The organism is Asanoa ferruginea (genome assembly GCF_003387075.1).
GTDB lineage: Bacteria > Actinomycetota > Actinomycetes > Mycobacteriales > Micromonosporaceae > Asanoa > Asanoa ferruginea.
Genome location: NZ_QUMQ01000001.1, coordinates 4,035,664 through 4,485,694, shown reverse-complemented (window position 1 = coordinate 4,485,694; position 450,031 = coordinate 4,035,664). Strand labels below are relative to the sequence as shown.

The 450,031-nt window shown below is 71.2% G+C and carries 434 protein-coding genes, 3 tRNA genes, 10 pseudogenes and 1 riboswitch (2 of these 448 running past the window's edge); of the genes and pseudogenes, 176 read left to right on the top strand and 271 right to left on the bottom strand.

Annotated elements, in window-relative coordinates; all coding sequences use genetic code 11:
- From DFJ67_RS21110 to DFJ67_RS21090, 5 genes are all read left to right on the top strand, one after another.
- On the top strand, positions 1–98 hold the final stretch of the coding sequence (locus tag DFJ67_RS21110; RefSeq protein ID WP_116069564.1) for a lysine N(6)-hydroxylase/L-ornithine N(5)-oxygenase family protein. Its footprint begins 1,195 nt before the window's first position; the window shows 98 of its 1,293 coding nt (coding positions 1,196–1,293); its start codon lies beyond the left edge, outside the window; the stop codon is at positions 96–98.
- The gene (locus tag DFJ67_RS21105) at positions 95–2,344 is read left to right on the top strand and encodes a GNAT family N-acetyltransferase (protein ID WP_116069563.1); all 2,250 of its coding nucleotides are present in this window, start codon (positions 95–97) and stop codon (positions 2,342–2,344) included. Before DFJ67_RS21110 ends, DFJ67_RS21105 begins: the two co-directional genes overlap by 4 nt.
- Complete coding sequence (locus tag DFJ67_RS21100; RefSeq protein ID WP_116069562.1) at positions 2,341–4,380, top strand: penicillin acylase family protein; 2,040 nt, start codon at positions 2,341–2,343, stop codon at positions 4,378–4,380. Before DFJ67_RS21105 ends, DFJ67_RS21100 begins: the two co-directional genes overlap by 4 nt.
- Positions 4,381–4,420: 40 nt before the next feature.
- A complete protein-coding gene (gene atpF, locus DFJ67_RS21095) occupies positions 4,421–4,867 on the top strand; it encodes a F0F1 ATP synthase subunit B (RefSeq protein WP_116069561.1) in 447 nt (148 codons plus the stop codon).
- 218 nt (positions 4,868–5,085) lie between these two features.
- The gene (locus DFJ67_RS21090; RefSeq protein WP_116069560.1) at positions 5,086–5,739 is read left to right on the top strand and encodes a hypothetical protein; all 654 of its coding nucleotides are present in this window, start codon (positions 5,086–5,088) and stop codon (positions 5,737–5,739) included.
- Positions 5,740–5,745: 6 nt separating this feature from the next.
- On the opposite strand, the gene DFJ67_RS21085 is transcribed toward DFJ67_RS21090, so the two are convergent.
- Together DFJ67_RS21085 and DFJ67_RS44385 are read right to left on the bottom strand one after the other, a co-directional pair.
- Complete coding sequence (locus tag DFJ67_RS21085; RefSeq protein ID WP_116069559.1) at positions 5,746–6,093, bottom strand: TraR/DksA family transcriptional regulator; 348 nt, start codon at positions 6,091–6,093, stop codon at positions 5,746–5,748.
- 9 nt (positions 6,094–6,102) lie between these two features.
- Positions 6,103–7,461: an FAD-dependent monooxygenase gene (locus tag DFJ67_RS44385; RefSeq protein ID WP_275407677.1), complete on the bottom strand. Its 1,359-nt coding sequence runs from the start codon at positions 7,459–7,461 to the stop codon at positions 6,103–6,105.
- Between the two features lie 54 nt (positions 7,462–7,515).
- Here DFJ67_RS44385 and DFJ67_RS21070 point away from each other — a divergent pair, with 54 nt between their 5' ends.
- Entirely contained in the window at positions 7,516–8,148 is a 633-nt protein-coding gene (locus tag DFJ67_RS21070) for a TetR/AcrR family transcriptional regulator (RefSeq protein ID WP_239097372.1), read from the top strand.
- On the opposite strand, the gene DFJ67_RS21065 is transcribed toward DFJ67_RS21070, so the two are convergent.
- From DFJ67_RS21065 to DFJ67_RS21050, 4 genes are all read right to left on the bottom strand, one after another.
- Positions 8,064–8,912 carry a class I SAM-dependent methyltransferase gene (locus DFJ67_RS21065; protein ID WP_147315559.1) on the bottom strand — a complete coding sequence of 283 codons (849 nt, stop codon included), beginning with the start codon at positions 8,910–8,912 and terminating at the stop codon, positions 8,064–8,066. The two genes, DFJ67_RS21070 and DFJ67_RS21065, sit on opposite strands and share 85 nt — an antisense overlap.
- A 13-nt stretch (positions 8,913–8,925) precedes the next feature.
- Positions 8,926–11,697 carry a helix-turn-helix transcriptional regulator gene (locus DFJ67_RS21060; protein ID WP_116069557.1) on the bottom strand — a complete coding sequence of 924 codons (2,772 nt, stop codon included), beginning with the start codon at positions 11,695–11,697 and terminating at the stop codon, positions 8,926–8,928.
- A gap of 82 nt (positions 11,698–11,779) precedes the next feature.
- Complete coding sequence (locus tag DFJ67_RS21055; RefSeq protein WP_116069556.1) at positions 11,780–12,673, bottom strand: alpha/beta hydrolase family protein; 894 nt, start codon at positions 12,671–12,673, stop codon at positions 11,780–11,782.
- A 58-nt stretch (positions 12,674–12,731) separates the two neighbouring features.
- Entirely contained in the window at positions 12,732–13,793 is a 1,062-nt protein-coding gene (locus tag DFJ67_RS21050; protein ID WP_239097373.1) for a PQQ-dependent sugar dehydrogenase, read from the bottom strand.
- Between the two features lie 41 nt (positions 13,794–13,834).
- On the opposite strand from DFJ67_RS21050, the gene DFJ67_RS21045 reads away from it, so the two are divergent.
- The 3 genes from DFJ67_RS21045 to DFJ67_RS21035 all read left to right on the top strand — a co-directional run bounded on the left by DFJ67_RS21045 (position 13,835) and on the right by DFJ67_RS21035 (position 14,909).
- The gene (locus DFJ67_RS21045) at positions 13,835–14,053 is read left to right on the top strand and encodes a hypothetical protein (protein ID WP_116069554.1); all 219 of its coding nucleotides are present in this window, start codon (positions 13,835–13,837) and stop codon (positions 14,051–14,053) included.
- Between the two features lie 108 nt (positions 14,054–14,161).
- On the top strand, positions 14,162–14,335 hold the full coding sequence (locus DFJ67_RS21040) for a DUF4236 domain-containing protein (protein ID WP_089248056.1): 174 nt from the start codon (positions 14,162–14,164) through the stop codon (positions 14,333–14,335).
- Between the two features lie 76 nt (positions 14,336–14,411).
- Complete coding sequence (locus DFJ67_RS21035) at positions 14,412–14,909, top strand: potassium channel family protein (RefSeq protein ID WP_116069553.1); 498 nt, start codon at positions 14,412–14,414, stop codon at positions 14,907–14,909.
- On the opposite strand, the gene DFJ67_RS21030 is transcribed toward DFJ67_RS21035, so the two are convergent.
- Both DFJ67_RS21030 and DFJ67_RS21025 read right to left on the bottom strand, forming a co-directional pair.
- Positions 14,906–15,802 (bottom strand): hypothetical protein, encoded by an 897-nt coding sequence (locus DFJ67_RS21030; RefSeq protein ID WP_116069552.1) that lies wholly within the window; start codon positions 15,800–15,802, stop codon positions 14,906–14,908. The two genes, DFJ67_RS21035 and DFJ67_RS21030, sit on opposite strands and share 4 nt — an antisense overlap.
- A gap of 24 nt (positions 15,803–15,826) precedes the next feature.
- Positions 15,827–16,345, bottom strand: a complete 519-nt coding sequence (locus DFJ67_RS21025; RefSeq protein ID WP_116069551.1) for a VOC family protein — start codon at positions 16,343–16,345, stop codon at positions 15,827–15,829.
- Between the two features lie 48 nt (positions 16,346–16,393).
- On the opposite strand from DFJ67_RS21025, the gene DFJ67_RS21020 reads away from it, so the two are divergent.
- On the top strand, positions 16,394–16,858 hold the full coding sequence (locus DFJ67_RS21020; RefSeq protein ID WP_116076496.1) for a MarR family winged helix-turn-helix transcriptional regulator: 465 nt from the start codon (positions 16,394–16,396) through the stop codon (positions 16,856–16,858).
- Between the two features lie 18 nt (positions 16,859–16,876).
- On the opposite strand, the gene DFJ67_RS21015 is transcribed toward DFJ67_RS21020, so the two are convergent.
- On the bottom strand, positions 16,877–17,881 hold the full coding sequence (locus DFJ67_RS21015; RefSeq protein ID WP_116069550.1) for an NAD-dependent epimerase/dehydratase family protein: 1,005 nt from the start codon (positions 17,879–17,881) through the stop codon (positions 16,877–16,879).
- Positions 17,882–18,037: 156 nt separating this feature from the next.
- Between DFJ67_RS21015 and DFJ67_RS44730 the strand changes: the two genes are divergently transcribed.
- Complete coding sequence (locus DFJ67_RS44730) at positions 18,038–20,440, top strand: tetratricopeptide repeat protein (protein ID WP_203783925.1); 2,403 nt, start codon at positions 18,038–18,040, stop codon at positions 20,438–20,440.
- Positions 20,441–20,820: 380 nt separating this feature from the next.
- Here the strand turns inward: DFJ67_RS44730 and DFJ67_RS21005 are convergent.
- Together DFJ67_RS21005 and DFJ67_RS21000 are read right to left on the bottom strand one after the other, a co-directional pair.
- Positions 20,821–22,137: pseudogene (locus DFJ67_RS21005) on the bottom strand (sensor histidine kinase); the annotation flags it as partial.
- A 44-nt stretch (positions 22,138–22,181) separates the two neighbouring features.
- On the bottom strand, positions 22,182–22,838 hold the full coding sequence (locus DFJ67_RS21000; protein WP_116076492.1) for a response regulator transcription factor: 657 nt from the start codon (positions 22,836–22,838) through the stop codon (positions 22,182–22,184).
- A gap of 96 nt (positions 22,839–22,934) precedes the next feature.
- Here DFJ67_RS21000 and DFJ67_RS20995 point away from each other — a divergent pair, with 96 nt between their 5' ends.
- Complete coding sequence (locus DFJ67_RS20995; RefSeq protein WP_116069549.1) at positions 22,935–24,038, top strand: LolA family protein; 1,104 nt, start codon at positions 22,935–22,937, stop codon at positions 24,036–24,038.
- A gap of 77 nt (positions 24,039–24,115) precedes the next feature.
- Positions 24,116–24,973: an NAD(+)/NADH kinase gene (locus tag DFJ67_RS20990; RefSeq protein WP_116069548.1), complete on the top strand. Its 858-nt coding sequence runs from the start codon at positions 24,116–24,118 to the stop codon at positions 24,971–24,973.
- Positions 24,974–24,994: 21 nt separating this feature from the next.
- On the opposite strand, the gene DFJ67_RS20985 is transcribed toward DFJ67_RS20990, so the two are convergent.
- Positions 24,995–26,305 carry a cellulase family glycosylhydrolase gene (locus DFJ67_RS20985; RefSeq protein ID WP_116076490.1) on the bottom strand — a complete coding sequence of 437 codons (1,311 nt, stop codon included), beginning with the start codon at positions 26,303–26,305 and terminating at the stop codon, positions 24,995–24,997.
- A 183-nt stretch (positions 26,306–26,488) separates the two neighbouring features.
- Positions 26,489–27,139 (bottom strand): 4'-phosphopantetheinyl transferase family protein, encoded by a 651-nt coding sequence (locus DFJ67_RS20980; RefSeq protein WP_275407678.1) that lies wholly within the window; start codon positions 27,137–27,139, stop codon positions 26,489–26,491.
- A gap of 85 nt (positions 27,140–27,224) precedes the next feature.
- Between DFJ67_RS20980 and DFJ67_RS20975 the strand changes: the two genes are divergently transcribed.
- Entirely contained in the window at positions 27,225–28,187 is a 963-nt protein-coding gene (locus tag DFJ67_RS20975) for a TIGR03557 family F420-dependent LLM class oxidoreductase (protein WP_116069547.1), read from the top strand.
- A gap of 39 nt (positions 28,188–28,226) precedes the next feature.
- Entirely contained in the window at positions 28,227–29,225 is a 999-nt protein-coding gene (locus DFJ67_RS20970) for an LLM class flavin-dependent oxidoreductase (protein ID WP_116069546.1), read from the top strand.
- On the opposite strand, the gene DFJ67_RS20965 is transcribed toward DFJ67_RS20970, so the two are convergent.
- The 6 genes from DFJ67_RS20965 to DFJ67_RS20940 all read right to left on the bottom strand — a co-directional run bounded on the left by DFJ67_RS20965 (position 29,213) and on the right by DFJ67_RS20940 (position 39,032).
- Positions 29,213–31,429 (bottom strand): rhamnogalacturonan lyase family protein, encoded by a 2,217-nt coding sequence (locus tag DFJ67_RS20965; protein WP_116076485.1) that lies wholly within the window; start codon positions 31,427–31,429, stop codon positions 29,213–29,215. The two genes, DFJ67_RS20970 and DFJ67_RS20965, sit on opposite strands and share 13 nt — an antisense overlap.
- Positions 31,426–34,443: a glycoside hydrolase family 9 protein gene (locus tag DFJ67_RS20960; RefSeq protein ID WP_239097374.1), complete on the bottom strand. Its 3,018-nt coding sequence runs from the start codon at positions 34,441–34,443 to the stop codon at positions 31,426–31,428. Before DFJ67_RS20960 ends, DFJ67_RS20965 begins: the two co-directional genes overlap by 4 nt.
- Before the next feature lie 161 nt (positions 34,444–34,604).
- Positions 34,605–35,411, bottom strand: a complete 807-nt coding sequence (locus DFJ67_RS20955; protein WP_116076484.1) for an endonuclease/exonuclease/phosphatase family protein — start codon at positions 35,409–35,411, stop codon at positions 34,605–34,607.
- Positions 35,347–37,023 (bottom strand): phosphatase PAP2 family protein, encoded by a 1,677-nt coding sequence (locus DFJ67_RS20950; RefSeq protein WP_116069545.1) that lies wholly within the window; start codon positions 37,021–37,023, stop codon positions 35,347–35,349. The genes DFJ67_RS20955 and DFJ67_RS20950 overlap by 65 nt, the downstream gene beginning before the upstream one ends.
- Before the next feature lie 10 nt (positions 37,024–37,033).
- Positions 37,034–38,026: a YihY/virulence factor BrkB family protein gene (locus tag DFJ67_RS20945; RefSeq protein WP_116069544.1), complete on the bottom strand. Its 993-nt coding sequence runs from the start codon at positions 38,024–38,026 to the stop codon at positions 37,034–37,036.
- Positions 38,027–38,048: 22 nt separating this feature from the next.
- Complete coding sequence (locus DFJ67_RS20940) at positions 38,049–39,032, bottom strand: diacylglycerol/lipid kinase family protein (RefSeq protein WP_275407679.1); 984 nt, start codon at positions 39,030–39,032, stop codon at positions 38,049–38,051.
- 178 nt (positions 39,033–39,210) lie between these two features.
- On the opposite strand from DFJ67_RS20940, the gene DFJ67_RS20935 reads away from it, so the two are divergent.
- The 6 genes and pseudogenes from DFJ67_RS20935 to srmL all read left to right on the top strand — a co-directional run bounded on the left by DFJ67_RS20935 (position 39,211) and on the right by srmL (position 43,276).
- Positions 39,211–40,107: a DUF1295 domain-containing protein gene (locus DFJ67_RS20935; RefSeq protein ID WP_239097375.1), complete on the top strand. Its 897-nt coding sequence runs from the start codon at positions 39,211–39,213 to the stop codon at positions 40,105–40,107.
- 206 nt (positions 40,108–40,313) lie between these two features.
- Positions 40,314–41,120 (top strand): ArsR/SmtB family transcription factor, encoded by an 807-nt coding sequence (locus tag DFJ67_RS20930; protein ID WP_116069543.1) that lies wholly within the window; start codon positions 40,314–40,316, stop codon positions 41,118–41,120.
- Between the two features lie 32 nt (positions 41,121–41,152).
- Positions 41,153–41,389, top strand: coding sequence for a helix-turn-helix domain-containing protein (locus DFJ67_RS20925; RefSeq protein WP_089248094.1), 237 nt, complete (start codon positions 41,153–41,155; stop codon positions 41,387–41,389).
- A pseudogene (locus tag DFJ67_RS44880) lies at positions 41,389–41,616 on the top strand (Clp protease N-terminal domain-containing protein); the annotation flags it as partial. The gene DFJ67_RS20925 and the pseudogene DFJ67_RS44880, both read left to right, overlap by 1 nt.
- A 171-nt stretch (positions 41,617–41,787) precedes the next feature.
- Positions 41,788–41,997, top strand: a pseudogene (locus tag DFJ67_RS44875) (Clp protease N-terminal domain-containing protein); the annotation flags it as partial.
- A gap of 184 nt (positions 41,998–42,181) precedes the next feature.
- Positions 42,182–43,276, top strand: coding sequence for a PheS-related mystery ligase SrmL (gene srmL, locus DFJ67_RS20915; RefSeq protein ID WP_116069541.1), 1,095 nt, complete (start codon positions 42,182–42,184; stop codon positions 43,274–43,276).
- 10 nt (positions 43,277–43,286) lie between these two features.
- Here the strand turns inward: srmL and DFJ67_RS20910 are convergent, their stop codons facing one another.
- The 3 genes from DFJ67_RS20910 to DFJ67_RS20900 are packed head-to-tail and all read right to left on the bottom strand — an operon-like array spanning position 43,287 to position 47,085.
- Complete coding sequence (locus DFJ67_RS20910) at positions 43,287–43,967, bottom strand: HAD family hydrolase (RefSeq protein WP_170215922.1); 681 nt, start codon at positions 43,965–43,967, stop codon at positions 43,287–43,289.
- On the bottom strand, positions 43,964–45,430 hold the full coding sequence (locus tag DFJ67_RS20905) for an ATP-binding protein (RefSeq protein WP_116069539.1): 1,467 nt from the start codon (positions 45,428–45,430) through the stop codon (positions 43,964–43,966). The genes DFJ67_RS20910 and DFJ67_RS20905 overlap by 4 nt, the downstream gene beginning before the upstream one ends.
- Positions 45,427–47,085, bottom strand: coding sequence for an NAD(P)/FAD-dependent oxidoreductase (locus DFJ67_RS20900; protein WP_116069538.1), 1,659 nt, complete (start codon positions 47,083–47,085; stop codon positions 45,427–45,429). Before DFJ67_RS20900 ends, DFJ67_RS20905 begins: the two co-directional genes overlap by 4 nt.
- 137 nt (positions 47,086–47,222) lie before the next feature.
- Between DFJ67_RS20900 and DFJ67_RS20895 the strand changes: the two genes are divergently transcribed.
- Together DFJ67_RS20895 and DFJ67_RS20890 are read left to right on the top strand one after the other, a co-directional pair.
- On the top strand, positions 47,223–47,819 hold the full coding sequence (locus tag DFJ67_RS20895) for an isochorismatase family protein (protein WP_116069537.1): 597 nt from the start codon (positions 47,223–47,225) through the stop codon (positions 47,817–47,819).
- 10 nt (positions 47,820–47,829) lie between these two features.
- Positions 47,830–48,750: a GlxA family transcriptional regulator gene (locus DFJ67_RS20890; protein WP_116069536.1), complete on the top strand. Its 921-nt coding sequence runs from the start codon at positions 47,830–47,832 to the stop codon at positions 48,748–48,750.
- On the opposite strand, the gene DFJ67_RS20885 is transcribed toward DFJ67_RS20890, so the two are convergent.
- From DFJ67_RS20885 to DFJ67_RS43295, 4 genes are read right to left on the bottom strand one after another with little or no spacing between them, the layout of a single operon-like run.
- On the bottom strand, positions 48,743–49,936 hold the full coding sequence (locus DFJ67_RS20885) for a threonine synthase (RefSeq protein ID WP_116069535.1): 1,194 nt from the start codon (positions 49,934–49,936) through the stop codon (positions 48,743–48,745). The genes DFJ67_RS20890 and DFJ67_RS20885 overlap by 8 nt on opposite strands.
- Positions 49,937–49,961: 25 nt before the next feature.
- Positions 49,962–50,447 carry a cupin domain-containing protein gene (locus tag DFJ67_RS20880; RefSeq protein WP_116069534.1) on the bottom strand — a complete coding sequence of 162 codons (486 nt, stop codon included), beginning with the start codon at positions 50,445–50,447 and terminating at the stop codon, positions 49,962–49,964.
- 3 nt (positions 50,448–50,450) lie between these two features.
- Positions 50,451–51,233, bottom strand: a complete 783-nt coding sequence (locus DFJ67_RS20875; protein ID WP_147315558.1) for a hypothetical protein — start codon at positions 51,231–51,233, stop codon at positions 50,451–50,453.
- 49 nt (positions 51,234–51,282) lie between these two features.
- Complete coding sequence (locus DFJ67_RS43295) at positions 51,283–51,753, bottom strand: hypothetical protein (RefSeq protein ID WP_211333961.1); 471 nt, start codon at positions 51,751–51,753, stop codon at positions 51,283–51,285.
- A 214-nt stretch (positions 51,754–51,967) separates the two neighbouring features.
- Here DFJ67_RS43295 and DFJ67_RS20865 point away from each other — a divergent pair, with 214 nt between their 5' ends.
- Positions 51,968–53,587: a serine/threonine-protein kinase gene (locus DFJ67_RS20865; RefSeq protein WP_239097392.1), complete on the top strand. Its 1,620-nt coding sequence runs from the start codon at positions 51,968–51,970 to the stop codon at positions 53,585–53,587.
- Here the strand turns inward: DFJ67_RS20865 and DFJ67_RS20860 are convergent.
- Entirely contained in the window at positions 53,577–54,536 is a 960-nt protein-coding gene (locus DFJ67_RS20860; RefSeq protein ID WP_116069532.1) for a LysR family transcriptional regulator, read from the bottom strand. The two genes, DFJ67_RS20865 and DFJ67_RS20860, sit on opposite strands and share 11 nt — an antisense overlap.
- Before the next feature lie 30 nt (positions 54,537–54,566).
- Positions 54,567–55,508 carry an NAD-dependent epimerase/dehydratase family protein gene (locus tag DFJ67_RS20855; RefSeq protein ID WP_116069531.1) on the bottom strand — a complete coding sequence of 314 codons (942 nt, stop codon included), beginning with the start codon at positions 55,506–55,508 and terminating at the stop codon, positions 54,567–54,569.
- A gap of 110 nt (positions 55,509–55,618) precedes the next feature.
- Between DFJ67_RS20855 and DFJ67_RS20850 the strand changes: the two genes are divergently transcribed.
- Complete coding sequence (locus tag DFJ67_RS20850; RefSeq protein ID WP_116069530.1) at positions 55,619–56,440, top strand: alpha/beta fold hydrolase; 822 nt, start codon at positions 55,619–55,621, stop codon at positions 56,438–56,440.
- Here DFJ67_RS20850 and DFJ67_RS20845 read toward each other — a convergent pair.
- From DFJ67_RS20845 to DFJ67_RS20830, 4 genes are read right to left on the bottom strand one after another with little or no spacing between them, the layout of a single operon-like run.
- Positions 56,427–57,644: a DUF1501 domain-containing protein gene (locus DFJ67_RS20845; protein ID WP_116069529.1), complete on the bottom strand. Its 1,218-nt coding sequence runs from the start codon at positions 57,642–57,644 to the stop codon at positions 56,427–56,429. The two genes, DFJ67_RS20850 and DFJ67_RS20845, sit on opposite strands and share 14 nt — an antisense overlap.
- A gap of 11 nt (positions 57,645–57,655) precedes the next feature.
- Positions 57,656–58,957, bottom strand: a complete 1,302-nt coding sequence (locus tag DFJ67_RS20840) for a DUF1800 domain-containing protein (protein WP_116069528.1) — start codon at positions 58,955–58,957, stop codon at positions 57,656–57,658.
- Positions 58,958–59,003: 46 nt separating this feature from the next.
- The gene (locus DFJ67_RS20835) at positions 59,004–59,510 is read right to left on the bottom strand and encodes a nuclear transport factor 2 family protein (protein WP_116069527.1); all 507 of its coding nucleotides are present in this window, start codon (positions 59,508–59,510) and stop codon (positions 59,004–59,006) included.
- A 9-nt stretch (positions 59,511–59,519) separates the two neighbouring features.
- Positions 59,520–60,143: a TetR/AcrR family transcriptional regulator gene (locus DFJ67_RS20830; RefSeq protein WP_239097393.1), complete on the bottom strand. Its 624-nt coding sequence runs from the start codon at positions 60,141–60,143 to the stop codon at positions 59,520–59,522.
- An 88-nt stretch (positions 60,144–60,231) separates the two neighbouring features.
- Here DFJ67_RS20830 and DFJ67_RS20825 point away from each other — a divergent pair, with 88 nt between their 5' ends.
- Positions 60,232–62,172: a HelD family protein gene (locus DFJ67_RS20825; RefSeq protein ID WP_239097394.1), complete on the top strand. Its 1,941-nt coding sequence runs from the start codon at positions 60,232–60,234 to the stop codon at positions 62,170–62,172.
- Between the two features lie 16 nt (positions 62,173–62,188).
- Positions 62,189–62,842 carry a pentapeptide repeat-containing protein gene (locus DFJ67_RS20820; protein ID WP_170215921.1) on the top strand — a complete coding sequence of 218 codons (654 nt, stop codon included), beginning with the start codon at positions 62,189–62,191 and terminating at the stop codon, positions 62,840–62,842.
- Here DFJ67_RS20820 and DFJ67_RS20815 read toward each other — a convergent pair.
- The 3 genes from DFJ67_RS20815 to DFJ67_RS20805 form a co-directional block, all read right to left on the bottom strand.
- Entirely contained in the window at positions 62,829–63,806 is a 978-nt protein-coding gene (locus tag DFJ67_RS20815; protein ID WP_116069524.1) for an alpha/beta hydrolase fold domain-containing protein, read from the bottom strand. The genes DFJ67_RS20820 and DFJ67_RS20815 overlap by 14 nt on opposite strands.
- 40 nt (positions 63,807–63,846) lie before the next feature.
- A complete protein-coding gene (locus tag DFJ67_RS20810; RefSeq protein WP_116069523.1) occupies positions 63,847–64,470 on the bottom strand; it encodes a fasciclin domain-containing protein in 624 nt (207 codons plus the stop codon).
- A gap of 93 nt (positions 64,471–64,563) precedes the next feature.
- Positions 64,564–66,600, bottom strand: a complete 2,037-nt coding sequence (locus tag DFJ67_RS20805) for a M14 family zinc carboxypeptidase (RefSeq protein ID WP_239097395.1) — start codon at positions 66,598–66,600, stop codon at positions 64,564–64,566.
- Positions 66,601–66,869: 269 nt separating this feature from the next.
- Here DFJ67_RS20805 and DFJ67_RS20800 point away from each other — a divergent pair, with 269 nt between their 5' ends.
- Positions 66,870–67,628, top strand: a complete 759-nt coding sequence (locus DFJ67_RS20800) for an SAM-dependent methyltransferase (RefSeq protein WP_116076476.1) — start codon at positions 66,870–66,872, stop codon at positions 67,626–67,628.
- Here DFJ67_RS20800 and DFJ67_RS20795 read toward each other — a convergent pair.
- Positions 67,565–68,329 carry an endonuclease/exonuclease/phosphatase family protein gene (locus DFJ67_RS20795; protein WP_116069521.1) on the bottom strand — a complete coding sequence of 255 codons (765 nt, stop codon included), beginning with the start codon at positions 68,327–68,329 and terminating at the stop codon, positions 67,565–67,567. The genes DFJ67_RS20800 and DFJ67_RS20795 overlap by 64 nt on opposite strands.
- Positions 68,330–68,519: 190 nt before the next feature.
- Between DFJ67_RS20795 and DFJ67_RS20790 the strand changes: the two genes are divergently transcribed.
- On the top strand, positions 68,520–70,745 hold the full coding sequence (locus DFJ67_RS20790; protein ID WP_116069520.1) for a peroxidase family protein: 2,226 nt from the start codon (positions 68,520–68,522) through the stop codon (positions 70,743–70,745).
- Here DFJ67_RS20790 and cpt read toward each other — a convergent pair.
- Positions 70,738–71,268 carry a chloramphenicol phosphotransferase CPT gene (gene cpt / locus DFJ67_RS20785; RefSeq protein WP_203783956.1) on the bottom strand — a complete coding sequence of 177 codons (531 nt, stop codon included), beginning with the start codon at positions 71,266–71,268 and terminating at the stop codon, positions 70,738–70,740. The two genes, DFJ67_RS20790 and cpt, sit on opposite strands and share 8 nt — an antisense overlap.
- A gap of 91 nt (positions 71,269–71,359) precedes the next feature.
- On the opposite strand from cpt, the gene DFJ67_RS20780 reads away from it, so the two are divergent.
- Complete coding sequence (locus DFJ67_RS20780) at positions 71,360–72,337, top strand: DUF4331 family protein (RefSeq protein WP_116069519.1); 978 nt, start codon at positions 71,360–71,362, stop codon at positions 72,335–72,337.
- Positions 72,338–72,347: 10 nt separating this feature from the next.
- On the opposite strand, the gene DFJ67_RS20775 is transcribed toward DFJ67_RS20780, so the two are convergent.
- A complete protein-coding gene (locus tag DFJ67_RS20775) occupies positions 72,348–72,992 on the bottom strand; it encodes a DUF1345 domain-containing protein (protein WP_170215920.1) in 645 nt (214 codons plus the stop codon).
- 142 nt (positions 72,993–73,134) lie between these two features.
- Between DFJ67_RS20775 and DFJ67_RS20770 the strand changes: the two genes are divergently transcribed.
- Both DFJ67_RS20770 and DFJ67_RS20765 read left to right on the top strand, forming a co-directional pair.
- Positions 73,135–73,731, top strand: a complete 597-nt coding sequence (locus DFJ67_RS20770; RefSeq protein ID WP_116069517.1) for a TetR/AcrR family transcriptional regulator — start codon at positions 73,135–73,137, stop codon at positions 73,729–73,731.
- A gap of 45 nt (positions 73,732–73,776) precedes the next feature.
- Positions 73,777–74,856 (top strand): aldo/keto reductase, encoded by a 1,080-nt coding sequence (locus tag DFJ67_RS20765; RefSeq protein ID WP_116069516.1) that lies wholly within the window; start codon positions 73,777–73,779, stop codon positions 74,854–74,856.
- 15 nt (positions 74,857–74,871) lie between these two features.
- On the opposite strand, the gene DFJ67_RS20760 is transcribed toward DFJ67_RS20765, so the two are convergent.
- Positions 74,872–75,363 carry a pyridoxamine 5'-phosphate oxidase family protein gene (locus DFJ67_RS20760; RefSeq protein ID WP_116069515.1) on the bottom strand — a complete coding sequence of 164 codons (492 nt, stop codon included), beginning with the start codon at positions 75,361–75,363 and terminating at the stop codon, positions 74,872–74,874.
- A gap of 46 nt (positions 75,364–75,409) precedes the next feature.
- Positions 75,410–76,444 (bottom strand): hypothetical protein, encoded by a 1,035-nt coding sequence (locus DFJ67_RS20755; protein WP_116069514.1) that lies wholly within the window; start codon positions 76,442–76,444, stop codon positions 75,410–75,412.
- A gap of 548 nt (positions 76,445–76,992) precedes the next feature.
- Here DFJ67_RS20755 and DFJ67_RS20750 point away from each other — a divergent pair.
- A complete protein-coding gene (locus DFJ67_RS20750) occupies positions 76,993–77,199 on the top strand; it encodes a hypothetical protein (protein WP_116069513.1) in 207 nt (68 codons plus the stop codon).
- A gap of 710 nt (positions 77,200–77,909) precedes the next feature.
- On the opposite strand, the gene DFJ67_RS20745 is transcribed toward DFJ67_RS20750, so the two are convergent.
- Complete coding sequence (locus DFJ67_RS20745; RefSeq protein ID WP_170215919.1) at positions 77,910–79,187, bottom strand: FUSC family protein; 1,278 nt, start codon at positions 79,185–79,187, stop codon at positions 77,910–77,912.
- A gap of 347 nt (positions 79,188–79,534) precedes the next feature.
- On the opposite strand from DFJ67_RS20745, the gene DFJ67_RS20740 reads away from it, so the two are divergent.
- Positions 79,535–79,657: a 50S ribosomal protein L36 gene (locus DFJ67_RS20740; RefSeq protein WP_116069511.1), complete on the top strand. Its 123-nt coding sequence runs from the start codon at positions 79,535–79,537 to the stop codon at positions 79,655–79,657.
- Here the strand turns inward: DFJ67_RS20740 and DFJ67_RS20735 are convergent.
- Positions 79,654–80,382 (bottom strand): class I SAM-dependent methyltransferase, encoded by a 729-nt coding sequence (locus tag DFJ67_RS20735; protein WP_116069510.1) that lies wholly within the window; start codon positions 80,380–80,382, stop codon positions 79,654–79,656. The two genes, DFJ67_RS20740 and DFJ67_RS20735, sit on opposite strands and share 4 nt — an antisense overlap.
- A gap of 149 nt (positions 80,383–80,531) precedes the next feature.
- Between DFJ67_RS20735 and DFJ67_RS20730 the strand changes: the two genes are divergently transcribed.
- The 4 genes from DFJ67_RS20730 to DFJ67_RS20710 all read left to right on the top strand — a co-directional run bounded on the left by DFJ67_RS20730 (position 80,532) and on the right by DFJ67_RS20710 (position 81,459).
- Positions 80,532–80,604: transfer RNA gene (locus tag DFJ67_RS20730), tRNA-Gly, on the top strand.
- 22 nt (positions 80,605–80,626) lie between these two features.
- Positions 80,627–80,697: transfer RNA gene (locus DFJ67_RS20725), tRNA-Cys, on the top strand.
- Positions 80,698–80,710: 13 nt separating this feature from the next.
- A tRNA-Val gene (locus tag DFJ67_RS20720) sits at positions 80,711–80,785 on the top strand.
- Between the two features lie 371 nt (positions 80,786–81,156).
- A complete protein-coding gene (locus DFJ67_RS20710; RefSeq protein ID WP_116069508.1) occupies positions 81,157–81,459 on the top strand; it encodes a hypothetical protein in 303 nt (100 codons plus the stop codon).
- A 24-nt stretch (positions 81,460–81,483) separates the two neighbouring features.
- Here DFJ67_RS20710 and DFJ67_RS20705 read toward each other — a convergent pair whose 3' ends face one another.
- From DFJ67_RS20705 to DFJ67_RS20695, 3 genes are all read right to left on the bottom strand, one after another.
- Entirely contained in the window at positions 81,484–81,798 is a 315-nt protein-coding gene (locus tag DFJ67_RS20705; RefSeq protein ID WP_116069507.1) for a hypothetical protein, read from the bottom strand.
- 41 nt (positions 81,799–81,839) lie between these two features.
- Complete coding sequence (locus DFJ67_RS20700; RefSeq protein ID WP_116069506.1) at positions 81,840–82,700, bottom strand: Sco1979 family transcriptional regulator; 861 nt, start codon at positions 82,698–82,700, stop codon at positions 81,840–81,842.
- A gap of 102 nt (positions 82,701–82,802) precedes the next feature.
- Positions 82,803–83,036, bottom strand: coding sequence for a DUF397 domain-containing protein (locus DFJ67_RS20695; protein ID WP_116069505.1), 234 nt, complete (start codon positions 83,034–83,036; stop codon positions 82,803–82,805).
- 271 nt (positions 83,037–83,307) lie between these two features.
- On the opposite strand from DFJ67_RS20695, the gene DFJ67_RS20690 reads away from it, so the two are divergent.
- Positions 83,308–84,756, top strand: coding sequence for a GGDEF domain-containing protein (locus tag DFJ67_RS20690; RefSeq protein WP_147315557.1), 1,449 nt, complete (start codon positions 83,308–83,310; stop codon positions 84,754–84,756).
- 1 nt (position 84,757) lies between these two features.
- Here the strand turns inward: DFJ67_RS20690 and DFJ67_RS20685 are convergent, their stop codons facing one another.
- Positions 84,758–85,753, bottom strand: a complete 996-nt coding sequence (locus DFJ67_RS20685; RefSeq protein WP_116069503.1) for a LacI family DNA-binding transcriptional regulator — start codon at positions 85,751–85,753, stop codon at positions 84,758–84,760.
- Between the two features lie 84 nt (positions 85,754–85,837).
- Between DFJ67_RS20685 and DFJ67_RS20680 the strand changes: the two genes are divergently transcribed.
- Genes DFJ67_RS20680 through DFJ67_RS20665 form a run of 4 tightly spaced genes read left to right on the top strand, consistent with a single transcriptional unit; the run spans position 85,838 to position 89,719 of the window.
- Positions 85,838–86,989: a Gfo/Idh/MocA family protein gene (locus DFJ67_RS20680; RefSeq protein ID WP_116069502.1), complete on the top strand. Its 1,152-nt coding sequence runs from the start codon at positions 85,838–85,840 to the stop codon at positions 86,987–86,989.
- Positions 86,986–88,113 (top strand): dihydrodipicolinate synthase family protein, encoded by a 1,128-nt coding sequence (locus tag DFJ67_RS20675; protein WP_116069501.1) that lies wholly within the window; start codon positions 86,986–86,988, stop codon positions 88,111–88,113. Before DFJ67_RS20680 ends, DFJ67_RS20675 begins: the two co-directional genes overlap by 4 nt.
- On the top strand, positions 88,110–88,919 hold the full coding sequence (locus tag DFJ67_RS20670; protein WP_116069500.1) for a sugar phosphate isomerase/epimerase family protein: 810 nt from the start codon (positions 88,110–88,112) through the stop codon (positions 88,917–88,919). The genes DFJ67_RS20675 and DFJ67_RS20670 overlap by 4 nt, the downstream gene beginning before the upstream one ends.
- Positions 88,916–89,719, top strand: a complete 804-nt coding sequence (locus DFJ67_RS20665) for a DUF6807 domain-containing protein (RefSeq protein WP_116069499.1) — start codon at positions 88,916–88,918, stop codon at positions 89,717–89,719. Before DFJ67_RS20670 ends, DFJ67_RS20665 begins: the two co-directional genes overlap by 4 nt.
- A gap of 924 nt (positions 89,720–90,643) precedes the next feature.
- Here the strand turns inward: DFJ67_RS20665 and DFJ67_RS43865 are convergent.
- The 8 genes from DFJ67_RS43865 to DFJ67_RS20620 form a co-directional block, all read right to left on the bottom strand.
- Positions 90,644–92,188: a pectate lyase family protein gene (locus DFJ67_RS43865; RefSeq protein ID WP_239097396.1), complete on the bottom strand. Its 1,545-nt coding sequence runs from the start codon at positions 92,186–92,188 to the stop codon at positions 90,644–90,646.
- Between the two features lie 15 nt (positions 92,189–92,203).
- Positions 92,204–93,802, bottom strand: coding sequence for a pectate lyase family protein (locus DFJ67_RS20650; protein ID WP_239097397.1), 1,599 nt, complete (start codon positions 93,800–93,802; stop codon positions 92,204–92,206).
- A gap of 240 nt (positions 93,803–94,042) precedes the next feature.
- Entirely contained in the window at positions 94,043–95,365 is a 1,323-nt protein-coding gene (locus DFJ67_RS20645; RefSeq protein WP_116069498.1) for a pectate lyase family protein, read from the bottom strand.
- Between the two features lie 152 nt (positions 95,366–95,517).
- On the bottom strand, positions 95,518–96,804 hold the full coding sequence (locus DFJ67_RS20640) for a Gfo/Idh/MocA family protein (RefSeq protein ID WP_239097398.1): 1,287 nt from the start codon (positions 96,802–96,804) through the stop codon (positions 95,518–95,520).
- Between the two features lie 139 nt (positions 96,805–96,943).
- Complete coding sequence (locus tag DFJ67_RS20635; protein ID WP_116069497.1) at positions 96,944–98,416, bottom strand: mannitol dehydrogenase family protein; 1,473 nt, start codon at positions 98,414–98,416, stop codon at positions 96,944–96,946.
- On the bottom strand, positions 98,407–99,693 hold the full coding sequence (locus DFJ67_RS20630; protein ID WP_116069496.1) for an enolase C-terminal domain-like protein: 1,287 nt from the start codon (positions 99,691–99,693) through the stop codon (positions 98,407–98,409). Before DFJ67_RS20630 ends, DFJ67_RS20635 begins: the two co-directional genes overlap by 10 nt.
- Positions 99,690–101,096: a glucuronate isomerase gene (gene uxaC / locus DFJ67_RS20625; protein ID WP_116069495.1), complete on the bottom strand. Its 1,407-nt coding sequence runs from the start codon at positions 101,094–101,096 to the stop codon at positions 99,690–99,692. Before uxaC ends, DFJ67_RS20630 begins: the two co-directional genes overlap by 4 nt.
- A 14-nt stretch (positions 101,097–101,110) precedes the next feature.
- On the bottom strand, positions 101,111–102,418 hold the full coding sequence (locus DFJ67_RS20620; protein ID WP_116069494.1) for a Gfo/Idh/MocA family protein: 1,308 nt from the start codon (positions 102,416–102,418) through the stop codon (positions 101,111–101,113).
- Between the two features lie 223 nt (positions 102,419–102,641).
- On the opposite strand from DFJ67_RS20620, the gene DFJ67_RS20615 reads away from it, so the two are divergent.
- The 8 genes from DFJ67_RS20615 (at position 102,642) to DFJ67_RS20580 (ending at position 111,890) form a co-directional block, all read left to right on the top strand.
- Complete coding sequence (locus tag DFJ67_RS20615; protein WP_116069493.1) at positions 102,642–103,694, top strand: LacI family DNA-binding transcriptional regulator; 1,053 nt, start codon at positions 102,642–102,644, stop codon at positions 103,692–103,694.
- Between the two features lie 6 nt (positions 103,695–103,700).
- On the top strand, positions 103,701–105,062 hold the full coding sequence (locus DFJ67_RS20610; RefSeq protein WP_116069492.1) for an ABC transporter substrate-binding protein: 1,362 nt from the start codon (positions 103,701–103,703) through the stop codon (positions 105,060–105,062).
- A gap of 2 nt (positions 105,063–105,064) precedes the next feature.
- Entirely contained in the window at positions 105,065–106,039 is a 975-nt protein-coding gene (locus DFJ67_RS20605; RefSeq protein ID WP_409362957.1) for a carbohydrate ABC transporter permease, read from the top strand.
- Positions 106,039–106,875, top strand: coding sequence for a carbohydrate ABC transporter permease (locus DFJ67_RS20600; protein ID WP_116069490.1), 837 nt, complete (start codon positions 106,039–106,041; stop codon positions 106,873–106,875). The genes DFJ67_RS20605 and DFJ67_RS20600 overlap by 1 nt, the downstream gene beginning before the upstream one ends.
- A complete protein-coding gene (locus DFJ67_RS20595; RefSeq protein ID WP_116069489.1) occupies positions 106,872–107,465 on the top strand; it encodes a DUF624 domain-containing protein in 594 nt (197 codons plus the stop codon). The genes DFJ67_RS20600 and DFJ67_RS20595 overlap by 4 nt, the downstream gene beginning before the upstream one ends.
- A gap of 81 nt (positions 107,466–107,546) precedes the next feature.
- Positions 107,547–108,080, top strand: a complete 534-nt coding sequence (locus DFJ67_RS20590) for a hypothetical protein (RefSeq protein ID WP_116069488.1) — start codon at positions 107,547–107,549, stop codon at positions 108,078–108,080.
- Between the two features lie 817 nt (positions 108,081–108,897).
- Positions 108,898–111,486, top strand: a complete 2,589-nt coding sequence (locus DFJ67_RS20585) for an ATP-binding protein (RefSeq protein ID WP_116069487.1) — start codon at positions 108,898–108,900, stop codon at positions 111,484–111,486.
- Positions 111,487–111,524: 38 nt separating this feature from the next.
- Positions 111,525–111,890 carry a DsrE family protein gene (locus tag DFJ67_RS20580; protein ID WP_116069486.1) on the top strand — a complete coding sequence of 122 codons (366 nt, stop codon included), beginning with the start codon at positions 111,525–111,527 and terminating at the stop codon, positions 111,888–111,890.
- A 144-nt stretch (positions 111,891–112,034) separates the two neighbouring features.
- On the opposite strand, the gene DFJ67_RS20575 is transcribed toward DFJ67_RS20580, so the two are convergent.
- The 7 genes and pseudogenes from DFJ67_RS20575 to DFJ67_RS43860 form a co-directional block, all read right to left on the bottom strand.
- A complete protein-coding gene (locus DFJ67_RS20575) occupies positions 112,035–112,664 on the bottom strand; it encodes a response regulator (protein ID WP_116069485.1) in 630 nt (209 codons plus the stop codon).
- On the bottom strand, positions 112,661–113,920 hold the full coding sequence (locus DFJ67_RS20570; RefSeq protein ID WP_239097399.1) for a sensor histidine kinase: 1,260 nt from the start codon (positions 113,918–113,920) through the stop codon (positions 112,661–112,663). Before DFJ67_RS20570 ends, DFJ67_RS20575 begins: the two co-directional genes overlap by 4 nt.
- A 10-nt stretch (positions 113,921–113,930) precedes the next feature.
- Complete coding sequence (locus DFJ67_RS20565) at positions 113,931–114,677, bottom strand: ABC transporter permease (RefSeq protein ID WP_170215918.1); 747 nt, start codon at positions 114,675–114,677, stop codon at positions 113,931–113,933.
- A gap of 61 nt (positions 114,678–114,738) precedes the next feature.
- Positions 114,739–115,410, bottom strand: a pseudogene (locus tag DFJ67_RS20560) (ABC transporter ATP-binding protein); the annotation flags it as partial.
- Between the two features lie 103 nt (positions 115,411–115,513).
- A complete protein-coding gene (locus tag DFJ67_RS20555; RefSeq protein WP_116069482.1) occupies positions 115,514–116,023 on the bottom strand; it encodes a hypothetical protein in 510 nt (169 codons plus the stop codon).
- Between the two features lie 4 nt (positions 116,024–116,027).
- Complete coding sequence (locus tag DFJ67_RS20550) at positions 116,028–117,758, bottom strand: PHP domain-containing protein (RefSeq protein WP_116069481.1); 1,731 nt, start codon at positions 117,756–117,758, stop codon at positions 116,028–116,030.
- Between the two features lie 106 nt (positions 117,759–117,864).
- Positions 117,865–119,622 (bottom strand): chitinase, encoded by a 1,758-nt coding sequence (locus tag DFJ67_RS43860; protein ID WP_116069480.1) that lies wholly within the window; start codon positions 119,620–119,622, stop codon positions 117,865–117,867.
- Positions 119,623–119,756: 134 nt separating this feature from the next.
- Here DFJ67_RS43860 and DFJ67_RS44380 point away from each other — a divergent pair, with 134 nt between their 5' ends.
- On the top strand, positions 119,757–120,203 hold the full coding sequence (locus DFJ67_RS44380) for an NUDIX domain-containing protein (RefSeq protein ID WP_275407681.1): 447 nt from the start codon (positions 119,757–119,759) through the stop codon (positions 120,201–120,203).
- Here the strand turns inward: DFJ67_RS44380 and DFJ67_RS20535 are convergent.
- Complete coding sequence (locus tag DFJ67_RS20535) at positions 120,164–120,919, bottom strand: ABC transporter ATP-binding protein (RefSeq protein WP_203783957.1); 756 nt, start codon at positions 120,917–120,919, stop codon at positions 120,164–120,166. The genes DFJ67_RS44380 and DFJ67_RS20535 overlap by 40 nt on opposite strands.
- 40 nt (positions 120,920–120,959) lie before the next feature.
- Complete coding sequence (locus DFJ67_RS20530; RefSeq protein ID WP_116069477.1) at positions 120,960–121,619, bottom strand: HAD family hydrolase; 660 nt, start codon at positions 121,617–121,619, stop codon at positions 120,960–120,962.
- 129 nt (positions 121,620–121,748) lie between these two features.
- Between DFJ67_RS20530 and DFJ67_RS20525 the strand changes: the two genes are divergently transcribed.
- Both DFJ67_RS20525 and DFJ67_RS20520 read left to right on the top strand, forming a co-directional pair.
- Positions 121,749–122,093 (top strand): hypothetical protein, encoded by a 345-nt coding sequence (locus tag DFJ67_RS20525; protein ID WP_116069476.1) that lies wholly within the window; start codon positions 121,749–121,751, stop codon positions 122,091–122,093.
- Positions 122,090–123,058, top strand: a complete 969-nt coding sequence (locus DFJ67_RS20520) for an SRPBCC family protein (protein ID WP_211333960.1) — start codon at positions 122,090–122,092, stop codon at positions 123,056–123,058. Before DFJ67_RS20525 ends, DFJ67_RS20520 begins: the two co-directional genes overlap by 4 nt.
- A gap of 23 nt (positions 123,059–123,081) precedes the next feature.
- On the opposite strand, the gene DFJ67_RS20515 is transcribed toward DFJ67_RS20520, so the two are convergent.
- Together DFJ67_RS20515 and DFJ67_RS20510 are read right to left on the bottom strand one after the other, a co-directional pair.
- Entirely contained in the window at positions 123,082–124,308 is a 1,227-nt protein-coding gene (locus tag DFJ67_RS20515) for a TrbL/VirB6 family protein (RefSeq protein WP_147315556.1), read from the bottom strand.
- Between the two features lie 50 nt (positions 124,309–124,358).
- Positions 124,359–124,799 carry an Lrp/AsnC family transcriptional regulator gene (locus DFJ67_RS20510; protein ID WP_116069474.1) on the bottom strand — a complete coding sequence of 147 codons (441 nt, stop codon included), beginning with the start codon at positions 124,797–124,799 and terminating at the stop codon, positions 124,359–124,361.
- Between the two features lie 59 nt (positions 124,800–124,858).
- On the opposite strand from DFJ67_RS20510, the gene DFJ67_RS20505 reads away from it, so the two are divergent.
- A complete protein-coding gene (locus DFJ67_RS20505) occupies positions 124,859–125,788 on the top strand; it encodes an SMP-30/gluconolactonase/LRE family protein (RefSeq protein ID WP_116069473.1) in 930 nt (309 codons plus the stop codon).
- On the opposite strand, the gene DFJ67_RS20500 is transcribed toward DFJ67_RS20505, so the two are convergent.
- A complete protein-coding gene (locus DFJ67_RS20500) occupies positions 125,776–126,609 on the bottom strand; it encodes a metal-dependent hydrolase (protein WP_170215917.1) in 834 nt (277 codons plus the stop codon). The two genes, DFJ67_RS20505 and DFJ67_RS20500, sit on opposite strands and share 13 nt — an antisense overlap.
- Before the next feature lie 105 nt (positions 126,610–126,714).
- Here DFJ67_RS20500 and DFJ67_RS20495 point away from each other — a divergent pair, with 105 nt between their 5' ends.
- A complete protein-coding gene (locus DFJ67_RS20495) occupies positions 126,715–127,848 on the top strand; it encodes an alcohol dehydrogenase catalytic domain-containing protein (protein ID WP_239097658.1) in 1,134 nt (377 codons plus the stop codon).
- Here DFJ67_RS20495 and DFJ67_RS20490 read toward each other — a convergent pair.
- Positions 127,838–128,143 (bottom strand): helix-turn-helix domain-containing protein, encoded by a 306-nt coding sequence (locus DFJ67_RS20490; protein WP_170215916.1) that lies wholly within the window; start codon positions 128,141–128,143, stop codon positions 127,838–127,840. The genes DFJ67_RS20495 and DFJ67_RS20490 overlap by 11 nt on opposite strands.
- A 272-nt stretch (positions 128,144–128,415) precedes the next feature.
- On the opposite strand from DFJ67_RS20490, the gene DFJ67_RS20485 reads away from it, so the two are divergent.
- Genes DFJ67_RS20485 through DFJ67_RS20470 form a run of 4 tightly spaced genes read left to right on the top strand, consistent with a single transcriptional unit; the run spans position 128,416 to position 132,187 of the window.
- Positions 128,416–129,279, top strand: coding sequence for a hypothetical protein (locus tag DFJ67_RS20485; RefSeq protein ID WP_116069470.1), 864 nt, complete (start codon positions 128,416–128,418; stop codon positions 129,277–129,279).
- A gap of 2 nt (positions 129,280–129,281) precedes the next feature.
- Positions 129,282–130,481: an MFS transporter gene (locus DFJ67_RS20480; RefSeq protein ID WP_116069469.1), complete on the top strand. Its 1,200-nt coding sequence runs from the start codon at positions 129,282–129,284 to the stop codon at positions 130,479–130,481.
- Positions 130,482–130,531: 50 nt separating this feature from the next.
- On the top strand, positions 130,532–131,113 hold the full coding sequence (locus DFJ67_RS20475; protein ID WP_116069468.1) for a TIGR03086 family metal-binding protein: 582 nt from the start codon (positions 130,532–130,534) through the stop codon (positions 131,111–131,113).
- A gap of 9 nt (positions 131,114–131,122) precedes the next feature.
- Complete coding sequence (locus DFJ67_RS20470) at positions 131,123–132,187, top strand: zinc-dependent alcohol dehydrogenase family protein (RefSeq protein ID WP_116069467.1); 1,065 nt, start codon at positions 131,123–131,125, stop codon at positions 132,185–132,187.
- 1,891 nt (positions 132,188–134,078) lie between these two features.
- On the opposite strand, the gene DFJ67_RS20465 is transcribed toward DFJ67_RS20470, so the two are convergent.
- Genes DFJ67_RS20465 through DFJ67_RS20440 form a run of 6 tightly spaced genes read right to left on the bottom strand, consistent with a single transcriptional unit; the run spans position 134,079 to position 137,980 of the window.
- A complete protein-coding gene (locus tag DFJ67_RS20465) occupies positions 134,079–134,552 on the bottom strand; it encodes an SNARE-associated domain-containing protein (protein WP_116069466.1) in 474 nt (157 codons plus the stop codon).
- Entirely contained in the window at positions 134,549–135,145 is a 597-nt protein-coding gene (locus DFJ67_RS20460) for a CDP-alcohol phosphatidyltransferase family protein (protein WP_116069465.1), read from the bottom strand. Before DFJ67_RS20460 ends, DFJ67_RS20465 begins: the two co-directional genes overlap by 4 nt.
- The gene (locus DFJ67_RS20455) at positions 135,142–135,348 is read right to left on the bottom strand and encodes a hypothetical protein (protein ID WP_116069464.1); all 207 of its coding nucleotides are present in this window, start codon (positions 135,346–135,348) and stop codon (positions 135,142–135,144) included. The genes DFJ67_RS20460 and DFJ67_RS20455 overlap by 4 nt, the downstream gene beginning before the upstream one ends.
- The gene (locus tag DFJ67_RS20450; protein WP_116069463.1) at positions 135,349–135,681 is read right to left on the bottom strand and encodes an ArsR/SmtB family transcription factor; all 333 of its coding nucleotides are present in this window, start codon (positions 135,679–135,681) and stop codon (positions 135,349–135,351) included. It lies immediately after the preceding gene.
- Between the two features lie 56 nt (positions 135,682–135,737).
- A complete protein-coding gene (locus DFJ67_RS20445; protein ID WP_116069462.1) occupies positions 135,738–136,952 on the bottom strand; it encodes an acyl-CoA dehydrogenase family protein in 1,215 nt (404 codons plus the stop codon).
- On the bottom strand, positions 136,952–137,980 hold the full coding sequence (locus DFJ67_RS20440; RefSeq protein WP_116069461.1) for a phosphotransferase family protein: 1,029 nt from the start codon (positions 137,978–137,980) through the stop codon (positions 136,952–136,954). Before DFJ67_RS20440 ends, DFJ67_RS20445 begins: the two co-directional genes overlap by 1 nt.
- A 125-nt stretch (positions 137,981–138,105) precedes the next feature.
- Here DFJ67_RS20440 and DFJ67_RS20435 point away from each other — a divergent pair, with 125 nt between their 5' ends.
- The 7 genes from DFJ67_RS20435 (at position 138,106) to DFJ67_RS20405 (ending at position 143,615) form a co-directional block, all read left to right on the top strand.
- Positions 138,106–138,813 (top strand): ACT domain-containing protein, encoded by a 708-nt coding sequence (locus DFJ67_RS20435; RefSeq protein ID WP_116076459.1) that lies wholly within the window; start codon positions 138,106–138,108, stop codon positions 138,811–138,813.
- A 45-nt stretch (positions 138,814–138,858) separates the two neighbouring features.
- The gene (locus DFJ67_RS20430; protein ID WP_116069460.1) at positions 138,859–139,878 is read left to right on the top strand and encodes a GNAT family N-acetyltransferase; all 1,020 of its coding nucleotides are present in this window, start codon (positions 138,859–138,861) and stop codon (positions 139,876–139,878) included.
- A 452-nt stretch (positions 139,879–140,330) separates the two neighbouring features.
- Positions 140,331–140,831, top strand: coding sequence for a GNAT family N-acetyltransferase (locus DFJ67_RS20425; RefSeq protein WP_116069459.1), 501 nt, complete (start codon positions 140,331–140,333; stop codon positions 140,829–140,831).
- A gap of 71 nt (positions 140,832–140,902) precedes the next feature.
- Positions 140,903–141,595, top strand: a complete 693-nt coding sequence (gene bioD / locus DFJ67_RS20420; protein ID WP_116076457.1) for a dethiobiotin synthase — start codon at positions 140,903–140,905, stop codon at positions 141,593–141,595.
- On the top strand, positions 141,595–142,236 hold the full coding sequence (locus tag DFJ67_RS20415; RefSeq protein ID WP_116069458.1) for a class I SAM-dependent methyltransferase: 642 nt from the start codon (positions 141,595–141,597) through the stop codon (positions 142,234–142,236). Before bioD ends, DFJ67_RS20415 begins: the two co-directional genes overlap by 1 nt.
- A 15-nt stretch (positions 142,237–142,251) precedes the next feature.
- Positions 142,252–142,818, top strand: a complete 567-nt coding sequence (locus DFJ67_RS20410) for a GNAT family N-acetyltransferase (protein WP_239097289.1) — start codon at positions 142,252–142,254, stop codon at positions 142,816–142,818.
- Positions 142,815–143,615: an arginase family protein gene (locus tag DFJ67_RS20405; RefSeq protein WP_116069456.1), complete on the top strand. Its 801-nt coding sequence runs from the start codon at positions 142,815–142,817 to the stop codon at positions 143,613–143,615. Before DFJ67_RS20410 ends, DFJ67_RS20405 begins: the two co-directional genes overlap by 4 nt.
- Position 143,616: 1 nt before the next feature.
- Here the strand turns inward: DFJ67_RS20405 and DFJ67_RS20400 are convergent, their stop codons facing one another.
- The 5 genes from DFJ67_RS20400 to DFJ67_RS20380 all read right to left on the bottom strand — a co-directional run bounded on the left by DFJ67_RS20400 (position 143,617) and on the right by DFJ67_RS20380 (position 149,231).
- Positions 143,617–144,660, bottom strand: a complete 1,044-nt coding sequence (locus tag DFJ67_RS20400) for a LacI family DNA-binding transcriptional regulator (protein WP_116069455.1) — start codon at positions 144,658–144,660, stop codon at positions 143,617–143,619.
- A gap of 23 nt (positions 144,661–144,683) precedes the next feature.
- On the bottom strand, positions 144,684–146,048 hold the full coding sequence (locus DFJ67_RS20395; protein WP_116069454.1) for a GH1 family beta-glucosidase: 1,365 nt from the start codon (positions 146,046–146,048) through the stop codon (positions 144,684–144,686).
- Entirely contained in the window at positions 146,045–146,887 is an 843-nt protein-coding gene (locus tag DFJ67_RS20390) for a carbohydrate ABC transporter permease (RefSeq protein WP_116076455.1), read from the bottom strand. The genes DFJ67_RS20395 and DFJ67_RS20390 overlap by 4 nt, the downstream gene beginning before the upstream one ends.
- 11 nt (positions 146,888–146,898) lie before the next feature.
- A complete protein-coding gene (locus DFJ67_RS20385) occupies positions 146,899–147,864 on the bottom strand; it encodes a carbohydrate ABC transporter permease (RefSeq protein ID WP_116069453.1) in 966 nt (321 codons plus the stop codon).
- A gap of 83 nt (positions 147,865–147,947) precedes the next feature.
- On the bottom strand, positions 147,948–149,231 hold the full coding sequence (locus DFJ67_RS20380) for an ABC transporter substrate-binding protein (RefSeq protein WP_116069452.1): 1,284 nt from the start codon (positions 149,229–149,231) through the stop codon (positions 147,948–147,950).
- 265 nt (positions 149,232–149,496) lie between these two features.
- Between DFJ67_RS20380 and DFJ67_RS20375 the strand changes: the two genes are divergently transcribed.
- The 4 genes from DFJ67_RS20375 to DFJ67_RS20360 are packed head-to-tail and all read left to right on the top strand — an operon-like array spanning position 149,497 to position 154,403.
- Positions 149,497–152,091, top strand: coding sequence for a DUF4062 domain-containing protein (locus tag DFJ67_RS20375; protein ID WP_116069451.1), 2,595 nt, complete (start codon positions 149,497–149,499; stop codon positions 152,089–152,091).
- Positions 152,092–152,110: 19 nt separating this feature from the next.
- Positions 152,111–152,902, top strand: a complete 792-nt coding sequence (locus tag DFJ67_RS20370; protein WP_116069450.1) for an AraC family transcriptional regulator — start codon at positions 152,111–152,113, stop codon at positions 152,900–152,902.
- A gap of 11 nt (positions 152,903–152,913) precedes the next feature.
- Complete coding sequence (locus DFJ67_RS20365; RefSeq protein ID WP_116069449.1) at positions 152,914–153,627, top strand: SDR family oxidoreductase; 714 nt, start codon at positions 152,914–152,916, stop codon at positions 153,625–153,627.
- Between the two features lie 26 nt (positions 153,628–153,653).
- Positions 153,654–154,403 (top strand): GNAT family N-acetyltransferase, encoded by a 750-nt coding sequence (locus tag DFJ67_RS20360; protein WP_116069448.1) that lies wholly within the window; start codon positions 153,654–153,656, stop codon positions 154,401–154,403.
- On the opposite strand, the gene DFJ67_RS20355 is transcribed toward DFJ67_RS20360, so the two are convergent.
- Positions 154,393–154,923, bottom strand: coding sequence for an RDD family protein (locus DFJ67_RS20355; protein WP_116069447.1), 531 nt, complete (start codon positions 154,921–154,923; stop codon positions 154,393–154,395). The genes DFJ67_RS20360 and DFJ67_RS20355 overlap by 11 nt on opposite strands.
- 183 nt (positions 154,924–155,106) lie before the next feature.
- Positions 155,107–155,724, bottom strand: a complete 618-nt coding sequence (locus tag DFJ67_RS20350; protein WP_116069446.1) for a zinc ribbon domain-containing protein — start codon at positions 155,722–155,724, stop codon at positions 155,107–155,109.
- A 141-nt stretch (positions 155,725–155,865) separates the two neighbouring features.
- Here DFJ67_RS20350 and DFJ67_RS20345 point away from each other — a divergent pair, with 141 nt between their 5' ends.
- Together DFJ67_RS20345 and DFJ67_RS43850 are read left to right on the top strand one after the other, a co-directional pair.
- Positions 155,866–156,708: a DUF6745 domain-containing protein gene (locus DFJ67_RS20345; protein WP_116069445.1), complete on the top strand. Its 843-nt coding sequence runs from the start codon at positions 155,866–155,868 to the stop codon at positions 156,706–156,708.
- Positions 156,709–156,762: 54 nt separating this feature from the next.
- Positions 156,763–157,632, top strand: a complete 870-nt coding sequence (locus DFJ67_RS43850) for a hypothetical protein (protein ID WP_239097290.1) — start codon at positions 156,763–156,765, stop codon at positions 157,630–157,632.
- Here the strand turns inward: DFJ67_RS43850 and DFJ67_RS20335 are convergent.
- Positions 157,629–158,834 carry a PucR family transcriptional regulator gene (locus tag DFJ67_RS20335; RefSeq protein WP_116069444.1) on the bottom strand — a complete coding sequence of 402 codons (1,206 nt, stop codon included), beginning with the start codon at positions 158,832–158,834 and terminating at the stop codon, positions 157,629–157,631. The two genes, DFJ67_RS43850 and DFJ67_RS20335, sit on opposite strands and share 4 nt — an antisense overlap.
- Positions 158,835–158,931: 97 nt before the next feature.
- On the opposite strand from DFJ67_RS20335, the gene DFJ67_RS20330 reads away from it, so the two are divergent.
- A complete protein-coding gene (locus DFJ67_RS20330; protein ID WP_116069443.1) occupies positions 158,932–160,455 on the top strand; it encodes a flavin-containing monooxygenase in 1,524 nt (507 codons plus the stop codon).
- Here DFJ67_RS20330 and DFJ67_RS20325 read toward each other — a convergent pair.
- The 5 genes from DFJ67_RS20325 to DFJ67_RS20305 form a co-directional block, all read right to left on the bottom strand.
- Positions 160,384–161,346, bottom strand: a complete 963-nt coding sequence (locus DFJ67_RS20325) for a hypothetical protein (RefSeq protein WP_116069442.1) — start codon at positions 161,344–161,346, stop codon at positions 160,384–160,386. The genes DFJ67_RS20330 and DFJ67_RS20325 overlap by 72 nt on opposite strands.
- Positions 161,343–163,817: an AAA family ATPase gene (locus tag DFJ67_RS20320; RefSeq protein WP_116069441.1), complete on the bottom strand. Its 2,475-nt coding sequence runs from the start codon at positions 163,815–163,817 to the stop codon at positions 161,343–161,345. The genes DFJ67_RS20325 and DFJ67_RS20320 overlap by 4 nt, the downstream gene beginning before the upstream one ends.
- 73 nt (positions 163,818–163,890) lie before the next feature.
- The gene (locus DFJ67_RS20315) at positions 163,891–165,036 is read right to left on the bottom strand and encodes an exonuclease SbcCD subunit D (protein WP_116069440.1); all 1,146 of its coding nucleotides are present in this window, start codon (positions 165,034–165,036) and stop codon (positions 163,891–163,893) included.
- An 11-nt stretch (positions 165,037–165,047) separates the two neighbouring features.
- Positions 165,048–166,787 carry an ATP-binding protein gene (locus DFJ67_RS20310; RefSeq protein ID WP_116069439.1) on the bottom strand — a complete coding sequence of 580 codons (1,740 nt, stop codon included), beginning with the start codon at positions 166,785–166,787 and terminating at the stop codon, positions 165,048–165,050.
- A 113-nt stretch (positions 166,788–166,900) separates the two neighbouring features.
- Positions 166,901–167,446, bottom strand: coding sequence for a plasmid pRiA4b ORF-3 family protein (locus DFJ67_RS20305; protein WP_116069438.1), 546 nt, complete (start codon positions 167,444–167,446; stop codon positions 166,901–166,903).
- Positions 167,447–167,538: 92 nt separating this feature from the next.
- Here DFJ67_RS20305 and DFJ67_RS20300 point away from each other — a divergent pair, with 92 nt between their 5' ends.
- From DFJ67_RS20300 to DFJ67_RS20290, 3 genes are read left to right on the top strand one after another with little or no spacing between them, the layout of a single operon-like run.
- Positions 167,539–168,300 (top strand): dihydrofolate reductase family protein, encoded by a 762-nt coding sequence (locus DFJ67_RS20300; RefSeq protein WP_116069437.1) that lies wholly within the window; start codon positions 167,539–167,541, stop codon positions 168,298–168,300.
- A 32-nt stretch (positions 168,301–168,332) separates the two neighbouring features.
- Positions 168,333–169,193 carry a spermidine synthase gene (locus tag DFJ67_RS20295; protein ID WP_116069436.1) on the top strand — a complete coding sequence of 287 codons (861 nt, stop codon included), beginning with the start codon at positions 168,333–168,335 and terminating at the stop codon, positions 169,191–169,193.
- Between the two features lie 36 nt (positions 169,194–169,229).
- Positions 169,230–170,117, top strand: a complete 888-nt coding sequence (locus DFJ67_RS20290; protein ID WP_116076451.1) for a DNA-3-methyladenine glycosylase family protein — start codon at positions 169,230–169,232, stop codon at positions 170,115–170,117.
- On the opposite strand, the gene DFJ67_RS20285 is transcribed toward DFJ67_RS20290, so the two are convergent.
- Positions 170,114–170,620 (bottom strand): DUF1990 domain-containing protein, encoded by a 507-nt coding sequence (locus tag DFJ67_RS20285; protein WP_239097291.1) that lies wholly within the window; start codon positions 170,618–170,620, stop codon positions 170,114–170,116. The genes DFJ67_RS20290 and DFJ67_RS20285 overlap by 4 nt on opposite strands.
- Positions 170,617–171,420: a YndJ family protein gene (locus tag DFJ67_RS20280; RefSeq protein WP_116069434.1), complete on the bottom strand. Its 804-nt coding sequence runs from the start codon at positions 171,418–171,420 to the stop codon at positions 170,617–170,619. Before DFJ67_RS20280 ends, DFJ67_RS20285 begins: the two co-directional genes overlap by 4 nt.
- A gap of 91 nt (positions 171,421–171,511) precedes the next feature.
- Here DFJ67_RS20280 and DFJ67_RS20275 point away from each other — a divergent pair, with 91 nt between their 5' ends.
- Genes DFJ67_RS20275 through DFJ67_RS20255 form a run of 5 tightly spaced genes read left to right on the top strand, consistent with a single transcriptional unit; the run spans position 171,512 to position 176,723 of the window.
- Positions 171,512–171,979, top strand: coding sequence for a GNAT family N-acetyltransferase (locus DFJ67_RS20275; protein WP_116076450.1), 468 nt, complete (start codon positions 171,512–171,514; stop codon positions 171,977–171,979).
- A gap of 9 nt (positions 171,980–171,988) precedes the next feature.
- On the top strand, positions 171,989–173,500 hold the full coding sequence (locus tag DFJ67_RS20270) for a deoxyguanosinetriphosphate triphosphohydrolase family protein (protein WP_116069433.1): 1,512 nt from the start codon (positions 171,989–171,991) through the stop codon (positions 173,498–173,500).
- A 17-nt stretch (positions 173,501–173,517) separates the two neighbouring features.
- Positions 173,518–174,018: a DUF456 domain-containing protein gene (locus DFJ67_RS20265; RefSeq protein ID WP_116069432.1), complete on the top strand. Its 501-nt coding sequence runs from the start codon at positions 173,518–173,520 to the stop codon at positions 174,016–174,018.
- 27 nt (positions 174,019–174,045) lie between these two features.
- Positions 174,046–175,167, top strand: coding sequence for an ATP-dependent DNA ligase (locus DFJ67_RS20260; RefSeq protein ID WP_116069431.1), 1,122 nt, complete (start codon positions 174,046–174,048; stop codon positions 175,165–175,167).
- Positions 175,167–176,723, top strand: a complete 1,557-nt coding sequence (locus tag DFJ67_RS20255) for an alpha/beta hydrolase (protein WP_116069430.1) — start codon at positions 175,167–175,169, stop codon at positions 176,721–176,723. Before DFJ67_RS20260 ends, DFJ67_RS20255 begins: the two co-directional genes overlap by 1 nt.
- Here the strand turns inward: DFJ67_RS20255 and DFJ67_RS20250 are convergent.
- Entirely contained in the window at positions 176,677–177,135 is a 459-nt protein-coding gene (locus DFJ67_RS20250) for a potassium channel family protein (RefSeq protein WP_116069429.1), read from the bottom strand. The genes DFJ67_RS20255 and DFJ67_RS20250 overlap by 47 nt on opposite strands.
- A gap of 45 nt (positions 177,136–177,180) precedes the next feature.
- Here DFJ67_RS20250 and DFJ67_RS20245 point away from each other — a divergent pair, with 45 nt between their 5' ends.
- Positions 177,181–177,630 carry a GNAT family N-acetyltransferase gene (locus tag DFJ67_RS20245; protein ID WP_116069428.1) on the top strand — a complete coding sequence of 150 codons (450 nt, stop codon included), beginning with the start codon at positions 177,181–177,183 and terminating at the stop codon, positions 177,628–177,630.
- Here DFJ67_RS20245 and ligD read toward each other — a convergent pair.
- Complete coding sequence (ligD, locus tag DFJ67_RS20240; protein WP_116069427.1) at positions 177,627–178,667, bottom strand: non-homologous end-joining DNA ligase; 1,041 nt, start codon at positions 178,665–178,667, stop codon at positions 177,627–177,629. The two genes, DFJ67_RS20245 and ligD, sit on opposite strands and share 4 nt — an antisense overlap.
- Before the next feature lie 73 nt (positions 178,668–178,740).
- On the opposite strand from ligD, the gene DFJ67_RS20235 reads away from it, so the two are divergent.
- The 5 genes from DFJ67_RS20235 (at position 178,741) to DFJ67_RS20215 (ending at position 182,584) form a co-directional block, all read left to right on the top strand.
- Positions 178,741–179,325, top strand: coding sequence for a DNA-3-methyladenine glycosylase I (locus DFJ67_RS20235; protein ID WP_116069426.1), 585 nt, complete (start codon positions 178,741–178,743; stop codon positions 179,323–179,325).
- Positions 179,326–179,344: 19 nt separating this feature from the next.
- Positions 179,345–179,965: a hypothetical protein gene (locus tag DFJ67_RS20230; protein ID WP_116069425.1), complete on the top strand. Its 621-nt coding sequence runs from the start codon at positions 179,345–179,347 to the stop codon at positions 179,963–179,965.
- Positions 179,966–180,122: 157 nt separating this feature from the next.
- The gene (locus DFJ67_RS20225) at positions 180,123–180,521 is read left to right on the top strand and encodes a hypothetical protein (protein ID WP_116069424.1); all 399 of its coding nucleotides are present in this window, start codon (positions 180,123–180,125) and stop codon (positions 180,519–180,521) included.
- A 20-nt stretch (positions 180,522–180,541) separates the two neighbouring features.
- On the top strand, positions 180,542–181,048 hold the full coding sequence (locus tag DFJ67_RS20220; RefSeq protein ID WP_211333959.1) for a TetR/AcrR family transcriptional regulator: 507 nt from the start codon (positions 180,542–180,544) through the stop codon (positions 181,046–181,048).
- Between the two features lie 336 nt (positions 181,049–181,384).
- The gene (locus DFJ67_RS20215) at positions 181,385–182,584 is read left to right on the top strand and encodes a vanadium-dependent haloperoxidase (RefSeq protein ID WP_203783771.1); all 1,200 of its coding nucleotides are present in this window, start codon (positions 181,385–181,387) and stop codon (positions 182,582–182,584) included.
- Between the two features lie 103 nt (positions 182,585–182,687).
- Here the strand turns inward: DFJ67_RS20215 and DFJ67_RS20210 are convergent, their stop codons facing one another.
- Both DFJ67_RS20210 and DFJ67_RS20205 read right to left on the bottom strand, forming a co-directional pair.
- A complete protein-coding gene (locus tag DFJ67_RS20210; RefSeq protein ID WP_116069422.1) occupies positions 182,688–183,431 on the bottom strand; it encodes a chaplin family protein in 744 nt (247 codons plus the stop codon).
- 110 nt (positions 183,432–183,541) lie between these two features.
- Positions 183,542–183,976: a hypothetical protein gene (locus DFJ67_RS20205; protein WP_147315554.1), complete on the bottom strand. Its 435-nt coding sequence runs from the start codon at positions 183,974–183,976 to the stop codon at positions 183,542–183,544.
- A gap of 176 nt (positions 183,977–184,152) precedes the next feature.
- Here DFJ67_RS20205 and msrB point away from each other — a divergent pair, with 176 nt between their 5' ends.
- The gene (msrB, locus tag DFJ67_RS20200; protein ID WP_116069420.1) at positions 184,153–184,584 is read left to right on the top strand and encodes a peptide-methionine (R)-S-oxide reductase MsrB; all 432 of its coding nucleotides are present in this window, start codon (positions 184,153–184,155) and stop codon (positions 184,582–184,584) included.
- On the opposite strand, the gene DFJ67_RS20195 is transcribed toward msrB, so the two are convergent.
- On the bottom strand, positions 184,571–185,476 hold the full coding sequence (locus DFJ67_RS20195; protein WP_116069419.1) for an aminoglycoside phosphotransferase family protein: 906 nt from the start codon (positions 185,474–185,476) through the stop codon (positions 184,571–184,573). The two genes, msrB and DFJ67_RS20195, sit on opposite strands and share 14 nt — an antisense overlap.
- A gap of 33 nt (positions 185,477–185,509) precedes the next feature.
- Complete coding sequence (locus DFJ67_RS20190) at positions 185,510–185,794, bottom strand: isoamylase early set domain-containing protein (protein ID WP_116069418.1); 285 nt, start codon at positions 185,792–185,794, stop codon at positions 185,510–185,512.
- A gap of 165 nt (positions 185,795–185,959) precedes the next feature.
- Here DFJ67_RS20190 and DFJ67_RS20185 point away from each other — a divergent pair, with 165 nt between their 5' ends.
- Genes DFJ67_RS20185 through DFJ67_RS20175 form a run of 3 tightly spaced genes read left to right on the top strand, consistent with a single transcriptional unit; the run spans position 185,960 to position 187,159 of the window.
- A complete protein-coding gene (locus DFJ67_RS20185) occupies positions 185,960–186,220 on the top strand; it encodes a metallothionein (protein ID WP_116069417.1) in 261 nt (86 codons plus the stop codon).
- Positions 186,221–186,240: 20 nt separating this feature from the next.
- Positions 186,241–186,687 carry a GNAT family N-acetyltransferase gene (locus tag DFJ67_RS20180; RefSeq protein WP_116069416.1) on the top strand — a complete coding sequence of 149 codons (447 nt, stop codon included), beginning with the start codon at positions 186,241–186,243 and terminating at the stop codon, positions 186,685–186,687.
- A 10-nt stretch (positions 186,688–186,697) separates the two neighbouring features.
- Positions 186,698–187,159, top strand: coding sequence for a group II truncated hemoglobin (locus DFJ67_RS20175; protein WP_116069415.1), 462 nt, complete (start codon positions 186,698–186,700; stop codon positions 187,157–187,159).
- On the opposite strand, the gene DFJ67_RS20170 is transcribed toward DFJ67_RS20175, so the two are convergent.
- Positions 187,156–188,055, bottom strand: a complete 900-nt coding sequence (locus DFJ67_RS20170; RefSeq protein ID WP_116076446.1) for a helix-turn-helix transcriptional regulator — start codon at positions 188,053–188,055, stop codon at positions 187,156–187,158. The two genes, DFJ67_RS20175 and DFJ67_RS20170, sit on opposite strands and share 4 nt — an antisense overlap.
- A 42-nt stretch (positions 188,056–188,097) precedes the next feature.
- On the opposite strand from DFJ67_RS20170, the gene DFJ67_RS20165 reads away from it, so the two are divergent.
- The gene (locus tag DFJ67_RS20165; RefSeq protein WP_239097292.1) at positions 188,098–188,439 is read left to right on the top strand and encodes a VOC family protein; all 342 of its coding nucleotides are present in this window, start codon (positions 188,098–188,100) and stop codon (positions 188,437–188,439) included.
- A gap of 3 nt (positions 188,440–188,442) precedes the next feature.
- Here DFJ67_RS20165 and hemQ read toward each other — a convergent pair whose 3' ends face one another.
- The 5 genes from hemQ to DFJ67_RS43845 form a co-directional block, all read right to left on the bottom strand.
- Positions 188,443–189,144, bottom strand: coding sequence for a hydrogen peroxide-dependent heme synthase (hemQ, locus tag DFJ67_RS20160; protein ID WP_116069413.1), 702 nt, complete (start codon positions 189,142–189,144; stop codon positions 188,443–188,445).
- A 14-nt stretch (positions 189,145–189,158) separates the two neighbouring features.
- Complete coding sequence (gene hemG / locus DFJ67_RS20155; RefSeq protein ID WP_116069412.1) at positions 189,159–190,577, bottom strand: protoporphyrinogen oxidase; 1,419 nt, start codon at positions 190,575–190,577, stop codon at positions 189,159–189,161.
- Between the two features lie 26 nt (positions 190,578–190,603).
- Positions 190,604–191,167: a DUF3000 domain-containing protein gene (locus DFJ67_RS20150; RefSeq protein WP_116069411.1), complete on the bottom strand. Its 564-nt coding sequence runs from the start codon at positions 191,165–191,167 to the stop codon at positions 190,604–190,606.
- Positions 191,168–191,251: 84 nt separating this feature from the next.
- Positions 191,252–192,301 carry a uroporphyrinogen decarboxylase gene (gene hemE / locus DFJ67_RS20145; protein ID WP_308442543.1) on the bottom strand — a complete coding sequence of 350 codons (1,050 nt, stop codon included), beginning with the start codon at positions 192,299–192,301 and terminating at the stop codon, positions 191,252–191,254.
- A gap of 50 nt (positions 192,302–192,351) precedes the next feature.
- Positions 192,352–193,530 (bottom strand): S1C family serine protease, encoded by a 1,179-nt coding sequence (locus DFJ67_RS43845; protein ID WP_239097293.1) that lies wholly within the window; start codon positions 193,528–193,530, stop codon positions 192,352–192,354.
- Positions 193,531–193,641: 111 nt separating this feature from the next.
- Between DFJ67_RS43845 and DFJ67_RS20135 the strand changes: the two genes are divergently transcribed.
- Positions 193,642–195,003, top strand: a complete 1,362-nt coding sequence (locus DFJ67_RS20135; RefSeq protein WP_116069408.1) for a ribonuclease D — start codon at positions 193,642–193,644, stop codon at positions 195,001–195,003.
- A 2-nt stretch (positions 195,004–195,005) separates the two neighbouring features.
- Here DFJ67_RS20135 and galE read toward each other — a convergent pair whose 3' ends face one another.
- Positions 195,006–196,010, bottom strand: coding sequence for a UDP-glucose 4-epimerase GalE (gene galE, locus DFJ67_RS20130; RefSeq protein WP_116069407.1), 1,005 nt, complete (start codon positions 196,008–196,010; stop codon positions 195,006–195,008).
- A gap of 106 nt (positions 196,011–196,116) precedes the next feature.
- On the opposite strand from galE, the gene DFJ67_RS20125 reads away from it, so the two are divergent.
- Together DFJ67_RS20125 and DFJ67_RS20120 are read left to right on the top strand one after the other, a co-directional pair.
- Complete coding sequence (locus DFJ67_RS20125; RefSeq protein WP_116069406.1) at positions 196,117–197,310, top strand: thiolase family protein; 1,194 nt, start codon at positions 196,117–196,119, stop codon at positions 197,308–197,310.
- Positions 197,307–199,316 carry a 3-hydroxyacyl-CoA dehydrogenase NAD-binding domain-containing protein gene (locus tag DFJ67_RS20120; protein ID WP_116069405.1) on the top strand — a complete coding sequence of 670 codons (2,010 nt, stop codon included), beginning with the start codon at positions 197,307–197,309 and terminating at the stop codon, positions 199,314–199,316. Before DFJ67_RS20125 ends, DFJ67_RS20120 begins: the two co-directional genes overlap by 4 nt.
- A gap of 50 nt (positions 199,317–199,366) precedes the next feature.
- Here the strand turns inward: DFJ67_RS20120 and DFJ67_RS43265 are convergent, their stop codons facing one another.
- The 7 genes from DFJ67_RS43265 to dxs all read right to left on the bottom strand — a co-directional run bounded on the left by DFJ67_RS43265 (position 199,367) and on the right by dxs (position 207,483).
- Positions 199,367–200,383, bottom strand: coding sequence for a hypothetical protein (locus tag DFJ67_RS43265; protein WP_116069404.1), 1,017 nt, complete (start codon positions 200,381–200,383; stop codon positions 199,367–199,369).
- A gap of 111 nt (positions 200,384–200,494) precedes the next feature.
- A complete protein-coding gene (locus DFJ67_RS42790) occupies positions 200,495–200,881 on the bottom strand; it encodes a VOC family protein (protein ID WP_170215915.1) in 387 nt (128 codons plus the stop codon).
- A 32-nt stretch (positions 200,882–200,913) separates the two neighbouring features.
- The gene (locus DFJ67_RS20105; RefSeq protein WP_116069402.1) at positions 200,914–202,125 is read right to left on the bottom strand and encodes a HAMP domain-containing sensor histidine kinase; all 1,212 of its coding nucleotides are present in this window, start codon (positions 202,123–202,125) and stop codon (positions 200,914–200,916) included.
- Positions 202,122–202,793: a response regulator transcription factor gene (locus DFJ67_RS20100; protein WP_116069401.1), complete on the bottom strand. Its 672-nt coding sequence runs from the start codon at positions 202,791–202,793 to the stop codon at positions 202,122–202,124. The genes DFJ67_RS20105 and DFJ67_RS20100 overlap by 4 nt, the downstream gene beginning before the upstream one ends.
- A gap of 46 nt (positions 202,794–202,839) precedes the next feature.
- Positions 202,840–204,222 carry an outer membrane protein assembly factor BamB family protein gene (locus DFJ67_RS20095; protein WP_116069400.1) on the bottom strand — a complete coding sequence of 461 codons (1,383 nt, stop codon included), beginning with the start codon at positions 204,220–204,222 and terminating at the stop codon, positions 202,840–202,842.
- Positions 204,223–204,240: 18 nt separating this feature from the next.
- Complete coding sequence (locus DFJ67_RS20090; RefSeq protein WP_116069399.1) at positions 204,241–205,512, bottom strand: outer membrane protein assembly factor BamB family protein; 1,272 nt, start codon at positions 205,510–205,512, stop codon at positions 204,241–204,243.
- Positions 205,513–205,521: 9 nt separating this feature from the next.
- The gene (dxs, locus tag DFJ67_RS20085) at positions 205,522–207,483 is read right to left on the bottom strand and encodes a 1-deoxy-D-xylulose-5-phosphate synthase (protein WP_116076444.1); all 1,962 of its coding nucleotides are present in this window, start codon (positions 207,481–207,483) and stop codon (positions 205,522–205,524) included.
- 444 nt (positions 207,484–207,927) lie between these two features.
- Here dxs and DFJ67_RS42330 point away from each other — a divergent pair, with 444 nt between their 5' ends.
- Positions 207,928–208,149 (top strand): hypothetical protein, encoded by a 222-nt coding sequence (locus DFJ67_RS42330; RefSeq protein WP_147315553.1) that lies wholly within the window; start codon positions 207,928–207,930, stop codon positions 208,147–208,149.
- Between the two features lie 49 nt (positions 208,150–208,198).
- Here the strand turns inward: DFJ67_RS42330 and DFJ67_RS20080 are convergent, their stop codons facing one another.
- Together DFJ67_RS20080 and DFJ67_RS20075 are read right to left on the bottom strand one after the other, a co-directional pair.
- Positions 208,199–209,413, bottom strand: coding sequence for a class I SAM-dependent RNA methyltransferase (locus DFJ67_RS20080; RefSeq protein ID WP_116069398.1), 1,215 nt, complete (start codon positions 209,411–209,413; stop codon positions 208,199–208,201).
- Positions 209,410–211,509, bottom strand: a complete 2,100-nt coding sequence (locus DFJ67_RS20075; RefSeq protein WP_203783773.1) for an APC family permease — start codon at positions 211,507–211,509, stop codon at positions 209,410–209,412. The genes DFJ67_RS20080 and DFJ67_RS20075 overlap by 4 nt, the downstream gene beginning before the upstream one ends.
- A gap of 117 nt (positions 211,510–211,626) precedes the next feature.
- Between DFJ67_RS20075 and DFJ67_RS20070 the strand changes: the two genes are divergently transcribed.
- On the top strand, positions 211,627–212,292 hold the full coding sequence (locus DFJ67_RS20070; RefSeq protein ID WP_116076443.1) for a potassium channel family protein: 666 nt from the start codon (positions 211,627–211,629) through the stop codon (positions 212,290–212,292).
- Positions 212,289–212,981: a potassium channel family protein gene (locus tag DFJ67_RS20065; protein ID WP_203783780.1), complete on the top strand. Its 693-nt coding sequence runs from the start codon at positions 212,289–212,291 to the stop codon at positions 212,979–212,981. Before DFJ67_RS20070 ends, DFJ67_RS20065 begins: the two co-directional genes overlap by 4 nt.
- On the opposite strand, the gene DFJ67_RS20060 is transcribed toward DFJ67_RS20065, so the two are convergent.
- Positions 212,978–213,853 carry a LysR family transcriptional regulator gene (locus DFJ67_RS20060; RefSeq protein WP_116069395.1) on the bottom strand — a complete coding sequence of 292 codons (876 nt, stop codon included), beginning with the start codon at positions 213,851–213,853 and terminating at the stop codon, positions 212,978–212,980. The two genes, DFJ67_RS20065 and DFJ67_RS20060, sit on opposite strands and share 4 nt — an antisense overlap.
- A gap of 97 nt (positions 213,854–213,950) precedes the next feature.
- On the opposite strand from DFJ67_RS20060, the gene DFJ67_RS20055 reads away from it, so the two are divergent.
- Positions 213,951–215,492 (top strand): MFS transporter, encoded by a 1,542-nt coding sequence (locus DFJ67_RS20055; RefSeq protein WP_239097294.1) that lies wholly within the window; start codon positions 213,951–213,953, stop codon positions 215,490–215,492.
- Here the strand turns inward: DFJ67_RS20055 and DFJ67_RS20050 are convergent.
- The 4 genes from DFJ67_RS20050 to dut form a co-directional block, all read right to left on the bottom strand.
- Positions 215,452–216,135 carry a DUF3159 domain-containing protein gene (locus tag DFJ67_RS20050; RefSeq protein WP_116069394.1) on the bottom strand — a complete coding sequence of 228 codons (684 nt, stop codon included), beginning with the start codon at positions 216,133–216,135 and terminating at the stop codon, positions 215,452–215,454. The genes DFJ67_RS20055 and DFJ67_RS20050 overlap by 41 nt on opposite strands.
- Positions 216,132–216,512 (bottom strand): OB-fold nucleic acid binding domain-containing protein, encoded by a 381-nt coding sequence (locus DFJ67_RS20045; protein WP_116069393.1) that lies wholly within the window; start codon positions 216,510–216,512, stop codon positions 216,132–216,134. Before DFJ67_RS20045 ends, DFJ67_RS20050 begins: the two co-directional genes overlap by 4 nt.
- A 121-nt stretch (positions 216,513–216,633) precedes the next feature.
- Positions 216,634–217,374, bottom strand: coding sequence for a DUF3710 domain-containing protein (locus tag DFJ67_RS20040; RefSeq protein ID WP_409362939.1), 741 nt, complete (start codon positions 217,372–217,374; stop codon positions 216,634–216,636).
- A complete protein-coding gene (gene dut, locus DFJ67_RS20035) occupies positions 217,374–217,850 on the bottom strand; it encodes a dUTP diphosphatase (RefSeq protein ID WP_116069391.1) in 477 nt (158 codons plus the stop codon). The genes DFJ67_RS20040 and dut overlap by 1 nt, the downstream gene beginning before the upstream one ends.
- A 90-nt stretch (positions 217,851–217,940) precedes the next feature.
- On the opposite strand from dut, the gene DFJ67_RS20030 reads away from it, so the two are divergent.
- Positions 217,941–218,396 carry a DUF3093 domain-containing protein gene (locus tag DFJ67_RS20030; RefSeq protein WP_308442544.1) on the top strand — a complete coding sequence of 152 codons (456 nt, stop codon included), beginning with the start codon at positions 217,941–217,943 and terminating at the stop codon, positions 218,394–218,396.
- Here DFJ67_RS20030 and DFJ67_RS20025 read toward each other — a convergent pair.
- Positions 218,374–219,207 (bottom strand): hypothetical protein, encoded by an 834-nt coding sequence (locus DFJ67_RS20025; protein ID WP_116069389.1) that lies wholly within the window; start codon positions 219,205–219,207, stop codon positions 218,374–218,376. The two genes, DFJ67_RS20030 and DFJ67_RS20025, sit on opposite strands and share 23 nt — an antisense overlap.
- 118 nt (positions 219,208–219,325) lie before the next feature.
- Positions 219,326–219,622 (bottom strand): DUF4193 domain-containing protein, encoded by a 297-nt coding sequence (locus tag DFJ67_RS20020; RefSeq protein ID WP_116069388.1) that lies wholly within the window; start codon positions 219,620–219,622, stop codon positions 219,326–219,328.
- Between the two features lie 401 nt (positions 219,623–220,023).
- Between DFJ67_RS20020 and DFJ67_RS20015 the strand changes: the two genes are divergently transcribed.
- Positions 220,024–220,539 carry a LytR C-terminal domain-containing protein gene (locus DFJ67_RS20015; RefSeq protein ID WP_308442545.1) on the top strand — a complete coding sequence of 172 codons (516 nt, stop codon included), beginning with the start codon at positions 220,024–220,026 and terminating at the stop codon, positions 220,537–220,539.
- A 200-nt stretch (positions 220,540–220,739) separates the two neighbouring features.
- On the opposite strand, the gene DFJ67_RS20010 is transcribed toward DFJ67_RS20015, so the two are convergent.
- Positions 220,740–221,570 (bottom strand): inositol monophosphatase family protein, encoded by an 831-nt coding sequence (locus DFJ67_RS20010; protein WP_116069386.1) that lies wholly within the window; start codon positions 221,568–221,570, stop codon positions 220,740–220,742.
- A gap of 267 nt (positions 221,571–221,837) precedes the next feature.
- Between DFJ67_RS20010 and DFJ67_RS20005 the strand changes: the two genes are divergently transcribed.
- On the top strand, positions 221,838–223,409 hold the full coding sequence (locus tag DFJ67_RS20005) for an RNA polymerase sigma factor (RefSeq protein ID WP_116069385.1): 1,572 nt from the start codon (positions 221,838–221,840) through the stop codon (positions 223,407–223,409).
- A 9-nt stretch (positions 223,410–223,418) separates the two neighbouring features.
- Here the strand turns inward: DFJ67_RS20005 and DFJ67_RS20000 are convergent, their stop codons facing one another.
- Positions 223,419–223,781: a DUF3099 domain-containing protein gene (locus DFJ67_RS20000; RefSeq protein ID WP_116069384.1), complete on the bottom strand. Its 363-nt coding sequence runs from the start codon at positions 223,779–223,781 to the stop codon at positions 223,419–223,421.
- A gap of 73 nt (positions 223,782–223,854) precedes the next feature.
- Here DFJ67_RS20000 and DFJ67_RS19995 point away from each other — a divergent pair, with 73 nt between their 5' ends.
- The 3 genes from DFJ67_RS19995 to DFJ67_RS19985 are packed head-to-tail and all read left to right on the top strand — an operon-like array spanning position 223,855 to position 225,109.
- A complete protein-coding gene (locus tag DFJ67_RS19995; RefSeq protein WP_239097295.1) occupies positions 223,855–224,139 on the top strand; it encodes a hypothetical protein in 285 nt (94 codons plus the stop codon).
- A gap of 2 nt (positions 224,140–224,141) precedes the next feature.
- Positions 224,142–224,453, top strand: a complete 312-nt coding sequence (locus DFJ67_RS19990; protein WP_116069382.1) for a hypothetical protein — start codon at positions 224,142–224,144, stop codon at positions 224,451–224,453.
- Between the two features lie 5 nt (positions 224,454–224,458).
- Positions 224,459–225,109: a Rossmann-fold NAD(P)-binding domain-containing protein gene (locus DFJ67_RS19985; RefSeq protein ID WP_116069381.1), complete on the top strand. Its 651-nt coding sequence runs from the start codon at positions 224,459–224,461 to the stop codon at positions 225,107–225,109.
- A 603-nt stretch (positions 225,110–225,712) separates the two neighbouring features.
- Here DFJ67_RS19985 and DFJ67_RS19980 read toward each other — a convergent pair.
- Together DFJ67_RS19980 and DFJ67_RS19975 are read right to left on the bottom strand one after the other, a co-directional pair.
- Positions 225,713–226,597, bottom strand: a complete 885-nt coding sequence (locus DFJ67_RS19980) for a carbohydrate kinase family protein (RefSeq protein WP_116069380.1) — start codon at positions 226,595–226,597, stop codon at positions 225,713–225,715.
- Positions 226,594–227,493: a pseudouridine-5'-phosphate glycosidase gene (locus DFJ67_RS19975; RefSeq protein WP_170215914.1), complete on the bottom strand. Its 900-nt coding sequence runs from the start codon at positions 227,491–227,493 to the stop codon at positions 226,594–226,596. The genes DFJ67_RS19980 and DFJ67_RS19975 overlap by 4 nt, the downstream gene beginning before the upstream one ends.
- A gap of 58 nt (positions 227,494–227,551) precedes the next feature.
- On the opposite strand from DFJ67_RS19975, the gene DFJ67_RS19970 reads away from it, so the two are divergent.
- From DFJ67_RS19970 to DFJ67_RS19960, 3 genes are all read left to right on the top strand, one after another.
- Positions 227,552–227,824 carry a DUF3039 domain-containing protein gene (locus tag DFJ67_RS19970; RefSeq protein ID WP_116069378.1) on the top strand — a complete coding sequence of 91 codons (273 nt, stop codon included), beginning with the start codon at positions 227,552–227,554 and terminating at the stop codon, positions 227,822–227,824.
- A gap of 14 nt (positions 227,825–227,838) precedes the next feature.
- Entirely contained in the window at positions 227,839–228,447 is a 609-nt protein-coding gene (locus tag DFJ67_RS19965; RefSeq protein ID WP_116069377.1) for a trimeric intracellular cation channel family protein, read from the top strand.
- Positions 228,448–228,618: 171 nt separating this feature from the next.
- Complete coding sequence (locus tag DFJ67_RS19960; RefSeq protein WP_116076439.1) at positions 228,619–230,304, top strand: DEAD/DEAH box helicase; 1,686 nt, start codon at positions 228,619–228,621, stop codon at positions 230,302–230,304.
- A gap of 112 nt (positions 230,305–230,416) precedes the next feature.
- Here DFJ67_RS19960 and DFJ67_RS19955 read toward each other — a convergent pair whose 3' ends face one another.
- The 4 genes from DFJ67_RS19955 to DFJ67_RS19940 form a co-directional block, all read right to left on the bottom strand.
- On the bottom strand, positions 230,417–230,662 hold the full coding sequence (locus tag DFJ67_RS19955; RefSeq protein WP_116069376.1) for a DUF7455 domain-containing protein: 246 nt from the start codon (positions 230,660–230,662) through the stop codon (positions 230,417–230,419).
- A gap of 311 nt (positions 230,663–230,973) precedes the next feature.
- Positions 230,974–231,546, bottom strand: coding sequence for an HhH-GPD-type base excision DNA repair protein (locus DFJ67_RS19950; RefSeq protein WP_203783775.1), 573 nt, complete (start codon positions 231,544–231,546; stop codon positions 230,974–230,976).
- Positions 231,547–231,589: 43 nt separating this feature from the next.
- Positions 231,590–232,258 (bottom strand): class I SAM-dependent methyltransferase, encoded by a 669-nt coding sequence (locus DFJ67_RS19945; RefSeq protein ID WP_116069374.1) that lies wholly within the window; start codon positions 232,256–232,258, stop codon positions 231,590–231,592.
- Positions 232,255–232,902 (bottom strand): PadR family transcriptional regulator, encoded by a 648-nt coding sequence (locus tag DFJ67_RS19940; protein WP_116069373.1) that lies wholly within the window; start codon positions 232,900–232,902, stop codon positions 232,255–232,257. Before DFJ67_RS19940 ends, DFJ67_RS19945 begins: the two co-directional genes overlap by 4 nt.
- 70 nt (positions 232,903–232,972) lie before the next feature.
- Between DFJ67_RS19940 and DFJ67_RS19935 the strand changes: the two genes are divergently transcribed.
- From DFJ67_RS19935 to dtd, 4 genes are all read left to right on the top strand, one after another.
- Positions 232,973–233,401, top strand: a complete 429-nt coding sequence (locus tag DFJ67_RS19935; protein ID WP_116069372.1) for a cupin domain-containing protein — start codon at positions 232,973–232,975, stop codon at positions 233,399–233,401.
- A gap of 115 nt (positions 233,402–233,516) precedes the next feature.
- Positions 233,517–235,124, top strand: a complete 1,608-nt coding sequence (locus tag DFJ67_RS19930) for a M28 family peptidase (RefSeq protein ID WP_211333958.1) — start codon at positions 233,517–233,519, stop codon at positions 235,122–235,124.
- A gap of 78 nt (positions 235,125–235,202) precedes the next feature.
- Positions 235,203–236,663, top strand: coding sequence for a DUF7782 domain-containing protein (locus tag DFJ67_RS19925; RefSeq protein WP_116076437.1), 1,461 nt, complete (start codon positions 235,203–235,205; stop codon positions 236,661–236,663).
- Positions 236,660–237,082: a D-aminoacyl-tRNA deacylase gene (gene dtd / locus DFJ67_RS19920; RefSeq protein WP_116069370.1), complete on the top strand. Its 423-nt coding sequence runs from the start codon at positions 236,660–236,662 to the stop codon at positions 237,080–237,082. Before DFJ67_RS19925 ends, dtd begins: the two co-directional genes overlap by 4 nt.
- On the opposite strand, the gene DFJ67_RS19915 is transcribed toward dtd, so the two are convergent.
- Positions 237,083–237,871 (bottom strand): sporulation protein, encoded by a 789-nt coding sequence (locus DFJ67_RS19915; protein ID WP_116069369.1) that lies wholly within the window; start codon positions 237,869–237,871, stop codon positions 237,083–237,085.
- A 193-nt stretch (positions 237,872–238,064) separates the two neighbouring features.
- On the opposite strand from DFJ67_RS19915, the gene sigB reads away from it, so the two are divergent.
- Complete coding sequence (gene sigB / locus DFJ67_RS19910) at positions 238,065–239,024, top strand: RNA polymerase sigma factor SigB (RefSeq protein WP_116069368.1); 960 nt, start codon at positions 238,065–238,067, stop codon at positions 239,022–239,024.
- Between the two features lie 25 nt (positions 239,025–239,049).
- On the opposite strand, the gene DFJ67_RS44375 is transcribed toward sigB, so the two are convergent.
- A complete protein-coding gene (locus tag DFJ67_RS44375; protein ID WP_275407669.1) occupies positions 239,050–239,178 on the bottom strand; it encodes a hypothetical protein in 129 nt (42 codons plus the stop codon).
- Between DFJ67_RS44375 and DFJ67_RS19900 the strand changes: the two genes are divergently transcribed.
- Together DFJ67_RS19900 and DFJ67_RS19895 are read left to right on the top strand one after the other, a co-directional pair.
- Positions 239,169–239,585, top strand: coding sequence for a hypothetical protein (locus DFJ67_RS19900; protein ID WP_116069367.1), 417 nt, complete (start codon positions 239,169–239,171; stop codon positions 239,583–239,585). The genes DFJ67_RS44375 and DFJ67_RS19900 overlap by 10 nt on opposite strands.
- Before the next feature lie 58 nt (positions 239,586–239,643).
- A complete protein-coding gene (locus tag DFJ67_RS19895; protein WP_116069366.1) occupies positions 239,644–239,976 on the top strand; it encodes a hypothetical protein in 333 nt (110 codons plus the stop codon).
- A 449-nt stretch (positions 239,977–240,425) separates the two neighbouring features.
- Here the strand turns inward: DFJ67_RS19895 and DFJ67_RS19890 are convergent, their stop codons facing one another.
- The 3 genes from DFJ67_RS19890 to DFJ67_RS19880 all read right to left on the bottom strand — a co-directional run bounded on the left by DFJ67_RS19890 (position 240,426) and on the right by DFJ67_RS19880 (position 245,095).
- A complete protein-coding gene (locus DFJ67_RS19890) occupies positions 240,426–242,900 on the bottom strand; it encodes a bifunctional acetate--CoA ligase family protein/GNAT family N-acetyltransferase (RefSeq protein ID WP_116076435.1) in 2,475 nt (824 codons plus the stop codon).
- A 157-nt stretch (positions 242,901–243,057) separates the two neighbouring features.
- The gene (locus DFJ67_RS19885) at positions 243,058–244,236 is read right to left on the bottom strand and encodes an acetoin utilization protein AcuC (RefSeq protein WP_116069365.1); all 1,179 of its coding nucleotides are present in this window, start codon (positions 244,234–244,236) and stop codon (positions 243,058–243,060) included.
- Between the two features lie 25 nt (positions 244,237–244,261).
- Positions 244,262–245,095: a sulfurtransferase gene (locus DFJ67_RS19880; RefSeq protein WP_116069364.1), complete on the bottom strand. Its 834-nt coding sequence runs from the start codon at positions 245,093–245,095 to the stop codon at positions 244,262–244,264.
- Between the two features lie 91 nt (positions 245,096–245,186).
- Here DFJ67_RS19880 and DFJ67_RS19875 point away from each other — a divergent pair, with 91 nt between their 5' ends.
- Positions 245,187–245,870, top strand: a complete 684-nt coding sequence (locus DFJ67_RS19875) for an iron-dependent transcriptional repressor DtxR (protein WP_116069363.1) — start codon at positions 245,187–245,189, stop codon at positions 245,868–245,870.
- Between the two features lie 610 nt (positions 245,871–246,480).
- On the opposite strand, the gene DFJ67_RS19870 is transcribed toward DFJ67_RS19875, so the two are convergent.
- From DFJ67_RS19870 to DFJ67_RS19860, 3 genes are all read right to left on the bottom strand, one after another.
- Positions 246,481–247,101: a hypothetical protein gene (locus tag DFJ67_RS19870; RefSeq protein ID WP_116069362.1), complete on the bottom strand. Its 621-nt coding sequence runs from the start codon at positions 247,099–247,101 to the stop codon at positions 246,481–246,483.
- Between the two features lie 97 nt (positions 247,102–247,198).
- Positions 247,199–248,383 carry an L-2-hydroxyglutarate oxidase gene (gene lhgO, locus DFJ67_RS19865; protein WP_116069361.1) on the bottom strand — a complete coding sequence of 395 codons (1,185 nt, stop codon included), beginning with the start codon at positions 248,381–248,383 and terminating at the stop codon, positions 247,199–247,201.
- A 10-nt stretch (positions 248,384–248,393) separates the two neighbouring features.
- Positions 248,394–248,633 (bottom strand): C1orf53 family protein, encoded by a 240-nt coding sequence (locus tag DFJ67_RS19860; protein WP_116069360.1) that lies wholly within the window; start codon positions 248,631–248,633, stop codon positions 248,394–248,396.
- A 112-nt stretch (positions 248,634–248,745) separates the two neighbouring features.
- Between DFJ67_RS19860 and DFJ67_RS19855 the strand changes: the two genes are divergently transcribed.
- Both DFJ67_RS19855 and DFJ67_RS19850 read left to right on the top strand, forming a co-directional pair.
- Entirely contained in the window at positions 248,746–249,060 is a 315-nt protein-coding gene (locus DFJ67_RS19855; protein WP_116069359.1) for a hypothetical protein, read from the top strand.
- Between the two features lie 29 nt (positions 249,061–249,089).
- The gene (locus DFJ67_RS19850; protein WP_116069358.1) at positions 249,090–249,368 is read left to right on the top strand and encodes a DUF6582 domain-containing protein; all 279 of its coding nucleotides are present in this window, start codon (positions 249,090–249,092) and stop codon (positions 249,366–249,368) included.
- A gap of 64 nt (positions 249,369–249,432) precedes the next feature.
- Here the strand turns inward: DFJ67_RS19850 and DFJ67_RS19845 are convergent, their stop codons facing one another.
- The 3 genes from DFJ67_RS19845 to DFJ67_RS19835 all read right to left on the bottom strand — a co-directional run bounded on the left by DFJ67_RS19845 (position 249,433) and on the right by DFJ67_RS19835 (position 253,982).
- On the bottom strand, positions 249,433–252,339 hold the full coding sequence (locus tag DFJ67_RS19845) for a vitamin B12-dependent ribonucleotide reductase (RefSeq protein WP_116069357.1): 2,907 nt from the start codon (positions 252,337–252,339) through the stop codon (positions 249,433–249,435).
- Between the two features lie 38 nt (positions 252,340–252,377).
- Positions 252,378–252,881: a transcriptional regulator NrdR gene (gene nrdR, locus DFJ67_RS19840; RefSeq protein WP_116069356.1), complete on the bottom strand. Its 504-nt coding sequence runs from the start codon at positions 252,879–252,881 to the stop codon at positions 252,378–252,380.
- An 849-nt stretch (positions 252,882–253,730) separates the two neighbouring features.
- Positions 253,731–253,982, bottom strand: coding sequence for a LysM peptidoglycan-binding domain-containing protein (locus tag DFJ67_RS19835; RefSeq protein WP_239097588.1), 252 nt, complete (start codon positions 253,980–253,982; stop codon positions 253,731–253,733).
- A 317-nt stretch (positions 253,983–254,299) separates the two neighbouring features.
- Here DFJ67_RS19835 and lexA point away from each other — a divergent pair, with 317 nt between their 5' ends.
- Positions 254,300–255,091, top strand: coding sequence for a transcriptional repressor LexA (gene lexA, locus DFJ67_RS19830; protein WP_239097587.1), 792 nt, complete (start codon positions 254,300–254,302; stop codon positions 255,089–255,091).
- Between the two features lie 711 nt (positions 255,092–255,802).
- Here lexA and DFJ67_RS42785 read toward each other — a convergent pair.
- Together DFJ67_RS42785 and hflX are read right to left on the bottom strand one after the other, a co-directional pair.
- A complete protein-coding gene (locus tag DFJ67_RS42785) occupies positions 255,803–257,353 on the bottom strand; it encodes a hypothetical protein (protein WP_170215913.1) in 1,551 nt (516 codons plus the stop codon).
- Positions 257,354–257,537: 184 nt separating this feature from the next.
- Positions 257,538–258,938, bottom strand: coding sequence for a GTPase HflX (gene hflX, locus DFJ67_RS19825; RefSeq protein ID WP_239097586.1), 1,401 nt, complete (start codon positions 258,936–258,938; stop codon positions 257,538–257,540).
- Between the two features lie 169 nt (positions 258,939–259,107).
- On the opposite strand from hflX, the gene DFJ67_RS19820 reads away from it, so the two are divergent.
- A complete protein-coding gene (locus DFJ67_RS19820; protein ID WP_116069353.1) occupies positions 259,108–260,535 on the top strand; it encodes an NAD-dependent malic enzyme in 1,428 nt (475 codons plus the stop codon).
- Positions 260,536–260,981: 446 nt separating this feature from the next.
- Here the strand turns inward: DFJ67_RS19820 and DFJ67_RS43840 are convergent.
- The 4 genes and pseudogenes from DFJ67_RS43840 to DFJ67_RS19805 form a co-directional block, all read right to left on the bottom strand.
- Positions 260,982–261,221: pseudogene (locus DFJ67_RS43840) on the bottom strand (diaminopimelate epimerase); the annotation flags it as partial.
- Between the two features lie 468 nt (positions 261,222–261,689).
- Positions 261,690–262,262: pseudogene (gene dapF, locus DFJ67_RS43835) on the bottom strand (diaminopimelate epimerase); the annotation flags it as partial.
- Between the two features lie 33 nt (positions 262,263–262,295).
- Positions 262,296–263,294: a tRNA (adenosine(37)-N6)-dimethylallyltransferase MiaA gene (miaA, locus tag DFJ67_RS19810; protein WP_409362989.1), complete on the bottom strand. Its 999-nt coding sequence runs from the start codon at positions 263,292–263,294 to the stop codon at positions 262,296–262,298.
- Entirely contained in the window at positions 263,210–263,938 is a 729-nt protein-coding gene (locus DFJ67_RS19805; protein ID WP_116069351.1) for a class III extradiol ring-cleavage dioxygenase family protein, read from the bottom strand. The genes miaA and DFJ67_RS19805 overlap by 85 nt, the downstream gene beginning before the upstream one ends.
- A gap of 200 nt (positions 263,939–264,138) precedes the next feature.
- Between DFJ67_RS19805 and DFJ67_RS19800 the strand changes: the two genes are divergently transcribed.
- Both DFJ67_RS19800 and DFJ67_RS19795 read left to right on the top strand, forming a co-directional pair.
- Positions 264,139–265,347, top strand: coding sequence for a DUF349 domain-containing protein (locus DFJ67_RS19800; RefSeq protein WP_116069350.1), 1,209 nt, complete (start codon positions 264,139–264,141; stop codon positions 265,345–265,347).
- Positions 265,348–265,647: 300 nt separating this feature from the next.
- A complete protein-coding gene (locus tag DFJ67_RS19795; RefSeq protein WP_116069349.1) occupies positions 265,648–267,234 on the top strand; it encodes a cellulase family glycosylhydrolase in 1,587 nt (528 codons plus the stop codon).
- A 53-nt stretch (positions 267,235–267,287) separates the two neighbouring features.
- Here the strand turns inward: DFJ67_RS19795 and miaB are convergent, their stop codons facing one another.
- Positions 267,288–268,778: a tRNA (N6-isopentenyl adenosine(37)-C2)-methylthiotransferase MiaB gene (gene miaB / locus DFJ67_RS19790; protein WP_116069348.1), complete on the bottom strand. Its 1,491-nt coding sequence runs from the start codon at positions 268,776–268,778 to the stop codon at positions 267,288–267,290.
- A gap of 29 nt (positions 268,779–268,807) precedes the next feature.
- A complete protein-coding gene (locus DFJ67_RS19785) occupies positions 268,808–269,227 on the bottom strand; it encodes a hypothetical protein (RefSeq protein ID WP_147315552.1) in 420 nt (139 codons plus the stop codon).
- Positions 269,228–269,431: 204 nt separating this feature from the next.
- On the opposite strand from DFJ67_RS19785, the gene DFJ67_RS19780 reads away from it, so the two are divergent.
- The 4 genes from DFJ67_RS19780 to DFJ67_RS19765 all read left to right on the top strand — a co-directional run bounded on the left by DFJ67_RS19780 (position 269,432) and on the right by DFJ67_RS19765 (position 272,877).
- On the top strand, positions 269,432–270,196 hold the full coding sequence (locus DFJ67_RS19780; RefSeq protein ID WP_116069346.1) for an amino acid ABC transporter ATP-binding protein: 765 nt from the start codon (positions 269,432–269,434) through the stop codon (positions 270,194–270,196).
- 76 nt (positions 270,197–270,272) lie between these two features.
- Positions 270,273–271,157: a glutamate ABC transporter substrate-binding protein gene (locus DFJ67_RS19775; RefSeq protein WP_116076430.1), complete on the top strand. Its 885-nt coding sequence runs from the start codon at positions 270,273–270,275 to the stop codon at positions 271,155–271,157.
- Positions 271,158–271,195: 38 nt separating this feature from the next.
- Entirely contained in the window at positions 271,196–271,903 is a 708-nt protein-coding gene (locus DFJ67_RS19770; protein WP_116076428.1) for an amino acid ABC transporter permease, read from the top strand.
- Positions 271,900–272,877: an amino acid ABC transporter permease gene (locus tag DFJ67_RS19765; RefSeq protein ID WP_116069345.1), complete on the top strand. Its 978-nt coding sequence runs from the start codon at positions 271,900–271,902 to the stop codon at positions 272,875–272,877. Before DFJ67_RS19770 ends, DFJ67_RS19765 begins: the two co-directional genes overlap by 4 nt.
- A 13-nt stretch (positions 272,878–272,890) precedes the next feature.
- Here the strand turns inward: DFJ67_RS19765 and DFJ67_RS19760 are convergent, their stop codons facing one another.
- From DFJ67_RS19760 to DFJ67_RS19740, 5 genes are all read right to left on the bottom strand, one after another.
- Entirely contained in the window at positions 272,891–273,226 is a 336-nt protein-coding gene (locus tag DFJ67_RS19760) for an ester cyclase (RefSeq protein WP_203784368.1), read from the bottom strand.
- A 131-nt stretch (positions 273,227–273,357) separates the two neighbouring features.
- Positions 273,358–275,046 (bottom strand): ribonuclease Y, encoded by a 1,689-nt coding sequence (gene rny / locus DFJ67_RS19755; RefSeq protein WP_409362988.1) that lies wholly within the window; start codon positions 275,044–275,046, stop codon positions 273,358–273,360.
- A gap of 1,819 nt (positions 275,047–276,865) precedes the next feature.
- Entirely contained in the window at positions 276,866–277,528 is a 663-nt protein-coding gene (locus DFJ67_RS19750) for a regulatory protein RecX (RefSeq protein ID WP_116069342.1), read from the bottom strand.
- Between the two features lie 299 nt (positions 277,529–277,827).
- On the bottom strand, positions 277,828–278,877 hold the full coding sequence (recA, locus tag DFJ67_RS19745) for a recombinase RecA (protein ID WP_116069341.1): 1,050 nt from the start codon (positions 278,875–278,877) through the stop codon (positions 277,828–277,830).
- 162 nt (positions 278,878–279,039) lie between these two features.
- Positions 279,040–279,240 carry a DUF3046 domain-containing protein gene (locus tag DFJ67_RS19740; RefSeq protein ID WP_116069340.1) on the bottom strand — a complete coding sequence of 67 codons (201 nt, stop codon included), beginning with the start codon at positions 279,238–279,240 and terminating at the stop codon, positions 279,040–279,042.
- 143 nt (positions 279,241–279,383) lie between these two features.
- Here DFJ67_RS19740 and DFJ67_RS19735 point away from each other — a divergent pair, with 143 nt between their 5' ends.
- The 3 genes from DFJ67_RS19735 to DFJ67_RS19725 are packed head-to-tail and all read left to right on the top strand — an operon-like array spanning position 279,384 to position 281,699.
- A complete protein-coding gene (locus DFJ67_RS19735; protein WP_116069339.1) occupies positions 279,384–279,770 on the top strand; it encodes a GntR family transcriptional regulator in 387 nt (128 codons plus the stop codon).
- Positions 279,771–279,816: 46 nt separating this feature from the next.
- A complete protein-coding gene (locus tag DFJ67_RS19730; protein WP_116069338.1) occupies positions 279,817–280,707 on the top strand; it encodes an ABC transporter ATP-binding protein in 891 nt (296 codons plus the stop codon).
- Positions 280,704–281,699 (top strand): ABC-2 membrane transporter-related protein, encoded by a 996-nt coding sequence (locus tag DFJ67_RS19725; RefSeq protein WP_116069337.1) that lies wholly within the window; start codon positions 280,704–280,706, stop codon positions 281,697–281,699. The genes DFJ67_RS19730 and DFJ67_RS19725 overlap by 4 nt, the downstream gene beginning before the upstream one ends.
- Here the strand turns inward: DFJ67_RS19725 and DFJ67_RS19720 are convergent.
- Complete coding sequence (locus DFJ67_RS19720; RefSeq protein WP_116069336.1) at positions 281,665–282,978, bottom strand: MFS transporter; 1,314 nt, start codon at positions 282,976–282,978, stop codon at positions 281,665–281,667. The genes DFJ67_RS19725 and DFJ67_RS19720 overlap by 35 nt on opposite strands.
- A gap of 230 nt (positions 282,979–283,208) precedes the next feature.
- Between DFJ67_RS19720 and DFJ67_RS19715 the strand changes: the two genes are divergently transcribed.
- The 7 genes from DFJ67_RS19715 (at position 283,209) to DFJ67_RS19685 (ending at position 291,572) form a co-directional block, all read left to right on the top strand.
- A complete protein-coding gene (locus tag DFJ67_RS19715; protein ID WP_116069335.1) occupies positions 283,209–285,785 on the top strand; it encodes an ATP-binding protein in 2,577 nt (858 codons plus the stop codon).
- A gap of 85 nt (positions 285,786–285,870) precedes the next feature.
- Complete coding sequence (locus DFJ67_RS19710; protein ID WP_116069334.1) at positions 285,871–286,143, top strand: hypothetical protein; 273 nt, start codon at positions 285,871–285,873, stop codon at positions 286,141–286,143.
- On the top strand, positions 286,143–288,311 hold the full coding sequence (locus DFJ67_RS19705) for a bifunctional polysaccharide deacetylase/glycosyltransferase family 2 protein (RefSeq protein WP_116069333.1): 2,169 nt from the start codon (positions 286,143–286,145) through the stop codon (positions 288,309–288,311). The genes DFJ67_RS19710 and DFJ67_RS19705 overlap by 1 nt, the downstream gene beginning before the upstream one ends.
- Before the next feature lie 47 nt (positions 288,312–288,358).
- Positions 288,359–290,065: an MFS transporter gene (locus DFJ67_RS19700; RefSeq protein WP_239097321.1), complete on the top strand. Its 1,707-nt coding sequence runs from the start codon at positions 288,359–288,361 to the stop codon at positions 290,063–290,065.
- On the top strand, positions 290,062–290,511 hold the full coding sequence (locus DFJ67_RS19695; RefSeq protein ID WP_170215912.1) for a MerR family transcriptional regulator: 450 nt from the start codon (positions 290,062–290,064) through the stop codon (positions 290,509–290,511). The genes DFJ67_RS19700 and DFJ67_RS19695 overlap by 4 nt, the downstream gene beginning before the upstream one ends.
- A 34-nt stretch (positions 290,512–290,545) precedes the next feature.
- Positions 290,546–290,869, top strand: a complete 324-nt coding sequence (locus DFJ67_RS19690) for a hypothetical protein (protein WP_239097322.1) — start codon at positions 290,546–290,548, stop codon at positions 290,867–290,869.
- Between the two features lie 16 nt (positions 290,870–290,885).
- On the top strand, positions 290,886–291,572 hold the full coding sequence (locus DFJ67_RS19685) for an HAD family hydrolase (RefSeq protein ID WP_116069330.1): 687 nt from the start codon (positions 290,886–290,888) through the stop codon (positions 291,570–291,572).
- Here DFJ67_RS19685 and DFJ67_RS19680 read toward each other — a convergent pair.
- The 4 genes from DFJ67_RS19680 to DFJ67_RS19665 form a co-directional block, all read right to left on the bottom strand.
- Positions 291,519–292,310: a hypothetical protein gene (locus DFJ67_RS19680; RefSeq protein ID WP_116069329.1), complete on the bottom strand. Its 792-nt coding sequence runs from the start codon at positions 292,308–292,310 to the stop codon at positions 291,519–291,521. The genes DFJ67_RS19685 and DFJ67_RS19680 overlap by 54 nt on opposite strands.
- Complete coding sequence (locus tag DFJ67_RS19675) at positions 292,303–292,815, bottom strand: SigE family RNA polymerase sigma factor (RefSeq protein WP_116069328.1); 513 nt, start codon at positions 292,813–292,815, stop codon at positions 292,303–292,305. The genes DFJ67_RS19680 and DFJ67_RS19675 overlap by 8 nt, the downstream gene beginning before the upstream one ends.
- A 341-nt stretch (positions 292,816–293,156) precedes the next feature.
- On the bottom strand, positions 293,157–297,722 hold the full coding sequence (locus DFJ67_RS19670; protein WP_116069327.1) for an ATP-dependent helicase: 4,566 nt from the start codon (positions 297,720–297,722) through the stop codon (positions 293,157–293,159).
- 327 nt (positions 297,723–298,049) lie between these two features.
- Entirely contained in the window at positions 298,050–299,276 is a 1,227-nt protein-coding gene (locus tag DFJ67_RS19665; RefSeq protein WP_116069326.1) for a bifunctional pyridoxamine 5'-phosphate oxidase family protein/GNAT family N-acetyltransferase, read from the bottom strand.
- A 39-nt stretch (positions 299,277–299,315) separates the two neighbouring features.
- Here DFJ67_RS19665 and DFJ67_RS19660 point away from each other — a divergent pair, with 39 nt between their 5' ends.
- Together DFJ67_RS19660 and DFJ67_RS19655 are read left to right on the top strand one after the other, a co-directional pair.
- Positions 299,316–300,650, top strand: a complete 1,335-nt coding sequence (locus tag DFJ67_RS19660) for an aminotransferase class I/II-fold pyridoxal phosphate-dependent enzyme (RefSeq protein WP_116069325.1) — start codon at positions 299,316–299,318, stop codon at positions 300,648–300,650.
- 45 nt (positions 300,651–300,695) lie between these two features.
- Positions 300,696–301,391, top strand: coding sequence for a UdgX family uracil-DNA binding protein (locus DFJ67_RS19655; protein WP_116069324.1), 696 nt, complete (start codon positions 300,696–300,698; stop codon positions 301,389–301,391).
- Here DFJ67_RS19655 and DFJ67_RS19650 read toward each other — a convergent pair.
- The 6 genes from DFJ67_RS19650 to hpt form a co-directional block, all read right to left on the bottom strand.
- Positions 301,378–301,776, bottom strand: a complete 399-nt coding sequence (locus DFJ67_RS19650; RefSeq protein ID WP_116069323.1) for a hypothetical protein — start codon at positions 301,774–301,776, stop codon at positions 301,378–301,380. The genes DFJ67_RS19655 and DFJ67_RS19650 overlap by 14 nt on opposite strands.
- Positions 301,773–302,540: a DddA-like double-stranded DNA deaminase toxin gene (locus DFJ67_RS19645; RefSeq protein ID WP_116069322.1), complete on the bottom strand. Its 768-nt coding sequence runs from the start codon at positions 302,538–302,540 to the stop codon at positions 301,773–301,775. The genes DFJ67_RS19650 and DFJ67_RS19645 overlap by 4 nt, the downstream gene beginning before the upstream one ends.
- Before the next feature lies 1 nt (position 302,541).
- Complete coding sequence (locus DFJ67_RS19640; RefSeq protein WP_116069321.1) at positions 302,542–303,033, bottom strand: WXG100-like domain-containing protein; 492 nt, start codon at positions 303,031–303,033, stop codon at positions 302,542–302,544.
- Between the two features lie 2 nt (positions 303,034–303,035).
- Positions 303,036–303,359: a hypothetical protein gene (locus DFJ67_RS19635; protein ID WP_116069320.1), complete on the bottom strand. Its 324-nt coding sequence runs from the start codon at positions 303,357–303,359 to the stop codon at positions 303,036–303,038.
- On the bottom strand, positions 303,356–303,772 hold the full coding sequence (locus DFJ67_RS19630; RefSeq protein ID WP_116069319.1) for a YbaB/EbfC family nucleoid-associated protein: 417 nt from the start codon (positions 303,770–303,772) through the stop codon (positions 303,356–303,358). Before DFJ67_RS19630 ends, DFJ67_RS19635 begins: the two co-directional genes overlap by 4 nt.
- Positions 303,773–303,868: 96 nt before the next feature.
- Positions 303,869–304,453 (bottom strand): hypoxanthine phosphoribosyltransferase, encoded by a 585-nt coding sequence (gene hpt / locus DFJ67_RS19625; RefSeq protein WP_116069318.1) that lies wholly within the window; start codon positions 304,451–304,453, stop codon positions 303,869–303,871.
- A gap of 78 nt (positions 304,454–304,531) precedes the next feature.
- Between hpt and DFJ67_RS19620 the strand changes: the two genes are divergently transcribed.
- Positions 304,532–305,761, top strand: coding sequence for a DMT family transporter (locus DFJ67_RS19620; protein WP_147315550.1), 1,230 nt, complete (start codon positions 304,532–304,534; stop codon positions 305,759–305,761).
- On the opposite strand, the gene DFJ67_RS19615 is transcribed toward DFJ67_RS19620, so the two are convergent.
- Positions 305,749–306,672 carry an LLM class F420-dependent oxidoreductase gene (locus DFJ67_RS19615; RefSeq protein ID WP_116069316.1) on the bottom strand — a complete coding sequence of 308 codons (924 nt, stop codon included), beginning with the start codon at positions 306,670–306,672 and terminating at the stop codon, positions 305,749–305,751. The genes DFJ67_RS19620 and DFJ67_RS19615 overlap by 13 nt on opposite strands.
- A gap of 18 nt (positions 306,673–306,690) precedes the next feature.
- On the opposite strand from DFJ67_RS19615, the gene DFJ67_RS19610 reads away from it, so the two are divergent.
- From DFJ67_RS19610 to DFJ67_RS19600, 3 genes are read left to right on the top strand one after another with little or no spacing between them, the layout of a single operon-like run.
- Positions 306,691–307,197 carry a GNAT family N-acetyltransferase gene (locus DFJ67_RS19610; RefSeq protein WP_116069315.1) on the top strand — a complete coding sequence of 169 codons (507 nt, stop codon included), beginning with the start codon at positions 306,691–306,693 and terminating at the stop codon, positions 307,195–307,197.
- Positions 307,198–307,199: 2 nt separating this feature from the next.
- Complete coding sequence (locus tag DFJ67_RS19605; protein WP_116069314.1) at positions 307,200–307,973, top strand: SAM hydrolase/SAM-dependent halogenase family protein; 774 nt, start codon at positions 307,200–307,202, stop codon at positions 307,971–307,973.
- A 14-nt stretch (positions 307,974–307,987) separates the two neighbouring features.
- Positions 307,988–308,776: a DNA-formamidopyrimidine glycosylase family protein gene (locus DFJ67_RS19600; RefSeq protein ID WP_116069313.1), complete on the top strand. Its 789-nt coding sequence runs from the start codon at positions 307,988–307,990 to the stop codon at positions 308,774–308,776.
- A gap of 6 nt (positions 308,777–308,782) precedes the next feature.
- Here the strand turns inward: DFJ67_RS19600 and pspM are convergent, their stop codons facing one another.
- The 7 genes from pspM to DFJ67_RS19565 form a co-directional block, all read right to left on the bottom strand.
- Entirely contained in the window at positions 308,783–309,556 is a 774-nt protein-coding gene (gene pspM, locus DFJ67_RS19595) for a phage shock envelope stress response protein PspM (protein WP_116069312.1), read from the bottom strand.
- A gap of 15 nt (positions 309,557–309,571) precedes the next feature.
- The gene (locus DFJ67_RS19590; protein WP_116069311.1) at positions 309,572–310,483 is read right to left on the bottom strand and encodes a PspA/IM30 family protein; all 912 of its coding nucleotides are present in this window, start codon (positions 310,481–310,483) and stop codon (positions 309,572–309,574) included.
- A gap of 131 nt (positions 310,484–310,614) precedes the next feature.
- The gene (locus DFJ67_RS19585) at positions 310,615–311,139 is read right to left on the bottom strand and encodes a helix-turn-helix domain-containing protein (protein ID WP_116069310.1); all 525 of its coding nucleotides are present in this window, start codon (positions 311,137–311,139) and stop codon (positions 310,615–310,617) included.
- 157 nt (positions 311,140–311,296) lie between these two features.
- Entirely contained in the window at positions 311,297–311,788 is a 492-nt protein-coding gene (locus DFJ67_RS19580) for a CinA family protein (RefSeq protein ID WP_116069309.1), read from the bottom strand.
- Positions 311,781–312,362 carry a CDP-diacylglycerol--glycerol-3-phosphate 3-phosphatidyltransferase gene (gene pgsA, locus DFJ67_RS19575; RefSeq protein ID WP_116069308.1) on the bottom strand — a complete coding sequence of 194 codons (582 nt, stop codon included), beginning with the start codon at positions 312,360–312,362 and terminating at the stop codon, positions 311,781–311,783. Before pgsA ends, DFJ67_RS19580 begins: the two co-directional genes overlap by 8 nt.
- Positions 312,359–313,822: a 30S ribosomal protein S12 methylthiotransferase RimO gene (rimO, locus tag DFJ67_RS19570; RefSeq protein ID WP_116069307.1), complete on the bottom strand. Its 1,464-nt coding sequence runs from the start codon at positions 313,820–313,822 to the stop codon at positions 312,359–312,361. Before rimO ends, pgsA begins: the two co-directional genes overlap by 4 nt.
- Before the next feature lie 32 nt (positions 313,823–313,854).
- Positions 313,855–314,769 carry an ornithine cyclodeaminase family protein gene (locus DFJ67_RS19565; protein ID WP_116069306.1) on the bottom strand — a complete coding sequence of 305 codons (915 nt, stop codon included), beginning with the start codon at positions 314,767–314,769 and terminating at the stop codon, positions 313,855–313,857.
- Positions 314,770–314,819: 50 nt separating this feature from the next.
- A riboswitch (guanidine-III (ykkC-III) riboswitch) is annotated at positions 314,820–314,891 on the top strand.
- Between the two features lie 7 nt (positions 314,892–314,898).
- Between DFJ67_RS19565 and DFJ67_RS19560 the strand changes: the two genes are divergently transcribed.
- On the top strand, positions 314,899–315,174 hold the full coding sequence (locus DFJ67_RS19560) for a CBU_0592 family membrane protein (RefSeq protein WP_116076424.1): 276 nt from the start codon (positions 314,899–314,901) through the stop codon (positions 315,172–315,174).
- Here the strand turns inward: DFJ67_RS19560 and DFJ67_RS19555 are convergent.
- A complete protein-coding gene (locus DFJ67_RS19555) occupies positions 315,125–317,593 on the bottom strand; it encodes a DNA translocase FtsK (RefSeq protein WP_116069305.1) in 2,469 nt (822 codons plus the stop codon). The two genes, DFJ67_RS19560 and DFJ67_RS19555, sit on opposite strands and share 50 nt — an antisense overlap.
- A gap of 112 nt (positions 317,594–317,705) precedes the next feature.
- Here DFJ67_RS19555 and DFJ67_RS19550 point away from each other — a divergent pair, with 112 nt between their 5' ends.
- The gene (locus tag DFJ67_RS19550) at positions 317,706–318,134 is read left to right on the top strand and encodes a type III secretion system chaperone family protein (protein ID WP_239097323.1); all 429 of its coding nucleotides are present in this window, start codon (positions 317,706–317,708) and stop codon (positions 318,132–318,134) included.
- Positions 318,131–319,672 (top strand): type III secretion system chaperone family protein, encoded by a 1,542-nt coding sequence (locus tag DFJ67_RS19545; RefSeq protein WP_239097324.1) that lies wholly within the window; start codon positions 318,131–318,133, stop codon positions 319,670–319,672. The genes DFJ67_RS19550 and DFJ67_RS19545 overlap by 4 nt, the downstream gene beginning before the upstream one ends.
- Here the strand turns inward: DFJ67_RS19545 and DFJ67_RS19540 are convergent.
- The 3 genes from DFJ67_RS19540 to gad are packed head-to-tail and all read right to left on the bottom strand — an operon-like array spanning position 319,669 to position 322,360.
- Positions 319,669–320,061 (bottom strand): DUF2784 domain-containing protein, encoded by a 393-nt coding sequence (locus DFJ67_RS19540; protein WP_203783833.1) that lies wholly within the window; start codon positions 320,059–320,061, stop codon positions 319,669–319,671. The two genes, DFJ67_RS19545 and DFJ67_RS19540, sit on opposite strands and share 4 nt — an antisense overlap.
- A gap of 54 nt (positions 320,062–320,115) precedes the next feature.
- On the bottom strand, positions 320,116–320,952 hold the full coding sequence (locus DFJ67_RS19535; protein ID WP_116069303.1) for a class II glutamine amidotransferase: 837 nt from the start codon (positions 320,950–320,952) through the stop codon (positions 320,116–320,118).
- A 13-nt stretch (positions 320,953–320,965) separates the two neighbouring features.
- Entirely contained in the window at positions 320,966–322,360 is a 1,395-nt protein-coding gene (gad, locus tag DFJ67_RS19530; protein ID WP_116069302.1) for a glutamate decarboxylase, read from the bottom strand.
- Between the two features lie 137 nt (positions 322,361–322,497).
- Here gad and DFJ67_RS19525 point away from each other — a divergent pair, with 137 nt between their 5' ends.
- A complete protein-coding gene (locus DFJ67_RS19525; protein ID WP_116076418.1) occupies positions 322,498–323,034 on the top strand; it encodes a GNAT family N-acetyltransferase in 537 nt (178 codons plus the stop codon).
- 32 nt (positions 323,035–323,066) lie between these two features.
- On the top strand, positions 323,067–323,858 hold the full coding sequence (locus DFJ67_RS19520) for a hypothetical protein (RefSeq protein ID WP_116069301.1): 792 nt from the start codon (positions 323,067–323,069) through the stop codon (positions 323,856–323,858).
- Here DFJ67_RS19520 and DFJ67_RS19515 read toward each other — a convergent pair.
- The 5 genes from DFJ67_RS19515 to thyX form a co-directional block, all read right to left on the bottom strand.
- Entirely contained in the window at positions 323,844–324,602 is a 759-nt protein-coding gene (locus DFJ67_RS19515) for a phosphotransferase enzyme family protein (protein ID WP_203783841.1), read from the bottom strand. The two genes, DFJ67_RS19520 and DFJ67_RS19515, sit on opposite strands and share 15 nt — an antisense overlap.
- Positions 324,578–325,480, bottom strand: coding sequence for an aminoglycoside phosphotransferase family protein (locus DFJ67_RS19510; RefSeq protein WP_116076414.1), 903 nt, complete (start codon positions 325,478–325,480; stop codon positions 324,578–324,580). The genes DFJ67_RS19515 and DFJ67_RS19510 overlap by 25 nt, the downstream gene beginning before the upstream one ends.
- Before the next feature lie 12 nt (positions 325,481–325,492).
- Complete coding sequence (locus tag DFJ67_RS19505) at positions 325,493–327,181, bottom strand: ribonuclease J (protein ID WP_116069300.1); 1,689 nt, start codon at positions 327,179–327,181, stop codon at positions 325,493–325,495.
- A complete protein-coding gene (dapA, locus tag DFJ67_RS19500; protein ID WP_116069299.1) occupies positions 327,178–328,086 on the bottom strand; it encodes a 4-hydroxy-tetrahydrodipicolinate synthase in 909 nt (302 codons plus the stop codon). Before dapA ends, DFJ67_RS19505 begins: the two co-directional genes overlap by 4 nt.
- A gap of 128 nt (positions 328,087–328,214) precedes the next feature.
- Complete coding sequence (gene thyX / locus DFJ67_RS19495; RefSeq protein ID WP_116076412.1) at positions 328,215–328,958, bottom strand: FAD-dependent thymidylate synthase; 744 nt, start codon at positions 328,956–328,958, stop codon at positions 328,215–328,217.
- 132 nt (positions 328,959–329,090) lie between these two features.
- Here thyX and DFJ67_RS19490 point away from each other — a divergent pair, with 132 nt between their 5' ends.
- The 3 genes from DFJ67_RS19490 to DFJ67_RS42780 are packed head-to-tail and all read left to right on the top strand — an operon-like array spanning position 329,091 to position 330,620.
- Positions 329,091–329,627 (top strand): toxin-antitoxin system HicB family antitoxin, encoded by a 537-nt coding sequence (locus DFJ67_RS19490; protein ID WP_116069298.1) that lies wholly within the window; start codon positions 329,091–329,093, stop codon positions 329,625–329,627.
- A gap of 30 nt (positions 329,628–329,657) precedes the next feature.
- On the top strand, positions 329,658–330,455 hold the full coding sequence (locus DFJ67_RS19485) for a DUF4097 family beta strand repeat-containing protein (protein ID WP_116069297.1): 798 nt from the start codon (positions 329,658–329,660) through the stop codon (positions 330,453–330,455).
- Positions 330,456–330,473: 18 nt separating this feature from the next.
- The gene (locus DFJ67_RS42780) at positions 330,474–330,620 is read left to right on the top strand and encodes a hypothetical protein (RefSeq protein ID WP_170215911.1); all 147 of its coding nucleotides are present in this window, start codon (positions 330,474–330,476) and stop codon (positions 330,618–330,620) included.
- A gap of 51 nt (positions 330,621–330,671) precedes the next feature.
- Here the strand turns inward: DFJ67_RS42780 and DFJ67_RS19480 are convergent, their stop codons facing one another.
- The 3 genes from DFJ67_RS19480 to DFJ67_RS44725 are packed head-to-tail and all read right to left on the bottom strand — an operon-like array spanning position 330,672 to position 332,201.
- Positions 330,672–331,208 (bottom strand): GNAT family N-acetyltransferase, encoded by a 537-nt coding sequence (locus DFJ67_RS19480; RefSeq protein WP_116069296.1) that lies wholly within the window; start codon positions 331,206–331,208, stop codon positions 330,672–330,674.
- 22 nt (positions 331,209–331,230) lie between these two features.
- Positions 331,231–331,935 carry an 8-oxoguanine DNA glycosylase OGG fold protein gene (locus DFJ67_RS42325; RefSeq protein ID WP_342353847.1) on the bottom strand — a complete coding sequence of 235 codons (705 nt, stop codon included), beginning with the start codon at positions 331,933–331,935 and terminating at the stop codon, positions 331,231–331,233.
- On the bottom strand, positions 331,932–332,201 hold the full coding sequence (locus tag DFJ67_RS44725) for a DUF7662 domain-containing protein (RefSeq protein WP_425321075.1): 270 nt from the start codon (positions 332,199–332,201) through the stop codon (positions 331,932–331,934). Before DFJ67_RS44725 ends, DFJ67_RS42325 begins: the two co-directional genes overlap by 4 nt.
- Positions 332,202–332,297: 96 nt before the next feature.
- On the opposite strand from DFJ67_RS44725, the gene DFJ67_RS19475 reads away from it, so the two are divergent.
- On the top strand, positions 332,298–332,546 hold the full coding sequence (locus DFJ67_RS19475; RefSeq protein WP_239097325.1) for a hypothetical protein: 249 nt from the start codon (positions 332,298–332,300) through the stop codon (positions 332,544–332,546).
- On the opposite strand, the gene DFJ67_RS19470 is transcribed toward DFJ67_RS19475, so the two are convergent.
- Together DFJ67_RS19470 and DFJ67_RS19465 are read right to left on the bottom strand one after the other, a co-directional pair.
- Positions 332,543–333,226: a DUF2752 domain-containing protein gene (locus DFJ67_RS19470; RefSeq protein WP_116069295.1), complete on the bottom strand. Its 684-nt coding sequence runs from the start codon at positions 333,224–333,226 to the stop codon at positions 332,543–332,545. The two genes, DFJ67_RS19475 and DFJ67_RS19470, sit on opposite strands and share 4 nt — an antisense overlap.
- A 5-nt stretch (positions 333,227–333,231) precedes the next feature.
- Positions 333,232–334,452: a winged helix-turn-helix domain-containing protein gene (locus DFJ67_RS19465; RefSeq protein WP_116069294.1), complete on the bottom strand. Its 1,221-nt coding sequence runs from the start codon at positions 334,450–334,452 to the stop codon at positions 333,232–333,234.
- Positions 334,453–334,527: 75 nt separating this feature from the next.
- On the opposite strand from DFJ67_RS19465, the gene DFJ67_RS19460 reads away from it, so the two are divergent.
- Entirely contained in the window at positions 334,528–335,064 is a 537-nt protein-coding gene (locus DFJ67_RS19460; RefSeq protein ID WP_116069293.1) for a GNAT family N-acetyltransferase, read from the top strand.
- On the opposite strand, the gene DFJ67_RS19455 is transcribed toward DFJ67_RS19460, so the two are convergent.
- Positions 335,005–336,219 carry a glycosyltransferase 87 family protein gene (locus DFJ67_RS19455; RefSeq protein ID WP_116069292.1) on the bottom strand — a complete coding sequence of 405 codons (1,215 nt, stop codon included), beginning with the start codon at positions 336,217–336,219 and terminating at the stop codon, positions 335,005–335,007. The genes DFJ67_RS19460 and DFJ67_RS19455 overlap by 60 nt on opposite strands.
- On the opposite strand from DFJ67_RS19455, the gene DFJ67_RS19450 reads away from it, so the two are divergent.
- Complete coding sequence (locus DFJ67_RS19450) at positions 336,218–336,799, top strand: GNAT family N-acetyltransferase (RefSeq protein WP_116069291.1); 582 nt, start codon at positions 336,218–336,220, stop codon at positions 336,797–336,799. The two genes, DFJ67_RS19455 and DFJ67_RS19450, sit on opposite strands and share 2 nt — an antisense overlap.
- Here the strand turns inward: DFJ67_RS19450 and DFJ67_RS19445 are convergent.
- Genes DFJ67_RS19445 through DFJ67_RS19430 form a run of 4 tightly spaced genes read right to left on the bottom strand, consistent with a single transcriptional unit; the run spans position 336,796 to position 341,050 of the window.
- On the bottom strand, positions 336,796–337,656 hold the full coding sequence (locus DFJ67_RS19445) for a carbohydrate ABC transporter permease (protein ID WP_116069290.1): 861 nt from the start codon (positions 337,654–337,656) through the stop codon (positions 336,796–336,798). The two genes, DFJ67_RS19450 and DFJ67_RS19445, sit on opposite strands and share 4 nt — an antisense overlap.
- Positions 337,644–338,780 carry a carbohydrate ABC transporter permease gene (locus DFJ67_RS19440; RefSeq protein WP_116069289.1) on the bottom strand — a complete coding sequence of 379 codons (1,137 nt, stop codon included), beginning with the start codon at positions 338,778–338,780 and terminating at the stop codon, positions 337,644–337,646. The genes DFJ67_RS19445 and DFJ67_RS19440 overlap by 13 nt, the downstream gene beginning before the upstream one ends.
- A 4-nt stretch (positions 338,781–338,784) precedes the next feature.
- Complete coding sequence (locus tag DFJ67_RS19435) at positions 338,785–340,035, bottom strand: sugar ABC transporter substrate-binding protein (RefSeq protein ID WP_116069288.1); 1,251 nt, start codon at positions 340,033–340,035, stop codon at positions 338,785–338,787.
- Between the two features lie 31 nt (positions 340,036–340,066).
- Positions 340,067–341,050: a LacI family DNA-binding transcriptional regulator gene (locus DFJ67_RS19430; RefSeq protein ID WP_116069287.1), complete on the bottom strand. Its 984-nt coding sequence runs from the start codon at positions 341,048–341,050 to the stop codon at positions 340,067–340,069.
- Positions 341,051–341,186: 136 nt separating this feature from the next.
- Here DFJ67_RS19430 and DFJ67_RS19425 point away from each other — a divergent pair, with 136 nt between their 5' ends.
- The gene (locus DFJ67_RS19425; protein WP_239097326.1) at positions 341,187–343,217 is read left to right on the top strand and encodes an amylo-alpha-1,6-glucosidase; all 2,031 of its coding nucleotides are present in this window, start codon (positions 341,187–341,189) and stop codon (positions 343,215–343,217) included.
- A gap of 34 nt (positions 343,218–343,251) precedes the next feature.
- Here DFJ67_RS19425 and dapB read toward each other — a convergent pair whose 3' ends face one another.
- The 16 genes and pseudogenes from dapB to rimP all read right to left on the bottom strand — a co-directional run bounded on the left by dapB (position 343,252) and on the right by rimP (position 359,796).
- The gene (gene dapB, locus DFJ67_RS19420; RefSeq protein WP_116069285.1) at positions 343,252–344,010 is read right to left on the bottom strand and encodes a 4-hydroxy-tetrahydrodipicolinate reductase; all 759 of its coding nucleotides are present in this window, start codon (positions 344,008–344,010) and stop codon (positions 343,252–343,254) included.
- A 35-nt stretch (positions 344,011–344,045) separates the two neighbouring features.
- Entirely contained in the window at positions 344,046–345,392 is a 1,347-nt protein-coding gene (locus DFJ67_RS19415; protein WP_116069284.1) for a M16 family metallopeptidase, read from the bottom strand.
- Complete coding sequence (locus DFJ67_RS19410; RefSeq protein ID WP_116069283.1) at positions 345,393–347,759, bottom strand: polyribonucleotide nucleotidyltransferase; 2,367 nt, start codon at positions 347,757–347,759, stop codon at positions 345,393–345,395.
- A gap of 240 nt (positions 347,760–347,999) precedes the next feature.
- On the bottom strand, positions 348,000–348,269 hold the full coding sequence (gene rpsO / locus DFJ67_RS19405) for a 30S ribosomal protein S15 (protein ID WP_116069282.1): 270 nt from the start codon (positions 348,267–348,269) through the stop codon (positions 348,000–348,002).
- 130 nt (positions 348,270–348,399) lie between these two features.
- A complete protein-coding gene (locus DFJ67_RS19400; RefSeq protein ID WP_116069281.1) occupies positions 348,400–349,326 on the bottom strand; it encodes a bifunctional riboflavin kinase/FAD synthetase in 927 nt (308 codons plus the stop codon).
- A 41-nt stretch (positions 349,327–349,367) separates the two neighbouring features.
- Positions 349,368–350,249 carry a tRNA pseudouridine(55) synthase TruB gene (gene truB, locus DFJ67_RS19395; protein WP_116076409.1) on the bottom strand — a complete coding sequence of 294 codons (882 nt, stop codon included), beginning with the start codon at positions 350,247–350,249 and terminating at the stop codon, positions 349,368–349,370.
- Between the two features lie 22 nt (positions 350,250–350,271).
- Positions 350,272–351,579 carry an MATE family efflux transporter gene (locus tag DFJ67_RS19390; protein WP_239097327.1) on the bottom strand — a complete coding sequence of 436 codons (1,308 nt, stop codon included), beginning with the start codon at positions 351,577–351,579 and terminating at the stop codon, positions 350,272–350,274.
- A gap of 460 nt (positions 351,580–352,039) precedes the next feature.
- Positions 352,040–352,257, bottom strand: a pseudogene (locus DFJ67_RS43830) (DUF6186 family protein).
- Positions 352,254–352,652, bottom strand: a complete 399-nt coding sequence (locus DFJ67_RS19380) for a hypothetical protein (protein WP_116069279.1) — start codon at positions 352,650–352,652, stop codon at positions 352,254–352,256. The pseudogene DFJ67_RS43830 and the gene DFJ67_RS19380 overlap by 4 nt, the downstream one beginning before the upstream one ends.
- Before the next feature lie 33 nt (positions 352,653–352,685).
- Entirely contained in the window at positions 352,686–353,720 is a 1,035-nt protein-coding gene (locus tag DFJ67_RS19375) for a DHH family phosphoesterase (protein WP_409362945.1), read from the bottom strand.
- Positions 353,717–354,193 carry a 30S ribosome-binding factor RbfA gene (gene rbfA / locus DFJ67_RS19370; RefSeq protein ID WP_116069278.1) on the bottom strand — a complete coding sequence of 159 codons (477 nt, stop codon included), beginning with the start codon at positions 354,191–354,193 and terminating at the stop codon, positions 353,717–353,719. Before rbfA ends, DFJ67_RS19375 begins: the two co-directional genes overlap by 4 nt.
- A 104-nt stretch (positions 354,194–354,297) precedes the next feature.
- Positions 354,298–354,591 carry a DUF503 domain-containing protein gene (locus tag DFJ67_RS19365; protein ID WP_116069277.1) on the bottom strand — a complete coding sequence of 98 codons (294 nt, stop codon included), beginning with the start codon at positions 354,589–354,591 and terminating at the stop codon, positions 354,298–354,300.
- Between the two features lie 77 nt (positions 354,592–354,668).
- On the bottom strand, positions 354,669–357,704 hold the full coding sequence (infB, locus tag DFJ67_RS19360) for a translation initiation factor IF-2 (protein WP_116069276.1): 3,036 nt from the start codon (positions 357,702–357,704) through the stop codon (positions 354,669–354,671).
- A gap of 93 nt (positions 357,705–357,797) precedes the next feature.
- Complete coding sequence (locus tag DFJ67_RS19355) at positions 357,798–358,136, bottom strand: YlxR family protein (protein WP_116069275.1); 339 nt, start codon at positions 358,134–358,136, stop codon at positions 357,798–357,800.
- 11 nt (positions 358,137–358,147) lie between these two features.
- Entirely contained in the window at positions 358,148–359,203 is a 1,056-nt protein-coding gene (gene nusA / locus DFJ67_RS19350) for a transcription termination factor NusA (protein ID WP_116069274.1), read from the bottom strand.
- Complete coding sequence (gene rimP, locus DFJ67_RS19345; protein WP_116069273.1) at positions 359,200–359,796, bottom strand: ribosome maturation factor RimP; 597 nt, start codon at positions 359,794–359,796, stop codon at positions 359,200–359,202. Before rimP ends, nusA begins: the two co-directional genes overlap by 4 nt.
- 220 nt (positions 359,797–360,016) lie before the next feature.
- Here rimP and DFJ67_RS19340 point away from each other — a divergent pair, with 220 nt between their 5' ends.
- The 7 genes from DFJ67_RS19340 (at position 360,017) to DFJ67_RS19310 (ending at position 366,253) form a co-directional block, all read left to right on the top strand.
- On the top strand, positions 360,017–360,457 hold the full coding sequence (locus tag DFJ67_RS19340) for a hypothetical protein (protein ID WP_409362946.1): 441 nt from the start codon (positions 360,017–360,019) through the stop codon (positions 360,455–360,457).
- Positions 360,454–360,873: a ferritin-like domain-containing protein gene (locus tag DFJ67_RS19335; RefSeq protein WP_116069272.1), complete on the top strand. Its 420-nt coding sequence runs from the start codon at positions 360,454–360,456 to the stop codon at positions 360,871–360,873. Before DFJ67_RS19340 ends, DFJ67_RS19335 begins: the two co-directional genes overlap by 4 nt.
- 43 nt (positions 360,874–360,916) lie before the next feature.
- Positions 360,917–361,495 carry a PadR family transcriptional regulator gene (locus DFJ67_RS19330; protein ID WP_116069271.1) on the top strand — a complete coding sequence of 193 codons (579 nt, stop codon included), beginning with the start codon at positions 360,917–360,919 and terminating at the stop codon, positions 361,493–361,495.
- The gene (locus DFJ67_RS19325; protein ID WP_116069270.1) at positions 361,492–362,205 is read left to right on the top strand and encodes an ABC transporter ATP-binding protein; all 714 of its coding nucleotides are present in this window, start codon (positions 361,492–361,494) and stop codon (positions 362,203–362,205) included. Before DFJ67_RS19330 ends, DFJ67_RS19325 begins: the two co-directional genes overlap by 4 nt.
- Positions 362,202–364,922 carry an FtsX-like permease family protein gene (locus DFJ67_RS19320; protein ID WP_116069269.1) on the top strand — a complete coding sequence of 907 codons (2,721 nt, stop codon included), beginning with the start codon at positions 362,202–362,204 and terminating at the stop codon, positions 364,920–364,922. The genes DFJ67_RS19325 and DFJ67_RS19320 overlap by 4 nt, the downstream gene beginning before the upstream one ends.
- Positions 364,923–364,942: 20 nt before the next feature.
- Positions 364,943–365,407 (top strand): nitroreductase family deazaflavin-dependent oxidoreductase, encoded by a 465-nt coding sequence (locus DFJ67_RS19315; protein ID WP_116069268.1) that lies wholly within the window; start codon positions 364,943–364,945, stop codon positions 365,405–365,407.
- Between the two features lie 129 nt (positions 365,408–365,536).
- Positions 365,537–366,253 (top strand): nucleotidyltransferase domain-containing protein, encoded by a 717-nt coding sequence (locus tag DFJ67_RS19310; RefSeq protein ID WP_239097328.1) that lies wholly within the window; start codon positions 365,537–365,539, stop codon positions 366,251–366,253.
- A gap of 2,154 nt (positions 366,254–368,407) precedes the next feature.
- Here the strand turns inward: DFJ67_RS19310 and DFJ67_RS19305 are convergent.
- Positions 368,408–368,713: an STAS domain-containing protein gene (locus DFJ67_RS19305; RefSeq protein ID WP_116069266.1), complete on the bottom strand. Its 306-nt coding sequence runs from the start codon at positions 368,711–368,713 to the stop codon at positions 368,408–368,410.
- 66 nt (positions 368,714–368,779) lie between these two features.
- On the opposite strand from DFJ67_RS19305, the gene map reads away from it, so the two are divergent.
- Together map and DFJ67_RS19295 are read left to right on the top strand one after the other, a co-directional pair.
- Positions 368,780–369,637, top strand: coding sequence for a type I methionyl aminopeptidase (map, locus tag DFJ67_RS19300; RefSeq protein WP_116069265.1), 858 nt, complete (start codon positions 368,780–368,782; stop codon positions 369,635–369,637).
- 83 nt (positions 369,638–369,720) lie between these two features.
- A complete protein-coding gene (locus tag DFJ67_RS19295) occupies positions 369,721–370,347 on the top strand; it encodes a VIT1/CCC1 transporter family protein (protein ID WP_116076402.1) in 627 nt (208 codons plus the stop codon).
- Here the strand turns inward: DFJ67_RS19295 and DFJ67_RS19290 are convergent.
- The 9 genes from DFJ67_RS19290 to DFJ67_RS19250 form a co-directional block, all read right to left on the bottom strand.
- The gene (locus DFJ67_RS19290; RefSeq protein ID WP_116069264.1) at positions 370,308–370,898 is read right to left on the bottom strand and encodes a pyridoxamine 5'-phosphate oxidase family protein; all 591 of its coding nucleotides are present in this window, start codon (positions 370,896–370,898) and stop codon (positions 370,308–370,310) included. The genes DFJ67_RS19295 and DFJ67_RS19290 overlap by 40 nt on opposite strands.
- A 44-nt stretch (positions 370,899–370,942) precedes the next feature.
- On the bottom strand, positions 370,943–371,656 hold the full coding sequence (locus DFJ67_RS19285; protein WP_116069263.1) for a gamma-glutamyl-gamma-aminobutyrate hydrolase family protein: 714 nt from the start codon (positions 371,654–371,656) through the stop codon (positions 370,943–370,945).
- A 282-nt stretch (positions 371,657–371,938) separates the two neighbouring features.
- On the bottom strand, positions 371,939–372,652 hold the full coding sequence (locus tag DFJ67_RS19280) for a gamma-glutamyl-gamma-aminobutyrate hydrolase family protein (RefSeq protein WP_116069262.1): 714 nt from the start codon (positions 372,650–372,652) through the stop codon (positions 371,939–371,941).
- Positions 372,653–372,713: 61 nt separating this feature from the next.
- Positions 372,714–373,478: a 3-oxoacyl-ACP reductase gene (locus DFJ67_RS19275; RefSeq protein ID WP_116069261.1), complete on the bottom strand. Its 765-nt coding sequence runs from the start codon at positions 373,476–373,478 to the stop codon at positions 372,714–372,716.
- 8 nt (positions 373,479–373,486) lie between these two features.
- Positions 373,487–374,842, bottom strand: coding sequence for an aldehyde dehydrogenase family protein (locus DFJ67_RS19270; protein WP_116069260.1), 1,356 nt, complete (start codon positions 374,840–374,842; stop codon positions 373,487–373,489).
- A 40-nt stretch (positions 374,843–374,882) separates the two neighbouring features.
- Complete coding sequence (locus tag DFJ67_RS19265; RefSeq protein ID WP_116069259.1) at positions 374,883–376,250, bottom strand: glutamine synthetase family protein; 1,368 nt, start codon at positions 376,248–376,250, stop codon at positions 374,883–374,885.
- A 50-nt stretch (positions 376,251–376,300) separates the two neighbouring features.
- Positions 376,301–377,482 (bottom strand): FadR/GntR family transcriptional regulator, encoded by a 1,182-nt coding sequence (locus DFJ67_RS19260; RefSeq protein ID WP_203784302.1) that lies wholly within the window; start codon positions 377,480–377,482, stop codon positions 376,301–376,303.
- A gap of 81 nt (positions 377,483–377,563) precedes the next feature.
- Positions 377,564–379,138, bottom strand: a complete 1,575-nt coding sequence (locus DFJ67_RS19255; RefSeq protein ID WP_116069257.1) for an amino acid permease — start codon at positions 379,136–379,138, stop codon at positions 377,564–377,566.
- Positions 379,139–379,159: 21 nt separating this feature from the next.
- Positions 379,160–380,107, bottom strand: coding sequence for a choline/ethanolamine kinase family protein (locus DFJ67_RS19250; RefSeq protein WP_116069256.1), 948 nt, complete (start codon positions 380,105–380,107; stop codon positions 379,160–379,162).
- A gap of 134 nt (positions 380,108–380,241) precedes the next feature.
- Between DFJ67_RS19250 and DFJ67_RS19245 the strand changes: the two genes are divergently transcribed.
- A complete protein-coding gene (locus DFJ67_RS19245; RefSeq protein WP_116069255.1) occupies positions 380,242–382,698 on the top strand; it encodes a GcvT family protein in 2,457 nt (818 codons plus the stop codon).
- 265 nt (positions 382,699–382,963) lie between these two features.
- Here DFJ67_RS19245 and DFJ67_RS19240 read toward each other — a convergent pair whose 3' ends face one another.
- The 5 genes from DFJ67_RS19240 to DFJ67_RS19220 form a co-directional block, all read right to left on the bottom strand.
- The gene (locus tag DFJ67_RS19240) at positions 382,964–384,226 is read right to left on the bottom strand and encodes an MFS transporter (RefSeq protein ID WP_203784301.1); all 1,263 of its coding nucleotides are present in this window, start codon (positions 384,224–384,226) and stop codon (positions 382,964–382,966) included.
- Positions 384,227–384,424: 198 nt separating this feature from the next.
- Entirely contained in the window at positions 384,425–386,575 is a 2,151-nt protein-coding gene (locus tag DFJ67_RS19235; protein WP_116069253.1) for a putative bifunctional diguanylate cyclase/phosphodiesterase, read from the bottom strand.
- Positions 386,576–386,577: 2 nt separating this feature from the next.
- Positions 386,578–387,393: an SAM-dependent methyltransferase gene (locus DFJ67_RS19230; protein ID WP_116069252.1), complete on the bottom strand. Its 816-nt coding sequence runs from the start codon at positions 387,391–387,393 to the stop codon at positions 386,578–386,580.
- Positions 387,394–387,484: 91 nt separating this feature from the next.
- The gene (locus DFJ67_RS19225) at positions 387,485–388,003 is read right to left on the bottom strand and encodes a hypothetical protein (protein ID WP_116069251.1); all 519 of its coding nucleotides are present in this window, start codon (positions 388,001–388,003) and stop codon (positions 387,485–387,487) included.
- A 104-nt stretch (positions 388,004–388,107) separates the two neighbouring features.
- Positions 388,108–388,947, bottom strand: coding sequence for a GNAT family N-acetyltransferase (locus tag DFJ67_RS19220; protein ID WP_116069250.1), 840 nt, complete (start codon positions 388,945–388,947; stop codon positions 388,108–388,110).
- A gap of 121 nt (positions 388,948–389,068) precedes the next feature.
- Between DFJ67_RS19220 and DFJ67_RS19215 the strand changes: the two genes are divergently transcribed.
- Positions 389,069–389,698 carry a PadR family transcriptional regulator gene (locus DFJ67_RS19215; protein ID WP_116069249.1) on the top strand — a complete coding sequence of 210 codons (630 nt, stop codon included), beginning with the start codon at positions 389,069–389,071 and terminating at the stop codon, positions 389,696–389,698.
- Positions 389,699–389,747: 49 nt separating this feature from the next.
- On the opposite strand, the gene ispG is transcribed toward DFJ67_RS19215, so the two are convergent.
- The 5 genes from ispG to DFJ67_RS19190 all read right to left on the bottom strand — a co-directional run bounded on the left by ispG (position 389,748) and on the right by DFJ67_RS19190 (position 394,993).
- Positions 389,748–390,920 carry a flavodoxin-dependent (E)-4-hydroxy-3-methylbut-2-enyl-diphosphate synthase gene (gene ispG / locus DFJ67_RS19210; RefSeq protein ID WP_116069248.1) on the bottom strand — a complete coding sequence of 391 codons (1,173 nt, stop codon included), beginning with the start codon at positions 390,918–390,920 and terminating at the stop codon, positions 389,748–389,750.
- Between the two features lie 35 nt (positions 390,921–390,955).
- On the bottom strand, positions 390,956–392,188 hold the full coding sequence (locus tag DFJ67_RS19205) for a M50 family metallopeptidase (protein ID WP_116069247.1): 1,233 nt from the start codon (positions 392,186–392,188) through the stop codon (positions 390,956–390,958).
- The gene (dxr, locus tag DFJ67_RS19200) at positions 392,188–393,381 is read right to left on the bottom strand and encodes a 1-deoxy-D-xylulose-5-phosphate reductoisomerase (RefSeq protein ID WP_116076401.1); all 1,194 of its coding nucleotides are present in this window, start codon (positions 393,379–393,381) and stop codon (positions 392,188–392,190) included. Before dxr ends, DFJ67_RS19205 begins: the two co-directional genes overlap by 1 nt.
- An 86-nt stretch (positions 393,382–393,467) precedes the next feature.
- Entirely contained in the window at positions 393,468–393,950 is a 483-nt protein-coding gene (locus DFJ67_RS19195) for a YcxB family protein (protein ID WP_170215909.1), read from the bottom strand.
- A 500-nt stretch (positions 393,951–394,450) separates the two neighbouring features.
- Positions 394,451–394,993 carry a GNAT family N-acetyltransferase gene (locus DFJ67_RS19190; RefSeq protein WP_116069245.1) on the bottom strand — a complete coding sequence of 181 codons (543 nt, stop codon included), beginning with the start codon at positions 394,991–394,993 and terminating at the stop codon, positions 394,451–394,453.
- Positions 394,994–395,043: 50 nt separating this feature from the next.
- Here DFJ67_RS19190 and DFJ67_RS19185 point away from each other — a divergent pair, with 50 nt between their 5' ends.
- Complete coding sequence (locus tag DFJ67_RS19185) at positions 395,044–395,880, top strand: YhjD/YihY/BrkB family envelope integrity protein (RefSeq protein WP_116069244.1); 837 nt, start codon at positions 395,044–395,046, stop codon at positions 395,878–395,880.
- A gap of 48 nt (positions 395,881–395,928) precedes the next feature.
- On the opposite strand, the gene DFJ67_RS19180 is transcribed toward DFJ67_RS19185, so the two are convergent.
- Complete coding sequence (locus DFJ67_RS19180) at positions 395,929–398,082, bottom strand: MMPL family transporter (protein WP_239097556.1); 2,154 nt, start codon at positions 398,080–398,082, stop codon at positions 395,929–395,931.
- Between the two features lie 124 nt (positions 398,083–398,206).
- On the opposite strand from DFJ67_RS19180, the gene DFJ67_RS19175 reads away from it, so the two are divergent.
- Both DFJ67_RS19175 and DFJ67_RS19170 read left to right on the top strand, forming a co-directional pair.
- Positions 398,207–398,920 carry a TetR/AcrR family transcriptional regulator gene (locus DFJ67_RS19175; protein WP_170215908.1) on the top strand — a complete coding sequence of 238 codons (714 nt, stop codon included), beginning with the start codon at positions 398,207–398,209 and terminating at the stop codon, positions 398,918–398,920.
- Positions 398,921–398,997: 77 nt separating this feature from the next.
- On the top strand, positions 398,998–399,486 hold the full coding sequence (locus DFJ67_RS19170; RefSeq protein ID WP_116076399.1) for a GyrI-like domain-containing protein: 489 nt from the start codon (positions 398,998–399,000) through the stop codon (positions 399,484–399,486).
- Between the two features lie 10 nt (positions 399,487–399,496).
- Here the strand turns inward: DFJ67_RS19170 and DFJ67_RS19165 are convergent, their stop codons facing one another.
- On the bottom strand, positions 399,497–401,095 hold the full coding sequence (locus tag DFJ67_RS19165) for a Rieske 2Fe-2S domain-containing protein (RefSeq protein ID WP_116069241.1): 1,599 nt from the start codon (positions 401,093–401,095) through the stop codon (positions 399,497–399,499).
- Between the two features lie 133 nt (positions 401,096–401,228).
- On the opposite strand from DFJ67_RS19165, the gene DFJ67_RS19160 reads away from it, so the two are divergent.
- Positions 401,229–401,459 (top strand): hypothetical protein, encoded by a 231-nt coding sequence (locus DFJ67_RS19160; protein ID WP_116069240.1) that lies wholly within the window; start codon positions 401,229–401,231, stop codon positions 401,457–401,459.
- A 511-nt stretch (positions 401,460–401,970) separates the two neighbouring features.
- On the opposite strand, the gene DFJ67_RS19155 is transcribed toward DFJ67_RS19160, so the two are convergent.
- The 10 genes and pseudogenes from DFJ67_RS19155 to DFJ67_RS19105 all read right to left on the bottom strand — a co-directional run.
- A complete protein-coding gene (locus tag DFJ67_RS19155; protein ID WP_116069239.1) occupies positions 401,971–403,107 on the bottom strand; it encodes a DivIVA domain-containing protein in 1,137 nt (378 codons plus the stop codon).
- Between the two features lie 43 nt (positions 403,108–403,150).
- Positions 403,151–404,272 (bottom strand): dual-specificity RNA methyltransferase RlmN, encoded by a 1,122-nt coding sequence (gene rlmN / locus DFJ67_RS19150; RefSeq protein ID WP_116069238.1) that lies wholly within the window; start codon positions 404,270–404,272, stop codon positions 403,151–403,153.
- 1,187 nt (positions 404,273–405,459) lie between these two features.
- Positions 405,460–406,653: a phosphatidate cytidylyltransferase gene (locus DFJ67_RS19140; RefSeq protein ID WP_116069236.1), complete on the bottom strand. Its 1,194-nt coding sequence runs from the start codon at positions 406,651–406,653 to the stop codon at positions 405,460–405,462.
- Positions 406,654–406,770: 117 nt separating this feature from the next.
- Entirely contained in the window at positions 406,771–407,328 is a 558-nt protein-coding gene (gene frr, locus DFJ67_RS19135) for a ribosome recycling factor (protein WP_116069235.1), read from the bottom strand.
- Positions 407,329–407,361: 33 nt separating this feature from the next.
- Entirely contained in the window at positions 407,362–408,102 is a 741-nt protein-coding gene (pyrH, locus tag DFJ67_RS19130) for a UMP kinase (RefSeq protein WP_409362994.1), read from the bottom strand.
- A gap of 293 nt (positions 408,103–408,395) precedes the next feature.
- On the bottom strand, positions 408,396–409,232 hold the full coding sequence (gene tsf, locus DFJ67_RS19125) for a translation elongation factor Ts (protein ID WP_116069233.1): 837 nt from the start codon (positions 409,230–409,232) through the stop codon (positions 408,396–408,398).
- Positions 409,233–409,303: 71 nt separating this feature from the next.
- Positions 409,304–410,167, bottom strand: coding sequence for a 30S ribosomal protein S2 (rpsB, locus tag DFJ67_RS19120; protein ID WP_116069232.1), 864 nt, complete (start codon positions 410,165–410,167; stop codon positions 409,304–409,306).
- A 337-nt stretch (positions 410,168–410,504) separates the two neighbouring features.
- Positions 410,505–410,726 (bottom strand): hypothetical protein, encoded by a 222-nt coding sequence (locus DFJ67_RS19115; RefSeq protein ID WP_147315547.1) that lies wholly within the window; start codon positions 410,724–410,726, stop codon positions 410,505–410,507.
- Positions 410,727–410,917: 191 nt separating this feature from the next.
- Positions 410,918–412,114, bottom strand: coding sequence for a DNA-processing protein DprA (gene dprA, locus DFJ67_RS19110; protein WP_116069230.1), 1,197 nt, complete (start codon positions 412,112–412,114; stop codon positions 410,918–410,920).
- Positions 412,107–412,982, bottom strand: a pseudogene (locus DFJ67_RS19105) (ATP-binding protein); the annotation flags it as partial. The gene dprA and the pseudogene DFJ67_RS19105, both read right to left, overlap by 8 nt.
- 101 nt (positions 412,983–413,083) lie before the next feature.
- On the opposite strand from DFJ67_RS19105, the gene DFJ67_RS19100 reads away from it, so the two are divergent.
- Positions 413,084–413,971: an abortive infection family protein gene (locus tag DFJ67_RS19100; protein WP_147315546.1), complete on the top strand. Its 888-nt coding sequence runs from the start codon at positions 413,084–413,086 to the stop codon at positions 413,969–413,971.
- A gap of 10 nt (positions 413,972–413,981) precedes the next feature.
- Here DFJ67_RS19100 and DFJ67_RS19095 read toward each other — a convergent pair whose 3' ends face one another.
- The 12 genes and pseudogenes from DFJ67_RS19095 to DFJ67_RS19050 all read right to left on the bottom strand — a co-directional run bounded on the left by DFJ67_RS19095 (position 413,982) and on the right by DFJ67_RS19050 (position 423,962).
- Positions 413,982–414,200, bottom strand: a complete 219-nt coding sequence (locus DFJ67_RS19095; RefSeq protein ID WP_116069227.1) for a hypothetical protein — start codon at positions 414,198–414,200, stop codon at positions 413,982–413,984.
- Between the two features lie 536 nt (positions 414,201–414,736).
- The gene (locus tag DFJ67_RS19090; protein ID WP_147315545.1) at positions 414,737–415,054 is read right to left on the bottom strand and encodes a hypothetical protein; all 318 of its coding nucleotides are present in this window, start codon (positions 415,052–415,054) and stop codon (positions 414,737–414,739) included.
- Between the two features lie 1,030 nt (positions 415,055–416,084).
- Positions 416,085–416,300: a winged helix-turn-helix domain-containing protein gene (locus tag DFJ67_RS19085; protein WP_239097593.1), complete on the bottom strand. Its 216-nt coding sequence runs from the start codon at positions 416,298–416,300 to the stop codon at positions 416,085–416,087.
- Positions 416,301–416,777: 477 nt separating this feature from the next.
- Positions 416,778–417,014, bottom strand: a complete 237-nt coding sequence (locus DFJ67_RS19080; protein ID WP_116069224.1) for a hypothetical protein — start codon at positions 417,012–417,014, stop codon at positions 416,778–416,780.
- 840 nt (positions 417,015–417,854) lie between these two features.
- Positions 417,855–418,475: a hypothetical protein gene (locus DFJ67_RS19075; protein WP_116069223.1), complete on the bottom strand. Its 621-nt coding sequence runs from the start codon at positions 418,473–418,475 to the stop codon at positions 417,855–417,857.
- Between the two features lie 205 nt (positions 418,476–418,680).
- Positions 418,681–418,848: a hypothetical protein gene (locus DFJ67_RS42775; protein WP_170215906.1), complete on the bottom strand. Its 168-nt coding sequence runs from the start codon at positions 418,846–418,848 to the stop codon at positions 418,681–418,683.
- Positions 418,845–419,210: a hypothetical protein gene (locus DFJ67_RS19070; RefSeq protein WP_116069222.1), complete on the bottom strand. Its 366-nt coding sequence runs from the start codon at positions 419,208–419,210 to the stop codon at positions 418,845–418,847. Before DFJ67_RS19070 ends, DFJ67_RS42775 begins: the two co-directional genes overlap by 4 nt.
- Before the next feature lie 142 nt (positions 419,211–419,352).
- Entirely contained in the window at positions 419,353–420,180 is an 828-nt protein-coding gene (locus DFJ67_RS19065) for a hypothetical protein (RefSeq protein WP_342353846.1), read from the bottom strand.
- Between the two features lie 668 nt (positions 420,181–420,848).
- Positions 420,849–421,175 (bottom strand): hypothetical protein, encoded by a 327-nt coding sequence (locus DFJ67_RS19060; protein WP_116069220.1) that lies wholly within the window; start codon positions 421,173–421,175, stop codon positions 420,849–420,851.
- A gap of 92 nt (positions 421,176–421,267) precedes the next feature.
- A pseudogene (locus DFJ67_RS19055) lies at positions 421,268–422,656 on the bottom strand (recombinase family protein); the annotation flags it as partial.
- A gap of 201 nt (positions 422,657–422,857) precedes the next feature.
- Positions 422,858–423,526: pseudogene (locus tag DFJ67_RS43825) on the bottom strand (magnesium chelatase domain-containing protein); the annotation flags it as partial.
- Positions 423,527–423,602: 76 nt separating this feature from the next.
- The gene (locus DFJ67_RS19050; protein ID WP_116069218.1) at positions 423,603–423,962 is read right to left on the bottom strand and encodes a YraN family protein; all 360 of its coding nucleotides are present in this window, start codon (positions 423,960–423,962) and stop codon (positions 423,603–423,605) included.
- A gap of 203 nt (positions 423,963–424,165) precedes the next feature.
- On the opposite strand from DFJ67_RS19050, the gene DFJ67_RS19045 reads away from it, so the two are divergent.
- A complete protein-coding gene (locus DFJ67_RS19045) occupies positions 424,166–425,008 on the top strand; it encodes a chromosomal replication initiator protein DnaA (RefSeq protein WP_116069217.1) in 843 nt (280 codons plus the stop codon).
- A 50-nt stretch (positions 425,009–425,058) separates the two neighbouring features.
- Positions 425,059–425,991, top strand: a complete 933-nt coding sequence (locus DFJ67_RS19040) for a tyrosine recombinase XerC (protein WP_116069216.1) — start codon at positions 425,059–425,061, stop codon at positions 425,989–425,991.
- A gap of 6 nt (positions 425,992–425,997) precedes the next feature.
- Here DFJ67_RS19040 and DFJ67_RS19035 read toward each other — a convergent pair whose 3' ends face one another.
- Positions 425,998–426,495 (bottom strand): NUDIX domain-containing protein, encoded by a 498-nt coding sequence (locus tag DFJ67_RS19035; protein ID WP_116069215.1) that lies wholly within the window; start codon positions 426,493–426,495, stop codon positions 425,998–426,000.
- Between the two features lie 85 nt (positions 426,496–426,580).
- Here DFJ67_RS19035 and DFJ67_RS19030 point away from each other — a divergent pair, with 85 nt between their 5' ends.
- Positions 426,581–427,768, top strand: a complete 1,188-nt coding sequence (locus tag DFJ67_RS19030) for an aminotransferase class V-fold PLP-dependent enzyme (protein ID WP_116076397.1) — start codon at positions 426,581–426,583, stop codon at positions 427,766–427,768.
- On the opposite strand, the gene DFJ67_RS44720 is transcribed toward DFJ67_RS19030, so the two are convergent.
- From DFJ67_RS44720 to proS, 14 genes are all read right to left on the bottom strand, one after another.
- Positions 427,765–428,721 carry a murein hydrolase activator EnvC family protein gene (locus DFJ67_RS44720; RefSeq protein WP_409362993.1) on the bottom strand — a complete coding sequence of 319 codons (957 nt, stop codon included), beginning with the start codon at positions 428,719–428,721 and terminating at the stop codon, positions 427,765–427,767. The two genes, DFJ67_RS19030 and DFJ67_RS44720, sit on opposite strands and share 4 nt — an antisense overlap.
- A 108-nt stretch (positions 428,722–428,829) precedes the next feature.
- Positions 428,830–429,153, bottom strand: a complete 324-nt coding sequence (locus DFJ67_RS19020; RefSeq protein WP_007075222.1) for a DUF2469 domain-containing protein — start codon at positions 429,151–429,153, stop codon at positions 428,830–428,832.
- A gap of 424 nt (positions 429,154–429,577) precedes the next feature.
- Entirely contained in the window at positions 429,578–430,375 is a 798-nt protein-coding gene (locus DFJ67_RS19015; protein ID WP_116069214.1) for a ribonuclease HII, read from the bottom strand.
- Positions 430,376–430,381: 6 nt separating this feature from the next.
- The gene (locus DFJ67_RS19010) at positions 430,382–430,840 is read right to left on the bottom strand and encodes an NUDIX hydrolase (protein ID WP_116069213.1); all 459 of its coding nucleotides are present in this window, start codon (positions 430,838–430,840) and stop codon (positions 430,382–430,384) included.
- A 318-nt stretch (positions 430,841–431,158) separates the two neighbouring features.
- Positions 431,159–431,818 (bottom strand): signal peptidase I, encoded by a 660-nt coding sequence (gene lepB / locus DFJ67_RS19005; protein WP_116069212.1) that lies wholly within the window; start codon positions 431,816–431,818, stop codon positions 431,159–431,161.
- Positions 431,815–432,648, bottom strand: a complete 834-nt coding sequence (gene lepB / locus DFJ67_RS19000; protein ID WP_116076394.1) for a signal peptidase I — start codon at positions 432,646–432,648, stop codon at positions 431,815–431,817. The genes lepB (DFJ67_RS19005) and lepB (DFJ67_RS19000) overlap by 4 nt, the downstream gene beginning before the upstream one ends.
- 169 nt (positions 432,649–432,817) lie before the next feature.
- On the bottom strand, positions 432,818–433,174 hold the full coding sequence (rplS, locus tag DFJ67_RS18995; protein WP_116069211.1) for a 50S ribosomal protein L19: 357 nt from the start codon (positions 433,172–433,174) through the stop codon (positions 432,818–432,820).
- Between the two features lie 1,439 nt (positions 433,175–434,613).
- A complete protein-coding gene (trmD, locus tag DFJ67_RS18985; protein ID WP_116076392.1) occupies positions 434,614–435,348 on the bottom strand; it encodes a tRNA (guanosine(37)-N1)-methyltransferase TrmD in 735 nt (244 codons plus the stop codon).
- Positions 435,348–435,878, bottom strand: a complete 531-nt coding sequence (gene rimM / locus DFJ67_RS18980; protein WP_116069210.1) for a ribosome maturation factor RimM — start codon at positions 435,876–435,878, stop codon at positions 435,348–435,350. The genes trmD and rimM overlap by 1 nt, the downstream gene beginning before the upstream one ends.
- Positions 435,878–436,138, bottom strand: a complete 261-nt coding sequence (locus tag DFJ67_RS18975; RefSeq protein ID WP_203784186.1) for an RNA-binding protein — start codon at positions 436,136–436,138, stop codon at positions 435,878–435,880. The genes rimM and DFJ67_RS18975 overlap by 1 nt, the downstream gene beginning before the upstream one ends.
- Positions 436,113–436,589, bottom strand: coding sequence for a 30S ribosomal protein S16 (rpsP, locus tag DFJ67_RS18970; protein WP_116069209.1), 477 nt, complete (start codon positions 436,587–436,589; stop codon positions 436,113–436,115). The genes DFJ67_RS18975 and rpsP overlap by 26 nt, the downstream gene beginning before the upstream one ends.
- Positions 436,590–436,807: 218 nt before the next feature.
- Positions 436,808–437,452: a ribonuclease FAU-1 family protein gene (locus tag DFJ67_RS18965; protein ID WP_116069208.1), complete on the bottom strand. Its 645-nt coding sequence runs from the start codon at positions 437,450–437,452 to the stop codon at positions 436,808–436,810.
- An 11-nt stretch (positions 437,453–437,463) separates the two neighbouring features.
- Positions 437,464–438,123, bottom strand: coding sequence for a ribonuclease FAU-1 family protein (locus DFJ67_RS18960; protein ID WP_116069207.1), 660 nt, complete (start codon positions 438,121–438,123; stop codon positions 437,464–437,466).
- Positions 438,123–439,529 (bottom strand): proline--tRNA ligase, encoded by a 1,407-nt coding sequence (gene proS / locus DFJ67_RS18955; RefSeq protein WP_116069206.1) that lies wholly within the window; start codon positions 439,527–439,529, stop codon positions 438,123–438,125. The genes DFJ67_RS18960 and proS overlap by 1 nt, the downstream gene beginning before the upstream one ends.
- Before the next feature lie 152 nt (positions 439,530–439,681).
- Between proS and DFJ67_RS18950 the strand changes: the two genes are divergently transcribed.
- A complete protein-coding gene (locus tag DFJ67_RS18950) occupies positions 439,682–440,053 on the top strand; it encodes a carboxymuconolactone decarboxylase family protein (protein ID WP_116069205.1) in 372 nt (123 codons plus the stop codon).
- A 150-nt stretch (positions 440,054–440,203) separates the two neighbouring features.
- On the opposite strand, the gene DFJ67_RS18945 is transcribed toward DFJ67_RS18950, so the two are convergent.
- The 4 genes from DFJ67_RS18945 to ffh all read right to left on the bottom strand — a co-directional run bounded on the left by DFJ67_RS18945 (position 440,204) and on the right by ffh (position 443,960).
- Positions 440,204–441,286, bottom strand: a complete 1,083-nt coding sequence (locus DFJ67_RS18945) for an amidohydrolase family protein (protein WP_239097506.1) — start codon at positions 441,284–441,286, stop codon at positions 440,204–440,206.
- Positions 441,283–441,711, bottom strand: coding sequence for a VOC family protein (locus tag DFJ67_RS18940; RefSeq protein ID WP_116069204.1), 429 nt, complete (start codon positions 441,709–441,711; stop codon positions 441,283–441,285). The genes DFJ67_RS18945 and DFJ67_RS18940 overlap by 4 nt, the downstream gene beginning before the upstream one ends.
- Before the next feature lie 38 nt (positions 441,712–441,749).
- Positions 441,750–442,334, bottom strand: coding sequence for a Uma2 family endonuclease (locus DFJ67_RS18935; RefSeq protein WP_116076389.1), 585 nt, complete (start codon positions 442,332–442,334; stop codon positions 441,750–441,752).
- Between the two features lie 69 nt (positions 442,335–442,403).
- A complete protein-coding gene (ffh, locus tag DFJ67_RS18930; RefSeq protein ID WP_116069203.1) occupies positions 442,404–443,960 on the bottom strand; it encodes a signal recognition particle protein in 1,557 nt (518 codons plus the stop codon).
- 329 nt (positions 443,961–444,289) lie between these two features.
- Between ffh and DFJ67_RS18925 the strand changes: the two genes are divergently transcribed.
- Complete coding sequence (locus tag DFJ67_RS18925; RefSeq protein ID WP_116069202.1) at positions 444,290–445,267, top strand: prenyltransferase/squalene oxidase repeat-containing protein; 978 nt, start codon at positions 444,290–444,292, stop codon at positions 445,265–445,267.
- Here the strand turns inward: DFJ67_RS18925 and DFJ67_RS18920 are convergent.
- From DFJ67_RS18920 to DFJ67_RS18900, 5 genes are all read right to left on the bottom strand, one after another.
- Complete coding sequence (locus tag DFJ67_RS18920; RefSeq protein ID WP_239097503.1) at positions 445,243–445,908, bottom strand: response regulator transcription factor; 666 nt, start codon at positions 445,906–445,908, stop codon at positions 445,243–445,245. The genes DFJ67_RS18925 and DFJ67_RS18920 overlap by 25 nt on opposite strands.
- A gap of 233 nt (positions 445,909–446,141) precedes the next feature.
- Positions 446,142–447,305, bottom strand: coding sequence for a sensor histidine kinase (locus DFJ67_RS18915; protein WP_116076387.1), 1,164 nt, complete (start codon positions 447,303–447,305; stop codon positions 446,142–446,144).
- A 15-nt stretch (positions 447,306–447,320) separates the two neighbouring features.
- The gene (locus tag DFJ67_RS18910) at positions 447,321–448,142 is read right to left on the bottom strand and encodes an ABC transporter permease (RefSeq protein WP_116069200.1); all 822 of its coding nucleotides are present in this window, start codon (positions 448,140–448,142) and stop codon (positions 447,321–447,323) included.
- On the bottom strand, positions 448,132–449,022 hold the full coding sequence (locus DFJ67_RS18905) for an ABC transporter ATP-binding protein (protein ID WP_116069199.1): 891 nt from the start codon (positions 449,020–449,022) through the stop codon (positions 448,132–448,134). Before DFJ67_RS18905 ends, DFJ67_RS18910 begins: the two co-directional genes overlap by 11 nt.
- An 84-nt stretch (positions 449,023–449,106) precedes the next feature.
- On the bottom strand, positions 449,107–450,031 hold the 3' end of the coding sequence (locus DFJ67_RS18900; protein ID WP_116069198.1) for a [protein-PII] uridylyltransferase. Its footprint extends 1,334 nt past the window's final position; only the last 925 of its 2,259 coding nucleotides appear in the window; the start codon falls outside the window, past its right edge; its stop codon occupies positions 449,107–449,109.

Below are 450,031 nucleotides of genomic sequence, written 5' to 3'. Positions count from 1 at the left end.
GGGCGCTGACCGGGCGCACCGCCTACCCGGTCGAGGAGCGCATCGCGTTCCAGGAGTTCGGCGCTCCGGCGCGGGCGTACGCGGAGGCGGCCCGATGACGTTCACGCTGGAACCGCTCGACGTCGACGCGCACGCCGAGGTGCTGCACGGGTGGGTCACCCATCCGCGCTCCGTCTACTGGGGAATGCAGGGCGCCACGGTCGACGCGGTGCACAAGGCCTACGCGCAGATCGAGGTCGACCCGCACCACCACGCCTGGCTCGGCCGGCTCGACGGGGAGCCGGTCTTCCTGGCCGAGACCTACGACCCGGCGCACAGCGAACTCGCCGCGCACTACCCCGTGGCGACGGGCGACGTCGGGATGCACGTGCTGGTCGCGCCGCCGGCTCCCGGGGCGCCGGTGCGACACGGGCTCACGTCGGGGGTGATGCGGGCGGTCATGTCGTTCGTCTTCGACGACCCGCGGGCGCTGCGGGTGGTCGTCGAGCCCGACGAGCGCAACGCGGCGATCGCCCACAAGAACGCCGAGGTCGGTTTCGTCGAGCAGGGCCGGGTGCGGCTTTCCGACAAGGTGGCGCGGCTGAGTTTCTGCACGCGGGAGGCGTACACGTTGACCGGTCCGGAGCCGCCCGCGCACCTGACGCCGGCGACGATGGCGGTCGCACACCGGCGGCTGATCGCCAAGGCGATCGCCGAGTTCAGCCACGAGCGGATCCTGGCACCCGAGCCCGACGGCACCGGTGGCTACGCGCTCGGCGACCTGCGCTTCACCGCACGGCGCTACCCGCTCGAGCACTGGGTGGTGGACCCAGCGTCGCTGGCACACCGCGACGGCCGGCCGTTGGACGCGCTGGCGTTCGTCGCCGGGCTGGCCGGCACGCTGGGCATCCCCGATCGGCTGGTCGGCACCTACCTGGAGGAGATCGCCGCCACGCTGGCCGGCGCGGCCTGGAAGCACCACCACGAGCGGCTGGACAGTGCGGCGCTGGTGCACGCGGGCTTCCAGGACATCGAGGCGGCGATGACCGAAGGGCACCCGGGCTTCGTGGCCAACAACGGGCGGATCGGTTTCGGGCTGGCCGACCACGAGGCGTACGCGCCGGAGGCGGGCCAACCGGTCCGGCTGGTCTGGCTCGCCGTGCTGCGGGCCGAGAGCGCGTTCACCGCGGGTCACGGTGTCACCGAGGCGCAGTTCTACGCCGGCGAGCTCGACGCGGATACCCGGGAGCGGTTCGCCGCCCGGCTGCGGTCGCTCGGCCTGGACCCGGCCGACTACCGCTACCTGCCGGCGCACCCGTGGCAGTGGGAGCACAAGCACGCGATCACCTTCGCGCCCGACGTGGCCCGGCGGGCGATCGTGCCGCTCGGCAGCGGACCCGACCGCTACCGCGCGCAGCAGTCGATCCGGACGTTCTTCAACACCGACCGGCCCGACCGGCACTACGTGAAGACCGCGCTGGCGATCCAGAACATGGGGTTCCTGCGCGGCCTGTCCCCCGCCTACATGCGCGCGACGCCGCCGATCAACGACTGGGTCGCCGACGTGGTCGCCGCCGACGACACCTTGCGTGAGTGCGGCTTCGGCGTGTTGCGCGAGGTGGCGTCGGTCGGGTTCACCGGTGACGCGTACCACCGAAGCGGTTTTCCTTCCCCACACCAACGGATGCTCGCCGCGCTCTGGCGGGAGAGCCCGCTGCCCCGACTGGCACCCGGCGAGCGGCTGGCGACGATGGCCAGCCTGCTGCACCGCGACCGGGCCGGCAGCTCGCTGGTCGGCGCGCTGATCGCGGCGTCGGGCCTGCCGGCCGAGCGCTGGGTCGCGACCTACCTGCGCGCCTACGTGCGGCCGGTGGTGCACTGCATCCTGCGGCACGATCTCGCCTTCATGCCGCATGGGGAGAACCTCATCCTGGTGCTCGACGGGCACGTGCCGACCCGGGTGTTCATGAAGGACATCGGCGAGGAGGTCGCCGTGATGAGCCTCGACCGCCCGCTGCCACCGGAGATCGAGCGGATCCGGATCGACGTCTCCGACGACGTGAAGGCGCTGGCCCTGCACACCGACGTCTTCGACGGTTTCCTGCGGCACCTCGCCGGGATCCTCGACAGCGACGGGGTGCTGCCCTGGGACCGGTTCTGGGCGCTGGTCGCCGACTGCGTGGCCACACACGGCGCCGACCACCCCGACCTGCGCGGGCGGCTCCAGCTAGCCCGGCCGAAGTTCCGGCACTCGTGCCTCAACCGGCTCCAGTTGCGCAACACGCTCCAGATGGTCGACCTCACCGACCAGGCCGGCTCGCTGCTCTTCGCCGGCACGCTGGCCAACCCGATCGCACCCCGATGAAGGTACGGCGCGACGACTGGGGCATCCCCCACCTCTGGGCGCTGGACCCAGACCGGCTCGCCTACCTTCAGGGCCGGGTCACCGCGACCGACCGGGCGTGGCAGATCGAGGTCGAGCGGTTGCGCTCAGAGGGGCGGCTGGCCGCCGTGCTCGGGCCGGCCGAGCTGCCGTGGGACCGGTTCGCGCGGCGGGCCCGGCTCGACGACACCGCCCGCCGCTGCTTCGCCCGGCTGCGGCCGGAGACCCGGCGCTGGGTCGAGGCCTACGTCGACGGCGTCAACGAGGGGCTGCGTGATGCGGCGGCGCCCGAGTTCGAGGCTCTCGGTGTCGCGCCGGGCCGGTGGCGGCCGTGGACACCGCTGGGCGTCTTCCTCGTGCAGCACGCGCTGTTCGGCACGTTCCCGCACAAGCTGTGGCGGGCCGACCTTTTCGCTGCCCTCGGCCCGACCGCACTGTTCGCGTCGGCCGACCCCGGTGGCTCGGGCAGCAACGCCTGGGCGGTCACCGGCCCGCCCGCGGTGATCGCCGGCGATCCGCACCGGCTGCTCGAACTGCCCGGGGTCTACCAGCAGATCGGGCTGGCCTGTCCGGAGTTCGACGTGGTCGGGCTAGCGTTCCCCGGCGTGCCGGGCGTGCCGCACTTCGGGCACGCCGGCGGCGTCGCCTGGGGCATCACCAACGCGATGGCCGACTATCAGGACCTCTATCGCGAGCAGCTACGCCGGGGCAACGGCGGTGTGTCGGTGCGGTCGGCCTCGGGTTGGCACCCGGCGCGGGTGCACCTCGAACACGTCACCGTCCGGGACTCCGCACCTGAACTGGTCGAGGTGATCGAGACGCCCCGCGGGCCGGTGATCGACCACGACCGGCGGACCGGGGAAGCGCTGAGCCTGCGTACGCCCAGCCGGGTGCTGGCGGCGCTCGGCTTCGACGCGCTGCTGCCGCTGCTGCGGGCGCGCGACACCGGCGACGTGGTGCGGGCGCTGCGGTCGTGGGTCGAGCCGGTCAACAGCGTGCTGGTCGCCGACACCACCGGCGACGTCCGCGAGTTCGTGGCCGGGCGGGTCCCGTTGCGCGACGAGCGCTGCCGGCGGGAGCCGGTGCCGGGCTGGGAGCCGCGCTACGCGTGGCGGCCGGGGTATGCCGAGCTGTCCGAAGCACCGGTCTCTGAGGTGGCCGTGCACGCCAACGACCGGCGGCCGGGCGTCGCGGCGCTGGGTGCCGACTTCGCGCCGGCACACCGAGCGCGCCGGATCCGCGAGTTGGTCACTGTGGGTACGCCGGCCGCCGCGGTGCACACCGACGCGCGGGGCGTCGTCCTTCGCGACCTGCTGGCCGGGCTCAAGGTCGGCGGGGCGGCGCGGGAGTTGCGCGACCGGCTGCTCGGCTGGGACGGGGTGATGTCCGCGTCCAGTGTGGATGCGGGTGCTTATGCGGCGTGGCGGGCGGCGTTCGTCCGGGGGTTACACGATCATCCGGTGCTGCGGCCGCTGCGTGCGCCGTCGGCATACGACGGGTTGTTCGCGCCGTGGACCGACCCGCTCGGGCGGATCGGGGTCGCGCTGGAGAGCGTGGTGGCCGGTCTCGGCGCCACGGCTTGCGTGCCGGCCGCCGCGGCCGCGCTCGCCGAGGCCGCTTCGCTGCCACCCCAGGCCTGGGGCGACCGCCACATGTTGGCCCCCATCCAAGCGCTGCCCGGCGCAACACCGACCGCGCAGCCCAGCGGCACGCCGACAGCGGACCACCGCGCCACGCCAACGGCAAAGCCCAGCGGCACGCCAACAGCGGACCACCCCGCCACGCCGACGGCGAGGCTCAGCGGCGACACCGATTGCGTGTTGGCCACATCAAGCGTGCCCGGGGTGTCCGACGCGTGCTGGCGTGGGCCGGTCGCCCGGTATGTCTGGGACCTCGGCGACCGCGCCGCGAGCCGGTGGATCGTGCCGTTCGGCGCTAGCGGCCACCCGGGCAGCCCGCACTACGCAGATCAACTGCCGTTGTGGACGGCAGGAGAACTTATTCCCGCGTGCAGCTGACATTGGATATAGTCGATCTTCCAATCAGGGAGGTCTGTCGATGCTTGCCCTCGATGACGGTATGCGCGCGATCGTCCCGCTCTGGCAGGAGATAGTGGTCGGCGGCGCCGCGTTCGCCGTTCTCGCGTACCTCTTGATGAAGGTCGTGTTCCCGCTGATGGAGCGGATGATCGAGGCTCGGGCCGACGCGATCGACGGCGGCCTGGCCCGGGCGGAGGCGGCCCGCGCCGAGGCGGAACGGATCCGCGACAGCTACCGGGAGAAACTCGCCGCGGCGCGGGTCGAGGCGGCCCGGATCCGCGAAGAGGCCCGGGCCGAGGCCGCGGAGACCCGCGCGGTGGCGTTGGCGACCGCCAAGGCCGAGGCCGACGCGATCGTGGCCGCCGGCCGGCAGCGGCTCGCCGCCGAACGCGCCGCCGTCCACCGTGACCTTCGACCCGATGTGCAGCGATTGGCTACCGATCTGGCTGAGCGAATCGTCCGCTAGATCGGGAAATTCACTCCGCTCAACGTGGACATTTTGCACGAACGACACCGGTCAAGGGTTGAACCTGTCAGCTTCCCCCTCGAACAAAGCACGTCCGGCCTGGTAGCGTCCGGCCGACCGGGCCGCTCAAGGACGGAGGTCGACCGGTGACTGACAACCGGGTAAAGGGCCGTGTGAAGGGGCTGTTCGGCGGTGTCGCTCCGGACAATGGGCAGCAAATGGGTGAGCCAAGCGATGCCTTCCCCGACCCCAACTCTCACCAGGCACTCGCCGTGCTGACGCTCGCCCAGCGCACCGCCGACGAGCATGTCGCGGCCGCGCAGCGCCAGTCCGAGCGGATATTGGCCGATGCGCGCCAGGCCGGCGACCAGGTCGCCCGCGAGGCGCAGGGCTACTCCGACGAGATGCGCCGTCAGGCCGACAAGGTCCTGGCCGACGCCCGTGCTTCGGCGGAGCAGTCCGCTCGCGACGCGGCCGCACACTCCGACGACATCCGCCGCGAGGCCGATCGGGTGCTCAACGAGGCACAGGGCAACGCCGAGCAGCTCGCCAACGAGTCCAACGACACCGCGGAGCGGCTGGTCGCCGACGCGCAGGCCAACGCCGAGCAGATCACCCAGGATGCGCAGGACGCGGCCGACGCGCTCGAGCAAGACGCGCAGCGCCGCTACGAAGAGGCGGTCGGTGGCCTCCAGGCGCAGCGCGAGGCGTTGCAGCAGGAGATCGAGGCGTTGCAGCAGTTCGACCGCGACTACCGCGCTCAGCTCGTCGCGTTCATGCAGGGCCAGCTCCGCGCGCTGGGTGTCGACGCGCCCAACGCGGGCAGCGAGACCCAGGCGCTCAGCCAGCTCGCGGCGGCTCGCGAGGGCTGATCCCGCTCAGCGCTTGGCCGCCGCGCAGGTGATGCAGGTGCGGGTCGCCGGCAGGGCGGCCAGGCGTTCGGGATCGATCGGCTGGCCGCAGCGCTCGCACCGGCCATAGCTGTCGTCGGCCACGCGCTCCAGCGCCCGGTCGATCGCCGCCAGCCGGTCGCGGGCCCTTTGCAGGATGGCGCCCGCCTGCGCCCGCTCGTAGGCGATCGTCTGGCCCTCGGGGTCGTGCTCGTCGTCGGTCGCCGTGCCGGTCTGCGCCGTCACGATGCCGTCGACCACCTGGCTCAGGGTGTCGATCTGCGCGACCGTGTCACGCCGCTCGGCGCGCAGCCGTTCCACCGTGCTGTCGGCCATCCGACAAGCCTACGGCAGTTCGGGCGGCGTCCAGTCGACGTAACGGAGCATCGACCGCAGACCGGCCCGCGGCGGGGTCAGCCGGATTAGCGTGTTGCGCAGCGTCACCGCGACCGGGTTCCGTAGCTGCTGCCCGAACCGTCCCGCCTGGTAGGCGGCCCGGGCCACCGCCTGCGACCGCGGGCGCCGCTGGGCGTCGTAGGCCGCCAGCGCCGGGCCGAGCTCGCCGGCCGGATCACACACCGACGCCAGCACGACCGCGTCCTCCAGCGCCTGGTTGGCGCCCTGACCGAGGTTGGGCGTCATCGCGTGCGCGGCGTCGCCGAGCAGCACCACTCCGCCATCCACGTAGGACGGCAGCGGGGTGGCGAGCTGGTAGATGTCGTCGCGCAGCACCGTGTCGCTGGCCGCCATCAGCGCCGGGATCGGATCGTGCCAGTGGCCGAACCGCGCGCGGACCGCCGCCAACTCGTCGTCGTGCCACGCGCCGGGCGGCGAGGTGACCGCGCCGAACCAGTAGGCCCGGCCGTCACCGAGCGGCACCATGCCGAACTCGGCACCCTCGCCCCAGGTGATCCCGACGAGCGGCGCGCCCGTCCAGGCCTCCGTGGTCACACCCCGCCACGCGGTCGACCCGGCGTAGGCCGGCGCCGGCAGGTCCGGCCACAACCGCCGCCGGACCGCGCTGTTGATCCCGTCAGCGGCCACCACCAGATCGACCTCGCGCCCATCGACCCGCGGCCGCGCACCGCCAACGACCTCGCCGCCGCCGACCGGTCGGCCCCCGCCGCCGGCCGGGACGCCACCCACGGCCTCCCCGCCGCTGACCGGTCGGCCCGCGCCGCCCGCGGCCTCGCCGCCGTGAAACGGTCGGCCCCCGCCGCCGCCGGCCGGGACGCCACCCGCGGCGTCGCCGCCGTGAACCGGTCGGCCCGCGCCGCCGATGACCTCGCGGCCGTGGACCGGTTGGCCCGCGCCGGCGACGACTTCGGAGACCTCCGCGCCGAGCACCAGCGTGCCGGGTGGGAGCGCGTCGGCGAGCACCCGGTGCAAGGTCGCCCGGTGGATGCCGAGCGCCGACGTGCCCAGCGCCCTGGTCAGCGCGGCACTGTCGATCCGGCTCAGCCACGTCCCGTCGGGCGTGCGCAGCCCGCCGGCCGCCTCGACCTGGCCCTCGGCCCGGACCGCCGCGCCGACACCAAGCGCATCCAAAGCGCGGAGCCCGTTGGCCAACAGCGTGAGCCCGGCGCCCACCGCCTCGATCCGCGGCGCCCGCTCCAGCACCGTCACGTCCCAGCCGCGGCGGCGCAGCCCGATCGCCGCGCTGAGCCCACCGATCCCCGCACCGACCACGACCGCCGTCGCCATGGGTTCCCGCCCTTCTACAACTGTAGAAACTTCTACAGCCGTAGAATACACCGCGTGACCCGGTTCACCGACCTCACCGACGCCGCGATCTCCGTGGTCGCCGAGCACGGCATGCGCGGCCTCACCCACCGGGCCGTCGATGCCCGGGCGGCGCTGCCGCTGGGCACCACGTCGGCCTACTTCCGCACCCGCAAGGCGCTGATCGAGGCGCTCGTCCGCCGCCTGGCCGACCTCGACAACGAAGACCTCGCCGCGCGGGCGGTGACGCCAAGCCCCGGGACCGGCTTCGCCGACGCGGTCGCCGCGCTGCTCGACAGTTGGCTGACCACGGGCCGGGAGCGCACTCTGGCGCGCTACGCCTGCCTGCTGGAGGCGACTCACCACCCGGACCTAAGGACCATCCTGGAGTACGGCCGGTCCTCCCGCGAGCAGGCCCGCGCGCTGATGGAAGCGGCCGGCGTGGCCAACCCGGCCCAGGCCGGCGACCACTTCGTGGCCTGTGTAGACGGTCTGCTCTTCGACCGCCTGGCCGGCGCGGGCGCACTGACCGCACCGGCGCCGGGCACCCCGGAGAACCGCGCCGACCTGGCCAGCGCCCTGCGTCACGTGCTGGCGGGCTTCACTTCCGCCACGGCGACCCGCTCGATCTCGCGCAACGAGAGCCGGCGCCCGGCTAGTTCCGGATAGCGGCCTCGATAGTCGGCGGCACCGAGGTCGTCGCCCAGCACCAGGCCATGGCCGGCCAGCACCGCCGCCAGCCGCGCCGGGTCGAACGCGCTCAGCCAGCCATAGCGCCGGGCTCCGCGGGCCCGCTGCTCGATCACCCGCCGCGGCAGGTAGGTGAAGACCAGCCGGCTCCCCGGCGCCAACGAGCCGGCCCAGGCCAACACCGGCCCGACCGACGACTCCGGCAGGTATTGCGCGACCGCCTCGAACAGCACCAGCGTCGGCACGCCGGGGTCGAACCCCGCGTCCGCGAGCAGGGCGCCGGGCGGGCCGGCGTTGAGGTCGGCGGCCAGATAGCGCACATTGGCCGGTGGCGTGCCGAGCGCCCGGGCCAGCGCCGCGCGTTTGATCGCCTGGGTGCGCGGCAGGTCGACCTCCCAAACCGGCACGCCCGCCAACTCGGCGAGCCGGTAGGGCCGGGTGTCGAGGCCAGCCCCGACGATCACCGCCTGCGCGGCGCCGGCGGCCAGCGCGGCGCGGCACCAGTCGTCGACGACCCGGGTGCGGCAGACGGCCGTGCCGCGCATCCCGGGCATCGCCACCTCGGCCAGCCGGCCGAGCGTGACGCGGGCCGGCCGATGGCGGGCTACCAGGCCGGGCCAGCCGGCGAGCAGCCGGCCCGAGACCGGATCGTCGAGCAGCCGCTGACCGACCGGGACGTCGGCCTCCAGTGCCCGCATCAGGGCCACACCTACTGCCGTCGTCTCCACCCGCACCACAGCCACGCATTGATGCCTATCACAAGGTGCGGGCCAGCTCCGTCCGGGAGCGGACACCGAGCCGGCTGAAGATATTGCGCAGGTGGTGGTCGACGGTCCTGGTCGAGAGGAAGAGCTGGGCCGCGACCTCGCGGTTGGTCGCACCGCCGGCCACGAGCTGGGCGATCCGCTGCTGCTGCGCGGTCAGCGAGAGCCCGGGCGGCGCCGGTAGGTCGCACGCCTCCCCCGCCGCGCGCAGCTCGGTGGTCGCCTGCGCGGCCCAGACCGGCATGTCGACCAGGGCGAAGCCCTCGGCCGCGCGGTGCAGGTGTGGGCGGGCGTCCCGGGGGTGCCGGGCCCGGCGCAGGTCACGGCCGAGCAGCAACTCGGTGCGGGCCCGCTCGAAGTCGCCACCGTCGGCCGGGTGCAGCCGCAGCGCCTGCTCGAACTCGGCCAGCGCCGCCTCGCTGCCGCGCGGGGCGAGCAGGGCGCGGCAGCGGGCGGCGAGGGCGCGCCGGGTCGGGTCACCGGTCGCCGCGGCCCAGCGGTCGAACACCGCCGCCGCGGCATCGGCGGCCGCCGGGTCACCGGCCCCAGCCGCCGCTTCCACCAGATAGGGCGCGGCGGTCATCTGGATCAACACGGTGGCGTCGGCCATCGTGACCAGCCGGCGCAGCGCGTCCGCGGACCGGCCGGCGACCAGGTCGAGCACCGCGAGGGCCCATTGCACCAGGGCGCGGGGCCGGCTGGCGTGCGAACCGGAGCGCAGCTCGCGCATCCACCGCATGCACTCGGGCGCGTCGCCGCGCAACGCGGCCAGCAGCGCCAGCAGGCCGACCAGGTTGCCGGCGGCGGCGTGCTGGCCGCACGCCCGGGCGACCTCGAGGCCCTCCCGCGCGCTCGCCGCCGCGGCCTCGTAGGAACCCATCCAATATTCGACGAAGGTACGCAGCTCGAGCACCCGCGGCAGCAGCGCGACCGCCCCGCTCGACCGGGCCAGTTCCGCCGCCCGCTCCAGGGTCCGGTGCGCCGCGGCGTCGTCTCCGAGCAGCAGCCCGGCGGTGGCCGCGGAGGTCAGCTCCTCGGGGTCGGACGTGGCCGCGTCGAGCACCGAGCGCAGCGCCGGCCGGGCCCGCTCGTGGTCGCCGCGGAGCACCGCCGCGAGCCCCGCGACCTGCGCGGAGCGCAGCGGGTCGAGGGCGCCACGGCGGCGCAGCACGGCGGCCCGCCGGAGCACCTGGGCGTAGCGGCCGTGGTTGCCGTCGAGACAGACCGCCTCGCCGGCCAGCACCAGTGCCCGCCAGGCCAGGTCGGGCCGGGTGGCGGTCAGCTCGTCGGCCGCGGCCAGCAGCAACTCGAACGCCGCGCCGGCGGTGCCGCCGCGCAGCGCGATCTCGCCGGCGAGCAGCGAGCCGGTCGCGCCCGATCGGGCCAGCAGCCGGCGGGCCCGCGCCGGGTCGCCACCGAGCCAGGCGTACCGGGCCGCGGCCACCCGGCGCGCGGACGCGGGCCCGGCGTCGGGGGTCAGTTCCGCCGCCCGTTCCAGCGCGACCGAACCGACCCGGCAGTCGACCACCGAGCCCGCCGCCCGCTCGATCTCGCCGGCCAGCCGGGCGTCGGGCGGTGGGGTGGCTGCCGCCAGGTGCAGCAGCCGGCGCAGCCGGTGGGCGTCGCCGGTCAGCAGCCGGGCCAGCACCCGGTGGGCCCGCTGGCGCTCGGCCAGGGTGGCGTCGTCGCGGACCACCTCACGGGCCGCCGGGTGGGTGAAGCCGGCATCGCGCAGCAGGCCGCAGCGCTCGGCCGCGGCGAGCGCGCCGCCGCCGAGCCGAGCCAGCGCCGCGGGATCAAGACCGTCGTCGAGGGCGAGCAGCAGCAGCGCCCGCCGGGTGGTCGGAGGCAAGGAGCGCAACCGGATGCGGTACGCCCGGCGCAGCGCACCGTCGGCCGGCAGCCCCGTGGGTGGTGGCTCGGCGCCGCGCCGCTGCCCCGGCGTGAGCGATCGGGCCAGGTCGTGCAGCGCGGCCGGATTGCCGCCGGCCAAGCCGACCAGCGTCTCGGCAAGCAGCCCGCCGACGCCGTGGCCGGCAAGCACGCCACCGACCCCGTGGCCGGCAAGCACGCCACCGACGCCGTGGTCGGCGAGCACGCCACCGACCCCGTGGCCGGCAAGCACGCCACCGACGCCGTGGTCGGCGAGCACGCCGCCGACCCCGTGGCCGGCAAGCACGCCACCGACCCCGTGGCCGGCAAGCACGCCACCGACGCCGTGGTCGGCGAGCACGTCGGCGGCGGTGGTCGGATCGAGCGGCGCCAGCCGCAGCGCGGTGCCGTCGACCGGCGGCCCGGTGGTGCCGGCGAAGAGGACCGCGATCCGGTGTTCGCCGGCCCGCCGGGCCAGGAACGCGAGCACCTCCAGCGACGGCGGGTCGACCCGCTCGGCGTCGTCGACCAGGCACAGCACCGGCCGCTCCCGGCTGCGCGCGACGACCGCGTCGAGCACCCGGGTGCACAGCCGCAGCCGCTGCTCTGCGGTGCGCGGGCGGCGGCCCGGTTGCGCGAAGGGCATGCGGTGCAGCGCCGCGTAGGGCAGGTCGCCCTCGCCGGGCAGCCCGAGCACGTGCATCCGGGTGAATCCCGGCGCCTGCCGCACCGCGTGGGCGAGCAGTGCGCTGCGACCGGAACCCGGATCGCCCTCGATCAGCAGGACGCCGCCGTGCCCCTCCGCCGCCCGCCGGAGCAGGTGGCCGATCACCGCCTGCTCGCCGGCGCGACCGCGCAGCACAGGTATCTGCACTGCCGGTGCAACAAACATGTATCCAGTGTCACCTATCCGAAAGCTCCCCGCAACAAAGACGCCCGTCGATTGACGGGCGCCTCTGTCGGACGGGGTTCGCTCAGGCGCTGGGGCAGGTGTTGCGGTATTCGTCGATCGCGCTGCCGGACGGGCCGGGGCAGAGGAACTGCTCGTAGCGGGTGTCGTTGTCGACGAACCGCTTGAGCCAGGCGACCATCTGCCGGCCGGTCGGGGTGTTGACGGACTGCGGGAAGAAGTGGCTGGCGTTGTTGAGCTCCAGGTAGGCCTTCTCCGCCGAGGCCGGGATGCTGTTGTAGAACGGGATCGAGTGCGACGACACCGGCGCGACCGTGTCGCTCTCGCCACCGATGATCAGCGTCGGCACCCGCAACTCGGTCCACGACTTGTCGGTGTTCCACGGCGCGAGCGGGATCGCGGCCTGCAACGACGGCCGGTCGGAGGCCGCCTCGAGGGTGCCACCGCCACCCATCGAGTGCCCAGCGACGGCGAGCCGGGTGCTGTCCACCCGGGTCCGCACCGAACTGCTGTTGACCAGGTAGTCCAGGGCGGCGAGGAGCTGCTGACCCCGGCTGGCGGGCTGGTCCAGCCGGCTGTTGGTCTCGATGCCGATGACCACGAAACCGTGCGACGCGAGTCGCGGGCCGAGCCAACTGATGCTCGACCACGCCGCGGTGTAGCCCGGCGAGATCGCGATGCCGCCGAACGTACCCTCGCTGGTGCTCGTCGGGTAATAAATGATGCCGCCGCCGAAGCCGCTGACCAGCGACGACACGGTGGTCTGGGCGGTGGCGAACGGGCCGCGCGAGGCGTCCAGGATCGCGGTGGTCGGAGCGGGGCCGCGCTCGTAGGGGTTGTCGGCGGCGAGGGCGTTCGGCACGCCGGCCACGCCGACGGCGAGGGTGGCGACCGCGACCGCGGCGGCGAGACGGATGGCTGTCTTCACGTGGGGGGCTCCTGGTCCGTCGGGGGACATCGACGTTGACCAGTGTTTGGCGCGGCCGGCCAGCCGCGCATCGGCGAAATCACCGGTGTCAGGTGGTGAGGCGCAGGATCCGGTCGTCGCCCGGCGCGGGATCGCCCCGGCCGTCGTGGTTGGACGTGAGCACCCACATCGACCCGTCCGGCGCCGTCGCGACGTGCCGGAGCCGGCCGTGCTCGCCGCGGAGCAACGTCTGCGCGCCGCTGCCGTCAGTGCCGATCGTGTAGAGCCGCTCGCCGCGCAGGCACGCCATCGCGACCCGGCCGTCGCGGCCCACCGCGATCCCGCTCGGCGACGCGTCGGCCGTACGCCAGGTGGCGATGGGGTTGGTGAAGGCCGGGTCGGTGGAGGCACCCTCGGCCTCGGGCCACCCGTAGTTGTGGCCGGCCTCGATCCGGTTGAGCTCGTCGTAGGTGTTCTGGCCGAACTCGGAGGCGAACATCGCGCCGCTCGCGTCCCAGGCCAGCCCCTGCACGTTGCGGTGGCCGTAGCTGTAGACCGGGGTCACGCCGAACGGGTTGCCGGGCGCCGGCGCACCCTCCGGGGTGAGCCGCAGGATCTTGCCGCCGAGGCTCGCCCGGTCCTGCGCCGCCGCACGCTGCCCCGCGTCGCCCGTGCCGACGTAGAGCATCCCGTCGGGGCCGAACGCGATCCGCCCGCCGTTGTGGTTGCCGGCCTTGGGGATGCCGGTGAACACGACCGACCGGGCGTCGGGCTGGTCGGGCCGGAACCGCGCGATCCGGTTGTCGTCGGCCGCGGTGTAGTAGACGTAGACCCAGTCACCGGCCGGTGCGACGGCGATGCCGAGCAGGCCGCCCTCCCCCGCCGGCCGCGCCTCGTCGACCGTCGTCACCTCGCGCGCGGTGTTGCCCTGGACCGACAGGATCCGCTTGCTGTCGCGCTCGGTCACCAGAGCCGAGCCGTCGGGCCGGAACGCCAGCCCCCAGGGTGCGCGCAGGTCGGTCACGACATCGGTCGCGCTGGCCCGGGCGTCGGGCGCCGACGGGACGGACGGGTCGCTGAACCAGCCTCGCCAGGCCGCGGCGCCGCCGAACAGAGCGGCAGCGAGCACAGCGACCGTCACCACGATCAACGCGATCCGAGCCCGGCTCACCGTTCGAGAATAACGCCGCCCGGAGGGGGCATTCACGGAGCATGCTCTCCATTCGCTCCGAGGACTCCCTGCTCAGCATCGGCTCGAAGGGTTCGATCCTCTCGATCGGTTCGATCGGGTCGATCGGCAGCGTCGGTTCCGTCGGCTCGGCGTTCTCGGCCTTCTCGGTCGGCTCGTTCGCCAGCGCGTTCACCCTGCTGTCCGCCGCCTCCGCCTGCTCGATCATGTCCTGGGCGGCCTGGCGGAAAATCATGCGCTAGCGCGACCGTCCACAGCGGCGTTTCGCGAACATCTGTTCTGGGCACATCCTTGCCCGACCCCGGCGCGCACCGGACGCCGAGGGCCGAGACGAAGGGTGTCTGATCATCATGGGTCTGATGTTCCGTAAGCGGAAGAAGATCGGCCCGATCATCCTGAACTTCACGGAGAACGGCTTCAGCTCCTGGAGCATCAAGATCGGTCGCTGGTCGTGGAACTCCCGGGCACGCGCGCACCGCGTCGACCTGCCGGGACCGCTGTCCTGGAAGCAGGACAAGAGCTGACCTCCCCCCTCGCGGCGCCCTCCGGACAACCGGAAGGGCGCCGCGAGCGCGTTCAGGCCTGAGTAGATTGTCCGATATGACCAAGGCGGCCTGGTTCCGTGTGGTGGCAGCGGTCGTCCTGCTGGTCGCGCTCTACTACGTGGTGCCGGTCAACGCGTCCACCCGCGACTGGCGGCTCGCGCTGCGCATCCTGGCGGCGGTGGTGTTCGTCGGTGGCGCCGTCTGGGTGGTGGTGTGGCAGATCCGGCGCCGGCTGAAGAGCGACGAACTGCCGCTGGAAGGCCTCGCGATCGCGCTGGTCGCCGGGGCGATCGCGTTCGCGCTGGCCGACTACGTGCTGGCGATCTCGGTGGAGCACCAGTTCGACGGCATGAACACCCGCACCGACGCGCTCTACTTCGCTCTGTCCACCCTGTTCACCGTCGGGTTCGGCGACATCCACGCGACCGGGCAGGGCGCCCGGGTGCTGGTCATCTTCCAGATGGTCTTCAACATCGCGGTGCTCGCCACGGGGGCGTCGCTGCTGGTCAACCAGGCCACCGCGCGCGTGCGCAAGAGCCGGCACCGGGACTAGGCGGCGGCGATCACCACGTCGCCGCCGAGGCGGCCGGCGGGTGGGTCGCGGGTGACCTGACCGGCGCCGAGCAGCGTGGTCAGCACCCGGTTGGCGTCGGCGGCGCGGTAGACCGTGTCGGTCACCGTGAAGCGGCGCAGGTCGGTCACCGTCGCCGGGCCGGCCTCGGCCAGGTGGGCCAGGATCTCGCGGCGCAACGGGCCCGGGTGCGGGCGCTCGGAGATGTCGAGCAGGTGCCCTTCGGGGTCGTGCGGGTCGCGGTAGCGGACGCCGGCGTATTCGTCGACCGCCCACATCGCGTCTTTGAACGTGTCGAGGCTCTTGCCGGCGGCGGTGGCGAACGCGACCAGGCACGCGGTGCCGTCGCGGGCGACGAGTTCGACGTCGGCGACGAGCGGGAAGCCGGCCTCGCCGAGCATCGCCCGGTGGTCGGCGGCGCCGGCGGCGAGCACCAGCAGCAACTCGCCCGGCTTGCCCTTGGCGACGGCGGCGAAGGTGGCGGCTGACGGTGCCGGGCCGGTCGCGGCGTCGAGGAACGCGAACAGTGGCGCGCCGGCCGCCGACGCCGCGCGCAGCACCGCCGGCAGCGTGTCGACGCCGCCCTCGACGGCGTGGATGTCCAACCCGGACGGACGGTCGAGCTCCTGGTAGACCGCGTCGAGCGCGGCCCGGTCGGGCGCCGGTGAGACGACCGGCGCGGTCAGCCGCCGGCCGCGCAACAGGTCGGTGAACTCGTCGAAGACCCGCAGTGCCGCCTCGGCCAGTCCTTCCGGCGGGCCGCCGTAGGCCTGTGCGAAGGTGGCCCGCTTGGAGCGGTGCAACGCGGCGGGCCCCCAGGCGTCGAGTTGCCGCACCAGGATTTCGCGTACGACGTCATCCACCGGCCCGCTCATGCCACATTTCTAGCGGAAAACCCGTTAGGCGGGAACGGAGATGCCGACACCGCCTCGCGTCTGACCCCCGTAGCGCGCCTTTTCCGCGGCGAGGTCGAGCCGGCCGATCCGGCGCCGGGCGTCGAGCGCGGCCGGGTCGAGCAGGTCGGCCGGGATCAGCCAGACGATCTCGAACTCGAGCCCGTCGGGGTCCTTACCGTAGAGCGACTTGGTGCTGCCGTGGTCGCTGGAGCCGACCAGCGCGCCCGCGGCGGCGAGCCGCTCGGCGGTCGCGGACAGCTCGTCGAGCGTGTCGACCTCCCACGCGAGGTGGTAGAGGCCGGCGGTGGCCCGGCCGGCCATTGACGGGCCGGCGCCCGGCACCTCGAAGAGGCCCAGGTCGTGGTCGTTGGTCGAGTCCGGCGCCTGGAGGAACGCCGCGCCGCTGAAGCCCTCGGGGGTCATCGCGACCCGTCGGAAGCCCAGCACGTCGTGGTAGAAGGCGACACTGCGCTGAAGGTCGCTGACGAAGAGGACCGCGTGGTTGAGTCGGTGGATGCCCATGGGTCAACGGTAGCGCTAATTAGTTGAGTGTTCAACTACGCGAGTATGATGCCGCTCATGACCCGATGGCTCGACGACGAGGAGCAGGCCACCTGGCGTGCGTTCCTCGGCGCCACCCGGGCGCTGATGGACACCCTCGACCGCGAGTTGCAGCACGAGGCCGGGATGCCACACGCCTACTACGAGATTTTGGTACGCCTTTCCGAGGCGCCCGAGCACCAGATGCGGATGAGTGAGCTCGCCGACGCGTGCGGCTCGTCGCGCAGCCGCCTGTCCCACGCGGTCGCCCGGCTGGAGGAGTCCGGCTGGGTGCGCCGGCAGGACTGCCCCACCGATCGCCGCGGCCAGGTCGCGGTGCTCACCGACGAGGGCTACCGCCGCCTCGAGGAGGCGGCACCCGGGCACGTGGAGGGCGTACGCCGGCATCTTTTCGATGCTCTGAGCCCGGCGCAGGTCGGCGAACTGCGGCGGATCAGCGACGCGATCCTCAGGGAGATCAAGGAAGGTCGATAGCATTTCCCTGGGTACGGACTAGACCGCCCCGAAGGCGATCAGGCTCCGGGCCGTGTCGACCAGGGTGTCCTCGGCGTCGCGGGGCGTCCAGTCGAACGCCTGGCGGGCCTTGGTGTTGTCGGCGCGGCGGCGCACGCCCACGTTGCCGGCCAGCCCGCGCATGGTGGGCACGGCCAGCGCCGTCGCCCGCACCAGCGGGGTCCACAGCGGGCGGGTCGACACCCTGGCCGCGTCGCGGCCGAGCCGACCGCGCAGCAGCTTCGCCACGTCGCGCATCGACATCAACGTGTCGCCGGCCGCGATGAACCGCTCGCCGCCCGCACCCGGCAGGTCGATGGCGCGCACATGCAGGTCGGCCACGTCGCGCACGTCGACCGGGGTGATCCAGATGTCGGGGACGCGCGGCATGGCGCCGGAGAGCATCGCCCGCACCAGGCCGATCGAGTTGGACGGGTTGATGTCGAGCACCGGGCCGAAGACGCTGGTGGGGTTGATCACCACCAGCTCCAGCCCGCCGCCCTCCCGGGCGACGAAGTCCCACGCGGCGCGCTCGGCCAGCGTCTTGGCGACGACGTAGGGCTCCAGGCCCGGCGCGTGGGGGTCGGTCCAGTCGGCCTCGGTGAACGGCTGCTCGGTGGCCTTGCGGCCGTAGGCGATCGCGCCGAACGTCGAAGTGAGCACCACTCGAGCGACGCCCGCGTCCCGGGCGGCCCGGAGCACCCTGACTGCGCCGTCGCGGGCCGGCCCGACCAGCTCGGCCAGATCGGCCGGCGCGGCGATGTGCAGCACGCCGGTGCAGCCGGCCATGGCCTCCGCCCAGCCGTCGTCGGCGGTCAGGTCGGCCGGGACCACCTCCAGGGCCGGGCCCGGGTCGACGCCGGCCGCCGTCACCATCGCCCGCACGTCGAGCTCGCGCGCCAGCGAGCGGACGGTGGTGCGCACCTGATGGCCGGCGCGTAGCGCGCTCGCCACCGCGTATGCGCCGAGGAAGCCGGAGCCGCCGGTCACCAGGATTGTCGTCATTGGACCAATCATACGAAAACGGACTGTCGGAAACAGTTTTCGATAACACCGAACGGACGACTTCCCTCAGCGGCATCGCAGGTCACAGCGGTTTCGTTCAATATCTCCGCCAACTGGCTCTTGTACAGAACGTTGCCGGGCAAGCACGATGAGGCGATGTCCATCGGTCTCGGTGACCTCACCACGCGGGCGCAGGACCGGATCCACGCCGGTGACCTGGCCGGCGCGGAAGAGCTGCTCGGCGCCGCCCTGGCCACGGCCGACCCCTCACCGGCCACCGCGACCGACGAGCTAGCCCTGGCCGCCGCCCTACAGGGCAAGGTGCTGCTCGCGCTCGGCGAGGCACACGCGGCGCGGGGCTGGGCCTCCTACGCCTACTCGGCGACCACCCGGCTCTACGGCGCGCACGACCCGCGCACCACCGACACCGCCACCACGCTGGCCGCCGTGCTGCACCGGGTCGGCGCGCACGAGCGGGCCGCCCGGCTCTACCACGACGTGATCCTCGAACTGTCCGCCGCCGAAGGCCCCGAGTCGGCCCGGGTGCTGGCCGCACACGCCGACCTGGCCACGGTCGAATACGCCCGCGGCGACTGCGCGACCGCTCGCACCCGCCTAGAAGACGCGTGGGAGCTACACCGCGAGGTCTACGGCGACGGCCACCCGGCCGGCATCCGGATGCTGGCCAAGCTGGGTGCGATGGAGCGCGACTGCGGCCGCGTGGCCGACTCGCACGCACACCTGGCGCTCGCCCAGGAGCTGGGCCGCACCCACCTGCCGCCCGACCACCCGCTGATCGCCCAGGTGGCGGCGCTGTCCCGGGCGGCGCCCAACCCCGACCACGTCTGCGCCGTCGAAGACAGCCTGCGGCTCGCCAACGACTCGGGCCCGCCACCGCCGCGCTCGCCGGGCGCGCCCTCCGGCTATGCCCGCCCCTTCTCACCGGTGCCCGAGCACAGCGCGCCGGCCACGCCCTCGCCGGTCACCCCACCGCCGGTCGCGCCGGTGCCGGTCGCACCCCCACCGGTCGCGCCGCGCCCGGTCACGCCGACGCTGCGCGACGGGTTCGACAGCGGCTCGGCGCTCGATGACGGGCCCGGCGGCCCCCGGCACGCCGCCGACGACCAGCCGCCGAACCTGTTCACGCCAGGCGCCGACCTGCGCGACGCCTACGCCACCGAGGTCTACCCACCCGACTCCGAGCAGCCCGACGAGGCCTGGTCACCGCCCGCGCAGCGGTCGGCGCCCGAGCGTCCGCTGTGGCCGGCCGACGAGGCACCGCACTGGGCCGACCGGGAGGCGCGCGGCACCTGGCGCACGGCCGATCCCGAGCAACAGGCCGCCTGGGCCGCCGCGGGCAGCGGCTGGGACCCGGCCGCTGAGGCCGCCAGCGGTGCCGCGGCCGCGGAGGCAGCATGGGAACCGACCACCGGGACCGCCCCCGGTGGCGCCGGGTGGGAGGCGGGCACCGCCGACCCCGCGTGGGCCGAGGACCGCGATAGCGCGGAGCCGGCCACCGGGAGGGCGGGCGGCGCGGCCACCGGTTGGGAAGGCGGCACCCCCGAGCCAACCGACCCCGCGTGGGCCGAGGCCCGCGGTGGCGCGGAGCAGGCCACTGGGAGGGCTGGCCGCGCGGGTACCGGTTGGGAAGGCGGGACCGCCGCCGGCAGCGGCGCGGAGCCAGCCGCTGGCGACCCGGGCTGGAACAAGCCGCCGGAGTTCACCGACCCCGAGACCGCAGGCGACGAGCGGTGGCGGCGCGGGTCCGGCGCCACCTGGGACCGCACGAGCAGCGAGTCCTGGGATGGCACGGCCGGAGACGAGTGGGAGGGCGGCGACGGCTGGGGGGTCGGGCGTGGCTCCGACGAGGCGTGGTCCGGCCGGAGTGCTGCCGACGAACGCTGGGCCGCCCCCGACGCCGACCCGCCCGACGACGGCTGGGAACGCGACGCGTGGGGCTCCCCGCCGGGCGCGGCCTCGCTGCCCGGTGGGCCCGAAGACGCGCCGCCCGCACCGGCATACCCGCGCGAGATCGAGTCCGGCGGCGACCCGGGCCGGCTCCCCCAGCGGCTGCCGGTCCCCTACAAGCCGCCGCGCAAGCGCCGGGTGGCCCCGCTGGTGATCGCCGGCCTCCTGGTCGTGGTGCTCGGCGCGGCCGCGGTGATCGCCGGCTTCATGCTGGTCGACCCGGACACCCCGGCCGCCCGCCGCACGACGACGCCGACCGCCGGCCCGAGCGCCGCGCCGCCGACGTCCAGCGCTCCGCTGACGCCGCCGACCGCCAAGCCCGGCACCGCGCCCGGGCGCGTCTCTCTCGACGACGGAATCGAGCAGGTCACGCTGCGCTGGACCTACCCGGCCGGCGCCCCCGGACCCGTGGTGATCTCGGCCGGGCCGACCGGGCAGCAGCCCCGCGCGATCGAGGAATTGCCGGCCGGCACCGACAACTACGTCGTCTATGGCCTCGGCACTACGGGCGACTACTGCTTCGTGGTCGGCGTGGTCTATTCCGGCGGCGTCGTCGGCAACGCCAAGCCGGTCTGCACCGACCGCGGCTGAGCCGCCGGCGCGGTCTCGACCGCCGCGCCGGCTCCGACCGGCCGCACCGCCTCGACCGCCGCACTGCCCTCAACCGGCGCGGCGGGCTCGACCGACGGCGCGGCCGCAAGATCCGGCACGGCTGACAGATGTGGCGCGACCTCGACCGGCTTTGGAGCCTCGACCACCGGCTCGGCTTCAAGCCGTGGCGCGGCCTCGACCGCAGCGGCAGGCTCGACCGGCTCTGAAGCCTCGGCCACCGGCTCGGCTTCAAGCCGTGGCGCGGCCTCTACCAGGGCAACCGGCCTGACCGGCCGCGCCGCCTTGGCGGGCGGTGCCGCGCGACGGGGCGCGGGCTCCACGACCGGCGCGGACTCCAGGGGTGGTGCGGGTTCGAGCATGGGATCGGCCGCCGGCAGGCGGACGGCGACCCTTAAGCCTGGACCGGCGTCGGAGAGTGCGACCGTGCCGCCGTGCTGGGCGACCAGCTCCCGGACGATCGACAACCCCAGCCCGGCGCCGCCCGCGTCGCGGGCGCGGGCGTCGTCGAGTCGGGTGAACCGATCGAAGACCCGGTCGCGGTCGGCCTCCGGCACGCCCGGACCGTCGTCGGTCACGGTGATCTCGACCCAGCCGCGGGCCGCCGCCGTCGCGGCCAGGGCGACCCGCGCGTTGGCGTGCCGGACCGCGTTGTCGAGCAGGTTGGCCACCACCCGGTCGAGGGCCGACTCGTCGCCCACCGTCCACAGCGTTGCCTCAGCGGGGAGCAGGACGACCTTGGTCGGATAGCGCGCCGCCACGGCGGCGAGCAGGGCGCCGACGTCGACCGGGCCGGTCACCGGGTCAGGGCGCCCGGCCAGGTCGTCGGCGCGGGCCAGCAGGAGCAGGTCGTCGACCAGCCGGCCGAGCCGCGCCACGTCGGCGAGCAGGTCGTCGGTGTCGGGTGGGTCGCCGATCCGCTGTGCGACTTCGAGTTGGGTACGCAGGTTGGCCAGCGGCGACCGCAACTCGTGCGCCGCGTCGGCGATGAACGCCCGCTGCCGGGCCCGCGCCCCCTCCAGCCGGGCCAGCATGCCGTTGAGGGTCACCGCCAGTCGGTGGATCTCGTCGCGGGACTCCGGTAACGGCAGCCGGCCGGCGCCGGCGGTGGCGTCGATCGCCTCGGCGCCCACGCGCAGGGTTTCCACCGGGCGCAGGGTCGCACCGATCACTCGCCAGGCGATCGCCGCCAGCAGGGCCACCAGCAGCGGGAACGCGACCAACAGGGATTCTTTGAGCAGGTTGACGCTGCGTACGAGATCGTTGAGCGACTTGGCGACCAGCACCGTGCGCGGCTGGTCGGCCGTGCCGGCCGGGACCGCCACCACCTGCACCGGGCCGTTGACGCCGATGCGGTCGCCCGGGATGTAGACCGTGGTCGACTTCTCGGCACCGGACGAAGGGCGCTCGGAAGGGTAGAGGAACGGGACCAGGCGGTCGGCCTCCAGCGACGCCGCCACCACCCGGCCCTGGCCGTCGATCACCTGGGCGCGTACGTCGTCGCCGGAGACCGGTAGTGGGTCCGGCAGCGAGTCGTTGGCGATCAGCTCGGCCATTCCGGTGGCGATGTTGGCCGCGTCTTCCTCGGCGCCGCGGTGCAGCGTGTTGCCCAGCACCGAGACGAGCAGGATGCCGCCCACCAGCAGGCCGCCGACCAGGCCGGTGACGCCGATGAGCATCAGCCGGGCCCGCAGGCTCAGCCGCCGCCAGAACCGGAGCGGGTTCACGAGGCCAACCGGTAGCCGGCGCCACGCACGGTCTCCAGCCGCTCCCGGCCGATCTTGCGGCGCAGGTAGCCGACGTAGACCTCGACCGCGTTCTCCGCAGTGTCGACGCTGGCGTCCCAGACGTGGTCGAGCAACTCGGTCTTGGAGACCACCTCGCCGGTGCGCCGCATCAGGTATTCCAGCAGGGCGAACTCGCGCGCGGTCAGCCCGACCGGGTTGCCACCGCGGGTCACCGTCCGCTGCGCCGGGTCAAGGGTCAGGTCGCCGGCCTCCAGCACCGCCGGGCGGGCCGGTGCGCCCCGGCGCAACAGCGCGCGCAACCGGGCGAGCAGCACGACGTACGAGAAAGGCTTGGTCAGATAGTCGTCAGCGCCGCAGTCGAGCCCGTCGGCCTGGTCGTATTCGCCGTCTTTGGCCGACAGCATCAGCACCGGGAGCCAGCGGTCCTCGGCGCGCAGGGCGCGGACCACCCGATAGCCGGACAGGCCGGGCAGCATCACATCGAGGATCATGGCGTCGTATTCGCCGTGCCGGGCCAACTCGAGGCCGCTGGGGCCGTCGGCGGCGACGTCGACCGCGAAGCCTTCCGCCTGGAGCCCGCGCTGGAGCGCCGACGCCAGCCGCGCCTCGTCTTCGACCACCAGCAACCGCACCAGCAAAGCGTGCCATCCCGAGGCCACCGGTTCCCAGCACTCTCAGCCGGGTCACAGCGTCAACCGGGCATCATCTTCCGCAGGAGGTATCCACCCATGTCTGTTCTGACCAAACGTCCGGTGCTGCGCTGGCTGGTGCCCGCGGCCGCCGCGGCCGCTGTCATCGGTGGCGGCGCCGCGGTGGCCACCGTCGCCGGCGCGGCCGACCCGACCCTCCCCGACCGTTCCGCCGCCCAACTCCTGGTCGACCTGCAGACCGCCCGCCTCGACGGCATCTCGGGCACCGTCGTGCAGCGCGCCGACCTGGGCCTGCCGCCGATCCTCAACATGGCCGGCTTGCTCGGCGACGACAACCTGATGTCGCTGGTCAACGGCCAGCACACGCTGCGGGTCTGGTACGCCGGCCCCGACAAGGCCCGGATCTCCCTGGTCGGCACCAACGCCCAGACCGACGTGATCCGCAACGGCACCGACGCCTGGACCTGGAGCAGCAAGGCCAAGCAGGCCACCCACACGACCATCAAGGAAGGCAGCGGCGACCACGGGGCGCCGCCTGCCGGCTTCCCGGCCACTCCGCAGGAGGCGGCCGACCTCGCGCTCAAGGCGATCGACCCGAGCACTCAGGTGAGCGTCGGGCGCTCGACGAAGATCGCCGGCCGCGACGCCTACGAGCTCAACCTGACCCCGCGTGACCACGACTCGCTGGTCGGCCAGATCTCCGTCGCGATCGACGCGAAGGAGCACGTGCCGCTGCGGTTCCGGGTCTACCCCAACGCCTCCGACAAGCCGGCGTTCGAGGCCGCCTTCACGATGGTCAGCTTCGCCCGGCCCGACGACGCGCAGTTCGCCTTCAACCCGCCGGCCGGCACCAAGGTCACCGAGGGTGGCCAGCTGCTCAAGGACCTGGAGAAGGCCCAGCCCGAGAAGCAGACCCAGCCGGACAAGAAGGGCGCTGAGCCCACGGTCATCGGCAAGGGCTGGACCACGGTCCTGATGGCCAGGCTCGACCAGAGCACCGACAAGGCACCGCCGGAGATCAGCGGGCTGCTCGGCCAGCTTCCCAAGGTCAGTGGCGCCTGGGGCAGCGGTCGACTGTTCACCAGCCGGCTGGTGACCGGCCTGCTGACCGATGACGGCCGGGTGTTCATCGGCCCGGTCAGCCCGGAGAAGCTCTACGAGGTCGCGGCCAGCCACCGCTGACCAAGATCCACCAGAGCGCCCGGTCCACGCGGACCGGGCGCTCTGCCGTCCGCACCCACTACAGTTGCCCTGTGGGAATGGTGCATACCGTCGGGATCGTGCTGCATCCGCAGCGCGACTCGGCCCCTGCGCTGGAAACGATCCTCCAGTGGGCCGGCAACCACGGCGCCTCGGTGCTGGGGCTGGCCGACGACATCGCCCGGATCGACTGCAACGCGATACCGGTCGACGCGGAGACGCTGGCCGAGAAGTCCAACATCCTGGTCAGCCTCGGTGGTGACGGCACCATGCTGCGCAGCATGCGGCTGGCGGCCTACACCAAGACCGGCGTGCTCGGGGTCAACCTCGGCAAGCTGGGCTACCTCGCCGAGATCGACGTCGAAGACCTGCCGTGGGCGCTCTCCAAGATCGACGGCCGGGAATACACGCTGGAAGAGCGGCTCGCCATCCGCACGACCCTGCCCGACGGCAGAGATGTCACGGCTTTCAACGACATCGCATTAGTACGCGTACCAGGCGACGGCTCCGCCGCGATCGGCGTCGGCATCCTCGGCGTCCCATTCGTCCGATACGCCGCCGACGCGGTGATCGTGGCGACCCCGACCGGCTCCACGGCGTACGCGTTCTCGGCCGGCGGCCCGATCGTCTCTCCCAACCTGGAGGGCGTGCTGGTCGTGCCGTCGTCGCCGCACTCGTCCTACAACCGGGCCCTGATGCTCTCCGTCGACGAGACGCTCAGCCTGGACGTGCTCGAGCGCAGCGGCCGGCTGGCGGTCGAGGTCGACGGCGGCGTCGCCACCTACGTCGGCCCGGGCGACCGGATCGAGATCAACGCGGTGCCCGGCGCGGCCCGGGTGATCCGCCTCGGCCACACCACGTTCTCCGAGCGCGCCCGCCGCAAGCTCCGGGTGACCGGCAGCGCCGAGGTCGACTGACGCCGACCCCGGCGCCGCGGCTCAGCTAGCGGTGCAGGTCGGAGCCGGCGACGTGTTGCTGCCCGTCGACGAACCGAGGAAGCCGAACGTCGCGCTGGCGCCGGCACCGAGCGTGCCGTTGTAGCTGACGTTGCGCGCGGTCACCGCGCTGCCCGAGGTGGTCAGCGTGGTGTTCCAGGACTGGCTGATCTGCTGGCCGTTGGCCCACGTCCAGCCGACCGCCCAACCGCTGATCGCCGCGCTGCCGGCGGTCACGGTGACCCCGCCCTGGAAGCCGCCCGGCCACGACCCGATCACCTTGTAGACGGCAGTGCAACCTCGGGCGGGCGGCTGCGTCGTCGGCTGCGCGGTGGGCGACTGGGTGGGTCCGACCGTGGGAGAGCCCGTCGGTCCACTGCCGAACACCGTCGCCTCCCGCGAGGTCGAGCGGATCCCGTTGGCACCGTCGATGATTCGCTGTCCCCAACTCGTCGGCCTAGTTGGGTCGAAGCCGGTCACCATGTCGAGATACTCGACGCCGCCGCCGTTGCCGCTCCACGACCAGCCGAGGTAACCGATCCGGTTGGTCTGCGCGTACGCCATGATGGTGTCCTCGTCGGGGTTGCCGTCCGAGTGGTTGAAGCCGAACTCGCCGACCACGATCGGCAGGCCGGCCGTGCGGAACCGACCGAGATAGTCGGTGATCTCGGCGGCGGTGTCGAAGACGCCATACATGTGGATGCTGAACACCGTGTTGCGGTCGGGGTCGGCGGCGAACACCGCTGCCGCGTTGTCGCGCATCTCGAACCGCCAGTCCTGGCCCCAGTTGGGCGCGTCGACCATCAGCGTGTGGTCGAAGCCGGCGTCGCGCATCCGCTGGATCGCGGCGGTCGTCGCCTGGGTCCAGGTTGGACTGACGGCGTTGTTGCCGATCGGCTCGTTGCCCAGGTTGATGATGACGTAGCGCTCCTGGCCGGCCAACGCCGCGCGCAGGCTGATCCAGTAGTCGACGGCCGCGGCGAGGGTGACCGCGCCGCTCTGCTCGCCGTACCCCGTGGTGTCGTGGTTCTCCAGCACGCAGATCAGCCGGTTCTGCCGGCACAGGTTGACCACATTGGACACGTCGCTGGCGCTGTTGGCCGGCCAGCGCCCGCCACTCAGCACGACCCGCACGGTGTTGGCGCCGGTCGCCTTGATGTCGGCGAACGCGCGGGTCTGGCTCGGGAACCAGGTGTGCGCATGGCTGATGCCACGCATGACGAACTCGGTGCCGTTGGCGTCATAGAGGCGGCCGTTGGTGACGGTGAAGCCGGCGGCCGCGCGGGCCGGCGAACCGATGGTGAGGGTGAACATGGCCGCGAGCGCGGCGGCGGACAGTGCCGTGACCACGGCGAGGAGTCTGGGTCGCTTTTGGAACTTCACGTGGATCGTGCCTGCCTTCACAAGGGAGACGTGACAAGGGCTGGCAGCTGGCCCACAGCTGCCGCCCGGCTCCCTGGGGCGTCGACTCACAGTAGGGCCGCGGGCACGGACCGGTCAACCGGTCGGCACGGCCACCGCGGCGAGCAGGAGACCGGGCGTCGCGAGCCAGGTCCCGGCGAACTCGGTGCGCACGCCGCCGCCGACCGGAGCGCCCTCGACGAGCACCCGTGCGGTGAACGTGCCGTCCGGCGCGAGCGTCACCCAGGCCTCCTCGAAACCCAGCCAGCGCCGGGCCAGCGGATACCACGCCTTGTAGAGCGCCTCCTTGGCGCAGAAGAGCAGCCGGTCCCAGTGCGGGCCGCCGTCGGGCAGGCCGGCGAGTTCGCCCTCGCCGGCGACGAGGTCGAGCACCCCGGCGGGCAGCGGCTCGTCGGGCTCGGCGTCGATGCCCAACGCGGCGAGGTCGCCGGCGCGGGCCACGGCCGCACCGCGGTAGCCGGCACAGTGCGTCACGCTGCCCACGACGCCCGGCGGCCACACCGGCGCACCACCGTCACCGCGGGGTACCGCTGCTGCCGGCAGGCCCAGCGCGCGGAGCGCCTCGCGGGCACACAGCCGGCCCGTGGCGAACTCCCGCCGGCGGCTGTCCACCGCATCCGCCACGGCGGCCGCCTCGCCGGGGAACAGCGGGGCCGGGTCGGCGTCGTCGCGGCGCTCGGCGGCCACGGCCGACGGCGGCAGGATCGCGGTGAGCAGCGGGGGCACCCGGCAGACGATATCGGCCCGGGCGGGGTTGGCCGCCGCGAAGCGGGGTAACCGGCGCAAAGGGGACGTTTCGAAGGGGGCAGCAATGGTCGCCGTGGGTTACTCACTGCTCTGCGAGCAGTCCGGGCCGAAGGAACTGGTCGACTACGCGATCCAGGCCGAGGAGGTCGGGTTCGACCAGATCACCATCTCCGACCACTACTACCCGTGGCTCGACGCGCAGGGGCATTCGCCCTATGCCTGGGCGGTGCTCGGCGCCGTAGCCCACGCGACCTCACGGGCCGACCTGATGACATACATCACCTGCCCGACCCGGCGCTACCACCCGACCGTGGTCGCGCAGAAGGCGGCGACCACGCAGATCCTCGCCGACGGGCGGTTCACGCTCGGGGTCGGCGCCGGCGAGAACCTCAACGAGCACATCGTCGGGCCATGGCCGCACGTGCACGAGCGGCACGCGATGCTGTCCGAGGCCCTGGAGATCATCCGGCCGCTGCTCGACGGCGAGACGCTCACCTACTCGGGCGAATACTTCGAGGTGCCGGAGGCCTACGTGTGGGACCGGCCGGACACCCGGGTGCCGGTCGCCGTCGCGCTCTCCGGGCCGGAGTCGGCCTCGCTGGCCGGCGAATACGGCGACGGCGCGATCGCGACCCAGCCGGAGGCCCGGCTGATGCGGCTGTTCGACGAGTCCGGCGGCGCCGGGCGGCCCCGTTACGGGCAGCAGCCGATGTGCTGGGGGCCCGACGAGGCGGCGTGCCGGAAGACGGCGTACGAACAGTTCCCCTGGTTCGGTCTGGGCTGGAAGGTCAACTCCAACCTGCCGAACCCGGCGGCCTTCGAGGAGGCATCGCAGTTCGTCCGCGAGGAGGACGTGGCGGCCGGCATCCCCTGCGGGCCCGACGTCGACGCGCACGTCGAAGCGGTCAAGCGGTTCGCCGACGCCGGTTTCACCCACGTCTCGCTGCTCCAGGTCGGCGACGAGAGCCAGCCCGAGTTCCTCGACTGGGCGGCGAGTGAGCTGATTCCGCGTTTGAAGCAGCTGTAGGGGGAAGCTAATCCGCGGCGCCGGTGTTGTGGTTAGTTTGTGATCGACGTTCCGCTTTCCGTGCTCGATGTCGCGCCCGTCGCCGCCAACGGCTCACCGGCCGAGGCGCTCGCCCATACCACCGCCCTCGCCCGGCGCACCGAGGAGCTCGGCTTCCGCCGGTTCTGGGTCGCCGAGCACCACAACATGCCGGCGATCGCCTCCTCGGCACCGGCCGTCCTGTTGGCCCACCTCGCCGCCTCGACGTCGACCATCAAGGTCGGGTCCGGCGGCGTGATGCTGCCCAACCACGCCCCGCTGGTCGTCGCCGAGCAGTTCGGCACGCTCTCGGCGCTGCACCCCGGCCGGATCGACCTCGGCATCGGCCGGGCGCCCGGCACCGACCAGGCCACCGCGCTGGCCCTGCGCCGGACCGTCGAGGGGCTCTCCGCGGAGGACTTCCCGCAGGAGTTGGCCAGCCTGATCAACTACTTCACCGGTGACAGCCCGGGCCCGATCGTCGCGTCGCCCGGTGCCGGCGAGTCGCCCGACGTGTGGCTGCTCGGATCGAGCGGCTTCAGCGCCCAGCTTGCCGGGCTGCTCGGGCTGCCGTTCGCGTTCGCACACCACTTCAGCGCCCAGAACACGCTGCCGGCGCTGGCCCTCTACCGCGACCGGTTCACGCCGTCGCGCTGGCTCGACGAGCCCTACGCGATGGTCGCGGTCTCCACCGTGTGCGCCGAGACCGACGAGCGCGCCCAGTATCTGACCGGTCCGGCCGGGCTCTCGTTCCTGCGGATGCGCCAGGGCCGCCCACAGCCGCTGGCCACGCCGGAGGAGGCGGCCGCCTACCCGCTCAGCGACGTCGAGCGGGCGTTCATGGCCGACCGCCAGGTCGGTCAGGCGGTCGGCTCGCCGGAGACCGTGGCCGGACAGCTTTCCGCCCTGCTCAAGGCGACCCAGGCCAACGAGCTGATGCTCACCACGATGGTGTACGACGTGGAGGACCGGATCCGTTCCTTCGAGCTGGTGCGGTCGCTGGCCGATCAGCGCGGGTAGACGTTGGGCCGCGGCGGTGCCGCCATCCCGTTTCCGATGAAGAAGCTGGGGTGCGGCGGCTGGTTGTAGGCGGTGTTCTGCCACGCGAGCGCGACCCGGTATTGCGGGTCGTGGGCCAGCGTGTGGATCCGGCGGTCGGTCGGCGTAGGGGTCGCGTAGATCCTTAGCGCCGTGCTCTCGCTGGTCCGCCAGATCACCTCCTCGCGCCAGTCGCCGAGGATGTCGCCGGCCAGTGCCGGGGTGGCCTTGGTGCCGTTGTTGCTGGCCACCCCGGAGCCGGTCAGCAGCCGGGTGTCGCCGCCCGTGCCGTATTTGTCGATCCGGGTCTGGTCGAGCAGCTCGCGCACCGGGTCGCCGTCCCACCAGATGACGAAGTTGGTCGACGACGGTTTGCGGCCGACGTTGGCGCCGCTGGTGGAGCGCAGCCCGTCGACGGCGGCCGACCACGACTCGGCGCCGGGGCTGCCGGCGTAGACGTCGGCGGCCACGCCGCGCCCGTTGTCGCCGGCCGGGGCGGTCGACCAGAGCACCTGGCCGGTGCGCGCGCTGGCGAACCACGACGCCGGTTTGCTGCCGTCTTCCGAGACCTTGAAGTATTCGAGGCCGGCGCGGGCCGGGTCGAGGTCGCCGAGATGCGCGGCGTCGCCGTGGCCGTTCCCGGTGTTCCACAGTGGAGCGCCGTTGTCGTCGATCGCCATCGCGCCGAACACCACCTCGTCGCGGCCGTCGGCGTCGACGTCACCGATGGTCAGGCTGTGGTTGCCCTGGCCGGCGTAGGCCGACCCGGCCGCGTTGGAGTCGAAGGTCCAGCGGCGGCGCAGGGTGCCGTCGCGGAAGTCGTAGGCGACGATGACCGTGCGGGTGTAGTAGCCGCGCGAGACGATCAGGCTCGGCCGGGTGCCGTCGAGGTAGGCGGTGCCGGCCAGGAACCGGTCGACCCGGTTGCCGTAGCTGTCTCCCCAGCTCGACACGGTGCCTCTGGCCGGCACGTAGTCGATGGTGCTGCGCACGGCGCCCGTGCGGCCGTCGAACATGGTGAGGAACTCCGGGCCGGTCAGCACGTAGCCGCTGCTGTTGCGGTAGTCGGCGGACGCGTTGCCGATCACCTGGCCGGCCCCGTCGCGGGTGCCGTCGGCCGTCTTCAGCGCGAGCTCGGCGGCGCCGTCGCCGTCGTAGTCGTACACCTGGAACTGGGTGTAATGCGCTCCCGCGCGGATGTTGCGGCCGAGGTCGATCCGCCACAGCCGGGTGCCGTCGAGGCGGTAGGCGTCAACCAGAACCGGCCCGGTGTAGCCGGACTGCGAGTTGTCCTTGCTGTTGGACGGGTCCCACTTGAGCACGATCTCGAAGTCGCCGTCGCCGTCGAGGTCGCCGACCGACGCGTCGTTGGCGCTGTAGGTGAACGCCTCGCCGGTCGGGGTCGTGCCGCCGGGCGGCCGTTGCAGCGGCACGTCGAAATAGCCGTTGGCGAAGCGGAGCGCGGGTGGGCTCGCCGGCTGTTCGACGCCGCCGGTGACAGCGCGGATGGTGTACGTCGCGTCGGCCGGCGCTCCGGCGTCGAGGTAGTTGGTGGTGGCGGTGATCGGGGTGCCGGTCAGCCGGGTGGTGCCGCGGTAGACGTGGAAGCCGGTGTCGGTGGCCTCGGTGCCCAGCAGCCGCCAGGAGACCAGGTTGCCGTTGCCGGAGCGGACGCTGATCGCGCCGCGGTCCAGGTCTTCCACCTGTTTCGCACCGGCGGCCGGTGGGTTGGTCGGCGGCGGCGTCGTCGGGGGCGGCGTCGGCTCGGTCGTTGGCGGGTTGGTCGGTGTCGTGCCTGTGCAGCCGGCCCCGTTGAGGGTGAACGTCTGTGGTGCCGGGTTGCTGGCGGTCCAGGCGCCGTTGAAGCCGAACGTGGCCGTGCCGTTGGTCGGCAGCGCCGCGTTGTAGCCGGCATCGCGCGCGGTGACCGCCGCGCCGGCCTGGGTCACGGTCGCGTTCCACGCCTGGGTGACGGTCTGCCCGGCGGCGTAGCTCCAGGTCAGCGTCCACCCCGTGATCGGGTCACCGAGGTTGGTCACGGTCACGCTCGCGCCGAAGCCGCCCTGCCACTGGTTGCTGACCGCGTAGTCGACCCGGCACCCCGCCGCCGCGGTGGCGGTGCCCACCGCGGCGGCGAGGCTCGCGCCGAGGAGTGCGGTCGCCGTCACGACCGCGACCTTCCTCATGACGAGCACTGGTTTCCGTTGACGGTCACCAGGCCCGGCGCGGGATTGGCGTAGGAGGACGACTGGGTGGCATTGAAGCCGAACATGACGGTGGAACCGGGTTGGATGCGGGCGTTGTAGGACTCGTTGCGGGCGGTCAGCACCGCGCCGGACTGGGTCGCCTTGGCCAGCCAGGCATCGCGGAGCTTCTGGTCGCCGGTGAACGCGAACCGCGCGGTCCAGCCGTCGATCGGCGTGCGGCCGGTGTTGGTGATGTCGAGCTGGCCGGTGAAGCCCTGGCCGCCCTGCCAGGTGCCGTAGTCGGTGTAGACCACCTTGCAGCTCACGGCGGGCGCGGCGGCGGCACCCTGGTCGGCGAGGAACGACGAGATCCAGGCCAGCGCCGAGTTCCAGTTGATGGCGACCTCGTTGGTGGCGTAGGAGTTGATGTCGTCGACGTAGCAGAACATCGGCTTGCAGCCGTCGAGGAGCTGCTTGGCGAAGGGGTCGTCGAGGCCGGCGTTGGCGCCACCGGCGATCGAGCCGGCCGGCGGGTGCGGCAGCGCCGGGTCGAGCTGGTTGGCGAAGATCCGGGTGTGCTGGTTCTCCGACGCGTGCTCCCCCCAACCGGTCACATAGGACTGGTTGAGCGCGTTGCGGCCGAAGATGTAGTCCATCGCCTCGACCGCCCCGGTCCGGTAGGTGGCCCGGCCCGACAGGTCGTAGGCGGTCGCCAGCACCACGGCGTTGTTGATGACGTTGCTGTTGCCGCCCCAGAAGTAGGAACCGGGTGTCCCCGGCATCGGCAGCCCGTAGGCCTGGCCACCGGCGGTCGCGAGGTAGGCGTCGGCGGCGGTCAGCACGGACTGGCGGATCCGGGCCCGGTCGGCCTTCGGCAGTCCATTGGGGACGGTCGCCAGGTCGAGGCGGCCGAGGGCGGCGGTGCTGCCCCAGGAGAAGCCGGTCGCGGTGAACACGTCGCCGGTGTGGTGCGGCGAGGCCGTGACGTCGGTGCGGTAGGTCGCGGCGCCGGTGGTGAGGTAGAGCTCGGCCGCGGCCCAGTAGAACTCGTCGGTGACGTCGTTGTCGCTGTAGGCGCCGCCGCCGTTGCCGTCGGCGCCGCTGGCGTAGACCGCCGGGTGGGCCTTGGCTGCCGCGTAGGCCGTCTTGGCCGCGGTGAGGGCCCGGGCCGCGAAGGCCGGGTCATAAGGTGCCCAGAGCCGGGCGCCCTGGGCCGCGGTCGCCGCCAGGTTGAGGGTGGCGGCGGTCGACGGCGGGTGCAACTCGCGCGGCTGGGGGTCGGCGGTCGGCGCGAGCGGCAGGCCGGTCCAGTTCTGGTCGTGCAGCTTGTGGTGCACCATGCCGGCCAGCGGCTTGCCGGCCGGGACCTGCATGCGCAGCATCCAGTCGAGCTCCCAGCGGGCCTCGTCGAGGATGTCGGGCACGGCGTTGCCCCGCTCGGGCACCCGCAGCGTGTTGTCGCCGAGCGCCGTGCCGAAGCCCGCGGTCGGTGCGGTCTTGGTGCGCTCGTAGGCGCTCAGCAACTGGGCGGTCGCGATGCCGCCGTTGACGACGTATTTGCCGTGGTCGCCGGCGTCGTACCAGCCGCCGCGGGCGTCCAGCCGGTAGTCGCAGACGCCGGGCTGGCAGGGCACGTCGGTGTCGCCCTGGTTGGGCGCCACGCCGAGGTGGCCGGCCGGGCGGGCATATTGGGCGCCGACCAGGCCGCCGTCGATCGCGATGCCGCTGCGCTGGATGTAGAAGAACTGCAGCGAGTCGGAGCGCAGCCGGTCGTAGACGTTCTTCTGCACGTCGAACGGGTGGCTGGTCTCGCCGTCGGCCACGAGGGTGAGGTCGCGCGCCTGTGCGGCGTACCCCGTGAAATCGATGGTGTGGGTGTTCTGGCCGGAGGCGGCGTCGAGGCCGCGCGGGGTGGTCGTGCCGCTGGCCACGACGGTGCCGGTGCTGGTCTTGAGCTGCCAGGGCAGGGCGGTGGTGGCGTCGGTGACGAGCGTCGCGCGCTTCGGGCCGTCGGGGAGGTAGCCGACCTGGTTGACCCGCACCCGCGGGCCGGTGTCCGGCACGTAGGGCGGCTCGGCCTCGCCGCCGCGCAACGAGACGTTGTCGAGGCAGAAGCGGTAGCCGGCCGGATTGGCGCCGACCTGGAACGCGACCTGGGCGACCGGGGTGTCGTCGGGTGCGGTGAAGGTGAACTCGTAGTGGTCACCGGCCGCGGTCAGCGCCAGGTCGCGGCTGAAATAGCCGGTGAACGGGTCGGCGCCGAGCTGCACCGCGACCCGCACGGTCGAGGCGGGGTCGGCTTCAGCGTCAAAACTCAGCGTGTACGCGGACCCGGCGATCAGCGGCACGTCGTTCTGCCCGACGCCGGCGTCCCACGGGTTGGCCAGCCCGCCGGGCACGACGGAGCAGAGCCGGCCGTCTTCGACCGCTGTGCTCGTGGTGCCGTAGGAGTACCAGCCGGCGGTGCCGTCGCCGAAGTCGCCGTTCTCGATCTGCTCGGGTGCCAGCTCGCTTTCGCTGGTCAGACTGACGTCGTCGAGGCAGAACGTGTAGGGGTCGGGCTTGCCGCCGAGTTGCAGGGTGAAGGTGCCGTCGGCGGCGGTCAGGCCGCTGGTGAAGGTGCGTGTTTGTGTGGTGCCGTCCGGGGTGACCGCGGTCGACAGGACCGTCGTGTATGGCGCCTCGTTGAGCTGCACGTTGGCCGTGACCGTGGTCGGCGCGGTCGCCGTGAACGTGAGGGTGTAGGCCGCGCCGTCGACCAGCGGGATCCCGTTGTGGCCGAGGGCGACGTCCCACGGGTTGGCGGTGCCGCCGGGGATGTCGGCGCAGAGGCGGCCGTCGCGGACCTCGAGGGTGGTGTTGGAGGTCGACCACCACGGTGCGGTGCCGCTGTCGAAGGTGCCGTTGGTGATGTGCTCCACGGGTGCGGCGGCCGCTGGGCTGCCCACCGACCCGACCAGGCCGGCCGCGACGAGTGCGAGGACGGTTGCGGCGCCGATCCGGCTACGTATCACGGGGTTCCCTCACCGTCAGAGATCGATGGTCATCCTTGGAAGCGCTCCCATGTTGCCATCGCGTTTCGGCGGCTGTCAATGTCGGTGCTTGCTCTGCTGCCGGATAGGCCCCACCCCGCCGCCAGGGCGGGGCGTATGTGGCAGCAGAGCAATGCTTGCGGTCAGATGTCGATCTCCGCGACCACTGGGTAGTGGTCGCTGGCCCGGTCGGCCGCCGGCGTCTTGATGATCCGGCAGGAACGCACGTGCGCGGCCAGGCCCGGGGTGGCGAACAGGTAGTCGAGGCGCATGCCGGAGAACTCGGCGCCGCCGAGGGCGGTCGGCGCGGTCTCGGCCGGCCCCTCCCCCACGGCCCGGAAGACGTCGACCAGGCCGGCGGCGTCGAGCGCGGCGACCGCCCGGGTGTCGACGCGGGCGACCGTGCCGATGTCGCGGTCGCTGGGCTCGCGGCCGAGGGGGCGCCAGCGCAGGTGCCGCACCCGGTAGGCCGGCGGCAGCGCGCGCAGCCGTTCCTGGTGATCGGTCCACGGGTCGAGGGTGTTGAGGTCGCCCAACACCAGTGCCAGCCGCGCCTTGCCGACCGCGGTCACCAGCCAGCGCGCCTCGTGCAGCCGGCGCCAGCCCCAGTGCGGGTGCAGGTGCGCGGAGATGACGGTGAGCGGGCCGCCGAGTGTGGCGATCTCGACCCGGGCGGCGGCGTGGTGGAACGGGCGGGCCACGGTGCCTTCGGTCAGCACCGTCCACTCCGGACCGATCAGGACCGCGACCGGCTGGCCCCAGGAGGAGCGGGCGCGGACCATCCGCATGCCGAGCCGCTCGGCCAGCCAGGGCCCCGAGTCACCCCGGAGTTCCTGGAGGGCCACCACGTCCGGCAGTGCGGACCCGATGACCTCGGCGATGGCGTCAAGACGGGTGCCGCGCGAGCCGTCGTACCCCCCGGTTTTGATGTTGTAGGTCATCACCCGCATGGCTGGCCACCGCCTCGGCATTGGGCTTGACCACGATGTAGAGCAGGCTGATCCAGAGCCCGGTCAGCAACATCGCGCCGAGCAGGTCGCTCGGATGGTGCATGCCGCGGTAGAACCGACCGCTGGTGACGATCACCGGCAGGACGACCGCGGCCACCACCGGCAGCCAGCGCCACCAACGGTCGGTGCGGGCCAGCACAATGATCGAGATCGTGGTCCAGAGACACAGCGTGGCGGCGATGTGCCCGCTGGGGAAGGACGAGGTCGGCAGGTTCTGATCGAGGTGCGAAACGGCGGGGCGGGGCCGGTCGACCGCGGCGGCCGAGGCGAGGAACAGCGTCAACTCGCCGACCATCACCAGTGCCAGGAACAGGATCGGCCGCCATTGCCGCCAGCGTGCCAGAACGAGCGTGCAGAAGACGAGCGACACGGCGAGGATCGTGTGCGTGTCACCGGCCTTGCTGGCCCACCAGCTCCAGCCGTCGAGGGTCGGGTCGCGGTGCTCGGCAAACCAGCGGGGCACCGCCGTGTCCAGCGTGGCGAGCAAGGTGCCGTCGGCGTGATAACTGGCATACATGCCAAATCCGAAGAGCGCTCCGAGTACGAGCACCCAGCCGACCAGCACCTCCGCCGTCTCGGCCCAGGGGTGGTGCAGGACGGCCCGCTCGTCGGGCGCCGGCTGCAGGTCGTCGGCCGCCTCGGGTTCGAGCCCTTCGGTGATCTTCGGCGCCCGGCGACCGTCTTCCCGGCGCCAGAGGCGGAAGGCGTAGAGGGTGACCCCGAGCCAGGCAGCGCCGAGCAACCAGCCGGCGAGCACGTCGGAAACGAAGTGCACGCCGAGGGCGATCCGGCTGACACCGATGAGAACGACCAGCGTGGCGACGACGGCGATGGCGACGGGCCGCCAGCGCTTGTGCACCGCCGGAAGGAAGACCAGCAGCAGCGCGCCGTAGACCACGAACGACCCGAGCGCGTGTCCACTCGGGAAGCTGTTGCCGGGCGCGTGCGCGACCGGCACGTCGACGACCGGCCGGAGGCGGCCGACCAGCAGCTTGATCGTCGGATCTAGCGCCAGGGCGCCGAGCCCGGAGACGACCAGGAAGACCGCCAACCGGATCCGCCGCCGGATCAGCAGGACGGCGACGGCGAGGACGACCACCCACACCTTGAGCGGGCCGCCGATGCCAGTGACGAACTGGATGATCCCCAGAAGCCCCTCGTGGTCGGCGACATACCGGTTGGCCGCGGCGGCGACCCCGTGGTCGAGGTCGTAGAGCGGCCCGAAGCGGAACCGCACGAGCGCGAGCAGCACGCCGAAGGCGATACCGGCGGCTACAACCGCGGCGAGACCCCCGAGACTGCGGGCAGTGAAGTGCTCGAGCGGACGGGACGCCAGGGCCGTCTGCCCGCGGTCGCCGCGGTCGGCACGGTCGGTGGGTGCGCTATCGGCGCGCTCGCCGGGCTCGGTGGGTGCGCGATCGCCGCGCTCGCCGCCGGCGGTCGGCGCGGGGTCGTGCTGGTTCCCGCGGTCACCGGCCTCGCGGCGGTCGTGCTCGCCGGGGTCGTGCCGCTTGCCGCCGCCATCGTCGTCCTTCGTCGTGCCGACCGTCATGCGGCGTTCGTTACCCGGAAGCGGCCTCGTGCACACCCTCGCGTTGTTCGAGGGGTTTCCACCGGTCGGGCTGGGCCGGCTCGGGCGCACCGACGCGGAGTCCTTCGAGCTGAGCGGTGAAGGCGAGCCCGAAGAAGAACGCGACGCCGGTCAGGTTGGCCCAGATGAGCAGGGCCATGATGCCGGTCAGCGCGCCGTAGGTCTGGTTGAAGCTCTCGGCCAGGCTGACGTAGAGGGCGAGCAGCAGGCTGGCACCCACCCAGAGCACGGTGGCGATGCCGGCGCCGAACAGCAGCCAGGACAGCTTCGGCTGGCGCCGGCGCGGCGCGTGCCGGTAGAGCACCGCGATGGCGAACACGGTCAGCGCGATGCCGAGCGGCCAGCGGACCACGTCGAAGACGTCGTGCACCCAGCCACCCCAGCCGTATTCGCGCTGCACCGACTCGCCGATCGGCCCGCCCGCGACCAGGATCAGGAAGCCGAGCAGCATCGGCAGGCCGGCGGCGACCGCGAGCACCGCGGCGCGCAGGTATTTCAGCAGCGCCGGCCGGTCGCGCTCGACACCGTAGATCCGGTTGGCTCCGCGTTCGACCTGCGACATCGCCATGGTCAGCGCGACCAGCCCGGTGATCAGGCCGAGCGCCAGCGCCAGCTCACCGGCGTCTTCGGTGCGATCGCTGTCGGTGAGCAACTCGCGGACGACGTCGACGCTGGCACCCGGGGTCAGCGCGATCACCGTGTCGGCGACCACCCGGCCGCCGGCCTCGACGCCGAGGTCGGTGGTGAGGCCGGTGAGCGCGATCAGGAACGGGACCACGGCAAGGCAGAGCTGAAAGGCGAACGCCCGGGCGTGGCTGAACCCATCGCCGTAGCGGAGCCGCACGAACGCGTCGCGCAGCAGATGCCAACCGCCGTGCCGGCGCAGCGTGTGCCACGCGTCGTCGGCGGTGAGCTGGTCGGCCGACATCAGCCGGGTCTCAGGAACGATCCGTGTCGAGCTCATCCCCACGCTCCTGCCGCTGACGTCATTCGGAGCCCACCAGGCGCCGGCCGCGTTTGGCAGCCGCATCGGCGTCGTAGGCGAGGTCGTCGGCATCGTCGGGCCGCGGCACGCAGAGCCAGATCGCGCGCGGCTGCACCTCGATCCGCAGCGTCCGGCCGGGTGGGATGACGTCGCCGTCGAGCTCGCGGGGCTGCGGCCGGTTGCTGGTGACCTGCACGCGGTGGCCGCGGTAGGTCTCCATCCGGGGCACCCGCCCCCGCCGGCTCAGGACGGCCCAGCCCAGGGCGGCCCAGTGCCCGACCGTGCGCGGCGTCAGGATGGCGATGTCGAGCCAGCCGTCGTCGGGCTCGGCCTCCTTGAACAGGCGCACGCCGCCCTGTAGCCGCCCGACGTTGGCGATCAGCACTGAGCGCGCCCGGCGCCGGATCGGGGGTCGGTCGTCGATGCGCACCGAGATGCGCATCGGGTGGCCGCGCAGGTGCTTGAGGCCGCCGAACAGGTAGGCCAGCCAGCCGATCCGCGCCTTGGTCACCTCGGAGGTCGAGCCCAGCATCTGCGCGTCGAAGCCCATGCCGGCCATCACCGTGAAGTAGCGCTTCTCGTCGCGCCCCTTGACCAGCCCCAGGTCGAGCCGGCGGCGGCCGCCCTCGACCGCGACCGCGATGCCGGCCGCCAAGTCGGTGGACAGCCCGAGGTTGGCCGCGAGCAGGTTGCCGGTGCCGCTGGGCAGCACCGCCAGCGCCGCGTCGGTGCCGACCAGCCCGGACGCGCACGACATGATCGTGCCGTCACCGCCGCAGGCGAACACCACCTCGGCGCCGGCCTCGACCGCGGCCCGGCTCTGACCTCGGCCGGGATCCTCCACGGTCGTCTCGTACCACGCCGGTGCCGGCCAGCCCGCCTTCGCCAGGGCCCGGCCCACGGTGGCGCGCATTTCGGCCAGGTCGCCCAGCTTCGCCGGGTTGACCACAACAGCCGAGCGCACCCCCTGCCGGCTCGCCTCCACGCAGGAAAGTGTGCAGGACCGCAACGATTTCGGCGACCCGGATCTCGTTCGGGTGCGTATCCCCACTTTCAGGCATCGTTTCGGCGCGGCGTGGGCACGACCGGCTGATTTCGCGTGCCTGGTGCGCGATCACCATCGACGCCTACGATGATCTCGATCCGGTGGCGGAAGGGGTCGCGTGGACGGGCTTGCGGTTTCACGGACGTCGCGCTTCTCGCGCACCGCGTCGATGTGCGTCGTCCTCGGCGCCTACCTGCTCGCGCTCGGCGCGGCTTGGATCGTCGTCGCGCTGTCACCTTCTTCCTGGCATCCGTTGCTGGTCGCGTTGGTGGCCGACGTCGTCGCCACGCTCGTCGTGTTCGGCCTGTCGATGGTCGTCGACAACGCCAGCCTCTATGACCCCTATTGGAGCGTCGCCCCGCCCGTGGTCGCGGCGTGGTGGGTCGTCACCACCCACACCGGCGACGGCCCGCGCCAGGCCCTGGTGCTGCTGCTGATCGTGATCTGGGCCGTGCGGCTCACCGGCAACTGGGCGTATGGCTGGAAAGGCCTGCACCACGTCGACTGGCGCTATGACCAACTGCGCGCGACCCGCGGCCGGGTGCCGTGGTGGCTGGTCAGCCTGGGCGGCATCCAGCTCATGCCCACGCTCGTGGTGTTTCTCGGCCTGCTCCCCGTCTGGCCCGCCCTCGCCGGCTCACGCTCCTTCGGTTGGCTCGATGTCGTCGCCACGGTGGTGACCGCCGCGGCGATCGCGCTCGAGGCCGTGGCAGACGTGCAGATGCACCGCTTCGCGGCCGCGGCGGTGAACCGCGGCCGCATCCTTGCGACCGGGGTGTGGCGGCGCACGCGCCACCCGAACTATCTCGGTGAGATCGCGTTCTGGTGGGGCCTGTTCTTGTTTGGCCTCTCCGCCGCGCCTGGCTGGTGGTGGACGGTGGTCGGCCCGGTGGCCATGGTGGTGCTCTTCAAGGCCGCGAGCATCCCGCTGATGGACCGCCGCTCGCTGGAGCGCCGCAGCGGCTATGCCGACCACATGCGCGAGGTGCCCGCTTTGCTGCCTCGCCTGCGCTGACCGCGTCGTCACGTCACGTCACCGCCACTGGGGGCCATCGCCCCACGGACCGCCGTCGCCACCCCGGGTGGCCATCGCTGTATTCATGCAGGCAGATTAGAACGTACGTACGACAGTTTTAGGCGCCGTTGACATGCAGCCAATAGGCTGCCTATTGTCGAGAAATCGAAAAGGCAGCCAAACGGCTGCATGTGAGGTGAGAGTCCGTGGACCTGGTGTTCAAGGCGTTGGCCGATCCCACCCGCCGGCAGTTGCTCGACTCGCTCAACGCGCACAACGGGCAGACCCTGCGCGAGCTGTGCGCGGGCCTCGACATGGCCCGCCAGTCGGTGAGCAAGCACCTCGCCGTGCTGACGGAGGCCGAGCTCGTCACGACGGTGCGGCGCGGCCGGGAAAAGCTGCACTACCTCAACGCCGCGCCGGTCAACGCGATCGCCGACCGCTGGATCAACCGCTACGACCGCGGCCGCGTCCAGGCCCTCGCCGACCTCAAGACCGCATTGGAGCTGACCCCGATGAGCAGGCCCGAGTTCGTCTACACCACCTACATCAACACGACGCCGGAAAAGCTGTGGCAGGCACTGACCGACCCGGCCTTCACCAACCGCTACTGGGGTGTGGGCTTCGAGACCGACTGGTCCGCCGGCTCCCCCGTCGTCTGGACCCAGGAGGGCGCCCGGATCGCCGACCCGGAGCAGGTCGTGCTGGAGTCCGAGCCCTACCGGCGGCTGTCGCTCACCTGGCACACGTTCACCGACGACTGGGCAAGAGCGTCCGGCGTCAGCGAAAAGGACCGGGCCACCTTCGCCGCCGAGCCGCGCTCCAAGGTGACCTTCGAGATCGAGCCGGCCGGCACGGCCGTCAAGCTCACCGTGATCCACGACGGCTTCCCGCCGGGCAGCGCGGTGCTCGACGCCATCAACGGCGGCTGGCCCGAAATCCTCTCCAACCTCAAGACCCTGCTGGAGACCGGCAACGTCCTCCAGACGCGGGAGACCGTCAACCAGAGTTGACAAGGCTGGCGCTGTCAACGTACATTGACATCATGACTCAGGCAGTGGATCTCGCTGCGGCGGCTAGCAGCACCGACCCGAAGGTCGGGCTGCGTGCGGTGTTGGCGTTGCGCCGGCTTCTGGAAAGTCTGGAGACGGTGCAGGTCGACAACGCGCGGGCGCAGGGGTGGTCGTGGCAGGACATCGCCGCCGCGCTCGAAGTGAGCCGGCAGGCCGTCCACAAGAAGCACGCCGGGCGTCCGGTCGTGCGTCCGTCACAGGAGGCGTGATGTTCGAGCGGTTCACCGATCGGGCCCGGTCAGTTGTCAAAGGCGCCGTGACCGAGGCCAAGACGTTGCAGCAGGAGAAGGTCGGCACCGAGCACCTGCTGCTCGCGATGCTCGACGACGACCCGCAAGGCGCCGGGGGTGGTGTCGCCGGGCGGGTCCTGCGCGACGCCGGCGCCAGCGCCGACGACATCCGGGCGCGGATCAAGGCGCATCTCGACAAGGGGCCGCGGGTGCTCGACGAAGCCGACGCGGAGGCGCTGCGGCAGATCGGCATCGACCTCGACGCCGTGCGCCAGAAGATCGAAGCCACCTTCGGCGAAGGCGCGTTGCGACCGCGCACCGCCCCGCCGTCGCGAGGGTTGTTCGGCCTCCGCCGCCGGCGCTACATCGTGGGCGGCCCGTTCTCGCCGCGGGCGAAGAAGGTGCTGGAGCTGTCGCTGCGCGAGGCCCTGCGGCTCAAGCAGAAATACATCGGCACCGAGCACGTGCTCCTGGGCATGATCCGCGAAGGCGAAGGCCTCGGTGTGCTCGTGCTGACCGAGTCGGGCGTCGAACTCGCCGACCTGCGCCGCCGCCTCGAAGCCGAGATCCGCGCGGCAGCCGCTTAGGCATTAGGATGGTGGGCGTGAGGCATCAGGACATGCGATTTAGCTGCCCCCGGGTCACCGGTGGGTTGTCTGTCATGCGCTGATTCCCGTCAGAGCGCCCCGCGGATGCGGGAGACCACGAAACCCCCGGTGCGAGCCGGGGGTTCTTCGTTTCCATCTCCCTTCGCCCGTGAGGACACCAGCCATGAGCTACCTGACGCCTGCCCAACTCGACGCCGCCCTCGCCCGCCGCGATCTCACCGACCCCAGCGCCGGCGAGCACGCCATCCAGCTCGTCATCGCCCGGATCGAGCAGGGGCTCGCCGACGCCTGGGGCGTCCCGGTCCGCCGCGACCCCGGGCCACGCATCGTCACGGTCAAGAACAATTACGATCGCCTGGGGTACGACGGTGCCGCCGTCACCCGCGACCGCCGCTACAGTCGCTATGTCGACGCCGACCGGATGCTGCGCTCGCACACCACCGCCCGGATCCCGGCGCTCCTGGACAACCTCGACGACGACCCCGACATCCTGCTCAGCGTGCCCGGCATGTGCTACCGCCGGGACGCGATCGACCGGCAGCACGTCGGCGAACCGCATCAGCACGACCTCTGGCGGATCAGCAACGGCGACCGCCTGACCAGCGACGACCTCGACGCGATGATCCGGACCGTCGTGGCCGCCGTGCTACCGGGACGCCGCATCGAGACCCCGGAGAGCCTCCACCCCTACACGCTGGAGGGCCGCGAGATCTACGTCGACGGTGTCGAGATCGGCGAGTGCGGCCTGGCCCACCCCGATGTGCTCCGCGGCAGCGGGCTGCCGGACACCGTGACCGGCCTGGCGATGGGCCTCGGCCTCGACCGGATCACCATGCTGGTCAAGGACATCGACGACATCCGCCTGCTGCGGGCCAGCGACCCGCGGATCGCCGACCAGATGGGCGACCTGACGAAATATCGCCCGGTCTCGGCGATGCCGGCCACCAGCCGCGACCTGTCCCTGGCCGTGGCCGACGATCAGGACGCCGAACAGCTCGGCGACCGGGTCCGTGCGGTGCTCGGCGACGACGCCACCGCGATCGAGGAGATCGAGGTGCGCAGCGAGACCGGCCACGACGAGCTGCCGGAGTCAGCCCGCCGCCGGATGGGTCTGCGGCCGGGCCAGAAGAACGTGCTGCTCCGCCTGGTGCTGCGCGACCTCGACCGCACACTGTCCACGATGGAGGCCAACGTGATCCGCGACCGCGTCTACGCCGCCCTGCACGAAGGCACCGCCCACGAGTGGACGGCCCGCTAGAACCCCGGTCCTAGTTGAGCAGTGCGGCCGGCAAATCGAAAACGGAGGAGAGCCGATCCGCCGGCGGCACGGTCGAGTGCCGTGCCGCCGGGTCGACCAGGTAGGCGCGCATGCCGACCGCCCGCGGCCCGAAGTAGTCGGCCGTCGGGTTGTCGCCGACGAACACCGCGGCATCGGCCCTGATCCCCAGCCGGGACAGCGCCTCCGCGTAGATCGTCGGCGCCGGCTTGCGGACGCCCACCTCGACCGAGGTCACGACCGTGTCGACCAGGTCGGCCACGCCCATCGCCGCCAGGTGGGCGGGCACCAGGTCGGGCTCGTGCGTGTTGGACACGACCGCCAGGCGGTGTGTCTGGGCCAGCGACCCGAGCAGATCGCGGATCCCCGGCAGGTAACGCACCCCAGCGTTCCACTCAGCGATGTAGACCCCGATGAACGCCTCGACCGACGACTGCGGCACCCCGGGCAGGAACGAACCCGCCACGTCGAGCATGGAGAACTCTCGATGGTTGGGCGCGCAGCGCTCTTCCCAGGACATCCATTCCACGTCCCAGCGCGCGGTGAACTCGGCCACCGTCAGCGGCTCGCCGAGCAAGGTGCCGGCGAGCGCGGCCGACGACGACGGTGACTGTGCGTGACCGTCGTCGTAGTCGACCAGGGTGCCGAAGAAGTCGAAGAGGAGGTGGCTCACCCGGCGTCGCCGGGCTGGTCGGGCTCCTTGCCGTCCGTCGGCAGGACGACGTGGAACCAGGTCTCACCCGGCTTGCTGTCGACCCGGATGTCGCCGTGGTGCTTGTTGACCACGATCCGGTAGGAGATGTCGAGGCCGAGCCCGGTGCCCTCGCCCACCGGCTTGGTGGTGAAGAACGGGTCGAAGATGCGCGGCCGCACGTCTTTGGGGATGCCGGGGCCGGTGTCGCCGATCGACACGACGACATTGTCGCCGTCGCGGGAGGTGCGCACGGTCAGCGTGCCGGTCTCGCCCATCGCGCTGATCGCGTTGTCGATCAGGTTGGTCCAGACCTGGTTGAGCTCAGCGGCGTACGCCGGAATCTCGGGGATCGTCCGGTCGTAGTCCTTGACCAGCTTGATGCCCTTGGGGAACTTGGCGTGCAGCATCACCAGCGTCGCGTGCAGCAACTCGTGCACGTTGACCGTCTGGTGCGGGGCGCGGTCGAGTTGCGAGTATTGCTTGGCCGCCGCCACCAGCGACGAGATGCGGGTGACCGCGTCGTCGATCTCGGTCATCAACTGCTCGGTGTCTAGCGTGTAGGTCAGCCACCGCAGCGCCGGCTCGAAGTTTTCCGGGCCGATCTCGTCGCGCACCTTCTGGAGCCACTCGCTGTCTATGGCACCGGAGACCAGCGTCGGCGCGATGTCCCACGCACCAGCGATGTCCTGGTCTTCGAGCCACTCGCCGAGCTTGTCCTCGGCGTCGCTGGTCTCCATCGGAGTCAGTTCGGGCGCGCTGGCCGCACGCTTGATCGCCTCGTCCTGGAGCCCGACCAGCGCGTGCAGCCGGGTGCCGTCGACCCGGCCGTCGGCGATCAGCGCGAGCTTGTTTCGCATGCCGGTGAACCGGGTGCGCAGGACGGAGGTCGCGCGGACGGCGGCGGCGGCCGGGTTGTTGAGCTCGTGGGTCAGGCCGGCCGACAGCGAACCGAGCGCCAGCAGCCGCTCGCGCTCGCTGACCGCGGTCTGCATCGACCGCATGCCGAAGAACAGGCCCTCGAGCAGGTGCATGGCCATCGGGAACCAGTCACGCAGCGCCTCGGCCATCTGGTCGGCGGGGAGCTGGTAGAGCTCCACATCGGAGACGGCGAGCATGCTGTTGAGGTAGATCTGCGGGATCCGCTCGATGTAGGCCTGGGTGGCACCGGCGTAGGCACCCACCTGGTCGGTGCGGGTGGTCTCCACCTCGTCGCCGCGGACCGTGCGGCTGAGCGCGACCGTGCCGCTGAGCAGCACGTAGAAGCACGTCGCCGGCTCACCCTCGCGGTAGATGTAGGTGCCGCCGGAATGGGTCTCGACCGCGCCGTGGCTGGCCAGGAAGTCGAGCTGCTCGGCGTCGAGCTTCTCGAACAGGAACAGCTTGCGCAGCTCCGCGGGGGAAAGCCGGTCGCCCTCGGCGTGGCCGGCGAGTTCGGTGCTCATTGCGCCTCCAGATAACGGTGCACCAAGGAGATGGCCATCGCGCCCTCACCGACCGCCGAGGCGACCCGTTTCACCGAGTCGGCGCGGACGTCACCGGCGGCGAACACGCCGGGAACGCTGCACTCGAGGTGGTAGGGGTCGCGCGGCAGGTCCCAGCCGACCGGGCGGTTGCCGCTCGCGATGAGGTCGGGACCGGTGATCACGAAGCCGTGGTTGTCACGGGTGATCACGCCGTCGAGCCAGTCGGTGCGTGGCTCGGCGCCGATGAAGATGAACAGCCAGGAGGTGTCGGCGGGACGGGTCTCGCCGGTGCGGGTGTCCTTGAGCACGAGCTGCTCCAGGTGCTCGTCGCCGCTGGCCTGGCAGACCTCGGTGAACGAGTGCACGTCGATGTTGTCGTGCCCCTCGATCTGGTCGATCAGGTAGCGGGACATGGTGCGGTCGAGCCCGTCGCCGCGGATCAGGATGTGCACCTTCTTGGCGTAGCGCGAGAAGTAGACCGCGGCCTGCCCGGCCGAGTTGGCCCCGCCCACGATGTAGACCTCTTGCCCCGAACAGCTCGGTGCCTCGGTGGCCGCCGAACCGTAGAAGACGCCGCGGCCGCGGAAGTCGGACAGGCCGGGTGCCTCCAGCATGCGGTAGGAGACGCCGGTGGCCAGCACGACCGCGTGCGACGCCACCTGGCTGCCGTCGCCGAACCGGAGCACCCGGGTGGTGCCGCGGACGTCGAGCTCGGTGGCCTCGCGGGTGGTCAGCAGCTCGGCGCCGAACCGCACCGCCTGGCGGCGGGCCCGCTCGGCGAGCTGGGAGCCGGAGACGCCGTCGGGAAAGCCCAGATAGTTTTCGATCCGGCTGCTCTGGCCGGCCTGCCCGCCGGTGGCGTGGCGCTCGACCAGCAGGGTGCGCAGCCCCTCGGAGGCGCCGTAGACCGCCGCGCCGAGCCCGGCCGGGCCGGCACCGACGACCACCAGGTCGTAGAAGTCCTTGGCCGGCGTCGTGGACAGCCCGACGTGGGTGGCCAGGTCGGTCTCCGACGGCTGGACCAGCGACTTGCCCTCGGACGTGATCACCAGCGGCACGTCGACCTCGGTCAGCCCGGCCGCCGAGAGCAACCGGGCGCCCTCCGGCTCGTCGGACAGGTACCAGCGGTAGGCCACCAGGTTGCGGGCCAGGAAGTCGCGCACCTTGAACGACGGCGCCGACCAGCGGTGGCCGACCACCCGGGTCACGGCCGCCGCCGCCTCGGGCGACGAGGCCCAGGCCTCGAGCAGCGAGTCGAGCACCGGGTAGAGCTTCTCCTCCGGCGGGTTCCACGGCTTGAGCAGGTAGTGGTCGAGGTCGACCCGGTTTATCGCGTCGATGGCAGCGTCGGTGTCGGCGTAGGCGGTGAGCAGCACCCGCCGCGCCCGCGGGTAGAGATCCATCGCCGACTCGAGAAACTCGATGCCGTTCATGTGTGGCATGCGGAAGTCGGCGAGCAGGATCGCCACCTGCTCGCCGCGCAGCTTGAGCTCTTTGAGCGCCTCGAGCGCCTCGGCGCCGGAGTTGGCCCGCACGACCCGGTAACGGTCGCCATATTGACGGCGCACGTCACGGGCGACGGCCCGGGAGACAGCAAGGTCGTCGTCAACGGTGAGGATCGCCGGATTAGCCATGCCCCCAATGAAAGCACTCACCGAGTGCGCATCGCCCCCTCCTGTCTACCACGCCACCCCGGGAATGACCGGATCCGTCCGCCCGCGGACCCGATCCGGCCTTCCGCGACGGCCCGCGCGGCGGCGACGATCGAAACATGAACCGCGCACTCTTCGTCATCGACGCACAGGAGTCCTTCCGGCAACGCGAGATCTGGCGGGCCGGATCCAACCCCGACTTCGTCGCCAACGTCAACCGGCTGGTCGACCACTTCCGCGCGACCGGCGGCACGGTGATCTGGGTCCTGCACAGCGAGCCCGGCACCGGCGGAGTCTTCGACCCCGCCAACGGGCACGTCCGGCTGCTCGACGGGATCAACCAGCCCGTCGCCGGCGAGCCCACCCTGGTCAAGACCTCGCACAACGTCTTCACCACCACCAACGCCGGCCAGTTCCTCACCGAGCGGCGGATCTTCGACCTGACCGTCTCCGGCATCCGCACCGAGCAGTGCGTGGAGACCACCGCACGGGTCGGCGGCGATCTGGGGTACGCCGTCACGTTCGTCACCGACGCGACGCTCACCTTCCCGATCCCGCACCGGGACGCCGCCGACGCCGGGGTCGACGCGATCCTGGCCGACCCCCGCACGCTGCAGAACGCCGACATCGTGGCGCGCACCGAACGGGTCCTCGACGGCCGGTTCGCCACCGTCCGCACGTCGGCCGAGGTGGTCGGCGCCGCGCTCGTGGCATGATGACCGGATCGTGACCACCGTTGGTTTCCTGCTCGTGCCCGGCCTGCATCTGCTCGACCTGGCCGGGCCCGCGCAGGTGTTCTCTACCGCGGCCGACTTCGGCCACGGCTACTCGCTGACCTATGTCTCCGAGCAGCCGGACGTGCCGACCGCGCAGGGCCTGCGCGTCCACGCCGAGACCGACCTGCCCGCGCTCGCATCGACCGACCTGCTGATGGTGCCCGGGTGGCGATCGCCGACCCTGCGCGGCACCGGCCGCCTGGCCACGCGGACCCTCGACTGGGTCGCCGCGCACCACCGGGCCGGCGGCACCGTCGCCAGCGTGTGTTCCGGCGCCGACGTGCTGGGCCGGGCCGGGTTGCTCGACGGCCGCCGCTGCACCACCCACCACGACCTGCAAGACGAGCTCGCGCGGCGCTACCGGCGGGCGACGGTGGTGCGCGACGTGCTCTATGTCGTCGACGGCCGGGTGGTCACCTCGGCCGGCATCGCCAGCGGCATCGATCTCGCGCTGCACCTGATCGCCGTCCGGCACGGGCCGGCGGCGGCCGCGCGGATCGCCCGCGAGATGGTCGTCTACGCCCGCCGCAACGGCGACGAACACCAGAGCAGCGCGATGCTGCGGCACCGCGGCCACCTCAGCGACGCGGTGCACAAGATCCAGGACCTGATTGATCAGCGGTACGCCCAGCGCCTGCCACTGGCCGACCTGGCGGACGCCGGCGGGGTCAGCGAGCGCACGCTGACCCGGCAGTTCAGCCGGGCCACCGGGCTCACCCCGCTCGGCTATCAGCAGGCGCTGCGGCTCGAGCGCGCCGAGCACCTGATCGGGCACGGCAGCACCGTGCACGCCGCCGCCCGGGCGGTCGGCTTCGACGACCCCCGGATGCTCCGCCGGCTACGCGCCCGCGACCAGCCCGCTCTCAGCTGACGCCGGATTCCGCGCCGGCCACGGTCACCGTCTCCGGGTATTTGATCCCGGCACCGGTGTTGAGCACGACCACCTCGTCGCCGGCGGAGAGCCAGCCGCTGTCCCGCAGCCGGCGGGCGGCGCTCAGGCAGGCGGCGCCCTCCGGGCAGAGCAGCAGACCCTCGTTCTCGGCGAACGCCCGCACGTCGGCCAGGATCTCGCTGTCGTCGACCGCGACCGCGGTGCCGCCGGTCGCGGCGAGCGCGTCGAGGATCAGTTCGTCGCCGAGCGGAGTCGGCACCGTGATCCCGAACGCGACCGTGCGGGCGTCGACCCACGGCTCGGCCCGGCGGGCGCCTGCCGCGAACGCCCGCACGATCGGCGCGCAGCCGGTCGACTGCACCGCCACCAGCCGCGGCAGCTTGTCGCCGATCCAGCCCAGCTCGCGCAGCTCCTCGAGGGCCTTGTGGATGCCGATCAGGCCGACCCCGCCGCCGGTCGGATAGATGATCACGTCGGGGACGCGCCAGCCGAGCTGCTCGCAGATCTCGTACCCCATCGTCTTCTTGCCCTCGAGCCGGTAGGGCTCGCGCAGGGTGCCGGCGTCGAAGATGGCGCCGCCGGCGGCCGCGAGCAGCTCGGCGATCCGCCGCCCGGCGTCGTTGATCAGCCCGTCGATCAGGATCAGCTCGCCGCCGGCGGCGACCACCTCGTTGCGGGTGATCAGCGGCGCGCCCAGCGGCATCGCGATCGTCGAGCGGAGGCCGCCGCGGGCCGCGTAGGTGGCCCAGGCCGCGCCCGCGTTGCCGTTGGTCGGCATCGCGACGTGCCGGGCGCCCAGCTCGCGGGCCCGGGAGACGCCGACGGCCGCGCCCCGGGCCTTGAACGAGCCGGTCGGCACCAGGCCCTCGTCCTTGATCAGCAGCCGGTCGAGGCCGATCGTCGCCCCGAACCGCGCGGCCGGCCACAGCGGCGTCCAGCCCTCACCCAGCGTCACCCGGTGGGTGTCGTCGCGGACCGGCAGCAGCTCGCGGTAGCGCCACAGGTCGGCGCCCCGGCCCGCGATCGCGGCGGGCGTCACCGCGGCCCGGACGGCGTCGAGGTCGTAGCGGGCGAGCAGCGGCGAACCGCAGTCGCAGAGGTTGGTCAGCGTGTCGGCGTCGTGCCGGCGACCGCACCGGGGGCAGGCGAGGTGGTCGAGGAACATCCGCTTATCTGATCACCCCGCGATTTCAGCCGTCGACCCAGATGTTGTCGTGCCGCAGGTAGAACGCGGCCTTCTCCTCCTCGGACATCGACGGGACGTCGCGAATCCCTTCGAAATAGGCCTCCCGCGGCGCGCCGGGCGCGAACAGGATGAGCATCGACGCGGGCTCGCCGGACTCGTTGCGGAAGCCGTGGATGCCACCGGGTGGGACATAGAGGAAGTCGCCCGCTGTCGCGCTCCGCCAGCCCGCGCCGTCGTAGAGCCGCACCGTGCCGGAGAGCACGAAGAACGACTCCGACATCGTGCGGTGGAAATGCGGGCCCGGCCCGGTCGGGGCGGTTGCCATGTCCCAGCGATAGAGGCCGAAGCGGCCGTCGGTCGAGGCGCCGGTGGCCAGGTAGCTGGCGCCGCCACCGGTCGCGAAGCGCAGGTCGGGCTCGGCGCCGGCCGGCCGGAACGTTCCGCTCACCTCGCCGCTGTCACCGAAGTAGCTCGGGTCCGGATAGGACACTCGTCACACCCCCTGCCGGGCCACGGCCGCCCGCAGCCGGTGCTGCCGGCGTGCCGCGCCGGCCACGGTTTCCGGTCGCACCAGGTGGCGCACGGCGTCGGCGCGCTCCTTGGCGGCGCGGGCCTCGGCCCGCAGGCTGTGTGCGGCCGCGGCGGCCGACTCCGCCGACTCCCACGCGGTGCGCTCGGCCCGGGCCGTGGTGCGCTCCGCGGTGCGCAGCGTGTCGCGGATCGCCCGGCGCAGGATCGCCTCCTGCTCCACCGGGTGGCGGCGCGGGTCCCAACCGTTGCGGTGCGCGAGCGCGTCGTTGAGGTCCATCAAGGACAGTAGATTGTGGGCACACGCGGCCATCACGGCGCGGTGCAGCCAGCGTTCGCGGTCGGCGTACTCCTGTGGCGTCTGGGGTGTCGTGGGGGTCGGCAGCAGCGCGGCCGCGGACATCCGGCTCGCGGTCAGGTCCGCCGATTCGAAGGCCGACCAGGCCTTCTCCGCGCTCTCCTGTGCGGCGAGCCAGGCGTCGTGCCGGCGGCGGGCGGTCGCTTCCGCCCGCTGCGCGGCGATGCCGACCTCGTCGGCGTAGCGCACCAACTCCGCGGCGCTCGCGACGCGCTCCTGCTGACGCGCCCGGGCGGCGCGCAGCTTGGCCCGCACGCCGGGACGCTTCGGGGCGCGCGGGCCGACCAGGTGCAGGCCCGCGATCGCCAGGATCGACAGGCCCAGAAGGATCGACCAGATGACGGCGGCGCGCGGCACGCCGACGAAGAAGAGTTGCATGACGGTATTCACGGGAAGCCTCACCGGTGGGAACAGAGGGGACGACGGAGCCGAGGGGTGCTCAGCGGGTGGTGTCGTCGCCCGCCGGTGGGGCCCGGGGCGCGGGTTTCTCCGGGAATGCGGCCGGGTGCGGTCGGCGCGCGTCGCCCGCGGCCGCTGGCTGCGGGTCGGAGGTGGCGCCGGCCGGCGGGACGACGGCCGGCCCGGCGGTGACGCGGTCAACGCCGGCGCGGACGGAGGCGGGCACGGCGCTGACGCGGTCAACGCCGCCGCGGGCGGAGGCGGGCACGGCGCTGACGCGGTCAACGCCGCCGCGGGCGGAGGCGGGCACGGCGCTGACGCGGTCAACGCCGCCGCGGGCGGAGGCGGGCACGGCGCTGACGCGGTCAACGCCGCCGCGGGCGGAGGCGGGCACGGGTGCCGGCAGCGCCCGGGCGGCCGGCGCGGCAACGGGTGCCGGCGGCACGGCGGCGGCCGGCGCGGCAGCGGCTGCCGGCGGCGCTGCGGCGGCCGGCGCGGCGGGCGTCGACACGCCGATCCCTACGGCTAGCGCCAAAGCGGCCAAACCAGTTAGAACCCGGGCAGATCGGCGCACGATCCGGCGGAGCGGCCGGATCAGCGCGTCGAGAATCACCTGGCCAACCTACCTCGTCTGACCCAGGACGGCATGATTCGGTCATCACGCCCGTCGATAACAGTCCCGTCGCCGGGATGCCGATTGCGCGCGATGTTGGCAAGCTGTGCCCGTGCGCTCCCAACAGGTCCTCGACGGCCGCTACCGGCTCGACGACCGACTCGGCGCCGGCGGCATGTCGGTCGTCTGGCGTGCCCAGGACCTGGTGCTCCAGCGCCAGGTCGCGATCAAGGTGCTCGCCACCAAGCACGCCGTCAGTGTCGCCGCGCGGCAGCGGATCCGCGCCGAGGCCCGGGCCGCCGCCCGGCTCTGGCACCCCAACGTGACCGGGGTCTTCGACTACGGCGAGACCGTCGACGACGACGGCACCAAGGTGCCCTACGTGGTGATGGAACTGCTGCCGGGCCGCACCCTCGCGCAACGCCTCGAGGATGGCCCACTCCCCTCCCGGGTCGCGCTGCGCATCCTGTCGGAGGTCGCCGCCGCCCTGGCCGCGGCCCATGCACAGGACCTCGTGCACCGCGATGTGAAACCGAGCAACGTGATGCTGACGCCGTCGGGCGCCAAGGTCGTCGACTTCGGCATCGCCGCTGTCGTCGGCCGCGACGAGCTCGAGGCCGACGGGCTGCTCCTCGGCACGCCGGCCTACCTCGCACCCGAGCGGCTCACCCTCGGCCAGGTCTCGCCGGCGTCCGACATCTACGCGTTGGGGCTGCTGATCTACCGCGCGCTGACCAACCGGTTGCCCTGGCAGGCCGACACCACAACCCAGATGCTCGACGCACACGTGTACGTCGAGCCCGAGCCGCTGCCGCCGCTGGACGACATCCCGGCCGAGGTCAACGCGATCTGCGACCGGTGCCTGGCGAAGGAGCCGGCCGACCGGCCGGGCGCCGCGGAGGTGGCCGCGGTGCTCGCCACGGCCGCCGGGATCGTGCCGCCGCCGCAGGACGACGACCCGGCACTGGTCGGCCTGGTCGCCGCCATGGACGCGTCCACCCAGGCGGCGGCCGCCGCGCCGGTCGCGGCCGACGTGGTCGACGCCGGCCGCCCGAAGGCCGATCCCGAGCTGACCACCGAGGTGGTGAAGGCCGCGCCGGTGCGCACCGGCGACCGGCGCCGGCGCGCGCTGCTCGGCGCCGCCGGCGCGCTGCTGGTCGCCGGGGCGGTGATCGCCGCGCTCGTCGTGCCCAGCGACGAACCAGGCGGCGTCGCTGGCGCGACCGGGACCGTGACACCCACCGCGACCGTCGCGCCGACGACAACCGGAACACAGCCCACCAGCACAGCCCCGGCACCCAGCGCCACCGCGGTGGGCAACGACGGAACCGTCCGCGGCGGCCAGGCGACCGGCGGCAGCGCACCGGAGTCGACCCGAGGCGCGGGCACCGGGACGGGAACCGGCACCGGAACCGGCTCAGGCTCGGGCTCCGGCTCGGGCGGCGACGATCCCGATGACAACGGTGGTGGCGCGCCGCCACCGCCCGCCAACCCCGGCCCGACGCCGGGCCGCTCCGTCGACCTGCGACCGCTGCCCGGGGTAAAAGTCACCGCCCGCTGCGTGGGCGATCAGGCCGAGGTGCTCGGCGTGAGCCTGCTCGGCTATGAGGCCGACTATCCCAGCGGGCCGCAGGACACCGTGACGATCACCCTCAACCCGGTCTTGAACCTGCTCGACCCCGTGCTGAAGGTCCGCATCGCCTGCCGCGGCGGCAGCCCGGTCAAGGTCTGAGGCCGGCCAGGTCGAGCTCCGGCAGCCAGTCGCGGGCCGGGTCGAAGCCGGTCCAGTTCTCAGCCCGGGACAGCTCCACCAGCCGGCGGCGGAGCAGGCCGACCGCCGGGTTGTGGTCGTCTTCGCGCCACAGCATCGACCACGGCCACCGCGGCACCGGCCCGGTCAGCGGGACGACGCGCACCTTCGCGTCGGCCGGCACGGCCAGGTCGGCCGGCACCAGGACCGCGTGCGCCGGATGGGCGTGCAGATAGTCGGCGGCGTGCTCGGCGCCCAGGTTGGAGCCGCCACCGACCAGCGGCACCGCGAAATGCTTGGCGAACCGTTGGTTGTAGCCGGTCAGCTCGGCCGCCGCGTCGGAGATCGGCTGCCAGATGCCGCACTCCGCCAGGTCGGCCGGCGCGACGCTGGCCGCCGTGGCCAGCGGGTGCCCGGCGTCGAGGAGAGCACCGAGCGGCGCCAGCCGGACCAGATCGTGGGTGAGCATGGCCGGCACCGGCTGGCCGAGGTCGTGCACCCGGCCGAACGCGACGTCGATCTCGCCTCGGCTGAGCGAGTCGATGGCCGCCAGCAGCCCGCGCCGCATGCTGACCTCGATGGTCAGCCGGGCCTCCGCAGCGCTGAGCCGGCGCATCCAGGCCAGCGGCTCGTGCAGGTGGCCCCAGACGTCGACCCGGACCGGCCGGATGATCGAGCGGGTCTCGGCCACCGCGCTGTCGGCGGCGATGAGCAGGGCGCGGGCGTGCGGCAGGAACCGCGCGCCCGCGTCGGTCAACTCCACGGCCCGGCTGTCGCGGACCAGCAGCGGCTCACCGAGGAGCTGTTCGAGCCGCTGGATGCGCTTGGACAGCGCCTGCTGGGTGAGGTTGAGCCGGGTGGCCGCCCGCCCGAAGTGCCGCAACTCGGCCACGGCGAGGAACGCGCGCACCTGAGCCAGGTCGAAGTCCACCCGTCCACGATGGCCGATCCCACCCTGATGTCAACGTGCCGGCGCCAGTGACCTGATGCCGTCGCGATAGGTCGGGTAGGCGGGCGCCCAGCCGAGTTCGTCGCGGGCCTTGGCGTTGGAAAGGTGCGCGTAGGACGTGAGGAACGCGTGCAGGTAGGGCCCGATGGCGCCGATCAACCACAGCGGCACGGTCATCGGCGCCGGCGTGCCGAAGGTCTGCGCGAGGAACCGGACGTGCGCGGTCATCGAGGCCGACTCGTCGTCGACCACGTGGTAGGCCTCGCCGGCCCGGCCGCGTTCGAGCGCCGCCACCGTCGCCGTGCCCGCGTCGGCGAGGTGGGTCCACGGCAGCGACCCGCGGACCCGCTCCGAGACCACCGGCAGCGCCCGCTTGCGCAGCATCGCCACGATCTGGTCGGTGCCGCCGGCGCCGTAGCCGGGGCCGTAGAGGGCACCGAACCGCAGCGCGATGCCCTCGATGCCATCGGTGTGCAGAGCCAGGTGCTCCTTGACCCGGAACCCTTCGAGGTGGCGCTCCAGCGCGGTGGTCCGGCCGGGCGGCGCGAACGGGGTGTTCGACTCGGTGATGACCCGGTCGCCGAAGTCGCCGTACCCGTAGCCGAAATGCATCGACTCGACGACCAGCCGGCGGGCGCCGACGGCCTGGACCGCCTCGATGAAGTTGCGGGTCCCCCGCACCCGCAACTCGTCGGTGGCGGCCATCCCGGAATGGCGCATCGGCACCTTGCGCAGCGCGGTCGCGGCGTGGATCGCGGCGTCGGCCCGCATCCCCTCGACGGCGCGGAGCAGGCCGTCGCGGTCGAGCAGGTCGGCGACGACCGGTTCGACGCCGTCGTCTTGCAGCCGCCCGGGTGAGCGGGTCAGCCCGACCACCTCGTGCCCGGACTCGATCAGTGCGGCGGCCATGTGCCGCCCCAGAACGCCGGAAGCGCCCGCCAACAGGACTCGCATCGCTCTCTCCCCCTTCGCCTACCTGAGAACAGCAGACCAGCGGAGCCGGGGACGGGTCCAACGAATGTTTGTCGCCTGCGCCAACCATCGGTTGTGGGTAGGGTCGGCCCGTGACCAAGGAGTTCGACCTCGACCTCGGCGGTGGGCAGACCCTCCACGTCTACGACACCGGCCAGGCCGCACCGCTGACCGCGTTCTGGCACCACGGCACACCCAACATCGGCGCACCGCCGGTTCCGTTGTTCGGCGACGGGATCCGCTGGGTCTCCTACGACCGACCCGGCTACGGCGGCTCGACCCGGGTGCCGGGGCGCGACGTCGCCTCCGCCGCGGCCTACACCACCGCGGTCGCCCGCGCGCTCGGGCTCGACCGGTTCGCCGTGGTCGGGCACTCCGGCGGCTCGCCACACGCGCTCGCCGTCGCGGCGCTGCTGCCGGAACGGGTCAGCGCGGTGCTGACCGGGTCGAGCCTGGCGCCCTGGGGCGCGGCCGGCCTCGACTGGTTCGGCGGGATGGCACCGGGCGCGGCGGCGTCGCTGCACGCCGCGCTCGCGGGGCCGGCGGCCCGGGCGGCCTACGACGACAACCCGCCCGGCGACCCCGACATCGGCTTCGTCGACGCCGACAACGACGCCCTGGAGACCGACTGGGCCTGGGTGCTCGACGTGGTCCGGCCGGCGCTGGCCCAGGGCCCGGTGGCCGCGGGCGACGACGACCTCGCCTACGTGGCGCCCTGGGGCTTCGACCCGGCCGAGGTCACGGCGCCGGTGCTGCTGCTGGCCGGCCAACTCGACCGGATGGTGCCCCCGGCACACAGCGCCTGGCTGGCCGAGCGGATCCCGGGCGCGACGCTACAGACGTCTGCTGTGGACGGGCACGTGTCGATCCTGCGCCGCTTCCCGGAGGCGATGGCCTGGCTCACGAGCCGGTGAGCGACAGCTTCCCCTTCCAGCCGCCCAACACCTGCTCCGGATCGGTGGCCAGCACGTCGGCGAGCAGGCCGGCGTAGACGTCACGGAAGTCGACGGTGTATTTCAGGTCGCCGTCGTCGAGGTCGGTCAGGCTCGGCTGCTCGCCGTGCAGGCCGCCGCGCAGGCCGGAGCCGAGCACGAACACGTTCGACGCGGTGCCGTGGTCGGTGCCGTCGCTCGCGTTGGCCCGCACCCGGCGGCCGAACTCCGAGTAGACCGCCACCGTCACCGGGCGGCCGGCCATCCGGTCGACGAACGCGGTCACCGCCTTGTCGACCTGGGCCAGCAGGATCTCCTGTAGCTGCTTCTCGTCGGCGTGGGTGTCGAAGCCGCCGAGCGACACGGAGAACGCCCGGGTGGCCACGCCGGCCTCGACGCACTGGGCGACCAGGTCGAGTTGGGCGCCGAGTTCGGCCCGGCCGCCGGTGCCGGTGGCCGGGTCGTCGCCCTCGTCGGCGTCCGGATCGGTCGGCTGCGCGTCGCGTACCCCCGTGATCATCGCTTCGATGCTGTCCAGGTCGGCGAAGCAGCGCGCGGCCCGGGCCTGCAGCGGCGGCTCGCCCGCGGCCGGCAGGCCGAGCCCGGTCACGCCCTTCGCGCCCCGGCGGACGTTGGTCGGCACGGCGGCGCCGGCACTGGTCGCGCCGGCCAGCAGCGGCGGCAGCGCGGGCTCGAAACTGACCGCGAGGCGGGGGTCGCCGCCGGCCGTGTCGAGCCAGCGGCCGAGCCAGCCGGTGGTGCCCGGGCGCACGGGATCGGCGGTCTGCCAGATGTCCATCGAGCGGAAGTGGCTGCGATCCGGTTTCGGATAACCGACGCCGCGGACCACCGCCAGCCGGCCCTCGGTGAAGAGCCGCTGGAAGCCCTTCAGCGCCGGGTTGAGCCCGGTGCTGTCGTCGAGCCGGAGCACCTCGCCGGCGTCGTAGGCGATGTCCGGTCGGGCGTCCTGATAGGACGCGTCGGCGTAGGGCACGACCGTGTTGAGGCCGTCGTTGCCGCCGTAGAGCGTGACGACCACGAGCGTGCCCGCGTCCCGGGGCCGGTCGCCGGACTCCGCCGTGTCGAGGATGTCGGCCAGCGTGTAGGCGGTCGCGCCGGCCGCGAGCGCGCCCGCGCCGACGACCCCGCTCGCGACGAGGAACTTGCGCCGGGTGAGCATGTCCATCGGTCCGCTCCTCAGTGGATGGTGTATTCGGGGCTGACCAGGCCGAGCTGGATCAGCCGTTCGGGCTTGCCGGCCGCGTCGGCGAGCACCTTGCGGGTGCGGTCGGTCCAGCCGTCGACGACCAGCAGCCGCGCCAGCGCGTCGGGGCGCCCGGCGGTGGGCGCGGCCCTCAGTCGGTCGAGCACCGGCGCCGCCGCACCCCCGGCGAACAGCTCGGCCAGCCGCAGCCGGGCCTGCAGCGAGCTGGTGGTCAGCCAGGCCGCACCGGCCGGCCAGCCGCCGACGCTGGGTGGCCGCAGCGGCACCTGGTCGAGCCCGTTGAGGCCGCTGACGAGCTGCTTGCGCTGCTGGTCGGTGAGCCGGGCCGGACGGATGCCGAGCTGCCGCATGGCGCCGACCGCCCACTCGACCGGCTGCTTGACGAGCTGGCCCCGGGTGTCGTCGAAGCCCGGGTCGGTGAACAGCGCGCGCAGCAGGTCGTCGACGTCGCGGCCCGCCCCGATCAGCCGGCCCAGCACCTCGTCGGTCATCGGCTCGCCACTGGCGAAGCGGAACCAGAGTCGCTGGGGGAGGAAGCCCGCCGCGGCCGGTTGGGTGGCGACCAGTTCGGCGAACTGGTCGGCGTCGAACGCCGCCGTGTGGCCGAGGATCGTCTTGGCGCCCCGGTCGTGCCGGCGCGCGACGAACTTCACGGTGCCGGCCCGCCGGTCGACGGTAAAGCCCGTGAGTGCCCGGGCGCCGGCCTTGACGTCGGCTTCGGCGTAGTTGCCGATGCCGAGCGTGAACAGCTCCATCAGCTCGCGGGCCAGATTCTCGTTGGGCGCCTTCACCGTGTTCTTCTGCCCGTCGAGCCAGATGATCAGCGCCGGGTCGCGGATCATCCGGGTGGTGAACGCGGCGAAGTCGCCCCGGCCGTGCTCCCGGAAGGTCTGCAGCTGGCCGAGCATCAGCGGAGCGGCCTTGACCTTCTGCGCGCTGGTCGCCCAGTGGCCGTGCCAGAAGAACACCATCTTCTCGGTGAGCTGGTGCTCGGCCGCGACCATCCGGTCGAGCCACCAGTCGATGGCCACGGTGACCTGCTGGCGCCGCTGCTGGTTGGCCTTCTGCTTGTCGGCTCGGCTGGCGTTCTTGCCCAGTTCGGCGATGGCGGCGAAGACCGGCGGCTTCGGCGCCCCCGAATCGCTGCCGGTCGGCCGCAGCAGCTGGGAAACGGTCACGTCGTATCCGGCCCGCTCGGCCGCGTCGACCTCCTCGGCCGTCGGCCCGAAGGTGGCACGGCGCAGCAGGTGGGCGATCCTTGCGCGGTCAGGCATGGCGGAGACGCTAGGCCAACGGTGTACGAGGAACGTAAGGGCTCTGTCAGCCGTCGATCCGACGTCGCCGATTGGGATCGCCGAGCGGCACCAGCCGCCGTTCACCGAACCGGGTCATCGCCGCGAGCGGCCGCACCGCGAACCCGATCAGCCGGCCGAGCCCGGGCTGCCCCTGCCGCCGCAGCATCCGCGGCCCGAGCGCGAGCATGGTCTCGGTCAGCGCCGGCAGTGGCCGCCCGAAGAACGTCAGCTCCCCGATCAGCCCGGCGTCATCGAGCCGGATCAGTTGCGCCTCCTCCACGGCCTGCGCGCCGACCCGGCAGTGGAAGAACAGGGCGTAGGTCGAGCCTTCGCCGACCTCGGTGTGGTAGCGGACGTCGTCGAAGACCTCGACGGCCGAGCGCAGCACCTCGGTGATCTGCTCCCGGCCGTGGAACCGGAACTTCTCGGTGAGGGGCGAGATGAAGACGGCGTTCTCCGCCAGGCAGCCGCCGGCGGCCTCGGCGTCACCGGCCTCGAGTGCGGCGCGCCAGGCAGCGATAGTCGTTGGCATCGTTCATGCCTACCACGAACCCGCCAGTCCTGACCCGAGCTGATCGAAAGCCCGGTTGGCGGCTGTGACCGCCGGCCGGTAGACCTGGGCCGCGGTGCGGCCCCCGATCAGCCGGTGCCAGTTGTCGCGGGCCAGGATCCGCTGGACGACCAGGACCTGGCCGGCGGCCAGGCGGGCGGTGAGGCCGCCGCGCGGGTCGAGCGCGCCGGCCAGCGCCGCCTCGTCGGCCTCGGTGTAGCTGGCCACCCGGGCGGCCAGGCTCGGCGTCTCGAACACCATCCGGTGGTAGGCCAGCACCTGGGGGTGGTCGTTGAGCCCGGTCACCGGGTCGCGGTCGCGCAGCCCGTCGAGGAAGTGCCGGCGGAGGGCGGCCAGCGGCCGCTCACCGGCGGCCCGCCCGGCGACCACCCGGGCGGACTCGCCGCTGTGGTCGGCGATCCGGTGCAGCACCAGGTCTTCCTTGGTCGGGAAGTATTTGAACAGGGTCGGCTTCGACACCTCGGCCGCCGCCGCGACATCGGCCACCGGAACGGCATCGAACCCGCGCTCCAGGAAGAGCGCGATCGCGGCCGCCGAGATCGTGTCGTGGGTGCGCTGCCGCTTGCGCTCGCGGAGCCCCGCCTGTTCGGTCACGCGGTTGAGCCTATCCGCACCCAATTGCCTTGGGCAAATTCTTGACAAGGTCGTATTCTTTACTCGGTTAAGCATTGGAGGATGGCCTGTGAGCCTCGACAGCCAGCTCGCCGAGGAGCGGGCACATCTCGCCGCTTCGCGGGCCGTGTTGGCGCGGATGCTCGACACCGCCCGGCTGCGGGTCGCCACCGGCGCCCAGGTCGCCGGTGACCGCTACACCGCCGAGACGCTCGGCCGGATGCTGCGCACCTACGCCAAGGAACTGGCGGCGGAGCCCGACGGCCCGCTGTTCTTCGGCCGCCTCTCGTTCGGCGAGGGCGAGCACCGGGGGCAGCGCTACTACATCGGCCGCCGGCACGTGGCCGAGCCGCCCGAGGAGCCGCTCGTCGTCGACTGGCGGGCACCGGTGTCGCGGGCGTTCTACCGGGCCAGCGCCCGCGACCGGCTCGGTGTCGCCGTCCGCCGGCGCTACGGCTGGTCGGTCCGGGGCGAGCTGACCGGCTTCGAAGACGAGCCCCTCGACCACGACACGACCAGCCGCCTGCTCACCGAGGAGATCCTGCGGCCCCGGGTCGGCCCGATGCGCGACATCGTCGCGACCATCCAGCCCGACCAGGACGAGTTGGTCCGCGCCGACCTGGGGGCGTCGCTGTGCGTGCAGGGCGCACCGGGCACCGGGAAGACCGCCGTCGGCCTGCACCGGGCGGCCTACCTGCTCTACGCGCACCGGCAGCGGCTGGCCCGCGGCGGCGTGCTGGTGCTCGGGCCCAACTCGGCGTTCCTGTCCTACATCGGCGCGGTGCTGCCCGCGCTCGGCGAGGTCGACGTCGAGCAGCGCACGCTCGACCAGCTCCTCGCCTACCGACGAGCCTCCACGATGGACACGGATGCGGCGGCCGCGGTCAAGCACGACGCCCGGATGGCGACCGTGCTCAGCCGCGCTCTCTACGCCGGCCTCGGCGAGCCGACCGGGCCGCTGGCGGTGCCCGACGGCTCGTTCCGCTGGCGCGTGTCCGAAGGCGTGCTGGCCGGGCTGATGGCACAGATCTGGCACGAGTCGCCGCTCTACGGGATCGGGCGGGAACGGCTGCGCTCCCGGATCGTCGACCGGCTCCGCCGCCAGGCCGAGTTGCGCGGCCTCGAACTCGGTGCCGCCTGGGCCCAGCGGATCGGTCGCAGCCGGGCGGTCCGCGACGTCGTCGACCACCTCTGGCCGCCCGTACGCCCGGAACGGCTCGTCGCCACCCTGCTGAGTGACCCGGCCGCGCTGGCCGATGCCGCGGACGGGGTCCTCGACGCCGCGGAGCAGGCGGCGATCCTGCGCCGGACACCCCGGTGGACGCCGGCCGACCTGCTGCTCGTCGACGAGGTCGCCGGGCTGATCGACCATCCGCCGCGCTACGGGCACGTGATCGTCGACGAGGCACAGGACCTCTCCCCGATGCAGTGCCGGGCGGTCGCGCGGCGCAGCACCCACGGCTCGCTCACGGTGCTCGGCGACCTGGCCCAGGGCACCACCGCGTGGGCCGCCACCGACTGGCCCAGCCAACTCGCCCACCTCGGCAAGCCCGGCACCCCGGTGATCGCGCTGACCGCCGGCTTCCGGGTGTCGGCGGCGGTGGTGCCGCTCGCCAACCGGCTGCTGGCGGCGCTCGACGTCGACGTGCCGGCGACCCGGCCGGTCCGCGACGACGGCGTGCTCCGGATCGAGCGGGTCGACGACCTGGCCGCCGCGACGGTCGAGGCGGTCCGGACGGCGCTGCGCCAGCCGGGCTCGATCGGCGTCATCGCGGCGGACGCGGCGGTCGCCGGCCTCGAAAAAGCACTCACCCCGGACCCCCGGGTGACGGTGCTGCCGGCGAGCCTCGCCAAGGGCCTGGAGTATGACCACGTCGTGGTCGTCGAGCCCGCCGACATCGTGGCCGCCGAGCCGCGCGGCCCGCACCGGCTCTATGTGGTGCTGACCCGGGCCGTGTCCCGCCTCGACATCCTGCACCACCGCCCCCTCCCCCGGTCGATCGCCGGCTGAGGTTACGGTGGTCGGCGTGCCCGGTCGTCCCGCTCTCCGCGAGCCGCAACTGCCGACCCTCGCCGACACCGACGACGACCTCGAACACGAGGCGCTCTTCCGCCGGCTCCGCTTCGCCGGCCGCGACCTCTCCGGTCAGGAAGCCGACGTGGTCGAGTTCGACCAGTGCCGCTTCGAGCGCACCAGCCTGGCGGCCACGGTGCTCGACCAGCCGCGCTTCACCGATTGCGTCGCCGACCAGGGTGACTGGGCCAACAGCCGGTTCAACAAGCCAACCATGCTTCGGGTACGCCTCGCGGACGTGCGACTGACCGGCGCCCAGTGGGCCGCCGGCACGCTGCGCGAGGTGACGTTCGCCGACTGCCGCGCCAACCTGGTGGCGTTCCGCTTCACCTCGTTCGCGCACGTGCGGTTCGTCGACTGCAACCTGTCCGGCGCCGACTTCACCAACGCCGACCTGCGCCGCGCCGAGTTCGTCGGGTGCGACCTGACCGGCGCCCAACTCTCCAACGCCAACTGCGCCGGCACCCGCTTCGCCGCGTGCGACCTGGCCGGCCTCGGCGGCGTCACCAGCCTGGCCGGCTCGACCATCTCGGCGCCCGACCTGGCGGCCCTGTCACACACCTTCGCGGCGGCGCTGGGTATCACGATCGAAGCTAGCTCTCACTGACCACCGCGACGAAGGCGCCGGGCTTGAGCAGGCGCTCGATCGCGGCCATCCGATCGTCGGTCATCCGAGCGCCGATGGCCGTGCCGGGAATCGAGTGGGTGACGTGCACCGCGCCCGGATAGCTGTGCAACTCGGTCGGCACGCCGGCGCGGATGAGGGAGACGCCGTAGTCGAGGCCCTCGTCGCGGGTCGGATCGACCTCATAGGACGTCACGTACGCCGGCGGCAGGCCGGCCAACGCGTCCACCGACGCGCGGGCCGGCGCCGCGTAGATGGGCACGTAGGCGGCGCCCGGCTCGGCGGTGCCCCGCAGGTAGTAGCGCCAGCTGTAGAGCGAGTTGCGCGGCTGCCAGACCGGCACGTCGGTCAGCGTCCGGATGGACCGGCTGGTCAGCCGGTCGTCGATGGTGGGCGCGTCGAGAAACTGGGCGATCAGCCGCGGCCCGCCGCGGTCGCGGGTGATCAGGGCCAGCGCGGCGGCCAGCCCTCCGCCGGCACTCTCACCGAGCACGCCGACCCGTGCGGGGTCGATGTCCGGTGCGCCGGAAATCCAGAGCAGCGCCGCGTACGCGTCGTCGAGCGCCGCCGGATAGGGATGTTCCGGCGCACGCCGGTAGGCGACCGTGAGCACGGTGACGTCGACCCGGTCGACGATCTGCCGCGCCCGGCCGTCGATCGCGTCGATGGAGCCCAGCGCGAACGCCCCGCCGAAGAGGTAGATCAGGCCCGGCAACGGCCCCGCGACCCCGTCGGGCCGATAGAGCCGCCCACCCACACCATCGTCGCGCTGGTATCCCGGCAGCACCACGTCGGTCACGGTGACCGCTCGCCGCGACTCATACCTCGGCAGCCGCTCCCGTGCCGCTGCGCTGTTCTTCCGGGCCGTGGCCAGGTCGGCGAGATCCGTCCGCGGGAAGCCGCCCGCGAACATCGCCGCGAGCTCCGGGTCGAGGTAGTACTCCATAGCCAGCCCGTGCCCGCGATCGGCGCGTTTATACCCGCGTTCAGTGCCCGGGGTCGCTGCCCGTGCCCGCGGTGGTCGGCAGGTTGCCGAGCACGTGGTTGATGATGTGGATGCGGCCGTTGGCGATCCGGTAGTCGGCACACACGGTCTGCGCGTCGGGGCCGATCCGGGCCATCGAGTCGGCCGCGGTCACCGTGAGGGTGGTCCCGTCGAGCGTCTTGACCGAGCCGGCGTCACGCAGCTCAGCCAGGCTCAGCGACCGGTCGACGACGTGCGCGCGGAGCAGCGTACGCAACGTGTCCTTGTCTTTGATCATCAGTTCGTCGAGGTTGTCGCTGGAGAACTTCGCGGCGAACGCGTCGTCGCTCGGCGCGAACACGGTGATCCCGGACTTGCCCTTGAGCTCGGGCAGCAGGTCGGAGGCCCGCATCGCGCCCTCGAACGTCGTCAGCACGGTGATCCAGGTCAGCGCGCTGTCGACCGGCTCGGTGGCCAGCGCGGTCGGGTTGCCGGGCTCGGTGCCGCTGGGCAACGCGTCGCAGAGCGGGCCCTGCACCCCAGCCTCCGCCTTGCCCTCGGCCGAGCCGGTGCAGCCCGCGGTCACCAACAGCGCGGCCGCCGCGGTCAGCGCGAGCGCTGTGCGGCGGGGCAGGACAGTCCACATGAGAGTCTCCAGACGAACTGGGGGCGTCGCACCGGCGGGCCGGGGGTCCCGGTCCGACCCGCCGGTGCGAACGATTTCTATGTCAGTGCGACGTCACAGTGTCGCGCACTGACCCGCCTTCGGTCCGTTGACCGAGTTGCGGACCTCGAGGTTGGTCGGCGCCGGGCTGTTGCCCGAGCAGCTCAGCGGGCCGCTGATGCTGTTGCCGGCCAGGTAGGGCGCGCCACCACCGGTGTTGTTGGCCAGGTTGACCGGGCCCGACACCTGCGTGCCGATGACCGTCACCGGGCCGTTGGTGTTGGCGACCTGGAGCGGGCCGCGCACCGTGCTGTCGCCGAAGAAGACACCAGCCGTGTTGGCGGCGTTGACCGGACCGCTGATCGTCGTGTGGGTGGCGACCAGGGTCGCACCCGGACGAACGTTGACCGGGCCGTTGATCGTCGCGTCCTCGATGCAGGCGAAGCCGGAGACGGTCAGCGGGCCGTTGTGGCGGCCGGTCAGAGTCGGGTAGACCCGTTCGCCGGAGACCCATTCCTCAGCGCCCTGCTCGTCGAGCAGCAGCGGGATGAGACCACGCTCCGGCTGGGCCAGCGGCACGATGTAGCCGTCGGCCACCTTGACGACCTTCCAGCCGTGGTCGGCGATCCGCTGTGCCACGGTCGCGCCGACGCCACCGGGGCCGTCGGTGCGGGCACCGGTGTATTGCGCCTCGGTGAGCTTGTAGGCACACGGCGCGTTGTCGAGGATGTCGCTCGCGTCCGGCTGGTCGGCCGGCGGCGGTGCCTCACCCGGGTGCGGCGCGGGGTGCGCCGGGATGATCCGCGAGCCGCGGAAGACGATCCGGCCGGAGTTGCCGGCCTGCCACTCGATCGCCTCGGTCCGCGCCTTCTTGATGTCGCCGAGCTGCGCGTGGTGGTAGTCCATGAACGAGTTGAACGTCCACAGCGCGGAGAACGTCTTGCGGCGCCGGTTGTTGGCCGCGTTGCCCTCGTCGGGGCGGGTCTGGCCACCGGAGCTACGCAGCTCCAGCAGCGAGTTGATGGTGTTCTTCAGACCCAGGGTGTTGCGGAGGATGGTCTCCTCCGACAGGCCAACACTGCCGCCGTTCTGGCAGCCGTAGGGGCACGGCCACCAGCCGCTCTTCGCGCCCTCGACGTACATGTGGTTCTCGATCATGTCGAGCGACTCGTCGTAGATCGGCTGGGCCACGTTCTGGTGACGCGGCGGCAGCATCGGCAGGTCACCGGCCTGGCTGTTGCCGAACTCGTGACCGTCGTAGCCGGCAACCGGGCGGTAGTCGCGCAGCATCCGCACGTACGCCGCGGTCTCCGGCTGGCGGATCAGCGAGTAGTCGCGGTTGAGGTCCTGCCCGGTCGAGTTGCCCCGGGTGTTGGCGGCCCGGCCGTCGCCGTTGATCGTCGGGACGATCAGCACGGTCGTGCCCTTGAGCAGGTTGAGCGTGCGGGCGTCGTTGGAGAACGCGAGCTGGCGAGCCATGATCAGGCAGGCCTCGCGGTCACCGGGCTCGTTGCCGTGCACGTTGCAGTTGACGGCCAGCGGCGAGGTGGCCGCGACCGCGGCGGCGGTGGCCGGCGGGGTCGGGTAACCGATGACGAACATGTTGATCGGGCGACCCAGCACGGTGCGGCCGAGCTCGACGACGCGCACGCGGTCGCTCGCCTCGTCGACGGCCGCGGTGTACGCGTACTCGTTGACGTCGCTGGTGAACTGCGCCGCGTGGGTGGTCTCCCACTGGGTACGCAGGTTCTGGCCGGGAGTGTTCAGGTCACCCCAGGGCTCGCGGGTCGAGTCGAAGACCGGCGTCGAGTAGGGCTGCTCGGCGGTGCCGATCCGGGCCCGTACCCGCCATTCGAACCGGTCACCGGGGTTGAACCCGGAGTCGGCGAAGGTGGGCTTCTCGTTGTTGATCTGACGGTTCGGCCGCCATACGCCGACGATGGTCGGGTTGCCGGTCGGCGCGTTCGCGGCGTCCACCGCGGTGCGCTCGATCTGGTAGTCGGTGGCGCCCTCAACCGGGGTCCAGGCGACGGTGGCGAACCCGTCGGCCTGGGTGATCGAGAGGTTGGTGACCTGGTTGGGCTCCGCCGCGAACGCCGAGGTGGACGACACGAACGGAGCGAAACTGGCAGCGAGCAAGGCGGAGAGGGCGATGACGGTAGACCGTCGTCGTTTCATGAATCCTCCAGGTTGGGGGGACCCCGGGGGCAACTGCTAGATCAAGCCATCGGTGTCGGTCAGCCTGACTGTCCTCACGGGCCGATCGCAACGATCTTGAGAAACTCTTGAGCCTTCGTTTGCGGATCATCAGAATGATTCGCTCGATTACCTGCCGAAAAACTCAGGTGAGCGCGTACGCCATGACGGTGTTGACTTGGGTCGTGGACCGTCAACGGCTCAGCAGCATCGCGCACTCGCGCCACCCGATCGCGGCGCCGGTCTCCGGCGTCAACGTCAACCGGCTGCTGCGCCGGGCGGGCCGCGAACCCACCGCCCGCATCCTCGACCTGGGCTGCGGCGACGCGGCGTGGGCGATGCAGGCCCTGGCCCACTATCCCGACGGCCACGCCGACGGTGTCGACCTCAACTCCCATGTCCTCGAACGCGCCGCCGTCGCCGCCGAGGGGCGCGGCCTGGCCGACCGGCTCACCCTGCACGAGCGCGACGCACGCAGCTATGTGCCCGATGGCGACTACGACCTCGTGCTGTGTGTCGGCGCGACCCACATCTTCGACGGGTTCGCCGGCACCCTGCGGCAGGCCGGCCGGCACGTCAACGCTGACGGCATCCTGCTCGTCGGCGAGGCGTTCTGGCAGGTTCCGCCGACCCCGGCGGCGCTGGCCGCGCTCGACGTGAAGCCCGGCGACTACACCGACCTGGCCGGCCTGGTCGACGCGGCCGAGCACGACGGCTGGACGCCGGTCTACGCGCACGTCAGCGACGCCGAAGAGTGGAACGACTACGAGTGGTCCTGGGTCGGATCGTTGACCGGGTGGGGCCTGGACAATCCCGGTCACCCCGAGGCGGCCGAGGTGCTCGCTGTCGCGCGCGCCCACCGGGAGGGGTGGTTGCGCGGCTACCGCGACGTGCTCGGGTTCGCGACGCTCGTGCTGCGCAGAGCCACCAACAGCGCCGGGTGATCCGTCGTCCCGGCCATGTCGATCACCCGGGTCCGGTGCGGGCCGGCCGCGCCGAAGATCGCCACGTGCTGGAGGCCGCCGTCCGACTCGGCCGTGTCGCCGGGCGGCCGACACGTTGACAGGTTGCCGAGGTTGAAGTCGCCGCCGACCACGACCGGCCCGCGCAGCGCCGCGACCACGGTCGTGAAGAAATAGCGGCACTGTGCCAGGGCGATGAACGGGTTCGTGCTGACGAGGTGCGTGGTGCAGGCGGCGAAGCCACGCGCGGCCGCCGCGCAGAGCCAGGCCCGACCCTCCGGGCCACCCGGATCCTGGATCGGGTAGGTGGCACCGCTCGTCTCGCGTGCGCCGGGCCGGCGCACCAGCAGGCCGATGCCATACGGCGAACCGTCGCGGCACAGGATCGGTCGGCCGATGCGGCGGTCGATCGCGGGCTGGAAGGAGTAGGCCGCGCCCACGGCCCGGCCCAACGCCTCGGCGTCGTCGCGGCAGATCTCGTTGAGCGTCACCACGTCGGGGCTCGACGCACGGATGACCGCGGCCGCCTCGGCGACCGACCGTCCGGTGTAGCAGCCGGCCCAGCCGCTGTTGCACAGGTTCATCTGCAACACGCTGAACGGTGCTTCGCCGGGGCTGACGCCGAGCATGACGGCCACGAGCCCGAGCGCCGCGAGCGTGCGGCCGATCCGATGAAGAGCCATGGCCGCCTCCGCGGTTGTCGCCTGACCTCCATTCGTTGCTGCGGGGCCGCCGGATGGTTGCGCGTTCAAACATCCAATCTTACCTATTGACGTACGTCATTATAAGGCTCACACTGCCGCTGATGGCCCTCGGTGACAGGGTCAATCATCCGATCTCTGCTGTCTCTTTTCGAGCGCGCATGGAGGAACCATGCCCACAGCCCGCGTACCGAAGTCGTTCCTTGCCCTGGTGGTCGCGACCGCGGCCGTATTGGTGGTGATGCCGGACGCCCACGCCGCGGTGGGTTTCGAGGTGGAGAGCCTCGACGGGAGCGGCAACAACATTTCCCGGCCGGCGCAAGGGCAGGTGGGCGGCAGCTATTCGCGGGTGGCCGCGGCCCGCTACGCCGACGGGCGCGGGCAGCCGGTGGCCGGCCCGAACAGCCGGTATGTCAGCAACCGCGTCTTCAACGACGCACATCAGAACGTCTTCTCCGAGCACCGGGTGACCCAATGGGGTTGGACGTGGGGCCAGTTCCTCGACCACACCTTCGGCCTCGCCGCCGGCGGCACCGAGTCGGCGCCGATCCCCTTCAACGCCGGCGACCCGCTCGAATCCTTTGTCGACACCGCCGGCGGGATCCCGTTCACCCGCGACCGGGCGGCCACCGGCACCGGCGTCAGCAACCCGCGCCAGGCGGTCAACACGGTCAGCTCCTACATCGACGCCTGGGCCGTCTACGGCGGCACCACACAGCGGCTCGAATGGCTGCGCGACGGGCCGGTCGACAACAACCTGGCCAACAACGCGGCAACGCTGATGATGCCGGGCAACTATCTGCCGCGTCGCGACGCCCGCGGCAACGCGGCCACCGCGCCGGCGATGGACGTCGACGGCCGGCTGACCGGCAACTCCGCCGCCGCCGTGACCGCGGGTGACGTGCGGGCCAACGAGAACGTCGCGCTGACCGCGACCCACACGCTCTTCGCCCGCGAGCACAACCGGATCGCGCGGTCGCTGCCCACGTCGCTGAGCGCCGAGGACCGGTTCCAGATCGCCCGGCGGATCGTGGTCGCCGAGCAGCAATACATCACCTACAACGAGTTCCTTCCGGTGATGGGCGTCAACCTGCCCGCGTACACCGGTTATAAGTCGTCGACCGACACGACGCTGTCCAACGAGTTCGCGACCGTCGGATACCGGGCACACAGCCAGATCCACGGCGAGTTCACGGCCGAGACGCAGGCGGCGCGCTACTCCGCGGCGCAGCTCGACGCGTTCCGCGCGCAGGGGCTCGAGGTCGAGGTCGACGGGGCCGACGTCGCCATCACCATCCCGCTCAACGTGGGCTTCTTCAACCCGGGCCTGCTCCCGGCGCTCGGCCTCGGGCCACTGATGACCAGCCTGTCGGAATCGCAATACCGCAACGACGAGATGATCGACAACCAGCTACGCAGCGTGCTCTTCCAGATTCCGGTGCCGGGCAATCCGACCTGCCTGGACGGTCCGACGCTGCCGGCCTGCTTCCGCGGCGTGGTCGACCTGGGCGCGATCGACATCGAACGCGCGCGTGACCACGGGATGCCGAGCTACAACCAGATGCGCCAGGCGTACGGGTTGTCGCGCAAGACGTCGTTCCGGGCCATCACCGGCGAGTCCACCGACACGTTCCCGTCCGGCACCGGCGTGGACAACCCCAACAGCCTCGACTTCCTGAGCACCGCCGACATCAACGGCGACCCGACCGTGGTCGGCGAGGCCGACGGCTCGACGTCCGGCGTCCGCCGCTCGACGGCCGCCGCCCGGCTCCGCGCTATCTATGGCAATGTTGACAATGTCGATGCGTTTGTCGGCATGATCGCCGAGCCACACGTGGCCGGCAGCGAGTTCGGCGAGCTGCAACGGGCCATCTGGACCCGCCAGTTCCAGGCCCTCCGCGACGGCGACCGGTTCTTCTACGGCAACGACATGGGGCTGTCCTGGATCCGGGGTCAATACGGCATCGACTACCACACCACGCTGGCCCAGGTCATCGCCCGCAACACCGACACACCGGCCGCCGACATCAACCCGAACGTCTTCCTGGTGCCCGACGACGACCTGCCCGCGGCGACGTGCCGGGTCACCTACTCCGTCGCGACCACCTGGACCGGCAACTTCCAGGTCGATCTCGGCATCACCAACCTGACGAGCGCGCCGGTGAACGGGTGGACGGTGCAGTGGCAGTTCGCCAACGGCCAGAACGTCACCCAGGGTTGGAACGGCACGTTCAGCCAGAGCGGCCCGTCCGCGACGGTGCGGAACGCGAGTTGGAACGCGACGCTCGCACCGGGTGCGACCCTGTCGGGGGTGGGCTTCAACGCCAGCTTCGACAATGTGGCCAACGGGATCCCACCCAACATCAGCCTCAACGGCAAACGCTGCGCGGTCAGCTAGTTTGTTGCGCCCGGGCCGCGATGGCCCGGGCGCACTCCATCGCCTCGGTGTGGGTCGTGTCGACCTCGAGGTCGTAGCCGACCCCCCGATGGACGATCTCGGCCTGATCCAGGGCCATGCCGGCGACCCGATCGCCGCGGGCGGTCTCCCGACCGGCCGCGACCGCGCCGTCGCACCTGACGCCGACCCAGAGGACGGGCAGGTCGCCCAACGCCCGCCGCCACTCGTTCTGCGAGTCTGCCCCACCGAGAAAGACCTCGTCGACGATGACCCGGGCGCCTTGCCGCGCCATCGCGGCTACGCCGTCGCGCCAGGCGGCTTCCAACGCGCGGAACTCTGGCGCGATCACCACCGTCCCGTCGGGCGGAAACTCGATCAGACCCTTGGTCGCGGGCAACATCTCGACGAACGTGTCGGTCCCCACCGCCAGCCAGCTCTCCGGCAAGACGGCCTGAAGACACCGCGCGATGCCCGACTTGCCGGAACTGGAACCGCCGTTGAGCACAATCACCTTCGCCTGCACCAGGTCACGGTAGTACGCCCGTTAACAGCGGCCCCGCCCGCCACAGCCCGGGTTCGCGGTTAGTTTCCCCGGCGACGGGAATCGGCTGAGAATGTCGAACCACTTCAGCGCTGACAACCTCAAGTTCCCCGGCGACGACCGGCGCCTGGACCTGACCGACGTCTACGCGTTCACGTCGTCCAGCAACCCCGACAAGACCGTGCTCATCATGGACGCCAACCCGACCGGCGCACCGCCGCCGATCCCCGAGCAACACCAGGGCCCGGAGTTCTACCCCGGCGCCGTCTATCGCATCAATGTGGACAGTGACGGCGACACCCAGGGCGACGTGGCGTTCACGTTCGTCTTCTCCGACTACGAGAACGGCCAGCAGACCGGCACGGCCTGGTATGCCACCGGCGCCGACGCCCGCCAGCCCGAGCCCGCGGGTTCGGTGCTGGCCGATTCGGTCCCGGTCACCTTCGACGGCGCGGTCAAGCCGGTCGAGGCCGACCAGATCCGCCTGTTCCTGGGCCTGCGCAGCGACCCGTTCTTCGCCGACGTCGAGGGCGCCCTGCACGACCTCACCTGGACGGGCCACGACGACTTCGCGGGCAACAACGTCGACTGCATCGCGCTCGAGGTGCCGAGCGAGATGCTCGGGCCGGACCCGACCATCGGCATCTGGGCGACGATCAGCCGCCGCAACAACGGCAAGCTGGAACAGATGGACCGTGGCGGCAACCCGACGATCAACCCGTTCATCAACCCCGACGGGCAGAAGAACCTCTACAACGCCCGCCAGCCGTCCGACGACGTGGCCAACTACCTGGGCCCGTGGTCGAAGGTGCTGGAAGACGGCGGCTATTCGCCGGAAGACGCCAAAACGGCGGCGATGCAGGACCTGCCCGACATCCTGCGCTACGACCGCACCAGGCCCGCCGCCTACCCCAACGGCCGCAAGCTGACGGACGACGTCTTCAGCATGCGCTTCGCGTGGCTGACCAACGGCCGCATCGGCCCGACGGGCCTGCGCCCACACGACGACATGCTGCCCCAGTTCCCTTACCTCGGCCCACCGAATCCGTAGCCGAATGCCGTCACGACGTGGGGATGTAGGTGGTCAGGATCGTGACGGCGACAGCGAGAACGAGGGTGTTGAAGCAGAAGGCCAACACGCTGTGCACGAGCACCCGGCGCCGCACCCGCTGCTGGGTGACGACGACGTCCGTCGCACCGAAGGTGGTGCCGACCCCGCCCGCGAAATAGAGGAAATCGACCACTCCCGGCTCGTGGTCGCCCGGGAAGGTCAGCCCGCCTTCCTCCGCCCACAGGCCCAGATAGGTGATGGCGAAGCCGATCTGCAGGATCAGCCAGCAGCTGACCACCGCGAAGATGCAGATCCCGAGCACCAGGGAGGGCGAGGTGCCCAGCCGCCGCGCCTGCGGCATCGCGATCACCGTGGCGATCAGCGCGACACCTGCCGCTCCCTGGGAGATCTGCTCCGGGCTGATGGCCAGCAGCCGGTCGGCCAGTCGCCGGCGCCTCGACGCGAGTGCCAGCGCCCGCAAGGCCGACGGTTCGCGCCTGCGGTAGGCGAGCCAGGTGAGCACGATGTAGCAGGCGGCGTAGATGTCCCAGCCGGCGACCACCCGCACCAGCGGATCGCCGGGAACCAGCAAGGAGAGTGCGACAGGCAGTGCGGAGACAAGCTGTCGAGATGACTCATGGGTCCACCAGCGCATGATCCACATCTCTCATCGACGCCTGGCATCATCGGGTGGGTCGCCAGCCCGATGACACATCATGGTGAGCAACGACCCAGCGAACGCCACGCTGCGAGCCGCTCCCCGGCAGGGCCCGAGATAGAGTGGACCGGTGAGTCCAATGGGTGCGGAGCGGACCTTGACCCGCAAGGGTGCCGCGACCCGGCAGCGGATCGTCGAGGGCGCTGCGGCCGAGATCCGCGAGCGGGGCATTGCCGCCACCACTCTCGACGACGTGCGTGCCCGCACCGGGACCAGCAAGAGCCAGCTCTTCCACTACTTCCCCGAGGGCAAAGACCAGTTGCTGCTGGCGGTCGCCCAGCAGGAGGCCGACCGCGTCCTGAGCGACCAGCAGCCGCAACTTGGCGCTCTCACCTCCTGGCCCGCCTGGCAGGCCTGGCGTGACCGGGTCGTCGCCCGCTATCTGGCCCAGGGCTGCGACTGCCCACTCAGCGGCCTCACCGCCCAACTCGGCCGCAACTCCCCCGGCGCGCAGGCGGTGGTCTCCGAGCTGATCGCACAGTGGCAGGGCGAGATCGCCGCCGGGATCCGGCACATGCAGGGCATCGGCGAGATCGACCCGGCCCTCGACGCCGACCGGTCGGCCGCCGCTCTGCTCGCCGGCATTCAGGGTGGGGTGATGGTGATGCTCGCCACCGGCAACATCGGGCACCTCGAAGCCGCGCTCGACATCGGGATCGCCAGCCTGCGCCGGTGATTTCTGGACTTGCGGGTCCATTTTTCTCGAAGCACGGTTGGCGCCATGAACTACTACCTGTTGGGGCGCTCCGGGCTGCGGGTGAGCCGGCTGGCGCTCGGCACGATGAACTTCGGCGTTGACGGCTTCCACGCTGCATACGGCAAGACCGAGGCGGAGGCCGAGCCGATCTTTCGGCGCTACGTGGAGGCGGGCGGCAACCTGATCGATACCGCCGACTTCTACACCGCCGGGCAGAGCGAGATCATCCTCGGAAAGCTGATGGCCGCGGGCGGCGTACGCGATCGCCTGGTGTTGACCAGTAAGTTCACCAACACGGTCGATCCGGCGGACCCGAACGCCGGCGGCAACGGGCGCAAGCACATGATCCGTGCCGTCGAGGCGTCGCTGCGCCGGCTCGGCACCGACTATCTCGACCTCTACCTGCTGCACACGTGGGACCGGATCACTCCCGTCGAGGAGGTCGTGCGGACCTTCGACGACCTCGTGCGCGCCGGCAAGATCCGCTACGCGGGGCTTTCCGACGTGCCCGCCTGGTACGCCGCCCGCGCCCAGACCTTCGCCGAAGCGCACGCGCTCACCCCGATGATCACGGTGCAACTCCCCTACTCGCTGGTGGCCCGCGACATCGAGGCCGAGTACGTGTCGATGGCACAGTCCCTCGGCCTGGGCCTGACCGCGTGGAGCCCGATCGGCGGCGGCCTGCTCACCGGCAAATACCGCCCGAGCGGCGACGGGGTGGCCGGCGACGGTCGGCTGGCCCTCGACGGGCAGCGCCCCGTCGGCGAGCGCGAGTGGCGGGTGGTCAAGGAACTCGACCAGGTGGCCGGCGAACTCGGCCGCAGCATGGCCCAGGTCGCGATCAACTGGGCGGCCACCCAACCGGCGGTCGGCTCGGTGATCGTCGGCGCCAGCCGGCCCGCGCAGCTCGACAGCAACCTCGCCGCGCTCGACTTCGAGATTCCGGCGGAGTTGCGCGCCCGGCTCGACGAGGCCAGCAAGCCGGCGCTCGGCCTGCCGTATGGGATGTTCACGCCTGAATACCAGTCGTGGATCGTCAGCCCCGGGCTGGGCATCGGCGACAAGCCGGCCGGTTACGCGCCTCCGGTGTGGAACGCGGCGTGACGGGCGGGCTGCGCTTCAGGACTTGGCGACCGCGCGCTCGCCCTGGCCCGGCTTCCAGATGGTGACGACGAGCTGGGCGTCGTTGTAGGTGACCGCCGACGCGCTGTGCAACTCGGCCACGTAGAACGGGTCGAACTCCTGGCCGCGCAGGTCGAGGCCGATCTCGGCGAAGACGTCGTCGGCGAACCGCTGGTGCATCGCCCGGTCGGGATCGTGGTAGACGGAACCGAACAGCTTCACGTCACCATCGCCGACCTGCGGGTCCACAGTGGCCGTGTGCAGGCAGAACCGCGGGTCACGGCCGAGGTCGCGGAACTTCGTGGTGTTGGGCATCCCGACGAGGGTCAGCCGGCCCTCGAAAACCCGCGGCTCGATCGGGCTGATCCGTGGCGAACCATCGGCCCGGATGGTGCCGAGCATGCACAACTTGCCGGTGGCGGCGTGCCTCCGTTGAAAGATCTCGGCGATCTGCGGCGCTTCGTCGACGAACTCCTGCCAGGTAGCCATGGTCGACCATCTTACGGTGGCCGACCATGGCTACTGCGGCTAACCGTCAGTCGACCGTGGGCGGTGCCGTGCGGGCGGCTTCCTTCAGCGCCGCGGCCGCACCGCTGTAGGGGTTGTAGGTGTAGGCGCGCGACACGCCACCGGGGATCGTGAAGTATTCGGCCGACAGCTTGGCCGGGTCGCTGGCAATCTCGCCGCGGCCGGGCAGGTCGTTGCCGTCGTCCCAGCCCCACGGCGCATTGGCCGAGTTGGCCGAGCAGCCGAACGTCCCGGAGCCGCACCCACCGGTGGTGTCGCCGGCGAACGTACCCAGGCTGGCGAAGAGACTGGCGTTGGCCCGCTGCGCCCACAGGCCACCGGCGGCGAAGATGTCGACCAGCTTGTATTGCACGTCGCGGTCGTCACCGTTGCTCGGCGACTCGGCCACTGTGGACGGATAGTAGACGAGGCCGTCACCGTTGATGTCGTACTGTGGATGGGCTTTCAGCCCGTGCCCTTTGGCTTCCTGGGCGGTCACCGGGTGACTGAACCCGTCATGCGGCGACGTGGCCAGCCGCAAGGTCCCGTCGATGCTTTCGCGGCCACTGGTCCAGGTGCTACCGGCCGGCGCGTAGGAAAAGAAGTCACTGTGCGCGACCGTCACCGCCCCGCGCAGCGCGCCGTAGGTGGACCCGTCGCGCTCGACGGCAAGCAACACACCCTCGGCGTCGTTCTCGTGCTCGGTCTCGAAGAACGGGTGGTCGACCCAGTCCCGCGGGTGGAAGAAGAGGTAGGTCAGATACCAGTGAGTGCTGGTCTCGACAACGGAGTAGTAGGCGTGCGCGGCGACCGACGCACCGGCATGATCCCAGTTGTCGCGCCCGTTGAGGTTGCCATCGAAGTCAACCGCAGTGATGTGGTCGGCCTTGCCACCGAGCGCGTGACTCCCGGTGGCGTCGACATCCTGGTAGTGGATCGGCGCCCAACGAAGGGCGAGCTCGGCCCGACTGACGGCAGCGCTGGCCGGCGTGGCCACTGTCAGCGATGCCGCCGCCAGCGTGACGGCCAGGCCCACGGCCAGGAACCTACTTCTTACGCGCATGTCTGCGTCTCCCGCGTCCGGAGTGGAGGGACACGTCGGATCCTGCTGGCCCCAAACGTCCAACTGGCGACATAAAGATAGACGATGTTCAACGTACGCGGGAAGCACGGGGCGGGTGCCGACGTCGACCAGCCGGCACGTGATGATCGGCTTTTGGGCGAAACCCGAGGCCTGCCGCGCGAATGCTGGCCGCTCGGTCTTCGCCCCGTGCGGACCAGCGGGGCGATGCGGGCCGAGGCGAGGGGGCAAGCGGCCGGTCTGGGGCAGCACACGTGGGAAAAGAAAGATCAACTCCCCACGTGTGCTGCCCCGGATCGAGGCACGGCCGCCACGACCTGCGAAGGCCTTCCGCCAAGCCCGTCGCCAGCCGGCCGTAACCCCGGCCAGCGCCGGATCGCCTCGATCGGGTGAGCGCCGGACGCTCTCGATCAGGTGCACGAGATCTGCAAGATCCCGACCCCTTCCCAAGATCATGTGTGCCAGGGCTGCACGACACGCCGCGCTGCTTGCAGATGAGCTGCACACGATCAAGCAGACGGGGCCTGCCCGTGTCGACCAGCTGCACACGATCACCGGCCGGTGGCCCGAAGCAGCCGGGCGGCGTGGTCGCGCACCTCGACCGCGACCAGCGGTCGCTCGACTGGGGCCAGGCGCGGCAAGCCAGCCTCGTCCCTGGCCACCACGACCAGCAGTCGCCGGACGGCCGCAGCGGCACGCCGACCTCGCCCCGGGCCACCGCCACCAGGAATCGCTGACAGACCACCGCGCGGCACGCCGGCCCCGCCCCAGGCCACCCCACAAACACTCACCCGACCGACCGCCGCGCGGCACACCGGCCCCGCACCGGGCCACCACGACCAGGAATCGCCTAACCGACCGCCGCGCGGCACGCGGGCCTCACCCCGGGCCAACCGCCACCAGCACTCAGCGGACCGACCAGCCGCGGCACACCGGCCCCGCACCGGACCAACCGCCACAAGCACTAACCCGACCGACCGGGCCGCGACACCCCGGCTCCGCCTCAGGCCACCTCACCAGCACTCGCCTGACCGACCGCGGCGCGCCCACCGGCCCCCGCCCCAGGCCGCCCCACCAGCACTCACCCGACCGACCGCCGCGCGGCACGCCGGCCTCACCCCGGGCCAACCGCCACCAGCACTCAGCGGACCGACCAAGCCGCGGCACACCGGCCCCGCCCCGGACCAACCGCCACCGCACTCACCCGACCGACCGGGCCGCGGCAAACTGCCCCGCCCCGGGCCACCGCCAACAGCACTCACCCGACCGACTGGCCGCGGCAAACCAGCCCGGCCCTGGGCCACCGCGACTCCTGGCCGACGCCGACCCGCGACCGGTCTTGCGACCGCGGACCGGGCAGGGCCGGGCCCGCCAGGGACCGGCCCGTTGCGCGCGGGAGCAAGCGGTCGCGCCCCCGACGGACGCGCGCAAATCTGATCGATCGGGGTTATCGCCGGATGCGCCGGCGGATAGACCGCGCGCCGTCGTCGAGCTGCTGCCGGATGACCGCCGGCGTGAAGCGGCGCAACGGCTTGACCGGCTCGGGGCGCGGGCGGGTGATCGCCGGCGAGACCGACTCCGTGTCTGGATCGAGGTCGTTGATCAAGCGGTCCAGGTGGCCGACCAGCGCGCCGTTGACGCGCCAGATTGCGGGCTCCGTTTTGGCGTCTTCCTGGAGTTGGAAGGTGGCCTCGTCGCGGAGGAAGCGGGCGCGGCGTAGTGCGTGGCGGAGCGGTTCGGGGCTTGGCGGGGGCGCGTTCACGTCGGAGGCGATCACCACGCCGAACGCCAGGACCGCGTCGGCGATCGCGTCGAGCAGGCGGGACAGGCTCAGCGTGACCCACTGGCCGGGCGGGTGTGGCGCGCAGTCGCCGGAGCGGCGGTCGAGGAGGGCGCGGGATACGCCGCGCAGCGAGATCGTGCAGAACTCCAGCGCGGTGAGGCCGGGGCGCATGGTGACCGGGATGTGCGCGGTACGCATGGCGCGCGGGTTGAGGCGCACGCTGTCTTCCGCTTGCGTGAGGGCCTTGCGGGCGGTGTTGATCAGTTGCTCGATGTTGCGGGCGCGGCGCAGGCTGTCGTTGGCGCGGTCGGCGGTCCAGTCCGTTTGCAGCCAGCCCGCCATGTCGCGCAACTGTTTACCGATCTCCGCGGCGAGTTTGCCGATCGCGTCGCCGGCGGGTTGGACGTAGACCCTCGGCAGCGCCACGCTCACCACGACCGCTACGCCGGCGCCGATGAAGGTTTCGTAGATCCTTTCCATGCCGACGTCGGTGTTGCCGGCGACGGCGAGCACGAGCATCGCTGAGATCGGCACTTCGAGCGCGTGGTCACCGAGCCGGAGCGCGTAGGCAATTGTCATGGATGCCACGACTGTCACGCCAAGGCTCCACCAGTGCAGACCGAAGACGCTGGATAGCACGACGGCGACGAGTACGCCAGCGAGCACGCTGCCGATCCGTTCCCAACCCGAGCGGATGCTCTTGATCGGGCTGACCTGGACGACGAGCAGGGCGGTCAGCGCGGCGACGATCGGTGGGTCGGTCGACGCCAAGGGCTCGGCCAGCAGGAACGCCAGGACCGTGGCGAGCGCCACCTTGATCGTCCGTAGGCCGGGAATGGGCTCCTGGCCGCGTACGCGGGCCCAGAAGCGGCGGGTGCGGGAGGCGGTGGGTGCGATGTCGGCGGGGTCGGCGGGGGCCAGCAGGTCACCGGTGATCCGCACGCTCTCGGTCGCGATCCGGCGTGCCTTGGCCGTGGGTCGAGCAACCGCGCCCGACCTTCCGTGTCGCGAGCCTCTTGACATGCCCCTCCCGACCAGCGGTCACAACTGATCGAGTTTACCGGCGGGGCCCCTTCCCGGGCTGTGCAAGCGCAGGAGAGGGGCCCCTTGATGCGGACTGCCGGAGGCTCAGCCGCAGTGGTCCGGTTGGTGTCTCACCGTACGGTCTGCGGCAGACCTACGCAAGAAGTTTATCGATGCCTTGCAAGAACCGAACTGCAATTGCTATCGGGAATGCGCAGAGTGGTCGTTGCGTTGCGCTGGAGGCACGCGAGAGAAAGGCTTTGATCATGAAGGTACGCACTTCGCTCCGCTCCCTCCGCCGCAAGCCAGGCGCGAAGGTCGTCCGGCGACGCAACCGGATCATGGTGCTCAACCGGAAGAACCCGCGCTGGAGCGGCCGCCAGGGTTAGTCCGTTTTTCTTGCCACGAAACAGATGCGCGGGGTGCGGCCATCCGAGGTCTCCTCGGTGACCGCATCCGCTGTCTTGAACCCCTGTTGCCGCAGCAGCCGCAGCCAGGTGTCGCGCGGGAACAGCCCGTTGACGTGTGTCTCATGCGCCACGGTCACGTCAGTGCCGGCGCCGGCGTCGGCTTCGCGCAGTAGGAACGCGTAGTCGGTTTTGACCGTGTTGCCGTCGCCCGCGTAGGTCCAGCTCAGGTAGCGGGCGGCCCGCCCGTCATCGCCGTCGACGCCGCCGTGGTCGGTGTCGGGCTCGAAGATCTCCGTGGTCGCGTCCGGAATGATCACGACCTTGCTGGCATGCACCGCCGCGGTCTCGAGCGCCCGCCGGAGATCATCCTCGGTGATCATGTAGCCGATCGCGTCATGGATGAACACGGCGTCAAAGGTCCGACCTAGCCGCACGTCGCGCATATCGCCCTGGTGATGCGGCAGCTCCGGGTTGATCTTCCGGGACTGCTCCAGCATGCCCGGCGCAAGGTCAACAAGCGTGATCTCAAACTGCTTCTTCAGGTGTACGGCCATGTGCCCGCCGCCGCTCCCCAACTCGAGCACGGTGCGGGTGTCATCGCCCAGCAGGGTTGCCGCGAAGGCGGCCTCCTCGGCGTATTGCTCGGCCGGGGAGATCAGCGGCCACCAGGGTGCGAGGTCACCGTAGAAGCGATGCTCGGTCACACCCCGATTCTCCCCACCGTGTCACCCGGTTTCCCGGTGCCCGTTTTGCCCGCTTGGCCGCGACGACGCGCCAGGGGTACCCCGAGTTGGCAGTTGCCGGGGCGCTCGGCTAAAGTTCACATCCGTCGCCAGGAACAACAAGGCGACATGCGGACGTAGCGCAGTTGGTAGCGCATCACCTTGCCAAGGTGAGGGTCGCGGGTTCGAGTCCCGTCGTCCGCTCGGCACGTCGAGGGAAAACCTCGGTGGAGTGGCCGAGAGGCGAGGCAACGGCCTGCAAAGCCGTCTACACGGGTTCAAATCCCGTCTCCACCTCGCACTAAAGCGAGGGCGATTGGCGCAGTGGGAGCGCGCTTCCTTGACACGGAAGAGGTCACTGGTTCAAACCCAGTATCGCCCACCAGATAGACCAGGAGGTCAGAGCCGGTTTCCTCGGAGCGAGGGACCGGCTCTTCTGCGTCTCAGGGCCCACCGCGGAGAATTCGGCCATGAAGGTGCCAGCCGGAGCGACGCGTTCGCCGGGCCCCGCGAACCGTCCGACATGCGGGTGACCTTTGTCGATCATCCCCGCCTCGCAGCCGCCATCAGCCGAGTCTCAGAGCTGGAAATCCTGACCGTCGGGCAACTCAGCACGCCGCTATCAAGCGCAAACCTTGACGCCCTCGGCCCCGCCGAGAGATCCGGGATCGCGTACTGGCAGCCAACCACCGTCGGGGAACCGATGTTCAACTTCTAGGCCTGAGAGACCGTGATGCTCGTTGATACCGTGCCGGCATGGCCCGACGTGAGGTATCCGACGAGGAACGCCGGCGGGCGGTCGAGGATTACCGCGTCGAGGTTCAGCAGTGGCAGTGGGTCGCCCGAAGGAACTTTCGGTGGTCGGTCGCAGGGGCCTGCGTCCTCCTCGGCCTCCTCGGCCTGTTCGCACTGTTCGACAGCCGCGCGGACCTCGCGGGCAACCTGCTCATGCTGGTTGGGGGGCTACTCGGCGCCACGACGTTCTTCCTGAAAGATTGGCGTCTGCTCGCGTTCGCATTCCTGGGCGCGGTCGGCGGCTTGGTGTGGGTGCTGGTGTGAGGTTCCTCGTTGAGCCAGACCCGCTCAGGCGAGTCCGTAGAGCCGGTTGAGATCGAGTAAGTGATGGCCCAGGACGGACGAGGCGTTCAGGTCGAGGACGAGGACGAGGAACACGTTGGGTGTTTCACACGCGACGGCGACGTGCTGACATCCGCGGCCCGGCATGTCGAAGACATACGCGACTATCCCGGCTGAGAAGTCGTGGTCGCCGAGGTCCTCCGGTGCGATGGAGTCGCAGTAGGGCCAGAAGTCGAAGGGCGGTTCTTCGTCAAGACCCAAGCTGATCGGCTGGGATCCCATCGTCGCCTTGTATTCGGCCTCGGTCAGCAGTGGCGGCACGTGGCAAGGATGCCTGTTCCGGTGCCCGGCCGGGGAGTCGCTCAGGTGGCCTTGAGGAGCTTCGAGAAGAAGTCGGTGGTGTCGGCGGGTGACAACGCAGCCACCGTCAACCGTTCCATCGCCTGGCGGTAGCGTTCCACATGTTCCGGCTTGTCCATGTAGAGGGCGCTCACCAGCTGCTCCACATACACGATGTCGGGAATATCGGGATCAGCGAACCGCAGCATGCTGAACGCACCACCATCTGCGGTGTGCGTCCCCCGCCGCAGCGGCATCACCTGAATGGTGATGTTCGGGCGCTGCCCCACCTCGAGCAGGTGCTTGAGCTGCCCCTGCATGGCGGCACGCCCACCGACCGGCCGCCGCAGCGCCGCCTCGTCCATCACGACCCAGTAGGTCGCCGGCGGCGTCCGCTCGAGGATCCGCTGCCGTTCGAGCCGCAGCTTCACCCGCCGGTCCACTTCGGCTGCCGGCGTGTCGGGCAGCCCGGACACCACGACACCGCGCGTGTAGTCGGCCGTCTGGAGCAAACCAGGAACGAATTGCACCTGGTACGCCCGGATCGTCGACGCCGCCTCCTCGAGACCGACGTAGGTGCCGAACCAGCTCTCCAGCACGTCGTCGTAACGGTGCCACCAGCCGTCGGACCGCGAATCACGCGCCAGTGACAGCAACGGCTCGCGCTGGGACTCCTCGGCGACGCCGTAGAGGGTGAGCAGGTCGGCTACGTCGCGTTCCTTGAAGCTGACCCGGCCCAGCTCCATCCGGGAGATCTTCGACGCCGAGCCACGAACGTGGTAGCCCGCGTCCTCTCTGGACACCCCCGCCGCCTCACGCAGGCGGCGCAGGTGCGCGCCCACGACGATGCGTCGTGCCGTAGGACCGACGTCGGGGGAGGTCATATCGTTCCTCGGGTTGGGCGAGCGTCCGCGGCTGAGATCGACGGGATGGCGGCTAGCGTACGTGACGGCGCCGTTACCGGTCCATGTCCCGTCCGGGCGGTGCTAGTCGACCAAGTGGTCGAACTCGCCGTCGCGTACGCCGGCGAACATCGCCGTGATCTCGCGCGGGGTGAAGACCAGCGCGGGGCCGCCCGGGTCGCGTGAGTTACGCACCGCAATCTCGCCGTCGGTCAGCCGGGCCAGTTCGACGCAGTCGCCCTGTGCCCCGCTGTAGCGGCTCTTCTGCCAGGTCACACCGTCGAGGTCGGTTGCCGCGACGCCATTTTCGATCTTCATGTCCACCTTCGACGTTCGGTGAGGACACTCCGGCCCCCGCAGGCCGGAGCCTAATGCACGTGCATTCTCACAGGAAGATGCACGTACGCGACGACGCACGTACGCTCAGCGCATTTGCACGTGCATTTGCTCTTGCGAGGCGAGGGCCCAGACCGGGAAGATGTTCTATATGTACCGCGGTGGTGAAGGGCTGATGGCCGCGTAAGGCGGACAACGCGTGCGCACCACCTGCCCAGCCAAGGTCCAGCCTGCGATCCGACGTGGAGTTCCCGTGCCGAAAGCCCGGACGCCGCAGTTGCGCGGCTACCCCGCGCGACAGGCACTTCGCGCGTCCGCGGCTGGCGTCGTGGTGTTGCTCGGGCTGATGGCGGCGACCGGCACCCTCGGCGCCGGACCCGTCACGCTGGTCCTGACCACCGTCCCCTTTGCCGCGTGCGCGGCCATCTGCCTGCTGCACGCGCACGCCGGCGGCCCGCAACGCGCCGCGTGGACAGCAGCGGGCGCCGCCATGGCAACCCTGCTCGCCGGCAACGTCTGGGCAGCGGGGAGCGAACCGTTCCACACCGCCGCCGGCGACTACCTGACCGTGGTCGGCTTCCTGCTGCTCTACCTGTTCGTAGCCCTCCTGCGGCAAGCCGGCCACGAGCTCTCCGGCCGCCGATCCGTCTTCAACGGCGCCGACTGGCTCGACGGTCTCGCCACCACCCTGGGCATCACGGCGCTGGCCTGTGTAGACGGCCGGGACAGTGAGCGGATCGGCGTACACCTGGCTGGTGTGCTGGTCTTTGTCGTTCTGATCCTGCTCGTCACCGCGGGACGCGCGCGCCTGGACCGCACGCAGGCCTTCGTGGTGGCGGCCTTCGCCGCGGCGTGCATCACCCAGGGCATGCTGGCCCTCCAGCCCTACGCCGGGGCCGGCTACCTGGTCGTGCTGTCGCTGGCGCTGCCGACCCTGCTGGCGTTCGCGCCCACCCCCGAACCCACCGCCGCCCGGCCGAGCACGCCGTCGATCGTGGCCTGGCCGACCCTGGCCGTGCCCGCGTTCTTCTCGGTCAGCAGCCTGCTCCTGCTGACCATCGGCCAGTCGGGCAACCTGCCGGCGCTGAGCAGCTCCCTGGCCGCGGCATGTGTCCTCGCCGTTTTCGCCCGGGCTGGTCTTACTTTCAAGGAGCTACGCGACTTGCGCGACGTCTATCAGCAGGCCCGCACGGACGACCTGACCGGCCTGCCCAACCGCCGGGCGCTCTACGAACACCTTGACGGCCTGTCGTCGGGGTCGCTGCTCCTGCTCGACCTCGACGGCTTCAAAGAGGTCAACGACAGCGTCGGCCACGCCGCGGGCGACCAGGTCCTGGTGCAGACCGCCGACCGCATCCGCAACGTGCTCACCCCGAGCCAGGTGCTGGCCCGGCTGGGCGGCGACGAGTTCGCGATCCTGCTCCCGTCCGCGTCGCTCACCGAGGCCGTCGAGCTCGCCTGGCGAATCCACCTGGCAGTCACCTGCCCGTCGCGGGTCGCCGACACCCAGATCCGGCTGGGGGTCAGCATCGGCGTCACCGACACGCACCTGGCCGACGCACGATCAGGCGAACTGCTCCGAACGGCAGACATCGCAATGTACGCGGCAAAGCGCCAAGGCGGCGGCGTCGCACCTTACAAGGAACCCGCGGCGACAGCGACGGTCCGGCGCCTCGACCCGCACCTGAGCCCGCTGGCCTGATTCACTCTGGCGGGAAAGTGCTTTCCCGTTCGACAAGCTGTGCGGGTACGCGTTCCACGCGTGGCTCGGTCGAGTGCGGCGACAAGGCCAGGGACATGGCCATCGCGCCCATGTCGGCCAGGGGTAGGCGGATCGTGGTCAGGGCCGGCGTGACATCGCGGGCGATCGGCATGTCGTCGAAGCCGATCACGCTGATCCGCCGGTCGACGCCGCGCAGGTGGGCCAGCGCGCCGACCGCCATCGAGTCGTTGAGTGCCGCGATCGCCGTCACCTTTGGGTGGGCCGCCAGCAGCGCCGCCGTCGCCGACTCGCCCCTGTCGCGGTCGAAGTCGGCGTAGACGACCTTCGGGGGTGGGCGGCGATGGGCGCGGGCGGCCCGGCGCAGGCCGGCCAGGCGGTCGGTCGTGGTGGTCAGGTTGCGCGGGCCGGCGATCACCGCGATCTCCCGGTGGCCCAGGGTGTAGAGGTGCTCCCCCGCCAGGTAGCCGCCCGGCTCGTTGTCGGGGACGACCGCGTCGCCGGTGCGGGCGTGGCGGCCGATGACCGCGACCCGACCGCCGCCCAGTTCGTAGGCGCGCAGCGTGCCGCGTAGGTCGCGGGCGAAGACCGGGTCGTGGTAGCCCGAACCGGCCAGCACCATCGCCGCCACCTGGTGGCCGCGCAGCAGTTCGACGTAGTCGAGCTCGCGAGCCGGATCGCGGTAGGAGTTGCAGATGATGACCAGCCGGCCGTCGGCCGTGGCGACCCGTTGCAGGCCGCGGGTGATCTCGGCGAAGTAGGGGTCGGAGACGTCGTGCACGACGACGCCGACGGCGGTGCGTTCGGAGCGGGCCAGCAACCGGGCGTGTGCGTTGGGCACGTAGTGCAGGTCGATGACCGCCGCCTCGACGCGGTCGCGCAGGGCCGCGCTGACCGGCTTGCTGCTGCCGTTGATGATGCGGGAGGCGGTCGCGGTCGAGACACCCGCGCGCCGCGCGACGTCGTCCAGCGTAGCCACCCCTAGATCATAAGGGAAAGCCCTTGCCTGCATCCACGCCGCTCGCTACCTTCCCAGGAAAGCGCTTACCTGAGGAGGTTGGTCGTGGACCGCAGAACCATCGGGATCGTCCTCAACGGAGTGACCGGGCGGATGGGCTACCGCCAGCACTTGGTCCGCTCGTTGCTGGCGATCCGCGAGGCCGGCGGGCTGCCGCTGCGCGACGGCTCGCTGCTGTGGCCCGAGCCGGTGCTGGTGGGGCGCGACGACGCCAAGCTCCGGGCGATCGCGCAACGGCACGGCCTGACCGAGTGGACCACCGACCTGGGCGCTGCGCTGGCCCGGCCCGACGTGGAGATCTACTTCGACGCGCAGGTGACCAACGCCCGCGAGAAGGCGATCCGGGCGGCGGTCGCGGCCGGCAAGCACATCTACACCGAGAAACCCACCGCCGGCGACCTGGCCGGCGCCGTCGAGCTGGCGAGACTGGCCGACGCGGCCGGCGTCAAGCACGGCGTCGTGCAGGACAAGCTCTTCCTGCCCGGCCTGCGCAAGCTCGACCGGCTGGTCAAGGGCGGTTTCTTCGGTCGCATCCTGAGCGTCCGGGGCGAGTTCGGCTACTGGGTGTTCGAGGGCGACTGGCAGCCCGCCCAGCGCCCGTCCTGGAACTACCGCACGGCCGACGGCGGCGGCATCACCGTCGACATGTTCCCGCACTGGCACTACGTGTTGGAGCAGATCTTCGCGCCGGTCCGGGCCGTCACCGCCCACGTGACCACCCACATCCCGCGCCGCTGGGACGAGTCCGGCCAGCCCTACGACGCGACCGCCGACGACGCCGCCTACGGCATCTTCGAGCTCGACGGCGGCATCGTCGCCCAGGTCAACTCCTCGTGGGCGGTCCGCGTCTACCGCGACGAGCTGGTCGAGTTCCAGGTCGACGGCACCGAGGGCAGCGCGGTCGCCGGGTTGCGCAACTGCCGGGTGCAGCACCGGTCGATGACGCCCAAGCCGGTGTGGAACCCCGACCTGCCGGCCACCGAGCGGTTCCGCGAGCAGTGGCAGGTCGTGCCCGACAACGAGGAGTTCCGCAACGGGTTCCTCGAGCAGTGGGAGCTGTTCCTGCGCCACGTGGTCGAAGGCACTCCCTACACCTGGGACCTCTGGGCCGGCGCCCGCGGCGTGCAGCTCGCCGAGCTCGGGCAGCGGTCGGCGCGCGAGGGCAGGCGGTTCGAAGTGCCGGAGCTGGCGGCATGAGCACGGTTGTCCTGCCCGACGGCGAGTTCCGGTTCAGCGGGGCGGGTGCGGCCTATGCCTCGCCCGGCAAGCCGTTCACCAGCCGGATCGCCTACGCCGCCGCGCATGTCGTCGCCGACCCGCGGGCCGACAACACGCCGGGTGCGCCGGCCGCTCTCGACTGGGAGGCCACCCTGGCGTTCCGGCACCACCTGTGGGCACACGGGTTCGGCGTCGCCGAGGCGATGGACACCGCACAGCGCGGCATGGGCCTGGATTACCCCGCGACCCGGGAGCTGGTTCGGCGCAGCGCGCGCGAGGCGACCGGGCCGATCGTCGCCGGCGTCGCCACCGACCAGCTCCCGCCCGGCCCGGCCACCCTCGACGAGGTCCGCAAGGCCTACGCGGAGCAGCTCGCCGATGTGCAGGCGACCGGCGCGACGCCGGTGCTGATGTGCAGCCGCCACCTGGCCGCCACGGCCCGACACGCCGACGACTATCTCGACGTATACGCGTCCTTGTTGCGCGAGGTCGACGGCCGCGTCGTGCTGCACTGGCTCGGCGAGATGTTCGACCCGGCGTTGGCGGGTTACTGGGGTGCCGACCCGGTTTCGACGGTCCTCCGGTTGATCGAGGGACACCAGGGCAAGATCGACGGCATCAAGGTGTCGCTGCTCGATGAGGCGTTCGAAGTCGACCTGCGCAACCGGCTGCCCGCCCCGGTCCGGCTCTACACCGGCGACGACTTCCACTATCCGCAGCTCATCAAGGGCGACAGCGCCGGCTACTCCGACGCGCTGCTGGGCATCTTCGCGGCGATCGCGGCACCGGCGGCGGCAGCCCTGCGCGCACTCGACGCGGGCGACGAGCGCGAATACGACCGCATCTTCGCCCCCACCGTGCCGCTCGCCCGGCACGTCTTCGGCCCGCCAACCTTCTACTACAAGACCGGCATCGTCTTCCTCGCCTGGCTGGCCGGCCACCAGAGCCACTTCACGATGGTCGGCGGGTTGCAGAGCGGCCGCTCGCCGCAACATCTGGCCACCCTGATCAGGCTCGCCGACGCCGCCGGGGTGCTGCCCGATGCCGACCTGGCCGCATTCCGCGCGCGGGCCTGGCTGACCACGGTCGGGGTGACGCAATGACCGCCCGGTTCGCGCTCAACTCGGCCACCACCAAGCACTGGCCGCTGCCCGACCTGGTCGCCGGGTGCGTCCGCGCCGGCGTGCGCGGCGTCGGCCTCTGGCGCGAGGAGACCGCCGCGTTCGGTCTGGACAAAACCGCTTCTCTAGTACGCGACGCAGGCCTCGCCGTCACCTCGCTGTGCCGCGGCGGCTTCTTCACCGACGAAGGCTGGTTCGACGACAACCGCCGCGCCATCGACGAGGCGGCAACCCTCGGCGCGCCGGCCCTGGTGCTGGTCTCCGGCGGCCTCCCGGCGGGCAGCCGCGACCTCGACAGCGCCCGCGCCCACGTCGGCGACGCGATCGGCCGGCTCGTTCCACATGCCCAATCCGCCGGCGTACGCCTCGCGCTCGAGCCCTTGCATCCCATGTTCGCTGCCGACCGGTGCGTGGTCTCCACCCTCGGCCAGGCCTTGGACTTGGTCGCACCGCACCCGGTCGACGCGGCCGGGGTGGTCGTCGACACCTACCACCTGTGGTGGGACGACCAGGTCTGGGCGCAGATCGCGCGCGCCGGCCGGGAGAGTCGGATCGCCTGCTTCCAGGTCGCCGACTGGGTCACCCCGCTGCCCGCCGGGGTGCTGCTCGGCCGCGGCCTGCCGGGCGACGGCTGCGTCGACAACCGGAGGTTCCGCCGCGCAGTCGACGCCGCCGGCTACACCGGCCCGGTCGAGGTCGAGGTGTTCTCGGCCGAGGTGTGGGCGCGACCGGGCGACGAGGTGCTCGACGCGGCGCTGCGTGGCTATCGGGAGACGGTGGTCGGATGACGACCTTGACCGTCGACGGTGTCGCCGTCGCGTCCTATGTGGCTCATCCCGACGTCGCGCCGACCGACGGGCCCCGCCCCTATTTGCACCCGGTGCGGACCCTGGCCGGCACGCCGGTCACCGACGTCACGCCCGCCGACCACACCTGGCACCTCGGCGTCTCGGTGGCGATGCAGGACGTGGCCGGGGCCAACCTGTGGGGTGGTCGCACCTACGTGCGCGACCGGGGCTACACCTGGCTCGACGACCACGGCGCGATCGTGCACACCGGCTGGCTGCCGACCGACGACGGCATCGCCGAGCGCCTCGAGTGGCGCGACAAAGGCGGAGCGGTCCTGCTCCGCGAGGAACGGCACCTCTCTGCCGTTGCCGCCCCGCTGGGGTGGGAGCTGTCGTTCGGCTTCACGCTGAGCGCCGACCGGCCGGTCGCGCTGGGCAGCCCGGCAACCAACGGCCGGCCCGACGGTGCCGGCTACGGCGGGTTCTTCTGGCGGGCGGCGCCGGGCGAGACGCACACCTTCACCGCCGACGCCGACGGCGAGGAGGCCGTCAACGGCAGTGCGGCGCCGTGGCTGGCACTGACCGGCCCGGGCCCCTACACGCTGGTGTTCCGGGGTCTCGCCGGCGACGATCGGTGGTTCGTGCGCACCGGGATCTATCCCGGGGTGTGCGCCGCGCTCGCCTTCGACCACCCGCTGACTGTCACACCAGCCGCGCCGGTGGTCCGGCAGCTATCCGTGCTGGTCTCTGACCGGCTGCTCAGCCGAGCCGAGGTGGCAGACGCGGTCCTGCCCCGCTGACACTCGGCCGGGAGCTGGTACCGCCCGCCGCCACGACGGCTGGACCGCCGCTGCGGTGCGGCGTTATTAGGAACGCGCCCAAGCGGCGACCGCGGCGACCGCGGCGACCGCGGCGACCACATCGTTGCGGGTCTCTGCCGGCTACGGCGCTGTCAGCGCCGCGGCGGGTGGCTGAGGCCGTCCGGCGCCGTCAGCGCGGAGGCGAAGCCACCGCCAACACCATCCCCCGCCGTCGCCGCCAACGGCGGCGAAGCCACCGCCAACACCATCCCCCCGCCCGCCAACGCGGAGGCGAAGCCACCGCCATCCGCACCGCCACGACGGCGGCGAAGCCACCGCTTACCGCATTCCGGGCCGTCGCCACCAACGGCGGCGAAGCCACCCGCCAACACCGTCCCCCACCGCCACACGGCGGCGAAGCCACCGCCAACACCATCCCGCGCCGTCGCCGCCAACGGCGGCGAAGCCACCCGCCAACGCCATCCCCCCACCGCCACACGGCGGCGAAGCCACCGCCAACACCATCCCGCGCCGTCGCCGCCAACGGCGGCGAAGCCACCCGCAAACACCATCCCCCACCGCCACCGCGGAGGCGAAGCCACCGCCATCCGCACCGCCACGACGGAGGCGAAGCCTCCGCCAACACCATCCCCCGCCGCCACCGCGGAAGCGAAGCCACCGACAACACCATCCCCCGCCGCGACCAACGGCGGCGAAGCCACCCGCGAACACCGTCCCCCATCGCCAGCACGGCGGCGAATCCACAGGCAGCGCCGCGGCAGAGCCATCGTTGACGCGGGTCCCAGCGCCGCCAGCGCCGCGGCGCGTGGCTGACGCTGTCCAGCGCCGCCGGCGCGGCGGCCGGGCACCGCCAACACGCAGTGGCGGGGTGGCCGCGCCGGCCACCCCGCCACCCCGATCAGATCAGGGGTTGATCCGGCCCGCGCCGGCCCCTGCGGTGACGGTCGACTTCACGCCGCTGGCGTTGTCGAGTTGGTAGGAGTAGGGGATGCTCGCCGTGCTGCCGGCGCTCTGTGGCGTGCCGGAGCCGACGAACACGTTGTTGCGCTGCACGAGGTCGCCCGGGTCCGAGTCGGCGTAGCCGACCAGCGTCGGGTCGTCGACGTTCTCGAAGTAGTTGCCCTCGACCAGCACGCCCGCGTCCATGGTGGACGCGACGCCGTACTCGTTGCCGTTGTAATAGTTGTTGTAGACGTGCACCGGGTTGCCGAACCGGACCCGCGGGTGCCGGGTGCCGGAGCCGTCGAACCAGTTGTGGTGGTAGGTCACCCGCAGGTGCCCGACATCCTCACCGGCGTTGTCGTCGCTGTGACCCAGCAGCATCGACTTGTCGTGGCCGTAGACCCGGTTCCACGAGATCGTCACGAAGTCGGACGCCCGCTTGACGTCGACGGCGCCGTCGTAGCCGTTGGTGAAGCTGTTGTGGTCGACCCAGACGCGGGTGGAGTACTGGACGTTGACCGCGTCGTCGTCCCAGTCGCGGAACGAGATGTTGCGGATGATCACGTTGCTGGCGTTGGAGACGTTGAGGCCGCAGCCGGCGATGACCGCACCCGAGTTGCCGAGGATCGTCTTGTTCGACCCGACCGTGATCATCCCGGAGCACGAGATCGTGCCCGAGACCCGGACCACCCGCGCCGTGCTGCCCGAGACCGCGCTGGACAACGCCGACGAGCTCGTCACCGTCGTTGCCGAAGCGCTGCCGCCGCCGTTCGTGCCGCCGCCCTGGGTCGCCCAGCCGACCAGACCAGTTTGCGGCTGGGTGGGCGGCCCCGTGGGCGGGTTGCTCGTCGGCGGGTTCGTCGGGTTCCCGGTCGGCGGTGTCGAGCCCGCCGTGCTGACCACCACGTCGTCGAACCGCGCCGAGGCGAACACGGTCACCAGGCCGATCCGGCCCGCGCTGTGTGCGCTGTTGCTGCCCGACCCGATCCGGGTGCCGTTGACGAAACCGGAGATCGTGCTGCCGTCGGCGTCGATGCGCAGGGTGTACCAGGTGCCGACGGACACTGTCAGCGCCGCCGAGCCGATCACCGTGACCGATGAGCCGTCGACCGCCTGGAGTTCGGCGCGGTTGGCGTTGGTGAGCGCGAGCCGATACATCTTGGTGGCCGACGACGAGCGCGCGGCCAGAGCCACCACCCGGTTGCTGCCGCTGAAGCCCAGTGGCTTCACCCGGGCCTGCACCGAGTAGGACGTCCAGCCCGTTGACCCGGCGAACTCGCGGGCCAACTCGCTGTCGGTCTTCGACTGGGTGAAGGTCGGCGAACCGTCACTGACCACGGCCCAGTCGCCGCCCGACTTCGACCAGCCGTCGGCGGAGTTGTCGTTGAAGTCGTCGGCGAACAGCGTCGCGGCCTGTGCCGTCCCGCCGAGCCCGAATGCCACGATCACCGCGGCCAGCGCGGCCGCCAGGACCGCGATGATCCCTCGTCTTTTTGTCGTACCCATGATGTCTCCTAGGGGTTAGATCCGGCCTGTGCCGGCCTGCGCAGTCACAGCCGCCTGGACCTGGGCGCACGGAAGGAGGGAATAGGAATAGGAGACGGCGGAGACGCTGCCGCCCGTCTGACCGGTGCCGGAGTTGGTGAAGGAGTTGTCGCGGGCCACCAGCCGGCCCGGGCCCGAATCGGCCTCGCCAAGGTGGAACGGGTCGTCGACGTTCACGAAGGCGTTGCCCTCGACGATCACGCCGGCGTTCTCCGTGGACGCGACGCCGTAGTCGCCGGTGTCGCTGTAGTAGTTGTTGTAGACGTGCACCTGGTCGCCGAAGCGGACCCGCGGGTTGCGCTGCGTGGTGCTGTCGAACCAGTTGTGGTGGTAGGAGACCTTGAGCCGGCCGACGTCCTGCGCCGCGTTGGAATCGTCGTGGCCGAGCAGCATGTTCTTGTTGGTGCCGTCCGCGTGGTTGTAGGAGACGGTGACGTAGGAGGAGCCGCGCTTGATGTCGACGCCGCCGTCCGCCCCCGTCGTCCAGGTGTTGTGGTCGATCCACACGTGGTGGCTGAACATCTGCACGTTGATCGCGTCGTCGGGCCAACCGCGGAAGTTCAGGTTCCGGATGATCACGTTGTGCACGGCGTTGGCGGGCGGCGCGGTGATGCCGTCGTCGATCGCCAGGCCGACGTTGAGGCCGCCGCCGGTCAGGCCGGAGCCGGAGCCCACGCCGACGATCGTCTTGTCCGACGTCACGTCGTGCATCGGGCCGGGCAGCGTCAGCATCCCCTGCACCTGGATGATCCGCGGACCGACCTGTGCGATCGCCGACAGGAAGGCCGACGCGCTGGTGACGGTCACGGTCGACCCGCCGGCGCCGCCGCTGGTGCCGTTCTGGCCCCAGGCGTTGACCGACGCCCAACCGTCCGCGACGTTGGGCTGCGGCGGATTCGTCGGGCCGGAGGTCGGTTCGCCCGTCGGGCTGCTCGTCGGCGTCGGCTCGCCGCCACTGGCGGTGGTCACCGCCACGTCGTCGAAACTGGCGGTCGTGTAGAAGGTGGCGACGCCGACCCGCCCGCTGGCCCAGCGGGTGTCGGTCGCTTCGGCCAGCAGTGCGCCGTTGACGTACCCACGCAGGGTTGAGCCGTTGACCTCCAATCGCAGGGTGTAGAAGGAGCCCGCGCTCACGCCGACGGAGGCGGTGTCCAGGGTCGCCGACGAGCCGTTGACCAATCGCTTGAGCTCGACGGTGTTGTTGGAACGCAGTGCCAGGTAGTAGTAGCTGGTGCTGCTCTGCACGCGGGCGAGCACCGCGACGAACCGGTTGGCGCCGTTGAAACTGACCGGCTTGACCCGGGTCTGCACGGCATAGTCGGTCCAGGTCGCCGTGCCCGCGAGCGAGCGGGCGTCGCTGCCGGTGCTGCTCTGGCGGAGCACGCGGGAGCCGTCGGTGGCTACCGCCCAGCTACCCCCGTTGGCCGTCCAGCCGGCCGAGTTGCCGTCTTCGAAGTCGTCGGTGAGCAGCGTGGCCGCGCTGGCTCCAGTGGTCACGCCGAGGACCAGTGCCGCGGCGGCCAGTGCGGCCGCGAGGGCCACCAGCGGGGCGCGCCAGGCTTGGTTGGGTAACACGCATCCTCCTCTTCCGTTAAAGATCGACGTCTATCGATCTCTGAGGGTGCGGAAGACCCGGGCTGAGAACTGCCTTCCGTACCCCTGTTGCGCGGTGCCGGCGAGCAGGATCTTGAGGTCCTCAGGCGTCGCGCGACTGCCGCCGCACAACGCCTTCCGGGCATCACAACCCGCCGGCACCTTGCCGGGACACACCCGGCCCAACGGCGGTCAGGAGCGCTCTGACCGCCGCAGCTTTGGTTAGATCGGCAACCGCTTGGCGCCCGCGCACAACTCGACGACGAGCGCGGCCGCCGGTGCGGGCAGGACAGGACCGGCGCGCAGCGTGGGTGTCCAGCCCGCGTCGCCGGCGATGTCGGGGTCATGCGTCTCGTTGTAGGCGGCGAGCAGGTTGGCCGGCCGGGGCAGCGACCGCCCGGAACGCACCCAGGTGCCCTTCTCGGTGAGCACCGTGCCGCCCCAGTCGAAGACGATCGCGTCCGGCGAGACCCCGGCACCCAGCGCGAAGTAGTTGTTCTCCGCGTGGATGGCCGACTGCACGCCGACACCCCAGCTGTATTCGAACGGGTCGGCGACCGGCACCCGGTAGAGGTTGTTGTAGACGTCGACCTGGCCGAACCGCACCCGCGGCGCGCGCTGCACCGAGCCGTCGAACTCGTTGTGGTGCACGGTCACCTTGAGCGCGCCGACGTCGGCACCCGGGGTGTTGGTCGAGCCGATCAGCATCGTCTTGTCGTGGTTGGTGAACCGGTTGTAGGACACCGTCACGAAGTTGCTGCCGTTGGTGATGTCGGTCTGCCCGTCGTGCACCTGGTAGGGCCGGCCGAAGTAGAGTGGCTGCGCCGAGTCCGGGTTGTCAGCGTCGGTGAACGTGTTGTGGTCGATCCAGACGTGCTGCGAGTTGCGTACCCAGATGTTGTCGTAGGCCGCGTTCCAGTTGCCGGTCTCGCCGTCGGTCGGTGACCAGACCGGGAAGCAGTCGCGTGAGTCCTCGTGGGTGAGGTTGCGAATGATCACGTTGGCGCTGCCGTCGAGCCGCAGGAAGACGCCGTTGAGGCGGGCACCGCGCACGCCGATGATGGTCTTGTTGGAGCCGACGTTGACCCGCACCCGCGCACTCTGGTTGGCGGCCGAGCGCACCCGCGCCTCCTCGAGCGGGCCGCTGGGCGCCACCCGCCCCCAGACCGCCGGGTCATAAGCCGCGAGAAAACCATCCAAGGTGTACGCCGGATCGGCGAACTGCGCGCAGGAAAGCGGCGCACCGCTCACGTCGGCATTGCCGTGGATGGTGCCGCGGACGAATACGATCGCCGGTGTCGTGCCGGCGACGGCGGCCGCGAGTTCGTCGCGGTCGTCGACGTAGAACACATTTTCCGGCGTGGCCGCGGCACCGCCGGTGGTGCCGGCGCCCTCGGCGGCCCAACCGTCGCCGGCGGGCAGCACCTGACGGGCGATCTGCTCGGCCAGCAGCCCCGCGGCCGGCGCGGATGCCGCGGCGGCGGGTGCCGCCAGGGCGACGAGCATCGCGCCGGCAACGACGGCGGCGAGACTTCGAAATCGCATTGAGACACTCCGTTCGCAACCTGGATACCTATTAGGAAACATAGGTATCGGTCATTATGAGTGTCAATGGAATCGATGTGCAGATAAGTTGCAGTCAATCGCGGCAACGGAAAGCGCCCGACCGCCGATCCGGTCGGGAGTTCCTATTAGCCCTATTCCTGCCGGGCGACTGACCCCGTTGTTTGCAAGCTGTTTTCCGTGTAGGGCGGTTCGGCCCACGGCACGCCGAGCTCGGACGGCAGCGCGAGCCCGTCGGCGGCCCGGCGGAGCACGTCGTTGATGCCGGGGATGGAGCGGACCCGCTGCGGCCCGGCGCCGAGGTCATCGACGAGGTCGTCGTCGAGCAACACCGGAACCGGCGCCGCGCCGAGCGCCTCGACCACCGCGGTGAAGCCGGCGGTGGCCGCCAGTGGTGCCCGCAGCGGCACACCGGTCGGGTCGGCGCGGTGGGCGAGCAGGTTGTCGAGCAGGTCGATCCGGCCGGACACCTCACGCAGGCCCGGTTCGCCGGGCAGCCGGAGGCGGTCGGTCGGGTATTCCAGGGTGGCACTCCCCCGCGTCCCGGTGACGGTGACCTCACCGGGGATGAACTCTTCGCCGGCCAGCGTGACCGCGACGACGACCGGAAGTCCACCCTGGAGGGTCAACCGCAGCACGGCGGTGTCGTCGCTTTCGATCGGCCTGGTCCGGTAGCGCTCGACCTCGAGCCGCGGCCGGGCGGGTGGCGTCGACAGGCTTTGCTCTGCACCCCTATAGGCAGCACGTGTTGGGTCGCTACCTATGCGATCCGCCCGCTTTGAGCCCATTTGCGAACGCGTCGTCTGGCGACCGGTGCTGCCTATAGGGGTGCAGAGCAAGGAGAGATCAGCAAGAGCCAGGGCCTCCATCACCGCGTGGCCCTGTGCGTTGATCAGCGCACCATCCACCGCGCGGCGGCCCGCCCAGGGCGACCGGGCGTAGTAAGCGTCGTCCCGATGCCACGACGCCACCGCCGCGACGCCGGTCACCGTGCCGAGTGCGCCGCCGGCGATCGCTGCGCTCAGCTCGTCGAACGCGGCCGCGCCGAGCGCTTGGAAGCCGACCTGGCACACGCGGCCGGTCGAAGCCAACTCGGTCGCCAGCCGGGCGTGGTCGGCCAGCGACAGCACCGGCGGCTTCTCCAGCAGCAGGTCACAGCCCGCTTCCAGGGCGTCGAGGGCGATCGGCAGATGGGTACCCGGCGGCGTGCAGATGATCACCACGTCGGGCCGGGTCGCGGCCAGCAGCGCGCGATGGTCCCGGAACACCGGCGTGGCGGCCGGCACCGGCGGGTCGGCGTCGACCGGGTTCGGCTCGGCGATGCCGACGAAGGAGAACGGGCCGGCCGCGAGCCGCCGCCGGTGCCAACGACCGTGGCCGTTGGCACCGATCAGCGCGACCCGCGGCAAGCCGCCGCTCACGACACACCGCCGCTCACCGACGGACCGTCGTTTACGGCCAGACCGCCGCCAACCGACGCACCGCCACCTGAAGACATGCCACCGCCTACCGACGGACCGCCGCTGACCGACACACCGGCGGTCACCGACGTGCGGCGGGTCATGACACACCGGCCAGCGTCGACTCGACTCCGTGCTTCTCGAACTCGGTCAACCACTCGACCACCAACGACCGAACGACCTCGTCCTGGGCCAGCGACGGCGGGAAGACCGCGGTCAGGCCGAACAACGCCCCGGCCAGACCTTCCGGCGTGGCCGGCGCGGCCTTGATCGCCGCGCGGATGGTGTCAGCCAACGGGTCGTCGAGGCCCAACGTGCTCCCGTCGTCGGCAACCCCCCGGCAGTAACGCATCCACGCCGCCACGACGAGCGCGCCCCAGCGCGGCACCGCGCCGGCCGACCGGCGGTCACTGATCGTCTCCAGCACCCGTTGCGGCAGCTTCTGCGAGCCGTCCATCGCGATCTGCGTCGTGCGGTGCAGGATCGCGGGATTGGCGAACCGCGAGAGGACCGACGCGCCATAGGAGACAACGGATACCCCGGCCGGCGGCGTGAAGCTGGGCGCTACGTCTTCGGCCACGAACAGGCGCATCGCCTCGGCCAGGCCGGGCATCTCGAAGGCCTCCGCGATCGTCGAACGGCCGGCGAGCGCGCCGAGATAGGCCATCGCCGAGTGGACGCCGTTGAGGCTGCGCAGCTTCAACCGCTCCCACGGGCCCGCGTCGGACGTGAGCACGGCCCCGGCCGCCTCCCACGCGGGACGGCCGCCCGGGAAGTCGTCTTCGATGACCCACTGCATGTAGGGCTCGCCGCTGAGCGCCACCTGATCCACGACGCCCAGCGCCGCCGCTGCCAACGAAAGGGTGGCCGATGTCGACGCCGGCACGATCCGGTCGACCATCGTGCCGGGGCAGCGGACGTTGGCGCGTACCCAGGTGTCGTCGTGACCCGCCCGCGCGAACGCCGCGTCGAGCATGCCCTGCACCCGGCGGCCGTTGGCCGGCAGGTTGTCGCAGCTCACGATCGCGATCGGGCCGGCGTCGGCGCGAGCACGGGCGAGCAGGCCCTGCACCAGCATTCCGGGCACGGTGGTCGGTGGCCGGTCACCGGCCAGGTCGGCGTCGAGCGCCTGATCCGACAGGAGCCGCCCGGTGGCCGGGTCGAGCCGGTAGCCCTTCTCCGTGACGGTCAGCGTCACGACCCGGATCGCCGGATCGGCGAGCAGGGCCACCACCCGGGCCGGATCCAGCGCGGCGACGTGCGACGCGGCCAGCGCGCCGACCACGCGGGTCTGCGCGTCGTTGGCCGACAGCGAGGTGACGCTGTAGAGCTGGTCCTGCGAAGCGAGCGCCTCGACGACGGAGGTAGAACGCGGCGCCACCCCCACGATGCCCCAGTCGCCACCCGCGGCCGCGAGCGCCGCCTCGGTGTAGACCGCCTGATGCGCCCGGAAGAACGCGCCGAGACCGATGTGGACGATGCCGGCCGGCACCGTGCCGGGCCGGATCAGCGGTCGGCTCTCGACGGGAAGCCGGCGCAGCGCGCCGAGGCCCAGAAGCGACGTCATCGCCACACCGGCCCGGCGGGGAACGAGAAGGCGGAGACGGACGAAGGCTTCATCGCCGCGCTGTAGCCGGGCGCCGTTGGCAGCAGATAGCGGCCGTCGCGGGTGCGCACCGGGTCGACGAAATGCTCGTGCAGGTGGTCGACGTACTCGACCATCCGGCCGTCGAGCGACGTGCCGATCCGCAGGTAGTCGAGGACCGCCAGGTGCTGCACCAGCTCGCACAGGCCGACACCGCCGGCGTGTGGGCAGACCGGCACGCCGAACTTGGCCGCCAGCAGCAGTTCGGCGAGCACCTCGTTGACGCCGCCGACCCGGCAGGCGTCGATCTGCATGACGCCGATCGCCTCGGCCTGGAGGAGCTGCTTGAAGATCACCCGGTTGGCCGCGACCTCGCCGGTGGCCACCCGGATCGGCGCCACCGCGCGCTGGATGCGGGCGTGCCCGAGCACGTCGTCGGCGTGTGTCGGCTCCTCGATCCAGTAGGGGTCGACCTCGGCCAGCCGGGCCATCGCGGCGATCGCCTCGTCGACGTCCCACACCTGGTTGGCGTCCATCATCAGCAGCGCGTCCGGGCCGATCTCCGAGCGGATGATCCGGGCCCGCCGCACGTCGTCGTCGAGGTCGCCGCCGACCTTCATCTTCATCGCCCGCCAGCCTTCGGCGTAGGCGGCGCGGGTCAGCGCCCGGACCTTTTCGTCGGGATAACCCAACCAACCAACCGAGGTGGTGTACGAGGGAAAGCCGTCGCGTTCCAGCAGCGCGAGCCGCTCGGCGTACCCGTGGCGCCCCTTGTCCAGGATTGTCGACGCCTCGTCGGGGGTGAGCGCGTCGGTGATGTGGTGGAAGTCGATGTTGGCGACGAGTTCGTCGGTCGGCATCTCGGCCAGCAGCCGCCAGAGCGGCACCCCGGCGACCTTGGCCCGCAGGTCCCAGACGGCGTTGACGACCGCGCCGGTCGCCATGTGGATGACGCCTTTCTCCGGGCCGAGCCAGCGCAACTGCGGGTCGGCGGTGAGCGACCGCCAGAACTCGACCGGCGCCGCCGCGATCTCCTCGAGCGAGCGGCCGATCACCGCCGGAGCGAGCGCCCGCACCGCCGCGCAGGTGATCTCGTTGCCCCGCCCGTTGGTGAACGTGAAGCCGGCCCCGACCAAGGGCCCGTCGGTTCGAAGCTCCACATAGGTCGCCGAATAGTCGCCCCGGTTGATGGCGTCGGAGCCGTCACCGGCGGCGGCGGTCGGGAAGCGCACGTCGTGCACGTCGACCGACAGGATCGTGGTCATGCGGCATCCCCCAGGCGGAAGACTCGTTTCGGCAGGCGGTAGGCGAGGTCGACGATCGTCTCGGCGGCCTCGTCGAAGGGCAGCCGGTGCTCGGCGACCAGCCGCGCGAGGAAACCGGCGTCGACCCGGCGGGCGACGTCGTGCCGCACCGGGATCGAGCAGAACGCCCGGGTGTCGTCGACGAAGCCGGCGGTGTTGTAGAAGCCGGCGCTCTCGGTGACCGCCTCACGGAAGCGGCGCAGCACCTCCGGCGAGTCGAGGAACCACCACGGTGCACCTAGGTAGATCGCGGCGTAGCCGCCGGCGATCGGGGCCAACTCGCGGCTGAAGGTGTATTCGTCGAGCGTGTAGACGACCACCCGCAGCCGCGGGTCGTTGCCGTAGGCGTCGAGCAACGGGGTGAGCGCGTGCAGGTATTCGGTCGCCTGGGGCAGGTCGCCGCCCACGTCGCGGCCGTGTGCCGCGTGCAGCCACCGGTTGTGGTTGCGCACCGCGCCCGGGTGCAGCTGCATCACCAGACCGTCCTCGATGGACATCCGGGCGAACTCGACCAGCATGTGCGCGCGGAACGTCTCCGCGTCGGCGGCATCGGCCTCGCCGCGCAGGCCGCGGGCGAACAGGGACGCGGCCTCGACCGGGCTCAGGCACAGCGTGCGGGCGGTCGGGTGGCCGTGGTCGCTGGACGTCGCGCCGGCGGCGATGAACGCCTCGCGGCGGGAGCGTAGCGCGGCCAGGTAGCCCTTGTAGGTACCGGTGTCCTCGCCGGTCAGCTCTCCGAGCTGGCCGACGCGCGAAGCCCAGCCCTCGAACTCCATGTCGACCACGTCGTCGGGCCGGAAAGTCGAGATGACTCGGCCGCCCCAGCCGTCGGCGGCCAGCTTGGCGTGCGCGGCCAGGTCGTCCAGCGGCGACTCGGTGGTCGCCAGCACCTCGATGTTGAACCGCTCAAACAGAGCGCGCGGCCGGAAGGCGGGTTCGGCGAGCCGGGCGGCCACCTCGTCGTAGACGGAGTCGGCCGTCGCCGGAGACAGCCGCGTGGTCACGCCGAAGACAGACGAGAGACTCTGCTCGAGCCACAGCCGCGACGGTGTGCCGCGGAACAGGTGCCAGTGCTCGGCGAACAGCCGCCAGATCGCCCGGCCGTCGGCCTCGACCGGCGAACCGTCGCGGCTGGGTACGCCGAGCCGGCCCGGCGGGATCCCCTGGCTGAGCAGCATCCGGGTCAGGTAGTGGTCCGGCACGATGATCAGCCGGGCCGGGTCGGGGAACGGCTCGTCGTCGGCCAGCAGGGCCGGGTCGACATGGCCGTGTGGCGAGATCAGCGGCTGGTCGCGGGCGAGCCCGTAGAGCTCGCGGGCGATCGACCGTTGACCCGGCTCGGCCGGAAACAGCAGGTCGGACATGCACTTCCTCGCGGTCAGATCGGATCGAGCAGGTCGGTGGCGGTCACCGGGGCGCCGGTCGCCATCGAGCGGTTGGCGGCCAGGCCGGTCAGCAGGGCGAGGGCGCCGTCGCGGGCGGTGGCGGAGCGCTCCATCGGGTCGGTCGTGGCGCCGAACAGCACGTCGGTCATCCGGCGGTCGGCGCCACCGTGTCCGCCGCGCGAATAGCCCGGCACCGGCACCTCCCGGGGCGGAGCCCAGTAGGGATGGACGGTCAACCGCGCGTTGCCGCGTTCGGCCGCGGCGACCTCGCCGTGCACGGCGGCGCCCTTGACCTCGCCGGCGCCGGCCGGGCTGACGTGGTCGCTCTCGACCACCTCGAGTTCGAGCCGGCCCCGGCTGCCGTTCACCATCACGCGATAACCCTCCCAGGGCGCGTACGCCGTGAGGTGGTAGGTCATCGTCGCCCCGGTCGAATAGCGCACCAGCACGGCCATGTCGTCGTCGATGGTCACCCCGGGCGCGAACACGTTCTGGTCGCGCAGGTAGCCGTCTTCGTCTTCGGCGTCGAGATAGAGCGCCCGCAGTTGCGGGTTGTCAGCCAGTTGCAGGGCGAACGGGTCACCCTTGGCTTCGGGGGCGCCGTGCACCCGGTCATAGGAGCGGGCATATCCGTGTCGCGCGCCGGAGACGCCGTAGAAGAACTGGCGACCCAGGGCGAACACGGTCACCGGCGTCGCGTCCAGCCACCAGTTGACCAGGTCGAAGTGGTGACCGGACTTGTGCACGAGCAGCCCGCCGGAGTTGGCCGCGTCGCGGTGCCAGCGGCGGAAGTAGTCGGCGCCGTGCCGCACATCGAGCAACCACTCGAAGTGGACCGAGCCGATCTCACCGATCTCGCCGCTCGCGAGCAGGGAGCGGAACGCCTCGTGCAGCGGGTTGAAGCGATAGTTGAAGGCCACCTGAACGCGCCGGCCGGTCACCGCGACCGCGTCCAGGATCCGCCGGCAACCCTCGACGTCGGTCGTCATCGGCTTCTCGGTCACCACGTCGCAACCGGCGTGCAGCGCGGCCACGATGTAGTCGGCGTGCGTGCGGTCGACGCTGGTGACCAGCACCTCGTCGACCCGCTCAGCGGCCAGCATCGCGCCGAAGTCAGAAGCAAAGTAGGTCGGCACCGGGCCGGCGCCGAGGTCGGCGAGCCAGCGGTTGTGCGCCGCCATCCGGGTCTGGTTGGTGTCGGCGAGCGCGACCACGACGGCGCGGTCGGCGTGGTCGACGGCGAGCGCGCGCAGGAACATGCCGGCCCGGGCACCAGCGCCGACCAAGGCGTAGCGACGCATCGATCCACCCCTTCACGGCCTGCAAACGTTTGCAGGAAACTAACCATGACGTCGCCGAGTCCGTCAATGTCTTGCCCGTTATTCCCGTTATCACCAAACATAGTGGGCCGTCCGCAACCTATTCGAAACAACAGACCGTTGACAGTCACACAACCGTTTGCATTAATTGGCGCACTTGAGTGACGGCCACCACAACCCGAAGGCCACAGACGAGGGGTCCCGCGTGCCAGCCACCATCCGCGACGTCGCGCGCGAGTCCGGAGTGCACATCTCCACGGTCTCGCGCACGTTCTCGGCGCCGCATCTGGTCAACCCGGAGACCCGCAGCCGGGTGCTGGCCTGTGCCGAACACCTCGGCTATCGCCCCAACCGGGCCGCCCGGGCGCTGATCACCGGGCGCACCCACAACATCGGCCTGATCGTGGCCGACATCGCCAACCCGTTCTTCCCACCGCTGATCAAGGCGGCCGAAAGCCAGGCCCGGCAGCGGGATTACCACATCTTCGTGACCGACACCAACGAAGACGCCAACGTCGAGGAGGGTCTGGTCCGCGCCCTGGCCAAACAGGTCGACGGGGTTCTGCTCTGCAGCCCGCGGATGAGCAACAGCCTGATCGAGCAGCTCAGCCGCGAGGTGCCGCTGGTGGTGGTCAACCGCCAGCTCACCGGCCTGCCGACGGTGGTGATGGACGTGGCGCAGGGAGCCAGGCTCGCCATCGAACACCTGCGCGGGCTCGGCCACACCCAGATCGCGCTGGTCGCCGGCCCACGCGGGTCGTGGACCAGCCGGGAGATCCGCCGCTCGGCGATGTCGGCGGCGCGCGCGAGCGAGGCCGACCTCACCGTCATCGGGCCCAACCAGCCCACCGAGACCGGCGGCATGGCCGTCGCCGACCAGATCATGCGGTCCGGCGTCACGGCCGTTCTCGCCTACAACGACCTCATGGCCATCGGCCTGATCGAAGGCCTGCACGAACTCGGCCAACGGTGCCCGGAAGACATCAGTGTCGTCGGCATCGACGACATCGCGCTGAGCCGCCTCACCCGCCCCAAGCTGACGACGGTGGCGACCCCAACCGCCGCCGCCGGACGGGCGGCCGTCGACATGCTCCTCTCGCACGGCGACGACCGCCGCACCACCGCACAGGTAACCCTTCAGACCGAACTGGTCATCCGCGACTCGACGGGGCCGGGCCCGGGTCCGCACAGCCATGCGGACCCGGGCGGCGTGGTTGCCGCCGCCCTCGGAGATGTCGCCTCCTACGCCAAGGAGTGAGCGCACATGCACCGCGCACCATCCCCGCGTGCGGTCGAGCCGACCACGCGCCACCACCGTACCGCCTCTCCGGGGTCTGGCCTGCGGCGACGACTGCTGGCCGCCCTGGTCGTGATCCCGCTCGCGCTGGCCGCCGCGGCCTGCGGTGACGACGACGGCGGCAGCGCCGCCGCCGACCCCAACAAGCCGGTCGAGCTGTCCATCTTCTGGTGGGGCGCGGAGGGTCGCGCGAAGCTGACCGAAGACGCGCTCGCGCTCTACACCAAGAAGCACCCCAACGTCACGTTCAAGAAGACGTGGCAAGCCAACCAGGGCTACTTCGACAAGCTGGCCACGCTGACCGCCGGCGGAGACGCACCGGACATCTTCCAGATCGACGACAACTACCTCACCGAGTACGCGTCCCGCAACGTCACCCTCGATCTCACGTCCTACAAGGACGGTGGCAAGCTCGACGTGACGAAGTTCCCCGAGAGCCTCTGGAAATACGGCGTGGTCGACGGCAAGCTGGCCGGCGTCGCGTTCGGTGAGAACACCCAGGGCCTGGTCTTCAACAAGACGCTGCTCGACAAGAACAAGCTGCCCGCGCCGACGACCGGGATGAGCTGGGCCGACTTCATCACCTGGGCGGAAAACGTGTCGAAGACCGCCAAGGTCCCCGGCACCCAGGACCCGAGCGCCGACTACAAGGCCTTCTGGGTCTGGCTGCGCCAGCAGGGCAAAGACCTCTACAAGGACAAGGCGCTCGGATTCACTGAGCAGGACGTGACCGGCTGGTTCGAGCTGTGGAAGGGCGCCCGCGACCGCGGTGCCACCCCGACCGCCGACGTCATCCACGAGGGCAACGTCACCGACATCAGCAAGCAGCTCGTCGTGACGGGCAAGGCCGGCACGAGCTGGGTGTGGGCCAACCAGATGCCCGAGCTGAAGAAGAACACCAAGGACGAGCTCGGCGTCATCGCCTACCCGGGTGACACGAGCGCGCAGTGGGCCCGCGCGTCCATGTATTTCTCGGTGTTCCGCGGCAGCGACAAGAAAGACATCGCCGTCGACGTCATCAACTTCCTCGCCAACGACCCCGAGGCCGGCAAGGTGCTCGGCACCGACCGCGGCCTGCCGTCCAACATGGACATCCGCAAGGCGGTCTCGGAAAGCGTGACGGACGCCAACATGAAGCAGTCCATCGCCGTCGAAAACGAGCTGGGCGCCAAGTTCGGCCCGTCGCCGCAGGTTCCGCTCAAGGGGCACAGCAAGGTGCGGTCCGAGCTGATCAAGGCGGCCGAAGAGGTGCAGTACGGCCGCCAGACGCCGGCTGATGCCGCGAAGGCGTTCTACGCGGCCTGCAAGACCGCCATCGGTCAGGCCTGACGTTGGCCGTAAGCATCGCGCCACCGGCGGAAGTTCCCGCCGCACCCGGTCCCGCCAGTCGGCGGGGCCGGGGTGGCCCGCGCCGCCGCGAGAACATCGCCGGCTACGTCTTCCTGTCACCGTGGCTGCTCGGGTTGCTGGGCATCACCGCCATCCCGATGCTTTTGTCGCTCTACCTGAGCTTCACCAACTACGACGCGCTCACCGACTTCTCCGCCGTGGAGTGGGTCGGCTTCGACAACTACCGCAAGATGTTCACCGCCGACCCGTCCTACTGGCACGCGGTCCGGGTGACGGTGGAGTTCGCGCTGATCGCCGTGCCGCTCAAGCTGGCCACCGCGCTCGGCGTCGCACTGCTGCTCAACAAGGCGTTCAAGGGCGTCGGCCTGTTCCGGGGGCTGTTCTACCTGCCCTCGCTGCTCGGCGGCAGCGTCGCGCTGGCCATCGTCTGGGTCAACATGTTCAACCGCGAAGGCGCGTTCAACTCGCTGCTGAGCGTCTTCGGCATCCACGGCAAGCCGTGGGTCAACGACCCTGACTGGGCGCTGGAAACCCTGATGGTGCTGGCGATCTGGCAGTTCGGCGCGCCGATGGTGATCTTCCTGGCCGGGCTCAAGCAGATCCCGGTGGAGCTCTACGAGGCCGCGTCCGTCGACGGCGCCAACGCCTGGCGCCAGTTCCGCGCGGTCACGCTGCCGATGCTCTCGCCGGTCATCTTCTTCAACCTGGTGCTGGAGACGATCAACGGATTCCAGGGCTTCACGTCGGCGTTCGTGCTCAGCAACGGCACCGGCGGGCCGGTCGACTCGACGCTGATGTACTCGCTCAACCTCTACATCAAGGGCTTTACCGAACTTCAGATGGGGTACGCGTCCGCGATGGCATGGGTGTTCCTGGTGGCGATCGCGCTGATCACCGTCGTGCTGTTCAGCACCGGCCGGTTCTGGGTCCACTACGCCGACGGGGAGGAGCGCTGATGCGCGGCCGTACCCTGGTGCGACTGTTGATCTTGATCGTGATCCTGGCGATCGTGCTCTATCCGCTGCTGTGGATGCTGGGCACGTCGGTCAAGTCACGCGAGGAGATCGCCACCAACATCGGCCTGTGGCCCGACGTGTTCACGCCGGGCAACTTCCGCGACGGCTGGCAGAACTTCGACGTCAGCTTCGGCCGGTTCTTCGTCAACAGCGCGATGGTGGCGGTGTTGACCGTGGTCGGCAACGCGGTGTCCTGCCTGCTGGCCGCGTACGCGTTCGCCCGCCTGCGGTTCCGGATGCGGAAGATCTGGTTCGCCATCATGATCGGCACGCTGCTGCTGCCCGGCCACGTGCTGATCATCCCGCAGTATGTGCTGTTCAAGCAGCTCGGCTGGGTCGGCGAACCGTGGCCCTACCTGCCGCTGCTGGTGCCGCAGTTCCTGGCCACGGAAGCGTTCTTCGTCTTCCTGATGGTCCAGTTCATGCGCGGCATCCCGGTCGAGCTCGACGAGGCGGCGAAGATCGACGGCGCGTCGCCCTACACCGTCTTCCGTCATGTGATCGTGCCCCTGAGCCGCCCTGCTCTGGTGACCACCGCGATCTTCTCGTTCATCTGGGCCTGGAACGACTTCTTCCGCCAACTCGTGTTCCTGTCAGATTTGCAGGACTACACCGTCCCGGTGGCGCTGACCCTGTTCATCGACTCGACCAGCGAGAGCGCGGTCGGCCCGATGTTCGCGATGTCGCTGCTGTCCCTGGTGCCGGTCTTCCTGTTCTTCGTCGCGTTCCAGCGACTCTTGGTGGAGGGCATCAACACGAGCGGAATCAAGGGATGAAAACCGATTGGCGCGACACCGTACGCGTCGCGAGCGACGTCGCCGTCCTCGGCCTGCTGATGGTGGCGGCGTCGCTGCCGGTCGTGACGACCGGCGCGGCGTTCGCCACCGCCAGCGCGGCGGTGCACCACTTCCTGACCCACGACCGCTGGCCACCGTGGCGCACCAATTGGCAGGTCTTCCGGCGCACGCTGCTGCCCGGCGCGCTGGCGACCGCGGCGGTCGCGGCGGCGGCGGCGCTGGTCGTCATCGACGTGGCCGGCGTATCCGGCGGCCGGGTGCCGGGCGGCGCCCTGCTACTCGCGGCGACGGTGCTGATCGCGACGGCGGCGGCCGGCTACGCCGCGCTGACCGTGGTCGCGCTCGGCGCCCGACCCGACGGGGGGTGGCGGTCGGCGGTGTGGGTGGCGGCAGCGGCCCGCCCGGCGACCGTCGCAGCGGCCGCCGGCGTGGTCGCGCTGGCCGCGCTCCTGGCGGTGCTGGTCCACCCGATCCTGGCGGCCTGCCTGGTCGGCTACGCCCTCTACGCGCTGCACGCCGTCGTGCGCCGGTTGGCCGCGCCGCCCGACCCGGCCACGCTGGTTCGGTGACATCGCCCTGGTGCGGCCCTCGCACGACGGGCCGTCGCCGCGTGCGAGCCGGCCGTGCCGAGCGGCGGTAACGTCGGCGGGGTGCACGGTTTCGCGCGCCGGGAGTTCACCCTGATGCTGCTCCGCCGGATGGCCGACTACCAGCCGGATCTGGTGGTCGAGGCCTACACCCGGCTGGGCGCCCGCAAGGCCGACTACCTGGCCGCGTTCAACCGCTGGCAGACCATGCTGCGCTCGCGCCGCGCACCGCAGGGCCTCGACCTCCTGCACGCGGTGCTCGGCCCGGAAGACCACCTGCACCCACTGCGCCTCGGCGACGTCACCGCGACCGTCTGCCACTGGCGCCTGCCACTCTGGCCGGACCTGCGCTGGCAGGCCATCATCGGCGCGGCCAACGTGGTGATCGACGGAACCTTGGTCCGCACGCCGGACACGCCCGCGCCGGTGCTGCCGGAGCCACCCGACCTCACACCATGGTCCTGCGTGGTCGCCGACACCCTGGCCCGCTGGCCCGACGCCCACCAGGTCAACCCCGACGTCGCCAGCCGCTGGCTGGTCGAGACCGCCGGCCACCGCCTCTGGTTCACCCACGGCCTGCTCCAACTCGTCGAGTAGACCGCGACCATCGGTCATCGTGCGCCGAGCCGGCGTCACCCGCCCGACGCGGCCGCGCGTCGGCCAGGGCGGCGTGTCCTCGTCGAAACTGTCTTTGCAGTCGTTGTCCGGCGGACCGCGAAGGCGCGCTTTTGCCGCGATAGCGCATATCTGGTTGAAGCGTCGGCGCATTTCTCGCTGGCGCGAGAGTGCATCTTTCCTCGGTGCCCACGCCGCTAGCTGTGATGTTCTTGTCGCCGGTGTGTCGGGTTGGTCGGCGACGTCCGTCGCTTTGGCCTTCGGTGTATTTCCCACTGGCCGCGAGGGCGCATTTCCCGTCGAAGTTGTCGGTGGCCGCGCGGCTGGTTGTAACGTTCCGCTTGTCGGCGCCGTGCCACGGGCGTGGTCCTGACGTGCGGCGACTGGTTGGCCCGAAGACGTTGTCGGCGAGGCAGGCGGAATGGGCGCTCGTTGTTCTGGACGGTTTCCGCCGGCAGTTGGAATGCGGGGATCGCGGTCAGCGCCACGCGTGCGGCGAAGACGCTCGGAATGGCGTTGGGTCAGCCCCCAGGCGCGATGGCGCTGATGCTCGCGACGGAACTGCTCACCCGCGGGCGAATAGCTGCGGGCAGCGGTGCGGTCGCGCATGACGGCTAGCTCTTTCGTGGTAAAGAACTGGAGCTGCCGCATGCGTCAATTGTCTCCCATCTCTGACCAGAAATCTGCCCCGAAAAGGCTTTCGATTATGGCCAATGGCCTGGGACACGACGGACCGTGTCCCGGTGCGCAGGGCCTATTTGAGGTGTGTGCGCCCGTCACGCGGTGAGACCATCGGCTGGTGGAGCTGTGGGAGCGGGCGGCGCCGCTGAGGGTGCTCGACGAGCTGCTGCGATCCTGCGCGACCGGCGGCCGGGTGGCGCTCGTCGCGGGCGAGGCCGGCGTCGGCAAGTCCGTGCTGATGGGCGAGTTCGCCCGCCGCGCCGACCGGCGTGCGCGGTTCCACTGGGGATGGTGCGACCCGCTGGTCACCCCGCGCGCGCTCGGCCCCGTGCACGACATCGCCCGGCACAGCAGCGGCGCACTCGCCGAGCGGCTCGCGGCCGGCGCCGCGCCCGAGGAGATCCTCGCGGCGCTGCTGGACCAGCTCGACCACCCGGCGGCCCGGCCGGTGCTGGTCGTCGAAGACATCCACTGGGCCGACGAGGCCACCCTCGACCTGCTGGTGCTGCTCGGCCGCCGGATCGGCCGGCAACACGCCCTGCTGGTGGTCACCTACCGCGACGACGAGGTGGGCGCCGGCCATCCCCTGCACCGGGCGCTCGCCGCGCTGCGCGGCACCCGGATCCCGCTCGCACCGCTGTCGCCCGAGCGCGTCGCCGCCGAGGCCGCGCGGACCGGGCGCGACGCGGCCACCGTGCTCGCTCTGACCGGCGGCAACCCACTGCTGCTGACGGAGTTGCTCGGCGCGGCCGGCGACCGCGCGCCGGAGAGCGTGCGCGGCCTGATCCTGGACCGGATCCGCGCACTTCCGGCGGCGGCCCGCGAACTGGCCCGGCTCGTCGCCGTCGCGCCGGGCCGCTGCGACCAGGCGCTCCTGGCGGGCCGCGACGACCAGATCGAAGCCTGCATAGCCGGCGGCGTCCTGGTCCCGACCGACGACGGCGTCGCCTACCGACACGAACTGCTCCGCACAGCCGTCGAAGACTCCCTCACGCCAAGGCAACGGACCGCCCTGCACGCGACCGCACTCGACGCGCTGATCGGCACCGGCGGCGTCGACCCTGGCCGGCTGGTGCACCACGCGCGGGGTGCGGGCGACGCCGACTCGGTGCTGCGTTGGGGTCGGATCGCCGCCGCGGCTGCCGCCCGGCAGGGTGCCCGGCGCGAGGCGGCCGACCACTACCGGGCCGCCGCGGCCCATGCTGACCGGTTGCCGCTGGCGGAGCAGGCCGACCTGCTGGAGCGCTACTCGGCTGCGGCCTACCTGGCCGGGACCGCCGCCGACGGGCTGGTGCCGCGGCGGGCCGCCATCGCCATCCGGGAGCGGCTCGGTGAGCTGGAAGCGCTCGGCGCGAGCTGGCGCTGGCTGTCGCGGATCGCCTGGTGGGCCGGCGACTCGGCGGAATCCCGCAGCGCGGCCGACCGGGCCGTCACGGTGTTGGCGGCGCTGCCGCCAGGCCGGGAACTGGCGATGGCCTACAGCAACCTCTCCCAACTCCTGATGCTCGACTACGAGTTCGCCGAGGCGATCGAGCTGGGCGAGAAGGCCCGCGCCCTCGCCGAGGAGTTCGGTGACGGCGAGACCGCCATCCACGCCGCCATCAACGTCGGCTCCTCGCAGATGCAGCTCGAGCTGCCCGGCGGCCAGGACACGCTGGAGGCGGCGTACGCGGCTGCGGCCGCTGCCGGCCACGTCGACCATGCGACCCGGGCGTTGCTCAACATCGCCGGTGGGCTGGCCGAGCAGGCCCGGTTCACGGCGGCCGCGCCGGCCCTCGACCGGGCGGTGGGCTACGCCCGGGAGCAGGATCTCGACGGCTATCTCCAGTGTCTGCTCGGAACCCGGGCCGGCGTCAAGCTGCAAGCGGGCGACTGGGCCGGTGCCATCACCGACGCCGACGAGTCGCTGCGGCTGCCCGCGCAGGGCGGCATCGGCCGGGTGCCCGCGCTGGTCGCACTCGGTCGCATCCACGGCGCCCGCGGCGACCAAAGCCTCGCGCTGTCCTATCTGGACGAGGCCGACCGGCACGCGGGTCCGGCCCGCGAAATGCAGTGGGTGGGGCCCACCAAGAGCGCCCGGGCGGAGCATTTCCGCTGGTACGGCGACCCGGAGCGAGCGGCCGCCGAAGTGCGCCCGGCACTGGCCCGGGCGGCCGGTCAGCGCGCCGCGCCGCACAGCGGCGAGTTGGCCTTGCGGCTCTGGCAGGCCGATGGCCGCACCTCGGCGCCGGAAGGCGCCCTCGCTCCCTACCGCTGGATGGTCGACGGCGACTGGCGCCAGGCAGCCAACGACTGGCACCAGCGCGGCGGCCACTTCCTCCGCCTCGAAGCGCTGGCCCTCGGCGACCTCGACGCCGTCACCGAGGCTGTCCGCGGCCTGGACGCGCTCGGCGCCACCCACGCGGCACAGTGGCTGCGCGGCGACCTCCGAAGGCGCGGCCTGCGTGGGGTGCCGCGCGGTCCGCGCCGCACGACCGTCTCCCACCCGGCCGGGCTCACCCCGCGGCAGGCCGAGGTGCTCGGCCTGCTCGTCGACGGCCTCTCCAACGCCGACATCGCCGACCGGCTGCGGCTCGCGCCCAAGACCGTCGATCACCACGTCTCCGCCGTGCTCGCCCGGCTCGGCGTGACCAGCCGCGGGCAGGCGGCGGCCCGCGCGCGCAAGTTAGGGATTTCTCCCCATTCCCCGGAGGGTCCGGCTTCCTAGCGTGGAGCCAGAATCCAAACCCGAGGGGGAGAAGAGAAATGCCCGGAAAAGCCGTCGTCAGCCTGACCACCGGCCTCGAAGACCCGGAGAAGGTGACCGTCGCCTTCCTGGTCGCGGTCGGTGCCGCCGAGCAGGGCCGGCCGACCCTGATGTTCCTGACCAAGGAGGCCACCCGGCTCGCCGTCAACGGCGTTGCCACCGGGGTGGCCTGCGAAGGTTGCCCGCCGCTGGCCGACCTGACCCGCCGCTACGCCGCGGCCGGCGGTGCGCTGCTGGTCTGCCCGATCTGCTTCGACGCCCGGAGGCTCGACAAGGGCGACCTGGTCGGCAACGCCGAGATCGGCGGAACGGTGCCGATGTGGCAGTGGATCGGCGACGAAGGCGCGACGACCTTCAGCTACTGAACCGTCGGCACCGCCGGCGCGTACCCATGAATGCGGTCGCTTCTCTCCGCAAAGCCGAGCGACCGCAGGGCCGGGCCAAACACGAACGTCAGCAGACCCGGCGGTGTGCCGCCGCGTCACCCCCAAGGTGCGGCGGCACATCCCTTATCGGCCGGGTGTGAGCAGCCCTCGGTGAAACGCCTCGGCCACGGCGGCGGCGCGGTCGCTGACGCCGAGCTTGGCGTAGATGTTGAGCAGGTGGGTCTTGACCGTCGCCTCGCTGATGAACAGCGTCGCGGCGGCCTCGCGGTTGTTCTTGCCGTCGGCGACCAGGGTCAGCACCTGCAACTCCCGCTCGCTGAGCGGGCCGGCGCTGGGCTGGCGGACCTGGTGCATCAGCCGGCTGGCCACCGATGGCGCGAGCACCGCCTCGCCGCGGGCCGCCGACCGCACCGCCCGGAGCAACTCGTCGCGAGGTGCGTCCTTCAACAGGTAGCCGGTCGCACCCGCCTCGATGGCCGGCACCACGTAGCTGTCGGTGTCGTACGTCGTCAGCACCAGCACCTTGCTCTCGACGCCGTGCTTGGCCAACTGGCCGATGGCGGTGACCCCGTCGACGCCCGGCATCCGCAGGTCCATCAGGATCACGTCGGGGCGCAGCGCGCGGGCCAGCCGCACCGCCTCGGCGCCGTCGGCCGCCTGGCCGAGCACCTCGAAATCGGGGTCGCGGGCGAACATCCCGCTGAGGCCGTCGCGGACGATCGGGTGGTCGTCGACCACCAGCAGAGTGATCATGCCGCTGCTCCCGCCGGGATCGAGGCCGAGATCGCGGTGCCGGCGCTCGGCTCGGACTCGACCTGGAGTGTCCCGGCGACCTGCTCGATCCGCTGCCGCATGGCGAGCAGGCCGAAGCCGCCGCCGGTTTTCGACACGGGCGGCTTGGCCGGGTCGAAGCCGCGGCCGTCGTCGCGGACGTCGAGGGCCACCTCACCGTCCAGGTAGGACAATGTGACGCCGACCCGGGTGGCACCGGCGTGCGCCGCGACGTTGGCCAGCGCCTCCTGCGCGGTGCGCAGCAACGCCAACTCGGCCTCCGCCGCCATCGGCCGCTCGGTGCCGGTCGTGGTCACCTCGACCGGGATGCCGTGCCGGGCCGACCACCGCTGTGCGACGCCGGCGACCGCGTCGCCCAGCCGCGCGCCGCGCAACGGCTCGGGGCGCAGCGCGTGCACCGAGCGCCGGGCCTCCTGGAGGCTCTCCCGGGCCAGGTCGGTCGCCGCACCGAGGTGCCGCCGCCACCGGTCGGGCTCGGTGGCCGCCTGCTCGGCGGCCTGTAGCTGGGTGACGATGCCGGTGAGGCCCTGCGCCAGGGTGTCGTGGATCTCCCGGGCCATCCGCTGCCGTTCCTCGTGGATGCCGGCCTCGCGCGCCTGCCCCAGCAGCCGCTCGTGCAGGCTGGCGTTCTCGGCGAGGGTCGTCTCCAGCCGCTCGTTGGCCGCGCGCAACTCCACCATCGTCCGGGCCCGCTCCTCGCGTTCCTTGTCGCCATGCCAGTCGATCCAGGCGAACGCCGTCATCGGCGCCGCGTTGATCAGGATGATCGCGAGGTGCAGCAGCAGCCCCTCGGCCGTCGCCAGCGGGATGCCCGCGGCCTGGGCGATGCCGGCCGCCGCGGCCACCCCGATCACGCCCGGGATCCGCCACGGCCAGGGCAGCACGCCGAAGGCGAAGAAGTAGCCGATCGGCGTGAGGAACCCGAAATAGGGCTCCTCGAGCACCAGGAGCAGCAGGATCGCGTAGAGGCCGACGAAGAAGATCGACATCGGCAGCGCCCGGGTACGCGCGGCCGGCCGCAGCGTGAACAGGCACAGGATCCACAGGCCCATCAACAGGATCAGCCCGAGCAGCAGCGGGGTGTCACCGTCGAGTCCCGGGTTCAGCAGCACGGTGACGCCGGCCATGACGGCCAGCAGGCCGTACACGGCGCGGTGGGCGAATCGCACCCACCGCTCCGTGCCGGCGTCGACTGCCAGCGGCATCGCGTTCCGCATGGAAGGCAACCTACTCCCACCGAAACAATTTGACCCCGAGCAGAGCGCTGACCAGTGCGTACCCGGCCAGCAGCGCCAACCGCCAGGCCGCCGGCCAGTGGCCCTGGCTGGCGTCGGTCAACGCGGTGACCGCGGCGCCCAGTGGTGTGGCCTCGCTCACGTGCCGCAGCACCGGCGGCATCGCCTGGAGGGGTAGCCACAGCCCGGCGAAGAAGGTGAAGACGTAGAACAGGATCGAGCCGGTCGCGTTGGCCGCCTTCCCGGTCGGTGCGACCGCGGCGATCAGCACGGCGATGCCGATCACGGCGAGCGCGGCGAGAACCGCGGTGAGCGCGAAGGCACCCGGCTGCCGGGGCAGTGGCACGTCGAACGCCAGCCGGGCCACGGCGAGCAGGACCACGACCGCCACCACGGCGGTGCCGAAGCAGATCGTCAACTGGGCGGCGAGCACTCGCGCCGGGCCGACCGGGGTGGTCCGCATCCGGCGCAGCACACCCTGCTCCCGATAGCCGGCGAGCGTCGGCGGCAACGTGTTGAGGGCCAGCATGGCGATGACGAACGCGACCAGAATCGGCACGAACGTGACGAGCAGGGGTTGCCCGTCGAAGCCGTTGACCGGGTCGGTGAAGAAGTCGAGGTTGCCGAACACAGATAGCAGGGCGACCGGGAACAGCACCCCGAAGATCGGGCCGATCTTGTCGCGCAGGAAAAGCGTGAACTCGGTGGCGGTCAGTTGCCGCAAGGCCTCAGTTGACATCAGCGTTCTCCCCGGTCAGTGCGACGAAAGCGTCTTCAAGGCTGGCCCGCTCGAGGCCCAGTTGCGCGGCCGCCCGCTTGGCGAGCGCGGCCGGCGTGTCGACGGTCACCACCCGGCCCGAGTCGATCACCGCGACCCGGTCGCAGAGCCGCTCGGCCTCTTCCATGAAGTGGGTGACCAGCACGATCGTGACGCCGCGGGCGCGCACGTCGGCGATCAGCTTCCAGGTCTCCCGGCGGGCCCGCGGGTCGAGCCCGGTGGTCAACTCGTCGAGCACCGCGATGCGCGGATTGCCGACGAGCGCGAGCGCGATAGACAGGCGCTGCTTCTGGCCTCCGGAGAGCTTCCCGAATCGGGTACGCCGCACCGCGTCCAGCCCGAGCGCCGCGATCAGCGATTCGGCGTCGGCCGGCTCCGGGTAGAAGGACCGGTAAAGATCGAGCGCCTCGCCCACCTTCAGCTTCTCGGGAAGCTGCGCGTCCTGGAGTTGCACGCCGACCCGCTGGGTCAGCTCGGCCCGGTCGCGCCCGGGGTCGAGCCCGAGCACCCGGATCGACCCGCCGTCGGGCTTGCGCAGCCCTTCGACACATTCCACCGTCGTCGTCTTCCCGGCACCGTTCGGCCCGAGAATCCCGAAGATCTCGCCTTCGTCGACGGTGAACGACACATCCTCGACGGCGACCTTGGCGCCGTACTTCTTGTGCAGTTCCCGCACTTCGATAACCGCTGTCATGCCAATAAGCCTCGGCGCCGGAGCGCTCGGCGGGCACCGACCAGCTAGCGGTCCGAAGGCCGGTCGCGGTGGATTCCGGCGATCAACCGATTGGTGGATCGGGCTAGTGCAGGGAGCAGCAGGGGATCTCTTCCGGCATCTCGAACGGAGCGATCCGGCCATCGACGTGCGGCAGGGTGACCAGGGTGAGGTGGCCGGCCATCCAGAGCGGCCGGACATGGTCCCGGGTCTCGACCAGCGTGTCCGGCGTCGCGGGGGCGCCGCCCATCACCGTGACGCGCTCGATGGCGCTGAGCGACAGGATGTCCGCGACGCTCAGCGTGCCGACCAAGGCGTCCCGACCCGGGTAGGCGAAGGCCCGGCCACCCTGGCCCGAGAGGTGTTCCTCCCGGGCCAGGGCAGCCGCGGCCGCGAGGCCGTCGGGGACCGGTGGCAACTCCACCGAAACCCCCGACGGCAACGCGATGCTGAACGCCACGTGCGAGCTCGGCACGCGCAACAGGTGGGTGCAGGCGACGACGCGGTCCCGTTGGTCGCCGAGCAACTCGACGAACCAGTGCTCCGCCGCCCTTACATCCTTATCGGCGCGGTCGAATCCTACGTGGACGGTCATCGAACTAGTGGGTCTCGACCCAGATCGGGTTCGTGTAGAACCACAGGTCGGCCCACGGGTCGGCGTCGCCGACGACGTCGATCGCCGGGCCCTCGGCGTCAACCGAGACGCCCAGGTAGCCCGGGCCCTTGCGGTTGCCGTCGGTGCCCCGGACCCGCACGTAGTAGGACTGCTCGGCGCGGCCCAGCGCGTACGTGAAGGAGACCTTCTTCTGTCCGGTGCCGACCTCGAACGACTTCTCGACCCGGGTGTTCGGGGTGGTGAAGGCGTCCTTGTCGGCCGGCTTGCCGGTCACCTTGCCGCGGATCACGTCGACCCGGGCCAGCTTCGGCACGAACTCGGCCCAGTTGGGCAGCACGGCCAGGTCGATCGAGATGACCAGCTCGAGCGCGGTGCCCTTCTTGACCGAGACGGTGCCGCCGAGCGGGGTGCCGCCGTCCTTCGAACGGTCGCCGGCCTTGCGGACCCGCATGTCGAGACCCGCGAGCAGACCACCGTGGTCGACCCAGATGCGGCCCAGGCGCAGGCCGTCCATCACCGCGAGGTAGGAGTCGGTGGTGGCACCCACGTGGGTCTTGCTGTAGTAGCCGGGCCAGAAGTCGACGTTGGTCGTGTTGACCGTGCCGCCGTGCACCGGGTCGAGGTAGTAGCCGAGCTCGTTGAAGTCGCTGTTACCGCGGACCGCGGTCTCCAGGAAGATGGTGTGCGCGTCCGAGTTCGCGGTGATCCACCACGGCTTGCCCTCGGCGAGCAGGCTGTCCCAGAGGCCACCGACCGTCGCGGTGAACCAGTCGAAGCCACCCCAGGTGCGGTAGCTCTCCAGCGGGTACGGGAACGAGTTGGCCGACGGGCTGTTGCCGTAGGCGCCGCGGGCCGCGCCCGGGCCGCCCTTGGCCTTGGACAGGCCGCCAGCCTGGTGGCCGGGGGCACCCTCCATGCCGATCGCGATGCCCGGGGCCGCGTCGCGCCAGCCACGGATCTCGTGCGGCGAGTCGATGCCGTTGCGGGCCGGGTGGTTGGCCAGGAACAGCGCGTGCTCGACCTTGCCGCGCTTGACGGCGTCGGCGAGGAAGTTGAGGCCGGAGATGGCCAGCGCCTCGTTGGCGGGCGTCGAGTCGCCGGCCGCCTTGACGCTCGAGTCGAAGTTGTTCTCGAACTGCTTGAGGACCGACAGCTCGTTCTTGCCCGGGTTGACGAACACGGTGCCGTGCTCGGCGGCCGGGATGTTCCACTCAAGACCCTGGAAGACCAGGGTGTCCTTGAGCGCCTCGCGGGCGGCGAGGATCTCCGGGTTGACCTTGTCCACACCGATCTTGGCGTGCGCCTCGCTGCCGTGGTCGGTGATGACCATCCAGTCCAGACCGTGCGCCCGGCCGTGCTGCACCTGGTCGATCACCCGGTACATGCCGTCGCTGCTGTAGTGCGTGTGGATGTGGTGGTCACCGGCGAGCCATTTGAAGCTGCCGCCGCCGTTGAAGCTGGCATGGTCGTGCTCGTCGTCCTTGCCGTGCGCGGACGCCGGCTCGGCGCCCCCGCCGACACCGGCACCCAGCGCACCCGCGGCGGCTACGCCGGCACCGAGCAGGCCGGCGCGGCGCAGGAACGCCCGCCGGCTGCGGTCCTCGGGGCGGAGCTCGTCGTCCGGGGTCGACAGGTCGAGAGCGGCGGGCAGGTCGCTGCCTCCGCCGATCCCGACCTCGTCGTGGTGGTGGTGGTGCCCATGGCCGTGGCCCATGTGTCCTCCTGATGAATGGCGTGCCGTCGGCCAACATCACGGAGGGCGGCGAACAGCGGGTGTTGCCTGAGCGCTCCTTACGTGAACGTTCGAATAGGGTCTGCTGCTAAGGCAACGCGTTGAGGAACGGCTCGTGGCTGTTGCGGAACTCCCAGTTGTAGAACCGGTCCCAGTTGATCGACCAGGTCATGAGGCCTCGGAACGACGGGTTGGTGCCGCTGCGCGGCGTGTAGCCACCGCAGTTCTGGCCCTTGACCAGGCAGTTGACCGCCTGTTGCACACCGGCCGGTGCGACGTAGCCATTGCCGGCGGTGACTGACGACGGTGTGCCGAACGCGACCTGGTCTTCGCGCAGCGGTGCGAAGACGTTGGCGGTGTTGCCGGCGACCGGGAACCCGGCCAGCAGCATGTCGGTCATCGCGATGTGGAAGTCGGCGCCGCCCATCGTGTGGTACTGGTTGTCGAGGCCCATGATCGGCCCCGAGTTGTAGTCCTGCACGTGCAGCACCGTGATGTCGTCGCGCAGCGCGTTGATGACCGGCAGGTAGGAGCCGGCGCGCGGGTCCTGCCCGCCGAACGGCCCGGAACCGTAGAACTGGTAGCCGAGCTGCACGAAAAACGTCTCCGGGGCCATGGTGAGCACGAAGCGCGACCCGTACCGCTGCTTGAGGGTCCGCACTGCCGAGATGAGGTTGACGACCACCGGCGTCGTCGGGTTACGGAAGTCGGTGTCGCCCGTGTTGAGCGTCAGCGAGTGGCCCTCGAAGTCGATGTCGAGCCCGTCGAGGCCGTAGCGGTCGATGATCGCGGCGACCGAGCTGACGAACCGGTCGCGGGCGGCGGTCGTGGTGAGCTGCACCTGCCCGTTCTGGCCACCGATCGAGATGAGCACCTTCTTGCCGGCGGCCTGCTTGGCCCGGATCGCGGCGATGAAATCGGCCTCGCTCTCGACACCTGGGCACTCGGCGACCGGGCAGAGCTGGAAGCGGATGTCACCGGAGGTGACGGACGTCGGCTCGCCGAACGCGAGGTTGATGATGTCCCAGTCGGCGGGCACGTCGGCCATTCGCAGATAGCCGGAACCGTTGGCGAAGCTCGCGTGCAGATAGCCGATCAGCGCGTGCTTCGGCAGGCCACTGGTCGGCGGCGTGGTCGTGCCGGTCGTGCCGGTCACGGTCGCGCTGCGCGGACCTTCACCAACAGTGTTGTACGCCGCCACGGCGTAGGTGTGCGTGGTGTTGGCGCCGAGCCCGCTCACGGTGGCGCTGGTGCCGGTCACGGTCGCCCGCAGCGTGCTGCCCTCGTAGACCCGGTAGCCGGTGACGGTGCCCGACGCGGCGCCCCAGGCGAGCGAGATCGACGAGCTGGTGGTGCCGGTGACCCGCAGCGCGGTGGGCGCACCCGGCACCGTCGGGTTTGGTGGGTTGCTCGTCGGCGGGTTGGTCGTCGGTGGCGTGGTCGGGCCGCCGCCGCCGCAGGAGGCTCCGTTGAGCGTGCAGTTGGCCGGCGTCGCGGCACCCGACCCGTTGAATCCGAAGGAGACCGACGCGCCCGGCGCGACCGTGCCGTTCCAGGACTTGTTGCGGAACGTGAACCGCTGACCCGACCGGGTCATATCAGCGTCCCAGAAGGTGGTGATGGTGGCGCCGGCCGGCAGGTCGAAGGCGACCGCCCAGGAGGTCAGCGCCGTCGTGCCGCCATTGTTGACGGTGTATTTGCCTTCCCAGCCCGAGCCCCAGTCGGAGACCTTGGTGAAGGTGGCGGTCGGGCCGGCGGCCGCGGCGCTGCCGGCGACCGCGACCGCGCCGACGGCGGCCACCACAACGGCGACCAACCCCATGAGAACCGATCGGGTACGACGCATTCCGGGCCTCCACATATCGATGGATGCCCAATTATTAAGACTGTTAACTGTTCCTGTCCAGACCCCTTCGACAGCGAAACCGCCTTGCCATGATCACCGGCAGCGGGTAGACCCGAGCGGTGAAGCAACCGCGCGTGAGGGCATCGTCCTATGTGACCCGTTCCGGCCCCGGCGGGACCGAGTTGCTGGTCTTCCACTATCCGACCAAGCCGCGCGAGGGTCACCACGTGCCGGGCGGCGGGGTCGACCCCGGCGAGCGCCCCGACCACGCCGCCGTCCGGGAAACCGTCGAGGAGACCGGGATCGCCGGCACGCTGACGCACGGTGGCCTGCTCGGCGCCGATCTCGGCCGCTACACCAACGGCAACCCGTTCATCGGCCTCTACTTCCACCTACTCAGCGACGAGCCGCGGGATGCCTGGACGCACACGATGATCGGCGACCCGGCCGCCTGGGACACCGGCCTGCCGGTCGCCTGCCGGTTCGTGCCGCTGGCTTCGGCTGGCCCGTTGCTGCGCACGAGCTGGCTCGACCAGTCGCGCTACCTCGACCACCTGGCGGCCGATCCGCTCCCCCGCTGACGGTCCGCGACAATTTCCCGGTGCAGGTCGAAGAGCGCCGGGTCATCGGGGGTACGCGGCCGCGGCCGCACGATCCGGTATTCCCGAACGATCCGAGCCGGCTGGTCGGCCAGCACGATCACCCGGTCGGCGAGGAAGGCCGCCTCCAGCACATTGCGGGTGACCAGCAGGCCGGTCCGTGGCTCGCGCAGCCACAGGTCCTGGAGCAGCAGCCGCAGCCGGCGCGCGGTCACCTCGTCGAGCGCGCCGAACGGCTCGTCGAGCAACACGATCTCGGGCCGCACGACGAACGCCCGGGCCACCGCGACCCGCTGGCGCTGGCCACCGGTGAGCGCCGGCGGGTAGGCGCCCTTGACGGCGGTCAACCCGACGTCGTCGAGCACCTGCCGCACGTCGTCGGGCGTCGCGCCGGCGACGCCCGCGGCCAGGTCGACGTTGCGCTCGACCGGGATCCAGTCGAGCAGCCGGGGCTGCTGGAAGACCACGCCGAAGCGGGGTTGCCCGGTGCCGGCGGTCACCGTGCCGCGGTCGGGCTGTTCGAGGCCGGCGACCAGGTGCAGCAGGGTGCTCTTGCCGGTGCCGGACGCGCCGACCACGGCCACCAGCTCGCCCGGCTCGACCCGCAGCGAGAAGTCGTGCAGCACGTGGCGGGTGGTGCCGGTGTCGCGGTCGAGGTAGGCCTTGTCGACACCGTCGAGGCCGATCGCCGCGCCCATATTTCCCATCTTGCCGATAGGAGAAAAGGGAGTCAAGGCCTCAGGTCAGGCGGGTGACCAGCTCCGCCAGCGACGCGACGGACTCGCCCGGCCACGCCGGGTCGGTGTCCTGGAACTCGGTCGTGCGGATCACCGCCATACCGACGGCCGCCGCGCCGGCCAGCTCGCGGTCGGCACCGTCACCGACGAACCAGCACCCCTCCGGGCGCACGCCGATGCGGTCGGCGGCGGCCCGGTAGATCGGTGGGTCCGGCTTGGCCGCACCGGCCTGCGGCGAGAACACCGCGGCGTCGAACCGCCGGGCCAGGGCGGTCGCCGGCCACAGCTCGGCGGTCTCGGCGGTGGTGTTGCTGATTAGCGCGAGCCGGTAGCCGCCGGCCCGCAACGTGTCGAGCGCGTCCAGGGTGGCTGGCGTGACGTCGGCGAGCAGCCGCGCGCCCAGGTCGAACCGGAGCCGCAAGGCACGCGCCACCGCGGCGTCCGAGGGCCGCGCGCCGAGGCGGCCGGAGAGGATCCGCACGGTTTCCGCCGCGCCCCAGCGGACCAGCCGGTCGGGCCAGCTCTCGTGGTGGGCGCGGACGAAGGCGGCCGGGTCGACGCCGACGACCGCCGCCATCTCCTCGAGCACCCGGTCGCGAGCGGCGTCAGCGCCGGGAACGAGGGTGTTGAACAGGTCGAAGACGACGGCGGTTCGCGGCACAGCGGCACCGTACCGGCTGGGGTCGCGCTCTCGTACCAGACCAAATCGGATTATATGTCCTTATTCACGTTTTGCCGTGGCGGCTACGGGTAGGGCAACAAGGATGGCCGGACAACGGAGGGAGCCATCATGAAGCCTGGTGGGGGTGCCGCGCTGGCGGTCGGCGTCGGATACGTGCTCGGCCGGCAACACAAACTTCGCACGGCGCTGATGGTCGGCGCCGCGGCCGCGGGCGGCCGGATGGCGGCCCGCAACGCCGGCGGCGGTGGCGGCAATGGCAAGGGGCAGGACAACCAGGGCAACCACCACGGTTCGGGCCTGGTGAGCAAGCTCGGCGGTGCCGGAAAGACGGCCGCCGTTTCCGCCTTCGTGCGCTCCGCCGACCGGATCGGTGAGCGACTCACCGAGCGGGCGATGGCGATGCGCCAGGGCGACTCCGACTCCGACTCCGACTCCGGAGAGGAAGACAAGTGAGTAACGGTAGTAACGGATCCGGCGGCCCGGTCACCGGGAAACTGCTGGAAGGACTGCAAAGCATTGCCGGAGCGGTGGCCGACAAGGCCATGGCGTCGGTCAACGACAAGGTAGGAGACCTGACCGACCGCCTCACCGAGTTTGCGGGCGGCGGCGACGGCGCCGGCAAGACGGCGATCGCGAAGGGCATGGAGGGCCTCCAGCAGGGCGACTCGCCCGTGAAGGCGCTCGCCGGAGCGGGCGTGGCCGGCGGCAAGGAGGGGGTCAAGCAGGCGTTCGGCGGTGGCAACAAGAAGAGCGGCGGTAAAAACTCGCTCAAGGTCACCAACATCGTCGAGTCGATCGAGGTAGGTGTGCCGGTTTCGGTCGCCTACAACCAGTGGACCGAGTTCAAGAGCTTCCCCAGCTTCATGAAGAAGGTCGAAGACATCGACCAGGAGTCTTCCGAGAAGATGAAGTGGAAGGCCCAGGTCTTCTGGTCGCACCGCACGTGGGAGTCGACGATCACCGAGCAGGTGCCCGACGAGCGGATCGTCTGGACCTCGAAGGGCGAGAAGGGCTCGGTCGACGGCACCGTCACCTTCCACGAGGTCACCCAGGACCTCACCCGCATCCTGGTGGTGCTGGAGTATCACCCGCAGGGCTTCATGGAGCAGACCGGCAACCTGTGGCGCGCACCCGGGCGCCGGGCCCGGCTGGAGCTCAAGCACTTCGTGCGGCACGTGATGCGCGAGACCATCCTCAACCCCGACGACGTCAAGGGCTGGCGCGGCGAGATCCGCGACGGCGAGGTCGTCCAGGAGGACGAGCGCGGGGACGAGGGCGCGGAGCAGCCCGAGGACAAGGCTGCGGCTGACAAGGGCGACGAGCAGGCCAAGGACCAGTCCGACGAGGGCAAGCCCGAAGAGAAGAAGGACGAGTCCGAGACGAAGAAGGATGAGGAGAAGGTCGGCGCTGACGCGTAGTCGGCACCGACCCGCCTCCTCTTCTACCAGGTCCGGGGCTTACGCCTCGGCAGGCCCGTGTGGCGGGGCGGGCTCTCGACGTTGTCGCGCTTCTCTTCGCGGTCGGCGGCGACGGTCGACTGTGCCGAGATGTCCGGCTGGTCGCCGCCTTCCGTCTCGGCCTCCGCGGCGTGGTCGGTCACCTGCTTACCGGCTCCCGTGGCCCGCGCGGGGACATCATTCACACCGGCGTCGGTGGCACCACCCATGGTGTCGCCGACGTCGGTGTTCGCCGCACCGGCCTTGGGCGCGGCATCGCCGACCGCCCGGCCTGCTCCGTCGACGACCTCGCCCGTCGCCGGGCCAGAGCTGTCGACCACCTCGCCCGTCGCTCGGCCCGCACCGTCGACGACTTCGCCGGTCGCCGGGCCCGCGCTGTCGACCACCTCGCCGGTCGCCTGGCCGGCACCGTTTACCGCAGCCCCGGTCGCCTGGCCGGCACCGTTGACCGCCTGGCCGGCACCGTTCACCGCAGCCCCGGTCGCCTGGCCGGCACCGTTGACCGCCTGGCCAGCGCCGTTCACCGCAGCCCCCGTCGCCTGACCTGCACCGTTGACCACCTCACCGGTCGCCTGGCCAGCGCCGTTGACCACCTCGCCCGCCGCCCCGCCCACGTCGCGGGTGGCCTGGCCGGCTCCACCGCCGACGTCGCGCACCGCTCCGCCCGCGCCGCTGCCGACGTCGCGCACGGCTTCACCGGCGCCGCCGCCGACGTCGCGGACCGCGTGGCCGGTGCCGCCGCCGATCTCGCGCACCGCCTGGCCGGCGCCGCGGCCGGTGTCGGTCACGGCCGACTCGATGCCCCGGCCGGCCGCACCGATCGCCTTTCCGGCGTTCTCCACCAGCGGCGCGATGATCTCCGGGTGCTCGTCGATCGTGCCGAGCACGCTGTCGATGATGTGCGCGACGTTTTCCAGCCTGACCTTGAGCTGGGCCTGCGCGTCGACACCCGCGATGCCCAGATGGACCTGATCGATCGCCGCGTCGACGCCGACGTTGAGCCGCAACAGGCTCAGCACCTCGGCGTTGAGGGAGACCCGGGCCCGCAGGTTGGCGACATCCAACTCGATCTTGTCGACCTGAAGCTTGGGGATGTCGAGGAACACGTCGTCCTGGCGGGCGATGGGCGTATCCCGGTGCCCGTTGTGCTGGCCATCGTGGTGGTGGCCGTTGGGCGGCGGATTCGGCGGACGTACCCCATTTTCTGCCATGTTTTCGAGCATTTCAGGGATCGACCCCCGGGCACGCGCGCTTCGGCCAGCTAGGGACCGGTGATGTGGACGGGGCGATCGAAGAACGATTCGAGCACGACAATCGTCTCGGTGCTGCCCACACCGTGCAGCCGGCGCAACACGTCTTGCAGCTCGGCGGTGCCGGCAGCGCGGATCTTGAGTAGCAGCGACGCGGTGCCGGCGACCACGTGCGCCTCTTCGACCTCGGGGATCGCCGCCAGTCGCTCGCGGGTGGCGTCGTCGCCGACCCAATGCTCGCTGCGGATCAGCACGAACGCGAGCACCGGCGCACCCACTGCCGCCGGGTCGACCTCGATCGTGGTCCGCCGGATGACGCCACGGTCGCGCAGCTTGCGTACCCGATCATGGGCCGCCGCCGTTGACAACCCGGCAGCAGCGGCCAGGGCCGTGTAGGGCTGGGTCGCGTCGCGTTGCAGCTCGGCGATCAGAATCGCATCCGCGTGGTCCATCCCGAGACCGACTCCCATCCGCCGTTCACATCCAACACCGAACAGGATACAGTCTTTCCATGCTAACGCCATATGACGTTCGACGTGAGGTCGATCGGGTGCCCGCCCGGTTCGTCTCGGTCGACGAGCGGTTCGGCCGCACTGACGGCGACGCCCACCTGGAGCGGCTGTTCGGCAACGGGCGCTGGACCGAGGGCCCGGCCTACTTCCCGGCCGGGCGCTACCTGGTCTTCAGCGACATCCCCAACGACCGCCTGCTGCGGTGGGACGAGGCGACCGGTGCGGTCGGCGCGTTGCGGCAGCCGGCGGGCTTCACCAACGGGCACACCGTCGACCGCGCCGGCCGGCTGGTGAGCTGCGAGCAGGGCAACCGGCGGGTGACCCGCACCGAGCACGACGGCAGCATCACCGTGCTGGCCGACCGCTACCGCGGCAAGCAGTTCAACAGCCCCAACGACGTGGTCGAGCGGGCCGACGGCTCGGTGTGGTTCACCGACCCGAGCTATGGCATCACCACCGACTACGAGGGCCACGCGGCCGAGCCGGAGCTCGACGGCTGCCACGTCTACCGGATCGACCCGCACTCCGGCGAGGTGCGGATGGTCTCCGACGAGTTCGAGCGCCCCAACGGGCTGGCGTTCAGCGCCGACGAGGAGACGCTCTACATCGCTGACACGCGGCGCAAGCACATCCGCCGGTTCAACGTCGCCGAGAGCGACAACCTGACCGGCGGCGAGGTGATCGCGACCTGCGACGCGGGCTCGTTCGACGGGCTGCGGCTCGACGCCATGGGCCGGATCTGGGCCGCCGCCCACGACGGGCTGCACTGCTTCGCGCCCGACGGCACGCTGCTCGGCAAGCTGCTGGTGCCCGAGATCGTGAGCAACCTGACCTTCGGCGGGCCGCAGCTCAACCACCTGTTCATCACGGCGACCACCTCGGTCTACACGCTGCGGGTCAACTTCAGCGGCGTGCGCTACCCGAGATAGGTGCGGGCGAACGGCGCCAGCAGCAGATAGGCGGCACCCAGGCCGAACAGCCCCATCGCCGGTGCGACCAGCCAGCGCTCGACCGCGCCGCCCGCCCGGAAGCGCATCCACCGCGGTGTGCCGACGGTGCGCCAGGTGCAGCCGCGGATCCGGGCCGGCCAGAACAGCGGGCTGCCCCAGTGGGTGAGCGAGTCGCCGAGCGAGTGGGCCAGCGTGCCCCAGCCGGCGGCCAGGCCGACCCACCACCAGCTCGCGCCCGGCTCGGCGACCTCGCGCACGGCGAGCGCCACGACGGCGGCGGCGACCAGCGAGCCCAGCGCCGCGGCGTATTTGCGGGCCCGCTTGCCGCGCACCTGGCCGGGGATCAGCGCGTCGATGATCTCGGCGCGGGTGTTGGGGCGCAGGGCGGTGTGCGTCGCCAGCCAGACCGCGAAGCCCACGATGACGACGCTGGTCGTGACGCCCCAGACCCGCCCGGCCAGGGCCGCGATGGCGAACACCGCGAGCGCGAACGGCACGGTGTGGGTGATCAGCCGGTGGCCGCCCTGCCCGGGCCGGCGGTCACAGTGGTCACAGGTGGCCTTGCCGAACGCGCCGGCCGCGTCGGAGACGCTCCGCGAGATCAGCCGGGTGACCGGCCCGAGGGTGCGGGAAACGGTCGAGCCGGGGTGGTCGATGTCGGGCAGCAACGCGAAGCCGGACGAGACGACGGCGCCGGCGACCACCGCCACCGGCCCGACCGGGTGCCCGGCCGCGACCAGCCCCGCGCATCCGCCCAACCAACCAACCGCTCCGGAGAGCGCGTGCGACTTGCCCATCATGGACCCAAGTATCGGTGGGCGGCGCACATCGCTCGCCGCACGACACACGTGAGGAATCCTCCGACTCGTTGACATGGAACGTTGCCCTGCTTAGCGTCCGTGGCCGTGCCCACCGTGATCACGACCCGAGCGGCAGTGCTCGAGGAGAGCGGGCGACCGGCGCCCTATGGCGACAGCCGCCCGCTGACCGTGGATTCGGTTGAGCTGCGCCCGCCCGGCGCGGGCGAGGTTCTGGTCCGGGTCGCCGCCGCTGGGCTGTGCCACTCGGACCTGTCGGTCATCGACGGCTCCCGGCCGCGGCCGCTGCCGATGGTGCTGGGCCACGAGGCGGCCGGTGTGGTGGTCGAGGTCGGGCCGGGCGTACGCGGCCTGCGCGTCGACGACCACGTGGTCTGCGCGTTCGTCCCGGCCTGCGGCGGTTGCGCACCCTGCCAGTCCGGCCGGCCGGCGCTGTGCGAACCCGGCGCGGCCGCGAACACCGTTGGTTCGCTGCTCAGCGGTCACCGGCCGTTCCGGCGGGGCGGCCTCGAACTGCACCAGCATCTCGGCGTCTCGGCGTTCAGCGAGTACACGGTCGTGGCGGCGGAGTCACTGGTGCCGGTGGACCGGTCGGTGCCGCTCGACCGCGCGGCGCTCTTCGGTTGCGCCCTGTTGACCGGCGTGGGTGCGGTGGTCAACACCGCCCGGCCCAGGCCGGGGACCGCCGCGGTGGTGTTCGGCCTCGGCGGCGTCGGTCTGGCCGCCGTGATGGGCGCCCGCGTCGCCGGTTGCCATCCGATCGTCGCCGTCGACCCGGTCGGTTTGAAGCATCCGCTGGCTCGGCAGGCCGGTGCGACGCAAACGCTCGACGGCGGTCCCGACACCGTGGCCGCGGTGCGCGACCTGACCGGCGGCGGCGCCGACGTCGCGATCGAGGCGGTCGGCAGCGCGGCCGTGCTCGCCGCGGCCTACGCCGCCACCCGGCGGGGCGGCACGACCGTCACGGTCGGCCTCCCGGATCCGCGTCAGCTGCTGTCGATCCCGGCCGTGTCGCTGGTCGCCGAGGAACGTACGCTGCGCGGCTCCTATTTGGGCGGTGCGGTGCCCCGCCGGGATATCCCGCGCTATATCGCGCTTTATCAGGCCGGATCGCTGCCGGCGGACCTGCTCCTCGGCGGCCGGCTGCGGCTCGACGAGATCAACGAGGGCTTCGACGCGCTGGCCGCCGCGACGACCGCCCGCCAAGTGGTCATCCTGTGATCGGCTGCCAGTCGTCGGGTTCCCACCGCGACGGGTCGCGGGTCATCCCCAGCAGGTAGGTCACCGAGCAGGTCAACGCCGCCGCGAGGTCGGGCAGCTTGCCCAGGTCGAGCCGGCGGCCGTTTTCCATCGCGCTCACCGTGCGGTTGGTGAGCAGCACCCCGCGCCGGGTCAGCAGGTCGGCGAGGTCGGCCTGGGTCAGGTCGAGCTGTCGCCGGCGCTCGCGGATCCGGCGGGCGCAGATCCACTGACGCTCGGCGGTGCGGTCGCTCGACAAGTCGTCCGGCGCGCTCACGGCAATCGCCGCCTTCCACAACGGGACGACCCAGTGTTCGCCCGATCTCGGAGTGCCGCAACCAGTCCCCGCACTGGTCATCCATGCGGGTGAACGGCCGTCTGGGCGACACGGGACAACGGTCTTGAGCGATGCGCCACAGCGGGCTTATGCTGGCCAAAACGGTCGACATGATCGCTTTTGACCTGTTCAACCGCCACTGCCACGCGCTGCCCCGTGGGATCCGCCGTCCCGTTCAGGCCCAGCAAAGAAGCCGAGGTGCAGCAGCGCTCATGAACATCGATGCGGCGCGGACCATAGCCGACACCGTCCTGTGCGCCGGACCGGTGCTCCGCCCCTACCGCGCAGCGGGTCACCGCGACCCGAGCCGATGGCAGTTCGGCGTGCTGATGCCGGCCGACATCGCCGCCGCCAACGAGTCGCTCTCCGCGACCGCGCAGACCGAATGCCTGGTGGAGGCCCGTGACGGCTTCCGGCTCTGCGTGCTGCTGCGCTTCCTTCAGGTGCAGCGCCGGGTGGTCTACCGCTGGCTGCCGGAGCGCGGCCGGTTCAAGCCGGTCGGCTCGCTAGACGTCGACGGCGGTCCGCTGGCCTCCTGCGACGAGGCGGTCGAGCACGAGATCCTCTTCGAGGTCGACGACGCGACGCTGCGCGGCAGCCCCGCGCGGCACACGGTGCGGGTGCCGGGCGGCTTCGACCGCACCGAACTGCACGACGCCCGCGGCACGCTGGTCGGTCAGGTGGTCCGCCACCGGCGGCCGCTGTGCGCGATGGTCAACGTCAGCGCCCAGCCGGTGCTGGCCGCCCGCCCGGCGCGGCGGCTGCGCGTCTGGGTGGAGAACCGCACCCGGGCCGGCGCCGACGGCGACGAGGTCGCGCTGACCACCGCGCTGGTCGCCAGCCACCTGATCCTGTCGATCGACGGCGGCTCGTTCGTGTCGATGGTCGACCCGCCCGGCTGGGCCGCCGAGGCCGTGGAGAGCTGCGCCAACGTCGGCCTGTGGCCGGTGCTCGCCGGCCCGCCCGGCCGGCAGGACACGTTGCTGGCCACACCGCGGATCCTCCGCGACCACCCCGGTGACCTCCTCGACACCACCGTCGACGAGCTGCTCCAACTGCGTAACCTCGCCGGCTGACGGTGCCTCGGGCGCTGCGTCGCTATGGCGACCTGCTGCGCACGCCCGGGGTCCTGCGGGTCGCCGTGCCGTCGCTGGTCGGCCGCCTGCCGTTCGGCATGCTCACGCTGCTGTTCGTGCTGGTCGTCGCGGCCGGCACCGGGTCATACGGCGCCGCCGGGCTGGCGACGGCGGCCAACTCGGCGCTGACCGCGGCGTTCGGTCCGGTGCTCGGCCGGCTGGCCGACCGGGGTCGCGCGGTCGGCGTGCTGGTCTGGTGCGGGCTGGCCCAGGCCGCGCTGCTGGTCGCCCTCGTGGTGGCACTGCGGTCCGGCGCGCCGTCGTGGGCGGCCGTGGTGCTCGCTGGCCTCGCCGGCGCGGTCAACCCGCCGATCGACCCGGTCACCCGGGCGGTGCTGCCGCGGATCGCACCGGCGCACGTCCACACGGCCTACGCCTTGGACGCGATCGCGGTCGAGTTGACCTATGTGGTCGGTCCGCTGGTGGTCGGCGTGATCACCGCTGTGTTCGACGCATACGCCGCGACGGTTGTTGCCGCCGTGGTCACTTTTGTCGGTTCCGTCGGCCTCGCGACGGCGCCGGCGGTGCGCCGCGGCTGGCCCGCTCCTCCGGCCCGCCAGCGCAGGGTGAGCCCGGTCCGCTCCCCCGGGATGCTCGTCGTGCTGGCGGTCGCCGGGCTGGCCTCCGTCGCTTATGGCCTCATGGAGGTGGCGATTCCGGCCCACGCGGCGTTCGAGGGCCACGCCGACCAGGCCGGGATCCTGATCGCGGTGTGGAGCGTCGGTTCGATCGCCGGCGGCCTCTGGTACGCCGGCCGGTCGTTCCGGACCCCACCCTGGCAGCAGTACGGGATCCTGATGGTCGGCAACGTGCTCGGCTTCGGCGTGATCCTGCTACAGCAGAACCTGTGGACGCTCGGCGTGCTGCTGCTCTTCGCCGGCCTGTTCATCGCGCCCACCACCACGGTCGAGTTCACGCTGGTCGCCCAGCTGTCGCCGGACACCACCCGGACCGAGGCCTTCACCTGGGCCAACACCGCCGTCTATCTCGGCTTCGCGGCCGGCTCGGCGCTGGCCGGCACGGCGCTGTCGCCGGTGCTCGGCAAGGCCGACGGGCTGACCATCGCCGGCGCCTGCGCGGTCGGCGTGGTCGCGCTCGGCGCGGTGCTGGCCTGGACGTTCCGCGGCGCCCTGCGGGGTTGACTTGGCGCGATCCGCGCTCTTGTTCGGCGGTCCCGGCGCACAATCGGCATATGGAGCTCATCGCCGCATATCGGCGCGCCCTCAGCGGGTTCGGCGACCTGGTCGCGCAGGTCCGCCCCGACCAGTGGGCGGCGCCGACGCCCTGCGAGGCGTGGACAGTGCGGCAGTTGGTCAACCACATCGTGTACGAGGACCGCTGGACCGTACCGCTGATCAACGGCGCCAGCCTGGGCTCGGTCGGCAACCGCTTCGAGGGCGACCTGCTCGGCGACGACCCGGTGGCCGCGACCCGCGACGCGCTGGCCGAGGCGGCCGCGGCGGTGAGCGCGCCGGGCGCCCTTTCGCGCACGGTCGAGTTGTCGTTCGGGATGACACCCGCTCCGGAGTACGTGCGGCAACTGCTCGCCGACCACCTGGTGCACGGTTGGGACCTGGCCTCGGCGATCGACGCCGACCGCGACCTCGACGACGGCCTGGTCGACGAGGTGGCCGTCTGGTTCCCGGCGAACGAGGAGGGCTACCGGGCGGGCGGGGCCATCGCGGCGCGGGTCGAGGTGCCGGCGGACGCTCGTACGCAGGACCGTTTGATAGCGGCATTCGGTCGTGACCCGAGGTGGACCGGCGCGGCGTAACCTGACCGCGTGCGCGCCGTCTACTACGAGGCTTTCGGGTCGCCACCCGAGGTTCGCGAGCTGCCCGACCCGACACCGCCACCAGGTGGCGCCGTGATCAGCGTGTCGGTGACCGGCCTATGCCGCAGCGACTGGCACGGCTGGCGGGGCCACGACCCGGACATCGTCGTGCCACACGTGCCCGGCCACGAGTTCGCCGGCGTGGTCACCGCGGTCGGCACAGGTGTCGCCCGCTGGCGCCCCGGCGACCGGGTCACGGTGCCGTTCATCTGCGCCTGCGGCCACTGCCCGAGCTGCCTGGCCGGCGACCAACAGGTCTGTTCCAACCAGAGCCAGCCCGGCTTCACCCGCTGGGGCTCGTTCGCCGAACTGGTGGCGGTCGAACACGCCGACGTCAACCTGGTGCGCCTGCCCGACTCGGTCAGCGACACGGCGGCGGTCAGCCTCGGCTGCCGTTTCGGCACCGCCTTCCGCGCTGTTGTCCACCAGGGCCGGGTAGCGCCGGGCGAGTGGGTGGCGGTGCACGGCTGCGGCGGCGTCGGCCTGTCGGCGGTAATGGTGGCCGCGGCGGCCGGCGCCCGGGTCATCGCGGTCGACATCGCCCCCCGCGCTTTGGAACTGGCCGCGCTGGCCGGGGCGGCCGAGGTGCTGGACGCGTCGTCAATCCCCGGCGGCCCGGCCGAGGTGGCGGCGGCGGTCCGCGACCGCACGGACGGCGGGGCACATCTGTCGCTCGACGCCCTGGGTTCGTCGGTCACCTGCGTAACGTCAATCGAATGCCTGCGCCGCCGCGGCCGGCACATCCAGGTGGGCCTGTTGCCGGCGGTGACCGGTCGCCCAGCGCTGCCGATGGACCGGGTGATCGCCTACGAGCTGGAGCTACGCGGCAGCCACGGCCTGCCGGCACACGCGTTCCCAGAAATGCTGCGGCTGATAGAGGCAGGCAAGCTACGCCCCGACGAGCTGGTCACCGACGACCTGACCCTCGACGAGGCCCCGGCCGCCCTGATCTCAATGGTCCGCGCACCGGTCAACGGCATCCGCCTAATCCGCCCCCGCGCAGCAGGCGACTAGCGCTCGGCCGCGCCACCCTTTGCGTGGTTGGTTTGGGCGTCGCTGTTCGCGGTCGCAGCCCCTCGCGGCGGCAGATTCTCCCACTGGGATGGCTCAACGTCCATTTCTCCTCTACGGTCGAATGCGTTGCTGCGCCGGCGGCCGCGCACTTCCGGGATCGTGCGTCTAGATTTTGCATAATCGAAAGCCTTGGGCGGGGCGGATTTCTGGACTGGAATAGGGGACAATTGATGTATGCGGCAGCTCCAATTGTTCAACACGACAGAGCTGGCTGCCATGCGCGATCGCAGTGCCTCCCGCAGTTATTCGCCCGCGGGTGAGGAATTCCGCCGGGAGCATGAGCGCCATCGCGCCTGGGGCCTGACCCGACGGCACGCTGAGCGTCTGCGCCGCTTGCGCGGCGACGGCTGCGCGCCTCACACCCTGACCACGGCCGGGATGCATCCGGAGCGGCCCGGCCCTAACCCGGCTTCCCCTTCGGTCTCCGCGGGTTCAACACCGCCCGACCGGGCCGTGCGCCCGGCAGCCCGCCAGGACCCCGGTGCAAAGAGCCCTACCGATCAACTGGGGCAACGGGGAGAGGGACCGATCAGGCCGGCCGCGAGCATTCCGGCCGAGCGCACACCATCGCCACGGGCAGAAAAGGCGCCGTCGCATCCAGCACGAATTGCACCTCGGCTCCCAGCGCTTAGCGCACCGGATGCGCCAATTGGGAAGGGTGCCAAACCGCCAAGCGGCGCCGCCTCCCAAATCAGCGACAATGCATCACGGGGCCGAGTGGGAAAGGCGCATCGTCTCAAACCGGAAGCGCACCTTTGCGCCCAAGGTGCCACCATCCCGACCGCGCGAAAGAACGCCTCTACGACCCCGACTCCACAGGAAGTCCCCTGTCGCGACCCGGCGGGAACTGCACCACTGCGACGCGACGGCAAGTGCGCCACGGCAGCCGGGTGGCAAACGAGCCAGCGCGACCGAGCGGGACTGCACCCTGCCGCGAACCGGGGAACCGCACCCTGCCGCACCTACCAGCCCCTTAGGGCCGCGGCCGGTCGCCACGGTGCGCAGCGCGGCCCAGTGCGGGCGACGGTCGGGCTGGTCGCGGCGGCGGCCAGCCCCCGAGCTACTGCACGTGCCAGTCCCTGGGAAATACACCTTGCCAGCCCCTCGGAGAATCGCACTGTGGCGGCCCACCGCGGAACTGCACTATCCCCGGCCGATGGAGAGTGCGTCACCGCGGCGTGGCCGCGAGCGCACCTTCACGGTCGCCCGACGACGACGCGCTCTCCGCGGTCCAACCGCGAGCGACACCTTCGCGGCCCGCCCGACAACGACACACTCCTCCCGGCTTGGAGGCGCGCGGTGCAGTCCGCCAGACAACGTTGCGGCCTTACCGCAGTCCGGCGGCGAGCACACCTTGACGGCCCGCCCAAGAACAACCGGCATTCCGCGGCCAGGCAACGAACGCACCTTCAGAGTCCACCGGACAACGACATGCACCCACCCGGACCGGCGGGGAACGCACCCTCACGCCCGCACAACAACAAACACCCACCCGGCCGGCGGGGAACGCACCCTCACGGCCCGCACAACAACAAACACCCACCCGGACCGCAGCAAAACGCAGCCTCACGGCCCGCACAACAACAAAGACCCACCCGGACCGGCAGCAAAACGCAGCCTCACGGCCCGCACAACAACCCCCACCCACCCGGACCGGCAGCAAACAGACCCTCACGGCCCGCAAACAACAAACACCCACCCACCCGGAGCGGCGGGAACGCACCTTCGCGACTCGCCGGATAACGACGGGCGAGATCGGCCTGGCAGCGAGCGTGCAAGGCGGCGGGCCCCGATCTGTCCGAATGGCGGTTACGAGGCCAGGACCGATTGTTCAGGTCATGACCAGGGCTGGCGCCAGGGCAAGGATGACGAAGCGGACTGAGCGGCCCGCAAACGTCAGCGCCGCGAAGACTGGTAGGCGCATTGGGGTGCGGGCGGCGTAGATCGTGGTTGCGATCAAAGGTGGGATGCCCACCACCGCGCTCAGTAGGAGCATCGCCGCCGACCAGCGTGGTTCGTCCAGGCGTGCGACCAGGGCGGTCATCCGGCGGCGGAGAGCTGACGGGGGTTTCGGCGACGGAGGGCGGTCGATCAGGCGGCGGACGAAAGACCAGCGGACCAGGCCCCGGCTCGCCAGGAAGACGACCACCTTGCCGACCGTCTGGCCCGCCGCGGCTGCCAGGCCGACCAGCACCGGCACCGCGCCGGTGGTGGCTGTCACCCCGACCAGGTATGCCTCCGCCGGTAGGAACGGTTGGAATGCCGACGCGAAGCCGACCAGGGCGACCGTCAAGTAGGTGATCATCGAGATGGCGGCGGCGCGAGGCGGGCGACCGCGACCAGGGAGATGGCCTTTACCGCCGCTACCGCGACGGCGAACAGCGCCGGCCAGGCCGGGGACGGTGCCAAAAGGACCAGCACGACGAGCGCGCCCGTGTTGACTGCCTTGGCCACCGGCGACCAGTTCCACAGGTAGACCGCGCGGTGCACCTGGGCGAAGTAGTTCGGGCTCAGCAAGGGCCAGCGTAGGAACGTCAGGCTCAGGCCGCAGTCGAGGACCATGAACTGGGCCAGGAAGATGCCGATCGGCAGGGCCATCGAGGGTTCCAGGGTGACCAGCGCGGCCGCGCACAGCGACGTGCACGCCCGGTCGGCGACGATGTCGAAGACCGCGCCTACCCGCGTCTCCTGGCACAGCCAACGGGCGACCGCGCCGTCGAGGATGTCGCCCAGCCAGTAGCAGAGGTAGGCGGCGACCAGCAGCGGCCAGCTCCGCTGCACCAGTGCCGGGAGGGCCAGCGCGATCGCCGCGACGGTTCGGACCAGGGTGATCGCGTTGGGCGCGGTGAGCCACGCCGCGCGGGCCTGCGACAGGTCGGCCGCCGCGGCGGCGGTCATTCGGCGTCTTTGAGGATGCGTTCGACCTGGGCCACCCGGGCGTTGACGGCGTCGAGTTGCTCGCTGATTCCGGCGAGTTGGCGGGACGTGTCCGTCGCGGCGCCGGCGAGCACGGCCGTGCGGTGTCGCGAAGCGGCATACCAGAGGACGGCGATCGCGAGCGCACCCACGACAACGAGGAATACCGCAGCGGTGATGTCCATCTATTCAGGTCCTTTCAATGCGTCGTCGGTGAGCGAAGCGGCGGCGGCAGCCATCGCCGCCGGGGTGAGGTGCAGCGAGAACGGCGCGATCTCGTAGAACTTGAGCGCCTTGCCGTCGTCGGAGAGCTCGAGGTGCGCGGTCACCAGGCCGGCGCGCTCGAGCTTCTTGAGGTGAACCTGGAGCAGGGCGCGGCTGATGCCCAGGTCGCGGGCGAGCTGCGAGACGTAGGCCCGACCCTGCGAGAGCGCCGCCAGCACCCGAACCCGGTGCGGGCTGCCCAGGGTGGCCAGGACCCGCACGAGCTCGTCGCCGGTCAGCGAATCTTGGCTCATGCCAACTATTATTGGCACGTGCAGCCAAAGAGGTCAAGCGAGCCGACAACAGCAGCTCAGCTCAGCGACCACTTCCGCAGTTCGCGGCGGGCCAGCGAGGCGCGGTGCACCTCGTCGGGGCCGTCGGCCAGGCGCAGCGTGCGGGCCGAGGTCCACAGTGCCGCCAGTGGGGTGTCCTGGCTGACGCCGGCCGCACCATGGGCCTGGATCGCCTTGTCGATGACCCACTCGGCCATCGACGGCGTCGCGATCTTGATCGCCTGGATCTCGGTGTGTGCGCCCTTGTTGCCGACCGTGTCCATCAGCCACGCGGTCTTGAGCACCAGCAGCCGGGCCTGCTCGATCCGGACCCGCGACTCGGCGATCCAGTCGCGCACCACGCCCTGCTCCGACAGCGGCTTGCCGAACGCCGCCCGCGACGCCGTTCGCGCGCACAGCAACTCCAGGGCTCGCTCGGCCATGCCGATCAGCCGCATGCAGTGGTGAATCCGCCCCGGGCCTAGCCGCGCCTGGGCGATCCCGAAGCCGTCACCTTCCATGGCAATCAAAGAAGAAGCTGGAACGCGTACACCGTCGAATGTGATCTCCGCATGTCCGCCGTGCGAGCCGTCGGTGAAACCGAACACCGTCATGCCCCGCAGGACCGAAACACCCGGCGTGTCGCGCGGCACGAGGATCATGCTCTGCTGCTTGTGGCGTTCGGCCGACGGGTCGGTCTTGCCCATCACGATGAAGATCTCGCAGCGCGGGTCCATCGCGCCCGACGACCACCACTTGCGACCGTCGATCACATAGTCGTCGCCGTCGCGGCGGATGGTGGTCGCGATGTTGGTCGCGTCGGACGACGCCACCTCGGGCTCGGTCATGCAGAACGCCGAGCGGATCGTGCCCTCCAGCAGTGGGGACAGCCAGCGCGCCTGCTGCTCCGGCGAGCCGAACTCGGCCAGCAACTCCATGTTGCCCGTGTCGGGCGCGGCGCAGTTGAGGGCCTCGGGTGCCAGGTGCGGGCTGCGGCCCAGCAGCTCGGCCAGCGGGGCGTATTGCAGGTTGGACAGGCCGGCGCCGTGTGCCCCGGGCAGGAACAGGTTCCACAGACCGCGCCGGCGGGCCTCGGTCTTGAGATCGTCGATGATCGGCGGACGGGTCCACTTATTCGAAGCTTGTTCCATCTGGGCCGTGAACACCGGCTCGGCCGGATACACCTGTTCGATGAGGAAGTCGTTGACCGCCTCGTGCAGTTCGCCGGTGCGCTGGTCGAAGCCGAAGTCCATCAGCCCTCCACGGGTGCGAGTGCGGCGAGCCCGTGCGCGGTGAGCGGGCCGGCCATGTCGGCGAACCGCTCGAAGCCCTCGCCAACGGTCTGGCCGAGCGTGTATCGGTAGTAGATCCCTTCGGCGATCACGGCCAGCTTGAAACAGCCGAGCGCCACGTGCCAGTCGAGCGGGCCGACGTCGACGCCGCCGCTGGCCACATACCGGTCGATCAACTCGGCGCCGGTCGGGAACCCCGCGCGCGGGCCGATCCCGTCGGCCACCACACCCGCTGCACCGGCCGCGGCCGGGCCGCCGAGCACGTCCCAGTAGGTCATCAGCAGCCCGAGGTCGGTGAGCGGGTCACCCAGGGTGGCCATCTCCCAGTCGAGCACCGCGCGGATCTCGCTGCCGTCGGGTGCGACGATCAGGTTGTCGAGCCGGTAGTCGCCGTGCACGACAGCACCCTGTCCCAGGGACGAGGGGATGGTCGCAACAAGCCGGTCGCGCAACGCGTCGACGTCTGGCAACGGGCGGCTGCGCGACTTGTCGAGCTGGCCGCTCCAGCGCTTGACCTGCCGCGCGACGAAACCGTCCGGGCGGCCGAAGTCGCCGAGGCCCACGTCGTCGGGTTTGACGGCGTGCAGGGCGGCGAGCGTGTCCATCATCGCGAACGCGAGCGAACGGCGGCGGTCGGCACCGAGCGGGTCGGTCTGCGTCGTGCTGCGCATGACCGCGCCCTCGACCCGGCGCATGAGATAGAACGGCGCGCCGATCACCGAGTCGTCAGAACAGAACCGGATCGTTTCCGGCACGGGTACGGGGGTCGGCGCCAGCGCGGAGAGCACCCGGAACTCGCGGCCCATGTCGTGTGCGGTGGCCAGCACGTGGCCCAGCGGCGGCCGGCGCAGCACGAGGTCTTCGCCGCCGGCGACCACGTGATAGGTGAGGTTGGAGCGCCCGCCCGGGATCAAAGTGGCGGAAACCGGCACGCCCAGGTAGCCGGACAGACTACGCAGATCGAGCCCAGCCGGCCCCTCCTCGGTCATCTGAACAGTTGAGGGCACGCGGTTCACGGTGTCAAGCCAAGCTTGTTCCTGGCGAGACATGGCTCGGCAACAGGGACGAAATGGTCAACCGGCAGGCTGTTGCCAACGCGAGCGAGGGAGACGGGATGTTGTTACGGGTTCGGGTAACCCTTCCCGACCGGCCCGGGGCGCTCGGTCAGGTGGCGCGCACGCTAGGCGTCGCCGGTGCCGACATCGTCCAGGTGGTCGTGCTGGAACGGCTGGGTGGCCGGGCCGTCGACGACTTCACCGTCGTATGGCCGGGCAGCAACCGGCTGGAGCGGCTGCGCGCTGGGCTCGGTGCGATTCCGGGCGTGCACGTCGACGGCATCTGGCGGGCGATCGGCGCGCCCACCACCAGCGGCCACGACGCGGAGCTGCTCGGCCAACTCGCCGCCAACCCCGCCGATGGCCTGGCCACCCTGGTCGACGCCATCCCGGGGTTGCTCGCCGCGGACTGGGCGGCCGCCGCGGTCGTACCCGCCGATTGGGCGGCCCGTGCTGGTTCGGCATCGGGTTCGACCCCGGCGGTCGCCACCGCGAGTTGGCGGGCGCCGGCACCGCTGCGGCTTCCGGAGGTCACGCCACTGCGGGCGCGACCCCTCGACAGCGCCGATGGCATCAGGTACGCGGCCGCGCCGTTCGGCCGGGCCGGCCTGGTGCTGGTGGTCGCCCGTGGCGCCGGCGAGGAGTTCCCGGCCGCCGCGTTCCATATCAGCGAGGTCGACCGGATGGCGCAGTTGGTCCGCGCCGCCGCGGTGATCCTCGGCGACCGGCTCGACCTGGTCACCGCGCCGCCGGTCCCGGCGGCCTGAGCCCCACTGGCCCCAGCCGCTCTAACGATGTGAAGGAGGGACGGTATGACTCTCTGGCGGATCCGCGCGACGGTCGACGACCGTCCGGGCTTCCTATCCGTGTTGACCGCGAGCCTCGCGCTCAAGGCGGTCAACATCCTCGCTGTCCAGGTGCACACCACCGAGGTCGGCGCCGTCGACGAGTTCCTGGTCGACGCACCGCACACGATGACCGAGGCCGACCTGCGGGTGGCGGTCGAGCGGGGCCGCGGCCGCAACAGCTGGATCGCGCCGGCCGAGGCGGAGGGCCTGGCCGACCAGCCGACGCGAGCGCTCTCGCTGGCCACCCGGCTGGTCCGCGACCCCGACGCGCTCGGCGACGCGCTGCGCTCGCTGCTCGGTGCCGACGAGGTCACCTGGCGACCCGACAGCCCCACCCGGCCGGGCATGCGCGCCGACGCCATGGCGCTGCCGGACCCGACCGGCGGGCGCTACGACGTACGCCGAGCGGCTCCTGATTTCACCCCCGCCGAATATGCCCGCGCACAGGCCCTGGTCGACGTCGCGGCGGCCGCCTCGACCGACTCGGCGACCCTGCTGCTGCCGGACGGCGCCGAGATCGTGCTCCGGCCGGCGCTGCCCGACGACCTGGCGGCCCTGATGGCGATGCACGAACGCTGCTCGCCGGCCACCCGCGGGCAGCGCTACGTGAAGGTGCCGGAACCCGCTCAGCTCGCCCGGCTGCTCGACCCGGCGCGGGTCCGCACGCTGCTCGCGACCGTGCCGGGGATCACCTCCGTGGATACCGTCGTCGCCATGGCCAACCTGGTCATGGAAGGCTCACTGGCGGAGCTGGCGGTGGTCGTCGAAGACGGCTGGCAGCGCAAGGGCATCGGCACCGCGCTGGTCCGCCGGGCCTTCGCCCGGGCCGAACGGCTCGGCTGTGCGGCGGTGCTGGCGCACACGGGTGTCGACAACCCGGGCATGGAGCGCACGCTGCGGCGGCTCGGGCACACGGTGCCCACGCAGCGCGACGGAGCGGTCGCCAGCGTGACCGTGCCACTCAAGACTTCGGCGTCGACCTGACGCCGAGCAAGGCTCCGACGGAACGAGTCCTGGCAACAGGACCGGGTCGCCGGGGGTAGGGGATGGGTCCGGGTCCCTTCCCGTGGGACGGCGGGAAGGGGCCCTCATCGCGGGCGTGATGCCGGTTCGGCATCGCGCCCGCGATGTATTTACGGGCATAAAAAAAGGGGGCGGATGCGCCCACATCCGCCCCCTCGTGTCCTCCGCTGCGCGTAGTCGCGCGCGGCTCCACGGACAGCTCCGAGTTTAATGCCCGATAACACCTATGCGTCCCGGCCGAAAGGCCAAAGGCGCTGGTACCACCGTGTGGCGGCGACGGCCGGTGTGGCGGGCACGATCGCCGTACCGGACCTTGCTCCGCGCGCTGGTACCGCATGCGACAAACACCCACCGAACCCAGTCGGGCAGAAATCCGGCGCGCCATCGCCCACTCGCGGATTAGCCTTCCAAGAATGACGACGTTGACCGGCGCTATGGTGCTTCTCCGCCCGGCGACCGATGCCGACATCGCACCGCTCGCCCTGATCCGCTCGTCCCCCGAGGTCACCCACTGGTGGGGTGACGAGGAGGACTACCCCGCGGCGGTGGCCGACGACCTCGACCGCACCTACGTCGTGGAGGTCGACGGCCGCATGGTCGGCGCCGTGCAGACCTACGAGGAAGCCGACCCGATGTACCGGCACGCCGGCATGGACATCTACCTCGACCCGCATGCGCACAACAAGGGCATCGGCACCGACGCGATCCGCACGATGGCCAAGCACCTGTTCCACACGGTCGGCCACCACCGGCTGGTGATCGACCCGGCGGCGGCCAACGCGGCCGCGATCAGCGCCTACGAGCGGGTCGGTTTCCGCCGGGTCGGTGTGCTGCGCCGCTACGAGCGCGGCCCCGACGGCACGTTCCACGACGGCCTACTGCTCGACCTCCTCCCCGAAGACCTGATCGACTAGGTGAACGACTTTGACCGGGCCCGGCCGGTTGTGGTGGAGTTCCCGCCGTGAGCGACGCGTGGACCGGGCCGATCGTGGTCACCGGCACCGACGCCGGGGTCGGCAAGACCATCGCGACCGCGGCGATCGCCGTCGCGGCCCAGGCCGCCGGGCTGCGGGTGGCGGTGGTCAAGCCCGCACAGACCGGCGAACCCTCCGACGTGGACATTGTCCGGCTGCTCGCGGCCCCGGAGACGGTTCGCAACCTGGCGGCCTACCCGGAACCCCTGTCGCCGCTGACCGCCGCGCGGATCGCCGACGTCGAGCCGCTCGAGCTCTACACCGTCGTCGACGCCGTCCGCGCTGAGGTCGACAAGCACGACGTGGTCCTGATCGAGGGCGCCGGCGGCCTGCTCGTGCCGATGGGCCTGCGCCCGTCGGGTGAGGCGTGGACGATGGCCGACCTGGCGGTGTCGCTGGGCGCGCCGGCCGTGGTGGTGGCCCGCGCCGGCCGCGGCACGCTCAACCACATCGCGCTCACCCTGGAAGCGCTGGCCCGGCGGGCGGTGTCGGCCGGCGTGGTGCTCGGCGCCTGGCCGGCCGAGCCGGAACTGGTGCACTGGTCCAACCTGACCGACCTGGTCGACAACCTGGTCGGCGTGCTGCCCGACGGCGCCGGTGCGATGGAGCCCGGCGTGTTCGGCCGCTCGGCGCCGGGCTGGCTGACCCCCTCTCTCTACGGCGTGCTCGACGACTGGCGGGCCTGGGCGGAAGACATCAACTGATGACCGACCTCATCGACGCGTTCGTCAAGCTGCACGCCCGGCTGGAGCCGGTGCCGCTGACGCCAGAGATCTCGCTGCACCAGGCCGACGAGCCGATCGGGCTCTGGGAGCTGACCGAGGGCGAGTTCCGCAGCGAGCAGCCACCGCCGTTCTGGGCGTTCGCCTGGGCGGGCGGGCAGGCGCTGGCCCGCTACGTGCTCGACAACCCGTCGGTGGTGGCCGGCCGCCGGGTGCTCGACGTGGCCTGCGGCTCGGGCCTGGTGGCGATCGCCGCGGCCCGCGCGGGCGCGGCCTCGGTGCGCGCGGTCGACATCGACCCGCTGGCGATCGCCGCGGTCGGTGCCAACGCGACCGCCAACGGCGTCACGGTGACGGCCGAGCGGGCCGACATCCTCGACGGCGAGGCCGACGCCGACGTCGTCCTGGCCGGCGACGTGTTCTACAGCGAGCAGTTCGCGAAGCGGATGTTCGCGTTCCTGCGCCGGGCCCGCAAGGCCGGTGCCGACGCCTACGCCGGTGACCCGGGCCGCGCGTTCCGCCCCGGCGGCGCGGGCACGCAGGTGGCGGCCTACGACGTACCCACGACAATGGCTCTGGAAAGCATGACCGTGAAACGCACTTCGGTGTGGCGGCTGCCGTAGGGCACGATGGGCGGCGTGCCAGAACTCCACCCCACGTATCCCGTCCAGACCGAACGCCTGCGGTTGCGCCCGCTGACCGCGGCCGACACCGACGCCCTGCTGGCCTACCGCAGCCGGGCCGACGTGTGCCGCTACGTGCCGTTCGAGCCGATGGACAAAGACGTCATCGCCCAGCGCCTCGCCACACACTGGGCCACCACCGCCCTGACCGACGAGGGGCAGTCGCTGACGCTCGGCATCGAGCTGGCCGAGACCGGCGAACTGGTCGGCGACGTCATCCTGTTCTTCCACAGCCTGACCCACCTCGGCGGCGAGATCGGCTACGTGGTCAACCCGTCGTTCGAGGGCAACGGCTACGCGACCGAGGCGGCCCGGGCGATGCTCCGGCTCGGCTTCGACGACCTCGGCCTGCACCGCATCATCGGCCGCATCGACGAGCGCAACGAGCCGTCGGCCAAGGTCCTGCGCCGGCTCGGCCTGCGCCAGGAGGCCAGGCTGGTGCACAACGAGCTGTTCAAGGGCGAGTGGAGCACCGAACTCGACTTCGCCATGCTCGCCGAGGAGTGGCGCGCCCAGCAATGACGACGGCGCTGTGCGTTCCGCAGTGGCAGGGCTCCCTGGCGGGCAACGCCCGGCGGCTGGCGGCGGGCGCCCGGCAGACGGCCGCGCTGATCCCCGCCGACGCGGTGGTCACCGTCCCGGTCCTCGACGATCAAGGGACCTTCGACCAGGGTGTACGCGCCCTCGACGTGCTGATCGCCAACCTGAAAATCACCCGGCGGGCGCTGGCCGGCCTCGACGGCCCGGTCGTCACCGCGGGCGGCGAGTGTGGCGTCGACCTGGCGCCGATCGCCGCCGCGCGGGCCCACTACGGCGACGACCTCACCGTGCTCTGGTTCGACGCCCACCCCGACCTCTACACACCGACCACCCTGCCGTCGGGCTCGTTCCACGGCATGGTGCTGCGCACCCTGCTCGGCGACGGCGCGGCCCCGCTGGTGCCGGCCGAGCCGCTGCGTCCCGAGCAGGTGATCATCGCGGGTGTCCGGGCCGGCGATCCGACCGAATACGCCTACCTCGGCGAGTCCGGCATCCGTGCGTTCGGCGTCGACGACCTCGATCGCGCGGTCGACGGCCTGTCGGGCCCGGTCTACGTGCACGTCGACCTCGACGTCCTCGACCCGGCGGCGTTCGCCTCGGTCGGCTACCCCGAGCCGAACGGCGTCGCGCCCGACCGCCTGGCCGCGCTGCTGTCCCGGATCGACAACGTGGTCGGCGCCGCCATCACCGAGCACGCCCCGCCCGAGGGCGATCCCGACCCCGCCGAAACCGAGATCATCCGAACCCTCGCGACGGCCCTCGTCGGTAGCGCGCGCTGAGCTACGCGCTTTCGCGCTCGACCAGTGACGTGTCGAGCAGAACGTGGGGGTTGGGGTTTTCGCGGCGGATGCGGGCGACCAGCAGCCGGGCCATCTCGCGGCCCATTTCCTCGATCGGCTGGTGCACCGTGGTCAGCGGCGGGTTGGCCTGGCGGGCGATCTGGGCGTCGTCGAAGCCGACCACCGAGACCTCGCCCGGCACGCTGCGGCCGGCCTCCTGCAACGCCCGCAGCGCGCCGTAGGCCATCAGGTCGCTGGCCGCGAACACCGCGTCGAGGTCGGGGTTGTCGGCGAGCAGGTCGCGCATCGCCGCCGTGCCGCTGGCCTCGCTGAAGTCGCCGTAGGCGATCAGCTTCTCGTCGACCGCGGCGCCCAGCGCGGCGACCGCCTCGCGGTAGCCGGACAGCCGGGTCGCGCCGACGCCCATGTCCTGCGGGCCGGCGATCGTCGCGATGCGGCGGCGGCCGCGCCCGAACAGATACTCGACCGCCTGGCGGGCGCCGCCGGCGTTGTCGACGTCGACGTAGTAGGCCTCTTGCGCGCCGGGCTGGAGCATCCGGGCCGGGCGGCCGCCGAGCACCGCCGGCAGGCCGCGTTGCTCGAGCAGGGTGGGCAGGGGGTCGGCGTCGTGCAGCGAGAGCAGCAGGACGCCGTCGATGTGCTGGTTGGTCAGGTGGTGCTCGATGCGCTCGCGCTCGGCCGGTGACTGCGCCATGGCCAGCCAGAGCTGCATCGAGGTGTCGAGCAGGCCGGAGCTGACCCCTCGCACGATCGCGGCGAAGAACGGCTCACCGAAGACCCGCTCTTCGGACTCCGAGACGACCAGGGCGACCGAGTCGGTGCGCTGGGTGACCAGGGCCCGGGCGGCGCGGTTGGGCACGTAGCCGAGTTCGGCGATCGCCGCCTGCACCGCCGCCCGGGCTTCCGGGCTGACCTGTGGCGAGCCGTTGACGACCCGGGAGACGGTGCCCCGGCCGACCCCGGCCCGCGCCGCCACCGCGTCGAGGGTCGGTCGGCCTAGGGACCGGGTGCGCTGGGTCGTCATCGTTTACTCCTCCGCAGGCGGCCTTATTCTGCGGCCAGTCCGTTACGTCGGATCACGTCGGCGTACCACCTGGCGCTGGTCTTCGGGGTGCGGAGCTGGGTCGCGTAGTCGACATGGATCATGCCGAAGCGCTTCGTGTAGCCCCACGCCCATTCGAAATTATCCATCAGCGACCAGGCGAAGTAGCCGCGCAGGGGCACTCCGGCCGCGATCGCCTCGTGGCAGGCGCGCAGGTGGGCGTCGAAATAGGCGACCCGTTGGGGATCCGGGACCTCGCCGTCGACCACCTCGTCGACGAACGCGGCGCCGTTTTCGGTCACGTAGAGCGGAACCGCCGGGTATTCGGCGTGCAGCCGGGTCAGCGTCTCCACCAGGCCCGGCGCATCGATTTCCCAGTTCATATCGGTGACCGGGAACCCTCGGGTGACGAACCGGACATCCTCGCTGCCCGGCCAACAGGTCTGCTTGCGCCAGTAGGGCTCCGGTTCGACACCCTCGACCGGGCCCGCGACCACGTGGCGGCTGTAGTAGTTGACCCCCAACACGGACAACGGCGTCGAGATAACCGCCAGATCCCCATCGCGTACGTGGGACATATCGGTCACGCCGGCCAGGTCGGCGACCACGTCATCGGGATACGCACCGCGCAGCAGCGGGTCGAGGAAGATCCGGTTGGCCAGGCCGTCGATCCGCCGGGCGGCGTCGAGGTCGACCTCCGACGACGATGCCGGCGAGATCGCGTAGAGGTTGAGCGTGATCCCGGCCGCGCCCATCGCCTGCGTCGCCAGCCCGTGCCCCAGCATCAGGTGGTGCGCCGCCCGCACCGAGTCGCCCGGGTCGGAGCGGCCCGGCGCGTGCGCGCCCGACCCGTAGCCCAGGAAGGCCGAGCACCACGGCTCGTTGAACGTGGTCCAGAAGTTGACCCGGTCGCCGAGCGCCTCGTGGGCGAGCGCCGCGTAGTCGGCGAACCGGCGCGCGGTGTCGCGACTGGGCCAGCCGCCCGCGTCTTCGAGTTCCTGCGGCAGGTCCCAGTGGTAGAGCGTGACCCACGGCTCGATGCCGTTGTCGAGCAACTCGTCGACCAGGCCGCGGTAGAAGTCGAGCCCCCGCTGGCTGGCCGGGCCGGCGCCGCGCGGCTGGATCCGCGGCCACGACAGCGAGAACCGGTAGGAGCGCAGGCCCAGGTCGGCCATCAGCTTCACGTCGTCACGGAAGCGGTGGTAGTGGTCGCAGGCCACATCACCCGTGTCGCCGTTGACGGTGCGGCCCGGGGTGTGGCTGAACGTGTCCCAGATCGACGGCGTACGCCCGTCTTCGGTGGCCGCTCCTTCGATTTGATAGGCCGCGGTGGCGGCACCCCAGAGAAAGTCGGGTGGGAACGTGGTCACGACTTGACGGCGCCTTCCATGATGCCGCCGATGATCTGGCGACCGAAGAAAATGAACACGAGCAGCAGGGGTACGGTGCCCACGGCGGTCGCCGCGAAGACCTGTGAATAGTCGGTGTAGTAGGCGTAGGACAGGAACGCGAGCGAGACCTGCAACGTGGGATTGTCGTTGGTCAGCGCCGCGTATGGCCAGAGGAACTGGTTCCAGGTGTCCATGAACGTGAGCAGGCCGAGCACCGCCGCTGCCGGGCGCAGGGCGGGCAGCACGACGTTCCAGTAGACCCGGAACGTGCTGCACCCGTCGACGCGGGCTGCCTCGATCAGCTCGTCGGAGATCGCCGAGGTTGCGTACTGCCGCATCATGAACACGCCGAACGCGCTGGCCAGGAACGGGATCGTGACGGCGTAGAGCGTGTCGTACCAGCCCAGGTCCTGCATCATTCCCCAGAGCGGGATGAGCCCGAGTTGGGTCGGCACCATCATCGTGATGACGATCGCGAGCAGCAGCCCGTTGCGGCCGCGAAACCGCAGCTTGGCGAACGCGAAGCCGGCCAGCGTGCCGGTCAGCACCACCGAGACGGTGACCACTGTGGACACGATGATCGAGTTGACGATGCCCTTGAGGAAGTTGGCGGCGGGGTTGTCGAGCACCCGCTGGAAGTTGTCGCCGAACGAGCCACCGGGCGTGAACGGCGGCGGCACCGAGTTGATGACGTCGAGGCTGCGGGTGGCGATGACGAACATGTAGTAGAACGGGTAGATCGATGCCAGGACACCGATGACCAACGCGATGTAGGTCAACGGGCTGGTCTTCCAGAGGCGGGCGGAGGCCGCGACCATCGTGCGCTCCCTCACTTCACAGATCGGCGGACGAGGGCCAGGTTGATCGCGGCGACGATGCCGATGAGCACGAAGAGCGCCCAGGCGATCGCGGCGCCGTATCCGGCCGTGTTGAGGCTGTTGATGCCCTTCTCGTACATGTACATCGCCAGCGTCTGGAACTCCCGTTGCGTACCCCCGCGCATGTTGCCGTTGCCGAAGATCAGCGGCTCGGTGAAGAGCTGTAGGCCGCCGATCGTGGAGAGCACGACGACGAAGACGAACGTCGGGGTGAGCATCGGCAGGGTGATGCGCCAGAACTGCCGCCACTGGTTGGCGCCGTCGAGCGCCGCCGCCTCGTAGAGGTCGCGCGGGATCGCCTGCATGCCGGCCAGCAGGATCAGCGCGTTGTAGCCGGTCCACCGCCAGTCGACCATGAACGCGATCGCCGTCCACGAGCTCCAGCGCTCCGAGTCCCAGTCGACCGGGTTGATTCCGACCAGGCTGAGCAGCCAGTTGATAAGGCCGAAGTCGCGCTGGAAGAGCATCGCGAAGACGATCGCGACCGCGGCCACCGAGGTGATGTTGGGTACGAAGATGGCCATCCGGAACAGCGTCCGGGACCGCAGGTGGGTTCGGTTGAGCAGGTTGGCGAAGAACAGCGCGAGGATCAACTGGGGCACGGTCGCGACCACGAAGATGCCGAGCGTGTTGACGACCGCGTTCCAGAAGTATTCGTCCTTGAGCAGCTCGGCGTAGTTGTCGAAGCCGATGAACGTGTGTTCGCCGATCATGTCCCAGTCGTGCAGCGACATCCAGGCCGTCTTCAGCATCGGGTAGAGCCCGAAGACGCCGAAGACGATGAAGAACGGCGCGATGTAGAGGTAGGGCGAGAACTTCATGTCCCAGCGGGCGCGCTTGGCGCTGCCGTTGGTGCGGTGCCGGGGTGCCCGGGCCGGTTCGGGCGGCGCCGGGCGCGCGGGCGTGGCGAGTGCCATACGGGTGTCCTCTCTGGACTATGCGGCCGATGCGGCCGTGCGGAAGGGCCCCTCGCGTGAAGGGGCCCTTCCGGTCCGGTCCGTCAGAAGGCGCCCTGTGTGGCGGCGTCCTTGATGAACTGCTCCCAGGCGGCGGCAGCGGTCGCCTCGCCGTTCTCATACGCCCGCAGCGCGGGCTCCATCGCCTGCTCCTTCACGGCCTGGTGCTTCGGGCCGAGGTGGATCGGCTTGATGCCCTCGACACTGCCGCCGAAGATCTTCCCGGTCGGAGCGTCGCTGAAGTACGGGTTGGTGTAGGACTGGAAGTCCGGGTTCTTCAGCGCTTCCAGGTTGGTCGGCAGTGGGCCCTTGAGCTTGAACGCCGCCACCTGGCTGCTGGCGCTGGTCAGATACTCCGCCAGCTTGGCTGCTTCGGCCTTGTGCTTCCCCCGTTCAGGCACACCGAGCCACGAGCCACCCCAGTTGCCGGACCCGCCGGGCACGCCGGCGACATCCCACTTGCCCTTGTTCTCCGCGCCGGAGTTGTCCTGCACGATGCCGAGCATCCACGAAGGACAGAAGGTCGCGGCGAACGTGCCCTGCTTGAAGCCGGCGCTCCACTCCGGCGACCAGGTGGCCGTCTTCGCGGTGATGTTGGCGTCGACCATCTTCAGCGAGGTGTCCCAGGCCTGCTTCACGGCCGGGCTCTTGTCGGCGACGATGTTGTCGTCGGCGTCGTAGAAGATGTCGCCGCCGACCTGCATCGTGATGGCGCTGGCCGCGGTGGTGACCGAGTCGAGCATGCCCTTGCCGGTCGCCGCGCGATACTTCTTGCCGGTCTCGATGAACGCGTTCCAGTCGGGCCAGAGCGCGGTGACCTCGTCGCGTGCGGTCGGCAGCTTGGCCGCCTTGAACAGGTCGCTGCGGTAGCAGACCGCGAGGCTGCCGACATCGGTCGGCAGGCCCATCAGCCGGCCGTCGCTGGCCTTGCCGAGCTCCCACTTCCACGGCAGATACTCGGTGCTGTGGTCCTTGACCAGCGGGGTCAGGTCGGCCCAGTTGGCGGGGTTGGTCTTGAACTCGTTGAGGATGCCCTCTTCGAGCGCGACGACGTCGGCGACACCCTTGCCGGTCGCCAGGCTCCGCACGATCTTGGGCCGATATTCGTTGAGCTGCGCGGTCTTGTGCAGCTCGACCTTGATGCCGGTGTCCTTCTCGTATTGCTTGACCAGTTCGTCGTAGCCGAACTCGCCGAAGGTCTCGACGACCAGCTTGTCGGGCTTAGCGCCGGTGTCTTCGCTGGTGCCGTCGTCGCTGCCACAGGCAGCCACGCCAAGCACGGTAACGGTGACAGCGGCGAGCGCGACCAGCCTGTTTTTGACGCTCATCCAGGACCCCTTCTCGGTCGGAGATAAGACGGTGGTGGGGTTGGTCCGCGCACGGTGATCGGCCCAGAACCAGGCCGCCGGGAGCGCTCCCACGAGATTGCCGACAGGTTACCCAGACGTCAATACCGTTCGATGGGAGCGTTCCCAAACCGTTATGGGAGCGCTCTCACGGATGTCACGGTCGCGGTGGGTGGGACCCGGACTACGCAGCGCTGCCCGTGCCGGGTAGCTTCGTTCTCCGTACGGGGGGAAGTGATGATTTTTCATGGCAAGCTCGGGCGAGCCGGCGATCCACACGCCGGACCGGCGGTTGCGCGTGTTCGTGTCGTCGACGCTGGAGGAGCTGGAGCCTGAGCGACTGGCCGTCCGGGACGCGATCGCCCGGATGCGGCTGGTGCCGGTGATGTTCGAACTCGGCGCCCGGCCGCACGGGCCGCGCGAGGTCTACCGCGCCTACCTGGAGCAGAGCCAGCTCTTCATCGGCATCTACTGGGAGAGCTACGGCTGGGTCGGGCCCGACTCGGAACTGTCCGGCATCGAGGACGAATACCTGGTGGCGGCCCATCTGCCGAAGCTGATCTACGTCAAGGCGCCGGCGCCCGACCGCGATCCCCGGCTGACCGCCCTGCTCGACCGGATCCGCGACGACGCCCGGGTCTCCTACCGGCAGTTCCGCTCCGCCGACGAGCTGCGGCGGGTGGTCGGCGAAGACATCGCGCTGCTGCTCACCGAGCGCTTCAACCCACGGTCGACCGCGGGCTCCGGCTCCCGCTCCGGCTCCGCCGAGGTCGAAGCGGCACCGCGCGACGAGCTACCCGTGCCGCCCAACCCGCTGCTCGGCCGGCGCGCCGAGCAGCGCGCCCTGCGCGACCTGCTGACCAGCGACGACGTGCGGTTGGTCACGCTGACCGGCCCGGGCGGCGTGGGCAAGACCCGGCTGGCGATGGAGCTGGGTTCGGCGTTGCGCAACACCTTCGCCGACGGGGTGCGGTTCACCGACCTGTCCGGGGTCACCGACCCGGATCTGGTGGCCGCCGCGCTGGCCCAGTCACTGGGGCTGCGCACCGTGCCCAACCGCCCGCCGCTCGACGACGTGGTCACCTACCTGCGCAACCGCTCGTTGCTGCTCGTCGTCGACAACCTCGAGCACCTGCCCGACGCGGCACCGATAATCGCCACCGTGCTCGGCGCGGGCGCCGGCATCACGATGCTGGCGACCAGCCGGGTTCCGCTGCGGCTGACCGGCGAGCACGTGTTCGACGTGCTGCCGCTGCCGGTGCCGGATCCGGCCGAGGACCCGTCCGTCGCGGTTCGCCGCGACGGCGCCGCCCGGCTGTTCGTCGAGCGGGCCCGCGCGGTCAAGGCCGACTTCTCGGTCGGCCCCGACGAGGCCGCCGCGATCGCCGAGATAGTTCGCCGGCTCGACGGGCTGCCCCTCGCCGTCGAGCTCGCCGCCGCCAAGGTCCGCGTCCTCAGCCCCCGGGCCCTGCTCAGTCGTTTGACCAGCCGGCTCGGCACCCTTACCGGCGGCGCCCGCGACCTGCCCGCCCGCCAGCGCACGCTGCGCGACACGATCGCCTGGAGCTATCAGCTCCTGCCACCCCATGAGCAGCGGCTGTTCGGCCGGCTCGGGGTCTTCGCCGGCCCGTTCGACCTGACCGCGGCCCGCTCGGTGGCCGGCGTGCCGGAGCAGTACGCCGGTCTGGACGCGCTCACGTCACTGATCGAGAGCAGCCTGATCGGGCAGGAGAGAGGCGACCGCGAGCCGCGCTTCACGATGCTCGGCATCATCCGCGACTACGCGCTGGAACGGCTCCGGGAAGACGGCGACTGGACCGACACCCACAACCGGCACGCCCTGCACTACCTCTACTTCGCCGAGCACGTCGCGCCGCCGCTGGGCCGCACCTCCACCAACCCGGGCTCGGTCGACCTGCTCGAAGCCGAGCACGACAACCTGCGCGCCGCCATGAGCTGGTTCATCGACACCGGGCAGTTCGAGGAGGCAGTCCGGCTGGGCTGGGTGGTCTGGTCGCTCTGGTGGCTGCGCGGGCACACCGACGAGGGCGCGCGGAGCATCGAGCGGGTGCTCGAGCACGCCGACCAGCTCTCGCCCCGGGCCTACGCACGGGTGCTCTTCGGCGACGGCTCGATCTCGTTCATCACCGGGCAGCACGCGGTCGGCAAGGGAAAGCTCGAGCGCGCGTTGCCGCTGTTGCGGCAGATCGGCGACGACGACGCGACCGCCCGGGCGGCCGGGATGCTGGGGCAGCTCGCCCTCGCCCGCGGCGACTACGACCAGGCCCGCGAGCTGCTGGAGGAGACCAAGCAGATCAGCGAGCGGCTGGGCGAAGACTGGATGATCGCGCTCTACCACACCCGGCTCGGCCTGGTGCCGCTCAAGGCCGGCGACCCCAAGGCCGCGGCCGAGCAGTTCTCCGACGGGCTGCGGCTGGCCCGCAAGACCAACGACCACCTCGGCGAGGTCGTGGCGCTCTACAGCCTCGCCGTCGCGGCGATGGTCGACGGCGACCGGAGCGGCGCGACCGCCTACCTCGAGTCGGGCCTGCGGGTCGCGGCCGGCGCCCGCGACGAGGCCGGCGCGGCGCTCTACCTGCGGGCGCTGTCCAACATCGCGGCGCGCACCGGCTCCCCCGAGCGGGCGGTGCGGCTCGCGGCCGCCGCGCGCAAGCTCCAGACCGTCACCGGCGCCGCGTGGATCCAGGCGTACGTGCCGGACTGGCCGGCCGGCGGGCCCGACCTCGACATCAAGGCGCACCCGCAGGCGTGGTCGCAGGGCACGGCCGACAACCTCGGATCGGCGCTGGCATACGCCCTGGAGGTTCCCCAGGCCGCCTGAGCCGGACGATGATGGTGCGATGGCCCAGGTCCATTCGATGCCGGTCGAGCCACCCGGCGCGGCCTGCCGGGCGGCACCGGGGCGCCCGGATCCCCGGCTGCGCCACCACGTCGTGGGCTACGCCGGCTTCGCGTCCGGCACCGGCGCCCCGCTCGCCCACCGGCTCCTCCCGATCAACCTGACCGCCCTGGTCATCTCCTTCGACGAGCCGTTCGGCCTGGTCACCGGCCCACGCGCGCGGGCGACCGTGGACGGGCCGACCACCTGGGGGCGCGGCGTCACGGTCGGCCTGACGCCGGCCGGCGTGGCGGAGCTGTGCGGCCTGCCGATGAGCGAGCTGTCGGGGCTGTCGGTCGACTGGCGCGATGTGCTCGGTCGGCGGATCGGCCCACTCGCCGAGCAGCTGGCCGCCGAACCCGGCTGGCCGGCCCGCTTCGCGCTGCTCGACGCGGCCCTGCTGGGCCGGCTCGGCCCTGGCACCTCCCTTGGCGTGATCGGCGCCGCCTGGCAGCGCCTCCAGGGCTCGCGCGTCCCGGTCGGCGCGTTGGCCGCACACCTGGGCGTCGGCCGGCGGACGCTGGAGGCCGGGTTCCGCCGGGAGATCGGGCTCTCGCCGGCGACGGTGGGGCGGGTGTCCCGCTTCCAGCGGGCCCTCGGCCTGCTCGGCGAGGGTGCCGCGCTGGCACCGACGGCGGTCGGCGCCGGCTACGCCGACCAGTCGCACTTCAACCGCGAGACCCGCGCGATGGTCGGGCTGACGCCGGCCGAGCTGTGCGCATTCGTTCAATACCGGCCGCTGACCGCCGCCTAACGTCTGGCGGTATGGCACCCACCGCACTGGTCACCGGCGGCTCCCGCGGCATCGGCCGGGCCATCGTCGAACGGCTGGCCGCGGCCGGCAACCGGGTCGTGTTCAGCTATGCCCGCGACAAGGCGGCCGCCGACGAGGTCGTCGCCCGCTGCCCCGGCGCGATCGCCGTGCGCGCCGACCTCGCCTCACCATCCTTTTTGGACGACTTGTTCGCTGATGTCCACGATGGACTCGACATTCTGGTCAACAACGCCGCCGTCAATCCTCCGCCGACGAAGGTCGCCGACGTGACCGGGCCGGAGTTCGACCGGGCGTTCACCGCCAACACGAAGGTGCCGCTGCTGGCGATCGGCCGGGCCGCCCCGCTGATGCGTGATGGTGGCCGGATCGTCAACATCTCCACGCTCAACACGGTGGTGCCGGCGGCCGGCCACGTCCTCTACTGCGCCAGCAAGGCGGCGCTGGAGCAGGTCACCGCGGTGGCCGCGCGCGAACTCGGCCCGCGCGGGATCACCGTCAACACCGTCTCGCCAGGCGCCACCGACACCGCCTTCCTGCGCGCGCACAACACACCGGAGGGGCTGGCGCAGTCGGCGGCGTTGACCGCGCTCGGCCGTCTGGGCCAGCCCCACGACGTCGCCGCCGTGGTGGCCTTCCTGACCACGCCGGACGCGGGCTGGATCACCGGCCAGAACATCCGGGCCACGGGCGGCCTGCTGATCTGACCCGCCGCGTGGCATCGTGGTGCCTCATGGAGATCAGGAAGGCCGGGCCCGCCGACGTCGCCGCGATCGTCGCGATCGGGCACGAGACCTGGCCGGCGACCTACGGGTTCGCCGGGCCGGACTACATCGCACACGGCCTGGCCACCTGGTGGACGGCGGAGGCGATCACGCGCTCGCTGGAGACCACCACGGTGCTCGTTGCGGCCGACGGCGACGAACTCCTCGGCGTCGGCAACATCGACCTGCGCGCCGACGTGCCGGTGGTCTGGAAGCTCTACGTGCGGCCGGGCGCGCAGGGCTCCGGCGCCGGGTCGGCGTTGCTGGCCGCCCTGGTCGACGAGGCACCCGGGCGCCCGGTGCGGCTGTCCTACCTGGCGGGCAACGACCGGGCCGCCCGGTTCTACGCCCGGCACGGCTTCGCCGAGCACCACGAGGAGCCCGCCGACCGGCCGGGCTGGCCGGCGCAGGTCTGGCTGGAACGCCCGCCGTCGGGGCTGTTGCTCGTCGCGGTCGTCGAGATGGCGGCCGGCCACGTCGCGGCGGGCCAGCGCTACGAGGACGCGGTGCTGGCCCTGCTCGGCCGGCACGACGGCGTGCTCGAGCGGCGCACCCGGAGCGCCGACGGCGCGACCGAGGTGCACCTGATCCGGTTCGGCTCGCGCGCCGGCTACGAGTCGTTCATGGTCGACCCCGATCGGCTGGCCCACCGCGCGTCGATCGGCGAGGCCGCGCCGACCACCCGGGTCATCGAGGTCGTCGACCTGCCTACTGCTTGACCACCACGGTCTTCGCGACGCGGTCATACCAGCCGCGTTGCCAGGCCGCCTGGTCGAACAGCGGGGACAGGTAGCACAGCAGGCTGCCGAACCCGCAGGTGAGGAAGCCGGCGAGCATCGGCACGTAGACCCGCAGCGCCGCCGCTCCCCACCCGGCCGGCGCACCGGTCTCGCGGAGGACGCGCAGGCGCATCACCCGCTTGCCGAGCGTCTGGCCCCAACGGCCGGTGCAGGAGAACTCGTAACCGAAGTAGGGCACCAGGAACAGCAGCGACACGAGCGCGGCCCGGGCGCCGCCGCGGTCGAGGCTGACGCCCAAGGTGAACACCCGGATGACCAGCAGCCAGCCGATCAGGACGCCGCCGTCGATCAGCCGGGCCAGGAACCGGTCGCCGAGCGGGGCCGGCACACCGGGAAACGCGGCGGGTTGCGCATACGGCCCGCCAACCTGCACCGGCACGCCGAAGAACTCCGGTGGCAAGGCCGTTCCGGGTCGCTCGTCACGTGCTGGCTGTGTCATGGCTCGGTCCTCCCGGCAGGCCTGGTGAGCGTCCACAGTGAACCGTAGTGAGCCGCTCTGCCGCCGAGCACCGCCGATCCGGCGGTCATCGGGCCTGCTCGGGTTACCCCGCCCGGGTTACGTCGAAAGACGCACGCCGGCGCCACCGGGTCGGTGGCGCCGGCGTGGCGAGCGGTTCGCGGGTCAGCCGCGGGTGATCGACTGCTCGACGGTCGCGATGACGCCGGTCGCGTGGGCCGGGGTCATGCCGAGCTGCTCGGCGATCCAGTGCAGCGCCTCGCGCTCCTGCTGGTTGAGCGGCCCGTCGGCCAGCCCGACCCGCACGGCGTTGGCGAGCTGGCGCTCGCAGGCGTCCTGGGTGAAGTTGGCGGCCAGGTTGCGCAGCGGTTCGACGGCGAGCTCGGTCGGCTGGCCGGCGTCGGCCTGTAGGTGGCTGACGTCGTAGTCGGCGGCGCCGGCCTCGTGCACCGCGTCGGTCGCCACGCGGACAGCGGCGTCGGAGGCGCCACCGGCGCGCACCATGATGGCCGCGGCGGCGCGCATGCCGGCCGGGAGGGAGCTGGCGAGCTGGGCGGTCGTCGGGCGGCGGAGCACGATCGGGTCGAAGCGGGTCTTGCAGGTCTGGCAGCGGACCGCTTCGCCGACCTTGTCGAGCGGGATCACCGGGATGAAGAAGAGCGTGAAGAACCGGCGCGCGGTGCGGTGCTCGTAGTCGCGGTCACCCCCGCAATGCGGGCAGTGGAACTGCCCGGTGCCGATCAGGCCGAAGATGTAGAAGACCGAGACACCAAAGATGATCATTTGCGACTCTCCGCCGGTGAGGGGGCAGGTGGGGGTGACCGGGGGACCTTAGCAGCGCGTACGCCCTCTTGTGTGCCGGTCGAATCCCCGTCATCATGGATGGATGATCTCCAGCCGAAAGGGCTTCGACGCCCTCGCGCGATGACCGCGCTCGCGCGGCGCAATGACGCCGTGCTCGTTCGTTCGGCCACCACCGCACACCGCGAGTTGTGGCACGACTCTGTCCGGATCCGCCAGGAGTGGCTCGACGTCGCGCTGTCCACACAGCCGGCCGACCGGGCCACCGCCGAGCGGTGCGTGACCGCCATCTACGCCCGGATCTCCCGGCCACGGCCACGATTCGAGTGGGTCGACTCCCCCGCCAAGGCGTTGCCGCTGGTCGCCGGGTGGCCGACGCTCGACGACCTCTACCGGTGGATCCGCGACCCGCTGCCACCGGGGCGGCCGCCACTGGCCAGCGACCTGGCGGCGGTGACCGCGGGGCTGCGGGCCGCGCTCAGTGCCGGCGTCAGCCACGCAGACCCGGAGTTGACACCGGCCCGCCAGCCCGGGAAGAAACAGGAACACTGGCCCGACCTGCCGCCACTGGACGCGCTCGCCCGCGGCGTACCCCTGCCGGTGGTGTTGCATCAAAGCGTCCGTGGCTCGTTGCATCGCAGTCTGGGCAAGGGATTCCGGCATCCGGTGCGGGCCGCCCTCGCTGCGGACCTGCCGGTCTGCTGGTATGGGCAGCAGGACGCGTGCTGGATCGGGTATTACGACACGCTCCAGCGACTCGGCCTGGCCACGTTCAGCGCCGGCATCACCGACCACTTCGGACAGTGGACCGACCTGGCCCGCTCGTGCGGCTGGTGGTGGCCCGGCGAGGGGGTGTGCGTGCTGTCCGACCGCCCGGCGACCGTCCGGGTCACGCCGATGCCGGGCACCTGGCACGACGAGGTCACGGTCAGCGCCATCACCTACCGCGACGGCTGGCAAATCTAGAAGGTCGCCGGCCGGGGCACCGCGCCCCGGCCGGCCGCCTGGCATGCTGGCGCGGTGCATGGCGAGCCGAACCTGCCGTTCCGGTGGGACCTGGTCACGCCGGACCAGGTCGGTTCGCTGCTGTCCGGTGCGGCGCCACCCGATCTGTGGTTTCTCGAACACCTCGTGGCGTGTGCCGGCAAGGTCGTCGCGCGCAGTGGCGACGGCGACCTGTTCTTCGTCGGCCGTTCGCTGGACTCGATGTTCGACCTGATCAGCGGCGCCTTCGACGGACGCCGAGCAGTGCGTCGGTTGCCGTTGTCGTTCGCCCGCGAACGGGTCGGCACGCCGCCGCGCAGCCGACAGCGCCCACTGACGCCGGGCGAGCAGGCCCAACTGCGGCGCATCATGGGCACGCTCGACCTGACTCCCCGCGCCCTCGCGCGGCGGGCCCGGCCGGCCACCTTCGTCGACGTGGTGGCCGAGGGCCGGACCTTCAGCGAGCTGTTCACACTTCTGCGGGACTGGACCGACGAGGACCGCGAGCCCTGGTCCGTGATCCGGCGCAAGCTCCATTTCATCGGCGTGACCGCTCAGGAGAAGACCAGCCCGAACACCTACCGTTGGCAGCAGCACGCACCGTGGACCACGCAGTTGCCGGCCAAATCCGTGATCAACGTGTCGCTGCACTGGATGGTCTGGGGGTATCTCGCCGGCAACCAGATCAAGCTCACCCGGACGTTTCGCCCCGACCGCTGGCTGGCCGAAGCCGCCGGACCCGAGCGAGGCGAGCAGACCCGCGAGGCGCTGGCCGAGGCGGCCGCGCTGGTCGCCTACGGCCGCAGCCGCACCGGCCGACAGGCACTCGCCCGCGTGATCGTCGAGGAACCCACCATGTCGCAATCCTGGCTGCGCGCGGTGGTCACCTTGCTCAACGGCGGCTAACCGCGCCAGTGGACGACTTCGAGCGCCGCCGCGACCGCGACGGTGTTGCCGGCCAACGGGCGGGGCAGCAGGCGGTCGGCGCGGGCCAGGCGGCGCAGCAGGGTGTTGCGGTGGGTGAACAGGCGGGCGGCGGCCCGGGAGGCGTTGCACTGCTCGGCGACGAACGCCCGGACCGCCGCCCGCACCTCGGCCGGCGCTGACTCCAGGTCGCCGAGGGTGCGGCTGACGAACCGGTCTGCGCCCGCCGGGTCCTGGGTGACCAGGGCGACCAGCTCGACCTCGTCGAACGACGCCAGCCGCTGTGCCGAGGTCAGCCGGGCCAGCAGGCGTTGGGTGGTCAGCGCGTCGAGGTGGCTGCGGCGGAAGCCGTCGAGGCCGGGCGCGGGCGAGCCCAGCGCCACCCGCACCAGCGGCAGCCGCTCCAGCGCCACCCGCAGCTCGCCGGGATCGGGCCGGCCGGGCACCCAGACCCAGCGGGTCGCGGCGCTCGCGATCACGCTGAGCGGGCGGCCCGGCCCCGCCGCCGCGGCCAGCAGGTCGGCGGCCCGGTCGAGTTGGCGCGGGTCGGCGTCGGGGTCGTCGGTCCACACGACCGCGGCGGTGTGGGAGCGGTCCAGCGGGTAGCCGAGCCGGCTCTCCGGCTCTTTCACCTGCGCACCGTCCAGCAGGCCGAGGACCGTCTCGCGGCGCTCGGCGTGGGTGCCCCGGGTCAGGGCGGCCCGCTCGGCCCGCATCCGCGCCGAGATGGACGCGACGGTGGCGTCGACGAACGCGGCGATCGACCGCAGCGAGACGTCGAGCAACTCGCGCAGTTCCGCCGTGTCGGTGGTCAGCGTGCAGGCGATCTGGGTCCACAGCCGGGCCGCGACCGCCTCGCCGACCCGGTAGGCGTCCAGCGCCGAGTCGTCGAGCCCGCGCCGCACCAGGTCGCGGGCGATGGCCAGCGGCGCCGCCTCGTCGTTGGCCGCGACCGGCTGGCCCGGTGCGCGCACGTTGGCCGCGGCCCAGAACAGCAGGTTGGAGCGGTTGGTGCGGCGGGTGGCGGCGGCCAGCACCGGGTCGCCGGCGATCGGGCGCCGGGCCTCGCCGGCGAGGGTGGCCGCGTCGATCTCGGCGAGCCACTCGGGGCGCGCGTTGAGCGCGATCTCGGCGCCCTGCCGGATGAGCTCACGCACCCGGGGCGACGGCGGATCCCATGACATGCCATCGACGCTAGTGGTGCAGTTTGCACCTGAACACCCGTCAACCTGGTGCAGATCGCCCTTCGCCCGCGTCGAATCGAAGGCACAACATGAACAGATGGCGGTCGAGCACCTTGATGTCCTGATCGTCGGCGCCGGGATCTCCGGCATCGGCGCCGGGCGCTATCTCAAGACGGAGTTGCCGGCGAAGCGCTTCGCGATCCTCGAAGCCCGCGGCGCGTCGGGCGGCACCTGGGACCTGTTTCGCTATCCCGGCACCCGGTCAGACTCCGACCTGCACACGTTTGGCTATGAGTTCAAGCCCTGGCGCGACGAGGAGGCCATCGCCTCCGCGCCGCGGATCCTCGAATATCTGCGCGAGACCGCCACGGAGAACGGCCTGGACCCACACATCCGCTACCACCACAGGGTACGCGGCGCGGCGTTCGACAGCGAGACGGCACAGTGGACGGTGGTGGTCGAACGCGTCGACACCGGCGTGACGACCACGCTCACCGCCAACTGGATTTTCGCGGCCGGCGGCTATTACCGCTATGACGAGGGCTTCACGCCGGAGTTCACCGGCCGGGACCGCTTCCAGGGCACCATCGTGCACCCGCAGCACTGGCCGGAAGACCTTGACTATCAAGGCAAGCGGGTCGTGGTGGTCGGGAGTGGAGCGACGGCGGTCACCATCGTGCCGGCGATGGCGGGCACCGCCGCGCACGTGACGATGCTGCAACGCACCCCGACCTACATCCTGTCGATGCCGACCAAGGACGCGCTCGGCAACGCGTTGAAGAAGCATCTCGGCCCGGTCCGCGGGCACGCCTGGACGCGGCGGAAGAACATCGCGCAGCAGCGCTGGATCTGGCGCTTCTGCAAGCGTTATCCCGAACGCGCGCGCCGGCTGATCCGCTGGCTCAACGCCCGCCAGCTTCCCGAGGGCTATCCGGTCGACGAGCACTTCCGCCCGCCCTACGACCCATGGGACCAGCGGTTGTGCCTGGTGCCCGACGGCGACCTGTTCAAGGCGATCCGGGCCGGCACCGCCGACGTGGTCACCGACCGGATCGAGACCTTCACCGAAGACGGCATCCGGCTGGGCTCCGGCCGCGACCTGCCGGCCGACATCATTGTCACCGCGACCGGCCTCAACGTGCAGGCCCTGGGCGGCGTCACGCTGACCGTCGACGGTGCGGTGGTCAACCCGGCCGACACGGTGGCCTACAAGGGCATGATGCTCTCCGGCGTACCCAATTTCGCGTTCATCGTGGGTTACACCAACTCGTCCTGGACGCTCAAGGTCGGCCTGCTCTGCGAGCATTTCTGCCTGCTGCTGGCGCACATGGACAAGCACGGCTACGCGATCTGCCGCCCGGAGATCGCCGACCCGGCGATGCCGACCCGCCCGTTCCTCGACTTCGGCGCCGGCTACATCCGCCGGGTCATCGACCAGCTACCCCGCCAGGGCGACCGGCTGCCGTGGCTCACCTCGATGAGCTACGACACCGACGTGCGCCTCCTGCGTGCCGACCGCGTCGTCGACCCGGAGTTGCACTTCAGCGGGTCAGGCAGGAACGGCGCTGCGGGCGGCGGCCAGGGTCAGGGCGCGGTGGAGCAGGCGGGAGTCGCCGAGTAGGCCGCGCAGGCGGCGTTCGAGGCCGGCGATCGGGATCAGGTTCTGCGGTGCGCGCGGGTCCTTGTAGGGGGTCGAGGCGAACCGGGGCAGGGTGAGCAGGGACAGGTCGGCCAGCTCGATCGCCTCCTGCGACGGCATCTCGGTCGTGCACTCCAGGCGCACGATGCCGGCCCAGGGTGCGCCGGCCGGGCCGGGCAGCCGCAGATACCACGAGTAGCCACCCCAGGCCGTGCCCATCAGGAAGACCGGCGACCGCTCGCCGGGGCGCAGCTCGGTGACCACCTTGGTCAGCGCACCGTCGAGATACTGGCTCTGCTGGGTCTTCACGTAGCCGATCGTGCGGGACAGTTGCCGGCGGTTGCGGAGCGGGCCGTCGACGACCAGCAGGTCGTCGGACTCGCCGCGGACCTCCGTGGAGACCGCCACCTCCAGCGCGGTCAGCGGGCCCTGCACGGCCGGCACCAGCCGGGCCGGGTCGGGTGCGCCGGCCACCTGCCGCACGCCGTAGCGGACCGTGCCGGCCGTGATGTCGCCCGCGGTCGGCGAGGTGGTGAACAGGCCTCGTTCGACCAGGGCACCGGCCAGTGACGCCACGCCGGCGCGCAGGTCACAACGGACCACACCGGCGGCGTAGGAGGCCGCCAGGCCCGGATGCGACGTGCCGTCTTCCTCCCGGGTCCACAGGCTCGCGTCGATCCGGCGCACGCCGTCGACCAGCAGCACCACGTCGGGGGCGCGGACTGTCGGCGGTGCCGTCAGCGGTCGCCAGGCCGCGGCCGGGAGCTCGACGTCGGTGTTGATCTGGGCGGTGCTCTGGCTGGCCGGACCCGACGACGCCTCGAACGAGGCGCCGTAGGCCGGATCCCAGTTATCCACGAAATATTCGGTCATATGCCGCTCCGGGTGATGTGGGCGGAGCGGGCGTCCTTGGTCACGTCGAAGCGCACCGGCACCCGCTCGGCCAGCGCCGGCACGTGGGTGACCACGCCGACCATCCGGTCGCCGCGAGCGGCCAGGCCTTCCAGCGTCGCCGCGACCGTGTCCAATGTTGCCGCGTCGAGCGTGCCGAAGCCCTCGTCGAGCAGGATCGACTCGAGGCTGGCGGCCGACGTCGACATCCCGGCGAGCTGCTCGGCCAGGGCCAGCGCGAGCGCCAGCGACGCCTGGAACGTCTCGCCGCCGGAGAGCGTGCGGACACCCCGGCGCAGCCCGGCGTCGTGATGGTCGACGACCGAGAACTCGCCCTTCTCGTGGACCAGGTCGTATTGCCCGGCGGACAGCTCGCGCAGGATCCGCGAGGCCCCTTCGACCAGCAGGTCGAGCGCCTCTTCGAGCAGCCAGCGCTCGAAGTTGTTGGCCCGCAGGTGGCCGGCGAGCGCCTTGGCCACCTGGCTGTCGTGCTCGTGGGCGGTGCGCTTGTCGAGCAGCCCCTGCGCCTGCGCCCGCCGCTCCTCGACCCGCTGGTGCGCGGCCGTGGCCCGCTCGACCGCCACGGTCGCCGCCCGCACGTGGTCGTCGGGTGCCGGCTGCTCCGCGTCGACGAACGCGGCGTCGAGCCGCGCGCGCACGGCGGTGACCGCGGCATCGGCGTCGGCGGCGCTCGCCGCCAGGTCGGTGCGCGCCGACCGCCGGCTGGCCACCTCGGTCGCGGACCAGTCGGCCAGGGTCGACCACGAGTCGGCCAGGTCGTCGCGGGACGCGGCCGGTGGAGCGAACCGGGCGACCGCGTCGCGGGCCACGTCGAACTCCCGCCAGGCCGCGGTGAGCCGCTGCTCGGCGGCGCTGCGGGCGGCGGTGGCCGTGCGGGCCTGTTCCCGCGCGGTCTTCAGCGCCGCGACCGCCGCGTCGAGCGACTTCTGCAGCCCGGCCAGCGTCTCCAGCTCGCGGCGCAGCGCCGTGACGCCCGGCGAGTTGGCGAGCTGCGCGCCGAGCGCGGCCAGCCGGGAGGCGAGCTGCTCGTGCTGGGCGCGGGCCCGGTCGAGGGTGCGTTCGAGCGCGCGGGCCGCCTTCTCCCGCTCGGCCACCTGGGCCTGCGCCTTCTCGTCGGCGGCCTTGGCCGCGTGCCCGGCCTTCTCGGCGGCGGGCACGGCCGAGGTCGCGGGGACCGCGGGCACCGAGACGACCGGCTGCTCACAGACCGGGCAGGGCGCGCCGGCGTGCAGGTGCACCCGGAGTGCGCCGGCCCGGTCGGCGGCCTGCGCGTCCTGGTAGGCGTGGCGGGCCGACTCCAGCTCGGCCGCCGTGCGCAGCGCCGCCGCGCGGGCCTTCTCCAGCGCCGCCGCGGCGGACCGGTGCTCCGTGGTGGCCGCCGTCAGTCCCTCCTGGAGGGACGCGGCCTCGGCGGTGACCGACGAGTGCTCCTCGTGGGCCCGCAACAGCAGCCGCAGTGCGGCCGGGTCGCCGGTGGCCGCCAGCTCGCCGCGCAGCTTCTCCTCGCGCTCTTCGGCGGCCGTCACGGCGTCGACAGCCGCGGCCGCCGCGTCGCGCGCGTCGGCTGCGGCGGACGCCAGCGCCGCCACGCCGCGCGGCGCGCGGACCCGGTCGAGCAGCGCGATCTCGTCGTCGAGCGCGGTCAGCCCGGCCGCCGCCTCGGTCGCCGCGCGCTGGGCCTGCTGCAACTCCGGTGCCACCGTGGCCACCAGCGCGGCGAGTGCCAGCATCGCGTCGACCCGGGCGACCGCGCCGGCCAGCGCCTCGTCGGAGGTGTCGTCGAGGCCGGCCAGGAGCTGGTCGACCGCGCGCAGGTCGGCGTCGGCCTGCTGGGCCCGGGCGGTGGCCCGCTTCTGGATGTCTTCGTAGACGTGCAGGCCGAGCAGGTTGACCAGGATCTGTTGGCGGGTGGCCGGCTTGGCGTGCAGGAAGTCGGCGAACTGGCCCTGCGGCAGCAGCACGCAACTGGTGAACTGCTCGTAGGGCAGCCCGACCGCGTGCTGGATGGCCTCGTCCATCTCGGCCGGCGTGCCGGCGAGCACGTCGCCGAGGTCTTCGGGAGTCATCCCGGTGTCGAGTTTGGAGACGTCGAAGTTGTCGGGCATCTGTTGCAGGCCGGCACCGCCGGTCTTCACGTTGCCCCGGCTGTCACGCCGGACCACCCGGGTCGCGACGTAGCGCGCGCCGCCCGACTCGAACACCAGCCGCACCCGGGCCTCGGTCGCCGACGGCGACAGGGCGTTGGCGATGCCCCGGCTGCTCCCCCACCGCGGCACCTGGCCATAGAGGGCGAAGCAGATCGCGTCGAGCACGGTCGACTTGCCCGAACCGGTCGGCCCGACCAGCGCGAAGAAGTCAGCGTCGGTGAAGTCGACCGTCGTCTCGTCGCGGAAGACGGTGAACCCCGCCATATCCAACCTGAGCGGCCTCACGCGGCAACCTCGCTTCGCGAGGTCGAGCGTGAGCCCGGGCCTACTGAGCCAAATGGTTCGGTCGCAAGCTCCCTCACGCCGAAGCCTCCTCGTAGAACTCGTCGAACAACTCACGGACACCCGTGTCCGTCACGCCGCGGCTGTCCAGATAGGCGGCGAACAGCTCGCGCGGCGTACGCCCGGCGCGTTCTTCCGCTCGTGGCCCAGGGGTGCTGGCCACCATGTCCGGATCGATCCGCACCTCCAGCGCCCGGGGCAGCAGCTCCTGCACCTCTTCGCGCAGGCCGGCCCGCGGAGTCTCCCGGACGAACACCCGCAGCCAGGCGTCGCCGGTCTTCAGCGTCGCGAGCTGCGCCAGGTCGCCGCGCACGGTGCGGAGTTGGGTCGCCACGGTCACCGGCACCTCGCGCACCTTCGCCGCCTGCCCCACGCTCACCTCGACGACCGTGACAGCGGGCACGTTTTCCGCCTCGCCGAAGTCGATCGCCAGCGGGCTGCCGCTGTAGCGCACCGGGCACGGCCCGATCACCGTCTGCGCGCGGTGCAGGTGGCCGAGCGCCACATAGTGGGTGCTGGTCGGGAACACATTCGCCGGGACGGCGTAGCCGAGCACCGTCTGCGCCTCGCGCTCACCGCCGCCCTGGCTCGCGCCGACCACGGTGAGGTGGGCGGTGACCAGGTTGACCACGCCCGGCTCGCCGAAGCCCTCGGTCAGCTTGGCCAGCAGCCGCGACAGGTGGTCGGCGTAGGTCTGGGTGGCCTCGGCTGCGGTCAGGTCATACATCTCGATCGCCCGCACCGCGTAGCGCTGGGACAGGAACGGCAGGGCGACCAGCCGCCACCGCTCCCCCGTCGCCGTGGTGCCGTCGATGACGTGCTCGGCCGGGTTTTCCCGGACGCTGCCGCGCAGCGTGATGCCGGCCGCGTCGGACCACGGCCGCAGGGCGTCGAGCGCGGCGCCGTTGTCGTGGTTGCCGCCGATCACGACGACGTCGGCGCCGGTGCGGCGCAGGGCCGACAGCGCGCGGGTGACCAGCCGGGTCGACTCCGGCGAAGGCGCCGCCGTGTCGTAGAGGTCACCGGCGACGATGACCAGGTCGGGCTGCTCGGCCCGGGCGATCTCGACCACCTGGGTGAGCACCGCGAGGTGTTCCTCGGCCCTTGACTGTCCTTTGAGGACCTTGCCGACGTGCCAGTCGGAGGTGTGCAGGATGCGCACGGGCCGCCCCCTTAGAACGGGATGTCGTCGTCGGACAACGTGCCCGACCGCGAGCCGACCACCGCGAACGGATCGGCGGACTGGGTGATCGAGCGCAGCGTCTCCGCCGGCGCGGCGCCGGCCTCGGAGTGCCGGGTCGCCCATGCCGGGAACGGGAACTCGACGCACAGCGGGACCGGGATGTCGGGCTGGTTGACGAACATCGTGCCCGGCTTGGCGAGCAGCACCCGCTGCCGCTGCGCGGGCGGCAGGAAGCCGTATTCGGGGCGCGACGCCTCGGCCGGGTCGAGCCGGCCGACGACGCGGACGGCCGAGTTGGTGACGATGCGGCGCTCGACCTCGCTGGCGGTCTGCTGCGCGCCGACCAGGATCACGCCGAGCGAGCGGCCCCGCTCGGCGATGTCGAGCAGCACCTCCTTGATCGGGGAGGAGCCCTCGCGCGGTGCGTATTTGTTGAGCTCGTCGAGCACGACGAAGAGCAGCGGCTTGGCGGTGCCCTTCTTCTCCTTGCGCTCGAACTCTTTCTTGAGCGTCACGCCGACCACGAACCGCTGCGCGCGGTCGGGCAGGTTGTGCAGGTCGACGACGGTGACCTGGGCGCTCTCGTCGGTGTTGATCTGGTGCGGCCGGCGGGTGGCCAGGTCGCCGCGGATCAGCCGGCCGAGGTCGCGCTTGCTCGCGATCAGCCGGCGGGCGAACGCGTTGACCGTGCCCAGCCCGACCGAACTGCCCGTCCAGGCGAACCGGGTCTCGTCGTCGGAGAGTTGCGCGACCACGAAGTCGGCCAGGTCGGCGTAGCTGCTCAGCCGGGTGCCGTCGATCGCGACGCCGCCGTCGGCCGGCACCGCGTGCCGGGCGAGGTGTGCGGTGACCGCGTGCACGACCATCGTGTATTGCTGCCGCTCGTCGTCGGCGTCGGCGAACACGTAGGGCAGCAGCGAGCCGAGGCAGAACTCTTCGAGCGTCCAGTAGAAGCTGTCGACGCCGGACAGCCGGCTGCTGACGTCGGGCGTGCCGGACGCGTCGCCCATCCTCGGCGGCGCGTAGACCCGGACGTCGCTGAACGGCTTGGCCGGCAGGCCGAGGGCCGCGTACGCCGCGGTGGTCTTGTCGTCGAGTTTGACGTTGGGGTGGTCGAGGAAGAGCAGGTCTTCACCCTTGACGTTGAAGATCAGTGCCTTGGCGTTGACCGCGTCGCCGCCCAGCGCCCCGGAGTGGAAGACCGAGTAGAGCAGGAACGTCGCGAAGCTGGTCTTGGTCGCCACGCCGGAAATTCCGGAAATCGACACGTGCGCGCCGCGTTGGCCGTCGAGGAAGTCGGCGTTGAGGAAGACCGGGATGCCGTCGCGCCCGGTGCCCATCGGGATCTGCCGTTCCATCCGGTCGAAGTGCAGCGCGGCGGCGCGCAGGTCGCCGGTGGCCCGGTGCACGAGGGCGCCCGGTGCCGGCGGCACGTAGAACTCCGGGTCGACCCGGGTGACGCTGATCTCGGCCGCCTCCTGCACCTGGGCCGGGAGCGTGCCGTCGGCGATCGCGAAGACGTCGGAGTCGAAGACGGCGCCCTCGTGGCGGGCGCGCACCTGGGTCACCACCCCGGCGATCCGCACCGGCGGGCGGTCGGGCAGCTCACGGGTGGTCACCACGACGTCGTCGAGCTGGAGGTAGCTGCCCGGCGCGACGGCCGTCCAGAACTGCAACGGAGTGGCGTCGGAGGTGCCCAGCACCCGGCCGACCGCACTCTGCTCACCCATCGCTCCCACCGATACCACGACTCGCATCTTGCAACATCAGTACGACCAGCTCACAGCCGACGCGCGGGGCGGAGCGAGATGAGGTGAAAGAGCCTTTCATCCTTTTGGTGGGGCTATGTCAGGCGGCGTACCAGTGTCGTGGCGCGCCCCGGGTCGAAGGCCTCCGACTCGAACCCGCCGCCCGCCCACGAGCCCAACTCGGCATGCCGCGGGTGCGCGGGATCACGGAGCGCGACCAGCAGCTCGGCGTAGCCGAACGCGCCGCCAACGTCTTCCGGCGGGCAGGCCCGCTCGCCGGCCAGACACAGCGGGTAGCGCTCGTCGGGCTCGGCGGCGAACACGTCCTCCACCAGCAGGTCGTGCTCCCACCAGTCGCCGAAGTCGTAGGTGTAGAGCAGCCGGGTGCCCTTGTGCGCGACCGCGTCGAGCCGCACGTCGAGCTCGTCACGCAGCGCGAGCTCGCCGTCGGGGTCGGGCTCGCCGTATTGCACGCCGTCGACCTCGAACGAATGCAGGCGAAAGCTCTGCCAGCCCATCGCGAGCTGGACCACCCGGTGCACCCGGTCGAGCGTGTAAGCGCCGGGCAACTGCACCCGGCGCCACACCTCGGGCTGCACGTCGGCCAGCGTCACCTTGACCTGGAAGATCTGCCGGGGCATAGGCGGCTACCTCGATAGGGTGTCCGGATGAGCTGCGACTGTCAGCACCGTACCCCCGCGCCGGGCACCGCAATCAACGCCGCAGTGGCCGGATGAGCGGGCCGGCGATCCGTGCCCTGTGGAGCGTCGACGCAGCTCAGCCACCGGGCACGGAGCTCGACGACGAGGCCCTAACGGGGTGCTACGGCCGGTCGGCGGCACCGACGGTTCGTGTCAATTTCGTGACCAGCGTCGATGGCGCGGTCGAGGTCGACGGCTATTCCAAGGGCCTGTCCGGCCCGGCCGACAAGCGGGTGTTCGGCATCCTGCGCAAGGTCTGCGACGCCCTGCTGGTCGGCGCCGGCACCATGCGCCACGAGGGCTACCGCGCGATCACGCTCGATGAACCGCGCCGGGCCTGGCGACGGGCACAGGGCCTGGCCGCGACGCCGACGCTGGTGGTGGTCAGCGCCAGCCTCGCCGTCGACCCCGCCGCGCCGGTGTTCGCCGCGGCCCCCGCCCGGCCGGTGGTGCTGACCACGGCGGCGGCGACCGCGCCGCCTGGCCTCGACCAGGTCGCCGATGTCGTACGCGTCGGCGAGCGCGAGGTCGACATCGCCGCCGGCCTGGCCGCGCTGCGCGCACGCGGGCTCGACCAGATCCTCTGCGAGGGCGGCCCGCACCTGTTCGGCACGCTGACCGCCGCCCGGCTGGTCGACGAGCTGTGCCTGACCGTCTCGCCGCTGCTGGCCGGCGCCAAGGCGGGCCGGATCACCGCCGGCCCACACCTGGAGGGCGGCCCGGAGCCGCTGCGCCTGCACCACTCGCTGCTCGCCGACGACCTCCTGCTGCTCCGCTACACCCGGGCGGCCTGACGCCCGGCGGGCGCCCGCATAGGGTGGAGCACGTGGGGCGACAGCGCGGTCAGGGGCGGGTGGTCGCCCAGATCGGGTCGGGCGTCGCCGAGTTGCTGCCCGACCACGACCGGCCCAACGCCTACACGCTGCTGGTCGACGGCGCGCCGCAGTCACACGTCGACCTCGACGACCCGACCTACCTCGAGTTCGAATACGTCCGCCGGGTCGCCGCCTCGCTCGATCTCACCGCGCCGCCGCTGATGCCGCTGCGGGTGCTGCACCTCGGCGGCGGCGGCCTGACGCTGGCCCGCTACGTCGCCGCGAGCCGGCCCGGCAGCCGGCAGCGGGTCGTCGAGGCCGACGCCAAGCTGCTCGATTTCGTCCGCACGCACCTGCCCTGGCCGGCCGACCCCAAGCTCAAGGTGCGCGTCGGCGACGCCCGCACCGAGCTGGCCAAGGCCGCCGAAGACTCGTTCGACGTGGTGATCGTCGACGTCTTCGCCGGCGCCCGCACCCCGGCCAGCGTCCGGTCGGTCGAGTTCGTCGAGCAGGCGGCGCGGGTGCTCCACCCCGACGGCCGCTACCTGGTCAACATGACCGACGGCCCGCCGCTGGGGCTGGCCAAAGCCCAGGTCGCCACCGTCGCCGGCGTGTTCCCGGAGGTCTGCCTGGTGGCCGACTCGTCGGTGCTGCGCGGCCGGCGGTTCGGCAACCTGGTGCTGACCGCGGCCAACACCGTCCTGCCGACGGCCGCGCTGGCCCGCCGGGTGGCCGGCGACTGGTTTCCCGGCCGGCTGCTGGCCGGCGCCGACCTGACCCGCTTCAGCGGCGGGGCCGCGGTGGTCACCGATGCCGACGCGACCCCGTCGGCCGCGCCGCCGGCCGGCATGTTCGGCCCGCTCCCCGACTGACGCGCGTGTGCGAGAGTTGACGCCGTGCAGCGGGTGATGGGCGTTCCGGAGGGCTACCACCTGAGCGGCTCGGTCGGTCCGATCCCGATGAGCCGCTGGGACCCGTGCGCCCGCTGGGCCGGCGACACCTTCTGGTGGGCGACGCACACCCCCGAGGGGCCGGCGACGCTGGCCCTCCGCAAGCAGGGCCAGGAACTGACCGCCATCGGGTACGGGCCGGGCCAGGCCTGGGTGATCGAGCACGCCGACGCCGTGGCCGGGCTGCGTGACGACCTGACCGGTTTCGCCGACCTGGCCGCCGCCCATCCCGTGGTCCGCGAGGTGGCCCGGCTGCACCGCGGCCGGCGCATCCCGACCACCGGGATCGTCTTCCCCCGGCTGATGCGGGCGATCTTCGAGCAGAAGGTGACCGGCAAGGAGGCCTACCGCGGCTATTCGGCCACGGTGCGCAGGTTCGGCACCCCGGCACCGGGGCCGCTGGAGGGCCTGACCCTGCCGCCCGAGCCCGAGGTGATCGCCGCACAGCCCTACTGGGTGTTCCACCCGTTCGGCGTCGAGCAGAAGCGGGCCGACACCCTGCGCCGGGCGGCGGCCGAGGCGGCCCGGATCGAGCGCTGCACGACCGCCGAAGAGGCGAGCACCCGGATGCGGTCGATCAACGGGATCGGCGTCTGGACCGCCGCCGAGGTGGTCCGGATCGCCTACGGCGACCCGGACGCGGTCAGCGTCGGCGACTTCCACATCCCCAACACGGTGGCCTGGAACCTGGCCGGCGAGGCCCGCGGCACCGACGCCCGGATGCTCGAATTGCTCGAGCCGTTCCGCGGCCACCGCGGCCGGGTCTGCATGCTGCTGGAGGCCAGCGGCCTGATGGCGCCGAAGTTCGGCCCGCGGATGCCGATCCGCTCGTTCGCGAAGTTCTAGGAGCTCTCGCTCACCAGCCGGCGCAGCGCGCGCCCGCACCAGGCCGCGTAGGCCCGCTGGAACGGCGGGACCGTCGGGCCCGCGACCCAGGTCAGCAGCGAGGCCGGCAGGCTGAACGCGGTCACCGAGAACCAGGTCGTGCCGTCGTCGCCCTGGGTCACCTCGAACGCCTCCTCGCCGCGCTCCGGGTGCCCGGGCAGCGTGCCGTAGCCGAACCCGGCCCGGCCGGGCTCGTCGACCGCCCACACCACCCGGCACGGCGCCGACAGCCGCAGCGGCCCGAGGCCCAGCCCGGTGACCACGTCGACGCCCGCCTCGGCCCGGTCGGCCGAGGCGGTGATCCGCACCCCGGCGGCCCGGTGCATCCGGAACGACAGCACCGCGTCGGCGGCCGGACCCAGCACGTCGTGCCCGATCGCCACCCGGTAGCGCAGGTGGTGATAGCCACGCGGCAACGAACCGGTCTCGGTCGCGCCCACCTCGTCATAGGTCAGCAGACTCACTGCCGAACCGCCTCCATCCGTCGCCATGCGAGCAGCGCGCACAACGCGAAGCCGACCGCGTTGAGCACCCCGTGCGTCGCCACCATCCAGGGGATCGACAGGTGCGGCAGGGTAAACACATGCCCGGCCGCCCAGTCGAGTGCGAGCAGCATGGTCACGACCAGGATGCCCGACGAGATCAGCAGCAGCGCACGGGCCCCGCGCGGTGCCAGCGGCCGGATGCGCACCAGCGTCAGCACCGCGACCAGCCACATCCCGACCGTGAGCAGCGCCGCACCGGCCAACTCGACCGGGTCGCCCAGAAAGTAGCCGACCAGCACCACGCCGGTGCCGGCGGGCACGCACCAGGCGGCGGCCCGGCCGAGTGCCGAGCCGCCGGTCGCACGGCAGGCCAGCGCCGCGACCAGGGCGGCGACCAGCCCCGCGTAGTGCAGATGCGGCACGGTGAGGGCGAGCGTCTTCAGCGGGAAGCCGAGCAACCGGAACCCGGCCCGCTCGGCGACCAGCGCACCGGCGGCGACCAGCGGCGCGACCAGCCCGGTCGCCACCGCGACGTCGGCGGCGGCCCAGCGGCGCAGCCCGTGCAGCCCGGCCACCGCCAGCACCGCGGTCAGCACCAGGTAGGGCGTCGCGAGCAGCGCCGCGCCGGCGCCGCGCGGCAGCCAGAGCGACACCGCGGCCGGCACCGCCAGCCACGGCCACACCCGCCGCAGGAGTGCCGGCGCGCCGACCAACCCGAGCGCGAGCGGGACCAGCACGACCATGGCGAGCGCGTCGACGAGGCTCAGCAACACGGTCACGCCTTCATTTGAACAGGTTCAAGTCTCATCTGTCGAGACGGTTCGACGGCCGGCGATGTGCTCCGCGCCACGTTCCGGTGGGCTGGTCGGCATGACCGTGGAGATCGAGCGGGCCCGGCCCGACGACGCCGGCGAGGTGCTCACCGTGCAGCGCGCGGCGTTCCTGAGCGAGGCGCAGCGCTACAGCGACCCGCACCTGCCCATGCTCACCGAAACCCTCGCCGAGATCACGGCGGTGATCGACACCGTGCTGGTCGCCCGTGACCCGCGCGGCCGGCTGGTCGCCGCCGGCCGGGGCCGGCTCGACGAGCACGGCACCTGCCACATCGCGCGCCTCGCGGTCGTGCCCGACCTGCGCGGGCTGGGGCTCGGCTGGCGGATGTTGCTCGCCGTCGAGGCGGCCCACGCCGGCGCCGCGCGCCGCTACGAGCTGTTCACCGGCGCCGAGAGCCACGACAACATCCGGTTGTACGAACGCAACGGCTACGCGATTTTCGCCCGGCGCCCGCTCGACCGTGGTCCCGGCCTGGTTCACCTGGCCAAACCGGCGGTGGGATAGCGTCGGATCATGACGGAGCCGGTCGATCCCCGTGCCCGGCGGCTGTTCGACACCGGGCGCACCGCGCCGGGCGACCTGGCCGCCAGCCCGTTCCGTGCCGACCGCGACCGGATCGTCACGTCACCGTTCTTCGCGCGGCTGGGCGGGGTCACCCAGGTGATCAGCCCGGGCGGCAGCGGCCTGCTGGTGCACAACCGGCTCACCCACAGCCTCAAGGTGGCCCAGGTGGCCCGGGCGATCGCCGAGCGGCTCACGGCCGACGCCGGCAACCTGGCCCTGCTCGACAAGCTCGGCGGCTGCGACCCCGACGTGGTCGAGGCGGCGGCGCTGGCCCACGACCTCGGCCACCCGCCGTTCGGCCACCTCGGCGAGGCGGTGCTCGACCGGCTGGCCCGGGAGCGGCTGGGGCTGCCCGACGGCTTCGAGGGCAACGCGCAGTCCTACCGCATCGTCACCAGCACCGAGATCCGCGGCGCGGCCACCATCGGGCTCAACCTGACCGCCGCGGTCCGGGCCGCGATCGTCAAATACCCGTGGACCCGGCTCGACCACCCGGACCCGCACCCCCGCCGGATGAACCCGGCGCCGCGCGGCGCCTCGGCACCCGACTGGGACCCGTCCAGCGGGTCGGCCAAGTTCGGCGCCTACTTGACCGAGGTCGACGACCTGCGCCAGGCCCGCGCGCCGTTCGTGGGCCGGATCCCCGACTGGCAGCAGACCGTCGAGGCGTCCATCATGGACACCGCTGACGACATCGCGTACGCCATCCACGACGTCGAGGACTTCCACCGGGTCGGCGTGCTGCAGCAGGGCACCGTCGCGGCCGAGTTGCTCGGCTGGCAGCGCGAGCACAAGCGGCTCGGCGGTCTCTCCGACGACGCGCTCGACGCGAGTGCCCGGCAGGCCGGTGCGGCGATCGAGAAGCTACGCCGCCGGGTGCACCGCCGGGACCGCTGGATCAGCGACGACGACGCGTTCGCCAGCGCGGTCGAGCAGGTCCGCCACGACCTGGTCGACGGGCTGCTGGCCGACCCGTTCGACGGCTCGGTGGCCGCCGAGCAATACGTCGCCCGGTTCTCCGCCCGGTGGACCCGCCGGCTGGTCGACGCGGTGCACCTGACCGACAGCCCGGCCGTCCGCTCCGGCTATGTGCTGCTGGACCGGCCGCAGTGGCACGAGGTCCAGGTGCTCAAGCTGATCCACCACCGGTTCGTGCTCGACCGCCCCGACCTGGCGCTGCACCAGCGCGGCCAGGCCCGGCTGCTGGGCACCCTGGTCGAGGCGCTGCTCGCCTGGATCGTCGACCCGGCCGAGGAGGCCCGGTTGCCGCAACGCCTGCACGACCTGGTCGAGTTGGCCGAGGCCGAGCTGCCGGCGGGCACGCCGGACCGGGCCGCCCGGGCCCGCGGCCGGGCGATCGTCGACTTCGTCGCCGCGCTGACCGACCAACAGGCGGTGGCCCTCCTCGATGCCCTGTCCGGCCGTTCGGGCCAACTCTGGACCGACGCTTTCGTCCTTTAGCCCGCTAGAGTGCGCCAATGGATCTGACGGATACCGACACCAACATCACGATCCTGTGCGGCGTCGCGATGGTGATCGGCGTGTTCGGCGTCGTGATCCCGTTCCTGCCCGGCCTGCTGCTCTGCTGGGCGGCCGCGTCGGCCTGGGCGATCTTCGCGGGCGAGGGCGCCGGCCGGTGGGGCGTGCTGGCGCTGGTCACGCTGATCGCGATCCTCGGCATCGTCGTCAAATACGCGTGGCCGGGGCGCAACTTGAAGCGCAGCGGCGTACCCAATAAAACGCTCCTGCTCGGTGGTGTGCTGGCGATCGTCGGCTTCTTCGTGATCCCGGTGATCGGCCTGTTCATCGGCTTCGTGCTGGGCATCTGGCTGGCCGAGCTGGCCCGCCTCGGCGACACCAAGCTGGCCTGGCCGTCGACCAAGCACGCGATCAAGGCCGCCGGGCTGGCCATGCTGGTCGAACTCGGTGCCGCGTTGAGCATCGCGATCATCTGGGTCGCGGCCGTCGTGGTGAGCTGAGTGCGCGCGTCTGGAAGACTCTGAGGGATGGACCTGCCGATCAACCCGCCGGTCGAGCCGATGCTTGCCAAGAGCGTGCCGCAGATCCCCGAGGCCGACGGCATGAGCTACGAGCCCAAGTGGGACGGGTTCCGGTGCATCATCTTCCGCGACGGTGACGAGGTCGAGCTGGCCAGCCGGGGCGGAAAGACCCTGACCCGCTATTTCCCCGAGGTGGTCGAGCAGGCCAAGGCCCAGCTCCCCGAGCGGTGCGCGGTCGACGGCGAGATCGTGGTGATCCACCGGGAGCCCGGGCAGCAGCCCAAGCTCGAGTGGGACTGGTTGACCCAGCGGATCCACCCCGCGGCGTCCCGGGTCAAGCTGCTGGCCGAGAACACCCCGGCCGACTTCGTCGCCTTCGACCTGCTCGCGCTCGGCGACGAGGTGCTGGTCGACGAGCCCTACGCGACCCGCCGGGCCAAGCTGGAGAAGGCCCTCGCCCGGGTCAAGCCGCCGGTGCACCTCACGCCGACCACCCACGACATCGACACCGCGCGCCGCTGGTTCGAGATCTTCGAGGGTGCCGGGCTCGACGGGCTGATCGCGAAGCCGGCCGACATCGCCTACGAGCCCAACAAGCGGCTGATGTTCAAGATCAAGCACGCCCGCACGGCCGACGCGGTGGTGGCCGGCTTCCGCTGGCACAAGTCCGGCCCCGTGGTCGGGTCGCTGCTGCTCGGCCTCTACGACGAGCACGGCACCCTGCACCACATCGGCGTCTCCTCGTCGTTCAGCATGGCCCGGCGCGCGGAGCTGCTCGACGAGCTGGCCGACTACCGCGAGCCCACCGAGCACCCGTGGATCGACGCCGACAGCGACGAGCAGCAGATGGGCCCGACCACCGCGAGCGGCCAGCGCCGCCCCGGCGGGGTGAGCCGCTGGACCGGCGGCAAGAACCTGGCCTGGGAGCCGCTGCGCCCCGACCTCGTGGTCGAGGTCGGCTACGACGCGATGGAGGGCGACCGGTTCCGGCATACGGCGCAGTTCGTGCGCTGGCGGCCCGACCGCGACCCGCGCTCCTGCGGCTACGACCAGCTCGACCGGCCGGTCCGGTTCGATGTCGACCAAGTTCTCGGTGGCGATCCAGCCGCCGGCACGGGGGTTTCCTAGTGCGCGTTCGCCTGCTCGCAACCGCTTTCCTCGCCGGTGCCCTCGCGCTGACCGGCTGCACCGTCCCGGTCGTCGCGCCCAACACGGGTGACGGCGCGGTGGCGCCGAGCGGCCAGCCCGCCCCAGCCGCCTCCGGCCAGGCCGCGTGGCGACCCTGCCCCGACGTGCCGGGCAAGCTCGTCGGCCGCGGCGCGTCGGGCATGACCTACGACTGCGCGACGATCAAGGTGCCGCAGGACTGGTCCAACGCCGGCAACGGGGAGACCTTCGACCTCGCGCTGATCCGGGTGCGCTCCAGCAAGCAGCACGACCGGATCGGCTCGCTGCTGGTCAACCCGGGCGGCCCCGGCGCCTCCGGCGTCAACCTGGCCGTCTACCTCAGCTTCGGCGCCGCGTTCCAGGGCATCCCGGCCGAGGTCACCGACCGGTTCGACATCGTCGGCTTCGACCCGCGCGGTGTCGACCGGTCCAGCCCGATCGAGTGCATCCCCGACGAGCAGCTCGACGAGAGCTTCGGCTACGTGCCCGACCCGGTCACCCAGCCCCAGTTCGACGGCCTGGTCAACCTCAACAAGAGCATCGGCCAGGAGTGCCAGGCCAAATACGGCGACAAGCTCAAGCTGTTCTCCACGGTGCAGACCGCCAAGGACATGGACGCGATCCGCAGCGCCGTCGGCGACCAGAAGATGACCTACCTGGGCTACTCCTACGGCACGCTGCTCGGCGCCACCTACGCCCAACTCTTCCCGCAGAACGTCCGCGCGCTGGTGCTCGACGGCGCGGTCGACCCGCGGCAGAGCTTCGTCGCCGGCTCGGAGAGCCAGGCGAAGGGCTTCGCGCTGGCGTTCGACAACTTCGCCAAGTGGTGCGACCCCAATCCCGCGCAGTGCCCGATCGCGCCCGACGCCAAGGCCGCGGTGAACACCGCGATCGACAAGGCCGAGGTGTCGCCGGTGACCGACGCCAAGGGCCGCAAGGCCACCGCCGGCTGGGTCTTCTACGCGGTGATCTCGTCGCTCTACACCCAGTCGGGCTGGCAGGCCCTGGCGAGCGCGATCAAGCAGCTCGAGGCCGGCAAGCCGGCGGAGGTGTTCCAGCTCGCCGACGCCTACGCCGAGCGCAGCCCCGACGGCACCTACTCCAACCTGTTCGACGCCAACATCGCCATCAACTGCGCCGACCAGGCGAGCGTGGCCGACGTCGCACAGGTGCGCAGCTATCAGGGCCAGTGGCGCTCGTCGATCCCGCTGTTCGGCGCCCCGCTCGCGGTCGGCATGCTGACCTGCTCGGTCTGGCCCGGCGGGCACGACCCCTACCCGACCGGTCCGGCCACCGGCTCACCACCGATCCTGGTGGTCGGCACCACCGGTGACCCCGCGACGCCCTACGCGCAGGCACCGGCGCTGGCCAAGATGCTCGGCGTCGGGCGGCTGCTGACCTGGGAGGGCGAGGGGCACACCGCCTACCCGCAGACGGCGTGCATCACCGACGCGGTCGACTCCTACATCCTCACTCAGACCGTTCCGCCAGAGGGGAAGCGCTGCCCGCCGCAGTAGCCGCGATGCCCTCCCGGGCGGCCAGTTCTTCCAGGAGCCGGCGCACGACGCGCAGGTTGTTCTTCAGTTCTTCCTGCTCGTCGTGGCGGAACGCGTCGGTGTCGACGATCAGCTTGCTGGCGAAGTGTGCCGTGATCAGCGGGATCACCAGCAGCACCATCGTGGAGATCAACACGACCGCGATGGCGCGCGCCTGCCAGGTGTCGGGCGAGATGTCGCCGTAGCCGACCGTCGACGCGGTGACCACCGCCCACCACACCGAGTCGCCCAGCCCGACATCCTCGAAGACGCTGTAGAGCCCCGCCGCCGCGACGATCATCAGGGCGTACGACAGCATCAGCGTGCGCGGCGAGTTGGCGAAGAAAACCAGCCCGCGGTAGATCGCCTTCAGGGGCAGCAGCAAGGCCTTCATGGCGCATCATCATGCACCCGGAATTCAATATGCGAAGCTACCGACATGATCTTCAGGCCCGCTTTGCGCGCGGATGTCCCAGCGATTGTCGGGCTTCTGGCAGACGACCCGATCGGCGCCGGCCGCGAGACGGTGTCGGAGGAGATCGACGCCGCCTACTGGCAGGCCTTCGACGCCCTCGACGGCGACCCCCGCAACATCGTGATCGTCGCCGACCTCGACGGCGAGATCGTCGGCACGATGCAGCTCATCTTCATCCCGTCGCTCACCCGCCGCGGCGCCCAACGCCTGGAAATCGAGGGGGTACGCGTCGCCGCCACCCACCGCGGCGCCGGCCTCGGCCGCCGGATGATCGCGTGGGCGGTCGACGAGGCCCGGGCCGCGGGCTGCTCGCTGGTGCAACTCACCACCGACAAGCGCCGCACCGACGCCCGTCGTTTTTACGAGTCGCTGGGATTCGCCGCCACGCACGAGGGCATGAAGCTGGCCCTCTAGGCGTCGTCTTTCCAGTTGGCCGCGTTCTTCTTGCTCGGCTGCACCCGCGGCGGCTCGCCCGGCATCTTCGGGTGGTCGGGCGGGTAGGGCATGTCGCCGCCGCGCCCGTCGCGCTCGTCGGCCGCCGACCACTCCAGCAGCGGCGTGATGTCGAACGCGTTGTCGTTGATGCCGGCGTGCGGGTCACCGATCTCGGCGAACCGCTTCGGCAGGGTACGCAGGTCGAAGTCGTCAGGCTCGACGTCAGGCAACTCGGCCCAGGTCAACGGCGTCGAGGCGGTGGCCCGCGCGTTGGCCCGCAGCGAGTAGGCGGCCGCGATGGTGCGATCGCGCGCCATCTGGTTGAAGTCGACGAACACCCGCTCCCCCCGCTCCTCCTTCCACCAACTCGTGGTGACCAGGTCGGGCCGGCGCCGCTCGAGCGCCCGGGCCAGCGCGATCGTCGCGCGACGCACCTCCACGAACGTCCACCGCGGCTGGATCCGCAGGTAGACGTGCACGCCCCGGCCGCCCGACGTCTTCGGCCAGCCGGTCGCACCGATCTCGTCGAGCACGGCACGCAGCTCACCGGCCGCCTCGGCCGCGTCGCCGAAGTCGGTGCCCGGCTGCGGGTCGAGGTCGATCCGCAACTCGTCGGGGTGGTCGGCGTCCTTGGCCCGCACCGGCCAGGCGTGGAAGACGACGGTGTTCATCTGCGCGGCCCAGGCGACGTGGGCGAGGTCGACCGGGCAGAGCTCGGTCGCTTTGCGCCCGCTCGGGAAGGTGATCTCGGCGCCGTTGAGCCAGTCGGGGGTGCCCCGGGCCGGCAGCCGCTTCTGGTAGAACGCCTCGCCGTCGATCCCGTCGGGGAAGCGCTGGAGCGTGGTCGGGCGGTGGTCGAGCGCCCGCGTGATGCCGTCGCCGACGGCCAGGTAGTAGTCGAACACGTCCTGCTTCGTGTAGCCGGCCCGGGGAAACATCACCCGGTCGGGACTGCTGAGCCGCACGGTGTGCCCAGCGACCTCGACTTCGACAGCGGCGGCCTTCTTCGACGGCATGCCGTCGACCCTATGCCCCACCGGCTGCCCGGACCGGCCCTGACCACCGCCTACTGGGAGTTAGCGTGGTTTTATGACCGACGACGTCATGATCGGGACCGACGGCAAGCCGCGGTGCTCCTGGGCCGGCACGGGCGACACGGCGTTCGGTCGCTACCACGACGAGGTCTGGGGCAACCGCACCTACGACGAAGCGGCGCTGTTCGAGGCGCTCACCCTAGGCGTCTTCGAGGCGGGCCTGAGCTGGTCGATCGTCTTCGGCAAACGCGACGACTTCCGCCGGGCCTTCCACGGCTTCGACGTGCCGACGGTGGCGGCGATGACCAAGCGCGACGTCGACCGGCTGACTGCGGACGCGACCATCATCCGCAACCGCGCCAAGATCCAGGCCACGGTCGACAACGCCCGCGCGATGGCGTCGGCGTCGCCGAGCCTGGAGTCGCTGGCCCGGTCACACGAGGTGAACCGGAAGCGGTCGCCCCGCACGGGCGCGGACGTGCCGGCGTCGACCCCGGACGCCGAGGTGTTCGCCAAACAGCTCAAGGACCAGGGCTTCCACTTCGTGGGCCCGACGAGCACCTACGCGTTCATGCAGAACGTCGGCGTGGTCAACGACCACCTGCACGGCTGCTTCCGGGCCAGCGACTACAGGGGATAGCTGTCCATACAATGCGGTCATGGGAGAGATCCCCTGGTTCGAGTACGACGAAGACGACCTGAACGTCGCCCAACGGGCGTTTATCGACGTTCTGGCCGAACGCGCGAGCGATTGGCTGGTGGACCCTGCCGACGCGGTCGTCGTCCCGCCGGCGGAGCCGTCCTGCCTTAACGTGATCGTCTGGTTGGACATCGTCGATCCGACACGCAACCAGGGAATCCTGACCGTCGGCGCTCACTTCAACGGAACCGCCGTCCACGCGGACAAGCTCCACAACCAGCTGTTCTCGCTGCCCGACGAGGCGACTGAGCTCAACTTCACCGCGATCGGAAACCCGGCAGAGCTGGCGGAACAGACGGCTGCTTGGTTCGAGGCCATCCTCGCGCGCCCTCTGATCCGCTGCGAGTGGCAGCACCGCGGAAAGACGTACGCGGTCCGCTACGAGTTCGCCGACACGGGCGGCGGACTCATCGAGGGCTTCGACGACAAGCTCGCCCCGCGTGAGCTACGCAAGCGACTCGCCGCGGAAGCCAGCGTCCGTGGCCGGAGACGGATCAATCGCGCTGGCCTCGGAGAACCGGACCTGATTACCCGTGTCAGAGGCGGCCGCCTCGAAGACCAGGTACAGCGAAACCCTTAGCTAGTCGTCGTGAATCAGGTCCTGGCCGAGCGGGCGACACCTGCACGGCTGCTTCCGGGCGAGCGACTACGGGCGATAGCTCACATCCTCTTGTTTGGCTAACGTTGTTAGCCTACGGTTTTGGCTAACAACGTTAGCCGAACCTCGGGGAGGGGTCATGAGCCGCGATCGGGTGGCAAAGATCATGTTGTGGCTCGCCGCCGCCGGCGCGGCCGGTGCCGCACTCAGCTCCGCCGGCGCGCTGTGGGACGCCGACGGCGGCGCCAAAGTCGTCGAGACCTGGCGGGCCTATGGTTTCGTCGTCTTCGCCGGGCTCTTCGTGCTGCTCGCGCTGGCGCCGCGCGGCTATCGAGGCGTGTGGGAGTTGGTGATCTTCCACAAGGTCGCGCTCACGGTGACTGCCCTGCTCTACGCCGCGCACGGCGGCATAGCCGACACGGCGACGATCGTCGCCTGGGACGGCAGCGTCTCGGTGCTCCTTGTCGGCGCCTACGTGCTCAGTCGCGGATGGACGGCCTCCCCGGCCTGGCGCCGCACCACCCCAAGCGCCGGATGAAGGCAAACCGCCGCGGCGAGATGATCGACGCGGCCGAGCGGATCCTGGAACGCGAAGGCCCGGAGGCCGTCACCATGCGGCGCCTCGCCGAAGAACTGCGAATCCAGGCACCCTCGCTCTACAAGCACATCGCGGGCAAGACCGAGATCGAAGCGGCGCTGCAACAGCGCGCGCTGGAACGGCTCGGCAGCGTGCTGGCCGGGGCCAGCGGTGACCTGGCCACGCTTGCCGCGGCCTACCGGCGATGGGCGCTCGACCACCCACGCCTCTACGAGTTCACTGCCCGGCATTCCCTGGATCGTCAAGGTCTCGCATCCGGGGTCGAGGCCGCCGCCGCCGAGCCCCTGCTCAAGGTCACCGGCGGAAACATGGCGGCCGCGCGGGCCATCTGGGGTTTCGCGCACGGCCTCGTCGATCTCGAACTGACCAACCGATTCCCAGCGGACGCCGACGTGGACGCGGCCTGGGCACACGGGATCAGCGCGTTTGCCAGCTATTGCCCGCCGCAGCCCGACGGTCTTTCCTGACTTGCTGTGCTCACACAGGCCCACGCGCCGGGGGAAGCCGCCGCCCGAACGCTGCCGCTGTGGTCCAGGGTTGCTGCGCGCCCGCTAGCGCGTGCCAGGCGTAGTGGACTTCGGCGTTGGACATCCACACCCCGCAGGTTTCGCACTCCTCTCCGGCAGGCCGAAGACGGGCGTCTGGTTCGGGCCGGTACGTTGGCACATATCAATGTGTCATCGAGCCGGCCGCGAAGCTGGCATGGGGGTCAGTCAATGACAGGTCAGGTCTCTACCCGCCGCAGACTCGTCGCAGCCGTCGTCGCCGGTATCATTGCCGCCGGCGCGCCGACGCTGTCCGGTATGACGAGCGCCTACGCATCCGATCCGGCCAGGTCCGTCAATGCCGTCATCGTGTGGGACCAGAACGCGCAGACCGCGATCTGGGACTACGCCCAGCAACAGCCGCAAGTGCAGGCCCGCAGCTTCGCCATGGTGCACGGGGCCGTCTACGACGCGGTGAACGCCATCGCCGGAAAGCCCTACCAGCCCTACCTCTCGGCGCCAGCCACGAACGGGCGGGAGTCCACGGACGCCGCCGTCGGCACCGCCGCGTTCAAGGTCCTTTCCTCGCTCTTCCCGGACCAGCAGGCCCGGCTGCAGCAGCAGTACGACGACTACATGGCCGGCATCCCGGCCGGCCAGGCGAAGGCCCGCGGCACCGCCGTGGGCAACCAGACCTCGGCCGCAATGATCTCCGCCCGGCAGAACGACGGGGCGTTCGGCGAGGAGGCCTGGCCGGTCGGCACCCAGCCCGGGCAGTGGCGCCCGACGCCGCCGACCAACGCCAACGCGACGGCGTGGGTCGGCCGCCTCAAGCCGTTCCTCATTCCCAGCGTGTCGATGTTCCGTTCCTCCGGGCCGCCGGCACTCACCAGCGCGCACTACGCCCGCGACTTCAACGAGGTCAAGACGATCGGCGCGGTGAACAGCACCACCCGCACCCTCGACCAGACGCAGGCGGCCATCTGGTGGCACGACCGGCACCTGGGCGAGTGGGAGATCAAGCGGCAGCTCGCGGTCAACCAGCGCCTCAGCACGGTGCAGACCGCGCGCATGTTCGCCATGGTCGACCTGTCGGAGGCCGACGCGACGTCGGCCTGCTACAACGAGAAGGGCGCCTGGATGTTCTGGCGCCCGGTCACCGCGATCCAGCTCGCCGACACCGACGGCAACCCGGACACCGTGGCCGACCCGACCTGGATGCCGCTGCTAGTCACCCCGCCGCACCCGGACTACACGTCGGGCCACACCTGCTTCACCGCGGCGAGCATGTCCGCGCTGGCCTTCTTCTTCGGCCGCAACGACATCTCCTTCGGCGCGTACAGCTCGGCGTCGGGCACCACGCGCACGTTCAACAGCTTCTCCGGCGCGATCGCGGAGGTCATCGAGGCGCGCATCTGGGGCGGCATCCACACCCGCACCGCCGACATCGAGGGCGCGAAGATCGGCCTGAAGACGACGGCGTACGCGGTCACGCACTACTTCCAACCCCGTCGATAAGGTTCCTGAACCGCAGAAGGGGGTCCGTTCCCGGACCCCCTTCTCGTCACGCGGCCTCAGCAGGTGAGGGGCGGGGTGGTGTGAGCAGAGCAAATGCTCCGGATCAGGCTGCCGGGCTGGGACGGCGGCGGTGCCGCCCGGTGTAGCGACTCGTCCGCACGCCCGCGAGTTGCATCGCGGCTCCGCCGGCGGTCAGTGCCCCGCCCAGGCCGGCGAGCGACCCGATCGGCAACCCGGTCTTCGGCAACTCGGTCCCGGCGACGGGGTCGTCGATCGGCGTCGGCAGCGGCACCGACGGCGGCTCCTCCTGCGCGGTCGGCGGCGGTGGCTCCTCATCGGCCGGCGGATCTTCGTCGGCCGGCGGATCTTCGTCCGCATCGTCGCCGCACGAGGCCGATGCGCCGCCGAGGACCGCCAGGCTGTTGCCGCACACGTTGACGTCGACCTGCACCGGCACGACGACCTGCGTCCCGTTGAGGATGCCGGCGTTGTGGCCGCTGGCGATGTGCGAGACGCCGCTGCCATACATCGCGGCCGCGGGCAGGTCCGCCGGCCCGTCGGCGCCCTCGTCGGGCTCGGCGCCCTCGTCGCTGTCGGAAGAGTCGGGCAGCGGTGCCACGTCGGCGAGAGCGCTGTCGGCCGCGCTCTTGGCCTGGTCGGTCAGTGCCTGGGCCCGGTCGGCCGCGGCCGCCGCCGGGTCGCCCGTCTCGCCGAGTCCGGCCGCAGGGTCGCCGTGCGCCGCCGCGCTGGCCGCCTGACCGGTGAGGGCGAGCGCGCCGGCCACCACCGCGAGGCCCGCGGCCGGCAGGGCCGCGTTGGTCAGCCGCCGCCTTCGTGTCTTCGTCATCGTCCTGTTCCTGTCGTCCGGAGAATTCGTACCGAGAGGAGTATTTGGGGAGCCTAGAGCGCTTTGTCCGAAAACGTCCAAGCTGGCGAGCGCACTTCACCCACGCAGGGTCAGCCGTACCGGTGGGTCTCCCAGAGCAAACGGATGCGGAACTGCTTGCGCTCGAACTCAGGGTCACGACCCAGCCAATGGCCGTCGTACGGGGCTCGCAGCCGGACGATCGACCCGTCCAGCAGGGGCAGCGCCACCACCGTCCGCCGACCCCGGCGCTCCATCCGCACCTCGACCACCCGATGCCAGGGCGCTGAGGCACCGAGCGCGCCCGGCACCGACCACGCGCCCGCGGAGTCCAGGTCGGCACCGACCCGGCGGCCCAGCACCAGGCCCACCAGCCCACCCACCGGCACCGGCAGCGCCAGCGCCCACCAGGTCTGCCCGGGCACCGTGCGGTGCGGCGGGACGCCGGTCAGCCAGTGCGCCACCACCGGCGCGAGTTCGGCCGCCAGGCCGGTCAGCGCGAGCGCGCCGACCACCAGCAGCCCCACCCACATCCCGTGGCCCAGCGCTTGCCGCCAGGTCGGGCGGAAGCACAGCGGGTCTCCCGGTAACGGGACTTCCGCCCTACCACTGGCCGCTCTGGCCGGTGTTCGCATGCACTGCTAACGACGAGGTCACACCGAGGTAATCGGCCACCGGGCGAAGGGGGTCGTACGGTTGACGGATGGCACCCGAGAAGTCCTCCCCCGTGACCGAAATCCCCACCGAAGAGTTGCCGAAGACCGACGACGAGTGGCGGGTCCGCCTCAACCCGGCGGAGTTCCACGTGCTCCGCGAGGCCGGCACCGAGCGGCCGTTCACCGGCGAATACGTCGACACCAAGACCCCGGGCACCTACGTCTGTCGGGCCTGCGGCGCCGCGCTGTTCGAGAGTGGAACGAAGTTCGACTCGCACTGCGGCTGGCCGTCGTTCGACGAGGCGATCCCGGGTTCGATCCGCTACATCGAGGACAGCTCGCTGGGCATGGTCCGCATCGAGGTCCGCTGCGCACACTGCGACTCGCACCTCGGCCACCGCTTCGACGGCGAGGGCTACACCGCGAAGGACGCCCGCTATTGCATCAACTCGGTGAGCATGCGGCTCATCCCCGCATGACGGCGGCGGCGATCGTCACCTGACTCGGGTCAAGGGCGCGGTCGCCGTCTTCGACGGACCAGATCGAGTTTTGCAGGGTACGGCCGACCGTCCAGGCGACCGCCCGCTGCCGGTCGAGGCCGAGCGCTTCGACCATGACGTCGAACCGGCGCCGGATCGTCTGTTCCGGCGCCGCGTCATCCCACCGGTTCCACAGTGCCGGGCAGATCTCGAAGCCCGGGTCGCCGGCCAGCGGCTTCGGGTCGATCGCCAGCCACGGCTCGCGTCCGCCGGCGAGCACGTTCTCGTAGTGCAGGTCCCAGTGCAGCAGCCGGTCGCCGGCCTCGCCCGCGACGTCGGCCAGGATGTCGGCCCAGCGCCGGATCAGGCGCCCCTCGGCCGGGTCGGCCAGCAGGGCCGCGGCGGCCGGGGTGTCGGCGATCATCCGCGCCGCGGTGTCGGCCAGCCGAGGTATCCCGGGCGGCGCGGTGTGCGCGTGGAGCCGGTTGAGCAGCGCGGCGATGATCTGGACGGCCGACTCATCCGGCACGGACCTCAGGTCGCGGTCGGGGTCGAGGCGCTCGATCAGCAGCGTCCAGGTTGGTGGGTCTTCGCGGAGCAGCCGCGCGGCGCCGTCGCCGCCCCAGGTGCGCAGGGCCAGGCCCTCGCCGGGGTGCTCCCAGTCGGTGTCCTGGAGCTTGAGCGCCGCGGGCGTGCCGTCTTCGGTGATCACCGGAAGGATGAGGCCGGCCATGCCACTGCGCGGCGCCCCGTCGCGGCGCAACCGCCAGCGATCGAGAAACTCCGCCGCGGTGCTGGCCACCCCGTCGACCCAGGCCCGGCCCGCGTCACCGCGGAACCGAACCTGGGCCTCGACGAGAGCCGGGGGTACGACGATCTCTTCGGGGGTCATCCCGGCCAGGCTAGTGGCGGGATGCCCGGTTTCTCAGGCCCGGCCGAGCACGATCCGCCCGCCACGCCCGTCGAAGCCGTCGGCCTGCTCGTCGTCGAGCCAGACGCCGCCGGTGGCGAGGTAGCGGAAGGTGTATTCGCCCGGAGCCAGGGTGAGGGTGACCGTGCGGGTGCCGTCGCGGCGCGGCTGGAGCTCGTGCCGGCCAGGCTCCCAGTCGTTGAAGCAACCCACGACGCTGACCTGCCCGACCGGGCTGTCCTTGGGCAGGCAGAACGTCACGCGGGTCTTGTTGCCGAAGAGCTTGCTTCTCTTGATCATGTCGGCTCCTCCCGGTAAGGACACAACCTCATGGAGCTTCCCTTCCGGACCCATGACACGGGCGGACCGACACACCGCGCGTTACAGGCTGTTCATCGTTCGCGAAAATGCCTCAAATACCGCATTCCGGTTGCCGGGTCTTTCTCGTTGCGCGAGGCTGCGGTCATGGCGGAGTGCGAAACCTGCGGCAACGACTACTGGCTGTCGTTCGAGGTCAAGACGATCAGCGGCGACCGGCACGTGTTCGACTCGTTCGAATGCGCGATCCAGCGGCTCGCGCCGATCTGCGAGCACTGCGGCGTGAAGATCGTCGGGCACGGCGTCGAGGTGGCCGGCCGCTTCTTCTGCTGCGCCCACTGCGCGCGGGCGACCGCCGGCGCGGAGGCCGCGGCGATCACCGACACCGTCGGAGCCCACCCCGGCTGAGCCGCCTATGCTCGGTGGCCATGCGGCCGCACACCGACGAGATCCGGGTGGCGTCCTTCGCCGACCTCGACACCAGCACGCTCTACGCGATCCTGCGGTTGCGCAGCGAGGTGTTCGTCGTCGAGCAGGAGGCGGCCTATCTCGACATCGACGGCCGCGACACCGAGCCGGCGACCCGGCACATCTGGGTCGCTCAGGCCGGCAACCCGGTCGCCTACCTGCGGGTGCTCGCCGAGCCCGACGGCGGCATGCGGATCGGCCGGGTCGTGGTCGCCAAGGTGGCCCGCGGCGCGGGCGTGGCCGGCCGGCTGATGGACGCCGCGCTGGCCGTCGTCGGCGCCCGCCCGTCGGTGCTCGACGCCCAGGCGCACCTGGCCGACTTCTACGCCCGCTACGGCTACAAGATCAGCGGCGACGGCTACGTCGAAGACGGCATCCCGCACGTGCCGATGGCCCGCCCGGCCTAACCTAAAGATCATGACCACCCCGACGCTGTACGAGTGGGCCGGCGGTCGACCCGCGATCGCCCGGATGATCAACGCGTTCTACGACCGGGTCGAGCGCGACGACCTGCTCAGCCCGTTCTTCCCCGGTGGGGTCACCGCGGCGCACCGCGACCACGTGACGACCTGGTGGTCGGAGGTGTTCGGCGGCCCGGCCGACTACACCGGCGAGCTCGGCGGCTACGAGAGCATGCTGGCCCACCATCGCAACCTGGGCATCGAGCCCGAGCACCGGTTCCGGTTCGCGTCGCTGATGAGCCTGGCCGCCGACGACGCCGAGCTGCCCGCCGACCCGGAGTTCCGGGCGGCGCTGGTCGGCTATCTCGAGTGGGGCACCCGCATCGCGATGGCCAACTCCCAGCCGGGCGCGACCCCGGTCGAACACGCCCCGGTGCCGCACTGGGGCTGGGGCGTCGCACCGCCGTATCAGCCCTAGATCTGCCGGCGGGCGGATGCCGCGAGGCGGTCGGCGAGCGCGATGACCAGGTCGCGCAACTCACCGGGGCGCTCGACGACAAACGGCCGGTCGAGCGCGGCGAGCACAGGCGGCAACCAGTCGAGCCGCTGCGCCCGCAGTTCGACGCGCCACCAACCGCCGGGCTGGCCAGGCTCTTGGAGGGTCGCGATCCGCAGGACCACCTCGTGCTCGTAATCGGCCGTGGCGAACCCCGACAACACCCGCTGTGCCGGGTCAAGGCCCGCGGGCGTCTCGAAGGAGCCGGGCAAGGTCCGCGCGTCCGCGATGCGATCGAATCGGAAGGCGCGGTCCTCGCCGAGGCGCACATCCTGGCCCGTGACATACCACCGGCCAGAGTGGGCCACGATCCCGTACGCGTGCAGTGTGCGTTCGCTGCTCTGCCCGTCGCGGTCGGTGTAGCGGATCGAGAGCGGCCGACGGTGGCGGACCGCATCCGCGATCGCGAGCAGGACCCCGGCGTCCGGGCTGTCGAACTCGCCCGGCTGATCCGTGAAGGCGAGCGCCTCCAGAAGGGTGTCCAGCCGCTCCGCCAGGTGCTTCGGCAGCACCCGCCGGATCTTCGCCGCTGCCGTCTCGTTCGCCGTGCGCTCCGCCGTCATCAACCCCACACGCCGGCCTGCGACCAGGCCGAGCAGCACGGCCAGCGCTTCGTCGTCACTGAGCATGAGCGGAGGCAGCCGGTAGCCGGGGCCGAGCCGGTACCCGCCGTAGCGGCCGCGCACCGACTCCACGGGCACGTCCAGATCGACGAGCTGGTCCACATACCGCCGCACAGTGCGCCCCTCGACGCCGAGCCGATCCGCGAGTTCCGCCACGGTCCGGGTGCCGCCTGACTGCAGCAACTCCAGAAGCATCAGCACCCGGCTTGTGGGTCGATCCGCATCATCACCAGCGACGTGGCGCGCCTCGTCGAGTTCTACGAGCGCGCCCTGGAGACGCCAGCGACCTGGGCCACCGACGATTTCGCCGAGCTCAAAACGGCGGGCGCGACCCTCGCGATTGCCAGCACCCGCACCGTCCCGCTGTTCGCTCCGGGCGCCGCCCGACCGGCCGACAACCACAGCGTGATCACCGAGTTTCGCGTCGACGACGTGGACCGCGTTCACCAGAAGCTGACCGGGTTCGTCACGGACTTCGTCAACGAGCCCACGACGATGCCCTGGGGCAACCGGTCGCTGCTCTTCCGCGACCCCGACGGCAACCTCGTCAACTTCTTCACACCGCCGGCGACCAGCTAGTTCCTACGGCAACGCGTCGACGAGCTCCGCGACGCTGCGGCGGCGGCCGGTGTAGAACGGCACCTCTTCGCGGACGTGCCGGCGGGCCCGCGACGCGCGCAGTTCGCGCATCAGGTCGACGATCCGGTGCAGTTCGTCGGCCTCGAAGGCGAGCATCCACTCGTAGTCGCCGAGCGCGAACGACGCGACCGTGTTGGCCCGCACGTCGGGGAATCCGCGCGCCTGCCGCCCGTGTTCGGCGAGCATGTCGCGGCGCTCCTCGTCGGGGAGCAGATACCACTCGTAGGAGCGCACGAACGGATAGACGCAGACGTACGCGCGCGCTTCCTCGCCGGACAGGAACGCCGGCAGGTGGCTCTTGTTGAACTCGGCCGGCCGGTGCAGGGCCATCTGCGACCAGACCGGGGCGAGGTGCCGGCCCAGGGCGGTCCGCCGGAAGGCGCCGTAGGCCTCCTGGAGCGCGTCGCTGGACTCGGCGTGCCACCAGATCATCAGGTCGGCGTCGGCGCGCAGGCCGGACACGTCGTAGCTGCCGCGGACCGTGACGTCTTTGCCCGCCAGGTCGTCGAACAGGGTGCTGACCTCGGCGGCCAGCCCGGCACGGGACGGCGGCAACGGCTCGGCGGCCCGGAACACCGACCACATCGTGTAGCGGATGGCGTCGTTCAGCTCCCGGATCCGGGCGGCGTTGGTCTGCTCCGTCATGCGCCCATCCTCTCTCAGCGTGCTTCCGGCAGCGCCCGCAGGGCGGCGAGCACGGCGTCGGCGGCGGCCTCGCCGGAGCGTACGCAGATCGGGATGCCGACCCCGTCGTAACCGGCGCCGGCCAGCGCCAGCGTCGGCGCGCTCCGCCGCAGCGCCGCGCGGGCCGAGGCGACCCGGTCGAGATGGCCGGGCGCGTATTGCGGCAGCGCCCCGCCCCAGCGCTGGACCTGGGTCTCCAGCGGCTTCGGCAGGCTGTGGTCGACCAGGGTGGACAGCTCCCGGTGCACGATCCCGGCCAGGTCGGCGTCGTCGCGCTGGAGCACGTGCTCGTCGCCGTAGCGGCCGACCGAGGCGCGCAGCAGAGCCATCCCGTCCGGCCGGCGCAGGTGGGCCCACTTGGTGCTGAAGAACGTGGCCGCCTTGACGGCGGTGCCGTTCTCGGCTGGCACCAGGAAGCCCGACAGCTCCGGCAACTCGGCCTGCGGCAGGGCCATCGTGACCAACGCCACGCTGGCGTAGTCAAGCGCCCCGACGGTGTCGGCCGCGCCGGTGTCGATGTCGGCGAGCAGCCGGGCCGCGGGCCGCGCCGGGACGGCGAGCACCACGGCGTCGACGGTGACGTATTCCGGGTCGCGGGTCGGGCCGACGGTCAGCCGCCAGCCGTCGGGGGTTCGGGTGAGCTCCCGGACCGTCGCGCCGAGCCGGATCTGCGCGCCGCTGGCCTCGGCTGAGGCCGCGACGAGCCGACTGACCCCGCCGCGCACGGTGGCGAAGACGGCGCCGCCCTTGACCCGGGGGAAGGCCGCCTGGGCCGCCTTGACGGCGCCGGTCAGCGAGCCCTCGACGCGGGCCTGGCGGGCCAGTGCCGGCATCGTGGCGGCGAGCGACAGGCGGTCGGCGCGGCCGGCGTAGACACCGCCGAGCATCGGGTCGACCAGCCGCTCGACGACCTGGTCGCCGAGCCGCCGGCGGACCAGCGCACCCACGGCCACGTCTTCGTCCGGACCGAGCAGCGGTTCCCCGTTGTCGAGGTCACGACCGGCGTCGACGCGGGCGAACCCGGCCAGCGCACCGACGTCGCCCGGCACGCCGGTCAGCGTGCCGCGCGGCACCGGCACCAGCTTGCGTTCGACCGCGATCGCGGCGGCCCCGACAGCGGGATTCACCAGGTCGTCGCCGAGCCCGACCCGGCGGGCCAGGGTGACGGCCGGCGAGTCCTGCCCGGTGGACGCGTCGCGCACGAGGAACGCCTCGGCGCCCAGCTCGACCGGCGACCCGGCCAGCTCGCCGGTGCGCAGCTTGCCGCCAAGCACCGGGCCCTGCTCGAAGACCGTGACCCGCGTACCCGATGGACCGGAGTCCTTGATCCGCACCGCGGCGGCCAGTCCCGCGATCCCACCGCCGATCACCGCGACGCGCCACCCGTGTTGCATGCACCCACCCTATGGCGGGACGGGGATCAGGCGGTGCGGCGGCCCGGCAGCGCGGTGACCCCCGGTGGCGGCAGGCCCGCGGTCGAGGCCAGCAGGGTTGACCAGGCCAGCAGGTGGGCGCCGAGGTCTTCGTCGGTCGGGGTCCAGCTCGCCCGGATCTCGATGTCGGCCGCCGTCGGCGGACCGGCGAGCTCGCCGAACCGGGTCGACATGGTCTGGGTGACCGTGCCGCCGATCGCCCGGTAGTGCGCGTCTTGCGCGTCGAGCGCGTCGGTCAGCCAGGTCCAGCCGACCGTGGGCAGCAGCGGGTCGGCGGCCATGTCGACGTCGACCTCGGCGGTCACGTAGGTGACCAGCCGCATCGTGCCTTCCCAGGCCTCGTGCCCGGCGGGGTCGTAGAGCAGGATCAGCCGGCCCGTCGCCATCTCGTCGTCGTCGGGCTTGGTGACCGAGGCGCTCAGCGCGAACGTGAAGGGCGCGAGGCGCTGCGGCGCACCGACCTCTTCGAGAACGATCTCGGACCGCGGCGTGGCGGCGCGCAGGCTGGCGACGGCGTTCGCGAAGACGTCGGGAATCGCTGTCGGAGCCATGAGCGCAGCCTATGCATGTATCGCGGCGCCATGGGGGAAGGGCGCGCCGGGGCGCCCTAGCATGATCGGCGAGCTATAGCGACATTACCCCCGAAACCCGACACTGTGCTCGTGGACCAGCTCGGTGACCCTGGTCAAAACCGCAGGATCGATCTCCGGGAGTACGCCGTGCCCGAGGTTGAAGATGTGCCCCGGCGCGGCCCGGCCCTGGTCGAGCACCCGGCGCACCTCGACCTCGATGACCTCCCAGGGCGCCAGCAGCACGCACGGGTCGAGGTTGCCCTGCACCGCCTTGTCGGGCCCGATCCGGCCGGTGGCGACGTCGAGCGGGGTGCGCCAGTCGACACCGACCACGTCGGCGCCGGCCTCGCCCATCGCGCCGAGCAACTCGCCGCTGTGCACCCCGAAATGGATCCGCGGCACGCCCGCGTCGGCCAGGGCGGAGAGCACGGCCGTCGAGTGCGGCAGCACGAACCGGCGGTAGTCGGCCTCGGACAGCGCGCCGACCCACGAGTCGAAGAGCTGGACGGCCGAGACGCCGGCGTCGATCTGCACCCGCAGGAAGGTCAGCGCGTTCTCGGCCAGCCGGGCGCAGAGGGCGTGCCAGGTTTCCGGGTCGCCGTACATCAGTGCCTTGGTCTTGGCATGGTTGCGCGACGGCCCGCCCTCGACCAGGTAGCTGGCCAGCGTGAACGGGGCGCCGGCGAAGCCGATCAACGGGGTGTCGCCGAGCTCAGCGACGGTCAGCCGGACCGCTTCGTCGACATAGGACACGTCGACCGGTTCGAGCCGGCGCAGCCGGGCCACGTCCTGCGCGGCCCGGATCGGCTCGGCGACCACGGGCCCGGTGCCGGCGACGATGTCGACGTCGACGCCCGCCGCGGCGAGCGGCACGACGATGTCGCTGAACAGGATCCCGGCATCGACCCCGTGCCGGCGGACCGGCTGGAGGGTGATCTCGGCGACCAGGTCGGGCCGGCGGATCGTGTCGAGCATGCCGATCCCGGCCCGCAACTCGCGGTATTCCGGGAGCGAGCGCCCGGCCTGGCGCATGAACCAGACCGGCGTGTGCGGAACGTCCTGCCCCCGGGCGGCGCGGACCAGGGCGGAGTCGGTGAGGGTCTTGGTCGTCATCGCACCCATCGTTTCACGGGCCGATCTCCCCCGGCCGCGCCCCTGATCCTTTAGCAGATCTTGAAGGCGTCGCAAGCCACCTTGATCGGCACGGCCAGGCCGATGCCCTCGGCGTTCTGTGCCTTGGCGGTGGCGATGCCGACCACCTGCTTGGCCGAGTTGATCACCGGGCCGCCGGAATTGCCCGGGTTGATCGGTGCGTCGAACTGGATCATCGGGCCGTTGCTGTCCGGAAGCTCGCGGACCGCGCTGACCACGCCGGTGGTCACCGAGTCGCTCAGCCCAAGCGGGGCGCCGACCACGACGATCTGTTGGCCCGACTTGACCGTGCCCTTCGCGGTGACCAGACCAGTGATCTTGGTGCTGCTGCGCAGGTGTGCGACGTCACCGGCCTTGTCGACCTCGATGATCGTGGCCGGGTAGCGCTTGCCGTCGCGCTCCAGGAAGACCTGCCGCCCGCCCCCGTTGTAGACGTCTTCGACCACGTGGAAGTTGGTGATCAGGTTGGTCTTGCCGCCGCCGGCCGGCTTGCCCACCGCGAACGCGGTGCCGGTCACGTCGCCGGCCGCCACCCGGAACACGCTGGGCAGGGCCGCGGTCGAGATCGCCTCGGGGTTGAACGCCGCGCCGAGCTTGTTCTCCAACTCGGTGGTGCGCCCGTCGAGGCCCTCGATCCGCCCGCTGTCCCGCGACTGGGCCTCGGCCAGCACCTTCTGGTTGGCGACCACCTGGTCGTCGAGCCGGTCGATGCGCACGGCCTGATAGCCGACGACGCCGGCGAGCAACACGACCAGACCGACCGTCACCCCGAAACCCCATTGCCGCCGGGGTCGTTTTTCACCGGTCTGGGGGTACGCCTGAGGTGGTCCAGCGGCGACCCCGGGCCCGAAAGGCGAGCCCGGGTCGAAGGCGGGACGGGCCGGGCCGGGCGGCACCGGGCGATAGGGCATCGGCACCGGCGGGCCGTCGATGGGGCCGCGCGGGCCGTCCATCGGACCCCGCGGGCCGGGTGGGGCGAACGCCGCGGGTGGCTCGACGGGAGCCCGCTGTCCGGGCGGTGCGTAGGCCATCTGCGCTGGTGGCGGGCCATAGTCAGGGGGCTGCGGTGCGCGGTCGGCGGGCCGGTAGATCGGCCCCTCCGGCGGCGGCACCCGCTGCTCGGCTCGCGCCGCGTCGGCGTACCCCGGTGAAGTTTCGGGCCAGGTTGTGCGGTCGTTCCCGGCGGACATCTCCGCTCCCTCCCGTCGCACCGGACTGGGCCCCCGCAGGACCGTACCGCACTCCCCGACGCGCCGACCCGGCTGTCCGATGCGTGACGGCGTGCCTACTAGGGTTGGCAGGTGACCGACGAACCACCCCTGCGCCGTCGGGCCGCACGCCGAGCGGGGGACGAGTCGCCCACCTCCCCCGAAGCGGACGGCCCCTCCACCGGCTCCCCCGACGGCCCGGCGGCTCCCGAGCCCCGCACGGCCGGCCCCGCCCCGACGCTGCTCACGGCGCCGCGAGACGGCACGCCCCAGCCCGTGGAATCGCCCGACGACCTCGCAGACGTGGTCGCCCGCTTCGCCGGTGGCACCGGCCCGGTAGCCATCGACGCCGAGCGCGCGTCCGGCTACCGCTACAGCCAACGCGCCTACCTGGTCCAACTACGCCGCGGCGGCTCCGGCACCGTGTTGATCGACCCGCTCCCGCTGGGCGACCTGCGCACCCTCGACGCGGCGATCGCCGACGCCGAGTGGGTGCTGCACGCCGCGAGCCAAGACCTGCCGTGCCTGTCCGACCTGGGCCTGCGCCCGCGCCGGCTGTTCGACACCGAGCTGGCCGGCCGGCTCGCCGGCTTCGAGCGCGTGGGTCTCGCGGCCTTGACCGAGCAACTTCTCGGCTTCGCCCTGGAGAAGCACCACTCGGCCGCCGACTGGTCGAGTCGCCCGCTGCCCGAGTCGTGGTTGACCTATGCGGCGCTCGACGTCGAGCTGCTGGTCGACCTCCGCGACGCGTTGGCGGCCGAGCTGATCACCCAGGGCAAGCAGGACTGGGCGGCGGAGGAGTTCGCCGCGCTGGTCGCCTGGGGCGCGCAGCCGGCCCGCAGCCGCCCCGACCCGTGGCGCCGCACGTCCGGCATCCACCGCATCCGGGGTGCAAGGGCACAGGCGAGGGTCCGGGCCCTCTGGTACGCCCGCGACGACATCGCCGCCCGCCGCGACTCGGCACCGGGCCGGGTCCTCCCCGACTCGGCGATCGTCGCCGCGGCCGAGATCGACCCGAAAGACGAGCGCACGCTGCTGTCGCTGCCCGGCTTCGGCGGCCGCTCGGTCCGCCGGCTGGCCCGCAACTGGCTCGACGCCCTCGACACGGCCCGCGGCCTGCCCGACGACGCCCTGCCCACCAACCCACCGATCGACGGCCCACCCCCGCCACACCGCTGGGCCGAACGCGACCCGGTGGCGGCCGGCCGACTGTCCCGCTCCCGCGAGGTGGTCACCACGACGGCGGCCGCACACAAACTGCCGCCGGAAAACCTCATCGCGCCAGACTCGATCCGCCGCCTGGCCTGGACCCCACCGGAAGACGTCACCCCGGAAACGGTCTCGTCAACATTGCGTGGCTACGGCGCCCGGGCCTGGCAGGTCGGCCTGATCGCCACCGACCTGGCCACCGCATTGGCCGACCCGGACCCGAAACCCGGCCCGGAGCCGGGCTAGCGCTATTCGCCGAGGAGTTGGCGGCGGTGGGTGGAGGACCACTCCAGGCTGTGGCGGATGCCGTCTTCGACTGTGTAGTCGCAGGACCAGTCGAGGGCGGCGGCGGCCTTGTCGGTGCGGGTGTAGCTGCCGACCACGTCGCCCGGGCGGGACGGGGCGTCTGACACCCGCAGCGGGCGGTCGACCACGCGCTGGAAGGCGGCCACGAACTCGCGGACCGTCGTACCCGTGCCGGATCCCAGGTTGAGCACGTCGTAGCTCGACGCACCACCGGCCGGCAGCACCTCGTCGAACCGGCGGAGGGCCTCGACGTGGGCGCGGGCCAGGTCCCAGACGTGGATGAAGTCGCGGATGCCGCTGCCGTCGCGGGTCGGCCAGTCGGTGCCGGTGATGTGGAACTCCTCGCCCGCGTCGAGGGCGCTGATCAGCCGGCCCAGCAGGTGGCTCGGCTGCGGGTGTTGCGGGCCCGTGCGCATCTTCGGGTCGGCGCCGATCGGGTTGAAATAACGCAGGGAAATCACCCGCAGGTCGTACGCGTTGGTGCAGTCTTCCAGCACCCACTCCATCACGGCCTTGGTCCGGGCGTAGGGCGACTCCGGCCGCAGCGCCGAGGTCTCGTCGACGGTGAAGTCGGCGCCCGGCGCGTAGATCGACGCCGACGACGAGAAGAGGTAGCGCTGGCAGCCGTTGCGGGTCACGTGCGAGATCAGCTCGAGCGACTTCGCCACGTTTTCCCGGTAGTAGCGCAGCGGCTCGGACACCGACTCGGGCACCACGATCAGCGCCGCGGCGTGCACGACCGCCGCGATGTCGGGGTGGTCGGCGAAGATCCGGTCGATCAACGCGCCGTCGGCGATGTCGCCCTCGTAGAAGAGGCGGTCGCGGACGTATTCGGCGCGGCCGGTCACCAGGTTGTCGACGATGACCGGGGTGATCCCGGAGTCGAGGCATGCCGAGGCCACCGTGCTGCCGATGAAACCCGCCCCGCCCGCGATCAAGACCTTCATGGGCAGGACCCTACCAACCGCGTGCTTGTGGCCCACTCCACGCTCCGCGCGAGGTTACTGGCGAGTAGCATACGGCTTAGCTGCCCGTCATCGAGGAGGCCCATCCGTGCCCCGTTCAGTCCGCGACGTCGTGTTCGTCGACGGCGTCCGCACCCCGTTCGGAAAGGCGGGTGGCATGTACGCGCACACCCGCGCCGACGATCTGGTCATCCGCTGCATCCGCGAACTGCTGCGCCGCAACCCGCAGTTGCCGCCGGAGCGGGTGGAGGAGGTCGCCATCGCCGCGACCACCCAGATCGGTGACCAGGGCCTGACCATCGGCCGCACCGCCGCCCTGCTCTCGGGGCTGCCCAAGACCGTGCCGGGCTTCGCGATCGACCGGATGTGCGCGGGCGCGATGACCGCGGTGACCAGCGTCGCCGGCGGGATCGCGATGGGCGCCTACGACATCGCCATCGCCGGCGGCGTCGAGCACATGGGCCGCCACCCGATGGGTGAGGGCGTCGACCCCAACCCGCGAATCCTCGCCGAGAAGCTGGTCGACCCGTCGGCGCTGGTGATGGGCAAGACCGCGGAGAATCTGCACGACATCCTGCCGGCCGTGACCCGCGAGCGCGCCGACGCGTTCGGGCTGGCGAGCCAGGTCAAGACGGCCAAGGCGTACGCCAATGGCAAGCTCCAGGACGACCTCGTGCCGGTGGCGACCCGCGACCCGGAACTGGGCTGGGGCCTGGCGACGGTCGACGAAGCACCGCGGGACACCAGCATGGCCAAGCTCGCCACGCTGAAGACCCCGTTCCGCCCGCACGGCCGGGTCACCGCCGGCAACTCGGCCGGCCTCAACGACGGCGCGACTGCGAGCCTCATCGCCGCCGAAGACACTGCCCGCGAGCTGGGGCTGCCGGTGGCGATGCGGCTGGTCTCCTACGGCTTCGTCGGCGTCGAGCCGGAGGTGATGGGCATCGGCCCGATCCCGGCCACCGAGAAGGCGCTGCGGATCGCCGGTCTGTCCATTGACGACATCGGGCTGTTCGAGCTCAACGAGGCGTTCGCCGTGCAGGTGCTGGCGTTCCTCGACCACTTCGGCATCGCCGACGACGACCCGCGGGTCAACCCGTGGGGCGGTGCGATCGCGGTCGGGCACCCGCTCGCCTCCTCCGGCGTCCGGCTGATGACGCAACTCGCGCGGCACTTCGCGGAGCACCCCGAGGTGCGCTACGGCATCACCGCCATGTGCATCGGCATCGGCATGGGCGGCTCGGTCATCTGGGAGAACCCGGCCTGGGAGGGCGCCAAGTGACGACTCTGACCAACCCGAACGAGGTCGTGACCCGCGCGCTGGTCCGCGCCGTCACCGTCAAGGGGCGCAAGGCCGCCCTCATCACGCTCGACAACGGGCTCGACCACACCAAGCCCAACAGCTTCGGGCCGGCCGGGCTGGCCAGCCTCGACGAGGCGATCACCGCGGCCCTGGCGCTGGAGCCGGCGTTCATCGCGATCACCGGCAAGCCGTTCATCTTCTCGGTCGGCGCCGACATCACCGGAATGCCGATGATCTCGTCGCGCGAGCAGGCGGTCGAGCTGGGCCGACTCGGACACCGGGTGTTCAACCGGCTGCGCGCTTCCAGCGTTCCGACGTTCGCGTTCGTCAACGGCGTCGCGATGGGTGGCGGGCTGGAGGTGGCGCTGCACTGTCACTACCGGACGCTCTCGTCGGGTGCCGGCGCCCTGGCGCTGCCCGAGGTCTCCCTCGGCCTGGTGCCGGCGTGGGGTGGCACCCAGTTGCTGCCCAACCTGATCGGCATCGCGCCGGCCGCCCAGGTGATCATCCAGAACCCGCTGACGCAGAAGACGCTGCGCCCGCCGCAGGCCCGCGAGTTGGGCATCGCCGACGTGCTGCTGGAGCCGGCCGACTTCCTGGAGCGCTCGCTGGAGTGGGCCGCCGGCGTGGTGGCCGGCGAGATCACGGTCGAGCGCCCCGAGATCGACCGCGACATGTGGGACGGCGTTCTCTACTTCGCGAAGATGCAACTCGACGAGCGGCTGCACGGCGCGGTGGCGTCCGCCGAGAAGGCGCTCGAGTTGCTGGCGCTGGCCAAGGACGCCGACTTCGCCGCCGGCACCGCCGCGGAAGACGAGGCGCTCGGCGACCTGGTCACCGGCCCGCAACTGCGCAACAGCCTCTACGCGTTCGACCTCGTGCAGCGTCGGGCGAAGCGGCCGGCCGGCGCACCGGCGGCCGCGCTGGCCCGCGACATCACCAAGGTCGGCGTCGTCGGCGCCGGGCTGATGGCCGGCCAGATGGCGCTGCTGTTCGCCCGCCGGCTCGAGGTCCCGGTCGTGCTCACCGACCTCGACCAGGCCCGCGTCGACAAGGGCGTCGCCTACGTGCACGGCGAGATCGACAAGCTTCGCGGGAAAGGCCGGATCGACGAGGGTACGGCGGCCAAGCTGCGCGGGCTGGTCAGCGGCTCGGTCGACAAGGCGGCGTTCGCCGACGCGGACTTCGTCATCGAGGCGGTCTTCGAGAACCTCGACGTGAAGAAGCAGGTGTTCGCCGAGATCGAGAAGGTCGTCTCGCCGGAGGCGGTGCTGGCGACCAACACCTCCTCGCTGTCGATCACCGAGATGGCCGCCGAACTCGACCACCCGGAGCGGGTCGTCGGGTTCCACTTCTTCAACCCGGTGTCGGTGATGCCGCTGGTCGAGATCGTCCGGGCCGGCAAGACCGACGACCCGACGCTGGCCACCGCGTTCGCGATCGGCAAGCAGCTCAAGAAGTCGTGCGTGCTGGTCAAGGACGCACCGTCGTTCGTGGTCAACCGGCTGCTCACCCGCTTCCTCGGCGAGATCTACGCGGCCATCGACGCCGGCACCCCGGTCGAGGTGGCCAACAGCGCGCTCGACCCGCTGGGCCTGCCGATGCGGCCGCTCGCCCTGCTCACGATGGTCGGGCCGGCGGTCGCGCTGCACGTGTCGGAGACGATGCACACGGCGTTCCCGGACCGGTTCGGGGTCAGCGCCAACCTGGCCCGGATCGTCGAGAGCGGCCGGTCACTCACCGACCGGGAAGGCGCGATCGACCCGGAGACCGTCGCGCTGCTCCAGGTCGGCGACGCACCGCTGACCGCCGAGCAGGTCCGCGACAACGCGCTCGACGCCGTTGCCGACGAGGTCAAGCTGATGCTGGCCGACGGCGTCGTCGCCGACGCGAAAGACATCGACCTGTGCCTGATCCTCGGCGCCGGCTGGCCGTTCCACCTGGGCGGCATCACGCCCTATCTGGCCGCGACCGGCCGCATCTAACGAGGAAGGCCCCCGGGGAAGATCCCCGGGGGCCTTTTCGCGCTCGCTGCTTACTGCTTCTCGACCTCGGCACGCATGGCCAGGAAGTTCTTGTAGGCCTCGGCGCCCTTGACGTTGTAGACGCCGATCATGCCCACGCTGCCCTTGTCGGACCAGGCGCAGATGCCCAGCGGCAGGGCCGCACCGGCGTCGGCGATCTCGCCGTCACCGCACTTGGCCTGGCCGCCCAGCGGGCCGGCCTCCACGTCCTTGATGTTCTTCACCGTGGTGCCGTTGGCGTTCATGCTGGTGAAGGTGTCGTTGAGCTCCTTCACCGGGTCTTCGATCACGCCGGAGACGGCCACCAGCATGACCAGGTCCTGCTTCGCGATGTCGCCGTAGAACGCGGCGGCCGTGCTGGTCGCGTTGGGCACGTCGGCGTTGAGCGACTTGTCCATGTCGTTGACCGCGCTCTGCAGCTCGGGGTCGGTGATCTTCTTCTTGCCGCCCAGGGTGTCGGGCGCGACGACGCGGGTGTTGGCCGCCGCCACGACCTCCTTCACCGGGTCTTTGACGATCTGCCAGATGGCGACGCCACCACCGACGCAGAGCACCAGCACGACGGCGAGCACGATCAGCACGATCCGGCCGGCGCGGCTCTTCTTCTTCGGCGGCGCGGTCGGCGGCATCGGCGGCCCACCGAACGGCTGCTCACCGTAGGTCGGCTGCTGCGGCGGCTGACCGTAGGCGGGCTGGCCATAGGCCGGGGGCTGCTGGCCGTAGGGCGCCGGCGACGAGGGCTGCTGCCCATAGGGCGCGCCCGAGGCGGGCTGCTGCCCGTAGTCGCCGTAACCCGGCTGCTGCGGCGGCTGCTGCTGGCCGTAGTCACCGTAGCCAGGCTGCTGCGGCGGCTGGCCGTAGGTGCCCGGCTGCGGCGACCCGTAGGTCTGCCCGTAGCCCGGCTGCTGCGGGGGCTGCTCACCGTAGGGCTGCCCGTATTGCGGCTGCTGCGGCGGCTGCGGTGGGGGCTGCTGGCCGTAAGGAGGCTCGGAGCCGTAAGACGGTGGCTGGGCGTAGGGGTCGGACATCACGGCTCCCAGGAAATACTCAGTGGACTGCCGGATCGTAGCGACCCGATGCACGTCAGGTGTGCCCTGCGTCGTCCACGGGACACTCGCGTGGCCTTATCGTGACGCGATTCATCCGCCCACGCGCTCGGCGGCGCTGCGCTCGACGCAGAACTCGTTGCCCTCCGGATCGGCCAGCACGACCCAGCCCTTGCCGTCGGGCCGGCGCTGGTCGCTGACCAGGGCGGCGCCGATCGCGAGCAGGCGCTCGACCTCTTCGTCGCGGGTGTGGTCGGCCGGCTGGACGTCGAAGTGGAGCCGGCTTCGGGTGGCCCGGTCGTCGACCCTGCAGAACAGCACGCCCGGCCCGGCGCCGTCGGGTGCGATCAGCAAAGCTTCCGGATCGCCCGGAAAGTCTTCTTCGGAGCGCTGGTAGCCGAGCAGCACCTGCGACCACCAGCCCGCGAGCTCGTAGGGGTCGGCGCAGGCGATGTTGAGGTGATGGATGCGGTTGGTCATGGCGGCCACCGTGCCAGCCGGCGCCGCCGCGATCAACGTGGTTTCGGGTCGCCCACCGCGGCCGTGCCGGCCGCCACCGGCGTGATGCTCGCCGCCGGCAGCGTCACCCGCACCTCGAGGCCGCCGTCTTCCTGCGGTGTCGCGGTCACGCTGCCGCCGTGTGCGTCGCAGACCGCGCGCACGATCGACAGGCCGAGGCCCGAGCCGCGGGCACCGGTGCGCTCCCGGCCGCCGCGCCGGAACGGCTCGAACAGGCCCGGCACGTCGATCGCCTCGACCTCGAAGCCGGTGTTGCCGACCACCAGGAACACCTGGTCGCCCTCGGTGCCGGTGCGCGCCCACAGCCGGCCGTGCAGGTGGTTGTAGCGGACCGCGTTTTCCACGAGGTTGCCGGCCAGCCGCTCGAGCAGGCCCGGGTCGCCCACCACCGGCGCCGGCGCCAGGTCGGTGGTCACCTGCAAGCCGAGCCGGTCGACCTCGACGCGGATCGCCGACATCGCCGCGCGCAGCCCGTCGGCCAGGTCGGTTGGCACCTTGCGGCCCAGCCGGCGGCCGCGCTGCGCCTCGCTGCGTGCCAGCACCAGCAGGGCGTCGACCAGCCCGTTGGCCCGCTCGGACGCGTCGCGCACGACCGTGGCCATCCGGCGGAACTCCTCGTCGTCGGCCTCGTCGTCGGCGAGCGTCACGTCGATCTCGGTGCGCATCACCGCCAATGGGGTGCGCAACTCGTGGGACGCGTTGGCCACGAACCGTTTCTGCGCCTCGAACGCCGAGCCGAGCCGGTCGAGCATCGCGTCGAAGGTGCGGGCCAGCTCGGCGATCTCGTCGTCGGCGCCGGTGTAGCGGATCCGCTGGTCGAGCGTCTGCTCGCTGAGCCGGCGCGCGGTCGCGGTGACCTGGGCCAGCGGCCGCAGCGCCCGCCCGGCCACCACGTAGGCCGCGGCGATCCCGACCAGGCCGGTCACCAGCAGCGCCAGCAGGCCTTTTACCAGCAGCTCGCGCGACGCGGCGTCGACCACCTGGGCCTGCCAGGCGGCGGCGTCGATCCGGCGCCCGTCGGCGAGGTCGACGAACGCGCCGGGCTGGAGCTGGTCGGCCGGATGGATCGCGTCGCCGACCAGCACCCAGGCGAGCAGGATCAGCACCAGGCCGGTCGCGACCACCACGACGCCGTTGAGCAGCGTGAGCCGCAACCGCAGCGTGGGCCGGGGACCACGCTCCCGCACCGCCGCATAAACCGTCATGTGACCAGCTCCCCCGGCATCCGGTAGCCGGCGCCGACCACCGTCTCGATCAAGGGCGGGTCGCCCAGTTTCTTGCGCAGGGTCATCACGGTGACCCGGACCGTCGTGGTGAACGGGTCGGTGTTGGCGTCCCACACCCGCTCCAGCAGCTCTTCGCTGGACACCACCGCGCCGCGCGCCTTGAGCAGCTCTTCGAGCACGCCGAACTCCTTGCGGGTCAGGTCGACCGGCGCGCCGGCCCGGGTGGCCACCCGGCGGGCCGGGTCGAGCACCAGGTCGGCGACCGCGAGCACCGGCGGCGCGGGCGGCGTGGCCCGCCGGCCGAGGGCCCGCACCCGGGCCACCAGCTCGTCGAAGGCGAACGGCTTGGGCAGGTAGTCGTCGGCGCCGAGTTGCAGGCCGTCGACCCGGTCGGCCACCGTGCCGCTCGCGGTCAGCATGAGCACCCGGGTCAGCGCGCCCGAGGAGACCAGGTCGGCGCAGATCTGGTCGCCGTGCACGCCGGGCAGGTCGCGGTCGAGCACGACCACGTCGTAGCGGGTGACGAACGCCATCTCGTGGCCGGACGTGCCGTCATAGGCGACGTCGACGGCCAGACCGTGCCGCCGCAGCCCACGCGCGATCGCGTCGGCGAGATTGCGCTCGTCTTCGACCACTAGCACCCGCACGTTTAGTCACCCTGCCCGACAGTCCGTGAAACCCGTGTGAGCAAAACTAGCGCTCGGGTCGGACAGCCCAGATCCGCAGTGCGCCGGTGGCCGTGCGGCAGACGATGGCGACCGATCCGGACTGGCAGGCGAGCAGCACCTCGGGGGCGGATACGAGCGGGCGCAGCACGCCGGAGGGCGCGTCGAGCAGAGCGATCACGGTGTCCGATTCGCCGGCCGGGATGCGGATCACGACCGGGTCGCCGCGCGCCCCGGTCCGCCAGCCGCGCAGGTCGGCGACCTCGTCCCCGGTGTCCGGATCGACGCTGCGGATCGGGCCGAGGCCACCGGGCACCGGGCCGAGCGCCACCAGCCGGCCGCGCGCCTCGACCAGGTAGGCGGCGTCGCGGGCGCGCCAGCGCAACCGACCGCTGACCGGATCGAGGGCGAGCACGTCGCCGTGGCTGCTCACGCAGACCAGCGTCAGGCACCGGCCGAGACCGCCGCCGTCGATGTCGTAGGGCATCCGCCAGCGCACGTCGAGGGTGGCCGGGTCGAGCCCGACCAGGCCGGTGCCGCCGTGGTCGGCGAACCAGAGGACGAGCCCGCCGCCGGCGCTGAGGCCGGATAGCGGCAGTGCGCCGGCCCCGAGCGGGGTCGCCTGGCGCAGCACCGTTCCGGTGCGGGCGTCGCGCAACTCGACCCGCCCCGACCGGACGAACAGGGCGAGCAGCCCGGTCCCGCCCGCGCCGGAGCCGGCGGCCACCGTCGCACCGCCCTCGCCGCCGCCGACCGCGTTGGCCTCCGACTCGGGGGCGATCCGGGGCGGGATCCGGCCGGCAACCGGCGCGGCGCCACCGACGGCGGCGAAGGTGAACCGGTCCTTGGGCTCGGCCGACCAGAGCTGCCGCCCGGTGGCCAGGTCGAGCGCGCGGAGCCGGGGCGGGTCGGCACTGCTGACGTAGCCGGTGTTGGCGTCGGCGTCGACCACGAGCTCCTCGGGCACCGACCAGAGGCGCCGGCCGGTCGCCGCCTCGTACGCGTCGGTCCGCCTGATCCGCCCGGTGCTCTCGCCACCGGAGACCAGCAGCACCGGGCCGGCGAGGTCGATCCGCACGATCCGCTCGCCGGTCGGCGCGTAGGGCGCGGTCCAGAGCGCCTCCCCCGCCGGCAACCCGATCGCCGCGAGTGCCCAGGCCTCGGTGCCGGCCCGCTGGACGAGGTAGAGCCGATCCTCGACGACGGCATAGGAGGTGCCGGCGCCGACCAGCCGGGTGACGGTCGCGGTCAGCGGCGGGATCGGCCGCAGCGAGCCGCCCAGCACCAGGAACGCGACGGCCAGCACCACGACGCAGGCCCAGAACGGCGGCCGGCGGGGCAGGTCGAGCTCAGCGGTCCGCTCCGGCTGGTCGGCGACCGAGCCGAGGTCGATCGTGCCGCCTGGGACCACGTGACCTCCGGCGCGACGTCAGGGATGCGGGAGAGTGAAGATCTCGAGTTGGCGGCCGTCGGCACCGCGACAGACCAGGGCCGTGTCGCCGACCCGGCAGTCGCGGTTGCCGGCTGGCAGGGTGCCGAGCGGCCGCGGCGCCGTGGTGGTGCCGCCGCTGGCCACCGCCACCCGTTCGTCGGGCAGCAACCGGAAGACAAGTTGGTCGTCGCTGCCCCGGACGGGCAGCCAGGGAAGCCCGTCACCGGTCGCGAAGGCCAGCGCACCGTCGTCGAGGTGCAGGGTCCAGATCCCGTCGGGGGTACGACCGCACAGGTTGCCGTCGCAGTCGGCCCAGCGGACGTCACGGGCGCGGTCGGGCCGGCTCCATTCGAGGCCGACGTTGTCGAGGTTGTAGGCGCTGAGCGCGACCCGCTGGCCCTCCCGGCCGTCGGGGTGGCGGAGCACGAAGCCGTCGTCGATCAGCCGCGGGTTGTCGGGCGCGTAGTCGGCCGGCGGCAACATGCCGGTGCCGCGCAACGCGCCGGTGGTCAGGTCGTGGACCTGGACCTGGCCGGAGTCGAGAACGAACACGGCCAGCGCCGGGTCGCCGGCGACCGCGTGCACCACGGCCGTCGAGGGCACCCGCTGGTGCCAGAGCGTGCGGCCGGTGGCCAGGTCGATCGAGTCGATCCGCCCGGCCACCCGGCTGCCGGCGCTGCTGGCGCTGCGCACCTCGTCGACGGCGAGCCCGGCACCGGCGCCGGGCACGGTCAGCACGGCGTCGTCGCGGCTCCAGCGCACCGCGCCGGTGGCGGCGTCGATCGCGGTCGTGCCGGTCTGCCGGCGGATCGAGTCGCGGGAGGCCACCAGCACCAGATCGCCGAGGCGGGTGGCGGACTGGGACATCGCCGTGGGCAACTGGACCCGCCAGCGCTCGGTGCCGCTCGGCAGGTCGTACCCCCGCAACAGGCTCTGGCCCGTGTCGGCGTCGCCGCCGGCCGTGCCACCGTCACCAGCGGCGGTCGCCGCGCCGGCCGTGCCGGGTGGCGCCGGGTCGGCGACGATCAGGAGGTCGCCCGCGACCGAGACGCTGGACGCGGGCTCGACCCGAACGCTCGCGGTGGGCCGGAACGGCGGGCTCGCGGTGGCGGCGCCGCCGCAGACCAGCAGCAGCACGGCAGCCGCACCGGCCAGCCGCCAGCGCCGCGAACCGCGGCGGTGGCCGGCGTCGGGGCGCTGGTCTTCGTCGACCGACCCATGGGCAGTGCCGAGGTCGATCACCACCCAGTCGCCCGGCCGCTCGGCCATGGTGCCGGCCTAACGACCCTTGGTCTGTGGTGCCGGCGCGGCCGCTTCGGCGCCGAGTGACTCGGTGGAGGACGCCGCCTCGTCGAGGCGGGACACCCAGCCGGTCACCTCGCGGGCCACGTCCTGCGCGGTGAGGCCGAGGTCGGCCAGGATCTGGGCGCGGTTGCCGTGCGGGTGCCACTCGTTGGGCACGCCGAGGTCCTTCAGCGGCACCCGGACGTCGGCGTCGCGCAGGGCCTTGGCCAGGGCGTCGCCGACGCCGCCGGTGCGCACGCCGTCTTCGACGGTGACCACGAGGCGGTGTGCGGCGGCGAGCGTGACGAGCTCGGCCGGCACCGGGCGGACCCAGCGCGGGTCGACGACGGTCACGCCGTAGCCCTGCTCGCCGAGCCGCGTCGCGACCTCGATGCCGAGGTGGCCGAACGCGCCGATCGCGACGAGCAGCACGTCTTTCTGCCGGCCCTCGGTGAGCACGTCGACCGGGCCGACCCGGCGGACGGCCGGCAGGTCGGCGGCGACGGAGCCGGTCGGGAAGCGGACGATGGTCGGCCCGTCGTCGACGGCGATCGCCTCGCGCAGCTCTTCGCGCAGCGTGGCCGAGTCGCGGGGCGCGGCGATGCGCATCCCCGGCACGACACCGAAGACCGACATGTCCCAGATGCCGTAGTGGCTCGGCCCGTCGGGACCGGTAACGCCGGCCCGGTCGAGCACGAACGTCACCGGCAGCTTGTGCATGGCGACGTCGAGCAGCACCTGGTCGAAGGCCCGGTTGAGGAACGTGGCGTAGACCGCGACCACGGGGTGCAGGCCGCCCATCGCGAGACCGGCCGCGGAGGTCGCGGCGTGCTGCTCGGCGATGCCCACGTCGTAGACCCGGTCGGGGTGCTTGCGGGCCAGGGTGGCGATGCCGGTCGGCTCGGACATCGCGGCGGTGATGCCCACGATGTCGGGCCGCTCGTCGGCGATCGCGACCAGCTCGTCGGCGAAGACGTGGGTCCACTTGACGCTCGGCGCGGCCAGCAGCTTCCCGGTCTCGACGTCGAAGGCGCTGCTCGGGCCGTGCAGGCGGTCGGCGTCGTCTTCCTCGGCGGGACGGTAGCCGTAGCCCTTGCGGGTCACCGCGTGCACGATCACCGGGCCGCGGAAGTTCTTGGCGCGGCGCAGGGCCGACTCCACGGCGGCGATGTCGTGGCCGTCGACCGGCCCGACGTATTTGATGCCGAGATCCTCGAACATGGCCTGCGGCGCCACGGCATCCTTGATGCCCTTCTTCACCGCGTGCAAAACCTCGTAGAGCGGCTTGCCGACCAGCGGCGTCGAACCGAGCGACTCCTTGACCAGGTCGAGCACCTTCTCGTAGCCCGGGTTGAGCCGCAGCGAGGAGAGGTGGTCGGCGAGGCCGCCGATCGTCGGCGCGTAGGAGCGCTGGTTGTCGTTGACGACGATGACCAGCGGGTTGCGCGCCGTGGCGATGTTGTTGAGCGCCTCCCAGCACATGCCGCCGGTCAGCGCGCCGTCGCCGACGACCGCGACGACGCTGCGGTTTTCCCGGCGCAGCGCGTAGGCCTTGGCGATGCCGTCGGCGTAGCTCAGCGCGGTCGAGGCGTGCGAGTTTTCGATGAGGTCGTGCTCGCTCTCGGCGCGGCTCGGGTAGCCCGACAGCCCGCCCCGCTGGCGGAGCTGGTCGAAGCCGGCCTGCCGACCCGTCACGATCTTGTGCACGTAGCTCTGGTGGCCGGTGTCGAACAGGAAACGGTCGCGCGGCGAGTCGAAGACCCGGTGCATCGCCAGCGTCAACTCGACGACGCCGAGGTTGGGGCCGAGGTGCCCGCCGGTGCGCGAAACCTTCGCGACGAGGAAGTCACGGATCTCCGCGGACAGCAGGACAAGCTCTTCGGCAGAGAGCCGTTTGAGGTCCTGCGGGCCGCGGATGGCGGACAACAGACTGGCCCGACCCTCTTCAACGCTCATGACCGGCAAGTGTATCTGCGCACGCACCTGGCGCACCCCGATCCGAGATCGTCTTCACCGAATCTCCCTTTCCGCACAGCGTGGAGTGCCCTTCCCGATCACGCTGGGTAGCCGGTGTGGACGGTGCGCGCCTGGCCGGGCGCACTGCGTGACGGCGGCACTCCCGTACACGGGACCATCGGCGCGTCGGCGGGGCAGCCCCGACCGATTGGGCGATCGGGTGGCCCGATCGGACAAGTCTTACTGACGGGACCGGGACAGTTTTTTCGGAGCCTAGGCCGTCACCCGTCCCGGCCGGATCTTCAAAACCGCAAGCTATGGCCATGATCGATGGCTGCAACGGAGATCGATAACGATCCCGAACCACCCGAGTGATAAATAGGACACAAGCGTGAAGAGACGTACGATGGGCGCAGAGTCTCCCTCCCCAAAAGGTATGCCCACATGTCAGGTTCCTCGCGCGTTACCGGTAAGTACGCCGCTGGGCAACTGATAGCGCTGATCGTCGTGGCGGTCATCGCGCTGCCGTTGCTCCCGCTGATCCTGCTGGTCATCGGCTGGATCCGACTCCGTGACCGGCGCGTCGCCTCCCGCGCGGCCAGCCGCGAAAAGGAGGGCAGCATCGTCACTTCACCCAACCGAAGAGTCCCCGCGCCGCAACGATGACCCCCGATCGGCCGTCATTTCCGAAAACTAAGCCGAAAATAAATCCGGCTCACGATTCGGGTAGCAGCAATCCAACGCACTCGAGATGGTGCGTCATCGGAAAACAGTCGTATCCACGCAGTTCCGCGAGGCGCCAACCCTGCTCACGGAACGTGCGCACATCGCGGGCGAACGAGGCCGGATCGCACGCGACATAGCCGACCGCGCGAGCACCTGACTTGGTGAGCGCGTCGACCACCTTCGCGCCCGCGCCCGTGCGCGGCGGGTCGAGCACCACGACGTCGACCGGGCCGGTGACCCGGCGGCGGGCCAACGCGGTCTCCACCCGGGCCGGCACGACCTCGACCCAGGGCAGGTCGGCCAGGTTGTCGCGGGCCGCCGCGACGCCGTCGGGCGCCGACTCGACCAGCGTCACCCGACCGTCCGGGCCGACCCGGGTCGCGAGCGCCGCGGCGAACAGTCCCGCGCCGCCGTAAAGGTCCCAGGCGCGTTCGCCGGCCCGCGGCGCCACCAGGTCGAGCACCGCGCCGACCAGCGTCTCCGCGGCCGCCGGGTGCACCTGCCAGAACGTCTCCGCGCCGATCGTCCACGTGCGACCGAGCGCTTCTTCCCGCACCGTCGGCGCCTCGGCGCCGGGCAGTGCCATGGTCTCGACATCGCCGGCCGACGTGGCCACGGTCGCCACCGCGTCGGCACCCGGCCAGAGCCGGTCGAGCACCGGCAGCGCCTGGATGGCCGGGTGGGCGATCAGGCAACGGTCGATCGGCACGACCTCGTGCGAACGGTGCTTGAGCAGCCCGGCACGGTCGGCCGCGTCGACGGCGTAACGGACCCGGGTGCGCCAGCCGGTGCCGGTCGGGTCGCCGGGCAGCGCGGCTACCCGCACGTCGAGCGCGTTGACCTCGGCGTCGGACAGGCGGCCCAGGCGGGTGAGCTGCTCGCGCAGAATCGCGGTCTTCCAGTCGCGCTGCGCGCCGGGAGCCACGTGCTGGAGGTCGCAGCCGCCGCACCGGCCGGGACCGGCATAGGGGCAGGGCGGCGCGACCCGGTCCGGCGACGCGTCGAGGATCTCCACGGCGTCGGCCCGCAGGTAGCCACCGTGCACCTCGGTGACCACGGCGGTGACCCGCTCGCCGGGCAGCGCGTGCCGGACGAAGACGACCTGGCCGTCGAGCCGGGCGACGCAGTGCCCGCCGTGTGCCGGGGCACCGACGGTGAGCGTGACCCGCTCCTCCTCGGCGACCGCGGGACTCTCCGGCGTCACGACCGGTCCGCCGGTGCCGGCACGCCGTCGTCCGGCGCCTGCGTGGCGGGTTCCGCGGGCGTCGCGCTGTCGGCCGGCGGCAGGCCAGAGGCGTCGAGCTTGACCGTTCCCCGGGTACGCGGACCGCGCGCCGGACCCCGGATCAGCGTCGCGTCCATCCGGTCGAGGTCGCGGGTCTGGCTCGACGCGAGCTGCCACGGCACGCTGGTCACCATCACGCCGGGCTCGAACAGCAGCCGGCCCTTGAGCCGCAGGGCGCTCTGGTTGTGCAGGATGTTCTCCCACCAGTGGCCGACGACGTACTCGGGGATGAAGACGGTGACCACGTCGCGCGGCGAGTCGGTGCGGACCCGCTTGACGAAGTCGATGATCGGCCGGGTGATCTCCCGGTAGGGCGAGTCGATGACGGTCAGCGGCACCGGCACCTGGCGGCGTTCCCACTCCGCCTGCACCACTCGGGTGTCCTTGTCGTCGACGTTGACGGTCACCGCCGTCAGCGTGTCCGGCCGGGTCGCCTGCGCGTAGGCCACCGCCCGCAGGGTCGGCAGGTGGACCTTGGAGACCAGCACCACGGCGTGGTTGCGGGCCGGCAGCATCGGCCGCCCCTCGGCCGGCTCCAGCTCGGCCGCGACGCGGTCGTAGTGCTTGCGGATGGCCAGCATGACCACGTAGATCACCAGCATCGCCGCGATCGCGATCCAGGCGCCGAGCAGGAACTTGGTGATCAGCACGATGATCAGGACGGTGCCGGTGAGGAACGCGCCGAAGGTGTTGATCGCGCGGGCCCGGTGCATCCGGCGCCGCGCCTCGGGATCTCGTTCCCGGGGCAGCAGCCGGTTCCAGTGCCGGATCATGCCGGCCTGCGACAGCGTGAACGACACGAACACGCCCACGATGTAGAGCTGGATCAGCCGGGTGACCTCGGCCTGGAACGCGACGATCAGCACGCTCGCGCTGACTGCCAGGAAGATGATGCCGTTGGAGAACGCCAGCCGGTCGCCGCGGGTGTGCAGTTGGCGGGGCAGGTAGCGGTCCTGGGCCAGGATCGAGCCGAGCACCGGGAAGCCGTTGAACGCGGTGTTGGCGGCCAGGAACAGGATCAGCGCCGTGGCACCGGCCACCACGTAGAGCAGGAACGAGCCGTTGCCGAACACGGTCTCGCCGAGCTGGGTGGTCACCGTCTTCTGCACGTAGTCGCCGGCGCCGCCGATGATCTGCCGGCCCGGATCCTCCATGAACTGGAGGTGGGTCAGCCGCGACAGCCAGACGATGCCGACCAGCATGGTGACCGCCACCACACCGAGCAGCAACAGCGTGGTCGCCGCGTTGCGGCTCTTCGGCGGGCGGAAGGCGGGCACGCCGTTGGAGATCGCCTCGACGCCGGTCAGTGCGGCGGCGCCGGACGAGAACGTTCGCAAGAGCAGGAACACCATCGCGAAGCCGGCCACGTCGTGTTCGGCCGCGATGTGCAGACCGGCGCTGGGTGCCCGCAGGTCGTCACCCATGACGAAGATCCGGAAGAAGCCGGTCAGCAGCATCCCGACGATGATGATCATGAAGCCGTACGTCGGGATGGCGAAGGCCGTGCCGGACTCCCGCAGGCCGCGCAGGTTCATCGCGGTCAGCACCACGACGGCACAGACCGCGACACCGATCTTGTGTTCGGCGACCCAGGGCACCACGGAACCGAGGTTGGCCACGCCGGAGGAGACCGAGACGGCGACCGTCAGCACATAGTCGACCAGCAGTGCGCTGGCCACCCCGACGCCGAACTTCGGACCCAGGTTGACGGTCGCGACCTCGTAGTCGCCGCCGCCGGACGGGTAGGCGTGCACGTTCTGCCGGTAGCTGGCGACCACGGTCAGCATGACCACGACGACGGCGAGGGCGACCCAGGGCGACTTGGTGTAGGCCGCGGCACCGGCGATCGACAGCGTCAGCAGGATCTCGTCGGGTGCGTAGGCGACGCTGGACAGCGCGTCCGAGGCGAAGACCGGCAGGGCGATGCGCTTGGGCAGCAACGTGTGCTGCAGCCGGTCGGACCGGAACGGTCGGCCGAGCAGCAGTCGCTTCATCACCGAGGTGGGGCGGGCCACAACGGGTAAGGGTACGGCGGCCGGATGGGTCCTGGCGCGCGGTGGGCGATCACCTGAGATCTCCTGTCAAGGGGTACGGTCAATCGGCCGCAATCCGCCGTGGAAGGGGTGTCACCGGTGCACGTCGTGATCATGGGATGTGGTCGCGTCGGCTCGACGCTCGCGCACACTCTCGAAGACCGCGGCCATTCGGTGGCCGTCATCGACCAGGAGGCCGACGCGTTCCGCCGGCTGGGCCCGGAATTCGGCGGGATCACGGTCGCGGGGGTCGGTTTCGACCGCGATGTCCTGCGGGAAGCCGGCATCGAGCGGGCCGACGCGTTCGCTGCCGTCTCCAGCGGTGACAATTCCAACATCATTTCGGCCCGGCTGGCCCGCGAGACGTTCGGCGTCACCCGGGTCGCCGCCCGGATCTACGACCAGAAGCGCGCCGAGGTCTACGAGCGGCTCGGCATCCCGACGGTGGCCACGGTCCGGTGGACCGCCGACCGGATGCTCCGCCACCTCATCCCCGAGGGGCACGTCGAGATCTTCCGTGACCCGACCAGCACCGTCTCGATCATCGAGGTGCCGGCACACAAAGACTGGATCGGCCGCTCCCTGCGCGCCCTGGAAGACGCGGTCGGCGCCCGCACCGCCTACCTGATGCGATTCGGCATCGGCACGCTGCCCACGGCATCGACCGTGATCCAGGAGGGTGACCAGCTCTTCATGCTGGTCACCGACGACATCGCCACATCGGTGACCGAGGTCGCCGGCTCCGCGCCGGAAGGGGGGCACTGACCATGCGGGTCGCCATCGCCGGAGCAGGCAACGTGGGTCGCTCGATCGCCGCCGAACTGGTCGGCAACGGCCACGAGGTGATGCTGATCGAACGCTCGCCGCGGATGCTGCGGCCCGAACGCGTGCCGGCCGCCGAGTGGATCCTGGCCGACGCCTGCGAGCTGGCCAGCCTCGAAGAGTCCAACGTCGCGAGCTGCGACGTCGTGGTCGCCGCCACCGGTGACGACAAGGTCAACCTGGTGGTGTCGCTGCTCGCGAAGACCGAGTTCGCGGTGCCGCGGGTGGTCGCCAGGGTCAACCGCGCCGAAAACGAGTGGCTGTTCACCGAGCAGTGGGGCGTCGACGTGGCGGTCAGCAAGCCACGCCTGATGGCCGCGCTGGTCGAAGAGGCGGTGACGGTCGGCGACCTGGTCCGGCTGATGACGTTCCGGCAGGGAGAGGCCAACCTCGTGGAGATCACGCTGCCACCGACGGCGCCCTACGTAGGCCTGCCGGTCCGCAACGTGCCGCTCCCCCGCGACTCGGCCCTGGTCGCGATCCTGCGCGGCCGCCGGGTCCTGGTGCCGACCCCCGACGACCCGCTGGAGGCCGGCGACGAGCTCATCTTCGTCTGCACGGCCGAGGTCGAAGACGCCGTCCGCGCGGTGATCCTGGGCCCGGACGCCGCCGACCGCCGCGCGTTGCGCTAGCTGGCCGCCGCGTAAAGGACATCGCGCAGGCCGGGAAGCCGCTCCCGGTCGGCGCGCCAGACCAGGCGCAGGCTCAGCTCCGGCAGCGGCAGGCCGAGCCGCACCAGCCGGCCGGCCCGCAGGCTCTCGTCGACCGCGAACGCGGGCAGCAGCGAGATGCCGAGCCCCTGTTCCGCCCAGGCCCGCATCACCGGGACGCCGCCGACCCGGACGCGTTCCGGCCCGGCGCCCAGGATCCGCTCCCCCGCCATCCAGAACGAGCACTCCGGCACGTTGACCAGCAGCCGCTCGGCGGCGAGGTCGGCCGGGGTCAGCGCTTCGCCGGCCAGCGCGTGGTGCGGCGCCGCCACCAGGGCGAGCGGCACGTCTTCGAGGTCGACGAACGCGAGCGGCTCGGCCGGTGCCGGGAAGCCCAGCCCGCCGAGGCCGGCGCCGGAGTCCAGCAGCAGGGCCGCGTCGAGCCGCTCGGCGACCAGGTCGGCCAGGAGTTGGGCCCGGTTGCGGTCGGCGTGCGGCTCGACGGCGAGATCCGGCCGGCGGGCGGCCAGCCGGGCGACGACCCCCGGCACGTGCGAGCCGACCAGGGTCTCCAGCGCACCTAGCCGTAGGCGTTGGCGCTCACCGCGTACGTCGAGCCGGGCCTGCTCGGCCTGGTCGAGCAGCGTGCGGGCCCAACCGCGGAGCCGGAGGCCGGCGGGCGTCGGCGTCATGCCCTTGGGGCCGCGCTCGAACAGCGCCACGCCCAGCCCCGCCTCGAGGGTCCGCAGTTGCTGGGAGACCGACGAGGGCGCGCGGCCGAGGGCGACCGCGGCGTCGGTCACGGTGCGGTGCCGCAGGACGGCCTCGAACGTTCGCAGGTGCTGGAGTTCCACGTGCGGAACGAAGGCCGGCGGGCATGCGGAAATTCCGAACGCGGCGTACGGCTGCCGAGGTGGAGCGGCCGGTGTGCCGGATCGCACTGTTGCCGGCGTGCGCAAACTCCCACTGGCCGGCATCTCGCTCGGCTATTTCATGGTGCTGCTGGACATGACCGTGCTGTCGGTCGCCGAGCCCGACCTGGCGAGGTCGCTCGGCGCCTCGATCGCCGGGCTGCAATGGGCGACCACCGGCTACACGGTGGCATTCGCGGCGCTGCTGCTGTCGGCGGGCGCCGCCGCTGACCGCTACGGCGCCGACCGGCTGTTCCGGGCCGGCATCGCCGGCTTCACGCTCGCGTCCCTGCTCAGCGCCGGCGCGCCGGACCTCGCGACGCTGGTGGCCCTGCGGGCGGTCGCCGGTGTCGCGGCCGCGGCGTGCGTACCCGCGTCGCTGGCTCTGATCGCAAGGCTCTACCCGCGGCCCGCCGAGCGGGCCCGTGCGGTCGCGACGTGGGCCGCGATCAGCGGCGCGGCCGTGGCGGCCGGCCCGATCGCCGGCGGCGCGCTGGTCGACGCCGCCGGCTGGCGGTCGGTCTTCCTGGTCAACGTCCCGATCGGCCTGGTCGTGCTGGCACTGGTCCGCGGCGCGGCGTTGCGCGGCCCGCGCGGCGACCGGCGGATCGACTGGCCGGCCCAACTGGCCGGGGTGGCGGTGCTGGCCCTGCTCACCGACACGGTCATCGCCGCCGGGGCACCCGCCTGGCGGCACGCGGCATGGTCGGCGGCCGCGCTCGCGACCGCGCTAGTGATCTTCACGACCCTGGAGCGGCGCAGCGGAGCGCCGGTGCTCAACCGCGCGCTGCTCGGCTCGGCCGGCGTTCGGGCCGGCCTCCTGGTCGGCGGGGCGGCAAACTTCGCCCTGGCCGGCGCGTTGTTCGTGCTGCCGCTGCTGCTCCAGCAGGATCGCCACCTGAGCCCGCTGGCGACCGGCCTGGCATTCCTGCCACTGACCGTGCCGTTCGCGGCCAACCCGCCGGTCACCGCCCGGCTGGTGGCCCGCTTCGGCCCGCGCCCACCGATCCTGGCGGGCCTGGCCCTGCTGACCACCGGCGGCGCGCTGCTGGCCGGCACAGTCTTCACCGGCGGCGGCTACCCGTGGCTGGCGGTCGGCCTGCTGCTCGCCGGGTTCGGGCTCTCGCTGGTATTGCCGGCGCTGGTCACCGCCGTGGTCGGCAGCGCACCACCGGACGCGGCCGGCGCAGCCGGTGGGCTGCTGGGCGCCGTGCGCCAGGTCGGCGCCACGCTCGGCGTGGCCGCGACGGGCGCGCTGGTCGGTACGGGCGCCGGATGGGCGCTGCTATTGCTGCCCGCCTGCGGCGGCCTCGCGTGGCTGGTATTCGGCCGCGCTCCGCGACCCTCGTCGAACGGCGCTCCGCGGCGCCCGTTGAAGGGCGCTCCGCGACCCTCGTCGAGCGGCGCTCCGCGACCCCCGTCGAGCGGCGCTCCGCGACCCTTGTCGAGCAGCGCTACGCGACCCTTGTCGAGCGGCGCTACGCGACCCTTGTCGAGCGGCGCTCCGCGACCGCAATTGAAGGGCGCTCCGGGGCCGCCGGTCAGGCGCTCTCCACGGCCGCCGGTGGGCGGTCGCGGGTGACGCGGCGGACCACGGCGACGGTCAGGAGGGCCAGCAGCACGTAGGGCGGCGTGCCGAGCACCAGTCGGGCTACGCCGAGCAGGTCGTCCTGCTTGTCGTACCAGAGCCAGGCCTGGATGCTGACCTTGACCACCCAGACGATCGCCCAGAGGACCGTCAGCCAGATGAACGTGCGCATCAGCCGGCGGTCTTCGCGCCAATCGGACCGGCCGCCCGCCATGATCACTGACCAACCCCAGCCGACCAGCGGCTGCCGGACCAGCGCCGATATCACCAGCGCGGCGGCGAAGACGTAGCTCTGGATGATGCCGGGCAGGTAGAAGTCGCGGGCCTCGCCGGTGCGCCAGGCGATCAGCGCGCCCAGGCCGATGCCGAACAGGCCGTTGACGGCGTGCCGGATGGGCCGCTTCTGCGCCAGCCGGATCCCGCCGATGACCAGCGCGACACCGATCGAGGCGATCAGCGCGGGGTTGAGCTCCCAGACGATGTTGACGACCACGAAGACCAGCACCGGGATGCTGGACTCGACCAGGCCCCGCCAGCCGCCGAGCTGCTGCGCCACCATCTCCCCGAAGGGAGGCAGCGGCTCCTCGCCGTCGGGGTCACGGGTGGACTCGTCGGCGGCGCGGGGCGAAGAGGTCATCTGGTGGCTTCCAGCTCGTAGTACGGGTTGTAGATGACTTTACGGTCATCCCGGACCGCTACGCGACCGCGCGCGGTCAGTTGTCGCCCGGGCTCGATCCCCGCGATGTGCCGTCGCCCCAGCCACACCAGCGTCACCACGTCACTGCCGTCGTAAAGATCGGCCTCGAGCGTGGGGAGGTTGGTGCGTGGGGTGTAGACGACGGTCTTGAGGCGCCCGGTCAGCGCGACGAGCTGGCCCCGCATGCAGAGCCCGGCCGGCATGCAGCCGGACTTCGCGCTCTCCCGCTGGAGGCTCTCGGCTTCGAGCGTCTCTTCGTCAGCCGTCAGTCGCTGAAGAAAGCGCCGCAGCGACGTGCGGCTCTGGTCGATGGCCATGACCTTCGGCTTCACTCTCCTCGACGCCCCGGCCGGGCGCACGCCCCTTTCAGCGTACGCGTGACGGCGGTCACCCACCTCCCCGCGGCGGGCGGGAATACGCGGCGGGCGCGATCGACGCTCAGCGTGGTCGTGGCGACGGGCGGCGGCGGGGCGACGGGCCCGCACCGGGCCCAGAGCCGGAGCCGTTGGTGGGTGGCGCGACGGGCGGCGCCGCGGCTTCCGCCTGCTGCTGCTGGACCTGCTCGCTGGCGTCCTTGGGCAGCCGCAGCGGCAGCGGCTCGCGGACCGGCTTGGCCTCCTGGCCACGGTCGACCACGATGCCGTGCAGGCACTCGACCAGCACGCCGGCCCGCGACGGGTCGGTCGCGGCCGGGCCTTGGAAGACACCGCGGACCATCCAGCGGGGCCCGTCGATGCCGAGGAAGCGCAGGTCGGTCAGGCCGTCGGCGGTGCGCACCCGGGCCCGCAACTCGACGCCGTATTCGCCCTCGGTCTCCTCGGCGGCGACACCCTCGCTGAACAGCGACTTGCGGATCTCGTCGCGCACGTCCTGCCAGATGCCCTCGGAGCGGGGCGCGGCGAACACACCGATCTGGAGCGCGTTGTCGCCGTTGACCAGCACCACCTGCTGCACGGCACCGTCGGGGTTGGCCTGCACCCGGATCTCGATGTCGGGCAGCACCGGAATCTGGAGGCTGCCCAGGTCGAGCCGCTCCACACCGGACGGTGCCGCGGAGATGTCGTAGGGGCCGTCCGACCGGGCCGGCGGGGGCACCTGCGCCTTGCCCCGGGCCGGTCGCTCGGACCGGTCGCCGCGGTCACCGCGGGCGTGCCGCCCGGATCCGCCTCGCGAGAACATCAGTCCGCCTGCCTTTCCGAAGATGCCGCCACTCCGCCGGTCGAACCGTGCCCGCCTGATCCGCGCACGGAGCCGGGAAGTGCCTCGACGACGTGGAAGTGTGCCCGCTCGACGCGCTGCACGACAAGTTGCGCGATGCGGTCGCCCCGGGAGATCTTCGCGGGCGCCACGGGGTCGTGGTTGACCAGGTTCACCAGGATCTCACCGCGGTAGCCGGCATCGACCGTGCCGGGTGCGTTGAGCACCGTCACGCCCATCCGGTTGGCGAGCCCGGAGCGGGGGTGCACCAGGCCGACGAAACCCTCGGGCAGCGCGATCGCGACGCCGGTCGGCACCAGCGCGCGGCCACCGGGCGGGATCTCCACGTCGGCGGCTGCCGACAGGTCGGCACCCGCGTCACCGGGATGGGCGTACGACGGAAGCGGAAGGTCCGGGTCGAGCTGGCGCACGGCCACCCGGACGGCGGCGTCGGTCACGGTGTCAGCTTTCTGTCTGGGTCCGCGCGGGCGCGGTCCCTCCTATCCTGCCGGGTGCCGAGGGTACGGCGCGCCGTACCCTCGGACATCGTGGCTACCGATGACTACGCCGAGCGGTTACGGCTTCCCTGGTGGCTGTGGCTGTGCGGGTTGGCCGTCGCGACGTTGCTCGCGATCGAGCTGTGGATGGGCGCCGGCGGCGTCCGGGCCTGGCTCCCGTTCGTGGTGCTGATCCCGCTCGCCCTGGTCGGCCTCTGGAAGGCCGGCCGGATCCGGGTCGCGGTCGACGGCGGCGAGCTGCGCGTCGACGACGCGCACATCCCGCTGGAGTTCGTCACGGACGCCGTGCCGCTGGACGCCGCCGGCAAGCGCGAGCTGCTCGGCGTCGGCAGTCATGAGCTGGCGTTCGTGGTGCAGCGGCCCTGGGTGGGCGGCGCGGTGCAGGTGGTCATCGACGATCCGGCCGACCCGACCCCCTATTGGGTGATCAGCTCGCACGACCCGGTGCGGCTGGCCGCGGCGATCAGCGGGACTCGCCCTCGATGATCTTCCGCTGACGCTTGCGGAGGTCGTCGATCACCTGGTCGCCCAGCGACTTGGTCGCCCGCCGGTTGAGATAGCTGGCCACCGCCGCGCCCGTCAGGAACGGGCCCAGGGTGGTCAGGTTGCGACCGACCCGGCGCAGCAGGCGGTCGCGCATCTCCCTGCGGGCGGCGGTGCTGAGCACGGCGCCGATGCCCACGCCGGGCACCATCGGGTTGACCCCGCGCTGCTGCGACCAGGCCATCACCAGCGGGATGGCGCGTTGTGCACCAACGCCCGGCACCGGCTGGCCGAACACCTCGTGCAGCTCGCCGATCAGCTTGATCTCGATGGCCACCACGGTGACCGTCTCGGCTGCCAGCAGCACCGGCGCGGTGAGCAGGGTGGGCGTCGCGGCCCATTCGATCGACGCGATGCCGCCGCCGGCCGCGCCCACCCCGGCCGTGGCCCGGGTGGCGTTGCGGACGAGGCGCTCGGCGAGCCGGTCGTCGTCGAGGCCAGGATGGTGCTTGCGGAGTGTCTCGATGTCACGGACCGGCACGTAGGGCGCGATGTCGCCGACGGCGTCGGCGATCCACTTGAGAGCGGCGCGGGGCTTGAACAGGTCGCCCACCCCGCGGGCGCGGACCTGGCCGATCAGGCGGCCGAGCAGCCTGTTGCGCTGCCCGGGCTCGAGATCTTCAGCGGTCAGCCGGGCGACGGTGTCGCCCAGCTCGGAGTTGGTCGGTGGATGGTCGGCGGGGGGCTGCGCGGCCCCGGACGATTCCGGACCGGCGGGGTCCGGCTCGTCCGCGGACCGGTCGGCGTGGCTCATCTATGCCCTCCAGCTCGTGCCGTCATTCACGAGTCAAGCAGGTCTGGGCCACGGCCGCAGGTCGAAGTCGGCGGCGGCGACCCGGTCGGGCCGCCGCCCTGGGCTCATCGATCGCCGGTCAGGCACATTCCCGGCAGATCAGGTCGCCATTTCGCTCGAACGCGAGTTGGCTGCGGTGGTGGACAAGGAAACAGCGCGCGCAGCGGAACTCGTCCTGCTGCATCGGCAGCACCTTGACCGTCAGCTCTTCGTCGGCAAGGTCGGCGCCCGGCAGCTCGAAGCTCTCGGCCACTTCGGCCTCGTCGACGTCTACAGCGCCCGACTGTGCGTCGACTCGCCGGGCCTTGAGCTCTTCCAGGCTGTCCTCGCCGAGGTCGACCTCGTCGCGACGCGGGGCGTCGTAGTCGGTGGCCATCGGTCTCACTCTCCCGTATCAATAAGTCGCCTAGGTGTAACGCCAGACGACGGTGTTTCGGTTCCCGGTCGGCCGCGAAACTTCGGGCGCGGGCACGGCGGGCGCCCGCGAGCGCGGTACCTTACCTGCCCCTGCGGGAGGCATGTATACCGCCCTCGTGGCCCACTAGGACGCGATTTGGGCCCAAGTTGTTCCCGATGTGACTCAGGCGACACGAAGATAGGTGTCTGACGCCGTGGATCACGTTCGGCGCGCCGGGGATGTCGCGGGTGTTTCCGCGCGTCGAGCGGACAACCGTTAACCTCGGTCGCAGACCGGGTGACCGTGGCCACGCCGAAAGGCACGCCAACCGTCCACCTCCACCGTCACCTGCACGGGAGCGGGAAATGACCTTTGCCCGAGTGCGAGCACTCGTTGTCGTTAGCGCGCTCGCGGTGCTGGCCGTCGCCTTCGTCGTCTACGCGCTGGTCGACGATTCACAGAAGGGTCGCACCCTCGCGGCCCAGTGCCCAGCGGGTTGGCCGGTCGTCGATCTGACACTTAAAAAGGCCGAAGACATCAAGATCAATGTCTACAACGCGACCGACACGCCCCGGCTCGCCGACAGCGTCGGCAGCGACTTCGCCAACCGCAAGTTCCAGGTGCTGAAGAAGGGCAACTCGAAGACCGCGGTCGACGGCGTTGCCAAGCTGCGCTTCGGCCCCAAGGCGGTCAGCAGCGCACACGTGATCCGGGCCTACTTCCTCGACGAGGCCGACCCGGAATACGACCCCGCCCGCACCGACGACGTGGTCGATGTGCTGATCGGCGACCAGTTCAAGCAGCTCGCCACCTCGACCGAGGTCAACCAGTCACTGGTGGAGCTGGCCGCGGCGGGCGAGCCGAAGCTACCCGCCCAGAGCTGCCCGGCGCCCTAGCCCGGCGTCTTCGGGCCGGCCGAGCCGGCCCGGCCGGAATGCCCGGCGGCCCCGTCGGGCCGCCGGCCCCGCAGGCTCGCCGCCGGCCCAGCAGGCTCGCCGCCGGCCCAGCAGGCTCGCCGCCGGCCCCGCAAGCTCGCCGCCGGCCCAGCAGGCTCGCCGCCGGCCCAGCAGGCTCGAGGCCGGCCGGCTCAGCCGGCTTACGGCCCGCCGGCGGCGTCGAGCTCGGCCAGCAGCTCGGTCAGCGGGCCGAAGATCGCAGGCGGTGCCGCGACCAACATGTCCGGACCGGCCGGCCGCCCGTCCAGGCCGCCGACGACCAGCCCGGCCTCGGTCGCGATCAGCCCACCGGCGGCGTGGTCCCAGGGGTTGAGCCCCTTCTCGTAGTAGGCGTCCACCCCGCCCTCGGCCGCCAGGCACAGGTCGAGCGAGGCGGCGCCGAACCGGCGGATGTCGCGCACCCGGGTGATCACCCGGGTCAGCACCTCGGCCTGATGGGCCCGTCGCTTCGCGTCGTAGCCGAACCCGGTCGCCACCAGCGCCTGCGCGAGATCGGTCTGCACGGACGCGCTCAGCCGCCGCCCGCCCCGGTAGGCGCCGCCGCCCCGGGTGGCGGTCCACTCCTCGCCCGTCGCCGCGTTGCGCACCACGGCGGCCACGGCCACCCCATTGACCTCAGCGGCCAGCGACACGGCGTACTGCGGGAGTCCGTAAAGGTAGTTGACCGTCCCGTCGATGGGGTCGACGACCCAGCGCACCGCGGCATCCTCGCCACCGCTGCCGCCGTATTCCTCGCCGAGCACGGTGTCGTCCGGCCGCTTCGCGCCGAGCGCGGCGATCACCTGGCGCTCGACCGCCCGGTCTGCCGCCGTGACGACATCGGTGTCCGTCGACTTCGTCGTGACGCCGGAAACGCCCTCGGCGCGCATGCTGCGCGCGGTGTCCGCCGCCTCGCGTGCGACGGTCACCGCGATCGCCAGAAGCTCCGCCACCTGAATTTCGGTTGGCAGAGCGGGCGTCGTGTCGGTCATCGCTCCCCCTTTGGTCCGGTTACGATTCTGTCAAAGTCCATCGTTTGCTTTCCTCCGGCAGCCGCAATCCGCGGCCGGGCCGCTCTGCGGTCGTGCGCCGTGCGATGTTTCTCCACCGACGGCGTTACAATTCACGCCTGCTCACCTGTCACGAACTTCCCGCGCAGGCCGGTTCGTGGCTCGGGGGCCCACTACCTTTGAACCTGGCCCACCGCATCGCTGGTTTCGACCGGCTGTGCCCGCTCGCTCGCCACCGGAAGGTCATTCGTGACAGAGCCACGCCAAACCGGCGCAGACGTCCGCTCGATCACCGACATCTTGATCGCCCACGCCCAGCGCGGCGGCGGCCACATCACGTCGGCGGAGGTCCAGCGCACGGTCGAGTCGGCCGATGTGACCCCGGCCCAGGCCAAAAAGATCATCCGCGCGATCGTCGATGCCGGCATAACGGTCGTTGTCGACGGGTCGGCGAGCACCAAGCGCCCCCGCGTCGCCGCTGCCCGGTCGGCAACGCCGGCCTCGCGGGCGACCACGGCGAAGGCCGCCCCCGCGAAGAAGGCCGCGCCGCCCAAGCAGACCCCGGGCGGCGAAGAAGCGGCCAACGGCACCGCACCGGCCAAGGCCGCCGCCGCGGCCAAGACCACCCGGGCCAAGGCCGCGCCGGCCAAGGCGACCAAGGCCACCGGCAAGCCGGGCGAGGAAGACCCCAAGGGCGCCACCGAGGGCGGCGAAGGCCCGGAAGACATCGACCCCGAGGCGCTGGCCGCCGAGATCGAGGATGTCGTCGTCGAGGAGCCGGCCGAGCTGGTCCAGGCAGCGGCGAGCGACGCCGCCTCGACCGCCACCGACAACGACTTCGAGTGGGACGACGAAGAGTCCGAGGCGCTCAAGCAGGCCCGTCGCGATGCGGAGCTCACCGCTTCCGCCGACTCCGTCCGGGCCTACCTCAAGCAGATCGGCAAGGTCCCGCTGCTCAACGCCGAGCAGGAGGTCGAGCTCGCCAAGCGGATCGAGGCCGGCCTCTACGCCTCCGAGCGGCTCCGCGCCGCCGACGAGGGCGAGGAGAAGCTGCCCACGCAGATGACCCGCGACCTGGGCTGGATCTCCCGCGACGGCGAGCGCGCCAAGAACCACCTGCTGGAGGCCAACCTGCGGCTGGTCGTCTCGCTGGCCAAGCGCTACACCGGCCGCGGCATGGCCTTCCTCGACCTGATCCAGGAAGGCAACCTGGGCCTGATCCGCGCGGTCGAGAAGTTCGACTACACCAAGGGCTACAAGTTCTCCACCTACGCCACGTGGTGGATCCGGCAGGCGATCACCCGGGCCATGGCCGACCAGGCCCGCACCATCCGCATCCCCGTCCACATGGTCGAAGTGATCAACAAGCTCGGCCGCATCCAGCGCGAGCTGCTCCAGGACCTGGGCCGCGAGCCCACGCCCGAAGAGCTCGCCAAGGAAATGGACATCACGCCGGAAAAGGTCCTCGAGATCCAGCAATACGCGCGTGAGCCGATCTCGCTCGACCAGACCATCGGCGACGAGGGCGACAGCCAGCTCGGCGACTTCATCGAAGACTCCGAGGCGGTCGTGGCCGTCGACGCGGTCTCGTTCTCGCTGCTCCAGGACCAGCTCCAGCAGGTGCTCCAGACGCTGTCCGAGCGCGAGGCGGGCGTCGTCAGGTTGCGATTCGGTCTCACTGACGGCCAGCCGCGCACGCTCGACGAGATCGGCCAGGTCTACGGCGTGACGCGCGAGCGGATCCGCCAGATCGAGTCGAAGACGATGTCGAAGCTGCGCCACCCGTCACGGTCCCAGGTGCTGCGCGACTACCTGGATTAAGCCGCTAGGTTACGGTTCCGCGTCGATCGTCTTGTGCGGCGCGGGATCGTCCGGCATCGGTTGAGTAGGCAGCACCGGCGTCGCCGGTGCGCTCCGCTCGCCCTTGTGCAGATGCCGATACTTTTCCTTCGGCGGCCGGTCGTTGGCCAGGATCACGGCCAACCACGGGATCACCACGGCGCCCGCGCCGGTCAGCACCAGCCAGACCCAGAGCAACGGCGGCCGGGTCGAGATGAGCACGGCGAAGATGATCACGCACACCGCACGGATGAGCATCATCAGCACGTAGCGGTGCGTCCGGCGCCGCAGCTGGTCATCCTGGCTGGCGGCGGCATCGGTGATCAGAACAGGTCGACCGGCCGAACGCTTCACCACTCCATCCAATCACCTGCCCGTGGCAATGACGCCCGCGCGGTCCGTGTTACATCCGTGGTACTTTTCAGCCGTGGGCCGCCGGTACAGCTTCACCGACGACGCGTTGAGCAACCTCGCGGTCTACGACGTGACGCCCGGCGAGGTCTGGGAGGCCCTACACGGCTCCCGGCGGGTCATCCGGCACCTCGGCGAGCTCACCGTGGTCTACGCCGCCAGCCGACGCGGCCGGCGGCTCGTGGTCCTGCTAGCCGAGCCGGTCCACGACGACCACGACTTCGACATCCTCTCGGCGCGCGAGATGAGCGACAGCGAGAGCAAGCGTTACGACGAAGTGCTCGGTGGTTGGAGGCGTTGACCGTGGACAGAGACCAGGCCCTCAAGCGATTCCACGAAGGCGGCGACGAGTTCGCCGACCTGATCAGCGACGGCACACCCGGCGACCTGCCGACCCCCGACACCGACCAACCGATGGTCAGCCGCTCGGTGCGCCTCCCGCTGCACACCTACGAACGCGTCCGGGCCGCCGCCGACGCCCGCGGCATCGGCGTCACCACCCTGATGCGCCAGTGGATCGAGGCCGGCCTGGCCGACCTCGACGACTCGGCGACGGTGTCCCTGGCCGACCTGCGCCGGGCCCTGGCCACCCTGCCACGCAGCAACGCGGCCTGAAGCCCATGCGCATCCTGCTCACCGGCACGACCGGCATGGTCGGCCAAGGAGTGCTCCGCGAGTGCCTGCTCGCGCCCGACGTGTCCGAAGTGGTCTCGCTTGGCCGCTCCCCGCTCGGCGACCACCACGACAAACTCCGCTCGATCGTCGTCACCGACCTGTTCGACCTGGGCAACATCGACCTCAGCGGCATCGACGCCTGCTTCTTCTGCCTGGGCGTCTCGTCGGTCGGAATGAGCGCCGACACCTACGAGCGCCTGACCCACGACCTCACACTCGGCGTGGCCGACGCCCTGGCCGCCCAATCTCCCGACCCGACGTTCATCTACGTCTCGGGCGCCGGCACCTCGGAGACTTCACGCCAGCGCTGGGCCCAGGTCAAGGGCCGCACGGAACGCGAGCTGCTCGAACGCTTCCCCAAGGGCTACATGTTCCGCCCGGGCTTCATCCAGCCCCTGCACGGCATCCGCCCCCGAAGCCGCTTCTACCGCATCATGCTGACCGCGGGCGGCTGGCTGATCCCGATCTTCCGCCGCCTGGCCCCGAGCCAGGTGGTCACGACGGAAGAAGTCGGCCGCGCGATGCTCCAGGTGGCCCGCTCCGGCCCGTCGAAACACATCCTCGACAACCCCGACATCACCGCCCTCGCGAAATAGGGCTTCAAGACGGCTCGGGCCCGCGGTGGTCCAGACCGCCGCTCCCGCCAGAGACCGCTCCGCTGCGACCTCCGCGACACCGCGACTCACCCCACCCGCCGCCGCGTGGCGCGCGCGCCACGCCGGGGCATGCGCGACCCCAGCGAGATCTAGAAAAAGGAATGCTGCTGCAGCAACAATTTCTTACCTAGATCTCCCAAGCCAGGGGTCGCGCTGGCCGCGCCACAAGATGGCTCCGGCGAACGCGGCGTTCCGCCGCCAACTCCGCGGCACCGCGACCCAGCCCACGCGTCTTCGGGCGGCCCCATCCGCGCGCGACACGCGCGCGCCACGCCGATCGCGGCCCGACCCCGCGAGATCTAGGAAAAAACCGGTAGCTATGGCTACCACTTTTTTCCTAGATCTCCCGAACCAGGCACGCGCCGACAACCGGCGGCCGTCGCCTACGCGGTGAACGTGGCCACACGCCCTCCGGGCGTCGCGAAGCCGGTCGCGGTCACGCGCCGTCGGACGTCGCGAAGCCGGTCGCGGTCACGCGCCGTCGGACGTCGCGAAGGCGGCCGCACGAACTCCTGGCTCCCGAGTCGATCCCGATTGGACGCTCTAAGGGCGGGCGCCGATCCGTGCGACCGCCAGGGCGCCAGCGGCCGCGGCCGCCGTCAGGCAGGCACGCGGGTCGCCGCCGGCCAGGCGGGTGGCCAGCAGGCCCGCCGCGAAAGCATCCCCAGCGCCGGTCGGGTCGACGACGGTAGCGGCCGGAGCCGGCACCGTGCAGACCCCGTCGCGATCCGCCCAGATCGCACCGGCTGCGCCGAGCTTGACCACCACAGCAGCGTCGAGCGAAGCAGCCAATGACCGCGCCTGGTCGGCCGGATCGCTGCCCGCGGAGCCAGCCAGCACCGCCGCCTCGTCCGCGTTGGCCAGGAGCAGATCGACCCCGCGTACCCAGGAGATGAAAGTCGCCCCACCCACCTGCCGCAGCGGCCCCGCGGACGCCGCGTCGACGCTCACCGTCAGCCCGTGCTCGCGAGCCGCCGCCAGCGCCCGCACGCCGGCCGCCCGTGACGCCGCATCCAGCAGCGGATAACCCGACAGATGCAGATGCGCGCCGCCGACCAGGGCGGCCGCCACCGCGTCCGGGTCGAGGAGCAGGCTTGCGCCGCGGTCGGTGACCATCGTCCGGCGGCCGCCCTCGGCCAGCACGATCACCGTGCCGGTCGGGGCGTCAGTGCGCGGCGGCAAGGGGCAGTCCACCCCCGCGGCCCGCAACTCGGAAACCCGGGCCGCCCCCGCCGAGTCGGCGCCGACCGACGCCAGCAACGTCACCGGCACGCCGTGCCAGGCCAGCCACGCCGCGGTGTTCGCCGCCTGGCCGCCGCCCGTGAAGCGGATCGACGCCGCCGTGTCGGTGTCCGGGGCGGGCGGCCCGCTCAGCACCGCCACGACGTCGGTGACCAGGTCGCCGACGACGACGATCCGGCCGGTCATGCCGCCGCGACGGCGATCCGGGCGGCCAGGTCGGCGTTGCGCAGGATGATCCGTACGTTGACGTCGAGGCTGGCACCGCCCGTGTGCTCGTGGAACCACGCCAGCAGGAACGGCGTCACCGCCTTGCCGGTCACCCCGCCGGCCTCCAGCGCGGCCATCCCCTCGGCCAGCGTGCGGTCGTGCAGCGCCGGGTCGAGTTGCTCGGCCTCCGGCAGCGGGTTGGCGAGCACCAGCGCGCCGTGGTGCACGCCCTGCGCCGTCCGCGCGATGATCGCCCGCGCCACTTCGTCAGGGGATTCCAGCGACCAGTCGACCGGAAAGCCGCTGTCGCTCAGGTAGAAGCCGGGGAAGCGCAGCGTGCCGTAGCCCGCGACGGCGACGCCCAGCGTCTCCAGCCGCTCCAGCGTCGCGCCGACGTCCAGGATCGACTTCACACCAGCACAGACCACCGCGATGGGGGTACGCGCCAGCGTGATCAGATCCGCCGACTCGTCGTAGGGCGCGTCCCGGTGCACGCCGCCCAGCCCGCCGGTCGCGAACACCCGGATGCCCGCCGCCGCGGCGACCGCGCTCGTCGCGGCCACCGTGGTCGCGCCGTCGACGCCCTTCGCGGCGGCCAGCGCCAGGTCGCGGGCGGACAGCTTGGTGACCCCGTCGGTCGACGCCAGGTAGGTCAGTTGGTCGTCGTCGAGCCCCACGTGCACCTGGCCGCCGAGCACCGCGATGGTCGCCGGCACCGCGCCGGCGGCCCGGACGGTGGCCTCGATCTCGCGGGCCACCTTGAGGTTGTCGGGGCGCGGCAGGCCGTGCGCGATGATCGTGCTTTCCAGTGCCACCACCGGCCCGGCGGCGGCCAGCGCGTCCGCCACTTCCGGCGCTAATACCAAGTCGTTCACATCGTCACCGTACGGGTGGCCAGGTGCGGCAACCGCACCCACCTGGCAGACTTGATTGGTGACCAGTCCGAGCCCCGAAACCAGCGGCACGATTCTCGAGCGTCCTGTCGAGACGCCGTTCGAGCAGGGCGACCACGAGCGCTTCTCGCACTACGCCGACCGCGACAAGATCACCGAGGCCATGGTCCTCGGCACTCCGGTCAAGGCGCTGTGCGGCAAGGTCTGGGTGCCGTCGCGTGATCCCAGCCGGTTCCCGGTCTGCCCTGAATGCAAAGAGATCTTCGAAGACAACAACCGCTTCTACGACAAAGAGCCCGACCCCGAAGGCTGATCTAGAGTTCGGCGGTGTCACCCACCGCCGCACTCCTGTTCGCTGACCTGCTCGGCGTCGCGGTCTTCGCCGCTTCCGGCGCATCCGCCGCAGTGGTCAAGCGGCTCGACCTTTTCGGCGTCTGTTTTGTCGGCTTCGTGGCAGCTCTGGGCGGCGGCATCATCCGCGACCTCGTCGTCAACCAGGCCCCACCGCTGGCCTTCGACGACTGGCGCTACGCCGTTGTGGCAGCTCTCACAGCCGTCGCGGTCTTCTTCTTCCACCCACACCTCGCCCGGCTCCGCCGGGTCGTCCTGGTGCTCGACGCGGCCGGCCTGGCCCTGTTCACCGTCACCGGCACCCTGGTCGCGCTGCGGGCCGGCGTACCACCGGTCGGCGCCTGCCTGCTCGGCATGATCGCCGCGATCGGCGGCGGTGTCGCCCGCGACCTCCTGCTCCGCGAGATCCCGGTGGTCCTCCGCCGCGAGATCTACGCAGTGGCGTCACTGGCCGGCGCGGTCGTCGTGATGGCGCTCTACCGCGGCGACCTGACCGGCTGGCCGATGGTCGGCGCGGGCGTCCTGGTCTTCGCGATCCGCATCGTGGCCCTCCGCCGAAACTGGAACGGCGAACCGGCTCCGTAGCAAGCGTCACCCTTGTGTCTGCTGGGGATCACGGGCCGCTCGTGGTTATGCTGAGAGCCGCCTTCGCCTCGCCGCGAGGGCGTTTTTCGTGACGTGAGGGGGCGCGGGGGCGTGGTGGTGAAACCGTCGCTCGACACGTTCCCGCCGCTGCGGGCGTGGCAGCGCAAGGCGATGGTCGGCTATCTGCGGAGCCGGTCCGAGGACTACATGGCGGTCGCAACGCCGGGCGCCGGCAAGACCACCTTCGCCCTGCGGATCGCCGCGGAGTTGCTCAACGACGGCACCGTCGACGCGGTCACCGTGGTCGCGCCGACCGAGCACCTCAAGACCCAGTGGGCGCAGTCGGCGGCCCGGGTCGGCATCCAGCTCGACGCCGCGTTCCGCAACGCCGACCTGCACTCGTCGTCCGACTTCCACGGCGCGGTGGTGACCTACGCGCAGGTCGGCATCGCGCCGCAGGTGCACCGCCGGCGCACGATGACCAGGCGCACGTTCGTCATCCTCGACGAGATCCATCACGCCGGCGACTCGCGCTCCTGGGGAGACGGGGTCAAGGCCGCGTTCGACGGCGCCGTCCGGCGGCTGTCGCTGACCGGAACCCCATTTCGGTCAGACGAAAACCCCATCCCATTCGTCGTGTACGAGCGCGGCGGCGACGGCCTGCAACGGTCCAGGGCCGACTCGGTCTACGGCTACGCCGACGCGCTGCGCGACGGAGTCGTACGCCCAGTGATCTTCCTGGCTTATTCAGGTGAGACCCGGTGGCGCACCAGTGCCGGCGACGAGTTGGCGGCCCGCCTCGGCGAGCCGATGACGCAGGACCTGGTCGCGCAGGCGTGGCGCACCGCGCTCGACCCGACCGGCGACTGGATGGTCCAGGTGCTCCGGGCCGCCGACGCCCGGCTACAGGTCAAGCGGGCCGGCGGCATGCCCGACGCCGGCGGCCTGGTGATCGCGACCGACCAGCAGAACGCCCGGTCCTACGCCAAGCTGATCGAGCGGGTGACCGGCGAGAAGGCCGTCGTGGTGCTCTCCGACGACGCCGGCGCCTCCGCCCGGATCGCGAAGTTCGCGGCGTCCGACGAGCGCTGGATGGTCGCGGTGCGGATGGTCTCCGAGGGCGTCGACATCCCGCGGCTGGCCGTCGGCGTCTACGCGACCAGCGCCTCGACCCCGCTCTACTTCGCGCAGGCGATCGGTCGGTTCGTCCGCGCCCGCCGGCCCGGCGAGACGGCCAGCGTGTTCCTGCCGAGCGTGCCGCATCTGCTCGGGCTGGCCAGCGAGATGGAGGCCGAGCGCAACCACGTGCTCGGCGCGCCGAAGGAAGACGACGGGCTCGACGACACGCTGCTCGAACGCGCGCAGAAGGCGGAAGACGCCAGCGGCGAGTTGACCAAGCGGCACGAGATGCTCTCCGCGACCGCCGAGCTCGACCAGGTGATCTTCGATGGCGCCTCGTTCGGCACCGGCGCGCTGGCCGGCACGCCCGAGGAGGAGGAATACCTCGGCCTGCCCGGCCTGCTCACTGCAGACCAGGTGTCGACGTTGCTCAACAAGCGCCAGGCCGATCAACTCGCGGCCCAGAAGCGGCGTTCGTCGGTCGCCACCGCGGATGGGGCCAACGGGGCGCGTGTGCCCGGCATGGCCGCGGCGCCGCCCGGGCCAGTGTCGGCCGGCGAGCGAAGGGTCGTCCTGCGCCGTCAGCTCAACGCTCTGGTCGCCGCGCACCATCACCGCACCGGATTACCCCACGGCAAGATCCACGCGGAGCTGAGGCGAATCTGTGGCGGCCCGCCCAGTGCCCAGGCCACGATCGAGCAACTCGAGGAGCGCATCGCCACGGTGCAGACCCTCTAGGGCACCAATCGGACAGAAAGCACCGGTTGGGGCTCCGGCCGGTGCTTGTGGCGGAAAAGAAACCGACCGGGACCCTCTGGGAGGGTTCCGGTCGGTCTAGGTATCGGTCGGTTCAGTTGGACGAGTTCGACGCCATAAGGTCGGCGCCGCGCCACTCGAACTCCGGGTCGGCCGCGAACTGGACGGTGATCTTCACCAGGTCGTCGGCGTACTTGTTCGCGTGGTGCCCGCAGAACACGAGCTCCCCCCCGCCAGCGATGGTGATACGGAGCTTGCCGGCCGCGTTGCACCGATCGCACCGTTCATCGGTTGCTGGGGGAACCACCGTGCCAGGCGGCGGCGTGAGAGTGGGGGTCATCGCCTTCCTCCTTCGTCACCGATGAACATCATCCTTCGGTCTTTACTCACCTATCGTGCAACACCCGGAGGTGCTGCGGCCTTCCCACTGTGCCCCTGGGGGACCCAGGTCACACCTTGGTTGGTGACAGTGTGCCGGCATCCAAGGGGGCCGCGTCAATGATCTCGCTCGGACAACCCGCTTCTGACGTGGATCTATTGACGCTACGTGTCGAAAAGATGACTCAGCGTTGGGTCAACGGACCTTGCCACGGTATCCTGACGAAGCCTGTGTGGCCCAGGCCAGACACGCCCGAACGAGGGACTCGGCAGTTACCCGACAGACTTTGCCGCTGCCTTCATCGACTTCTTGTAGTCACGAACCTTGGTCAGGCTCGCCTCGTCAACGATATCCGCTACTGACATGTGCGACCCCTCGTCGCCGTAGGCGCCGGCCGCCTCGCGCCAGCCCTCCGGCCGCACCCCGTAGCGCTTGCCGAGCAGGGCGACGAAGATCTGCGACTTCTGCCGGCCGAACCCGGGCAGCTCAGCGACCCGCTTGAAGAGGTCACGCCCGTCGGCCGCCTCCGACCACAGCCGCGCCGGGTCGCCGTCGTAGCGGGCCACCAGCAGCCGGCAGACCTCCTGCGTGCGGGTCGCCATCGCCTTGGGGAACCGGTGCAACGCCGGCGGCGTCGCGAAGATCCGGATCAGCTCCTCGGTGTCGAACCCGGCGAGCTCCTCGGCCGTCGGCTCGTGCCCGAGGCGCTGGCTCAGCACGTATGGCGATGAGAAGGCTTTTTCGAGCTTGTCCTGTTGATCCAGGGTCATGCCGATCAGCAGCGCCAGCGGGCTCCGGTCGAGCAACGCGTTGGCCTCCGGGGCGATGGGCAGCGAGAACGTCATGCGCTCCATCTTCGCCGACCACCGCCCGCGGCGGGAACCGGCGTCAGGCCGCCTTCGTCAGCCGCACCTCCAGCATCAGCCCGTCGGCGCGGGTGGTGCTGCCGTGGAAGGCGCTGTCGGCGGCCACGCGCTCGAAGTCGGCGGCCGCGTAGGCCCGTCGGCGCAGCCCGCCCAGGCTGGCCCGGGTGAACGCGCTGTTGAACCGGTTGAGCTGCATGCCGGCCACGTCGGCGCGGATGTCGTCGGCGGTCGCGCCCCGGTTCATGTCCTGGATCACCGCGACCCCGCCCGGCCGCAGCACCCGGTGGATCTCATCGAGGGCGGCCACCGGGTCGACGAAGTTCTTGAAGGCGGCCTGGCAGACGACCAGGTCATAGCTGTCGGCCGGGAACGGCAGCGCGGCGACGTCACCCTGGCGGAAGTCGACGGTGACCCCCTCCGCGCGGGCCCGCTCGGTCGCCAGTTGGACGAACGTGTGGCTGATGTCGATTGCGCTTAACGCGTAACCGAGCCGAGCCAGCTCGATGCTCAGATAGCCCGGGCCGGGCGCCACCTCGAGCACCGCCGCGCCGGCCGGCAGGTTTTCGGCCAGCTCCGCCGCCTGGCGCTTGTAGGAGGCGAGCTGCGGTGCCGAGCCACGCTGCTTGGCATACCAGCGCGCCATCGACCCTTCCATCTCGGGGATCAGCTTGCGGCGCTTGGTCTGGGTCATTGCTCCTCCTCGGTGCCTCGCGCGGCCAGTGCCGCGATGTCGGCCGGCAGCTCGCCGGTCTCGTGGAAGGTGCGCCACTCGGCCAGCAGCGGCAGCGTTCCCTCGGTGATCTCGTCGTGCAGCGCGCGCACCCAGGCCAGCTCGGCGCGGCGCATCGCCAGGGCGTATTCGACTTCGAGCAGGAACAGCCTCGGCACCGCTTCGGCCCAGCCGGCCAGGTCGGCTTCGGTGGCGTTGAGGTCGGCCTCGAGCGCGGCCGCCCGCCGCGCGAGCAGGCCCGCCACGTCGTCGGGGCCGAGCACCGCGAGCACGGACAGGCCGGCGGTGAACGGGCCGGGCTTGCGGTCGGGCACCGCGATCAGCTCGCGGGTCCAGTCGACGAGCTCGGCCCGGCCGGCGTCGGTGATCCGGTAGACGGTGCGCTCCGGACGGCCGCCCTGCCGCTCGCTCTGCGCGGCGACCAGGAACCCGTGCTTCACCAGGTTGTCGACGACCCGGTAGAGCGAGCCCCACTTGATCTCCATGTCCTGCTCTTTGCCGCGCGCGCGCATCAACGACGCCATCTCGTAGGGATGCATCGGTCGCTCGATGACGGTCGCGAGGACCGCCAGCGCGAGCAGGTTGGTGATCTTCCGTTGCGGCACGGCGTGGCTCCTTTACTCGCATGCGAGTATACGCACGCGAGTAAGATGCGGGCCAGATATTTTCGGCGGCATGACACATCCCTGGATCACGGAGCTCGGGCTGCAGCCCCACCCCGAGGGCGGCTGGTTCGCGGAGACCTGGCGGTCCGCACACACCTTCACGCCATCCGGGTACGCGGGCCCGCGCGCCGCCGCCACCGGGATCTACTTCGCGCTCTTCCCCGGCGAGGAGTCGGCCTGGCACGTGGTCCACTCCGACGAGCTGTGGCTCTGGCACGCCGGCGGCCCGCTTGCCCTGCGCTTCGGCGGTTCCGGCGACGAGCCGGACCCGCACGCCGACGAACGGGTGCTCGGCCCGGACGTGGCCGGCGGCGCGCGACCGCAGCTACGCGTACCCGGTGGTGTGTGGCAGTCCGCGGCCCCGCTCGGCGACCAGCCCGTGCTGGTGAGCTGCGTCGTGGCACCCGGATTCGACTTCGCCGATTTCCGGATGGTGTGATCCGCCCGTCCGAACGGCCGTTTCGATCATCGCCGGTCTATGCGATGGTCGGGTTTCGCCCTGGCGCGGGGGCATGGAGGCCAGGGCGCGGCGAACGGCGAGGAGTGTTCACATCGTGGTGTCCCGCACCGTCCGCAAAACCCTGGCGACCATTGGCGTCGCCAGCTTGGTAGGAGCCCTTGCGCTGGCCAACCCGGCGCAGGCCAACTCCAACAACAATTCCGTCCGAAAGCTCACCAAAGCGGTGACCGTCGGCGGCGTGCTCCGGCACGAGCTGGCGCTGCAGGCGATCGGCAGCCTCAGTGGCGGCAATCGCGCGTCTGGGCAGCCCGGCCACACGCGCAGCGCCGACTACGTCGCGACCGTCATGCGGCTGGCCGGCTACCAGGTCACCCGGCAGCCGTTCCCGTTCAACTTCTTCCAGGAGTTCGGCTCGTCGTTCGCGCAGACGGCACCGGGGTCGGTCACCTATGTCGACGGCGTCGACTACGACCTCATGGACTACGCCGGCTCCGGTGACGTGACCGCCCCGGTGGTCGCCGTCGACCTCAACCTCGTCCCGCCGCGGGCCTCGACCTCCGGCTGCGAAGCGGAAGACTTCGCCGGCGGCCTGGTCGTCGGCAAGGTCGCGCTGATGCAGCGCGGCACCTGCCCGTTCGGGGTCAAGGTCGCCAACGCCGAAGCGGCCGGCGCGGTGGGTGCGATCGTGATGAACCAGGGCAACGGCGATCCGGTCGCCAACGTCGACCGCTACAACCTGATCCTCGGCACGCTCGGTGACCCGGTCGGCATCCCGGCGGTCGGCGTCGCCTACGCCACCGGCGAGACGTTCGCCAACACCGCGGGCCTGACCGTCCACCTCACCGCCGACACCACGTCCGAGGTGCGTCAGACCGAGAACGTGATCGCCGAGTCCCGCAAGGGCGACCCGCACAACGTGGTGATGGCCGGCGCACACCTCGACTCCGTGCCGGAAGGCGTCGGGATCAACGACAACGGCAGCGGCTCCGCCGCGCTGCTGGAGCTCGCGATCCAGATGGCCAAGACCAAGACGCCCAACAAGACCAGGTTCGCCTGGTGGGGCGCCGAGGAGGCCAACCTGATCGGGTCGACGTTCTACGTCAACTCGCTCACCGAGGAGCAGACCGCCGACATCACGCTCTACCTCAACTTCGACATGGTCGCGTCGCCCAACTACATGCTGGGCGTCTACGACGGCGACGACTCGGCGGCGTCTGGCTCGGGCCCCGGCCCGGCCGGTTCGGCGGAGATCGAAGACGTGTTCCAGGACTTCTTCGCCGACCGCGGCCTGCCCACCAGGGCGTCCGACTTCGACGGCCGGTCCGACTATGGCCCGTTCATCGCCAGCGGCATCCCGGCCGGTGGCCTCTTCACCGGCGCCGAGGTGCACAAGACGGCGCAGGACGTGGCCGACTACGGCGGCGTCGAGGGTGCCCAATACGACCCGTGCTACCACTCCAAGTGCGACAGCCTGTCCCCCGTGCGGGACGGCGCCGACGCGGCGCTCTACCAACAGCTTGACCGTGAATACGACCTCCTTGGCAACCTCAACCTGGAAGCCCTCGACGTGAACTCCGACGCGATGGCGACCGCGATGCTCACCTTCGCTCTCGACACGTCGTCGATCCCGGACCGCGCCGCCGCTGCGGCCGCCCGGACCGCCGGCCCGACCCGCTACATCGGCACCCGAGGCTCCATCTAGCAAGGCCTGCTGAGGGCCTCTCCCGCGTCGCGGGAGGGGCCCTCAACGCATCATGACAGGATGCCGTACGTGTCCGACATGCTCCTGTCCCCCGATGGCGTCGCGCGGTTGCGGGACGCGCTCGGTGCGGCCGCTTTCACCTCGGCGGGGATCGCCGAACGGCTCGGGCCGGCCGCGACCGCCGCCGTGGCCCGCAACGACTTCCGCGCCGCGTTGCGGATCACCGAAGAACGGGATCCGCTCGCCACGCTGATCCGCCTGTTCGTCTGCGCGCAGACCGAGCCGGTCGAGGCGGTCGCCGCCGCGCTCGCGCCGCTCGACTTCGCCGAGGCGTTCGACGCCGGGTTGATCGAAGCCGCTCCGGGCGGCGGGGTGCGGCAGGGAGTCGACCTCGAACCCTACGGTGACGCCTGGTGGGTCCTTTCCGACGTGCCCTCCTCGGCGCGTCCGGGCCAGCCGCTGCGCCCCGACCACGTGCTCGGCATCGGCGGCGCCTCGTCGACCCTGGTCGGCGCCGCCCTCCGCCGGCCGGTCGGCACCGCGCTCGACCTCGGCACCGGCTGCGGCGTGCAGGCGTTGCACCTGGCCACCCACGCCGGCGCGGTCACCGCCACCGACCTGTCCGAGCGGGCGCTGCGGTTCGCCGCCACCACCGCGGCACTGAGCGGCCAGGAGTGGGAGATGCTCCGCGGCGACCTGGTCGAACCCGTCCGCGGGCGGCAGTTCGACCTGGTGGTCAGCAACCCGCCGTTCGTGATCGGGCCGGGCACCACCACACACACCTACCGCGACTCGGGCCGGGCCGGCGACGCGGTCTGCGCCGAACTCGCCGCCGCCGCGCCGGGCCTGCTCACCGAGGGCGGCGTGATGCAGTTCCTGGCCAACTGGGAACACGTCGCCGGCGAGGAGTGGGGCGAGCGGGTCGAGGGCTGGTTCGCCGGCACCGGTCTGGACGCCTGGGTGATCCAGCGCGAGGTCGCCGACCCGATGACCTACGTCAGTCTCTGGCTCGCCGACGCCAACGAAGACGGCGACCCGGCCCGCGCCGCCGCCTGGCTCGACTGGTTCGACGCCAACGACGTCGCGGCGATCGGCTTCGGCCTGGTCACGCTGCGCCGAGGTGGGCACGACGACCCGGTGGTGCGGGTGGAAGACCTCCGGCAGCAGGTGCAGCAGCCGCTGGGCGAGCAGATCGCGCACTGGTTCCACCGGCAGGACTTCGTCCGCGACGCCGACCTGCTGGCCACCCGCTATCGCAGCGCGCCGGGCCTGCAACTCCAGCAGGAGGCGACGCTCGGCGACGAGGGCTGGGCGGTCGACCGCCAGGTGCTGGTCATGCCGGAAGGGCTGCGCTGGAGCGAGGAGGTCGACCCGCTGGTGCTGGCCCTGGTCAGCGGCGCCGACGGGGAGGTGCCGCTGCGCGACCAGATCGCCCTGCTGGCCGCCGCGCACGAGGTGGAGGAGGCCGACCTGGCGCTGGCCGCCGGGCCGATCGTGGCGCACCTGGTCGAGCGCGGGATCGTGGAGCCGGTGGCGTGAGGGCGCTGGTGCAGACGGTGTCGCGGGCGTCCGTCACCGTCGACGGCTCGACCGTGGGCTCGGTCTCTGACGGGCTGCTGGTGCTGCTCGGCGTGACGCACAGCGACGATCTCGCGAAGGCCGACACGCTCGCCCGCAAGGTCTGGGAGCTGCGCATCCTCGACGACGAGAAGTCGGCCAGCGACGTCGGCGCACCCGTGTTGGTGGTCAGTCAGTTCACGTTGTACGCGGACGCGCGCAAAGGACGCCGGCCGAGCTGGTCGGCGGCGGCACCGGCCGAGGTGGCCGAGCCGCTGGTGACCGCGTTCGCGGATGCCCTGCGCGGCCGGGGCGCACACGTCGAGACCGGCCGGTTCCGGGCCCACATGCTCGTGGAGAGCGTGAACGTGGGCCCGCGAACCGTCCTGTTGGAACTCTGATCAGTGGAACAGCCCGCGCTTGCGCAGTGACTGCTCGAGCCAGCCGTGCAGCTGTGCGGTCCAGTCGGTCTGCTCGGCGGTCGCATAGTCGACGGTGAACCGGCCGAAGCTGTCGTGCCCATCGGTGAACAGCCCGCCGCGCTTGCCGAGCTCGAGCACCACCTGGAGGTGCTGCGGCGTGGCCAGGAAGGTCAGCTCGAGCTGGTTGATCGCCGACGCGAACTGCGGCGACGGGTAGAACTCGATCTCCTGGTAGAACGGCAGGCTCTGCTGCACGCCGTAGATCCGGCCACTCTCCACGTCGGCCCGGGCGAACCGGAAGCCGAGCCGGAGGAGCCCTTCGAGGATCCGTTCCTGCGCCGGCAGCGGGTGCACGGCGACCGCGTCCAGGTCGCCCTTGTCGACCGCGCGGGCCACCTCGAGCTCGGTGCGCAGCGCCATCGTCATGCCGTGCAGGTGCTGCCCGTACACCTCGGTGATCGGGGTTTCCCAAGGCACGTCGAAGCGGAACGGGATGTCGTAACGCTGCTTGGGCTCCAAGCGGAAGGCGCCGGTCGCGCGCTGCCGGTGGAACTCGGTGGTCGAGTCATATTCGGCGTCGCCGCTCTCCACCTCCACCCGGGTGACCATGCCGAGGGCGACGTACTCGATGTCGACCGCGTGGTCGCCACCTTCGACGTGGATCTGGCCCTCCAGGAAACCGCCGGGGCGGCAGTTGGGGTTGGTCAGCACCGTCTCGACCGACGGTCCGCCGACTCCCATCGCCTGCAACATTCGCTTGAAAACCACGACGCGCCTTTCTGGTGTGGAGTTGCGAGCAGACTAGCGGCCGGGCGCAACGGGGCTAAAAGCGGCAAGCAGGTAAAAAGAGGCTCCCGGATTCATGCCACCCACCCAATCTCCTCACCCCCGCTTCACGCCCATTGCGAGAAGCTCTTCGCACGGCACCACGGAAGGTCGCCGGGAAGCGGGGTAGCAGGAAATGAACGACTACGACCAGGTCGATCTGGACGCCACCGATGAGCGTGGCGTCTCCGCCGACCTCGTGCGCGCCTACCTCAACGGCATCGGTCGCACCAAGCTGCTGACCGCTGTCGAAGAGGTCGACCTGGCGCGGCGGATCGAGGCGGGGCTGTTCGCCGAGGAGAAGCTCGCCGCGGCGGCCGGGCTGCCCGTCGACATCCGGGCCGATCTGGAAATCGTCGCCCTCGAAGGGCACGCCGCCAAGGACCGCCTCCTCGAGGCCAACCTGCGGCTCGTGGTCAGCATCGCCAAGCGTTACACCGGCCGTGGGATGGCTTTCCTCGACCTGATCCAGGAAGGCAACCTCGGGCTCATCCGCGCGGTCGAGAAGTTCGACTACGCCAAGGGCTACAAGTTCTCCACCTACGCGACCTGGTGGATCCGCCAGGCGATCACCCGCGCCATGGCCGACCAGTCGCGCACGATCCGCATTCCGGTGCACATGGTCGAGCAGGTCAACAAGATGGTCCGCGCTCGCCGCGACCTCGCCGTCTCACTGGGCCGGGAGCCCACCGTCCCCGAGGTCGCTGTCGCGCTGGGCATGCAGGAATTTCAGGTCATCGAGCTGATTTCGTACGATCGGGAGCCGGTCAGCCTCGACCAGGCGGTCGGTGAAGACGGCGAGAGCGCCCTCGGTGACTTCGTCGTCGGCGTCGATGCCCGCCAGGAGCCGGCCGACGAGGTCTCGCAGGGCATGCTGCGCAACGAGGTCGAGATCGTGCTGTCGACGCTCTCTTCGCGGGAGCAGGCGGTCATCCGGCTGCGGTTCGGCCTCGACGACGGCCGGCAGCGCACGCTCGACGAGGTGGGCCGCGAGTTCGGGCTCTCCCGCGAGCGGATCCGCCAGATCGAGAAAGTGACGCTGCTCAAGCTGCGCCACCCGTCGCGGGCGCAGCGCCTGGAGGCTTACGCGTCCTGAGGGGTTTCCTTTCTTCGGCCCCTCGTCACTGCGGTGGCGGGGGGCCTTTCTCTGCCGCGATCATGACCCGGCGGAGCAGGTCGGAGAGTTGCTTGCGCTCGCGCGAGTTGAGCACGCCGAGAACACGGTGCTCCTCGTAGCCCAGTGCCCGCATCGGCGCCGTTGTTGGCGATCAGCTACGGGTTGTCCCTGGCCGCGCTCGGATTCCTCAACCCGGTCTGGGAGTCAGTGGTCCAACAACACGTCGCGCCGGACCGCCTGGCCCGGGTCAACTCGTGGGACATGCTCATCTCCTTCTCGGCGATGCCCCTAGGCATGGCCCTGGCCCCCCTGGCGTCATCAGCCTCGGGCGGCGAGGCGCTCCCCCTGGTCATCGCGGCTGTCCTGGTGGCGGTCGCGATGATCAGCACGGTCTTCGCACCTGGCGTTCGCCAGCTCTCACTGAATCTCGGGCCTGCCCGGTCCGCCCGGATCCCGTCGCCCGACGCCGGCGGGACCGACGAGTCGGTCGCCCAACGCTCGCCCGCTGCGGCGGGTGCGGGCCCGACCGGATCGGCCTAGCCGCGGCCCGGCATCGGAGGTGATCCGAGACCGCCTCCGATGCCGGATACTCCCTGGGATGTTGCGCGTCCTGTTGCGGGTCATGGACGTGCTGTGGGCCGGCCTCGAGTTCGTCCGGGACCTCTTGTTCGACTTCGCCACCGAGATCCTCATCGCACTTGCCGCGTGCGGCTTGCTCGCCCTCGGGTGGTGGGGATTCCGCGCAGCCCCCTACCCGACCCTCTCGATCGCGGCGGGCGTTCTGCTGTTCGCGGGCTACGGCGTGATCGCCTACCTGCGCGATGTCCGCGGCACCAGACTCGCCAGCCGTCTCGGCGGGGCTGGCCTGGTCGCAGCGGCCATCGTCGGCATACTGGCGACCTATCTCCCATCCTGCGCCTGCCTCGGATGACCGAGCCGAAGGGCGTGCGGGGCGAACAGGCTGCGAGCTCCAGGCCCCAAGACGGAAGGACCGCAAGGCCGACAGGCCGCAAGGCCGACAGGCCGCAAGGCCGACAGGCCGCAAGGCCGACAGGCCGCAAGGCCGACAGGCCGCAAGGCCGACAGGCCGCAAGGCCGACAGGCCGCAAGGCCGACAGGCCGCAAGGCCGACAGGCCGCAAGGCCGACAGGCCGCAAGGCCGACAGGCCGCAAGGCCGACAGGCCGCAAGGCCGACAGGCCGCAAGGCCGACAGGCCGCAAGGCCGACAGGCCGCAAGGCCGACAGGCCGAAGGGCCGCAAGGCCGACGGGCCGCTGGAACGCCGACGCGCCTCAGACTTGTAGCGACTGACGGGCCTCAGGGCCGATGAACCGCAGCGCCGCGGACCGGCAGACCGTTGCCGGCAGGCCGAGGGCGCCGTCAGATGTGTCTGGGGCCGGTGTCGGGGCGGGTGCCGGGATCGCCGAAGGTCACCGTGGCGTGGAGGACCGACAGCCCGTCGGGGCGGGCGAGCACCGGATTCAGCGACAACGACCGCACCCGAGGCTGCTCGTCGGCAAGGCGCCCAACCCGCAGAAGAAGATCGACCAACGCGCCGCGATCGACCGCTGCCGCGCCGCGATAGCCGTGCAGCAGCGGCGCCGCCCGCGGCTCGTCGACGAGGGCCGACGCACCCCTATCGCTGAGCGGCGCGGCACGCCAGGCGCGGTCGCCCAGCAACTCCGTGGCGACCCCGCCGAGCCCGAACCCAACCACCGGACCGAACTCCGGATCTTCGAGCATCTCGATCACACAGGCCACCCCAGCCGGCACCATCGGCTGCACCAGCACCTGCGGGCCGAACGCACCGGCCAGTTCCTCGTAGGCGAGCCGGACCGCATCACCGTCGCGCAGGTTGAGGCGGACCGCGCCCAGGTCGATGCGGTGCCGCAACGACGGCCCCGCGGCCTTGAGCGCGACCGGCAAGCCAAGCTCGGCCGCCGCCACAACAGCCGCCGCGCCCGCGTCGACCAGGGCGTCGGGGACCAGCCGGATCCCATACGCGGCAAGCAACTCTCCCGGGTCCGTCGCCACCGACGCCCGGTCCATGTCCACACCGGACAGCGGCGGGATCACGCCGCGCGGCTCCCGCCGCCACTCGGCGTAGCCCGCGACCCGGCCCAGCGCGCGGGCCGCCTCCTCGACCGAGGGGTAGGCCGGAATGCCGGGCCCCACCCGCTCCACAAGAGACGTCACCACGACCGGCTTGTCGCCGGCCAGCGCCACGCTCGCGATCGTCGCCGTGAAGTCGGCGTCGTCGGCCACCAGTTGACCCGGCAGCGGCGGGGCCAGCACCACGACCAGAGCGTCGACGGCGGGGTCGACGGCGGCCGAAGCCAGTACGTCGCCGAACTCGTGCGCGCCCGCCACCGGGCCCACGTCGCGCGGGTAGCCCTCGGCGACCCGCAGGCCGTTGGCGGAGCAGGCGTCGCGGGCCAGGGTCGTGAGCGCCGGCGAGTTGCCGACGATGCCGACCCGGCGGCCGCCGGGCAGCGGCTGGAAGGACAGCAGGGCCCCAACGTCGAACAGCTCACCTACGGTGTCGACGCGGATCACGCCGGAGCGGGAGAACAGCGCGCGGACCGCGGCCGGGTCGGGGCCGCGCTCGGTGCTGCCCGGTGGGCGGGCCGACGACGCGACCGCGACGATCGGCTTGCCGCGGCCGATGCCGCGGGCCAGGCGGGCGAACTTTCGCGGGTTTCCGAACGACTCCAGGTAGAGCAGGATCACGTCGGTGCTGGGGTCGTCGCGCCAGTATTGGAGCAGGTCGTTGCCCGAGACGTCGGCCCGGTTGCCGGCCGAGACGAAGCTCGACAGGCCCAGGCCGCGCCGGTCGGCCTCGGCGAGCAGCGCCACACCGAGCGCGCCCGACTGGCTGAAGAAGCCGACCCGGCCCGGCGCCGGCAGGCGCGGTGCCAATGTGGCGTTGAGCCGCACGGCCGGGTCGGTGTTGGCGATGCCCAGGCAGTTCGGGCCGACTACGCGCATCCCGCCTGCGTGGGCCCGGCGGATCAGCTCGGCCTGCGCGGCGGCGCCGGCCGGGCCGGTCTCGGCGAAGCCCGCGCTGACCACGACGAGCGCGTGCATTCCGGCCGCCGCCGCGTCGTCGACGACCGACGCGATCCGGTCGGGTGGCACGGCGACCACGGCCAGGTCCAGCGGCGTGCCGGCGTTGCGGGCCGCGGTGACGGCGGGCAGCCCGCCGACCCGCGGCGCGCTCGGGTGGACCGGCACGACCGCTCCCGCGAAACCGCCGTCGCGCAGATGGCCGAGCACAGCCGCGCCGACGCCGTGGCCGCTGGCGCTCGCGCCGTAGACGGCGACGCCGCGCGGTGTGAGCAGCCGGGCGATCGACCGCGCCTCGGTGCGGTGCTCCCGCCGCCACTGCACCTCGAGCGAACTCTCCGTCGGTGCGATCGGGAACTCCAGGTGTACGACGCCGTCGGCGTAGCGGCGCTCCACCTCGTACCCGAAATCTCCGAAAACCCGCAGCATGGTCGCGTTTGCCGGCAGCACCTCGGCGACGAACCGGGTGATGCCGACATCGCGCGCGGCGGCGGCCAGGTATTCCATCAGCAGCGGGCCGATGCCGCGGCCCTGGTAGGCGTCTTCGACCACGAACGCCACCTCGGCGTCGCCCGCGTCCGGGCCGAGGCGGTCGTAGCGGCCGATCGCGACGAGCCGGCCGCCGATCTCGACCACGAACGCTTCCCTGTCGCGGTGGTCGACGTTGACGAAGCGCTGCAGGTCGCGTTCGGGGATCCGGGGGTACGGCGAGAAGAAGCGCAGATACCGGGTCCGCTCGGAGAATCGCGAGTGCGTCGCCACCACAGCCGGCCCGTCCTCCGGCTGCATCTGTCGCACGTGGACAGTGGTGCCGTCACTCAGCAGGACGTCCGCCGACCGCTCGGCGGCTTTGTCGGTCACGTCGGCTCCGGTTGACTCGGTCTCCCGCACCCACCATATGGCGGCCGCGGTCAGTGTCCGATCGCCTTGCCCATCTTGATCTAGCTCAGTCCCGGGGGTCGAGCGGGTCCAGGCCCAGCAGCGGGAACACCGCGGAGCGGGTCTGGGTGACCGCCCGGTCGACCGCGTCTTCGCTGCCCGGCTGCCAGGGCTGGAACGTGGTGTCGCCGTCGTCGGTCAGCCGCAGCGGGATGGGCCGGCCCGGCATCCGGGCCGCCGCCAGCGCGCGCCAGCCGGCCGGCGTCGGGGTCAGCGGGTCGAGTGGCTCGCCCGTGGCGGTGGCCAGCAGGTGGGTCCAGGTCCGCGGGACGACCTCGACCAGCGCGTACCCGCCGCCGCCGGTCGCCACCCAGCGGCCCTCGCACAGTTCCTCGGCCAGGTCGCGCATCGCGAGGTGTGCGGCGCGCTGGCCATCGACGGACAGGCGCAGGTCAGCCAGCGGGTCGAGCCGGTGGCTGTCGGCGCCGCACTGGCTGAACAGCAGTTGCGGGCGGAACGCGCGCAGCACGCTCGGCACGACGGCGTGGAACGCGCGTAGCCAGCCCGTGTCGCCGGTGCCCGCCGGGAGGGCGATGTTGACGGCGCTCCCCTCGGCGCCCGGGCCGCCGGTCTCGTCGGGAAAGCCGGTGCCGGGGAACAGCGCGAGCGGCGACTCGTGCAGCGAGATCGTCAACACCCGCGGGTCGTCGTAGAAGATCGCCTGGACGCCGTCGCCGTGGTGGACATCGATATCGACGTACGCGATGCGCTCGGCGCCCTGGTCCAACAGGCGGGCGATCGCCACCGCGGGGTCGTTGTAGACGCAGAATCCGGACGCCCGGCCGGGCATCGCGTGGTGCAGCCCGCCGGCGATGTTGACGGCGTGTCGCGCCTCGCCGCGCCAGACCGCTTCGGCTGCCGCGATCGTGGCGCCGGCGATCAGGGCCGATGCGTCGTGCATGTGGTCGAAGACCGGATTGTCCGGCGTGCCGAACCCGTACCCCTTGAAGAAAGGATCATGGGGTGCCGCCCGCACGGCGTCGAGGTAGTCGGCCCGGTGCACCCGGGTCAGGGCCGCGTCGTCGGCCGGCGTGGGCTTGACGATCCGCACGCCGGGCCGGTCGAGGACGCCTAGCTCGCGAGCCAGCGCGATGGTCAACTCGACCCGGACCGGATCGAGCGGATGATCACCCATGTCATAGGCGAGCAGATCTTCGTCCCACACCACCACGGCGCCGTCCGGCATGGCGCCATCGTGCCACGCGGCGCGGCTAATCTCCGGTCGCCACCGGTCGCGTGGGGTCGGTCACCCAGTCACTCCAGGAGCCAACATAAAGAGCGGCGTCGGTACGCCCGGCGCGGTGCAGGGCCAGCACGGTGTGCGCGGCGGTGACGCCGGAGCCGCAGTAGGCGCCGACCGGCACGCCCGCCAGGACGCCGAGGTTGGCGAACTCGGTGCGCAGGTCGTCGGCCGGTCGCAGCCGGCCGTGGTCGTGGGTGTTGAGGACGGTCGGGCGGTTGACGGCGCCGGGGATGTGACCGGCCGCCGGGTCGACGGGCTCGAACTCGCCGCGGTAGCGCGGCCTGACCCGGGCGTCGATCAGCACACCATCATGGGCGATTTCGGCCGCTTCGTCGGCGGTGATGCTCGGCAGGCTGCCCGGCTTGACGTGTATCTCACCTTTCGTCACGTCGGGCGTTTCGCGGGTCACCGGGTGGCCGTGCGCGACCCAGGCGGCGATGCCGCCATCGAGGATCCGGGTGTCGCGGTGGCCGGCCCAGCGCAGGATCCACCAGGCCCGGGCCGCGGCGTGGCCCTCGCCGGCGTCGTAGACCACGACCGGGCGACCGCCGGTCACGCCCTTGTCCCGCAGCACCATTTGGAGGGCGGCCGGGTCCGGGAGCGGGTGGCGCCCGTTCTGCCCGGGTTTGCCGGCTAATTCCGTGTCGAGGTCGATGTACGACGCGCCCGGGATGTGACCCGCGAGATACTCATCGCGTCCGGGTGGGCCGCCGAGCGTCCAGCGGGCGTCGAGGATCGTTGTGCCGGCCAGGTGCGACAGCAACTCGTCGGGATCGATCGTGAGATCATCGGCGGAAACCACGCGCTCCAGTCAACACCCGCTCCGCACCGTTCGCGGCGTCGGGGCCGTCGGCGTGGCGAGGTAATATCGACAGCTAGGAGGGCCTTCTGCCGTGAATCACCTTGTCGACACGACCGAGATGTATTTGCGCACCATCCTCGAGTTGGAAGAGGAAGGTGTGCCGGCGCTTCGCGCCCGGATCGCCGAGCGCCTGCACCAGAGCGGCCCCACGGTCAGCCAGACCGTTGCCCGCATGGAGCGCGACGGCCTGCTGACCGTCGAGGGCGACCGCCACCTGCACCTGACCAGCATGGGTCGCGAGCAGGCGGTGTCCGTGATGCGCAAGCACCGGCTCGCTGAGCTGCTCCTGGTCAACGTGATCGGCATGCCCTACGAAGAGGCACACGAAGAGGCCTGTCGCTGGGAGCACGTGATGAGCGACGCGGTCGAGCAGAAGGTCTACGACCTGCTCAACCGCCCGACCCGGTCCCCCTACGGCAACCCGATCCCCGGCCTCGACGCCCTCGGCGACCTCCCGACCGAGCTCGACGGCTTCGACCACAAGGAGCGCAACCTGGCGTTCCCGGGGCTCACCGGCCAGGTCATAGTCCGGCGCATCTGCGAGAGCGTGCAGACCGACTCTGATGTCCTCCGCCAGCTGCACGCCGCCGGCGTCGACCCCGGCGCGACCGTCACGGTCGCCCAGGAGCGTGACGGCGTGATGATCGACCGTTCGGGTGACCAGGTCCGCCTCCCCCGCGAGGTCGCCTCCCGGGTCTTCGTCGCCGCACACTGAGCCACACCGCCGTGGGGGCTTTCCCCGCCGGCGGTCGGGGGCCATCGTTAGGCGGCTTGACCGCCGCCAGCCAGCGGCAGGCCCCTTCAACGCGGCTTGATCGCCGCCGCCCGGTGGCAGGGCCCTTCCAACGCGGCTTGATCGCCGCCGCCCGGCGGCGGGCCCCTTCCAACGCGGCTTGATCGCCGCCGCCCGGTGGCAGGGCCCTTCCAACGCGGCTTGATCGCCGCCGCCCGGCGGCGGGCCCCTTCCAACGCGGCTTGATCGCCGCCGCCCGGCGGCGGGCCCCTTCCAACGCGGCTTCATCGCCGCCGCCCGGCGGCGGGCCCCTTCCAACGCGGCTTGATCGCCGCCGCCCGGCGGCGGGCCCCTTCCAACGCGGCTTCATCGCCGTCGCGCGGCGGCGGGCCCCTTCCAACGCGGCTTGATCGCCGCCGCCCGGCGGCGGGCGCCCTTCAACGCGGCTTGATCGCCGTCGCGCGGCGGCGGGCCCCTTCCTAGGCGCCCCGATCGCCGCCCTCGAGCGGCAAGGCCCTCCCTATGGCGGCTCGCTTGCCGCCGCCCAGTGTCAAGGACCCTCCTCAGGCGGCCTGGTCGCGGCCTCGCCGCGTCAGGGCTTCTTGGGCGGCTTGACTGTTTCGACCTCTTTGGCGAGGGTGACCAGCTTGCCGGCCAGGGCCTTGGGCGGCGCGGGCGCGTCCAGCGCGCCGGTGAAGCGCAGCGACATGAGGCGCTTGTCCTTGGTGAGCCAGCAGATCTCGAGCCCGGCGCCGGCGTCTTTGGCCGCGGCGACCGGAGCCTGATAGGCGGCCAGCCCGAGCCCCTTGATCGCGGTCGCGCCCTTGTCGGGAACCACGTCCGACTTGAAGACGTCGGCGTCCGCGCTGGTCTTGCTGATCGTCAGGGTGAGGTCGGGCAGGTCGGCCTGCTCCGCCTGCACCACGCACGTCGTGGTCTGCCCACTCTGACTCGCGGCGGCGACGTCGAACTCGGCGCCGATCGTCTTCTTGATCGTCTCGTAGTCGAAGAACACGCACGCCCCGCCGGCCTCCGCGGCCGGGTAGCTGATCTCGACGGGCGTCCTGATCCGCTCCGGCGGCGGGTCGTCGGCGCAGCCCGCGGCGGCACCGACCAGCGTCACGGCCGCGCCCAGGCAGACCAGCCGAGCGGCCACACTGGACGGTCTGGCGGCCAGGGCCGGGTCGCTGTGGCGGCTAGGCAGCAGGACCACAACAACTCCTCGATCGACTAGCTGGTCAGCACGGGAGTGCACCGCCCGAAAAGATACGACGTCATCGGGCGGCGCGGAAGTCCGGGTTGTCCGTCGGTCAGGTCGGGAGTTGGGCGACGATGTGCTTCGCGATTTCCAGGGAACTGGTCGCGGCGGGCGACGGTGCGTTGAGCACGTGCACCTGGCGGTCGCGGGCGACGATCAGGAAGTCGTCGACCAGGCCGCCGTCGCGGGCGATGGCCTGGGCGCGCACGCCGGCGCCGGCCGGGACCAGGTCGGCCTCGGTGACCGCGGGCACGAGGCGGGCCAGGCTCTCGGCGAAGAGGCGGCGGCTCAGCGAGCGGCGTACCTCGGTCAGCCCGTAGCGGTAGTGCTTGCGGGCGAGGCGCCACAGACCGGCGTACCCGATGAGGTCTCCGACGTCCCTGGGGTTGATCTTGCTCCAACGGTAGCCCTCGCGGGCCAGCGCGAGCACCGCGTTGGGTCCGGCGTGGACGGTGCCGTCGATCATGCGGGTCAGGTGGACGCCGAGGAACGGGAACTGCGGGTCGGGAACCGGGTAGATCAGGCCCCGAACCAGTCCCCGCCGCTCTGGCGTCAATTCAAAATATTCACCCCTAAAGGGTACGATTCGGGCCGGCGGCTCGACGCCCGCGAGGCGCGCGACCCGGTCGGCGTGCAGGCCGGCGCAGTTGATCAGCACGTCGGCCACCACGTCGCCCGACCCGGTGTGCACGACCTGCTCGCCGCCGCGCGCCGTGATCCCGGTGACCTTGGTGCCGAGGCGCAGCGTGGCGCCGGCCTTCTCGGCCAGGTCGGCGAGCGTCGTGCAGACGGCGGTGAAGTCGACGATCCCGGTCGACTCGACCCGCAGCGCCGCGACGCAACGGATCTCGGGCTCGAACTCCTTGGCCTCGGCAGCGCCGACCAGCCGGGCCGGGAGGCCGTTGGCGACCGCCCGCTCGTGCAGCGCGTGCAGGCGGGGCACCTCGGACTCGTCGGCGGCGACGATCAGCTTGCCGCAGATCTCGTGCGCGATGCCGTGCGTGGCGCAGAAGTCGACCATGGACGCCCGGCCGGCCGCGCACAGCCGCGCCTTGAGACTGCCCGGCTTGTAGTAGACCCCCGCGTGGATCACGCCCGAGTTGTGCCCGGTCTGGTGCGCGGCGACCCGCGGCTCCTTGTCGATCACGGTGACCGACGCGTCGGGGTGATCGAGGGTGATCCGGTGCGCGGTGGCCAGCCCGACGATGCCGGCCCCGATGACGACGTACCGAGTCATGGCGCGAACCTTATTTCACGTACGGACAGTGCCGGCAGCCCCGGCCGCAACAGGTGCCGCGCGCCGCGAGGAACCCGGCCGAAAGGACGAACAGGCCCGTACGCGGGTCGAGATATCCGGCCGAACCGGCGGCCAGCGCGCCATTGTGGGCGGTCAAGATCTCCGCCCGATAGGTGACGTCGGCGGGCATCCGGCTCACGTGCGGTTGATCCAGCGGACGCTGTTCACGCTCACCGTCGGCTGCCGTCATGTCACCACCCGTACCCTATCGGACCTATCGGACCTGTCGTCCGCTGCCTTAACGGCCCTCGCCGGTTATATCCCAAGAGGCATCATCCGTACGACGAGAGGGCGCCACCGGCATGACCACGACGCAGCAGCCCGCGCACCAATCCTTGCGCGAAGACCTGGCCGAGCTCGCCCAGACCGGGGTGCCGGGGCAGGCCCAGCCGTTCGACCTGCGCGAGACGGGGGCGTTCGTCGACCGGGAGCCGGTGCTCGAGGTGCTGATGTCGGTGCGCCGGGTCGACGGCGGGCCGCCGTACCCGGCGATGTATCTGGGCCCGATCGCCGAGCCGGCCCTCGGCCGCGCGCAGGACGGCCTGGCGTTCGCCGCCCGGATCGACCCTCAATGTCCGGATCGGGTCTTCGTCGACTGGACCGCCTGCGCCGCATAGCCGCTGGTGGGCTGGGTAACGGTCGAACTATGGAGACCACTTGGAAGCCCGTCAACGAGGGCGACGAAGGAACCCTGTCGAGCGGCGAGAAGCGCAGCCTCCCGGACACCGTTTACGCGTTCCCCGACAAGCGCAAGGAGCCGCTGACCGACGCCGACCACGTGCGGAACGCGATCGCGCGCTTCGACCAGGTCAAGGACGTCACCGACAAGGAACGCGACCAGGCGTTCGCGAACCTGAAGAAGGCGGCCAAACACTTCGACGTCGACATGACCGAGACCGACTGGCACCAGTTGGGCAAGCCGTAGCGGCTCACGCATGGGAATGTCCCCCGGACTACTCGCGTCCGGGGGACATTCTTTCTGCTTGAGGTCAGCTGCAGCCGGAGGTCGAGCCGCAGCCTTCACACACGTAGCAGCTGCCGGCCGGGCGCATCTTCGTGCCGCAGGTGAAGCAGAGCGGCGCGTCGGCCGATCGGCCGATCACGGCCTCGAGCAGCTCGGTCGACGAACCGACCCGCGGCGACGGCGCCGCGATCTGGACCGGGATGTCGGCCGTGGCCTTCGCCGGCTCGGCCTTCTCGTCGGTCGCTTCCGTCTTCTCTTCGGCCGGCTTCGCCTCGATCGGCGCCGATGACGCCATCTGGGTCAGGTCGACCGCCGCGGCCTCGGCCTCTGCCTCGGCGCGGAGCTGGGCGGCCCTCTCCTTGGCGGTGAAGATGCCGAGCTCGGCCCGTCGCTCGTAGGGCAGGAAGTCGAGCGCCAGGCGGCGGAAGATGTAGTCCATCACCGACGCGGCCATGCGGATGTCGGGGTCGTCGGTCATGCCGGCGGGCTCGAACCGCATGTTGGTGAACTTGCCGACGAAGGTCTCCAGCGGCACGCCGTATTGCAGGCCGATGGAGATCGCCACCGAGAACGCGTCCATGACGCCGGCCAGGGTCGAGCCCTGCTTCGACATCTTGAGGAAGACCTCACCGAGGCCGTCGTCGGGGTAGGACGACGCGGTCAGGTAGCCCTCGGCACCGCCGACAGAGAACGACACCGTCTCCGACGGGCGCTTCTTCGGCAGGCGCTTGCGGACCGGGCGGTATTCGACGACCTTCTCGACCGTCTTCTCCGCGGCCTTCTCCACCTCGACGGGCGCCTCGGCCTTGGCCTTGTTGGGCTTGGCCGCCGACAGCGGCTGGCCGACCTTGCAGTTGTCGCGGTAGATCGCGAGCGCCTTGAGGCCGAGCTTCCAGCCCTCGAAGTAGATCTTCTCGACGTCTTCGACGGTCGCCGACTCCGGCATGTTGACCGTCTTGGAGATCGCGCCGGAGATGAACGGCTGGACGGCCGCCATCATCCGCACGTGGCCCATCGGCGCGATCGACCGCTCGCCCATCGCGCAGTCGAACACCGCGTAGTGCTCGGGCTTGAGGCCCGGCGCGTCGACGACGTGGCCGTGGTCGGCGATGTGCTCGACGATCGCCTCGACCTGCTCCTCGGGGTAGCCGAGGCTGCGCAGCGCCCGCGGGACCGTCTGGTTGACGATCTGCATGGAGCCGCCGCCGACCAGCTTCTTGAACTTGACCAGGGCCAGGTCAGGCTCGACGCCGGTGGTGTCGCAATCCATCATCAGGCCTATGGTGCCGGTCGGTGCGAGCACCGAGGCCTGCGCGTTGCGCCAGCCCGACTTCTCACCGATCTTGAGGCCCTGCTGCCACTGCTTAGACGCCTCACGGGAGATCGCGGTCGCGACCGCGCTCGGTGCCTTGATGTCGTCGCTGGCGGCGGCGTGCTTGCGCATGACCCGCTTGTGCGGCTCGGCGTTGCGTGCGTAGCCCTCGTAGGCGCCGACCACGGCGGCCATCTCGGCCGAACGCCGGTAGGCGGTGCCGGTCATCAGCGACGTGATCGCGCCGGCGAGCGAACGCCCACCGTCGGAGTCGTAGGGCAGGCCGGACGCCATCAGCAGCGCGCCCAGGTTGGCGTAGCCGATGCCGAGCTGCCGGTAGGCCCGGGTGGTCTCACCGATCTTCTCGGTCGGGAAGTCGGCGAAGCAGATCGAGATGTCCATTGCGGTGATCACGAACTCGACCGACTTGACGAACTTCTCCACCTCGAAGCCACCGTCGGCGCGGAGGAACTTCATGAGGTTGAGCGACGCCAGGTTGCACGACGAGTTGTCGAGGTGCAGGTATTCGGAGCACGGGTTGGACGCGGTGATCCGGCCGGTCTCCGGGCAGGTGTGCCAGTCGTTGATCGTGTCGTCGTATTGCAGACCGGGGTCGGCGCACTCCCACGCGGCCGTCGCGATCGTGCGGAACAGCTTCGACGCGTCGACCGTCTCGATCACCGAGCCGTCGAGCCGCCCACGCAGGTCGAACGGACCGTTGGCCTCCACAGCGCCCATGAACTCGTCGGTCACCCGAACCGAGTTGTTGGCGTTCTGGTATTGCACGCTGACGATGTCGGCGCCGCCCAGGTCCATGTCGAAACCGGCGTCGCGCAGCGCCCGGATCTTGTTTTCCTCACGGGCCTTGGTCTGCACGAACTCTTCGACATCGGGGTGGTCGACGTCGAGGATGACCATCTTCGCGGCACGCCGGGTGGCGCCACCGGACTTGATCGTGCCGGCCGACGCGTCGGCGCCGCGCATGAAGCTGACCGGCCCGGACGCGGTGCCGCCCGAGGACAGCAGCTCCTTGGACGAGCGGATCCGCGACAGGTTGACCCCGGAGCCGGAGCCGCCCTTGAAGATCAGCCCCTCCTCCTTATACCAATCGAGGATCGAGTCCATCGAGTCGTCGACGGCGAGGATGAAACACGCGCTGACCTGCTGCGGCGACGGCGTGCCGACGTTGAACCAGACCGGCGAGTTGAAGCTGAACACCTGGTGCAGAAGCATGTAGGTCAGCTCGTGCTCGAACACCTCGGCGTCGGCCGAACTGCCGAAATAGCCGTTGTCCTCGCCCGCCTTGCGGTAGGTCTTCACGACCCGGTCGATGAGCTGCTTGAGCGACCACTCCCGCTCCGAGGTGCCGACGGCGCCCCGGAAGTATTTGGTGGTCACGATGTTGGCCGCGTTGACGCTCCACGACTCAGGGAACTCGACGCCACGCTGCTCGAAGTTGATCGAGCCGTCACGCCAGTTGGTCATCACCACGTCGCGGCGTTCCCACGCCACCTCGTCGTAAGGGTGGACACCCTCGGTCGTCCACACCCGCTCGACCTTGAGCCCGGTCGCCCCCACGGCCCGCGCTCGACTCTTGCCAGCGGCCACGTCGCCCGCCATGTCACCTGCCCCCTCGTTTACGAACACATTCAAAAGCTCTACTTGGTACGCGTTTCCGCGTTGACAACCGCAGCCGCGGTGCCCTCGAGTCGCGCGGCGGCGGCAGCGCGCAGCGTCTCGATCTCGGTTTCGAAGTCGCTCAATGACTCGAACGAGCGGTAAACGCTCGCGAAGCGCAGGTAGGCAACCTCGTCTAGGTCGCGCAGCGGGCCGAGGATGGCGAGCCCCACATCGTGGCTCGGGACCTCGGCGGCCCCCTTCGCGCGGACGGTCTCCTCGACCTTCTGTGCCAGCAGCGCGATGGAATCCTCGTCGACCGGCCGCCCCTGGCACGCCTTACGCACGCCAGTCACGATCTTGGTGCGGCTGAACGGCTCGGTGACCCCACTGCGCTTGACCACGGCGAGCACGGCTTCCTCGACGGTGGTGAACCGCTTGCCGCACTCGGGGCATGACCGGCGCCGCCGGATCAGCTGGCCGTCATCGGCCTCGCGCGAGTCGACGACCCGCGAGTCGGGGTGTCGGCAGTAAGGACAACGCATCGCCGACCCTCCTCTCCTGGACTGATCCTGCGGGCCACGCTAGTGGGCCCCTGTGACAGTTTTGGCGGCGCTGATCGCGCCACTCCCGCCGCCGTTTCCGCACACGCCTCTGGACAACGGCCAACCACCACCGGTGGACACCGCTGTGCACAACTTGTGGGAAAGGTGTGGGTAACTCTGCCGAGTCTACCCCTACCTGTGGACAACTTACATACCTGTAACTACTACATCTAGGGGTTCGACCGTAGGCGGCCCACGTCGCTGGGTCAAGCTGAGCGGGCGTGTCGCCACTGCCACGTTTCTGTCCCAGCGTGATTCGAGTGACTCCTGTGACCCGCCACACGACCCCGGAACCGCAGCTCGGACCCGGCGACCGAACGCCCGTCGACTCGGCGCCAACACATCGACGCACAGCCACGCGGATGGCTGTCAGCGGCCGCGCGACCCGGACATGATCTGGGCCGCGGCGTGTCGGTGGCCGGAACCAGGACCGGATGCCGCCACCGGGGTCGGGCGCCATCGCGGCCGGTGTTCGCTGACGGGCTCGGCACTGGCCCAACCGGCCTTGCGGTGGAGGTGCCCGCTGACCGCTGGCACACCGCCGGAGCCGGCCTGCTGGCGCTCCGCGGGTGCCGACCGGGCGCAGCTCCGGGTGGTCGGGCCGCCCAACCCACGTGGTCCGTTTGCCCAGCACCGCTAGCCCGACCTGATCAGCCCACCGGCACGGACCACCCGGCCGCAGCGCGGCCGCACCCATCGCCGGCGGAGCGCAGCGCGGCCGCACCCATCGCCGGCGGAGCGCAGCGGCCCACGGTTACAGCGCGAAGCGCAGTGGCCCACGGTTACAGCTCAGTCGGAAGGCAGGATCAGCTCCTGCCCGGCGTAAACCGTGTAGCCGTCAAGGTGGTTCAGGCGGCGGATCTCGTCGATCACCGCGAACGGCACCACGCTCGGCCGGTGCCGGGCCGCGACGGACCACAACGTGTCGCCCGGTTGGACGACGGCCACCGCGGGTGGACTCGCGGGATCGGCAGCCTGGGACGCCGGCGACAGGAGCGCGGCCACGCCGCCCACCATCGCCAGGAACAGGGCGACCAGCACCAGCCGACCGCGGCGGGTCAGGCGGAGCCTGGGCCTTGGTCGAGCCGGTGCGCGGCTCACCGCCAGCCTTCGTAGACCGCCTGCCACATGGCCCGAAATGCTGACCACGCTCATCCCGACCCCCAAGATCGAACGCCAGTTCGATAGTACGGACGTACGATGGTTTATCAGAACAGGCGTTCGGATGTCGACCCCAAACGCGCGACACGCCGGACGCGGATGTCGTACAGATGTTTGAAACTGTCTCAACCCACCGATACGGTCATGGTCACCCCAACCGCGAATTAGGGCATCACAGCCGACCAGGGAGGACGGACGTGTCGACCGACGACCGGGCGAGCCGGCAGCACCAACCGCAGAGAATCGCGTCCGAAGCCGCGTCGCCAAGTGCGCGCAAGCGGGGCGCAGCCCGGGCACGCGCGACCACGTCCGAGGTCAGAGCCGTGGCACCGGTTGTGAGCAGCTTCCCCGATGTGACCGCCGCCGAGCTGACCGCCCGGCAGCGACGAATCCTCGAATTCATCCGTGACTGGGTGGAGCGCTATGGATACCCACCCAGCGTGCGCGAGATCGGCGAGGCGGTCGGGCTGGTGTCGCCGTCAAGCGTCGCCTACCAGCTCAAGGAGCTCGAACGTAAGGGCTTCCTGCGGCGGGACCCCAACCGCCCCCGCGCCGTCGACGTGCGCCAACCGGCCGACCTGGTCGACGAGGAGACCGCGCGGGCGCAGCGGCCGGCACCGGCCTACGTGCCGATGCTGGGTGCCATCGCCGCCGGTGGGCCGATCCTTGCCGAGCAGGCCGTGGAGGACGTCTTCCCCCTCCCCCGCGAGCTCGTCGGCGAGGGCGACGTCTTCATGCTCCACGTCAAGGGCGACTCGATGCTCGAGGCCGCCATCTGCGACGGCGACTGGGTCGTCGTCCGGCAGCAGCCGACGGCCAACAACGGCGAGATCGTGGCGGCGATGCTCGACGGCGAGGCAACGGTCAAGACCTTCCAGCGCCGCGACGGCCACGTCTGGCTGATGCCGCGCAACCCCGCGTTCGACCCGATCAACGGCGACGAGGCCACCATCATGGGCCGCGTCGTGGCGGTCCTCCGCCGGATCTGAAGACCGAGTCGGGGCCTGCCGCCACCAACCGGCGGGCCCCGCAACATCCCTCAACGGCACGCACCCGTCGCGATCGCATCCGGCCCAACGGCCCCCGCGCCGAGCCACGTGACGCGCCGGCCACGGGTCCGGCGACCGGCGACCGGCGTGCAATCGCGTCTGACCAAATGCAGCCCATCTGGGATTCAGCGCATACGCACATGATCATGAGACCCGGCCCGGGAAGCGCGCCTGGCGCCGCGTCGCAAAGCCTGCGCGCGAACCGCCCTGCGCCGCATCACAAGAGCCCGCCCGGGAAGCGCGCCTGGCGCCGCGTCAAAAAGCCTGCGCGCGAACCGCCCTGCGCCGCATCACAAGAGCCCGCCCGGGAAGCGCGCCTGGCGCCGCGTCAAAAAGCCCCCGCGCCAACCGCCCTGCGCCGCATCACGAGAGCCCGCCCGCAAACCGCCTGACCGCGTCAAAAGCCCGCGCGCGAGCCGCCCTGCACGGCATCACAAGAGCCTGCCCGCAAACCGCGCTGCGGCCGCATCACGAGAGCCGCCCGCAAACCGCCCGGCTGGGCATCGCAAAAGTTCGCGTGGAAACCCGCGGCGGCCCATGACGCGAAGGCCGCCAGACGCGCGCCCCGATACAAGGCCTACGTCAACGAGCCCGCCGCGACACTGTGCCGGAGAGCGACCTGCCCCCGAGAGGGCCGGCTGGAAGGAAAGCTCAGCCGCGGTAGTCCGGGTGGTAACCCGAGCCGACGTAGCCGTGGCCATCGTCGTTGGGGTAGCCGCCCTGCCCCTGCTGACCATAGGTCTGCCCGGACCCCGAGTAGCCATAGTCATCCGGCGCACTCCGCTGCCGGCCGTAGCCATTGCCGCGCTGGCGAGGATCGCCCTGCTGAGGCGGGCCGTATCCGCCGCCATCGCCATAGCCGGGCGGCGGCGGGGCGGGCGCACCGCCACCTCCGTAGACACCGCCACCACGCTGCGGACCAGGACCAGGACCAGGACCAGAACCCGGAGCCGGAGCACCGCCACCGCCATAGACACCGCCGCCACGCTGCGGGCCGGGAGGCGCGCCTCCGCCGCCGTAGACGCCGCCGCCGGCCGGAGCCGGCGCTCCACCATAGACACCGCCGCCGGTCGGGGCCGGGCCGCCGCCGTAGACGTTGCCGGACGCGTCCTGGTCCCAGGTCGCCTGCTCGGGTGCTACTTGCCGGCCGACCTTCGCGACGCCGCCGGTGCCGGGATCTGCCGCCGCGGTTGCCGCACGCTTCTTGCGGGCCACGATGATGCCGGCGACGCCGGCGGCGACCAGGATCAGGCCGACCACGCCGACCGCGGCGATCAACGTGGTGATGTCGCCGATGGTGAGGTTCTTGGTCCACGAGCCGCCGGTGCCCGCGGCCGTGCCGGAGGCGGGGCCCTCGGTCGGCGCTGCCGCCACTGCCGGCGGGTAGCTCAGGATCTGGATCTCTTCGTCTTCGCCGAGTTGGCCGCCATCGGAGACGGTGACGAACTGCTTGTTGTCGGTCGTGTAGGAGATCGCCTCGCCGAACGGGTCGGTCAGGCCGGTGATCCGCGGTTTCGTGCCGCCGGTGACCGCTGCCACGATGTCGCCGCCGTCGGCGACGTCCCACTCGAAGGCGTCGGCGTAGGTGCGGATGACCACCCGCTTGCCGTCGAACGAGCGGGCCGCGCCCGTCACCGTGACCCGGCCGGGTGCGCCCAGGAGGTTGGGCGTGTCGGTCTTCGGGAGGGTGAGGTCGCCGACCTTCTTCATCTTCACGCCGGTCGCGTTGTCGGTCTTGATCGCGGCTGCGGGGGTGAAGAGCTCGGCTGCGCCGGTCGACTTGGTGATCACCACTGGGGTGCCGGCGCCGGTGCCGGAAAGGACCAGGGCCTCGGCGTCGCGGGGCTTGTCGTCGGGGTAGACGAAGCGGTGCAGCGTCGGCTTCTTGCTGTGGTCGAGCGGGAGGCTCCACAACACGATGCTGGAGCGCTGCTCACTGCTCGTGATGTTGTTGCCTGTGTCGGCGATCCACAGCGTCTTGCCGTCGGGCGACAGGGCCAGGTCTTCGGTGTCGCGCGGGCCACCGCCGCTGTAGGCGATCGAGTCGACGACCTTGCACTTCTTGTCGAGATAGAAGACCTTTTCCCGACTCGACTCGTCGCTGCTGTCGTTGATGACAACGAAGCCTGTCTTGGTCGCGACCAGGCCGGACAGCTCGACCAGCTTGTCGTCGGTGATCGTGCAGACCTTTTTGCCCTGCACGGGCGCCACAGCACCGGCGGAGGCGCCGGCAGAGGGGGATGGAGCGGCCCATGCGGTGCCAAATCCGGCACCGAGCGCCGCTGCGACCACGCCCAGGACGACCGTGATCGAAGAGGAAGCGCGCGGCATCGGGCCAGTGTCGCACGTCGCCCTGGGTGCGCGCCTCCCCCTCGTGATCTCCGTCTTACGCCGACAAGTAGGGCGCCAACTCGGCCGCCAGCGCCTGATCGACTCGGACGTGCAGCGCGGTGCCCTCGGCGATGTGGGCGGTGCTCAGCACCTTGGCCCGGCGGTGCAACCGGGCAACCAGCTCACCGCGGTCGTAAGGCACCACTACGCGTAGCTCGACAGCGGGCCGGGGCAGGTGGGCCTCGACCGCCGCGCGCAGGTCGTCGATGCCGCGGCCGGAGCGGGCCGACACGAAGACCGCGTCGGGCCACGACCGCTTGAGCCGCAGCAGGGTTTCCTCGTCGGCGCTGTCGATCTTGTTGACGACGAGCAGCTCCGGCACGCTCTCGGCGCCGACCTCGGCCAGTACCTCGTGGACCGCGCGGACCTGCTCCTCGGGGTCGGGGTGCGCGCCGTCGACGACGTGCACCAGGACATCGGCCTCGGCGACCTCCTCCAGCGTCGAGCGGAACGCCTCGACGATCTGGTGTGGCAGGTGGCGGACGAAACCGACCGTGTCGGACAGGGTGTAGACCCGGCCGTCGGCCGCCCGGGCCCGCCGGGTGGTCGGGTCGAGGGTGGCGAACAGCGCGTCCTCCACCAGCACCCCAGCACCGGTCAACCGGTTGAGCAGGCTCGACTTGCCGGCGTTGGTGTAGCCGGCGATCGCCACGGCCGGCACGCCGTTGCGGTTGCGCCTGGCGCGCTTTGTCGCTCGTACGACGCGAAGGCCCTTGATCTCCCGCTTCAGGCGGGAAATGCGGACGTTGATCCGGCGGCGGTCGGTCTCCAGCTTGGTCTCACCGGGACCACGCAAGCCGACGCCGCCACCCGCGCCGCCGCCCCGCCCGGAACCACCGGACTGCCGGGACAGCGTCTCGCCCCAACCACGGAGGCGGGGCAGCAGGTATTGGAGCTGAGCCAGCTCGACCTGCGCCTTGCCCTCTTTGCTCTTCGCGTGCTGGGCGAAGATGTCGAGGATCAGCGCGGTGCGGTCGACGACCTTGACCTTGACCCGCTGCTCCAGGTTGCGCAGTTGCGAAGGAGAAAGCTCGCCGTCGCAGATGACGGTGTCGGCGCCGGTCGAGGTGACCACGGCGAGCAGTTCGTCGACCTTGCCGCGCCCGACGAAGGTCGCCGGGTCGGGTCGGCCGCGGCGCTGGATCAGCCCCTCGAGCACCTGGGATCCGGCCGTCTCGGCGAGTGCGGCCAGCTCTATCAATGAGTTGTCGGCGTCGGTGGAAGTGCCCTCGGTCCAGACTCCGACCAACACGACCCTTTCGAGCCGGAGCTGGCGGTATTCGACCTCGGTGATGTCGGTGAGCTCGGTGGACAGACCCGCGACGCGACGCAGGGCATGTCGGTCTTCGAGCTCGAGCTCGCCGATGGTGGCGTCGATGTCAGCTTGATCATCCACAGCGTGGAATGTGCGCAAAACAATCCTCCTCGAACACCGATCGTGACACGCCCGCACCGAGAGCGCATCTATAAATCGCGCAGCCGGTTGGCCGACCTCCTCGAAGGTGGGCAACAATGCGCGTGGCGCAGGCGTCGTGGCCAGCGCCCGTAGGACGACGGAGGACCACGTGGCGACGACCCGCCTGCCCAGTGCCGGCTTTTCGATCACGATCCGGATCGGGGTGATGGCCGACGCGTCGTCGATCGGCCGGCTCACCACCTGCGTCGGCGAGGCGGGTGCGATCGTCACCGCCCTCGACGTGGTCGACTCGGACCCCACGACGGTCGTCGTGGACCTCACCTGTGACACCGCCGACGCCAACCACGCCGACCAGGTGGTCAAGGCCCTGGAGGCGCTCGAGGGCGTTGACGTGCGCAAGGTCAGCGACCGCACGTTCCTGCTCCACCTCGGCGGCAAGATCGAAGTGACCCCGAAGGTCGCGCTGCGCAACCGGGATGAGCTGTCGAGGGCGTACACGCCGGGTGTTGCCCGGGTCTGCCTCGCGATCGCGGAGAACCCGGCCGACGCCCGCCGCCTCACGATCAAGCGCAACACCGTGGCCGTGGTGAGCGACGGTTCGGCGGTGCTCGGCCTCGGCAACCTCGGCCCGGCGGCGTCACTGCCGGTGATGGAGGGCAAGGCGGCGCTGTTCAAGCGTTTCGGCGGCGTCGACGCGTGGCCGGTCGTGCTCGACACGCAGGACACCGACGAGATCGTGCGCATCGTGCAGGCGATCGCGCCCGCCTACGGCGGGATCAACCTGGAGGACATCGCGGCGCCGCGCTGCTTCGAGATCGAGGAGCGGCTGCGGGACCTGCTGGACATTCCGGTCTTCCATGATGATCAGCACGGCACGGCGATCTGCGTGCTGGCCGCGCTGACCAACGCGCTGCGCGTCGTGGGCAAGCGCCTCGAAGACGTGCGGGTAGTGGTCAGCGGCGCCGGCGCGGCGGGCACCGCGATCATGAAGTTGCTGCTGCGCCAGGGTGTCGGCGACATCATCGCCTACGACCGGCCGGGCGTCTTGCACGCGGGCCTCAAGGACCTCCCGGCGCCGTGGCAGTGGCTGGTCGAACACACGAACCGCGACGGCTACCAGGGTGATCTTCAGGGTGCGCTGCGCGGCGCCGACGTGTTCATCGGCGTCAGCGCCCCCAACCTGCTGACCGGCGACGACATCGCGACCATGGCGCCGGACTCGATCGTTTTCGCGCTGGCCAACCCGGACCCGGAGGTCGACCCGCGCGAGGCCCGCAAGCACGCGGCTGTCGTGGCGACCGGGCGCTCTGACCAGCCCAACCAGATCAACAACGTGCTCGCGTTCCCGGGCGTTTTCCGCGGGATGCTCGACGCGCACGCGGAGGGCTTCACCGAGGAGATGGCGCTGGCGGCGGCTCAGGCCATTGCCGACGTGGTCGGCCAAGACAAGATCAATCCGACGGTGATCGTGCCTAGCGTGTTCGACCCGCGGGTTGCCGTCGCGGTCGCGGCGGCGGTGCGGGCCGCGGCACAGAGCGGCGCGGCGCCCGCGGTCGCCGACACGTCGACGCCCTGAGCCGACACTTCGACATCTTGATTTGAGGCGTGCCCGGGTTCGCGGTGGTTACTGACCGTCGCTCCCGCCGGGGAAGCCAGGTTCGTCTCGGGTTGCGCTTTGGCGCGCCGCCCGTGGGCGGCCGCGGTTCGCGTTCAGGGTATCGCTGATCGTGACCTGAGCACGCCGACCCACGACGGGCCGCCGTTGGCCTTCGGGATGTGGTTGATCGTCGGCCTGAGCACGCCGACCCTACGACGGGCCGCCGTTCGCCTTCGGGATGTGGTTGATCGTCGGCCTGAGCACGCTCACCACGCCGCCACTCGCTTCGGAGAAGGCCAGCTGATCATCTGGTTGCGGTCAGCGGCGGCCGCCTCAGGCGGTGCGGTGCGAGCCGATCTTGGGTGATCTTTATCGCCGGGACGGGCTCTCAGGTGCCCGTCCCGGTTCGTCGGTAGTTGGCGGAATCAGCCGATGTGCAGGGTTTCGCCGGTTGCCACCAGGACGGCCGGACCGGTCAGCACGCAGCTCTCGCCGTCGACGGTGATCGTCAGGCGGCCGCCGAGCACGTCTACCGCGACCACTCCGGTCTCCTTGCCTGTCTCGCGCAGGGCCACCGCCGCGACCGCGATCGCTCCCGAGCCGCAGGACAGGGTCTCGCCCGACCCTCGCTCGTAGACCCGCATCGCGACATGCGCGTCGACCCCGACCGGGACCGGGCGCTTGTCGACAGCGATGTGGCCGAACTCCCCGCCCCGCCGGTCAACGGCGATGTGTCCGCGATCAGGCTGCGCCGGCGAAGGCGGCGGCGAATCGACCGCGATATGACCACGCTCGGGCTGCACGGGCGGAGGCGAGTCCACAGCGATGTGACCACGCTCAGGCTGCGAAGGCGGAGGCGAGTCCACAGCAATGTGGCCTTGTTCGCGACCTTCCGTGGGCGAGTCAACGGCGATATGTCCCCGCTCAGGCTGCGAAGGCGGAGGCGAGTCGACAGCGATGTGACCCCGCTCGCGCCCATCGGCCGGCGGCGAATCCACAGCGATGTGGCCATACTCCGGCCGATCCGCAGGCGGCGAGTCGACGGCGATGTGACCGCGATCCGGCCCAGGCCGCCGATCCACAGCGATGTGCCCGAAGGCAGCCGCCTCGGTCCCGCCGCGGACCATGAACTCGACATTCACGCCCGTCGGGAAAACGGCAGCGTCGTAGTCAGGTGCATGCGTCAGATCGAGGTCTCGCAGCGACATCCCCGACGGCACGGAGCAGACCAGATGCGGGTTGCCGACGTCGACCGACGTCCCGGTGAAGGTCAGCCCGCCGAGCGTGGCGGTCGAACCCGCACCGACGCGCGGCGCCGCCAGTGTGACCGAGACCTCGGACGCGCCGACGACCGCCCGGACCACCCCCGCGCGGGTCGCGATCGGGAAGCTGGCCGAGTCGGTGTAGCCCTCGGCCACCAGGAACCGGGCGAAGACCCGGACGCCGTTGCCGCACATCTCGGCGATCGAGCCGTCTGAGTTCCAGTAGTCCATGAACCATTCGGCTTCGCCGGCCAGGCCGGCCGCCTCTGGGTGTTTCGCGGAGCGGACCACGTGCAGGACGCCGTCGGCTCCGATGCCTCGGCCGCGGTCGCAGAGCGCCGCCACCATCGACGGTGTCAGCTCCAGGCCCCCGTCTGGGTCCGGGAGGATCACGAAGTCGTTGCCGGTGCCGTGGCCCTTGAAGAAACGCACACTGCCCCCCATCTCAAAGCCGCCCCCCAACAGATACGCCGACCATCATGGCGCACCTGGTCTATCCGCGTGGACCGCCCGCAGCGCCGCCGTGGCCAGGTCGGGGTCGGCTCCGTCGAGCCAGGTGATCCGGGGGTCGCGGCGGAACCAGGTGCGCTGGCGGCGTACGAAACGGCGGGTTGCCCGGATCGTCTCCTCAGCGGCCTGAGCCTCCGAACACACACCGTCGAGGAACGCCAGGACCTGCTGGTAGCCCAGGGCCCGGCTAGCGGTCCGGCCCGAACGCAGGCCGACAGAAACGAGTGACGAGGTCTCCGCGACCAGTCCGGCGGACCACATCGATTCGACCCGCGCAGCCACCCGCGAATCCAGCACGGGGCCGGAAACATCGACCCCAATTTGCACAGACGGATAAAACGGCACGGGCGAAGACGGCAGCGCCGCCTTGAACGGCTGGCCAGTGAGCGTGATCACTTCGAGCGCCCGCACGATCCGGCGACCGTTGGTCGGCAGGATCCGCGCCGCCGCCTCCGGGTCGGCCGCCCGCAGCCGCTCGTGCAGGGCCACGGCGCCGACCAGCGCCAGCTCGGCCTCGAGAGACAAGCGCAGATCAGCGTCCGTACCCGGGAAATCGAATTCTTCCAGCACTGCCCGCACATAAAGGCCCGAGCCGCCGACCAGCAGCGGCACCTTGCCTCGGGCCAGGATGTCGTCGATCGCCGCGCGGGCCAGCCGCTGGTATTCCGCCACGCTCGCCGGCTCGGTCACCGGCCAGATGTCCAGGACGTGGTGTGGGATGCCCCGCCGCTCGGCCACCGACAGCTTCGCCGTGCCGATGTCGAGACCGCGGTAGAGCTGCATCGAGTCGGCGTTGACCACCTCGCCGTCGAGCTTCTCGGCGAGCGCCAGGCTCAGCGCGGACTTGCCGGCGGCGGTCGGGCCGACCACAGCGATGACCGTCATGCGGCCGCCCCGCGCTGCCAGGTCGCCACGAAGTAGCCGACGCCATACGGCGCCGCGTTGTAGGACAGCTCGCCCGACCAGGCCCCGCCCGCGGCAGCGACCGCCCCGGCCGCCGCCTGGAAGGCAGGGCGGCCGGCGACACCCAGTTCGGAGGAGACGACAGGGTCAAGGCCGTGCAGCACGGAAAGGTCGACCGAACCCAGCGCCGCAGCCAGCGCGTCGTCAAACGGCTGGGCGCGCGGATCGTCGTACCCCGGTGATTTGATCCCCCGAGACGCGGACCCGTCACCCATCACGAGCAGGGCCCACGGCCCGTCGGGGGCGCAGCATTCGCCGAAATGCCGGCATTGAGCCGGCGTCGCGTCCCCGGCGATGCCCTGCATGTTGACCATCACGGGCTGCTGTGGCGGGTGTTGCCGCAACAGCCACGCGCCGATCACCAGGCTCAACGGCATCTGGTGACTCTCCAGCGGGTCGTGCGGCCCGAGCGACACGTCGAGGTCGACGCCCCACGGCCGGAGCGAGCCGCGCTGCGGCGGGTCATAGGACGTCATGGACGAATCGGCGCCGAACACCACTATCTGCCGCGCACCGGCCCGGCCCAGCATCGTCACCGCGTCTGCGCAGGCCGCCCGCAGGTCGTCGAGCTCCGCGGCGGCGCCGCCGGCCACCTCAGGGACGATCATGGGCGGATGGGGACAGACCGCGACAGCTACGAGGGTCACCGCATAACGGTATCGGGACGGTCGCCGGGACCCGTGTGATTCCGCCCCCGGTCTCCGTATGGTCACGGTCGCCAATAGGCGCTCGACGCGGACGGGGTAGGACCTGTGACAATGCAGCGGTAACAATACTGCGCTATGGCGACTCTCGAACGGTGCATTCCTTGCATTCCAGACGGAGTCGGACGAACGAGGATGGGCAGATGAGCGACTGGACGGCCTTCGGACGCGTAGACGCGGAGGGCACGGTTTACGTCAAGACGGCCGACGGAGAGCGGGTTGTCGGCTCGTGGCAGGCCGGCTCGCCCGAGGAGGGCCTGGCCCACTTCGCCCGGCGGTTCGCCGACGTGGTCACCGAGGTCGACCTCGTCGAGGCCCGGATGAACTCCGGCGCGGCCGACGCGTCGCACTCCCTCACCACGATCCGCCGGATCCGCGGTTCGCTGCCCGAGGCACACGTGGTCGGCGACATCGACGGCCTGCTGGCGCGCCTCGACCGGCTCTCGGAGACCGCCGACGCCAAGGCCGGCGAGGCCCGGGCCGCCCGCGAGACGGCGCGCGCCGAGGCGCTGGCGCGCAAGACCCAACTCGTCGAAGAGGCCGAGAAGATCGCGGCCGAGTCGACCGGGTGGAAGTCGGCCGGCGACCGGCTCAAGGAGATCCTCGACGAGTGGAAGACCATCCGCGGCGTCGACAAGAAGTCCGACGGCGAGCTGTGGAAGCGCTTCGCGGCCGCCCGTGACGGCTTCACCCGCCGCCGCGGCGCCCACTTCGCGACCCTCGACTCGCAGCGCAAGCAGGCGCAGACGGTCAAGGAAGAGCTCGTCGCCGAGGCCGAGACGCTGCGTGAGTCGACCGACTGGGGCCCGACCGCGGCCCGCCTCAAAGAGCTGATGAACGACTGGAAGGCCGCACCCCGCGCGTCGAAGGAGGCCGAGCAGCGTCTCTGGGAGCGGTTCCGGGCCGCGCAGGACGCGTTCTTCACCAGCCGCAGCACGGTCTTCTCGGCCCGCGACGCCGAGCAGAAGGGCAACCAGGAGCGCAAGCAGGCCCTGGTCGTCGAGGCCGAGGCGATCGACGTCGACACCGACCCGCGCGCGGCGCAGGCAAAGCTCCGCGACATCCAGGCCCAGTGGCACGACGCCGGGCGGGTCCCGCGCGAGGTGGCCGGCGGTCTCGACCGCCGCATGCGCGCGGTCGAGGAGAAGGTCCGCATCGCGATGGACTCGGCGTGGCGCCGCACCGACCCGTCGGCCAACCCGCTGCTGACCCAGATGCGCGAGCAGGTGGCCGAGGCCGAGCAACGCCTCGAGCGGGCCCGCAACGCCGGCGACGCCAAGCGCATCCGCGAGGCCGAGACGGCCCTCAACCAGAAGCGCCAGTTCCTGAATCTGGCCGAGCAAGCCAACTGACCTAGGGCGATTTCCCGGGTCCGCGGTGGTCCGGACCGTCGCTCCCGCCGGAGACCGGGCCGGGCCGTAGGGGGCCCGTCCCTGCCAGGTCCGCGGTGGCCAAAGGCATGCGGCGCGAACGCCGCGTGTCCGGTGCTCGCCCGCCGCGAACCTGCGGGGTGCTCGCTTACCCGCACTGGGACCTTGACCCGGGGCATCGATCGCGATCAGAATGTACGCGGAGCCAGGGCACGCACCGCGACCGACGCCGATGCATGGCGCGCGCGGATCTCGTACCCCCGCGAATTGGAGCCCTGGCACATGCAACGCAAACCTGTCCGCGGCGCACTAGCCGCGGTAGTGGTCGCGGCCGCGACCGTCCTCGTCGGCATCACGCTGGCGACACCGCCGGCGATGGCCGCCGGCACCGGCACCGGTTATCTGCACACGAGCGGCAGCAAGATTGTCGACAGCACCGGCGCGACCGTGCGGCTCACCGGGATCAACTGGTTCGGCATGGAGACCGACAACAAGACCTTCCACGGTCTGTGGTCGAGCAACCCGTGGCGCAGCCAACTCGACACCATGGCCAACCTCGGTTACAACACGCTGCGCATCCCCTATTCCAACGACGCGCTCAAGGCCGGTGCCGTCGCCACCGGCATCAACGACTTCGTCAACCCCGACCTGGTCGGCAACTCTCCACTGCAGATTCTCGACAAGGTCATCGCGTACGCCGGAAGCAAAGGCATGCGGGTGATCCTCGACCGGCACCGGCCGACCAGCGCGCAGCAGACGGCGCTCTGGTATACGAGCGCGGTGCCGGAGAGCACCTGGATCAACGACTGGCGCACGCTGGCCCAACGCTATGCCAACAACCCGACCGTGATCGGCGCCGACCTGCACAACGAGCCGCATGCCGAGGGCACCAACCCGGCGGCGACCGGTGCCTGCTGGGGCTGCGGTGACACCAACCGCGACTGGCGGCTCGCCGCCGAGCGGGCCGGCAACGCGATCCTCGGTGTGCAGCCCAACTGGCTGATCTTCGTCGAAGGCGTGAGCTGCCCGAGTGGCGGTCTGTCCAATGTGTGGGATGGTGATACCAGCAACGACGAAGACTGCGGCTGGTGGGGCGGCAACCTGAGCAAGGCCGGGCAGTTCCCGGTGCGGCTCTCGGTGGCCAACCGGCTGGTCTACTCGCCGCACGACTACGCGATCTCGGTCTATCACCAGACCTGGTTCGACGCGCCGAACTACCCGGCCAACCTGCCGGGTATCTGGGACAACTACTGGGGTTATCTGTTCAAGCAGAACACCGCCCCGATCATGCTCGGCGAGTTCGGCACGACGCTGGCAGACCCTAAGGACCGGGTCTGGCTGACCAACCTGATGTCCTATCTGGGCAGTGGGGTCAACGGCATGTCGTTCACCTACTGGTCGTGGAACCCCAACTCAGGTGACACCGGCGGCATCGCCAACGACGACTGGACCACGATCAACCAGGCGAAACAGTCGATACTGAGTCCCTACCTCATTGCCCCAACAGGAGGAGGCGGCGGCCCGACCACCGGGCCGACCCCGACGACGCCGGCACCCGGGCCGGGTGACTGCGACGCCACCTACCGCTCGACCAACACCTGGCAGGGCGGCTTCCAGGGCGAGGTCACGGTGACCAACCGCGGCACCGCGGCCACCAACCCGTGGCGGGTGACCTGGACCTGGCCGTCGGGAGTCACCCTCGGCAGCGGCTGGAACGCGACCGTCACCCAGTCGGGCACGACCATCACGGCGGCGGCGCCGACCTGGTCGCCGTCGCTAGCACCGGGCGCCTCGGTGACGATCGGCTTCACCGCCAACGGCACCGCGGCAACACCAGGAGGGGTCGCGCTCAACGGCGTGACCTGCTGAAACCGGACCGCGGCGGCGGGCGAGCCAACGCGCCCGCCGCCGCCCCGGAGCTGTTAGTGGGTGGCGCAGGCCGAGGCGGGCTGGGGCTGCGCCGGCGGCCGGCCAAGCGTCGGCATACCCAGGCTGACCCCGGGTGTGCGGGTGGCCCGACCCGCCTCGAACGCGTCACCGGCCCGGGTGCGGCGGTGCGACAGCGGCGCGCCGTCGGCGTTGAGGTGGTGCGGTGCGGCGTAGGTGATCGTCGTCTCGACGATGTCGCCCGGCCGGATTCCGGTGGTGTCGCCGGTCGCGAAGTGCACCAACCGGCCGTCGCGGGCCCGGCCGGACAGCCGGCCGGTGCGCTCGTCCTTGCGCCCCTCGCCGACCGCGACCAGCACCTCGACGGTCGAGCCGACCAGCGCCCGGTTTTCCGCCCAGGTGGTCTCCTCGACGACCGCCATCAGCCGCTCGTAACGCTCCTGCACCACCGCTTTCGGCACCTGGTCGTCCATTGTGGCCGCCGGGGTGCCGGGTCGCGGCGAGTATTGGAACGTGAACGCCGTGGCGAACCGCGCCTGGCGGACCACGTCCAACGTGCGAGAGAAGTCTTCCTCGGTCTCGCCCGGGAAGCCGACGATGATGTCGGTCGTGATGGCCGCGTCGGGCATCGCCGCGCGCACCTTGTCGATGATCCCGAGATAGCGCTCCTGCCGGTAGGAGCGGCGCATTGCCTTCAGCACCGTGTCGGAGCCGGACTGCAACGGCATGTGCAGCGAGTGGCAGACGTTGGGCGTCTCGGCCATCGCGGCGATCACGTCGTCGGTGAAGTCTTTCGGGTGCGGGCTGGTGAACCGGACCCGCTCCAGGCCCTCGATCGAGCCCGTGGAACGCAGCAGCTTGCCGAACGCCAGCCGGTCGCCGAACTCGACGCCGTAGGAGTTGACGTTTTGCCCCAGCAGCGTCACCTCCAGCACGCCCTCGGCCACGAGCGCCTCGACCTCGGCCAGGATCTCGCCGGGGCGCCGGTCTTTCTCGCGACCCCGCAGCGACGGCACGATGCAGAAGGTGCAGGTGTTGTTGCAGCCCACCGAGATCGAGACCCAGCCGGCGTAGGTCGACTCGCGCCGGGTGGGCAGCGTCGACGGGAACACCTCGAGCGACTCGAGGATCTCGACCTCGGCCTCGGTGTTGTGCCGGGCGCGCTCCAGCAGCACCGGCAGCGAGCCGATGTTGTGGGTGCCGAAGACGACATCGACCCAGGGCGCCTTCTTGACGATCTCGCCGCGGTCTTTCTGCGCGAGGCAGCCGCCGACCGCGATCTGCATGTCGGGCCGGCGGGTCTTGGCCGGACGCAGGTGGCCGAGGTTGCCGTAGAGGCGGTTGTCGGCGTTTTCCCGCACGGCACAGGTGTTGAACACCACCACGTCGGCGTCATCCGCCTCGGCCCGCACGTAACCGGCTTCTTCGAGCAGGCCGGAGATCCGCTCGGAGTCGTGGACGTTCATCTGGCAGCCGTAAGTGCGCACCTGGTAGGTGCGGGGGCTGGCCTGCGCTGCGGTAGTCATGACCCCTAGAGAGTAGCCGCCGCGCGTGATCAGGCGGCCAGGCCGGGGACCACCCGGTCGGGGGTCCACCGCGACTGCTGGCAGGGCACCCGCTGCCGGCACCACGCGTCGTGCCCGGTGCACGGCCGCACGTTGGTGCGCGCCTCGCCGTCGTCGGTTTCCACCACATCCACGTGTACGGGTCGCAGCGTGCCGTCGGCCGTCGCCAGCACGTGCCGGTCGGGGATGAGGGTGTCGTCGGCCAGCAGGATGCGCCGCCGGAGCAGGGCGGCCACCTCGGCGGCCGCGACGGCCTCGGCGAGCTCCGATGGCGGTGCGTAGCAGTCGATCGCGACCGGGAACTCGCCAATGCCCGCCCAGACGTCGCAGAGGATGGCGTCGTCGGGCAGGTAGCCGTCGTCACCCAACGGCACGACCGCACACCCGGTGATCGCACTGAGTGCGCGCATGACTACGGAAGGTGTCAGGGGCGCCTCCGCGTGCCAGTTCCAGATCGCGGAGCCCTGCCCGATTGGGTCCGGAGGGATCGCCATACCAACGATCGTGCCTGCCCGTTGCCGTGCGCGGAGCCCGCGTTACCGCTCCGTGACCGTAGACAGGGCTTCCTGACACATCGTCACCCTTAGAGTGGCCCCATCCAAAAGGGGGGGTCGATGGTCGCAACTGAGACGGTGCCGACGGCTGAGCCACTCATCGTGCTCGAGAAGGTCAACAAATACTTTGGTGACCTGCACGTTCTGCACGATGTGGACCTGTCGGTCGAGCGCGGCGAGGTGGTCGTCGTGATTGGACCGTCGGGTTCGGGCAAGTCGACGCTGTGCCGCGCGATCAACCGGCTGGAGCCGATCAACTCGGGCACCATCAGGTTCGACGGCAAGGTGCTGCCGGCCGAGGGTCGCGAGTTGGCCCGCCTGCGCAGCGATGTCGGCATGGTGTTCCAGTCGTTCAACCTCTTCGCACACAAGACGATCCTCCAGAACGTGACGCTCGGCCCGATCAAGGTCCGCAAGGAGAAGCCGGCCGCCGCGCGTGAGCGCGGGTTGGCCCTGCTCGAGCGGGTCGGCATCGCCAACCAGGCCGAGAAATATCCCGCTCAGCTCTCCGGCGGCCAGCAGCAGCGCGCGGCGATCGCGCGGGCGCTGGCGATGCAGCCCAAGGCGATGCTCTTCGACGAGCCGACCAGCGCCCTCGACCCCGAAATGGTCGGCGAGGTGCTCGAGGTGATGACGTCACTCGCGCGTGACGGCATGACGATGGTCGTGGTCACCCATGAGATGGGTTTCGCGCGACACGCGGCCAACCGCGTCGTCTTCATGGCAGACGGCCAGCTCGTCGAGCAGGCCGAGCCGGTCGAGTTCTTCGCCAACCCGCGCAGCGACCGGGCCAAGGACTTCCTTTCCAAGATCCTTACGCACTGACCAAGCACAACCAGGTCGATCGGCGGAGTCCCGGCATGACCCCGTCGGGATCTCCCGTACCAGAAGGAGAATGCACATGCGGATGAAGCGGGTGGCGGCACTTGCCGCCGCGGCGGCCCTCGCCTTTGCGGTGGGCGCCTGCGGCGACAGCGCCGACAGCGACTCCGGCAGCTCGGGCACGTCTGACGTGACCTTCGAGGCCGGCACCACGATGGAGAAGCTCAACAAGGCTGGCAAGATCACCGTCGGCACGAAGTTCGACCAGCCGCTGTTCGGCCTCAAGGGCCTCGACGGCAAGCCGGCCGGCTTCGACGTCGAGATCGCGAAGATCATCGCCAAGGGCCTGGGCATCTCCGCCGACAAGATCGAGTTTGTCGAGACCCCGTCGACCGTGCGCGAGCAGGTGATCCAGGACGGCAAGGTCGACATCGTCGCCGCGACCTACACGATCAACGACAAGCGCAAGCAGGTCATCGACTTCGCCGGCCCTTACTACCTCGCCGGTCAGACGATCCTGGTCAAGGCGAGCGACTCGTCGATCACCGGTCCTGACTCGTTCAAGGACGGCACCAAGAAGGTCTGCTCGGTGACCAACTCGACGCCGGCCACCAACATCAAGACCTACCTGAAGGACGAGACCACCCAGCTCGTTCTCTTCGACGTCTACTCGAAGTGCCTCGACGCGCTGAAGAACGACCAGGTCAACGCGATCACCACGGACAACGTCATCCTGACCGGCTACATGTCGACCAACGAGGGCCAGTACAAGCTCGCGGGCACCCCGTTCACCGAGGAGCCCTACGGCATCGGCCTGAAGAAGGGCGATGACAAGTTCCGCGAGTTCATCAACAAGACCCTCGAGGCCTCGTTCGCCGACGGCAGCTACGCCAAGGCGTGGGCCGACACCGCGGGCAAGTACGACAAGAACGCGCCGAAGACCCCGACCATCAACCGCTACTGACCTAGCCGGATAACAAGCAGAACTGGAAGGTGCTCGACTTGAACGTGCTCGTCGACCACTTCGACGCTTTCGCAGGTGGTCTGTGGAACACCTTCCAGTACTGCGTCATCGCCGCGATCGGCGCCCTGATCCTGGGCGCCGTCGTGGCGATCTTCCGGATCTCGCCGATCCCGCCACTGCGCTGGGTCGGCACGGCCTACGTGACGGTCTTCCGGAACGTACCGTTGACGATCGTCTTCTTCTTCTCCGCGTTCGGCCTGCCGGCGCTCGGCTCCAACGCTGACTTCCTGAAGATCCCCGGGCTCGACCAGATCGTCCCCCGGCTCGGCACCGACCTGCCGTTCTTCCGCTTCGCGGTGATCGGCCTGGTCGTCTACACCGCGGCGTTCGTCTGTGAGGCACTGCGCAGCGGCGTCAACGCGGTGGCGGCCGGGCAGGCCGAGGCGGCGCGAGCGATCGGGCTGACCTTCACCCAGAATCTCCGGTACGTCGTTCTCCCGCAGGCGTGGAAGGCGGCCATCGTCCCCTTGGGCAGCGTGATCATCGCAATGATCAAGAACTCGGCCATCGCGGCGTTCTTCGGCGTGCTGGGAGAGCTCACCTACCGCGGCTACAACCTGATCGTCGAAGACAACGAACCGGCGATCCCGACGTTCATCGGCATCGCGATCGGCTTCCTGATCATGACGATCCCCCTGAGCCTCCTGCTTGACCGGGTCGAGCGGCAGCGGGCGGTGACCCGATGAGCCAGCAGACCGTCCTCTACGACGCGCCCGGGCCCAAGGCCCGCCGGACCACGCTGATCGTCAGCGTCGTCGCCGCGGTCGCGCTGATCGCCGCCCTCTACTTCTTCGTCTACCGCCCGCTCGACAGCCGCGGCGAGTTCGCGATGGAGAAGTGGGGCCCGCTGATCGACCCGGGCAACGAGAGCTTCAAGCTGCTCTGGGAGCGCATCTGGGCCGGCTTCAAGGCGACGCTGATCGCCGCGGGCCTGGCCATCCTCGCCTCGTTCGTCGTGGGCCTGCTGCTCGCGGTGCTCCGGGTGCAGCTCAAGGAACTGGCCCGGCGCGAGTTCGCCGGCCCGGGTGCGGGCCTACTCAAGGCGCTGAGCTGGACGCTCAACGGCATCACCCGGGCGTGCGTCGAGGTCTTCCGCGGCACGCCGGTGGTCGTCACGATCGCGTTCTGCTGGCTCGGCCTGCCGACGCTGGGCATCGACTTCGACAACGTCCTCTGGTACCTCGTCATCGGCCTGGCCATCTACAACTCGGTCGTGATCGGCGAGATCCTCCGGTCAGGCATGGAGGGCCTGCCCAAGGGCCAGACCGAGGCGGCGCGCGCGATCGGCCTGCGGTCGTTCCAGACGACCCGCCTGGTACTGCTCCCCCAGGCGATCCGGATCATGCTGCCGGCGCTGATCAGCCAGTTGGTCGTGGTGCTCAAAGACACTTCACTGGGCTTCATCATCGGGTACGAGGAGATCCTGCGGGTCAGCACCCAGGTGATCCAGGTTCTCCAGAACCCGATCCAGATGTACCTGGTGATCGGCGCCGTCTACATCCTGCTCAACTACACGCTCTCGAAGCTGGCCGAATACATCCAGCGCCGGATGTCCCGCGTCCGCCGCACCGCCGCACCGCCGGTCGACGCCACGATGTCCGCGGTCGTCGGAATGGACGCCGCTTCCGGCGTCGGCGGCGGCGGGGGCAGCGCGGCGTGACAGGCTAGGCCGCTTAGCTCTGCTGGTAGGTCCACATCTCGACCACCCGACCGTCGGCGACGCGCACGAGCCAGACGAACCGGCCAGGTGATGTGTGTTGCGGGCCGACCCCACCCACGGCGGCGACCAGGTCGTCGTCGCCGAGGATCGACTCCACTTCGAACCGCAGGTCGGGGCTCACGGCCCGGATGGCGGCCACGGCCTGGCGCACCCCGTCGGGCCCGGCGACCTCGGGGTGGGCATGGTCGACCCAGTCTGGGCCGACGATGGCCTCCACCATCTCGGTGTCGCCGGTGTTCCACATCTCGAAGTAACGTGCGACGAGGCTGGCCGCTGATTCCGATCCCACAGGGGTCCCCGTTCTGAGCTCGGGAGCCGCGAACGCGGCAGGGTGAGGGCCCGGGTTTGGCCCTCGCCCGGTCCCCGGCGGGAGCGACGGTCGTGCCCCCGGCGGACCCGGGACCGTCTCTTGCTGTTGCCTTATCGGGCGATCTCGGTGACGCGCGACTCGCGGACGACAGTCACCCGGATCTGGCCGGGGTAGGTCAATTCTTCCTCGATCTGCTTGGCCACGTCGCGGGCGAGCACGGCGGCGCCGATGTCATCGACGTCGTCGGGCTTGACCATGACGCGGATCTCGCGGCCGGCCTGCATCGCGAAGACCTTCTCGACGCCCGACTTGCCGCCGGCGATCTCCTCGATGCGCTCGAGGCGCTTGACGTAGGCCTCCAGGCTTTCGCGGCGGGCGCCCGGGCGGCCACCGGAGCAGGCGTCGGACGCCTGGGTCAGCACTGCCTCGATCGTCTGCGGCTGGACCTCGTTGTGGTGCGCCTCGATGGCGTGCACGACCTCGTCGGACTCGCCGTATTTGCGGGCCAGGTCGGCGCCGATCAGCGCGTGGCTGCCCTCGACCTCGTGGGTGAGCGCCTTGCCGATGTCGTGCAGGAACGCGCCGCGCTTGATCAGCGGCGCGTCGAGCCGGAGCTCGGCGGCCATGATGCCGGCGATGTGCGCGGTCTCGACGAGGTGCTTGAGCACGTTCTGCCCGTAGCTGGTGCGGTAGCGCAGCCGCCCGAGCAGCGTGACCAGCTCCGGGTGGATCTCGGTGATGCCGACCTCGACGAGAGCGTCTTCGGCCGCGCGCTGGCAGAGGCGTTCGACCTCCTGCTTGGCGGTCTCGAAGACCTCCTCGATCCGGTGCGGGTGGATGCGGCCGTCGAGGACGAGCTTTTCGAGGGTGAGGCGACCGATCTCCCGGCGTACGGGGTCGAAGCACGACAGCAGCACGGCCTCGGGAGTGTCGTCGATGATCAGGTTGACGCCGGTGACCGACTCGAACGCGCGGATGTTGCGGCCCTCGCGGCCGATGATGCGGCCCTTCATCTCGTCGCCCGGCAGGTGCAGCACGCTGACCACACTCTCCGCGGTCTGCTCGCTGGCCACCCGCTGGATCGCCTCGACGACGATGTGCCGGGCGCGCTGCTCGCCGGTAGCCCGGGCGTCGGCCTCGATGTCGCGGACCAGGATGGCGGCCTCGCGCTTGGCCTGCACCTCGATCGCTTCGACCAACTCGGTGCGGGCGACCTCGGCGGTGAGCCCGGCGATCCGCTCCAACTCCTTGCGGCGCAGCTCTTCGGCCTCGGCGACCAGCACCTCGCGGGCGGTCAGCCCCTGCTCCCGGTCGTTGACCTCGGTGGTGGCGGTGGCGAGCCGGCGTTCGCGTTCGGTGAGCCGCTCGACCTCTTCGCTGTGCAGCCGCTCGCGCTCGTCCATCCGCGCGGCCCGCCGCTCGACATCCGCGGCGTGCTCCTTGGTGGTGGCGGCGAGCATGGCGGCTTCGCGTTCACCACTGCGGCGCGCGGCCGCGCGTAGCTGCTCGGCGTCTTGCTCGGCCTGCTTGTGCGCGCGGTCCAGGAGGGTGTCGGCTTCGGCGCGGGCACTGTCGAGCACCCGGCGCGCCTCGGCCCGCGCGGAGGAGGCTTCGGCCTTGGCGGCGGCGGCTTCGGTGCGCGCGGCGGCGGCCGCGCTCTTCGCGGTGTCGACGGAGGTGGTTACTTCTTCGGCCTTGCTGCGCAATGTCGCCAGCGACTGCTCGTGCCGCTCGCGCTCGGCCGTGTAGTTGGGGTCTTCAGCGGCCGGCGAGACGGGCTGCGCGCTGATCCGCCGCAGGGCGCGCGCGCCGAGGACGAGACCGGCCAGAACGGCGAGGGCGAGAAGGATGACCGCCGATAGGAGTACGGCGTCGAGGGCGCTCATGCGCGCGCCTCGCTCCGCGAGGCGTGCCCTGAGCGCGACGCACTGAGCCAGCTGATTCGCTCGCTCCGCTCACTCATGCCGCGACATCCTCAATGCGGCATCGCCGGTGTCGCCCGGTCATGACGCCTCCCCTTCACCCGTCCGGCGCGAAGGGAGGGGGTGACCTCCCGCTCACACGCGCGGCTGTATGAGACGCCCGACCGAGGCGGCTGTTGGCCGTGTGCAACCGGCCGACGGAGCGCCTCTGCGCCGTCGGCTGGCCGAAGCTGTTATCACCCCGCTGCCAGACCGGCCTGTCCGGTAACGGTGGATGTGGCAGTAAAGCTGACCAAAATCTATGCCGTCTTGTTACGCGATCTATGTTGTGCGCTTAGCCATGCGATGGTCGGGCAATCCAATCTGTAACGCGAGGCTAGGTCGCGAGGGGCCGTTCGGTCAAGGACTCATGATCCGGCTGGGCGAGGGACATAGGGCACGCAAGCGCTCACCCCCTGCTCAACCCGCTTCGAAACATCACGAAAGTTCCCACCCAACTCCACATCGCGTGTCGGTAACCATGCGGTTGCGCAACGTGGATACCCGATGGTGCCACAACGGCCGTCCACAGTCATCGGTGAGGTGCCGGTTCGGCGTCCCAACCGCAACCGTCTTTCGGGTCGCCGGCCGGCTCGGCGTGGAGCCGGCCCGGCGCTGAGCCGGCCCGCATTGGCCGGGTCGGCGTTGAGCCGGGTCGGCGTGGAGCCGGGTCGGCGTGGAGCCGGGTCGGCGTTAGCGAGCAGCGCGATCGCGCCTGTGCAATGGGGTGCGGCGGCGTGGCGCCGCACGCCACGCCGGCGGTGGCGAGATCTAGGAAGAAATCTGCTGCTATGACTGCATTCTTTTTCCTAGATCTCAAACCGAGCCCCTGAAGGGGACCGCTGTTGGTGTGCGCACCTCGCCAGCTGCTGCTCGGCGCGGGCTCGCATCGTTGGATGGGCCGGCCCCGCTTGGGACGGTGCCGGCCGTTCGAGCGAAGAGTCCAGCACTCGCTAGACCCCGCACCCCTGCACGCCGAGGCGACGAGTCGATCCTTGGCGCCGCCAGCTTGCAGACGTTGTCGCTACTTTGCGGCCGCTCGTGGCCGCCGCCGTTCGTCTTCCGCGGCTGTCGTCGCCGGTTAGGCGGTGGGCGGTGTGTGGCCGGCGGCGGAGGTCCCGGGTGATCGCAGACGCTGGAACGCGCGACCGCACCCGCTGCGGCACGCGAATGGCTGGCGGTGTGGAGCGGAGACCACCCAAGGCCACCCGCTCGGAGACCAGCCGGGTCGAGGCGAGCCCCCGCTGAGCCCAGCCGCCCGGAGACGAGCCTGCGCAGAAGCGAACCGCGGGCGCGGCCAAACGGAGCCCTACCCCACCGAGTCCGGCACGGGCAATGGCCAGCGCCGCCCGGAGCCCAGCCCGCGCGGAGCCCGGGCGGACGAAGGCCAGCCCGCGCGAAGCCCAGCCCGCACGAAGCCCAGCCCGCGCGGAGCCCGGGCGGACGAAGGCCAGCCCGCGCGAAGCCCAGCCCGCACAAGCCCAGCCCGCACAAAGCCCAGCCCGCACGGAGGCGTGCCGCCCGGCCGCCGGGCAAGGATCTGAGCCGCACCTCTGCTCTGGACCCGGGCTCGCCTTGGGCGGGCTCTGGTGATGACTCGAGTCGCGCCCGGTGCGAGGCGGGCCTTGCAGCGCGGCCGCGCTGATTTGGGCTTGGGTTAGTCGGGGTCGGGTGGGCGGGTCAGGTCGGCGTCGGCTTCCATCGCGGATTGGGCCTCGGCGAGCGCGTCGGCGTCGACTTGGTCGGCGAACTCGGCGGCCTCGGCGCTCTGGGCCGCCAGGGCGTCTTTGACCGCGCGGATCGCCACGCCCGGGGCGTAGCCCTTGCGGGCCAGCATGCTGACCAGCCGGCGGAAGATCTGCTCCGGCTCGCCGCGGGCCGTGCGGAGTTTGCGGTCGACCAGGGAGCGGGCCGTCTCGGCCTCGGTGGAGTCGTCTAGTTGTTCCAAGGCCTCGCCGGCGGTGTCGGAGTCGACGCCGTGCTTGCGGAGCTCGTTGGCCAGGGCGCGCCGGGCCAGGCCGCGGCCCGCGTGGCGGCTGGTCACCCACGCGCGGGAGAACGCGGCGTCGTCGATGATGCCGACCTCGTCGTAGCGGTCGAGCACCTCGGCCGTCGTCTCCTCGGAGATGCCGCGACGCGCTAGGGCCCGGGCGAGCTCAGCGCGGGTGCGCGGCCGCGCCGCGAGTTGGCGCATGCAGATCTCCCGTGCCAGCTCGGCCTCGTCGGCCGGCGACTGTGGAACAGCGGGCGGTGCGGAGCGCCCCGCCGAACCGAAACCACCGCGCCGCCCTCGCCCACCGAACGACCGACCACCAGCCATGTCGTCACTCCCCAAGGCGCCGGCACCAGACCCAGCCGCGGACCGCCCATTGCGGGCGCCGGCGGACCTGGACGGGACGGCGTCGTCGTCGTCGAGGACCGCGGCTCGGCCGCCGAAGGGGTCGCCGAGTGGTTCGGCGCCCTCCGGCCAGTCGAAGTCGGCGGTTGGGTCGGTTGGTGTTTCGCCGTCGGGCGCTGGGCTCGGGCGCCTTGGGCGGGTGGATGGACGTGGTGGTGCCGCGTCCCAGCCGCGGCCGGAACGGGCACCCCTGCGTCGACCGGGCATGGCCGGTCAGCCGGTTAGAAGTCGACCGGCGGCAGCTCTGGGCCGCCGGCCGCGTCGCCGGCACCGCCCTGGCCGACGCCGAGCTTCTCGAGGATCTTCTTCTCGATTTCGGCGGCGACGTCGGGGTTTTCCTTGAGGAACTCGCGGGCCTTTTCCTTGCCCTGGCCGAGCTGGTCGCCGTCGTAGGTATACCAGGCGCCGGACTTGCGGATGATGTTCTGCTCGACGCCCACGTCGATCAGGGAGCCCTCGCGGGAGATGCCCTTGCCATACATGATGTCGAACTCGGCCTGCTTGAACGGCGCCGCGACCTTGTTCTTCACGACCTTGACGCGGGTGCGGTTGCCGACCACGTCGGTGCCGTCCTTGAGGCTTTCGATGCGGCGCACGTCGAGGCGCACGGACGCGTAGAACTTCAGTGCCCGGCCACCGGTCGTGGTCTCCGGGCTGCCGAACATCACACCGATCTTCTCGCGGAGCTGGTTGATGAAGATCGCGGTCGTGCCCGAGTTGTTGAGGATACCGGTGATTTTGCGGAGCGCCTGGCTCATCAGCCGGGCCTGGAGACCCACGTGGCTGTCGCCCATCTCGCCCTCGATCTCGGCGCGTGGCACGAGGGCCGCGACCGAGTCGATGACGATGATGGCGATGGCGCCCGAGCGGATCAGCATGTCGGCGATCTCGAGCGCCTGCTCACCGGTGTCGGGCTGGGAAACCAACAGCGCGTCGGTGTCGACACCGAGCGCCTTGGCGTAGTCGGGATCGAGCGCGTGCTCCGCGTCGATGAACGCCGCGATGCCACCCGCCCGCTGGGCGTTGGCCACCGCGTGCAGCGCGACGGTCGTCTTGCCGGAGGATTCCGGACCGAAGACCTCGACCACCCGGCCGCGCGGCAGACCGCCGACGCCGAGCGCCACGTCGAGCGCGATCGACCCCGTTGGAATCACTGCTGTCTGGATGACGGGCCGCTCTCCCAGCCGCATCACCGAGCCCTTGCCGAACTGCTTGTCGATCTGTGCGAGAGCAAGGTCGAGCGCCTTGTCCCGATCAGGCACCGCTGCCATTGCCACCCCTGCCTTAACCGGCGTCTTTGAACTCTTCGTCACGCGGACAACCTAGGCGCTGGGTATGACAGAAAACAGCCGCCGTGCCGCGCCTGTGGATAACCGCCAGCTGTGGACAATAGCCGAACAGGTGTTCTAGCCGAACGTCGACACGCCGGAAAGTCAGTGGAGGCGCGCCGGCACCCGGTCTGGATAGGCCGCGACCACGGCCCGCCACACGACGACCGTCTGCACCCCGGCATCCAGGGCCTGCTCGATGGTGCGCCCGTCAAGCTGCGGCAGCACCTGGTCGGCGGCGATCGACGCCGCGTACCCCGGCCCGAACGTCTGCTCCAGCCGCGCCCAGAAATCGGTCAACCGCACAGTTCAAACCCCTCAGCCGCGAAAGCCCGCGCACAAAAGTACGCCCTCCGCACCGTTCCCAGGAAACCGCCAGGCGGCCCGGTCTTGACCGGCACCGGCCGCTGCACCCTATAGTCCTATGAAACTAGAGAAATGCGGTAAGCATGATCGAGTTTCATCTGGACGGTCGTTCCGGTGTGGCCCCCTACATGCAGCTGATCCAGCAGGTCCGGCAGGCGCTGCGGCTCGGGTTGCTGCGTGCGGGCGACAAGCTCCCGACGATCAAAGACGTGGTCGCCAAGGTCGCGATCAACCCCAACACGGTGCTCAAGGCCTACCGGGAACTCGAATACGAGGGCCTGGTGACCGCCCGCCCGGGCGTCGGCACCTTCATCGCCCGCACCCTCAACGACGCGACCGCCGCGCACGAGCCGCTGCGCGAAGAGCTGCGGGCCTGGCTGCGCCGGGCGCAGGCGGCCGGCCTCGACGCCGACAGCATCGAGGCGCTGTTCGTCACCACCTTCCGCACCCAGTTACAGGAGTCGACATGACCGAGAGGCAGCCGGTCACGCCCTACTCGCGAAGTGAGGAACGCGCATGACCGACCCCGTGTTGCGGGCCACCGGCCTGACCAAGCGTTACGGCAGACGCGTGGCGTTGACCGACTGCACCCTCACGGTCCCGGAGGGCCGGGTCGTCGGGCTGGTCGGCCCCAACGGCGCCGGCAAGACGACGCTGTTGCAGCTCGCGGTCGGCATGCTGACCCCGACCGCCGGCAGCATCACGGTCCTCGGCGGCCGGCCCGGCGCGGGCCCCGCTCAACTCGCCAAGGTCGGCTTCGTGGCGCAGGACGCGCCCACCTACGCCAACCTGACCGTTGCGGAGCACCTGCGGTTCGGCCGGCGCACCAATCCGGGCTGGGACCAGGCGCTCGCCGAGGAACGGATCGCGCAAATCGACCTCGACCCCACGCAGAAGGCCGGCCGGCTCTCCGGCGGCCAACGCGCCCAACTCGCGCTGACCCTGGCCGTAGCGAAACGTCCGGAGCTGCTGATCCTCGACGAGCCGGTGGCCAGCCTCGACCCGATCGCCCGGCGCGAGTTCCTGCGCGCCCTGATGGCCTACACCGCCGAGCACCACACCAGCGTGATCCTCTCCTCCCACCTGGTGTCCGACCTGGAGCGGGTCTGTGACCACCTGATCGTGCTGACCGCCTCGCGGGTGCGCGTCGCCGGCGAGGTCGACGAGCTGATGGGCAGCCACTACCGGCTCACCGGCGCCCGGCGCGACCCGGCCGACCTGCCCGCGGGCGTCGAAGTGATCGAGCACAGCCACACCCAGCGGCAGTCGACCTTCATCGTGCGCAGCCTCGTCCCGATCGACGACGCGTCGCTGACCGTCGAGCAGCTCACCCTCGAAGACCTGGTCCTGGCCTACCTGTCGCGGCCGGTCGCGCCGCGCCGGCCCGAGTTGGAGACCGCCCGATGATCTGGTTCACCTGGCGCCAGTTCCGCACCCCGGCCGTCGTCGTCGCCGGTGCCCTGGCCGTGCTCGCCGTCGTGCTGCTGGTCAACGGCAAGGCCACCACCGACCTCTACGCCAGCGTCGCGGCCTGTGAGAGCGACTGCGGCCAGACCATCGACGCCTTCCTGGCCCGCTTCCACAACAGCGCCGGCGGCACGATCTACTACACAACCCTGGCCATCATGTACGCGGCACCGCCGCTGATCGGCATCTTCTGGGGCGCACCGCTGGTCGCCCGCGAGATCGAGACCGGCACCCACCGGCTGGCGTGGAACCAGTCGGTCACCCGCACCCGCTGGCTGGCCACCAAGCTCGGCCTGATCGGTGCGGCCACCGCGGCCGCGATTGGGCTGTTGAGCTGGGCGGTCACCGCCTGGGCCGGCCGGGTCGACAGCGCGGCGGCCGACCGGATCACCCCGCTGGTCTTCGGCGCCCGCGGCATCGTGCCGATCGGGTACGCCCTGTTCGCCTTCACCCTCGGCGTCGCCGCCGGGATGGTGGTCCGCCGCACGGTGCCGGCGATGGCCGGGACGCTGGCGGTCTACACCGCGGCCGTCGCCGCGATGCCGTTGTGGCTGCGCACCCACCTCGCACCGGCGACGCACCTGACTCCGCCGCTGGACATGGGCAACCTGGACGAGTTGATGATCGACCAGAGCAACAACATGGCGATCGAGCCGAAGGGCGTGACCAACGCCTGGACCATCATCAACCGCCCGATCACCTCGAGCGGCGAGGTCTTCACCGGTCCGGCCGACCCGACCTTGTGCGGCCGCAACGCGCCGATGGGGTCCTGCTCCGACTGGGTCGGCACGCTCGGCCTGCGCCAGGACGTCGTCTACCACCCGAACAGCCAATACTGGACGCTGCAACTGGCCGAGACCGCCGTCTTCCTGGGCCTGGCCGCGGCCCTGGCCCTCGTCAGCTTCTGGTGGCTCCGTCGGCGGCTCCGCTGAGCGACGGGTCGGTGAGGTCGTGCCCGACCGGGCCGGAGGAAGAAGGTGCCGGCCCGGCGGGCAACGGCCGTAACGCTAGCGCGACCAGTGGCACCACCGCAGTAGCGGCCAGCAGACTGAGCACCGGATAACCGGCGATCTCGACAACGACGCCGCTCAGGGCACCCGCGGCCGCGCCGGCGACGCCCATCAGCGTGTCGGACAGCCCCTGCGCGGAGGCCCGCACGTCGACCGTCACCGACTCGGACAGCAGCGTCGACCCGGCCACCATCGTCGCGGACCAGCCCAGCCCGAGCAGGAACAGGCCGGCCGTCAGCCGGACCGTGGAGTGACCGGAGGTGCCGGCGACCGCGCACGCGGCGACCAGCACCGCGGCACCGATCAGGATCAGCACCCGGCGGCCCAGCCGGTCGGCGAGCCAGCCGACCACCGGGGAGAACGCGTACATGCCGACGATGTGCACGCTGAGCACCAGCCCGACGATGCGCAGCACGTCGGCGTCGGCGTGCCCGGGCTCCATGTCGATGTGCACCGGGGTCATCGACATCACCCCGACCATGACCAGGTGGCCGACCGCGACGGCGGCGACGCCGAGGCGGGCGGTCGGGCTGCCGAAGACCGCGCGGAAGCCGTCGCGCGAGGTCGGTCGGCGGGCATCGGTCGGCGCCGGCGCCAGCGCCCGCGCGGTCAGCAGCGGGTCGGGGCGCAGGAAGAAGAACAGTACCGCGGCCGCGACGACGAAGGCCAACGCGCTGGCGCCGAACGGGCCGCCCAGGGTGGGCAGGCCGAGCCCCCGGCCGGCCTCGTCGGCCAGCGAGGTGAGGTTGGGCGCCGTCACCGCGCCGAGCGTCGTCGCCCACACGATCAGCGCGAGTTGGCGGGCCCGGCGGGCCGGCGCCGCGAGGTCGATCGCCGTGTAGCGGGCCTGGAGGTTGGCCGCCGAACCGCCGCCGAAGGCCGCGAAGCCGAGCAGCAGCAGGAGCAGGCTGCCGACCGCGGCGGCGACCACGACCAGGACCGAGCCGATCGCGCCGACCAGGTAGGCGAGGACCAGGCCGCTGCGCCGCCCGTACCCCGTCATGATCTTGCTGATCGGAATGGCGAGGGCCGCGGCGCCCACGACGACCGCGCTGGAGGCCAGGCCGGAGACGGCGGTGCCGCCGACCCGGGCGGCCAGCAGCGCACCGACCGCGATGCCGATCGTGGTGCCGATGCCGGCCAGGACCTGCGTGCCGAAGAGCAGCCGGAGCGTGTGCCGCTGCACCGCCCCGACATCCATGACCGCAGGCTAACGGCCGGCCCGAATATATGTAAGGCTGGTTTGGCCAGTTCCGGCCTTACGACAAAGCACGTGAGCTGCGCCACTGCCCGGTGCCCACAGCATGGCACCCGGGGAACCCCCTGGTCGGCATCCGGCCGGGAGAGACCAGGGACCGCGACCCTCCGCAGCAGCCACGCGCGGAGCTACGCTGATTGACGGCAATTTGTCCCATAAGGTGGTGATACCAAGTGCCGACCGCGACCCCACCCGCAGCGCCGATCCACACCCCGGACCAGCGCCTGCGCGTGTTCGCCAGCTCCACGCTCGACGAGCTCGCGGCCGAGCGGAGGGCGGTCAGTGACGCCGTCCTCCGGCTACACCTCGCACCGGTGATGTTCGAGCACGGCGCCCGGCCGCACCCACCACGCGACGTCTATCGCGCCTACATCACCCAGAGCCACGTCTTCATCGGTGTGTACGGCGAGGACTACGGCTGGATCGCACCGGGAGCGTCGATCTCGGGCATCGAGGACGAATACCGGTTGGCCGTCGACATGCCCCGGCTGATCTATGTCAAGTCACCGGCGCCCCGGCGGGATCCCCGGCTCACCGCGCTGATCGAGGACATCGAGGACAGCGCCGACGTCTCCTTCCGGCTCTTCAGCGACGCCCGTGAGCTGCGCCGGCTGGTCGAGCACGACATCGCGGTGCTGCTGACCGAGCGGTTCCAGGAGAGCGGCGCGGCACCCGAGACGGCACCGCCGGCAGCCATCCCGGTCGCCCGGACCCAGATGTTCGACCGCGACCTGGAGATCGCCGCGCTGAGCGAGCTGCTCACCGACGAGGACGTGCGGCTGGTCACGCTGACCGGGCCGGGCGGCGTCGGCAAGACCCGGCTGGCCACCGACCTGGCCGAGCGGCTGCGCCCGCAGTTCCCGGACGGGATCGGCTACGTCGAGCTGTCCGCCGTCAACTCGCCCGACCTGGTGATAGACGCCATCGCCCGGGCGCTCGGGCTGCGCACGTCGAGCACCTGGCGCCCGCTGGCCGACGTCGTGGCGTTCCTGCGTACCCGGCATATGTTGCTCGTGGTCGACAACTTCGAACATGTCGCCGACGCGGCACCGGTGCTCGCCGACATCCTCGCCGGCGCGGCCGACGTGACCGCGCTGGTGACCAGCCGCGCGCCGGTGCGGATCAGCGGCGAGCACGCGTTCGCCCTCGAACCGCTGGCCATCCCCGACCGCGACATCACGCTCGACGCGGTGGGCCACTACGGGTCGGTCCGGCTGTTCATCGACCGGGCCCGGGCCGCCTCCGGCGCCTTCACCCTCACGGCCGACAACCTGGCCGCTGTGGTGGAGATCTGCCGCCGGTTGGAAGGGCTGCCGCTGGCGATCGAGCTCGCCGCGGCGAAGATCCGGGTCCTCCCGCCGGCCGCCATCCTCCAGCGGATGGGCCGCCCGCTCGAACTGCTCACCGGCGGGGCGCGCGACCTGCCGGACCGGCAGCGCACCCTGCGCGACACCGTCGGCTGGAGCTACGACCTGCTCGCGACCGCCGAGCGGGCACTGCTGCTGCGGCTGGCGGTTTTCTCCGGCGGCTTCACTCTGGACGCGGCCGACCACGTCGCCGACGCCGCGGCCCTCGACGGCGACGTGGTCGACGCCCTCGACGGGCTGGTGCAGAGCAGCCTGGTCCGGCAGGAGACCACGCCGGCCGAGCCGCGGTTCCGGATGCTCGACAGCATCCGCGAGTTCGCGCTCGACAAGCTCCGCGAGGGACCGGACTGGGACGCGGCGCACCAGGCGCACGCCGAGCACTGCCTGCGGCTCGCCGTCTCGGTCGAGCCACTGCTCAACCGGCTCGCCGAGCGCGGGACGCTGGACCGCCTCGAGACCGAGCACGACAACATGACCGCGGCGATCACCTGGCTCCTGGACCATCACGACCCGGAGTCGGCGCTGCGGCTCAGCGAGGCGATCTGGGTGTTCTGGTGGCTGCACGGCCACATCGACGAAGCGCTGCGCTACCTCACCCGGATCTTCGAGATGAACGACTACCTGAGCAAGCGGGGGTACGGCCGCGCGCTGCTCGCTGCCGGCACGATGTCGCTGGCCAGCGGTGACCTGGCCCGGGGCGGGCCGCGGCTGGAGCGGGCCCTGCTGATCCTCCGCGAGGTGGGTGACAAGGAGGGCATCGCCCGGGCCGCCGGGCCGCTGGGCCACCTCTCGATCGTGACGCGCGACTTCGCCAAGGCCCGGCCGCTGATCGAGGAGGCCGGCCGGCTCAGCGCGGAGATCGGCGACGACTGGCAGGCCAGCATCTACCACAGCCGGCTGGGCGCGATCGCGCTGCTGGAGGGCAACCACGACAGCGCCGCCGACGAGTTCCACGCCGCGCTGGTCACCGCCCAGCTCACCGACGACACGCTGGGCACCGCGGTCGCGCTCTACAGCCTGGGGCTCAACGCGATCAGCCAGGGCGACCTCGCCGAGGCCCACGATTACCTGGCCGACGGGCTGTCGGCGGCCTACGGCAAGGGCGACACGAACGGCCCGCCGCTGTTCATCGCCGCGCTCGCCGACCTGGCCGCCCGGCTGGGCGAGCCCGAGCGGGCGGTCCGGCTGACCGCCGCGGCCGAGTCATTGCGGACGCCGTCGGGAACCACCTGGCTCGCGGCGTACGTGCTGCCGTGGCCCGACGACGGCCCGACCGCCGAGACGCTCCGCCGCAAGCTGGGCGGCGCCATCTACGACAAGGCACGTCGACAGGGTGCCGCGCTAGGCCTCGATCGGGCGACAGCGGAGGCGCTGGCGACCTGACAGATTCCGGGGCGAACCGGATCGGTTGCGGACTTCGGCCTAGTTGATCATGCGAAAACCGGGCGAAACTCATACGCTTTCGGATATGCCGCATCGCTTCGTGGGTCGCGCGCGAACCGCCGACTCCGTCCGTCTGGAACGCCCCCGGCCGACCACGAGCGGCACGGTGCGCGGCCGGGCCGACAAGCCCGACGTGGCGACCCGGGCCATCCGCCTGCCCGAGGCCACCCAGGCCATCTTCGTCGATAGCAGCGGCCGCCGCGGGCGACGACTGCGCTGGGCGGTGTACGCCCTGCTGCTGTTGGTGTTGGCGCTACTCGCCTTGCTCTGGCTCAGTCAGGCGGTGGGGCTGGGCTGATGGGCACCTACCGGGCGGGCGAGCGGATCGGCGACACCCAGCACATCGCGATGCCCGAGCCCACCCCGCCCAGGTTGCGCGGCCGGCGGTGGATCCTCGCCGGGATCGGCACGCTGGTGCTGGCCAACCTGCTCGCCATCGGCGCCTACGCCAACTCGCGGTTCGCGCCCGACAACGAGAACAAGCCGGGCCGGCAGGACGCCGTGCCGGCGGCGATCCGCGACGGCGGCCCGCTGGTCGACACCCGCGCCGGACGCAGCGTCAGCCACCAGGTGCCCGACCGCACCATCGTGCTCACCTTCGACGACGGCCCTGATCCACAATGGACGTCGCAGGTGCTCGACGTGCTGCACCGGCACGGCGTCAAGGCGACGTTCTTCGTGATCGGCTCGCAGGCCAGCCGCCACCCGCAGTTCGTGGAACGGATGGTCCGCGAGGGCCACGAGGTCGGCGCGCACACGTTCACCCATCCCGACCTGCCCGGGATGGCCGGCTGGCGGCAGCGGCTCGAGCTCAGCCAGACCCGGTCGGCGATCGCCTATGCCGCCGGCATCTCCACGCCGTTGCTGCGGCTGCCCTATTCGAGTGGCGTCGACTCGCTAGACGACGAGCACTGGTCGGTGGTCCGCGCCGCCGGTGGCGAGGGCATGGTCTCGGTCTTCGACGACACCGACAGCCGCGACTGGGCCCGCCCGGGCGTTGACGCGATCGTGCGCAACTCGACGCCAGAAGCCGGCCGCGGCGCCGTGGTGCTGATGCACGACGCCGGCGGCGACCGCTCGCAGACCATCGCCGCCCTCGACCGCTTCATCCCGCAGATGCAGCAGCGCGGTTACCGCTTCGCGACGGTGCTGGACGCGTTCGGCGCCGTGTCGCCGGACCTCGCACCGACCCCGGTCAGCCGCGCCGACCGGGTCCGCGGCGGCCTGCTGGTCTGGGCGATCAAGGTGTCCGACGGCACCAACTGGCTGCTCTGGGCGCTCCTGCTGCTGGTCGGCGCGCTGACGCTGATCCGTACCCTGGTGCTCTTCGGTTTCGCGGTTCGACATGCCCGCCGGCGACGCGCCCGCACCTGGTCGTGGGGCGCCGAGGTCAACGACCCGGTCACCGTGATCGTGCCCGCCTTCAACGAGGTGCGGACCATCGCCGCCGCGGTGCGCAGCCTGGCCACCGGCACCCACCCGGAGATCGAGGTGCTGGTCATCGACGACGAGTCCGACGACGGCACCGCCGACGAGGTGACGGCGCTCGGCCTGCCCAACGTGCGGGTGGTGCGGGTGCCCGGCGGGGGCAAGGCGGCCGCGCTAAACGCCGGTGTCGCGCTGGCCCGGCACGACCTGCTGGTGATGGTCGACGCCGACACGGTGGTCACGCCGGACGCGATCCACAAGCTGGTGCAGCCGTTCGCCGACCCCGGCGTGGGCGCCGTCGCCGGCAACGTCAAGGTCGGCAACCGGCGCCGGATGATCGGCCGCTGGCAACACATCGAGTACGTGATCGGGTTCAACCTCGACCGCCGGCTCTACGACACCCTGCGCTGCATGCCGACCATCCCGGGCGCGCTGGGCGGCTTCCGCAAGGCCGCGGTGTCGGAGGCGGGTGGGCTCAGCCGGGCCACCCTCGCCGAAGACACCGACCTGACGATGGCGATCCACCGGGCCGGCTGGCGGGTGGTCTACGAGGAGACCGCGGTCGCCCGCACCGAGGCACCCAACACACTCGGCCAACTCTGGCGGCAGCGCTACCGGTGGAGCTACGGCACGATGCAGGCGATGTGGCGGCACCGCCACGCGGTCGTCGAGAAGGGTGCGTCGGGCCGGTTCGGCCGGCGCGGCCTGCCGTTCATCGCGCTGTTCTCGGTCGCCCTGCCGCTGCTGGCGCCGGTGCTCGACATCCTCGCCGTCTACGGGCTGTTCTTCCTCGACCGCACCGAGGCGCTCGTCGCGTGGCTGGCCGTCATGGTGATCCAGGTCGTCACCGCGATCCTGGCCTTCCGGCTCGACAAGGAGCCGCTGCGGCCGCTCTGGGCGCTGCCGTTCCAGCAGCTCGTCTACCGCCAGCTCATGTATCTCGTGTTGGTGCACGCGGCGGCCACCGCACTGACCGGCGGCCTGTTGCGTTGGCAACATCTGCGCCGAAGTGGCGAGGTCGCCGCCGACGCAGCCTGATTTCGGGGCTATCTTACGTTTACGTAAGGAACCGAAAGGGGCGTCGGGTGCGGCACAAGCTGGACTACAAGTGGGTGGCGTTGTCGAACACCACCCTCGGCATGCTGGTGGCGACGATCAACTCGTCGATTCTGCTGATCGCGCTGCCCGACATCTTCCGCGGCATCGGCATCGACCCGCTCGCGCCGGGCAACACCAGCTATCTGCTCTGGATGATCCTGGGCTTCATGGTCGTGATGGCCGTGCTGCTGGTCAGCCTCGGCCGGCTGGGCGACATCTACGGCCGGGTGAAGATGTTCAACCTCGGCTTCGCCGTCTTCACCCTCTTCTCGGTCCTGCTGACGGTCACCTGGATGCACGGCTCCGCCGCGGCACTGTGGATCATCCTGATGCGGGTCGGCCAGGGCGTCGGCGGCGCGATGCTGTTCGCCAACTCGACCGCGATCCTCACCGACGCGTTCCCGGCCAACCAGCGCGGCCTCGCGCTCGGCGTCAACTCGATCGCCGCGATCGCCGGTTCGTTCATCGGCCTGGTGCTCGGCGGTGTGCTGGCCCCGATCTCCTGGCGGCTGGTGTTCCTGGTCTCGGTGCCGATCGGCGTGCTGGCCACCATCTGGTCGTTCCGCAGCCTCCGGGAGAGCGGCATCCGCCGCAAGGCCAAGGTCGACTGGTGGGGCAACGTCACGTTCGCGATCGGCCTGGTCGGATTGATGATCGGCATCACGTACGGGATCCAGCCCTACCACGAGCACACGATGGGCTGGACCTCGCCGCTCGTGCTCAGCACGCTGATCGGCGGCGTCGTGGTGCTGATCGTGTTCTGCCTGATCGAGTTGCGGGTCGCCGAGCCGATGTTCCACCTCGACCTGTTCCGGATCCGGGCGTTCGCCGGCGGCAACATCGCCACGCTGCTGGCCGCGATGGGCCGCGGTGGCCTCCAGTTCATCCTGATCATCTGGCTGCAGGGCATCTGGCTGCCCCGGCACGGCTACGACTTCACCGAGACGCCGCTCTGGGCCGGCATCTACATGCTGCCGCTGATCGCCGGCTTCCTGGTCGCCGGGCCGGTGTCCGGCTATCTGTCCGACCGGTTCGGTGCTCGCCCGTTCGCGACCGGCGGGCTGCTCCTGGCCGCGCTCAGCTTCGGGCTGCTGATCCTGTTGCCGGTCGACTTCGCGTACATCTGGTTCGCGTTGATCCTGGTTTTGAATGGCATCGGGATGGGCCTGTTCGCATCGCCCAACTCGGCCGGCGTGATGAACAGCCTGCCGCCCAACCAGCGCGGTGCCGGCGCCGGCATGCTCGCCACCTTCCAGAACACCGCGAGCGTCCTGTCGATCGGCGTCTTCTTCACCCTGATGATCATCGGCCTGGCCGCCGACCTGCCCGGCGCGCTGCAGTCCGGCCTCACCGCGCACGGGGTCAGCCCGGCCGACGCCGCCACCGTCGCGGCCCTGCCGCCGGTCGCCACGCTGTTCGCGTCGTTCCTCGGCTACAACCCGATGCAGACGCTGCTCGGCCAGCAGACCCTCGACGCGCTGCCGCCCGGGCAGGCCCAGGTGATCACCGGACGCGCCTTCTTCCCCGAGCTGATCTCGGCGCCGTTCCACACCGCGCTCGTCTACGCTTTTATCTTCGCTATCGTGGCGTGCCTGGTCGCTGTCGTCGCCTCGCTGCTGCGCGGCGGCAAATACCACCACACCGAGGAGACGACCGTGCCGCCTCGCGAACCCGCGGACGCCGTAGCGCCGTGACCTCGCCCGCTGACCCGCGCCCGCACTACCGGATCGGTGAGGCCGCCGAGGCCGCGGGTGTGACGCCCCGGACGATCCGCTACTACGAGGAGATCGGCCTGCTCGGCGCGGCCGGCGACCGGCTCAAGGGCAGCCACCGCCTCTACAGCGACGCCGACGTCGAGCGGCTCCGCGAGCTGGTCCGGCTGCGCGACCTGCTCGGGGTGTCGCTGGAAGAGCTGACCCGGCTGGCCGACACGATCGAGGTCCGGGCCAGCCTGCGTGATCAATGGGCGACAAGCACCGACGACGCCGACCGGGTGCGGATCCTGGAGGCGGCGGTCGACAACATCGAGCGGCAGCTCGAGCTGGTGCACGCCCGGCAGCGCAGCCTCGCCGAGTTCGAGACCGAGCGGGTCGCGAAGCTGGCCGACCTGCACCGGCAGCTCGCTGAGCTGCGCAGCTGAGTTTCGGGTCCGCCTCGGCGGGTACCCGGCGGTGATGAGCGTGCTCCGGGTACGCGGCATGTCGGCCGAGCCGGAGGTCGTGTTCAACACGGCCACCGACCCGGCCCGGGTGGGCTGGCTGCCGGCGCCGCTGCACCGGCGGCCGGCCACGACCGAGCCGGACCTGTTCGCGACCTGGCGGGACGAGACCGGCGCCTGGTGGGCCGACCTGCGGGTCGACGACATCCCGACCGGCGGCGCGCTGGCCGTGCTGGAGATGGCCGCCGACGGCCTCGACGACGGCGGGCTCGCGACCGTCGTCGAGCAGTCGCTGTTCGACCTCGATCGCGAGGTGGACGACAGCATCAGCCCCGGCTGACCTATCCTGCGGGGCGATGACCGAGGTCCTGCACGTCTTCGACATGGACGGCACGCTGCTGCGCGGCACGTCGGCCAGCCTGGAGATCGCGCGGGCGACCGGCACGGTAGCCGCCGTGGCCGAGTTGGAGGCCGCGTTCGCCGCCGGCCTGATCGACACAGCTGGCTTCGCTGTCGGGGTGCATCGGCTCTGGTCGGGGCTGACGGTTTCGACGGTGGCGGCGGTTTACGCGTCCTCGCCGTGGCTCGGTGGGATCCGGGAGGTATGCGCGGACATCCGGCGGCGCGGCGAGCGGTCGTTGGTGGTCACGCTGTCGCCGGACTTCTTCGCGTCCCTGCTGCTGGCCGAGGGCGTCGACGAAGTGGTCGCGTCGCGCTTCCCCGCCGTGCCGTTCGTGACGCCGGTCGACCCGGCCGGCATCCTGACGCCGGCCGACAAGGTGCGGGTGGTCGAGGACGCCCGGGTCCGGCTCGGGGTGCCACTGTCCCGGTGCGTCGCCTATGGTGACTCCATTTCGGACGGTCCGCTGTTCGCCCATCTGGGTGCGACGACGGTCGCCGTCAACGCCGGCGGCCGCTTGCCCGCGGGGGCGGTCTACGACGGTGACGACCTGCTCGCGGCCTATGCGATCGGCCGGTCGCTGCTCGACTCAGCAGCCGCGCTCGACGGTGCAGAGCCGGTCGGCGGCCCGCTGCCCGAGTAGCCGCACCAGATCCGGGTCGTCGCGCTCCACCTGGACCACCGTGACCGCGTCACCGACGCGCACCGCGGCCAGCACCACCCGGGCGCTGAAGGTGGTGTTGCCTGTCTTGTCGATGATATCGACGGTCAATCGAACCAGGGCGGCCTCGTCGCCGGCGAAGTCGCGGTCGAGCATCGTGTAGGTCTTCGTCGTCGTCGCGGCCTCACCGAGGCCGGTCTCCCAGTGCGCGCAGTTCGTCACGACGTGTTGAACGTCGGCCATGAGCTGCGCGGCCTGACCTGCCGGGTAGCGACCCGCCTCGGCCGTGACCGTCGCACCGCCGTCCTGGGTCAGGTTCTCCTGGCCATACCAAAGGTGGGTCGCGTAGGCGGTGATGCGCATGTCCGCGTAGGCGGGGCAATCCTCGGATCCGAACGACCAGGCCGGGTAGGTGCCCGCAGGGAACTCCTGGTAGTTCGTGACACGGTAGCCGGAGCCGACGTCTTCGGGCCGCAGCATCGGCAGCGGGGCGGCGTCGGTGGGCCCGCTCGCGGCCGGCCGCGGCTCGGGCGTCGACGGGTGAACGGCCGCAAACCAGCCCGCGCCGGCGGCGATCACCAGCACGCTCAGGGCGGCGAGGAACACCGACCGCTGCCGGCGCCGGCCGCGGCCGCGAGCCCGGATCCGGTCCGGCTCGGCCCAGGCGACGTCGGGCAGCTCGTGGTCGAGCCGACCCGCCAGCTCATCGAGATCAGCCACGGTTGGCCTCCACTTCCGGCCGGTCTTCGTCGGCGAGCAACACAGCGAGGGCGGCGCGGCCGCGACTCAGCCGGGCCTTGACCGTGCCGACGGCGGCGTTGGTCTCGCCGGCGATGTCGGCCACGGACAGCCCAAGCACGTAGTGCAGCGCGAGGGTGGTGCGCTGTGCGGCCGGCAGGCGGCGGAGCGCGGCGACCAGCGCCACCGTGTCGGGCGTCGGCCCTTCGACTGGGGTTGGCGCACCGTGCCGCGCGTAGGCCCGAGCCCGGCTCATCCTGCCCCGCCACCGGCTGATCGCGATCCGGGCCGCGACCACCCGCACCCACGCCTCGGGGTCGGCGTAGCCGCCGACGGTCGACCACCGCTGCCAGGCCCGGACGAAGGCCTCCTGGACGACGTCCTGCGCCTCGACGATGTCGCCGGTCAGCACGTAGATGTAGCCGAGCATCCGCCGCCGGCTGGCGCGGTAGAAGTCGTCGAAGTCCGCCGTGCCCCCGCCGCCCATCAACCCCTCCCCCACCACCGATTGGGGGATATACGCTCGTGCGCGGCGAAAGGTTGCATCGCCGCTCAGGCAGTAAGGCGAAAGTAGGCCGAACGCGGCCGGACCGCCTGCCTGAGCCGCGCAGCCAAAGGCCGCAGGAAGCGGCGCCAAAGGCCGCAGGAAAGCGGCGAAGCCCGCCGAACGCGGCCCAACCCCCCGGCCTCAGCCGCGCAGCCAAAGGCGCGCTGAAGCTCGCCGGCGCGCGGCTGGACCGCTTGCCTCAGACGCGCAGCCCAAGGCGCGCTGAAGCTCGCCGGCGCGGCTGCGCTGAAGCTCGCCAGCGCGCGGCTGGACCGCTTGCCTCAGCCGCGCAGCCGCAGGCCACGAGGCGTGGCGCGGAAGCCCGCCGACGTCAGGGCGTCGCGCAGTGGCGAGGTGTAGACGCCTTCGCCGTCGGCCCGCTCGACCGAGAGCGCACCCAGCGCTCCGGTGTGGACAGCGTCGGCGAGGGCCTTGGCCGCCGCCGCCAGCGTGTCGGTGTCGTCGGTGAAGGAGAGCAGGGTGCGACCGCCCCGCTCGACATAGAGCACCAGGTCGCCGCCGACCTGCACGACCAAGGCGCCGGCCTTGCGGCCCGCCCGGTGGCCGGTCGCCGGGCCGGGTTGGCCCTCGCCCGAGTCGACCACGCGCTCCGGCCAGGGCAGCGCCGCGCCGTAGGGGTTGGCTGGATCCGTCGCGGCCAGGACCAGGGCGAAACCGCCGCCGCCCCGCGCTCGGCCGCGGCCGGGTGGCTCCTCGACCGCCTCGACGCGGTCGCTTCGGTCGGCGATCGCGCGCAGGCGGTCGACCGCTCCCGGCACCGCGAACTGGGCCGCGCCCAGGCCCTCGACGAAATAGCCCCGGCGGGCGGTGCCGCGCTCCTCCAGCGCGGCCAGCACCGGGTAGACCGCCGCGAAGCCGCCGGTCACGCCCTCGGCCGCGGCCACGCCGCGGGTGACCACGCCGTGGCGTTCGAGCAGCACGTCGGCCAGGGCGGCGGCGCGTTTGGTCGGGTCGGTGTCGCGGTCGGGCAGGCGGGACCAGCGGCCGGCGACCGTCGGTGGGCCGGTGCGGCTCGGCATGGTCGCCCGGCCGGGGCGGCGGTAGCGGGTGCGCGGCGCGCTCGACTTGGCGCGGTGTGCGCCGCCGCCGCCCAGCACCGCGCGCAACGGGGCCAAGGTGTCGTTGGTCAGATAACCCGCCCAGACCAGATCCCACACGGCGCCGACCAGCTCGGCGTCGTCGGTCGAGCCGACCCGGTCGGAGAGGGTGCGGAAGAACAGGGCCTGGCCGCCGGCCAGCGCGTCGAGCACGGCCGTGTGGATCGGGGTCAGCGCCAGGGCCTCGTCGGGGACCGGGAGCAGCAGCGGCGCCGAGTCGGCGTAGGCCAGGGTGACCCAGCCGTCGCCGCCGGCGATGGCTCCGCCGCCGGCCCAGACGACGTCGCCGCTGGCGCACAGCTCGTCGAGGTAGCCCGGCTGGTAGTCGGCGACCCGAGCGGGCAGCACCAATCGCTCCAGCGCCGACGCCGGGACCGCCAAACCCTGGAGCTGCTCAATCGCCGCCTCGACGGCCTCGACGCCGCGGGCCGAGGAGCCGACCTGCTGCCAGCGGGGCAGGAACGTGGCCAGCACGCGGGGCGGGACCGGCTCGATCTCACGGCGCAGGGCCGCCAGGGAGCGGCGGCGCAGCATGCGGAGCACCTCGGCGTCGCACCACTCGCTGCCGGCGCCGCCGGGTGAGAACTCGCCGGACACGACCCGGCCCGTCGCGGCCATCCGGCGCAGTGCCTGCTCGACCACGTAGACACCCAGGCCGAACCGGGCCGCGCAGGTGGTGGCCGCGAACGGGCCGTGGGTGCGGGCGTAGCGGGCGACCAGGTCACCGAGCGGGTCGGCGACCGGGGCCAGGTGGGCGTCGGGGATGCCGACCGGGAGCGCCACGCCGAGCGCGTCGCGGAACCGGCCCGCGTCGTCGATGCCGATGAACCGGTCTTCGCCCGCGATCCGGACCAGCACCGCGCGCCGCGCGGCCACCAGCTCTTCGGCCCAGGCGACGGAGGCGCCGCGCAGGGTCAGGTCGGCGGGTGACAGGTCGCCGAGCAGCCGGAGCAACTCGGCCACGTCTTCGGCGTCGCGCGGCTGGCGCTCGGGCGTCAGCCACTGCAACTGCCGCTCGGTCTCGGTGACCACCGCCGGCTCGAGCAGCTCGCGCAGGTCGACCCGGCCGAGCAGCTCACCGAGCAGGGCCGAGTCGAGCGCGAGCGCGGCGGCTCGGCGCTCGGCCAGCGGGGAGTCGCCCTCGTAGAGGAACGCGCCCACGTAGCCGAACAGCAGCGACCGCGCGAACGGCGACGGGCGCTGCGTCTCGACCTCGACCAGGCGGACCTTGCGGGAGGCGAGGTCGCGCATCAGTCCGCTCAGGCCCGGCACGTCGAAGACGTCTTGCAGGCACTCGCGGGCGGCTTCGAGGGTGATCGGGAAGTCGCCATACTCCCGGGCCACGTCGAGCAACTGGGCCGAACGCTGGCGCTGCTGCCAGAGCGGCTGGCGGCGGCGCGGGTCGCGGCGCGGCAACAGCAAGGCGCGGGCCGCGCACTCGCGGAAGCGCGCGGCGAACAGTGCCGAGCCACCGACCGCCTCTTCGACGATCTGGGCGATCTCGTCGGGCTCGAACGCCACGATGTCGGCACCCGGCGGCTCGTCGGCCGTGTCGGGCAGGCGCACCACGATGCCGTCGTCGGAGGGCATCACCTGTGCGTCGACGCCGTAGCGCTCGGCCAGCCGCTGGCCGACCGCCAGCGCCCACGGCCCGTTGACCCGGGCGCCGAGCACGCAGTGCACGGCCATCCGCCAGTCGCCCAGCTCGTCACGGAACCGCTCGACCACGACGGTGCGGTCGTCGGGCAGCGAGCGGGTGGCCTCGCGCTGCTCGCGCAGGTAGGCCACCAGGTTGCTGGCCGCCCAGTCGTCGAGACCGCCGGCCTTGAGCGCGCCGGTCGCGGTCTCGTCGTCTTGCTTGACCAGGGTGCGCAGCCGGGCGCCGATGGCCCGGCCGAGCTCGACCGGGCGGCCGATCTGGTCGCCCTTCCAGAACGGCATCCGGGCCGCCTGCCCCGGCGCCGGTGAGACCAGCACCCGGTCGGGCGTGATGTCTTCGATCCGCCACGACGTCGAGCCGAGCAGGAAGACATCGCCGACCCGCGACTCGTAGACCATCTCCTCGTCGAGCTCGCCGACCCGGGCGGCCCGCTCGGCCCCGGCGAGGAAGACGCCGAAGAGGCCCCGGTCGGGAATCGTGCCGCCGCTGGTCACCGCCAGCCGCTGCGCGCCCGGCCGGCCGGTGAGCTGGTCGGTGGCGCGGTCCCAGACCAACCGGGGCCGCAGCTCGGCGAACGCCGTCGACGGGTAGCGCCCCGACAGCATGTCGAGCACCGCGTGCAGCGCCGAATCGGGCAACTCGGCGAACGGCGCCGCCCGGCGGACCAGCACGGCCAGGTCGCCGACCGCCCACGGGTCGAGCGCCACCATGGCGACGACCTGCTGCGCGAGCACGTCGAGCGGGTTGCGCGGGTAGCGCAGCTCCTCGATCGCGCCCTCGCCCATCCGCTCGGCGACGACCGCGCAGGACACCAGGTCACCGCGGTGCTTGGGGAACACGACACCGCGGGAGACGGCGCCGACCTGGTGGCCGGCCCGGCCAACCCGTTGCAGGCCGGCGGCCACCGACGGTGGCGCCTCGATCTGGATCACCAGGTCGACGGCGCCCATGTCGATGCCCAGCTCCAGGCTGGAGGTGGCGACGACGGCGGGCAGCGCACCCGACTTGAGCGCCTCTTCGGTGTTCTTCCGCTCTTCGCGCGAGACGCTGCCGTGGTGGGCGCGGGCGATCACCGGCGCCGCACCGGACGCGGCGCCCGCCTGCGCCATGATCTCGGCCGGCAACCGCGCCGACCCGCCCGCGTTGATCTCGTCGACCGCCTCGCCCGCGAGCTCGTTGAGTCGCGCGCAGAGCCGCTCGGCGCTGCGTCTGGAGTTGGTGAAGACAATCGTCGACCGGTGCCGGGTGATCAGGTCATAGACCCGCTCCTCGACCGCCGGCCAGATCGACGCCCGGCGCGGCCGGCCCGGCTCGTCGCCGCCCGAGTCCTCGACCTCGTCGAGCCGGGTCATGTCTTCGACCGGCACCTCGACGCTGACCTCGATCGTCTTGGTCGTCGTCGGCCGCACGACGTCGACCGGGTGCGCACCGCCGAGGAACTGCGCGACCTCGTCGACCGGCCGCACGGTGGCGGACAACCCGATCCGCTGCGCCGGCTTGGGCAGCAACTCGTCGAGCCGCTCGAGCGAGAGCGCCAGGTGAGCGCCGCGCTTGGTGGCCGCGACCGCGTGCACCTCGTCGATGATCACGGTCTCCACACCGCGCAGCGAGTCACGCGCCGCCGAGGTGAGCAGCAGGAACAGCGACTCGGGCGTGGTGATCAGGATGTCGGGCGGCGTGCGGGCGAAGGTGCGCCGCTCATCGGCGGGCGTGTCGCCGGTGCGCATGCCGACAGTGATGTCGGGCGGCGGCAGGCCGAGCCGCGACGCGGCATGCCGGATGCCGGCGAGCGGGGCGCGCAGGTTGCGCTCGACGTCGACGGCGAGAGCCTTGAGCGGGCTGACATAGAGCACCCGGCAGCGCTGGCGGCGCTCGGCGGGCAACGGCTCGCGGGCCAGCTTGTCGAGCGACCAGAGGAACGCCGCGAGCGTCTTGCCGGACCCGGTCGGCGCCACGACCAGCGCGTTGCGCCCCGCGCCGACCGCCTTCCACGCCCCCGCCTGCGCATCGGTGGGCGCGGCGAAGGCGGCGGCGAACCACTCTCTGGTCGCCGGCCCGAACTGCTCCATCACCGCCACGCACCAATCGTGCCCTAGGGGTGTGACAGAAACACGCGGAGCGATCGATGGACCGGACAAAGAGCGTCAAACTATCCCAGATGTCCCGGGTCCGCGGTGGTCCGGACCGTCGCTCCCGCCGGGCCAGCCGACTCCGCAGTAGGAAACGGTCAGATCAAGCCTTGCTCTGCACCCCTGTAGGAAGCACCCACCGAACAGGGCGCTTCCTACAGGGGTGCAGAGCAAAGCCTGCGGAAGCGGGTCAGGCCAGGGGTGCAGAGCAAAGCCTGCGGAAGCGGGTCAGGCCAGGGGTGCAGAGCAAAGCCTGCGGAAGGCGGGTCAGGCGCGGAGGCGGTTGCGCAGCGCAAGCGACGCCGCCGGCCAGTCTTCGGCGAGCATCGCGTACTGGACCGTGTCGCGCCACGAGCCGTCGGGCCGGATGCGGTGGTGGCGCAGGACCGCCTCGTGGGTCGCGCCGAGTCGCTCGATCGCCGCCTGGGAGCGGGCGTTGCGGATGTCGGTGTGCCAGACCACCCGCTCGGCGCCCAACGTCTCGAACGCCCGGGTCAGCAGCAGCAGCTTGGCTTCGGTGTTGACCCCGGTGCGCCAGGCCGCCCGGCCCAGGAACGTGTGCCCGATGGCCACCGACCGCCGGGCGGGATCGACGTCGTAGAACGACGTCGTGCCCAGGACCTCGCCGGTCAGGGAAGACCGCTGCACCCACGGCACCCGCTCGCCGCGGTGGTGTTCGGCCAGGACGCCGGTCACATAAGCCGCCATCTCCTCCCGGTCGCGCGGCTGCCGCGCGGTCAGGTGTTGCCACACCTCGGGGTCGGCGGTCGCCTTCAACAACTCGTCCACATGCGACAGGTCGAGCGGCTCGAGCACCACGTGCGCACCGCGCAGCGGGGCCGGCGCAAGCCAGGGTGAGCCGGCGGGTCGCAGGTAGGCAGGCGTGGGCGCCGCGACGCCGGCGTCGGGCTCGGGAACGCCCGGCGTCACTCGCAGGGGCAGCACACCGGCCCAGTGCGGCAGCGAGAGATCGGCCTCGTCGTCGATGACGCCGCCGGTGCGGGTCCGGGCCGACACCTCGACCAGTGGCAGCGCCAGCACCGCGGTCTCGGCCAGCTCGCGCTTGGTCGGCGGCCTGCTCTCGACCGATCGGCCGGCACCGACCTTCTCGACCAGCGCCGTCAACACCGAGCGCTTGGTGGCCTCGTCGGTGACCAGGGTGGCGACCCCGTGCGCGACCACCGAGCGGTAGTTGGCGCTGTGGTTGAACTGCGACCGCGCCAGGACCAGCCCGTCGAGCAGCGTGACCGTGACGCAGACCCGCAGGCCCTCGCCGCGCGCCGCGAGCAGCGGCCGGCTGCCGGTCGAACCGTGCAGGTAGAGCATGTCGCCGACCCGCACGTGCAGCGTGGGCAGGACCCGCGGCTCGCCGTCGACGACGAAACCCGCGGCGCAGTGGAAGGCCTCGTCGAGAATGCTGTGCACGACCTCCCGGTCGTACGCCATCCGCTCGCGTTCGCGTGTCGCCGTGGTGCGTCCTGTCGGCGCGTACACGTTGCCTCCCAAGCTTTGTTCTAGTACATTCTTGAAACTGTGGCAGTACATTATCAGATCGTCGGCGCCACGGCGGCGGAGATTTCAACCAGCATCGAGACGGGTGTACGCACCGGCGCGCTCGCACCCGGCACCCCGCTGCCACCGGTCCGCGGCCTGGCCGACGGGCTGGGCGTCAGCGCCGGCACGGTGGCCAAGGCCTACCAGACGCTGCGCTCGCGGGGCGTGATCGAGACCGCCGGCCGCAACGGCACCCGGGTGCGCCCGCGCCCACCGGTCACCGGCGGCCGTGCGGCGCTCGTCGTGCCGCCCCCGACCGGCGTCCTCGACCTGCTCTCCGGCGAGCCCGACCTGCGCCTGCTGCCGCCGCTCGGCCCGCACCTGCAGCGGCTCGCCGAGGCCGACCCGGTCGGCTACAACCACGACGGCATGCACCCCGACCTGGCCGAGTCGGCCGCCGCCCGGCTCGCCGCCGACGGGGTCGACGCCGCACACGTCACCGTCACCAGCGGCGCGCTCGGCGGGATCGACCGGCTGCTGGCCGCGCACCTGCGCCCCGGCGACAAGGTCGCGGTCGAAGACCCGGGCTGGGCACACGTGATCGACCTGGTCGCCGCGCAGGGCCTGGAGATCGTCGGCGTGCCGGTCGACGACGAGGGGCCCACCCCGTCCGGCACCGACCTCGCGCTCGCGGCCGGGGTCCAGGCGTTCATCGTCACCAGCCGGGCACACAACCCGACCGGCGCCGCGGTCAGCAAGCGCCGGGCCGCCGACCTGCGCCGGGTGCTCGCCGACCACCCCGATGTGCTGCTGATCGAAGACGACCACTCGGCCGAGTTGTCCACCGTGCCGCTGCACACGCTGGCCAAGGCGACCCGCAACTGGGCCTTCCTGCGCTCGGTGAGCAAGCCCTACGGCCCCGACCTGCGACTGGCCGTCATGGCCGGCGACGAGGCGACGATCGCGCGGGTGGCCGGGCGGATGCGGCTCGGCTCGGGCTGGGTCTCGACGCTGCTCCAGCGGATGGTCGCCGACCTCTGGTCGGACCCGGAGGTGGCCGACCGGGTGGCGCTCGCGCGCGACAGCTACGAGCACCGGCGAACCGCGTTGCGAAAAGCACTCGACGCGCGCGGCGTGCCGAGCCAGGGCCGCACGGGGATCAACATCTGGGTCCCGGTCCGCGACGAGACCTCGGTCGTCACCTCGCTGCGCGACGCCGGCTACGCGGTCGGGCCCGGGTCGCTCTACCGGATCGGCGCACCCGCCGGCATCCGGATCACCATCAGCCGCCTCGACGACGACCGGATCGAAGCGCTGGCCGCAGCGGTGGCCCAGGTGGTCCGCGGCACGCCGCCCCGGTCGTTCAGCGCCTGAGGGGGTGGCCGGAATGGCCCGGGACGGAAGGGGTAGAAATGCCAAATGGCGCCGACGGACACCCCACCCGGGGCGGAACGGTTCATCCCCGACGACTCGCACAGTCTCGATGACCTGAAGCGGGCCGCGCCGGGCTGCCACGGCTGCGAGCTCTACGAGAACGCCACCCAGGTGGTCTTCGGCCGCGGCGACGCGCACGCCCAGATCGTGATGGTCGGCGAGCAGCCCGGCGACATCGAGGATCAGCGCGGCCTGCCGTTCGTCGGCCCGGCCGGCCACCTGCTGCGCCGCGCGGTCGACGAGGCCGGGATCGACCCGGCCACGCTCTACATCACCAACGCGGTCAAGCACTTCCGCTTCGAGCTGCGCGGCACGCGGCGGATCCACCAGACCCCCGACCAGCAGCACATCGTCGCGTGCCGGCCGTGGCTGGTCTCGGAGTTCGCGCTGCTGCGGCCCCGGGTCGTCGTCGTGCTCGGGGCGACCGCGGCCAAGGCCCTGCTCGGCCCGGCCTTCCGGGTCACCCGGCAGCGCGGCCAGGTGCTGCCGTGGCCGGAGTCGGCACAGCATCCCGACGACTTCCGGGTCGCACCGATCGAGGGAGGCGTCGAGGTGCCACCGGGCAAGCTGGTCGCGACCATCCACCCGTCGGCGGTGCTGCGCGCCGACGACCGGGACACCGCCTTCAACGGCCTGGTCGACGACCTCAAGGTGGTCGCGGCGGCCGCTAGGAAGGGTTAGCCACCCAGTCGATCAAAGGCCGCCGGCCGCTCGCCACATAGTCGGTGACCAGGCGCCGCGCGGTGGCGGTGCTGACCCGGACCAGCTCGGCCGGGATCTCGACCGGGGCGTCGTCGACCGTCCACTGCACCGTGAGCGGCTGGTCGGCCGGCAGCTCGACCGCATAGCGGCCGTCGGGCAGCCAGGTCACCGACGCCCGGCCGACCTCCATGTCGATGTCGACCCGCAACTCGTCGTCGCCGCCGACCGGACCGAACCAGAGCGACTGACCGAACCCGCCGTAGGGTGCCGCGCGCTGGATCGAGTAGTCGAACAGCTCGCCGGCCTTCGCCGCACCCGTGACGGTCTGCTCGCTCGCGTTGATGTCGGTCATCACGTACGTCACCGGATGAGGCTACCCGTGCCGTCGATGACCCTCCGGAAGAAGGTCTGGCCACCGTCGACACTGCCCCAGACCGTCATCCTGGAGCCCTCCGGCAGCATTCCCGGCAGCAGCGTGTCGCAGCTGGTCGGGCTGTTGGAGTCGAAGGTGCGCGACCCGCAGGTGGTGTTGTCGACCACCACCTCGGTGTCGCGACCGTCGGTGCGCATCTGCTGAGCGGGACGCGCCTCGGCGTGGTCGAACGACTCCGGTGCCACGGGCAGCGGCCGACCGCTCTGACTGTTGATCCGGGTGTGGTCGAGATCCTGGCTCAGGCTCGGGTCCCGTCCAGACGAGATGGGCGTGGAGCCGGTATCACCGGTGCTGCGGTAGCTGCCCGTGGTGGGACGCCGGTCGCCCGCGACCCGCGGCTGGAAGCCCCTCGACGCGTCCTGCACCGACTGTGGCGCGTCCGCCCGGTGCACCCGGTCCCAGCCGGGCGTCACCGAGTTGAAGTGGTCCGGATCCGGTGGGTTTCCGGAGGTGCCGCGCGGCGGTCCGCCACCACCACCCGGTGGGCCGCTGCCGCCGGGACCGCGCCGCGGACCGCCCGGCCCGCTGCCCGGCGGGCCACCGCGCGGCCGGCCGCCGGGTGGCGCGCCACCGCCACCGCCGCCGGCCCGCGCCGTCGGCGAGCGGAAACCGGGAATCGCCCGGCCGAGCTTGGTCTCTACGGCCGGCGGCAGCTTGACCTTGCGCCCACCCGACCGCCGCGGCTTGCCGGCCACGTCAGCTCAGCACCGCGTTGATCGCCTGGTCCTGAAGCAGGCCGACGACCGTCTGCGTGATCGTCTTGAACAGCGGTATCTCCAGCAACGACGCACCGAAGGTCACCACCGCCGTGGCGATCGCCTGCGCGATCTGGATCGCCAGCAGGATCAACTGGATGATCACCTGGATCTTGAGCATCAGCACGATCGCCGCGCAGACGATCAGGCCCGCGCCCAGCACGACGGCGCCGGTGCTGGCTCCGGACAGCGTCGCGGGCGCGTTCTCCTCGCCCGACCACCAGCCCTGGAACGCCTCCACCGCCGGCCCGGCGCTCAGGCTGGTCACCTGTTGGGCGCCCGCGCCGACCGTGGCCGAGGCCTGCTCCGCATCGGCGGCGAAGGCCAGCCACGCCTGCCCCATGCCGAAGAGTTTCTCTTCGTCGGAGGTCGGCCAGTCATAACCGATCATTCCGAGTACGGAGACCAGCTCACCCGGCAGCGCCAGACCCATGGCTAGGCGATCCGGCCGTGCATGCCCTGGAACCGGTCGAGTGCGTCGCGATCGGCCTCGTCGTAGCTGTCGGCCATCAGCATCAGGTCGTCGGTGGCGTCGAGCAGGTCGTCGGCGCAATCCTGGAGACACTCGAAAGCCCATTGCGAGACCGCGTCGTACGCCGTGCCGACCAGCATCCCGATCGTGTCGTCGCCGAACCCGCCCTGGAATCCGGAAAGCTCCGCGATGAGCCCCTCAACCCGGCTCGCGAACGCATCCGCCGCGCCACCGATTGCCGAGCCGCCCGCGCGCACCGCGTCGGGAACCACGGCGAACCCGGTCACGGCCGCTTCCCCAGCCGATCCATCGCGTCGTCGAGCGCGCCGGTGAACCGGGCCAGCTGCCGCAGGCTGTCGTCCTGCATCTGCCGCACCTGACCGGCCAGCGCGCCGAAGTCGACGCTCAGCGACCCGCTGCCGGAGGCCTCGGCCAGAGCGGCGTTGACCGCCTCGGTGATCGCCTCCGCGAGGTCGCCGAGCGGCACCCGCCCGGCCCGCGGGTCGATCTCCACCCACTCGATCCGGCCGGGGCCGCTGGCCCGCACCGTCACCAGGCCGTCGAGCGCGCTGCCCTGACCACCGGTCTCGGTCTCTGTCTCGGCCGCAGGGTCGGGCGCGCCGCCACCGGCCGCCAGGGAGTCGAGCATCCGCCGCGCCTGGGCCAGGGTCGCCTCGAGGTCACCGGTGCCATCCGCCATCGCCAAGTCGCCACTCCCCCGCGTTCCGCACCAACCGGCAACCAGAAGATAGCACTACGTCGATAGCAAGTTGATCAGCCGGAGCGGGGAGGCGACTCAGCCGCCCGAGGCGGCGATGCGCACCGGCGCGGGTTCGTAGACGTGCGGCGCCAGCCGGGCACAACACCGCAGGTTGCGGTAGCGGCCCTGGTAGTCGAGCCCGTAGCCGACCACGACACCGGCCGGCACGTCGAAGCCCACATAGCGGATGGGCACCGGCAGCGCCTGGGCGCCGGGCTTGCGGAACAGGCCGCAGAACTCCAGCGAGGCCGGGCCGCGGGCGCGCAGGTTGGTCATCAGCCAGGCCGCCGTCAGGCCGGTGTCGATCACCCCGTCGACGACCAGCACGTCGCGGCCGGCCACGTCGACGTCGATGTCCTTGCGGAGCCGGACCGCGCCGGAGCCGCCCTGGCCGGCACCGTAGGACGTGATGCCCATCCAGGTGATCTCCACGTGCCGGTGGAGGGCACGGGCCAGGTCAACCGTCACAGTGGCCGCTCCGTTGAGCACACCCACCAGGAGTAGGTCACGCCCCGCGTAGTCGCGTTCGATCTCAGCCGCCAACGCGGCCACCCGGGCGGCGATCTCGTCTTCGGTCGCGAGGACCTCGGCCACGTCGTCAACCACGTGCGCGTGCTCCACGCGGCTCAAGCTACTCCATTTCGGGGTGCGGCCTCCACCACACGAACGTGGGGGGCCGCCACCTGGCACCATCTATCCGTGCCGCTGACCGCATCCCGCGCCCTCGTAAGGCAGACCGAGCGCTGGTTCGTGCGGCGTGGCGTGCCCCAGATGATCGCCAGATACGAGTTCCGCCGGCACGTGCTCCCGCGCATGGTGCCCTACCTGGCCCTGGTGGCCTTCGTCGATATCGCCTGGTTCGGCTCGCTCGCCGCCGGTGCCGGCGGCCGGTCCCACGAGCTGATCGGCCTCGCGGCAGTCGTCGCCGGGATCGCGGCCTGGCCGCTGCTCACCGCCTGGAGCCGCCGGATACCCCGGCTCTCGCTGGTCACCGCCTGGACGCTGCTGGCCGGGTACGCCGTCCTGCTGGCCGCCGTGCCGCTGACCGCGCTCAAGGCCGGCTGGTCGGTCGCCGGGTTCAGCTACTACCTGCTGGTGGCCGTGTCGGCCACCGCAGGCGGCTACCTGGTGGTCACCTACGGCCTGCTGCCCCTGCTCCGCAGCGCCGTCCGGCACGCGATCGACGACATGCGCAACAGCCTGCGGCTCCAGGGGCGGGCGTTGCCGATGCTGCTGTTCGTCACGTTGTTCTTCTTCTTCACCGGTGAGCTGTGGCAGGCGATGCAGCGGCTGGGCTGGGACCGGGTCGGCTGGGTGCTGCTGCTCTTCGCGGCGGTGACCATCCTGGCCAGCGCCGGCCGGCTGCGCGACGAGATCGGCCGGGTTGAGCAGGACCTGCGCCCGGAACGGCTCAGCCACGCCTGCAAGCGCACCCCGCTGTCCACGGTGGACATGGCCGACGTCGCGCCGGACGGTCCGCTCGCCCCGGTGCGGCTGACCAACGGCCAGGTCACCAACCTGCTGGTCATCCTGGCCACCCGCCAACTCGTGCAGGCGGCCGTCGTCGGTCTGGGCCTGTGCGGCTTCTTCGTGCTGCTCGGTGTGCTGGTGGTGACCCGGGACACCGCGGAGCAGTGGATCGGCGCCGACCCGGTGATGCTCGGCCCGGTGCCGCTGGTGCTGCTCAAGAACGCGACGGTGATCGCCGGCTTCGGCAGCATGTATTTCGCGGTCAACTCGATGATCGACGGCGAGCAGCGACACCAGTTCTTCGCACCGATCCTCGACGAGGTCGAGCGGATCCTGGCGGTGCACGCGGTCTACCTGACGGTCCGCGACGTCGTCCTGCCCAACGCACCCGCCGCCCGCGGCCGCCCGGTTGGGTCTGAGCTCCCGACCCAACCGGCGGCTCCGGATCAGCCGAGCTGAGGTGCGATCTCCGCGGCGATCAGCTCGATCAGCTCGATGTCGCGCAGGTCGCGCAACTGGAGGAAGAGCCGGGTGGCGCCGGCTTCCACGTAGGCGCCGAGGTCGTTGACGATCTTGTTTGGGGTTCCGATCGACGCACCGTCACCGGAGTCGGTGTCGAGCACGTCGCTGCCCCACCGGGCCCGCACCTCCGCGTCGGTCCGTCCACTCACGATGGTCACGGCGGCGGACTTGACCGGCAGGTCGGTGCGCCCGGCCAGTTCGCAGGCGTCGTCGACGACCCGGTAGATGCGGGCCGCCTCGGCGGCGGAGCGGAACGGCACGTTGAACTCGTCGGCGAAGCGCGCGGCCAGCGCCGGCGTGCGCTTCGGCCCGGAGCCGCCCATGATGATCGGCGGCCGCGGCGACTGCACCGGCTTGGGCAGCCCGGGCGAGTCGAGCACCTCGTAGAACTTCCCGGAGTAGCTATAGCGCTCCCCGGCCGGCACCGCCCACAGCCCCGTGATGATCTCGAGCTGCTCGGTCAACCGGTCGAACCGCTCGCGGACCGGCGGGAACGGGATCGCATAGGCCTGGTGCTCCGCCTCATACCAGCCGGCGCCGAAGCCGAGCTCGATGCGGCCGCCGCTCATCTCGTCGACCTGCGCCACGCTGATCGCCAGCGGACCCGGGTAACGGAAGGTGGCCGAGGTGACCAGCGTGCCGAGCCGGACGGTCGAGGTCTCGTGGGCCAGGCCGGCCAGCGTGACCCACGAGTCGGTCGGGCCGGGCAGCCCGTCACCACCCATCGTGAGGTAGTGGTCGGAGCGGAAATAGCCCTCGAAGCCGGCCGCTTCCGTGGTGCGCGCGGCCTTGACCTGGTCGGCGTAGCTGGCACCGAGCTGGGGTTCGGTGAAGATGCACAAACGCATGTGTGCCAACCTAACCCGATGCACCCTCCGGCCGGCTGGCAGATCCGCCAGTCCTTCGGCGGCGACGACCGCGAGGCACTCGACGCCTTCCACCAGAGCGTCTGGGGCGGTCCGATCGTCGTCGCCCATGACGAGGCGATCGACCTGCGCACGCTGCCGGCCCTGGTCGCGCTGGGCCCTGACGGCAAGCTCGCCGGCGCGCTCACGTGGCGGGTCGGCGGCGACGCGTTCGAGGTGGTCAGCCTCGCGGCCGCCGTGAGCGACAACGGGGTCGGCAGCGCGCTGCTGGCCGCCGTGGTGACAGAGGCGAAAGCGGCTGGGGTACGCCGGATCTGGCTGGTCACCACCAACGACAACCTGCGCGCGCTGCGTTTCTACCAGCGGCGCGGGCTGCGGATCGTGTCCGTCGACCCGGGTGCCGTCGACCGGGCGAGGCGGATGAAGCCGAGCATCCCGGCGGTCGGCGACAACGGCATACCCATCCATGACGAGCTGCGGCTCGAGCTGGCGATCGAGAGTCACTGACCATGTGGATCAGCTTCACCACCGACTACGGCCGCCGCGACGGTTTCGTCGCCGCCTGCCACGGTGCGATCGCGAAGATCGAGCCGACGGCCCGGGTCATCGACGTCACCCACGAGATCGTGCCGGGCGACGTGGCCCGGGGCGCCGTCGTGCTGGCGCAGACCGTCGGGGACCTGCCGACCGGCGTACACCTGGCGGTGGTGGATCCCGGTGTGGGCACTGCCCGCCGGTCGATCGCGGTGCGTGCGCCCGGCGGCCTGCTGGTCGGTCCCGACAACGGGCTGCTGATCTGGGCGGCCGAGGCGCTCGGCGGGGTGACCGACGCGGTCGAGCTGACCAACGCGGCGTGGTTCGCACCGGTGGTCACCCGCACCTTCCACGGTCGCGACATCTTCGCGCCGGTCGCCGCCCGGCTGGTCGGTGGCGCGCCACTGCACGAGGCCGGCCCGGCCATCGACCCGGCCGACCTCGCCCGCCTGCCGGAGCCCGAGCTCGAGACCGGCGACGGCTGGCTGGCGGCGGAGGTGCTCAACGTCGATCGGTTCGGCAACGTCCAGCTCGCCGCGACGGCACTGCCGGCACCGGTTGGCCAAAAAGTGCGGATCGGCGACCAGCACGCGGTGATCGGTGAGACGTTCGCCGACGTCGCGCCGGGCGGGCTGGTGGTGCTCATCGACTCGGCCGGCCGGTTGGCGATCGCGGCCAACGGCGCGCCCGCCGACGACGCCCTCGACGTGGTGCCCGGCGACGTGGTGCGGATCACGCTCAGCGACTGAGGCACCATTGAGCGGTGCCCGAAGGCGACACGGTCTGGAACACCGCCCGCGCGCTCCAGCGCGCCCTGGCCGGCAACGAGCTGACCGCTTCCGACTTCCGGGTGCCGCGGCTGGCGACCACGCGGCTGACCGGCTGGCGGGTGCTCGAGTCGGCGTCCCGGGGCAAGCACCTGCTGCTGCGGCTGCGCGACCCGGCCGGCGCCGACCGCACGCTGCACTCGCACCTGCGGATGGACGGTTCGTGGAAGGCCTACGCGCCCGGCGAGCGCTGGGCGGCCAAGCCCGCGCACCTGATCCGGGTGGTGCTGCGCACCTCGGACGCGGTCGCGGTCGGCTATCACCTGCACGACCTGACGCTGGTGCCGACGGCCCGGGAGAACGAGCTGGTCGGTCATCTCGGCCCCGACCTGCTCGGCCCCGACTGGGACCCGGCCGAAGCGGTCCGCCGACTGGCCGCGCACCCCGACACCTCGATCGCCGAGGCGCTGCTCGACCAGCGCAACCTGGCCGGGATCGGCAACCTCTACAAGTCGGAGGCGCTGTTTCTGCGCGGCGTCTCGCCGTTCACGCCGGTGAAGGCCGTGCCCGACCTGACCGCCCTGGTCACGCTCGCGCAGCGGGTGATGGCCAACAACCGGGGCCGCTGGCTGCAGACCACGACCGGCTCGCTGCGCAAGAGCGAGGCCAACTATGTGTATGGCCGGCGCGCCCAGCCCTGCCGGCGCTGCGCGGGCCCGATCCAGAAGGCGGAGCAGGGCGAACGGGTCACCTACTGGTGCCCGCGCTGCCAGCCTCAGCCGTGAGGCCGCTCAGACGGCGGGCGTCGTGGTGGTGCGCAGCTCGGCCAGGCCCGACGCGACGCCGCGGAGCAGGTCGCTGGCCTCGGTGAGGCGGGACACCGACGGGTGGGTGCCGCCGATCCGGCCGTCTTCGGCGACGTAGGCGGCCGCGGCGGCGACCAGCCGCTCGTAGGCGACGACGCCCTCGTCGAGCTGGCGGCTCAGGTCGCGGTGGGCCTCGGTCAGGCCCGGCTCGGTCTCGGGCGGTGCGAAGCGCATCGCCTTCTCCACGCCGGCGACCCGGTGGGCCAGGTCACGCAGGGAGTCTTCGGCGACCTGAGCCTCGAGGAGGGCCGAGCCGCCCATGCCGGTCAGCCGTGGTGAAAGGCCGGTGAGGGTGGCCGACGCCCGGTCGAGGCGGTCCCAGCCGGCCGCGGCGGCGCTGCCCCGCAGGGCGAACCGGCCGCGGTGGCGGCGCACCTCGGCGAGCGCGGACCGGCCGCCGGGTGCCGACTCGACGGCGGCGATCAGCCGGGCCCGGGTGCGCTCGGCGGCGATCGCGGGATCTTGTGGCGGCGGGGCCGGGACGGCGGCGAAGCGGCGCAGGTCGGCCCAGCGCCAGCCGGCCAGCACCAGCGAGCCGCCCGCGGCGGCGGCCCAGGCGGCGTCGGGCAGGCCCAGGCCGGCGTAGGGGGTCAGAACGGCGGCGGCACCGGCGAACCCGGCGCCGACCACACTCCACCGACGCGCGGAGCGGCGCAGCCGGCGCAATCGCCGGAAATATCGGGCCCGCTCGTCGGCCATTCGGTCTCCCCCAGATCAGCCGGCGGCGCTCGATCCGCCGGGGTTCTTGTCCTTGGACATGCTGGCGCGCAGTTCGTCGAGTCGCGCTATCCCGGCGACGTCGGCCTGCGGCTGCTCGTTGGCGGCCTTGTCACCGTTGCCCTCGGCGGCGGCTTCGGAACCGGGCCCGACCGCGGGACGCTCGGCGGCGCTGCCCAGCTTCTCGCCGGCCATGCTGGCCCGGATCTGCTCGAGCCGGTCGGCGCCGGCCATGTCGAGCGTCGAGCGCTGCACCTCGATCATCCGGCCCTCGACCGAGTTGGAGGCGAGTTCGGCGCGACCCATCGCGTTGGCGTAGCGGCGCTCGATGCGCTCGCGCACCTCGTCGAAGGACGGCGTGTTGCCGGGCGCCGCGGTCAGCGACGACATCGACTCCAGCGAGCGGGCCACCGTCTCCTGCATGCGGGCCTGCTCGAGCTGGCTGAGCAGCTTGGTGCGCTCGGCGAGCTTCTGCTGGAGGATCATCTGGTTGTTCTCGACCGCCTTGCGGGCCTGACCGGCGGCGTTGATCGCCTGGTCGTGCAGGCTCTTGAGGTCTTCCATGCCCTGCTCGGCCGAGACGAGCTGCGACGCGAGCTGCTGCGCGGTCTGCTCGTATTTGCCGGCCTCGGGCTCGTTGCCCTCCGCCCGCGACTTGTCGGCGAGCACCAGCGACTGGCGGGCCATCGAGCCGAGCTTCTCGACCTCGGACATCTGCCGGGAGAGCTTCATCTCGAGCTGCCGCTGGTTGCCGATCACCGCGGCGGCCTGCTGCACGAGAGCCTGGTGCTGCCGCTGCGCGTCTTCGACCGCCTGCTGGATCTGCACCTTCGGGTCGGCGTATTCGTCGATCTTGGCGCCGAAGAGCGCCATCAGGTAACGCCACCCCTTGACGAACGGGTTCGCCATGTCCGCGGTATCCCCTCGTGTCTGTGCCTAAGGCCGTTCGCTCCATCGTCTCAGGCGCGCGCCAGCCGGTCACTGCCTTGGCAGCTATTGATCACAGTACGCGCCGCAGGGAAGCGGCGGCTATGGGGCTTTTAGGCCGCGAAGACGACGTCGCGGTCGCGGGGACCGGCCGACGTGTTGCGGGTGGCCTTCAGGGTGGCCTTGAGCGGCGAGGTCTGGTGGACCGAGACCGACACCTTGCCGTCGCTGGCGATCTGCCGGACCGGCGCCTTCGCGCGGGCGGCACGGGCCAGCGCGGCGGCCGGCTCGGGCGTCGGTGCCTTGGCCGGGTCGAGCACCGGCGTGGGCGGCTCGACACGGGCGGGCTCGAACTCGGGCGGCGTCTCTTCGTCGCCGACGCCGGCCAGCACACCGTCCATCTGCTCGGCGAGCGCCAGCGTGTCACTGGCGGCGCGGAGGAGCTGGGAGAGCTGGGTGTCGAGGGCGTCACAGATCGACGAGAGGAGCTCGCTGGAGGCTTCTTTCTGCCCCCGCTCGATCTCCGAGAGGTAGCCCAGGCTGACGTTGGCAGCGGTGGAAACCTCGCGCAGGGTGCGATGTTGCCCCTGCCGGCGTGCGCGCAATGCGTCGCCGATCACCCGACGTAGCAGGACCATTGCGCACCTCCCCCTGCGTCGCCTGCGACCTACGCCGAAGGCTTCCCGCAACCGTACCCGCTCTCCGCTTCCCCGACATCCTGCCCCGCCGGGTGAACGGAGCACCCCCGAGCGGCAGTTGTCCGTTTTGTCCGCGACTCGCCGTGACACGGGGCAGTCAGGAGGCAGAAGTGTTCGCCGTGGGCGAACGCAGCAGTGTGACCAGCGAGTCCAGGGCGTGGGACACGGCACTGGCCCGCACCGCCGACCGGTCACCGCCGAGCCGCAACTCGTCGACCCGCCGCTGCTGCGGGCCGACCACGGCCACGTACACCAGGCCCACCGGTTTGCCGTCTTGTGGGTCCGGCCCGGCGACCCCGGTGGTCGACACGCCCCAGTCGGCCCGGCAGGCCCGGCGGGCGCCCTCGGCGAGCGCGACCGCCACATCCGGATCGACCGCACCTCGGGTGGCCAGCAGCCGCTCGTCGACCCCGGCCAGGCTGGCCTTGAGGTCGGTCGCGTAGACCACCAGCCCGCCGCGGAACACGGCGCTCACCCCGGGGACCTCGACGAGGGTGGCCGCCAGCAGCCCACCGGTCAGCGATTCGGCTACCGCGACCGTCTCGCCCCGCTCGATCAGCAGCCGGACGGCGGGATTCGGATCAGCCACGGGCGCCGCGGCGCAGCCGGATCGCCTGGAAGACGTAGTCGAGGCCGGTCACGACCGTCACCACCACGGCCGCGCCCATGATCCATGGGCCGACCGGCTGGACCGCGTCGGGCACCGGCCAGAGATACCAGGCGATGGCCAGGATCTGGAGGGCGGTCTTCAGCTTGCCGCCCCGGCTCGCGGCGATCACGCCGTAGCGGATCACCCAGAAGCGCAGCAGCGTGACGCCCCACTCGCGGGCCAGGATCAGCACGGTCACCCACCAGGGCAACGCGTCGAACCAGGACAGCAGCACCAGGGCCGAGCCGGTCAGCGCCTTGTCGGCGATCGGGTCGGCCACCTTGCCGAGCGAGGTCACCAGCCCGTAGCGGCGGGCGATCCAGCCGTCGACCAGGTCGGTGGCGGAGGCGACCGCGAAGGTCAGCGTGGCCGCGATCCGCCAGCCGGCGTGCTCGAGCTGGGAGGTGACCACGAGGGCCACGAACACCGGCACCAGCAGCAGGCGCAGGGCGGTCAGGGCATTGGCGGCATTGACGACGGGAACGACGGTGGGGGCTGGGTCCACCTCGGTCACCGGCGAGCCGCCGAGACCATTTCCAGGGGTACGGCCACCAGGTCTACCCCCTCGGACGAAAGGACCTTGGCCCGGACGAGGTCGCCCGGACGCAGTGCGGCGAGATCCACTGAGCCGTCGCCGACCAGCGTCGTCGACCCGTCGACCTCGGGCGCCTGGTGCTCGCCGCGGCCCTCGACCACCCCGTCGTCGACGGTGTCGACCAGCACGTCGACCGTGCCGCCGACCCGGTCTTCGGCGCGCTGCGAGCACAGCTCGTCGGCCAGCGCGGCCAGCTTGTCGTAGCGCCGCTTGATCGTCGAGCTCTTGACCTTGTCGGCGAAGCCGGCGGCCTCGGTGCCGTCTTCGTCGCTGTAGTCGAACACGCCGATCGCGTCGAGCCGGGCCTCGGTCAGGAACCGGACCAACTCGTCGACGTCGCCGCGGGTCTCGCCGGGGAAGCCGACGATGAAGTTGGACCGGGCGCCCAGCTCCGGCGCCAGCGACCGGGCCGAGGCCAGCAGCTCCAGGAACCGCTCGGTCGAGCCGAACCGTCGCATGCGGCGCAGCACCGGCTCGCTGGCGTGCTGGAACGACAGGTCGAAGTAGGGCGCCACGCCCGGCGTCGTCGCGATCGCCTCGACCAGGCCGGGCCGGGTCTCCGCCGGCTGGAGGTAGCTCACCCGCACGCGGACGATCCCGTCGACGGTCGCGAGCTGCGGCAGCAGCTTCTCCAGCGCCCGCGGGTCGCCCAGGTCCTTGCCGTAGGACGTCGAGTTTTCGCTGACCAGGACCAGCTCGCGGACCCCGGTGCCGGCCAGCCACTCGGCCTCGGCCAGCAGCTCATCGGGGGTACGCGAGACGAACGCGCCGCGGAACGCGGGGATCGCGCAGAACGTGCACCGCCGGTCGCACCCGCTGGCCAGCTTGAGCGACGCGACCGGGCCGCTGTCGAGCCGGCGGCGCAGCACGGTGCGCAGGTGGGCCGGGGTGTGCTCGTCGACGACGTTGCCGTGGCCGGGCTGCACCACGGTGGCGGCGCGGCGGGCCACCGGGGTCAGCGGCAGCAGCTCGCGCCGGTCGCGCGGGACGTGCGCGTCGATCGTCTCGCCGGCCAGCACCGCGTCGAGGCGGGCCGCGATGTCGGGGTAGTCGTCGAAGCTCAGCACCGCCTGGGCCTCGGGCAGGCTGTCGGCCAGCTCGCGGCCGTAGCGCTCGGCCATGCAGCCGGCGGCGACCACCTTCGCGCCGGTGTCGGCGGCGGCCATCAGCGTCTGGATCGAGTCGTGCTTCGCCTTCTCGACGAAACCACAGGTGTTGACCAGGACCACGTCGGCACCTTCGCCGTCGGTGGTCACCTCCCAGCCGCCACCGTGCAGCCGGGCGGCCAGCTCCTCGGAGTCGACCTCGTTGCGGGCACAGCCCAGGGTCAGCAGGGCGACCCGGCGGCGGGCAGCATCAGTCGAGGAGGAAGCGGACACCTCACGAGGGTACCGGTCGCGCCGCCGGGTGCTTACGAGGACGCCGACGTCAGCAGGGCGGCGACCCGGTCGAGGAGGAACACCTCGGTGCCGGCGAGGCCCACCGAGAGGAACACGCTGATCTCGTCGGCCGTGCCGCGACCGGGCAGCGCGCCGGCCGCGATCGCGCCCAGGTCGCGCGGCGCCGTGCCGGCCAGCAGCAGCGGCGGCTCGTAGGCGCCGGCCTGCGCGGGCGAGTCGGTGGCCAGCACGCCGGCCCGGGCCAACAGGTCGAGGCCGTATTCGGCGCGCCCGCGCTGCTTGAAGCCGACCAGGTTGACGTGGGTGCCGGGGGCCAGGTCGGCCGCCGACAGCACCGGACGCTCGCTGGTCGTCGCCACGATCACCAGGTCGCGGTCGCGGACCGCCTCGGCCGCGCTGGCGGCCGCTGTCGCCGGCACGCCCAACTCGGCCCGCACCCGGGCCGCGAACGCCGTCCGCCGGGCCGCCGAGCGGCTGAACACGCTGACCGCGGTCAGCGGGCGCACCGCCGCGGCCGCCCAGATCTGGGTCCAGGCCTGGCGGCCGGAGCCGAGCACGCCGACCGTGCCGGCGTCGGGCCGGGCGAGCAGGTCGACGGCGGCACCGCCGAGCGCGCCGGTGCGCCGGGAGCCGATCTCCTCACCCACCGCGATCGCCCGGATCCGACCGTCCCGGGCGTCGTGCAGCACCACGAGCTGCTCGCCGTCGGCGTGGCCGAAGGTGTCGTAGGAGCGGAAGCCGTACCACTCGTCGGCGAGGTGCCCGGCGGTCATCACCAGCCGGCCGCCCTCCAGCACGGCGCTGGCCCGCGGCGGGGCGATCAGGCGGCCGGCGTGCGCCGCGACCAGCGCGTCGCGCATCGCGGCGACGGCGGTGGAGGCGTCGAGCCGGGCGGCCACGTCGGGGTCAATCAACAGCAGCGGCACGCACCCATCCTTGATGTTGAACCTGGGTTGAGGTCAAGTAAGGTCGTGCGTGGCGGCGCCGCTTTCGGCGCCTACCCCGGACGAGTGGCGCTCCGTACCCGGCCGAGCAAAGACGGCGCGCACCACATCATGAATCCTGTCGACATTGTCGAGATCGTCGGTTCGTTGCTCATCCTGGCCGCCTTCGGGGCATCCCAGTTGGGCAAGCTCGACGCCCACTCGGTGCCCTACCTGGTGCTCAACATCGCCGGCTCCGCCGTGTTGGCGGTGATCGCGGCGGCCCAACAGTCGTGGGGCTTCCTGCTGCTGGAGGGCACCTGGGCGGTGGTCTCCGCGGCATCGCTGGTGGCCCGGGTCATTCGACGCGCAGACCCGCCAGCGCCTCCTCCAACTCATCGGGCTTGACCAGCACGTCGCGCGCCTTCGACCCCTCGGAAGGGCCGACGATGCCGCGCGTCTCCATCAGGTCCATCAGCCGGCCGGCCTTGGCGAAACCGACGCGCAGCTTGCGCTGGAGCATCGAGGTCGAGCCGAACTGGGAGGTGACGACCAGCTCGATCGCCTGGATCAGCACGTCGAGGTCGTCGCCGATGTCTTCGTCGATCTTCTTCTTCGGGTCTTCGACCTTGGTCAGCACGTCGGGCCGGAACTCCGGCTCGCGCTGCTTCTTGCAGAAGTTGACGACGTCGGTGATCTCGTTCTCGTTGACCCAGGCGCCCTGGATGCGGACCGGCTTGGAGGCGCCCATCGGCAGGAACAGGCCGTCGCCGCGGCCGATCAGCTTCTCCGCACCCGGCTGGTCGAGGATGACCCGCGAGTCGGCCAGCGACGAGGTCGCGAACGCCAGCCGGGACGGCACGTTGGCCTTGATCAGGCCGGTGACCACGTCGACCGACGGGCGCTGGGTGGCCAGCACCAGGTGGATGCCGGCGGCCCGGGCGAGCTGGGTGATCCGGACGACCGAGTCTTCGACGTCGCGCGGCGCGACCATCATCAGGTCGGCCAACTCGTCGACGACCACCAGCAGATAGGGGTAAGGCCGGATCTCCCGCTCGCTGCCCGGCGGCGGCTTGATCTGCCCGGCGCGCACCTTGCGGTTGTAGTCGTCGATGTGCCGGACGCCGGCCGCGGCCAGGTCGTCGTAGCGCATGTCCATCTCGCGCACGACCCAGTCGAGCGAGTCGGCCGCCTTCTTCGGGTTGGTGATGATCGGCGTGACCAGGTGCGGGATGCCCTCGTACGCCGTCATCTCGACGCGCTTGGGGTCGATCAACACGAGCCGCACCTCGTCGGGGGTGGCCCGGCTCAGCACCGACACCAGCAGCGAGTTGAGGCACGACGACTTGCCCGCGCCGGTCGCGCCGGCGATCAGGATGTGCGGCATCTTGGCGAGGTTGGCGACCACGTAGCCGCCCTCGATGTCTTTGCCCAGCGCGACCACCATCGGGTGGGGGTCGGAGGTCGCCGCGTGTGAGCGCAGCACGTCGCCGAGCGCGACGTCTTCCCGGTCGGAGTTGGGGATCTCCACACCGACCGCGCTCTTGCCCGGGATCGGGCTCAGGATCCGCACGTCGGGCGACTTCACCGCGTAGGCGATGTTGCGGGAGAGCTGGGTGATCCGCTCGACCTTGGTGCCACGGCCGAGCTCGACCTCGTAGCGGGTGACCGTCGGCCCCCGGGTGTAGCCGGTCACCGCCGCGTCGACGTCGAACTGCTCGAAGACCCCGGTCAGCGCCGCGATCACCTCGTCGTTGGCCTTGCTGCGGGTCTTCGGCGCGGAGCCGCTGCGCAGCAGGTTGGGCGGCGGCAGCAGGTAGGCGCCCTCGATCGCGTTGATCGCGAGTTGCTCGGCGCGGGTCGGCATCGGCGAGTGCGGCGGCGGCTGTTGCTTGCGCAGCGCGGGCACCTTCGGCGGGGTGCGCGGCAGCGCGACGGTGTCGTGCACCACCTCGTCGTCGGCCTCGGCCGGGTCGTCGTCGCCGAGGCCGAGCACCTTGGTGCTCTGCCGGCGCCGGGCCGGCCGGCGGCGCGGTGCCGGCGGCTCCTCGTCTTCTTCTTCCTCGTCTTCGTCCTGCTGGGCGGGCGTCGGGCGGCCGAGCAGCACCGCGACCAGCAGGCCGAGCCGCTCGGGGACCTTGTTGATCGGGGTCGCGGTCACCACCAGCACGCCGAAGAGCAGCAGCAACACCAGCAGCGGAACGGCGACCCACTGGGTGAACGCCCGCTCCAGCGCGGTGCCGATGCCGGCGCCGATCAGGCCGCCGGCGTGGTCGCGCTGCGCGGTGTCGATCGGCGACTGGCCGATGTGCAGGATGCCGGCGACCGACAGCAGCAGCGAACCCCAGCCGACCAGGCCGCGGCCGCGGTGCTCGGGCTCGGGCAGCGGCCGCATCAGCCGGATCGCCCAGAACAGCAGCAGGACCGGAAGCGCGACCGCGATCGCGCCGATGAACAGCCGGACGCCGTCTTCGATCCGCTGGCCGACCGGGCCGGCGGCGGAGAACCAGACGGCGACGCTGGTCAGGATCGACAGGCCCAGCAGCAGCAGGCCGGCGCCGTCGCGGCGGTGCTCGGGGTCGAGGTCGCGGGCGGTGGCGGCCTGCCGGCCGAGGCCGCGGACCAGCCAACCGACGCTGTGCGCGACACCCATCCAGAGGGCGCCGCCGGCCCGGCCCACCAGCACGGCCATGCCGTTGGGCTGGCGCCGGCGGTAGGTCGAGCGCGCGCGGGTGGTGCTGGTGGTGGTGCGCCCGCGGGTGCTCGTGCCTGCCCGGCTCGGCGTCGCGGTGCGACGCCGGCTCGTCTGCGTCGTGCGGCCGGCCATGGTCTCACGGTAAGGGGACGCAGGTCACGCCGACGCGCGCCGCGCCGCGCGACAATCCTTCGGATTGGTGGACAGTGGCTGACTTCGACGTGCCGCGCCTATCATCGCGGGCGTGGAAGCGCCGGGCGGAACGCTGTTGCCCCTGACCAACGAGCTGATCGCGGGCGTTCTCGACGGGCACGGCTACGCGTTCGCCCAGGACCCCGACGGTGACCTCGTCGGCCGCTGGGACGACAACCTGATCTATTTCTTCCGGCTCGGCCGGGCCGGCGAGATCCTCCAGGTCCGCACGCTGGTCAGCCGGGTCTTCGAGATCGACGACGTGCTGCCCCTCTACGGGTTCTGCAACGCCTGGAACCAGGACAAGCTCTGGCCGAAGGCGTTCGTGCACGTCAACGACAACGGCACGGTCCGGGTGCTGGGCGAGGTGGTGGCCGACCTCGAGCACGGTGTCAGCTCCGACCAGCTCGACCAGTTGCTGACCTGTGGCATCACCAGCGGCTGCCAGCTCGCCGACGCGCTGGAAGACTTGAAGCTGTGAGCGACGCCCTCGCGGATGCCCGCGACCTGCCGCCCGGCCCCGAGAAGGTGGCCGAGCTCGACGCGGTGGTCGCCGCCGCCGACCGGGCCGGCGACGTGCGGCTCGGCTTCGAGGCCCGGCTCGACCTGATCGACGCCTGCCTCGACGCCGGTGAGCCCGCCCGGGTGCTCGGCCTGTTCGCCTGGTGCCGGGCGACGGCCGACCGCGAGCCGCTGCTGTTCACCGACACCGAGCTGGCGCTGCTGCGCTACTACCACCTCTGGGCGGTCGGCACGTTCCGCGTGTCCCCGGGCGTCGGCCGCGCCGAGGCCGAGGCGCTGCTCGACGACCTCGAGCGCCGGTTCCGCGAAGACCAGCGCCCGCTGTTCGCCGTGCACCGGCTGCGGGCCGAGATGGCCGATCACGTCGGCGACCTGACCGCGGCCCGGCAGTGGCTGGCCCGCTGCGACGCCGAGCTGCCACCGGCGGGCGACCCGGAATGGTTCGCCGATGGCGAGACGCTCGGCGACACCGGCTTCTGCCCGGCCTGCTACCCCGCCGACCGGGCCTTCCTGCACGCGGCGTGGGGCGAGTGGCAGGCCGCGGTCGACGTGGTCGAGCCGGTGCTGCGCGCCGGCGCCACCTGCCCCGAGCAGCCCGAACGCGCGCTGGCCGCGGCGATGATCCCCTACCTGCACCTGGGCCGGGTCGACGAGGCCGCCGCGGCGCACCTGCGGGCCTACCGGCGGCAGCGGCTCGACCGGGCATCGTTCCCGCTGCTCGCCGACCACCTGCGGTTCTGCGCCCTGGCCGGGCTGGCCGGGCGCGGTGTCGACCTGCTCACCACCCATCTCGGCGACCTCGACGAGCCGACCGACGAGCTGGCGGCGATGCGCTTCGCCGCCGCCGGCACGCTGGTCTGCCGCCGGGCCACCGCGGAAGGCCTGGGCGACCGGCGGGTGCACCGGCCCACCTGGGGCGACCGGCCGGCCGCCGACCTGTCGGTGCGCGACCTGGGCACCGTGCTCGCCACGATCGCGGCCACGCTGGCCGCCCGGTTCGACGCCCGCAACGGCACCGACCACCAGTCCCGGCTGGTCGGCCTCTGGCTGGCCGAGCTGCCGGTCGCGGCGATCCGGCTCGACGAGACCCCGCTCGGCCCGCTGACCCTCGAAGCGATCATGGAGGTGCTCGACGAGCGCGACGACCGCTACACGGTCGACGACGACGGCGTGGTCAGCGGCCGCTGGCCCGGCACCTACATCCAGTTCGAGCGGCTCGGCGAGCGACTGGAGATCCTCCAGGTGCGGGTGGTGGCCGAGCGCAGCCTGCCGGCGGCCCGGATCGCCGAGGCCTACGAGTTCTGCAACGCCTGGAACCACGACAAGCTGATGCCCAAGGCCTACGTGCACGACGCGGGCGAGGGTCACCTGTTGCTGGCCGGCGACGTGACCACCGACCTGGAGCACGGCGCGACCGCCACCCAGCTCGCCGCCCTGATCAACGCGGCGGTCGCCACCGGGACGGCGTTCGCGGCAGCGGTGGCCGACCTGCCCTAGCTCACTCGTTGGCCGACTCCGACGGCCTGCGCTCGCGCCCGGCGCCGGCGCAGGACGAAGAAGCCCACGTAGGAGACCAGCACGATCAGCGCCAGCACCGCCTGCGCGACGTGCACGAAGCGCTCGGGATAGAGCACGCCCTCGATGTAGGTGTCGACGAATCCCCTGGTCAACGGCGCCTCACCGGCGTGGCCGCGGGCCCAGTTCTGCCCGTAGGTGAGCGGGCAGTTGAGGCCGAAGCCGATCAGCGCGATGCCCCAGCCGATGGCGGGGAGGTGGAACCAGATGGCCTTCGGCCACTTCCAGGCCAGAAAACCGCCGAGCAGCACGTACGCCATGAAGGCGAAGTGCAGAGCCAGGAAGACGCTCGCGAGCTCTTTCCACCCCACGCCTGCGAGCGTATGACGGATCCTGCGGGCGTTGCTGGCGTACGCGAACCCCGCTCAACGCGGGTTGAAGTCGGACATTTTGTCTTGTCCTTGATAAATAAGGCTATAGCTCGACTCAGGCACCTCGACGAACGCGTCCGGCATGACACCCAACGGCTCCGATACCACCAACCGCGCCCCGTCCGGGATCTGTCGCAGCGCCTCCACCTCGGGGTGGAGTTGGCGCAGGTCGTTGACGTCGCGGGAGTAGAACAGCGTGCGCGACTGGTGCGCGCTCGAATAGCGGAAGACCCAGATCCGCTCCCCCTCGGTGGTGGCCACGGTCATCTGCACCGGGTCCTGGATGCCGTGGCTGGCGGCGGTCGCCTCGACGAAGCCGACCGTCCGCTCCACCGCGGTCACCGGGTCGTCCCGCAGGCCGTAGGTCAGCGCCAGGTAGAGCAGCGCCTCGGAGTCGGTGGTTCCCTGGATGTCCGGGTAGAGCGCCGGGTCGACGGCCAGCAGCAGGTCACGCCGCATCCGGGCGAAGTCGCGTACCGACCCGTTGTGCATCCACAGCCAGCGCTCGTGCTGGAACGGGTGGCAGTTGCTCTCCTGCACCGCCGTGCCCGACGAGGCACGCACGTGCGCGAAGAACAGCGGCGAGCGGATGTGCTCGGCCAGGTCGCGCAGGTTGCGGTCGCTCCACGCCGGCAGGATGCCGCGGAACCGGCCGGGCGTGGCCTTCTCGACCGGGTCGACCGGATACCAGCCGATGCCGAACCCGTCGCCGTTGGTCGTCTCGGCGCCCATCTCAGCGTGCTGGCTCTGGTCGATCAACGAGTGCTTCGGCTTGTAGAGCAGCGAGTCGAGCGGGATCGGCGATCCGGAGTACGCCAGCCAGCGGCACATAGGACGGCACCTCTCAGTGGTGGAACGACGACGTCTCGGCGGCCGACCGGCGCGGCCCGGGCTGCCGCTCCAACTCCGGTAGCGCCCGAGCGAGGTCGCCGAGCAGCAGGTCGGCCATGTCGTGCGAGAACCCGTTGCGCACGACGACGCGCAGCACGGCCAGGTCGGTGCGGTCCTTCGGGAACGTGTAGGCCGGCACCAGCCAGCCGGCCTCGCGCAAGGCCCGGGACACATCGAACACGTTGTACGCCGTGACGTGCGGCGCCGTGGTGAACGCGAACACCGGTAGCTGGTCGCCGCGACTGACCAGCTGGAACTGCCCGGTGCCCTCGATCTTCCCGGCCAGGTAGGTCGCGACGTCGCGGGACGCCTGCTGCACCGCCCGGAAGCCGTCCCGGCCGAGCCGCAGGAACATGTAGTACTGCCCGATCACCTCGGCACCCGGCCGGGAGAAGTTGAGCGCGAAGGTCGGCATGCTGCCGCCGAGGTAGTTGACCTCGAAGATCAGCTCCTCGGGCAGCAGCCGCCGCTCGCGCCAGAGCACCCAGCCCACGCCGGGGTAGACCAGGCCGTACTTGTGCCCGCTGGTGTTGATCGAGGCGACCCGGTCGAGCCGGAAGTCCCAGATCAGGTCGGGGTCGAGAAACGGCGCGATCATCCCGCCGGACGCGCCGTCGACGTGGATCGGGATGTCCCAGCCCTTGTCGCGGTGCAGGTCGTCGAGGGCGGCGGCGATCTCCGCGACCGGCTCGTAGGAACCGTCGAAGGTGGACCCCAGCACCGCGACCACGCCGATGGTGTTCTCGTCGCAGCGGGCGACGGCCTCGGCCGCGGTGAGGTGGAACCGGTCGCCCTCCATCGGCACCAGGCGCGGCTCGACCTCCCAGTAGTTGCAGAACTTCTCCCAGCACACCTGGACGTTGCCGCCCATCACCAGGTTGGGCCGCCCACCCATGGCGCCCTTGGCCCAGCGCCGCTTGAGCGCCATGCCGGCGAGCATGCAGGCCTCGCTGGACCCGGTGGTCGAGCAGCCGATGGTGGCCGCCGGGTCGGGCGCGTGCCAGAGGTCGGCCAGGATCGCCACGCAGCGCCGCTCGATCTCGGCGGTCAGCGGGTATTCGTCTTTGTCGATCATGTTCTTGTCGGCGCACTCGGCCATCAGCACGCCCGCCTGCGGTTCCATCCAGGTGGTCACGAAGGTGGCCAGGTTGAGCGAGGCGTTGCCGTCGAGCGTCAACTCGTCGTGGATGAGTTGGTAGGCGACCGCGGCCGGCACCGGGTCCGGGCCGAGCGCGTCCCTCGGCAACGTGATCTCCCGGCCGAGGTCCGGGTTGGCCGACGTCGCGACGATGTTGCCGGCCCGATGGGTCGGCCGGGCGTCGGGCGACTTGCCGTCGTGCAACGCCATCCCGGCCTCCTCGGTCGTCCGACCCGTCCGACCCGTTCAGGCTATTGCTCCGTACTCGTGCTCGATGTCGGATTTGCCGAGTCGGATCGCGGATAACTCGCTTGATCACGTTCACCGCCATCCGGTACGAACACGCCATGCTGCGAGGCGAGAAGGTGCTCCTGCGGGCCCGGCACGACGACGACGTGGCGATGCTGCACGCCGATCTGCACGACGACGTCGCGATGCGGTCCCGGTCCGACGGCCGGGCCTGGCGGCCGATCCCGGCGGGGTCGTCACCGTTCGCGCCGGCCCCACCCAGCGACGACGCGGCCGTCTTCACCGTCGTGCGGCTGGCCGACGACGCGGTCGCCGGCGAGGCCCTGCTCTGGGGCATCGACCTGCACAACCGGCAGGCCCACGTGGGCATCTCGCTGCGCCCCGCGATGCGCGGCAGCGGCCTGGGCACCGACACGGTCCGGGTGCTGTGCCGCTATGGCTTCGGGATCCGCGGCCTGCACCGGTTGCGGCTCGAGACGCTGGCCGACAACACCGCGATGGTCACCGCAGCCGAACGGGTCGGCTTCCGTCGCGAAGGGACACTGCGGAGCAACGCCTGGGTCGACGGCGAGTTCCTCGACGAGGCGATCTTCGGCCTACTCGCGGGCGAGTTTGTCCAACTCCCGGGGGATTAAGGTCAGCCGCACGCAGCGGTAGCTTCGGGCCTATGGCCTGGTTCCTCAACCCCGCGCTGACCCGCTTCCGCAGCGAGGTCGACCGCCGCTGGCCGCGGCGCGACAAGACCTCCGACGGCACCATCGGCGACCTCGCCCACCAGGCGACCAACTCCGACCACAACCCCGACCGGGACGGTTCGGTCGACGCCTGGGACATGGACGTCGACGGCGTCGACGTGCAGCAGGTCATCGCGGCCGCGCTCAAGCACGAGTCGATCCAATACGTCATCTACAACCGGCGGATCACCAGCCGGTCCTGGGGGCTGGGCACCTGGCGGCCCTACACCGGCGACAGCCCGCACACCGAGCACGTGCACTTCAACACCCGCGAGTCACACGAGAACAGCACCAAGCCCTGGTTCACCACTTCGCCGGAGGACGACATGTTCGAGTCCAAGGACCGCGACGCCCTGACCAGCGCGAACTACCGCGTCTATGGCCTTTACCAGGACCTCGACGTGGTCGACTTCACCATCACCAACGGCCGGAAGTTTCACGAGCTCAACCTGGCCAAGGCGGCCCGGGTCGCCCTGGAGCAGAAGGTCACCGCGATCCTCACCGCGCTGGCCGGTGTCGACGAGGCGGTCGCCGCCCAGTTGCGCGGCCAGTTCGCCGAAATCGACGCTGACTTCGCCGCGACCCGCGCCGCGGTCGACAACGTCGACGAGGCGGTCATCGAGCGTCTCGGTGCCCTCTCGACGCCCGAGGAGCAGGCGGAAACGCTCCGCGCCGTCCTCGGCGACCGCGCCAAGGAGGTCGGCGTGCTGCTATCCCAGGGCTGACGCCCACTCGGCGCGGTTTTCGTCGAGATAGTCGGCGACGCCGCGCCAGAACGCACCGTCCTCGGTGAAGATCCGGGCCCACGGTTGGCGTCCGTCGCGGGCGGCGGTGGCCAGCAGGTCATACATCGCGCCCGCGTTGACCCCGAGCAGGCCGGCCAGCGCCGGCCGCAGGCCGGGTTCGAGGCCGTAGCCGTCGACGAACGCGCGCAGCCGGGCCGCCGACTCCGGCACCGGCTGCTCGGGGCGCATCCCGCAGCAGCTCAGCGCGGCGTACGCGAGTTCCCAGGCCCGCGACCCCGGCCCCGCGTTGTCCCAGTCGATCAGCACCCAGCCGCGCTCGGCCCGCACCAGGTTCCAGGGTGCGGCGTCGTGGTGGCAGATCACTTCGCCGACCGGCGAGCCCGGCACGCCGACCGGCGGGATCTCGCTGTGCCAGCCGGCGTCCGGCGGCGGCGTGAACGAGGCCGTCGCCGCGTGCAGGTCGCGCAGCAACCGCCCGAGGTCCGGCAGGTCGCGCGGGTCGATGTCCATGGTCATTTCACCGGGTACGAACTCCAGCACCTGCCGCCCCTTCTCGTCGCGGCCCAGCGGGCGCGGCGCACCGGTGAAGCCGACGTCGTGCAGGTGGGCGAGCAGGGCATCGACGGCGTCGGTGTGCGGGCCGACCGGGCGGCGGACGGTGTCGCCGATCCGCACCAGGCCCGCGGTGACGTTGCCGGTCAGCCGGTCTTCGTCGGGTCGCACGCGGCCAGCACCTCACGGATCACGTAACGCGCGTTGCCGGCGAACGCGGGATTCGTCTGGTGGTAGTAGACCAACGCGATCACCGCTATCGCCAGCGCGCGACCACGGCCGCGCCGCCAGGTGGGCTCGTCGACACCGAGCGCGGCGCGGAACACCTCGCGGCCCTCCGGCGTCAGCAGGTTCCACGCGACGATCAGGTCGCAGGACGGGTCGCCGACCCCGAGGGTGGCGAAGTCGATCACCGCGGCCAGCCGCCCCCGCGAGTCGACCAGCAGATTGCCGGGCATCAGATCGGCGTGCAGCCAGACCGGCGGCCCGGCGTAGTCCGGCACGCCCAGGTCCGCGTCCAGTGCGGCGCCAATCGCGGCCAGCTCAGCCGGGTCAAGCAGCCCAGCCAGCCCCGCGAGCGCGGCGCGGGCAGGTGGGTCCAGCAACGAGTGCCCACCACCCCGATAGGCGGCGGGCGCGTCTGCCAGGTCGACGGCTCGCATCGCTCGGACGAACGCGGCCAGGTCGGCCGCCAGACCGAGCGGGTCGGTCAGCTTGTCCTCGACCGGCACGGTGCCGGGTAGCCAGCGGTAGACCGCCCACGGCCAGGGGTAGCCCTCCCCCGGCACGCCGACCGCGACCTGCTCCGGGATCGCCACCGGCAGCCGCGGCGCGAGCAGCGGCAGCCAGGTCCCCTCGGTCTCGGTGGCGCCGAGCGACCAGTCGACCCGGGGCAGCCGGACGACCAGGTCGGTGCCGAGCCGGAAGAGCGCGTTGACCGTGCCCGACGAGGCGACCGGCGTCAGCGGCCACCCCGCCCAGTGCGGGAACTGCGCGGCGACCAGCCGCGTGACGAGCTCACCGGTGACGGCGAACTCTCCCTCGTGCATCGGCACCGCCGATCAGACCTCGACCACCGTCGGGACGATCATTGGCCGGCGCCGGTAGGCGTCGTTGACCCAGCGGCCCACCGTCCGGCGCACTATCTGCTGTAGCTGGTGCGGGTCGGTGATGTTTTCGGCGGCCGCGCGGCTCAGCGCCTCGGTGATCAGCGGGAGAACCGGGTCGAACGCCTCGGGGTTTTCGGAGAAGCCCTTCGCCGAGACGGCCGGGCCGCCGACCACCTTGCCGGTGACCGAGTCGATCACCACGGTGGCGGCGATGAAGCCGCCGTCGCCCAGCATCCGGCGCTCGGTCAGCAGCGACTCGCCGATGTCGCCGACCGCGAGCCCGTCGACGTAGATGTAGCGGCTCGGCACGTGCCCGACCAGCCTGGCCTGGCCCTCGACCAGGTCGACCACGTCGCCGTCTTCGCAGAGCACCACGTTTTCCGGCGAGATGCCGGACTCGACGCCGAGCCGGGCGTGTGCCCGCAGGTGCCGCCACTCGCCGTGCACCGGCAACAGGTTGCTCGGCCGCACCACGTTGAGCAGGTAGAGCAGCTCGCCGGCCGGCGCGTGGCCCGAGACGTGCACCTTGGCCACGTCTTTGTGGATCACGTTGGCGCCGGCCCGGGAGAGCCGGTTGATCACCCGGTAGACCGAGGTCTCGTTGCCCGGCACCAGCGAGCTGGCCAGCACGACGGTGTCGCCCTGGGCGATCGTGATGTGCCGGTGGTCGCCGTTGGCCATCCGGCCGAGCGCGCTCATCGGCTCGCCCTGCGAACCGGTCGACATCAGCACGATCCGCTCGGGCGGGGCCTGCATCGCCTCGTCCATGCCGACCACGAGACCCGGCTCGATCCGGAGCAGACCCAGGTCGCGGGCGATGCCCATGTTGCGCACCATCGAGCGACCGATGAAGGCCACCTGCCGGCCGTGCAGGGCGGCCGCGTCGAGCACCTGCTGCACCCGGTGCACGTGGGAGGCGAACGACGCGACGATGACCCGCCCGCGGGCCTTCGCGAAGATCGCGTCGAGCACCGGGCCGATCTCCCGCTCCGGTGTCACGAAGCCGGGGATCTCGGCGTTGGTCGAGTCGGAGAGCAGCAGGTCGACGCCTTCGGAGCCGAGCCGGGCGAAGCCCGCCAGGTCGGTGATCCGGCCGTCGAGCGGCAACTGGTCCATCTTGAAGTCGCCGGTGTGCAGCACCAGCCCGGCCGGCGTGCGGATGGCGACCGCCATCGCGTCGGGGATCGAGTGGTTGACGGCGAAGAACTCGACGTCGAACGGCCCGAGTTGCTCGCGCTGCCCCTCGGTGACGGTGAGCGTGTAGGGCTCCATCCGCCGTTCCTGGAGCTTGGCCTCTACCAGCGCCAGCGTGAACTGCGAACCGACCAGCGGGATGTCGGGCTTGTGGGCGAGCAGGTAGGGCACGGCACCGATGTGGTCTTCGTGGCCGTGGGTGAGCACGATGGCCTGCACGTCGCCGAGCCGGTCCAGGATCGGGGCGAAGTCGGGCAGGATCAGGTCGACGCCCGGTTGCTCGACGTCGGGGAAGAGCACGCCACAGTCGACGACCAGCAACTTGCCGTCGTATTCGAAGACGGTCATGTTGCGGCCGATCGCGCCGAGGCCGCCCAGTGGGGTGACCCGAAGGCCTCCCGCGGGCAGCGGCGGCGGCGGTTCGAGCTCGAGGTGGGCCAGTGTCATGCAGGAAGCTCCAGTCCGCACGCGGCGGCGTCGGCGCGCAGTTGCGCGACCTGGTCCGCGGTCGCGTCGACGAGGGGCGGCCGGACCGGTCCGGCGGGCAGGCCCTTGATGGCCAGCCCGGCCTTGACCAGGATGGTGCCCTGGGTACGGAAAACACCGGTGAACAGCGGCAGCAGCCGGCGATGCAGGGCGAGAGCCTCGGCGACGTCGCCGCGCGCGTACGCCTGGATGAGCTGCTTGGTCTGTTGACCGGTGAAATGGGTCGAGGTGCCGACGATGCCGACCGCGCCGATCGCCAGCATCGGCAGGGTCGTGGCGTCGTCGCCGCAGTAGAACGCGAGGTCGGTGCGGCTGAGCACCCACGACGTCGCGGTGAGGTCGCCCTTGGCGTCCTTGACCCCGACGATGCGATCGTGTGCGGCCAGCCGGACCAGCGTCTCGGTCTCGATCGGCACGCCGCTGCGGTGCGGGATGTCATAGAGCAGGATCGGCAGCCCACTGGCGTCGGCGACCGCGGTGAAGTGCCGGTAGAGGCCCTCCTGCGGCGGCTTGTTGTAGTAGGGCGTCACCACCAGCAGGCCGTGTGCGCCCGCCTTCTCCGCCCCGACGGCGAGCTCGATCGTGTGCCGGGTGTCGTTGGTGCCGACCCCGGCGAGCACCTTGGCCCGGTCGCCGACCGCCTCGACAACGGCCCTGACCAGGGCCTCCTTCTCGCTGTCGGTGGTCGTCGGCGACTCGCCGGCGGTGCCGTTGATCACCAGCGCGTCGTTGCCCTGCTCGTCGACGAGGTGGGCCGCCAGGCGCTGGACACCGTCAAGGTCGAGCGCGCCGTCGGCGGTGAACGGCGACACCATCGCCGTGATCAGCTCACCGAACGGCCGCGCGGCAGAATGCTCCTGCGTCATGCTGACAAACCTAGCGGAAGCCTGGTGGACGGCGGTCTCGTCCGGTCGGGTGCGGGCTATCAGACTGTGCCAGCTAAGGTCCTCAGCCGGCTGGCCGCTGTCGCGGCCACCCGCCTTCCGGTCACCTGCTATGAACCCTCGGCGTAAGGGGTCGCCGCGACCTCGGTGCCGTCCGGAAGTGTGCTGATCGTGAAGTCCGCGAAGATGTTGGGCGCGACCCGCTGTAGCTCCCGCAGGCACGCGATGGCCACCTCACGGATCTCCACGTCGGCCGCCTCGGTGGCCCGCAGCGCGACGAAGTGACGCCACGCACGGTAGTTGCCGGTGACCACGATCCGGGTCTCCGCGGCGTTGGGCAGCACCGCCCGGGCCGCCTGGCGCGCCTGCTTGCGACGCAGCGTCGCGTTGGGCTCGTCGGAGAACTTCTGCTCCAGCCCCTCCAGCAACTCGTTGTAGGCCCGCACGCTGGCCTCGGCCGCCTCGACGAAGGTCTTGTGCAGGCCGGGGTCGGAGGCGATCACCTCGGGCTCGACCATCGACGCGTCGCGACCAGGGACATAACGCTGGGAGAGCTGAGAGTACGAGAAATGCCGGTGCCGGATCAGCTCGTGGGTGAACGAGCGGGACACCCCGGTCAGGTAGAAGGTGACCGACCCGTGCTCGAGCACCGAGAAGTGGCCGACCTCGAGGATGTGGGCGAGATAACCGGCGTTGGTCGCGGTGGCCGGGTTCGGCTTCTTCCACGACTGGTAGCAGGCCCGGCCGGCGAACTCCGCGAGCGCCTGGCCGCCGTCGGCATCGGTCTCCCAGGGCACGTCGTCGGGCGCCTCGAACTGGGTCCAGGCAATGATCCTGACCTGCGGCGGAACGATCTCTGGCACGGCGCCCCCTCTGCCTCGCGCGACTCGGCAGACTCTAACCCTCGACCCGACTGACCCCATCGCGACACCACGATGCCGTCATTGTGTCTTGCGGTGACGTCACTTCGGTGGCATAGTGACGTCATGGACATCGCACCGTTCGTTGAGGGCCTCCGCAGAGACCTCAACGCAGCAGCCGCACCCGGCGGCCCCGAGGTCGCTCGCGCCGCCGAGCTGCTCTCCGGCTCGATCGACGCGGCGGCCCGGCTGGCCCTGCTCGACGCGCTCGGCCAGGCGGCCGACGAGGTCACCACCAAGCTCACCTCGGCTTCGGTCGAGCTGCGACTGCGCGGCCGCGAGCCGGAGCTGGTGGTCACCGAGCACCTGCCGCAGCCACCCGCGCCGCCGGCACCGCCCGCACCCCCGACGCCGCCCGGCGCCACTGCGACGTCACCTGACGCCGCAGGTGACGTCACCCGGATCACGCTACGCCTCCCCGAAGGCCTCAAGGACGCCGTCGAGCGCTCCGCCGCCAGCGAGGGCATCTCCGTCAACGCCTGGCTCGTCCGGGCGATCGGCAGCGCCGTCGCCGGCGCCGTCGCCACCCCGACCCCGCCCGGTGGCTGGACCAACCCGCCCGGCCGCGGACGCCGGCACATCAGCGGCTACGGCCGCGCCTGACCCCCTCTTCTCGCCGAAGGAGCGCCACCCATGCCCGAGTTCCCGGTTGACGGCCCCATCACCGTCGCCTTCAAGATCATGTCCGGCTCCGTCGACGTTGTCGCCGAGGAGCGCACCAGCGCCTACGTCGAGGTCACCGCCGGCGACCGGCGCGGCGAGTCGCAGCGGCTGGCCGACGAGACCACCGTCGACCTCCAGGGCGACACCCTGTCGATCGTCACCCCCAACCAGAACGGCTTCCGGTTGCGCGGTGGCTCGGTCGCGATCCGGGTGCACGTCCCGCTGGACAGCGCGGTCAACGGCAAGTCCGCCTCGGCCGACGTCACCTTCCGCGGCCGGCTCGGCGGCGTCCAGGTCGACGCGGCGTCGGGCGACATCAAGGCCGACCACATCGGCGGCGACGCCACGATCACCACGGCCAGCGGCGACGTGCGGCTGGCCCAGGTCGAGGGCCACCTGCGGGCCAAGAGCGCCTCCGGCGACCTGCGCGCACAACAGATCGCGGGCGCCTTCACCGGCAAATACGCGAGCGGCGACGTGCAGGTCGAAGAGGTCGGCGGCGACATCTCGGTCGAGTCCGCCTCGGGCGACGTGACGATCCGCAAGGCACAGCGCGGCACCGCCCGGATCAGCACCGCCTCGGGCGACGTCCACATCGGCATCCAGCCCGGCACCGGCGTCTGGTTCGACGTGCAGACGATGTCCGGCACGACCCGCAACGGTCTCGACATGAGCACGCCGGGCCCCGAGACCGACAACGCGAGCGGCAACCAGATCAGCCTCCAGCTGCGCACCATGAGCGGCGACATCAACATCCAGCGCGCCTGACCCCGGAAGGACCCCATCATGTACGAGAACCCGCAGCTCCTCCTCAACCTCGCCAACGACCGCCAGCGCACGATGCGCCAGGCCGCGGCCCGCCGTCACTTGGCCGTCCGGGTGGCCCGGGCAATGCGCCGCGACCACGACGACGGCGGCCGGCAACACCGCTAAGCACCGTCCATGAAGGACCCGTTCGGCTGAGCCGGACGGGTCCTTCGGCGTTCAGCTGGAGAGTCTGACGCCGAACCATTGCTCGGCGTCCCACTTCTCGAACCGCTCCACCTCGGTGAACCCGAGCTTCGCGGCCAGGCGCATCGAGCGCGCGTTGGCGCTCTGGGTGCAGAGCACCACGTGCTCGCCGGGGAACGCGCCGCCGAACCAGTCGAGTGCGGCCGCGCACGCCTCCGCCGCGTACCCGTGTCCCCAGGCCGCCGGCAGGAACAGGTAGCCGAGGTCGACCTCCCCCGCCTCCGGACGGATCCGCCCGTCGGGCCCGACGTTGCGCCGATCGAGCATGACCGCGCCGATCATCGCTCCGTCGAGATCGACCACGAACGTGCCTGGCCGCCGCCCGGGCACCTCGGGCGTCTCGCGCTCCAGTTCGTCGCGCGGCTGGGGTCCACCGAGGTAGGTGCCCACCTCCGGCGAGGCGAGCAGCTCGACGAACGCCGCCCGGTCGCGGGCCTCGGATTCACGGAGCACGAGCCGCTCGGTCTTGATCGGAGCAGGCGGCCAAGCGACGGACGCCAGTTCTGCCATCCGTGCAAGCTAACCGGCGCCGTCAAACGGGTCGACCGTTCTGCTTGAAGAAGATCCATTCCAGCCGCTCGGCCGAACAGGAGATGTCCTCACGCCGGAGGTCGTTGCTCCACGCGTGCATTTGCTCAACATAGGCGGTATAGCGACGACTCCAACGACGGTCACTGGCGAGAGTCTTCGTCGATGTCGCAAGAGTGCGGTTCAGTGTCCGTAGCACACGGTCGTCAAGAATTAACGGCTGCCAGTCCCGATCGTTCGCTCGACCGGCGAAGGCAAACCACTTGGTGAAGAACGACCGACGAACACCAGGAAGAGAGAATGCCTCATACGCGGCTGTGAGGTCACCCTGCCGGCACGTGGCGGCGGTGTCGACAAGACGCGTCGCGCAGTGCGGCGCGGCAAGTGCCCTTGGAACGTGGCGATACGAGCGGGTGTTCGAAGTTCCCGATCCCCACGCCATGATCAGCACGAACGCGCGTCGAGCGGCAAGACCGTTGGTCATGTCAGTCGCCTTGATCAGCCTTGACACGTCATTCCGTCCGACAGATCGCCGACCGGCCGCGTCGCGCTGCTTAGACCACTGGTCGTTCTCGAGAACGTCGGCTACGCCTGGGTATGCGGCAAGCGCACGTTTCCACTGTTCGACAAGATACGTGACTGGGAGCTGCTGCTGACCGTCATAGCTCCGGACCAAAATGGGCAACCGTGAAGGCAGCGGCGCCCTCACGCCGCACTGTCCGCTCTGCGGACGAAGACCACGTGCCGCTGGGTGAGGTTGACCGTCTCAACGCGGTAGCCGGCGGCCACCCAACCGAGCCGGCTCCGGCTATGTGTGCTGGCTGGATCCGACTCGTTGCTCCACCAGGGAACGTGTCGGTAGGCGCTAGGCGGTAACCCGCCAGGCACAAGGTCGTCAAGCTCATCGAATGACATCCGAACCGACGAGCGGCCGGACGAGCGCAGCCAGTCCCGCAACGTTGAGTACTTGCTCATACCGGGAACCTGGCGCACAAGACGAATCGATACAACAGCCGGTCGGACGGGATCGGGCCGCTGATAGCGCTCGATCGCCGGCAGCTTTTCGGGGCCATGGAAGCCATGGTCGGCGCCGTGTTGCATGGTGGTGAGGACTGGCAGGAGTTGCAGGAGCTCTACCTTGGTCTGCTCGAACACGAAGACCGCCAGGTGAGGATCCTCGCCGCCACGTGCCTTGGGCAACTGGCCAGGGTTTATGGCCAGCTTGATGAAGACCGGGTGGTTCCCGAGCTACGCCGCGTCAAGGCTACCGACGCGCTGAGCGACATCGCGGTCTTTCTCCATCCGCGGCGCGGACGTTAGACGTAGAACCAGTTGAACGGGGCCCAGGGCAGGTTGCGCAGCACCGAGAACGCCAGCCAGGCGCCCATGAACAAGGCGATCGCGATCGGTGGGATGCGCAACTGCGGGATCTTCCAGCCGAACGCCCGCTGCGCTGCCCACGCGACGTAGAGGTAGAGCACGAACGGCACTGCGAAGACGAAGAGCAGGTGGTGGCGTGCGGCGGCCGCTACGTCGCCGTGCAGCAGGTACCACGCGGCGCGGGTGCCGCCGCAGCCCGGGCAATCCAGGCCCGTGGTCAGTTTGAGGATGCAGGTCGGCGGTGCGTCGGCGGCGCTGTCGGTCGGGTTGGTGATCAGCGTGTAGCCGACCGCTCCCCCGATGCAGCCCAACACCGCGAGTGGCGCCAGCCAACCCGGAACCCGCTCGAGCATCCGCAGATAGGCCCGCCCGACCCGACCGCGCCGCGGCGGTGCGTAGGACGGCGGCAGAAACGCCGGCGGCACGGCGGCGAGCGCCACCGCACCGGCCGGAGTGCCTTCGGATGGCTGCGCCTCGACGGCGCCATAGCCCGGCACACCGGCGCCGGTCTCCGGCGCGGGGCCCGCGAACGTCGGTGCTCCGCCGTCGCCGCCCGGTGTGGTGCTGTCTTCCGCTCCCGCGAATGCCTGTGTGGAGGCCGGGTTGGGCGCGGGCGTCATGGTCGTCACGGTACACCTGAGGTGCTCGCCAAGGCGGCGGCAACCGGACCGCCGAGATCGCCGCCATCCGGCGAAGCGACCGACTCCAACCCGAGCCAACCCGCGAGCCGGGTCAGCTCGACCGCGAGGGCGCGGGCCGTCGCGACCCGGTCGACGCCGGGCTCGGCCCAGGCCGCCGGCACGCGCAGAATGCCGGCCTTGCGGTCGGCCTTCAGGTCGACCCGCGCGGTGAAGCGGTCGCCCTGGAGGAAGGGCAGCACGTAGTAGCCGTAGACCCGCTGCGGCGCCGGGACGTAGATCTCGATGCGGTAGGTGAAGTGGAACAGGCGCTCGGTGCGGGCCCGCTCCCAGACCAGCGGGTCGAACGGGCTGATCAACCGGTCGCCGCGGACCCAGCGGGGCAGCTTCGCCAGAGGGTGCAGATAGGCCGGCTGTTTCCACGTCTCGACCCGGACCGGCAGCAGCGAACCGTCGTCGACCAACGACGCGATCGCCGCCCGGGCGCCGGCCACTGGCAACCGGAAGTAGTCGCGCAGCTCGAACTCGGCCGCCACGCCCAGCGACCGGGCGGCCACCAGCACCAGTGTGCGCCACGCCTCGAGGTCGGTCGGGGTCGGCGCGGCCAGGACCGCCGCCGGCAACACCCGCTCGGGCAGGTCGTAGACCCGGGCGAACGACGAGTTGCGGGAGGCCGCGGACACCTCGCCCGACCAGAACAGGTATTCGAGGGCCTGCTTGACGCTCGACCAGTTCCAGCCCCAGTTGGACCGGTCGCGCGGCTCGTCGCGCTCGATCTCGGCCGCCGTCAGCGGGCCCGACTCGCGGACCTCGTCGAGCACCCACTTGACCAGGTCGGGCTGCTCGTCGGCGAACTTACGCAGGCCGCCGTATTGGTGCTCGCGGGCCATCCGCCAGCGCAGCGCGGGCTGCAACTCGACCGGGATCAACGACGCCTCGTGACCCCAGTATTCGAACAGGGTGCGGGGTCGGCGGTAGGCCGCCCGGTCGATCAGCTCGGTCGGATAGGGACCCAGGCGGCTGTAAAGCGGCAGGTAGTGGGCCCGTTGCAGGACGTTGACCGAATCCATCTGGAGCAGGCCGGTGCGGCCCACCACCCGGCGCAGGTGGCGGGCGGTCGGCACGCCCACCGGCGCGGGGTCGGTGAAGCCCTGCGCGGCCAACGCGATGCGACGGGCCTGCGCCAACGACAACGATTCGGGTGTCACGGTTCGCACATTAACCGGACCCACCGACAAAAAAGCAGGGGCCGACGCCGGCGGACATGCGCTAGAAATCAGCGCATGCTGACGATCCGCCCGCAACGACTCGAGGACGCCGCTGAGGTCGCCGGCGTGCACGTCCGCGCCTGGCAAGCCGGATATGCCGGAATCATCCCCAAAGACGTGCTCGACGCACTCGACCCGGAAGCGTTCGCGGCAAGACGCCGGCAGTGGCAGGGTGCGAAAGAGTTCGAGACCCTGGTCGCGGTCGACGGCCCGGCCATCGTCGGGTTCACCACCGTCGGCCGATACCGCAACCAGCAGAACCGCGACGACCTGGATCCGGAGATCGGCGAGGTGCTCGCCATCTATCAGGAGCCACAACGACTGGGCACCGGCCTCGGCCGCACCCTGATGGCCGCCGGCCTGGCCGAGCTACACAACCGCGGCTTCCGCACTGTCCGCCTCTGGGTGCTGGAGGACAACAAGCGAGCCCGCCGCTTCTACGAGAAGGCCGGCTTCGAGCCCGACGGCGAACGCAACACCTACGACGTGACCTCAGGCGGCGAGACGCTCCGCCTGCCGGAGCTCCGCTACACCAGGAGCGGAGGAGCCTGACCCCAACGGCAGGAAGAGCAACAGAGCCACACTGATCCAGACGTACGCGTTGCTGCCCAGGAACCCGCCCACCCCACCGAACCCGTGCTCCCACACCCAGACCAGGCGGCTGCACAGCACGGCGTACCCGATGATCGCGAAGACCAGCCAAAGACGGCGCCGCGCCGTCACCGCCGCGGAGACCAGCAGGATCAGTGCCGGCAGCAGCCAGACCAGGTGGTGCACCCAGGTCACCGGGCTGATCAGGCAGCCCAGCACGCCGGTCAGGGCCAGCCCCTCGGCCAGCGACGCGGCCCGCACCCGCCAGGCCCACACGCCGATCGCGAGCAGCACCAGCACCAGCCAGGCCAGCGTCGACGGGTGCTCGGGGTTGAGCCGGGCGATCATGCCCTGCAGCGATTGGTTCGAGATGAACGCCAGCGACCCGACCCGGTCGGTGTCCCACAGCGCCGAGGTCCAGAACTCCCGCGACGCGGCCGGGTCGACCGCGGCGGCGGCCAGCGTGGCGACGGCGGCGGTGCCAGCGGAAAGACCAGCCGCCCGCCAGCGCCGGGTGACCAGCAGATAGAGGATGAACACGCCCGGGGTCAGCTTGATCGCGGTGGCCAGGCCGATGCCCACGCCGGCCCACTTCCGCCCGCCGGCCACGCCGACCAGCAGGTCGAGCGCCACCAGGAACAGAAGCAGCAGGTTGACCTGGCCGAACGTGATCGTCTCGCGGTAGGGCTCGAACGCCGCGATCAGCAGGAAACCGACCGCGAGCGCGAACCACGGCGTCCAGCCCATCCGCAGGGCAAGGGGCAGGACCAACCAGCGCAGGAGGGCGTACGTGGCCGCGAGCGAGAGGCCGACGCTGATCACGATCGCCAGCGCCCAGGGCACGACCGCCATCGGCACCATCACGATCGCCGCGAACGGTGGGTAGGTGAAGCCGTATTTGCTGTTCGGCTTGAGGAAGTCGTACAGCATGCCGTGGTCGTGGATCCAGTAGTTGACCGCGCCGTAGTAGACCTTGAGATCGAAGAACCCGTGTCGCGCGGCGAAGAACGCGACGAACACCAGCACGGCGACCGCCAGGCCCGCGACGATCGCGACCTCCCGGCGCGCGGCCCGCTGGATCAACCCGTGCCCCCACTCCGTAGGCTTTCGACTCATGGCTCTCGGGTATGTCCGTCCGGCGCGTCCCGAGGACGCCGCCGAGATCGCACGCATCCAGGTTGCGACCTGGCGGGTCGCATATCGCCGGATGCTGCCCCGACACGTGCTCGACGACCTCGACGAGGCGTGGATCGCGGAGCGGTGGAGCGCCTCGATCGCACAGCCGCCGTCACCGAGGCACCGGGTGCTGGTGTCGGTCGAGCAGGCCGAACAATCGTATCTGGTGGGTTTTGCCGCCTCCGGACCCGCCGACGAGCAGGCCTTGGCCCCCGAGGAGGCGCCGCTGCCGGACGATGTGGCGGCCGTCACCGACCTGTTGGTCGAACCCCGCTGGGGCCGGCGCGGGCACGGCAGTCGGCTGCTCGCGGCGGCCGTCGACCTCTGGCGCGAGGACGGCTTCGCCTTCGCGGTGGCCTGGGCCTACGACGGCGACGCGGCGACCCGCAAGTTCCTCGGCTCGGCCGGCTGGGCGCCGGACGGAGCCGGGCGGGCCCTCGACGTGGAAGACATGCTGGTCTACCAGCTCCGCCTACACGTCGATTTGACGGCCGCGCCCGACCCCGCCGAGGAGCCTTAGCCCTTTTCGGCTCCTTCGGATGCGCCTCGGACGAAGTAGCGCTGGAACAGCGCGAAGAGGACCGCCACCGGGATCGTGGCGAGCAACGCGGCGCCCAGTTTGAGCGGATACTGCGTGCCCGAGCCCAGCGACCCGGAGACCAGGTTGGCCAGGCCGCGGGGCAGCGTGAACAGGCTGGGATCCTGCACGGCGACGAGCGTGTGCGGGAACTCGTTCCAGGTGCCCTGGAACGACAGGATGGTCAGGGTAATCAGCGCGGGCCGCGCCATCGGGAGCACCACCGACCAGAATGTGCGGAAGACGGTGGCGCCGTCGATCCGCGCCGCCTCCTCCAGGCTTACCGGGATCGACTCGAAGAACTGCTTCATGATGAACACGCCGGCCGCGTCGACGAGCAACGGCAAGATCAGCGCGGTGTACGTGTTGTAGATGCCGAGCTGGTTGAACACCAGGAACTTCGGGATGAAGAGCACCACGCCGGGCACCGCCATCACCGCTACGACGGTCGCGAACACCGCACGCCGGCCCCGGAACCGCAGCCGGGCCAGCGCATAGCCGGCCAGCGAGTCGAGGAACACCCGGCCGATCGTGACCACGACCGTGACCAGCACCGAGTTGCCGATCCAGAGCGGGAAGTCACCGTCGAAGAGGCGCTCGAAGCCGGCCGTTGTGACCGGGTGCGGAATCGGCGACAACGGGTTGCTGGCCGCGTCGGGCTCGGTCTTGAACGAGTTGGTGAGCTGGATCACGAACGGGTAGATGAACACCAGCGCGAAGAAGATCAGGACGGCGTACCCGACGATGGTGGTGACCAGGCCCTTGGGCTGCCGCTTGTTCGGCGAGGTCAGCGTAGCCATCGGAACCTCCGGCGCGGCTCGTCGCGGTCCCGCATGATCCAGCGCTGCGCGAGCGTGAGCACGATGATGATCACGAACAGGACGAACGCGATCGCCGCGCCCTGGCCGTAGTCGAGATCCTTGAACGCGGTGCGATAGGACAGGAACGCCGGCGTGAGGGTGGTCTTCGCCGGGTTGCCCTGGCTCATCACGTAGATCTGGTCGAACACCTGCCAGGTGCCGATCAGGCCGAGGGTGAGCACCAGGAACATGGTCGGCTTGAGCAGCGGCAGCGTGACATAGCGGAACCGCTGCCACTTGCTCGCGCCGTCGAGCTCGCTGGCCTCGTCGAGCGAGACCGGCACGCTCTGGAGCGCGGCCAGGAACATCAGCATGAACGTGCCCGAGGTGGTCCAGATGACCAGGAACATGATCGCGCACATCGCCACGCTCGGCCCGGACAGCCACTCCCACCAGCTCAACCCGAGCGGGCCGCCATCGCTGAGGGCGGCCGGCGCGTTGTCGACCCCGAACAGGCCAAGGATCAGGTGGATCAGCCCGCGCGAGTCGGAGAACCAGGCCGGGCCGTCGATGCCGAACCACGACAGGACCCCGTTGATGGCGCCCGAGTTGGCGAACATGAACAGGAACACCACGCTGATCGCGACCGAACTGGTCACCGACGGGAAGTAGAACGCGGTCCGGAAGAACCCCTTCGCCTTCAGCATCCGGTTGTTGACCAGCAGCGCGAGGCCGAGCGCCAGCGCGGTCTGCACCGGCACCACGATCAGCACGTAGTAGAAGTTGTTGCGGATGCTGGTCATGAAGTCGCGCCGGGCCAGGCCGTCCTGGGTGAACAGGTGCGTGTAGTTGTCGGCCCCGACGAACGGCACGCCGGACTTGAAGGGGCTGCCCTGCCCACGCCAGTCGGTCAGGCTGACCCAGAAGGCCATCACGATCGGCAGCAGCAGGAACACACCGAGGATCACAACGATCGGGAGTACGAAGAGCCAGCCGGCCATGGCCTCGTTGCCGCGAATGCCGCGCCCGAACCTGGGTCGGCGACCGGTGCCGCGGTGGGCCGGCCGGCCGCCGCCGGCGGACCGGTCATCCCGGTCCGCGGCGGCGGTCGTCACCGTCGACATCTACTCACCCGCCGAGGTTCGCCTGGGTGTTCTTCTGGAGCGTCCCCAGGAGCTGCTTCGGGTCACCCTTGGCCAGGCCGTTGAGCGAGGCGTCGAAGTCGGCCAGGACGCTGTCCATCTTCGGGGCGTTGACCGGGCCCTGGGCATACTCGGCACCGTCGATGAACGCCTGGTCCGCGGGAAAAGCTGCTGTGTACTGGTCGCGCGCCGACTGGCGGGACGGCATCACGCCGAACGCCTTGGCGAAGGTCATCTGCTGGTCGACCGTGGTCATCGCCTTGACGTAGTCGATGGCCTGCTCCTTGAACTTGCTCTTGGCGGCGATGCCCCAGCAGTTGGTGAACGAGAGCGTGCCCTTGCCCTTGGGGCCGGCCGGCAGCTCGTGCACCGCGTACTTGATGCTCGGGAAGTCGTTGGTCATCGCGCCCTTGATCCAGTTGCCCTCGATCGTCATCGCGGCTTTGCCCTTGCCGAACGCCTCGCCGCCCCAGCCGGCGTCAAGCGCCTTGGGGTAGGAAGCTAGACCGCCCTTGAGCAGCGACTGCACGTAGGTCAGCGCGGTGACGTTTTCGGCACTGTCGGCCGTCGCCTGCTTGCCGTCCTTGCTGACGATCCAGCCGCCGGACTGCACGAAGAACGCGCCCACCCGGTCACGGGTGTCCGCGATCGCCAGCGGCATGGTGCCCTTGGCCTTGAGCTTCTGGGCCACGCTGGTCAGCTGGTCCCAGGTGGTCGGGATGTCGGCGTCGGTCAGGCCCGCCTTGGTCCACAGGTCGGTGTTGATCTCCAGCGCCAGGGTCGAGAAGTCCTTCGGGGCGCAGTAGAACTTGCCGTCGAAGGTGAACGTGTCCTTGAGGCTCTGGTAGAAGTCGTTCGGGTTGTCGACCTTGTCGCCGTAGGGCTCCAGCGCGCCGACGCTCGCGTAGTCGGCGAACCGGCCGGCGTCGACGTAGAACACGTCCGGCGGGTTGTCGCCGGCCAGCGCCTGGCCGAGCTGCTGGGTGAGGTCCTGGGCCGGGGTCACCGTGGCGGTGTTGCCGCTCTTGGTCGCCCAGGCCTGCGCCGCGTCCTTGACCGCCGTGGTCTCGGCGTCGCCGGACGAGCCGATCAGGATCTGCAGCGACGCCGGGCCCGACGTCTGTTGGGCGGCGGTGCCGCCGTCGTCGAAGCCATCGCCGCCGCAGGCCGCGCTGGCGAGGAGGGTGCCGGCAGCGAGAACCGCGACCGCAGCGCCGCGGATCCGGTTTGTTCTCATGTCGAATACTCCTGAGGGGGTTGAAGGGGACTTACGCGGTGGTGCGGACCATCAACGACGGCTGGAGCAGCACCTGCGTGGTGCCGACCGGGTCGCCGTCGAGATGGTTGGTGAGCAGGTCGATGCAGCGGGCGGCCGCCTCGGGAAGCGGCTGGCTGACGCTGGTCAGCCCGACCGCCTGAGCGACCGGGGTGTCGTCGAAGCCGGTGACCGCGCTGCGGCCGCCGGCGGCTTGCAGGGCACCGAGCGCGAGCGAGTCGCTGGCGCAGACGAACGCCGTCGGTGCGTCGGGCATGGTGAGCAGGTCACGGGCGCATTCCGCGCCCTGCGGGATGCCGTCGTCGGTGCCGCGGTCGAGCCCGGCCGGGTCGAGGTCGTGCGCCTTCATCGTGCGTTGCCAGCCGTCGCGCCGGTCGTCGCCGACGCCGGAGCCGGCCGGCCAGCCGATGAAGCCGATCCGCCGGTGGCCCGTCTCGATCAGCCGCCGGGTGGCCTGTGCGGTGCCATCGGCGTTGTCGACGTCGACCCAGGAGTGCCGCTCGGGCTCGTCCCACGGGCGGCCGAACGTCACGAACGGCACGCCGTGTTCGGCCAGCCAGAACGTGCGGACGTCGCCGTGGTCGGTGCCGGTCAACACAAACCCGTCCAGGTCGTACGACGCGAGCAGGTCGTCGAAGGTCTTGATCTCGTCGCCGTCGCCGTCGGCCGTGTAGAGCATCACGCGGTAGCCGGCGGCCGCGGCCGCGAACGTCAGACCGTGCAGGAACCGGTCGAGCACCGAGCCGTTGATCCCGTCGCGGGTCGGCTCGATGCGCACCGCGAGCAGATGCGAACGCCCGGTGCGCATCTGCCGCGCGGCCTGGTTGGCCCGGTAGCCGAGGGCGGCGATCGCCTCCTCGACCCGCAGACGCGTCTCCTCCCGCACGATCTGCGGGCTGTTGAGCACGTTGGACACCGTCTGCCGGGACACCCGGGCGCGCTGCGCCACGGTGGCAATGGTGACCTTCTCAACCATTTACATACCTTCCGCGGTCTTGAACGTTCAAAGTCGAAAGTGCATTATTGGATCGTTCAAGTTGCTGGGTTGTTTCGCACTCTGCCGCCGCCATCCCAGCTCTGTCAAGATGGCGCGAAGTAATTGGGAGTTTTCTGTGCCGGACCGCAACCTTCAGCCGCTGCTCCACGATCTGATCTCGACAGTGCGGGCGCCGGCGAGCGTCCTGTGCGAACCGTCGGGCCAGATCCGGGCGGTCGGGGTGCAGGGCATGTTCCACGCGGATGTACGCGTGCTGAGCCGCGCCGAGTTGTCGCTCGACGGGCGATCTGTCGTGCCCGTGGCGAATTCTCCGATCGGTGTCGGCGCGACCGCGTTCGTCGGTTTGGCCCGGTGGCTCGGCGACCCCGGCCCCGACCCAACCGTGCGGGTCACCCGCACCCGCCGCCTGGTGCCGGAAGGTCTCGACGAGACCATCACCGTGACGTCGACCGCCGCCGAGCCGGTGTCCACGGTCGTCTCGCTCGCCGTCGACGCCGACCTGGCGCCCATCTCGCCGGTCAAGGCCGGCAAGACCGCGGCCGTCGACGTCCGCCGGTCGGGCCTGACCTGGTCGGCCGGCGACCTGTCGGTCGCCGTGACCGCCTCAGCCGATGCGACCGTCCACGACGACACGGTGAGCTGGGCGGTGACCGTCGCACCGCACACCTCGGTCGCCGTGTCCTGGCAGTTGCGGGTCACCGACCCCGCGGCACTGGTGCGCGCGCCGGCTGCGAAGGCCGAGTGGTCGCGCCCGACGGTGACCGCCGACGACCGGCGGATCGAGCGGCTGGTGGCGCGCTCCCTCGACGACCTGGAGTCGTTGCGCCTGTCCCTGTCGACCGGCCCCGGCGACACCTTCCTCGGCGCCGGCGTCCCCTGGTATCTGACGCTGTTCGGCCGCGACAGCCTGTGGGCGGCCCGAATGCTCCTGCCGCTGGGCACCGAGATCGCCGAGGGCACCCTGCGGGTGTTGGCCGCACACCAGGGCACCGCCGTCGACCGCGACACCGGTGAGGCGCCCGGCAAGATCCTGCACGAGCTGCGCCGGGCCGACACCCACGCGTCGCTGCCGGCGGCCTACTTCGGCTCGGTCGACTCGACCCTGCTGTGGATCTCGTTGCTGCACGACGCGTGGCGCTGGGGCCTGCCGGCGGCCACGGTGGAGTCGCTGATCCCCGCGTTGGAGGCCGCCCTCGGCTGGCTCGGCACCTACAGCGACGCCGACGGTGACGGGTTCCTCGAATACATCGACGAGACTGGGCGCGGCCTGGCCAACCAGGGCTGGAAGGACTCCGGCGACTCGATCCGGTTCCGCACCGGTCAGATCGCCACGGCGCCGATCGCGCTGGTCGAGGTGCAGGGCTACGCCTACGAGGCGGCCCTGCACGGTGCCGCCCTGCTCGACGCGTTCGACCGGCCCGGCGCGGCGCGCTGGCGCGACTACGCCGAGGCGATGGCCGCCCGGTTCCGCGACAAGTTCTGGGTCGACGGGCCGACGGGTTCCTACCCGGCGCTCGCGCTCGACCGCGACAAGCGCCCGGTGGACGCCCTGACCAGCAACATCGGCCACCTGCTGGGCACCGGCCTGCTCACCGCGAAGGAGACGGCCCAGGTGGCCGACCTGCTGGCCGCGCCCGCGATGTCCGGTGGCTTCGGCCTGCGCACGATGTCGACCCAGGACGCCGCGTTCAGCCCGCTGTCCTACCACTGCGGCTCGGTCTGGGCGCACGACACCGCGATCGTCATCGACCGGCTGGCCAGGTCGGGCCACGCGGCCGCGGCCACCACCCTGGCCGACGGCTTGCTGGCAGCGGCGGAGTCGTTCGACTATCAGCTACCCGAGCTATTCGGCGGCGACGACCGCGATGCCTTGGGGCGGCCGGTCCCCTACCCCGCGGCGTGCCGACCGCAGGCCTGGGCGGCGGCGGCCGGAGTCACCCTGCTGCACGCGGCGACCGGCCTGCGTCCCGACGTCCCGGCCGGGACGGTCAGCGTGACGCCACTCGCCGACGCGCCGCTGGGCGCCGTGACGGCACGGGGTTTCCGGGTGGGCGATGCTTCGGTCGACGTGACCGTCGCCGCCGACGGCACCGCGTCGGTCAGCGGGCTGCCGGCGACGCTCCGCCTGGAGCCGGCGGCACACTAGCGTGCTCGCGGGCGCCGGCGACCCCGGCGCCCGCTCAGTCGAGCAGCGGATCGAGCCCGACGGTGAGCCCGGGCCGGTCGCGGATCGCACGGATGCCGAGCAGCACGCCGGGCATGAACGAGGCCCGGTCGAGCGAGTCGTGCCGGATCGTCAGTGTCTCGCCGGTGGTGCCGAACAGCACCTCCTGGTGCGCGACCAGGCCGGCCGAGCGGACGGAATGCACGCGCACGCCATCGATGTCGGCACCGCGGGCACCGTCGACCTCGTCCTTGGTCGCGTCGGGCACCGGCCCGATTCCGGCCTCGGCACGCGCCCGCGCGATGAGCTGCGCGGTGTGGGTCGCGGTGCCGCTGGGCGCGTCGAGCTTGCGCGGGTGGTGCAACTCGATGACCTCGACCGACTCGAAATGCTTCGCGGCCTTGGCGGCGAACTGCATCATCAGCACGGCCCCGATGCCGAAGTTGGGTGCCACCAGCACGCCGACGCCGGGCTTGTGGGCCAGCCAGCCGCGGATCCGCTCGAGCCGCTGTTCGGTGAACCCGGTGGTGCCGACCACGACGCTGATGCCCTGATCGACACACCAGTGCAGGTTGTCCATCACCACGTCGGGGGTGGTGAAGTCGACGATCACCTCGGCACCGGCGTCGGAGGCGCTGAACAGCCCGTCACCCTGATCGATCATCGCGACCAGCTCGAGATCGTCGGCGGCGTCAACGGCCTTGCAGACCTCGATGCCCATCCGCCCCCGGGCGCCCAACACACCGACCCGGATAGGTTCGCGCACGTCACTCACGGGCACAACCTATCCCAAGCCGGTGTGGGGTTCCCTTAGGACAGGCGCACGTCGCCCTCTTCGAAGGGGCCGATGACGGCGAGCGACATCGGTTGCCCGCAGAGCTCCGCCGCCAGCGTGTTGACGTCGTCGAGAGTGACCGCGTCGACCTTGGCCAGCAACTCGTCGACGGTCAGCGGGTCGTCGTAGAGGAACTCGCCCTTGGCCAACCGGCTCATCCGGGAGCCGGTGTCTTCCAGGCCGAGCACATACGAGCCCTTGGCCATCCCCTTGCCGCGGGCCACCTCGGCCGCCGTCACGCCGTCGCGGGCCACGGTCGCCAGCGATACCCGGGTCAGGTCGAGCACTTCCTCGACCTTGCCGGGCGCGCAGCCCGCGTAGACCGCGAACAGGCCGCTGTCGGCGAACTGGCTCGCGTAGGAGTAGACCGAGTAGGCCAGGCCCCGCTGCTCGCGGATCTCCTGGAACAGCCGGCTCGACATGCCGCCGCCGAGCACGTTGTTGAGCACGCTCAGCGCGAACCGGCGCTGGTCGAGCCGGGCGATGCCGGCGCCGCCGAGCACCACGTGGGCCTGCTCGCTGTCCTTGTTGGACACCGCGACCTGGCCGGTGCGCAGCTTCACCGCGGGCGTCGACGGGCGGTGCCCGACCGGCGTCGCCGCCGGGGTGTCGAGCGGGGTGCCGGCCAGCGCCGTGCGCACCCGCCGGACGAGCGCGTTGTGGTCGAGGTTGCCGGCCGCCGCGATCACAATGGACGGTGCCACGTAGTTGCGGCGGTAGAACGTCTCGATCTGGCGCCGGGTCATCGGCGAGATCGTTTCCTCGGTGCCGGAGATCAGCCGGCCGAGCGGGTGCCGACCGTAGACGGCCGTGGCGAAGGTGTCGTGCACCTCGTCGCCGGGCTCGTCTTCGTGCATCGCGATCTCTTCGAGGATCACGGCCCGCTCGGTTTCGACGTCGGCCGGGTCGAGCACCGAGTTGGCGATCAGGTCGCACATGACGTCGATCGCCAGCGGCAGGTCAGCGTCGAGCACCCGCGCGTAGTAGCAGGTGTATTCCTTCGTGGTGAAGGCGTTGGTCTCGCCGCCGACCGCTTCGATCTGCGCGGAGATGTCGAGCGCGCTGCGCTTCTTGGTGCCCTTGAAGAGCAGGTGCTCCAGGAAGTGCGAGCAGCCCGACTGCGCCGGCGTCTCGTCGCGGGAGCCGATCGACACCCACACGCCGAACGAGACGCTGCGCATCGCCGGCACCGCCTCGGTCAGGATCCGCAGGCCGGATGGCAGCACCGTGCGCCGGATCGTGCCACCGAGCGGGTCGGTGGTGAGGGTGCGGGTGACGGCCCGGGCCGACGCCGAAGCGCCGGCCCGTTCACGTGTCGTCATCTAGCTGTGCCGGTTGCGCCGCCGCCGAGGCTCGCCGCCTTCGCCGCCGCCCTCGTCGCCGCGGCTCGGGCCGCGGTCTCCACTCGGGCCACGGTCGCCGCGGTCACGGTCGCCCCGGTCACGCGGGCCACGGTCGCCGGAGCGGGCCGGCGGACGCTCGGCGCCCTCTTCCTCAGCCGGGGCTTCCTCGCCCTCGGCGCGCACCTTGTCGAGGTAGATCTTGCCGCGCGCGTCGATGTCGGCGATCTGAACCTCGACCTTGTCGCCCACGTTGAGGAAGTCCTCGACCCGCTCGACCCGCTTGCCGTTGCCCACCTTGGAGATGTGCAGCAGGCCGTCGCGACCGGGCAGCAGCGAGACGAACGCGCCGAACGCGGCCGTCTTCACCACGGTGCCGAGGAACTTGTCGCCGACCTTCGGCAGCGTCGGGTTGGCGATCGCGTTGATCCGCTCGACGGCGGCCTCGGCCGACGGGCCGTTGGTCGCGCCGACGTAGATCGTGCCGTCGTCTTCGATGGAGATCTCGGCGCCGGTCTCGTCCTGGATCGCGTTGATCGTCTGACCCTTGGGCCCGATCACCATGCCGATCTTGTCGACCGGGATCTTCACCGTGGTCACCCGCGGCGCGTGGTCGGACATCGTGGCCGGAGCCTCGATCGCGTCGTGCATCACGCCGAGGATCGTCGTGCGGGCCTCGTGCGCCTGCTGGAGGGCACCGGCCAGCACGTCGGACGGGATGCCGTTGAGCTTGGTGTCGAGCTGGAGCGCGGTGACGAAGTCCGGCGTGCCGGCGACCTTGAAGTCCATGTCGCCGTAGGCGTCTTCAGCACCGAGGATGTCGGTCAGCGTGACGTATTGCGTCTTGCCGTCGACCTCGTCGGAGATCAGGCCCATCGCGATGCCGGCGACCGGCGCCTTCAGCGGCACACCGGCCGAGAGCAGCGCCAGGGTCGACGCGCAGACCGAGCCCATCGAGGTCGAGCCGTTGGAGCTGAGGGCCTCGGAGACCTGGCGGATCGCGTAGGGGAACTCCTCGCGGGCCGGCAGCACCGGGATCAGCGCCCGCTCGGCCAGCGCGCCGTGCCCGATCTCGCGGCGCTTCGGCGAACCCACCCGGCCGGTCTCACCGGTCGAGTAGGGCGGGAAGTTGTAGTTGTGCATGTAGCGCTTGTGCTTCTCCGGCGACAGCGTGTCGAGCTGCTGCTCCATCCGGAGCATGTTGAGCGTGGTGACGCCGAGGATCTGCGTCTCGCCGCGCTCGAACAGCGCCGAACCGTGCACCCGGGGCAGCACCTCGATCTGTGCCGACAGCGGGCGGATGTCGCGCGGGCCGCGGCCGTCGATGCGGACCTGGTCGCGCAGCACGCGGCTGCGCACCTCGTTCTTGGTCACCGACCGCAGCGCGGCCGAGAGCTCCTTCTCGCGCCCCTCGAACTGGGCGTCGAGCTGCTCGTGGACCTTGTCCTTGATCCGGTCGAGGGCCTCTTCGCGCTCGGCCTTGTGAACGATCTTCAGCGCCTCGGCGACCTCGCCGCGCACGGCACCGGAAACGGCGTCGTAGGCGTCGTCCTGGTAGTCGAGGAACACCGGGAACTCGGTCACCGGCTTGGCGGCGACGTCGGCCAGCTCGCTCTGCGCGCGGCACAGCTCGCGGATGGCCGGCTTGGCGGCCTCGAGGCCGCCGGCGACGACGTCCTCCGTCGGCGCGGTCGCACCGTCGGCGACGAGCTTGACGGTGTGCTCGGTGGCCTCGGCCTCGACCATCATGATGGCGACATCACCGTCGGGCAGCACCCGGCCGGCGATGACCATGTCGAAGGTGGCCCGGGCCAGCTCCTCGTGGGTCGGGAAGGCGACCCACTGGCCGTCGATGTGCGCCATGCGGGTAGCGCCGATCGGGCCCGAGAACGGCAGGCCGGACAGCTTGGTCGACAGCGAGGCCGCGTTGATCGCGACCACGTCGTAGGGGTGGGCCGGGTCGAGCGCCAGGATGGTCTCGATGACCTGGACCTCGTTGCGCAGGCCCTTGACGAACGACGGGCGCAGCGGCCGGTCGATCAGCCGGCAGGTGAGGATGGCGTCCTCGCTGGGCCGGCCCTCGCGGCGGAAGAACGAGCCGGGGATCCGGCCGGCCGCGTACATCCGCTCCTCGACGTCGACCGTCAGCGGGAAGAAGTCGAACTGGTCGCGCGGCGACTTGCCGGCCGCGGTCGTCGACAGGACGGTGGTGTCACCGAGCTGCGCGATGCAGGAGCCGGGCGCCTGCTTCGCGAGGCGGCCGGTGGTGAAGGTGATCTCCCGGGTGCCGAAGGCCCCGTTGTCGATCACCGCGGTGCTCTGCTTGTCGCCGAGTTTGGTCTCGGTCATGAGTGCGTTGTGCTCCTTCGGTCGTGGGCACGGCTCGACCCCACGTGAGGGGGAGCTGCTCTGACGGCCGGTCTTCGATCGAAGCGCCCGGGGGAGCCGGCAATCGATTTGCCGCGCTGGCCCGGGGGCCACTACCGAGGACCGGTGCGTCGACATCTCCGCCGACGGTCAAGCTGGCCCGTTGCTGGTTATGAAGTTGTGGAACGGGGGAGCGACCGGACGGTCACTCCCCCGCGCACGTCAACGCCGCAGGCCGAGGCGCTCGATGAGCGTCCGGTAGCGGCTGATGTCGGACTTCTGCAGGTAGTTGAGCAGTCGCCGCCGACGGCCGACCAGCAGCAGCAGGCCACGCCGGCTGTGGTGGTCGTGCTTGTGCACCTTGAGGTGCTCGGTGAGTTCGGCGATGCGCTTGGTGAGCACGGCCACCTGGACCTCCGGCGAACCGGTGTCACCCTCGGCGGTCGCGTATTCCGCGCGGATCTTGCTCTTCTGCTCCTGATCGAGCGCCATGATCTCCTGCGTTCGTTGTGATGGTGACGAACCTCGCACCCGCGGCGTCGTGCAGGCACGCGAGGCCGGGCGTCGGTGACCCGACGTCTCTATCAGGTTACCAGCCCGGCATCGATCGGCCTTCGGGACGTCACTCGGCCAGCGCCGCCCGGGTCTGCACGACGTCGTCGGCGATCTGCCGGACGAGCGGCTCGACGCCGTCGAACCGGCGGGTCTCGCGCAGCCGCTCGACGAAGTCGAGAGCGACCCGCTCGCCGTAGAGGTCACCGTCAAAATCGAGGATATACGCCTCGACCCGCCGCTCCCGCCCCGAGAAGGTGGGGTTTGTCCCGATTGAGATGGCCGCCGGCAACCGCTCACCCCGGCGCAGCAACCAGCCGGCGTAGATCCCGTCGGCCGGCACGGCCGCGTAGCGGTGTGTGCTCAGGTTGGCGGTCGGATAGCCGATCTCCCGCCCGCGCTGGTCACCGCGGACGACGATCCCCTCGAGCCGGTGCGGCCGCCCGAGCGCCGCGGCCGCCGTCCGCACGTCACCGGCGTCGATGCAGCTGCGGATGTAGGTCGAACTGAAGACCGTGTCGCCGCTGGACACCAGCGGCGCACCCTCGACGCCGAACCCGAACGTTCGACCGAGCCGCTCGAGCAGCGGAACGTCACCGGCGGCCTTGTGCCCGAACCGGAAGTTCTCCCCCACCACGACGAGGCTGGAGTGCAGGCTCTCGACCAGCACGTCGTGCACGAACTCCTCGGCCGGCAGCCGCGAGAAGTCCTGCGTGAACGGCACGACGCAGAGCACGTCGACACCGAGCGCCTCGATCAACTCGGCCTTGCGGGCCGGCTCGGTGAGCACCGCCGGATGCGACCCGGGCCGCACCACCTCGGCGGGATGCGGGTCGAAGGTCACGACGACGGACCGGACATCAAGATCCCGAGCCCGCTTCACGAGATGCCCGATGATCGCCTGATGTCCCCGGTGCACCCCGTCGAACACCCCGATGGTGACGGCGGACCGTCCCCACCCACCGGGCGCCGCCTGATATCCCCGCCACCGCTCCATAAGAGAAGCCTAGGTCCACAAGCTCCGACAGCTCGGCCGGGTCAGCTCGCCGCGAGCACGATCTCGGGCTTCGCCTTGTCGCCACGCTCGCTGACCACGGCGAGCAGGTCGCCGCCTGGCCCGAGAACGGCGTAGGGCCCGGCGATGCCGGCGGCGACGAGCGGGCCACCGTGTGACAGCACCCGGGCCTCCTCGTCGGTGGCCGACCGGGTCGGGAGAAAGCGCCGCGCCGCATCAGCCATCGGCAGGTTGACCACGTCGGGCGAGACGGCTTCGAGTTCGTCGAGCGTGCGGGCCTCGGCCAGCGAGAACCCGCCGACCGCGGTGCGCCGCAACGCGGTCAGATGGCCGCCGACGCCCAGCGCCGTGCCGGCATCCCGGGCGATCGCCCGGATATACGTCCCCGACGAGCAGGTCACGTCGACGTCGACATCGATGACGTCACCGTCGCGGCGGATGGCCAGCACGTCGAGCCGCGAGATCGTCACCCGGCGGGCCGGGATCGCGACCTCCTCGCCGTCGCGTACCCGTTTATAGGCCCGCTGCCCGTCGATTTTGATCGCACTGACCGCGCTGGGCACCTGGTCGATCTCGCCGCGCTGCGCGACGAGGGCGGAAACCACCGCCTCGTCGGTCACCGCCGCGGCCGGTGTGGTCGAGACGACGTCGCCCTCGGCGTCGTCGGTCACCGTCGCCTGCCCGAGCCGGATCGTCGCGGTGTAGGACTTGTCGGCGCCGATCACGTAGGTCAGCAGGCGCGTCGCCTTGTTGACCCCGATGATCAGCACCCCGGTCGCCATCGGGTCGAGCGTGCCACCGTGGCCGACCCGCCGGGTGCGCGCCAACCGCCGCAACCGCGACACCACATCATGCGAGGTCATCCCGCTCGGCTTGTCGACCACGATCAACCCGTCACTTGTCACGGCGGTCAAGCCTGCCAGACGGTCAACGGACCGCGCCCACCACCGCCCAACCCCCGGACCGCAACCGCAGCAACGCCGCCACGCACCGCACGACCACGAACAGGGTCAACCCCGCCCAGATCCCGGTCAGACCCCAATCCAGCACGTACGCCGTCCAGATGGCCGGAACGAAGAACCCGAGCGCGGCCACCACCGTGACGTTCCGCAGGTAACGCACGTCGCCCGCGCCGATCAGCACCCCGTCGAGCGCGAACACCAGCCCCCCGATCGGCTGGAGCGCCACGAACCAGGGCCAGGCGATCGCGGCCTGGTCGCGGACCGCCACGTCGGACGTGAACAGCCGCGGCACGATGCCGGCGCCGGCGGCGATGACCACCGCGAACACCACGCCGCAGACCACTCCGATCAGCGCGATCCGGCGCGCCAGGGCCCGCGCCCCGATCGCGTCACCGGCGCCGAGCGCGGCACCGATCAGCGACTGCGCGGCGATCGCCACGGCGTCGAGCACCAGCGCGGTGAAGAACCAGAGCTGCATCGCGATCTGGTGACCGGCCACCGTGGCCGTGCCGAACCGGGCCGCGACCGTGGTCGCCGACAGGAAGCTGAGTTGGAACGCGCCGCCGCGGATCAGCAGGTCGCGGCCCATCCGCAGTTGCTCGCCGATGACCCGGAGATGCGGCCGCCAGGAGATCCGCTCGCGCAGCAAAGCGACCGCGAAGCAGACACCCGCGACGGTCTGCGCCACCACGTTGGCGGTCGCCGAGCCGACCAGGCCGAGACCGGCCGGGTAGACCAGGATCGGGCAGAGCGCGGCCGACAGCAGGTTGGCGCCGAGCACGAACATCAGCGGGCGGCGGGTGTCCTGCACGCCACGCATCCAGCCGTTGCCGGCGGCGGCCAGCAGCAGGCCGGGTGCGCCCAGGGCGGCGATCCGCAGCCAGCGCGCGGCGGCGCCGGCGATCTCCGGGTTGCCGGCCAGCGTCTCGGCCAGCGGGCCGGCCGCGAACTGCATGCCGACCGCGATCACCAGGCCGGCGCTGAACGCCAGCCAGGACGCCTGGAGGCCCTCCTCGACGGCGGCGGTGCGGTCGCCGCTGCCGAACCGGCGGGCGGCCCGGCCGGTGGTGCCGTAGGCCAGGATCGTGCCGAGCCAGGCGGCCATCGTGAGCACGGTGCCGCCGACCGCGACGGCGGCCAGCGGGACGCTGCCCAGGTGCCCCACGACGGCGGTGTCGACCAGCACATAGAGCGGCTCGGCGGCCAGCACGACCAGGGCTGGCAGGGCGAGGGCCGCGATGCGGCGCGGTGCGGCGGTGGCGGCGGTGTCCATCGGTAGGCATCGTGGCATGCGGGATGTAAGGAACACAAGCGCGACACGTGCCTTACCGAGGGCTGGTTGCGCCGCACATGCACAAGGACCTGTTGTCGCGGTTCGTCAATCGCGGCGAACGGCGACAGCAGGTCCTTGGACGAGCGTGCGGGCGGAACCCTTACTGGCGGGTGTCCATCGACGTCTGCAGGGCGCGACGGGCGGCTTCGCGGGCCTCGTCGGTCTGCTTCTCGTGCTTGCGCTTCGACATTGCAGGGTCCTTCCAGGGCGGTGTGGCCGGTGGTCGCCGGACGGCGGCGCCGGGATCGCCGGCGCGGAGCGCGTCACAACGTCAACCCCGGGTCTGGTGGGACCCTGGAGGCGGTGCGCGGGTGCACGGCGGGTTACTGCCGTGTCACCACCCAAGCTAACGTTCAGGTCCCAGATTTCGCGCCACGTTCCCAAAAGGCGGAACGATCGTTCAGCGCGCGAACAGGTGCCAGCCCAGCCACCACCAGAACCGAAGAAGCCGATCCGCCCGACCGGGACCCGGCCGACCTCGTAGGCCATCACGTGGGCGCACACATCGCCGAGCGTCGGTATCGTCGACCCCTTGCGCCTGGCCAGCACCTCCACCACCGCGAATGCGACGATGGCGGCGAGGAAGCCGCCGATCGCGATCGAGCGGGTCAGGCTCATCGCCGCACCAACGCCCAGAAGCCGGCCAGCCAGGCGAAATAGCCGGCGGACCGGAGCAACTCGTCTTCCAGCAGCGGGTCGGCGAGCTTGGAGAAGGTCGGATATTCGGCCATCGAGCCGAGCAGGAAGGTGCTGCCCTCGAAGACCCCGAAGATCGCGACCGGCACCAGCCACCAGGCGGTGCCGGGGCCGAGCCGCGCCGGCAGCGGCCGGCGGGGCCGGCCGGCGAGGCCGAGCCAGAGCATCGACCCGCCAAGGCAGATCGTGTAGAGGTTGGCGCGCGTGCTGAACGACGGCAGTTGACCGCCGATCAGGGAGAGGAACGCGAGGACCGGGAGCACCGCGACCGAGCCGCCCGGCGCATCGGCCGCGACCTCTGGCTGCGACTGCCCCATCCATCGATTGTGGCCGGTGTCACACCGGCCGGGCTACCCCAGCTGCGCGCGGATGGCGTCGACGACCTCGTCGACGGTGCCCCGGCCGGTGAAGCCGGCGGCCAGCTTGTGGCCACCACCGCCGAGGGCCACGGCCACCCGGCTCACGTCGACGCCGCCCTTGCTGCGCATCGACACCGCCCACTCGGCCGCACCGACCTGCTTGACCACCAGGCTGACGTCGGCCTCGGCCGCGCAGCGCACCGAGTCGATCAGCGGCTCCAGCACGTAGGGCTGCTGCCGGTGCCGGTCGAGGTCGTCGAGCGTCGCGTAGGTCCACACCAGACCGCGGCCACCGGCGGCGGCCGGCTCCAGCCGGGCCCGGCAGAGCACGTCGCCGTAGAGCCGGACGGCACCGAACGGCCGGGTGTCGAACACCCGGCGGGAGATGTCGCCGGGGCTGATGCCGGTCTCCAGCAGCCGCGCGGCCAACTCGTGCACCGAGGGCGTGGTCATCGCGAACCGGAACGAGCCCGTGTCGGTGGCCAGCGCGACGTAGAGGCACTCGGCGATCTCGGCGTCGAGCGGCACGTCGAGCCGGCGGAGCAGTTCGTCGGCGACGACCGCGGTCGCCGCGGCGTCGGGGTCGACGATGTTGACGCTGCCGAAGCCGGGGTTGGACGCGTGGTGGTCGAGCACCACCGAGGTGCTGGCCTTGGCCAGCCGGTCGACCAGGCCGCCGAGCCGGGACGAGCTCGCCGCGTCGAAGCAGAGCACCAGGTCGGGCTCGGGCTCGGCAGCGGCCTCGGGCACCAGCAGGTCGAGGCCGGGCAGGGCCTGGAACGGCTCGGGGACGTTGGGCGGGCCGGGGAACGTGGCCTGGAGGTTGGTGACGCCGAGCCGGCGCAGCCCGAGCCCGAACGCGAGCATGCTGCCCAGCGCGTCACCGTCGGGGTTGACGTGGCAGATGAGCAGCACCTTGTCGGTGGGACGCAGACCGCGGACCGCTGCGACGGCGGTGTCCCAGTCGGCCTCGCCCGGGCGCGCGGACGTGCCGCCGGCCACCACCGTGGCCGAAACCTCGGTCACGAGCGCTCCTCGATCGGGGCGTCGTTGGCCACCTCGTCGTCGTCCTCGTCATCGTCGTCGTCGAGCTTGTAGGGCTGCGCGTCGCCCGCGTAGGTCGCGCCGGCCGCCAGCCGCTGCACCTCGGCGTCGGCGTTGCGGGCCCGCTCCAGCACCTCGTCGATGTGCTTCGCCTGATCCTGCACGTCGTCGTGGATGAACGTCAGGGTCGGCGAATGCCGCAGACCCAGGGCCTTACCCACGGTGCTGCGCAGCACGCCCTTGGCACTCTCGAGCGCGGCCGCGGTGCCGGCCTGCGCCGCGGCGTCGCCGAGCACCGTGTAGTAGACCGTCGCGTCGCGCAGATCAGCGGTGATCCGGGAGTCGGTGATCGTGATCATGCCGAGCCGTGGGTCCTTGATCTGGGTGCGCACCACCGAAGCCACCAGCTCCCGCACGCGTTCCGCGTGCTTGCGCACCTTGGCCGGGTCCGTCATGTCGTCACCTCCGCCGTCTTGCCTACGCTCAGACACTACCCGCGTCCTGGGCAGGTGATTCGACCGCCGTTGGCCCATCACCCGGGCACATACGCCCGCTACTGTCAGTCATCTCCGCCATGCGTCCGGCGCTTCGCGGACAGCAACTCGATCTCCGGTCGGCCGGCCATCAGGTGCTCGCAGGAGTCGAGCACCCGGGCCACCTGACCGGCGTCGGGGGCGACCACGGCCACCCCGATCTCGGCCCGCCCGACGAGGTCGAGGGCGCCGACTTCGGCGACGGCGACCTCGAAGCGCCGCAGCGCCGCAACGATCGGTCGGACATATGAACGCTTGGCCTTGAGCGACCGTGAGTCGCCCGGCAGAAGCACGTCGAATACCGCTGTTCCCGTGTACATCGGCGCACAGCCTAGCGGCGCGGTAAAGCGAACGGGCGGGCGGCCGAAGCCACCCGCCCGAACACATCAGCCACGTGTCAGCGCGGCTTCTCGCGCATCTCGAAGGTCTCGATGATGTCGCCGACCTGGAGGTTGTTGTAACCGGCCAGGGTCAGACCACACTCGAAGCCCTCACGCACCTCGGTCGCGTCGTCCTTGAACCGCTTGAGCGAGCTGATCGTGACGTTGTCGGCCACGACCGCGCCGTCGCGGAGCAGGCGCGCCTTGGCGTTGCGGCGCAACAGCCCGGACCGCACGATGCAACCCGCGATCATGCCGACCTTCGACGAGCGGAAGACCTCGCGGACCTCCGCCGAGCCGAGCTCGACCTCCTCGTATTCGGGCTTGAGCAAGCCCTTGAGCGCCGCGTCGATCTCCTCGATGGCCTGGTAGATGACCGTGTAGTAACGGATCTCCACACCCTCGCGGTCGGCTGTCTCGCGGACCTTGTTGGACGCCCGCACGTTGAAGCCGATGATCGTGACGGCCTCGGACGAGGCGCTGGCCAGCATGACGTCGCTTTCGGTGATCGCGCCGACGCCCCGGTGGATGATCCGAAGCTGGATCTCCTCCGGAATGTCGAGCTTGAACAGCGCGTCTTCGAGAGCCTCGACCGAACCCGAGACATCGCCCTTGAGCACCAGGTTGAGCGAGGTCTTCTCGCCCTCCTTGAGCTGCTCCATGAGCGTCTCGAGGGTGGCCCGGCCGCGCGAGTTGGCGAAGCTCGCCGCACGCCGCCGTGCCTGCCGCTGCTCGGCGATCTGCCGAACCGTGCGGTCGTCTTCGGCCGCCAGGAACGTGTCGCCCGCACCCGGCACCGCGGTCAGACCGAGCACCAGGACCGGACGCGCCGGACCCGCCTCGATGACTGCCGTGCCGTTCTCGTCGAACATCGCCCGCACCCGGCCGTGTGCCCCACCGGCGACGATGGAGTCACCGGCGCGCAGCGTGCCCTTCTGCACGAGGACGGTCGCCACCGCACCGCGACCCTTGTCGAGGTGGGCCTCGATCGCGACACCCTGCGCCGGCCCGTCGATCGGAGCGGTCAGCTCCAGCGACGCGTCGGCGGTCAGGATGACGGCCTCGAGCAGTTCCTCGACGCCGATGCCCGGCTTGGCCGCGACGTTGACGAACATCGTGTCGCCGCCGTATTCCTCGGCGACCAGCCCGTATTCGGTCAGCTGCTGGCGGACCTTGTCGGGGTTGGCGTCGGGCTTGTCGATCTTGTTGACCGCGACCACGATCGGCACGTCAGCCGCCTTGGCGTGGTTGAGCGCCTCGATCGTCTGCGGCATCACGCCGTCGTCGGCCGCGACCACCAGGATGACGATGTCGGTGACCTGGGCACCACGGGCACGCATGGCGGTGAACGCCTCGTGGCCCGGTGTGTCGAGGAACGTGATCGCCCGCTCGCCGCCGTCGTGCGCGACGTGCACCTGGTAGGCACCGATGTGCTGGGTGATGCCACCGGCCTCGCCCTCGACGACGTTGGCCTTGCGGATCGCGTCGAGCAGCTTGGTCTTGCCGTGGTCGACGTGACCCATGACGGTCACCACCGGCGGCCGGCTGACCAGGCGGTCCTCCGCGACCTCGGCGTCGAGGTCGATGTTGAACTGGGCCAGCAGCTCGCGGTCTTCGTCTTCCGGGCTGACGATCTGCACGTCGAAGCCGAGGTGCTCGCCGAGCAGCAGCAGCGTCTCGTCGGAGCACGACTGCGTCGCCGTCACCATCTCGCCCAGGTTGAACATCTCCTGGACCAGCGAACCCGGGTTGGCCTCGATGCGGTCGGCGAAATCGGAGAGCGACGCACCGCGCGACAGCCGGACGATCTGCCCACTGCCCCGCGGGGCACCCGAGCTCATCGTCGGAGCGGACAGGTTGTCGAACTCTTGACGCCGCTGCTTCTTCGACTTGCGACCACGGGTCGGCTTGCCACCCGGACGCCCGAAGGCACCCGCGGCACCGCCGCCGCGACCGCGACCGCCACCACCGGGACGACCCGGCGCACCGGCACCAGCCGGACCGCCGCCGCCACCGGGGCCACCACGGTAGCCACCGCCGCCGGCACCGCCACCGGGGCCGCCGCGGTAACCGCCACCGCCGCCAGCACCGCCACCGGGACCGCCGCGGTAACCGCCGCCGCCACCAGCACCGCCACCGGGACCGCCGCGGTAACCACCGCCGCCGCCACCGCCACCGGGACGACCTGCGCCGCCACCGGGACCGCCGGGACGACCGGGACCGCCGCCGGCCGGACGGCCGGGACGCTGCGTCGGCATGGACGCCGGGCTAGGCCGCGGCGGCATGGACGCCGGGCTGGGCCGCGGCGGCATCGAGCCGGGGCTGGGCCGCTGACCGCTGCCGGGACCGGCCGGTCGGTTGCCGCCACCACCAGGGGTGATGCCGAACGGGTTGTTGCCGCCGCTGCGGCCCGGCGGACGGCCGGGACCGGGACGCGGTGCGCCGCCACCCGGGGCACCGGAACCGGCACCGGGGGCGGGACGCGCAGCCGGCGAACCGGGCCGCGGCGGAACGCTGCCCGGACCCGGACGGGGCCGGGTCTGCGCGTTGCCGTCGGCCGGGGGCTCACGCCGGACCTGCTCGCGCTCCTGGGCGCGGGCCTCCTGCGCGGCCTTGACGGTCGCCTGCTGCTCAGCCTTGAGTTGCGCGGCACGCTGCTCGGCAGCGGCCACTTCGATGTCGTGCGCGCTCGCCGGCTTGGCCACCGGCGTGGCCGGCGGCGGCGGACCCGGGATCGGACCCTTGGGCCGGGCCGCCGGGGAACCGGCGGGAGCCGGTGCCGTCGGACGGCGCGGCGGCGCGGGCTTGGCCGACACCCTCGGCTCATCGGGAGCGGCGCTGCCGCCACTCCGGCCGTTGGTCGCCGGCGCGGACGGCGCCGCTGGTGCGGAACCCTCCACGAACGCGCCACGGAGCCGGCGGGCTACAGGAGCCTCCACCGTGCTCGACGCGGACTTGACGAACTCGCCCATCTCTTTGAGCTTGGCGAGAACGGTCTTGCTGTCGACCCCGAGCTCTTTTGCAAGCTCGTGTACGCGGGCCTTGCCTGCCACTGCACTCCTCACTCCGAGGCCGTGCGGGCAGCACCCGCAGCGACCTCACTCGTGCACTTGAAGCCTGGTCATCTCTGGGACTTCATCGTGTGCTCATGTCGGTCGTCCTACCTTGCTGCTGCGACACCCGCCCAGTCTCGGATGATCGGGCGTAGTGGTTGACGCGTGGATGTGCCCGGCCAGCTCGCCGGTGTCTGCGACACCAACTTTACGTAGCGCCCGCCCGAAGGCATGGCGTTTGCACGCTAGCGCGAGGCAAGCCGGATCGGGGTGCACGTGCGCGCCCCTCCCCGGCAGTCTGCGAGTCGGATCGGGTCGAAGTCGGTAATGATCTCCGTCGCCGACCGCGACGAACCGCAGTAGCTCGTCGGCTGACACACGTTGCCGGCAACCCACACAGGTGCGCACCGGCCGCGCACGTCGAGCCGTCATCAAGTCTACCCCTATGCCCCGGCGGGCGCTCCGCCCGGCTCGGTTGCGTGATCCACACCGCGTTCCTCAACAGCATCACGGTCTTCGGCAGGCGGCTCGGCATCGGAACGGATATCGATGCGCCACCCGGTCAAACGCGCCGCCAGCCGCGCGTTCTGCCCTTCCCGGCCGATCGCCAGCGAGAGCTGGTAGTCGGGGACCGTCACCCGCGCGGTGCGGGTGGCCAGGTCGACGACGTCGACCCGAAGCGCCTTGGCCGGCGACAACGCGTTGCCGACGAAGTGTGCCGGGTCGTCGGACCAGTCGATGATGTCGATCTTCTCACCGTGCAGCTCGCTCATCACGGCGCGGACCCGCTGGCCCATCGGGCCGATGCAGGCGCCCTTGGCGTTGACCCCGGACACCGCCGCGCGTACGGCGATCTTGGAGCGGTGCCCCGCCTCGCGGGCGATCGCGGAGATCTCGACGCTGCCGTCGGCGATTTCCGGGACCTCCAGCGCGAACAGCTTCTTCACCAGGTTGGGGTGGGACCGCGACAGGGTGATCTGCGGGCCGCGGAAACCCTTGGCCACGTGCACCACGACGCAGCGGATCCGCTGGCCGTGCCCGTAGACCTCGCCGGGGACCTGCTCCGACTGCGGCAGCACCGCCTCCAGCTTGCCCAGGTCGACGGTGACGATGCCCTTGTCCGAGCGTGCCTCGTGCGCCTGGATCACGCCGGTGACCAGGTCACCCTCGCGGCCGACGTATTCACCGAAGTGCACCTCGTCCGTTGCTTCGCGAAGCCGCTGGAGGATGACCTGTTTGGCGGTCATCGCGGCGATCCGACCGAAGTCGTGCGGAGTGTCGTCGTATTCCCGGGTGATCTCGCCTTCCTCGTCGACCTCCTGGGCATACACCAGGGCGGCGCCGGTCTTGCGATCGATCTCCACCCGGGCATGTGTCTGTGCGCCCTCGGTGTGCCGGTAGGCGGTCAACAATGCGGTCTCGATCGCCGCGAGGATGGTCTCGAACGGGATCTCCCGTTCGCGCTCCAACGCGCGGAGCGCCGCGAGGTCGATGTTCACCTCTGCTCGTCCTCCATTCCGTCCTCGTCGTCGTCGTCGAATTCCGCCAGTTCGTCGTCGGCCACCTCGTCGACCCGGTTGAACTCGACCTGGACCCGCCCAGGGCCGAGGTCGTCGTGGGCGATCGCGGTGTGCTCACCGGCCACGTCCAACATGACACCAGCGTCGTCGACGCCGACCACCCGACCGGTGAGCGGCCCGACCTTGACCAGCCGGCCGATGTTGCGGCGCCAGTGGCGGGGCAGGGTCAGCGGCCGGTCGACGCCGGGCGAGCTGACCTCGAGCTGGTATTCGCCGGTCACCACCTCGTCGCCGCTCTCGTCGGCCGCGTCGAGGGCGGCCGAGACGGCGCGGGACACGTCGGCGACGGCGTCGAGATCGAGCCCGCCGTCCTTGTCGACCACCACCCGCACCACGAACCGGCGACCGGCGCGCGAGATGGTCAGGTCTTCCAGGTCGTAGCCGGCCTCGCCGACCACGGGCTCCACCACGGCGCGCAGCCTGGCCTTGCGGGCGGCCAGGTCGCCACGCGGCGCGCCCGGTCGTGGGCCGGGCGCGGGGCGCCCGCCGGCGGCTCGGCTTCGTTGCGCCATCTGCCACCCCTTCACCAACCTCGGCCGCGCAGGGGTCGGCGCCCATGCTTCAGCGCCACCGGACCCTCGTCCGGTGGCTGCGCAGAGCGTAACGCGCTCCGCCACGGGCCAGCCGGCCGGCGCACCGAACCCTCCGACCGGGCGGCGCATGGTGTTGACTGACCAGGTGCGCGGCGGTGAGGAAAAGGACGAAACTCCCAATCGGGTACGGCGGCGTGCCGTGCTCGCGCTCGGTGCGGCCCTCGCGGCCGGCGCGGCCGGCGGCTGCGGGCTGCTCCGCGGGGAGCCCGACGAGCCACCCCCGCCCGACCCGCTGCTCCCCCTGGCCGACGAGGCCGTCGGGCTGGCCGCCCTGCACCGGCTGGCGGCCACCGACTTCCCGGACCGGGCCGGCACGCTGACCCCGATCGCCGAGGCGCACGACGCGCACGCCAAGGAACTGGCGCGGATCATGGCCACGCCGGCGCCGAGCCCCGCCGCGTCCGCCTCGGCGGGTGCGGCAGCCGGCACCGTCGAAGACCGGATCGAGGCGCTCCGGGTCGCCGAGAAGGCCGGCTACGAGGCCGCCGTCCAGGCCTGTCTCGCCACGCCGGCCCACCGCGCGGCCCCGGTCGGCACGATCGCCGCCGCCCGCGCGACCCACCTGGAGGCACTCAAGTGACCGGGGAACTGCCGGCCGCGCTGGCCGCCGAATACGCCGCGATCTTCGCGTACGGGCCGATCGGGGTCCGGCTGACCGGCGCCGAGCAGACCGCAGCCCGGGCCGCCGAGGCCGCACACCGCGCCCTGCGCGACGCGCTGGTGCTGTCCCTCAACGGCACCGGGCTGCCGCCGGCCGCACCCGCCTACAAGCTGCCGGAGCCGATCGTCGACCGGGCCGCGGCGCTGCGGGTCGCGATCTCGGTGGAGGAGAAGGCCGGTGCCGTCTGGCGGGCGGCGCTGGGCGCCACGGCCGGCCCACAACGCCGGCAGGCCCTCGACGCGCTCACCGGCTGTGCCGTGCGGGCCACCCGCTGGCGCCGGTTCGCCAAGATCGACCCGATCACCGTGGCATTCCCGGGCAAGATCCCGTCTTAGGGCGATTTGCCAGCCGCATACTCCGTATGCATACTCAGTAGCCATGTCCATCAGACACGGCCTGCTCGCGCTGCTCGAGCGCGGTCCCATGTACGGCTATCAATTGCGCGCCGCCTTCGAGGAGTCGACCGGCGCCACCTGGCCGCTCAACATCGGGCAGGTCTACACGACCCTGTCCCGCCTCGAACGGGACGGCCTGGTGCGGCCACTGCCGGAGAATGAGGGCGGGCAGCGGCCGTACGAGCTGACCGATCTTGGTCGTGGCGAGATCACCGTCTGGTTCGCCACCCCGATCGCCCGCACCGACCGCCCCCGCGACGAGCTCGCCATCAAGCTGGCGCTCGCGCTCACCACACCCGGCGTCGACGTGCGTGCGGTGGTGCAGACCCAGCGCACCGCGACCATCCAGACGCTCCAGGAGCTGACCCGGCTCAAGTCGCGCTCCGACAAGCCGGAGGACATGTCCTGGCGGCTGATCCTCGACGCGATGGTCTTCCAGGCCGAGGCCGAGGTGCGCTGGCTCGACCACTGCGAGGCCAGCCTGGTCCGTTACCAACCAGCGGCACCAGGGTCGGTCGCGGCCCCGGCGAGCGCCGACGACCGGACGGAGGCACACCGGTGATCCTCGAACTGCGCGGCGTACACCGCACCCACGGCACCGGCGAGACGGCCGTGCACGCCCTGCGGGGCATCGACCTTTCCGTGGCCGCCGGCGAGCTGGTCGCCGTCATGGGCCCGTCCGGGTCGGGCAAGTCGACCCTGCTCAACCTGGCCGGCGGGCTCGACTCACCGAGCCAGGGCGAGGTGCTGGTCGAGGGCGAGGTGCTCGGCACGCTCAACCGCAAGCAGCTCGCCCGGATCCGCCGCCGGCACGTCGGTTATGTGTTCCAGGACCTCAACCTGCTGGCCAGCCTGACCGCCGTGGAAAACGTGGCGCTGCCGCTCGAGCTCGACGGGATGGGGGTGCGCAAGGCCCGCAAGCTGGCCGCCACCGCGCTCGACGAGGTCGGCCTGGCCGAACTGGCCCCGCGCTTCCCCGACGAGATGTCCGGCGGCCAGCAACAGCGGGTGGCGATCGCGCGGGCGCTGGTCGGCGAACGCCGCCTGGTGCTGGCCGACGAGCCGACCGGCGCGCTCGACTCGCAGACCGGCGAGGCCGTGCTGCGCCTGCTGCGCAGCCGGGTCGACGCCGGAGCGGCCGGCGTGCTGGTCACCCACGAGGCCCGGCACGCCGCCTGGGCCGACCGGGTGGTCTTCCTCCGCGACGGCGTCGTGGTCGACACCACGAGCCCGGTCGGCGAGCCCGAGCAACTCCTCGGAGTTGAGGCATGAGCGCTTGGCGGACAGCTCTGCGGATCGCGCTGCGCGAAGCCCGCCGGGCCAAGGGCCGCACCGCGATGGTGCTGGTGCTGATCACCCTGCCGGTGGTCGGGCTGGCGTTCGCGGCGGTCACGGTCGACATGTTCGACCTGCGGCCGGCGGAGAAGCTCGACCGGCAGATCGGTGCCGCCGACGCCCGGATCCAGTGGTATGACCGCGTCCCGCTGCGGCAGAACCTCGACGGCGACAACTGGAGCAGCGAGCAGACCCCTCAGAACGGCGGAAAGGTCGAGCCGTTCCAGCCGACCGATCGCGACCTGCTCGACAAGCTCCCGCCGGGTAGCTCCGTGCTGCGGACCAGCAGCGCCTGGGTCGACATGCGCACCGCGACCGGCATCGGCGGCGTCGAGGTGCTCGGCGTCGACGCCGGCAACCCGCTCGCCAAAGGCCTGGTCACGGTGCTCGACGGCCGGGCGCCGAAGGCCGCTGACGAGGTGGCACTGAGCCACAAGGCCCTGTCCCGGCTCGGTGCCCGCCTCGGCGGGACGGTGCAGGACGCGGCGCGTACCAAAACATTCTCGGTCGTGGGTGTGATCGAGACGCCCAGCAACCTCGGCGAGATGATGGTCACCCCGGTCAGCCCCGACCAGGCCAGCGGTTGGCTGGTCAAGACGCCGGGCCCGGTGCTCTGGTCCGACGTCCGCGAGCTCAACAAGGCCGGCATGGTGGTGCTGTCGCGCTCGGTCCTGCTCAACCCGCCGGCCAACCCGGAGGGCGTGCTGGAAAGCCCCGGTGGCGGCACCCCCGGCGGCTTGCAGATCGCCGCGGTGATCGGCGGCCTCGGGCTGTTCGAGGTGGTGCTGCTCGCCGGCCCGGCGTTCGCCATCGGCGCGCGCCGCCGCCGCCGCGAGTTGGCGCTCGTCTCGGCCAACGGCGGCACCCCGGCCCACCTGCGCCGGATAGTGCTCGCCGACGGCGTCGTGCTCGGCCTGGCCGGTGCGCTGCTCGGCGTCGCGCTCGGCATCGCCGCCGCGTTCATCGCTCGCCCGCTGGTCGAGATCTACGTGGCCAACGAACGGGCCGGCGGCTACCGGGTCTATCCGCTGGCGCTCGCTCTCGTCGCCGGCCTGGCCCTGGTCACCGGCCTGCTGGCCGCGCTGGCGCCGGCCGTGGCCGCCGCCCGGCAGGACGTGGTCGCGGCCCTGACCGGCCGCCGCGGCGCGCTGCGCTCCCGGCGCCGCTGGGTGGTGCTCGGCATCGCCCTGATCGCCTTCGGCGGCCTGCTCGCGGTCGGCGGCGCGACGACCTCACGGGCGGTGGCCATCGTGGCCGGCCTGGTGTTCGGGGAACTCGGCCTGGTGCTGGTCACGCCGGCCCTGGTCGGGCTGGTCGCCTCGCTCGGCCGGTGGTTCCCGCTCGGCCCGCGGATCGCGTTGCGCGACACTGCCCGCAACCGCGCCGCCGCCGCGCCGGCGATCTCCGCGGTGATGGCCGCGGTCGCCGCCTGCGTCGCCATCGGCACGTTCCTGGCCAGCGACAACGACCGGCAGGTCGAGCAATACCGGACGGGCCTGCCGCTGGGCTACGCCGCCGTGCAGATCGGCGACCGGGCCAATGGCGTGCCCACCGTCGAGCGGGTCTCCGCCGCGGCGGCCGGCAGCCTCGCCGTCACCGGCGTGCGCCAGATCGACACGATCGGCTGCCCGAAGGTCGACGGCGAGGAGCAGTACTGCTTCGTGCGCCCGCAACTGCCCGCCGACCTGGCCTGCCCGTTCAGCCAGTCCAACGGGCCGCTCACCGACGAGCAGCAGACACAGGCACTGGCCGACTCGCGCTGCCAGGCGCCGTCCTTCTTCTTCGGCAACCTGCCCTTCACCACCGTGGTCGGCAACGGCGACAACCTCGCCACGCTGTCGCACCCGTCGGAGGCCGACGTGCGGGCGGCCACTCAGGTGCTCGCGGCCGGCGGTGCCGTGGTCAGCGACCCACGCCTCGTCCACGACGGCAAAATCACGCTGCAACTGGGCGGCAACAACGAAGACGGCTCGGGCAACGGCGAAAAGATCATCAAGACCACCGAAGTCCCCGGGTACGCGCTGCGCAGCGGCCTCGAGGTCGGCCAGGGCCTGGCGCCGGAGGGGATGCAACGCACCTACGTGTCGCCGGCGGCGGCGGCCGCGCTCGGGCTGGAGACCGTGCCGGAGGGCTTCGTGATCGCCACCGGCCGGGTGCCGGACCAGGCCGCACAGGACAAGCTGGCCGCCTCGGTGGCCGAGTTGCCCGGCGGCGGGTACGCCACCGTCGAGACAGGACCGCCGACCGGCACACCGACGGAGGCGCTGATCCTCGCCGCGGCGGCGATCCTGGTCGCGCTCGGCGCCACGTTCGTCGCCACCGGCCTGGCCGCGGCCGACGGGCGGCGCGACCTGTCGACACTGGCGGCGATCGGTGCCGCGCCGAGCGTGCGCCGGGTGCTCACGCTGAGCCAGTCCGGCGTGATCGCCGGCCTGGGTTCGCTGCTCGGCACGGTGGCCGGGCTGGGTTCCGGGTGGGCCATCCTGGCCGCCTTCAACCGGCAGTTCGCGGGACAGTGGCCGCGCGAGATCGGTTACCCGTTCGCCGTGCCCGGCGTGGTCCTGCTCCTGTTGGTGTCGATCCCGGTGATCGCGATGCTGGGCACGGGCCTGCTCACCCGCGCCCGGCTGCCGATCGAGCGACGGGCGGACTGAACAACCGGCACACTGTCCCGATGTCACTCTTCCGGGCGACCGCCCGACGCCTCGGACCCACCCGGTTCCTATCCCGGGTGGGTCCGTTGCTCGTACCCCTGGATCGGATCGTCAGCCGGCTCACCCGCGGCCGCGTGGTGGCGCTGGGCCTGATCCCGTCGGGGTTACTCAGCACCCGCGGGCGCCGCACTGGCCAGCGGCGCGACAACCCGCTGCTGTGCCTGCCCGACGGCGACGGCTACGTCGTGATCGGCTCGAACTGGGGCCGCCCCGCACAGCCGGCGTGGGTGCTCAACCTGCTGGCCGACTCCTCCGCCACGCTGACCCTGGGCGGCTCGGCGGTTCCGGTCAAGGCGCGGCTCCTCTCCGGCGACGAGCGGGCCGCGCAGTGGGCCCGGCTGGTCGCGGTGTGGCCGGGCTACGCGGCCTACCAGAAGCGGGCCGGGGGTCGGCAGCTCCACATATTCCGGCTCGACCGCGTCTGACCCTCCTCCGGTGTACCGGCATCGTGCCATCGCGGCGCCTCGCACGAGCTTCTCGCTGGGAGCGCATCCACCCTGGTTCGTATGACGTTCCATTGGATCGGCCCCACCTGAGGCGACACAATGACGGCCGTGAGCGACGAGCCGAACCCCTACCTGGCAAACCCGCGCTGGGTGGTGGCCGAGCTGGTAGCTGACGCGGCCCGCCGGCGCTATCCGGCTGACATCCTCGCGATCGGCGTGCACGGCTCACTCGCGCACGGCAACGACACCGACACCAGCGACGTCGACTTGGTCGTCGTCACCTACAAGCAGGGCGCCGGCCCCCGCCCGGTCACCCGCCGCGTCGACGGAGTGCTGGTCGACCTGGGCGTGGTCGGCGCCGACGAATACATACGCCACGCCCGAACGCTCTCGACCTCATGGCCGTTGGCTGCAGACCGTTACGTCACCACGAAGGCGATCCACGACCCGTCGGCGTGGTTGGAAAAACTCCGCGACGTCCATCTGGGCCGGCTGGCCGAGGCCCGCACGGCCGAGTTCACGGCGCTGGCCCGGGAGGCCTGGTGCCGGGGCGCGTCGGCACACGCCCGGGCCACCCGGCTGGCCGCCTGGTATGAAACGGACACGGCCCTGGTCATGCTGGCCGAAGCCCGCCTAGCGGCCGCGACGGTGGTGGGCCTGCTGACCCGCACCTATTTCCGCAACGGCGCCGACGCGGTCCGCCGCACCGGAGTGGCCAGCGCCGACCTGACCGAACTGGGCACAATCCTCCGCGACCAGGCAAAAGACCTGTCCGACCGCGGCCGCCCGGTAGACGGCACAGTCAGCGACCTCTTCGACCGCTAGCTCCTTGCCGGACGGTCTTTCTCGGTCGGGCGCGGGCGTCGACCAGTGATCGTTTGCATCTGACCAGCACAGAGACGTCGCCATTGCTTGATCATGTGCAGCTCATCAACCATCAGCGCCGCGTGTCATGCAGACGCCGCACACATGTTCATGGCCGGCACCCCAAATCATGCAGATCCGACACACATGATCAAGGAATCCAACGCCGCAGCCGTCGGCTGCCCCCTGACCCAGGAGATCTAGGAAAAATCTGGTAGCTATGGCTACCAGATTTTTCCTAGATCTCGGGTGGGTTGGGTCCGAACGGCGCGGCGCGCGGCGACACGCCGGCGCGAGCCGCTTGGGGCGAAGCGGCCACTGCGTGGGCGCATCGGGACGGAATGCCGGCGGCGTTGCACTGGCGGGCGATGACTGGGGGTTGGCGCTGTGGAAGGCGGAAGCCGCGCTTCGCCTCAGCCTTATGCAGAAACCACACACAGACCCGCACTGTCGGGGCGGATCTCCTCGTCGGGCGTAGACCAATGACCAGGATCTCCGGATGGGGACAAGGTGGAGCGCCCAGCTGGACGAACGACCTTGTCCCCATCCGGAGATCCTGGTGCCCTAAGCGAAGCCCGACGAGGAGATCCGCCCCCACGGGCTGGCATCTCTTTAGAGCGGCCGGGTCCGGGGCAGCGCCCCGGTGGGGTCCGGGGCAAAGCCCCGAAAACCCAACCGCGGATCAGGCAAACGAAGCCATCCCCCATGGGCCGGCGCAGCGCCCCAGTGCGGCAGCGCCGCGGTGAGGTCCGGGGCAGCGCCGCAGTGGGGTCCGGCGCAGCGCCCCGGTCGGGCCGGCGCAGCGCCGCGGTTGGGTCCGGGGGGCAGTGCCCACGGGTCCGAGGGCGTCGCCCCGCCCCGGGTCCGGGGGCAGCGCCGCGGTCGAGCCGGCGCAGCGCCCCAGTGCGGCAGCGCCGCGGTGAGGTCCGGCGCAGCGCCGCAGTGGGATCCGGCGCAGCGCCCCGGTCGGGCCTGCGCAGCGCCCCGGTTGGGTCCGGGGGGCGGGGGGCAGTGCCCCCCGGTCCGAGGGCATCGCCCCGCCCCGGGTCCGGGGGCATCGCCCCGCCCGGGTCCGCAGCGCTGCGCCGCGGTCGAGCCGGCGCAGCGCTGCGGTGGGGTCTGGGCGGGGCCCACTTGGGGCAGCGCCCCAGTCGAGCCGGCGCCCCGGTGGGGCCCGGGTTCCGCACCCCGCCGGGCGTCCGGCGCAGTGCCCGCCCAGGGTCCGGAGGCAGCGCCCCGGTGGAGCCGGCGCCCGGGCGGGCCCGGTACAGCGCCCCGCCGGCGTCCCGGGACAGCGCCGCCCCGGTCCGGGTAGCGCCTTGGTCGAGCCGGCGCAGCGCCGCAGTGGGGTCCGGGGCAGGGACCCCGCTGGGGCAGGGCGCCGGTCGAGCTGGCGCCCCGGCGGGCCCGGTACAGCGCCCCGCCGGCGTCCCGGGACAGCGCCGCCCCGGTCCGGGCAGCGCCTTGGTCGAGCCGGCGCAGCGCCGCAGTGGGGTCCGGGGCAGGGACCCCGCTGGGGCAGGGCGCCGGTCGAGCTGGCGCCCCGGCGGGCCCGGGGCAGCGCCCCGCGGGCGTCCGGCGCCGGCGCCCCGCCCGGGTCCAGGGGCAGCGCCACCCGGGTCCAGGGGCAGCGTCACCCGGGTCCAGGGGCAGCGTCACCCGGGTCCAGGGGCAGCGTCACCCGGGTCCAGGGGCAGCGCCCCGCCCGGGTTTAGGGGCAGCGCCCCGCGGGCGTCCGGGGCCGGCGCCCCGCCCGGGTCCAGGGGCCGCGCCACCCGGGTCCAGGGGCAGCGCCACCCGGGTCCAGGGGCAGCACCCCGCCCGGGTCCGGAGGCAACGCCCCGGTCGGGCGGGCGCAGCGCCCGGTTTGCGGGCGCCCCCTGAAAGGGCCCCAGCTGAATCCATGGGGCAAAGCCCCAATCAGCCCATGGGGCAAAGCCCCAATCCGACCCAGGAGCCAACGCCCTACGCGGCTCCCATGCGGCAACACCCAGGAAAGGGGCAAGGGGCGAAGCCCCAAACCAAACCACGGACCCGGCAAGCGAAGCGAAGGCGGAGCGATCCCCGGCGGGAGCAACGGTCGCCCCCACGACGGACCCGGGACCAGATCGAGACCTACTCCGGCGAGAGCCAGCCCTGATCGCCCAGCCCGGCGATATCAAGAACCCGCCGCACCCGCCGCGACGGGATCACCGACAGCTCCGGAACCCGATCGGTCAGCCGAACCAATGCCTGGATGGCCGCCGAATCGAAGAACGTCACCGCGCGCAGGTCGAGCGTCACCTTCGCGGCCGGCTCGCGGGTCGCGGCCTGGAACATCGCGTCGGCGGTGGCCATGTCGACCTCGCCGGTCACGACCACTCGGCGGTGGTCTGCGTCACCCTCGCTGGTGGCGGAGAAGACGGTCTCCTCTTGATCCACGGCACAACCTTGGCACACCCCTCGGGCCCCGGCAAGCAACCCGTCGGCGTCGCTAATGTGTGAAGCATGGCCGACCGTGCTCAGCTGACCCCCGGCAAGATCTCGCCGTGGCGCCAGGTGCCGCCCTCGATTCCCCGTCCGGAGTATGTCGGGAAGAAAGGGCCTACGCCCTGGCGTGGTTCCAACGTGCAGACGCCGGAGACGATCGAGCGGATGCGGCTCGCCTCCCGGCTCGCCGCGCAGGCCACGCAGCTTGCCGGGGAGCACTGCAAGCCCGGCGTCACCACCGACGAGATCGACAAGGTGGTGCACGAGTTCCTGGTGGATCATGGTGCTTACCCGTCGACGCTGGGTTACAAGGGCTTTCCCAAGTCGTGTTGCACCAGCCTCAATGAAGTCATCTGTCACGGCATCCCCGACAGCACCGTGCTCGAAGACGGCGACATCATCAACGTCGATGTCACCGCCTTCATCGGCGGGGTGCACGGCGACACCGACGCGACCTTCCTGGTCGGCGACGTGGCCGAGGAGGACCGGCTGCTGGTCGAGCGCACCCACGAGGCGATGATGCGGGGGATCAAGGCGGTCGCGACGGGTCGCCAGATCAACGTCATCGGCCGGGTGATCGAGTCCTATGCGAAACGGTTCGGCTACGGCGTGGTGCGCGACTTCACCGGGCACGGCATCGGTGAGGCGTTCCACAGCGGGCTCTATGTGCCGCACTACGACAGCCCCCGGCCGACCGACCTGATGGAGCCGGGGATGACCTTCACGATCGAGCCGATGATCACGCTGGGCACCTACGAATACGACATGTGGGACGACGGCTGGACCGTCGTCACGAAGGACCGCAAGTGGACCGCTCAGTTCGAGCACACGATCGTGGTAACGGAAGACGGCCACGAGATCCTGACCCTTCCGTGACCGGGCTCGACCGCGAGCTACCCGCACCGCACCACCACGCCGATGTTTCCGGGGGGACCCTGCGCCCCGCGGTCTTCGGCGCCATGGACGGGCTGGTCACCAACATCGCCCTGATCGCCGGCGTGGGCGGCGGCGGGGTCACCTCGCACACCCTCGTACTCACCGGCGTCGCCGGCCTGGTCGCCGGGGCGATCTCGATGGGTCTGGGGGAATACACCAGCGTGCGCAGCCAGAACGAGCAGGTCCGCGCCGAGGTGGCCAAAGAGCGGCTCGAACTGGAACGGCACCCCGAGGCCGAGGCCCGCGAGTTGGCCAACGCCTGGATCCGCCGCGGCCTCCCCCGCGAACTGGCCACCCAGGTCGCCGAGGTGCTGCGCGACAACCCGCGCGAGGCGCTGCGGGTGCACGTCCAGGAGGAGATGGGCGTCGACGCCGAAGATCACCCGAGCCCGTGGGCTGCGGCGTTGCTCTCGTTCGTCTTCTTCTCGATCGGCGCGGTCGTACCGCTGATCCCCTACCTGGCCGGCCTGTCCAACCTGTGGGCGGCACTCGGCGCCGGCGGTGCGGGCCTGTTCCTGGCCGGCGCCCTGGTCGCCCGCTTCACCCAGCGGTCGTGGTGGGGCAGCGGCGCCCGCCAACTCGTCCTCGGTGCCGCGGCGGCTGCGGCCACTTACGGGATCGGCACGCTGATCGGCGTCTCCACGACCTGATCGAAGGCCGGCAGCCCGTCGATGCTGGTGGTGTTCTTCGCGCGGCGGTAGTCGGCCAGCGCCGCGTCGTCCTTCCGCTCCGCCCAGCGCACCAACAGGTCACGGTCGCCCTCATAGCTCATGAACGGCACCGAGTAGCCGCACGAGTCACTGATCCGGTCGACGTCGACGGTGATCACGGAACGCAGCCCATGCACATCGGGCGGGTTCGCGAAGTGGGCCAACGCGCTGTCCATGCCCGGATCCCCCACCGGCGTGAACGTTCCCCGCCCGTGCAGCCGGACGATGTTGGGCGGCCCCTCGAACGCGCAGAACATGATCGTGATGCGCCCGTTCTGCCGCAGGTGGGCCAGCGTCTCCGCGCCGCTCCCGTGGAAGTCGAGGTAGGCGACCCGATGCTCGTCGAGCACCGCGAACGTGCCCGCCATGCCCTTCGGCGAGAGGTTGACGTGACCCCCGTCACCGGATGGCGCGGTCGCCACGAAGAACATGTGCTGGGCTTCGATGAAGTCCCGCAGCCGGCCGTCGATCCGCTCGTGCAGCTTGCCCATGGCCCCGATCCTGCCACCGGCGCTCAACCGGAGCGAAGCCGGTTTCAGCTGCTGGAAGCCGTGCGGCCGCCGGAGGCGGCCCCGACCAGCGCCGCGAACAGCCGATGATCCGTGGTGTCCTCCGGATGCCACTGCACCCCGAGCGCGAACCGCAGCGCCGGATCCTCGACCACCTCGATCAGGTTGTCTTCCGGACACCAGCCGGTGGCGGTCAGCTTGCCCGGATCGGCGACACCCTGGTGGTGGAACGAGTTGACCTCGAGCGACTCGCCGAGCAGTTGCCGGGCCAGCGACCCGGGCGCCAGATCAACCCGGTGAAACCCGAACTTCGGCCCCGACGTCGGCCGGTGGTTGTCGTGCCCGAGCACGTCAGGCAGGTGCTGGTGCAGCTTGCCGCCATAGGCGACGGTCATCAACTGCATGCCCCGGCAGATGGCCAGCAGCGGCAGGTCTTTGGCGAGCGCGGCCCGCAGCAGCAGCATCTCGGCGGCGTCGCGCTCGGGCTTGACCTGGGTGGTCGGATGCGCCGCCTCCCCGTAGAGCGCCGGATCGACGTCAGACCCACCGGTGAACACGATCCCGTCGAGCCCGTCAAGGGCATCGATATCGGGCGCGTCGGGGGTGATGAGCACCGCGCGGCCGCCGCTGTTGTGCACCGCCTGCACGTAAGCCAGCGGCAACACGGCGGCGAACGTGTCGTTGAGCCCGAACCTCGCCTCTTCGGCGTAGGTGGTCAGGCCGATCACGGGCCGAGACATGCGCTCACTCTAGCCGCGCCCCGATCAGATCAAACCCAACATTCTCCGAGGCAAATAACGCGATCAACTTCTCAAGAGCCCAATCGCGGTCCCGGGTCCGCGGTGGTCCGGACCGTCGCTCCCGCCGGACAAACTCGCTGGCGCATCGAGCCAGGTCCGCGGCACACAACCACGGTGGCCGCGCTCCGCGCGTCTGGGGCGGCAGATCTATCGAATCAGAGATCAACTCGACAGATCTGCCGCCCCAGATCGCTGCGGACGTTGTTCGGGCCGAGGAGCGGGTTAAGCCGTGCCGGCTCGGGCCGCGTCGACCAGGGATTCGAAGATGCGGCGCTCGCCGGACTCTTCCGGGTGCCACTGGACGCCCAGCACGAACGGCTTCGTCGGGTCTTCGACCGCCTCGATGACGCCGTCGTCGGCGCGGGCCGTGATCAGCAGTGACCCCGGATCGGCGACACCCTGGTGGTGGTAGGTGTTGACCTCCACCCGGCCGTCGCCCTCGGGACCGTCACCGGCCACCTCGGCGGCCAGCGAACCCGGCGACAACTGGATGCCGTGCCAGCCATATACACCCGGACCCGGCCGGTGCTTGTCGGAACCGACCACATCCGGCAGGTGCTGGTGCAGCCGGCCACCACAGGTCACCGCCAGCAACTGCATGCCCCGGCAGATGCCGAGCACCGGCAGGTCGGTGCGGAGCGCCGCCTGGAGCAGCACGGACTCGCCGCGGTCGCGGTCTGGTCGGCTGTCGGTGAGCGGGCCGGGCGTCTCGCCGTAGAGGTCGGGTCCGAGGTCTGCGCCGCCCGCGATGATCAGCGCGTCGAGTGCGCGGAGCACGTCGGCGTCGGTGTCATCCGGCGGCAATATCACCGCCCGGGCGCCGGCGGCGGTCACCGCGTCGACGTAGGACTTTCTGATCAAGGCCGCATCCTGGTCGATCCAAATACCCCAAGAAGCGGGTTCTACATAGGACGTGATTCCGACGATAGGTCGCACGTTGGCTGAGAACCTCCTCCCCACAACTTTGCTACCCGGCGACCCGTTCGCCAAACGATCGCTACAGAGGTGTGACGTATGCCCCTGTAATTCCGCCGTCGACGACAAATTGCGCCGCCGTCATGAAGGACGCGTCGTCGCTGGCCAGGAAGGCCACGGCCGCCGCGATCTCCTCCGGCTTGCCGAACCGGCCCATCGGCACGTGCACCAGGCGCCGCGCGGCCCGCTCCGGGTCCTTGGCGAACAGCTCCAGCAGCAGCGGTGTGGCGATCGGCCCGGGGCACAGGGCGTTGACCCGGATCCCCTCACGGGCGAACTGGACGCCCAGCTCACGGGTCATCGCGAGGACACCACCCTTACTGGCGGTGTAGGCGATCTGCGAGGTGGCCGCGCCCATCAGTGCGACGAATGAGGCGGTGTTGATGATCGAGCCCTTGCCCTGCCGCCGCATGTGCGGGATCGCGTACTTGCAGCACAGGTAGACGCTCGTGGTGTTGACCCGGATCACCCGTTCCCAGGCGTCGAGCCCGGTTTCCAGGATGGAATCGTCGTCCGGCGGCGAGATTCCGGCGTTGTTGAACGCGATATCGACCCGGCCATACCTTTCGGCCACGCCGTCGAACAGGTCGCGAACCCCGGCCTCGTCGGCGACGTCGCACAGCACGAACTCACCGCCGACCTCGTCGGCCGCCGCTTTGCCCGCCGTAGCGCCGACGTCGACGCAGACCACCTTCGCGCCCTCGGCGGCGAAGCGGCGGGCGGTGGCCAGCCCGATGCCACTGCCGGCACCGGTGATCACGGCCACCCGGTCTTGGAGCCTGTTCATCGAGCCTCTCAATCTGCAGCGAGGAAGACGTTTTTGACGTCGGTGAAGGAGAGCAGCGCGTCGGGACCGAGTTCGCGGCCGAGCCCGGACTGCTTCATGCCGCCGAACGGGGTCGAGTAACGGACCGACGAGTTGGAGTTGACGGAAAGGTTGCCGGTCTCGACACCGCGGGCCACCCGGATCGCCCGGCCGGTGTCGCGGGTCCAGATCGAGCCGGACAGGCCGTATTCGGTGTCGTTGGCCAGCCGGATCGCGTCGGCCTCGTCGTCGAACGGCAGCACCGAGACCACAGGACCGAAGATCTCCTCGCGCCAGTGCCGGTCGCTGGGCGAGCCGGCGAGCAGAACCGTTGGCGCGTACCAGAATCCGGGTCCTTCTGGCGCACTGCCCGTGAACGCCACCCGCGCGTCGTCATCCACATAGGACGCCACCGACGACCGTTGCGCCGCGGTGATCAGCGGGCCCATCTGCGCCGTCTCCAGCGCCGGATCCTCGACCCGGAACGCCTTGACGGCCGGCTCCAACAGCTCGAGGAACCGGTCGTAGACACCGCGCTCGACCAGGATCCGCGACCGCGCGCAGCAGTCCTGGCCGGCGTTGTCGAAGACCGCGGCGGGCGCACCGGCAGCCGCTTTCGCCAGGTCGGCGTCGGCGAACACGATGTTTGCGCTCTTCCCACCGAGCTCCAGCGTCACCCGCTTGACCTGGTCGGCGCAGCCCCGCATGATCCGCTGCCCGACCTCGGTCGACCCGGTGAAGCACACCTTGCGCACCGCCGGATGGGTGACAAACCGTTCACCGACAAGGGATCCACGCCCGGGTACGACGGTGAAGACACCCCGTGGCAGCCCCGCCTCGAGGGCCAACTCCCCCAGCCGCAGCGCGGTCAGCGGAGTCACCTCGGCCGGCTTGAGCACCACGGTGTTGCCGGCCGCGAGCGCCGGCGCGAAGCCCCACCCGGCGATCGGCATCGGGAAGTTCCACGGCACGATCACGCCGACCACGCCGAGCGGCTCGTGGAACGTCACGTCGAGCCCGCCCGCGACCGGGATCTGCCGGCCCATCAGCCGTTCGGGCGCACCGGCGTAGTAGTCGAGCACGTCGCGGACGTTGCCCGCCTCCCAGCGGGCGTTGCCGATGGTGTGCCCGGAGTTGCGCACCTCCAGCTCGGCGAGCTCTTCGATGTGCGCGTCGACGACGGCGGCGAACCGGCGCAGCAGCCGGGCCCGGTCGGCGGGCGCCATCGCCCGCCACCGCGGGAACGCGGCGTTGGCCCGCTCGATCGCGGCGTCGGTGTCATAGAGACTGCTCGCCGGCACGGTCTCGATCGCCAGCCCGGTTGCCGGGTTGACCAGTTCGGTCACTGTTGTTTCCCCTCCTGGGGTCTGTCCGGTGGACAGGCCCTCATAAGCGCTCGAAGCCGCGGAACAGCTCCCAGTCGGTGACGGCAGCGTCGAAGGCGGCCAGCTCGACCCGGGCCCGGTTGGCATAGTGGTCGACCACGTCGTCGCCGAACGCGGCGCGGGCGATCGCGGAGCCCTCCCAGAGCGCCGCTGCCTCGCGCAGCGCCGAAGGCACCCGGGGCGAGGTCTCGTCGCCGTAGGCGTTGCCGGTGAACTCCGCCTCCAGCGGCAACTCGTTCTCGATGCCGTGGATCGTGCCGGCGACCAGCGCGGCGATGGCCAGGTAGGGATTGACGTCGGCGCCCGGCACCCGGTTTTCCACCCGCATGCCCTGCCCGTGCCCGACCAACCGCAGCGCGCAGGTGCGGTTGTCGCTCCCCCACCGCAACGCGGTCGGCGCGAACGAGCCCGGCTGGTAGCGCTTGTAAGAGTTGATGTTGGGTGCGAAGAGCACGCTGAAGTCGCGCATCGTGGCCAGCAGACCGGCCAGCGCGTGCTGCCCGACTTTTGAGAGGTGGGCCGGCCCGTCACCGAGCATCGCCGACCGGTCGTCGGGCCCGCGCAGCGAGAAGTGCACGTGGCAGGAGTTGCCCTCCCGCGCGTTGGGCTTGGCCATGAAGGTGATCGCCATGCCCTCCTGAGCCGCGATCTCCTTGGCGCCGTTCTTGTAGATCACATGGTGATCGGCGCAGGTCAACGCGTCGGCGTAGCGGAAGGCGATCTCGTGCTGGCCGAGGTTGCACTCGCCCTTGGCACTCTCCGGCACCAGCCCGGCGCCGGCCATCTCGTTGCGGATCCGGCGCAGCAACGGCTCGACCCGCGCGGTGCCCAGCAGCGAGTAGTCGACGTTGTAGAGGTTGGCCGGGGTCATCTCGCGGTAGCCGCGCCGCCAGGCGTCTTCGTAGGAGTCGCGGAAGAGCACGAATTCGAGTTCGGTCCCGGCGTACGCCGTCAGATTGTGCTCGGCCAGCCTTTCGAGCTGGCGCCGCAGGATCTGCCGGGGGCTGGCCACCACGTCGCCGGAGCCGTCGAGCCAGGCGAGGTCGGACAGCAGCAGGGCGGTGCCGGGCTGCCACGGCACGCGGCGCAGGGTGCGGAGGTCGGGCACCATGGCGAAGTCGCCGTAGCCGCGCTCCCAGCTCGACATCGCGTAGCCGTCGACGGTGTTCATGTCGACGTCGACCGCGAGCAGGTAGTTGCAGCCCTCAGCGCCGGACTGGGTGACCTCGTCGAGGAAGAACCGGCCGTGCAGCCGCTTGCCCTGCAGGCGCCCTTCCATGTCGGTGAGCGCGAGCGCGACGGTGTCTATCTCGCCGCCGTCGACGGCCACCGCGAGCTCTTCGAGCGTGAGCGCCGGTTCTCGGGTCATCCTCGCGCCTCCATCAGAAAAGGTCTACTCGTAAACCATTAGGTCGTCAATCATCCGAGCAACCCCCGCAACAGCTCGGCGGTAGCGTCACAGTGCTGCTCCATCGTCGCCCGCGCGGCGAGCCCATCCCCGGCAAGAATCGCGTCGACGACCCGGGCGTGTTGCCGGTCGGAGTGGTCCAGGTTCTTCTTGATGACGGGGATGCTCGCGAGCAGCCCATCAAGGGTGAGCTGCACATCCGCGACGGCGGCGGCCAGCGAAGGACTGCCACTGGCGGCGGCGATGGCCAGATGCAGCCGCGAGTCGGCAACCCGCCGGGTGGCCGGGTCCCGGTCACGCGAGGCGCCCAGGCAGGCGACAAGATGCTGCCGATCAACGGCGGCGAGGGTACGCGTGGCCGCCAGCCCCGCCGCCCCCGGCTCGAGCACCCGCCGGAAGTCCAGCGCGTCATGGAGGGCGTCCCCCATCTGCCGCGCAAGCTCAGCCGCGTCGCCCTTGGGCTGGGGTTTCGGCCCCTTGTCAACCTCGGCCGTGGTCACCGGCGAGATGACGAAGGTGCCGCCGGTCCGCCCGCGCCGGGACTCGAGATAACCGGCCTCCCGCAGTGCTCGAATCGCCTCGCGAAGAGTGACCCGGCTGACCTGAAGGCGCTCGGCGAGTTCCCTCTCCGCCGGCAGCCGATCTCCCTCCCCCACCAGCCCGAGCCGGATCGCCTGCGCGAGCCGCGACACGGTGATCTCGAAGGCGTTCCCACCCCGAACCGGCCGCCAGAGCGGCACGCCGGAGACCTTGGCCGCCGCCTGGTTGGCCCGCCGCGCCTGCCGGCCAGGCACGGCAACAACCGCGGTCCCGCCGGCTGCCTTAGCGGCAGCGGCCACCCGCCCCGCAGCCGCTGCGCCTGCCTTGCGGCCCGAAGCCGTTGCCGCCGCCGTGCGGTCTGACGCTAGCTCCGCCGCCTTGCGGCCCGATGCCGACGCAACCGCCGCGCCGCCCGACACCGCCTCCGCCGCCTTGCGGCCCGAAGCCGACGCAACCGCCGCGCGGCCCGAATCGGGTGCAGCCGCCTTGTTGGGTTTGCGGCCTCGTGCGCGCGGCGGTGGCGCCGCGGTCAGTCCCGCGTCCCGGCCGCCAGAGAGGTCGGGGGGTGGGGGTTCGTCGGGCGCGGTGGGGGGTGGGTCGGCCGCGGCCGGACGCGGGACCCGCACCCGCTTCCGGGCGGCGTCGGTGGGCATTGGTGCGTACCCCCAATGGGATGTGGCCTGTCTCCCGTGACCGGCGCTGTGCCGGCCACGGGAGAGCAGCAGGCCCAAGGGTCAGGGTGTGTTCGCCACGTCGGGAGCGACGCCCTGTTCCTCGATCGTACGGCGAGGGCCGGTGAACCAATGCCGCGCCGAGATTCGCCACCACAGCCAGACCGCCAGGAGCACGCCGCCGATGGCCAGTGGGGCGTAGTTGACTGCGCTCCAGGTGAAGTCGTCGCTGAACGGGACCGCGGCCGGGGTGAACGGCATGATGAAGTAGATCGAGATGATCGCGATCTCGATCACCGCGATCCAGCCGAGCACCTTGTATTTGCGGCCGAGCGTCCACGGGCCCGGGCGGAACCGGTCGCCCATCCGCAGGCGCAGCGCGATCGGGATCAGGAACGCCAGGTAGAGGCCGATGACCGCGACCGAGACGACCGCGTAGAACGCGACCGGGATGCCGTTGTACTGGTAGAGCGCCGGCAGGGTGAGCACGCCGCCGGCGATGGTGCCGGCGATGATGGCGTACACCGGCGTGCCGTTGCGGTCGACCTTCGACCACAGCCGCCAGCCGGGGACCGCGCGGTCGCGGCTGAATGCGTAGGTCATCCGGGACATCGACGTCACGCAGCTCATGCCGCAGAAGAACTGGCCGATGGTCGAGATGACGATGACGATCTTGAACATCACCGGGGTGAGCGCGGTCTCGAAGATGGCGCCCGAGAAGCCGCCCGCCTTGTTGATCGCGTCGACGTCGGTCGCCGCGAACAGGAAGGCCAGCAGCAGGATCCAGCCGCCGATCGCCGAGTAGAAGATCGACTGCCACAGGCCGCGCGCCGCCGCGTGTGAGGCGCCGCGGGTTTCCTCCGAGACGTGCGCACAAGCATCGAAACCGGTGATGGTGTACTGCGTCAGCAGGAACCCGAGCGGCAGGATGAAGAACCAGAACATCAAGCCGTTGTGGTCGCCGTTGCCGAAGCCCGAGTTGTTGAAGCGTTCGGTGAATACGAACTGGAAGCTCTGGTGGTGGTCGGGCACGATGATCAGGATCAGCACCACCGCGGCCGCGCCGGCGACGTGCCACCAGACCGAGATGTTCTGGAGTACGTCGATGATGGCGTGGCCATAGATGTTGATGATGCCGTGCAGCGCCAGGATGATCACGAAGAGCAGGAACGCCTGGTTGAGCGTGCCGGCCCAGCCGTCGAAGAGCGCCGACAGGGTCAGGTTGAGGAAGGTCGCGCAGCCGTAGTCGACCGACGCCGTGACCGCGACCAGGCCGACCAGGTTGAGCCAGCCGGTGAACCAGCCGTGCACCGGCTTGCCCATCGTCGCGGCCCACCAGTAGATGCCACCGGCGGTCGGGTAGGCCGAGACGAGCTCCGACATGCAGAACCCGATGATCAGGATGAAGATCGAGATCAGTGGCCAGCCCCACGAGATCGCGACCGGGCCACCGTTGTTCCAGGCCTGGCCGAAGGTGGTGAAACAGCCGGCCAGGATCGAGATGATCGAGAACGAGATGGCGAAGTTGGAGAATCCGCTCCATTTCCGCCGTAGTTCCTGCTTGTAGCCGAGTTCCGCGAGCCGCTGGGCGTCATCGTCCAGTGGCTGCTCACCCGTGGCGGGCGACGTGGTCGTCACTGCAACACCTCCCGGAGGTGGTCAGGGGTTGGCCGGGCGACCCGCGGCGGTGTCGATCAGACGGCCCAGATCGGGTGCGTCGAGATCGGACGTCGCGCGGGCCCACTTGTCGGCCGCTTCGTTCCAGTAGTCGAACGTCGAACCGGGCGCCCGGAGCAGGCCATGGTGCACCGAGAACCAGAGCGTCCAGGTGACGTTGGACAGGATCAGGTTGAGCCGGACCCGCGCGATAAGTGCGGACACGGTCTCCGTTCCGAAGTACGCGGCCGCGAGCGCCGCCGTCTGGTCGGGGTCGAAGTCGGCCTCGGCCGCTATGTCGCCCAGCTCGAAAGCCGGGTCGTTGTTGCCGGACAGTTGGTAGTCGATGATGCGGACCTCGCCGGCCAGGTCGATGAAGTTCTCCGGCAGCAGGTCGTTGTGGCACGGCCGGGCCCGCAGTGGCCAGAGCGACAGGTTCGTCGCGATCAGGTCCACGATGGACTGCCGTTCGTGGTAGCCGTCCGGCACCCGCAGGCCGTGCCGGACGCAGACGTCGAGCAATTCCCGCCGCTTGGCGAGGATGTCGAAGTCGTTGGCGAACGCCGGCCCCGCGTGCAACCGCCGGCAGGCGGCCGCGATCCGCTTGATGCCGGCCGGGTCGCGCACGTCGGTCGCGTGCAGGGTGCGGCCCGGCAGGAACTCGAGCACGAGCGCCGGCACCTCAGGCAACACCTCGATCACCCGGGCGCCGGCACCGCTGTCGGCCGCCCGCGAGGTGTTGTCGATCTCCTGCTCCGGCGGGATGCCGAGGCCCGCCGCGGAAACCGCCGGATCGAGCACCCGCAGCAGATAGCTGCGGCCGCCGGTGTCGATCCGCCAGATGTGGTGTGAAAGGCCGCCGTCGATCGGCGTGGCACGCACCGCGCGCCCGGCGAACAGCGAGACGCGCCGCAGCACGTCGTCGACCTCGGGTCGGTCCGCCATCCGCATGCACGCCTCCGCATGCCGTTTCTTAGGCGGGAGTGTCGACCTGTGTGATCACATCGGTCAATACTCACGAGGATAGAAATTCACTGACCGGACAGCCGATTTGGTCTTACCTTTTGGGTGGTAGGAACTCACCTGTGCGGACCGAAGCGCAGGTCGTGATCATCGGTGGCGGGGTCGCGGGCTGCAGCATCGCCTACCACCTCGCCCGCCTCGGCTGGACCGACGTGCTGCTCGTCGAGCAGCACGACCTGACCGAGGGCACCACCTGGCACTCGGCCGGCTTCGTCGGCCAACTCCGCTCGACGATCAGCCAGACCCGCATGATCATGTATTCGTCGGGCCTCTACGCGGAACTCGCCGACCAGACCGGGCTCGATCCTGGTTGGCGCGGCGTCGGCGGCGTGCGCCTGGCGACCACTCCCGAGCGCGAGGAGGAGCTGCTGCGGCAGGCGTCGTCGGCGACGACCTACGGCCTGGAGATGGAGTTGCTCTCCCCCGCCGCGCTGGCGTCCCGAATGCCGATGCTCGACGTCTCCGACGTCCGGTTGGCGGGGTGGCTGCCCGGCGACGGCTATCTGCGGCCCGACGCGCTGGCCGGGGCACTCGCCGCCGGGGCTCGTTCGCTTGGTGTCACCTTCGCGACCAGCACGACGGTGACCGGCATCGAGGTGGTCGACGGCCGGGTCCGGGCGGTCGAGACGTCCGCCGGCCGGGTGGCGACCGAGATCGTGGTCAACGCGGCAGGAGCCGCGGCCGGCCACATCGGCGCGCTCGCGGGTGTTCCGGTGCCGGTCGTGCCGATCAAGCATCAATACGTGGTGAGCTCGCCGCTTCCCTTCGACTCGGTGCCCACGTTGCCGACCGTCCGCGACCCGGACCACATCGTCTACTTCCGTGGCTCCGACGATCCCGAATCCCCGAATGGGCTCTTGATCGGCGGCTACATCCGCACCCCTTCGGTCTGCTGGCCTGCGGCGGGTCCACCGCTTGCGGCACCACGCGCCCTGTTCCCGCCCGAGCTCGACCTGTTCGCCGAGTCGTGGGCGGCCGGCCAACACAGGGTCCCGGCGCTGCGTTCGGCGTCGATTGCCCGCGTCGTCAACGGCGCCGAGGCGTTCACCCCCGACGGCGAGTTCCTCCTCGGCGAGACGGCGACCCGCGGCTTCTGGGTAGCGGCCGGCTTCTGCGTACACGGCCTGGCCGCCGCCGGCGGCGTGGGCAAGGTGATCGCCGAATGGATCGTCGACGGCCAACCGGAATACGACGTGTCCCATATGGACATTCGCCGCTTCGGCCGGCACGCCGCGAGCCGCTCCTGGGCAACCGAGAAGGCGCTCGACGCCTACTCCCGCTACTACGACGTGGTCTACCCGCACACCGAGTGGACGGCCGGCCGCCCGTTGCGCCGCTCCGCGATCTGGCCCCGCACCGGCGACGCCGCGCTCGGCGAGAAGGCCGGCTGGGAACGGGTCAACTGGTTCCCCGCGCGGCCCGACGACCCGACCGCGGCCCGCCCCGGCGGCTGGGCCGGCCGCACCTGGTCACCGGCGATCGCCGCGGAGTGCCAGGCGACCGCGTCGGCCGCGGGCCTGTTCGACCAGTCCTCGTTCGCGAAGCTCGACGTGCGCGGCGCCGGCGCGCTCCCGTTCCTGCAATGGATGTGCGCCAACGACGTCGACCGCCCGCCCGGCGGGGTCGTCTACACCCAATTGCTCAACACCCGCGCCGGCATCGAGGCCGACCTGACCGTGACCCGGCTGGCCGACAACCATTTCCGCGTCGTGACCAGCACCGCTTCGGGGGTACGCGACGCCGCCTGGCTGCGCCGCCACGCTCCCGCCGACGTGGTGATCGACGACGTAACGGGCGCCTACGGCTGTTTGTGCCTGTGGGGCCCGGCGTCCGCCGACATCGTCGCGCCGCTGGTCGGCGGAGATCTCGACGCCCGTTTCATGCGGGCCAGCCAGGTCACCCTGGGACCGGTGCCGGTGCTGGCCCAGCGGGTCACCTTCGTCGGCGAGTTCGGCTGGGAGTTCTACGCGAGCACCGAATACCTGCTGACCCTGTGGGACCTGCTGGTGGCGGCCGGTGAGGAGCATGGGCTCCGGCCGGCGGGCTATCGCGCGATCGAGTCGATGCGGCTGGAGAAGGGCTACCGGGTCTGGGGCTCCGACATCACACCGGAGACCACGCCCGACGAGGCCGGGTTGTCGTTCGCGGTCCGCGCCGGGAAGTCGTTTCTCGGCAGCGCGGCACTGCTCGCCGCCCGCGCCGACGGACCGCCTTCGCGCCGCCTGCGCTGCCTGGTGCTGGCCGACCCGACCGCGGTCTGCCTCGGCACCGAGCCGGTCCGCGTCGACGGCCGGCCGGTGGGCCGGGTGACCTCGGGCGGCTATGGATACCGGGTGGAAGCCTCGATCGCCTACGCCTACCTGCCCGACGCGGTGCCGGACGGCACCCGGGTCGAGGTCGGCATGTTCGGCCAATGGCAGGCCGCCACCGTGATGCCCGAGCCCTTGTACGACCCGTCGAACAGCCGGGTCCGCTCCCCTGCCGCGCCTGCGAAGGACAGGGGTCAGCCCGGTCGGTGATCAGCGGCCGCCAGCTGGGCTGGGGACAACGGGGACCGTGACCCGGTCCCGGCCGGCCGCTGGTCCCGGCCGCCGCCGGGTCGCGGCCCTCCGCCGGTCCCGGCCCGTCGCCAGTCACAGGCCATCGCTAGTCGCGGCCCACCGCCGGTCACGGCCCACCGGTCGTGCAGCACGTCGGACCCCGCGGTCGACGCCGACGCACTCGCCGCCTCGGCCCCGCGGCGGTCGACGAGTTGGCCGATTCGCTTCGCACAGCGGCCAACAATCACACCGTGGTCTCCACCGATGGCGTCACCTCCTCCTCGGCGTCGGGAATCGGTTCGCCGGCCAGCCTGCGCAACGGCGAGAACCACGCGACCACCACGCCGATCCCGGTGATCCCCGCCGTCGCGATGATGGCCGTGCGCGGGCTCGAGGCCTCCGAGACAAGCCCACCGAGCAGCGCACCCACCGGCCAGCCAACCCCGAACGACGCCATCCGCCCGGCGGTGTTGACCCGGCTCTGCAGCCGGTCTGGCGTCACCCGTTGGCGCAAGGTGATCGAGTTGAGGATGACAATCGAGTAGACCACCGCCCACAGCGTCAGCATCAGCGCCGCCACCATCCAGTTGGTGGACAGACCGCAAGCCACTCCGAACGCGGCCGACAGCGGCAGGAACCACAGCGTCACCCGCGGCTCGCCCATCCGCCGCGCCAGCCGCGGGAAAAGCACGGCCGCGACGATGCCGCCCGCGCCCCACACCCCATACATCACACCGAGGCGGGCGTCGTTGGTCGGCCGCACACCGAGCGTCTGGTCGAGCCACGGCACGAACTGGCCCATGAAGGCGCCACCGGTCATCGACTGGAGGCACCCGACAATGGTCTGGGTGCGCACGATGGGCTGCCGGCTCAGGAACACGACGCCCTCGCGGATGTCGCGCAGCAGGCTCGACGGCGCCAGCACCGCCGAACTCTGCAAGGGCACGCCGATCGCCCGCACCAGCAGCGCCGAGGCCGCGAACGAGACCGCGTCGACGAGCAGCAGCGGGGCCGGCGCGGTCAGCGTCAGCAGCACGCCGGCCACGCCCGGCACGATCAGCTCCAGCACCGTGCTGCCGCCGTGCACGGCCGAGTTGGCGGCGGCGATGCGGCCGCGGCCGACCAGGGCCGGCAGGGCACCGAAGTTGGCCGCGTCGAAGAAGACGAACAGGATCTGGGTCAGGAACGCGACCACCAGGACGTGTGGCGCGGTGAGCACACCGAACGCGTAGGCGGCCGGGATCGAGCCGAGCACCACCCCGTTGGCCAGGTCGGCGACGACCATCACCCGGCGCCGGTCGAGGCGGTCGGCCAAGGCGCCCGCGAACAGGCCCAAGCACAGGTAAGGCAGGCCCTCGGCGACGACCACGAATGCCGTCCACAGGCTCGACCCGGTCACCGAGTAGATCAGCACGGGCAGCGCGACGTAGGTGACGAGCGAGCCGGTGACCGACACCATGCGGGCCGCCCAGTAGCGGCGGAAGTCGGGTTCGGCGAGGAGGCTCACGCGGACATCATGCCGGCCGGCACCGACAAATACGTTGCCGCGTCGATCCGCATACCGCATGCTTGATCTCAGGTCAAGAGGGCCACCAAAGACACCGCGCACTCGGCACGCGCGTGCGCACCGGTGCGATTCACCTCTCTCATCGCACCGGCGCGAAGGCGACGGGCGGGCGCGCACACCTTGGCGCCCGCCTGCTCGTCACCCGGCCGGCATCTCCGCCGAGCGCAGCAGCGCGGTGATCGCGGCGGGCGCCGCCGGCGTCCCGAAATGCAGCCCCTGACCGCTGTCGCAGCCCAGCGCCGTCAACCGTTCGACCTGTTCCAGCGACTCGACCGACTCGGCGGTGACCGACAGCCCCAGCGCGTGGGCGAGTCGCACCAGCGCGTCAACGATCCGCTCGGCTACCACGCTCGCCGGGTCGTGCGCGCGCATCCCGTCGACGAACGGCCCGGCCAGCTTCAGCGTGTGGATCGGCAACTGCCGCAGGTAGGCCAGGTTGGAATAGCCTGTGCCGAAGTCGTCGATGGCCAGCCGCACGCCGGTGTTGGCCAGCCGCCGCAAGGCGCGCACCGGCTCGCCGCTAGTTGCCATCACCGCGCTCTCGGTGAGCTCGAGTTGGAGCAGGTCGGCCGGCAACCCGCTGACCCGCAGCGCCTCGGCCACCTGGTCGACGATGTCCGGAGCGCTGGCCTGGCGGGCCGACAGGTTGACGCTGACCATCATCCGGGCCCGCGGGAACTCGGTGTGCCACCGGCCGGCCTCGATGCAGGAGCGTTCGAGCACCCACTGGCCCAGCCGGCCGATCAGCCCGGTCTCCTCGGCCAGCCCGATGAACTGGTCGGGCGGCAGCAGCCCGAGCGTCGGGTGCTGCCAGCGGACGAGCGCTTCGACCGCGCCGAGCGTGCCGTCGTGCAGCGAGACGATGGGCTGGTATTCGACGACGAACTCGCCGCGGCGCAGCGCCGCCGGCAACGCGGCCACCAGCGCGGTGCTGGTCGCCTCGCGGGCCGCCCGCTCGGGGTCGTAGCGGGCCCAGCGACCGCGGCCACCCTCGGCCTTGGCCCAGTAGAGGGTGGTGTCGGCGGCCTTCATCAGGTCGGTCGCCCCGCCATCGCTGACGAACCGGTCGACGATGCCGACGCTCGCGGAGACGGAGAGCTGGTGTGCTCCGATGTAGACAGGCTCGGCGACCGCGCGCAGCGAGGTCTCGGCCACCTCGACCGCGGTGCCGTCTTCGTCGACGTCGGCGACCAGGATGACGAATTCGTCGCCGCCCATCCGCGCCACCAGGTGCCCGGCGCCGGCGACCGCCTCGGCGAGCCGGCGGGCGACGACGATGAGCAGCTTGTCGCCGACGTCGTGGCCCAGCGTGTCGTTGATGGCCTTGAAGCCGTCGAGGTCGAGGAAGCAGACGCCGACCCGGCGGTTGTGCTCCGGGTCCTGCATGACGGTTTCCAGCCGCTCGAAGAAGAGCGTGCGGTTGGGCAGGCCGGTCAGCGGGTCATGCAAGGCCTGGAACCGCAGGCGTTGCTGCAACGCGTATCGCTCGGTGATGTCCTGGACCATCGCCACCGTGAAGCGGGGCCGCCCGTCGTCGTGCCGGATCAGGCTGACCGCGAGGTCGGTCCACAGCTCGCTGCCGTCCTTGCGGAAGTAGCGCTTCTCCAGGCGTACGCGATCGCGTTTGCCCTCAATGAGCTCCTCGTAGAGTCCCCACATGTCAGGGCCGTCTTCGGCGTGGAACAGCACGCTCACGTTGATCTCGCGCATCTCGTCGCGCGAGTAGCCGAGCATGTCGGCGAACGACTGGTTGACGTCGACGACCTGGCCGGAGAGGTCGGCGATGCCGATGCCGATCGCGGCGCCGCTGAAGACCGCGCGGAACCGCGCCTCGCTGTCGCGCAGCGCCTGCTCCGCCTCGTTGCGCGCCTCCCAGGCCGACCGGCTGATCCGTTCCTGCTGTGCGAACGTGCGGTCGCGCAGCGCCCACGCGAAGCTCTCGGCCAGGGCCGCCTGCACGTCGGCGATCCGGGCCGCCAGGTCGGGCAGGTCGAGGCCGGGAATGACGTCGCCGACCAGGTGTTCGGCGACGGCCTTCACCGACCAGCCCAGCGTTTCGGGCTCCGTCAGGTTGGCCTCGACCAGCGCCCGGCCCACCTCGCGGGCCGGTTCGGCGCTGAACTCGTCGGCCGCGAGAGCCTCCGCGAGCCGCACCGCGTGCGCCGCCAGCAGCCGCTCGACCTGGTCCGACGACATCGGCACGTAGGCCCGCTGGCCGACCGCTCGCGCCCATCGCCTGGCGTAGCGGTGTGCGCCCGGGGTGCTGACCTCCGCAGCGGAGAGTGCCATTGCTAGCCCGCGACCGGCTTTCGGCCCACCCCGCCGAAGGCGCCGAACCGCTCGGGGTGGTCGTCGACGTCGTCGGCCGAGTCTGGCCGCCACAGTGGCATGTGGACGATGCCGGGCTCGAGCAGCTCGAACTCGCCGAAGAACGCGGTCACCTGGGCCTTCGACCGCAGCGTGATCTCGGTCGCAGTGCGCGCCGACAGCTTCTGCGCGTCGAGCATCTCCTGCGGCTGGTCCTCATAGGTCGAATGGGACACGACCAGGAAGCTGCCCGCCGGCACCGCATCCCGCAGGGCGGCCATCAGAAGATCAGGATCATCATCATCGGGTACGAAGTGGACGACGCCGGCCAGCAGCACACCGACCGGCTTGGCGAAGTCGATGAGGCCGGTGGCGCGCGCCTCGCTCAGAATGTGCTCGGGGTCGCGCATGTCGGCCTGGATGACCGCGGTGCGCGCATTTCCCTCCAAGATGGAGCGACTGTGCGCGACGGCGACCGGATCGATGTCGACGTACACGATGCGGGCCTCGGGGTTGATTTCCTGCGCCACCTCGTGCACGTTGCCGACGGTCGGAATGCCGGAGCCGATGTCGAGGAACTGGTCGACCCCGAGGCGGCTGAGTTCGGCGACCGCGCGGCGCAGGAAGGCCCGGCCGGCGCGCATCGTGTCGGCCAGGTTGGGTGTCATCGCCGCGATCTGCTCGGCGAGTTGCCGGTCGATCTCGAAGTTGTGCGCCCCACCCAGGAAGTAGTCGTAGACCCGCGCTGCGCTGGGGCGGGTGAGATCGACCTCCGTCGGTAGCGCCCTCGACTGTTCCATCGTCCGCCTTCGTTCGATGTCGCTGGGGCTCATGGTCGCGCCCGAGCATACTTCTCCGCACGGCGGTGCGGGGCGACCCGCGTCGTACCCCCTATTTTGCGCCTTCACTCGCCGGCACCGGCTCCTTCGCGGGGCCCGCGGTGGCCGTCGACGAGGGCAGTTGCTCGAAGAGCATGCCGGCCTGGTGCGCGAGCGCGCCGACCACGGCGGGCACCACCGGCAGGATCCAGTCGGCGATGATGCCCGTGTGCGGGAGGTTCAGGATCAGAACCGCCGCGGCGGCGCCGCCGAACCCGTGCACGAGACCGCGCCAGGCGGCCCGGCCGGTCTGCGCGACGGCGGCGATGCGCGCGGCGCGCCCGGTGAGGTTGGGGAAGCTGGTGAGGGCGCGGGCGTCGCGGCGGCCGAAGTTGAGACCGGTGACGCCGGCGGTGACCGACGTGGCGCCGACGACGGCCGGCAACAGGTCGCGGGTCATCATGTAGAGCACGAGGAAGGTGGCCACGCCGATCCCGACGGCGATGCCGGCGCGCTTCCACTCACGCTTGTCGCCGGGATACCAGTAGTACTTGGTCGTGCCCTCGGAGACCTTCTTCTCGATCCTGCCCACCGAGGACCTCCAGTGACGTTTGGTGGTTGCTCCGTCACGTAGCGTAGGTCTTCGGGTGAATCCGGCATTCGGGCAATAACCGAATGATCCCAAATTCTGGGATACTAGAAAAGCACTGTCGCGAACTCGCCGACCGGGCGGAAACCACAGCGGGCGTACGCGCGTCGCGCCGGTTGGTTGTAGTCGTTGACGTAGAGGCTGACCGTCGGTGCGACCCGGCGCAGCGCGTCGCGCATCACCGCGGCGAGCGCGGGGGCGGCGAGACCCTTGCCGCGCCACTCGGGCGCGACCCAGACACCCTGGATCTGCGCGGTGTGCTTGGTGACGACCGCGAGTTCGGCCTTGAAGACCACTTCACCATCGACGAAGCGGGCGTACGCACGGCGCGCGCGCACCAGGTCGGCCACTCGGCGCCGGTATCCGACGCCGCCGTCGTCGAGCAGCGGCGAGACGCCGACCTCCTCGGTGTACATGTCGACCGCGGCCGGGAAGAGTTTGTCGGTCTCCTCGGTGCGGACCACCCGCACGGCCCGGTCGATCGCGAGATCGGGCATCGCGTCGGCGACCAGCAGCGGCTGGTGCGGCCGGATCTCGCGGGCCGGCCCCCACTCGCCGGCGAGCCGGTCCCAGAGGCCGAGCACGGCGTCGGCCCGACCGACGATCGAGGAACAGGTGCGGTCTTCGGCCGCGAGCCGCTCGGCGAAGGCCGCCACCGCGGAGGGGCCGGCGTGGACCGGGGTCAGGTGGCCGCCGAGCCAACAGAGCGCCTCGACGTGCCGGCGCGATCCGTATCCGAACACCCGCCCGTCGGCCCGCCACCACGCCAGCCCGCGGGCAGCGACCCGCTCGGCGACCTGTGCGGCGCCGTAGGGGTCGGTGTCGAGAAGTCGCTCGACCGCCCCGCGCTCGGTCTCGCCGAGTTGTCGGACGGGCACCATCAACACGCTCCCAAGGGTGCCAGATCTGGTTCGATCTCCCAATCTGTGACCCAGGCCACATCGTGTTGTCGGCGATGCATTGCCGATATATCGTCAACGTATCGACAACAGATCGGAGGAGGACCCCATGAGGTTCCAACGAGAAAATCTTCATCGCGGCCATCACGGTGGCCATGACGCACGGATGCGCGGACACGGCTTCCCCGGCGGCGACTTCGGTGGCCCGGGCTGGGGATTCGGCGGCTTCGGCGGTTTCGGCCCCGGTGGTCCCGGTGGCGGTCCCGGCGGTCGGGGGCGTGGCCGTGGCGGGCGTCGGCCCAACGTGCGCGCCGCCCTGCTGGCGCTGCTCACCGAGCGGCCCATGCACGGCTACGAGATGATCCAGGAGCTCGAGCAGCGGACCGGCGGCATGTGGCGGCCGAGCCCGGGTTCGGTCTACCCCACGCTCCAGTTGCTGGAGGACGAGGGCCTGATCATCAGCACCACCGACGGCGGCCGCAAGAACTTCGCGCTGACCGAGGCCGGGCAGGCCGAGGCGACCCAGGCAGCCGAGCAGGCGCCGTGGAGCGCCTTCGAGGCCGCCGGCGCGGTCAACAGCTGGCACGACATCCGCGAAGCGGCGATGGGCACGATGAACGCCCTCCGCCAGGTGCTTCGCAACGGCACCGACGACCAGCGCACCCGCGCGGCCGAGGTGCTCGACGAGGCCCGGCGCAAGCTCTACGCGATCCTGGCCGAAGAGCCTGAGACCCGGTGATCCGGGTTATCCAAGGGCGCCACGGAACCCCGTGGCGCCCTTGCTCTGTCTAGTGGACGGTGACCGTGGCGCCCGCGGCGAACTCGCGGAGCTCCTCGGGGAGTTCGGCGCCCATCTCCTCGGCGAGGCGCAGGGCCTCGCTGATCAGGGTCTCGACGATCTGGTCCTCGGGCACGGTCTTGATGACCTGGCCCCGGACGAAGATCTGGCCCTTGCCGTTGCCGGACGCCACGCCCAGGTCGGCCTCGCGGGCCTCGCCCGGGCCGTTGACGACGCAGCCCATGACGGCGACCCGCAGCGGCACCGGCAGGCCTTCGAGCCCGGCGGTGACCTCTTCGGCGAGCTTGTAGACGTCGACCTGCGCGCGGCCGCAGGACGGGCAGGACACGATCTCCAGGCCGCGCTCACGCAGGCCCAGCGACTCGAGAATCTGCTGGCCGACCTTGACCTCTTCGACCGGCGGCGCCGACAGCGACACCCGGATCGTGTCGCCGATGCCCTCCGCCAGCAGCGCGCCGAAGGCGACCGCCGACTTGATCGTGCCCTGGAACGCCGGGCCGGCCTCGGTCACGCCCAGGTGCAGCGGGTATTCGCACTGCTCGGCGAGCTGCCGGTAGGCCCGGATCATCACGACCGGGTCGTTGTGCTTGACCGAGATCTTGATGTCGCGGAAACCGTGCTCCTCGAACAGCGAGCACTCCCACAGCGCCGACTCGACCAGCGCCTCGGCCGTGGCCTTGCCGTATTTCTGGAGCAGCCGCTTGTCGAGCGACCCGGCGTTGACACCGATCCGGATCGGCACCCCGGCGCCCGAGGCCGCGGCGGCGATCTCCTTGACCTTGTCGTCGAACTGCCGGATGTTGCCCGGGTTGACCCGCACCGCCGCGCAGCCGGCGTCGATCGCGGCGAACACGTAGCGCGGCTGGAAATGGATGTCGGCGATCACCGGGATCTGCGACTTCTTCGCGATGGCGGGCAGCGCCTCGACGTCGTCCTGCGACGGCACCGCCACCCGCACGATCTGGCAGCCCGACGCCGTCAACTCGGCGATCTGCTGCAACGTCGCGTTGACATCGGCGGTCAGGGTGGTCGTCATCGACTGCACCGACACCGGCGCGCCGCCACCGACCGCCACCGAGCCCACCTGGATCTGGCGGCTCTGCCGGCGCGGGGCCAGCGGCGGGGGCGGAACGGCCGGCATGCCGAGACTGATCGCGGTCACGGGAACACTCACCTCGGAACGGTTGTGCGCGGGTTCTAGAAGAGCGTGATGGGGTTAATGATGTCAGCGGTGATCGTCAGGAGCGTAAAAGCCCCACCGATCAGGATAACCACGTATGTAACGGGCATCAGCTTGAAGTAGTCGACGCGGCCGGGGTCAGGCCTGCCGAGCCGGGCGGCGACCCAGGACCGGAGCCGCTCGAACCACGAGATCGCGATGTGGCCACCGTCAAGTGGTAGCAGCGGCAGCAGGTTGAACACACCGATGAAGAAGTTCAACGAGATGAACAGCAGGACAAATACTTCCCACAGCCCATGTTGTACGGCTTCACCGCCGAGCCGGCTCGCTCCGACGACGCTGATCGGGGTGTCGGCGTCACGTGGCTGGCCGGTGATCGCATCCCACAGCGCCGGAACCTTCTGCGGCAGCCGCTGGAGCGACTGCACGGTGTTGACAGCCAGGTTGCCGGTGAAGTCGGCGGTCGCCGGAACGGCCGTGACCGGGTTGTATTTGATCATGGTCGGGATGCCCGGCGGCAGGGTTCCCGCCACGCCGAGGGCGGCGACCGACGTGACCGCGCCGCTCGGGTCGTCGACCGGCGGCCGCTGGACGGAGCCCAGCCTGACGTTGACTTGCTGGTCGGCGCCGCCGCGCTGGTAGTTGATCGTCGCCTGCGAGCCGGGCTGGAGCTTGCGGACCTCGTTGACCAGGTCGGTGTAGGTCGCCACCGGCACACCGTTGATCGCGGTGATCTTGTCGTCGTCTTGCAGGCCGGCCTGCTTGGCCGGGCCGGCGGGGTCGGTCGCGGTGCAGTCGCGGTTTTGCGCGTCGACGACCACACAGTTGGTGACCTTGACGTAGGCCGCCTGCGGCTTGTCGAGCGCCGGGTTGGGCAGGCCCATGAAGATCGCGGCCAGCCAGAGCGTGACGATCGCCAGCAGGAAGTGGGTCACCGAGCCGGCGCTCATCACGACGGTGCGCTTCCACAGCGGGAACCGCCACATCGCGCGCGGCTCGTCGGCCGGGTCGACGTCGTCGTCCTGCGGCGTCATGCCGACGATCTTGCAGAACCCGCCGAGCGGGATGCCCTTGACGCCGTATTCGGTCTCACCGCGCTTGAACGACCACAACGTCGGCCCGAAGCCGACGAAGTATTTGGTGACTTTCATGCCGAAGGCCTTGGCGGTGACCATGTGCCCGGCTTCGTGCAGGCTGACCGATATCAGGATGCCAAGGGCGAAGGCCACAACCCCGATCAGATACAGCATCAAGCTCCCCTCACCGCTGATCCGATCAGCTCCCGCGCCTGCCCCCGGGCCCAGTTCTCCGCGGCGAGCACGTCCTCGACGGTACCTGGTTCGTCGAAATCGGGTGCTGCTGCGAGGACTTGGGCCACGGTGTCCACTATGCCGAGGAAAGGCAGCCGACCGGCCGTGAACGCCGCCACACATTCCTCGTTGGCGGCGTTGTAGATCGCCGGCCGGCAGCGACCCTCTCGGCCCGCCGCCTTGGCCAACTCGACGGCCGGGAAGGCGGCCTCGTCGAGCGGCTCGAACGTCCAGGTGTGCGCGGTGGTCCAGTCGACCGGCCGCGCGGCGTCGGCGACCCGGTCGGGCCAGCCCAGACCGAGCGAGATCGGCAGCCGCATGTCGGGCGGGCTGGCCTGCGCGATCGTCGACCCGTCGACGAACTCCACCATGGAGTGGATCACCGACTGCGGATGCACCACCACTTGGATGTGGTCGTAGTCGACGTCGAACAACTCGTGCGCCTCGATCACTTCAAGCGCCTTGTTGACCATGGTGGCCGAGTTGATCGTGACCACCGGCCCCATGTTCCAGGTCGGGTGGGCCAATGCCTCGGCCGGCGTGACCGCGGTCAGCTCGTCGCGCCGCCGCCCCCGGAACGGCCCGCCGCTGGCGGTCAGCACCAGCTTGCGCACCTCACGGTCGGCACCGGACCGCAGGCACTGCGCGAGCGCCGAGTGCTCGGAGTCGACCGGGACGATCTGCCCGGGCCGGGTCACCGCGGCCTTGACCAACCCGCCGCCGGCGATGAGGGACTCCTTGTTGGCCAGCACCAGCGTGCGACCGGCCTTGAGCGCGGCCAGCGTCGGCGCCAGCCCCAGGGAACCCACCACCCCGTTGAGCACCAGGTCAGCGGGCCACTCGGCCAGCTCGGCCATGGCATTGGGGCCGGCGAGGATCTTGGGGATGCGGAAGTCGCCGGTCGCGTAGCCCTTCTTGGCCGCCTCCGCGTAGAAAGCGAGTTGAAGGTCCTGCGCCGCGGACGCCTTGGCGACACCGACCGCCTCGACACCGAGCTCCAGCGCCTGCGCGGCGAGCAGGGCGACATTGCCCCCACCGGCGCCCAACGCCACGACCCGGAACCGGTCGGGATTGCGGCGCACGATGTCGACGGCTTGCGTGCCGATAGACCCGGTGCTGCCGAGCAGGACGATCTCGCGGGGCGCGGCCCGGTTGGCTTGGCTCACTCGGCCATTCTCCCCTATCGGGGCTCGGGGTCCGAAGTTGTCCACAGGCGGGTTCACGACCGCCGCAGTAGTCCCTGCTCCTGAAGCAGGTCACGCAGCTCGCGCCGGTGGGTCTTGGAGAGGTCGGTGACCGGGATCGGAAAGTACTGGCGCTTGCCCACCCAGATCAGCAACAAGTCGGTGGTGAGCGCCGCGCGCTCGATCGCCGGCCACTCCAGGGTCGACTCCCCGAGCTCGTGCGCGGTCAGCACCCCGTCGTCGTCGATCTCATAGCGGATGGTCATCGGCTGGTATCGCCCCTGCTGCCGCCGGGCCGCCGCGACCACCCCGAACGGGTAGGCCAAACAAAACAGACCGAGCACGATGATCGCGCCGTCGAGCACCGGGTCGCCGGGGAGGGCCACCGCGCTGAACACGCCTAAGCCGACGACGACCGCGCCCACCACGTAAAACGCGCGGAACAGCCACCGCGACACCCAACGAACGGCCGCCGGCACCCGCCGCGGATCCGGCCGGGCCGTGATGACGATGCGCATCGAAGGAGGGTAGATCCAGCGAGGTTCGAGGTCATGCCCAGGAGCCTCGGTCATCGAGGCGCACCTGGTCACCGGTCGGCCAGGTCGCTACGCTGCTCCGCTCGGCGGGGCGGGCACGGGTATGGGCGGGAAGGGCCGCATGGTCAGCCAGACGACGACGGGCACGGTCCGCCGCCTGCCGCGAGATTGTGGCCGCGCCGATTGCCGCCCGCCCCAACGCCGCAGCGCTGGCGGTCGCCCGCCAGACGCGCACCGCGCTTACTGCCACCCGCCCGACGCCGCAGGCTGGCAGGGCCCGCCAGATGCCGCCGCGTCAGCGGTCGTGGGCGGATGCGGCCCGCCAGCGGCGAGAATCGGGCGGTGGCCGACCTCGAACCGCTGCTGCGCGACCTGCCGCCCTTCAGACGGCGCCGCGCTAACAGCCACTCACCAGAGGCCGCCGCGCCGGCGGTCGCCCGCCATGCGACCCCGCCAGCGGTCACCCGCCGGAAGTCGCGACGCTAGCGGTCGTTCGCCGCCAGTCGGTAGGTGTCCAACTCGATGCCGCCGTACCACCGACGCTGGATCCCGATCGGGCTCATGCCCAGCCGCCGGGCGACCGCGGTCGACGGTGTGTTGCCCTCCCGGATCACCGCGTAGATCTCCGGCAGGCCCGCGGCGAACACCCGCTCGATCGCCACCGCCGCCGACTCGGTCGCGTAGCCGTGGCCCCACGAGTCGGGATGCAGGTGCCAGCCGACCTCGATATCGGCGCTGGGCTCGCTGTCGACGCCCGGCAACGGAACCACCAGGACCGAGCCCGCGGTCGTGCCGGTGTCGCGGACGTCGACCGCCCAGACCCCGTGCAGTCCGTCGGCGGACGCGCGGCCCCGCCAACGACGGATCGCTGCGAGCGCCTCGTCCTCGGTCTCCAGGACCCGCGGCTGGGCGCCCAACCATCGGGCGACCTCCCAGCGGGACAGCATGTCGAAGACGCGGGCGACATCGGTGTCGCTCTCCGTCCATTGCCGAACGACCAGCCGATCCGTCTCGAAGACCGTCATGTCCGGGAATCCTAGGGAGTGTCGAACGCCCTTCCAGGGAAAGTGAGGGCATGGTCGAGGGCTTGCGAAGGGTGGCGCGCTCGGCGTTCGCACCCATGCGCGGGCGGGACCTGTCGCTGCACGCCGCCGCGATCACGTTCTACGGCGCCATCGCCATCGTGCCGGTCTCACTGCTTGCCTTGTGGCTCACCGCCCTCCTCGTCGGAGCCGACCGGGTGCGCCGGCTGACCTCATACGCGACCGACACCCTGCCCAGCTCGATCGGCGCCGACCGCGCGGCCGCCGCTCTCGTCGAGGCCGGCGTCAGCCTCACGCCCTGGCTGGCCCTGGCGTCGCTGTTGCCTGCGTCCTTCTACGGCGAGGGCCTGCGCCGGGCCTTCGTCTCCGTGGCGCAGCCGGGAGCCGAACGCCTGATCGGCTGGCGCGGCCGCCTGCTCCTGCTTCCCCTGCTGGCGCCGGCACCGGCACTCGTCCTGGCCACGATCGCCGCCCTCCCCTACACCACCGGGCTGGTCCGTCGCGGTGGCTGGGCCCTCGTGCTGGGCGTGGTTCTCTCGTTCCTGGCCGTCTGGCTGGTACTGACTCCGGTGCTGATCTGGGTCTACCGCGTCGTCGGCCCCGGCCGTCCCGATTGGCGGCCAACTGCCCTGGTCGGCTCGTTCACGGCAGCCAACCTCTCCGGCTTCCTGCACGGCTTCGTCCTGTTCGCCTCCTTCCCCCTCGACCTGGGGATCCCCTTCGGCGGCTTCGACCCCGTAGGCGCCGTGGTCGCGGTGTTGCTGTGGCTCTACCTGTTCCACGTCATCGTCCTGGCCGGCTATTCCGGAACCCTGGCGCTGAACGAGGCCATGACCCCTCGCCGTGCCGCCCTCCTCCAGACCACCTGAGCCCGGCACGCGCCGCCGCTGGCCTACTTGAACCCCCGAAGACGGCGCTCAGCCCGATCGGCCACGGCCGGCCAGCGCATCCTCCTTCACGGCGGTGTCCGGGCCTGGCTCGAGTTCGCGGATCCCGAACCGCCGGTAGACCGCGCCCAGCGGACCCGGTGCCCACCAGTTCCAGCGCCCGAGGAGTCGCATCGTCGCGGGCACCAGCAGCAGTCGCACCAGCGTGGCGTCGACGATGATGGCCACGATCATGCCGACGCCGATCAGCTTGATGAAAGCGATCCCCCCACTGGCGAACCCGGCCACAACCACGATCAACAGCAACGCGGCCGCCGTGATGATCCGCCCCGTGTGTTGCAGACCCGTGGCCACCGATGCGGTGTTGTCGCCGGTGCGGTCCCACTCTTCGCGGACTCGGGACAGCAGGAACACCTCGTAGTCGGTCGCGAGTCCGAACAGGACGGCCAGCATCAGGATCGGATTGCTCGGCTCGATGAAGCCGGTCGGCGTGAACCCGAGGAAGTCGGCGAAGTGCCCGTCCTGGAAGACCCAGACCACCACGCCGAAGGAGGCCCCGATCGAGACCAGGTTCATCAGCACCGCCTTGATCGGCAGCACGATCGAGCCGAACGCCAAGAACAGCAGGATCAGCGTCGCCGCGGCCATGATCAGGGCCATCCACGGCAGGTGTGAGATCAGGCTGTCGATCAGGTCGAGGTCGGCCGCCGTGCGCCCGCCGACCAGCACGTCGGACCCGGCCGGCGCCGGCAGATCGCGGATCGCCCGGACCACCTGTTGCGCCGCGTCGCCGGTCGACTCGCCGTGGTAGGTGACAGTGAGCAATGACGTCTCGCCCCGCGCTGCGGTGACCTGAACGCCGGTCACGTCGGGCAGGCTGCCGATGGTCGACGCGAACTGCTGCGCCCCAGCCTGGCCGCCGCCGGACACGAGCACCTCGACCGGCCCGATCGTGCCGCCCGGGAAGTCGGCGCTGATCGCGTCGGACACCGCCCGCGGCTCGGCGCCGGGCGGCAGCACCCGCTCGTCGAACCCACCGAACCCGATCCGCAGCACCGGCGACGCCAGGACAGCGAGGATGACGATGACGCCGGCGGCGTACACGATGGGTCGTCGCATCACGCTCCTGGCGATCCGCGCCCAAGCGCCGTCGCCGGTGGTGCGCTCCCGGCCCCGCCGCCAGGGCAATGGGATGCGCAGCGCGTTGATCCGGTGACCGAGCACCGCCAGCAGGGCCGGCAGAGCCGTCAGGGCAGCCAGCATCGCGACGAGCACGGCGGCGAGGCCACCGAAGCCCATCGACCGCAGGAACGTCTGCGGGAAGATCAACAGGCTGGCCAGCGCCAGCGCGATCGTCAGGCCCGAGACCAGGACCGTGCGACCCGCGGTGGCCATCGTGCGGGCGATCGCCGCAGGAGGTGCGTGTCCACCGGCCAACTCCTCGCGGAACCGGCTGACGATGAACAGCGCGTAGTCGACCGCCATGCCTAGCCCGATCAACGTGATGATGTTGACCGCGAAGACGGACACGTCGGTGACCATGTTGAGCAGCCGGACGACCACCAGCGAGCCGAGGATCGCGATCCCGCCGATCATCAACGGAGTGGCGGCCGCCGCCAGGCCACCGAAGATCAGCACCAGCAGGACGAGCAGGACCGGCAACGAGAACGTCTCGGCCCGTGCCAGATCGGCACTGGTCTGCGTGTTGGCCTCGTGCAGGAACGGGATCGTGCCGCCGGTCCGCGTCGTGATGCCGGGAGCGGTCAACGTCGGCTCGATCGCTTCGTAGGCAGAGCTCTTGGCATCCGGGTCGAGCGCCTTGAGCTGCACCATCGCGTAGGTCGCGTGCCGGTCGTTGGAGACCAGCGCCGTCGCCTGCGCGTCGTAGAAGCTGACCACGCTCGCCACCTCGGGCAGGGCGCGGACCTTGGCCAGGGTCGCGGTCACCGGATCACGGAACGCGGGGTCGTCGACCACCGCCGTCGGGTTCGAATAGAGCACCAGCACGTCGACGTCCTGGTTGCCGAGTTCGGCGATCGTGCGTTCGCGGAACTGGGTCGACTCGGCCTTCGGGTCTTCGAACCCGCCGCCGGTCAGCGCACCGAACACCCCCGTGCCCCACGCCGCGCCCACCACGACCAGCACCGCCGCGGCCGTCAGCACCAGCCAACGGAACCGGACCACTGCGCGCCCCCACCAGGCGAACATGGATCCCCCCAGAGATCTGTGCAAAACTACGAACAGCGTTAGGAAGATGAACGGCGTTAACTATGGCAACGCTGTTCTCGTGAGTCAAGGGGGTTCGCGGTTGAGCGCGCCGACACGCCGTGAACGGTTGCGCACGTCAACCCTCTCCGAGATCAAGGAAGAGGCGCGCCGGCTGCTGGTCACCGGCGGTCCCGACGCGATCTCGCTGCGCGCCATCGCCCGCGAGATGGGCATGACAGCCCCCGCGATCTACCGCTATTTCGACAGTCTCGACGCGCTGATCGAGGCCCTGGCCGGCGATCTCTACATCGAGCTGTCCGCCGTCGTCGGTGCCGCCAAGGCCGACGCCGGCGACGACCCGCTCGAGCAGCTCAAGGCGATGGCGCGCGCGTTCCGCGACTGGTCGGTGGCACACCCGGCCGAGTTCGCGCTGATCCTCGGCAATCCGCTGCCCGGCATCGTCGCGTTCCAGGAAAACTGCGACGACGAGCATCACCCTGGCGTCGAGTTCGGCCGCCCGTTCATGGAGACGATCAACGTCCTCTGGCTGCGCGATCCCTACCCCACCCCGCCGCGGTCGCTGATGGAGGAGCGCCTCGCCGCCCACCTGGAGCCGTTGCGCGCCAGCCACGGCGAAGAGGTGCCGATCGAGGTGGCGTGGGCGTTCCTCAGTGGCTGGTCACGGCTTTACGGCCTGGTCTCCATGGAGGTCTTCCACCACCTGCGCTGGGCCGTTTCCGACCCGGGTGCGCTCTTCGAGATGGAGTTGCACGCCTACGTCGACCAGTTCACCCCACACGCCGGCAAGGCCTGAGCGCGCGGGCCGATTTTCTGTCGGAGCCCCCACACATAATGGTCCGGTCGCATCCAGCCACGAAGGAGGAACCGGCCGTGACCATCGAGCCCACTGTCACCGACCGCCCGACGCAGGACTATGTCGGCATCAAACGCACGGTCACGATGGCCTCCATCGCCGACATCGCCGATCGCATCCCCGACCTGTTCGTCTGGCTGGGCCAACGCGGCATCCAACCGGCCGGCGCACCGTTCCTCAAATACAACGTGATCGACATGGAGCGCGAGCTGGAGATCGAGGCCGGCGTCCCGGTCAGAGCGCCCGTCGAGGGCAGCGGCGAGATCTTCGCGGGCGTCCTGCCGGCGGGCCGCTACGCGACCGTCACCCACGTCGGCCACCCCGACGACCTGCTCCAGGTGACCGGCGACTTCCTCGGCTGGGCACACGGTCGCGACCTCGAGTTCGACCGACACGACTCACCAGCCGGCGACGTCTGGCGCTGCCGGCTCGAGTTCTACCACTCCAACCCTGTGGAGGTGCCCATCGACAAGTGGGAGATGGAGCTCGCGTTCCTGCTCCGCTAGGCCGCGGGGCTTAGGCCGGCGTCGCCGCTGCTTCCGGCGTGTCGCCCTCGGTGCTGGGTGCGGGCTCGCCGACCCGGCGCGCGCGGATCTGGTGACCGACACCGGTCAGGCAGCGCCCGCTCGGCAGGTCGAAGCGCCATCCGTGCAGCTGGCAGGTGAGCTGATCGCCGTCGACGATGCCGAAGCGGGTCAGGTCGGCCTTGAGGTGCGGGCAGCGCCGCTGGACGACCCAGTCGCCGAGGGTGACGTCTTCGGCGTCGGTGGTGCGCTCGTGCTCGTCATACCAGCCCTCGGCGTATTGCAGCCGCTCTTCCGACAGGCACTTGAAGAACGCATACACGAACTCGTTGTATTGCCCGATCCGCGCCGCCGAGAAGCGGCAGGAGAGGAACAGCGAGTTGACCCAGTCGACCTCGTCGATGAAAAGGAGGTGCTCCACGAGCGCCCGTTCAGTGCGGAAGCGATAGCGGACCTTCTCGTCCGCATACCGCCGGACCTCCTTGCCCGGGAAGTCGACCACGATCGACTCGACTGATTCGCCGTCGTAGCCGACCAGGTCGAAGCGCACCGGACCACCGACGCCCTTGGCCAGGTAGATCGACTCTTCGAGGAGCGGCTCGATGCGGCGCTTCATCTCCTTGAGCACGTCGATCTCGGGGTGCCGCCACGACGCCTTCTCGGCCACGATGATCGGGCGCTTGCGCTCGCGCATCTCTTCGAGGTGGGCCACCTTGTTGGCGAAGAACTCGTCGACATCGGTGGGGTGCGTGGTCTCGGCCGACGACTCGGTGACCTCGGTGACGCTGCCGGGCAGCAGAACGATGGCGTTGGTGCCGCCGACCTTGGCGTACTCCTTCATGAACACCGACTGGTCCGGGAAGATGTTGCCCTCGTCGCCGAAGATGTCGTTGAACTGCCACAACTCGTCGTCGAGGAAGCACGGCGGCCCGGCGATCGGGAAGACGTGCGACGCCTTCAGGTCATCGATGTAGCGCCAGGTCCGGTCAAACTGCCGATCGCGCTTCTGCTTACCGAACGCGGTCTTCGCCGACTGCGGCAGCTCGTAGACCATCGGATACCAGATCGCGCCCGAAAACTGCAGCATGTGCGCGTGCACGTGCCCGAGGGAGGTGAACAGTGACAGGTCGGTCGGCCGCGCGTCGTTCTGGTTGAGCAGCCGCACCCCGTCATATTCGACCCAGAGCGACGAGTCACCGATCGGCCCGTCCGTCGGCGACGTCAACGCCTGGATCATGACCTTGAGACCGCCGTCGAGCTCGACGACCTCCTCGGACACGGTCTTGATGAAGTCGGTGAACCCGAGCTCGCGAAGCTGGTCCTCGAGCTCACTGGTCGGATACTCCGGCAGCAGCACGCGCGCCTTCTTCGAGACAAACCGCTTAAGGTGCGGGGCGTCGAAGTGGTCGCGGTGCAGGTGGCTCAGATACAGGTAGTCGACCTGCCCGAGCGTCTCCCAGTCGAGCAGCGAGTTGTCGGGGAAGGGAAACCACGACGCGAAATAGGCGGGATTAACCCAGGGGTCGCACAGAATGCTCCCCGCTGGGGTGTCGATCCGCATGCTGGCGTGTCCCGTCCCGGTCACTCGCACGGCAGCAAACCCCCAAGATCAAAAGCATCGTCGTGTACGGCGAAAACGCTACCCGACGAGCCGGGGTGCCCGATCCTCGACGCCACGGGCGTGCCACACTGATCTCCGATCCATCCGAGGGAGGAGCCACGAGGTGGCAGAGCACGAGCCGGTCATCGCCCCCGACCAGAAGAAGCCGGGTCACCGCAAGGGCGGCCAGATCGGTGCCGTCGTCGTCGCGATCTCCCTGGTGCTGATGCAGTTCTGCAACAACGAGGTCTCCGGCGTCGAGCGCATCTGGCTCAACGGCATCGCCGCAGGCCTCATCCTCGCGGTCATCGGCGACGCCGTCCTCCGCCGCAACGGCCTCCGCTCCTCCTCCTAACCGGAGAAGCCGGAAAGCCGCAAAGCCCAAGCAGCAACCGGTCCCGGGCTCGTCGGCGGCACGACCGTCGCTCCCGCCGGGGACCGCTGCGCTGCGCTCCGCTGCCAGGCCCGCGCCACACAATCACCCCTGCCGCGACCCGAACAGGTCTGCGGGGGGCGATGGGCTTCATCGCCCAGATGCTGCCGCGGCAAACGGGAACAACGCGACGGGCACTCCCGGCCCCGAGCACGACCGCCCCGATGACCAGCGCTCGCGACCCCGCCATCCAGCCCGAGCACGACCGAAGACCATCGCCCAGCGCACGCGTCGGCGACATACCACAACGATCGGGCCCCGACCGGCGCGAGACAAAGCGAAGGCGCCGCCAGCCGCGCTCAGCGACCGCCGCCCATGCCGGCGCTGCCACGACCGAGGAGCCGGAGCCGGCGCCGCGCAGCCAAGCGGGTGCGGACAAACAAACGTCCCGCCCGCCGGTCAGTTGACCGACGAGCGGGACGGAAGAAAACCCTCAGCGCCGCCGAACGATGTCGCGAACCTCCATCAGCGCCTGCTCGACCTCAGCCTCGAAATAACCACCAGGCACCAGACCGAACTGCGTAGCGTCGAAATCGGCGTCAGTGATCGGGATCGGACCACGACCCGTCATGCCGGTCAGCACATCTTCGAAGAACCGGTCGACCTGAGCCGGGTCATACCCGCTGCCGAACCGACGCACCTGGAACGCCCGCCGCATCTGGTCGACCCGCGCGAGGTCGCTTCCGGGCGGACCCATGAGCGGCGGACCGCCCATACCGGGTGCACCGCCGGGCGCGCCGCCCATCGTGAGTCCGGGGCCGCCACCCATCCCGGGACCACCGGGACCAGGGCCCATGCCGGGACCGCCACCACCGGGGTGTGCCGGGCCGCCGCGGCCCAGGTCACCCCGCTCCGGCATGCGGATCTCGGCGGTCATGTCCATCTTGGCGCGCCGACCCGGCTGCTCCGGGCCGTCGTAGCGGTCGTCCGGCGGGAACCCGGGACCACGCCCACCCATCGGCGGGGGCGGTCCGGCCGGAGCACCGTCATACCCGCGCGGCGGCGGGCCGTCGAATCCGCCACCGTAGGGCGGCGGCGGGCCGGGACGCGCGTAGGGGTCGTCGTTGGGCAACGGGCGGGTGGGCAGCGGACCGCCACCCATGGCGGCCGCGCGCCGGTCGGGCGGACCCATCCGGTCCGGCGGGCCGAAAGAGCCCGGGGGCGGCGCCGCGATCGGCGGACCCATCCGGTCGGGCGGACCCATGCGATCGGGCGGACCCATGCGGTCCGGCGGCGGCCCGAAGCGGTCGGGCGGGCCGAGAGGTCCGGACGGACCGCCCATCCGGTCCGGCAGCCCCATCCGGTCTGGGCCGCCGGCACGCCCGTTGCGCTCCTCGAGCTCGCCGACCTGCCGCTCGACCCGGTCGAGGTGCAGGTCGACCTGCCATTCGTCGTATCCGCCGAAGCGGACCCGGAAGACGATGTCGTGTACTTCCTGCGCGCCAACCGGCTGGCCGACCGGGTCGCCAGCAAGGGTCGCCTCGACGCGGTCGAGGAACGCGTCGACCTCGTCGACCTTGTAGCCGCGACGGAGCGCCCGACGGCGGAATCGTTGACCCTGGCTCGCCACTATGTCTCCTGGTTAGTTCGCTCGGCCGCGGCCCCGAACGCGGTCATGTCGTCACCTCAGCAGCGGCAAGCTGGCCGCACGCACCGTCGATCTCGCGACCTCTGGTGTCACGCACGGTAGTCGACACGCCCGCCGCGCGCAGCCTCCGGACGAACTCGCGCTCGACCGGCTTGGCGCTGGCATCCCACTTGCTCCCCGGCGTCGGGTTGAGCGGGATGAGGTTGACGTGCGCGAGCCGCCCGGCCAGCAGACGCCCGAGCAGATCAGCTCGCCACGGCTGGTCGTTCACGTCTTTGATCATCGCGTATTCGACGGAAACACGGCGCCCCGTGCGATCCGCGTAATGCCACGCGGCGTCAAGCACTTCGGCCACCTTCCACCGTTGGTTGACCGGCACCAGTTCATCGCGCAGATCATCATCGGGCGCGTGCAGCGACAGCGCAAGAGTCACCGCGAGGTCTTCCTCGGCAAGCTTGCGCATCGCCGGCACCAGCCCGACCGTGGAGATCGTGATGTGCCGCTGGGAGAGCCCGAGCCCCTCGGGAGCCGGCGACGTCAGCCGCCGCACGGCCGCCAACACCCGGTTGTAGTTGGCCAGCGGCTCGCCCATGCCCATGAACACGACATGCGACAGCCGCGTAGGCGACCCCTCCATCGCACCGGACGCCGCGACCCCCGCCAGGTAGACGGCCTGGTCGACGATCTCCGCGGTGGACAGGTTGCGGGTCAGGCCGGCCTGACCGGTGGCGCAGAACGGGCACGCCATGCCGCATCCCGCCTGGCTGGAGATGCAGACGGTGACCCGGTCGGGGTAGCCCATCAGCACGCTCTCGACGAGCGCCCCGTCGTGCAGCCGCCACAACGCCTTGCGGGTGGTGCCGTCGTCGGTGGCCGTCTCGCGAACGGGCGTCAACAACAGCGGCAACAGATCCGTCGCGATCTTCGCCCGACTGGTCGCCGGCAGGTCGGTCATCGCGTCGGGGTCCCGCACCAACCGCCCGAAGTAATGGGTCGAAAGCTGCCGGGCCCGAAACCGAGGCTCACCGAGCGCGACCAACGCGGCCTCACGCCCCGCAACATCAAGATCGGCAAGGTGGCGCGGCGGCATGGCCGCACGCCGCCCGGCGGTCGCGGTCTTGGGCTGAATGATGGGCAGACTCGTCATGGCCGCTCCAGTCTCCCACGACTGGTCGATCACCTTCACCTGCCCGGGTGCCGGAACACAAATACGAAGATCCAATACCAATTCATCGACGCACGTCCGTCGGGTGTGCGACCGCTCGCTCCCGCGCGCACCGCTTCGCTGCCGACTCCGCGGCACACAATCAGTAACCCGAACCCCGATCGAATTGCCACCGGCACCGACTAATTGCGCTTTACCGCACACCACTTCCGAAACATCACTTTCCCCAACTCCGCCGCGCCCCGACCCGCCAACCCATCGGCAACCCGTTCCTGCCGCTGCGGCCCGCTCCCCGCCGGCCTCGTTGGGCGCCGGCCAGCACGGCGCCCAACGAGGCCGCCCCGTCCCATCAGTCGCCTCGGTCATCGCCTCGAGAGTCGCCGGCGTGGTCGCCGGCGCGCCGTCATCGCCGCCGCCGCCATCGGCGGGGTTTGCGCTGTCGCCGCGGTCACGCCCTAATTCGCCACGGGCCTCATCGCGGTCGTCCCCACCGGCGTTCGGCGCGGTCACAGCCATCGCCACCGTCGGCGCGTCGGCCGGATCGCCGCGGCCACAGCCGTCATCCCCCGACTGTCGCCACGATCGCCGCGGTCCGCGCCTTCGCCGCGGCCCCGCCGTCGCCACGATCGCCGCCGGCCTGATGGCGGTCGCCGTCATCGGTGCGGTCACAGCTGTCGTGCCACCGCGGTCGCCGCGGTATTGGCGGTCGCCGACATCAGGGCCGCGGTCCGCGCCTTGGCCTGCGACGGGATCGTCCGCGATTTCGCCGCACCGAAGATGGTTGCCCCACAGGGGTGCCTTGCCGCCGCGGTCACCGACGAGTACAGCCGGCGCAGCACCGCGGTCGCGTTCGCCGCGCCCCCGCCGTCGCCACGATCGGCGCCGGCCTGATGGCGGTCGCCGTCATCGGTGCGGTCACAGCTGTCGTGCCACCGCGGTCGCCGCGGTAATGGCAGGCGCCGACATCAGGGCCGCGGTCCGCGCCTTCGCCGCGCCACCGCCGTCGCCACGATCGCCGCCGGCCTGATGGCGGTCGCCGTCATCGGTGCGGTCACAGCTGTCGTGCCACCGCGGTCGCCGCGGTAATGGTGAGTGCCCCGAGGTCAACGGCGCGGTCACCGCGTCGGGGCAGGCAGTAGTGGCCGCCGCCGAAGCGGACGGCGCCGGGGTCAGCGGACCGGGGCGAAGATCGACAGGAGCAGGTAAGCGGTGGGTACCGCGAACAGGATCGAGTCGAGGCGGTCCATCAGGCCGCCGTGGCCCGGGAGCAGGCGGCTCATGTCTTTGACGCCCAGGTCACGCTTGAGCATTGATTCGCCCAGGTCGCCGAGGACTGCTGCCACGCTGATCGCCACGCCGAAGACGGCGCCCCACCAGAAGTCGATGTTCAGCAGGAAGTAGCAGGTCAGTGCGCTGCCGACGGCGGCCGCTACCACCGAGCCGCCGAAGCCTTCCCAGGACTTCTTCGGGCTGATGGTCGGTGCCATGGGATGCCGGCCGAAGAAGACCCCGGCCGCGTAGCCGCCCGTGTCTGACAGCACCACCGCGATCAGCACCACCAGGACCCGGTCGGCGCCGTCTTCCGGGACCGCCAGCAGGGCGGCGAAGCCGGCTAGGAACGGGACGTAAACCGCTATCAGGGTGGACACGGTCATGTCCAGCTTGAAGCCCTTGGTCCCGTCGGCCAAGCGCCAGACGGCCGCGGCCAACAGCGTCGCCACCAGGCCGAGGAGCAGGGCGTCGGCACCGGCGTACCAGGCCAGGCCGACCATCAGGATGCCGCCGGCGATCAGCGGGATGGTCGGCGGATGCGCGCGGACCTCGCGGGTGGCGCGGCTGACCTCCCAGATGCCGATGGCGACCGCGAGCGCGAGCACGCCGAGGAAGGCCGGCTTGTAGAGGTAGAGCGAAGCGACCAGGACCCCGCCGAGCGTGACGCCCACGCCGATCGCGGCGGGGAGGTTGCGGCCGGCGCGGCTGGGCTTCTGGGACGTCGGCGGCCGGCCGGGGCCAGCCCGGCGCTTGCCCGGCCCGCGGCGACGCTGGGGTGGGTCGGACGGCTCGTCGTCGGATCGCGCGCGGCGACGGTCGGCGTCGGGACGCGGCTCGCCGCGGCGGCGGTCGTCGTCGCGGGGGGCGACGACCGGGAGCTGGGTCGTGTCGGCCGTGTAGCCGTTGACCTCGGGCTCGTGCCTCGGGTCGGGGTCGGGCTCGGGCTGCTGTTGGAACCCGGGTTGCGTGGGGCCGGCCCAGCCCGGGACATCGAGGTTGGCGGGGAAGCCCGGGTCGTAATCCTCGGGCGCGACACCTGGGTGTCGCGCCCGACGCGGATCAACGCTCGAATAGGGGTCGGAGTAGGACATCACGCCGTAACCGGGCTCGCCGTTGAACGCCGCATGTCGCCGAGCCCCCCTTCGCGTATCGATCTCCTGACCAGGAGGAATCGTGCCGAGCCTACTGCACTCGCGGCCGCCTCCAGCTCAGACCTCGAGCAGCTCGGTTTCCTTGTGCTTGAGGAGTTCATCGATCTGTGTGGTGTAGCGGTGAGTCAGGTCGTCGAGATCTTTCTCGGCCCGTCGCCCCTCGTCTTCCCCGGTCTCGCCGTCTTTCACCAGGCGGTCGAGCTCTTCCTTGGCCTTACGCCGTACGTTGCGGATGGCGACCTTGGAATCTTCGGCCTTGCCCCGCGCGACCTTGATCATCTCGCGGCGGCGTTCCTCGGTCATCTGCGGGAGGTTGATGCGCAGCTGGTTGCCCTCGTTGTTGGGGTTGACCCCGAGGTCCGAGTCGCGGATCGCCTTCTCCATCGCATTGATCTGCGAGTTGTCGTAAGGCTTGATGATCGCCATCCGCGGCTCCGGGGTGCCCACGGACGCCATCTGGGTCAGCGGCGTCGGGGTGCCGTAGTAGTCAATGACGATCTTCGAGAACATCGCCGCGTTGGCTCGCCCGGTGCGGATCGCGGCGAACTCCTCCTTGGCGTGGTCGACCGCGCGATCCATCTTCTCTTCGGCCTCGAAGAGTGTGTCGTCGATCACCTGGTCCGTCGCCTCCTTCTGGGGATGTGGCTCTCAGTTGGCTGTGATCAAGGTGCCGATGCGCTCGCCCGCGACGGCCCGCATGATCGTGTCGTCGCCCTCGGCGCCGAACACCAGCATCGGCAGGCCGTTTTCCTCGCAGAGGCTGAACGCGGCCGCGTCGGCGACCCGCAGGCCACGCCGAAGCACCTCGGCGAACGTGACCGAGTCGAACTTGCTGGCCGTCGGGTCGGTGCGCGGATCGGCGGTGTAGACCCCGTCAACCCCGTTCTTGCTCATCAACACCACGTCGGCGCGGATCTCCAGCGCGCGCTGGGCGGCGACGGTGTCGGTGGAGAAGTAAGGCATCCCGGCGCCCGCGCCGAAGATCACCACGCGGCCCTTTTCCAGGTGGCGGATCGCGCGCAGGGGGATGTAGGGCTCGGCGACCTGGGCCATCGTGATCGCGCTCTGCACCCGGGTCTCGATGCCTTCCTTCTCCAGGAAGTCCTGGAGGGCCAGGCAATTCATGACCGTGCCGAGCATGCCCATGTAGTCGGCCCGGGCGCGGTCCATGCCGCGCTTCTGCAACTCGGCGCCGCGGAAGAAGTTGCCACCGCCGACGACGACGGCGACCTGGACGCCACGACGGACGACGGACGCGATCTGGCGGGCTACGGCCTGCACGACGTCGGGATCGACACCGACCATGCCTCCGCCGAACACCTCGCCGGACAGTTTCAGAACGACCCGGCGGGGCCGGCCCGGAGGTGGTGCGGTGGGGTCCTCGACCACCCGCGCTGACTCGTCTGCCACGTGGGCCATCCGACCGCCTCTCGTCCGCCTCGGCACCGATCCGGTGCTCGTTGCCTTGGCACCGTCGGGTCCGGTTCCGCGTCCGCACCGCCGGGTGCGGATCCGCGGCCACACCCTCAGGTGCTTGTCACCTCGCACCGGTCCGTGCTTTCCGCGGTGCGCCTCGCGGCGGCACCTGTCCGGTGCCACCTGGAGCGTATTGCCTCCCTGGCCACCGGCGCCCCGGCCGGTGGCGCGCCCCCGTCAGCTCGACGGGGGCGCGGCAGCCGGACTCAGGCCTGGCCGACCTCGAAGCGGACGAACCGCGTCACGGCGATGCCAGCCTCGCTGACGACCTGCTTGACGGTCTTCTTGTTGTCGGCGACCGACGCCTGCTCGAGGAGCACGAAGTCCTTGAAGAACGCGTTGGTGCGCCCCTCGACGATCTTCGTCAGCGCGGCTTCCGGCTTGCCCTCTTCGCGAGCGGTCTCCTCGGCGATGCGGCGCTCGGACTCGACCACGTCGGCCGGCACCTCGTCACGGGTGAGGTATTTCGGCCGCATCGCGGCGATCTGCATCGCGACGCCACGCGCGTCGGCGTCGGCGGCCTCGTCGCTCTTGCCGGTGTATTGCACGAGCACACCCACCGCGGGCGGCAGGTCCTGGCTCTTGCGGTGCATGTAGACGGCCACCGAGCCGTCGCCGTCGAGCACCGCGAACCGGTTGAGCACCAGCTTCTCGCCGATCTTGGCGGAAGCCTCCTGGATCGTGTCAGCGACGGTGGTGCCGTCGGCCAGCTTGCTGGCGAGCAGCCCCTCGACGTCGGTGACACCGGCCGCCGCGGCGTGCTCGACCAGACGCTGGGCGAGCGCGACGAAGTCGGCGTTCTTCGCGACGAAGTCGGTCTCACAGTTGAGTTCGAGCAGCGCGGTGCCGGAGTGTGCGACCAGACCGTTGGCGGCGGTGCGCCCGGCACGCTTGCCGACGTCCTTCGCGCCCTTGATCCGCAGGACCTCGACGGCCTTGTCGAAGTCGCCGTCAGCCTCCGTCAGCGCCTTCTTGCTGTCCATCATGCCGGCGCCGGTGAGATCGCGGAGCTTCTTGACGTCCGCGGCGGTGAAGTCAGCCATGACTCTCTCTTTTGATGGTTAGTGGGGTCGTGGGGCCGAGCCCGCCCGATCGGGGCGGGCTCGGAACCAGCTCATTCCGCGGCGACAGCGGCCGACTCGTCGGCCTTCTGCTCGACCTTCGGCTCGGCCTTCTCGTCGGCCTTCTTGTCAGCGCCCTCGAGGAGCTCGCGCTCCCACTCGGCCAGCGGCTCGTCGGTGCCGACAACGCCCGGCTCCGGCTTCTCGTCGCCGCCACGACCACGGCCCGAACGAGAGATGAGCCCGTCGGCGACGGCGGCCGCGACCACGCGGGTCAGCAGCTCGGCCGACCGGATCGCGTCGTCGTTGCCCGGGATCGGGAAGTCGACCTCGTCGGGGTCGCAGTTGGTGTCAAGCACCGCGATGACCGGAATGCCCAGCTTGCGGGCCTCGTCAACCGCGATGTGCTCCTTCTTGGTGTCGACGATCCAGACAGCGGCCGGGATCTTCTGCATGTCGCGCAGGCCGCCCAGGGTGCGGGTCAGCTTGTCCTTCTCGCGCGAGAGCTGCAGGGTCTCCTTCTTGGTGTAGCCGGCGGCGGTGCCGCTGAGGTCGCCGAGCGCCTCGAGCTCCTTCATCCGCTGGAGCCGCTTGTAGACCGTCTGGAAGTTGGTGAGCATGCCACCGAGCCAGCGGTGGTTGACATAGGGCATGCCGACCCGCGAGGCCTGCTCGGAGATGGCTTCCTGCGCCTGCTTCTTGGTGCCCACGAACAGCACGCTGCCGCCCTCGGCGACGGTGGTGCGGATGAACTCGTAGGCCTTCTCGATGTAGTCGAGCGTCTGGCGCAGGTCGATGATGTAAATGCCGTTACGCTCGGTGAAGATGAAGCGCTTCATCTTCGGGTTCCAGCGCCGGGTCTGGTGCCCGAAGTGGACACCGCTCTCCAGCAGCTGACGCATGGTCACTACGGCCATGGTGGGGTACTCCTCGTGTTGTCCCTGGTTGTCACGCCGGCCGGCTGGCCGAGCGTCCTGACGCCCGGCCGCCGGTCATGGTGGGCCCAATCAAGATCGGGACCAGGGGACCGTCGCTCACCTCGGGCCACAAGGACCCGGATGCGAGAAGGGCGCGCGAGGTCGACCGCCCTGCGGCGGTCGCCAAAACCCAAGTGTACGCGGTCTATCACTGCGCTCCTTCCCCGCCTCGGTGGGCGCTTCCACCAGGGCAAGTAATGCTCTTGAGCCAGATATGCGGTCAGTTGTCGGATGCCGCCTTTCGCTGCTGTTGCGATGAAGGTCCGGATCGCGTCGATCAAGGTGGCAGGCCCGGGTCAGCCAGATCGGAGAGTTCCCGGTCCAACCGCGCGAGCTTGGTCGCGTGCCTCTCCTGCAGGCCGACGCAGCGCGTAGCGGCGAACGCCGCGCGCAGTCGCAGCCGCTCCGACCGCCGCCGCACGGCCGCATCCCGCCCGGCCCGCAGCCGCTCCTGCAACTCGGCCTCCGTCAGGAAACTCGACGCAGCTCTCTCATCCATCCCAACCTCCCCGTGTTGCGGTCGGGCCACACAGACCAGTTCGATGACATCGACGACGACGGCCCGCACCGCCAAGGCCCGCACGGCCAACCCACGCGTCCGCACGCGATGCCGCCCGGCGCCGCTCAGCCAGCAGACAGCGCCACCCCACCGGCGTTCATCGCCGGCAGCACCCGCCGCTGAAGACACCGTCATGGCGGATCGTCCTCGGTGGCGGCGCGGCGGCGGGTCGTCACCAGGGCGTAGCCGCCGTCGCGGCGAATGACGAAGCCCAGCGCTTCCAGCAGGGTGAGTTTGCGCAGCGCCGTGCGGATGTCGACGCCCGCGCGGGTGGCCACCGTGTCAGGGCTGATCGCTCCCCGCCGGGGCATCGACTCCAGCAGGAAGCTGGCCTGGTCATCGAGTTGGTCGCGCGGGCGTTGGGGCCCCTGCGGCACCGGCGCCAGGTCGGAGCCGATCCGGCCGACCTCTTCGAGGACCTGGCTGACGTTGGTCACCAGCCGCGCCGACGCGTGCTGGCGCAGGATCTCGTGGCAGCCGACCGACATCGCCGACGTGACCGGGCCGGGGACCACCAGCGCCCGGCGGCGCAGGGCCAGCGCCCGGCGCATGGTCTGCGTGGCGCCGCTGCGGGCCGCCGCCTCGACCAGGAGAGTGCCACGGGTGGCGGCGGCGATCACCCGGTTGCGGATCAGGAAACGCGGCCGCAGCGGGTCGGCACCCGGTGGCCACTCGGTGATCAGCAGACCGGTCTCGGCCACGCGGTCGAAGAGGGCCGTGTGCGCGACCGGATAGGCCCGCTCGATGCCGCACGCGAGGACCGCGATCGTCAGCCCGCCTGCCGCCAGCGCACCGCGATGGGCGGCCGCGTCGATGCCGAATGCGCCGCCCGACACGATCGTCCACTCGCGTTCGGCCAGGCCATAGGCCAGGTCTGTCGCGACGTGCTCGCCATATTGCGTCGACGCCCGCGATCCCACGATCGCCACCGAGCGGTCGAACGCTTCGGCCAGGGGCCACTCGCCGCGTACCCAGATGCACAGCGGCGGCGCCAACTCGCGGTCGACGCGTCGGTCGGCACCGGGTAGCTGGATGTGTTCGAGCGCCGACACCTGCCTCGGCCAGTCGTCGTCTTCGGGGACCACCAGGCGCGCGCCGAGCCGCTCACCCGTCGCCAACGCCGTCTCGGCCAGCGGACGGGGATCGCCGGCGCCGAGCCGGGCCTGGACGGCTTCACGGGTCGGCTGGTCGCGGATCTCGCCCGCCAGCGTCATCGTCAGCGCGTCGACCGGGCCATGCCGGGCCACCAGCCGGTAGACCGCCCGGGTGCCGGGCTCCGCCAGCATCGTCAATGCGATCCGGGCGAGCTTGATCTCGGTGTCAGACATGGAGCCGCCGCCCTCCGGTGCGCAGGGCCAGCGCCTCGTCAACGTCGCCGGCCATCGGACGGTCTCGGCCGTCGAGGTCGGCGATCGACCACGCCATGCGGAGCACCCGGTCGAAGCCCCGGGCCGACAGACCGCCGCTGTCGAGGCGTCTGCGAAGCTCCTTGGTGTCGCGCAGCGGCAACCGCCATGGTGGTTGGCGCAGTTGCGGGCCCGGCACGTCGGCGTTGACCCGCCAGCCGTCGACCGCCCACCTGGCCCACGCCGCGGCTCTGGCCTTGGCCACCCGCTCGGCCACGTCAGCCGACGGCTCGCCGGCCCGGCTCGCGGTGAACAGGTCTGCCGCGGTCACCGGCATCAGCTCGAGCTGCACGTCGATGCGGTCGAGCAGCGGGCCGGACAGGCGGCCCAGATAGCGGCGGCGGGCGACCGGCGTGCACTCACAGCGCGCGTCGCCCTGTGGTTGCGCGCATGGACAGGGGTTGGCCGCGATCACCAACTGGACCCGCGCCGGATATTCGGTGGTGCCGCCAGTGCGGCTCAGCAGCACCCGGCCCGACTCGAGCGGCTGGCGCAGCGCTTCGAGGGCTCTCGTGGCGAATTCGGGGGCTTCATCCAGAAACAACACGCCTCGGTGTGCCAGCGAGACCGCGCCGGGTCGGGCCAGGCCGGAACCGCCGCCGACCAGGGCGGCCAGCGTCGCCGAGTGGTGGGGTGCCTGGAACGGTGGCCGGCGGAGCAGCCGGCCGCCGGCCGGGAGCAGGCCCGCCACCGAGTGCAGCGCGGAGACCTCCAGCGCCGACTCGTCGTCGAGCAACGGCAGCACCGACGGCAGCCGCTCGGCCAACATCGTCTTTCCCGCTCCAGGTGGCAACACGCCAAATGATGGATGAACCGTTACCGTGGCCGGCGGCGAAGGTCCACTCGTAAAGGTGTCGGCGCGGAAGCGTCGGCTGGCTACCCTTTGTGTTCGTGACCGACGCCGATCTGATCCCGCTGCCGGTGCGGCGGTACTTCAGGGACCTGTCCTCCTCACACTCGACGTTGGGAAAGATCGACGGCATGTGGCGGGACCACGGGTTCGCGCTGTCCGACGTGCCGAACGACGAGTCCGGTGAGCGACGGTCGCGCTGGCGTCGCTATGAGGACGGCGTTGATTGGATGGACCCGGCGGACGCGCGCCGCGTGCTGAAGGTCTACGAGCACCTGCTCGACGAAGGACAGCTCACGAAGGACGAGCTGAAGGCGGCGCGCGCGGCGCTGCGCCGACACGATTTCGTCGTGTATCCAAACGGGATGATCGATTCGCGGCGCACCTGGGCGCCAAAGCCGCGAAAGTCGGTGCCTCAGCCTCCGGCGTCGCTGAGCGCCCTTCGCGATCCGTCGATGATCCTCGACTCGTTCGACCGGATCGCACGCGCGCTGCCCGACGACCCGGCGCAGGCGATCGGGTCGGCCAAGGAGCTGATCGAGGCAACCGCGAAGACCGTGCTCGGCGAGCGGGGCGTGCCGTTCGACGACAGGACCGTAAAGCTGCCGTGGCTCGTGGATACGACGCAGCGGGAGCTGCACCTGCACCCGCAGACCCTCGCGCCCGGACCGGACGGAAGCCAGGCTGTGAAGCGCATCCTCGGCGGGCTGTCCGGGATCGCGATGGGCCTTGTCGAGCTGCGGAACGAGGGATACGGCACGGGCCACGCGCCGGCAGCTCCGCGAGTTGGGCTGCACCGTCGCCATGCCGTGCTCGCTGTGGGCGCCGCGCACGTGTGGTGCCAACTGGTGCTCGACACCTTTGCCGACCCGGGCGCGCCGTGGCGGACAGCCGCGCCGGCTGCGGCGCCAGCGGCGGCCGGGCCGTAGCGACGGCGGCTCAGCGGGCCGGTCGGCGCCGCTGCGCGTCGCGCACGGCTCGGTCGAGTTCAGCGGCGGTCGACTGCCGACCCGCACGCTCCGCGTCGCGCCGCGCGTTCCGGCGTGCGGTCTGGCGCGGCGTCGAGTCGAGGTCTGCCGTATCGTCAAGGTCGAGATCAGCATCGATGGTTGCCGACACGCTCAGGCTGGCTCCGGGATCGATGGGGTTCGACGTCACGGGGCGTGTCCTTTCGTTGATGCGGGTCGATGCCACCCGGCGTTACGTAGCGCAGGGTAGGTGCCAATCGCGGCACTGCCGGGCTTGGTTACAGAGCGTGCTGCCCGTACATGCATAAAAATTTGTATGCCCGTACAAAATGAGAGCTGCCCACTCCGTGGTCCGGGTATCCGGAGCGTTAGGGGGTTGTCCCCCACCCATCCTGAGCTGGGTAAATAGGCAAACGTCGCTTGAATCAACGTCGCGCTGCGTAGACATTGAGGTTCGTCGCCGTCCAGATCGCTGCATAATATGCCATCGACCTGCTTAATGGTCACGAAGAGTCATCGTAATGAGATGACCGAACGTGACATTGATTCACGTCGCATCCACAACATCGGAAGCGCTAGATGGCTCGGCACTACTGCGCGTGATGGCCATGCGCTCAGCTCCGCTCAGCGCGTGAGTCAAACCGCGCACGGACCGCACCGATACCAGCGCCGGGGCGGGCGCGGCCTCGCCGGCCACAATCGGCGGAGTGAACGGCCCGGGCGTCCTTAGTCGTCCGGCGGGGCGACGAATGGCCCCTCGACGTACCTGCGGTTGTGCTGCCAGCGACCCAGCGATCGGCCCTCGTCGATGAGGGCGTAGTAGTCCGCCCAGGCGTCCGCCTCAGCCTCGGGCGGGTAGGTGGCGCGCTGCGTCTGCTCGGCCGGTGCGCCCGGGTAGTCGGCGCAGCGGTACACGAGCAGGTCCCATCCCCACGGACGTTCGATCCGCTCTTGGAGCTGCACGAGGGCAAGCGCGGTCGGCGGCCGGTCGGTCGTCATCAGCCATGCCGACGCACGCGTCTGCGGGATGCCCCTTGCTTCCACGCCGCCAGCGTAATCGAACGCGTGTGCTAACGAGCAGCGACCGGAGAGGGCGGCGGTTGACGCACCGGACGGTCGGAGTGGATCTCCTGGTATGCCGGGATTCCTGCACTCGCAGGACTACGCCGAGGAATTGCTCAGCCAGGTACTGGCCGGCGGGTTGCCATGGCCACCGATGTGGCGTCACTTGGTGGCGCGATGACGTCAGCGGACAGGCCAATGACGTCGGGCAGCGTCAGCAAAAGCACGGCGGCCGACGGGTCAGGCGCGCGAGATAGGCGTCAACCTCACGCGGCCGTGACGTCATTATGCCGCCAAGCAAGACGTCGTCATGATGTCGCCAGGCCCTCAGCCCGATGTGCCGATACGCTGTCGGGGCGGAAGTTACGCGGGTGTAGTCCAATCAAGCCCCGAGCCCTCACACGCAAAGGAGGCCCCAGAAGCAGCGGCGGGCAAAGGTCCGCCGTGGTGTGGACTCACAAGGAGGCCAGGAATGCCCCCGCGCCAACTCCGCCATCGCGGCAAGCACCGTTGTGATTGCTCGCGAGGGGGGTGGGCTCGCAGCCTGATTCAGACTGCGTCTCTCGTCGTGCAGCTCGTGTCGCTGCTCAGCGGGAGCGGCCTCGTCTAAGCCTCACAGCTCAGACGAGACCACCATCCGATGAAGGCGTCCCCCGTCAGCCCTGAGAAAGTCGGCGGGGGCGTCTTCGCCCACTTGGTCGCGCTACGCAATCAGCTATAGGCCGACTGCCTAGCGCAGAGTGCCAAGTGCACTTGGCATTCTAAGTCCGGCGGACTTGCTTGGCTCCCCGGCATCCAAAGTGATGCGGCGTTGGCGCACAGCGGCGCGGCCAGCGGCCATGTCGGCGAGCGGGTCGCGCAGACGCGGACGCGTCGCCCTGGTCGACAGAATCGACGTGCCAAAACTCGTTGACCTGCGGGTATTCGTCGCTGTCGCTAGTAACGCAATGCACATGCACGGTGACCCGCGGACGGTCGTGTCGTGCGGCCGGGTCGCCCGCGAGGGGCCGAACTACTCGGCGACGTATGTGCCGGACCCCTGGACGCCGACCACGATGCCGCGCGCCTTGAGAGCGTCGATCGCGCGGGCGACGGTGCGCCGGGCCGAGCCGTACTCGGCGGCTAGTTCGTCGTAGGTCGGGAGGCGCTCTCCGCGCCGAAACTCGCCAGCGCCGATCCGTCGCAAGAGATCGTCTTCGATCTCTTGGGCGGTGTGAGGAATCGGCACGCCCACAGGCTGCGCCTACCCACCGTAGGCGCTACTTGCACCCATTGCACTACTGGCATTACTGGCACTACTGTCGATCGCGGGCCGCAAGGGGCGTGTGAGTAATCCGTGGCAGGATGCCCCACATCCACAGGGATGACTCCTTGCGGCCCGCCCAAACGGGCGTGGTCGGCTGGCTGCCTGCGAGGCCCAGCCGGCCATGCCGCAAGCAGAGGGGGCCGGGCGGCATGGGAGATCCACGTACGGACGTCGATCGGTTCGCTTGGGGTTGGGCGCACATGCAGGCCGGCTACACGGTCGGTGCGCACCTCGGGATGTACGGGCCACCGAAGCCGGTTGGTGCGCGGTGGTGCCCTAGCTGCCCGGCGGATGCGAGCGTCCTGTGCGAGCAGTTTGCCGGCGCCCTGCGCGTGCTGCTGGAAGGGCCGAATCCGCCTCAGACTGTGGTCGTGAACAACATCTAGCGCGGGCGGTCCGTTAGGCGTCGCTCGGCGCGGCCGGCGCCGGTGCGAGCCGGGACGGAAGGACGGCGTACGCCTGCGTCGTCTGGTAGTCCACGGACTGGACCAGCGACAGCAGCGCGGCCTTTGCCTCGGTGAATTCGTGCCAGGCGGCGGCGGTGTCGGGGGCGTCCTGAGAAGGCAGTGCGGCCAGCGCAAGGCCAGCGTCGGTCAGGCGGCGGCCGTAGGCCGCAAAGAGGTCGGTGCTTGCCATGGGTTGGTGTCTCCTAGGTCGTCTTGTCGAGGCGGTTGGATCGGTCGCGTGCGCGGCCATATGCGCGGCAACTGACGCACTGCGCCATTCCGGCGTCGGGCGGTCGTAGACAGCACGTCGTGCACAGACCGGCGGCGCGGGCAAGGTCGCGGCGGGCGCGCTGCTCGGCGGCGTCCCGTGCTGCGCATGAGGCACAGCGGGTACGCCCGAGCGCGGGCGGTTCGCGACGGCAACGCCCACAGCGGGCGGGCGCCGTCATGCCGCGACCCCAGGCGGCGATGGACGTCTGCACGCGCGATTCGGCGGGCGTCCTGGCGGTCGAGCGGGTCGAAGTCGAGCGGGGGCGGGCATTCATCGCAGGCGGTCACGTACGCGGCGGCGTAGGGATGTGCGGAGGCGGCGTCCAGCTCGATGGCGAGCGCGGCGGCGTACTCGTCCGCCCAGCGGGCGGCGTAGGCGTGCAAGGCGGTCATGGGCGGTGCTCCTCGGGAGATCGGGCGGGCGTCTGGTCTCCGCGAGAAGCGGGCGTGAATGGGCGGGTTGCCAGGGGCGCCCGGCTGGCAGCGGTTAAGTGACAGACGCCTATTGGATTCCTCTCGGCTCAGCCCTCAGAAGGCACCTGACACACCACCCGAGCAGGGATCGCGAGCGGGACGGGGCCTCTCCGCGTCGTATTAAGTGACAGACGGGACTACTAGCCGAACGGCTGAGATCGGAGTTCGGTAGAGCGCGAAACGCCTGGTCGCGGGTTGGTCCGCGGTGGGCGGGATTAAGTGACAGATGTCGTCAACTGGAGAGGTTCCGGGCGGGTCGCCAGTTCTCCCGGATTCAGTGAGGGCGCTAGCCGCGTCGGCGTGACGAGGCGGCCTCAGCGCGGGCGGCGTTGGCGGCGTCGTGGCGGAGGGCGGCTTGGCGGGCGGCGTCCTGCTCGGCGGCAAGCCAGGCGGACGTGTAGCGCGCGGAGAGCAGGCGGCGGGCGGTGTGGGCGCGGTCCATCACGTGGGCGTACTCGGCTTCAATCTGGCGGACGGCTGCAATGGCGGCCATGCCTGCCAACGCGGCGGCCTGCTCGGCCGTGGCCCATTCGGCGCGGGCGTTGTGGCTCGCGCGTTCGTGGGCGGTGCGGGCAGCGCGGCGGCAAGCGGGCGAGCACCAGACGGGCGGCCTACCGCGCTTGGGCGGTCGCTGCGGCATCTCGGCGGCGCATTGCTGGCAGATGCGGCCATGGCGGCCGGTAGCGGCCTGCGCGGCGGTGCGGCTGGCATGGCAGGCGGCGCAGAGCCATCGGAGCGAACGGATTCGATGGTCGTCGCGATCGCCGACGTGGTCGGTCTCGCCGTCGGGAACGTCGTAGTCGGTCGTGTCGCGCGCACAGATGGCGCATCGATAGTCGTGAAGGCGGGCGACGGTCGAGCGGCGGGCCGCCCAATCTGGCGGCAGGCTACGGGGTGTGGTCCACACTAGGGGGCTCCTGGACGGCCGGCGCGCGGTGCGCTGCGGCGGCGATGGTTGCGACGGTGGCGGCAGTGGCGCGGGCGGCAGCGTGGCGCTCAGCGGTGCGCCTGGCGCGCTGCACGCGGCGACCGCCCCGGCGGCGGGGCCGGGGTTGTTCGTCGCTGGTAGACATTGGTGCTCCTCAGTACCAAGGCGGGTGGATGGGTGGGTTTCAGGGCCTAGCGCCCATCGCCAACGCGACGTCGTACGCGGCGTCGGCCTCGGCGTAGAGAGCGGCCGGCAGACCGTCGGGGTCGGCCGGGTCACCGGGGGCCGAATCGGCCACGATGTAGATAGCGACCGCGATCACCATCAGTTCGTCGGCGCGTTGGGTGCTCATGCGGGCTCCACAATCAGGTCGGGCGCCTCCAGGTCGGCCAGGTTGCCGCGCCCCATCGGAAGGCGCTCTCCGGTGGGGCTGTGGCGCGCGAGCAAAATGGACAGGTCGTCAGCACTGTCCGGCAGCTTGACGATCGAACGCCCGTGCAGGCCCAGATAGGGGCCGATCGGCGTACCGACCTCGCCCAGTCCGAAACGGAACGGGTCGCGGCGCTGACCGTCGGGGCCGGTCCGGCCGTTCGTGCCGTAGCCGTAGCCCATGCGGATGGCGGGCCGGTCCTCGGCGGCGGGGAAGATGATGATGCGCGTGATGACGATCGGAGGGAACTTCCTTCCGGTCGGTGCGCTGATGTGCGTGGCCATGTCGGATCTCCTTGTGTGGTAACGAAAAGAGCCCCCCGGGCGGGTTGCTGGCACAACCTGCCCGAGGGGCTCAAGCTCTTGCGTATGCGTGCTCGGACGGTGCCAGCCGTCAGAACTTGCGGATGTCCACTAGGGGCGGCGGTCAGCCCGCAGCCTCAACCCGAATCGTCCAGTTCTTGCTGGTGCCTTCGACGTTGGCGGTCATCAGCGCGGTACCCGCGAACACGTTCACGAGGGAGACGTGCGCGCCGGTCGCGTTGTCGAACGCCCGCACGATGCGGATCGGGACTGACTGGTCGGCCTGCCCGTTGGCGGAGTCGGCGCCGCGCGCGGCGGCCGGGGCCTGCATCGCGAGGGTGATCGCGTCGCGGTGGAACGCGATGGCCTCGCCCGTGTCGAGTCGGTTCGACTCGGCCACGTTGAGGCCAGCCACCCGCACGACCTTGCCGCTAGCGAGGTCGCCAACGCCCTGGTCGTAAGAGGCACCGCCGATCGCCTTGAGCATCGCGGCGTAGGCCGGGACGCTCAGAACGACGTTGAGGCCGGTTTCAGGAGCGCTGAGCGCGCGCAGCGCCGCCCGCACGTCGACCAGGAAGTCGAGCACCTGGGCCTTGTCGGTGGGGTCGTAGGCACTGCCGAGGGTGGTGTCGGCGGCGACCGTCTGGAGCTTCGAGACGACCATGTTCTCTACGCCAGCAGCGATCGAGAGGCTCTGCGGAAGCAGCACGTCGCGGGCGTAGCTCGTGACGCTCAGCGTCAGGTCCGAGTCGGCGAGCGCGACGCGGCTGTAGAAGTCGTTCGTGAGCACGACAGGCTGCGTCGCCTGGACCAGGTCCGAAGTCTGGTACGCCGTCAGCACGCCCAGGTTCCGGGACTGCGCCGTGAGGCTCGCCGGGATGCGGACGTTAACCGACCCGCCGCGCGTGCCTTCGAACTCCGTGGAGAACTCGCGGTTGACCAGTGAGGCCACGCGGAGATCCCTGGTGACCAGAGCCGAGACGACCTGAGCGAGGTTGTTGCTGTAGTTGACGAGGGTGTTCGCCATGAGAGTGTTGTCCAATCTAGACAGAGTGAGGCTGATCGATCTGCCCAGACCTGCTGGTTTGCCGGTACGCACGCCTGCGTGCGGGTGGCGGGGTTGCGCCGGGTCGCGGTGCCGGAACCTGCCGGCGATACGGTGGCGCGGTGGTGGGTGTTCCTTCGCCGTCGTCGCGTCCGACGATGGCGGGGAAGTCAGTGGTTTACGCGGCCAGCTCAGCGCGCCAGGCGCGCAGCTCGGTCAACTCGACGGCGCGCAGCCGGCGGCTGCGGCGGGAGCGGCAGCGCGCGGAGCACGTCCGGCGGTGGTAACTGGCACTCCTATGCGGAAGAGGGTGCGAGCACTCGGAACAGTGCATTTCGGGCCTCCCTCTCCGGTGGAGAAACTCTGTGTCGCACATAGAGTTACTGCGCCTCAGCCCTGCCATGTGTGCGGCTTCTGGCCGGTATGTCTCACCCAGTTAGGGGGCCTCGGCGCGGCGAGGTGTGCGGCCGGCGTCCAGAAGCCCAGAGACGCCAAGACGCCCGGCGGCCTACGGGGTGTGTAGGGGCCGGGCGTTCGGGGGCGCCTGCGGCGCGCTCAGGCGGTCACGCGGTCATTCACAGCGCGACCGGCCATGCGTCGAAGCGGTAGACCGTCGGCGTCTTCGAGACGCGCCACGGCGCGCCGGGCAGGTCGTGCTGCTCGGCGGCGGTAGTCAGTAACTCGCTCGGCCAGAAGTCGTCTTCGCCGCTTGCTTCGACGACGGTCGCGCTCACAACGCGGACGCGGATGGCGTTCACGGCTCGGCGCTCGGCGGGCCGCAGGCCTTCCGCGTTCCACTCGGCCAGGATCTCGACGGCGGTCGCGGCCAGTTCGTCAGCCGGCGCAGTCGGGGGAACGTGCTGGTCAGGGTGCATCGGGGTTGAACCGGTAGCGTCGTTCATTGGGTTGCCTCCAGGTTGAGTCTGGTGGGTGATCTAGTCCGGGCGTCGGGGCGGGAACCCTGGCGCTCGGGCGCTTATTTGGGGGCCGGCGGTCAGCCGCCGTACCACTCCAGATCGCGTTTGAGTTCGGCGAGCGTGGCGAATGGTTCGATGTCCGACCAGCGATAGCGGATGCGCTGGGCGACCGGCATGCGGCCGGGCAACACGGTCAGCTCGGCGAATGCCTCGGCCAGCAGCGATCGGCGCCACAGTACGTCGTCGGCGCGCCGCTCCCACTCCTCACGAAACGTGCGGCCGGTTGGGCGCCACTCGGTGTGCCGCTGCACCGGCATGGCGGCCAGGGCGTCACGCTCGGTTTGAAGATCGGTGATCCGGGCGACCAGCTCGGGCGTGATCTGACGGGACAGTGCGCGCATGACGTCGGCTAGCTCCGACTCGACGCGTTCGCGCTCGCCTCCACCGGCCACGGTGACCACCGGGGCTTGCATCTCGTTGTCACCCACCGCGCCGAGGTAGAGGCCAACTAGGTACGCCTCGGCAATGTCGGCCTGGATGCTCACGCGGCGCGGGCAGAACAGGCTGAGGCGGTCCGACGGGCAAAAGTACTGCCGTTTCCGGGCGTACCAGATGTTCATTGGGCGACCGCAGCCCGAACAGCTCATGAGGTTGGTCAGCAGGTGGGCGGGGGCTCGGCCGGCGCCGCGTCGGGCGCCACCGCGACGGCCGGACAGGGCTGTCCGTACGGCCTCCACGGTCGCGGGCGAGAGGATCTGGGGCCAGGGGCGAACGACGTTGCCGGCGTCGTCGAGCAGTGGTTGCGTCTCGCGGTTGTTGGTCGCCCGGTTGCCGGCCGCGTCGCGGGGTCGGACCATGACGGCACCGGTAAGGGCGTAGTTGGTCAAACAATGCTTGAGCGTCGAGCGGGACCAGCCGGACGTGCGGCGGGCTGGCGCATTGGCGGTCATCCATCGGGTGACATCCCCAAGGGTGGTGCCATCCTCGGCGAGGATCATGGATGCCGCTTGCTGGATTGCGGCGGCCTCTACGGGCTCAATGTCCAATGCCTTGCCCTTGCCGTCCGGCGCTGGGACCACGCGGTACCCGTAGGGCGCGCCTCCACCTGCGAACCGGCCGGCAGCGCGCAGCCGGGCATCCTTCGCGCGGTTCCGTGCGGAGATTCGAGCGCGCTCGGCCCTGCCCACCTCGGCATCGATCACGAACCGGAACCGGAACGCCGACTCGTCGCGGGAGTCGGTGCCGTCGCTCCCCAGGAACCGAACGGGCGGGAAGACGACGCGCCCCGTTAGCGGGTCCTTGCCTTCCACAACGTCGAGGACCAGCGCGCCAGCGTTGACGCCCTCACGCGTCAGGCGGTCGGTGTGCCAGGTGCCTAGGGCGGAAGCGGCACCTGAGCGCCCGTCGGCGAGCCACGCTAGGAATGCCGGCCGGTTGCGGACGGCACCGCTGATGCCGTCGTCAACGTGTACAGGCTGCCCCTGGCACGATTCCGGGCAGTCGGGGCCAGGATGCGGAGCGAGGGCATAGCCGTAGCGCTCTGCCATGGCGACCACGTCGGCAACCATGCCCGCAAGGCTGACGTTGGTGTCGCCGTGCTCCTTGCTCAAGCGGACGTAGCCGCTCAGGTACTCGGTGATCATGAGCAGGACTGTATCTGACGGCATGCCGGCCCCGGGCGGCCCGAACATCGCCACGTGGTGCCCGCCCGCGGCGGCCACCTCGATCGCGCGCCGGCCCAGCGCCTGGCCGGCCACGTCGGCCAGGTCGGGCATCGGCGACTCGGGCGGTGGCCGGTCGGCGGGCGGATCGAGCAGCGCGGCGCCGGACCGGACGAACGCCACCAGCCGGTGCAGGGTCTCGACGGCCTTGACCGTGATGCCCGGAACCACGGCGGCCTCGGCGGCGTTGGCCAGCGGGACCACCGCGTGGTGCACGCCGGCGCGCAGGGCCGCGACCACCATCGGCAGCACGCCCCGGATCGGGCGGACGCTCCCGTCGAGCCCGAGCTCGCCGAGAATCACGACACCGTCGAGGGCGGCCAGCGGTAGCTCGCCGGCCGCCCCCAACAGCGCGGCCGCGATCCCCATGTCGAAGGCAGAACCGTGTTTGGGCAGGGTGGCGGGCAGCAGGTTGACGGTGATGCGCCGGTTTGGCCAGCGCTCACCGGAGTTGACGACCGCTGCCCGCACCCGATCGCGGGCCTCGTTGAGAGCCGTGTCCGGCAGGCCGGACATCACGACGGCGGGCAGCCCGGCGGAGAGATCGGCTTCGACCTCGACGAGGTGTCCCATGACTCCCACCAGTCCGACGGACAGCACCTTCGCGTAGCTCACGAGGGAAGACAGTGGCGGATCGGCGGCGGGTGCCGCCGAGGCCTGTGGATAACTGCGCGGCTGTGGATAACGCGAGTCAGAAGGCGCCTCGGATGTGATCGATCTCGACGGACTCAGGACGCCGGATCAGCACGGCGATCACGTCGAACCGGATCTCCCTCGGGTGCACGCTGTTGGCCGCGAGCCAGCGCGCGCCGAGCCGGCGTAATCGCCGGGCCTTCGCGGCCACCACCGCCTCGGCCGGCAGCCCGAAGCCGAGCCCGCGACGCGTCTTGACCTCGCAGAAGACCAGCGTGTCGCCATCCCAGGCGATGATGTCGATCTCACCGATCGGGCATCGCCAGTTGCGCGCGACCACCCGGAAGTTGTCGTCGGTGAGATGCTGCGCCGCGCGCCGTTCGCCCCAGGCGCCCACTGTCTGTCGTGCCACCGTCATGCGGCCGACGATGACCTCCGCCGCGGCCGGACGGGACAGCGATACGTTTCTCTCCTGTGGACAACGCCACGTGTGGAAATCGCCGTCGCAGGGCGTACGACGTGCTAGTTCTCTTGATCGTGATCAGGAATCACGGCGCCTAAAGCCCGCAATTCGGAAACCCGGCTGGCAGGGCCGCAGGCACCTCGAATAGCGTGCGGCACGTGGACGGACGACGTGGTTACCCCGACGACGACCAGCAACCCCGCTGGAACGACGACGATCGCGGCCCAGGGTGGCGCGACGGTGCCTACCGGGTTCCGGAACCCCGCAACGACACGGCCGACCGCGGCGCCGAGCCGTCGTTCAACGGGTTCGCGGCCGGTTTCGGCGAAGACGACCGCTGGCCCGACAGCCAGCCGGAACAGCCGTCGTGGAACACCTCCGCCCGGCCGTTGCCGGCCGACAGCGTGCGGCGTCAGCTAGACGAGCCACCCCAGCGGGGGTACGCACCGGAAGCGGCCGGACCGGCGACCGGCGAGCTCGCCCGCTCGATCTCGATGGAGACCCGCTTCCCGATCGGCGAGCCGGTGCCCGCGCCGCTGCCGCTGCCCGATCCGGTCGAGGCGCCCGCCGGCCTCAACGCACCCACCGGCGTGATGCCGCCCATAACACCGCGCGACGACGCACCGCGCTTCCCCGGCGCGCCGGCCGACCGCACCGCGCTCTTCGGCACGCCGGCGGCGCCGGCCGCACCGGCCAGCGACGGCGTCTACCGCACCCGCCGCCCGGCGTTGGCGCTGGTCTACGGCGTGCTCACGGTCATCTTCGAGATCGGTGCACTGCGGATCTTCTTCGACTCGATGTTCACCGGCGACCTGGTCATCTCCGGCATCGTCGCGGGCATGCTCCTGATCGCCGGCCTGCCGATGCTCGCCGTCGGGATGTATGGCGCGACGACCGGCGGCGCCCGGGTCGAGGGCCCCGGCGGTTGGCTGCGTCCGCCCGCGGTCTACCTGGTCGTCGGCCTCGGCCTGATCATCGCCGCGGGCCTGGCCGCCGCCTGACGGCGCGGCGGCTTGACGGCGCACCGGTGTGGCGGTGACCGTCGCGGGTGATGGGACGGTCGACGCAGGCCCTGCATGAAACGCTCCCGCACCCGATGCGCGAGGCGGTGGACGAGTTCGCCCGCCACCTGTCACACGTCGAGAACCGATCGACACACACCGTACGCGCGTACGTCGGTGATGTGGTCTCGTTGCTCGACCACGCCGTCCGGATGGGCTGCGCGGCCCCTGGTGAACTCGACATCTCCGTGTTGCGAAGCTGGCTGGCGCGGCTGCGTACCCTCGGCGGCGCCCGCTCGTCCTTGGCCCGCCGAGCGGCCGCGGCCCGCACGTTCAGCGCGTGGGCCCACCGCGGCGGCCTGCTCACCACCGACATCGGCGCGCAACTCGCCACTCCCAAGGCCAACCGCGACCTGCCCACGGTGCTCCGCGCCGACCAGGCGACCGAGTTGGTGCTGGCACCGGGCGAAGAGGCGGCACCGACCCTGCTGCGCGACCGCGCCGTCCTCGAAATGCTCTACGCGACCGGCATCCGGGTCAGCGAACTGTGCGGCCTGGACCGCGCCGATGTCGACGGCGGCCGGCGGGTGGTCCGGGTCATCGGCAAGGGCGACAAGGAGCGCTCGGTCCCCTATGGACAGCCGGCGCAGGAGGCGCTCGACGACTGGTTGCGGCTGGGCCGCTCGTCGCTCGCCGTCGCCGCCAGCGGTGACGCCCTGTTCCTCGGGGCGCGCGGCGGGCGGTTGCAGCCGACCGTGGTCCGGCGCTTGGTCAGCGGCTATGCCCGGGCCGCCGGCCTCCCCCACACCACGCCGCACGGGCTGCGCCACTCGGCCGCGACCCACCTGCTCGACGGCGGCGCCGACCTGCGGGCGGTGCAGGAGCTCCTCGGTCACGCGTCGCTCGCGACGACGCAGATCTACACGCACGTCTCCATGGAGCGGTTGCGGGCCGCCTATCGGCAGGCCCACCCGCGCGCCTGACCCCGCTCAGGCCGCGATCCGCTCCGCCAGGTAGCGGGTCAGCACCCGCGCGTGCAGGTCGAACGCCATCTCGGCGGTGTCCCGGACGACCTCCCAGCCGGCGACCTCGGCGTTGGGCGTCGAGAGTGGCAGGTCGGCGGCGGCCATCGGCGGCAGCAGGCCGAAGATGAGCACGGTCCCGTCGGGCGCGCTGTGCACGTCGAACAGGCGGACGTCGGCCTCGGCGGCGACGATCCCGGTCTCCTCGACCAGCTCCCGCACCGCGGCCCGCTGCCACGACTCGCCGTGGTCGACGAAGCCGCCCGGCAGCGCCCGGAGCCCCACCCGCGGCGGGATCCCGCGCCGGATCACCAGGACGCCGTCGTCGACCGGCAGCACCGCGACGGCGACCGGGACCGGGTTGCGGTAGGTGGTCTCGCCGCACGCCGCGCACACCCGGGGCCACGTCTGGTCGGGTGCGAAGGCGGCGCCGCAGAACGAGCAGTGCGAGTCGCGGGTCGGCATGAACCGCAGCCTATGCCGACCGTGTCCCGTTGTTGCGGCACTGCGGCCAGCGCGGCTCGTACGATCATCGGTATGAGGTATGCGCGTGGCTGAGCCTGAGCCGCCCACCCCGATCCCCGGCGCCCGGTTGTTGTTCTCGCTCGACCCTTCCGTCGCGCATCTCAACCACGGCTCGTTCGGCGCCGTGCCGATCAACGTGCAGCGCGCACAGCAGCGGCTGCGCGACGAGCTCGAGAGCAACCCGCTGCGCTTCTTCGACCGCGGCTTCTTCGACCGCATCGCGCACACCCGCCGGCACTTGGCGACGTTCCTCGGCGCCAGCCCCGAGCGCACCGCGCTCGTCGGCAACGCGACCACGGGCATCGCGATCGCGCTGCAGTCACTGCGGCTCGGCCCGGGCGACGAGATCCTCACCACCAATCACGGGTACGGGTCGATCGGTTTCGCCGTCGCCCGCGAATGCGCCCGCACCGGCGCCACGGCCGGTGTCGTCAACCTGCCGGTGCGCGCGTCGGAGACGCAGGTCGTCGCCCAGATCCGCGCCGCACTGCACCCCGGCCGGACCAAGCTGCTGATCGTCGACCAGGTCACGTCGGCGACCGCCTGGCAGCTTCCGGTGGCGACGATCGCCACGGTCGCGGCCCGGCTGGGCGTGGCCGTCCTCGTGGACGGCGCCCACGCCCCCGGCATGCTGCCGATCGAGGTCGACCGCATCGGCGCCGACTTCTGGGTGGGCAACTTCCACAAATGGGCGTACGCGCCGCGCGGCACCGCCGTGCTGACCGTCGCCGAGCGTTGGGTCGACCAGATCGAGCCGCTCGTCGTGTCGTGGCAGCAGCCGAACGGCTTCCCCGACAACGTCGAGTTCCAGGCGACGCTCGACTACACGCCGTGGCTGGCCGCACCCGTCGGCCTGTTCACGCTGCGCAGCCTTGGCGTCGACCGGGTGCGGGAGCACAACGCCGCGCTGGCGGCGTACGGCCAGCGGGTGATCGGCGCCGCCCTGGGCGTCGCGCCGGACGACCTGCCCGACCCGGGCGGACCCGACGTGCCCATGCGCCTGATCCCGCTGCCGGCCGGCGTGGCGACCACCTACCCGGAGGCGGTCGCCCTGCGCGAGCGCATCTCCGACGAGCTCAAGACCGAGGTCAGTCTCAACGCCTGGAACGGCCGTGGCTGGCTGCGGATCTGCGGCCAGGTCTACAACCGCGCCGAGGAGTACGACCGGTTCGCCGAAGCACTCACCTCCCTCCTGGGTTCGTCGTCGCGCTAGAGCGGCAGGAGGCGGACCCGGAAGCCGAGTAGCAGCAGCGGGTCCAGGTATTCGGCGTCGCGGCGCAGCCCCCAGTGCAGGCAGGCGGCGGCCGGGCAGCCGGGATGGCCGGCGTCGAGCGTGCCGATCGGGTCGCCGGCGGCCACCTGGTCGCCCCGGCGGACCACCGGGGTCAGCGGCTCATAGGTGGTGCGCAGGCCGCCGGGGTGCTGGATGCTGACCACCGACCGCCCGGCCACCGGGCCGGCGAACACGACCTCGCCCAGGCCCGCGGCCCACACCGTCGCACCGGGCGCGGAGGCGAGGTCGACGCCGCGGTGGCCGGGCAGCCACGGTCTGGGCGGTCCGTCGAACCGCCGGGTCACCCTCAGCGGCGGCTCCAGAGGCGGCCGGAACGGGCTTCCCGGGCCGCGACCGGCGACCGTGCCGGCCGTCGTCGACGCGGCCACGGGCTCCGGCGCGACGCCAGCGCGACCAACCATCACGGCGGCCGTCGTCGACGCGGCCACGGGCTCCCGCGCGACGCCAGCGCGACCAACCACCGCGCCGGCCGCCATCGACGCGGCCACGGGCTCCGGTGCGACGCCAGCGCGACCAACCACCGCGGTGACGATCGTTGACGCCGCTTTCGGCTCCGATGCGACGGTGCGGAGCCATGGTGCTCGCGGCCCAGCTGGGTTGATCTTCGCCTCAGCGCCGACGGTGAACCACCCGGCATCCACGCCACCAGGATCGACGCCAAGGGAGTGCGACGGGAAGGAGACAAGAACCGGGCTGCCGCGGACTCCGGCGCCCTGATGGATGGCGCCCAGACCGGAACCGCCGACCGCCCGACCCCAGGACGCGTCGCGCGATGGGAGGAGGCGGCCGGCGGGAACGACGAGGGCCACCGCGGAAACCAGGACGATGACCAGGAGGGACAACGCTGCGTTACGGAGTGCGTACCAATTCATGCATGGCAGCCTCGTCGTGGCCGGGAGGAGCGGCAACGCGGTGTGTGGCGGCCTGTGGATTGTGGATAACGTCCGGCGGACGGGCGGATGTGCTAAGCGGGTGAGGCCTTAGCCGCCGAAGCCGGAATCGGCCGGGAGCGAGATGTCGGGCTTCTCCAGCTCTTCGACGTTGACGTCTTTGAAGGTCATTACGCGGACGTTCTTCACAAAGCGCGCAGGACGGTACATATCCCAGACCCACGCGTCGTGCATCTCGACCTCGAAATAGACCTCGCCGTCTGAGTTGCGCACGTGCAGGTCGACCTGGTTGGCCAGGTAGAAGCGGCGCTCGGTCTCGACGACATAGGAGAATTGGCGGACGATATCGCGGTATTCCCGGTAGAGCTGCAGCTCCATCTCGGTCTCGTATTTCTCGAGATCCTCTGCGCTCATCGCTCTCCGCCCTTCATGGCACCATCTTCCCCCACCGGCGTGGGCGGCGAAGCCGCTCGCCGGACGCCACGCCGACGGTACCCCCTGGGGGCTCGGGGCGCCCTACCGGATCGGCGCAGGCCGAAACGTCACCCGAAGGGCCGTCTGGAACGGGCCCCAGAGGGACCGGATCGGGCGCGAAAAACGACATCGCAACGGCCCGGCCACGCCCGGATCAAGATCCGAACGAACCGGTCGATCCAGATCGGACCCAACGCCCCGGACCGTCCGAATCACGGCCCTCCGGACCACGATCTACGTCAACTTCCGAACCCGCCAAGGCTCCCGCCCGCCCAGCTGAAGAGCCCACGGAGGCAGTGACGCAAACCACGTCTCATCAGGGCCTCGGCGATCACCCGGCGCCAAAAGCCAAACCCGACCCCAGCTAACCCTGCTCGACCTCAGGATCAAGATCCACCAGGCCCAGCTCACCCTCAAGATCAACCGCAGGATCAAGATCAGGGACAACCTCACCGGCCAGCTTGGACGGATCCGTCAGCACCCGCGGCCGCCGGCTCCGCGGCGGCCGGGAGTCGCGCCCGGAAGCATTCGCCACGTTGATATAGGAGAACCGGTGCTCGGCACACGGCCCATGCTCGGTGAGGGCGGCGCTGTGCTCGGGAGTCACGTACCCCTTGTGTTCCGAAAACCCATAATCCGGAAACTGCCCGTCGAGCTCGACCATGATCCGATCCCGGGTCACCTTGGCCAGCACACTGGCGGCGGCCACGCAGGCGGCTACCCGGTCGCCCTTCCACACGGCGAGCCCGGGCACCCCCATCCCATCGAGGGGGAACCCGTCGGTCAGCACATACTCCGGCCCGACGGGCAGCGACGCCAGCGCGCGCCTCATCGCCAGCAGATTGCACACGTGCAGGCCGCGGGCATCGACCTCGGCCGCCGGGATGATCACCACCGAATAGGCCAGGGCCCGCTTCACGACCTGCTCGTAGATCCGTTCCCGGGCCAGCGGCGTCAGCAACTTCGAGTCGGCCAGGCCCTCGATCTCGCCGCGCTTGCCCTCGGGCAGCATCGCGGCCGCGGCGACCAGCGGGCCGGCACACGCGCCCCGCCCAGCCTCGTCGGCGCCGGCGACGTGCCGGAAACCGCGCCGCTGCAACGCCCGCTCGAGGGCATAGAGGCCACCCTCCCGGCGTACCACGGTGCGCGGTGGTGTCAGCACAACGGATCAGTCCTTCCCGAGCGCGCGACGCAACACGGTCGGCAACTCGTCGGGGTAGTACCGCTCCTTCGTACGCTCCAACTCGTCAATCGACCACCACCGGTGGTCGGTGATCGAGTCCCGCTCGACCTCGTTGAAACCAGCCGTGTCCACCGCCCACGACGGCACCCGCAGCAGAAAGAACTCCTGCTCCTGCCGATACCAGACGCCGTCGAACGGAAACTCCGTCGTCTCCTGGAACACCGGCCGGCCAAGATCCGCGGCCGCCCGCTCGAGCCCGGTCTCCTCAGCGAGTTCCCGCGCGGCGCCGGCCTGCGGCGACTCGCCTGGCGAAAGCCCACCGCCCGGCGTGAACCAGTAGTAATGCTCCCGCCGCCCCGGGTCGACCCCGTGAAACAGCAACACCCGCTCCGCGTCGTCGACCACCAACACGCGCGCGGCACGGCGCGGCCGGTACTCAGTCACCGAGCCAGCTTAGGCGCGAAGGATGAGACGCGAATCAGGCACCCATCAGAGCTTCCAAGATCTAAATTCAGGTTCATTTACGCGCGTCCGCGGTGGGCACGACCGCACGCTCCCGCGCGCAAACTCGCTTGCGCGTCGAGCCAGGTCCGCGAAACAAGGACCAACGGCCACCGGCCGCCGCCGGCGTCAGACCGCGGGAGCCGACCGCTCGCGACCCCGGGCCGGGCTGCACGAGGTGCTCGCCCAGCACGGCCGCGGGCCCACACGCAAAAGGGCCGGCTCCCAAGGGGAGCCGGCCCAGATCGCAAACCAGAAAGCTCAGCCCGAAGCCGGCGCCGGAACGGTGTCGAACGTGCTTGGCACCGAGAGCCACTTCGCCCGGCCAACCGGCCAGAACACCACGAACGCCCGCCCCACCACCGAATCCTCGGTGATCGTCGAGATCAGTGGGTCGCCGTCGCTCTGCTTCCAGTGCTCGAGCGAGTCGCCGGACGCGGCGCGGTGGTCGCCCATCACCCAGAGGCGGCCCTTCGGCACCGTGAAGTCGAACGGCTGGTCGGCCGCCGGGTCACTGATGCCGTTCTCGTTGAACAGGTAGGGCTCGTCGATCGAGTGCCCGTTGACCCGCAGCCGCTTCTGCTCGTCGCAGCATTCGACCCGGTCGCCGCCGACGGCGATGACCCGCTTGATGAAGTCTTCGTCGTCGAGGCCGCTGCGCCACTCGGAGGGCGCGCGGAACACGATGATCTCGCCGCGCTCGGGCGACCGGAAGTTATAAACGATCTTGTTGACCAGCACCCGGTCGTTGATGTCGAGGGTGTGCTCCATCGACGGCGACGGGATGTAGAAGGTCTGCAAGAGGAACGCCCGCACCAACACGGCGACGAGGATCGCGACGCCGAGCAGGATCGGCAGTTCTTTCCAGAAGGACGAGCTGCTGCTGCGCGGCGGCTTCTGGGGGGCCTGTTCCTCAATCACGGACGGAGCCTACGTTGCCGGTCTGGGAGTCCGCGTCGGGAACGCGCCAGAAAAAGGACGGACGCGAAGATTGGCATTGTGACGACAATGTCTCCCTTTCCAGGCACTGGGGACTCTTGCCCGGGCGGGGGCGTCCCAGCACCACCGCCCTCACCGCCACCGTCCGGCGGTGGAATTCCGTCGAACGTGTCGGGCACTGACAGGTTGGCCCACCGGTCCTGCGGCCAGACGACGACGAACGCGCGCCCGACCACGTTTTCCACCGGCACGGGACCCTGACACCGGGCGTCCTGCGATACCCCGCGGTGGTCGCCCATCACGAAGATCTGCCCGGGCGGCACGACGACTTCGGCGAACTGCCGGGACCGGCACTCACCGGGCACCGGCGGCACGTCGAGCGGCGAGTTGTCAAAAATATAGGGCTCGTCGAGCCCCTTACCGTTGACCATCACGCGACCCTGGTCGTCGCAACAGCTGATCCGGTCGCCGCCGACCGCGATCACCCGCTTGATGAAGTCTTTGGCGCCCGGCCGGGAGATGCCGACAAGGTCACCCATGGTGCGGCTGACCTTGCTGAGCACGCTCGTGTTGCCGTCGTCGACCGGCTGCGGCGCCCAGGCCTCGGGCCCACGGAACACGACGACTTCGCCGCGCTTCGGATCCCGTACGTCATAAACGATCTTATTGACCAGCACCCGGTCGCCGACGAGCAGCGTGTTCTCCATCGAGCCCGACGGGATGAAGAACGCCTGGAGCAGGAAGCTGCGGATCAACACGGCCAGGCAGAATGCCACGACCAGCAGCAACGGCAACTCTTGCCAGAGGGGCATCTGCACCTTGCGCCGCGGGAACCGGCGTCGCCGTTCCTGGCTGGTGTCTCGATCCACGCCGCGCCTCTCCCCAGGTCAGCCAAGAGCCCAACGCCGAGACGGATCCCGATCGAGAGGCCTCGTGGGCGTTAGCCTAACCGCACGAGGCCACGGCGCAGGAGGGCGAGTTTCAGCTGGGCTGCTTCTCGCGCTTCTCCTTGATCTTGGCCTTCTTGCCGCGCAGCTCACGCAGGTAGTAAAGCTTCGCCCGCCGCACGTCACCGCGCGTCACGACCTCGATCCGGTCGATCGCCGGGCTGTTGATCGGGTAGGTGCGCTCCACACCAACGGCGAAGCTCATCTTGCGGACGGTGAACGTCTCACGCAGACCGGCACCCTGGCGGCGAATGACCACGCCCTGGAAGATCTGCACACGGGAGCGGTTACCTTCAACGACTCGCGCGTGCACCTTGACGGTGTCACCGGCGCGGAAATCAGGAAGGTCGGTCCGCTGCGACTGGGCGTCGAGGGCGTCCAGGGTGTTCATCGCTATTCCTTCGACTATGACGGCACACCCTTTGGGGCGTGCGACGGGTGATCCTGATCTCCCACCACTCCAGAAGACCCTCGCAACCCACCACGGCGTGGCGGCTGCGGCAAGCAACCCCACTACTTTGCCATATCGACCCCCGCCACCGGAAATCACCCACCAACCCCAAAGACATGATCAAAATCCGGTCCCGGGTCCGCCGTGGGCACGACCGTCGCTCCCGCCGGAGACCGCTCCGCTTCGCTCCGCTGCCAGGTCCGCGGTTGGCGCCGCGCCAGCCAAACCTGGCACGCCGGCGAGCCCGACGACTGGCCGGAGTGATCTGGGGCGGCAGATCTGTCGAGTTGATCTCCGAAACTTACAGATCCGCCGCCCCAGACGGATCGCCCAGCGCCCACGGCGGGCCGCGGCTGGTTCGCGACCAGCAGGACCCGCCCGCGCCGGGCCACGGCGTCGACTTCTGCGTCGACGCGGCCCAGGCGCCTGCGTCGTTGCCTGCGTCGGCCTCGGCGTGGGCGTCCGCATCGGGGGCCCCGGCGCCCGCGCCGGCCACGGCGTCCGAGACGGCGTCGCCGTTGGCCTGCCGTCTGCGTCGGCTCGGCCTGGCGTCCGCATCAACGTGGTCTGCCCCTGCGTGGCGTCCACATCGGGGACCCCGGCGTCCGCGTCGGCCACGGCGTCCGCGTCGCCGTCGCCGTCGGCGTGCCGTCTGCGTCGGCTCGGCCTGGCGTCCGCATCAACGAGGCCCCGGGCGGTCTGCCCCTGCGTGGCGTCCGCGTCGGCCTGGCATGCCGCTCGGGGCGCTCTCGCCACGTGTTCCGGCCTCGTTAGCGCGCTGACCCCGCGGGGCACGCCGGCCACAGATCACCAGCCCCGACAGCGGGGCACCCCTCCCCCAGGTTCACGAACCCGCGCAACCTGACCCGCCGCGCCGCGGGCCTAGCGCCCGCGACTGGCGCCCCTTGCTCTGCACCCCTGTAGGAACCACCTCTAACCGTTAGGTGTTTCCTACAGGGGTGCAGAGCAAATGCTCGTGGCAACGGCCCGGACCCTTGCCGGAGCGGCGCGTTCGACCGGCAGCGCCGGGAACCACCCACCGCCCCTGCCGTGTGCGTCGTGGATTGGGCTTAGGTCCTTCGGGGCTTTGCCCCGGAGCCCCACCGGGGCGCTGCCCCGGACCCCGACCGAGCTGCGGGGACCCAGCCGGAGGTCCGGGGCGGGTCCCGTTGTCGGTCTTCGCAAGGGCATCAGGATCTTCGGGCGGTGACAAGGTCGTTCGTCCAGTTGGGCGCTCCACCTTGTCACCGCCCGAACATCCTGACCTTTGGGCTACGCCCGACAACGGGACCCGCCCCTCGGTTGAGGGTTGGCTTTTGGGCGGTCTCACAGACAAACGTCAGGCCCGAACCGGCTCGCGGCGCAGAAGGGCAGTGCGTTCAGGCGAGGTCGTCGAGGACGGCGCGGTCGGCCTTGTCCAGTTCCGGCGCCTCAGGGCCGCTGAGCATGTCGGGACGACGCGTTGCCGTGCGGCGCAAGGACTCGTCGCGGCGCCAGCGGGCGATTCGGCCGTGGTCGCCTGAGCGCAGGATGTCCGGCACCGCAAGGTCCCGCCACACCGGCGGCTTTGTGTAGACCGGCGCTTCGAGCAACCCAGCCGCGTGGGACTCCTCCGCCAGCGAGTCCGCGTTGCCCAGCACCCCGGGCAACAGCCGCACCACGGCCTCCATGATGACGAGGACCGCTACTTCGCCCCCGAAGAGTACGTAGTCGCCCAGCGACACCTCAGTCACCGGGAGCCGGCTCGAGGCGTGGTCCAAAACTCGCTGGTCGATTCCCTCGTAGCGGCCGCACGCGAAGATCAGATGTGACGCGTCCGCCAGCGAATGAGCCGTGCGTTGGGTGAAGGGCGCGCCTACCGGCGTCGGCACCACCAACCTTGATGACGGCGTGGCCAGCGCGTCCAGGGCTAGGCCCCACGGCTCCGGGCGCATCACCATGCCGGGACCGCCGCCGTAGGGCGTGTCGTCGACGGTGCGGTGGACGTCTGACGTCCATGTACGCAGGTCGTGCACGTCTACCGACAGCAAACCGGAAGCCTGCGCCTTGCCGATCAACGACAGCGACAGCGGCGACAGATATTCGGGGAAAATGGTGACTACGTCGACCCGCATCACAGGTCCAGCAGGCCCGCCGGTGCGTCGACCACGATCTTGCCGGCGGTCAGGTCTACCTCGGGCACGATCGCCTTCACGAACGGCACCAGGCCTGAGCGGCCGTCGGGCAGCGCGATGACCAGCAGGTCGGAAGACGGGGCGTGGTCGATCCGGGCGACGGTGCCGAGCACCTCGCCGCCGGGGCTCACCGCGGACAGGCCCACCAACTGGAGGTCGTGGAACTCGTCCGGGTCATCTGGCATATCCAACTCGTCGGAGTCGACGAGGAGCAGCACATTGCGCAGGTTCTCGACCAGGTCGCGCTCGTAGTAGCCGTCGAACAGCACCAACGGGCGGCCCTGGTGGAAGCGGACCTCTTCCACGGTCAGGGTCGACGGGACCACGGCCGCAGCGGTGGACGCCGCCGGGTCGGTGCGTAACACCGATCCGACGGCGAACCGCTGCTCGGGCTCGTCGGTTCGAACCTCGACGGTGACCTCACCACGAATGCCGTGAGGTCGGCCGATCCGGCCGACGACGAGGAGCATCAGTAGGCGTCGACGATGTCGACCCGGACGCCCCGCCCGCCGATCGACCCGATGACCTGGCGCAGCGCCTTGGCGGTGCGACCGCCACGGCCGATCACTGTGCCGAGGTCTTCCGGGTTGACACGCACTTCGAGCCGCTTGCCGCGGCGCGAGTCGACCAACCGGACGCGCACGTCGTCCGGGTGATCGACGATGCCCTTGACGAGGTGCTCCAGCGCGGGCCGGAGTGCCACGTCAGGCCTGCTCGCCTGAGTCCGCAACCGCCTGCTCCTCGGACTTGGGTGCTTCAGCCGCCGGCGTTTCGGCCTTCGGCTCCGCGGCCTTCGCCGCCTTCTTCGCGGCCTTGGTCGGCGCCGGCGCCTCGCTCAGACCGGCGGCGGCACGCGCCTCGACCTCGTAGGCCTCGCGCCGGTCGACGCGCGGGGCGGCGACAAGCAGCGGCGGCGGGGCCGGGAGGTTCTTGAACATCTGCCAGTCGCCGGTGCGCTCGAGGATCCGCTGCACAGCCTCGCTCGGCTGTGCACCCACCGACAGCCAGTACTGGACGCGGTCGGACTTGACCTCGATCAGCGACGGATCTTCCTTGGGGTGGTAGATGCCGACGTACTCGATCGCCCGGCCGTCACGCTTGGTGCGGGAGTCGGCGACGACGATGCGGTATTGCGGGTTGCGGATCTTGCCCATCCGCAGAAGCCGGATCTTTACGGCCACAGTCTGTTCGCTCCTGTTGCGATACGTGGGTGATCGGTCGGCCGACGCAGTGGGGTTTGAGCCGATGACCGTTCGTGGACTGGCGACGCACACGGGGTAGAGGGCGCCGGGTGCGTGCCGGATACCAACCAACCATTCTGCCAGACAGATTTAGGACGTATCCGCCGGGTCAGGAGAGGTGGGAAATCGTACGTGTCCCAGACCCGCCAGGAAACCGGTCAGACCGCCTGAGGACGGTCCCAACCGGGCGGGCGCTCAGCGGGGACCTGCCAGGTCGGATCGGGCCGCAGGTCGCACCAGGTGCCGTCGAACGGGAACTTGCCAGCCTCGATCAACTCGATGACCGCCAGCCCGTTCTCCCGGATCGTCGCCGCACCGGCCGCGTCCCAGTAGTGCCGGCTGCCGGTCTTGGCGGCGAGTTCGTCCTCGTCCTTCCACTGCCAGGAGCGGTCGGGGGCGACGACGATGTCGAGCGCGTGGTCAGCCGTGTCGATCCCGGCCACCCCGCCGTCGTCCCAGCGGCGGAACGGATCTTCGAGGTTCACGTACCAATTGTCGAAGTTGCCCTGCTCGTCGAAGAACCACCAGACCGACCAGGGCGAGCCGTCGGCCGGGTGGAACGGCATGACCGGCCCGCCGATCCAGGGCTGCGCGGTCAACTCCGTCGGCCCGAGTTCGTCGATCGTGCCGTCGTGGTGGGTGCGCCCGTCCGGCGTCATCAGCCGCCAGTAGGAGACCCCCGCCGGCTGCCAGATCCGCAGCCCCCGCTCGTCGTCGGCGACCACCACGTAGGAGCCGATCCAGCTGATCCGTCCACCGCGCCAATACCGCCGCAGCACCGTGCGGCCCGCCTCGAAACCCATGGGGACGCAGCCTACGGAGAAAGGCGCTCCGCGGCCGGCCGGTTCCAGCCAGCCGGCAGCGTCGTCGGCGTCTCCCAGGCCGGATCGGGCCGGAAGTCGGTCCAGGTGCCGTCGAACGGGAACTCCCCCGCCTCGATCCGCTTGACCATGCGCCAGCCCTCGTCACGGACGGCCGTCTCGTCGCGTACCCAGTAATGATCTGGAAAGGCCAGCCGCTCGGTGAACTCGTCTTCGTCTTTCCAGCGCCACGACAGGTCCGGGTCGACCACGATGTCGAGGTCCTGGTCGACCACGTCGATTCCGGCCAGGTCGCCGTCGTCCCAGCGGACGGCGCGCTCTTCGAGGTTGACATACCAGTTGGCGAAGTCACCCGAAGGCGTCCGGAACCACCAGACCGAATGGTCCGCGCCGGCCGGGTGAAACTTCAACACGCCCGGCCCGGCCCACGGGTGCTCCCGCAGCGCATAGGACAGGGTGATCCACTCGCCGAACGGCATCGACCGCATCCCGCGCCCGTCGGCGGAGACCTCCGAGGCGACCACGGTGCCGCGCTCGATCCAGACCAGCAGCCCGCGCTCGTCGTCGCTGACCACCCGGGCGGGGCGGACCCAGCCCAGGCGGTCGTGCCGGACGTTGCGGTGGACGATCAGGCGGCCGGGGGCGAACCCCATCAGTAGGAGCGGCCGAGGATCGCGACCAGGTCCGGCAGGTCCTGCGAGTCGGGCACCGAGCCGTCTTCGTGCACCAGGCAGCGCACGGTCACGCCCTGGCCGTTGGCCTCGGCCTCGCCCTCGACGCCGACCGCCGACCACGGCACCCGGGCCCAGCCGGTGGCCGTCGCCGCGATCGCGTCGGCCAAAGTGGACACCTCGACGGTGTGCGACTCGCGGAAGGCCAACGCCTGGTCGTACAACCGCTGCTGGTCCTCGTCGAGCGCGGCCAGCACCTGCCCGACCACGTCGGCGACCGGCACGGGGGTCTTGCTGCCGTCGAAGCGCCGCACGACGACGGCGTTGCCGGCGGTCAGGTCGCGGGGGCCGACCTCGACCCGCACCGGGTAGCCCTTGAGCTCGGCGTCGACCGCCCGCCGCCCGAACGCGGTGTCGACCCGGTCGTCGAGCGCGACCCGCACGCCGGCGTCGCGGAGCGCGTCACGCAGCTTGGTCGCGGCGGCCGTCACGCCGTCGCCGTCCTTGACGACCATCACGTACGCCTGGATCGGGGCAAGTCGCGGCGGCACCCGCAGCCCGTTGTCGTCGCCGTGACTCATGATCAGGCCGCCGATCATCCGGGTCGACGTGCCCCAGGAGGTCGTCCAGGCGTGCTCGACGCCGCCGCTCGCCGCGGAGTAGGTGATGTCGAACGCCTTGGCGAAGTTCTGCCCGAGCTCGTGCGAGGTGCCCATCTGCAGCGCCTTGCCGTCGCCCATCATGCCTTCGAGCGTGTAGGTGCTGGTCGCGCCCGCGAACCGCTCGCGGTTGGTCTTGCGCCCGACCACCACCGGGATGCCGAGGACGCCGACCATGAAGTCCTCGTACACCTCGTGCAGGATCTTGCGCGCGTAGTCATGCGCGTCGGCGTCGGTGGCGTGCGCGGTGTGCCCCTCCTGCCACAGGAACTCGCTGGTCCGCAGGAAGATCCGCGGCCGCAGCTCCCAGCGCACGACGTTGGCCCACTGGTTGAGCAGCAGCGGCAGGTCGCGGTAGGAGTCGACCCACTTGGCCATGAACTCGCCGATCACGGTCTCACTGGTCGGCCGCACGATGACCGGCTCGGCCAGCGGCTTGCCACCACCGTGGGTGACGACCGCGAGCTCGGGCGAGAAGCCTTCGACGTGGTCAGCCTCGCGCTTGAGGTAACTCTCGGGGATGAACAGCGGGAAGTAGGCGTTCTCGGCTCCCGCGATCTTGATCCGCGCGTCCATCTCGGCCTGCATGCGCTCCCAGATGGCGTACCCGGCCGGTCGGATCACCATCGTCCCGCGCACCGGCCCGTTGTCGGCGAGCTGCGCCTTGGCGATCAGATCCTGGTACCAGCGGGGAAAATCCTCCGCACGGGGAGTAAGCACGCGAGCCATAACCGGGAATCCTAGCGAGGCGGGATTCCCGTCTATCGGGCGGCCAATTCATTTGCGCACGTCCGCGGTGGGCACGAAACCGGGCGGGCCCCACAAGGGGGCCAGCCCTGCCGGGTCCGCGGTGGGCCCCAAATAACCCGTAAACTCTATTTATGACCGATTCCGCCGCACTCGACACCGCTGAACGACTGCTCGGCCAACCGCTGGTGCTGCCGCTGGGCCCGGGCGAGCCGGAGGTCGGCGCCGAGTTCCGGCGGTTGGCCACCGAGCACACCTTCGGTGACTCGTGGAGCCGGCCGGGTCTCGACGACCGCAGCCGCGCGCTGATCTCGGTGACCATCGCGGCGACGCTGGGCACCCAGGAGCCGTTGCGCGGCCAGTTGCGGATCGCCCTGCGGAGCGGCGTGGCCAAGGCCGAGATCGTGGAACTCTTCATCCACCTGGAGGCCTACGCGGGGGCCGCCCGCGCCTTCGACAGTTACCAAACGGCCCTGGCCGTCTTCGCCGAACACCCCGACACCTGATTGGCCCGCCCAGGCTGGCGCGCCTTCGCCGGTTGGCGAGCGCAGCGCGTCGCGAGACGCCGCGATCTGCCACAGCGGCGTCTCCGCCGCGCCACGGCGATCGCCCTCGGGGCGGCGCGGCGGCCCGGGCCGCCTACCGCGCGCGCCGCTTCAGCGGACGACGCGCCCCCGCAGGACGATGCGCTTCGGCGCCCGGACCACGCGCAGGTCCGCGCGCGGGTCGGCCTCGTAGACGACGAGATCGGCCAGCCCACCCTCGACCAGGCCCGGGAAGCCGAGCCAGTCGCGCGCCGCCCAGGACGCCGCCGCGAGCACGTCGACTGCCGGCATGCCAGCCCGCTCGTGCAGCATCAGCATCTCGTCGGCGCAGGCGCCGTGCGGGATCGCCCCGCCCGCGTCGGTGCCGACCCGGATCGGCACGCCCGCCTCGTAGGCCGCGCGCACCACGTCCGGGAAGCCGGCGTGGAGGGCGCGCATGTGGGAGGCGTACCCGGGAAACTTGCCCTCCGCCCTGGCCGCGATGTCGGCGAACGTCTCGATATTGATCATCGTGGGCACCAACACCGTGCCGCGGCGGGCCATCTCGTCGAGGTCTTCGAGCGACAACCCCGTGCCGTGCTCGACCGAGTCGACACCCGCGTGCACCAATGTGGACACCGCGGCCTCGCCGAACGTGTGCACGGCCACCCGGGCGCCGGCGGCGTGCGCCGCGTCGATCGCGGCGGCCAGCACGTCGGGCTCGAACGTCGGGCCGAGATCAGCGACCGACCGGTCGAGCCAGTCACCGACCAGCTTCACCCAACCGTTGCCGGCCCGGGCCTGCTCGGCCGCCGCGACCGGCAACTCCTCGGGCGAGCACTCGATCGGGATGCCCTTGAGGTGGGTCTTCGGCGCGGCCAGGTGCCGCCCGGCCCGCGACAGCCGCGGCATGTCGGGATGGTCGTCGAGCTCCGGGTAGGGAAACGGCGAGCCCGCGTCGCGGATCGCCAGCGTGCCGGCGTCGCGGTCGACGACGGCGGCGGCCAGCGCCTGGTCGACGGTGGAGATCGGGGCGCCGCCGGCCGCGATGCCGATGTGGCAGTGCGCGTCGACCAGGCCGGGCAGCACGAACCCGCCGTCGCTGATCGTCTCCGCACCGGCCACTGGCTCGAACGTGACCCGGTCGCCGACCAGCCAGAGGTCGCGGGTGGTGTCGTCGGGGAGCAGCACGCCGCGGACGTGCAGCGGGGTCAGCTCACGCACAGCTCGTTGCCCTCCGGGTCGGCGAGCGTGACCCAGCTGTGCGGGCCCTGCCGCGCGTCATGCAGGTGGGTGGCGCCCTTGCTGATCAGCCGGGCCACGACGGCGTCGCGGTCGTCGCCGGTGCGCACGTCGAGGTGCACCCGGTTCTTCACCGTCTTGGGCTCGGGCACCTCCTGGAAGAGCAGGCGCGGCGCCCGCTCCAGCCCCTCGGGATGGCGGATCGCCGCACCGCTCTTCCAGACCAGCGCGCCCCGGTGCCGGGTGGTCTCGGCCTCGGTGGCGTGCCCCTGCTCGATCATCTTCCGGATGAAGGCCTCGTCCTGGGCCTCGACCGTCCACCCGAGCGCGTCAGCCCACCACTCGGCAAGCACATGCGGCTCGGCGCAGTCGACCGTCACCTGAAACTCGTAAGCCATCCGGCGATCCTAAGCGGGCCCACCGACAATGGCCGCCGTCAGCGGAGCCGGATGCGCTCCAGAATGGCGGCCCGCCGGGCACTGAGCTGGGGTAGGTCGATGGTGATCGGCCACGGTGCGTCGACGGAGAACACGCCGGTCGTGTGGTTGCTGATCTCGTAGCTGCGCTTGGAGGGCCCGAGCACCATCTCGGTCAGCGAGATCTCCGGGCGGTTCTGGTCGACCACCCAGTAGGCAGGCAGGCCCGCGTCGGCGTAGACACGGGCCTTCTCCACCATGTCGCGAAACTCGGAATGCTCCGACACGAGCTCGACGGCCAGCACGGCGTCTTCGACGGGCACCGGAGTGCGGCCGTAATGCTCGATGCGGATGCCGACCAGATCCGGTCGTGGCTCGTTGCGGCGGTTGATCCGCAACGACTGGTCGGTGCTGACGAGGAAGTCGGGCGGGCAGGCAGCGCGGAGCGCGAAGCCGATCTCGAACGCGAGATCCTGGTGTGCGGGGACAGGGGACGGCACGATCAACCTTCCGTTGATCAGTTCGTAGCGGAGGTCCCTGGGCAGTTCGCCAAGGTCCTCGACCGTCCACTCCTGCCGCGAGGGCAGGGTCGGTGCCGCGGACATAGGCTCCTCCTCGGTGTGGTCGCCCGTCACCCTAGGTGCTCCTATGATCGCCCGCTGTCCCGAACGTGCCTACTGCTCGTTGCCTTCCTGCTTCCGCAGCTTGTTGAAGTCGATCTTCGGTAGCTTGAAGCCCGGCGGCAGCCCCTGCGCCCCGTCGCCACCCTGCAACGCCGACGGGTCGAAGCCCGGCGGCAGGCCCGGCATCCCACCCGGCATGCCGCCCGGAAAGCCAGCACCGGGACGCGGGCGCGAGCCGCCCTTCGTACCCTTGCGCTTGTTCTTCGGGCTCTTCGTCGCCTTGCGCCGGGACCCGGGCAGACCCATCATCCCGCCCATCTGCTTCATCATCTTCTGCGCCTCGACGAAGCGGTTGAGCAGTTGGTTGACGTCCATCACCGTGACCCCGGAGCCGTTGGCGATGCGGGCCCGCCGCGAGCCGTTGATGATCTTCGGGTTGACCCGCTCCCCCGGCGTCATCGAGCGGATGATCGCGGTGACCCGGTCGAAGTGCTTGTCGTCGAGATCGGCCAACTGGTCCTTGACCTGGCCCATGCCCGGCATCATGGCCAGCACGTTGGCGATCGGACCCATCCGCCGCATCGCGATCATCTGCTCGAGGAAGTCTTCGAGCGTGAACTGCTCGCCGCCCATCAGCTTGGCGGTCATCTTCTCTTTCTGATCGGCGTCGAAGGCCTGCTCGGCCTGCTCGATCAGCGTGAGAACGTCGCCCATGCCGAGGATCCGGCTCGCCATCCGATCGGGGTGGAAGATGTCGAAATCTTCCAGCTTCTCGCCGGTCGACGCGAACAGGATCGGCTGCCCGGTCACCTCGCGCACCGACAGCGCCGCACCACCGCGGGCGTCACCGTCGAGCTTGGACAGCACAACGCCGCTGATGCCGACGCCGTCGCGGAACGCCTGCGCGGTGTTGACCGCGTCCTGGCCGACCATCGCGTCGACGACGAACAGCACCTCGTCGGGGTCGACCGCGTCACGGATGTTGGCGGCCTGCGCCATCATCTCGGCGTCGACACCCAGCCGGCCGGCGGTGTCGACGATGACCACGTCGCGCGCGACCCGCTTGGCGTGCTCGATCGACGCCCGCGCCACGTCGACGGGGTCGCCCACCCCGTTGCCCGGCTCGGGCGCGAAGACCTCGACCCCGGCCCGCTCACCGAGCACCTGAAGCTGGGTGACCGCGTTGGGCCGCTGGAGGTCGGCGGCGACGAGCAGCGGCTGGTGGCCCTGCCCCTTGAGGAAGCGCGCCAGCTTGCCGGCGAGCGTCGTCTTACCGGAACCCTGGAGACCGGCCAGCATGATAACGGTCGGCGGCTGCTTGGCGAGCTGAAGCCGCCGGGTGTCACCACCCAACACGTTGACCAGCTCTTCGTGCACGATCTTGACGACCTGCTGTGCCGGGTTGAGCGCCTGGGAGACCTCGGCACCGCGCGCCCGCTCCTTGATCCGCGCGATGAACGCCCGGACGACGGGCAACGCGACATCGGCCTCGAGCAGCGCCAGCCGGATCTCCCGCGCCGTCGCATCGATGTCGGCGTCGGTAAGCCGCCCCTTGCCACGGAGCTTGGTGAAGATCCCGTTGAGGCGGTCGCTCAGGGTGTCGAACACGTAAACATCCCGTTTGTCATAGTTCCAAGGGCGAAGCAGGCCGGAAGGACCCCCGTTAGGGTATCCGGCCAACCCCGCAACGGCCGCTCCGCCAGCCGCCCAACCAACATCCGAAGCCAACCCGTGAGTCAAACCCACACCTCTGGCCCGGGCGCGCGGTGGGCGCGACCGTCGCTCCCGCCGGGGACCGCTCGCTGACGCGTCGCTTGCCAGGTCCGCCGCCGGTCCCTCTTACCCCTTGATCAACCCGCCGGCCGCCTGGCCACGGATGGGTGGTCGCCGTCTGCGCGGGGCCGTGGATTGTCGGTGGGTTCGGTTAGCCTCTGGCGATGACGGTGATGGATTGGTTGCTCGATTCCGACCCTGCCGTGCGATGGCAGGCAATGCGTGATCTTGGCGGTGCGCCGGCCGACACGGTGGCCGCGGAGCGGGCCCGGGTGGCCCGCGAAGGCTGGGGTGCCCGGCTGCTCGCGCTCCAGGATGCCGGCGGCGGTTGGGCCGGCGGGGCGTGCTTCCCGGGCGGTGGCTACCGGCACACCGGCCCCGACCACGAGCCGCCGCCCAACGGCGAAGACGGCCAGCCCTGGGTCTCCACCCTCCCGACGCTCGACGTGCTGGTCGAGCTCGGCGTCGACCCCAACGACGAGCAGGTCCAGAAGGCCGTCACGGCCGCCGGCGACAACGTCAAGTGGGAGCACGACTCCCAGGCGTTCTTCGACGGTGAGGTCGAGGCCTGCATCAACGGCCGCACCGTGCGCATCGGCGCCTACTTCGGCCAACCCGTCGACGGCATCGTCGAGCGGTTGCTGCGCGAGCAATACCCCGACGGCGGCTGGAACTGCGAGCTCGAAAGGGGCTCCAAGGTCTCATCCTTCGCCAGCACGATCAACGTGCTCGATGGCCTGCTCACCTACCAGCAGGCAGGCGGCACACACGACGTGTCAGCCGCCCGCCTCCGAGGCGAGGAATACCTCCTCGAGCGATCCCTCTTCCGCCGCAAATCCACCGGCGCGGTGGTCGACGAAGACTGGCTGGGCTTCTCCTTCCCGTTCCGCTGGCACTACGACGTGCTCCGCGCCCTCGACTACTTCCGCGCCACCGGCGAGAAGCCGGCCCCAAGGATCAAGGAGGCCGTCGAGCTGGTCGAGTCGAAGCGCCAGCCAGACGGCACCTGGCTACTCGAAAACACCCACCCCGGCCTGGTCTTCTTCTCCCTGGAAGCCGGCGACGGCCAGCCCAGCCGCTGGAACACGCTGCGCGCCCTCCGCGTGCTCGCGTGGGCTCAGAGCGCGACCAACCCCGACTGATAGGCGAAGACCACCAACTGCGCCCGATCCCGAGCGCCCAACTTGATCATCGCCCGGCTGACGTGGGTGCGGGCAGTCGCAGGCGAGACCACCAACCGCGAAGCGATCTCCTCATTGGACAGACCCTCACCGACCAACCCGACGATCTCCCGCTCCCGGTCGGTCAGGGTCCCAAGCTGCGGATGCGGCCGAAGCGTCCGCGACGGCCGGGTGGAGAACTCCCGCACCACCCGGCGGGTCACCGACGGCGACAACAGCGCCTCGCCAGCCGCCACGAGCCGGATCGCCCGCAACAGTTCGGCCGGCTTGGTGTCCTTGGTGAGGAACCCACTGGCGCCGTGCCGCAACGCGTCAAAGACATACTCGTCAAGCTCGAAGGTCGTCAGCACGATCACGCGGGTCCGTTCCAGCCCGGGGTCAGCGACGATCCGCCGCGTGGCCTCGATCCCGTCGATGCCAGGCATCCGCACGTCCATGAGCACGATCTCCGGCGCCGTGGCTGCCGCACGGGCGACCACTTCCAGACCGTCGGCGGCCTCACCGACCACCCGCATCCCGTCTTCACTCTCGACGAGCGACCGCAGCCCGATCCGCACCAGATCCTGATCGTCAGCGATCAGCACACCGATCTCGTCCGCCACGGTCCCACCATCCCCCATCGTCGCCCGACACCACCGCCACCCGGGACGCCCGCACCAGCCACCATCGTCCCCGGACACCACCGAACACCAACGCCACCCGGCACGCCCGCACCAGCCACCATCGCCGCCCACCTCGACGGGCACCGATGTCCGTCGCAGCCGCCGGCGCCGATCCCGTCGGGCACGGTCTCACCCTCAGCCATCGCCGTCCGGCAGCACTCGCCGGGCGAGTCTCACCAACCCGCGTCCTCGTCCGACGCCGGAGGCAAGACCGGCAGTTCCGCGTGCACCCGCCACCCCGCACCGCCGGGGCGCGGGCCAGCCGACAGCGTCCCGCCGAGGGCGGTTACCCGCTCGCGCATCCCGGACAGCCCATGCCCGGGCGCCGCCACGGGCCCGGCACCGCCCCGCCCGGTGTCGGTCACCTCGACCACCACCGACTCGGCGGTATAGGTGACCACCACGGCCGCAGTCGCGGCACCGGCGTGCCGCAACACGTTGGTCAACGACTCCTGCACCACCCGGTAGGCGGCCAGGTCCACCGCCAGCGGCAGCTCCACCGCATCGCCGACCACCGCGAGCTGCACCGGCAGCCCCGACTCGGCCAGCCGGTCGCGCAGCGCCGGCAACTGGGCTAGGCCCGGCGCGGGCGCCCGCTCGCCGCGCTGGCGGAGCACCCCCAGCGTGACCCGCAGCTCGTCGAGCGCCGCCTTGCTGCTGCGGCTGATCCGGGTCAGCGCGGCCTCCGCCTCCTCCGGCTTGCGAGGCAGCAGGTGCAGCGCGATCTCGGCCTGCATGTTGATCGCCGCGAGCCCGTGCCCGACCACGTCGTGCACCTCCTGCGCGACCCGCAGCCGCTCGTCGTCGGCGATCCGCCGGGCCTCGTCGGCCCGCGAGCGCTGCACCGCCTCCCGGCTCACCCGCACCGTCACCCCGATCGCGAACGGCACCGCCACGAACGCAGCCGACGGCAGCAGGCCGTTGAAGTGCGTGTTGGTGAAGTCGCTGATGGGGAAGAAAGCATGCAACGCCATGAGTACGAACGCCGCCGCGCCCGCCCAGGCCGCCTGGCGCAACGTCAACCCCACGGCCACCGTGTAGATGACCACCGCGAAGCTGATCAGGATCGGCCCATAGGGATAACCGATGATGAGGTACGCGGCCGTCAGCCCCGCCACCACCGCCAGCGTCGGCAACGGCCAGCGCCGGCGGGTGATCGTCGCCGCCGCGGCGGCCAGGATCAGCGCGTAGCCGAGCACGTCGAGGTGGGTCCGCAGGGCGCCGGTGGCCTCCTGGTTCTCCTGCGCGAAGTGCGAGCCGAACCCGCCGATGAGCAGCAGAAACGCCGTGACGAGCCCGTCGACCAGCCAGCGACGCAGGCGGGCAGACGAGCTCATCACGGCCTCCACGAGTTAGAGAATGTCACGGCGGCGCAGGACCACCGTGCCGAGCGCGACGAAACCGACCAGGTAGGCCCCGACCACCAGCGCCGCCGGTCCGCCGCCCATCAGCGAGTCGACGCCCGGCGTTCCGCTGGGCGCGCCGAGCGCCGCCACCAGCGCACCGGCACCCGGCCCGGGCAGGCCGCGCTGCGCCGAGTCGACCCACGGCAGCAGCGGCGCGGCCAGCGCCGAGATCAGGTTCTGCACGGCCAGCATCCAGACCAGGCCGAGCCCGACCGCGAGCGCGACGCCGCGCAGCAGGATGCCCAGCACCGCGCCGAACGCCGTCCACATCGTCGCGATCAACCAGCCCGCACCGATGCCGCGGAGGATGTCGAACGCCGACGGGAACGCCATCGACTGGTTCTCGGCGGCCGCGATCAGCACGCTCGCCAGGGAGCCCATCGCGAAGATCGCCAGGACGAAGCCGAGCGCCGCCACGGCGAGTACGCCGAACTTGCCGGCCAGCACGGTGCTCCGCGACGGTCCCTGGGTGAGCACGGTCTTCCAGGCGCCCCAGCCATACTCGCCGCCGACGAACAGCACGCCGAGCACGACCAGCAGGGCGCCGAGGAAGACCGGGTAGCCGCCCAGCGTGTTGCCCACGACGTTGGCCGGCAGGGTCGCGGCGAGGCCGCGGTCGGCGGTGGGCCCAGCGGTGCCGGTGGTCGCACCGAGGTAGGGGATGACATAGGCGAACAGCGCACCGAGCACCAGCGCGATGCCGAGCAGCAGCCACGTCGCGGGGCGCTTGTTGAGCTTGATCAGCTCCGCGCGGAAACTACCGACCATTGCTCTCGCCTCCGGTCAGCTCGAGGAAGACCTGTTCAAGATCGCGTTCACGGGTACGCAGTTCGCTGACCGAGATCCCCGCCTTGACCAGCGACTCGTTGAGCTCGGCGGCCCGCGCTGGCTCGACCGTCACGTCGAGCGCGCCGTCGACCACCGACACCGCGCCCGCACCCAGCACCAACCGCAGCCAGGCGGCCGCGTTGTCCAGCGGCGCCGCCTGGATCCGCAGCCCGGCCTCGCTGCGCATCTCGGCGACGGTGTTCTCGGCGACCAGCGCGCCGCGCGCGATGATGCCGACCCGGTCGCAGATCTGCTCGACCTCGCCGAGCAGGTGGCTGGAGATCAGCACCGTCGATCCGGCCGCCCCGAGTCGGCGGATCAGCGTGCGCATGTCGGCCATGCCGGCCGGGTCCAGGCCGTTGGTCGGCTCGTCGAGTATCAGCAACTGCGGGTCCTTGAGCAGGGCCGCGGCCACGCCGAGGCGCTGCTTCATGCCCAGCGAGTAGGTGCCGAACTTGTGCTTGGCCCGCCCGCCCAGGTCGACCAGGTCGAGCACCACGTCGATCCGCCGGTCGTCGACGCCGGCGTAGCGGGCCAGCACCCGCAGGTTGTCGCGCCCGCTCAGGTAGGGGTAGAACGCCGGGCCCTCGATCATCGCGCCCACGCCGCTCAGGTCGCCGGGCGGCTTGCCGTGCAGGAGCACCCGACCGCTGCTCGGCCTGATCAGCCCGAGCAGCATCCGCAGCGTGGTGGTCTTCCCGGCGCCGTTGGGGCCCAGGAAGCCGTAGACCTCGCCGGCCCGTACGGTCAGGTCAAGATCTTGGACGGCGACCACCTCGCCGTACCGTTTCGTCAGCTTTTCGCACACCACCGGTTCCATGCCCCATACGCTGCCCGGCGCGCAGGAAAAGGGCGTCCGAGCCAAAGCGGCACCCCGCATACGCCCGGCTACGTAGAAAACGGACTAGGACTGCGCCGCGCTCAGCACAGCGGCCTCGACCGCCTGCTCCCCCGCGCCGGTGCCGACCAGATAGAACGCGTCGACCACGTCGCCGCCGAGGGTGGAGATCCGGGCCGCCCGCACGGCCGCACCGGCCTCGTCGAGCGCCGCCGCCACCCGGTAGAGCAGCGCCGGCGAGTCGGCCGCCCGCAGTTCGAGCACGACCGCGTCGGTCGCCGCCTCCCGGTGCCAGACGACCCGTGGCGGCGCACCGGACCCGGCCGACCGGCCACCGCGGCCGCGCAGCCGCTGGGTCACCGACACGTCACCGGTCACCGCACGGCGCAGGTCGGCTGACAGCGCGATCGGATCGGGCGCCGCGCCGAACCGCGGCTGCACCAGAAACTCGACCAGCGCCCGACCCTCCACGGTGGACACGTCGGCGCCGAGCACGTCGAGGCGGTGCAGCGCCAGGCACCCGGCCACCGCGGCGAGCAGCCCGCGCCGGTCGGCCGCGGCCACCGCGACCCGGTCACCCTCCAGGTGGATGGCCGGCAGCGGCCCCGCCACCAACCCGGGGTCGGGGGTCGGCAGCGCCGGCAGCACCCCGGTGTCGAGCGCGGTGTGGGTGCGGCGGACCAACTCGGCGATCAGCCGGCCCTTCCAGTCTGACCAGGCGGCCGGGCCGGTCGCGTGTGCGTCGGCGCGGGCCAGGCCGTGCAGCAGGTCGAGCGTGGTGGCATCGCCCACGGCCGCAGCGACCCCGGCGATGGTCTTCGGGTCGGAGAGGTCGCGCCGGGTGGCCACCTCGGGGAGCAGCAGATGCAGCCGGACCAGCTTCTCGATCACCTCGACGTCGGCCGGCGGCAGCCCGATCCGGCCGGCGACAGCCGCCGCGACCGGCGCGCCGACCGTGCTGTGGTCGCCCGGCAGGCCCTTGCCGACGTCG

Excerpts from the sequence above, each read along its gene's own strand:
- DFJ67_RS19765 (WP_116069345.1), top strand. The coding sequence starts at position 271,900 with ATGAGCCAGCAGACCGTCCTCTACGACGCGCCCGGGCCCAAGGCCCGC.
- DFJ67_RS19525 (WP_116076418.1), top strand. The coding sequence starts at position 322,498 with ATGCTGCGAGGCGAGAAGGTGCTCCTGCGGGCCCGGCACGACGACGAC.
- DFJ67_RS20225 (WP_116069424.1), top strand. The coding sequence starts at position 180,123 with ATGAGCCGCGATCGGGTGGCAAAGATCATGTTGTGGCTCGCCGCCGCC.
- DFJ67_RS21090 (WP_116069560.1), top strand. The coding sequence starts at position 5,086 with ATGGGTGAGCCAAGCGATGCCTTCCCCGACCCCAACTCTCACCAGGCA.
- DFJ67_RS20485 (WP_116069470.1), top strand. The coding sequence starts at position 128,416 with ATGAACATCGATGCGGCGCGGACCATAGCCGACACCGTCCTGTGCGCC.
- DFJ67_RS21020 (WP_116076496.1), top strand. The coding sequence starts at position 16,394 with ATGCCGCTCATGACCCGATGGCTCGACGACGAGGAGCAGGCCACCTGG.
- DFJ67_RS19190 (WP_116069245.1), bottom strand. The coding sequence starts at position 394,993 with ATGACGGTCTTCGAGACGGATCGGCTGGTCGTTCGGCAATGGACGGAG.
- DFJ67_RS20670 (WP_116069500.1), top strand. The coding sequence starts at position 88,110 with ATGACCGCCCGGTTCGCGCTCAACTCGGCCACCACCAAGCACTGGCCG.
- DFJ67_RS19670 (WP_116069327.1), bottom strand. The coding sequence starts at position 297,722 with ATGGAGCAGTTCGGGCCGGCGACCAGAGAGTGGTTCGCCGCCGCCTTC.
- DFJ67_RS20150 (WP_116069411.1), bottom strand. The coding sequence starts at position 191,167 with ATGGCTCCGACAGCGATTCCCGACGTCTTCGCGAACGCCGTCGCCAGC.
- DFJ67_RS21045 (WP_116069554.1), top strand. The coding sequence starts at position 13,835 with ATGCTCTCCATTCGCTCCGAGGACTCCCTGCTCAGCATCGGCTCGAAG.
- DFJ67_RS20245 (WP_116069428.1), top strand. The coding sequence starts at position 177,181 with ATGATCTTCAGGCCCGCTTTGCGCGCGGATGTCCCAGCGATTGTCGGG.
- DFJ67_RS20775 (WP_170215920.1), bottom strand. The coding sequence starts at position 72,992 with ATGCGCTGGTGGACCCATGAGTCATCTCGACAGCTTGTCTCCGCACTG.
- DFJ67_RS20525 (WP_116069476.1), top strand. The coding sequence starts at position 121,749 with ATGAAGCCTGGTGGGGGTGCCGCGCTGGCGGTCGGCGTCGGATACGTG.
- DFJ67_RS20780 (WP_116069519.1), top strand. The coding sequence starts at position 71,360 with ATGTCGAACCACTTCAGCGCTGACAACCTCAAGTTCCCCGGCGACGAC.
- DFJ67_RS20455 (WP_116069464.1), bottom strand. The coding sequence starts at position 135,348 with ATGGACATCACCGCTGCGGTATTCCTCGTTGTCGTGGGTGCGCTCGCG.
- DFJ67_RS20185 (WP_116069417.1), top strand. The coding sequence starts at position 185,960 with ATGGCGGAGTGCGAAACCTGCGGCAACGACTACTGGCTGTCGTTCGAG.
- DFJ67_RS19960 (WP_116076439.1), top strand. The coding sequence starts at position 228,619 with ATGGTCGGCTATCTGCGGAGCCGGTCCGAGGACTACATGGCGGTCGCA.
- DFJ67_RS20790 (WP_116069520.1), top strand. The coding sequence starts at position 68,520 with ATGCCCACAGCCCGCGTACCGAAGTCGTTCCTTGCCCTGGTGGTCGCG.
- DFJ67_RS20845 (WP_116069529.1), bottom strand. The coding sequence starts at position 57,644 with ATGGACATGCTCACCCGGCGCAAGTTCCTCGTCGCGAGCGGGGTCGTC.
- DFJ67_RS20700 (WP_116069506.1), bottom strand. The coding sequence starts at position 82,700 with ATGACCTCCCCCGACGTCGGTCCTACGGCACGACGCATCGTCGTGGGC.
- DFJ67_RS19520 (WP_116069301.1), top strand. The coding sequence starts at position 323,067 with ATGGCCTGGTTCCTCAACCCCGCGCTGACCCGCTTCCGCAGCGAGGTC.
- DFJ67_RS19040 (WP_116069216.1), top strand. The coding sequence starts at position 425,059 with ATGGGACGGTCGACGCAGGCCCTGCATGAAACGCTCCCGCACCCGATG.
- DFJ67_RS20835 (WP_116069527.1), bottom strand. The coding sequence starts at position 59,510 with ATGCCAACGACTATCGCTGCCTGGCGCGCCGCACTCGAGGCCGGTGAC.
- DFJ67_RS20500 (WP_170215917.1), bottom strand. The coding sequence starts at position 126,609 with ATGATGGGCAAGTCGCACGCGCTCTCCGGAGCGGTTGGTTGGTTGGGC.
- DFJ67_RS20990 (WP_116069548.1), top strand. The coding sequence starts at position 24,116 with ATGGTGCATACCGTCGGGATCGTGCTGCATCCGCAGCGCGACTCGGCC.
- DFJ67_RS20380 (WP_116069452.1), bottom strand. The coding sequence starts at position 149,231 with ATGAGCGTCAAAAACAGGCTGGTCGCGCTCGCCGCTGTCACCGTTACC.
- DFJ67_RS19615 (WP_116069316.1), bottom strand. The coding sequence starts at position 306,672 with ATGCGTTTGTGCATCTTCACCGAACCCCAGCTCGGTGCCAGCTACGCC.
- DFJ67_RS18960 (WP_116069207.1), bottom strand. The coding sequence starts at position 438,123 with ATGGGGTTCGCCCCCGGCCGCCTGATCGTCCACCGCAACGTCCGGCAC.
- DFJ67_RS42330 (WP_147315553.1), top strand. The coding sequence starts at position 207,928 with ATGTCAGGTTCCTCGCGCGTTACCGGTAAGTACGCCGCTGGGCAACTG.
- DFJ67_RS20170 (WP_116076446.1), bottom strand. The coding sequence starts at position 188,055 with ATGCTTCTGGAGTTGCTGCAGTCAGGCGGCACCCGGACCGTGGCGGAA.
- nrdR (WP_116069356.1), bottom strand. The coding sequence starts at position 252,881 with ATGCGTTGTCCTTACTGCCGACACCCCGACTCGCGGGTCGTCGACTCG.
- DFJ67_RS20945 (WP_116069544.1), bottom strand. The coding sequence starts at position 38,026 with ATGAGCTCGACACGGATCGTTCCTGAGACCCGGCTGATGTCGGCCGAC.
- DFJ67_RS19655 (WP_116069324.1), top strand. The coding sequence starts at position 300,696 with ATGGCGCCGACGGACACCCCACCCGGGGCGGAACGGTTCATCCCCGAC.
- DFJ67_RS19020 (WP_007075222.1), bottom strand. The coding sequence starts at position 429,153 with ATGAGCGCAGAGGATCTCGAGAAATACGAGACCGAGATGGAGCTGCAG.
- DFJ67_RS18905 (WP_116069199.1), bottom strand. The coding sequence starts at position 449,022 with ATGGAACCGGTGGTGTGCGAAAAGCTGACGAAACGGTACGGCGAGGTG.
- DFJ67_RS20900 (WP_116069538.1), bottom strand. The coding sequence starts at position 47,085 with ATGGCTAATCCGGCGATCCTCACCGTTGACGACGACCTTGCTGTCTCC.
- DFJ67_RS20270 (WP_116069433.1), top strand. The coding sequence starts at position 171,989 with ATGACGGAGCCGGTCGATCCCCGTGCCCGGCGGCTGTTCGACACCGGG.
- DFJ67_RS19845 (WP_116069357.1), bottom strand. The coding sequence starts at position 252,339 with ATGGCGGGCGACGTGGCCGCTGGCAAGAGTCGAGCGCGGGCCGTGGGG.
- DFJ67_RS20400 (WP_116069455.1), bottom strand. The coding sequence starts at position 144,660 with ATGACGACCCAGCGCACCCGGTCCCTAGGCCGACCGACCCTCGACGCG.
- DFJ67_RS20515 (WP_147315556.1), bottom strand. The coding sequence starts at position 124,308 with ATGGCAGAAAATGGGGTACGTCCGCCGAATCCGCCGCCCAACGGCCAC.
- msrB (WP_116069420.1), top strand. The coding sequence starts at position 184,153 with ATGGCACCCGAGAAGTCCTCCCCCGTGACCGAAATCCCCACCGAAGAG.
- DFJ67_RS19800 (WP_116069350.1), top strand. The coding sequence starts at position 264,139 with ATGAGCGACTGGACGGCCTTCGGACGCGTAGACGCGGAGGGCACGGTT.
- DFJ67_RS44385 (WP_275407677.1), bottom strand. The coding sequence starts at position 7,461 with ATGGCGACGGCGGTCGTGGTCGGTGCGGGGATCGGTGGGCTCAGCGCG.
- DFJ67_RS19070 (WP_116069222.1), bottom strand. The coding sequence starts at position 419,210 with ATGGCCACGCACATCAGCGCACCGACCGGAAGGAAGTTCCCTCCGATC.
- DFJ67_RS21030 (WP_116069552.1), bottom strand. The coding sequence starts at position 15,802 with ATGAGCGGGCCGGTGGATGACGTCGTACGCGAAATCCTGGTGCGGCAA.
- ligD (WP_116069427.1), bottom strand. The coding sequence starts at position 178,667 with ATGCCGTCGAAGAAGGCCGCCGCTGTCGAAGTCGAGGTCGCTGGGCAC.
- DFJ67_RS19475 (WP_239097325.1), top strand. The coding sequence starts at position 332,298 with ATGGAAGCCATGGTCGGCGCCGTGTTGCATGGTGGTGAGGACTGGCAG.
- DFJ67_RS19185 (WP_116069244.1), top strand. The coding sequence starts at position 395,044 with ATGGTCGAGGGCTTGCGAAGGGTGGCGCGCTCGGCGTTCGCACCCATG.
- DFJ67_RS19115 (WP_147315547.1), bottom strand. The coding sequence starts at position 410,726 with ATGGATGAGAGAGCTGCGTCGAGTTTCCTGACGGAGGCCGAGTTGCAG.
- DFJ67_RS19470 (WP_116069295.1), bottom strand. The coding sequence starts at position 333,226 with ATGACGCCCGCGCCCAACCCGGCCTCCACACAGGCATTCGCGGGAGCG.
- hemE (WP_308442543.1), bottom strand. The coding sequence starts at position 192,301 with ATGACGACCAAGACCCTCACCGACTCCGCCCTGGTCCGCGCCGCCCGG.
- DFJ67_RS20505 (WP_116069473.1), top strand. The coding sequence starts at position 124,859 with ATGCTAACGCCATATGACGTTCGACGTGAGGTCGATCGGGTGCCCGCC.
- DFJ67_RS19945 (WP_116069374.1), bottom strand. The coding sequence starts at position 232,258 with ATGACCCAGACCAAGCGCCGCAAGCTGATCCCCGAGATGGAAGGGTCG.
- DFJ67_RS19435 (WP_116069288.1), bottom strand. The coding sequence starts at position 340,035 with ATGAGAACAAACCGGATCCGCGGCGCTGCGGTCGCGGTTCTCGCTGCC.
- DFJ67_RS21015 (WP_116069550.1), bottom strand. The coding sequence starts at position 17,881 with ATGACGACAATCCTGGTGACCGGCGGCTCCGGCTTCCTCGGCGCATAC.
- DFJ67_RS20575 (WP_116069485.1), bottom strand. The coding sequence starts at position 112,664 with ATGATCACTCTGCTGGTGGTCGACGACCACCCGATCGTCCGCGACGGC.
- DFJ67_RS21055 (WP_116069556.1), bottom strand. The coding sequence starts at position 12,673 with ATGTCCCCCGACGGACCAGGAGCCCCCCACGTGAAGACAGCCATCCGT.
- DFJ67_RS19795 (WP_116069349.1), top strand. The coding sequence starts at position 265,648 with ATGCAACGCAAACCTGTCCGCGGCGCACTAGCCGCGGTAGTGGTCGCG.
- DFJ67_RS19440 (WP_116069289.1), bottom strand. The coding sequence starts at position 338,780 with ATGTCGACGGTGACGACCGCCGCCGCGGACCGGGATGACCGGTCCGCC.
- rlmN (WP_116069238.1), bottom strand. The coding sequence starts at position 404,272 with ATGACGAGTCTGCCCATCATTCAGCCCAAGACCGCGACCGCCGGGCGG.
- DFJ67_RS20385 (WP_116069453.1), bottom strand. The coding sequence starts at position 147,864 with ATGGCACTCGCCACGCCCGCGCGCCCGGCGCCGCCCGAACCGGCCCGG.
- DFJ67_RS19035 (WP_116069215.1), bottom strand. The coding sequence starts at position 426,495 with ATGCCGACCCGCGACTCGCACTGCTCGTTCTGCGGCGCCGCCTTCGCA.
- DFJ67_RS19455 (WP_116069292.1), bottom strand. The coding sequence starts at position 336,219 with ATGAGTCGAAAGCCTACGGAGTGGGGGCACGGGTTGATCCAGCGGGCC.
- hemG (WP_116069412.1), bottom strand. The coding sequence starts at position 190,577 with ATGCAACACGGGTGGCGCGTCGCGGTGATCGGCGGTGGGATCGCGGGA.
- DFJ67_RS19490 (WP_116069298.1), top strand. The coding sequence starts at position 329,091 with ATGGACATCGCACCGTTCGTTGAGGGCCTCCGCAGAGACCTCAACGCA.
- DFJ67_RS21085 (WP_116069559.1), bottom strand. The coding sequence starts at position 6,093 with ATGGCCGACAGCACGGTGGAACGGCTGCGCGCCGAGCGGCGTGACACG.
- rpsB (WP_116069232.1), bottom strand. The coding sequence starts at position 410,167 with ATGGCCGTAGTGACCATGCGTCAGCTGCTGGAGAGCGGTGTCCACTTC.
- srmL (WP_116069541.1), top strand. The coding sequence starts at position 42,182 with ATGAGCTACCTGACGCCTGCCCAACTCGACGCCGCCCTCGCCCGCCGC.
- DFJ67_RS20260 (WP_116069431.1), top strand. The coding sequence starts at position 174,046 with ATGGACCTGCCGATCAACCCGCCGGTCGAGCCGATGCTTGCCAAGAGC.
- DFJ67_RS20760 (WP_116069515.1), bottom strand. The coding sequence starts at position 75,363 with ATGGCTACCTGGCAGGAGTTCGTCGACGAAGCGCCGCAGATCGCCGAG.
- DFJ67_RS19720 (WP_116069336.1), bottom strand. The coding sequence starts at position 282,978 with ATGGATGTCGGGGCGGTGCAGCGGCACACGCTCCGGCTGCTCTTCGGC.
- DFJ67_RS19890 (WP_116076435.1), bottom strand. The coding sequence starts at position 242,900 with ATGCAGCCGGAGGACGGGCCGGCTGTGGTGGCGACGCACTCGCGATTC.
- DFJ67_RS20360 (WP_116069448.1), top strand. The coding sequence starts at position 153,654 with ATGGAGATCAGGAAGGCCGGGCCCGCCGACGTCGCCGCGATCGTCGCG.
- DFJ67_RS20220 (WP_211333959.1), top strand. The coding sequence starts at position 180,542 with ATGATCGACGCGGCCGAGCGGATCCTGGAACGCGAAGGCCCGGAGGCC.
- DFJ67_RS19730 (WP_116069338.1), top strand. The coding sequence starts at position 279,817 with ATGACCGACCCCGTGTTGCGGGCCACCGGCCTGACCAAGCGTTACGGC.
- DFJ67_RS19380 (WP_116069279.1), bottom strand. The coding sequence starts at position 352,652 with ATGGGGCAGTCGCAGCCAGAGGTCGCGGCCGATGCGCCGGGCGGCTCG.
- DFJ67_RS20475 (WP_116069468.1), top strand. The coding sequence starts at position 130,532 with ATGGAGCTCATCGCCGCATATCGGCGCGCCCTCAGCGGGTTCGGCGAC.
- DFJ67_RS20045 (WP_116069393.1), bottom strand. The coding sequence starts at position 216,512 with ATGGCCATCGACCAGAGCCGCACGTCGCTGCGGCGCTTTCTTCAGCGA.
- DFJ67_RS19785 (WP_147315552.1), bottom strand. The coding sequence starts at position 269,227 with ATGCGCGCACTCAGTGCGATCACCGGGTGTGCGGTCGTGCCGTTGGGT.
- DFJ67_RS20440 (WP_116069461.1), bottom strand. The coding sequence starts at position 137,980 with ATGACCGAGGAGGGGCCGGCTGGGCTCGATCTGCGTAGTCTGTCCGGC.
- DFJ67_RS20695 (WP_116069505.1), bottom strand. The coding sequence starts at position 83,036 with ATGAAGATCGAAAATGGCGTCGCGGCAACCGACCTCGACGGTGTGACC.
- DFJ67_RS19400 (WP_116069281.1), bottom strand. The coding sequence starts at position 349,326 with ATGGAGCGGTGGCGGGGATATCAGGCGGCGCCCGGTGGGTGGGGACGG.
- DFJ67_RS19140 (WP_116069236.1), bottom strand. The coding sequence starts at position 406,653 with ATGTCCTACTCCGACCCCTATTCGAGCGTTGATCCGCGTCGGGCGCGA.
- DFJ67_RS44375 (WP_275407669.1), bottom strand. The coding sequence starts at position 239,178 with ATGCGGGCACTGGGCTACGAGGAGCACCGTGTTCTCGGCGTGCTCAAC.
- DFJ67_RS43265 (WP_116069404.1), bottom strand. The coding sequence starts at position 200,383 with ATGTCCGACCCCTACGCCCAGCCACCGTCTTACGGCTCCGAGCCTCCT.
- DFJ67_RS20975 (WP_116069547.1), top strand. The coding sequence starts at position 27,225 with ATGGTCGCCGTGGGTTACTCACTGCTCTGCGAGCAGTCCGGGCCGAAG.
- DFJ67_RS20175 (WP_116069415.1), top strand. The coding sequence starts at position 186,698 with ATGACCACCCCGACGCTGTACGAGTGGGCCGGCGGTCGACCCGCGATC.
- DFJ67_RS19365 (WP_116069277.1), bottom strand. The coding sequence starts at position 354,591 with ATGTACACGGGAACAGCGGTATTCGACGTGCTTCTGCCGGGCGACTCA.
- DFJ67_RS20405 (WP_116069456.1), top strand. The coding sequence starts at position 142,815 with ATGACGACGGCGCTGTGCGTTCCGCAGTGGCAGGGCTCCCTGGCGGGC.
- DFJ67_RS19430 (WP_116069287.1), bottom strand. The coding sequence starts at position 341,050 with ATGGTTGAGAAGGTCACCATTGCCACCGTGGCGCAGCGCGCCCGGGTG.
- DFJ67_RS19855 (WP_116069359.1), top strand. The coding sequence starts at position 248,746 with ATGACCACGACGCAGCAGCCCGCGCACCAATCCTTGCGCGAAGACCTG.
- DFJ67_RS42780 (WP_170215911.1), top strand. The coding sequence starts at position 330,474 with ATGTACGAGAACCCGCAGCTCCTCCTCAACCTCGCCAACGACCGCCAG.
- recA (WP_116069341.1), bottom strand. The coding sequence starts at position 278,877 with ATGGCAGCGGTGCCTGATCGGGACAAGGCGCTCGACCTTGCTCTCGCA.
- DFJ67_RS20570 (WP_239097399.1), bottom strand. The coding sequence starts at position 113,920 with ATGCGGAACGCGATGCCGCTGGCAGTCGACGCCGGCACGGAGCGGTGG.
- DFJ67_RS19605 (WP_116069314.1), top strand. The coding sequence starts at position 307,200 with ATGTGGATCAGCTTCACCACCGACTACGGCCGCCGCGACGGTTTCGTC.
- tsf (WP_116069233.1), bottom strand. The coding sequence starts at position 409,232 with ATGGCTGACTTCACCGCCGCGGACGTCAAGAAGCTCCGCGATCTCACC.
- DFJ67_RS18935 (WP_116076389.1), bottom strand. The coding sequence starts at position 442,334 with ATGTCCGCGGCACCGACCCTGCCCTCGCGGCAGGAGTGGACGGTCGAG.
- DFJ67_RS19410 (WP_116069283.1), bottom strand. The coding sequence starts at position 347,759 with ATGACCGAGACCAAACTCGGCGACAAGCAGAGCACCGCGGTGATCGAC.
- DFJ67_RS20390 (WP_116076455.1), bottom strand. The coding sequence starts at position 146,887 with ATGGTCGCGGCCTCCGCCCGCCTCTGGAAGACCAGCCCGTTGACCTAC.
- DFJ67_RS20445 (WP_116069462.1), bottom strand. The coding sequence starts at position 136,952 with ATGGACTTCGGCTTCGACCAGCGCACCGGCGAACTGCACGAGGCGGTC.
- trmD (WP_116076392.1), bottom strand. The coding sequence starts at position 435,348 with ATGCGGGTCGACGTAGTCACCATTTTCCCCGAATATCTGTCGCCGCTG.
- DFJ67_RS19050 (WP_116069218.1), bottom strand. The coding sequence starts at position 423,962 with ATGACGGTGGCACGACAGACAGTGGGCGCCTGGGGCGAACGGCGCGCG.
- DFJ67_RS19195 (WP_170215909.1), bottom strand. The coding sequence starts at position 393,950 with ATGCGCATCGTCATCACGGCCCGGCCGGATCCGCGGCGGGTGCCGGCG.
- DFJ67_RS21100 (WP_116069562.1), top strand. The coding sequence starts at position 2,341 with ATGAAGGTACGGCGCGACGACTGGGGCATCCCCCACCTCTGGGCGCTG.
- DFJ67_RS19290 (WP_116069264.1), bottom strand. The coding sequence starts at position 370,898 with ATGGGCAAGCTGCACGAGCGGATCGACGGCCGGCTGCGGGACTTCATC.
- DFJ67_RS20250 (WP_116069429.1), bottom strand. The coding sequence starts at position 177,135 with ATGAAGGCCTTGCTGCTGCCCCTGAAGGCGATCTACCGCGGGCTGGTT.
- DFJ67_RS20325 (WP_116069442.1), bottom strand. The coding sequence starts at position 161,346 with ATGACCGAATATTTCGTGGATAACTGGGATCCGGCCTACGGCGCCTCG.
- DFJ67_RS20550 (WP_116069481.1), bottom strand. The coding sequence starts at position 117,758 with ATGGGCCACGGCCATGGGCACCACCACCACCACGACGAGGTCGGGATC.
- DFJ67_RS20630 (WP_116069496.1), bottom strand. The coding sequence starts at position 99,693 with ATGACCACGATCCTGTCGGTCGACGTGCACGACGTGCGCTTCCCGACC.
- DFJ67_RS20195 (WP_116069419.1), bottom strand. The coding sequence starts at position 185,476 with ATGACCCCCGAAGAGATCGTCGTACCCCCGGCTCTCGTCGAGGCCCAG.
- rbfA (WP_116069278.1), bottom strand. The coding sequence starts at position 354,193 with ATGACGGACCCGGCCAAGGTGCGCAAGCACGCGGAACGCGTGCGGGAG.
- DFJ67_RS19610 (WP_116069315.1), top strand. The coding sequence starts at position 306,691 with ATGCACCCTCCGGCCGGCTGGCAGATCCGCCAGTCCTTCGGCGGCGAC.
- DFJ67_RS20300 (WP_116069437.1), top strand. The coding sequence starts at position 167,539 with ATGAGCGGGCCGGCGATCCGTGCCCTGTGGAGCGTCGACGCAGCTCAG.
- DFJ67_RS19675 (WP_116069328.1), bottom strand. The coding sequence starts at position 292,815 with ATGGGCGGCGGGGGCACGGCGGACTTCGACGACTTCTACCGCGCCAGC.
- DFJ67_RS20995 (WP_116069549.1), top strand. The coding sequence starts at position 22,935 with ATGTCTGTTCTGACCAAACGTCCGGTGCTGCGCTGGCTGGTGCCCGCG.
- DFJ67_RS44730 (WP_203783925.1), top strand. The coding sequence starts at position 18,038 with ATGTCCATCGGTCTCGGTGACCTCACCACGCGGGCGCAGGACCGGATC.
- DFJ67_RS20345 (WP_116069445.1), top strand. The coding sequence starts at position 155,866 with ATGACCGCGCTCGCGCGGCGCAATGACGCCGTGCTCGTTCGTTCGGCC.
- DFJ67_RS20430 (WP_116069460.1), top strand. The coding sequence starts at position 138,859 with ATGACTCTCTGGCGGATCCGCGCGACGGTCGACGACCGTCCGGGCTTC.
- DFJ67_RS18915 (WP_116076387.1), bottom strand. The coding sequence starts at position 447,305 with ATGAGCTCGTCTGCCCGCCTGCGTCGCTGGCTGGTCGACGGGCTCGTC.
- dprA (WP_116069230.1), bottom strand. The coding sequence starts at position 412,114 with ATGTCTGACACCGAGATCAAGCTCGCCCGGATCGCATTGACGATGCTG.
- atpF (WP_116069561.1), top strand. The coding sequence starts at position 4,421 with ATGCTTGCCCTCGATGACGGTATGCGCGCGATCGTCCCGCTCTGGCAG.
- DFJ67_RS19485 (WP_116069297.1), top strand. The coding sequence starts at position 329,658 with ATGCCCGAGTTCCCGGTTGACGGCCCCATCACCGTCGCCTTCAAGATC.
- DFJ67_RS19850 (WP_116069358.1), top strand. The coding sequence starts at position 249,090 with ATGGAGACCACTTGGAAGCCCGTCAACGAGGGCGACGAAGGAACCCTG.
- DFJ67_RS19885 (WP_116069365.1), bottom strand. The coding sequence starts at position 244,236 with ATGCCGGACGGCGCCGTGGTGGTGTGGGACGAAGATCTGCTCGCCTAT.
- DFJ67_RS20425 (WP_116069459.1), top strand. The coding sequence starts at position 140,331 with ATGACGACGTTGACCGGCGCTATGGTGCTTCTCCGCCCGGCGACCGAT.
- DFJ67_RS20795 (WP_116069521.1), bottom strand. The coding sequence starts at position 68,329 with ATGGCTCTTCATCGGATCGGCCGCACGCTCGCGGCGCTCGGGCTCGTG.
- DFJ67_RS19980 (WP_116069380.1), bottom strand. The coding sequence starts at position 226,597 with ATGACCGGCCGGATCGTCGTCGTCGGCGACCTGGTCACCGACGTCGTG.
- DFJ67_RS19330 (WP_116069271.1), top strand. The coding sequence starts at position 360,917 with ATGTCCATCAGACACGGCCTGCTCGCGCTGCTCGAGCGCGGTCCCATG.
- DFJ67_RS19460 (WP_116069293.1), top strand. The coding sequence starts at position 334,528 with ATGCTGACGATCCGCCCGCAACGACTCGAGGACGCCGCTGAGGTCGCC.
- DFJ67_RS19250 (WP_116069256.1), bottom strand. The coding sequence starts at position 380,107 with ATGCGGATGGCGGACCGACCCGAGGTCGACGACGTGCTGCGGCGCGTC.
- DFJ67_RS19390 (WP_239097327.1), bottom strand. The coding sequence starts at position 351,579 with ATGGACACCGCCGCCACCGCCGCACCGCGCCGCATCGCGGCCCTCGCC.
- galE (WP_116069407.1), bottom strand. The coding sequence starts at position 196,010 with ATGAAGGTCTTGATCGCGGGCGGGGCGGGTTTCATCGGCAGCACGGTG.
- DFJ67_RS20190 (WP_116069418.1), bottom strand. The coding sequence starts at position 185,794 with ATGATCAAGAGAAGCAAGCTCTTCGGCAACAAGACCCGCGTGACGTTC.
- DFJ67_RS20355 (WP_116069447.1), bottom strand. The coding sequence starts at position 154,923 with ATGACACAGCCAGCACGTGACGAGCGACCCGGAACGGCCTTGCCACCG.
- DFJ67_RS20450 (WP_116069463.1), bottom strand. The coding sequence starts at position 135,681 with ATGAGCCAAGATTCGCTGACCGGCGACGAGCTCGTGCGGGTCCTGGCC.
- DFJ67_RS18965 (WP_116069208.1), bottom strand. The coding sequence starts at position 437,452 with ATGGGTTTCGAGGCGGGCCGCACGGTGCTGCGGCGGTATTGGCGCGGT.
- DFJ67_RS43860 (WP_116069480.1), bottom strand. The coding sequence starts at position 119,622 with ATGCGTCGTACCCGATCGGTTCTCATGGGGTTGGTCGCCGTTGTGGTG.
- DFJ67_RS20230 (WP_116069425.1), top strand. The coding sequence starts at position 179,345 with ATGGGAGAGATCCCCTGGTTCGAGTACGACGAAGACGACCTGAACGTC.
- DFJ67_RS44725 (WP_425321075.1), bottom strand. The coding sequence starts at position 332,201 with ATGAGCAAGTACTCAACGTTGCGGGACTGGCTGCGCTCGTCCGGCCGC.
- DFJ67_RS19725 (WP_116069337.1), top strand. The coding sequence starts at position 280,704 with ATGATCTGGTTCACCTGGCGCCAGTTCCGCACCCCGGCCGTCGTCGTC.
- DFJ67_RS20460 (WP_116069465.1), bottom strand. The coding sequence starts at position 135,145 with ATGACCGCCGCCGCGGCGGCCGACCTGTCGCAGGCCCGCGCGGCGTGG.
- DFJ67_RS20235 (WP_116069426.1), top strand. The coding sequence starts at position 178,741 with ATGACCGACGACGTCATGATCGGGACCGACGGCAAGCCGCGGTGCTCC.
- DFJ67_RS19750 (WP_116069342.1), bottom strand. The coding sequence starts at position 277,528 with ATGGCTGGTGGTCGGTCGTTCGGTGGGCGAGGGCGGCGCGGTGGTTTC.
- DFJ67_RS19690 (WP_239097322.1), top strand. The coding sequence starts at position 290,546 with ATGAGCGTGCTCCGGGTACGCGGCATGTCGGCCGAGCCGGAGGTCGTG.
- DFJ67_RS19935 (WP_116069372.1), top strand. The coding sequence starts at position 232,973 with ATGACACATCCCTGGATCACGGAGCTCGGGCTGCAGCCCCACCCCGAG.
- DFJ67_RS20040 (WP_409362939.1), bottom strand. The coding sequence starts at position 217,374 with ATGTTCTCGCGAGGCGGATCCGGGCGGCACGCCCGCGGTGACCGCGGC.
- dxs (WP_116076444.1), bottom strand. The coding sequence starts at position 207,483 with ATGAGCGTTGAAGAGGGTCGGGCCAGTCTGTTGTCCGCCATCCGCGGC.
- DFJ67_RS19950 (WP_203783775.1), bottom strand. The coding sequence starts at position 231,546 with ATGACGTTCTCGCTGCCCATCGCCCCGGAGGCCAACGCGTTGCTCGAC.
- DFJ67_RS20265 (WP_116069432.1), top strand. The coding sequence starts at position 173,518 with ATGGATCTGACGGATACCGACACCAACATCACGATCCTGTGCGGCGTC.
- DFJ67_RS20885 (WP_116069535.1), bottom strand. The coding sequence starts at position 49,936 with ATGTTCCTCGACCACCTCGCCTGCCCCCGGTGCGGTCGCCGGCACGAC.
- DFJ67_RS19780 (WP_116069346.1), top strand. The coding sequence starts at position 269,432 with ATGGTCGCAACTGAGACGGTGCCGACGGCTGAGCCACTCATCGTGCTC.
- DFJ67_RS19315 (WP_116069268.1), top strand. The coding sequence starts at position 364,943 with ATGTCACTCTTCCGGGCGACCGCCCGACGCCTCGGACCCACCCGGTTC.
- DFJ67_RS20020 (WP_116069388.1), bottom strand. The coding sequence starts at position 219,622 with ATGGCCACCGACTACGACGCCCCGCGTCGCGACGAGGTCGACCTCGGC.
- DFJ67_RS20105 (WP_116069402.1), bottom strand. The coding sequence starts at position 202,125 with ATGACGGTTTATGCGGCGGTGCGGGAGCGTGGTCCCCGGCCCACGCTG.
- DFJ67_RS18925 (WP_116069202.1), top strand. The coding sequence starts at position 444,290 with ATGACGGTGATGGATTGGTTGCTCGATTCCGACCCTGCCGTGCGATGG.
- DFJ67_RS19295 (WP_116076402.1), top strand. The coding sequence starts at position 369,721 with ATGGACGGGCTGGTCACCAACATCGCCCTGATCGCCGGCGTGGGCGGC.
- miaB (WP_116069348.1), bottom strand. The coding sequence starts at position 268,778 with ATGACTACCGCAGCGCAGGCCAGCCCCCGCACCTACCAGGTGCGCACT.
- DFJ67_RS19535 (WP_116069303.1), bottom strand. The coding sequence starts at position 320,952 with ATGTGCCGCTGGCTGGCGTACTCCGGATCGCCGATCCCGCTCGACTCG.
- DFJ67_RS19585 (WP_116069310.1), bottom strand. The coding sequence starts at position 311,139 with ATGGTCCTGCTACGTCGGGTGATCGGCGACGCATTGCGCGCACGCCGG.
- DFJ67_RS20330 (WP_116069443.1), top strand. The coding sequence starts at position 158,932 with ATGGCGGTCGAGCACCTTGATGTCCTGATCGTCGGCGCCGGGATCTCC.
- DFJ67_RS19205 (WP_116069247.1), bottom strand. The coding sequence starts at position 392,188 with ATGCTGTATCTGATCGGGGTTGTGGCCTTCGCCCTTGGCATCCTGATA.
- DFJ67_RS19275 (WP_116069261.1), bottom strand. The coding sequence starts at position 373,478 with ATGAACAGGCTCCAAGACCGGGTGGCCGTGATCACCGGTGCCGGCAGT.
- DFJ67_RS20215 (WP_203783771.1), top strand. The coding sequence starts at position 181,385 with ATGACGAGCGCCTACGCATCCGATCCGGCCAGGTCCGTCAATGCCGTC.
- DFJ67_RS18940 (WP_116069204.1), bottom strand. The coding sequence starts at position 441,711 with ATGGCTTACGAGTTTCAGGTGACGGTCGACTGCGCCGAGCCGCATGTG.
- DFJ67_RS20510 (WP_116069474.1), bottom strand. The coding sequence starts at position 124,799 with ATGGACCACGCGGATGCGATTCTGATCGCCGAGCTGCAACGCGACGCG.
- uxaC (WP_116069495.1), bottom strand. The coding sequence starts at position 101,096 with ATGTCCGACCTGCTGTTTCCGGCCGAGCCGGGTCAACGGTCGATCGCC.
- DFJ67_RS20365 (WP_116069449.1), top strand. The coding sequence starts at position 152,914 with ATGGCACCCACCGCACTGGTCACCGGCGGCTCCCGCGGCATCGGCCGG.
- DFJ67_RS20310 (WP_116069439.1), bottom strand. The coding sequence starts at position 166,787 with ATGGGTGAGCAGAGTGCGGTCGGCCGGGTGCTGGGCACCTCCGACGCC.
- DFJ67_RS43865 (WP_239097396.1), bottom strand. The coding sequence starts at position 92,188 with ATGGGTACGACAAAAAGACGAGGGATCATCGCGGTCCTGGCGGCCGCG.
- DFJ67_RS20050 (WP_116069394.1), bottom strand. The coding sequence starts at position 216,135 with ATGACCTCTTCGCCCCGCGCCGCCGACGAGTCCACCCGTGACCCCGAC.
- DFJ67_RS20555 (WP_116069482.1), bottom strand. The coding sequence starts at position 116,023 with ATGACCGTCCACGTAGGATTCGACCGCGCCGATAAGGATGTAAGGGCG.
- DFJ67_RS19735 (WP_116069339.1), top strand. The coding sequence starts at position 279,384 with ATGATCGAGTTTCATCTGGACGGTCGTTCCGGTGTGGCCCCCTACATG.
- sigB (WP_116069368.1), top strand. The coding sequence starts at position 238,065 with ATGAACGACTACGACCAGGTCGATCTGGACGCCACCGATGAGCGTGGC.
- DFJ67_RS19860 (WP_116069360.1), bottom strand. The coding sequence starts at position 248,633 with ATGACGGCAGCCGACGGTGAGCGTGAACAGCGTCCGCTGGATCAACCG.
- DFJ67_RS19260 (WP_203784302.1), bottom strand. The coding sequence starts at position 377,482 with ATGCCCACCGACGCCGCCCGGAAGCGGGTGCGGGTCCCGCGTCCGGCC.
- DFJ67_RS20755 (WP_116069514.1), bottom strand. The coding sequence starts at position 76,444 with ATGCGCGTAAGAAGTAGGTTCCTGGCCGTGGGCCTGGCCGTCACGCTG.
- DFJ67_RS20740 (WP_116069511.1), top strand. The coding sequence starts at position 79,535 with ATGAAGGTACGCACTTCGCTCCGCTCCCTCCGCCGCAAGCCAGGCGCG.
- DFJ67_RS20950 (WP_116069545.1), bottom strand. The coding sequence starts at position 37,023 with ATGACGGTCGGCACGACGAAGGACGACGATGGCGGCGGCAAGCGGCAC.
- DFJ67_RS21035 (WP_116069553.1), top strand. The coding sequence starts at position 14,412 with ATGACCAAGGCGGCCTGGTTCCGTGTGGTGGCAGCGGTCGTCCTGCTG.
- DFJ67_RS20675 (WP_116069501.1), top strand. The coding sequence starts at position 86,986 with ATGAGCACGGTTGTCCTGCCCGACGGCGAGTTCCGGTTCAGCGGGGCG.
- lepB (WP_116076394.1), bottom strand. The coding sequence starts at position 432,648 with ATGCCCCTCTGGCAAGAGTTGCCGTTGCTGCTGGTCGTGGCATTCTGC.
- DFJ67_RS20350 (WP_116069446.1), bottom strand. The coding sequence starts at position 155,724 with ATGATCATCTTTGGTGTCTCGGTCTTCTACATCTTCGGCCTGATCGGC.
- DFJ67_RS19985 (WP_116069381.1), top strand. The coding sequence starts at position 224,459 with ATGCGCATCCTGCTCACCGGCACGACCGGCATGGTCGGCCAAGGAGTG.
- DFJ67_RS19215 (WP_116069249.1), top strand. The coding sequence starts at position 389,069 with ATGAGGTTCCAACGAGAAAATCTTCATCGCGGCCATCACGGTGGCCAT.
- pspM (WP_116069312.1), bottom strand. The coding sequence starts at position 309,556 with ATGGCCGACGAGCGGGCCCGATATTTCCGGCGATTGCGCCGGCTGCGC.
- DFJ67_RS20375 (WP_116069451.1), top strand. The coding sequence starts at position 149,497 with ATGGCAAGCTCGGGCGAGCCGGCGATCCACACGCCGGACCGGCGGTTG.
- DFJ67_RS19445 (WP_116069290.1), bottom strand. The coding sequence starts at position 337,656 with ATGGCTACGCTGACCTCGCCGAACAAGCGGCAGCCCAAGGGCCTGGTC.
- DFJ67_RS20645 (WP_116069498.1), bottom strand. The coding sequence starts at position 95,365 with ATGCGATTTCGAAGTCTCGCCGCCGTCGTTGCCGGCGCGATGCTCGTC.
- DFJ67_RS19895 (WP_116069366.1), top strand. The coding sequence starts at position 239,644 with ATGTTGCGCGTCCTGTTGCGGGTCATGGACGTGCTGTGGGCCGGCCTC.
- DFJ67_RS20305 (WP_116069438.1), bottom strand. The coding sequence starts at position 167,446 with ATGCCCCGGCAGATCTTCCAGGTCAAGGTGACGCTGGCCGACGTGCAG.
- DFJ67_RS20180 (WP_116069416.1), top strand. The coding sequence starts at position 186,241 with ATGCGGCCGCACACCGACGAGATCCGGGTGGCGTCCTTCGCCGACCTC.
- DFJ67_RS19630 (WP_116069319.1), bottom strand. The coding sequence starts at position 303,772 with ATGGCGGATGGCACCGGTGACCTCGAGGCGACCCTGGCCCAGGCGCGG.
- DFJ67_RS19060 (WP_116069220.1), bottom strand. The coding sequence starts at position 421,175 with ATGAACGACGCTACCGGTTCAACCCCGATGCACCCTGACCAGCACGTT.
- DFJ67_RS20810 (WP_116069523.1), bottom strand. The coding sequence starts at position 64,470 with ATGTGGACTGTCCTGCCCCGCCGCACAGCGCTCGCGCTGACCGCGGCG.
- DFJ67_RS20210 (WP_116069422.1), bottom strand. The coding sequence starts at position 183,431 with ATGACGAAGACACGAAGGCGGCGGCTGACCAACGCGGCCCTGCCGGCC.
- lhgO (WP_116069361.1), bottom strand. The coding sequence starts at position 248,383 with ATGACTCGGTACGTCGTCATCGGGGCCGGCATCGTCGGGCTGGCCACC.
- DFJ67_RS19590 (WP_116069311.1), bottom strand. The coding sequence starts at position 310,483 with ATGGCGAACCCGTTCGTCAAGGGGTGGCGTTACCTGATGGCGCTCTTC.
- DFJ67_RS42775 (WP_170215906.1), bottom strand. The coding sequence starts at position 418,848 with ATGAGCACCCAACGCGCCGACGAACTGATGGTGATCGCGGTCGCTATC.
- DFJ67_RS19560 (WP_116076424.1), top strand. The coding sequence starts at position 314,899 with ATGAATCCTGTCGACATTGTCGAGATCGTCGGTTCGTTGCTCATCCTG.
- DFJ67_RS19265 (WP_116069259.1), bottom strand. The coding sequence starts at position 376,250 with ATGACCCGAGAACCGGCGCTCACGCTCGAAGAGCTCGCGGTGGCCGTC.
- DFJ67_RS20580 (WP_116069486.1), top strand. The coding sequence starts at position 111,525 with ATGCCCGGAAAAGCCGTCGTCAGCCTGACCACCGGCCTCGAAGACCCG.
- DFJ67_RS20610 (WP_116069492.1), top strand. The coding sequence starts at position 103,701 with ATGCACCGCGCACCATCCCCGCGTGCGGTCGAGCCGACCACGCGCCAC.
- DFJ67_RS18950 (WP_116069205.1), top strand. The coding sequence starts at position 439,682 with ATGACCGATTCCGCCGCACTCGACACCGCTGAACGACTGCTCGGCCAA.
- DFJ67_RS20955 (WP_116076484.1), bottom strand. The coding sequence starts at position 35,411 with ATGCGGGTGATGACCTACAACATCAAAACCGGGGGGTACGACGGCTCG.
- DFJ67_RS19640 (WP_116069321.1), bottom strand. The coding sequence starts at position 303,033 with ATGGGTCTGGCGCTGCCGGGTGAGCTGGTCTCCGTACTCGGAATGATC.
- DFJ67_RS21105 (WP_116069563.1), top strand. The coding sequence starts at position 95 with ATGACGTTCACGCTGGAACCGCTCGACGTCGACGCGCACGCCGAGGTG.
- gad (WP_116069302.1), bottom strand. The coding sequence starts at position 322,360 with ATGGCGTTGCACGACGGCAAGTCGCCCGACGCCCGGCCGACCCATCGG.
- DFJ67_RS19925 (WP_116076437.1), top strand. The coding sequence starts at position 235,203 with ATGCTCCTGTCCCCCGATGGCGTCGCGCGGTTGCGGGACGCGCTCGGT.
- DFJ67_RS20370 (WP_116069450.1), top strand. The coding sequence starts at position 152,111 with ATGGCCCAGGTCCATTCGATGCCGGTCGAGCCACCCGGCGCGGCCTGC.
- DFJ67_RS19510 (WP_116076414.1), bottom strand. The coding sequence starts at position 325,480 with ATGCACGAGGGAGAGTTCGCCGTCACCGGTGAGCTCGTCACGCGGCTG.
- DFJ67_RS20620 (WP_116069494.1), bottom strand. The coding sequence starts at position 102,418 with ATGCGTCGCTACGCCTTGGTCGGCGCTGGTGCCCGGGCCGGCATGTTC.
- DFJ67_RS20815 (WP_116069524.1), bottom strand. The coding sequence starts at position 63,806 with ATGGAGTACTACCTCGACCCGGAGCTCGCGGCGATGTTCGCGGGCGGC.
- DFJ67_RS20905 (WP_116069539.1), bottom strand. The coding sequence starts at position 45,430 with ATGAGCACCGAACTCGCCGGCCACGCCGAGGGCGACCGGCTTTCCCCC.
- DFJ67_RS19355 (WP_116069275.1), bottom strand. The coding sequence starts at position 358,136 with ATGACGGCTCGACGTGCGCGGCCGGTGCGCACCTGTGTGGGTTGCCGG.
- DFJ67_RS19555 (WP_116069305.1), bottom strand. The coding sequence starts at position 317,593 with ATGGCCGGCCGCACGACGCAGACGAGCCGGCGTCGCACCGCGACGCCG.
- DFJ67_RS20965 (WP_116076485.1), bottom strand. The coding sequence starts at position 31,429 with ATGAGGAAGGTCGCGGTCGTGACGGCGACCGCACTCCTCGGCGCGAGC.
- DFJ67_RS18910 (WP_116069200.1), bottom strand. The coding sequence starts at position 448,142 with ATGGTCGGTAGTTTCCGCGCGGAGCTGATCAAGCTCAACAAGCGCCCC.
- DFJ67_RS19705 (WP_116069333.1), top strand. The coding sequence starts at position 286,143 with ATGGGCACCTACCGGGCGGGCGAGCGGATCGGCGACACCCAGCACATC.
- DFJ67_RS19710 (WP_116069334.1), top strand. The coding sequence starts at position 285,871 with ATGCCGCATCGCTTCGTGGGTCGCGCGCGAACCGCCGACTCCGTCCGT.
- DFJ67_RS19480 (WP_116069296.1), bottom strand. The coding sequence starts at position 331,208 with ATGGCAGAACTGGCGTCCGTCGCTTGGCCGCCTGCTCCGATCAAGACC.
- map (WP_116069265.1), top strand. The coding sequence starts at position 368,780 with ATGGCCGACCGTGCTCAGCTGACCCCCGGCAAGATCTCGCCGTGGCGC.
- DFJ67_RS20665 (WP_116069499.1), top strand. The coding sequence starts at position 88,916 with ATGACGACCTTGACCGTCGACGGTGTCGCCGTCGCGTCCTATGTGGCT.
- DFJ67_RS21040 (WP_089248056.1), top strand. The coding sequence starts at position 14,162 with ATGGGTCTGATGTTCCGTAAGCGGAAGAAGATCGGCCCGATCATCCTG.
- DFJ67_RS20770 (WP_116069517.1), top strand. The coding sequence starts at position 73,135 with ATGGGTGCGGAGCGGACCTTGACCCGCAAGGGTGCCGCGACCCGGCAG.
- DFJ67_RS20925 (WP_089248094.1), top strand. The coding sequence starts at position 41,153 with ATGACTCAGGCAGTGGATCTCGCTGCGGCGGCTAGCAGCACCGACCCG.
- DFJ67_RS20985 (WP_116076490.1), bottom strand. The coding sequence starts at position 26,305 with ATGTTCACCCTCACCATCGGTTCGCCGGCCCGCGCGGCCGCCGGCTTC.
- rimM (WP_116069210.1), bottom strand. The coding sequence starts at position 435,878 with ATGCTCCTCGTCGTCGGCCGGATCGGCCGACCTCACGGCATTCGTGGT.
- DFJ67_RS19955 (WP_116069376.1), bottom strand. The coding sequence starts at position 230,662 with ATGACCCCCACTCTCACGCCGCCGCCTGGCACGGTGGTTCCCCCAGCA.
- DFJ67_RS20535 (WP_203783957.1), bottom strand. The coding sequence starts at position 120,919 with ATGGGCGCGGCGATCGGCCTCGACGGTGTCGACAAGGCCTACCTCGAC.
- DFJ67_RS19230 (WP_116069252.1), bottom strand. The coding sequence starts at position 387,393 with ATGGAACAGTCGAGGGCGCTACCGACGGAGGTCGATCTCACCCGCCCC.
- DFJ67_RS44720 (WP_409362993.1), bottom strand. The coding sequence starts at position 428,721 with ATGAATTGGTACGCACTCCGTAACGCAGCGTTGTCCCTCCTGGTCATC.
- proS (WP_116069206.1), bottom strand. The coding sequence starts at position 439,529 with ATGGCTCGCGTGCTTACTCCCCGTGCGGAGGATTTTCCCCGCTGGTAC.
- DFJ67_RS20025 (WP_116069389.1), bottom strand. The coding sequence starts at position 219,207 with ATGAGCCACGCCGACCGGTCCGCGGACGAGCCGGACCCCGCCGGTCCG.
- DFJ67_RS19415 (WP_116069284.1), bottom strand. The coding sequence starts at position 345,392 with ATGACGACACGTGAACGGGCCGGCGCTTCGGCGTCGGCCCGGGCCGTC.
- DFJ67_RS20565 (WP_170215918.1), bottom strand. The coding sequence starts at position 114,677 with ATGTCAACTGAGGCCTTGCGGCAACTGACCGCCACCGAGTTCACGCTT.
- DFJ67_RS20435 (WP_116076459.1), top strand. The coding sequence starts at position 138,106 with ATGTTGTTACGGGTTCGGGTAACCCTTCCCGACCGGCCCGGGGCGCTC.
- DFJ67_RS19775 (WP_116076430.1), top strand. The coding sequence starts at position 270,273 with ATGCGGATGAAGCGGGTGGCGGCACTTGCCGCCGCGGCGGCCCTCGCC.
- DFJ67_RS20600 (WP_116069490.1), top strand. The coding sequence starts at position 106,039 with ATGCGCGGCCGTACCCTGGTGCGACTGTTGATCTTGATCGTGATCCTG.
- DFJ67_RS20090 (WP_116069399.1), bottom strand. The coding sequence starts at position 205,512 with ATGGCCGAGCGGCCGGGCGACTGGGTGGTGATCGACCTCGGCACTGCC.
- DFJ67_RS43845 (WP_239097293.1), bottom strand. The coding sequence starts at position 193,530 with ATGTCCGCCGGGAACGACCGCACAACCTGGCCCGAAACTTCACCGGGG.
- DFJ67_RS20895 (WP_116069537.1), top strand. The coding sequence starts at position 47,223 with ATGAACCGCGCACTCTTCGTCATCGACGCACAGGAGTCCTTCCGGCAA.
- DFJ67_RS20335 (WP_116069444.1), bottom strand. The coding sequence starts at position 158,834 with ATGTCATGGGATCCGCCGTCGCCCCGGGTGCGTGAGCTCATCCGGCAG.
- DFJ67_RS20855 (WP_116069531.1), bottom strand. The coding sequence starts at position 55,508 with ATGCGAGTCCTGTTGGCGGGCGCTTCCGGCGTTCTGGGGCGGCACATG.
- DFJ67_RS20765 (WP_116069516.1), top strand. The coding sequence starts at position 73,777 with ATGAACTACTACCTGTTGGGGCGCTCCGGGCTGCGGGTGAGCCGGCTG.
- rplS (WP_116069211.1), bottom strand. The coding sequence starts at position 433,174 with ATGAACACCCTGGACGCCCTCGACGCCCAGTCGCAGCGGACCGACCTT.
- DFJ67_RS20840 (WP_116069528.1), bottom strand. The coding sequence starts at position 58,957 with ATGCCTGACCGCGCAAGGATCGCCCACCTGCTGCGCCGTGCCACCTTC.
- DFJ67_RS19685 (WP_116069330.1), top strand. The coding sequence starts at position 290,886 with ATGACCGAGGTCCTGCACGTCTTCGACATGGACGGCACGCTGCTGCGC.
- DFJ67_RS20465 (WP_116069466.1), bottom strand. The coding sequence starts at position 134,552 with ATGATCACCTACTTGACGGTCGCCCTGGTCGGCTTCGCGTCGGCATTC.
- DFJ67_RS20415 (WP_116069458.1), top strand. The coding sequence starts at position 141,595 with ATGACCGACCTCATCGACGCGTTCGTCAAGCTGCACGCCCGGCTGGAG.
- DFJ67_RS19450 (WP_116069291.1), top strand. The coding sequence starts at position 336,218 with ATGGCTCTCGGGTATGTCCGTCCGGCGCGTCCCGAGGACGCCGCCGAG.
- DFJ67_RS20275 (WP_116076450.1), top strand. The coding sequence starts at position 171,512 with ATGACCGTGGAGATCGAGCGGGCCCGGCCCGACGACGCCGGCGAGGTG.
- DFJ67_RS20290 (WP_116076451.1), top strand. The coding sequence starts at position 169,230 with ATGGGCGTTCCGGAGGGCTACCACCTGAGCGGCTCGGTCGGTCCGATC.
- DFJ67_RS19320 (WP_116069269.1), top strand. The coding sequence starts at position 362,202 with ATGAGCGCTTGGCGGACAGCTCTGCGGATCGCGCTGCGCGAAGCCCGC.
- dapA (WP_116069299.1), bottom strand. The coding sequence starts at position 328,086 with ATGACGCAGGAGCATTCTGCCGCGCGGCCGTTCGGTGAGCTGATCACG.
- DFJ67_RS20595 (WP_116069489.1), top strand. The coding sequence starts at position 106,872 with ATGAAAACCGATTGGCGCGACACCGTACGCGTCGCGAGCGACGTCGCC.
- DFJ67_RS20710 (WP_116069508.1), top strand. The coding sequence starts at position 81,157 with ATGGCCCGACGTGAGGTATCCGACGAGGAACGCCGGCGGGCGGTCGAG.
- hemQ (WP_116069413.1), bottom strand. The coding sequence starts at position 189,144 with ATGACGGAGCAGACCAACGCCGCCCGGATCCGGGAGCTGAACGACGCC.
- DFJ67_RS20010 (WP_116069386.1), bottom strand. The coding sequence starts at position 221,570 with ATGACCGACACGACGCCCGCTCTGCCAACCGAAATTCAGGTGGCGGAG.
- DFJ67_RS21060 (WP_116069557.1), bottom strand. The coding sequence starts at position 11,697 with ATGTTTGTTGCACCGGCAGTGCAGATACCTGTGCTGCGCGGTCGCGCC.
- DFJ67_RS19505 (WP_116069300.1), bottom strand. The coding sequence starts at position 327,181 with ATGACACTGGCCCACCTCGAGCTCGAACCGCCGCCGCCGCTGCCCGCG.
- rimP (WP_116069273.1), bottom strand. The coding sequence starts at position 359,796 with ATGGCGCAACGAAGCCGAGCCGCCGGCGGGCGCCCCGCGCCCGGCCCA.
- DFJ67_RS19285 (WP_116069263.1), bottom strand. The coding sequence starts at position 371,656 with ATGTCTCGGCCCGTGATCGGCCTGACCACCTACGCCGAAGAGGCGAGG.
- DFJ67_RS21025 (WP_116069551.1), bottom strand. The coding sequence starts at position 16,345 with ATGGGCATCCACCGACTCAACCACGCGGTCCTCTTCGTCAGCGACCTT.
- DFJ67_RS42790 (WP_170215915.1), bottom strand. The coding sequence starts at position 200,881 with ATGACCAACCGCATCCATCACCTCAACATCGCCTGCGCCGACCCCTAC.
- rpsO (WP_116069282.1), bottom strand. The coding sequence starts at position 348,269 with ATGGCGCTCGATCAGGAGCAGAAGAGCAAGATCCGCGCGGAATACGCG.
- DFJ67_RS19235 (WP_116069253.1), bottom strand. The coding sequence starts at position 386,575 with ATGGCACTCTCCGCTGCGGAGGTCAGCACCCCGGGCGCACACCGCTAC.
- DFJ67_RS19080 (WP_116069224.1), bottom strand. The coding sequence starts at position 417,014 with ATGGCAAGCACCGACCTCTTTGCGGCCTACGGCCGCCGCCTGACCGAC.